This is a genomic window from Sorangium sp. So ce117 (assembly GCF_051524395.1).
GTDB lineage: Bacteria > Myxococcota_A > Polyangia > Polyangiales > Polyangiaceae > Sorangium > Sorangium cellulosum_B.
Map to the genome: position 1 here is coordinate 10,184,087 of NZ_CP150309.1, position 360,914 is coordinate 10,545,000.

The 360,914-nt window shown below is 71.3% G+C and carries 264 protein-coding genes, 2 tRNA genes, 2 rRNA genes and 1 pseudogene (2 of these 269 running past the window's edge); 131 read left to right on the forward strand and 138 right to left on the reverse strand.

Annotated features, from left to right (window positions below; translation table 11 throughout):
- Nucleotides 1-1,339: the 5' portion of a hypothetical protein gene (locus tag WMF46_RS38210; RefSeq protein ID WP_437981735.1), read on the reverse strand. Its footprint begins 1,955 nt before the window's first position; the window shows 1,339 of its 3,294 coding nt (coding positions 1-1,339); it begins with the start codon at nt 1,337-1,339; its stop codon lies beyond the left edge, outside the window.
- A gap of 344 nt (nt 1,340-1,683) precedes the next feature.
- Entirely contained in the window at nt 1,684-3,318 is a 1,635-nt protein-coding gene (gene rtcR, locus WMF46_RS38215) for an RNA repair transcriptional activator RtcR (protein WP_437981736.1), read from the reverse strand.
- 211 nt (nt 3,319-3,529) lie between these two features.
- On the opposite strand from rtcR, the gene WMF46_RS38220 reads away from it, so the two are divergent.
- The 3 genes from WMF46_RS38220 to argF all read left to right on the forward strand — a co-directional run bounded on the left by WMF46_RS38220 (nt 3,530) and on the right by argF (nt 6,908).
- On the forward strand, nt 3,530-4,756 hold the full coding sequence (locus tag WMF46_RS38220) for an RtcB family protein (RefSeq protein WP_437981737.1): 1,227 nt from the start codon (nt 3,530-3,532) through the stop codon (nt 4,754-4,756).
- A gap of 52 nt (nt 4,757-4,808) precedes the next feature.
- The gene (gene rtcA / locus WMF46_RS38225) at nt 4,809-5,828 is read left to right on the forward strand and encodes an RNA 3'-terminal phosphate cyclase (protein ID WP_437981738.1); all 1,020 of its coding nucleotides are present in this window, start codon (nt 4,809-4,811) and stop codon (nt 5,826-5,828) included.
- Nucleotides 5,829-5,972: 144 nt separating this feature from the next.
- A complete protein-coding gene (gene argF / locus WMF46_RS38230) occupies nt 5,973-6,908 on the forward strand; it encodes an ornithine carbamoyltransferase (RefSeq protein WP_437545024.1) in 936 nt (311 codons plus the stop codon).
- 22 nt (nt 6,909-6,930) lie between these two features.
- Here the strand turns inward: argF and WMF46_RS38235 are convergent, their stop codons facing one another.
- Nucleotides 6,931-9,441: a PAS domain-containing protein gene (locus tag WMF46_RS38235; protein ID WP_437981739.1), complete on the reverse strand. Its 2,511-nt coding sequence runs from the start codon at nt 9,439-9,441 to the stop codon at nt 6,931-6,933.
- Between the two features lie 256 nt (nt 9,442-9,697).
- On the opposite strand from WMF46_RS38235, the gene WMF46_RS38240 reads away from it, so the two are divergent.
- Nucleotides 9,698-10,243 (forward strand): hypothetical protein, encoded by a 546-nt coding sequence (locus WMF46_RS38240; RefSeq protein ID WP_437981740.1) that lies wholly within the window; start codon nt 9,698-9,700, stop codon nt 10,241-10,243.
- A 64-nt stretch (nt 10,244-10,307) separates the two neighbouring features.
- Here WMF46_RS38240 and WMF46_RS38245 read toward each other — a convergent pair whose 3' ends face one another.
- Nucleotides 10,308-11,975 carry a hypothetical protein gene (locus tag WMF46_RS38245; RefSeq protein WP_437981741.1) on the reverse strand — a complete coding sequence of 556 codons (1,668 nt, stop codon included), beginning with the start codon at nt 11,973-11,975 and terminating at the stop codon, nt 10,308-10,310.
- A gap of 512 nt (nt 11,976-12,487) precedes the next feature.
- On the opposite strand from WMF46_RS38245, the gene WMF46_RS38250 reads away from it, so the two are divergent.
- The gene (locus WMF46_RS38250; protein WP_437981742.1) at nt 12,488-14,815 is read left to right on the forward strand and encodes an AAA family ATPase; all 2,328 of its coding nucleotides are present in this window, start codon (nt 12,488-12,490) and stop codon (nt 14,813-14,815) included.
- A 30-nt stretch (nt 14,816-14,845) separates the two neighbouring features.
- On the opposite strand, the gene WMF46_RS38255 is transcribed toward WMF46_RS38250, so the two are convergent.
- Nucleotides 14,846-15,973, reverse strand: coding sequence for a DUF4419 domain-containing protein (locus WMF46_RS38255; RefSeq protein ID WP_437981743.1), 1,128 nt, complete (start codon nt 15,971-15,973; stop codon nt 14,846-14,848).
- A 506-nt stretch (nt 15,974-16,479) separates the two neighbouring features.
- Complete coding sequence (locus WMF46_RS38260; protein ID WP_437981744.1) at nt 16,480-16,905, reverse strand: hypothetical protein; 426 nt, start codon at nt 16,903-16,905, stop codon at nt 16,480-16,482.
- Nucleotides 16,906-18,172: 1,267 nt separating this feature from the next.
- Between WMF46_RS38260 and WMF46_RS38265 the strand changes: the two genes are divergently transcribed.
- The 3 genes from WMF46_RS38265 (at nt 18,173) to WMF46_RS38275 (ending at nt 42,141) form a co-directional block, all read left to right on the forward strand.
- Nucleotides 18,173-39,340 (forward strand): hypothetical protein, encoded by a 21,168-nt coding sequence (locus WMF46_RS38265; protein ID WP_437981745.1) that lies wholly within the window; start codon nt 18,173-18,175, stop codon nt 39,338-39,340.
- 147 nt (nt 39,341-39,487) lie between these two features.
- A complete protein-coding gene (locus tag WMF46_RS38270) occupies nt 39,488-40,747 on the forward strand; it encodes a metallophosphoesterase family protein (RefSeq protein WP_437981746.1) in 1,260 nt (419 codons plus the stop codon).
- Nucleotides 40,748-40,923: 176 nt separating this feature from the next.
- Nucleotides 40,924-42,141, forward strand: coding sequence for a cytochrome P450 family protein (locus tag WMF46_RS38275; protein ID WP_437981747.1), 1,218 nt, complete (start codon nt 40,924-40,926; stop codon nt 42,139-42,141).
- A gap of 140 nt (nt 42,142-42,281) precedes the next feature.
- Here WMF46_RS38275 and WMF46_RS38280 read toward each other — a convergent pair whose 3' ends face one another.
- The 5 genes from WMF46_RS38280 to WMF46_RS38300 form a co-directional block, all read right to left on the reverse strand.
- Nucleotides 42,282-44,354, reverse strand: coding sequence for an amylo-alpha-1,6-glucosidase (locus WMF46_RS38280; RefSeq protein ID WP_437981748.1), 2,073 nt, complete (start codon nt 44,352-44,354; stop codon nt 42,282-42,284).
- Nucleotides 44,344-46,290 (reverse strand): malto-oligosyltrehalose trehalohydrolase, encoded by a 1,947-nt coding sequence (treZ, locus tag WMF46_RS38285; protein ID WP_437981749.1) that lies wholly within the window; start codon nt 46,288-46,290, stop codon nt 44,344-44,346. The genes WMF46_RS38280 and treZ overlap by 11 nt, the downstream gene beginning before the upstream one ends.
- 348 nt (nt 46,291-46,638) lie before the next feature.
- Nucleotides 46,639-48,897: an ATP-binding cassette domain-containing protein gene (locus tag WMF46_RS38290; protein WP_437981750.1), complete on the reverse strand. Its 2,259-nt coding sequence runs from the start codon at nt 48,895-48,897 to the stop codon at nt 46,639-46,641.
- On the reverse strand, nt 48,894-51,689 hold the full coding sequence (locus WMF46_RS38295; RefSeq protein WP_437981751.1) for an ATP-binding cassette domain-containing protein: 2,796 nt from the start codon (nt 51,687-51,689) through the stop codon (nt 48,894-48,896). The genes WMF46_RS38290 and WMF46_RS38295 overlap by 4 nt, the downstream gene beginning before the upstream one ends.
- Nucleotides 51,690-51,826: 137 nt before the next feature.
- Nucleotides 51,827-52,996 carry an HlyD family secretion protein gene (locus WMF46_RS38300; protein WP_437981752.1) on the reverse strand — a complete coding sequence of 390 codons (1,170 nt, stop codon included), beginning with the start codon at nt 52,994-52,996 and terminating at the stop codon, nt 51,827-51,829.
- 173 nt (nt 52,997-53,169) lie between these two features.
- Between WMF46_RS38300 and WMF46_RS38305 the strand changes: the two genes are divergently transcribed.
- From WMF46_RS38305 to WMF46_RS38330, 6 genes are all read left to right on the forward strand, one after another.
- Entirely contained in the window at nt 53,170-53,385 is a 216-nt protein-coding gene (locus tag WMF46_RS38305) for a microviridin/marinostatin family tricyclic proteinase inhibitor (protein ID WP_437294983.1), read from the forward strand.
- A 352-nt stretch (nt 53,386-53,737) separates the two neighbouring features.
- Entirely contained in the window at nt 53,738-53,974 is a 237-nt protein-coding gene (locus WMF46_RS38310; RefSeq protein WP_437981753.1) for a microviridin/marinostatin family tricyclic proteinase inhibitor, read from the forward strand.
- Nucleotides 53,975-54,025: 51 nt separating this feature from the next.
- Nucleotides 54,026-55,018, forward strand: coding sequence for an MvdC family ATP-grasp ribosomal peptide maturase (locus WMF46_RS38315; RefSeq protein ID WP_437987987.1), 993 nt, complete (start codon nt 54,026-54,028; stop codon nt 55,016-55,018).
- Nucleotides 55,015-56,040, forward strand: a complete 1,026-nt coding sequence (locus WMF46_RS38320; RefSeq protein ID WP_437981754.1) for an MvdD family ATP-grasp ribosomal peptide maturase — start codon at nt 55,015-55,017, stop codon at nt 56,038-56,040. Before WMF46_RS38315 ends, WMF46_RS38320 begins: the two co-directional genes overlap by 4 nt.
- 180 nt (nt 56,041-56,220) lie before the next feature.
- On the forward strand, nt 56,221-60,180 hold the full coding sequence (locus tag WMF46_RS38325) for an AAA family ATPase (RefSeq protein WP_437981755.1): 3,960 nt from the start codon (nt 56,221-56,223) through the stop codon (nt 60,178-60,180).
- A 36-nt stretch (nt 60,181-60,216) separates the two neighbouring features.
- A complete protein-coding gene (locus WMF46_RS38330; protein WP_437981756.1) occupies nt 60,217-61,305 on the forward strand; it encodes an AAA family ATPase in 1,089 nt (362 codons plus the stop codon).
- 33 nt (nt 61,306-61,338) lie between these two features.
- Here WMF46_RS38330 and WMF46_RS38335 read toward each other — a convergent pair whose 3' ends face one another.
- The 6 genes from WMF46_RS38335 to WMF46_RS38360 all read right to left on the reverse strand — a co-directional run bounded on the left by WMF46_RS38335 (nt 61,339) and on the right by WMF46_RS38360 (nt 65,417).
- Nucleotides 61,339-61,881 carry a hypothetical protein gene (locus tag WMF46_RS38335; RefSeq protein WP_437981757.1) on the reverse strand — a complete coding sequence of 181 codons (543 nt, stop codon included), beginning with the start codon at nt 61,879-61,881 and terminating at the stop codon, nt 61,339-61,341.
- A gap of 168 nt (nt 61,882-62,049) precedes the next feature.
- On the reverse strand, nt 62,050-62,979 hold the full coding sequence (locus WMF46_RS38340) for a hypothetical protein (protein ID WP_437981758.1): 930 nt from the start codon (nt 62,977-62,979) through the stop codon (nt 62,050-62,052).
- Between the two features lie 323 nt (nt 62,980-63,302).
- The gene (locus WMF46_RS38345; RefSeq protein ID WP_437545047.1) at nt 63,303-63,692 is read right to left on the reverse strand and encodes a YidH family protein; all 390 of its coding nucleotides are present in this window, start codon (nt 63,690-63,692) and stop codon (nt 63,303-63,305) included.
- Between the two features lie 34 nt (nt 63,693-63,726).
- Complete coding sequence (locus tag WMF46_RS38350) at nt 63,727-64,446, reverse strand: molybdopterin-dependent oxidoreductase (RefSeq protein WP_437981759.1); 720 nt, start codon at nt 64,444-64,446, stop codon at nt 63,727-63,729.
- A gap of 43 nt (nt 64,447-64,489) precedes the next feature.
- Entirely contained in the window at nt 64,490-64,870 is a 381-nt protein-coding gene (locus tag WMF46_RS38355; RefSeq protein WP_437981760.1) for a dihydroneopterin aldolase, read from the reverse strand.
- Nucleotides 64,871-65,105: 235 nt separating this feature from the next.
- Nucleotides 65,106-65,417, reverse strand: a complete 312-nt coding sequence (locus WMF46_RS38360) for a hypothetical protein (protein WP_437711098.1) — start codon at nt 65,415-65,417, stop codon at nt 65,106-65,108.
- Nucleotides 65,418-65,633: 216 nt separating this feature from the next.
- On the opposite strand from WMF46_RS38360, the gene WMF46_RS38365 reads away from it, so the two are divergent.
- Complete coding sequence (locus tag WMF46_RS38365) at nt 65,634-66,260, forward strand: cupin domain-containing protein (protein WP_437981761.1); 627 nt, start codon at nt 65,634-65,636, stop codon at nt 66,258-66,260.
- Nucleotides 66,257-66,898 (forward strand): sigma-70 family RNA polymerase sigma factor, encoded by a 642-nt coding sequence (locus WMF46_RS38370; protein ID WP_437981762.1) that lies wholly within the window; start codon nt 66,257-66,259, stop codon nt 66,896-66,898. Before WMF46_RS38365 ends, WMF46_RS38370 begins: the two co-directional genes overlap by 4 nt.
- An 8-nt stretch (nt 66,899-66,906) precedes the next feature.
- On the opposite strand, the gene WMF46_RS38375 is transcribed toward WMF46_RS38370, so the two are convergent.
- Together WMF46_RS38375 and WMF46_RS38380 are read right to left on the reverse strand one after the other, a co-directional pair.
- Nucleotides 66,907-67,647 (reverse strand): Crp/Fnr family transcriptional regulator, encoded by a 741-nt coding sequence (locus WMF46_RS38375; RefSeq protein ID WP_437545050.1) that lies wholly within the window; start codon nt 67,645-67,647, stop codon nt 66,907-66,909.
- A 93-nt stretch (nt 67,648-67,740) separates the two neighbouring features.
- Entirely contained in the window at nt 67,741-71,790 is a 4,050-nt protein-coding gene (locus tag WMF46_RS38380; protein WP_437981763.1) for a hypothetical protein, read from the reverse strand.
- A 420-nt stretch (nt 71,791-72,210) separates the two neighbouring features.
- On the opposite strand from WMF46_RS38380, the gene WMF46_RS38385 reads away from it, so the two are divergent.
- On the forward strand, nt 72,211-73,047 hold the full coding sequence (locus WMF46_RS38385) for a ferredoxin--NADP reductase (RefSeq protein WP_437981764.1): 837 nt from the start codon (nt 72,211-72,213) through the stop codon (nt 73,045-73,047).
- A gap of 135 nt (nt 73,048-73,182) precedes the next feature.
- Here the strand turns inward: WMF46_RS38385 and WMF46_RS38390 are convergent, their stop codons facing one another.
- The 5 genes from WMF46_RS38390 to WMF46_RS38410 form a co-directional block, all read right to left on the reverse strand.
- Entirely contained in the window at nt 73,183-75,462 is a 2,280-nt protein-coding gene (locus tag WMF46_RS38390; RefSeq protein ID WP_437981765.1) for a hypothetical protein, read from the reverse strand.
- Between the two features lie 301 nt (nt 75,463-75,763).
- Complete coding sequence (locus tag WMF46_RS38395; protein ID WP_437981766.1) at nt 75,764-75,994, reverse strand: hypothetical protein; 231 nt, start codon at nt 75,992-75,994, stop codon at nt 75,764-75,766.
- A gap of 429 nt (nt 75,995-76,423) precedes the next feature.
- A complete protein-coding gene (locus tag WMF46_RS38400; RefSeq protein WP_437981767.1) occupies nt 76,424-77,128 on the reverse strand; it encodes a hypothetical protein in 705 nt (234 codons plus the stop codon).
- 395 nt (nt 77,129-77,523) lie between these two features.
- Nucleotides 77,524-78,090: a hypothetical protein gene (locus WMF46_RS38405; RefSeq protein ID WP_437981768.1), complete on the reverse strand. Its 567-nt coding sequence runs from the start codon at nt 78,088-78,090 to the stop codon at nt 77,524-77,526.
- Between the two features lie 58 nt (nt 78,091-78,148).
- A complete protein-coding gene (locus WMF46_RS38410) occupies nt 78,149-78,823 on the reverse strand; it encodes a helix-turn-helix domain-containing protein (RefSeq protein WP_437981769.1) in 675 nt (224 codons plus the stop codon).
- A 489-nt stretch (nt 78,824-79,312) separates the two neighbouring features.
- Here WMF46_RS38410 and WMF46_RS38415 point away from each other — a divergent pair, with 489 nt between their 5' ends.
- Entirely contained in the window at nt 79,313-80,281 is a 969-nt protein-coding gene (locus WMF46_RS38415) for a serine/threonine-protein kinase (protein WP_437981770.1), read from the forward strand.
- A gap of 85 nt (nt 80,282-80,366) precedes the next feature.
- Nucleotides 80,367-82,058, forward strand: a complete 1,692-nt coding sequence (locus WMF46_RS38420) for a serine/threonine protein kinase (protein ID WP_437981771.1) — start codon at nt 80,367-80,369, stop codon at nt 82,056-82,058.
- A 76-nt stretch (nt 82,059-82,134) separates the two neighbouring features.
- Here the strand turns inward: WMF46_RS38420 and WMF46_RS38425 are convergent, their stop codons facing one another.
- Entirely contained in the window at nt 82,135-84,378 is a 2,244-nt protein-coding gene (locus tag WMF46_RS38425) for a cyclic nucleotide-binding domain-containing protein (protein ID WP_437981772.1), read from the reverse strand.
- A 194-nt stretch (nt 84,379-84,572) separates the two neighbouring features.
- Between WMF46_RS38425 and WMF46_RS38430 the strand changes: the two genes are divergently transcribed.
- The 6 genes from WMF46_RS38430 (at nt 84,573) to WMF46_RS38455 (ending at nt 90,942) form a co-directional block, all read left to right on the forward strand.
- Nucleotides 84,573-85,709: a hypothetical protein gene (locus WMF46_RS38430; protein WP_437904445.1), complete on the forward strand. Its 1,137-nt coding sequence runs from the start codon at nt 84,573-84,575 to the stop codon at nt 85,707-85,709.
- 118 nt (nt 85,710-85,827) lie between these two features.
- Entirely contained in the window at nt 85,828-86,826 is a 999-nt protein-coding gene (locus tag WMF46_RS38435; RefSeq protein WP_437981773.1) for an NAD-dependent epimerase/dehydratase family protein, read from the forward strand.
- Nucleotides 86,827-86,884: 58 nt separating this feature from the next.
- Nucleotides 86,885-87,817: a hypothetical protein gene (locus tag WMF46_RS38440; protein ID WP_437981774.1), complete on the forward strand. Its 933-nt coding sequence runs from the start codon at nt 86,885-86,887 to the stop codon at nt 87,815-87,817.
- Nucleotides 87,814-88,965 (forward strand): peptidase MA family metallohydrolase, encoded by a 1,152-nt coding sequence (locus tag WMF46_RS38445; RefSeq protein ID WP_437981775.1) that lies wholly within the window; start codon nt 87,814-87,816, stop codon nt 88,963-88,965. The genes WMF46_RS38440 and WMF46_RS38445 overlap by 4 nt, the downstream gene beginning before the upstream one ends.
- Nucleotides 88,947-89,783 (forward strand): CPBP family glutamic-type intramembrane protease, encoded by an 837-nt coding sequence (locus WMF46_RS38450; RefSeq protein ID WP_437981776.1) that lies wholly within the window; start codon nt 88,947-88,949, stop codon nt 89,781-89,783. The genes WMF46_RS38445 and WMF46_RS38450 overlap by 19 nt, the downstream gene beginning before the upstream one ends.
- Before the next feature lie 391 nt (nt 89,784-90,174).
- On the forward strand, nt 90,175-90,942 hold the full coding sequence (locus tag WMF46_RS38455; RefSeq protein WP_437981777.1) for a hypothetical protein: 768 nt from the start codon (nt 90,175-90,177) through the stop codon (nt 90,940-90,942).
- Between the two features lie 76 nt (nt 90,943-91,018).
- Here WMF46_RS38455 and WMF46_RS38460 read toward each other — a convergent pair whose 3' ends face one another.
- On the reverse strand, nt 91,019-91,927 hold the full coding sequence (locus tag WMF46_RS38460; protein WP_437981778.1) for a zinc metalloprotease: 909 nt from the start codon (nt 91,925-91,927) through the stop codon (nt 91,019-91,021).
- Nucleotides 91,928-92,702: 775 nt separating this feature from the next.
- Here WMF46_RS38460 and WMF46_RS38465 point away from each other — a divergent pair.
- Nucleotides 92,703-93,155, forward strand: coding sequence for a Fur family transcriptional regulator (locus WMF46_RS38465; protein ID WP_437981779.1), 453 nt, complete (start codon nt 92,703-92,705; stop codon nt 93,153-93,155).
- Nucleotides 93,156-93,312: 157 nt separating this feature from the next.
- Entirely contained in the window at nt 93,313-95,169 is a 1,857-nt protein-coding gene (locus tag WMF46_RS38470; protein WP_437981780.1) for a permease, read from the forward strand.
- 138 nt (nt 95,170-95,307) lie between these two features.
- Here WMF46_RS38470 and WMF46_RS38475 read toward each other — a convergent pair whose 3' ends face one another.
- The 4 genes from WMF46_RS38475 to WMF46_RS38490 all read right to left on the reverse strand — a co-directional run bounded on the left by WMF46_RS38475 (nt 95,308) and on the right by WMF46_RS38490 (nt 99,214).
- Complete coding sequence (locus tag WMF46_RS38475) at nt 95,308-95,655, reverse strand: hypothetical protein (protein ID WP_272102879.1); 348 nt, start codon at nt 95,653-95,655, stop codon at nt 95,308-95,310.
- Between the two features lie 158 nt (nt 95,656-95,813).
- Nucleotides 95,814-96,899, reverse strand: coding sequence for a serine/threonine-protein kinase (locus WMF46_RS38480; protein ID WP_437981781.1), 1,086 nt, complete (start codon nt 96,897-96,899; stop codon nt 95,814-95,816).
- Between the two features lie 406 nt (nt 96,900-97,305).
- Nucleotides 97,306-98,718: a type I glutamate--ammonia ligase gene (gene glnA / locus WMF46_RS38485; protein ID WP_437981782.1), complete on the reverse strand. Its 1,413-nt coding sequence runs from the start codon at nt 98,716-98,718 to the stop codon at nt 97,306-97,308.
- A 157-nt stretch (nt 98,719-98,875) separates the two neighbouring features.
- Nucleotides 98,876-99,214, reverse strand: coding sequence for a P-II family nitrogen regulator (locus WMF46_RS38490; protein WP_012239819.1), 339 nt, complete (start codon nt 99,212-99,214; stop codon nt 98,876-98,878).
- Nucleotides 99,215-99,875: 661 nt separating this feature from the next.
- Here WMF46_RS38490 and WMF46_RS38495 point away from each other — a divergent pair.
- From WMF46_RS38495 to WMF46_RS38525, 7 genes are all read left to right on the forward strand, one after another.
- A complete protein-coding gene (locus WMF46_RS38495; RefSeq protein WP_437981783.1) occupies nt 99,876-102,593 on the forward strand; it encodes a serine/threonine protein kinase in 2,718 nt (905 codons plus the stop codon).
- A gap of 4 nt (nt 102,594-102,597) precedes the next feature.
- On the forward strand, nt 102,598-103,173 hold the full coding sequence (locus WMF46_RS38500) for a GNAT family N-acetyltransferase (RefSeq protein ID WP_012239821.1): 576 nt from the start codon (nt 102,598-102,600) through the stop codon (nt 103,171-103,173).
- Between the two features lie 93 nt (nt 103,174-103,266).
- Entirely contained in the window at nt 103,267-104,829 is a 1,563-nt protein-coding gene (locus WMF46_RS38505) for a sensor histidine kinase (RefSeq protein ID WP_437981784.1), read from the forward strand.
- Nucleotides 104,826-106,745 carry a sensor histidine kinase gene (locus WMF46_RS38510; RefSeq protein WP_437711123.1) on the forward strand — a complete coding sequence of 640 codons (1,920 nt, stop codon included), beginning with the start codon at nt 104,826-104,828 and terminating at the stop codon, nt 106,743-106,745. Before WMF46_RS38505 ends, WMF46_RS38510 begins: the two co-directional genes overlap by 4 nt.
- An 80-nt stretch (nt 106,746-106,825) precedes the next feature.
- Complete coding sequence (ruvB, locus tag WMF46_RS38515) at nt 106,826-107,848, forward strand: Holliday junction branch migration DNA helicase RuvB (RefSeq protein ID WP_437981785.1); 1,023 nt, start codon at nt 106,826-106,828, stop codon at nt 107,846-107,848.
- 108 nt (nt 107,849-107,956) lie between these two features.
- Nucleotides 107,957-109,978 (forward strand): PAS domain S-box protein, encoded by a 2,022-nt coding sequence (locus WMF46_RS38520; RefSeq protein ID WP_437981786.1) that lies wholly within the window; start codon nt 107,957-107,959, stop codon nt 109,976-109,978.
- The gene (locus WMF46_RS38525; RefSeq protein WP_437981787.1) at nt 109,975-111,174 is read left to right on the forward strand and encodes a sensor histidine kinase; all 1,200 of its coding nucleotides are present in this window, start codon (nt 109,975-109,977) and stop codon (nt 111,172-111,174) included. The genes WMF46_RS38520 and WMF46_RS38525 overlap by 4 nt, the downstream gene beginning before the upstream one ends.
- A gap of 22 nt (nt 111,175-111,196) precedes the next feature.
- On the opposite strand, the gene WMF46_RS38530 is transcribed toward WMF46_RS38525, so the two are convergent.
- The 7 genes from WMF46_RS38530 to WMF46_RS38560 form a co-directional block, all read right to left on the reverse strand.
- Nucleotides 111,197-111,715: a hypothetical protein gene (locus WMF46_RS38530; RefSeq protein ID WP_437545081.1), complete on the reverse strand. Its 519-nt coding sequence runs from the start codon at nt 111,713-111,715 to the stop codon at nt 111,197-111,199.
- Entirely contained in the window at nt 111,715-112,440 is a 726-nt protein-coding gene (locus tag WMF46_RS38535) for an anti-sigma factor family protein (RefSeq protein WP_437981788.1), read from the reverse strand. The genes WMF46_RS38530 and WMF46_RS38535 overlap by 1 nt, the downstream gene beginning before the upstream one ends.
- A complete protein-coding gene (locus tag WMF46_RS38540; RefSeq protein WP_437545083.1) occupies nt 112,437-113,237 on the reverse strand; it encodes a sigma-70 family RNA polymerase sigma factor in 801 nt (266 codons plus the stop codon). The genes WMF46_RS38535 and WMF46_RS38540 overlap by 4 nt, the downstream gene beginning before the upstream one ends.
- Before the next feature lie 113 nt (nt 113,238-113,350).
- Entirely contained in the window at nt 113,351-114,313 is a 963-nt protein-coding gene (locus tag WMF46_RS38545; protein WP_437981789.1) for a S1C family serine protease, read from the reverse strand.
- A gap of 182 nt (nt 114,314-114,495) precedes the next feature.
- Complete coding sequence (locus WMF46_RS38550; protein ID WP_437981790.1) at nt 114,496-114,798, reverse strand: DUF1844 domain-containing protein; 303 nt, start codon at nt 114,796-114,798, stop codon at nt 114,496-114,498.
- Nucleotides 114,795-115,025: a hypothetical protein gene (locus WMF46_RS38555; protein ID WP_437711140.1), complete on the reverse strand. Its 231-nt coding sequence runs from the start codon at nt 115,023-115,025 to the stop codon at nt 114,795-114,797. The genes WMF46_RS38550 and WMF46_RS38555 overlap by 4 nt, the downstream gene beginning before the upstream one ends.
- Before the next feature lie 40 nt (nt 115,026-115,065).
- Nucleotides 115,066-115,704, reverse strand: coding sequence for an FKBP-type peptidyl-prolyl cis-trans isomerase (locus WMF46_RS38560; protein ID WP_437981791.1), 639 nt, complete (start codon nt 115,702-115,704; stop codon nt 115,066-115,068).
- A 60-nt stretch (nt 115,705-115,764) separates the two neighbouring features.
- On the opposite strand from WMF46_RS38560, the gene WMF46_RS38565 reads away from it, so the two are divergent.
- From WMF46_RS38565 to WMF46_RS38580, 4 genes are read left to right on the forward strand one after another with little or no spacing between them, the layout of a single operon-like run.
- Nucleotides 115,765-117,219, forward strand: coding sequence for an efflux RND transporter periplasmic adaptor subunit (locus WMF46_RS38565; protein ID WP_437981792.1), 1,455 nt, complete (start codon nt 115,765-115,767; stop codon nt 117,217-117,219).
- A gap of 6 nt (nt 117,220-117,225) precedes the next feature.
- Nucleotides 117,226-118,023, forward strand: a complete 798-nt coding sequence (locus tag WMF46_RS38570) for an ABC transporter ATP-binding protein (protein ID WP_437981793.1) — start codon at nt 117,226-117,228, stop codon at nt 118,021-118,023.
- Nucleotides 118,020-119,240, forward strand: a complete 1,221-nt coding sequence (locus WMF46_RS38575) for an ABC transporter permease (protein WP_437981794.1) — start codon at nt 118,020-118,022, stop codon at nt 119,238-119,240. Before WMF46_RS38570 ends, WMF46_RS38575 begins: the two co-directional genes overlap by 4 nt.
- The gene (locus tag WMF46_RS38580; protein ID WP_437981795.1) at nt 119,237-120,469 is read left to right on the forward strand and encodes an ABC transporter permease; all 1,233 of its coding nucleotides are present in this window, start codon (nt 119,237-119,239) and stop codon (nt 120,467-120,469) included. The genes WMF46_RS38575 and WMF46_RS38580 overlap by 4 nt, the downstream gene beginning before the upstream one ends.
- 86 nt (nt 120,470-120,555) lie before the next feature.
- Here the strand turns inward: WMF46_RS38580 and WMF46_RS38585 are convergent, their stop codons facing one another.
- The 3 genes from WMF46_RS38585 to WMF46_RS38595 all read right to left on the reverse strand — a co-directional run bounded on the left by WMF46_RS38585 (nt 120,556) and on the right by WMF46_RS38595 (nt 125,174).
- Entirely contained in the window at nt 120,556-122,607 is a 2,052-nt protein-coding gene (locus WMF46_RS38585) for a S1 RNA-binding domain-containing protein (protein WP_437981796.1), read from the reverse strand.
- A 127-nt stretch (nt 122,608-122,734) separates the two neighbouring features.
- The gene (locus WMF46_RS38590) at nt 122,735-123,835 is read right to left on the reverse strand and encodes a P-loop NTPase (RefSeq protein WP_437981797.1); all 1,101 of its coding nucleotides are present in this window, start codon (nt 123,833-123,835) and stop codon (nt 122,735-122,737) included.
- Between the two features lie 103 nt (nt 123,836-123,938).
- Nucleotides 123,939-125,174, reverse strand: coding sequence for a hypothetical protein (locus tag WMF46_RS38595; RefSeq protein ID WP_437981798.1), 1,236 nt, complete (start codon nt 125,172-125,174; stop codon nt 123,939-123,941).
- A 236-nt stretch (nt 125,175-125,410) separates the two neighbouring features.
- Here WMF46_RS38595 and WMF46_RS38600 point away from each other — a divergent pair, with 236 nt between their 5' ends.
- From WMF46_RS38600 to WMF46_RS38610, 3 genes are all read left to right on the forward strand, one after another.
- Nucleotides 125,411-126,109: a TlpA disulfide reductase family protein gene (locus tag WMF46_RS38600; RefSeq protein WP_437981799.1), complete on the forward strand. Its 699-nt coding sequence runs from the start codon at nt 125,411-125,413 to the stop codon at nt 126,107-126,109.
- Between the two features lie 147 nt (nt 126,110-126,256).
- Entirely contained in the window at nt 126,257-126,781 is a 525-nt protein-coding gene (locus tag WMF46_RS38605) for a TlpA disulfide reductase family protein (protein ID WP_437981800.1), read from the forward strand.
- A gap of 88 nt (nt 126,782-126,869) precedes the next feature.
- Nucleotides 126,870-128,882 (forward strand): hypothetical protein, encoded by a 2,013-nt coding sequence (locus WMF46_RS38610; RefSeq protein WP_437981801.1) that lies wholly within the window; start codon nt 126,870-126,872, stop codon nt 128,880-128,882.
- A 36-nt stretch (nt 128,883-128,918) separates the two neighbouring features.
- On the opposite strand, the gene WMF46_RS38615 is transcribed toward WMF46_RS38610, so the two are convergent.
- Nucleotides 128,919-130,241, reverse strand: a complete 1,323-nt coding sequence (locus tag WMF46_RS38615) for a hypothetical protein (protein ID WP_437981802.1) — start codon at nt 130,239-130,241, stop codon at nt 128,919-128,921.
- Between the two features lie 95 nt (nt 130,242-130,336).
- Between WMF46_RS38615 and WMF46_RS38620 the strand changes: the two genes are divergently transcribed.
- Both WMF46_RS38620 and WMF46_RS38625 read left to right on the forward strand, forming a co-directional pair.
- A complete protein-coding gene (locus tag WMF46_RS38620; RefSeq protein ID WP_437981803.1) occupies nt 130,337-131,326 on the forward strand; it encodes a diacylglycerol kinase family protein in 990 nt (329 codons plus the stop codon).
- Between the two features lie 208 nt (nt 131,327-131,534).
- A complete protein-coding gene (locus tag WMF46_RS38625; RefSeq protein WP_437981804.1) occupies nt 131,535-132,419 on the forward strand; it encodes an acyl-CoA desaturase in 885 nt (294 codons plus the stop codon).
- 97 nt (nt 132,420-132,516) lie between these two features.
- Here the strand turns inward: WMF46_RS38625 and WMF46_RS38630 are convergent, their stop codons facing one another.
- Nucleotides 132,517-134,202 (reverse strand): CTP synthase, encoded by a 1,686-nt coding sequence (locus WMF46_RS38630; protein ID WP_437545102.1) that lies wholly within the window; start codon nt 134,200-134,202, stop codon nt 132,517-132,519.
- A gap of 460 nt (nt 134,203-134,662) precedes the next feature.
- Between WMF46_RS38630 and WMF46_RS38635 the strand changes: the two genes are divergently transcribed.
- Nucleotides 134,663-135,562 carry a fumarylacetoacetate hydrolase family protein gene (locus tag WMF46_RS38635; protein WP_437981805.1) on the forward strand — a complete coding sequence of 300 codons (900 nt, stop codon included), beginning with the start codon at nt 134,663-134,665 and terminating at the stop codon, nt 135,560-135,562.
- A gap of 37 nt (nt 135,563-135,599) precedes the next feature.
- Here the strand turns inward: WMF46_RS38635 and WMF46_RS38640 are convergent, their stop codons facing one another.
- Both WMF46_RS38640 and WMF46_RS38645 read right to left on the reverse strand, forming a co-directional pair.
- Nucleotides 135,600-136,082 carry a hypothetical protein gene (locus WMF46_RS38640; RefSeq protein ID WP_437981806.1) on the reverse strand — a complete coding sequence of 161 codons (483 nt, stop codon included), beginning with the start codon at nt 136,080-136,082 and terminating at the stop codon, nt 135,600-135,602.
- Nucleotides 136,079-136,633: a hypothetical protein gene (locus tag WMF46_RS38645; protein WP_437981807.1), complete on the reverse strand. Its 555-nt coding sequence runs from the start codon at nt 136,631-136,633 to the stop codon at nt 136,079-136,081. The genes WMF46_RS38640 and WMF46_RS38645 overlap by 4 nt, the downstream gene beginning before the upstream one ends.
- Nucleotides 136,634-136,810: 177 nt before the next feature.
- Here WMF46_RS38645 and dacB point away from each other — a divergent pair, with 177 nt between their 5' ends.
- The gene (dacB, locus tag WMF46_RS38650; RefSeq protein ID WP_437981808.1) at nt 136,811-138,385 is read left to right on the forward strand and encodes a D-alanyl-D-alanine carboxypeptidase/D-alanyl-D-alanine endopeptidase; all 1,575 of its coding nucleotides are present in this window, start codon (nt 136,811-136,813) and stop codon (nt 138,383-138,385) included.
- 157 nt (nt 138,386-138,542) lie between these two features.
- Here dacB and WMF46_RS38655 read toward each other — a convergent pair whose 3' ends face one another.
- The 4 genes from WMF46_RS38655 to WMF46_RS38670 form a co-directional block, all read right to left on the reverse strand.
- Nucleotides 138,543-139,904 (reverse strand): sigma-70 family RNA polymerase sigma factor, encoded by a 1,362-nt coding sequence (locus tag WMF46_RS38655; RefSeq protein ID WP_437904472.1) that lies wholly within the window; start codon nt 139,902-139,904, stop codon nt 138,543-138,545.
- Between the two features lie 1,543 nt (nt 139,905-141,447).
- Entirely contained in the window at nt 141,448-141,807 is a 360-nt protein-coding gene (gene rplT, locus WMF46_RS38660; RefSeq protein ID WP_012239853.1) for a 50S ribosomal protein L20, read from the reverse strand.
- Nucleotides 141,808-141,833: 26 nt separating this feature from the next.
- Complete coding sequence (gene rpmI / locus WMF46_RS38665) at nt 141,834-142,031, reverse strand: 50S ribosomal protein L35 (protein ID WP_012239854.1); 198 nt, start codon at nt 142,029-142,031, stop codon at nt 141,834-141,836.
- A gap of 206 nt (nt 142,032-142,237) precedes the next feature.
- Complete coding sequence (locus WMF46_RS38670) at nt 142,238-146,047, reverse strand: DUF3857 domain-containing protein (RefSeq protein WP_437981809.1); 3,810 nt, start codon at nt 146,045-146,047, stop codon at nt 142,238-142,240.
- A gap of 755 nt (nt 146,048-146,802) precedes the next feature.
- Here WMF46_RS38670 and WMF46_RS38675 point away from each other — a divergent pair.
- The 6 genes from WMF46_RS38675 (at nt 146,803) to rimI (ending at nt 152,030) form a co-directional block, all read left to right on the forward strand.
- Entirely contained in the window at nt 146,803-147,285 is a 483-nt protein-coding gene (locus WMF46_RS38675; protein ID WP_012239856.1) for a roadblock/LC7 domain-containing protein, read from the forward strand.
- 11 nt (nt 147,286-147,296) lie between these two features.
- Complete coding sequence (locus tag WMF46_RS38680) at nt 147,297-147,887, forward strand: GTP-binding protein (protein WP_437481258.1); 591 nt, start codon at nt 147,297-147,299, stop codon at nt 147,885-147,887.
- A 383-nt stretch (nt 147,888-148,270) separates the two neighbouring features.
- On the forward strand, nt 148,271-148,858 hold the full coding sequence (locus WMF46_RS38685; protein WP_437981810.1) for a hypothetical protein: 588 nt from the start codon (nt 148,271-148,273) through the stop codon (nt 148,856-148,858).
- Between the two features lie 99 nt (nt 148,859-148,957).
- Entirely contained in the window at nt 148,958-150,238 is a 1,281-nt protein-coding gene (gene alr, locus WMF46_RS38690; protein WP_437981811.1) for an alanine racemase, read from the forward strand.
- A gap of 62 nt (nt 150,239-150,300) precedes the next feature.
- Nucleotides 150,301-151,509 (forward strand): vWA domain-containing protein, encoded by a 1,209-nt coding sequence (locus WMF46_RS38695; RefSeq protein ID WP_437981812.1) that lies wholly within the window; start codon nt 150,301-150,303, stop codon nt 151,507-151,509.
- A complete protein-coding gene (gene rimI / locus WMF46_RS38700; RefSeq protein ID WP_437981813.1) occupies nt 151,506-152,030 on the forward strand; it encodes a ribosomal protein S18-alanine N-acetyltransferase in 525 nt (174 codons plus the stop codon). Before WMF46_RS38695 ends, rimI begins: the two co-directional genes overlap by 4 nt.
- Before the next feature lie 15 nt (nt 152,031-152,045).
- On the opposite strand, the gene tssM is transcribed toward rimI, so the two are convergent.
- Both tssM and WMF46_RS38710 read right to left on the reverse strand, forming a co-directional pair.
- A complete protein-coding gene (gene tssM, locus WMF46_RS38705; RefSeq protein WP_437981814.1) occupies nt 152,046-154,961 on the reverse strand; it encodes a type VI secretion system membrane subunit TssM in 2,916 nt (971 codons plus the stop codon).
- Between the two features lie 93 nt (nt 154,962-155,054).
- Nucleotides 155,055-155,747 carry a hypothetical protein gene (locus WMF46_RS38710; RefSeq protein WP_437981815.1) on the reverse strand — a complete coding sequence of 231 codons (693 nt, stop codon included), beginning with the start codon at nt 155,745-155,747 and terminating at the stop codon, nt 155,055-155,057.
- Between the two features lie 364 nt (nt 155,748-156,111).
- On the opposite strand from WMF46_RS38710, the gene WMF46_RS38715 reads away from it, so the two are divergent.
- Nucleotides 156,112-156,849, forward strand: a complete 738-nt coding sequence (locus tag WMF46_RS38715) for a metallophosphoesterase family protein (protein ID WP_012239864.1) — start codon at nt 156,112-156,114, stop codon at nt 156,847-156,849.
- A gap of 170 nt (nt 156,850-157,019) precedes the next feature.
- On the opposite strand, the gene WMF46_RS38720 is transcribed toward WMF46_RS38715, so the two are convergent.
- Together WMF46_RS38720 and rpoZ are read right to left on the reverse strand one after the other, a co-directional pair.
- Nucleotides 157,020-157,898: a class I SAM-dependent methyltransferase gene (locus tag WMF46_RS38720; protein WP_437981816.1), complete on the reverse strand. Its 879-nt coding sequence runs from the start codon at nt 157,896-157,898 to the stop codon at nt 157,020-157,022.
- Between the two features lie 117 nt (nt 157,899-158,015).
- Entirely contained in the window at nt 158,016-158,258 is a 243-nt protein-coding gene (gene rpoZ, locus WMF46_RS38725) for a DNA-directed RNA polymerase subunit omega (protein ID WP_044966694.1), read from the reverse strand.
- Nucleotides 158,259-158,494: 236 nt separating this feature from the next.
- On the opposite strand from rpoZ, the gene pyrH reads away from it, so the two are divergent.
- From pyrH to WMF46_RS38740, 3 genes are all read left to right on the forward strand, one after another.
- Nucleotides 158,495-159,256: a UMP kinase gene (gene pyrH, locus WMF46_RS38730; RefSeq protein ID WP_080599110.1), complete on the forward strand. Its 762-nt coding sequence runs from the start codon at nt 158,495-158,497 to the stop codon at nt 159,254-159,256.
- 132 nt (nt 159,257-159,388) lie between these two features.
- Complete coding sequence (locus tag WMF46_RS38735) at nt 159,389-160,450, forward strand: peptidylprolyl isomerase (protein ID WP_437981817.1); 1,062 nt, start codon at nt 159,389-159,391, stop codon at nt 160,448-160,450.
- Nucleotides 160,437-161,672 carry a KamA family radical SAM protein gene (locus WMF46_RS38740; RefSeq protein ID WP_437981818.1) on the forward strand — a complete coding sequence of 412 codons (1,236 nt, stop codon included), beginning with the start codon at nt 160,437-160,439 and terminating at the stop codon, nt 161,670-161,672. The genes WMF46_RS38735 and WMF46_RS38740 overlap by 14 nt, the downstream gene beginning before the upstream one ends.
- Nucleotides 161,673-161,681: 9 nt before the next feature.
- Here WMF46_RS38740 and WMF46_RS38745 read toward each other — a convergent pair whose 3' ends face one another.
- Nucleotides 161,682-164,342, reverse strand: coding sequence for a protein kinase domain-containing protein (locus WMF46_RS38745; RefSeq protein WP_437981819.1), 2,661 nt, complete (start codon nt 164,340-164,342; stop codon nt 161,682-161,684).
- 695 nt (nt 164,343-165,037) lie between these two features.
- On the opposite strand from WMF46_RS38745, the pseudogene WMF46_RS38750 reads away from it, so the two are divergent.
- The 8 genes and pseudogenes from WMF46_RS38750 to nusB form a co-directional block, all read left to right on the forward strand.
- A pseudogene (locus WMF46_RS38750) lies at nt 165,038-165,397 on the forward strand (carboxyl transferase domain-containing protein); the annotation flags it as partial.
- Between the two features lie 331 nt (nt 165,398-165,728).
- Complete coding sequence (locus tag WMF46_RS38755; protein ID WP_437981820.1) at nt 165,729-166,265, forward strand: hypothetical protein; 537 nt, start codon at nt 165,729-165,731, stop codon at nt 166,263-166,265.
- Between the two features lie 532 nt (nt 166,266-166,797).
- Nucleotides 166,798-169,542: an Rne/Rng family ribonuclease gene (locus tag WMF46_RS38760; RefSeq protein ID WP_437981821.1), complete on the forward strand. Its 2,745-nt coding sequence runs from the start codon at nt 166,798-166,800 to the stop codon at nt 169,540-169,542.
- A gap of 6 nt (nt 169,543-169,548) precedes the next feature.
- The gene (locus WMF46_RS38765) at nt 169,549-169,911 is read left to right on the forward strand and encodes a PilZ domain-containing protein (RefSeq protein WP_437981822.1); all 363 of its coding nucleotides are present in this window, start codon (nt 169,549-169,551) and stop codon (nt 169,909-169,911) included.
- A gap of 16 nt (nt 169,912-169,927) precedes the next feature.
- Nucleotides 169,928-170,671, forward strand: a complete 744-nt coding sequence (locus tag WMF46_RS38770) for a riboflavin synthase (RefSeq protein ID WP_437545137.1) — start codon at nt 169,928-169,930, stop codon at nt 170,669-170,671.
- A 55-nt stretch (nt 170,672-170,726) separates the two neighbouring features.
- Nucleotides 170,727-171,896: a 3,4-dihydroxy-2-butanone-4-phosphate synthase gene (gene ribB / locus WMF46_RS38775; RefSeq protein WP_437981823.1), complete on the forward strand. Its 1,170-nt coding sequence runs from the start codon at nt 170,727-170,729 to the stop codon at nt 171,894-171,896.
- Between the two features lie 96 nt (nt 171,897-171,992).
- On the forward strand, nt 171,993-172,502 hold the full coding sequence (ribH, locus tag WMF46_RS38780; protein WP_437981824.1) for a 6,7-dimethyl-8-ribityllumazine synthase: 510 nt from the start codon (nt 171,993-171,995) through the stop codon (nt 172,500-172,502).
- A 16-nt stretch (nt 172,503-172,518) separates the two neighbouring features.
- The gene (gene nusB, locus WMF46_RS38785; protein WP_012239877.1) at nt 172,519-172,941 is read left to right on the forward strand and encodes a transcription antitermination factor NusB; all 423 of its coding nucleotides are present in this window, start codon (nt 172,519-172,521) and stop codon (nt 172,939-172,941) included.
- Nucleotides 172,942-172,978: 37 nt separating this feature from the next.
- Here the strand turns inward: nusB and WMF46_RS38790 are convergent, their stop codons facing one another.
- The 4 genes from WMF46_RS38790 to WMF46_RS38805 form a co-directional block, all read right to left on the reverse strand.
- Nucleotides 172,979-175,438 (reverse strand): endonuclease MutS2, encoded by a 2,460-nt coding sequence (locus tag WMF46_RS38790; protein WP_437981825.1) that lies wholly within the window; start codon nt 175,436-175,438, stop codon nt 172,979-172,981.
- Complete coding sequence (locus WMF46_RS38795; RefSeq protein WP_437981826.1) at nt 175,438-177,384, reverse strand: sigma 54-interacting transcriptional regulator; 1,947 nt, start codon at nt 177,382-177,384, stop codon at nt 175,438-175,440. Before WMF46_RS38795 ends, WMF46_RS38790 begins: the two co-directional genes overlap by 1 nt.
- A gap of 50 nt (nt 177,385-177,434) precedes the next feature.
- Nucleotides 177,435-178,475, reverse strand: coding sequence for a hypothetical protein (locus WMF46_RS38800; protein WP_437981827.1), 1,041 nt, complete (start codon nt 178,473-178,475; stop codon nt 177,435-177,437).
- Nucleotides 178,476-178,575: 100 nt separating this feature from the next.
- Entirely contained in the window at nt 178,576-179,574 is a 999-nt protein-coding gene (locus tag WMF46_RS38805) for an NAD(P)H-dependent glycerol-3-phosphate dehydrogenase (RefSeq protein WP_437545147.1), read from the reverse strand.
- Between the two features lie 104 nt (nt 179,575-179,678).
- On the opposite strand from WMF46_RS38805, the gene WMF46_RS38810 reads away from it, so the two are divergent.
- The 3 genes from WMF46_RS38810 (at nt 179,679) to WMF46_RS38820 (ending at nt 183,901) form a co-directional block, all read left to right on the forward strand.
- On the forward strand, nt 179,679-180,752 hold the full coding sequence (locus tag WMF46_RS38810) for a hypothetical protein (RefSeq protein ID WP_437981828.1): 1,074 nt from the start codon (nt 179,679-179,681) through the stop codon (nt 180,750-180,752).
- Between the two features lie 220 nt (nt 180,753-180,972).
- On the forward strand, nt 180,973-182,433 hold the full coding sequence (lepB, locus tag WMF46_RS38815; protein WP_437981829.1) for a signal peptidase I: 1,461 nt from the start codon (nt 180,973-180,975) through the stop codon (nt 182,431-182,433).
- A gap of 298 nt (nt 182,434-182,731) precedes the next feature.
- The gene (locus WMF46_RS38820) at nt 182,732-183,901 is read left to right on the forward strand and encodes a zinc-binding dehydrogenase (protein ID WP_437545153.1); all 1,170 of its coding nucleotides are present in this window, start codon (nt 182,732-182,734) and stop codon (nt 183,899-183,901) included.
- 5 nt (nt 183,902-183,906) lie between these two features.
- Here the strand turns inward: WMF46_RS38820 and kbl are convergent, their stop codons facing one another.
- Nucleotides 183,907-185,097 (reverse strand): glycine C-acetyltransferase, encoded by a 1,191-nt coding sequence (gene kbl / locus WMF46_RS38825; protein WP_437981830.1) that lies wholly within the window; start codon nt 185,095-185,097, stop codon nt 183,907-183,909.
- Nucleotides 185,098-185,386: 289 nt separating this feature from the next.
- Here kbl and WMF46_RS38830 point away from each other — a divergent pair, with 289 nt between their 5' ends.
- Nucleotides 185,387-186,451: a hypothetical protein gene (locus tag WMF46_RS38830; protein WP_437981831.1), complete on the forward strand. Its 1,065-nt coding sequence runs from the start codon at nt 185,387-185,389 to the stop codon at nt 186,449-186,451.
- Nucleotides 186,452-186,483: 32 nt separating this feature from the next.
- Nucleotides 186,484-187,896: a DUF4331 domain-containing protein gene (locus tag WMF46_RS38835; RefSeq protein ID WP_437981832.1), complete on the forward strand. Its 1,413-nt coding sequence runs from the start codon at nt 186,484-186,486 to the stop codon at nt 187,894-187,896.
- A 34-nt stretch (nt 187,897-187,930) separates the two neighbouring features.
- Here WMF46_RS38835 and WMF46_RS38840 read toward each other — a convergent pair whose 3' ends face one another.
- A complete protein-coding gene (locus WMF46_RS38840) occupies nt 187,931-188,956 on the reverse strand; it encodes a hypothetical protein (RefSeq protein WP_437981833.1) in 1,026 nt (341 codons plus the stop codon).
- 179 nt (nt 188,957-189,135) lie between these two features.
- Between WMF46_RS38840 and WMF46_RS38845 the strand changes: the two genes are divergently transcribed.
- Nucleotides 189,136-190,497, forward strand: a complete 1,362-nt coding sequence (locus tag WMF46_RS38845; RefSeq protein WP_437981834.1) for a tetratricopeptide repeat protein — start codon at nt 189,136-189,138, stop codon at nt 190,495-190,497.
- Nucleotides 190,498-190,598: 101 nt separating this feature from the next.
- Here WMF46_RS38845 and WMF46_RS38850 read toward each other — a convergent pair whose 3' ends face one another.
- Nucleotides 190,599-191,057, reverse strand: coding sequence for a hypothetical protein (locus WMF46_RS38850; protein ID WP_437981835.1), 459 nt, complete (start codon nt 191,055-191,057; stop codon nt 190,599-190,601).
- Between the two features lie 14 nt (nt 191,058-191,071).
- Here WMF46_RS38850 and WMF46_RS38855 point away from each other — a divergent pair, with 14 nt between their 5' ends.
- Nucleotides 191,072-192,136, forward strand: a complete 1,065-nt coding sequence (locus WMF46_RS38855) for an endonuclease/exonuclease/phosphatase family protein (RefSeq protein WP_437981836.1) — start codon at nt 191,072-191,074, stop codon at nt 192,134-192,136.
- A gap of 68 nt (nt 192,137-192,204) precedes the next feature.
- Here the strand turns inward: WMF46_RS38855 and WMF46_RS38860 are convergent, their stop codons facing one another.
- The 3 genes from WMF46_RS38860 to WMF46_RS38870 all read right to left on the reverse strand — a co-directional run bounded on the left by WMF46_RS38860 (nt 192,205) and on the right by WMF46_RS38870 (nt 195,873).
- The gene (locus WMF46_RS38860; protein WP_437981837.1) at nt 192,205-192,918 is read right to left on the reverse strand and encodes a hypothetical protein; all 714 of its coding nucleotides are present in this window, start codon (nt 192,916-192,918) and stop codon (nt 192,205-192,207) included.
- A 189-nt stretch (nt 192,919-193,107) separates the two neighbouring features.
- Nucleotides 193,108-194,145 carry a polysaccharide deacetylase family protein gene (locus WMF46_RS38865; RefSeq protein ID WP_437981838.1) on the reverse strand — a complete coding sequence of 346 codons (1,038 nt, stop codon included), beginning with the start codon at nt 194,143-194,145 and terminating at the stop codon, nt 193,108-193,110.
- 987 nt (nt 194,146-195,132) lie between these two features.
- Nucleotides 195,133-195,873, reverse strand: a complete 741-nt coding sequence (locus WMF46_RS38870) for a ComF family protein (protein WP_437981839.1) — start codon at nt 195,871-195,873, stop codon at nt 195,133-195,135.
- A 153-nt stretch (nt 195,874-196,026) separates the two neighbouring features.
- On the opposite strand from WMF46_RS38870, the gene WMF46_RS38875 reads away from it, so the two are divergent.
- The 3 genes from WMF46_RS38875 to WMF46_RS38885 all read left to right on the forward strand — a co-directional run bounded on the left by WMF46_RS38875 (nt 196,027) and on the right by WMF46_RS38885 (nt 201,490).
- Entirely contained in the window at nt 196,027-198,969 is a 2,943-nt protein-coding gene (locus WMF46_RS38875) for a GYF domain-containing protein (protein ID WP_437981840.1), read from the forward strand.
- Nucleotides 198,960-199,808, forward strand: a complete 849-nt coding sequence (locus tag WMF46_RS38880) for a hypothetical protein (RefSeq protein ID WP_437981841.1) — start codon at nt 198,960-198,962, stop codon at nt 199,806-199,808. The genes WMF46_RS38875 and WMF46_RS38880 overlap by 10 nt, the downstream gene beginning before the upstream one ends.
- A 212-nt stretch (nt 199,809-200,020) precedes the next feature.
- Nucleotides 200,021-201,490 (forward strand): alginate export family protein, encoded by a 1,470-nt coding sequence (locus tag WMF46_RS38885; protein ID WP_437981842.1) that lies wholly within the window; start codon nt 200,021-200,023, stop codon nt 201,488-201,490.
- 137 nt (nt 201,491-201,627) lie between these two features.
- Here WMF46_RS38885 and ftsH read toward each other — a convergent pair whose 3' ends face one another.
- The 7 genes from ftsH to mnmA form a co-directional block, all read right to left on the reverse strand.
- On the reverse strand, nt 201,628-203,574 hold the full coding sequence (gene ftsH / locus WMF46_RS38890) for an ATP-dependent zinc metalloprotease FtsH (RefSeq protein WP_437981843.1): 1,947 nt from the start codon (nt 203,572-203,574) through the stop codon (nt 201,628-201,630).
- Between the two features lie 163 nt (nt 203,575-203,737).
- Nucleotides 203,738-204,739: a tRNA lysidine(34) synthetase TilS gene (gene tilS / locus WMF46_RS38895; protein ID WP_437981844.1), complete on the reverse strand. Its 1,002-nt coding sequence runs from the start codon at nt 204,737-204,739 to the stop codon at nt 203,738-203,740.
- Nucleotides 204,736-204,972: a hypothetical protein gene (locus tag WMF46_RS38900; protein WP_437981845.1), complete on the reverse strand. Its 237-nt coding sequence runs from the start codon at nt 204,970-204,972 to the stop codon at nt 204,736-204,738. Before WMF46_RS38900 ends, tilS begins: the two co-directional genes overlap by 4 nt.
- A gap of 118 nt (nt 204,973-205,090) precedes the next feature.
- Nucleotides 205,091-206,494: a class I SAM-dependent RNA methyltransferase gene (locus tag WMF46_RS38905; protein WP_437981846.1), complete on the reverse strand. Its 1,404-nt coding sequence runs from the start codon at nt 206,492-206,494 to the stop codon at nt 205,091-205,093.
- Complete coding sequence (locus WMF46_RS38910; RefSeq protein WP_437981847.1) at nt 206,491-208,767, reverse strand: protein kinase domain-containing protein; 2,277 nt, start codon at nt 208,765-208,767, stop codon at nt 206,491-206,493. Before WMF46_RS38910 ends, WMF46_RS38905 begins: the two co-directional genes overlap by 4 nt.
- Nucleotides 208,768-208,957: 190 nt before the next feature.
- Entirely contained in the window at nt 208,958-209,611 is a 654-nt protein-coding gene (locus tag WMF46_RS38915; protein ID WP_437981848.1) for a hypothetical protein, read from the reverse strand.
- Nucleotides 209,608-210,765, reverse strand: coding sequence for a tRNA 2-thiouridine(34) synthase MnmA (mnmA, locus tag WMF46_RS38920; RefSeq protein ID WP_437981849.1), 1,158 nt, complete (start codon nt 210,763-210,765; stop codon nt 209,608-209,610). Before mnmA ends, WMF46_RS38915 begins: the two co-directional genes overlap by 4 nt.
- A 206-nt stretch (nt 210,766-210,971) precedes the next feature.
- Here mnmA and WMF46_RS38925 point away from each other — a divergent pair, with 206 nt between their 5' ends.
- Complete coding sequence (locus WMF46_RS38925; RefSeq protein WP_437981850.1) at nt 210,972-212,264, forward strand: response regulator; 1,293 nt, start codon at nt 210,972-210,974, stop codon at nt 212,262-212,264.
- Nucleotides 212,265-212,304: 40 nt separating this feature from the next.
- Here the strand turns inward: WMF46_RS38925 and WMF46_RS38930 are convergent, their stop codons facing one another.
- Entirely contained in the window at nt 212,305-212,913 is a 609-nt protein-coding gene (locus WMF46_RS38930) for a CPBP family intramembrane glutamic endopeptidase (RefSeq protein ID WP_437981851.1), read from the reverse strand.
- Nucleotides 212,914-213,006: 93 nt separating this feature from the next.
- On the opposite strand from WMF46_RS38930, the gene purQ reads away from it, so the two are divergent.
- The 4 genes from purQ to WMF46_RS38950 all read left to right on the forward strand — a co-directional run bounded on the left by purQ (nt 213,007) and on the right by WMF46_RS38950 (nt 216,321).
- Complete coding sequence (gene purQ / locus WMF46_RS38935; RefSeq protein ID WP_437981852.1) at nt 213,007-213,732, forward strand: phosphoribosylformylglycinamidine synthase subunit PurQ; 726 nt, start codon at nt 213,007-213,009, stop codon at nt 213,730-213,732.
- Nucleotides 213,729-214,535, forward strand: coding sequence for a zinc ribbon domain-containing protein (locus WMF46_RS38940; RefSeq protein WP_437981853.1), 807 nt, complete (start codon nt 213,729-213,731; stop codon nt 214,533-214,535). Before purQ ends, WMF46_RS38940 begins: the two co-directional genes overlap by 4 nt.
- Nucleotides 214,513-215,814, forward strand: coding sequence for a DNA methyltransferase (locus WMF46_RS38945; protein ID WP_437981854.1), 1,302 nt, complete (start codon nt 214,513-214,515; stop codon nt 215,812-215,814). The genes WMF46_RS38940 and WMF46_RS38945 overlap by 23 nt, the downstream gene beginning before the upstream one ends.
- A 165-nt stretch (nt 215,815-215,979) precedes the next feature.
- Complete coding sequence (locus WMF46_RS38950; protein ID WP_437981855.1) at nt 215,980-216,321, forward strand: hypothetical protein; 342 nt, start codon at nt 215,980-215,982, stop codon at nt 216,319-216,321.
- Nucleotides 216,322-216,376: 55 nt separating this feature from the next.
- On the opposite strand, the gene WMF46_RS38955 is transcribed toward WMF46_RS38950, so the two are convergent.
- Entirely contained in the window at nt 216,377-217,666 is a 1,290-nt protein-coding gene (locus WMF46_RS38955; protein ID WP_437981856.1) for an NAD(P)/FAD-dependent oxidoreductase, read from the reverse strand.
- Nucleotides 217,667-217,746: 80 nt separating this feature from the next.
- On the opposite strand from WMF46_RS38955, the gene WMF46_RS38960 reads away from it, so the two are divergent.
- The 5 genes from WMF46_RS38960 (at nt 217,747) to WMF46_RS38980 (ending at nt 221,837) form a co-directional block, all read left to right on the forward strand.
- Nucleotides 217,747-218,058, forward strand: a complete 312-nt coding sequence (locus tag WMF46_RS38960) for a 2Fe-2S iron-sulfur cluster-binding protein (RefSeq protein WP_437904509.1) — start codon at nt 217,747-217,749, stop codon at nt 218,056-218,058.
- A 333-nt stretch (nt 218,059-218,391) separates the two neighbouring features.
- Complete coding sequence (locus WMF46_RS38965; protein WP_437981857.1) at nt 218,392-220,056, forward strand: isocitrate lyase/phosphoenolpyruvate mutase family protein; 1,665 nt, start codon at nt 218,392-218,394, stop codon at nt 220,054-220,056.
- 4 nt (nt 220,057-220,060) lie between these two features.
- Entirely contained in the window at nt 220,061-220,573 is a 513-nt protein-coding gene (locus WMF46_RS38970; RefSeq protein ID WP_012239914.1) for a thiamine pyrophosphate-binding protein, read from the forward strand.
- The gene (locus WMF46_RS38975) at nt 220,570-221,133 is read left to right on the forward strand and encodes a thiamine pyrophosphate-dependent enzyme (protein ID WP_437981858.1); all 564 of its coding nucleotides are present in this window, start codon (nt 220,570-220,572) and stop codon (nt 221,131-221,133) included. Before WMF46_RS38970 ends, WMF46_RS38975 begins: the two co-directional genes overlap by 4 nt.
- Nucleotides 221,130-221,837: an NTP transferase domain-containing protein gene (locus tag WMF46_RS38980; RefSeq protein WP_437545206.1), complete on the forward strand. Its 708-nt coding sequence runs from the start codon at nt 221,130-221,132 to the stop codon at nt 221,835-221,837. Before WMF46_RS38975 ends, WMF46_RS38980 begins: the two co-directional genes overlap by 4 nt.
- Nucleotides 221,838-221,984: 147 nt before the next feature.
- On the opposite strand, the gene WMF46_RS38985 is transcribed toward WMF46_RS38980, so the two are convergent.
- The gene (locus tag WMF46_RS38985; protein ID WP_437981859.1) at nt 221,985-222,938 is read right to left on the reverse strand and encodes a CDP-alcohol phosphatidyltransferase family protein; all 954 of its coding nucleotides are present in this window, start codon (nt 222,936-222,938) and stop codon (nt 221,985-221,987) included.
- A 405-nt stretch (nt 222,939-223,343) separates the two neighbouring features.
- On the opposite strand from WMF46_RS38985, the gene WMF46_RS38990 reads away from it, so the two are divergent.
- Nucleotides 223,344-223,712 (forward strand): PDZ domain-containing protein, encoded by a 369-nt coding sequence (locus WMF46_RS38990; protein WP_437981860.1) that lies wholly within the window; start codon nt 223,344-223,346, stop codon nt 223,710-223,712.
- 18 nt (nt 223,713-223,730) lie between these two features.
- Here the strand turns inward: WMF46_RS38990 and WMF46_RS38995 are convergent, their stop codons facing one another.
- The gene (locus WMF46_RS38995; protein ID WP_437545211.1) at nt 223,731-224,126 is read right to left on the reverse strand and encodes a YbjN domain-containing protein; all 396 of its coding nucleotides are present in this window, start codon (nt 224,124-224,126) and stop codon (nt 223,731-223,733) included.
- 403 nt (nt 224,127-224,529) lie between these two features.
- Here WMF46_RS38995 and metK point away from each other — a divergent pair, with 403 nt between their 5' ends.
- Nucleotides 224,530-225,780: a methionine adenosyltransferase gene (gene metK / locus WMF46_RS39000; protein ID WP_437545213.1), complete on the forward strand. Its 1,251-nt coding sequence runs from the start codon at nt 224,530-224,532 to the stop codon at nt 225,778-225,780.
- A 322-nt stretch (nt 225,781-226,102) separates the two neighbouring features.
- Nucleotides 226,103-227,413: a hypothetical protein gene (locus WMF46_RS39005; RefSeq protein ID WP_437981861.1), complete on the forward strand. Its 1,311-nt coding sequence runs from the start codon at nt 226,103-226,105 to the stop codon at nt 227,411-227,413.
- A gap of 64 nt (nt 227,414-227,477) precedes the next feature.
- On the opposite strand, the gene WMF46_RS39010 is transcribed toward WMF46_RS39005, so the two are convergent.
- Nucleotides 227,478-228,113 (reverse strand): phenylalanine--tRNA ligase beta subunit-related protein, encoded by a 636-nt coding sequence (locus tag WMF46_RS39010; RefSeq protein WP_044969935.1) that lies wholly within the window; start codon nt 228,111-228,113, stop codon nt 227,478-227,480.
- 149 nt (nt 228,114-228,262) lie between these two features.
- Here WMF46_RS39010 and WMF46_RS39015 point away from each other — a divergent pair, with 149 nt between their 5' ends.
- Nucleotides 228,263-230,941, forward strand: coding sequence for an O-antigen ligase family protein (locus tag WMF46_RS39015; RefSeq protein WP_437981862.1), 2,679 nt, complete (start codon nt 228,263-228,265; stop codon nt 230,939-230,941).
- Between the two features lie 58 nt (nt 230,942-230,999).
- Nucleotides 231,000-232,262: a hypothetical protein gene (locus WMF46_RS39020; protein ID WP_437981863.1), complete on the forward strand. Its 1,263-nt coding sequence runs from the start codon at nt 231,000-231,002 to the stop codon at nt 232,260-232,262.
- On the opposite strand, the gene WMF46_RS39025 is transcribed toward WMF46_RS39020, so the two are convergent.
- Nucleotides 232,259-235,762, reverse strand: a complete 3,504-nt coding sequence (locus WMF46_RS39025; RefSeq protein ID WP_437981864.1) for an FG-GAP repeat domain-containing protein — start codon at nt 235,760-235,762, stop codon at nt 232,259-232,261. The two genes, WMF46_RS39020 and WMF46_RS39025, sit on opposite strands and share 4 nt — an antisense overlap.
- A 254-nt stretch (nt 235,763-236,016) precedes the next feature.
- On the opposite strand from WMF46_RS39025, the gene WMF46_RS39030 reads away from it, so the two are divergent.
- The 5 genes from WMF46_RS39030 to WMF46_RS39050 all read left to right on the forward strand — a co-directional run bounded on the left by WMF46_RS39030 (nt 236,017) and on the right by WMF46_RS39050 (nt 243,753).
- Entirely contained in the window at nt 236,017-238,329 is a 2,313-nt protein-coding gene (locus WMF46_RS39030) for a GumC family protein (protein WP_437981865.1), read from the forward strand.
- A 12-nt stretch (nt 238,330-238,341) separates the two neighbouring features.
- Nucleotides 238,342-239,895 (forward strand): hypothetical protein, encoded by a 1,554-nt coding sequence (locus WMF46_RS39035; RefSeq protein WP_437981866.1) that lies wholly within the window; start codon nt 238,342-238,344, stop codon nt 239,893-239,895.
- Between the two features lie 169 nt (nt 239,896-240,064).
- Nucleotides 240,065-240,874, forward strand: coding sequence for a hypothetical protein (locus tag WMF46_RS39040; protein WP_437981867.1), 810 nt, complete (start codon nt 240,065-240,067; stop codon nt 240,872-240,874).
- Between the two features lie 60 nt (nt 240,875-240,934).
- Entirely contained in the window at nt 240,935-242,200 is a 1,266-nt protein-coding gene (locus tag WMF46_RS39045) for a glycosyltransferase family 4 protein (protein ID WP_437981868.1), read from the forward strand.
- Complete coding sequence (locus WMF46_RS39050) at nt 242,197-243,753, forward strand: heparinase II/III domain-containing protein (protein WP_437981869.1); 1,557 nt, start codon at nt 242,197-242,199, stop codon at nt 243,751-243,753. The genes WMF46_RS39045 and WMF46_RS39050 overlap by 4 nt, the downstream gene beginning before the upstream one ends.
- A 21-nt stretch (nt 243,754-243,774) precedes the next feature.
- Here the strand turns inward: WMF46_RS39050 and WMF46_RS39055 are convergent, their stop codons facing one another.
- From WMF46_RS39055 to WMF46_RS39075, 5 genes are all read right to left on the reverse strand, one after another.
- On the reverse strand, nt 243,775-244,521 hold the full coding sequence (locus tag WMF46_RS39055) for a class I SAM-dependent methyltransferase (protein ID WP_437545233.1): 747 nt from the start codon (nt 244,519-244,521) through the stop codon (nt 243,775-243,777).
- 56 nt (nt 244,522-244,577) lie between these two features.
- Nucleotides 244,578-246,089, reverse strand: a complete 1,512-nt coding sequence (locus WMF46_RS39060; protein ID WP_437904525.1) for a glycosyltransferase family 4 protein — start codon at nt 246,087-246,089, stop codon at nt 244,578-244,580.
- A gap of 459 nt (nt 246,090-246,548) precedes the next feature.
- On the reverse strand, nt 246,549-247,241 hold the full coding sequence (locus tag WMF46_RS39065; protein ID WP_437981870.1) for a class I SAM-dependent methyltransferase: 693 nt from the start codon (nt 247,239-247,241) through the stop codon (nt 246,549-246,551).
- A 377-nt stretch (nt 247,242-247,618) separates the two neighbouring features.
- The gene (locus WMF46_RS39070) at nt 247,619-248,083 is read right to left on the reverse strand and encodes a serine O-acetyltransferase (protein WP_437981871.1); all 465 of its coding nucleotides are present in this window, start codon (nt 248,081-248,083) and stop codon (nt 247,619-247,621) included.
- Nucleotides 248,080-249,186, reverse strand: coding sequence for a glycosyltransferase family 4 protein (locus WMF46_RS39075; protein ID WP_437981872.1), 1,107 nt, complete (start codon nt 249,184-249,186; stop codon nt 248,080-248,082). Before WMF46_RS39075 ends, WMF46_RS39070 begins: the two co-directional genes overlap by 4 nt.
- Nucleotides 249,187-249,699: 513 nt before the next feature.
- On the opposite strand from WMF46_RS39075, the gene WMF46_RS39080 reads away from it, so the two are divergent.
- The 7 genes from WMF46_RS39080 (at nt 249,700) to WMF46_RS39110 (ending at nt 255,485) form a co-directional block, all read left to right on the forward strand.
- Entirely contained in the window at nt 249,700-250,227 is a 528-nt protein-coding gene (locus WMF46_RS39080) for a MerR family transcriptional regulator (protein ID WP_437981873.1), read from the forward strand.
- Between the two features lie 18 nt (nt 250,228-250,245).
- Nucleotides 250,246-251,463 (forward strand): IscS subfamily cysteine desulfurase, encoded by a 1,218-nt coding sequence (locus WMF46_RS39085; protein WP_437987988.1) that lies wholly within the window; start codon nt 250,246-250,248, stop codon nt 251,461-251,463.
- 72 nt (nt 251,464-251,535) lie between these two features.
- A complete protein-coding gene (iscU, locus tag WMF46_RS39090; RefSeq protein WP_437545245.1) occupies nt 251,536-251,985 on the forward strand; it encodes a Fe-S cluster assembly scaffold IscU in 450 nt (149 codons plus the stop codon).
- Between the two features lie 73 nt (nt 251,986-252,058).
- Nucleotides 252,059-252,535 (forward strand): HesB/IscA family protein, encoded by a 477-nt coding sequence (locus WMF46_RS39095; protein WP_437981874.1) that lies wholly within the window; start codon nt 252,059-252,061, stop codon nt 252,533-252,535.
- 54 nt (nt 252,536-252,589) lie between these two features.
- Nucleotides 252,590-253,126 (forward strand): Fe-S protein assembly co-chaperone HscB, encoded by a 537-nt coding sequence (gene hscB, locus WMF46_RS39100; RefSeq protein WP_437981875.1) that lies wholly within the window; start codon nt 252,590-252,592, stop codon nt 253,124-253,126.
- Nucleotides 253,123-255,129, forward strand: coding sequence for a Fe-S protein assembly chaperone HscA (gene hscA, locus WMF46_RS39105; RefSeq protein WP_437981876.1), 2,007 nt, complete (start codon nt 253,123-253,125; stop codon nt 255,127-255,129). Before hscB ends, hscA begins: the two co-directional genes overlap by 4 nt.
- Nucleotides 255,129-255,485, forward strand: a complete 357-nt coding sequence (locus WMF46_RS39110; RefSeq protein WP_437981877.1) for a 2Fe-2S iron-sulfur cluster-binding protein — start codon at nt 255,129-255,131, stop codon at nt 255,483-255,485. The genes hscA and WMF46_RS39110 overlap by 1 nt, the downstream gene beginning before the upstream one ends.
- A gap of 67 nt (nt 255,486-255,552) precedes the next feature.
- Here the strand turns inward: WMF46_RS39110 and WMF46_RS39115 are convergent, their stop codons facing one another.
- Complete coding sequence (locus tag WMF46_RS39115; RefSeq protein WP_437545253.1) at nt 255,553-255,828, reverse strand: hypothetical protein; 276 nt, start codon at nt 255,826-255,828, stop codon at nt 255,553-255,555.
- Here WMF46_RS39115 and WMF46_RS39120 point away from each other — a divergent pair.
- Nucleotides 255,809-256,069, forward strand: a complete 261-nt coding sequence (locus WMF46_RS39120) for a DUF4142 domain-containing protein (protein WP_437981878.1) — start codon at nt 255,809-255,811, stop codon at nt 256,067-256,069. The genes WMF46_RS39115 and WMF46_RS39120 overlap by 20 nt on opposite strands.
- 61 nt (nt 256,070-256,130) lie before the next feature.
- Here the strand turns inward: WMF46_RS39120 and WMF46_RS39125 are convergent, their stop codons facing one another.
- The 16 genes from WMF46_RS39125 to trxA all read right to left on the reverse strand — a co-directional run bounded on the left by WMF46_RS39125 (nt 256,131) and on the right by trxA (nt 270,424).
- Nucleotides 256,131-256,757, reverse strand: coding sequence for a hypothetical protein (locus WMF46_RS39125; RefSeq protein ID WP_437981879.1), 627 nt, complete (start codon nt 256,755-256,757; stop codon nt 256,131-256,133).
- Entirely contained in the window at nt 256,754-257,392 is a 639-nt protein-coding gene (locus WMF46_RS39130; protein ID WP_437904532.1) for a hypothetical protein, read from the reverse strand. Before WMF46_RS39130 ends, WMF46_RS39125 begins: the two co-directional genes overlap by 4 nt.
- A 162-nt stretch (nt 257,393-257,554) precedes the next feature.
- Nucleotides 257,555-258,019, reverse strand: coding sequence for a hypothetical protein (locus WMF46_RS39135; protein WP_437981880.1), 465 nt, complete (start codon nt 258,017-258,019; stop codon nt 257,555-257,557).
- Between the two features lie 118 nt (nt 258,020-258,137).
- Nucleotides 258,138-259,229 carry a redox-regulated ATPase YchF gene (gene ychF / locus WMF46_RS39140; RefSeq protein ID WP_437981881.1) on the reverse strand — a complete coding sequence of 364 codons (1,092 nt, stop codon included), beginning with the start codon at nt 259,227-259,229 and terminating at the stop codon, nt 258,138-258,140.
- A gap of 97 nt (nt 259,230-259,326) precedes the next feature.
- Nucleotides 259,327-260,277: a LysR family transcriptional regulator gene (locus WMF46_RS39145; protein ID WP_437981882.1), complete on the reverse strand. Its 951-nt coding sequence runs from the start codon at nt 260,275-260,277 to the stop codon at nt 259,327-259,329.
- 57 nt (nt 260,278-260,334) lie between these two features.
- Nucleotides 260,335-261,099: a formyl transferase gene (locus WMF46_RS39150; RefSeq protein ID WP_437981883.1), complete on the reverse strand. Its 765-nt coding sequence runs from the start codon at nt 261,097-261,099 to the stop codon at nt 260,335-260,337.
- A gap of 17 nt (nt 261,100-261,116) precedes the next feature.
- Nucleotides 261,117-261,674, reverse strand: coding sequence for a hypothetical protein (locus WMF46_RS39155; protein ID WP_437981884.1), 558 nt, complete (start codon nt 261,672-261,674; stop codon nt 261,117-261,119).
- Nucleotides 261,671-262,777, reverse strand: a complete 1,107-nt coding sequence (locus tag WMF46_RS39160) for a hypothetical protein (protein WP_437981885.1) — start codon at nt 262,775-262,777, stop codon at nt 261,671-261,673. The genes WMF46_RS39155 and WMF46_RS39160 overlap by 4 nt, the downstream gene beginning before the upstream one ends.
- Before the next feature lie 134 nt (nt 262,778-262,911).
- Nucleotides 262,912-264,030, reverse strand: coding sequence for a DegT/DnrJ/EryC1/StrS family aminotransferase (locus WMF46_RS39165; RefSeq protein ID WP_437981886.1), 1,119 nt, complete (start codon nt 264,028-264,030; stop codon nt 262,912-262,914).
- Nucleotides 264,027-264,701, reverse strand: a complete 675-nt coding sequence (locus tag WMF46_RS39170) for an acyltransferase (protein ID WP_437981887.1) — start codon at nt 264,699-264,701, stop codon at nt 264,027-264,029. The genes WMF46_RS39165 and WMF46_RS39170 overlap by 4 nt, the downstream gene beginning before the upstream one ends.
- Nucleotides 264,698-266,350, reverse strand: a complete 1,653-nt coding sequence (locus tag WMF46_RS39175) for a hypothetical protein (RefSeq protein ID WP_437981888.1) — start codon at nt 266,348-266,350, stop codon at nt 264,698-264,700. Before WMF46_RS39175 ends, WMF46_RS39170 begins: the two co-directional genes overlap by 4 nt.
- Before the next feature lie 6 nt (nt 266,351-266,356).
- Nucleotides 266,357-266,629, reverse strand: a complete 273-nt coding sequence (gene secG / locus WMF46_RS39180; protein ID WP_437711363.1) for a preprotein translocase subunit SecG — start codon at nt 266,627-266,629, stop codon at nt 266,357-266,359.
- 106 nt (nt 266,630-266,735) lie between these two features.
- The gene (gene tpiA / locus WMF46_RS39185; protein WP_012239956.1) at nt 266,736-267,569 is read right to left on the reverse strand and encodes a triose-phosphate isomerase; all 834 of its coding nucleotides are present in this window, start codon (nt 267,567-267,569) and stop codon (nt 266,736-266,738) included.
- Between the two features lie 5 nt (nt 267,570-267,574).
- A complete protein-coding gene (locus WMF46_RS39190; RefSeq protein ID WP_437981889.1) occupies nt 267,575-268,810 on the reverse strand; it encodes a phosphoglycerate kinase in 1,236 nt (411 codons plus the stop codon).
- 4 nt (nt 268,811-268,814) lie between these two features.
- Nucleotides 268,815-269,840, reverse strand: a complete 1,026-nt coding sequence (gene gap / locus WMF46_RS39195; RefSeq protein WP_437545282.1) for a type I glyceraldehyde-3-phosphate dehydrogenase — start codon at nt 269,838-269,840, stop codon at nt 268,815-268,817.
- A gap of 260 nt (nt 269,841-270,100) precedes the next feature.
- Nucleotides 270,101-270,424, reverse strand: a complete 324-nt coding sequence (trxA, locus tag WMF46_RS39200; protein WP_437545284.1) for a thioredoxin — start codon at nt 270,422-270,424, stop codon at nt 270,101-270,103.
- Nucleotides 270,425-270,786: 362 nt separating this feature from the next.
- On the opposite strand from trxA, the gene WMF46_RS39205 reads away from it, so the two are divergent.
- On the forward strand, nt 270,787-271,509 hold the full coding sequence (locus WMF46_RS39205; RefSeq protein WP_437981890.1) for a polyprenol monophosphomannose synthase: 723 nt from the start codon (nt 270,787-270,789) through the stop codon (nt 271,507-271,509).
- Between the two features lie 36 nt (nt 271,510-271,545).
- Here WMF46_RS39205 and WMF46_RS39210 read toward each other — a convergent pair whose 3' ends face one another.
- Nucleotides 271,546-272,907 carry a serine/threonine protein kinase gene (locus WMF46_RS39210; protein WP_437981891.1) on the reverse strand — a complete coding sequence of 454 codons (1,362 nt, stop codon included), beginning with the start codon at nt 272,905-272,907 and terminating at the stop codon, nt 271,546-271,548.
- 155 nt (nt 272,908-273,062) lie between these two features.
- Between WMF46_RS39210 and WMF46_RS39215 the strand changes: the two genes are divergently transcribed.
- Entirely contained in the window at nt 273,063-273,965 is a 903-nt protein-coding gene (locus WMF46_RS39215; RefSeq protein ID WP_437981892.1) for an SPFH domain-containing protein, read from the forward strand.
- Nucleotides 273,962-274,900, forward strand: a complete 939-nt coding sequence (locus WMF46_RS39220; protein ID WP_437981893.1) for a hypothetical protein — start codon at nt 273,962-273,964, stop codon at nt 274,898-274,900. The genes WMF46_RS39215 and WMF46_RS39220 overlap by 4 nt, the downstream gene beginning before the upstream one ends.
- 7 nt (nt 274,901-274,907) lie before the next feature.
- Here WMF46_RS39220 and WMF46_RS39225 read toward each other — a convergent pair whose 3' ends face one another.
- The 3 genes from WMF46_RS39225 to WMF46_RS39235 all read right to left on the reverse strand — a co-directional run bounded on the left by WMF46_RS39225 (nt 274,908) and on the right by WMF46_RS39235 (nt 277,569).
- On the reverse strand, nt 274,908-276,032 hold the full coding sequence (locus WMF46_RS39225; RefSeq protein ID WP_437981894.1) for an STAS domain-containing protein: 1,125 nt from the start codon (nt 276,030-276,032) through the stop codon (nt 274,908-274,910).
- A gap of 365 nt (nt 276,033-276,397) precedes the next feature.
- Nucleotides 276,398-277,003 (reverse strand): hypothetical protein, encoded by a 606-nt coding sequence (locus WMF46_RS39230; RefSeq protein WP_437981895.1) that lies wholly within the window; start codon nt 277,001-277,003, stop codon nt 276,398-276,400.
- 182 nt (nt 277,004-277,185) lie between these two features.
- Complete coding sequence (locus WMF46_RS39235) at nt 277,186-277,569, reverse strand: hypothetical protein (protein ID WP_437981896.1); 384 nt, start codon at nt 277,567-277,569, stop codon at nt 277,186-277,188.
- 609 nt (nt 277,570-278,178) lie between these two features.
- Here WMF46_RS39235 and WMF46_RS39240 point away from each other — a divergent pair.
- Entirely contained in the window at nt 278,179-279,921 is a 1,743-nt protein-coding gene (locus WMF46_RS39240) for an APC family permease (protein WP_437981897.1), read from the forward strand.
- A gap of 117 nt (nt 279,922-280,038) precedes the next feature.
- Here the strand turns inward: WMF46_RS39240 and WMF46_RS39245 are convergent, their stop codons facing one another.
- The gene (locus WMF46_RS39245) at nt 280,039-280,998 is read right to left on the reverse strand and encodes a gluconeogenesis factor YvcK family protein (RefSeq protein WP_437981898.1); all 960 of its coding nucleotides are present in this window, start codon (nt 280,996-280,998) and stop codon (nt 280,039-280,041) included.
- Nucleotides 280,999-281,043: 45 nt separating this feature from the next.
- Nucleotides 281,044-281,802 (reverse strand): DNA methyltransferase, encoded by a 759-nt coding sequence (locus WMF46_RS39250; RefSeq protein ID WP_437748092.1) that lies wholly within the window; start codon nt 281,800-281,802, stop codon nt 281,044-281,046.
- Nucleotides 281,803-282,593: 791 nt separating this feature from the next.
- On the opposite strand from WMF46_RS39250, the gene WMF46_RS39255 reads away from it, so the two are divergent.
- Nucleotides 282,594-283,481 carry a hypothetical protein gene (locus tag WMF46_RS39255; protein ID WP_437987989.1) on the forward strand — a complete coding sequence of 296 codons (888 nt, stop codon included), beginning with the start codon at nt 282,594-282,596 and terminating at the stop codon, nt 283,479-283,481.
- Between the two features lie 184 nt (nt 283,482-283,665).
- On the opposite strand, the gene WMF46_RS39260 is transcribed toward WMF46_RS39255, so the two are convergent.
- Nucleotides 283,666-284,586, reverse strand: a complete 921-nt coding sequence (locus WMF46_RS39260) for a transposase (RefSeq protein ID WP_437981899.1) — start codon at nt 284,584-284,586, stop codon at nt 283,666-283,668.
- 394 nt (nt 284,587-284,980) lie between these two features.
- On the opposite strand from WMF46_RS39260, the gene WMF46_RS39265 reads away from it, so the two are divergent.
- Both WMF46_RS39265 and WMF46_RS39270 read left to right on the forward strand, forming a co-directional pair.
- Nucleotides 284,981-285,493, forward strand: a complete 513-nt coding sequence (locus WMF46_RS39265; protein ID WP_437981900.1) for a hypothetical protein — start codon at nt 284,981-284,983, stop codon at nt 285,491-285,493.
- A 207-nt stretch (nt 285,494-285,700) separates the two neighbouring features.
- Nucleotides 285,701-287,560 (forward strand): hypothetical protein, encoded by a 1,860-nt coding sequence (locus WMF46_RS39270; RefSeq protein ID WP_437981901.1) that lies wholly within the window; start codon nt 285,701-285,703, stop codon nt 287,558-287,560.
- Nucleotides 287,561-287,599: 39 nt separating this feature from the next.
- Here WMF46_RS39270 and WMF46_RS39275 read toward each other — a convergent pair whose 3' ends face one another.
- From WMF46_RS39275 to WMF46_RS39305, 7 genes are all read right to left on the reverse strand, one after another.
- A complete protein-coding gene (locus tag WMF46_RS39275) occupies nt 287,600-288,460 on the reverse strand; it encodes a hypothetical protein (RefSeq protein WP_437981902.1) in 861 nt (286 codons plus the stop codon).
- A 139-nt stretch (nt 288,461-288,599) separates the two neighbouring features.
- Nucleotides 288,600-289,826: a hypothetical protein gene (locus WMF46_RS39280; protein ID WP_437981903.1), complete on the reverse strand. Its 1,227-nt coding sequence runs from the start codon at nt 289,824-289,826 to the stop codon at nt 288,600-288,602.
- A gap of 878 nt (nt 289,827-290,704) precedes the next feature.
- On the reverse strand, nt 290,705-291,955 hold the full coding sequence (locus WMF46_RS39285; RefSeq protein WP_437981904.1) for a serine/threonine-protein kinase: 1,251 nt from the start codon (nt 291,953-291,955) through the stop codon (nt 290,705-290,707).
- 236 nt (nt 291,956-292,191) lie between these two features.
- Nucleotides 292,192-293,940, reverse strand: coding sequence for an ABC transporter permease (locus WMF46_RS39290; RefSeq protein ID WP_437981905.1), 1,749 nt, complete (start codon nt 293,938-293,940; stop codon nt 292,192-292,194).
- Complete coding sequence (locus WMF46_RS39295; protein WP_437545315.1) at nt 293,937-295,175, reverse strand: ABC transporter ATP-binding protein; 1,239 nt, start codon at nt 295,173-295,175, stop codon at nt 293,937-293,939. The genes WMF46_RS39290 and WMF46_RS39295 overlap by 4 nt, the downstream gene beginning before the upstream one ends.
- Nucleotides 295,172-297,310, reverse strand: a complete 2,139-nt coding sequence (locus WMF46_RS39300; protein WP_437981906.1) for a hypothetical protein — start codon at nt 297,308-297,310, stop codon at nt 295,172-295,174. Before WMF46_RS39300 ends, WMF46_RS39295 begins: the two co-directional genes overlap by 4 nt.
- Nucleotides 297,307-298,371 carry an AAA family ATPase gene (locus WMF46_RS39305; RefSeq protein ID WP_437981907.1) on the reverse strand — a complete coding sequence of 355 codons (1,065 nt, stop codon included), beginning with the start codon at nt 298,369-298,371 and terminating at the stop codon, nt 297,307-297,309. The genes WMF46_RS39300 and WMF46_RS39305 overlap by 4 nt, the downstream gene beginning before the upstream one ends.
- A 91-nt stretch (nt 298,372-298,462) precedes the next feature.
- Between WMF46_RS39305 and WMF46_RS39310 the strand changes: the two genes are divergently transcribed.
- Nucleotides 298,463-298,996: a hypothetical protein gene (locus WMF46_RS39310; protein ID WP_437981908.1), complete on the forward strand. Its 534-nt coding sequence runs from the start codon at nt 298,463-298,465 to the stop codon at nt 298,994-298,996.
- Between the two features lie 240 nt (nt 298,997-299,236).
- Complete coding sequence (locus WMF46_RS39315) at nt 299,237-299,989, forward strand: hypothetical protein (protein ID WP_437981909.1); 753 nt, start codon at nt 299,237-299,239, stop codon at nt 299,987-299,989.
- Nucleotides 299,990-299,993: 4 nt separating this feature from the next.
- Here the strand turns inward: WMF46_RS39315 and cysK are convergent, their stop codons facing one another.
- Together cysK and WMF46_RS39325 are read right to left on the reverse strand one after the other, a co-directional pair.
- Nucleotides 299,994-300,950: a cysteine synthase A gene (cysK, locus tag WMF46_RS39320; RefSeq protein WP_437981910.1), complete on the reverse strand. Its 957-nt coding sequence runs from the start codon at nt 300,948-300,950 to the stop codon at nt 299,994-299,996.
- 51 nt (nt 300,951-301,001) lie between these two features.
- Nucleotides 301,002-302,072, reverse strand: a complete 1,071-nt coding sequence (locus WMF46_RS39325) for a sulfate/molybdate ABC transporter ATP-binding protein (RefSeq protein ID WP_437741684.1) — start codon at nt 302,070-302,072, stop codon at nt 301,002-301,004.
- A 673-nt stretch (nt 302,073-302,745) separates the two neighbouring features.
- Here WMF46_RS39325 and WMF46_RS39330 point away from each other — a divergent pair.
- A complete protein-coding gene (locus tag WMF46_RS39330; protein ID WP_437545326.1) occupies nt 302,746-303,705 on the forward strand; it encodes an NAD-dependent epimerase/dehydratase family protein in 960 nt (319 codons plus the stop codon).
- A 16-nt stretch (nt 303,706-303,721) separates the two neighbouring features.
- On the opposite strand, the gene WMF46_RS39335 is transcribed toward WMF46_RS39330, so the two are convergent.
- Complete coding sequence (locus WMF46_RS39335) at nt 303,722-304,465, reverse strand: DUF434 domain-containing protein (RefSeq protein ID WP_437981911.1); 744 nt, start codon at nt 304,463-304,465, stop codon at nt 303,722-303,724.
- Between the two features lie 324 nt (nt 304,466-304,789).
- Here WMF46_RS39335 and WMF46_RS39340 point away from each other — a divergent pair, with 324 nt between their 5' ends.
- The 3 genes from WMF46_RS39340 (at nt 304,790) to WMF46_RS39350 (ending at nt 307,963) form a co-directional block, all read left to right on the forward strand.
- Nucleotides 304,790-305,605: a hypothetical protein gene (locus WMF46_RS39340; protein ID WP_437981912.1), complete on the forward strand. Its 816-nt coding sequence runs from the start codon at nt 304,790-304,792 to the stop codon at nt 305,603-305,605.
- A gap of 296 nt (nt 305,606-305,901) precedes the next feature.
- Nucleotides 305,902-306,867 carry a glycosyltransferase family 2 protein gene (locus WMF46_RS39345; protein ID WP_437981913.1) on the forward strand — a complete coding sequence of 322 codons (966 nt, stop codon included), beginning with the start codon at nt 305,902-305,904 and terminating at the stop codon, nt 306,865-306,867.
- A gap of 112 nt (nt 306,868-306,979) precedes the next feature.
- Nucleotides 306,980-307,963 (forward strand): lysylphosphatidylglycerol synthase transmembrane domain-containing protein, encoded by a 984-nt coding sequence (locus WMF46_RS39350; RefSeq protein WP_437981914.1) that lies wholly within the window; start codon nt 306,980-306,982, stop codon nt 307,961-307,963.
- 61 nt (nt 307,964-308,024) lie between these two features.
- Here the strand turns inward: WMF46_RS39350 and WMF46_RS39355 are convergent, their stop codons facing one another.
- On the reverse strand, nt 308,025-308,663 hold the full coding sequence (locus WMF46_RS39355) for a hypothetical protein (protein WP_437545335.1): 639 nt from the start codon (nt 308,661-308,663) through the stop codon (nt 308,025-308,027).
- A 147-nt stretch (nt 308,664-308,810) separates the two neighbouring features.
- Here WMF46_RS39355 and WMF46_RS39360 point away from each other — a divergent pair, with 147 nt between their 5' ends.
- The 4 genes from WMF46_RS39360 (at nt 308,811) to WMF46_RS39375 (ending at nt 313,824) form a co-directional block, all read left to right on the forward strand.
- A complete protein-coding gene (locus WMF46_RS39360) occupies nt 308,811-310,988 on the forward strand; it encodes a DUF2079 domain-containing protein (RefSeq protein WP_437981915.1) in 2,178 nt (725 codons plus the stop codon).
- Nucleotides 310,963-311,409 carry a universal stress protein gene (locus WMF46_RS39365; RefSeq protein WP_437981916.1) on the forward strand — a complete coding sequence of 149 codons (447 nt, stop codon included), beginning with the start codon at nt 310,963-310,965 and terminating at the stop codon, nt 311,407-311,409. Before WMF46_RS39360 ends, WMF46_RS39365 begins: the two co-directional genes overlap by 26 nt.
- Nucleotides 311,410-311,550: 141 nt before the next feature.
- Nucleotides 311,551-312,765 carry an ammonium transporter gene (locus WMF46_RS39370; protein WP_437981917.1) on the forward strand — a complete coding sequence of 405 codons (1,215 nt, stop codon included), beginning with the start codon at nt 311,551-311,553 and terminating at the stop codon, nt 312,763-312,765.
- Between the two features lie 309 nt (nt 312,766-313,074).
- A complete protein-coding gene (locus WMF46_RS39375) occupies nt 313,075-313,824 on the forward strand; it encodes a YebC/PmpR family DNA-binding transcriptional regulator (RefSeq protein WP_437526015.1) in 750 nt (249 codons plus the stop codon).
- Between the two features lie 22 nt (nt 313,825-313,846).
- Here WMF46_RS39375 and WMF46_RS39380 read toward each other — a convergent pair whose 3' ends face one another.
- Nucleotides 313,847-314,611 carry a CPBP family intramembrane glutamic endopeptidase gene (locus WMF46_RS39380; RefSeq protein ID WP_437981918.1) on the reverse strand — a complete coding sequence of 255 codons (765 nt, stop codon included), beginning with the start codon at nt 314,609-314,611 and terminating at the stop codon, nt 313,847-313,849.
- A 35-nt stretch (nt 314,612-314,646) separates the two neighbouring features.
- Nucleotides 314,647-316,005 (reverse strand): bifunctional phosphopantothenoylcysteine decarboxylase/phosphopantothenate--cysteine ligase CoaBC, encoded by a 1,359-nt coding sequence (coaBC, locus tag WMF46_RS39385; protein WP_437981919.1) that lies wholly within the window; start codon nt 316,003-316,005, stop codon nt 314,647-314,649.
- 288 nt (nt 316,006-316,293) lie between these two features.
- On the opposite strand from coaBC, the gene WMF46_RS39390 reads away from it, so the two are divergent.
- Nucleotides 316,294-317,322: a tryptophan--tRNA ligase gene (locus WMF46_RS39390; RefSeq protein WP_437981920.1), complete on the forward strand. Its 1,029-nt coding sequence runs from the start codon at nt 316,294-316,296 to the stop codon at nt 317,320-317,322.
- A gap of 96 nt (nt 317,323-317,418) precedes the next feature.
- Here WMF46_RS39390 and WMF46_RS39395 read toward each other — a convergent pair whose 3' ends face one another.
- The 3 genes from WMF46_RS39395 to uvrC all read right to left on the reverse strand — a co-directional run bounded on the left by WMF46_RS39395 (nt 317,419) and on the right by uvrC (nt 323,104).
- A complete protein-coding gene (locus WMF46_RS39395; RefSeq protein WP_437981921.1) occupies nt 317,419-319,191 on the reverse strand; it encodes a VanW family protein in 1,773 nt (590 codons plus the stop codon).
- Between the two features lie 64 nt (nt 319,192-319,255).
- Nucleotides 319,256-320,593: a serine/threonine-protein kinase gene (locus tag WMF46_RS39400; RefSeq protein ID WP_437981922.1), complete on the reverse strand. Its 1,338-nt coding sequence runs from the start codon at nt 320,591-320,593 to the stop codon at nt 319,256-319,258.
- Between the two features lie 282 nt (nt 320,594-320,875).
- Nucleotides 320,876-323,104, reverse strand: coding sequence for an excinuclease ABC subunit UvrC (uvrC, locus tag WMF46_RS39405; protein WP_437981923.1), 2,229 nt, complete (start codon nt 323,102-323,104; stop codon nt 320,876-320,878).
- A 1,423-nt stretch (nt 323,105-324,527) separates the two neighbouring features.
- On the opposite strand from uvrC, the gene WMF46_RS39410 reads away from it, so the two are divergent.
- Entirely contained in the window at nt 324,528-324,659 is a 132-nt protein-coding gene (locus tag WMF46_RS39410; RefSeq protein WP_437981924.1) for a hypothetical protein, read from the forward strand.
- A 429-nt stretch (nt 324,660-325,088) separates the two neighbouring features.
- Nucleotides 325,089-325,634, forward strand: coding sequence for a DNA-binding protein (locus WMF46_RS39415; protein ID WP_437981925.1), 546 nt, complete (start codon nt 325,089-325,091; stop codon nt 325,632-325,634).
- A 1,232-nt stretch (nt 325,635-326,866) separates the two neighbouring features.
- Here WMF46_RS39415 and WMF46_RS39420 read toward each other — a convergent pair.
- Nucleotides 326,867-328,123, reverse strand: a complete 1,257-nt coding sequence (locus WMF46_RS39420; protein WP_437981926.1) for a DUF2062 domain-containing protein — start codon at nt 328,121-328,123, stop codon at nt 326,867-326,869.
- Nucleotides 328,124-328,126: 3 nt separating this feature from the next.
- On the reverse strand, nt 328,127-328,996 hold the full coding sequence (locus tag WMF46_RS39425; RefSeq protein ID WP_437981927.1) for a tetratricopeptide repeat protein: 870 nt from the start codon (nt 328,994-328,996) through the stop codon (nt 328,127-328,129).
- Between the two features lie 117 nt (nt 328,997-329,113).
- Between WMF46_RS39425 and WMF46_RS39430 the strand changes: the two genes are divergently transcribed.
- Complete coding sequence (locus WMF46_RS39430) at nt 329,114-331,219, forward strand: peptidoglycan DD-metalloendopeptidase family protein (protein ID WP_437981928.1); 2,106 nt, start codon at nt 329,114-329,116, stop codon at nt 331,217-331,219.
- Between the two features lie 221 nt (nt 331,220-331,440).
- Here WMF46_RS39430 and rpsI read toward each other — a convergent pair whose 3' ends face one another.
- The 11 genes from rpsI to WMF46_RS39485 all read right to left on the reverse strand — a co-directional run bounded on the left by rpsI (nt 331,441) and on the right by WMF46_RS39485 (nt 344,759).
- Nucleotides 331,441-331,833, reverse strand: a complete 393-nt coding sequence (gene rpsI, locus WMF46_RS39435; RefSeq protein WP_437981929.1) for a 30S ribosomal protein S9 — start codon at nt 331,831-331,833, stop codon at nt 331,441-331,443.
- An 8-nt stretch (nt 331,834-331,841) separates the two neighbouring features.
- On the reverse strand, nt 331,842-332,291 hold the full coding sequence (gene rplM, locus WMF46_RS39440; protein WP_272102702.1) for a 50S ribosomal protein L13: 450 nt from the start codon (nt 332,289-332,291) through the stop codon (nt 331,842-331,844).
- Nucleotides 332,292-332,781: 490 nt separating this feature from the next.
- A tRNA-Ser gene (locus WMF46_RS39445) sits at nt 332,782-332,866 on the reverse strand.
- 105 nt (nt 332,867-332,971) lie between these two features.
- Nucleotides 332,972-333,058: transfer RNA gene (locus WMF46_RS39450), tRNA-Ser, on the reverse strand.
- A 199-nt stretch (nt 333,059-333,257) separates the two neighbouring features.
- Complete coding sequence (locus tag WMF46_RS39455) at nt 333,258-335,018, reverse strand: ATP-binding protein (protein WP_437981930.1); 1,761 nt, start codon at nt 335,016-335,018, stop codon at nt 333,258-333,260.
- A gap of 159 nt (nt 335,019-335,177) precedes the next feature.
- Nucleotides 335,178-337,013 (reverse strand): glutamine--fructose-6-phosphate transaminase (isomerizing), encoded by a 1,836-nt coding sequence (gene glmS / locus WMF46_RS39460; RefSeq protein WP_437981931.1) that lies wholly within the window; start codon nt 337,011-337,013, stop codon nt 335,178-335,180.
- A gap of 58 nt (nt 337,014-337,071) precedes the next feature.
- On the reverse strand, nt 337,072-338,424 hold the full coding sequence (locus tag WMF46_RS39465) for an MFS transporter (RefSeq protein ID WP_437981932.1): 1,353 nt from the start codon (nt 338,422-338,424) through the stop codon (nt 337,072-337,074).
- 348 nt (nt 338,425-338,772) lie between these two features.
- The gene (locus tag WMF46_RS39470) at nt 338,773-339,198 is read right to left on the reverse strand and encodes an RNA recognition motif domain-containing protein (protein ID WP_437904575.1); all 426 of its coding nucleotides are present in this window, start codon (nt 339,196-339,198) and stop codon (nt 338,773-338,775) included.
- Between the two features lie 338 nt (nt 339,199-339,536).
- Nucleotides 339,537-340,892, reverse strand: a complete 1,356-nt coding sequence (locus tag WMF46_RS39475) for a hypothetical protein (RefSeq protein WP_437981933.1) — start codon at nt 340,890-340,892, stop codon at nt 339,537-339,539.
- Nucleotides 340,889-342,298, reverse strand: a complete 1,410-nt coding sequence (locus WMF46_RS39480; protein ID WP_437981934.1) for a hypothetical protein — start codon at nt 342,296-342,298, stop codon at nt 340,889-340,891. Before WMF46_RS39480 ends, WMF46_RS39475 begins: the two co-directional genes overlap by 4 nt.
- A gap of 1 nt (nt 342,299) precedes the next feature.
- Nucleotides 342,300-344,759 (reverse strand): MMPL family transporter, encoded by a 2,460-nt coding sequence (locus WMF46_RS39485; RefSeq protein WP_437981935.1) that lies wholly within the window; start codon nt 344,757-344,759, stop codon nt 342,300-342,302.
- A 163-nt stretch (nt 344,760-344,922) separates the two neighbouring features.
- Between WMF46_RS39485 and WMF46_RS39490 the strand changes: the two genes are divergently transcribed.
- Complete coding sequence (locus WMF46_RS39490) at nt 344,923-345,534, forward strand: peptide deformylase (protein WP_437981936.1); 612 nt, start codon at nt 344,923-344,925, stop codon at nt 345,532-345,534.
- 57 nt (nt 345,535-345,591) lie between these two features.
- Here the strand turns inward: WMF46_RS39490 and WMF46_RS39495 are convergent, their stop codons facing one another.
- A complete protein-coding gene (locus WMF46_RS39495; protein WP_437981937.1) occupies nt 345,592-347,058 on the reverse strand; it encodes a UDP-N-acetylmuramoyl-tripeptide--D-alanyl-D-alanine ligase in 1,467 nt (488 codons plus the stop codon).
- An 83-nt stretch (nt 347,059-347,141) separates the two neighbouring features.
- Nucleotides 347,142-347,687 (reverse strand): hypothetical protein, encoded by a 546-nt coding sequence (locus tag WMF46_RS39500; RefSeq protein ID WP_437981938.1) that lies wholly within the window; start codon nt 347,685-347,687, stop codon nt 347,142-347,144.
- A 4-nt stretch (nt 347,688-347,691) separates the two neighbouring features.
- Between WMF46_RS39500 and WMF46_RS39505 the strand changes: the two genes are divergently transcribed.
- From WMF46_RS39505 to WMF46_RS39540, 8 genes are all read left to right on the forward strand, one after another.
- Entirely contained in the window at nt 347,692-348,345 is a 654-nt protein-coding gene (locus tag WMF46_RS39505; protein ID WP_437981939.1) for a hypothetical protein, read from the forward strand.
- 720 nt (nt 348,346-349,065) lie between these two features.
- Nucleotides 349,066-351,630 carry a leucine--tRNA ligase gene (gene leuS, locus WMF46_RS39510; RefSeq protein ID WP_437981940.1) on the forward strand — a complete coding sequence of 855 codons (2,565 nt, stop codon included), beginning with the start codon at nt 349,066-349,068 and terminating at the stop codon, nt 351,628-351,630.
- 346 nt (nt 351,631-351,976) lie between these two features.
- On the forward strand, nt 351,977-353,098 hold the full coding sequence (locus WMF46_RS39515; RefSeq protein WP_437981941.1) for a trypsin-like serine protease: 1,122 nt from the start codon (nt 351,977-351,979) through the stop codon (nt 353,096-353,098).
- Between the two features lie 61 nt (nt 353,099-353,159).
- Nucleotides 353,160-353,774 (forward strand): penicillin-binding protein activator LpoB, encoded by a 615-nt coding sequence (locus WMF46_RS39520; RefSeq protein ID WP_437981942.1) that lies wholly within the window; start codon nt 353,160-353,162, stop codon nt 353,772-353,774.
- On the forward strand, nt 353,774-355,150 hold the full coding sequence (locus WMF46_RS39525) for a hypothetical protein (RefSeq protein ID WP_437981943.1): 1,377 nt from the start codon (nt 353,774-353,776) through the stop codon (nt 355,148-355,150). Before WMF46_RS39520 ends, WMF46_RS39525 begins: the two co-directional genes overlap by 1 nt.
- Before the next feature lie 59 nt (nt 355,151-355,209).
- Entirely contained in the window at nt 355,210-355,737 is a 528-nt protein-coding gene (locus tag WMF46_RS39530) for a peptidylprolyl isomerase (protein WP_437981944.1), read from the forward strand.
- 71 nt (nt 355,738-355,808) lie between these two features.
- Nucleotides 355,809-358,472 carry an MGH1-like glycoside hydrolase domain-containing protein gene (locus WMF46_RS39535; protein WP_437981945.1) on the forward strand — a complete coding sequence of 888 codons (2,664 nt, stop codon included), beginning with the start codon at nt 355,809-355,811 and terminating at the stop codon, nt 358,470-358,472.
- Nucleotides 358,473-358,535: 63 nt separating this feature from the next.
- The gene (locus WMF46_RS39540; protein WP_437981946.1) at nt 358,536-359,363 is read left to right on the forward strand and encodes a hypothetical protein; all 828 of its coding nucleotides are present in this window, start codon (nt 358,536-358,538) and stop codon (nt 359,361-359,363) included.
- Between the two features lie 584 nt (nt 359,364-359,947).
- Here the strand turns inward: WMF46_RS39540 and rrf are convergent.
- A 5S ribosomal RNA gene (gene rrf, locus WMF46_RS39545) occupies nt 359,948-360,064 on the reverse strand.
- 128 nt (nt 360,065-360,192) lie between these two features.
- Nucleotides 360,193-360,914 (reverse strand): 23S ribosomal RNA (locus WMF46_RS39550) (it continues 2,286 nt past the right edge of the window).

Below are 360,914 nucleotides of genomic sequence, written 5' to 3' on the forward strand. Positions count from 1 at the left end.
GCGGCGGGGCGGGCTCTGGCTCCGGGGGGACATCTCCCAGATCGCAAGCGGGGCTGGACGAGCTCGCGGTCGCCGTCTCTCCGGCGAGCTGCCACGAGAGGCTGCCGCTCAGGTCGAAGGGCGCAAAGAACACCTTGTCGTGCACCCCGGGCAAGAGCGTCGTGGGGGGCGCCACGCCTCCCGCGGGGACGAGCTGGTTCTGGGGGCCGAGCGGCACCGTGACCGGGAAGTCGCTCTCGTTCTCGTAGCCGAAGAGCGCGGCCCCCGCAGGGTGCTTGAAGCGTCGCACGCACTCGACAACCGGGTGGATGTTCAGGACATCGTACCAGTGGTCAAAGGGATCGAACGTGATGGTGGAGCCCGCCTCGGCGGCCTCGACCGTTTGCCCGAAGAACGACCCTCGATGTCCGGGCGACCCGACCGGCGCGAGGCGCAGGGTCGCGCTGGGCGCCACGAGGGTCCCGTTGAACGCGGCCTCGAGCGAGACGGTCCCGGTCCCGAGGTAGGCCAGGAAGAAGCTGCTGTCCGGGCCGACGAACTGAACTCTACCCTTGAAATCGAGCAGCTGGCGTACATAGACGATCACCGGGCCGGCCGACGTGTCGAGGCGGGCGATCGACTGAGGCTGCATCTGGAGCTGATCGAGATAGTACGTGCCCGAGCTGAGATCCAGCGTGCTCCGAGAGCCGACGGAGACGCTCGCGTAACCTCCCGGCGCCAGCGACGAGGTCGTGTCCGGTCCGACGGGCGGTACGCTGACGAGCGACGGGAAGTCGACAGTGAAGCGCAGGTTCCCGAGGGGGCCGAGGGGCGTGGCTGCCAGCTCGGTCCCGACGATCGCTGCGCCGGCTTGCTTGGTGATGGTGCCTGCCGCCTGGACCGTGCCGGTGGCCTCCGTCTGACTCCCGAGCCAGACATTGCCTCCGCTGACGAGCGACCCTGTCTTCGTCGCGGCGTTGACCTCGAGGAGGCCGGTGCCGACGTTCACCGCCGGCGCTGGCGCGCCGCTCACGTCGCGCAGCGTGACCCCGCCGGCGATGCGCAGCGACTGCGATGCATGGAGGGCGACGTTGCTCTGGGAAAAGCCTGCTGGGAACCCGAGCGCTATCTCGAACTGGTTCAAGAGCGCCTGCCTGGCCGTGGAGATCGCGGCCTGCTCGGGGGCCTCCCCCTCGGGCGTACCACAGCCCACCACGCTCACGCTCGCCGCCAGCGCCAGGGCCCGTGAGAGCCGCGCCTGGATCCTTGAACCGTCGTTCGTCGTGCTCCTTCCTCTGCCACCGGCAGAAGGACACAACCCGGTGCGCTCCGGTAGATTGATGTTCTCGTGTTTTGCCATTGTCGTCCCGTGAGCACAGGCCGCTGTGGAAAACTCTGTTTCTCGGCCGCTCGGACTGGCACGTAGCACTCCATGTGCCAGGCGCAGAGGGCGCGAGAAGTCTCGATCCGTCGCGTTCCACGCGCTGGACGACGGGCCGCCCGCCGCGCTGTGAGGCCCATTCTCCATGACATGTCACGGGCCGCAACGTGACATGTCACGGCTCGCGGCGTGACATGTCACGGCCCGCGGCGTGGCACGGCCCGCGGGAGCGTCGCGCATCGGTCGCGCGCGGCTCTCGACGGTTCGGCGCCGCGACGTCGTTGCCCGGGCTCGGTCCTGGCCCCGTGAGAGGGAGAGCCCTCTTACCCGCCCTCCGCCACCACCTCGCTCCAGTCGATGTCGAACCGCGCCAGGTACTTCCGCAGCCGGTCCGCGTCGTTGACGCTCTTCTTCTTCGCCCGCGACGCCGCGAACAGCACCCGTCCCGCCTCCGACAGCGACCGCGCGCCCTTCAGCACCCGCAGCACCTCGGCCAGCTGCACCCGGTCGAACGGGTCGAGCGCCGCCGCCCGGCGCACGCCGAGCGCCGCGACAACGAGCTCGTCCCCTTCGCTCCCCTCCCCCGCCGCGCCGCCCGCCGCGGGCGCTCGCCGCCAGGCCTCCACCAGCCGCCCGATCTCCTCCTCCACGATCGGCCCCCCGATCCTCCCCCCGGGCGCGAGCGTCGCCATCCGCGTCACGGCCGCGTTGAAGTCCCGGAAGTTGCCCGGCCACAGCGCCTCTCGCGACGTCGCGAACCCGAGGAACCGCGCGCGCGCGTCGCGGCTCATCGTGATCCGCACGCCGAGCAGCCGCGCCGAGGCGTCGAGCTCGTACTCGAGGTTCGGCTCGATGTCCTCGACCCGCTCCCTGAGGCCCGGGAGCCGGAAGGTCCACAGGTTGATCCTCGCCAGGAGATCCTCGCGGAAGCGCCCCGCCAGAACCTCCAGCGCGAGATCCCGGTTCGTGCCGGCGAGCAGCTGGAACTCGCTCTTCACCTCCCTGTCCGAGCCGACCGGCAAGAACGCCTTCTCCTCGATCGCCCGCAGCAGCATCGCCTGCTCGTCCGCGCCCAGCTCGCCGATCTCGTCGAGGAACAGCACCCCCTCGTGCGCCTTGCGCAGGAGCCCCGGGCGGTCCTGGAGCGCCCCCGTGAACGATCCCTTCGTGTGCCCGAACAGCGCCGACATCGCCCCATCGCCCCGGATCGTCGCGCAGTTCAGATCCACGAAGTCGCCGCTCACCTGCCGGCGCCCCTTCTTGAGGTCGTAGATCTTCCGCGCGAGCTGCGATTTCCCCGCCCCCGTCGGGCCCATCAGCAGGATGGGCGCGCGCGACGCGATCGCCACGTGCTCGATCCGCTCGATCAGCTTGTTGTACGCCGCGTTGCGCGTCTCGATACCGCTCTTCAGGAACGACACCCCCTCGCGCTGCTCCTTCTGGAAGCGCGACGCGATGCGGTCGTACTTCGAGAGGTCGAGATCGATGATCGTGAACGACCCGGCCGCGAGCTCCTCACGGTCGCGCTTCGGCGGCGACGTCTGGATGAGCCGACCCGGGAAGTACCGCGACTCCGTGAGCAAGAACAGGCAGATCTGCGCGACGTGCGTGCCCGTCGTGATGTGGACGAGGTAGTCCTCCCGGTCCGGCGCGAACGGGTACCCCCTCGCGAAGTCGTGGAGCGCGCCGTACACCGCCTCGAAGTCCCACGGATCGTCCACCTCGACCACGTGACCGCGGATGTCCGTCTCCGGCGAGGCGCGCCGCACGTCGCCCATCACCGTCTCGGCCAGGCCCTCGAAGCGGCGCTGGTAGAGCAGCTCGAACCGGTCGACGATCAGGTCCTCGTGCTGGCACAGCGCCACGCTGGGGCGCCAGCGCGACCAGCGCTCCGCCGTCTTCCCGGTGTCCAGCGTCGGGCCCAGCATGCCGAGGACCACGGTCGTCTTGCGCGTCATAGAATGTTCTCTAACCGTTTTATACACAGGTCTAATCCGCAGGGCCAGCGGCCCGTGATCGCCTGGATCTCGAGTGGCACGCGCCGTGCGATACGCAGGAACGCCGAACCGACGGAACGACCGACGGAAACGACAGAGACCGACGGACCCCGCCGCGAACGCGCGTCGCGGCGCGCGCCGGACGGCTCGACCCCTCACCGGAGATCTTGCCATGGAGCGAAGCTACAACGTCATCCCCACGGACTCGGGCGTGCCCATCAAGGCGTGGACGGTCGGCGTGCCGTTCGAGACCGCCGCGGAGGCGCAGCTCAAGAACCTCGCCGCGCTGCCGTTCATCCACAAGTGGATCGCCGTGATGCCCGACGCGCACCAGGGCATCGGCGCGACCGTGGGGAGCGTGGTCGCGACGAGCGGCGCGGTCATCCCGGCGGCGGTGGGCGTGGACATCGGCTGCGGGATGATGGCGGCGCGCACGAGCCTCTCCGCGTCGCAGCTGCCGGACGCGCTGCGCGGGCTCCGGTCGGCCATCGAGGGCGCCGTGCCGCACGGCCGCACCGACAACGGCGGGAAGAACGACCGCGGCGCGTGGCGCTCGCCGCCCCCCGCCCAGGTCGCGGCGTGGGCCGAGCTCGAGCCGCGGTACCGGCAGATCGTCGAGAAGCACCCGCGCATCGGGCGCGGCTACGCCATCGAGCACCTCGGCACGCTCGGGACCGGCAACCACTTCATCGAGCTCTGCCTCGACGAGGAGGAACGCGTCTGGGTCATGCTGCACAGCGGGTCGCGCGGCGTCGGCAACCGGGTCGGTAGCTACTTCATCGAGCTCGCCAAGCAGGAGATGAGGCGCTTCTTCATCAACCTGCCCGACGCCGACCTCGCGTACCTGCCGGACGGGACGAGGCACTTCCACGACTACATGCAGGCCGTGTCGTGGGCGCAGGACTTCGCGGCGGTGAACCGCGAGCTGATGATGGCGCAGGTGATCGAGGCGCTCCGCGGCTCGGGCGAGCTGCCGCCCTTCGACGCGACCGTGGAGGCGGTGAACTGCCACCACAACTACGTGGCGCGCGAGCACCACTACGGGAAGGACGTGCTCGTGACCCGCAAGGGCGCCGTCCGCGCGCAGGCGGGTGATCTCGGGATCATCCCGGGCAGCATGGGCGCGCGCTCGTTCATCGTCCGCGGGCTCGGCAACGCGGAGAGCTTCTGCAGCTCGAGCCACGGCGCGGGCCGCGTCATGTCGCGGGGCGAGGCGCGCCGCCGCTTCTCCGTCGCGGACCACGAGGCCGCGACCGCGGGCGTCGAGTGCCGCAAGGACGAGGACGTGATCGACGAGACGCCGGCGGCCTACAAGCCGATCGACGACGTGATGCGGGCGCAGAAGGATCTCGTCGAGATCGTCCACACCCTGCGGCAGGTCGTCTGCGTGAAGGGGTGAGCCGCGCGCCGCGGGGCCGTGATATCGCTGATCCGGGAGAGAGCCGATCGCCATGCTGACCATCGATGGATCCATCGGAGAGGGAGGGGGCCAGATCCTCCGCACGACGCTCGGCCTCTCGCTGATCACGCAGACGCCCGTCCGTATCACCTCGATCCGCAAGGGCCGCGCGCGCCCGGGCCTGATGCGGCAACACCTGACCTCGGTCCGGGCCGCGGCCCAGATCGGCCGCGCCGAGGTGTCGGGCGCGTCGCTCGGGTCGCAGGAGATCGTGTTTCGACCGGCCGCGATCGTCCCCGGCGAGCACACGTTCCAGGTCGGGAGCGCGGGGAGCACGACGCTCGTGCTGCAGACCGTCCTGCCGGCGCTGCTCCGCGCGCCCGCGCCGTCGTCGCTCACGCTCGAGGGCGGCACGCACAACCCCCTGGCGCCGCCGTTCGACTTCCTGGACCTCGCCTACCTGCCGCTCGTGCGGAGGATGGGGCCGGACGTCACCGCGACGCTCGTGACGCCCGGCTTCTACCCGGCCGGCGGCGGGGTGGCCCGCGTCTCGATCGCGCCGGCGCCGGCGCTCGCGCCGCTCGAGCTCCTCGAGCGCGGGGAGATCCGCGGCCGGCGGGCGGTCGCGACGGTGTCGAACCTCCCGGGCGCCATCGCGGTGCGCGAGCTCGACGCGGCGGCGGCGGTGCTCGGCTGGGAGCCGGACTGCTTCAAGCCCAGCGTGCTGAAGGGCGGGAACGGCCCGGGCAACGTGCTCACCATCGCCGTCGAGAGCGAGCACGTGACCGAGGTCTTCACCGGGTTCGGGGTGAAGGGCGTGCGCGCGGAGTCCGTCGCCACGAAGGCGGCCGAGGAGGCGCGCGACTACCTCGCGGCGGGCGTCCCCGTGGGTGAGCACCTGGCCGATCAGCTGCTCTTGCCGATCGCCCTCGCGGGCCGCGGCGCCTTCCGGACCGTGCGCCCGTCATCCCACACGACAACCCACCTCGGGCTGCTCCGAGATCTCCTCGGGATCCGCGCGTCGGTCGCGCAGATCTCGGACGCGGCGTGGCAGATCGAGATCTGGCGCTGAGCGCGGTCCACGGCGGATCCACGGCCGATTGACGTCGGCGTCCCGGTTGTGCCACATCACGACGGGCGTACGGCGCGCCCTGCGTCGCGGGCTGCCCGCGGCGCGGCGGCGCGCCCGGACGGCGGCGACGCGGAAGGCGGGACAATGGCGAAGCGCGATTACCTCAAGATCACGGACACGACCCTGGCCGAAGCGCACCGCGTGCTCAGGCTGGCCGCTCGCCTGAAGGAGGAGCCGAAAGGGCGGCGCACGACGATGCTCGCCGGCCGGGCCATCGCGGTCGTCCTGGAGAAGGCGAGCACGCGCACGCGCGTGTCGTTCGAGGTCGGCATCGCGCAGCTCGGCGCCCAGCCGGTCGTGCTGAGCACCCAGGGCAGCCAGCTCGCCCGCGGCGAGCCGATCCGCGACACGGCGCGCGTGCTCGCCCGGTACTGCGACGCGATCGCGTTCCGCACGTCGTCGACCGCGCGCCTGCTCGAGATGGCGGAGGCGAGCGTGCCGGTGATCAACGCGCTCTCGGACGACGGCCACCCGGTGCAGGTGCTCAGCGACGTCTTCACGATCCAGGAGGCGCTCGCGGCGAACGGGGACAGGAGCGGCATCGCCGGCCGGCGCATCGCGTTCCTCGGCGACTGCGCGAGCAACATGGCGCGCTCGTGGCTCGAGGCGGCGCAGCTCTTCGATTTCCACCTCGTGCTCGCGGGGCCCGAGGGGTACATGCCGCCCGCCGACGAGGTCGAGCGCGCGCGGAAGACAGGCCACGTCACGATCACCCACGACCCGCGCGAGGGCGCGGCGGGCGCGGACGTTGTGAACACGGACGTGTGGGCGAGCATGGGACACGAGGCCGAGGCCGAGAAGCGCCGCGCCGCGTTCGCCGGCTGGACCGTGGACGCCAAGGTGATGGCGAAGGCCGCGCAGCACTCCATCGTTCTGCACTGCCTGCCGGCGCACCGCGGCGAGGAGATCGACGACGAGACGCTCGAAGGGCCGCGCTCGCGCGTGTGGGATCAGGCCGAGAACCGGCTGCACGTGCAGAAGGCGCTGATGCTGTGGCTGCTCGGCGTCGAGCTGGCCTAGAGCGGGCGCGCGCCGCGCGGGGTCAACCGAGGAGGGCGCCGCGCCGGGAGCGGGCGGGGACCCCGTCGCCGCCCGAGCGGCCCGTGAGGTCCGCGACGACCTGCACCAGGTCGGCAGGGTCGATCGGCTTGGCGACGTGCTTCTGGAAGCCGGCCGCCAGCGCCCTCCTCCGGTCCTCGATCCGGGCATAGGCGGTCAGGGCCACGGCGGGGATACGCCGGATCTCGTCCCGGCCCGCCGCGCGGAGCTGGTGGATCAGCGCATAACCGCTCTCGCCCGGCATACCGATGTCGCTGAGCAGCACATCGGGCCTCAGCCGCTCCAGGACGCTCATGGCCTCGCTCGCCGAGCCGGCCGTTGTGACCCGCGCGCCCGCTCCCTCCAGCAAGAACGCGATCATCTCCCGGGCGTCCGGCTCATCCTCGACGACGAGGACGTGAACGCCGAAGAGCGGCGGCGGCTCCCCGCTCCGCAGCGGGGCGCGCCCCGGCGCGGACGGCGTCCCCTCGTGCGCGGCGGAGGGCGCCGCGGGCAGGGGGAGCGTCACCGTGAACGTCGCTCCTCCCCCCTCGCCCGGGCTCTCCGCCTCCACCGTGCCGCCGTGCAGCTCGACGAGGTGGCGGACGATCGCGAGCCCCAGGCCGAGCCCGCCGTGAGCCCTCGTCGGGGAGGAGTCGCCCTGGCGGAAGCGGTCGAACACATACGGCAGGAACGACGTGGCGATGCCCTTGCCGTTGTCCGTGACCGAGATCGCGACCTGGGAGTCGCTCCGCCCCACCCGGACGGTGACAAGCCCTCGCTTCGGGGTGAATTTCACCGCGTTGGAGAGCAGGTTCCACATGACCTGCTGGAGGCGATCCGGGTCGCCGCACACGTGGCTGAGCCCCTCGCCCGGCTCGACGCGGATCTCGATCTCCTTCGCCTTCGCCGTCGGCGTGATGGTGTCCACGGCGGCCTCGATGACCGCCGCGAGATCCACGGCGATCGTGCGGAGCCGCAGCTTGCCCGTGATGATCCGGGAGACCGTCAGGATATCGTCGACGATCTGCGCCTGCGCGTGGGCGTTGCGCTCGATCGACGCCATGCCCTGCTTGACGCGCTCCGGGGCGAGGCCCTTGTCCTTGATCAGCCGCGCCCAGCCCAGGATCGCCGTGAGCGGCGTCCGCAGCTCGTGGGAGACCGTCGCGAGGAACTCGTCCTTCATGCGGTTCGCGTCCTCGGCCCGGATGCGGTCCTTCTCCGACTGGGCGAGCGCCTGCTGCTCGCGGCCGAGCAGCTCCGTGCGCTCGCGCTCGAGCTGCTTCAGCTCGGTGATGTCGACGACGGCGCCCGTCAGGAACAGCGGGGAGCCGTCCCGAGCGGCGACGATGCGCCCGCGATCGTGGACCCACCGGATCGACCCGTCGGCGCGGACGATGCGGTGGATGATGTCGTAGATGCACCGCTCGCGGACGCTCCGCTCGTGCATGGCGATCACCGCGTCGAGATCGTCCGGGTGGACGCGGGTCAACCAGTCGCCCATGGGCTGCGTCGTCTCGCGCTCGTCCAGGCCCAGGATGCGGTTCAGGCTCGCGTCCCTCGTGTCGTACCGCGTCTCCAGGTCGACTCGCCACGTGCCGACGTCCGCCGCCCACGTGGCCAGCCGGAGCCGATCCTCCCGGTCCTGGAGCGCGCTCTCGATCCGGAACCGCTCGGTCAGGTCGACCGTCGAGCCGACCATGCGGATCACCTTGCCGTCCGCATCGCGCAGCATCGCGCTGCGATCGAACACCCGGGCGACGGAGCCGTCGCCGCGGTACACGCGGTACTGCGCCGACCAGCTGTCGGCATCGCCGTGGGCGAGCTCCTCGAAGTCGCGCGCCACGCGGTCGCGATCCTCGGGCAGCAAGCGGCCCATCCACCAGGCGGCGGTCGGCTCCGCCTGCTCGCGAGTGTAGCGGAAGACCTCGTAAAACGTCTCGTTGCGCGCGACCCGGTCCGTCCGGATATCCCAGTCCCAGATCGGGTCCTTGATCGCTCGAGCGAGGAGGCGATAGCGCTCGTCCTGTACGTCCGCCTCCAGGCGCGCGCGCGGCTCCCTGGCGCCTGCGCGCGCGGCGCCATCGGCGGGGCCTGCGAGCGCGACCGCGGCCTGATCGGCGAGCGCCTCGATCAGCCAGGTATCCTCGCCGGAGGCCGGGGCGGCGCGCTCGACCGCGAGCACGCCAGAGACACGGCCGCTGACGATCAGCGGCGCGGCGACGACATGGGCCGCCCCGTCCAGCGCTCGCGCCATCCCGTCGTCGGCGCTCGGGAGCGGGCGGCCGCAGAGCTCGGCGAGCAGCGCCGGATCGAGCCCCAGCGCCGCTCGCACGACCGGACGGCCGTCCTCGTCGTTCAGTATCAGGACGGCCCTGCCAGAGCCGCTCAGGCGCGCCGCCGCGGAGAGGACGATCTCTTGAATCGCGGGCGCCGAACACGCGGACGCGAGCGCGCGGCTGGCCTCGGTCAGCGCGCGGATCTGCGAACGGTGCCTCTCCTCGTGTTCGATCACAGGCAGACAACCCTCGGATCCAGCAGGAGGGTGCTCTCGCGGACGATGGGTGTGCATCCCTGACCAGATCAGCCGGGCACGCTCTTGGAACACGGCGCCACCACACCAGAGCACGAGCAGGCGGTATGCCTCTTGCGGCCCAGTCATAGGAGCGCGTGGACATGCGCGCCAGCCAAGCCGCAGGCGATCCGGCGCAGAAAACTTGGCCCGGTATCCCGATTCCTGAGCAAACCCGCGCAGCGTGGATTTCCGCGACATGCCGCCCGAGCTCCTCCTGGCCGTGGCCGGCGCGGCGCTCGCCTTCGGGCTGGTCCAGACGCTCCGGCTCGCGTGGAGGCGCGCATGGCAGCGGCGCCGGCTCTCGCGGTGCCGGGAGCAGGGCGCCGCGGGAGAGGCCCGCGCCGAGGCGCTCCTCCGCGAGCTCGGCTACACCATCGTCGGCCGGCAGGTCGCGATCTCGTACGGAGTCCAGATCGACGGCGAGCCGGTCAGCGTCGGTCTCCGCGCCGACTACCTCGTGGCGCACGGTCCCAGGCGGTATGTCGCCGAGGTGAAGACGGGCCGGCTCGCGCCGCGCATCGACACGCCCGCGACGCGGCGGCAGCTGCTCGAGTACCGCGTCGCGTTCGACGTCGACGGCGTGCTCCTCGTCGACGCGGAGTCCCGGCGGGTGCGCTCGGTGGTGTTCCCGCTCCCCGCCGGCGCCGCGGCCGCGTCACCGTTCGGCGCGCGCCTCGCGTGGGTCCTGGCGGCCGTCGTGGGGGGCCTCGTCGCGGCGATGGCCGCGCGCTCCGCGGGGTGACGCGGGCGCGCGGCGGGCCAGGGCGCGGCTCGCGGAGGGCCCGCGGCGCGCGCCAGGGCGAGGCCTACGGGCGGCTCGCGGCGCGGCGCGCGCGGCGCCTGCGGCCGGCGAGCAGCAGGAGACCGAGCCCGAGCAGGCCGACCCTGGCCGGCGAGGCGTCCGAGGTCGCGCCCGCGCGGCACGCGCAGGACGTGTCGGGCTTGTTGCCGCCCGTGCCGCCGCTCGCGCCGCCGGAGCCGGAGCCGGAGCCGGAGCCGGAACCGGTCGTCAGATCCACCGGATCGTCGAGCCCCACGTCGGGTCCGCTCGACCCGCTCGCGGCGGAGGCGGCGCCGCCGTGGACGACCGGCTCGCCGCAGGCCCCGTTGACGCACGGCGCGTTGCCGGGACAGACGGCGCCCGCGCACGCGTCGGCGCAGCTCCCGGCGACGCAAACCTGCCCGTCGGCGCACGTCTTTCCCTCGCAGCCGGCGTCGACGCAGCGACCGTCTTGCGCCGCGCACACCTTGCCGGCGGGGCAGGTGCGGCACCCGCAGTTGGACTGGCAGATGCCGCGCTCGCAGACCGCGCCCTCCTCGCACTCGATGTGGGCGCAGAGATCCACGCACCGCCCGAGCTGGCACTCCTGGTTCGCGGGGCAGACGACGCCGTCACACCCGCCCACGCAGTTGCCGCCGACGCAGATCTGGCCGCCTGTGCACTCCTTGTCGACGCACGCCGGCTCCACGCAGAAGCCGTCGTCGTTGCAGACGAGGCCGACGTCGCAGACCACCTCGCCGCGCCCGCAGTACGGCACGCACGACCCGCGGTTGCACACGAAGCCCTCGTTGCAGAGCCCATCGCCGTTATCGACCTCGCCGTCGCAGTCGTTGTCGATGTTGTCGCAGGTCTCTTTCTGCTCGCCGGGCTCGAGCACGGGCAGGCACTCGACCTCGCCCTCGGTCGCGCAGCCCGTCCTGCCCACGGCGCACGCGCCCTGCAGGCCCGTGTCGCAGACCTCGCCGCCGCCTTTGCAGGTCACGCCCGTGATGTAGTAGACGAAGTCGTTGAAATCGCCGTCGTTCTCGTACCCGCCCTGGTTCCCCTTCCAGCTCGTCGCGGTCACGGGCAGGTCCTCGAAGGCGACATAGAACGCGTCGGGCTCGGCGGTCGACGTGTAGATCAGCGTTGTCACCCACGGCGCGTTCGGCGTGCAGCTCGTGCAGACGGTGTTCAGCTCGCGCTGCGAGAACTTCGTCTGGGTGCAGTAGGTGCCCGCCTTGCCGATCAGCGCGAAGCCGACCAGGCCGCCCTGGTACCGCCGATCGTTCCGGATGTCCGCCGCCGAGAACTGCCTCGGCGTCCAGCCGTGCTGCCCCGTCTGGGTGGTCTCCATCGTGGCCAGCGGGCAGAAATCGTCGTCGTCGCAGTCGAACGCCGTTGAGGTGTCCGCGGGGATCAGCTCGTAGATCTGGTTGTCCGGCGGGCGCGCGCCGCTCGCGGTCGCGTTGTACCAGCCGAACGCGACCTTGCACCCGCCCCCGCGCAGCACGAGCTCTCCCGAGAACCCGCAGAGCGGCGAGAAGACACCTGGCTCCGTGCTCGCGTCGGCCACCGGATCGATGTCTTCGTCCCGGTGCATGAAGAGCCCGTCAAGCGTGACGGCATCCTCCTCGAAGCCCCGGCTCGTCACGAGGTCAAGCTCGGCCTTCTTGACCGCCGTGGGCAGGCGCGTGCCGTCCAGCTGCGTCACAGCAGCGCTCGCGGGCACGGCCCCCGCAAGCGGGGCAAGCGACAGGAACAAGGAAAAGGCGGCTCGAGCCGCGCGGCGGCGAGACGTCATGAAATAAGGCGTTTGCGGCATGAACACCACTCTACACCTCCCGAGGAGACCAGGGTGGATGAGATTACACATCTCCACACCGCGAGAATTATGCAGCACGGTTGTTCCTGCGTCGCGGCACGCGGCCGTTTTGACGCACGCCGTCACCTCGACGCATGGAGTTGATCTGACGTTGAGTTGACCGTCAGCGTATTCCGGCGCCGCTCCACTTCGCGCCGGGACAGGCCTCCTCGGGCGCTGCGCGAACGACTGCGGCGGAATCGCCACAATGGCGCAATGAAAGAGCGGAGCAATGAAACGACGGCGCGCGCAACGAAACAACCAACAGCGCGGCCGAGCAACGCAGCGACGCTCCCGGCGCGGGGTGTTGCCCGGGTGTGGTAGGCTCGCGCGGTCAGGCTGCGCGTTTCCACCGCCACCGTATGACCAAGAAATCGCTCCGCGTCTATTTCATCGCCCACCACGACGGCCGCTTCACCGGCATCCTCCTGCGCACGTGGGCATTCCTCTTCGATCGGCCGGCGCCGTCCGCCTATGGCGCCTCCGAGGACGAGGTGCTGCGCGCGATCGAGGTCGAGCTCCACGCGAGGCTCGCCACGGACGAGGACGATCTCGATCGCTACCTGTGGGACGAGTCGTTCGAGGTCCGCTCGCTGGACGTCGACGTCCACCCGCAGACCACGGTCAAGCGGACCGCCGTCGTCGGCCGGCGCCAGATCCCGCTGCGGCTCACGTACCTCGCGAGCAAGCTCGCCGAGGGCGGCGTCCGCGTGATGCTCCCCCGCTTCGGCTGGTCCGTGGTCCTCGAGGATCTCTCGATCGCGCCCGACGTGCTCCGCCAGCTCGTCACGAGCGCGCTGCTCGGCGAGTCCCCGCGGTCGCTCTTCGATTTTCGCCGGGAGGGAGACGAGTACGTGCGCCCGTGGTCGCCGCGCCGGATGGAGCGCGCCGGGCGGAGCGCTCGGCGCCCGGAGGACGAGCGCCCCACGCTGCACGCCGTCTCCGAGGATCTCGTCGAGAAGGCCGCGCGCCAGCGGCTGCCGCTCGCGGTGGGCGAGTCCGAGGAGCTGGAGCAGGCGCTGCCGCTGTTCGACGCGGCGCGCGCCGCGTCGATGCCGTCGATCCTGCTGGTGGGCGGCCCGGGCGTCGGCAAGACGACCTGGGTCCACCGGCTGGCGCGGCGGTTCGCGGCCTGGCGAAGGGACAAGGCGCGCGCGAGCTCGCCGGGCCTGTTCAGCACGTCGGCCGACAGGCTGCTCGCCGGGATGAAGTACCTCGGCATGTGGCAGGCGAGGTGCCTGAGGCTCGTGGGCGAGCTGTCGCACGAGGGGGATCTGCTCCACGTCGGCGCGCTCCTGCCCCTGCTGCGGCCGCAGCCGGACGGCGCGTCGATCGGCGACGTGTTCCTGCCGGCGCTCCGGACGGGAGAGGTGAGCCTCATCGCGGAGTGCACAGAGCCGGAGCTCGAGGCGTGCCAGCGCCGCGCGGCCTCGCTCGTGGCGTGCTTCCAGATCGTCCGGCTGCGCGAGCCGGATGCGGCCGCGGTGCCGGCGCTGCTCGCGGAGTACGAGGCGCGGAAGGACACGCGCGTCCGGCTGCACCCGGCGGGCAAGAAGCGGCTTGTGCAGCACCTCGCGATGTTCCGGCGCGACGTGCTCTTCCCCGGCAAGGCGTTCCGCTTCTTCGACTGGCTCGCGCAGGAGGCCGGCGCCCGGGCCCGCGGGGAGGCGGAGGCGGCCGGAGCGGCGCCTTCGCGCGTGCTCTACCCGCGGGACGTGTCCGAGGCTTACGCGCGCCACTCGGGGCTGCCGATCGAGCTCATCGCCGACGAGATCCCCGCGAGCGCCGAGACGATCGCGCGCGGGCTGAAGCGGCGCGTGATCGGGCAGGACGAGGCGTGCGACACGGCGGCGCGGGTGCTGGCGCGCTTCAAGGCCGGGATGAACGACCCCGAGCGCCCGTGCGGCACGCTGCTGTTCGTCGGCCCGACCGGCGTGGGCAAGACGGAGCTCGCGAAGGAGCTCACGCGGTCGATGTTCGGCGACGAGGGGCGGATGATCCGGCTCGACATGAGCGAGTACAGGCTCCCGGGCTCGTCGGCGCGCCTGCTCGCGGCGGGGCCGGACGCGACGACGCTGGCGCAGCGCGTGCGGCAGGAGCCGCTGTCGCTCGTGCTCCTCGACGAGATCGAGAAGGCGCACCGCGAGGTGTTCGACCTCTTGCTCGCGATCCTGGGCGAGGGGCGGCTGACGGACGAGGACGGGCGCCACGTGGATTTCCGGATGGTGCTCATCGTGATGACCTCGAACCTCGGCGTCGCCGATCGGGCGCCGGTCGGCTTCGGCGGCGACGACGAGCGCGCCCTGCCCCCGGGCGCGCGGCGCGGGGCGCCGGCGGGCGTGCGCGAGCACTTCCGGCCGGAGTTCGTGAACCGCATCGACCACGTCGTGCAGTTCCGGGGCCTCGGGCGGGACAGCGTGCTCAGGATCGTCGATCTCGAGCTCGCCAAGGCCGAGGCGCGCACAGGGCTCGTGCGGCGCAACCTGAGGCTCCGTGTGCTGCCCGAGGCGCGATCCTTTCTGGCCGAGGCGGGGTTCGATCCGAGGCGCGGGGCGCGGCCGCTGAAGCGGGTGATCGAGGAGCGGGTGATCACGCCGATCGCGGCGCGCATGGCGGAGGATCCGGGGTGCCGTGACAGGGAGATCGTGGTGGCCGGCGGGGGCGCGGGGCTCGAGGTGCGGTTCGGGTAGACGAAGGGGGGAGCGGCGGTCGGCCGGCGCTCAGCCCGCTTCGATGGGCTCATCGGGCGCGGCCCCGGGCTCCTCGTGCAAAATGGCCCAGACGAACTCCGGGATGAGCGCGAGCGAGTGCGGGTCCTGTGTGACGCCGATGAGCCCGCTGATGAGCTCCAGGGAGTGCTCCTGGCGGTGCGCGTCGACGAGCCGCAGCGGCGCGCTCGCCAGCGCCGGCGGGAGCCGAGCGAACCCCGGCCCCTGCGGATCCGCCAGCGCCACGAGCGGGTTGCGCCGAGCATCCGCCGCCTTCCACCGCTCGAGCCAGTCGTCGAGGTGCGTATTCGGGAGGAAGTGATCTGCAGGCCACGCGCGGAGGTAGGGGAAGAGCACGTGAATCCAGCCGGTGAGCTCGTCCGCCGCGTTCTCGTACCGGAAGAAGGCGCGCCAGAACGCCGGATCCGGAGGCTGGCGCCCCTCCGCCGAGGCGACGATCTGGTCCAGCACGGGCAGGAGCGCGCGGGTCCAGCCCTCCGCGCCGAGCGGTCCGAACGCCTCCGCGCGCAGCCGCACCGAGCGCCAGTCATCCGCCGTACCCATCAGGTAGATGCGCGGGATTCCGGGTGTCGGAAACACCATGTCGGCCGGGAACGGCGGCTCCCACTCGAAGTGCGGCGCGAGCGGGGTTGTCACCGTGAGCTCCGAGGCCACCCGCTCGACCGGCCCTGTCGTCGAGAAGTCGGCTGCCAGGAGCTCCCTTAGCTCGCCGACCTGCGCTTCGGTCTGGGCGGAGAGCTCCGAGAACGTGATCGGCCACGGGTTCACCTGGCCGAGCGTGAAATCAGGCCGATCGAGCGTCAGCTCGAAATCGCGGTCCTCCCGGATGAACTTGCGCCGCTGCGCCTCGTTCGAGGCGATGTGGAGCGTGAGCCCCCGCGCCAGGCACAGCCATATCACGTCGGGCGAGAGCACAAGCGGATAGCGCCGGGTGAAAGCCATATACGCTGCCTGGACGAGCGGATGCACGTCCGTGCGCCCGACGAGCGGCAAGCGATGGCGGTAGGCGGCCTCGATGGGCGAGACGAGCAGGCTCTGCACCGAAGCTTCTTCGTCGAACGCGGGCAGGAGCGCCGTCGAAGGCGCGATCCCGGCAACGTCGATCGTCGTAACGCTCATGGCTCCTCGTCCTCCTGGCCCTGCGCGACGGCTTCATGGGCCAGCGCTGCCGTAGATAGAACCTCGTACACAAGCGCGCCGCGCGAGACAACTCGCGCCGGCGGCAGCCGCGCAGCGGGCTCAACCTTGGAATCGCCTCGGCAGCACCTCGACCTCGTCGGGCGCGCCGACGCACGGCCGTGCGTCAGACGCGTGAGCGGAGAGGCAGCAAGCGCTCAACCACAGCGAAACATTCCAGTAAAACTGACACATTCGTGCGTGCAATTAGAGCGCCAGGTTACCTGCTCGGCGGACCGACCGCAATCGCGATGCTTGTCGCCGCGTGGCCCTGGATGCATGCGCGGATTCGGTCCCGGGGGACCGCCACGATGGCGCAAAGGTGCGGGCATCTCCCGGTCCACAAGGCGGATCCGGAGAGATCGCTGCTGGCCGAGCAGGGTGACATGGCACGGCATATCCCGCCTCCAGGCGAGGAGCGAGGCGCTTGGCAGCGCATGAGTTTCGCGTCATTCATGGCGCATGCCCTCCTCGCGCAGCTCCTCGCGCAGCCGTTCGCCTTCGCCGTCGAAAGCCACAGGTGTCCGCTCGGGGCTGCGCGCCCAGGTAAAGAGCGCAGGTAATTTCGCGCATCCGCTGACCGACGGCGGCAGCACGTCCAGCAGCGCGGCCACGCCCAGCGCCGTGAACCAGGCCGCGGCTCCCAGCCCGACCCCGAAGCCAGACCCCTTCTCCGGCTGGGATCCCGTCACGCGGAAGAGCACCAGCAAACCGAGCTCGCCCGGCCCGACGACCACGACGGCGGCCGCGCCGCACAGTCCATCAGGGAGCCATGTCGGGAGCACGACGACCGGCAACAACAGCGCCAATGTCGGTCGAGCACCCACCAGCGCACCAAGCTCACCCACCGCGACGCCAAGGCCAACGCCCTCCAACGCCGGGAACCTGCAGGATCCGGTCAGGCCTCGATCCGCTGCTTCCGACGGCGGCCTCCCCAGGGGCTCCACCCAGCCTACCAACCAGCCATTTCAGGGCCAGGGCAGCTCGACCACACAGCCTCGGACCACCGAGGCCACCGTCAGGCCTCAATCCGCTCCTACCGATGGCAGCCTCCCCAGGGGCCCCACCCAGCCTACCAACCAGCCATTTCAGGGCCAGGGCAGCTCGACCACACAGCCTCGGACCACCGAGGCCACCGTCAGGCCTCAATCCGCTCCTACCGACGGCGGCCTCCCCAAGGGCCCCACCCAGCCTACCAACCAGCCATTTCAGGGCCAGGGCAGCTCGACCACATCGCCTCGGACCACCGAGGCCACCGTCAGGCCTCAATCCGCTCCTACCGACGGCAGCCTCCCCAGGGGCCCCACCCAGCCTACCACCCAGCCATCTCAGGGCCAGGGCAGCTCGACCACACAGCCTCGGACCACCGAGGCCACCGTCAGGCCTCAATCCGCTCCTACCGACGGCAGCCTCCCCAAGGGCCCCACACAGCCTACCAACCAGCCATTTCAGGGCCAGGGCAGCTCGACCACACAGCCCAGGACCACCGAGGCCACCGTCAGGCCTCAATCCGCTCCTACCGATGGCAGCCTCCCCAGGGGCCCCACACAGCCTACCAACCAGCCATCTCAGGGCCAGGGCAGCTCGACCACACAGCCCAGGACCACCGAGGCCACCGTCAGGCCTCAATCCGCTCCTACCGACGGCAGCCTCCCCAAGGGCCCCACACAGCCTACCAACCAGCCATCTCAGGGCCAGGGCAGCTCGACCACACAGCCCAGGACCACCGAGGCCACCGTCAGGCCTCAATCCGCTCCCACCGACGGCAGCCTCCCCAAGGGCTCCACGCAGCCTACCAACCAGCCAATTCAGGACCTCGGCAAGGGTCCCCAAGGGAGCACCAAGGCGACGGCGCCAGGAAGCACGGCTCCCAAGGGGGGCGAGGTGCCCGGAGGGACGTCCGCGAACGAGACCGTCGCAAAGGACAGCACGTCAGCTCAGACCTCCCCCAAGACGGGCGAGACCGGCGCGAAGAGCACCCCCGCCGGAAAACCCGCTTCCACCGCGGAGCCCACGCCCACCGATCCCTCTACCTCGAAGTCACCGCCCGCCGAGCAGGGCTCCCGGCAGCCGGGGTCTGGACGCTCGGGACCGCCGCCGGGAGGCTCGTCCACCACGGCTGACCCTGCGCAGGGCGGCAAGGTGACGTGGATTGCGGACAAGGCCGTCACGAAGTCCGCATGGCGGACTCCGACGGGCAGAGTCAGCCGCAAGAAGGCGAAGCGTGCCATCCCGAGCATCGCCGACCAGCTGACCAGCGGCGGCTTCCCCACCGATCCCGCGCAGGCGAAGAAGCAGATCGGGAAGCGCTTCCCCAAGGGACCGCTGTTCAGTGATGCCGAGTGGGACGCCTTCCAGCAGATCTCCTCGACCCCTCAGGGACAGCGCTGGCTCAAGGCCTCCGGCATGCTCCCGCTCGACCAGATCGAGCAGTACCTTTCGAACGACAACGCCGAGAAGTTCCGCGGCTTCCACCTGCTCCACAAGCCGAGCAAGGTCGTCCTCGCGAGCTACGTCTCGCGCCAGATGAAGGGCGGCGATGACGGCAAGCGCTTCGAGGGCACGCCTCCGGCGGCGGTGGCCCTGTCCATGGAGGCGCGGCACACGACCGACCCGGCGAGGAGGGACGAGCTCAAGAAGCAGATCGACCAGGGCATCGCCAACGAATGGGCCAAGACGCTCGAGCATACCGAGCCCAACGACGCCGCGATCGAGGCCATGGACAAGGGCGCCGTGCTGGCTCCGAGGACGCTCAAGGACAGCTTGACGTTCGCAGAGACCAAGTCGCTCCCGACGGACGAGGCCCTCGACCGGTACCGGCAGTCGATCGAGGTGCTCAAGAACACCTTCCACCTGCTCCAGGCCGGCGCCGCGATCTACGACGCCGGCTCGAAGAGCCATGTCCCGCTCCAGGGCGTGCCGGTCGCCAAGCTCCTGTCTCACGGCGGCCGCGTCAACATCCAGATCCCCAAGGGCACCCCGCCCTACGCGCTGACAGAGTTCCTCGGCATCACCGACGGGAACGGTCAACCCAAGGCCGGCGTGTTCAAGCGCGACTTCGGGACGCACCACATCTCGCTCGGCAAGGACAAGTTCAAGGAGCAGGGCGGGCAGTACGCCGCGATCAGGTCCAAGCTGGACGACACAGAGCTCTACGGCATCAACCTCGCTATCGGCGGGCTCGGCCTCAAGGACTTCAACGGCGACGTGATCCTGAACGACGGCGCCCACGGGCACGTGTTCATCGGCTACCGCCCGCCCAAGCCGGGGAGGCGGGGCGCGCTCCAGATCGGCATCGAGACCACCGGCCCAGGCGCGCCCAGCACCGTCGGCTACATCCACAACTGGCGCTCCACCGAGAAGACCGCAAACCCCATCTCCAGCGTCGGCGGTCTCAAGCAAGACAAGATCGGCGACGAGAAGGGCAAGAACGCCCGCACCGTCGACCTGGGCAAGCTCGGGGACGATTGGAAAGGGCCCCTCGAGGAACGAGCGGACCAGTTCGCGCGAGACGTGAAGGAGAACCCGACAGAGGCGATCAAGAACCTCGTCGGCCCGCGCGATATTTCGCAGCAGGCCACCCACGATACCGTGACGCGCGCCGCCGTCGAGTCGTCCGACGAGTCGCCCGACGAGTTGCCTGACGAGTCGTCCGACGAATCGTCCGATGGGTCGTCCGACGGGTCGGATCGCCCCGAGCGAGGTTCGCTGGGCGGCGATCGCCGCGATCCGCCGGGGGACGCCGCGTCCGACCCGAAGCGAGGCGCACAGGATCCCGGGCAGGGCGGCTCGGATCAGGGGCCGCGAGGGGTCGAGCAAGCCCCCAAGGGCAACGAGCCCCGCGAGATGCCCGGCGACGCGCCGGAGCAGATGACGGCCAAGACGCCAGAGGCCTCGAGTCCTGGCCCGGAAGCTGAAACGACGCAAAGCGCTCCGGGAAAGGCCCCGGAGAGCCCCGGCCCGCGCCTGCCGGAGACGACATCGCGGTCGCCCGAGCGCGGCCCCGGGAGCCTGGCCACGCCCATCACCGCCGGGACGAAGGCGCCGGCCGGGCCGCCCGCGGCCCCCGCAGAGGGCTCCGCGGCAGCCTCCGCGACCCCGAGCCCGGGGACGCTGCCGTCGCGCGAAGACGGCAGCGTCGAGAAAGTCGACGCGGAGCTCTTCCGGGACAAGGCGCAGGACGCGGGCGACGAGGACGAGAGCAGTGACGACGGCGACGAGGACCACCGCGATGCGGACTCGGACCACGACGACTCCGAGGACGACGACTCCGAGGACGAGGACGACGACTCCGAGGACGAAGACGACGACTCCGAGGACGAGGACGACGACTCCGAGGACGAGGACGACGACTCCGAGGACGAAGACGACGACTCCGAGGACGAAGACGACGACTCCGAGGACGAGGACGACGACGAGGACGAGGACGAGGACGACGAGGACGACGACTCCGAGGACGAAGACGACGACTCCGAGGACGAAGACGACGACGAGGACGACGAGGACGACGACTCCGAAGACGAGGACGACGACTCCGAAGACGAGGACGAGGACGACGACGAGGACGAGGACGACGACGACGACGACGACGACGACTCCGAGGATGAAGACGACGACTCCGAGGATGAAGACGACGACTCCGAGGACGGGGAGACTTCGCGAGACATCGCGCCTCGAGTTCCACCCCAGGATGACCCGGCGGACATGCTGGCAGGGTACAACCCCGCTCTGGACAGCGGGGATGACGCAGCCGACCCGCAAGCGCAGCTCGACGAGATCGAGGAAGAGCAGGAGCCGCCGTCGGAGCGAGCGCCGGATCCGGAGACATCCACACCCGTCGAGCAGGTGACCTGGATCGTCGACAAGGCCGTCAAGAACACCCTCTGGCGGACCGACACCGGCTTCATGAACCGTGACCAGGCCAAGCAAGGTCTCTCCGCGATCCAAGGCCCGCTGAGCGCCGGCGGCTTCCCCCCCGATCCCACGACGGCCAAGGAGCAGCTCGGAGGGCGCTTCCCCAGAGGACCGCTGCTCAGCGACGCCGAGTGGAGCGCCTTCCAGCAGCTCTCCTCGACACCCCAGGGGCAGAGCTGGCTCAACGCCTCGGGCATGCTCACCCACGACCAGGTCGAGAAGTACCTATCGAGCGACCCGAGCGACAACCCCGAGCGCTTCCGCGGCTTCCACAAGCTCCACAAGGCGAGCAAGGTCGTGCTCGCCAGCTACGTCTCACGCCAGATGAACAGCGGCGAGCCCGGCAAGCGCTTCGAGGGCACCCCGCCTGCGGCGTTGGCCCTGTCCATGGAGGCCAGGCACACGACCGACTCGGCCAGGCGAGACGAGCTCAAGAGCCTCATCGACCGGGGCATCATCGACGAATGGTCGAAGACCCTCGAGCACATCGAGCCCAACGACGATGCGACCACGGCCATCAACAAGGGCGCTGTGCCGGCTCCGAAGACGCTCTTCAATACCCTTACCTTCACGCAGGGCAAGAAGCTCTCGAAGGACGAGGTCGTCAAGCGCCACGGGCAGTCGCTCGAGGTGCTCAAGAACATCTTCCACCTGCTCCAGGAAGGCGCCGAGATCTACGACGGCACCGCCAAGAGCCATGTCCCGCTAGAGGACGTGCCCGTCGCCAAGCTCCTGTCCCACGGCGGCCGCGTCAACGTCCAGATCCCCGCCGGCAACGCTCCGTACGCGCTCACAGAGCACCTCGGCATCACCGACAAGAACGGCAAGCCCAAGGCCGGCGTGTTCAAGCGCTTCGTCGGCACCCACCACGTCTCGCTCGGGGATGGCAAGTTCAAGGAGCAGGGCGGCCAGCTCGCCGCCCTCCGGACCAAGTTCGACGACACCGAGCTTTACGGCATCAACCTCGCCGTCGGCGGCCTCGGCCTCAAGGACTTCAACGGCGACGTCATCCTGCCCGACGGCGCCCACGGCCACATGTTCATCGGCTACCGCCCGCCCAAGCCGGGCAGGCCCGGCGCGCTCCAGATCGGCATGGAGACAACCGGCCCTGGGGCGCCCAGCACCGTCGCCTACCCCCACAACTGGCGCTCCACAGAGAAGACCGCCAACCCCATCTCCAGCGTCGGTGGCCTCAAGCAGGACAAGATCGGCGACGAGAGCACCAAGAACGCACGCACCGTCGACCTCGGCAAGCTCGGCGGCAACTGGGCCAAGACCCTCAAGGACCGCGCCGACAGCTTCGAGCAAGAGCTGGCGGAAAGAGGCAAAGACGCGCTCCACGAGCTCCTCGGTCCCCGCACCCAGCCGCCTCGAGAGCTCCAGGACGCCCAGCAGCGGTCGGGAGGACTCGAGCAGGAACCGCGGGACGACGAGCGACATGATCCGCCCGGTGATGCCCCGGCGAACACGCTGGCAGGGTACAACCCCGCTCTGGACAGCGGGGATGACGCAGCCGACCCGCAAGCGCAGCTCGACGAGATCGAGGAAGAGCAGGAGCCGCCGTCGGAGCGGGCGCCGGATCCGGAGACATCCACACCCGTCGAGCAGGTGACCTGGATCGTCGACAAGGCCGTCAAGAACACCCTCTGGCGGACCGACACCGGCTTCATGAGCCGCGAGGCGGCCAAGCGCGGTGTCCCCGCGATCACCGGGCCGCTGACCAGCGGCGGCTTCCCGCGCGATCCTGCGCAGGCCAAGGAGCAGCTCGGAGGCCGCTTCCCCAAAGGGCCGCTGCTCAGCGACGCCGAGTGGAGCGCCTTCCAGCAGCTCTCCTCCACCCCCCAGGGACAGGCGTGGCTCAACGCCTCCGGCATGCTCACGCACGCCGACGTCGAGAAGTACCTGTCGAGCGACGCAAACGATAACCCCGAGCGCTTCCGCGGCTTCCACCAGCTCCACAAGGCCAGCAAGGTCGTCCTCGCAAGCTACGTCTCGCGCCAGATGAACAGCGGCGACGGCGGCAAGCGCTTCGAGGGCACCCCGCCCGCTGCGCTGGCCCTGTCCATGGAGGCGCGGCACTCGACCGACCCGACGAGGAAAGCACAGCTCCAGCAGCTCATCGACCAGGGCATCGTCGACGAGTGGTCCAGGACCCTCGAGCACACAGACCCCAACGACGACGCGGACACCGCCATCGACCAGGGCGCCGTCCCGGAACCGAACAAGAAGCTCTTCCGGCCGCAAGGGACGCTCTCCAAGGAAGAGGTCGTCGGCAGGCATCGCCAGTCCCTCGAGGTCCTCAAGAACGTCTTCCACCTCCTCCAGGAAGGCGCCGAGATCTACGACGACAGCGCAAAGAACCATGTCCCCCTCCAGGACGTGCCCGTCGCAAAGCTCCTCTCCCACGGCGGCCGCGTCAACGTCCAGATCCCCGCCGGCAGCGCTCCTTACGCCCTCACCGAGCTGCTCGGCATCACCGACAGCAACGGAAACCCCGCCAGGGGCGTCTTCAAGCGCGCCTTCGGCACCCACCACATCGCCCTCGGCGACGGCAAGTTCAAGGAGCAGGGCGGACACGCCGCCGCCATCCTGGCCAAGCTCGACGACACGGAGCTCTACGGCATCAACCTCGCCGTCGGCGGCCTCGGACTCAAGGACTTCAACGGCGACGTCATCCTGCCCGACGGCGCCCATGGCCACATGTTCATCGGCTATCGGCCGCCCAAGCCCGGCAGGCAGGGCGCACTCCAGATCGGCATCGAGACCACGGGGCCCAACGCCCCAAGCACCGTCGGCTACGTCCACAACTGGCGCTCCACCGAGAAGACCGCAAACCCCATCTCCAGCGTCGGCGGCCTCAAGCAGGACAAGATCGGCGACGAGAGCACCAAGAACGCACGCACCGTCGACCTCGCCAAGCTCGGCAGCGACTGGGCCAGCACCCTCAAGAGCCGCGCAGACAGCTTCGAGCGGGACCTCGCGAACAAGGGCAAAGACGCCCTCGACGAGCTCGTCGGGCCCCGCAGCCAGCCGCCGCAAAGCGGCACGGGCAGCTCCGGCGAACTCCTCACCGGCGCCGCCGCGCCCAGCGGCGCCCCCTCCCCCGCCCCGACCAACGCCGCAGCCACTGCCCAGGTCGAGCCGAGCGCCCAGAACCAGGGAAAGACGCTCGACGATCTGCTCGACTCGCTCGATCAACAGAGCCGCGCATGGTCGCGCCCGCCCAGCACGGAGAACAAGAAGGAAGCCCTGCAGCTCTTGACCGGGCTGCTCCAGCAACAGAACGTGAATCCCTCGGTCATCGGCAGGCTGGGGGAGCTCATCAACAATCCCGCCTCGCTCTCGCAATCTGCCTTCACCTACTGCGCGCCCAACAGCGTCCTCTACACGACGCTGAAGAACGATCTCGCCACCACCTCCCACCTGGTCGCCGCGCTCTTCACGGGCAAGCGGCTCGGCCGTTTCGCGAGCACCCCAGGGGCAAAGACCTTCGCGCAGCAGGGCTCGGGCAAAGGGACGCTCAGCGACGACCTGGACCTCGTCCGGCGCGTGATGACCGGGGATGTCCCCCAGGCCCTCGGCCCGACGCCCACGAGGCCCCTCGTCAACGGCCTCAAAACCGCCAAGGCCAAGGGCGACAGCCTGAAGAAGGTCGAGGACCGAGAGGCGCTGGATCGCCGCCTCCTCGATCACCTGCTCACCCGCGGCCTCCTCGAGATGCTCGGACAGGACGCGCTCGCGGAGCTCGAGGAGCGATCCGACGCCGCCCATCAGCCCGGCGTCTCCACGGCGCAGGGCGACCTGCTGGCCTCGGCGAACTCGGTCGCGAGCATCTTCAGCTCGGCGCTCGGCGCGAACGCCACCGTCATGACCCGCAAATCGCCTGGCGGTTACGATATCGCGCGCGTCAACGAGGCGCTCGAGCAGCCCGATCGCGCCGGCTTCGCCCTGGCCACCGTGGTGGACGGGGAAGCGCTCTGGAACGAGGCCCGGAAGCGCCCGCCCGGCACCACGACGCCCCACGATCCTGCGAAGGCCGCGGCCTTGAAGCGCTCCAAGGTGGAGAAGCCGCATCAGGTCGCGATCGACGGCCCGATCACCGAGCAGGGCGACTCCTTCATCGTACCCCTCCAGTCCTGGGGGCGGGCCTTCTCCATCCGGGTGAAAAAAGACGAGATGTCCGAGCTCTTCTCGGTCATCACCTACGGGGCCTACCCCAAAGCGCCAGGCTCGATCCCGGGCGGATCCGCGCAGGAGCAGGCGCTCGCTCCGAGCCCATCCGAACAAGCGCAATCGCCCGCGTCGCACACGCCAAGCGACGATCCAGCCGAGATCCTCACCGGAGCCGAGCCGCCGGAGGACGCCGACATCGCCGCGGGGACGCCATCGCGAGAGCAGGTCTCATCCAGGACCGACAAGCACGGCGACACGGCAGCCGACCCGCAAGCGCAGCTCGACGAGATCGAGGAAGAGCAGGAGCCGCCGTCGGAGCGGGCGCCGGATCCGGAGACATCCACACCCGTCGAGCAGGTGACCTGGATCGTCGACAAGGCCGTCAAGAACACCCTCTGGCGGACCGACACCGGCTTCATGAGCCGCGAGGCGGCCAAGCGCGGCGTCCCCGCGATCACCGGGCCGCTGACCAGCGGCGGCTTCCCGCGCGATCCTGCGCAGGCCAAGGAGCAGCTCGGAGGCCGCTTCCCCAAAGGGTCGCTGCTCAGCGACGCCGAGTGGAGCGCCTTCCAGCAGCTCTCCTCCACCCCCCAGGGACAGGCGTGGCTCAACGCCTCCGGCATGCTCACGCACGCCGACGTCGAGAAGTACCTGTCGAGCGACGCAAACGATAACCCCGAGCGCTTCCGCGGCTTCCACCAGCTCCACAAGGCCAGCAAGGTCGTCCTCGCAAGCTACGTCTCGCGCCAGATGAACAGCGGCGACGGCGGCAAGCGCTTCGAGGGCACCCCGCCCGCTGCGCTGGCCCTGTCCATGGAGGCGCGGCACTCGACCGACCCGACGAGGAAAGCACAGCTCCAGCAGCTCATCGACCAGGGCATCGTCGACGAGTGGTCCAGGACCCTCGAGCACACAGACCCCAACGACGACGCGGACACCGCCATCGACCAGGGCGCCGTCCCGGAACCGAGCAAGAAGCTCTTCCGGCCGCAAGGGACGCTCTCCAAGGAAGAGGTCGTCGGCAGGCATCGCCAGTCCCTCGAGGTCCTCAAGAACGTCTTCCACCTCCTCCAGGAAGGCGCCGAGATCTACGACGACAGCGCAAAGAGCCATGTCCCCCTCCAGGACGTGCCCGTCGCAAAGCTCCTCTCCCACGGCGGCCGCGTCAACGTCCAGATCCCCGCCGGCAGCGCTCCTTACGCCCTCACCGAGCTGCTCGGCATCACCGACAGCAACGGAAACCCCGCAAAGGGCGTGTTCAAGCGCGCCTTCGGCACCCACCACATCGCCCTCGGCGACGGCAAGTTCAAGGAGCAGGGCGGACACGCCGCCGCCATCCTGGCCAAGCTCGACGACACGGAGCTCTACGGCATCAACCTCGCCGTCGGCGGCCTCGGACTCAAGGACTTCAATGGCGACGTCATCCTGCCCGACGGCGCCCATGGCCACATGTTCATCGGCTATCGGCCGCCCAAGCCCGGCAGGCAGGGCGCACTCCAGATCGGCATCGAGACCACGGGGCCCAACGCCCCAAGCACCGTCGGCTACGTCCACAACTGGCGCTCCACCGAGAAGACCGCAAACCCCATCTCCAGCGTCGGCGGCCTCAAGCAGGACAAGATCGGCGACGAGAGCACCAAGAACGCACGCACCGTCGACCTCGCCAAGCTCGGCAGCGACTGGGCCAAGACCTTCAAGGACCGCGCCGAACGGTTCGAGCAAGAGCTGGCGGAGAAGGGCAAAGACGCCCTCGACGAGCTCGTCGGGCCCCGCAGCCAGCCGCCGCAAGAGCTCCAGGCACCCGAGCAGAGCGGGTTCTTCGCCACCTCGACAGAGACCAGCGCCACCGGCGCCGACGACGCGAGCACCACGGATCTCGAGGCCGAGGCCATGGAGGTGCTGAAGCAGCAGACGACGCTCAGGATCTTCATCCCGAAGGCGCCCGGCAACGGCCATCAATCCGCCTCGGTGCAGCTCATGAAGCGGCTCGTCCATCTCGGCTTCACCGGCGAGTTCGACGTCGTCTACGACGACTCCAACGAGAGCGACGACGACCCGACGCAAGAGCACGTAAAGGAGGGCAGCAAGAAATACGGCCTGAACCGGGCGAAGCTCACGAGCCTCTTGCCGGGCTTCAAGGAGAACGGCGACCCCATCCAGAGCTTCGAGACCGGGGGGCTCCGGGTCAACGTCATGGGCCTCAAGACGTTCCGGGGCATGAGCGACCGGAAGCCAGCGAAGTACGGGCTCACCGGCGCATTGGACAACCACGAGAAGCCGGAGGGCATCCTGGCCCTGCTCGACGTCGGCTCGTTCGTCCAGCTCCAGCCCATGGATTGGAATCGCGAGAGCGGCTTGCGGGGCGTCACCTACCGGGACACCGAGAATAAAGAACTATTCCACGAGGTCGCGGCGCTCGCCGGGCTCGGCTACATCTACGACACCACGGAGCCCGGTGATCCGAAGGCCATGATCGAGGAGGAGCTCGAGAAGAGCAACGCCGCGGCCAAGACCCCCGGCGTGCTCGCCTTCCTCGACCAGACCGCGAAGAGCGAGGACGGGAAGCCCACGACCCACACCATGGTCGCCTACGGGCTCGGCACCGGCGAGGCTACGGACTCGAAAGCCCCGATCTTCGAGATGTTCAACCTCATCACCGGCGTCCTGTACGCCCAGGATGACGAGAGCGCGGGGACCGACCTCAAGGACAAGGGCGTCATCCTCGGCGCCGCGGGCTGGGTCAACGAGAAAGGCGAGCTGAATCAGGACGAGTTCGACGCGCTCAACAAGATGCTCAAGGGAGAGTGGGAGGGCGGGCTCCAGCTCCTCGTCGACACGGAGGGCAACGCGACGAGAGAGAACTGGCGAGCGCTCGCCGAGCGCCTCGAGCAGAGGCTCTTCAAGGACGGCAAGCCGCGCGTCACCTTGCTCAACATCGAGGACGCGGAGGCGCCGGCGCGCATCGCCGACGTCAAGGCCGGCGAGGTCCTCGTCGTCGAGTTCTCCCCCAAGCGCCTCCCCATGCCCGTCTTCGAGCTCATCCGCGCGAGGACATCCCTGCCCAACGGCTTCGAGAGCGTCAACGGCATGGACAAGGAGCGGCAGAACAAGCCGTACTTCCATGTCGGAAAGGAGCTGAGCAACAAGTTCCCGGGCAAGGAGCTGCTCCCCGACATGCCCAAAGCAGACGTCATGGCGAATCGCGCCAAGCTCATCGGCAAACAGCTCCAGGGGCGCGACGGTCTCGCGAACTGGGCGCTGAACTACAACGACACCAGGTTACCCGCGATCTTCACGGAGATCGCGAGCAGGAAGCCGGCCATCAAGCTGAAGGCCCCTCGGACGAACGCCGTGGTCACGGTCACGCAGGTCGCCGGCAAAGACGTGTTCGTCAAGGACGAAGCCACAAGGCGTACCAGGATTTACACTCCGAACGAGCTTGGAAAACTCTACGAGAAGAACGAGGCGCTCATCACCGAGAAGCTCCGGGAGAAGGACCCCGATCGGCTCATCGGCCGCTACCTCAACGACACACAGAAGCCCGATTCGGATCTGAGCAAGTACTTCGACGCGCTCAAGGAGCGGTCCGCGACCAAGGATCAGGCGAAGATCGCCTTCACCGAGCTCATCAGGGTCGAGAAGACCCCTCCCCCGCCCGCCGACGCCTCTGCCTTGCCGACCGCGCCGGAGGCCGACACCTCCGGCGAAGCTCAATCGTTCGCGCCCAGCAAGGGCGGTCCCCTCGTCGCGCCCGGCGGCGCCGCCGCTCAGACCGCGCCGGGCGATCCCTCGGCGCCGGCCCCGTCGCTCGCCGAGCTGACCGACATGGGGATGAAGCGCGGGCTGCGAGGGAGCGCCCTCGACGAGTATACGAGCCGCGCGCTCGAGACCGGCGACACCGATCCGACGAGCTACCTGAAGTCGCTGGTGGACGACATCGCCGGCATGCCCCGCGAGTTCAAGGAGCGGGCCAAGACGCTTCTCGAGCAGCCGGGGCGCATCGAGCAGCGGGACTTCGCCTTCTGCGGGCTCACGGCCATCGCCGAGGCGGTCTTGCACAACAACCCCATGAAGGCCATCGACGTCTTCAGGTCGCTGTTCGACACCACGCCCTACCCGCTGGCGTCAGGCGGTTCGATCCCGGTCACCCCCAGCCAGGAGGAGATCGCCCGGGGCAAGGACCCGAATCGCAACGTCCTGCTCGGCGGCAGGGTCAGGCAGATCGAGCGCATGTCCAGCCACACGGGCAAGGACTACGGCGACAAGCGCCTCGACATCATGCTCGCCCGGGCGCTGCCCAAGCTCTGGAAGACGCGCTCCAGGGACGAGTACGACGCGTGGATCAAGCAGGTCGAGGGGGGCCTCGACAAGCGCTTCGCCCAGAAGCAGGACCAGCTCGCGGGCGACGGCGTGCGCCTGAAGCGCGGCGACTTCCCCATGAGCGAGGAGGCGTATACCGGCATCCTCGGCGACGTCCTCGAGGCGAACGACGTCAACGTCATGTCGTCGAAGGACGGCGAGTACGACATCGACGCGATCAACAGGCTGTTCGACGACGGCGGCAGCGGGCCGTTCGTCCACGGGATCGTCCTCGCCGCGCCGGTGGGCGCCGAGGCCAAGAAGTACGCGCCTGGCTCTGACAACCTCGGATCGGACCAGGACCTCAGCGCCTGGAGCGATCCGGCCAGCTCGTTCGGGAACCAGGGGCTGCACCAGGTCAGGATCGTCGGCCCCATCGAGACGACCACGACCCCCGACGGCGCGGACGCCTACGTCGTTCCGATCTCGAGCTACGGCAAGACCTTCCCGTTCGTGGTGCGCAAAGACAGGATGGGGGAGTACTTCCCCAACATCCTCACCGGCAGCTGGCACCCGCCGGCGCCGACGCTCGCGGCGGAGCAGCCCACGGCGGCAGCGCCCACGAGCGCCGCGCCCGCCGCCGACAAGAGCGGCTTCTTGGCCACCATGCTGGAGCCCAGCGCCGCCGACGCCGGCACGGCTTCCTTGGACCCGCAGGACACGCCGCCCGACGCGGAGACAACCGGGGAGGAGGACCCGCTCGACGCCGCGCAGCGAGCCTGGGCCAGCGCACAGCTCAGGCGGACCCTGCAGACCGTTGCGCGCGTCAGCGTGCAGCTCAGCAGCGACAGAACGACGCCTTACACGGCGACACGGCGAGGCGAGCTGGAGAGCGTCGACAATCACCCGCTGGCGACGCTTTACGGCATGCGCGTGATCTCGAGCTGGACTCCGCGGCGCTGGCAGCCCGGTATCGCCGTCGAGCATAACCTCAGCACCTCGTATCTGCGGGACGCCTATGACGACCCCAAGAAGGCAGGGGCGCTCGGCGTCTTCAATCTTGCCACGAAGCAGATCCTCGAGGCCAATGGCCAGCCGCAGGACGCGGGCAAGACCCGTTTCCTTGTCAACGCCACGAACACCGTCGAACGCCTCCAGCCTCTCCGCGATCGAGGATACCTGACGTCGGCCAAGATCATCCCCGGCGTGCCGGGGATTCATGTCCTCGAGGTCGATCTCGCGAACGTGCACAGCGATGACGGCGAACCGCCGGTGGAGAAGGTGCGAAACTACCTGAAGCACGTCGGAGCAACGCCGTCGACCTACCAGGTCTACAGGTACGTGACGCCTGAGGCCGGCGAGCCCGCCCGCGACAGCAGCATCGACAACCTCGACAGGCTCCAGAGGATCCTGCGAAGCGCAGATTTCGGGCGACTGAAGGTGATCGCCGACTCCGATTCGTCGATGCGGTTCATCCACAAGACCGCGGTGTCGCTGCTCGAGGGGCTTCGCGACGTCGTCGAGAAGCCGTCCGACGACGCGTTCCGTCACGGGAAGCTGGTGCAGGAGGCGTTGAAGAACATCGAGGGCCTCCTCCCGATCTTCTACGTGTTCAGGGACAGCAGCGCGCGTGTCATGCCCTACTACGACCTGCTGGTCGACGAGCTCTTCCTCGCGCTCGCCGCGGCACATCCATACACGCCGGACGATCTCCTCGCGGGCGAGGAATTGGTCCAAGACCAGCGCAATCCGATGGTGAAGGCGCTGGCCGACCAGGAGGGCGTGGCTCGCCTTATCCACCCTGCCTGGAGCGGGATGGATGCGCTGGTGACCGCGCTCGATGCCGCGCGGCGGAGCAGCGGCGAGATGGTCCATTTGATGCACCACGCCGAGCGGGACCAGGCGAATTACTTCGAGATCCCCGAGGTCCTCGCCGCGAGAGCCCACCTCGCCGAGCCCGGCACGGAGGGAGACGCCGGCATCGTGTACGCTACCCTGGACCCGAGCTCACCCCTCACCGAGCCCACCTCGCCGGCTGACGTCATCGACGCCGTGCGCGAGCGGGTCGATCGCTTCACGGCGCAGAAGCCGGACGGCGTGAGCGTGGTCTCGCTGGTCCTCGATACGACAATCCAGACGGAGCCGCAGGCCCCCGGCGAGCTCACCCACGTCGATCAGGTGGTCGAGGGGCTCGCCGACCTGGTGGAGGCGGGAGAGCTCCAGATCTTCCTGGCGAGGAGCTACCAGAAGTACCAGGGCCTCGGCAGCGCGAAGGTGATGGGAGGCGCGGTCACGCTCCTCCGCTCGAAGGACGGCGCTCAGGAGAGCAGCGACTTCCTCGAGAGCATCGATACGAACGGCAACACGTCGCGCGACGAGTGGCAGTTCTTCACCCACGTCCTGAAGCACGCCAGCGCCCACGAGCTCGGGATGATCGGCGTCGCGACCGAGAACGCCGCGTTCGTCGCGGAGCATCTCTTCCCGAGGGGCGGCGGCGCCCAGCACATCGAGGGGCTGCCGTTCCTGATGAAGGACGCCTCGATCGAGCCGCACTTGAAGAACCTGGACGTCCTGCAGCTCGACAGTTTCGGGCTCGTGACCAGCACGTTCCTCGGCATCTCCGGCGTCGGCACGCGCGTGACGATCGGTCAGGAGCCCAAGGAGCGCCTCGTCGAGAAGTTCTTCGCCGCGGGGCACCTGATACCGGAGAATCTCAAAACGCCCAGATTCCCCACCCTCAACGACGTGCTCTCCCACATGCACGCCATCCTGACCGAGGTGGGGGCCCGTTACGAAGGACAACACGAGGCCCCCGAGCAACTCCCGTTCGCCCCTTACGGTTCAAGCGACTCGAAGCCTAAGGCGTCGGATATCCCGTCGGATATCATCTCGCGGTACCGTTCCATCGTCGACGGGCGCGCTCAGCAGGACGCGCGAGGCGACGCGCACCTCGATCACGTGCTCGCTTCGTATCTCTGGTTGAGCTTCCTGGCCCTCCGATCCGAAAAGGACGGGTACATGACGAGCACGCTCGTCACGTTCAGGGCGGGGAGAAACCCCAATGGCGTCCGAAAGGCGTTCCTCCAGATGAGCCGCGAGCTGTTCGGCGCGGGGTTGCTCCATCGCGTGACGCCGGAGATGCGCAGGCAGCTCAGCGCGGCCTGGATCGAGGCCCTCGCCGATCTCCGGCGCGGGGCGACGGGCTCGTCCGCCTCATCGAGCGCCGGCGCGACGGGCGCGCGAGAAGACCTCCCGGGTCAGGACCAGCTCAAGAAGGATATCAGGAAATTCAGCGCCTTCGCGCCGAAGGGCGACCGCAATCAGCTGACCGAGGAGTTCGTCGAAGAGGTCTCCAGGCTGCTGCTGGAGAGCGAAGCGCCGGCGTCGCAGCGGAATCCGAGCGTACAGCTGCCCGGACCTGGCCTGCAGAGGTTGTCGGCCCTGCCCTGGGCATCGACGCAGACCTCTGGGACCTTGTCCGGATCCATCCCGCTTCCGCCACCGCCCCCGCAAGGCCAGCCGCAGAATCCGGCGGACCGCCTGGGCGCGTACAACCCGTTTGCGAACACAGGCTCCGAGACAGCTGGCCCGCCGTTGCAGCCCGGGAACGCGGCGCCCCTCGCCGCGCAGGGCGCGAACGGCACCCCTGCCCCGACCACCGGCGGCACGGCCGAGGCCAAGCAAGGCACGCAGGCCCACGACAGCACGATCGAGGATCAGATCCGCGCGATCGACAAGCAGAGCAGGGCGTGGTCCGGCCCGGCGAACGACGGCGTCAGGCAACAGGCCGCGGACAGCCTGGCAGGCCTGCTCGAGTCGTTGAACGTCGACAGCGCGATCGTCGGCAGGCTGCGCGAGCTCATCGAGGGCCCCGCGTCGCTCTCGCAATCCGCCTTCAGCAACTGCGGCCTCCAGAGCGCCCTCTACACGGTGCTGAAGGGCGATCTCGCCACCGCCTCGCACCTGGTCGTCGCGCTGTTCACCGGCCGGCGGCTCGGCCGGCTCGCGCAGGCGCCCGGGACCAGCGACCTCGACGCGCGGCAGGACCCTGGCAAGGCGGCGCTCAGCGAAGATCTCGACATCCTCCGGCGCGTGATGACCGGAGAGATCCCGCGCGCCCGCGGCCCGGTTCCGACCAGGCCGCTCGTCAACGGGCTCAAGAGGGCCGGGGCGAAGCGCAGCGGCCTGACGAGCGCGCAGGACCGGCAACAGCTGGATCGCCACCTGCTCGACCACCTGCTCGCCCGAGGCCTTGTCGAGCTCCTCGGACAGGACGCCGTCGCGCTGCACGAGAAGCGAACCGACGACGCCAAGCAGGCCAATGTCGTGGCGGCGGAAGGCGACATGCTGCTCTCGGCGAACTCGATCGCGACGCTCATGAGCGACGCGCTCGGGGCCGACGTCGAGGTCAGGAGCAAGGACCTCTCGGAGGACGACATCGAGCGCATCAACGAGACGCTCAAGCGCACGGATCGTGCGGGGTTTGCCGTCGTGACCGTCTCGAACGGCGCTGCGCTGTGGGAGGCGGCGGAGAGATACCGCAACGGCGCCACGACACCTCGCGATCCCGCGAGCATCGCGCCGCTCGGCGAGGGCGAAGCCGAGAGCCGGCACCACCTCGCCATCGACGGCGAGATCACGGTCGACGGCGACGCCTTCATCGTGCCTGTCCAGTCCTGGGGGCAGGCGTTCCCCATCCGGGTGCTGAAGGCAGAGATGCCGAAGCTCTTCGAGGTGATCACCCACGGGACCTACCCCCCGCCGCACGCGCCGGCCAACGGCGCCTCCACCCAGCAGCGCGCTCCGGCGCGCCTCGGAGACGGCGGGCCGTCCAGCGCCACACAGGACGCCATGGACCCGAGCGACCAGCTCGCGGGAGCGCCCACGCCCACGAGCTCAGGTCAACGGATCGCGCCCCAGCCACCCCAGCAGATCGGCGTGAACACCTTCGGGAGTCCCGCGGAGTGGCGCCGATACGACAGGGGGGTCCGCAGCTGGGTTCGCGACGTTTTCCAGCTCTCTCCAGCAGAAACAGGCGCTCTGATTCGCACGGTCTCCCCGGCGGCCGCGCGGCTCATGCTCGCGCTGCACGATCACCCCCGGAGGGACCAGCTGACGTTCCGCCCGATGGATCGCTTCCGGATGACGGACGCGACGTTCTTGCGACAGAAGCTCCAGCAGCTCAACCAGCCCGCGGCGGCGCCCGAGGTCGGGGGCCACGCGCCGGCGCAGGCGCAGGACAGCCCCGCGCAGGACCGGCCCACCAGCCCTCGCAGGGCCGGCGAGGCGCCGGGGCGAATCGATCCCGCGACGGTCCAGCTCACGCCGTCAGGGCTGTACGACGCCCTCCTGGAGCGCGTCCCGAACGAGCGGCTGGACGAGGTGGCGGGCCTCGTCGTCGAGACCATCGACACCCAGCTCCTCCCGTCGATCCTGGATCTCTTGCCCATCGGCCTGCAGCCTGCCGCGCGGCTGGCCGAGGAGATCATCGAGAAGTGGCTGGCGTTCAACCCCGACTTGCTCGACCTGCCCGCCAGCGAGCTGACGAGGCGCCTCGCAGCGCACGCCGAGCTCGTGCTGGGCACGTTCGAGCGCGACCGCGGTCGCTCGACGATCGGCCGAAAACCCGGCTCCTCCGCCGCGGCGGCTGCCGCCTCCGCGGCGTCGAGCGTTCCGCAGCCCCCCGAGGGGACACCTGCCCATCAGCAGGAGCTCGAGGGCAAAGCGCAAGAGTCCTTCTCCAGCGCGAGCAGCGATGCAGGCACGAGCAGCGACGCCGGCGCGCAGGGGACGACGACCGAACCCGAGGGCTATGAGCCCCTGTTCGCCGACCTTGACGACGCCGACTTCGGCCTCAGCGCCGAGGAGCACAAGGAGAAGGAGCGCGCGGCGCGGAACCAGGAGAAGCTCGAGAAGCCGCCTCGCAACAACGATCGGGAGCGCGCCATCCCCGAGTGGATCTGGGGTGTGCCGCACTACGCAGGACTGCAGACCGCGCTGCTCGAGCACTTCGACGACGGCGCGGTGCGACGCGCGATCGCCGAGCTCCTGACGACCACCGATGATCCGGAGACTCCGCCGAGCGGCGCGGGACGTTTCGCAGAGTTCGTCATCGTCGCGCTCAAGGAACCCCACGATGCGGAGAGCCTGAAGCAGGAATCCGCGAAGGTGTTCGGTACCTACGAAGGCGAGATGCGCAAGCTCGCCTACGACGCCTCCGAGGCGCTGGGGGCCCTCGACTGGGCCGATGACGTGCCGGACTTCGATATCGAGGCGCTGCGCGACCCGCCGCCGCCCCCGCCGGCGCGCGAGGTGGAGCCACCGCGCGTGGTCCTCAAGAGGGGCCAGGAGGGACGCTGGGTCACCCGCGAAGAGCTCGAGATCATCAATCGATCCATCGGCGAGCACGCGTTCGCCGGCATGCTCGCGGGCGCCATGAACCGGGGCAAGATCTCGGGCATCCGCGCGACCATCGAGCAGCTGGTCCGCCAGGCCGAGCGCGTGGCGGCCCCGGCGCTGTCGCCGCCGCTCACGTCCACCTCGCTGGTGGTCGACACCAACCTGGTCGTGGCGCTCTTGACGCCGCCCGGAGAGCTGACGCTCGCCAAGCGTGCCCTCCGCGAGCAGCTGGACGTGTTGATCCGCGAGCACGGGATAACCGACCTGCGCCTCGCCAACGTCAACATCGGAGAGCTGTTCCAGCACGACGACATCGTCGGACGCACCTTCACCACCAGCGATGGGCGAGAGATCCCCTGGTACGGCGTCCCGGTCCGCGACGACCGGCGCGACGACACGACCGATTACGCGCTGGGGTTCGAGCAGCTCGTTAGCCGGTCGGTCGGCGAGAAGAAGGGCAGCGCCGACCGCAGCATGGTCGCCGACGCCTTCTTCTCCGACCGCGCCAGCGACGACGACGGCGCGCCCGAGGTGCCTCATTTCGCCACCGCCGATCACGGCATCCTGACGCCGCTCTTGAGCTTCGCCGGCATCGACGCGAAGCAGCGCGGCGAGAAGGCTTTCATCGACTTCGTCAAGGAGAACACCGAAAGCGGAACTCCTTATTTCGAGCCGGAGCTCGAGGGCCGCAAGCTCAAGGCACATACGATCCTCACGCTGGAGATGGCGACGGCCGGGCACGCCGCGACCAATGACGCGCCGCCACCTGCCCAGAGCGCGCCCGTCGGCGTCGCGCTCCTCGACAGCCCCGTCGGCGCCACCCACCGGGTCCATGACCTCATCTCGCTCATCCGCGCCTTCGGGTTCGACGCCTACATCGTCGGCGGCGCGGTGCGCGACGCCCTCAGCGGCAAGAGGCCCAAGGACGTCGATCTCAAGACGAACATGCCCATGTCGCGGCTCGAGGAGGTGCTGGGCAGCGACCCAGCGTTCGAATCCCTCCCCGTCACCGTCGTCCCCGAACAGCGCCTTCTCCAGGTCGGAGGCGTCAACACCATGGTGGACATCACCACCGGCGACGACACCAGCGTGCAGGGCCCGCTCGACGTCATCGCCGACGCGCAGAAGCGCGACTTCCGCATGAACGCGCTCTACCTCGACGAGAACGGCTTCGTGGTCGATCCGCTCGACGGCGCCATCGAGGATCAGCTCGTTGGCAGGCTGCGCTTCGTGGCCGACCCCGGCCCGACCGCGCCCGTCGAGGAGCGGCAGAACGCGGTCGTCGAGCACCTGCGCCGCTCGCCGTGGCACCTCGGCCGCGCGCTCAAGTTCTATCAGCGCGGCTACGAGCTCGAGCCCGAGATCCTCCACGCCGTGCTCGACAACGCCGAGAGCATCCTCGCGTCGATGAAGGAGCGCGAGGCGCCGATCCACGCCAGGTCGCTGGTCCTGCACACCGCGCAGGTCGACTCGCCCACGGATCTTGCCGAGATCATGCAAGTGCTCGGCTTCTCCCCGCAAGCGATCCGCGAGCTCATCCCCGATGACGTGGCCGGTCGCTTCGACGACGAGAGCCTCGCGTACGAGCACGACGTCCTGCCGCGCTGGCGCGACACCCCCGACGACGACGGCGCGGGGTATCCGCTGGCCGCGCCGGAGATGAAGATCGACCTCGCCACCGGGCGGATCTATCAATATCGCTTCCACGCCATCGCGCCGCAGCAGGAGGGGCAACCGGGGGAGCGCGTCATCGTCGATGTGGACCTGAGCGACCACAACCAGCCAGGCCACAACGCGCCGCACTACCACGTTTACCGCTGGCGCAAGCGCGACGGCCAGTTCAAGTGGGACAAGAAGAAGAACGGCCTGTCCGACACCGGCCAGCCGGGCCTGCCGGAGATCGCTGACGGCCGCTACCTCGGCCCCCAGCCGTGGCGGTTCGAGGAGGGGCTCGACAGCGACAGCGGCGACTTCCTCGACATCGCCACGACGCGCATCGAGGAGGCGGGCATCGAGCTCGGGAACGACGGCGCCCTCCTCGACCTGGGCGGGCAGGTCAAGCTCCACCCGGAGCGGCTGCGAGAGCTCGTCGATCGCGGGCAGTTCGGCAAGCTGCTCATGCTGGTCAAGAACCTGAACGACGGCATCCCCTGGTCCTCCAGGGATCAGGCCACCGTCGATCTGTCCGGCTCGCACCGCGGCCAGGAGCGGCTGCGCTTCACGCCGCAGCTGGACCTGGTCGTGCCCTTCCTGAGCGAGAGCGGCATCGAGGACCCCACCTCGATGGCGATCTTCGCCGAGAACGGCGAGATGCGGCACGACGCGCTGCTGCGGCTCTATGACCTGGTGAGCGGCGAAGAGCGCCCGGATCTGCGCCGCCCGGCGGCCGCGTTCGCGCAGGAGGGTGCCGGGAGCGTGAGCGAGTTCGTCGAGCGCTTCGAGTTCTATGTGACCTCGATGAAGGGCAACCTGAGCGGCGCTGACGTCGAGGCGCTCTGGCAAGCGCAGATCGAGGCGGCGCAGGACGCCGACGCCGTGGGCGACGTCACGCTCCGCGAGGGCGGCGATCTGGCGGAGCGGCTCGCGGCGGCGGCCAGCGAGCTGCGCTTCGAGTCGGCGGGCGCCGCCGCCTACCACGCCGCCAAACACGGCGACGAGTTCCTGACGCCGGAGGAGCGGGCTGCCAGCGTGCCGCCGGAGGACGCCGTTCGACGTTACCTCGACGCCGCGCGCGAGGCCGTCCGCAAGGCCGCCCAGGCCGACGCCTTCGAGACGAGGATCGACGAGACCGGCGCGACCAACGTCGTGCTCTGGGATGGCGCGACCAAGGCCATCGTCCGGGTCGCGCCCGACGGCACGGCGCACATCCTCAGCAGCTACGTCCGAGAGCGCCGCAACACCGCGCCTGCGGCGGCGCAGGCGCCTCTCCCGAGCGCGCCGTCCAGCTCCGCCGTGGTCAACAGTGATGTCGAGTCCGATAGCGAGGACGAGGAGGAGTCCGATAGCGAAGACGAGGACGATAGTGAAGACGAAGACGAGTCCGATAGCGAAGACGAGGACGAGTCCGATAGCGAGGAGGAGGACGAGGACGATAGCGAAGACGAAGACGAGTCCGATAGCGAGGAGGAGGACGAGGACGATAGCGAAGACGAGGACGACGACGACGACGACGACGACGATGAGTCCGATAGCGAGGATGACGATCCGGCCGACAGGCTCGGCGCGTACCGCCCCGTAGGTGGCGCCTCCGACGGGACACAGGGCTCGCGAGCCCCGCAAGCGACCGGCGCGCCGGCTGCTCTCGATACCATCCCCCCGCCGATCGACGCCCTGGTGAAGACCCTCGTCGCGAAGAGCGCCACGTGGTCCTCCCCGCGCACGCAGGCGGACAAGCAGGAGGCCATCGCGCTCGTGACCGAGCTCCTGCAACAGCTCGGCATGGACGCCCGGGTCGTCGACAGGGCGGGCGAACAGGGCAAGGACACGCCTGATTCCGAGCACTCCGCCTGCACGTGCGTCCGTTAGGTCAGCGCCCGCGTCAGCCGCCCTCCGCGGGCGCGCTCCACCGGCCTCCTCGCCGGGGCGCGGCTCGGCCGCTTCAGGCGAGCGCGATCCTCATCGGATGAGCAGCGCTCCCGGCGCCGAGCGGCTAAGCTCGGGCCGCGCCAGCTCATGAAGTTCGTCCACGCCGCCGACCTCCACATCGACAGCCCCCTCCGCGGGCTCGACCGTTACCCGGGCGCCCCCGTCGAGCAGATCCGCGGGGCGACCCGGCGCGCGCTCGAGAACCTCGTGAACCTCTGCCTCGCCGAGGAGGTCGATCTCCTGCTCCTCGCGGGCGACATCTACGACGGCGACTGGAAGGACTACAGCACGGGCCTGTTCTTCGCCGCGCAGCTCTCCCGCCTGCGCGCCGCCCGAGTGGACGTCGTGCTCCTCTATGGCAATCACGACGCCGAGAGCAACATCACGCGTCACCTGGAGCTCCCCGAGAACGCCCGGCGGCTCGATCCCCGCCGCCCCGAGTCCATCGTCTTCGATCGGCTCGGGGTCGCCGTCCACGGACAGAGCTTCGCGACCAAGGCCGTCACCGACGATCTCGCCGCGGGTTATCCGGACGCGCGGGCAGGCCTCTTCAACATCGGCATGCTCCACACCTGCCTGGGCGGCCGCGAGGGCCACGACAACTACGCTCCTTGCAGCCTGAACACCCTCATCGGGAAGCGATACGATTACTGGGCGCTCGGCCACGTGCACACCCGGGAGGTGCTCTCGCGCGATCCGTACATCGCGTTCCCCGGCAACCTCCAGGGCCGCCACGCCCGCGAGACCGGCGAGAAGGGCGCCCTCCTCGTCGCGGTGGACGAGGGCCGCATCACCTCGGTCGAGCACCGCCCCCTCGACGTCGTGCGCTGGAGCGCGTGCGAGGTCGATCTCTCCCCGGCCGCGAGCGCGGACGACATCGTGGATCTGACGCGGGAGGAGCTCGAGCGGCGCCTCGCCGAGGCGGACGGGCGCACGCTGGCCGCGCGGGTCTTCCTGTGCGGCGCGACGAAGGCGCACGCCGCGCTCCGCGCCGATTTCGAGCGCTGGACGGGGCAGATCCGCGCGATCGCCAACGATCTCGGCGGCGCGCTGTGGATCGAGCGCGTGCTCTCCCGGACGATCTCGCCGCTCCAGGTGGGCGCGCTCGAGGAGCGGGACGACGCGATCGGCCAGCTCACGAGGTCGCTGCGCGCGCTGCGCGACGACGAGGCGGGCCTGTCCTCGCTGCTGCGCGAGTTCGCGAGCCTCAGGAACAAGCTGCCCGTCGAGGCGCGCGAGGGGGACGACGCGATCCGCCTCGACGACCCGGCGTTCCTGCGCGAGACGCTCGACGACGTGGAGCACACGCTGATCTCGCGGCTGCTCGGCACGAGCGACGCGCCCTGAAGGTCGGGCGCGCTCCCGCGGCGCGCCCGAGATCCGACGCCGCGGCTTGACGGTTGACGGCGCGCAGCCCTCCGGCCGCCGCTTGACGGAGCGCTGTTCTCCACCATGCACACCTCGCGATCCGGCGTGACGCGAGCATCACCTCGAACGTCCGGACGCCATGGAACGGGGGAATCATGGTCGACCAGGACGCTTTTCCGGAGCTGTTCCATCCGAGCAGCCGCGCCGAGCCGCACGCGATCTACGCGCGCATGCGGGCCGCGGGGCGCCTGCATCGCCTCATTCACCCCCGCCTCGACGTGCCCATCTGGGTGGCCGTGCGTTACGACGACTGCGTGGAGCTCCTCAAGGATCCGCGCCTGATCCGCGACTTCCGCAAGCTCCCCGACGAGGTGCGCCGGCGTTACTTCCCGCTCAGCGACCGCACGACCTTCATGGATCAGCACATGCTCGACGCCGATCCGCCGGATCACACGCGGCTCAGGGCCATCGTCCAGCGGGCCTTCTCGCCGCGGATGATGGAAGGGCTGCGCCCGCGCATCCAGGCGATCGCGGACGGGCTCATCGACGCGGCGATCGACCGGCGCCGGATGGAGCTCGTGGCAGACTTCGCGTTTCCGCTCCCCACCGCGGTGATCGCCGAGCTGCTCGGCCTCCCCCTCGAGGATCGCGACCGGTTCCGCCGGTGGACCAAGGTCCTCCTCGCGCCCGCGAAAGGTCGCGAGTTCGTGGAGCGCGCGCAGCGGGTGGTGGAGGAGTTCGCCGCGTACTTCCGGGCGCTCGCCGACGCGCGCCGCAAGGCCCCGCGCGACGACCTGATCAGCGGCCTCTTGCTGGCCGAGGAGCAGGAGCACAAGCTGAGCCCGGCGGAGCTCTCGAGCATGGTGTTCCTGCTGATCGTCGCGGGCCACGAGACCACCGTGCACCTCATCGCGAGCGGCATGTTCCTCCTGCTCTCGCACCCCGCGGAGCGGCGCCGGCTGGACGAGGACCCCGGGCTCGTCGGCTCCGCGGTGGAGGAGGTGCTGCGCTGCGAGGGGCCGGCGGAGCTCTCGACGATCCGCTGGTCGCTCGAGGACATCGAGCTGTTCGGCGCCCGCGTGCCGGCGGGAGAAGGCGTCGCGGCGGGGCTCATGGCCGCGAACCGGGATCCGGAGCACTTTCCGGATCCGGACCGCTTCGACATCGGCCGCTCGCCGAACCGGCACATCGGCTTCGGGGGCGGGATCCACTTCTGCCTGGGCGCGATGCTCGCGCGGATCGAGGCGGCGATCGCCTTCTCGACGCTCCTCCGGAGGCTGCCGCGCATCGCGCTCGCCGTCCCGCCCCGCGACATCGTATGGAGCGAATGGCCCATGATCCGCGGCCCGGCGGCGGTGCCTGTGGTATTCTGAGGCTGACAACACCTCGTTTTGTCGGTGTTTTTCAACGAGATATTGAACAGGGAGGCGGGGAGACGGGGAGATTTCTGGGATTTGACTCCCCGTCTCCCCGCCTCCCTGTGAACTTTTTCCAGAACGATTCGATGGAATGCTCAGCCCCCCGAGGGGGCCGTCCTGGCGTAGGCGCGCAGCACCTCGGCCACGCTCCACGCCTGGGCGACGCACCCGCGGGGCGTGAACGGCGGCTCTGCGTCGAAGATCTCGCTGATCGAGCCGGCGCAGGCCTCGTCGAGGTGCGGCGCGAAGCCCTCGAGCAGGCGCCGCGCCCCGGCGAGATCGGTGGGATACACCTTCAGCCAGGCGTCGATGAACGGGCCCATGAGCCACCCCCACACGGTGCCCTGGTGATAGGCCATGTCCCGCGCGCGGAGGTCGCCGAAGTACTTCGGTTTGTAGTCCGGGTGCCCCGGCGCGAGCGACCTGAGGCCCACGGGCGTCCAGAGCCGCTCCTTCACCTGATCGACGATCCCCTTCCAGCGCGCGGGCTCGAGGACGGGGTGAGGCAGCGAGATCGCGAGGAGCTGGTTCGGCCGGAAGGCGTCGTCGGCGCCCTGCTCGCCGTCGATCACGTCGTAGAGATAGCCGTGCTTCTCGGACCAGAAGCGCCGGTTGAAGGAGGCCTTGACCTGCTCGGCGGCCGCGCCGTAGCGCTTCGCCGCGCCGTCGCCGTCGGACTCGCGCGCCCAGCGCTCGATGAGGCGCAGGGCGTTGTACCAGAGCGCGTTGATCTCCACGGGCTTCCCCCGGCGTGGCGTGACCACGTAGTCGCCGACCTTCGCGTCCATCCAGGTCAGCTGAACCCCCTCTTCCCCCTGGCGGATCAGGCCGTCCTGCGGGTCGGCGCGGATGCCGAAGCGCGTCCCGCGGGTGTGGTGCTCGACGATGTCGATCAGCGTGGGGAGGATGAGCCGGAGCGTCTCGCGATCGCCGGTGGTCGCCAGGTAGCGATCGAGCGCGTGGAAGAACCAGAGGGTGGCGTCGGCTGTGTGGTAGAGCCCGTCGTTCTTGCCCTCCGGGAACATGTTGGGGATGAGCCCGTCCTTCACGTAATGGGCGAACGTGCGGAGGATGTAGCCCGCCTCGGTGTGGCGCCCGGTGACGAGCGTCAGCCCCTCGAGGCTGATCATGGTGTCCCGGCCCCAGTCGGTGAACCAGTGATAGCCCGCGATGACGGTGCGCACCTCGTCCCCGGCGGCCCGGGCGCGGGCGGCGTCCTCGACGCGGCCCGCGGGGCTGATGAGGAACTGATCGGCGCCGAGGACGAGCTCCGCCGCCGGCCCGGTGCGGACCTCGGGCGCCGCGGCGAGCAGGAGCCGCGTCCGGCGCTTGCGCTCCGCGCGCTGCACCTCGTCCGTGGAGAGGGCGTTGAGCGTCTCCCAGGCCTCCGTGGACGCGATCAGGGTCACGCTGCCGGAGACCGGGAGCTCGAGGCTGAAGCGGCCAGGGCTGTAGAACTCGCCGACGGCGTCGTATCCACGGCTCTGCTCGATCCGGTAGCGCACGTTGCGCAGGCGGGCGCTCTCGATCCTGAACTCGGCCCGAGCGCCCTGGACCTTCAGCCGGAGCGGCGGCAGGTCGCCCGGCGACGCGAGCTCGTAGCGATCCTCGACCACGGTGAGCGCGTAGGGGCCCGCCACCGGCCGATCGAGCGCGCCCTCGTGCGGCCGGAAATTCACCCACGGCTGGAGCTCGATCCGCACCGGGCCCGTCCCCTCGACGAGGGTGTACGTGACATGGACCGTGTTCTGCGCGTGGGGCATGAGGAGGCGCCGCTCGATCGCCATCCCCGCGCCCTCGTAGCGCCAGACGGGGAGCCCGGCCTCGAGGCGGAACTCGGCGAGATCGATGACCTGCGCGGCGCCGTCGTCGAGCCAGGGCTCCTGGCCGCCCACCTGGTACACCCTGTCCTCCGCGGTGAAGATCCGGGTGGAGAGATCGCTGAGCATCATCGTGCGGCCCAAGGGAGCCGGCAGCGCGGAGATCAGCAGTCCATGGAAGCGGCGGGTCACCGCGCCGGAGACGGTGCCCGACGCGTAACCGCCGAGTCCGTTCGTGACGAGCCATTCCCGCGTGAGCGGGTCCGAGCCGCGCTCGGCGTCGTCCTGCGAGGTGGGGGCGGCGCCCCGGGACCAGACCATCCTCCGGCAGATCTCGTCAGCGTACATGCTTCTTAGGCTCCTCCGGGCGCGGGTTGGCGCTCGTCTTCTCGGGCACCGGCGTCCCGACCACGGGGAGGAGGAGGATCGCCGCCTCGCCCGGAATGTGGACGCCCTCCTCGGTGATGACAGGTGGACTGCCTTGGCCCCCGTAGCGGGGGGACTCGCTGGACCACGACGTCTCCCAGCGGCGCCCCGGCGGCGGGGCGAAGAGCGGCTCCGGCAACGACCCTCGATGGATGTCCCGCCCGAGGTTGACGAGGAGCAGCCGGTCGTCGCCGTCGTCGCCGAAGTAGCGCAGGAGGAAGGCGTGGGCCGAGAGGACGGCCCCATCGACGCCGCGCGGGCGCTGGGCCCGGATCACCGGGTCGCGCCGGCGGAGCGCGATGAGGTCCTCGTGGAGGGCGTAGAGGGCGGCGTTCCGCTCGCGCTCGGAGAAATCGAGCTTGCAGCGCTCGAACGTCCGCGGGTCGCTCGGATCGTCGAGCTGAGCGCGGACCTCCGGCGCCGAGCAGGACGGGAACTGCTCGAGGAACTCCGCCCTGCCCTTGCGCACGAGCGGGGCGAGATCGGGGTTGTGGTCGGCGAAGAAGAGGAACGGCGCCGAGGACCCGAACTCCTGCCCTTGAAAGAGCATGGGTGTCCCAGGGGCGAGGAGCAGGGCCGCCGACATCGCCCGGAGCTTGCCCGGGCTCACGATGCGACAGAGCCGCTCGCCCCGCGCGGTGTTGGCGACCTGATCGTGGTTCTCCAGGAAGAGGACGAAGCGGGCCGGATCGACGCCGAGCGCCGGCGTCCCTCGCCGCTGCTTCTGCCAGTGATAGCGCTGCCCCTGGAAGAGGAACCCGTGCTTCAGGGCGGAGAGGAGCTCCTGGGGCGAGCCCTCGTGATCGCTGTAATAGGCCTCGTTCCGGCCGGTGAGCGCCACCTTGGCGCTGTGGTGAAAATCGTCGTTCCAGATCGCGTCGAGCCCGTAGCCGCCCCGCTCGGCGGCGCGGATCAGCCACTCTTCCTGCGACTCGTTCTCGGCCACGAGGAACGTCTCCTTGCCCTTCGCCGCCTCCCGCACGCGGCGCGTGATGGCGGCGAGGATGTGGTCCTTCGAGCCATCGTAGATGTTCTGCGTCGCGTCGAGCCGGAGCCCGTCGAGGTGGAACTCGTCGATCCAGTAGCCGGCGTTGGCGATGAAGTACTCCCTCACCGCCTCGGATCGCGGGCCGTCGAAGTTGATGGCCGCTCCCCAGTCCGTCTTGTGACGATCGGTGAAGTAGTCCTTGGAGAACTGGCCGATGTAGTTGCCGTCCGGGCCGAGGTGGTTGTAGACGACATCGAGGATCACCGCGATCCCGGCGCGGTGCGCCGCGTCCACGAAGCGCCGGAGATCGTCCGGGCTGCCGTAGAGGCGCGTCGGCGCGAAGAGGTTCACGCCGTCGTACCCCCAGTTGAAGCGGCCGGGGACCTCGGCGATGGGGAGCAGCTCGATCAGGGAGATGCCGAGCCGCGCGAGCTCCGGCAGCTCGCGGGCGGCGGACTCCCATGTGCCCTCCCGGGTGAACGTCCCGATGTGCATCTCGTAGACGACTTGCCCCTTCAGCGGGGCACCCCGGAATGCCGCGTCGCTCCATGAGAACGCGCCGGGATCGATCACCTCGGAGGGCCCGTGCGGCCCCTCCGGCTGCGACCGCGAGGCGGGATCGGGAGTGAGCGCCTCGCCGTCGTCGAGCCGGAACCTGTAGCGGGTGCCGCTCGCCGCGGACGCGACGAGCCCCGCGAAATAACCGCCCTCCTCGGGCCGCAGCGGGGCGGCCCCGCCGCTCCCCGGCCCGGCCTCCAGGACGACCTCGACCTTGCGCCTGGCCGGCGCCCAGACACGGAAGTGGACTCCTTTCCCGACGAGCACCTCTGCGCCAACGGGCAACCGCCTCTCCGTCTTGAATTCCGGCATTGAAATGAATTCTAGGCGCAACACAGATGACGTCCAGCGCCGATCTGCACATGACGACGCTACCGCTGTCACTGCTCAGCTGTCGAGCGCAACGTGCCTTACGGAGCTACCTGAGAGCGTTCAGGGGCAAACCGACATCGAGGTCAGCGCTGTCTGTGTGGCGAAATTGCGCGAGGTGAGGTCGCTCTGAACCTCGCGCGCCGCTGGGCTCCCTCCTTGCCCACGACGCGTGTTCGAGAACACGAAAGAGATAGAGCGAGACAGGAGTCGACCCATCGAGATGGGGAGAGGCCATGAAGTGGGCTTGACGACCGTGCGATGGAAGGCAATGAAGCGCGCTCTCCGCGGCTACGGGTGGGCGATGACGACGAGGGTGCGCGCGCGCCGGAGCACGCAGCGCAACGCGCGCTCCAGCGTCTCCGGGTCGAGCGCCGCGAAGCTCTCGTCGAGCACGACGACCTCGGCGCCCTGCAGCAGCGCGCGCGCCATGTAGAGCCGGCTCCGCTCGCCGTGCGAGAGCTGCCAGCCCGTCTCGCCCACCACCTGCTCCAGCCCCCCCGGCATCCGGCCGAGCAGCTCGCCGAGGCCGAGCTCGCGGCAGATCTCCTCGGCCTCCGCGAGGTCGTCGGGCCTCGGCGGCCAGCGCCTGCCCATCAGCAGGTTGTACGCGAACGTCCCGGCGAGGACGTGGTTCTCGTGGAACTGCGGCGCCGCCGCCACGCGGCGCCGCCACGCGCCGGCGCCCAGCATGTGGCGGTCGAGCCCGTTCAGCAGCAGCAGCCCCGCGTCGGGCGCGCGCAGCCCCGAGAGCAGCGCGCTCAGCGTCGACTTCCCGCCGCCCGAGGGCCCCTCGAGCAGGATGCGGTCGCCCGCCGCGATCCGCACCGAGACGTCGACGACCGCGGGGCGCGCCCGTCCCTTGTGCCGGAACGACAGCTCGTGCGCCTCCAGGACCACAGCGCGGGCCTCGGCGTCGCCCCCGCGCGCGAGGGCCGGCGATCGCCCCGCGTCGGGGGGCAGCGGCGGCGGCGGCGGCCCGCCGCGGGCGGCCGCCTGGAACAGCGTGGAGACCTGCTCCCACGCGATCACCGCGCTGGCGAGGCTCGACAGGCCGCCCGACAGGCCCTGGAGCGCGCGGCTCGCGAGCAGGACGCCCCCCAGCGCCACCGCGTACGCCCCGGCGGAGCCGGTGCCCGCGAGGAACGGCGGCAGGAGGCCGATGATGCCCGCGATGAGCCAGCCGCGCGGCATCAGCGCGCCGATCTCGATCTGGCTCCGGTCGATGTCGCGCGACCGCAGCAGGTACTGGGCGAGCGCCTCGTCCTCGCCGTGGTGCCAGCGGCCGTGGCGCTCCTGGGCGAGGCGGGTCCGGTGGCCGACCAGGCGCTCGATGAGGTCGTGCGTCATCGCGAGCCGCGCGGCCGTCCAGCGCGCGCGCCGCCGGTAGAACCTCACGCAGAGCGCGACGACCAGCGCCGCCCAGGCGACGAGCAGCAGCGCATGGATCGCGCCCGCCGCGCCCTGGGCGAGCACGGCCGCCGCCGCCGCGAGCTCGAACGCCGACGCGACCGCCGCGACGCCGCCGCCCATCGCGAGCCCCTCGATCGCCTCGGACTCGATCACGCGGCCGAGGAAGCGGCCCGCGCCCTCGCTGCGCACCTCCTCGGCGTCGAGCGCGAGCGCGCCCGAGAGCAGGCGCTGCTTGACCAGCGCGCTCGAGTCGATCGCGACGAGGCCGGACAGCCACGCCATGAGCTGGCGCAGCGGCACGACCGTCGCGAGCAGCAGCGCGCCGGCGACGAGCCACCCCTCGTCGAGGTGGTCATCGAGGATGCTGCGCCCCACGGTCATCCACACCAGGATCCAGAGCGTGTAGCCCGCCGCGTGGGCCGCGAGCAGGCCGAGGAGGCGGCGCGGGATCCGCGCGGCCATGGCCTGCCGCACGAGCGGCGCGCCCGGCGGCAGGCGCAGGCTCCAGATGCCGTCGACGATCACCGGCCCGAGGCGCTCGTCGAGCAGGGCCCGCCGCGCGCGCGCGCGCCGCCGTGGCCGCACGGCTGCGCGCGCGAGGACGCGCTCGATCTCCGGGAGCACCTGCGCCTCGATCGGGCGGCAGATGCGGCCGGCGATCGCCTCGACCGGGACGCGCGCCGTGGAGCGGTCGGCGCGGAGCGCAGCGAGGTCGCGCCCCCTGCGCCCCACGACGGCGAGGAAGCGGGGCGCCCCGCCGTCGCGCAGCCACACGAGCGCGGGCGCGACGCGGAGGAGCGCCTCGCCGATCTCGTCGTAGCGCGCCGCGATCGGCTCCGCCTCGACGCCGAGGTACGCCGCGGCCTGATCGATCCACGCCCCGAGCGCGTCCGCGCTGCGGAGGTGCCCGGCGGCCGGGACGGGCGCCGCGACCGCGCGCGGGCCGAGGCCGCTCTGCATCGCGAGCGCCTCGAGCGCGTCGCCGAGGCGCTCCGCCGGCCACTCGAGGGCGCCGAGCGAATCGACCGCCTGGTCCGGCCGCGCTCCCCACCCAGGTTGCGGCCTCGCCCCCCACCCAGGTTGCGCCTCCGCCCCGTCCGGCCGGGCTTCCCACCCGGGTTGCGCCTCGGCGGTCACCTCCGCTGGCCCTCCGCTGGCGCTCCGCCGCCCTCCGCTGGCGCTCCGCCGCCCTCCCCCGCCGCCTCGGCGCCCTCCCCCGCCGCCTCGGCGATGCGCCCGCGCGCGACCTTCAGCCGGCGCCACCCGCCGCTCGACCAGAGCCCTCGCTGCACCGCTGCCTCGGCCTCGAGCAGCGCGCGGTAGCGCGAGCCGGGGCGCGCCGCGAGCTCGGACGGCGCCCCGTCCTCGACCACGCGCCCGCCGTCCACGACGAGCACCCGCTCGAACGATCGCGTCTCGCCGACGTCGTGGGTGACGCACAGGAGCGTCGCGCGCCGGAAGCGCCGCCGCGCCCGGGCGAGCAGCGCCCGGCGGCGCTCCCGGTCGAGGCCGCGGAACGGCTCGTCGAGGATCGCGAGCCGCGCCTCGCTCCGCAGCATCGCCCGGCCCAGGCGCAACCGCTGCCCCTCGCCGCCGGAGACGAGCCCTCCGCCCTCGCCGAGCAGGGTCTTCTGCCCCTCCGGCAGCCGCTCCAGCACCTCGCGCAGCTCGGCCTCCTCGACGACGGCGCCGAAGTCGGCCGCGTCGTCGGGCGCGCCGTAGCGGAGGTTGTCGAGGAACGATCGGTTCCAGATCTGGACCGCCGGGTCGACCCACGCGGTCTCCTCGCGCAGCGCGCGCACCCGCTCGCCGTCGAGGGGGCGGCCGTCGACGAGCACCCGGCCCTCGCTCGCCCGGTGCCAGCCGAGCAGCACCCCGACGAGGCTCGACTTCCCCGCGCCCGAGGAGCCCACGATCGCCACGTGGCTGCCCGCCGCGATCTTCAGATCCACCCCGTCGAGGATCACGTGGCCGGCCGCCTGGATGCGCACGCGCTCGAAGGTGATCGCGCAGCCCGCGCCGCCGGCGGCCCCTTGCGCAGGCGGCGCCGCTGCCGCGGGCGCGCGCGCGGGGGCGCCGGCGCGCAGCTCCTCCGGCGCGCCGAGCGGCTCGAGCAAGCGCAGCGCCGTGTTGCGGTGCCCTGGGTACTGGAGCAGCGTGCTCGCGAGCGCCTGCCCGATGGAGGGCAGCGCGAGCGCCCAGTAAAAGAGCAGGAGCGCGCGCGAGAGGGCGCCCCCGCGGGCGAGGAAATCGCCGAGGATCCACGCGGCGAGCGAGAAGCCGATCAGCGCCTGCGCCCCGTCGACGGCGAGCGCGGCGCGGAGGAGCGCGCGGCCGGCGAGCGCCCACTCCCCGAGCAGCCCCGCGTGCTCGCGCCGCACGGCCCGCTCCGCCGCGTGCGCCCGGATCGGCACGAGGCCGAGGAGCGCGTCGAGGTAGAAGCTCGTGAGCGCGCCGGCGTGGGTGCGGACGCGCAGGTCTCGCTCGACGAGGACGCGGTTCCCCGCGAACGGCAGCGCCAGCGCGAGCGCGGCGCCCGGCACGGCGAGGCGCGCGCTCCCGGGATCGATCCAGACGATCGCGGCCGTGGTCACCGCGAGGTCGAGCGCCGAGCGCGCGATCTGGCCGCCGAACGCGGGCAGGCCGCGGAGCACGTGCAAGCTGTGGCCGCGCTGCGCCATGTCCGAGGCCGGGCGGCTCTGGAAGTAGCGATCGCCGATGCGCGGGATCTTCGCGAGGAACGCCATCCGCAGCCGGACCTCGAGGTGGCGCCCGAGCCGGATCATCCCCGAGGTCAGCGAGAGATCGAGGGCGAGCTCCACCGCGAGGAACGCCGCGAGGGCGATGAGGGCGGCGAGGCGCTGCTCGAACAGCGCGAGATCGTTCGAGATCTGGAGCAGGCCCCGGAAGAGGAGGCTCTCCAGCACCACCGTCGCGACGCTGAGCAAGAGCGCGCCGGCGAGCACGGCGGGCGTCAGCAGGCCGTCCTCGCGGATCATCCGGAGGAGCGCGCGCGCAGGCGGGATCTCGCGCTCCGCGAGGGCGGCTGCGAGGTCGGGGGGGAGGCGCGCCTCGCCGCGAGCCGCCTCGCCGCCGCCGCGAGCAGCCGCCTCGGCGTGCACCGGGGGCTCGGGGGCGGAGGCGCCCGGCGCGCCGTCGCGGCCTGCCGGCGCGCGGGCGAAGCTGAGCGGCCGCCGCCCGCGGATCCGCACGAGCACGGCGCCCCGCGTGAGGACCATCTCCTCCCCGGACGGGTCGGCCGGCCCCGGACGCGCCGTCCAGAAGCCGGGCGGGATCATCTCCTCCCGGGAGGCCTCGGCGTCTCGGTCGAGCAGCGCGCCCAGCACGCGCGCTGCCTCGCGCCCGCGCCCGAGGCCGCCGGAGCGCACGAGCGACGTGACCAGGCGCGCGCCGGCGTCGAGCGCGGCGATCGCTCGCCAGTCCCGGTCCGACAGCGCCGCCTCGATCGACCGCGTCCCTGCGCCGAGCCACGCGAGCCGGCGCCCGAGCGGCCGCGTGAACCCGTCGCTCGCGGCCCACGCGCGGAAGTCCGCCGCGGACAGGGGCAGCTCGTGCTGGTAGAGCTCGGCCTCGAGCTGCCGTCGCGTGACCCAGCGCCGCCCCGTGCCCGGGTCCATGATCTGCGCGAGGCCCCCGTGCCGGCGCCAGATCACGACAATGTGGAGCGGCCCGGTCGACTGCCGCACGATCGCCAGGGCGGGCAGCGCCTGCGCCTCGTCGAGGAGCACGTGCTCCGGCGGCACGAGGATCTGCTGGGCCACGAGCCCGAGCTGCTCCGCGAGGTCTTCGAGGGTGTCGATGGAGGTGCCGTCGACGTCGGTCTGGCAGGCCTCGCGCAGGCGCCCGTAGCTCACGCCGACGCCGAAGCCCTCGAGCACGCACTTGAGCGTGGCGGGCCCGCAATCCATCGCCGACGTCTGCACGACCTCCGGCGCGAGGAGCCTCCGCCTCGGGCTCGGCGGCCGGCGGCGGGGATCGGCGCTCGCTGCGCGCTCCGGCGCGGATCGTGGCGAAGATCGTCGATCGGCGCCCGCCGTCCCCTGGCTCACCCGTCCGCTCCGCCGCGGACCCGCACGATCTGCCCTGCTGCCCGCAGCACGAGCGACGCCGGCGAGACGCGCTCCATCTCGATGACGACGTTGCCGGGCAGCCCGTGCTGCATGGGGATCGGCGACGCGGGATCGGGGCGCACGCCGAGCTCCACGCGGATGCGGCCCTCCTGCGCCTCGCTGGCGACGCGCTCGACGGTGGTGGCCAGCGTGCCGTATTCGGTCCAGGGGAACGCGTCGAGGCGCAGGCGCCCCGCCTGCCCCGCGCGGATCCGCCCGACGGAGGAGGGCGGGAACTCCGCGATCACCCTGAGCTCGCCGGGCGGGACGACGGCGGCCACGACGTCCCCTTCGCGCACGAAGGAGCCGGCCCGCAGCACCGTGATTTCACCGACCCGCCCGGCGATCGGGGAGCGGATCTTGCGCCGCTCGATCTCGGCGAGCAGCCCCGCGATCGTCGCCTCCAGCACGAGCCGCTCCCCCTCCAGCGAGGCCGCCTCGCGGTCGAGCCGCGCGAGCTCGGCCTGCTGCTCGCTCTGCCCCGTGCGTCGCTCGACGCCGGCCCGCGCGGCGGCGCGGTCGAGCGCCTCGGTCGCCGAGCGCCGCGACAGCGCCTCGGCCGCGAGCCGCGCCGCCTCGGCCTCGGACACGAGCCCGTCCTGCCGCAGGCGCACGGCCCGCGCCGCCTCGAGCTCCTGGAAGCGCGCGCCCGCCTCCGCCTCCTTGAGCCGCGCCTTCGCCTCGTCGATGCGCGCACGCGCCGCCTCCGCCCCGTCGCGCAGCGCCCGCGAGCGCGCCGCGATCTCGGCCCGGAGCGGCCCCATCTGCCCCGCGATGGCCGAGAGCCGGGCCTGCTTGTCGTCCATGTCGCGGCGGAGCGGCTCCACGTCGAGCTCGACGAGGACGTCGCCCGCGGCGACCTCGGCCCCGAGGAGGTCGAGGCGGACCGCGGCGACCCTCCCGCCGAGGGGGGCCTCGACGCGGTGGGCCGCCTGCCCCACCTCGAGGCGCGCGCTCACGCTCGCCTCGTACTGCCCGACGCGCGCGAGGAAGAACCACGCGAGCCAGCCTCCGAGCAGGAGCGCGCCGATCGCGGCGCCGACGATCGAGCCGCGATGGCCGTCGGTCGCGATCGCGTGGATCGAGCGTGAGAACCCGGCGGGCATGAGGGGTCGCGCCAAGGTACACGAGCGAAGGATGCGCAGGAAGTCGCACCCATCGCCCGGGTAAAGGCGATGAGCCTCGCAAAACTTCACGTGCGGCGCGGACCGATTGAATGAATGCTCTCCTCCGCGGCTCTGCCGCGAGATAGTCATTCCATTCCATCTGGAGGTCCCCCATGGCTGATATCGATCGTGATGGCGAGCAGAACGAGCAAACGGAGCAGGCGGAGACGGTGCCCTTCTTCGCTCGCTACCTGGAAGATCAGAAGCGCATCCGGACCGGCGTCAAAGCCGGCGGCATCTACCAGACCCTCAAGTACCCGTCGGACAGGGATGAGAACGTCACCATGAAGTACCCCTCCGACGGCGACGAAGATCTGGCCCTGAAGTGAACCGCGAACGCCGCGCGGCGGGGAACCGCCCGCGGCCGAGCGGAACCCACCGAAATCGCCCGCAACATCCCGTAGCCGCGTAACCCCGTAACAACACGCGACCCCGCGACCACGCGTAATCAAGCTCAACACGATTCAACACCTTTAAGCGCCCGAGATTGAAAGATCGCCGCAACAGCGGAATCGCAGCATCACGGGATGGCGGAATTGCGACGTCGAGCCGCTGCAATTGTGCTGGAAAGCGTTGAAGATCGCGCCCGGGCTTGCGCCCCCGCCTGGCTGCTCGCTATGTTAGCCCTCTTGCCCTCGGCGGCTCCGTCGCCGCGGCAACGCAACCATCTGGAGGTATCCCATGGCCGATATCGACAACCGTGAGCCCGAGCAGCAGGAGCAGAAGGACGACGCCGAGGCGGTGCCGTTCTTCGCTCGCTTCCTGGAGGATCAGAAGCGCGTCCGTACCGGCGTCAAGGCCGGCAGGCCGCCCTTCCAGACGCTGAAGTACCCGTCGGACCAGGAGGACGGCGGGGGCGGCGGGAAGGACCCCATCTTCACCACGCTGAAGTACCCTTCGGACGGCGACGAGACCTGAGCACCGCATGGACCGCCCGCGCCCGTGCGAGAGAGGCACCCTGACGTGACGATGGCGAGCGCGAGCGTCCTCCTGGTCTCGCACTCACAGGACGACTTCGGGATCGGGCGCGTGGCGGAGGCGCTGCGAAGGCGCGGCGCTCGCCCCGTCCGCCTGGACGTCGACCGGTTCCCTCGCGACATCACGCTCTCGACGGCGCTCGGGCCGGGCGGCGTGCGCCGCCGCTTGGAGGACGCCGGGGCCGAGATCGGCGGAGACGAGATCTCCGCGGTCTGGCTCCGGCGCCTCTGGGCGCCGAACCTCGGCGAGGGCATCCCCGAGGAGTACCGCGGCGCGTGCGTGCGCGAGTCGATGGCGGCGCTGACCGGCTGGCTGCGCGGGCTCCCCGCGCGGCGCTGGATCAACGAGCCCGCGGCCGAGGAGCGCGCCCAGGACAAGCTGCGCCAGCTCGCGGCGGCGGCGTCGGTTGGCCTTCGCATCCCCGACACGGTGGTGACGAACGACCCGGCCGAGGTCCGCGGCCTCTTCGCGCGCCTCGGGGGGAACGTGGTCGCCAAGATGCTCACGCCCTTCTCGACAAGCCTCTCCGGCGGCGCGCCGTTCGTCTTCACGCACGCCGTCGCGGAGGCCGACCTCGACGCCCTCTCCGGGCTGCGCCAGAGCCCCATGATCTTCCAGGAGCGCATCCCCAAGGCGCGCGAGCTGCGCGTCGCCTGCGTCGACGGCCGGTGCTTCCCGGGCGCGCTCGACGCGACCCGCTACGAGTCGGTCGCTGTCGACTGGCGCCACCCGGACGTGAGCGAGATCGGCATCGGGTGGGAGCCGGACGCCCTCCCGCGCGACGTCGAAGCGCAGCTCGGCGCGCTCCTTCGCGCCCTCGGGCTGGTCTTCGGGGCCGTCGACCTCATCCGGACGCCGGACGGAGAGCACGTCTTTCTCGAAGTGAACCCCGCCGGCGAGTGGGGCATGCTGGAGCGGGATCTCGGGCTGCCGATCGCCGACGCGCTGGCGGAGGCGCTGCTCGCTCCGACGGAGAACCGGTGACAGTCCTCATCATCACGCACAGCGAAGACAACGAGTGCATCGACCGCGTCGCCGCCGCGATCGCCAGGCTGGGCGGCCAGGCCTTCCGCTTCGACACCGACGCCTACCCGGCGGGAGCGCGGCTCTCGCTCTCGTCGGGGGACGGCGCGGGCCGCTCCACGCTGACCACCCGGGACGGCGCGCTCGACCTCGGCGACGTGACCGCCGTCTGGTATCGCCGGGTCGCCTACGGCGCCAGGCTGCCCTCGTCGATGGATCCGCAGCTCCGGAGCGCGTCGATTCAGGAGGCGAAGCAGACCGCGGAGGGCATGCTCGCGGCGTTCCGCGTCCCGCAGGTCGACCCCTTGCCGGCGGTGCGCTTCGCGTCGAACAAGCAGGTGCAGCTCGACATCGCGCGCGAGGTCGGCCTCGACACGCCGCGCACGCTCACGACCAACGACGCGGACGCGGCGCGGGCCTTCGCCGCGACCTGCCCGGGCGGGGTGATCGCCAAGATGCTCTCGTCGTTCGCCGTCTACCGCGACGGCGAGGAGCACGTGGTCTTCACGAACGCCCTCGAGGCCAAGGACCTCGCGGACATGCGGGGGCTCTCGCTCTGCCCGATGACCTTCCAGGAGAACATCCCGAAGGCGCGCGAGCTGCGGGTCACGGTCGTGGGCGAGCGCGTCTTCACGGCCTCGGTCGACTCGCAGGCGGCGCCCGGCGCCGAGGTCGACTGGCGCCGGCAGGGGATCGAGCTCATCGACGCCTGGCGCAAGGACACGCTCCCGCCCGACGTCGAGACGGGCGTGCTCCGGCTGATGGATCAGCTCGGCCTCAACTACGGCGCGATCGACATCCTCCGCACGCCGGACGGCCGGCACGTCTTCCTCGAGGTCAACCCGTCCGGCGAGTTCTTCTGGCTGGAGCGGAACCCGGGGCTCCCGATCAGCGAGGCGCTCGCCGAGGTCCTGCTCGGCAGGGCGCCGCGGCGCGGCTCGTGGAGCGCCTTCCTCCACACGCCCGCGACGCAGCCCCGCTGAGGCGGTGGCGCAGCGCCGCCTCAGCGGACGCACGGTGCCGTCCGCCCGCCGCTTCCAGCACGACACGACCTGCGCAACGCGCCCCTGCGCCGCGCGGTGCGGCTTGACAACGCCCGGAGGTTCCGCACTTGCTATCCGTTCAGGGGAGGGCACCGCCCCCTGCGCCCGGCAAGCGATCTCGTGAAGATCCTAGAGCTCCACCTCCTCGCGTTCGGCCCCTTCACGGATCTCCGGCTCGACTTCTCCTCGCCGTCGCCGGGCCTCCACGTCGTCTACGGCCCCAACGAGGCCGGGAAGAGCACCGCGCTCCGGGCGATCCGCGGCCTGCTCTACGGCATCCCGCACATCACGCCCGACGCCCACCTGCACCACAACACCGATCTCCGCGTCGGCGGCCGGCTCGCGGGCAGGGGCGACGCCGCGCTCGCGCTCGTCCGCCGCAAGGGGCGCGTGAAGACGCTGCGCGACCCGGACGACACCCCCCTCGACGACGCCGCGCTCGCGCCGGTGCTCGGCGGCGTGACGGAGGAGCTCTTCCGGACCTCCTTCGGGCTCACCCACGAGACGCTCCGCCAGGGCGCCGAGGCCCTGCTCCAGGGCAAGGGCGACGTCGGTCAGAGCCTGTTCGGCGCGGGGCTCGGCGGGCCGGGGCTGCATCAGCTGCTCGCCACGCTGCGCCAGGAGGCGGACGAGATCTTCACGCCCCAGGCGAGGACCCGCCCCCTCAACGAGGCGATCAAGGCCTTCGAGGCGGCCCGCAACGGGGCAAGGAGCGCCGCTCACCCGCCCGCGGACTGGACGCGCAAGCGGCAGGAGATCGACGAGCAGCGGGCCGAGCAGGAGCGCGTCGACGCGGAGCTGCGCGCGCTCCGGTCGACCGACAAGCGGCTCCGGCGCGCGCTCCGGGTGCTCCCGCTGCTGGAGGCGCGGCGCGCGATCCTGGGCCGGCGCGCCGCCCTCGGCCACGTCGTCCTGCTGCCCGAGAGCGCGCAGCGCGACCGCGAGGACGCCCAGGATCGCGCCGCCGACGCGAGCGCCCAGGCCTCGCGGCTCCGCGCCGACATCGCGGAGCTCGAGGCCCGCCACGCCGCGCTGGAGGTCCCCGCGTCGCTCGCGGACCTCGACGCGGGCGCGATCGACGGCCTCGTGACCCGGCTCGGCAGCCACCGCAAGGCCGCCGTCGACCTGCCGCGCGTCCGGGCGGAGCTCCACGGCGTCGAGGAGGACGCGCGCGCGATCCTCCGCAGGCTCGGGCGGGACGCCTCGCTCGCCGGCGGCGACGACCCCGAGCGGCTGGAGGCGATGCGCGTCGACGTCGCGACCGAGGCGCGCATCAAGAAGCTCGCCCGCGAGCGCGGCGCCGCCGAGGCCAAGCCGCGCGAGGTGGAGCGGCTGCTCTCGGCGCACCGCGCGCGGCGCGACGCCTGCGCGCGCAGGCTGGCCGAGCTGCCGCCGGGCGAGGACCCCGCCCCGCTCCGAGGCGCGCTCTCTCGCGCGCAGAAGCAGGGCGACCTCGAGCACCGCCTCCGCGAGGCCGCCGCCGCGGCGGCGCAGCTCGCCCGCGACGCCGACGCGCAGCGCGATCGGCTCGGCCTCGCGGCAGCGCGGCGGGCGCGCCTCGACGTCGACGATGCAGCGCGGCGGGCGGGCCTCGACGCGGGCGGCGCGCCCGAAGGCCGGCCGCTCTCCGCGGCCGAGGCGAGCGCCCTGCCCGTCCCGCTCCCCGAGACGGTCGACCAGGCGGCCGCGCAGTGGGGCGCGCTCGCCCGGGAACGCGAGCGGCTCGGCGAGCGCGCCGCCGAGATCGAGGCGCGCCTCCGCGAGAGCGCCCGCGAGATCGACGCGCTCCAGCGCGCCGGCGCCGTCCCCACGGAGGCCGACCTCGCGGAGGCGCGCGAGCGCCGGGACGCCGCCTTCAAGGCGCTGGTGCGCGCCCTCCAGGCGAAGGCGGGCGCCCGCGCGGCGGCCGCGTCGATCCACACCGCCTCGCTCTTCGACCTCGGCGCGGACGCGCCCGCCTCGCCCGGGGGGCGGCGCAGGCCGTCGCTCGCCGCGCGCGACGAGCCGCCGGCCGCCCGGGGGAAGCCCGACGACTACGCCGACCTGGTCCGCGCCGCCGACGCCCTCGCCGATCGGCTGCGCCGCGAGGCCGACCGGGTCGCCCGCCTGGCGCGGCTGCTCGCGGACGAGGCGCGGGCCCAGGCGGACCAGGCGCAGCTCGCCGCGGAGCGCGCCGCGCTGGCGCGCCGGGCCGAGGAGGCCGAGGCCGCGTGGCTCGAGCTGTGGCGGCCCGCGGGCGTCGCCCCGCGCTCCCCCGAGGAGATGCGCGGCTGGCTCGGCCGCTACGCGGCCTTGACCGCCACGGTCGACCGGCTGCGCGCCGCGGAGGCCGAGGCCGAGGCGCTGCGGGCCCGGATGCAGGCGCACGCCGCCGAGCTCCACGCGGCGCTCCAGGGCGCCCGCGCCGCGCCGGGCGCCTCGCGCGGCGACGCGGCCGGAGCGGGCTCGCGCGGCGACGCGGCCGGAGCGCCGGAGGACGCGCCGGCGCGCCTCCCGGCGCTCGTCGAGGCCGCGGAGCAGGAGCTCGCGGCCATCGAGGGCGCGGCCCGGGAGCGCAAGGAGCTCCTGCGGGAGCGCAAGGAGCTCGAGCGCGAGATCGAGGACCTCGAGCGCGAGCAGGCGCAGCACACGCGCGCGCTCGAGGCGTGGCGGGCCGAGTGGGCCGAGGGCGTGCGGCCGCTCGGCCTGCCCGGCGACGCCTCCGCGGACGAGGCCACGGCGATCCTCGACGAGCTCGGCGCGCTGTTCCGCAAGGCGGACAGCGCCGCCCACGAGCGCCGCCGGGTGCGCGGCATGGAGCGCGACGCCCGGGCCTTCGGGGCCGACGTCGCGGAGCTCGCGTCCCGGCACGCGCCGGATCTCGCCCCGCTGCCGGCGGATCAGGCCGCCGATCAGCTGATCAAGCGCCACCACAAGGCGCGCGCCGACCTCCGCGAGCGCGGCGAGATCGCGCGGAGCCTGGCCGACAAGCGCCGCGAGCTGGATCAGCAGGACGCGCGCCGCGCGGCCGCCGAGGCGCGCCTCGCCAAGCTCTTCGAGGCGGCGGGCGTCCCGCGCGGCGGTGACGACGCCGACGACGTCGCCGCGCTCTCCCTGGCGGAGGAGCGCTCGCGCGAGGCGCGCCGGCTCGACCGCGAGCTCGTCGAGAACGAGGGCAAGCTCCTCGAGGCGGGCGAGGGCGCGGGCATCGCCGCGCTCGAGCAGGAGACCGCCGGGGTGGAGCGGGACGCGCTCGCGCTCGAGCTCGACCGGGCGGAGGAGCGCCTCGCGGCGCTCGAGGACGAGCGGCGCCGGATCGACAGGGCGCTCGGGAGCCTGGAGCAGGAGCGCGAGCACCTCCGGGCGACGGTGGGCGCCGCGGAGGCCGCCGCGGAGGCGCAGATCTGCCTCTCGCACCTGCGCGGCGAGGTGCGCCGCTACGTGCGGGCGCGCCTCGCCGCGGTGCTGCTCGAGCGCGAGATCGAGCGCTACCGCGAGCGCAACCAGGGCCCGATCCTGGCGCGCGCGAGCGCGCTCTTCCACCGCCTGACGCTGGGCGCCTTCGCCGGCCTCCGGGTGGGGTACGACGAGAGCGAGCAGGCGATCCTCCGCTGCGTCCGCGCGGCGGCGTCCGGCGCGGGGGTCGGCGGGGCAGCGGCCGCGAGGGCGCCCGCGCCGGACGGCGCGGCGGAGCTCGCCAAGGTGCCCGCGGACGCCGCGGTAGAGCCCGCGAACCCGTCGGCGGACGCAGCGCCAGAGCCCGCGAAGGCGCCCGCGGACGCAGCGCCAGAGCCCGCGAGGGCGCCGGTGCAGCGCGAGGTCGACGTGACGGGCCTGAGCGACGGCACGCGCGACCAGCTCTACCTCGCGCTGCGCCTCGCGAGCCTCGAGCACCACGCGCGGACGGGCGAGCCGATGCCGCTCATCCTGGACGACATCCTGATCCACTTCGACGACGACCGCGCCCGGGCTGCCCTCGCGGTGCTCGGCGAGCTCGCGGGGACGACGCAGGTGCTGTTCTTCACGCACCACGCGCGGCTCTGCGAGCTCGCGCGCGAGGCGGTGCCGGCCGACGTGCTCCGCGAGCACCGCTTGCGGTAGCAAGGCCGGTCACCGCGATAGGCTATCCTGGGCGGGATGACGGTCCAGGAGCTCCACGTCGCGGGATACCGCTCGATCCGCGAGCTGACCCTCCCCCTCGCGCAGGTCAACGTCATCGTCGGACCGAACGGCGTCGGCAAGACCAACCTCTATCGCACCATGGTGCTGCTCGGCTCCGCGGCGAGCGGGACCTTTGCGCGCACGCTGGCCGAGGAGGGGGGGATGCCCTCGGTGCTCTGGGCCGGCCAGCGCAGCAAAGGCCCGGTGCGGATGACGCTGCGGGTGCGGCTGGATCAGCTCGTCTACGAGCTCCAGTGCGGGCTGACGCCGCCGCCGGGAGGGCCGTTCGAGCTGGACCCGGACATCAAGGAAGAGAACCTCTGGTTGCTCGACAAGCGCCGCCGCCTGCCGATGCTGGAGCGGGCCGCGGGCTCGGCCTTCGCGCGCGACGCGGACGGCCACCGCGTGACCTTTCCCTTCTCGCTCTGGGGCTCGGAGTCGGTGCTGGCGCAGGTGGTGGAGCCGCACCGCTTTCCGTTGCTCTCGGTGGTGCGGCAACAGCTGATGAACTTCCGGTTCTATCACCACTTCCGCACCGACGCCGGCGCGCCGTTGCGGGTCGAGCAGGTCGGGGTGCGGACGCCTGTGCTCAGCGCCGATGGCCACGATCTCGCCGCGGCGCTGGCGACGATCCTCGATATCGGCGACAGGGTCGCCTTGAAGGACGCCGTCTCCAGCGCGTTCCCTGGCGCGTCCATCGAGGTCTCCTCGACGCAGGGGCGGTTCCGCGTCGAGCTCCGGTTGCCAGGGATGTCGCGGCCGCTCGACGCCCGCGAGTTCTCGGACGGCACGGCGCGCTATCTCTGCCTCCTGGCGGCGCTGCTGAGCCCGAGGCCTCCGCTGCTGATGGCGCTGAACGAGCCGGAGACGAGCCTGCATCCGGATCTGCTCGGGCCGCTCGGGGATCTCCTTGTGCACGCGGCATCCCGGAGCCAGCTGTGGATCACGACGCACTCCCGCCCGCTGGCGGAGCGGATCCGGAAGGCGACGCCCTGCCGGCTCATCGAGCTTGGCAAGGATGGTGGAGAGACGGTGCTGGCGAGCGGCGCGGCGGAGGAGGAATGACGTCCGCCATCAACGACACAGCTCTCCTCGTGTTCATTTGAGGATCCATCGAAGCACGGGACCAGCGACGACGACGAAGGCCGCCTGGCCCGGAAGCACAGGACTCTCCCCGCCGAGCCACTGCACATGGGCGCTCGTCGACCAGCCCAGCGGCCCTGCGAAGTACGAGTTGACCTGCGCATGCCCGCCTATCGCCACCCCGGCGACGCGCCCGCACAAGGCGGCGCCACACGACGGCATGTCGTAGAGCCCGACCGATGGCCCCAGACTGAAATTGCCTTCGTCCCACGCAACGCCGACCTCGAGTGACGTCTGATTGTAGACACCGAGCCCGCCGTGCTGGGGCCCCAGGTGGATGGTGCACAGGTCGTGGACCGTGAACACGAAGTCTCGCTCGAAGGGCCACGATATCGCCGCTTGTGGACCCACCGAGGGGCGATAATCGTCGCCGATCTCAATCCACCCGATGCTCGCACCGGCGCTGATCTCGGCCGCTCCTGCGCGCGCCGGCGCGGCGAGGAGCGGGAGGACGACCACGACCGCCCATGGGATCTCCTGCCAGCCTCTTGTGCCCATGGTACCTCCCCTTTCCCCCAGCGGACGAGCGACGTGACGACGCGAGCCGTCCTACTGACGGTGAAATTGGACGTCAACCGGGATTCCCGCGGGTGAACGCTCACGGCTCAGGGCGTGATCCGGGAAGCCCCGGCGTCGCCGTCTCCGAGGTGGCCGCCGACGACACGCTCACTCCGGACACGGCGCGACGCACCCCTCACCGCCGCAGTCGACGCCGGCCTCGTCGCCGTTCTTCACGCCGTCCGTGCAGGTGGGCGCCTCGCAGGCGCCGGCCCAGCACACGCCGCTCTTGCAGTCCGCGCCGGTCTGGCAGCCCCGGCCCGGCTCGCAGCGCGGGCAATACAGCTTGCCGCAGTCGACGCCGGACTCGCGGCCGTTCTTCACCCCGTCGCTGCAGTTCGGGATCATGCAGCTCCCGCTCGTGCACACGCCGCTCATGCAGTCCGCGGCGGCGCGACAGCGGTCGCCCGCCTGACAAGGGCGGCACGGGCCACCGCAGTTGAAACCGGTCTCTCCGAGGCCCACGTCTTGCTCGTCGTTCACGCAGTGCCCCGGAACGCACCAGACGCCATCACACGCGAGCCCGCCGGGACAGGCCAGCGCGGGATCTTCATCGAAGCACTGCACGCAGGCGCCTTCGTGGCACCGCCCCTCGCCCGACGCGGGGCAGGTGACATCGTTCAACAGGAGATGCTGCGGCGCATCGACCTCGCAGACGTCGAGGGTGCATTGGTTGCCATCATCGTAGACGTCGTGAGCCGACGCGCTGACCACACGGCCATCGGTCGTGCACTGCTCTACCTTGCAGTCGCCCCGGATCTGCGACGCCAGCGGCCCGTCGTGGATCTCCACCGCGCACGCGCCGTCCACGCACCTCCCCGCGCCGCATCGCGGGTCCGGCGGGCCGGGGCACTCGTCGTCGCCCTCGCAGCGGCCGGGCGGCACCACCCCGGAGCACTCTGCAGTGCCCTCCGCGCACTCGTCGCAGGTGCGGCACTCTTCGAAGCAACCCGGCTTCTCCTCGCCGAGCGCACAGCAGATGACCTTACCCGGTTCGCCGCAGACACAGTGTTCATCGACGCAGATCGTGCCTGGCACGTTCTGTAGGTCCGACTGGCAGTGATCCGTCGTCGCGCATTTTCCGCCTATATAAGGCCCATCGCCACATGCAAAGAACGTCGCTGGGCCGATGAGAAGAATGGAACCAACAAACCAAGGCGCGATGGGCCTACCCATGCTCCAGTCCTCCGGCACGAGGCTGAGGCGCGGCACCCTGGCGGCCCCAATCCGCCGGGGTGTCGTTTGCCTGTCATCCGAGGCGCGCACTATGCCGCGTCGGGCCCACGGGCGTCACGCAAGTTTTCGCCAGAATGCGCCGCTGGCGAGGCGGCCTTCCAGCAGGGCAGGCCACTGCCTCCGGTTCACGAGGCGAACAGCCAGGCGATGCTCGCTGCGCCGGCCAGGAAGAGCGCCGCCGTGAAGATCAGGATCGCCGTCCGGTCGGGGCGGTACTCCCCGCGATCGATGGCGCGAGCGACGCGCAGGTAACGCACCGCCGCCCACGCGATGAGCGCCATCCCGAGCACGACCATCCCCGCGCCGAGGCCCACGACCTCGCGCAGCAACGACCGCGGCCCTCCCGGCGCGGCCGGCGGCCCCGCCTCCAGGAAGTAGAGGCTGACCCGGTTGAGCGTGATGCCGAAGCTGAGCAGCGCGATCGCCGTGCGCACGTAGGCGAGGTGCGTCCGCTCGTTGGCCAGGTGCTCCCTCGCGTAGGCCTCCGTGCGCTTCACGCTCTCCTCGCCGGGCATGCTGGCTCGCCCTCCTCGTCGCGCGGCGCCCGCTTCAGCGGCGGCCGTACCGATCGTCGAACCACGGGTACGCCGTGTTCGAGTAGCCGCGGACCTCCCAGAACCCCGGCTGATCCGCCGCGGTGAACGTGATCCGCCGGATCCACTTCGCGCCCTTCCAGGAGTAGAGCTGCGGCGTGATCATCCGCACCGGGCCCCCGTGCTCGCGCGGCAGCGGCTTGCCCTCCCAGGTGTGGACGAGCAGCACGTCGGGCAGCATGGCCTCCTCGAGCGGCAGGTTCGTCGTGTAGGGGGTCTGCGTGCCGGGCGCGATGTCGCTCGCCTCGATCAGCACGAAGCGCGCGTCCGCGAGCGGGCGCGCGCGCTCCGCGAGGGCGGCGAACCGGACGCCGATCCAGTGGTTGTCCAGGCGGCTCCAGGTGGTCACGCAGTGGAAGTCGGACACGTCGAGCGTCTGCGGCAGCGCCATGAACTCTTCCCAGGAGTAGGTCCGCGGCGCCTCGCAGAGCCCGTCGATCTCGAGCTGCCAGCGGTCGGCCGGGATGTCCGGCGTATCGCCGAGATCGAGCACCGGCCAGCTCGTCACCTCGCGCTGCCCGACCGGCAGCCTCGGCATCCCGTGCCGGTTCGGCGGCCCGCTGCCCATCGGCGCGAACCCGTCGAAGGCGCCCTTGCCGCGCGCCGCCTGCCGCGCGGCGAACGCCTGCTTGCGCTCGATCAACGACCTCGCCCGCCGCCCCGCGTCGTCCCCCATCACGTGACCATGGCGAGAGCTCCAGACGCCTGCAAGAGCGAGCTCATCCGACCTTGCGGCCCGAGAGCTCCACGGAGGCGGCATCCACCGACACCGACGTCGGGGGGCCGAACTTCTTGACCTGAACGGTCACGAGGAGGGCCGGCGTGTCGTCGAGCACCCGCTCGATGATGCGCTCGGCGAGCGTCTCGAGCAGCTTGTACGACGCGCTCGTGCCCGATTCGACGACGAGGTTCGCGAGCCTGTCGTAATCGAAGACGCGCGCGCGCGTGTCCGCTCGAGGCAACAGCGAGACCGGGAGCTCCACCTCCAGGCACACGACGAAATCCTGGGGCAGGTCGCGCTCGGCGCGAGACACGCCGTGCTTGGCGCGAAAGCGGATGCCGTCAAGGCGGATCCGGTACGTCTTGATCGCGGACTCCATCGGCGCCCCCTAGCACGCCTTCCGGCCGGCTTCCGCCGCAAGAATGCCAGGCGTCAGGCTCGCCCGCTCGCCGCGGCCTTCCCGTCGCGCGGCGGCCGCCTCGGCGGCGCGGGCGGCCTTCCCGTCGCGCGGCGGCCGCCTCGGCGTGTCCCGGCGCGGGCGGCCTTCCCGGCGCGACCGCCCCCGAGGCGCGCGGCGCCTGCGCGCCTCGTGCCTGCGCGCCTCGTGCGCGACGTCAGAGGAGAGGCCGCTTGAAGCACACGGCTTCGATCTTCGCGGTCATCTCGCTGCGCAGGAACTGCACCGGCTCCCAGCCTTCCTGCCCGAACCGCTTGAGGACCGGGTTCCATCCGGCCGTGGTGGTCACCTCGAACACCTGACTGTCGCTGACGCGCGCCGTCTCCACGTCCACGCACCGAACCTCCCACCGGGGCGGATCGGTCCCCGCCTGCACCGGCGGCACCAGGAAGCGCGGCGCGACGTACGACGCGGAGCAACCGAAAAGAAATGCGACGGCGATGGCTGTCCCGGAGCTGAGCTTCGGCATGAGCGGTCCTTTCCTGCGGGGTCGACTCGCGAAGGCGTATCGACGCTTCGTGCGCCACGTCAACTGGGAACGGCGCGCGCGCCGGCGCGGAGCGCGCCGGCTCCTCGGCCGTCACCGGCGCGTGTCCGGGGCGCCCAGCCACGTCCGCTGGAACCGCTCCCCCTTCCCCCGCGTACTCATCCAGGGGCACAACCTCGCCTCGAAGGAGCGGCGCCGATGATGCTCGCTGGACACCTCGATGATCCGTTGGAGGACGCGCTCCTCGCCCGCGCGGGACGGGCGCGCGGCGCCGAGGTCGAAGCGCACCTCGGCGCCTGCGGCGACTGCGCGCGCCGGCTCGCCGACGCGGAGGCCGCCGTCGCGGCCGTCGCCCTGGCGCTGCCGCCGGTCCCGCCGGAGGGCCGCCTGCGCGCGCGGCTCTTCGCCTCGGTGGATCGCCTGGAGCGGTTCACCCCGATGGCGCCGCGCCTCGCCGCCCTCACCGACGTCGCGCCGGACGACGCCCGGCGCGCCCTCCACGCGCTGTCCGAGCCGGAGGCGATGAACGCCGTGCTGCCGGGCATGCGCGTCCTGCCGCTCGCGACCGGCCCGCGCCGCGCGACCACGAGCGCGATCCTCGTCTGCCTCGAGCCGGGCGGGAGCATCCCGCGCCACCGCCACCTGGGCGACGAGCGCATCCTTGTCTTCGAGGGTGCCTTCGCCGTGGACGACGGGCGCGTCGTCCGCGCCGGGGAGGAGCTCCACAGCCCCGCCGGCTCGATCCACTCCATCCCGACCGTCGTCGGCGACGCGCCGTGCCTGTGCGCGATCGTCGGCGAGGGCGGCATCGAGGTGGCGCCTTGATCGCCGCGAGCACCGGGCCCGCGCCCGCGCCCGCTCACGAGGCGCCGCCGGCTCACGTCGCGGCCCCGCCCGCGCCGATGGCGGCGCCTGGCAGCGACGAGGAGCTCGTCGCCCGCATCGCCGGCGGCGACCGGGAGGCCCTCGCCGCCCTCTACGACCGGTACGCGCCCGCGCTCCTCGCGCTCGCCCAGCGGGTGCTCGGGAGCCCCGCCGAAGCCGAGGATCTCGTCCACGACTGCTGCCTGGAGGTCTGGCGAAAGGCCCACACCTACGAGCCGCTCCGCGGGTCGGCCCGCACCTGGCTCACGATGCGGCTGCGCAGCCGCGCGCTCGACCGGCTCCGATCGGCGAGGCAGCTCCGCCTGGTCGCGGACGGCGAGGAGAACGACGCCCCGGCCGAGCTCGGCGGCCCCGACCCGGCGCTCGGCTCCGACTGCGCCCGCGTGAGGCGCGTCGTGGCCGCGCTCCAGGAGGACCAGCGCACGGTGCTCGAGCTCGCCTATTTCGAGGGGCTCTCCCTCGTGGAGATCGGCGAGCGCCTCGCGGTGCCGGTGGGCACCGTCAAATCCCGCCTCTCGCGCGCGCTGGACAAGCTGCGCGCCACGCTCCAGGAGCCGCCGCGCGCTGCCGCGGGCTGACGCCGCACCTAGCGTTTACGCGCGAGCGCCTCGCGGTCCTTGACGATGAGGCGCCTCCCCGCCGCGTCGAGCACCCCCTCCTTCCGGAACGCCCCGAGCGTCAGCGTCACCGTCTCGCGCGTCGACCCGATCACCTGGGCGATCTCCGCGTGCGTGATCGGCGCCGAGATCAGCGTCCCGCGCGGCGTCGGCACGCCCCACCGCTCCGCCGCGTGCAGGAGGAACTCGGCGAGGCGCCCTCCCACGTTCTTGAAGAGCATCGACTCGATCCGGTCCTCGGTCTCCCGCTGCCGCGCGACGAGCAGCGCGAACACCGCGCCACCGAGCCCCGGGTGCTGGGCGCAGAGCTCGCGGACGAGCGCGAGCGGCACCCGGACCACCTCGGCCTCATCCATCGCGATCGCCCGCTCCGTCCGCGTCTCCAGCCCGCCGAGGCACGACTCGCCGAGCACGTCACCCGTGCCGCGGTAGCTGAGCGGGAACGCGGCCCCCGCCTCGTTGACGCGCTCGACGCGCGCGCGCCCCCGGCCGAGCACCACCAGCGTGTCCGCAGGGGCCCCCTGCTCGAAGATCGCCGCATCGGACGCCACCACCTCGAGCACCGCGGCGTCCGTGACCGCCTCCCGTACCTCGCGATCCACCTGCGCGAACAGCGAGCAGAGCCGGAAGGCGCGCGCCACCCGGGCCTTCACGGGATCCGTGGGCTGGCGGCCAGCATCCTGCGCGTACTGGGAATCCAGATCGCTCACGGTAGGGAACAAAAGAGTAATCCATACCGCGTGGGTTGACACACAGGAATCCCTGCGACCGAGGCCCGGCGCAGGGTTGACGGAGCGCCGCGCTCAGCGTCCGTCGCGGTCGAGCTGCACGACGATGTCCCGGTCGAGCGCGCTGTCCGCCGCGCGGGCGAACTGCTGGAACTTCGTATAGGCATCGGGCTGCACGCGGCCCGCGGGCAGCTCGAGGAAGCGATCGAGGACCAGCGCGCCCCCGTCCATGCGATCGTTCACACGCACGGCGCGCCCCTCGTCGTCCGCCTTCGACGGAGCGAGCTTCGTGACCAAGCGCGCGCCCGCGGGGAGCTTGACGCGGAGCCGCACCTCCGAGCGCGTCGCGATCTGCTCGGACAGGTAGAGCGGCGTCTCGCGGACCGGCAGGCTGGCGAGGCTGGCCACGCGCACGCCAAAGGGCGGCGTGATGACCAGCTCCCCTCCCTGCGCGCGCGCGAAGCTCGCGGCGGCGATCTTCATCTTCAGCGTGAGCGGCCGATCGATCTCGCTCAGCTCCTTGATCTCGATCGCCTGGAGCCGCGCCCCCGGCACCATCTGCGGCAGGAGGCGCGACTCGACGGCGTCCCTGAGCTGGGCGTCGGGGAGCGACTCCAGCGCCGAGCGCAGCGCGATCGCGAGCTTGCCCTCGTAGCGCTGCTCGATCGTCAGCGAGGCCGAGCCGTCCCTCGCCACCTCGGCGACGCCCTCCGTGACCACGCCGTCGTGCGCGCCGGACGAGGGCGTCACCTCGCGCGGCGTCCCAGGCTTCAGCACGATCGCCGGCTGCCCGCGGAGGGAGCTCGGCAGGTAGCCGTACGGCGCGAACTTGTCGCGCACGAACATCCAGCGGACCGCGCCCGCGCCGGGCTTGTCCCCGGTGTCGAGGCGGACGGCGAGCGCGTTGAACGTCTCGGCCTCGCTCATGGGCCCGCGCGGCGGCGCGGTGAGCCGGTCGCTCACGACGCCGTAGCCGGCGTCGATGCCGACGAGGCGGCACAGGTAGAGGAACGCCTCGGTTCGGTTGCCGCTCTTGCCGATGACGACGCGGCGGCCGTCGTCCTCGCGCCCCGGCTCCACGTTGGCGAGCACCCACCGGTAGATCCGGCGCGCCTGCTCGTCCTTCGACGGCGCCGCTCCCTCGCCCTCGCCGCGCGCGCCCTGCGCAGCGGCGGCTTTCCCCTCCTCGCCGCCGCCCGCGGCCGGCGAGCGCGGCGCGAGCGGCGTGCGCGCGATTGCCCGCGCGATGCGCACGAGCCGCGGATCGCGCGGCGTCTCGTCGGCGGCCGCGTCGACCATGCGCGCGATCGTGCTGTCCAGGCGGATGCCCCAGCCGATGCGGATGTTCGGAAGGAACTCCGAGATCGGCGCGCTCGCCGGCTCCTCCGGGAGCGCGGGGCTCTTGTCGACCCGGTAGCGGCGGGTGACGAGCGCGCCGGACTCCACGATCTCGGGCGCCGGGACGGGGCCGGAGGCCTCCACGTCGAGCGGCCGGCTCTTCGGCGACACGACGATGAACTCGCTCCGCCAGTAGGGGACCTTCTCCTCGCGGAAGAACCAGCGCGGGCCCTGGAACGTGAGTCCCCCCTGCCCGTCGCCGCGCAGCACGAACAGGTTCTCCACCTCGATGTAGTCGCCCACCTCGAGGTGGGGCATCGTCACGGTCGGCTTGTCCTCGATGAACTCCGGCTCGTGGATCGACCCGTCACGCTTGACCGTGCGGAGCTTGAGCACGAGCCCCTCGGGCATGCGCTGCTCGGCGTGCTCCTGGATGGCCTCCCGCGACTGGATCCGGATGATCTCGTGCTGGAGCATCCGCGCCGAGCCGTCCTCGTGGACCCACATGGCCGCATAGTCGAGCACGCGCGCCGCCGTGCCCGGCATGACCTCGCCCGAGGCCTCGTGTTCGGCGATCACCTTCTTCGAGTCGAGCCGGTACGGGCTGAGCTCCGTCGTGCCGTCGAGCAGCTCGATCGCGTCGCGCAGGCCCGAGGTGTCGGCGCCGGTGCGGATCGCCTCGATGAGCGCCTTCTGGAGCGCGTCGCGCTCGCCACGCGCGAAGCGCGCGTCCGCGAGCGCCAGGCGCGCGTCGGCGTCGTCCGGCGACTTCGCGAGCGCGCGCTCGAGCTGCTCGAACGACTCGGCGCGCTTGCCGGCGCGGGTCAGGAGATCGGCGATGCGCGCGGCGATGTCCTTGCGGTCCTTGCGGGCGGAGCCGAGGCGCTGGAGCTCCTTGATCGCCGCCGCGTAGTCGCGGCGATCGATCGCCCTCTCCAGCTCGATCTCCGCGTCGGGATCGAGCTCCCGGATGCGCGCGGCGAGGGCGTCGGCCTGCGCGATGTGCCCGTCGCCGTCGTGGATCCGGAGGAGCGCGCCCAGCACCTCGATGTCGTCCGGGAAGCGCGCGGCGGCCTCCTTCACGGTGCGCACGTGCTCGACGCGCCAGCCGAGGCGCGAGTACATCCCGGCGAGCGTCTTCAGGAGGTCGGGCACCTCCCGGAAGCGGTCGGCGAGGGCCTCGATCGTGCGGGTCATCTCGGACAGGCCGACCTTGTCGGCCTCCTCGAGCGCGAGCCAGAGGCGGGGGTACCAGAGCTCCGGGTCCTTCTCCGCGGCGCGCGCGCGCACGTCCTTCACGAGGTCTTGCCCGTCGGACGCCGGGAAGATCGGGTCCTTCTCGAGGAAGACCGCCTGGGCCGCGAGCGCGGGGCCGGTGGCGCGCGCAGGATCGGCCACGAGCGGCTCGATCAGCACGGCGCTCACGTCGTCCTGGCCCTCGAGGTGCGCGATGGTCGCCGCGAGGTACCGGGCGATCGGATCGCCCACGTCGCGCTCGGCGGGGGGCGCGCCGCGCAGGCCGAGCGCGCGCGCCACCTTCGGCGCGGGCTGCGGCGGCACGCCGAGCGCCGTGAGGAACGGCTCGATGGGGTTGGGATCCGGCAGGACCTCGGGCGCGACGAGCGAATAGGGCGGCGTCGGATCGGCGGACGTGGCCACGCCGAGGGGCGTGCCGTCGGGCGCGAGCAGGCGGATGGAGGTGTCGCGGCCCCCGACGCGGGCGAGGATGCGGTGCCGGCCGGGGCCGAGGCGCAGGCGGACGCCGAAGCGGGGCCAGATCCCCCACTGCTTCGTGTCGCGCGTCAGCACCTCGACGTCGTCGACGAGGATGGCGTAGGCCCCCTGGACGGCGATGAGCATCTCGCGCTCGGCGGGCAGGTCGATGAAGGTCTCGACGTAGAAGATGCCTCCCCCGGCCCCGCCCTCGCCGGGCCCCTCCGGCGCGACGGCCGAGAGCTGGCAGCCGCGGCGCTCGGCGCCGAGCACGCGCGGCGGGCCTCTGCGGTGGGGATCGCGCGGGAACACGGGCGGCCAGGGGCCGGCGCGCTCCGCCTCGTGGTGGACGCGGTGGTCGCTCGCGGCCAGGTGGCCGAACGGGCCGGCGAAGCGGGCGTTCTCGATGCACCCGTAGCGGCGCGCCGCGTGGTCGATGAGCGGCACGGCGGGCGCCGCGCGGCTGACGTCGCCGGCGTCGCCGGCGGTCCCGGCGGCGCCGTCCGGGCGCGCCGCGGCGGCCTCGTCGGGCAGCCCGTCGAGGCTCCACCACTCGACGAGCTCTCCGCGCGCGCGCCAGCCCAGCTTGCCCGGGTGGTCGATGGCGCGCAGGACGACCTCGCGGGACTTCTTCCAGAGGCCCGCGACGCTGGAGCGCAGGCCGAGCAGGCGGTTCGCGGCGAACCAGCCCACGAGCGGGGCGTCGGGGTGCGCGCTCACCCGGGCCGCGTCCAGCGCATCGAGGTAGGCCGCCGCCGCGCGCGCGTTACGGCCGTGCCCCTCGTCGTCGATCGCGCGCCCGAGCGACGCGAGCATCGATTTCGCGCCGATCCCCTCGAGGCGCTTGCGCGCCTCCCTGGCGCCGGCGGGCGTGCCGCCCGGGACCAGGAGCTCTCCGAGGAGCCAGCGGCCGACGACCTCGCCGTCGGCCGAATGCGCGCCGGCGTCGCGGAGCGAGGCGATGGGGTCTTTCGCGCCGGGCGCGGTGACCGCGCCGCAAGCGCCGAGCGCGAGGGCCAGGGCGGCGGCGCCGGCGAGCCGGGCGAGCGTGGAGAGGGGGCGAGGAGCGCGCATCGGCCCGGTCCTTAGCGCGAGCGACCGCGTGCGCACAGAGACGCCGCGCGGCGCAGCGCTCCTGACCCGCCCGGCCCGTGAGCGCCCCGCCCGGCCCGCCGTCGCCGCCCGACCCGCGGCATGCGGTCTCCACGGCGTGTGGCCAGCGGCTCCACGGGCATCGTCAAGGAGCGCCGTCGCCCCTAGAGGACGACGCGCCACGAGATCGTGCGCGGCAACGTGGACGGCCCCATGGGTCGATGCTGATCTTGATTATCATTTGCATGATTGCTATGTGAAGCGGCGAACTCATGGAAGACGACCTTGCGGTAGAGCTCGGCGCGCTCGCGCACCGCGGCGCCGCCCCGCTGTCTTGATCGGGGAGCGCGCTCTTTCGAACCACCTCGCCGCGATGCTTTCGCACCGACAAGGATGAACGACATGGTACCCGGTTACACAGAAGAGACGGTGCTTGAGGTCCACCACTGGACGGACAAGCTCTTTACGCTCAAGACCACCCGCTCGCCGAGCTTCCGCTTCGCGAACGGGCAGTTCTGCATGATGGGGCTCCTGGTCGCGGGCAAGCCGCTCGTCCGCGCGTACTCCCTCGCGAGCGCAAACCACGAGGAGACGCTCGAGTTCTTCTCGATCAAGGTGCCGAACGGCCCGCTGACCTCGCGCCTGCAGCACATCGCCGTCGGCGAGACGATCCTCGTCGGCAAGCGCGCGACGGGCACGCTCACGATCGGCAACCTGCGGCCGGGCCGGACCCTGTGGCTCCTCGCGACCGGGACCGGCCTCGCGCCGTTCCTCAGCGTCGTCAAGGACCCCGAGACGTACGAGCGCTTCGAGCGCGTGGTCATCACGCACACGTGCCGCCGCGAGCAGGACCTCGCCTATGCGCGCTACCTCGATCACGAGCTCGCGGCGGACGAGCTGCTCGGCGAGATCGTGCGGCCCAAGCTCCGCTACTACCCGTCCGTCACCCGCGAGGCGTTCAAGACCGAGGGCCGGATCACGGCGCTCATCGAGTCCGGCCGCATCTTCGCCGATCTGGCGCTGCCCGCGCTCGACCCCGCGCACGACCGGCTGATGCTCTGCGGCAGCTCGGAGATGCTCGCCGACACCGCCGCGCTCCTGGAGTCGCGCGGCTTCGAGGAGGGCAACAGCGGCGAGCCGGGCGACTACCTCGTGGAGAAGGCCTTCGCGGGCGAGAAGCGCTCCCCGCTCGCCAGCGCGTCGCCGGCCGGGAGCACGAACGTGTCCGGCCCGGCGTGACGTCGCGCGCCGCGCGTCGGGCTGCGCCCGGGACCCCGCGTCGGCGTCACGGCTGACGCGCGGGTCGATGCGGCCCGCAGGCCACGGTTTCGGATCCGGACCGGGGCCACCGCCCGCCTCGGTCCAGACCGCGGCTCACACAATCGCTTCGACAGCGCTGGCGACCTGCTGGAGGAGCACGGTCTGCTCGATCACCTCGGGCGGCACGCCGACATCGTCGCGCACGACGGCCACATCCCCGCGCGCGCCAGCCACGTCCTCGCGCACGACCGCCACGTCCTCGTCCTCGCGCGCCACCGCCACGTCCTCGTCCTCGCGCGCCACCGCCACGTCCTCGCGCGCCACCGCCACGTCCTCGCGGGCTACCGCCACGTCGTCCCGCTCCGCCGCCCGGCGCAGCGCCGCGATCTCCGCCTGCGCGGCGACGAGCGCCTGCTCGAGCTCCTCGTGGAGCGCCGGCGGAGAGCCGGCCGTGCCACGCGCCTCGGTCAGCTCCCGCTCGAGCTGCGCGATCTTCCATCCCGCGGCGCGCAGATCGGCCTCGCTCGCAGCGGCGCTCCGCGCCAGCGCGTCGAGCTGCTGCCGCAGCGCCTCCACCGCGCCGCCCGGCCCGCCCTGCCCCCCGAGCGCTCCGCCCTGCCCGCCGTCCGCCGCCTCGCCCGGCCCGCCGTCGTCGGCCGGCGCCGACGCGAAGACCGTCCCGAGCTCGTCGACGAGCTCCTTGCCCACCCGCTCGCTCTCGCGCAGCTGCGCCATGAGCGACGCGATGACGTGGCCCCGGTCGCGCAGCGCCTCCTCGAGGCCCGCGATCTCCGCGGCCGCCGCCTCGCCTGCGTCGCGCTTCTCGAGCTCCGACGCCCGCTGCTCCAGCGCGACGACGGTCTGCTCGAGCTCCACGATCCGCGCCTCGAGCAGCAGCCTGCGCGCGTCGAGGGCGCTCCGCTGGTCCTCCAGCGCGCGGCTCTCGCGCTCGTTCCGGTCGGCCCGCTCCTTCTGCCGGTCGCGGTCGCGCGCGAGCTCGGCGCGGGCGGCCTCCAGCTCCTCGACCCTGCCCCCCGCGCGCCGCGCCTCCTCCAGCGCGCGCTCGCTCTCCTGCGCGCGCCTGCGCGCCGTGTCTCGCTCCGACGTGAGCTTCGAGAGCTCCCGCCGCGCCCCCGCGGCGGCGGCCTCGAGCTCCTCCACGCGCGCCGCGAGCGCCGGGTCGGGCGCCGCCACGGCGGGCCGCGCCTCGAGCTCGGCGATCCGGGCGCGCGCGGCCTCGAGGTCGGCGGTCACGGCGTCGAGGCGGTCGCGGGCGCCGGCGATTTCCGGCTTGTTGCGGATCATGCCGAGCTCGAGCTCGACCTTGGTCCGCACCCGCTTCTCGTCGTCGAGCTGCTTGCTGAGCCGGGTCGCGCGATCGCGCTGGCTGCGGAGCTCCTCCTCCATGTCGCGGATCTGGTGCGACAGGCGCTCGGCCCGGACGTGGGCGTCGCCCGCCCTGGCCTCGACGTCGCGGAGGCGCGCCGCCCTGGACTCGATCTCGGCCTCCGCCTCGGCGAGGCGCGCGGCCGTGGCGACCGCGCTCTCGGCGCGGACCCCGGCGTCCTCGCGGTCGCGCTGGTGCCGGGTGCGCAGCTCCGCGAGCTCGCCCCCGAGCCGCTGCGCGCGGCCCTCGGCCTCGCTGAGCGCCTCGGGCGACGCGCCGGCGTTCGCGCCCGGGAAATCGGCGAACGGCAGCTCGATCACGGCGAACGCGTCGAGCCTGGGCAAGCGCTCGCCGGCCACGGCGATGAACCACTCGGGCTCCTCGGACGCGTCGAGGATCGACGTGTCCACGCTGACCTCGGGCTCGCCCTTCGGCGCGAACTCCGCGACCGTGTAGCCGACGAACGGCGCCTGGCCGACCATCCGCACCTGCTTGAACTGGAGCGCCACGAGGTCGTAGAGCGCGTAGTAACCGGGCGCCGCGCCGCGGCGCGCGCCCGCGGGGAGCAGGCCCCGCGCGGCCTCCGGGTTCGGCGACGCGATGACGGCGACGCCGCTCGCGGCGGTGAGGCGTCGGGCGCGCCGGACGACCTCGGCGGGATCGCCGAAGAGGGAGAGATCGGGGATGACGAGGGTGTCGAAGGCGCCGTCGCGCACGCCGAGGTCGCCTTCGAACACGGCGACGTTCGGGTGCGGCTGCCGGGTGGGCGCCGTCCGCGCGAGCTTCTCGGCGACGCGCGCGGCGTCCGGGTCGTAGGCGTGGACGAGGCGGGCTCCGCGCTGGAGCAGCCGATCGGCGAGGCCGATGGTGGCGTCACCCACCACCGCGACCCGCCGGCCGCGCACGAGCGGCTCGAGGTAAGCGCTCAGCACCAGGGCGGGATGGAGCGCGGCGGGGGCGGCGTGCCGCGGCGAGCCTGCGGCGGCGAGGGAGGACTCCTTCGTCATGGTTCCGTCCTCTTACGGCTCTGGGGGCCCGGAGTCCACAAAGCGCAGTGCAGAGTTGCAAGGCGGCGCTCACCGCGCTGGGCGCCGCCGGGCGCCGCCCGCGCGCGCCGGTCCGACGCCTTCGTGCCGGCCCCACGATCCGCGCCTCCACGCCGTCAGCGTGGTGAGCCGCCTCACTCATGACGCTTCGCGTCTGCGCCGCAGGTTCCTGGGCCTCGCTGTCGCTCCCGCCGTCCTCTCCACGACACCGGCGGCTCGCCCTCTCTCCTTCGGGAGCGCGCGGCCCTTCGGCTGCGCTCGGTCAGAGGATCACGGTCTCGCAGCCGAGGAGGATCTGGATCTTCGCGATGGAAGCGCCCCTGGCGGCCTCGCAGGTATCGGGGCACAGCACGAGGGCCGCGGGAGAGGCCGGGTCGTCGTAGCGCCAGCCTGGGCCGTCGCAGCCGGGGCGCTGCGGCAGGATCTCCTGCGATGCGCCGTCGAGCCCGAAGAGGACGTTGACGTCGTCGAACGCGACCTGTCCGCCGGCCACCTGGGAAGGGACCTCGAACTCGCACGGGAGCGCCTGCCCCGTGACCTTCGCGAGCGCGTTCTGGAACTCGACCGCGATGTTGGTCGCCCCGACGAGGACGGCGGCGTCGGCGGCAAAGGTGGTACTGGTGGCGACGGCGGCCCTGGCGCGGGCGGGGGCGGTGGCCCGAGCGCCTGCCTGGCGCGATCCGGGAGCGTCACCTTCACGTTCGGAGACAACAGCTGCTCGACCGGCGCCCCCGGGTACGGCGGCGCCGGCGGCACGACCCCGAGCGGCGGCGCCGCGGGCGCGGAACAGGACGGCAAGGCGGCCGCGAACCTGCAGATCAACTGACTAGCTCCGCTGAGTTCGAGGAGCTATTTCCCGACCCGCCCCAGGTCGATCTTCGTCACGACAGCGCTGAACTCGCCCGTAGCCACGGCCTTCATCTCATCGCCAAAATCCAGCGTTCCGTCGTTGAGCGCGACGGCCACGTTCAGTCGCCAGGGTCGACGAACCCAAGCTTACCTCGCGGCTGAAAGAGCCGGCCAGGATCACGTCACCGTCGGGCGTAGCCGCCGAATCCAGGATAGCGAGGCTACCCGTGCCCGTGAACAAGTTGCGCCGCCAGATCAACTTGTTGTCGAACGAGAACCTGGCCACGAAGAAACCCCACTCATCGAGAGTGGGCGCCGAGATGGAATCGCCAGTGTCGAACTCGATCGCTTCATCGTACAGCCCCGACAAGACGACGCTATCGTCAGGCAGTACCGCAAGACGCGAGGCAAAGGCTCCATCCAGCTCCTTCACCCAAAGCCACCGACTGAATACATGGCCACCATCCGGCTTCAGCTTGGCGAGAAAGAAAGCGAAGTGAGACGATATCAGGGGCGGGCCGCCGAAATCAGTGGTACCTCGAAAGACTCCTGAGAGGAGAATGTTCCCCTTCGAGTCGAGCCGAGCGCTCTCTGGAAAGACCAACTCATGGCTTTCGAAGCTCTTCGCCCAGAGCACTCCTGAGCAAGAATCTTCATCGCAGTCCTCGAACTCGTCGAGGCCCAGGACCTGGGCGCACGACGCGGTGCCCAGGAGGGCACCGAGGGCGAGCACGCGCGTGGCGTGGGCGACGGGCAGAGAAGGCGGAGGGCGGCGCATGGTACGTATGAGGCATCAGAGCGTCACGCCCGTCAAGGGTGAAGCAAGATGCACAAATGCGCTGCCCGCTCGCGCCGGAGGGCACCGCGGCTCTGCATGGGCCGACATGACTCCGCATCACGTCAGGCTCTGCTTCAGCAGCGAGTCGACATACGAGACAGCATCATGGTCGGTGGAGCCGGCCGAGCCCATCCTGCTCGCGCTCGCACGACCCCGCTGGTCGCCACCTCGACCCTCGTGACCGCTGCACACCCGGCCTCGCCTGGACGCCGCTCCAGCGCGCTCCTGGCGGAGCGGCCGTCGCTATCGTGGATACTCGTCCGCCCAGGGCGCCGGCGCCTCCAACGCCGTGGAGGCGCCTCCGCTAGACTGGAGCAAAGCGACAGGCGCCCGTGTCAACGCGTTGCGACGGCACGCCGACCGGCTAGAACGGCTCCCCGGAAGCAACGAGCGCTGACGACAGGAGCCCCCATGACCAATGCAATGCAGATGCCCATGATGCCGCAGACGATGTACCCCATGATGTCGATGCCGGAGATGGCCGCTGGCGCATCCATGATGCCCGGCATGATGGGCATGCCAATGATGCCCGGCATGATGGGCATGGGCATGCCCATGATGCCCGGCATGATGGGCATGAGCATGCCGATGATGCCCGGCATGATGGGCATGGGCATGCCGATGATGGGCATGATGCCCGGCATGATGGGCATGGGCATGCCCATGATGTGCAAGATGTCGTGTGAGATGACCAAGGACGGAATGATCTGCAAGATGATGCCGCCCGAGGGCATGTCGATGGACATGCTGAAGGAGCGCTGCGAGGCCATGACGAAGATGATGTCGGCCGGGATGCCCATGATGATGATGTGCGGCGGGATGCCCATGATGATGTGCACCCCCGCCATGACCAAGTAGCGCGGCCGCAAACCTCCTCGGAGCAGCGGAGCGTCGGCGCTCACCGGCGTCCTCGCGCGGCTCCGCCCCTCCCCCGTTCCTCGGCGAGGAGCGCGCCCCGCCTCAGGGCGCCGGCAGCGAATACGTCATCACCAGGTACATCAGCGAGTCGACGTTCGCCGGGTTGCGGTAGACGTGCGGGACATCCGCCTGGAACACGAGCGCGTCGCCCGTCGCGAGCAGAAACCGCTGTCCGTCGACGCTGATTTCAACGGTCCCCTGACAGACCACGATGTTCTCGGTCGTCCCGGGCGGGTGGGGATCGGCATTCTCGACGCCGAGCGGGGCCAGGCAGAGCTCGTAAAACTCGACCGTTCGCGGCGCATCGAACGGGAAGAGCGCGCGCGAGGTGAACTTGCCGTCGTGCGATGTCAGCCGCTTCGCGCGATCCCCGCGCAGCAGCATGGGGCCGCCCGCCGAGCGAGCGCTGACGAGCGCCGAGAACGGCACGCCGAGCGCGCGGGCGATCTTCCAGACGACGTTGATCGTGGGCGCGCTGCGGCCGAGCTCGACCTGGCCGAGCATCGCGCGGCTCACGCCGGAGATCTTCGAGAGCCGCTCCAGCGAGAGGCCGCGCCGCGTCCTTAAACGGCGAAGGTTCTCCCCGACAACATGCGTGAGATCCGGCGGCGAGTCGTGGTGAGCGACCTCATAGGTCCACTCCTCCTCCAGCTCCTGCTCCTGCGCGCCGGGCCTGGCCGGCTGCACGTCGAGCGCGACCGGCAGCGCGCCGTTCACCCGGGGAAGGTCGCTGTTCTGTCGGACGGCTCTCATAGGAGGATGGGCGCCACTCTACACGGGATCTCAGGGTCGGCAAACCAACCAAATTCGTCGCTGTGTCATGATGAGTGAGATCCATCATCAGGCAATTTCCGTCACTCCTAGGATATCGCCTGAACCCGATCCGTGACGTCCCTGTCGCATTCACTTCCCCTCGGCGCGTTCGCCCTCTCGCGCAGGGTCGCGCTTCCTCCAAGCGCGCTTCGCCGCACGCTCGCTCCCCGCAGGCTCGCTCGCCGCAGGCCTCTTCCCCCCGCAGGCGCCTACCCGCGGACCGCGTCCCCCGGCGCCCGCGCTTCCCCGCCCCTCTCCGCCTCCGGTCCGCCCCCGGCCGGCGAGTCAGGTCGGCGCCCAACCGTCCCTACCGCCAGCGCGCCGAAGCGGCTACAACCTGGGCTCGCTGTGCGGCACGCTGACGCAGCGCGCTCAAGCACCGAGGGCTTGCCGATGGACCACGACATCGACGACGTGATCGACGGCCGGTACACGCTGATCGAGGTGGTCGGCCAGGGAGGCCACGGCGTGGTCTACCGCGCCCTGGACCAGGAAACCGGCGCGCACGTCGCCGTCAAGTACCTGCGGCCCGAGTTCGCCAGCGATCCCGCCCTGAAAGCCCGCCTGCGGCGCGAGGCCCGCGCCATGGGGGAGCTGGCCGGCACCAGCGCGACGCACGTCTTCGCGTTCAGCGAGGCGCCCGACGGCACCCTCTACATCGTCATGGAGTTCCTGAAGGGCAGCGATCTCGAGACGGCGCTGCGCCAGCTGGAGGCGCGGAACCAGCGGCTCCCGCTCGACGAGATCCGCGAGCTGTTCCGCCCGATCGTCGACACCCTCGACGCCGCGCACGCGCGCGGCATCGTCCACCGCGATCTGAAGCCGGCGAACATCTTCGTCCTCGACCACGACACGGGCGTTCCTTCCTCCACCTCCCCTCACCGCGGGAGCGCGCCGGCCCGCGCCGGCACCGCGGCGCGGGGGCGCGTGCGCTTGCTCGATTTCGGTCTTGTCAAGGTCATGCAGGCCGACCCCCTCACCCGCGAGGGCGCGATCCCCGGCTCGCCCAGCTACATCGCGCCCGAGGTATGGAAGGGCAGGCCCCAGGAGATCGACCACCGGATCGACATCTATTCGCTCGGCGCGGTGCTCTTCCGCGCGCTCGCGGGGCGCGTGCCGTTCGCCGGCGCGAGCCGGGTCGACATCCTGCTCGCCGCCGCCCGCGGCCCGCGGCCGAGCTTGCACGCCTTCCGTCCCGACCTGCTCCCCGAGGTGGACGCGTGGGTCGCGCGGGCGCTCGCCGTGGCCCCCGAGGAGCGCTTCCAGGACGTCCGCTCGCTCTGGAGCGCGCTCGAGCCGCACCTCGACCACGCCGCTCGATCCGGGGGTGAGCCTGCCGCCGGAGGCGCGATCCCGCGCTGAGCACGTTCCTCACCCGACCGCCTTGCGACGCGGGAAGCGGCGCTGGTAGCGTGGTGCAAACCATGCCTGAACCGAGGGCCGCAGGATGAGCTCCTCGCCCGGCCTGTTGCAGCCGAATACGCGGTTTCGCAACCGTTACCAGGTGCTGCGCGTCATCAAGGCGGGCGGCATGGGCGCCGTCTACGAGGTGATGGACGACGTCACCGCGACGCGCCGCGCGCTCAAGGTGATGCTGCCCAGCCTGCTCGACAGCGAGGAGCTGCGCGCCCGCTTCTCCCTCGAGGCCCGCATCACCGGCGTCATCGAGAGCGACCACATCGTCAGGACCTCGGACGCCGGGGTCGACGAGGAGACCGGCACCCCGTTCCTCGTCATGGAGCTGCTCCGCGGCGAGGAGCTCGGCAGCCTCGTCAAGAAGCGCGGCGCCCTCCCCGCCGAGGACGTCGCGCTCTACCTGTTCCAGGCCGCGCTCGCGCTCGACAAGACGCACGCGGCGAGCATCGTCCACCGCGACCTCAAGCCGGACAACCTGTTCGTCACCGTCCGCGACGACGGCTCGCCGTGCGTGAAGATCCTCGACTTCGGGATCGCCAAGGTCATCGAGCAGCACAACGCCTCCACGCTGACGCGGCAGATGCTCGGCACGCCCGTGTACATGGCGCCGGAGCAGATCCGCGCCGAGCGCAACGTCGGCCCGCGCGCCGACATCTACGCGCTCGGGCACGTCGCGTACGCGCTCCTCGTCGGCGAGTCGTACTGGGCCCAGGAGGCCGAGGCGACCGCGTCCCCGTACATGCTCGCGGGGGAGCTCCTGCGCGGCGCGATGGAGGCGCCCAGCGCCCGCGCGGCGCGGCGGTCCTCGGCGGCGGTGCCGAAGGAGTTCGACGGCTGGTTCCTCAAGGCGACGGCGCTCAAGGCCGAGGACCGCTTCGAGCGCGCGTCGGTCGCGGTCAGCGCGCTCGCCGCCGCGCTCGACGTCGCCATCCCGCGGGCCTCGCGCGTCATCCTCCTGCCGGAGCCGGCGGCGCCCGCGCCGAGCGCGAACCCGAGCCCGACCGACCCGACGCTGCCCTCGAAGCCGGGCACGGCGAAGGGCTTCGCCGAGGTGGCGACCGTCACGGTGCCGGAGCTGTCGTCGAAGACGCCTCCCTCACGCCCCGGTCCGGCCTCCTACCCCAGCACGCCCTCGCGCTCCGTCACGCCGTCGGCGCCCAATCCGCCCTCGCGCTCCGTCCCTCCCTCGTTTTCTTCCGCGCCGCCCGCGCCGTCGGCCGCCTCGAAGTCCGCGGAGACTCGACCCCGGACGCCGCCCCCCCTGGACCCGCCGGGCCGGACGGGCCTCTCCGGGAGCGAGCCGTCGAGGAGGTCCGAGCTCACGTCGAGGCGCGATCGCGCCCCGCAGCGGCGCTTCAACATCAGGCCCGACACGTCGACGGGGGTCCTCCACGTGAAGGTGTGGGGGTTCTGGGACATCGACGAGGGCAAGGCGTACCTCGACGAGTTCCGCCAGAAGGCAGCGACGCTGCTCAACCTCGGGAAGCCCTGGTACGTGCTCGCCGACATCGCGGACTTCCCCCCGCAGAAGCCCGAGGTGAGCCCGTACGTCGAGCAGACCATGGCCTACGCCGTCGAGCACGGCATGCGCAAGGCGGCGAACCTCGTGAACAGCGCGCTCTCGAAGATGCAGATCTCCCGCCTGTCGGCCGCCATGGGGCTGCCCGAGTACTCGTTCTTCACCGCGGAGGCCGACGCCGTCGCGTGGCTCCTGAAGGGCTGAGCGCGAGGGGGGCCGAGCGACGCCGGCCGGCCACGAAGGGCCGAGCGCGAGGCCGGCCACGAAGGGCCGAGCGCGCTCAGCCGAGGACGAACCGCCGGATGCGCCCGGCGAGGCTCCGCACCTTCTCCTCGGCCTCGAGGTAGCGCTCGGCCGCGTCGCGCAGGTGGGCCTGGCGCGACGCCATGAGCAAGCTCAGCTCGATCACGAGCTGCGGGCGCGCCTCGATGATCGGCTGCAGGGCCTCCTTCGTGATCTGGTAGAGCACCACCTCGTCGACGGCGCGCACCGTCGCGGTGCGCTCCTCGCCCGTGAGCAGCGCGAACTCCCCGAAGACGGCGCCCTTCTCGAGCGCGGCGACCGTCGCGTCCTGCCCGTCGGAGTGCCGCACCAGGACCTCGACGGCGCCGGACGCGACGACGAACATCGACGAGTCCCGCTGCCCCTGCAGCACGATCCGGTCGAGCGGCCCGTACTCGATCCGGCGCGCCTTCGTGGCGAGCTTGCGGAGCTCGCGATCGAGCAGCGGCTTGAAGACCGGCGTCCGCCGGAGCAGCATCATGAGGTCCTCGGCGCTCGCCTCCCGCGTCGCCTTGCTCGGCTCCTCGAGCTCGATCGACGGCGCGGCCCCGTGGCCGTCGCGCCGCTGCAGCGCGGCGAGGTGCGACGGGTTCTTCTCCATGTACGCCTCGAGCAGGCTCGCGTTCCGCGGGATGCACTCGTCGCCCGTGTAATCCATGAGGTTCCGCTCGGCGGCCCACCGGGCGACGTCGTTCATCGACTTCCGGTACTGCCGGCAGGCCGCGGGGAAGATGCCGTCCTGGTCGCCGAAGAGCCCCGTCAGCGCCTCGGGCATCAGGTTGAGCCCGAACAGCCGCATGTCCCCCCGCTGGTGCCAGAGCGCGAAGTCGCGCCACCGCGGATCGATGTGCGCGAGCTCCGGGAACGCGAGCACGTTGTTCTTGAGCACGGCCCGCTCCGCGTCGCGGAACACCCGGTGCCACGTCTCCTGCGCGTTCCACAGGTTGGGGCCGGCGAGCTCGATCGCCTTCTGCAGGTCCGCGTGGTGGGCGTGCAGGAAGGCGAGCGTGGCCTTCTGCTTGCGCATCAGGTTCGTCAGGCTCACGGGCCCTGCCGCGAAGAAGCCGGCCGCGCGCGGCGCGATGTGCCGCATGTCCCAGACCTGCGCCCACGCCGCGACGTCGATCGACGCGCGGATCGGCGCGAACGCCGCGCCCTCCTCGAAGGCCTCGCGCTCCCCCGGCGAGAGCACGTCCGGGTAGTCGTGCTTCACGGCCTCGAAGATGCCGAGGCACGTGAGCAGCTCGAGGTAGAGGCCCACCCGGAGCAGCCAGCGGGGGTCGGGGAGGTTGCGCCGGTGCTGCTCGAGGTCCTGATGGATGGCCCGCAGGTACAGGAGCGCCTTGTCCATGCCGATGGTCAGCACGGGGAACCACGGGTGATAGCCGACGTGGAGCTCGTCGGCCCCGAGCGCCCGCTGCTGGATCTCCGTGTCCGCCTTGACGAGCCGGTCGAGCAGGCGCGCGTAGAGCGAGCCGAAGCGGCCGGTGTCGAAGATCTCGATGTCCGTCGACTCGGAGGCGACCGTCCTGCCCGCCTCGCTGAGCTTGATCTCGACGCGGAGCTGCTGCCGGAACAGGCTCGCGAACGTGAACGGCTCGAAGCCGTCGGTGACGCGCCGCCGGAACGACTCGGGCAGGTCGCCCCAGAAATAGCCGCCGCCGGTCTCCTCGCCGGGGGGGTGCGGCACGAGCTGCCGCGCCGGCACGATGGTGGCCACGTAGACCGTCTGATGGAACGAGTTCCACGGGGCGGGCTCGAGCTTCGGGACGGGGTAGGACGAGGTCGAGACGATCTGCGGGCTGAGCGGCACGTCCATGAGGCCGGGCACCGGGCACGGCTCGCCGCCGTCGGGGCTCGCGGGGAGGAACCACGCCGACATGGTCACCTCGAACGGGCGCTCGAAGGGGGCGACGAACGCGTAGATATCGCGCAGCCGGTAGAGCAGCCACACCTCGTCGCCGAGCTCCGACGGGTCGCCGGAGGTGTTGATGCAGCCGACGCGCTCGCTGCAGCCGTGCCCCGGATAGAGCGCCTCGTCGACAGGCCGCTTGCCGGGCTCGAACGGGATGAGCTCCAGCGACGGCGAGAGCTCGGCCGACTCCTCCTCCGGGCTCTGGCGCGCCTCGAGCTGGCGCAGGTACTGGCGGACCCGGGCGAGCTTGTCTTCCCAGTCCATGCCCTCCACACGGCTCATCAGCAGCCGCTTGAACTGCCTCTGGAACTCCTTCGGGGTCATCATGCTGCGTCCACCTGAGTTGCCGGGGGCCGGACAGGCCCTCCGCGAGAGCTTACCGGCTTCGCGCGCGCGGCGTCGTGCGATCAGCGCGGCGCGCGCCGCCGAGGGTTCGGCGCGGCGCTCCGCGATCGGGCCGAGACCACGTCGATGCGAGCCCCTTGCAGCGCCGCGTCTCGGAAGGTACGGGCTCAAGCCCTATGGCTATCGAGATCCGCGAGCTCCGGAAGGGCGACAAGAAGGTCCTGAAGGACTTCCTGAACGTGGTCGACACCGTCTACGAGGGTGAGCCCAACTATATCCGCCCGCTCGACTTGGACATCTCCGATCGGCTCGACAAGAAGAAGAACCCGTTCTTCGAGCACGCCGAGGGGACGGCGTGGGTGGCGTACAAGGACGGCCGGCCAGCGGGCCGGATCACCGCGCAGGTCGATCACGAGCACCTCCGGGTCCACCGCGACGAGACCGGCTCGTTCGGGTTCATCGATACGATCGACGACGCCGAGACGGCCGGGGCGCTGCTCGCCGAGGCCGCGGGCTGGCTGCGCGCGCGCGGCATGAAGCGCATGCGGGGCCCCTACTCGCTCTCGACCAACGAGGAGATCGGCTGTCTCATCGAGGGCTTCGAGCTCCCGCCGGTGATGATGATGCCCTACCACCGGCCGCACCAGGGCCGGCTCATCGAGCAGGCGGGGCTCGAGAAGGTGAAGGACCTCTACGCGTGGGGCTACGAGGTCGGCAACGTCCCCGCCCGGGCGCAGAGGGCCCACGCCGAGGTCCTGGCGATGCCGGAGGTGCACACGCGCTGCGGCGATCCGAAGAACCTGCTCCGCGACATCCGGATCCTCATGGACGTCTACAACGACGCCTGGAGCGACAACTGGGGCTTCGTCCCGATGACCGAGAAGGAGCTCGTCAAGTGGGCGAAGGACGTGCGGCTCATCCTGATGCCCGAGCTCACCAAGATCACGTTCATCGACGGCGAGCCGGCCGCCGTGTCGCTCGGGCTGCCCGACCTCAACCAGCTGATCAAGGACTTCCACGGCAAGCTCCTCCCGGGCGGCATCTTCAAGCTGCTGTGGCGGCTGCGCGTGCGCGGCCCGAAGCGCGGGCGCCTCGTCGTGCTCGGCATCCGCAAGAAGTGGCGCCACGTGCGGCGCTACGCCGGGCTCAGCGCCTTCCTCTACGTCGAGATGAACCGCGCGGCGCATCTGCTCGGCATGGAGGGCGGCGAGCTGGGGTGGACGCTGGAGGACAACGCCGCCATCAACGCGGGCATCCGGCTGATGGGCGGCCGGGTCCACAAGAAATACCGCGTCTACGAGCGGGCGCTGTGATGGACGCGCGCGCCAGCGCCGAGCGGCGCGGGCGGCTCGACGCGCGCGCCGGCGGCTCGACGTGGGCGCCACGTCGAGCCGCCGGCGCGCGCCGGGACCGGAAAGGAGGAGCGGATCGATGAGGGTGCTGGTCACGGGCGCGAGCGGGTTCCTCGGCTCGCACGTCGCCGAGCAGCTCGTGCAACAGGGGCACAGCGTCGTCGCCCTGGTGCGGCGCTCGTCGGACACGAGGTTCCTGTCGTCGCTGCGCGGGGTCGAGCTCGCGTACGGCGCCGTCGAGGATGCGGAGAGCGTCCGCCGCGCGGTCGTCGGCCCGCCGGGCGTCGACGCGATCGTGCACTCGGCCGGGCTGGTCAAGGCGCGCGACGAGGCGGAGTTCTTCCGGATCAACGTCGACGGCACGCGGAACCTGCTCGACGCGGCGAAGGCAGCGCCGGCGGGGGCGATACGGCGGTTCGTGTTCGTCTCGAGCCTCGCCGCCATCGGCCCGAGCCTGGACGGGCGCCCCATCGCCGCCGACGCGCGCCCGGCCCCGGTGACGCGCTACGGGCGCTCGAAGCTCGAGGCCGAGCGGCTCGTCCTCGCCGAGAAGGGCGCGTTGCCCGTGGTCGTCGTGCGCCCCCCGATGATCTACGGCCCGCGCGACCAGGAGTCGTTCGCGTTCTTCCAGAGCGTCTCGCGCCGCTTCCTCCCGATGCTCGGGGACGGCAGGAACACGCTCAGCGTCATCTACGCCTCCGACGCGGCCGCCGCGTGCATCCGGGCGATCGAGAGCGACGTGCCGAGCGGCCGCGCTTACTTCATCGACGACGGAAGCGTGTATGTGTGGCGCGACATGCTGGCGGACGTGGAGGCGGCGCTCGGCGCGCGGGCGCTCGTCCGTCTCGGCGTCCCGTTCTCGCTCGTGCGCGGCGCAGCGCTCGCGAGCGAAGGGCTCGGCCGCCTCACCGGCAAGGCCGTGATGCTCACGCGCGACAAGCTGAACGAGCTCTCCGCGTCGCACTGGGTCTGCGACTCGAGCGACGCCCGCAGGGAGCTCGGCTGGGCGCCCGAGGTGAGCTGGGCGGAGGGGACGCGCCGCGCGGTCGCCTGGTACCGCGAGCACGGCTGGCTGTGACGTGACGCCGCGCCGCGCGCCGTTTGACGCTCGCCCGCGGCCTCCGTACCGTAAATACATGTCCCGCTGTCCGCCGGTTGCCCCGGGCCTCGTCGCGATGGCGCTCGGCCTCACGGCGGCGCCCGCGCAGGCCCAGGAGCCGCCTCGAGACGGAGCGGCAGCGGCGGCTCCGGACGCGGGCAGCGCGGCGGCGCCGGCTGCGCGCAGCGCGCCGGAGGCGCCCGCCGCACGGTCGGCCCTGCGCGGCGCCGTCGTGGTGGCGGTGGACGACGCGAGCGCCGAGGCGGCTCGCTCGCTCGCCCGCGCGATCTACGGCGACCCCGCGCTCCGCCCGCCCATCGACGAGGCGACAGCGCAGGTGCTCGCCGGCGATCCGCCGCGCCCGGACGCGCCGGCCGCCGTGAAGGAGCTCGCGGAGGTGCGCCGCTCCGCCGGGCGCGCCGAGTCCGAGCCGGTCGCGCGCGGGCTGCTCGCGTCGCTCGGCGCGGGCGCGGGCGCGGCGCTCGTCGTGGCGGTGAGCACGGCGCACGGCCACCCCGTGGCGCGCGTGCTCCGGGTCGCGGGCGCGAGTTACGCGCCGCTCGAGCTCGGCGCGACGGTCCAGCGGACCGCCGACGGCGCGGCCGCCCCCGCCGGGGCGATCTTCGGCTGGCCGGGCGCGGGCGCGGCCGTGCGCGCGCTGCTCGCGGGAGACGAACGGCGCGGAGGCGCGGCGGGTCCCGCTGCGACGCCGCCCGCGCCCGCCTCATCGCCGCGCGGCGCCTCGGGACCTCGCGGGCCTCGCGCCGACGTCGCCCAGGCGGCGCCGAGGTCCGCGGGCGGCGGCGCCAGCTCGTCGGGGCCGTCGGAGCGGCGCTCGACGTGGAGCTCCCCCTGGTTCTGGGGGCCGCTCGCGGGCGTCGTCGCGACCGGGATCGTCGTGCTGGTGCTGGCCCAGACGGGCGGCGATGACGCCGACACCGTGCACCTCCGGGGCCGGATCGCGCCATGACGCGCTCCTCCCGGCGCAGCCCAGCGGGGTTGGGGCTGAGGCTCGCCGCGCTCCTCTGCGTCGCGATCATCGCCGCGCCCGCGCGGCTCGCTGGCGCCGCACCCCGCGTCTACGACGCGCCCGCCGCGCCGCGCGACGGCGGCGCCGATCTTCCCGTGCCGCCGCCGCCGCCGGCGTATCACACCGAGGATCTCGGCTGGATCGAGCTCGCCTATCACCCGTCCACCCGCGACCGTGTCCGCCCGCTGATCGCCCGCGCCGGCGACCTTCGCGCCGAGCTCGGCGCCCTGCTCGGCCGCGACGTGCTGACCGCGCCGGTGAAGGTCCGGATCGCGGATGTGCCCGCCGAGCTCGACGATCTCGTCCCCGGGGGCGTCGCTGGCCGCGTGACGGCGATCTCGTTCGGCGCGCTGCGGCTCGCGGTCCTGAGCGCCTCTCCGCGGCTCGGCGCCGAGGCGCCCGATCTCGAGGGATCCTTCCGTCACGCGCTCGCGCATCTCGCCCTGGATGAGGTGACGGGCGGCGCCGTCGTCCCGCGCTGGTTCCACGAGGGGTTCGCCGCCCACGTGGCCGGAGACCGCGGCGCTCGTCGCGCGCAGGAGCTCTCGGTCGCCGCGCTCCGGGGGCGCCTCCTCCCGCTCGACGAGCTCGAGGCGAACATGACGGGCGCCGAGGACACGGCCGGCTCGCTGCCCTACGCGCAGGCGGCCGACGTCGTCCGCTTCCTCGTCGAGGACGAGCGGCGGCAGAGCTTCGTGCGCGCGCTGGCTCAGGTGCGCGGCGGCGTGCCGCTCGAGGCCGCGCTCGGGGCCGCCTATGTCTCGACGGGCCGCGAGATCGAGCTCGCGTGGCGCGCCAACGTCGCGCGCCGCTACGGCTTCGTCCCGGTGCTGGCCGGCTCGCTGCTGGCGATCGGGCTGCTGGTCTCCGGCCGGCTGGCCGTGCAGCGGCTCCGCAGCCGGAGGTCGCCGCCGCCTCCCGCGCCGCGCCGCCGGCTCCGCGCGGCGTCGGAGGTGCGCCACCGGCCCGCGCGCCCGTCCACGGTCCAGCTCGTCGCAACACTGGGCGCGCGTCACCGCAACGAGGTCGACGGCGACGCGGACGTCCCGAAGGTGGAGCACAACGGCCAGTGGCACACGCTCCACTGAACGCCACGGAGCAGGCCCCTCCTCGGCGCGATCCCCCCGGACCGCAGCGCCGCCTGACGGAGCTCGCGCTCGGCGCGGCCTGGCTCATCGGCCTCGCCGCGGCCCTGCAGATCGTGTCCGTGCTCCTGTCGTCGAGCCCGCTCGCGGCGGCGCTCGCCGGCGCGGTCGTCGCCGACGTCGTCGCGGCGCGGGCCGGCGTGCAGTGGACCGACCCGCTGGAGCCGGAGGGCCCAGGCCGCCGCGCGCGCGTCGCCCGTCGCGTCGGGCTCGGCGCTGCGCTGGGCGCGCTCGCCGTACTGATCACGCTCGGCGTCTCCGCGGTGCTGGGGTGGGTGACCGTCGAGGCCGGGGCGCCCTCGGCGAGCCTCGGCTTCGCCCTGGCGCGCGCCATCGCCCTCGCTGTCCGCGACGAGCTCCTGCTCACCGGCATCCCGTTCGCCGCCGCGGCGCGCGCCGGCCTCTCGCCCCGCCCCGCGCTGGTCTTCTCCGCCCTCGCGCACGGCGCCGCGCTCGGGCTCGCGCCGGGCGCGTCCCCGTCGAGCTTCGCCCTCGCGACCGCGCTCGGCGCGCTCGCCGCGGCGCTCTTCCTGCGCGGCCGCGGCGTGTTCGCGGCCATCGCCGTCCACGCGAGCTTCACCGCGCTCGCGGGCGCAGGTCTGCGCGGCGCCCTGCTCGACGCCACGTGGCTCGACGGCGCCCTCGCCGCGGGGACGCAGGCCCACGGCCCGCCTGCCTGGCTCGGCGCGACCGTGCTCGCCATCCTCGCCGCGCTCACCCTGCGCGCCGGCGCCCCGCAGCCTGACCGTCCAGCGCGGTGAGCGCCCCCGCCCCGCGCGGCCGCCACGGAGCTCTCGCGCCGCGCCGGCATGAAGCGCGCTGCACCCGCGTTGTAGTTCCGGACATCGGCGCAGGCGGCGCCGCGTCCATCGCAGCTGCGCACTCGGCCTCTCCCCTTCCACCGCCGGCGTCCGATTTCCAGCGCTCGGCGCGTCACATCCACCGGACCGACACCGACATTTCACAGCGCCGTGAGAGCACGTGCCGCGCAAGCGCATCCCGGGCGAACGCGCGCGATGTCCCACAGCGCCTCACCCCTCGGACACGGCTATGTCATATTTCAGCGCACCGCGTCAAGCACACATTGACGCGCCGCCTTCGAGGAACCAACGATCAGGTATGCACTGCGGAAGGATCCTTCGGATTGCGCCGATGATGCTGCTCGCGCTCGTGTCGACGGGCTGCGGCATGGCGACGATGATCGACACGAACACGCGCTCCATCCAGGCAACGACGGAGGAGATGCGGCGGACCCGCGCGACGATCGAGGATTCGAATCAGACGCTGCGGAGCTCGCAGGAGAGCATCGATCAGCTCGCCGAGCTGCGTCAGCCGATGGAGAAGCTCGCGGAGATGCAGGCGGCGATGGAGCGGCTGGCCGAGCTCAAGGGGTCGATGGACGCAATGCAGCAGAGCATGCGGGAGACCGCGCGCCTCAAGGAGTCGATGGATCGGCTGAGCCAGATGGAGGCCACCATCGCCGCGATGAACGAGAGCCTCGTGGGCATCCGCGGCCCGCTCACGGACGTCGCCGCCCTGAACGCACCGATGCGCGACGTCGCCGCCCTGGACGCGCCGATGCGCGACGTCGCCGGGCTGAAGCAGCCGATGGAGCAGGTCGCGACGCTGCGCGAGCCGATGAAGGAGGTGAGCAAGCTGTCGGCGCCGATGGAGGAGATCAGCCAGCTCGGGGGCGATGCGTCGCGCCAGACCGGCCTCATCGCCATCGGCCTGCTCGGCTGGGGCGTCGTGACGTTCCTCGGCGTGTACTTCGGCGTACAGGCCGGCACCCGCCGCCAGCAGCGCCTGGCGCAGGGAGACAGGGACTCGAGCGCGGGGCCGGCGCCTGCCGAGCCCGCGCCGCGCGTCCTCACCGAGAGCCGGAGCTTCGAGCGCCGGGCCCAGATCAAGTCGATGTGATCGAGCTCTGCCGGACGCCTTGTCCGGCCGGCGAGCGGCGGAGTCGCCCGCCGCCCGCCGTCACATCACCCACCGATTAACGATACGTATCCCAGTGAGCCGACATGCGATCGGCCTGCCCTGCAGTGAACCCATCCATGCAGGAGTCGTCGGTGTAATCCATGAAGTTCTGGACCGGGTCGAGCCCACCTCCCCGGCAGCTGTCCCTGTTCAGCGGGCAGCCATACGCGGCGCTGCGCTCGGACGACGTGTCCGCCACGCCATCACCGCTCTTGTGGCAGCCGCCTTCGAACGTGTGGAAGAGGCCGAGCCAGTGACCGACCTCATGTGTACCCGTATCTCCCTCGTTGTACGGCGCCGCATTGCCGCCGGGTAACGTGGAATGGAGCAGGACGACGCCGTCGTCGGTCGGACGGGCCGCGTAGCTCGAGGGGAACGTCGCCCAGCCCAGCAGACCGCCGCCCGGATTGGCCGTGTAGAGATTGAGGTGGTCTGGCCCACCAATGCGGAGCGCGGCCTTGGCCTGCCGCTCGGCCGAAGAGCCCGACGACATGGTGTACCAGGTCGCGTTCCTCGTCCGATCGACGGAGGCCAGCGTGAAGCTGAAGCGGGTGTTCGCGTACGCCTCGTTGAGCACCTCGATCTGCTCCGCGATCATCCCGTCCGTCACGTCGCCGTTCGAAACGCCGATGCCCTTGTTGATGACGTGGACGTGCACGGGGATCTCGACCGCCGCGCCCACCGAGAACCCGAGCGCCATCTGTCTGCGGACGGACTGCTCGACGGCTTCCTTCTCAACGTCGCTCAGCTCGACGGTCGCGCAGCCGCGCCGCAGGGGCGCTGGCCCCGCCTCGACCTGCTCGGGCTCGACGTCGACGACGGCCGGCGCATCCTCCGCGGGGGTCGAGGGGTCGGCGCCGCACGCGACGCCCAAGGCAGCGATCAAGACTAAGGCAAATACTTCCGCGCACGTCCGAGCTCGCATGGACACTCTCCTTGGTTCATTTCCCCGCAAAGGAAGCATGAATATATATCCGCGATCACAATCGGTTCAATTCCAAAAGGGCTGATTCCACTCGCGACGACCAAGGAAGATTCCATGTCTTGGTCGTTCTGGTCGTTCTGGTCGTTCTGGTCGTCTTACGAGTCTTGCGCTCTCTCGCCGAACGCCGACAGGCCCCCGGACACGCAGAGCGATGACGAGGCGCAGCGGCCCGTGTGGAACGGACACGCCGATTGCTCCAACGTGGATCGATCGCTCCATGATGGAGCACACGTCGAGAGCGGCGCGGACCGAGGGAGCGCCCCTCGACTCGAGATCAGGCGACGACGGGGACCTGGCTGTTCCGCCTGTTCCATGTCCTCCGCGCCTTCGGGATCAGTGCCCGCGGAGCTCACCCCGATTTCGAGGCGCTTTCCCGAGGAGCGCCGCGCCGCGCGCCCATCCGCCTGGTCTGTGCAGCTCGAGCGACGCTCGAAGCCAGGTGCACGGCGTTATCCAAACTCTCCGCCTGCCACATCCTCTCGGAGCCGGGTGGCGCTCGCCGCCGCCGGCCCTCTCGTCGGGGCCGCGCCGGACACGCGCACACGCGGCCCGCGCGAGGGCAGACGCTGCGTTCTCGCGGGCGGTGGCGCGGCGGGCTCGGCGGCGCCCCTGCGATCTCGCTCACACTGGCACGCGGCCGACCCGGGCGCTGCGCGGCCGACGGGCGCGCTGCATCGTGATTGCAGTACTCTCCTGGCGACGGTAGATGTCTGGCATGGCGCGTACGAAAGCAGGTCAGTCCGCGGAGGAGCTCCGTGAGCAGATCCGGGCGGCCGGCCTGCGGGCCACCTCGCCGCGCATCGCGGTGCTGCATAGCCTCGGCCGCTCGCGGACGCCCGTCAGCCACGCGGAGCTCGCTGCTGAGCTCGCCCCGAAAGGGTGGGATCGCGCCACCATCTACCGGAACCTGATCGACTTGACCAACGCCGGGCTCGTGCGCCGCACCGACATGGGCGACCACCTCTGGCGGTTCGAGCTGCGGGAGTCCACCGGAACCCACGCGGCGGACGAGCACCCGCACTTCATGTGCGACACATGCGGCGATGTGCTCTGCCTCCCTGACGAGAGCATCGAAATCAAGGCGGCGCGCGGCGCGCCGCGCGCGTTGCGGCGCAAGGGACTCCAGATCCAGATCAAGGGCCGCTGCGATCGGTGCGTGCAGGCCTGAGCGGCGGAGCAGCCCCGGGCCACCGGCGGCCCCGTGCCGCGTGAATGACGCGGCGCTCGGCGGCGCTCAGCGACCACAGGCGGCTGTCCGCATCCTGGTTGCAACACCAATTTGATATTGATTAGGCTACGCGGCTCGGGCATAGCCCACCGCGCCCATGCTCGCGCTCGTCGTCGTCCTGTCGATCGCCGGCCTCGCCGCGGGGCCGCTCCTCGTGGCGCTCGGCCGGCGCCAGGCGCTGCCGACGTCGGCGCTCGACGGGCTGACGCTCGGCCTCGTGCCCGCGCTCATCCTCACGCGCCACCTGCCGCACGTCGTCGAGGAGATCGGGGCGCAGGCGCTCCTCTGGGCGGCGCTCGGGTACGCCGCGCTCGGGCTCACGGAGCACCGGCGGCGTGACACCGGCGAGGTGCTGGGGCGGGAGATCGCGTTCTCGGCGCTCGCCGTGCACGGGCTGCTCGACGGCGCCGGGCTCGCGCTGGCCGTGGCCGCGGCCGACAGCGGCGCGGACGGGGTGCTCTTCGCGAGCGCCGTCCTCGTGCACCGGCTGCCCGAGGGGCTGTCGCTCGCGGCGCGCTTCCTGCCCGCCTGGGGCTGGCGGCAGCTCGCCGCGCGCCTCGGGCTCCTCGGGCTGCTCACCGTCCTCGGCGCCCTCCTCGGCCAGGGCGCCGTGGAGAGCCTCCCCCACGAGTCGTTCGAGGTGTTCATCGCGTTCGGCCTCGGCGTCCTCCTGCGGCTCGTCGTCCACACGCACGAGGCGCCGCCCCGGGGGGCGCGCGCGCGGACGGCGAGCGCGATCGCCTTCGCCTCGGGGCTCTGCGTCGCGCTCGCGCTCCCCAGCCCGGAGAGCTCCTTCACGAGCGCGCACGCGTCCGAGCTGTCGTTCGCCGAGTCGCTCGGCCCGCTGTTCATCGAGACGGCGCCCGCCGTGCTCGCCGGGCTCGCCGTGGCGGGGCTCCTGCGCGCGCTCTCTCCGATCGTCCTGCATCGCTCGACCGGCTCGCTGCGCGGCGGCGCGGCGCTGCCCCGGGCCGCCCGCAGCCTGGCGTCCGGGCCGCCGCTGCCCCTCTGCGCCTGCGGCGTTGCGCCGCGCATGCAGCGGCTCCCTCGCGCGAGCGCGCCGGTCGCCGCGGTCGTCGCCGTCGTCCTCTGCGCGCCGGCGCTCGATCCTGCCGGCGCGCTGCTCTCGCTGCGGATGCTCGGCCTGCCGTTCACCGCGGCGCGCGTCGCGGGCGGCGCGCTCCTCGCCGTGCTGGTCGCGCTCCTCGTCGCCAGGGTGGCCAGGACGCCTGGCTCGAGCGCTGCGCCCTCCGGCGGCGCGCCGCCCGTCGTCGCCCGGACCGTGGCGTCGCCGGGCGCGCGGCTCCGCGCCGCCGTCGCCGAGGCCGTCGGTCCAGCGCTCGATCACATGGCCGCCTGGTACGTCGCGGGCCTCCTGCTCGCCGCCGTCCTCGAGGCGGCCATCGCGCCGGCCGCAGCGCGCGCGCTCGGCGCGCCGGACGACGTCCTCGTGAGCGCGCTCCTCGCGGTGCCCGCTCACGTGTGCGCGCACGGCGCGGCGCCGCTCGCCGCGGTGATGATCCACAAGGGGCTCCCGGTCGGCGCCGCGCTCGCGTTCCTCGTGGCGGGGCCGGCGACCCACATCGCGGCGCTCGGCGGCCTGCATCGGGCGTTCGGAGCGCGCGCCGCCGCGGCCGCCGCGCTCTTCAGCGTCGCCTTCGCCGTCGCGCTCGGCCTCGTCGTGAACGCCTTCGTCCCCCTCGCGGCGATCCCGGACCTCCACGACCTCGCGCCCCAGGAGCACTCCACCATCGCGTGGGTCTGCGCGGCCGCGCTCGGCGCGCTCCTGCTCTCGAGCTTCATGAGGCTCGGCCCTCGCGCATGGCTCGGCGGCATGCGCGGCGCCGGCGACGTCGGTGCGTCCGGGCCGGAGGAGCCGCATGCGCCCTGCGCACGCGCACATCGCTGCAGCGCGAGCGGCGCACCGGACGACAACAGCGCGCCGCCCGCGTGACGCCGGGCTCCCCGGAACGTCGTTCCAGGAGCTCACGCTCGCCGCTCTCCTTCGCGCGCCGCTCGCCGGTCTCCCTCGCGCGTCGTCCCGCGGCCTCCACCTCACGCGCCGGAGCTCCGGCGCGGGGCGGCGCGGCGATCACCCTAGCTGGACCGAGCCGTGGTGATCGCAGTGATCGCCGTGCGGATGGTGCAGGTGCGCCCCGACGAGGTAATCGAAATGATCGCCGTGGGGCACGGCCTGATGGCCGCAGCCTGCCCCGTGCGTGTGCGCCTTCTCGTGATCGGCGCAGGCATGGCTCGGCGTGCACGCGTCAGGGTTCTCCTTGCCGACCGAGAGCACGTGCTCATCGAAGTGATCGCCGTGCGGGTGATGCAGGTGTCCGTCATGCAGGTAATCGACGTGGTCCTCATGCCGCAACGCCTGATGTCCACATCCCTGCCCATGAACATGGGCGTGCGCTTCATGCGTCTGGTGGTCGTCCATCGACTTGCATCCTTTCCATCAATGCTCGCTTCGAGCTCGGGTGACGGCTCGACGTGGGGCCAACATGGGGCCCCGACGCGCACTGTCGCAAGGAGCAACCTGGCGCGCATGCCGTGGGCGAGCCGACCACGCTCGCTCGCCCTGCGTCGCCGCGGCGCTCAGCGGATCCAGTACTTGCCGATGAGCACGAGCGCCATTGCCCAGAGCACCGCCCCGATGCCCGCCGCGACGAGCATGGCCGGCGGCAGGCGCCTGCCGTGCTGCACGAGCCGTCCCAGCGTCCCGGCGGCGTCGCCGCCCCGCGCCGCCGCGCTCTCCGGCGCGAGGCCGACGTCGCCGCCGAGGCCGATGTCCGAGGCGCGCCGCCCCTTCTGTCCCCGGAAGCGCTCGGCGCGCAGCTCGCGGAGAACGGCCTCGAGCTCCTTCGCGAGCGTGTCCGCCGAGGGGATCCGCTCGTCGCGCTCGCGGCGGAGGCATGCTTCGACGAGCTGGCAGAGGGGCTGCGGGAGCCCTGGCCTGCGCGCGGCGATCGGATCGCAGTCCTTGCTCAGGATCCGGACCATCAGCGCGTTGTAGTTCGGCGCCTGATGCGGGGTCGTCCCGGTCAACGCCTCGTACATGACGACGCCCAGCGACCAGATGTCGGCGCGGGCGTCCACGTCCTCGCGCCCCGCGGCCTGCTCGGGCGACATGTACGCCGGCGAGCCGACGACGCAGCCCGTGCGGGTCAGCGAGAAGTTGTGCTCCTTCTCAAGGACCTTGCTGATCCCGAAGTCAAGGATCTTCCCCACGAGCTCGCCCAGGTGGTTGCGATGCACATAGATGTTCGCGGGCTTCAGATCGCGGTGGATGATCCCCTGCTGATGGGCCATGTCGAGCGCCCGCGCGAGGCCGAGGAAGAGCTCGACCAGCACCTCCGGCTCGATGGTGCCCTCGCGCCGCAGCCACTCGTCGAGCCCCTCGCCGACGAGCAGCTCGAACACGAGGAACGGAGAGCCGTCCTCGGCCTGACCGAGGTCGAGGATCTCGACGATGCTCGGGCTCCGCAGGCGCCCGCTCGCCTTCGCCTCGTTGAAGAAGCGCTGGAGCGCGACGGCGTCCCCGGCCACCTCGGGGCTCATCACCTTGAGCGCCACGTCGCGGTCGATGAGCACGTTCTTCGCGGCCCACACCGACCCGCTGGCGCCTTGGCCCAGGAGCTTCACGAGCCGGTAGCGAGACTGGATGAGATCGCCGGGGTTCACTGCTGCGCCGAGGTGTCGCTGGGGAGCTGAAGGAACTGAGGGAACCGAGGATACGGACGAACCGGCGGGCCAGAGGACCGCGGAACCGAGGAACCGAGGAGGAGCTGGCTTTACGCCGCTCCCGTCGGATCCGGACCACAGGATAACCCGAGCCATGGACGAGCGGTACCGCGGTGCGGCGCGCTCCAGCAGGAAGCAAAAGTTCGCGGCGCGAGGGGGCGACAACCCGCCTCGCCGCCCCCGCGGGCGCAGAGATCCGTGGATTTCCCGATACCGCGACGCTTCGACTCGGCGTCATCGGCGCTCGCCGAGCACGACGGCGAGCGATGAAGAGGCTGGACAGCGAGGGGCACAGCGCAATTTTCTTGTGCGCCGGCCCCTGCGCTGCCCTCGGGGGTGGGGGCGATCAGACGTCGTAGTAGAGGAAGAACTCGTGCGGGACCGGGCGGAGCCGGACCGCGTCGACCTCGCGCTCGCGCTTGTAGTCGATCCAGGTCTTGAGGATGTCGCGGGTGAAGACGTCGCCGCGGAGCAGGAACTCGTGGTCGCGCTCGAGGGCGCCGAGGGCCTCGTCGAGCGAGCCCGGCATGTGCGGCACTTCCTTGAGCTCCTCGGGCGAGAGCGCGTAGATGTCCTTGTCGAGCGGGTCGCCCGGATCGATCCGGTTCTGGACGCCGTCGAGGCCGGCCATCATCATGGCGGCGAAGGCGAGGTACGGATTGCAGCTCGCGTCCGGGAAGCGGACCTCGATGCGGCGGCCCTTCGGGCTGTTGCCCGGGGCCAGCGGGATGCGGATCGACGCCGAGCGGTTGCGGCTCGAGTACGCGAGGTTCACGGGCGCCTCATAACCCGGGACGAGCCGGCGATAGCTGTTCGTCGTCGGGTTGGTGAGCGCGGCGAGCGCCTTCGCGTGCTTCAGGATGCCGCCGATGTACCAGAGGCCCGTGTCGGACATCCCGGCGTAGCCGTCGCCGGCGAAGAGCGGCTTGCCCTCCTTCCAGAGCGACTGGTGGCAGTGCATGCCGCTGCCGTTGTCGCCGAAGAGCGGCTTCGGCATGAACGTCACCGACTTGCCGTTCTTGCGGCCGACGTTCTTGATGACGTACTTGAACCACATGAGGTTGTCGGCCATCGCCGTCAGCGTCGAGAACTTGATGCCGATCTCGCACTGCCCGGCCGACGCCACCTCATGGTGGCCGACCTCGACCCCGATGCCGGTCTCGATCAGCGTGGACATCATCTGCCCGCGCAGATCGCCGAGCGTGTCGGTCGGCGCGACGGGGAAGTAGCCCTCCTTCGACCGGATCTTGTGCCCGAGGTTCGGGCCGGCCTTGCCGGAGTTCCAGACCGCTTCGTCGCTGTCGATCTCGTAAAAGGCGCCGCGCTGCGAGCTCTCGTAGCGGACCGAGTCGAAGACGAAGAACTCGGCCTCGGGCCCGAAGTAGGAGGTGTCGGCGATGCCGCTCGCGCGGAGGTGGTTCTCGGCCTTCTGGGCGATGTAGCGCGGGTCGCGGCCGTAGGGCTGGCCGGTCACCGGATCGCTGATCTTACAGATCATGCTCAGCGTCTTCTGGGCATGGAACGGGTCGAGCTTCGCCGTCGACGGCTCGGGCGTCATCAGCATGTCGCTCGCGTTGATCGGCTGCCATCCGCGCACCGACGAGCCGTCGAAGCCGATTCCCTCCTCGAAGAGATCCTCGTTCAGGCGGGACGCCGGGATGGTCGTGTGCTGCCAGATGCCGGGCAGATCGATGAACTTGAGATCGACAAATTTTACGTCGTTTTCCTTCGCAAACGCGACGACATCTTTCGCCTTCATGATCTTCTCTACCTCGCTGACTCGCTGCTCTCGCTGTATGTGACTCGACGGTGCGCGGGCTCGTGCTCGCTTCTCGGTTGTCGGCTGCCGATCTGTCGATCCTCGAGCCTGTGACCCGCCGCGAATGCCCTGTGACGCTCTGCCGGCGGCGCGCCTCCTAGATGGCGTCCTCGCCGCGCTCCCCCGTGCGGATCCGCACGGCTTCCTCGACGGGGACGACGAAGATCTTGCCGTCGCCGATCCGACCCGTCTTGGCGCTCTTCTCGATGGCGTCGATCACATCGCTGACCATGCTGTCCGGCACGACGATGTCGACCTTCACCTTCGGCACGAAGTCGACGACATACGCCGACCCTCGATAGACCTCTTTCTTGCCGCCGGTCCGACCGAAGCCCTTTACCTCGGTCACCGTCATGCCCTGAATCCCGACCTCGGCGAGGGCGTCCTTGACCTCGTCGAGCTTGAACGGCTTGATGATCGCCTCGACCTTTTTCATTGCGCACGCCTGTGGTGACCGGGTGCGCGCCAGGGTAGAAGACCCGGGCGCTCACCCGAAAGGCCCCGCCGGAGCAGAGCTGGTAAAGGGGGGACACCTCCGCCGGCGGCCTCCCATCGATGTGCCGGGCGCCGCCCGGCTTCCGATCCGTGACGGGGGCGGCTCGGTCCACCGAGCCTTGCCCGACACTGTCAACGACTCAGGGACCCATCCAGCGGAGCCGGATCGGCGACCCTTCACCCCGGACGCTGGCGCGCGACCGAAGGTCCAGGCTGGTGTACCCAAGCTCATGTTTCCGGAATGTTTCGCGCACCGTGCGAGCGTGAGAAAAGTGCATCGGACGTCAGAAAATCGGAGCCCGCTTACTTTTTTCACAGCTCCACCTGGGCAAGGCAGAGCTCGCTTGCGCGGCGGCGCGCCGGGGGGTGAGAATTCGCTTACGCACCGCGACGCCGGAGGTGGGCTCCGCCTTATGAATTACGCCGGCCCGGGGTGGAATCCGTTTTCACGGTGCCGTTCTGGAACCGCTGAGCTCGCTCGCGCGGCGCCAGGGAGAGGATCGGGCCCCTCCCCGACGGGTCATGCTGCGCTCGCCATTGTTCTTATGACGCGGCTCGAATAGGCTGCGCTGGCGAATCCAGTCGCGCGACAGCCCTGCCTGATGGCTTTGCCGAACAAAGCGAAGATCCCGGTAGGCACGGTCCTCGCCGGAAAATACCGCATCACACGCGAGATCGGGCGCGGCGGCATGGCCGCCGTGTACGAGGCCGAGCACATCGACATCGGCAAACGCGTGGCGATCAAGGTGCTCGCCCAGGAGCTGACGACCTCAGCCGTCGTGGTCGAGCGCTTTCTCCGAGAGGCCCGGGCCGCCGCGTCGATCCGCAGCCCCTTCATCTGCGACGTCTACGACTCGGGCAAGCTCGACGACGGGCGGCCCTTCCTGGTGCTCGAGCTCCTCGAAGGCGAGTCGCTGTACGAGCGGATGACCGTCATCAGGTACCTCGACCCCGAGACCACCGTGACGGTGGTGTCCCAGGTGTGTCGAGGGCTCACCAAGGCGCACGCCGCCTCCATCGTCCACCGCGACCTCAAGCCGGAGAACATCTTCCTCACGAAGGATGAGGAGGGCCGGCTCTGCGCGAAGATCCTCGATTTCGGCCTCGCGAAGTTCTACGCGCCGGTCGACGGCGGCGACGCGCAGGCGCGCCTCACCCGCGAGGGCGCGGTCTTCGGAACGCCGGCGTACATGAGCCCGGAGCAGGTGCGCGGCCAGGGAGCGGTCGACCACCGCGCGGATCTCTGGGCGCTCGGCTGCATCACCTACGAGTGCCTCACCGGCCGCACCGTCTGGCAGACCGAGCAGGGCGTCGCGATGACGTTCGCGCAGATCGCCAACGCGCCCCTGCCGCAGCCGGCGGCGCTCCGCCCCGACCTCCCGGCGAGCTTCACCACGTGGTTCGAGAAGGCGCTCGACCGCTCCATCGATCGCCGGTTCCAGACCGCGAAGGAGTTCGCCGACGAGCTGTCGGTCGCGCTCGGCGTCGCGCAGCCGCCGCGCGGCGCGGAGCCGTCCCAGGCGGGGCTCGTCATGCCGGGCGGCGAGGCGCCGGCCGACCTGTCCTTCGACCCGCCGGGGGTCGTCCGTGTGACCCCCAACGAATCGCGGCGGACCGTCCCGTCGGGCCCGGCGGAGCGCGGGGGAGATCCGTTCGCCGGGCTGGACACCTCGGGCGCGCCCGGCGCCGCGATCGCCGGGCGCATGAGCCAGGGCGCGGGGCAGCAGATCACGTTCTCCGGGGGCTCGGGCGAGACCTCGGTCCCCGATCCGCTGGCGCACGCATCAACGCCGAAGCGAGGCGGCGCGGGACGCGCGCTCGTCGTGTTCGGCGTGCTCGCGCTCGTCGCGGGCGGCGCCTACGCGGGTTACCGCCAGTTCCTCAAGCCGACGGCCCTGCCGCCCGTCTCGTCGAGCAGCGCGGCGCCGCCGGCCATCAGCGCCCCCTCGGCGTCCGCCGGGGCCAACGTGCCGGCGCGCACCGACGCCCGCGTCGAGCCGTCCGCCCTGGCGTGGCCGCCGCTCGTCGCGCAGGCGCAGGAGGCGGTCGCCGCCGGCGATCTCAAGGCCGCGCTCAGGCTGCTGAAGGACGCTCAGGACAAGGGCAACCACCCCGTGCCGCGGACCCTGATCGAGCACGTGCAGGTCGCCCTGAAAGACGCGAGCGGCAAGGCGCCTTGCGCGCTCACCGGCCTCGCGAGGCCGCGCACGCACGATCTGGTGCGCGAGGGCGGCCGCGCCGTCGGGGCCAGCCGGCCCTCGATCGCGCTCGGGCCGCGCGGCGCGGTGGTCACCTGGACGGACTCGCACGAGGGCACCGAGCACGCCTACACGACGACGCTGGACGGCGCGCTGCGGCCGTCGTCGCCGGCGCTCGACGTGACGCCCGAGGGCCGCGCCATCGGGCGCCCCGAGCTGACCTCCGCAGGCGATCGGCTGGTGCTCACCTACTGGGACGGCAAGGGGCCGGAGGCCGGCGTGCACGTGCGCTGGCTCGACGCCAACGGGCGGATCGACGGCCCCGCCGTGATGGTCGCGCCCTTCCCTCGCGGAGGGAACTCGTGGCCCTCGCTCGCGCGCGCCGCCGAGGGGTTCCTGATCACGTGGTCGGACGACGGCGACACCGCCTCCGAGGACCTCTTCATGCGCCGCCTCTCGCCGAACCTCGATCCGGCGGGCGAGATCATCCGGCTGACCGACGTCACCCCGACGGGCCCCTCGAAGCCGCGCGTCCGCTTCCCCTCGGTGGCCGTGGTGAACGACGTGATGCACCTCGCCTTCCGCTTCGATCGCGAGCCGACGCGGGTCATCCAGTACATGCGCCTCCCGCTCGCGAACGCCGGCAAGGGGCTCCCGCCGGCCAGCCCTGGCAAGCGCGCCGACCGCGCGCTCGGCGACCTGTCGCTCGTGAACAGCGATCGGGTCCGGAGCGACAGCCCCTCGCTCGCCTGCGGCGCGGGCGGCTGCTTCGTCGTCTGGCACGGCGAGGCGCCGCTCGGGGGCGCGTCGGCCGCCTACATCGATCCGGCCAAGGGCCAGCCGCTCTGGCGCAAGCGGTTCTCGAAGTCGGGCGCGCGCCCGTCGATCGCGATCGCGCCGAGCGGGCAGGCCCAGCTGGTCTGGTTCGAGGGGGGCCGCATGCTCACCGCGTCGATCAACCGCGACGGCATCGGCGCACCCACGAAGTTCGCCCGCATCAGCGGGGATCAGCCGGCGCCCTCGATCAGCCCCGGCGCGAAGCCTGGAGAGTGGTATGTCGCCTGGCTTGACTACGAGGCGGGTCATCTCGAGCCCTACGCCGCCCGCATCCAGTGCCGGTGACCCCATGCTCATCCTCCCACCTCGAAGCGAGGTCCGCGCCCGTCCCATCGAGACCGAGCGGCTGATCCTCGTGCCGATCGATCCGTCCGACGGGCCCGAGCTCTGGCTCGCGGTCAACGGCTCGCGCGCGACCCTCCAGCGCTGGCTTCCCTGGGTGCAGTTCCACACGGATCCGGCCGCGAGCGTGCGCTTCGCCGAGGCGTGCGCCGCCGACTGGGATCACGGCAGGGCGCTGCGCTTCGTCATCCGCGAGCGCGCGCACCGCTCGCTCGCCGGGGTGGTCGGGCTCGAGGCGTGCGTACACCTGCACCGCTCTTGCGAGCTCGGCTACTGGCTCCGCAAGGAGGCGACCGGGCGCGGGCTCATGACCGAGGCCGCGAGGGCCGCGCTCGGGTTCGCGTTCGGCCACATGGGCGCGCACCGCGTGCGGGTTGCGGCCGCGACGGACAACCATCCTTCCCTCGCGGTCATCGGCCGGCTCGGCTTCCGCTTCGAGGGGATCGCCCGGCAGGCCGAGTGGTGCGACGGCCGCTGGCTCGACCATTCCGTCTTCGCGCTCCTGGCGACCGATCCCAGGTAAAGCCGCCCACGAGGGCGCTCGCTCGCTAGTTCCCTCCGCGCGCCCGAGGTGGCCCGTGCGCCGCCCGAAGCGCGCTAGCATCCTGACTCCGCCGTGGCCCGCCGTCGTCGCCTCATCCGCTGGCCCCGCGGCACGACACCGCTCGTGCCGCTCGCGCCCGCGATCGTGATCGTCGTGGGGATCGCCACGGCGGTGGCGATCGCGCTGATCGGCATCGGCCAGCTCGCGAAGATGAGCGATCAGGCCGCGAGCCTGCGCGCCGAGGTGATGGCCGCGACGCTCTCGGCGCGGCTCCGCGGGACCATCGAGGGGGAGCGGGCGGCGCTCCTGCGGGAGGCGGCGCGGCGGGCTGGGTCGGAGATCCTGCTCGTCGATCAGGGCGGCCACGTGCTGATCAACGAGAGCTTCAGCGCGCCGGCCAGGGCCGGCATCGTCCAGATGCTCACCCTGGGCAAGGGCGAGACGACGACCTCGCTCGGCCGCGTCCGGTTCGCGGCGCGCCCGCTGCACCCGCCGCTCTCTCACCTCTCGGTGCTCACCTTCGTCTCGGCGCCGAGCCCGCCGCCCGACTCGATCGCGCTCGGCAACGCCGTCGCGGCGCTCACGGTGCTGCTGCTCGGCGTGGCTGTCGCGGTCGCGCTCTCGTTCACCAAGTCGGCGCGCGACGATGTCGACTACCTGCGCGAGCGCATCACGGCGATGGCGCGCGGACAGGTCCAGAGCGCGCTGCCCACGGACGTGATCCAGGCCGAGCCCGTGCCGATCAGGTCGCTCGACCAGGTCGGCCTCCTGACGGCGGCCTTCAACCTCCTGATCACCCGCTTCGCCGCGGCGGAGCGCACCTACCGGGCGGACCTCCAGCAGGCCTCCGCGATGGACCGCGAGCGCTCGGCGTTCCTCGCGGGGCTGAGCCACGAGCTGCGCACGCCGCTCAACGCCATCCTCGGGTTCGCGCACGTCCTCGAGAGCGAGGTCGACGGCCCGCTCAGCCAGGACGCGCGCGAGGCGCTGTCGGTCATCCGGCAGAGCGGCGAGCACCTGCGCACGCTCATCGACGACATCCTCGACCTCTCGGCGCTCGAGACGGGCAAGCTCCAGCTCTCCCGCCGCGCCGTCAACCTCCGCGCCCTCGTCGATCAGGTGATGCGGGAGGCGTCCGCGGCGGCGCGCGACAAGCCCCTCCAGCTGCGCGTCACCGGGGACCACGCCCTCGTCGCGCACGCCGATCCGCGGAGGGTGCGGCAGATCCTGACCAACCTCGTCTCGAACGCCGTCAAGTTCACGGCGCGCGGCTCGGTGACGGTCAACATCACGGGGCGCGGCCGCTATGCGGCGATCGTCGTCCAGGACACCGGCCCCGGCATCCCGCCGGAGGAGACGTCGGCGGTCTTCGAGGAGTACCGGCAGACCGGCGACGTGCGCTCGCGCCGGGCCGGGACGGGGCTCGGGCTCTCGATCGCGCGGCGCCTCGTGCTGATGCACGGCGGGACGATCCAGCTGGAGAGCGAGCTCGGTCGGGGCTCGACCTTCACGATCACCCTGCCGATGTGGATCGTGCAGCAGCCCCTGTTCTCGCCGACCCCGCCCACGCCCGACGTGGCGGCGCCGCCCGGGAACGACCCCGGCGCCGGCGGCCCCCAGGGGAGGATCGCATGACCGAGGAGCGCATGAGGGACGACGCGATCCACTTCGCGAGGCGCGTGCTCGTCCGCCAGGCGCTGGTCGGCGTCGCCGCGTTCGGGGCGATCGCGGCGCTCGCGCCGAAGCTGCTCATCCTCGAGCAGCGCGTCGCCGCCAGCGTGCTCTCGGTCGGCGCCAAGATCGCGCTCGCCGCGATCTGCGCGACCACGCTGCTGACGCTGCTCCGGCTGCGCACCCACGAGAACCTGCTGCGCTCGCTCGTGATCGGCTCGCGCGACATCGATCACGAGGAGCTCGAGCGGTTCGCCGGGCTCCCGACCTCGCTGGCGCTGCGCTTCGTGCTGGCGAGCTCGACGATCTCGGGCCTCATGATGATCCCCGGGATCAGGCCAGAGAAGCTCGACGACGGCCGCGCGGTCAGCCTGCTCATCCTCGCGATCACGATCCTCAGCGCGTCCGCGATCCCGCACTACGTGCTGACGCGCGCCGCGGCGTTCAGCCTCTTCGAGATCAGCCCGGCCGAGGCGATCGGCGCCTTGCTCGAGACCGCCGAGCTTTACCAGACGCCGCGCCGGCGGGTCACCTCCAAGCTGCTCCTGGCCGTCGCCACGCCGGTGCTGCTCGTCGGCGTCGGGGCGGTGCTCATCGCGAACGCGCACCTCCAGACGTTCATCGAGCGCAGCCGGCGCTCGACCGCGGGGCTCATCGCGCGCACGGCGCTCGACCCGTCGCTCGGGGCCATCGACGCGGCCGGCCGCAACGACGTCGTGGCCTCGGCGGCGGAGTTCGGGTTCCTCGCGCGCCTGGAGCACGACTGCGTGGGCTCGGAGCCCTCCTTCGGCCGCGAGGCCGACGGGCAGATCGCCGTGATCACGCCGCTCGACTACGGCTGCGTCAACACCCGGTTCTCCGCCGACCTCGAGCCCTCTGCCGCGATCTGGGGCGCGCTCGTCGCGCTGCTCGCGGTGCTGGTCGCCGGCGCGCTCGGCAACCTGTTCGGCCGCGTCCTCGCGGCCGATCTCGTGCACGCCACGAAGCAGGTGCGCCTGCTCGGCACGGACAGCGTGCTGCGCGGCGCCACCCAGATCGCGCGCCCCGCCCGGTTCGCCGTCGTCGCCCGGCTCGGGCACGCCATCGAGGACCTCGCCGAGCGCTTCCGCGTCTTCGCCGCGGCGCAGGAGCGCGCGCTCGAGTCCCGCGAGGCGGCGCAGCGCATGCGCGGCCTCCTGTTCGCGAGCGTGAGCCACGATCTCAAGAGCCCGCTGAACGCCATCCTCGGGTTCGCCGAGCTGGTGGGCCAGGAGGATCTGACCCCCGCGCAGCGCGAGAGCCTGGAGCTCATCGCGACGCGCGGCCGGGAGCTCCTTGGCCTCATCGAGTCGATCCTCGACGCCGCCCGCGTCGAGGCCGGGCAGCTCACGCTCGAGCCTCAGCCGACGTCCGTCGGCTGGCTCATCGCGGGCGCGCTCCGCAAGGCGCGCGAGCTCGCGAGCGACGCCGGCGGCGAGGTCGTCATCGAGGTCGGCGACACCCTGCCGCTGATCCCCGTCGATCAAGCCTACGCGACGCGCGCGATCGCGGTCATCGTCGCGCACGCGCTCCGGACGGGCGCGGCCGACCCGTCGGCGCGCCTCGTGCGCCTCACGGCGACGATGGCCGGCGAGTTCAACAACGAGGTCCGCATCGACATCGAGTACGGCAGCCGCGACGTGCCGCCGGACGAGCTCGAGGCCCTGTTCAGCCGGCAGACCACGGCGCGCGGGCGCGGCCTGACGCTGGGCCTCAGCCACGCGCGCTCGGTGATCGAGCTCCACGGCGGCTCTCTCGAGGTGGACGGCGCCCCCGACGGGCGGCCGCTCTGCCGCGCTCGTCTGCCGCGCATCCCGCCCCCCCGTCGTCCCCGCCTGTCCTCTGTCCCTGCGCTCGGCTGACCTCGACCAGCGCCCCGCGGCGACCCACGCCGCCGCGCGGATCGCTTCCCTTCGCTGCTTGCACGCGGTACGCCCGTGGCATGCCTGAACGGGCGCTCTCTCCTGCCGAGGCAGGCGACGACGATCGCTTCGACCGCCTCTTCCGGCCTGCCTCGCTCGCCGAGTACGTCGGCCAGGCCAAGCACACGGAGAACCTCAAGGTCTTCGTCGAGGCCGCGCGCCGGCGGCGCGAGCCGCTGGATCACATGCTGTTCTGTGGCCCGCCCGGCCTGGGAAAGACCACGCTCGCCCACATCATCGCCCGCGAGATGGGCGTCGCCCTCCATGTCACGAGCGGACCGGCGATCGAGCACAAGGGCGCGCTGGCCGGCCTGCTGACGAAGCTGGAGCGCAACGACGTGCTGTTCATCGACGAGATCCACCGGCTCACGCCGGCGGTCGAGGAGAGCCTCTACCCCGCGATCGAGTCGTTCAACATCGACATCATGACCGGTGACGGCCCCTACGCGACGACGATCCAGCTCGCGCTGAAGCCCTTCACGCTCGTGGGCGCGACGACCCGCACCGGGCTGCTCACCGCGCCGCTGCTGTCGCGCTTCGGCCACGTCGTCCGCCTCGACTTCTACCCCGTCGAGGAGCTCGAGCGCATCGTGCAGCGCAGCGCCGGCCTGATCGACGTGCCGATCGACGCCGGCGGAGCGCGCGAGATCGCGGCGCGCGCGCGGGGGACGCCGCGCGTCGCCAACCGCCTCCTGCGCCGCGTCCGCGACTTCGCCGAGGTGCTGGGCGACGGCTCGATCACGATGGAGATCGCGCGGAAGACCGCGGAGCGGCTCGAGATCGACGCGGCCGGCCTCGACGAGATGGATCGCCGGCTGCTGCGCGTCATCGTCGATCACTACGACGGCGGCCCTGTGGGCATCGACACCCTGGCCGCGGCGCTCAGTGAGCCGCGCGACACGATCGAGGACGTGTACGAGCCGTTCCTGCTCCAGCAGGGCTTCGTCGGCCGCACGCCGCGCGGCAGGGTCGCGACCCGCCGCGCCTACGAGCACCTCGGCCTCGCGGCTCCTGCGACGAAGCAGGGAGATCTCTTCTCCTGATCCCGGCGCCGCGCGGGCAGCGCAATGCAGTGCGCAACGCCGCGCCAACGCCGCGCCGAGGCCCGGAATTCTCTCATCGCTCCAGCCTGGAGTCGCTAAGCTTGGCGTGTGCCTCGCCGTGATCCTGTGCTCGTCGTGGACGACGACGCCGTCAGCCGGCAGATGCTGCTGCACGCGCTGGCCGACGCGGGCATCGAGGCCGTCGCGGTCACCTCGGGCGCGGACGCGCTCGCCTGGCTCAAGGCGAGCGTGCCCGCGCTCGTGCTGCTCGACCTCGTGATGCCGCCCCCTGACGGCTACGTGGTCCTCAGCGCCGTGCGGGACGCCCCCCGGACGCAGGACGTCCCCGTCGTCGTGCTGACCGCGCTCGACGCGGACGAGGAGGTCGCCCGCGCCTTCGAGCTCGGCGCGGACGATTTCATCCGCAAGCCGTTCCGCCCTGCCGAGCTCATCGCGCGCATCCGCGGTCAGCTCCGGCTCCGGGACTACGTCGACGCGCTCGCGCGCAAAGAGCACGACGCGAAGGTGGTCCTCGAGCTCACGCAGGCGCTCTCCTCGACGCTCGACTTCCGGAACATCCTCTTCACGGTCGTGCGGCGCATCGCCGAGGTGGCGCGCGTCGACCGCTGCAGCATCGTCCTCGTGCGCGACGCGGGCGACGTCGGCTACGTGGTCGCCGCGAGCGACGACAAGGAGCTGCGGGATCTGCCGATCGATCTCGGCAAGTACCCCGAGATCCAGCGCGTCATGCGCACGGGCGACGTGCTCGTGATCGACGACGCGAAGGCGCACCCGCTGTTCGACCTCGTGCGCGCGGAGCTCCCGGAGAACGCGTTCCGCTCGCTGGCGCTCCTGCCGATCTTGTTCGAGGACAAGCCGCTCGGCGTGCTCTTCTTGCGCGGCCGGCAGCCGGTGGCGCCTCACGCGCACGAGCTCTCGCTGGCCCGCACGGTCGCGAGCGCCACCGCGATCGCCCTGCGCAACGCGCGCATCCTGCAGTCGCTCCGCGACCAGACGCAGCAGAGCACCTTCGCCCGGTTCGAGGCGGAGCGCCGGCTGAAGACGCTCCAGCGCTACGCCGACTTCTTCTATTCGACGGCCGACGGCATCGTCGTCGTCGATCCTGACGGCCATATCCTCTTCTCCAACCCGCGCGCGCAGGCGATCACCGGCCGCACGGCGGAGGACCTCGAGAGGGCGAACCTGGCCGATCTCATCGACGCGCGCGAGCACCCTCTCCTCGAGGAGATCCGGGCCGGCTTCGCCAAGGGATCGTTCCCGCACATGGTGGACTTCACCGTGCGGCGGGGCGAGCACGAGCGGCTCATCCTCAGCTTCAGCTTCAGCAGCGTCCTTCGCGAGGAGAGCGGCGCCGTCCTGGTCAGCTTCCGCGACGTCACAACGGAGCGCGCCACCGAGGCGGAGCTCACCAAGACGAAGGAGTTCCTGGAGCGCGTCATCGACAGCTCGGTCGACGCGATCGTCTCGGCCAACATGGAGGGCGTCGTCCTGCTCTTCAACCGCGCCGCCGAGCGGATCTACGGGTATGACGCGAAGGAGGTCGTCGGCGCGATGAACGCCCGCGCGCTCTACCCCGACCACAACGCCGAGCACATCATGAGGCTCATCCACGCGAAGGAGCACGGCGGTCCCGGCCGGCTCGAGGGCTACCGGACCGAGGTCCTGGCCAGGGACGGGTCGCGGATCCCGGTGCACCTCTCCGCGGCGCTGATCTTCGAGAACGGCGTCCCGGTCGGCTCCGTCGGCATCTTCACGGACCTGCGGGAGCGGATGCGGATGGAGGCCCGCCTCACCGAGGCGCAGGAGGAGCTCCGCGCGCGCGAGAAGCAGGCCATCATCGCCGAGCTCGCGGGCGCGGCCGCGCACGAGCTGAACCAGCCGCTCACCAGCGTGCTCGGCTACGCCGAGCTGATCTGCCGCCGGATCGACGACGCGTCCCCCATCAAGGGGGCCGCGACCACGATCCGCAGCGAAGCCGAGCGGATGGCGGAGATCGTCCGCAAGATCGGCAAGATCACCCGCTATGAGACGAAATCCTATGTCGGCGCCGCGAAGATCATCGATCTCGACCGATCGAGCGGCGACGACCCGAACAGGGTGATCGGGTGAGCGGAAAGACCGCGGAGCGCCTGGGGGAGCAGCCATTGTCCGACGCTCCCGTCACGCTCCGGAAGCCCCTCACCCGGGACATCCCGCTCGAGTGGGTGGACAGCCTGCTCATCGCGTCGAGCGAGCTGGATCCGTCGGCCTCCATCGAGCAGCGCGCCTCGACGCTGCTCGGCGCGGCCGCGAAGGTGCTCACGGCCTGCGGGCTCGGCGTCTACATCCCCGGCGCGACGGGGACGCAGGTGGCCGTCCGGGTCTCGCCGCGCGCTCGCCGCGACGACGGCCGCGATCCGGCGCGGCTCCTCCCGGAGTTCGCCTTCGAGCGCGTCGTGGCGATCGAGCCCGGAGGTCGCTCGACGATGCACATCGCGGCCGACGACGCCGCGTACCTCGACAGCGCGCCTGTACAGGCGCTGGTCGACCGGCTCGTGCTCACCCTGGGCGCGTCGCTCCGCGAGGCGCGCGCGCACGAGTCGCTGCGCGCTCAGGTCATGCAGGCCGAGAAGCTGGCCTCGCTCGGGAAGATGGCCGCAGGCGTCGTGCACGAGCTCAACAACCCGCTCACCTCGATCCTCGCCTACTCCGAGTACCTGCGCCGCAAGGGCGAGCGCGGCGGCTTCGACCCCTCGGACATCGAGCGGCTCGCGAGGATCAACGACGCGGCGGATCGCATCCGCCGGTTCTCGCGCGACCTGATCGCCTACGCGCGGCCGTCCACGGAGAAGCCGGGCGCCGTCTCGCTCCACGACATCATCGAGCGCGCGCTCGTCTTCTGCGAGCACCTCCTCGACCAGACGGGCGTCACCGTCGAGCGGCGCTTCGACGAGATCCCTCCGGTTTGCGGCGTCATCGATCCGCTGACGCAGGTGTTCGTGAACCTGTTCACGAACGCCGCGCACGCGATGAACGAGCGCGGCGGTTGCCTCGGCATCTCCACCGCGATGTCGCCGGAGGACGGCTACATCACGGTGACGATCCGCGACGACGGGCACGGGATCGAGCCCGAGCACCTGCCGAGGATCTTCGACCCCTTCTTCACGACGAAGACCGACGGGACCGGCACCGGGCTCGGCCTGAGCATCGTAAGGAACATCGTTGCCTCACACGGCGGCAGCATCCGCGCGGAGGCGCGCGCCCCGCGCGGGACGGTCTTCTCTCTGGATCTGCCGATCGCGCTGCCGTCCTCGGCCCGCCGCTGAGCAGGGGCGAGCTCCCCTCGACTCAGGGCGCGACCTTGATGCCCAGCACGAGCACGCCGCCCATGTGCTGCTGACCCGCGACGAAGAAGCTCTCGCCGGCCTTGGCGTTCACCTCGAGCAGGGGCAGAAACGAGTTGCCGCCGGGCTTCTGGATGCTCGCGCTGACGACGAAGCGCCTCGGCTCGTCCTTCTTCTTCGCGGCGACCACGTCCTTCAGCGACACCATGAGGACGCTGCCGTTCGGCAGCTTCGTCGTGGTCGGCTTCCCCTTCTGCAGGGTGACCTTCAGCCGTTCGAGGAGCTTGTAGCTGTTGTACGACGAGAACGGCGGCTTCCCGAGCTCGGGCATCTTGCCGATCTTCGGGTCGATGCCTTTCCCATCGTTCGTCGCGTGGAGGATCACGATCTCGGACGTGACCTCGGCGTCCGACGGCGCCGCTTGCGGGGGGGCCGGCGCCTGCTCTTGCGCGACGGCAGGGGAAGGGCTCACGCCGAGCGCCAGGACCATGGTCGCGGTGATCGCACTCGCAAGAAATCTCATCACTGTCCTCCCGGACCGTCATCGGAGAGCCAGACCACCGTGGTCGTCGGGCCTGAAGCCACGGCCTCCTGTGGGACGTAAAAGATGGTGCCCACGCGTGCCCCGAAGTCGACCGCGGCGATCTCGACGCCCGGCTCGATCTCCCCCTCGGAGCTCGGCGCGGCGTCCGGCTCCTTCGCCGGCGCCGCGAGCAACGCGGAGGGCGCCTCGGGCGGCGGGGCGAGCAACGCGGAGGGCGCCTGCGCCGTCAGCTCCGCGGTGGGCGTCTCCACGCCCATCTTGCCCCAGACCATCAAGGCGGCGGCCGCCGCCACGGCGAGCGCCGTCAGCGCGAAGATCCCGCGCGCGTTGTCGTTCGCCGGCGATCCCTGGAGCCGCGCCCGAGCGCGGGGCGGCTCGCCCGACGGCGGCGCCGCGAGCGGCCGCGCGGCGCCGACCCCGTCGACCCGCGCGGCGCCCGCCTGCCCTTCGACGATCTTCGCCATCACCCCATCGGCGATGCCGTCGGCCGCGCTGGAGGCCAGCACGCTGTCCCGGACCATGTCGGCCGCGGTGACGAGCGCTGCGACCTTCGCCCGGCAGCGCGGGTCGTGGAGCACGTACTCCTCCACCTGCCGGTGACGAGCTTCATCGAGCTCACCGTCGGCATAGAGCATCAGCTCCAGATCCGTCGGCGGGGCGCTCGCTTCCCCGTGATTCGCCTTGCTGCTGTTGGCGGTGCTCACGCGATCTCCTCCGGGTCCTCTGCTGGGGCCTTGCCCTCTTCCTCCGCGTAACAGTCGGCGAGGGCGCGCTGAAGCTTCTGACGGGCGTGGAACAGGCGGCTCATGATCGTCCCCTTCGAGACCCCCATGGCCTGAGCCATCTCCTCGTACGACATGCCCTCCACCTCCCGCATCAGGATCACGCCTCGGTGGTAGGGCGGCAGCGCGTCGAGCGCGGCCTGGATGCGCCCGGCGATCTCCCGCCGCCGGACGACGTTGAGGGGGTCCGCGCCGTCGATCCGAGCGACGAGCGGGAAGTCAGACTGCTCGTCCGCCGCCTGGTTCTCCTGGAGCTCGAGGTCGCGGCGTCCCGGCTTCCGCATGAGGTCGATCGCCAGGTTCGTGACGATCCTGTAGAGCCAGGTGAAGAACGAGGAGCCCCCCTGAAAGGAGCCGAGGCCCTTGTAGACCCGGAGGAAGGCGTCCTGCACGAGCTCGCGCGCGTCGTTCTCGTCGCGGACGAGCCCCATCGCGATCGCGAACGCCCGGCGCTGGTGCCGTTCCACGAGCGAGCGGAAAGCCGCCTGGTCCCCCTTCTGCGCTCGCTCGATGAGCTCACGATCTTCCTCCGCTTCCCGCCGTCGCGCCTCGCGATTGGACGCACGGGCGGGAGCGCTATTCAGGCGCGGGTGGAGCTGCTTCGTTTCGGGGTGGTCGCCCTCCGCGGACAGGTCGTCGCCTTCCGCATCGCCCTCGCCGGGATCACCGGGAGGTGCGACCGGCTCGAGCTCGTCCGGGTGAGAAGGTGCAATGGCCACGGGGTCAGCTTACCTGAGGAGGCTGGTGGACGAGGGAGGTCGCGGAGCAGGCGGCCACGCACGGCGCGCGGCGGCCGGCGGACGTGCCGGGCGGCAGACGGCGGCCGTTCGGCTCACGGCTCATCGGCCTCGTCGCTGAGCTCGGGCAGCTCGCCCAGCGTGAGGCGGACATCGAAGACCCGCTCCAGCCGCGCGACGCGGAGCGTAACGACCTTGTTCACCCCGGCGATGCTCGCCATCCACCGGAGCTCGTTCGGGTCGGAAATCGTCTTTCCTTCGAAGCCGAGGATCACATCGTCCGGCGCGATGCCAGCCCGGTCCGCGGGTCCCCCCGCCACCACGGTCTTCACCCACGCCCCCTTTCGATCGGGGCGCTTGAGCCGCCCCGCCTCGATCGAGTTGAGGACGTCGACGATCACCCCGACCTGGCTGCGCCGGATCTTGCCGTCGCGCAGCAGCATCGGGAGCAGCTGCCGGACCATGTTGATCGGGATCGCAAACCCGATGTTGTTCGCGTTGGCGCGCACGGCCGCGTTGATGCCGACCACCTCGCCCTTGAGGTTCAGGAGCGGGCCGCCGGAGTTGCCGGGGTTGATGCTCGCGTCCGTCTGGAGGAAGTTGAAGTAGCCGCTCGGGTCGAGCCCCTTCACGTCGTCCCGGGTGCGGCCCTTGGCGGAGAGGATGCCCGCCGAGACCGTGTGGGAGAGGCCGAAGGGGTTGCCGATCGCGACCACCCAGTCGCCGACCTCGATGGTGTCCGAGTCGCCCAGGGGGAGCGACGGGAGCCCCTTCTCGTCGACCTTCAGCACGGCGACGTCCGTGTGCTTGTCGCGGCCTATGACGGTCGCCTTGATGTCGCGTCCGTCGACGAAGCTCACGAGGATGTCGGTCGCACCCTCGATCACGTGGTTGTTCGTCAGCAGGAAGCCCTCTGGATCATAGACGAAGGCGGTCCCGAGCCCCTCGGCGACCGTGCGGCGGCGGCCGCCCGGTTGCTGCTGCCGCTCGACGCGCGCCTTGACCGTCGCGACCGCTGGATCGGCCCTGCGCGCGAGCGGCGCGAAGGAGCCGGGCATGCCCTCGGAGCGGACGATCGGAGGAGGAGGCGGCGCGGACGGAGGCGGCGCGATCGCAACCGGCACGGCGCCCGAGGGGACGGTGGAGCTGCTTGCGCTGGAAGAGTGGCCAGGAGAGGCCTTGCTGCACGAGGCGACCAGCGAGGCGAGGAGGACCCCCAAGAGAGCCCTGGCGCCAACGGTCACGATCGTTTCGAGACCTCGAGGTAGCGCATCCGCAGATCGTAGAGCGCCTGCTCGAGCAACCTCTCCTCGTCGCCCGAGAGGTTCCCCTTCGTTTTCTCCTGGAGGAGCGACAGCAAATCGATGTCCTGATGCGCGAGGATCAGGTTCTGCTCTTCCCTGCCGTCGGGGCTCGGCGCGTCGCCGAGGTGCACGTACGCGGAGCCGATGATCGACAGCACGAAGGTCGAGAAGTCGAGCGTCGGCAGCTCCGGGGGGCTCCCTGGCGGAGGGAGATCTTCCCGATTCTCCGCGTCGCTCACTCTGCCCCTTCGTCGTCGAGCTCGGGCTCGATCCGCGACCCCTGCGCTGACGCGCCGAGCGCCGGCTGATCGACGGCGATCCCCTCGGCGTGCTCCTCCTGGTCCGGCAAGCCCGCGAGGTGCGCCTCGATGGTCCCCGCGCTGAGCGTCCCGCTCGCCAGGAGGCGCTCGCGCACCCGGCGATCGAGCTGCAGCTCCGTCAGCTTGCCCTTCTCACCTACGGTCATGATGTGATCTCCTCGGACAACCCACCAGTTGGCGGTGGGCTTATGACGACTTCTTCGAGAGCGTCACGAGCACCCCACCATCGCCGTGCTCGTGATGGTGGCTGTGATCGTGGTCGTGGTCGTGGTCGTGGTCGTGGTCGTGACCGCAGCAGCCCTCGCCCTCGGAATCCTCGATGCGCTCCTCCAGTTCGGCCTGAGCCTGCGCGATCTCCTCCTCGCTGGCGGCGCGCACGTCCTTGACCTGAACCTGAAAGCGCACCTTCTGGCCTGCCAGAGGGTGATTCGTATCCACCCGGAAGCCCTCGGGGAGGATCTCGATGACCCGGAGCGCGATCGGCGAACCGTCCGGGCCCTGGGCGACGAACTCGTCGCCGACCTCGACAGCGCCCCCATCGGGGAAATCCGCCTTGTCCACCTCGAAGACGCCGGCGTCATCGCGCTCGCCGAACGCATCTTCCGGCTCGACGGTGATCTCGCGCTGCTCGCCTGCGCGCAGCCCTTCGAGCGCGCGCTCCAGGCCAGGCACGATCTGAGCATAGCCGTGCGTGTAGACGAGCGGCTCCGCGGTCGATGCCTCATCCACAGTCTCTCCGCTTTCGTTGAAGAGGACGTAGGACAGCGTGACGACCGTATCCGTTGCGATGGGCAGCGACTCCATGGGCGGCGGTTGGTCTGCCACGGCGGTTCCGCGGTTTCAAGCGAGGCGCGCTCGCGCGGCAGCATGCTATGAGGACGTCCGATGGCCGACTCCATGGCTCGGGCGACCGGTCGCGACCCCCTCGACGCGTCGCCCCCGGCTGCGCAGGCCACCACGGAAACGGAGCGCCTCCGTCCCGGAGAGGCGGCGCCGGGCGAGACGCGACCGGCCTCGACCGCGCCGGCGCCCCCCGGCGGCGCGGCAGCCCGGGGCCTGCGCGAGGGCGGACCGCTTCCTCGACGTGGGGGAGAGAGCCTGGAGCAGGAGCTCTCCCGGGTAGGCACGAAGCGCTGGCTCGCTCGCCTCGGCGTCCTCGCGACGATCGCAGCGCTCGTCGCGGGGCTCGTCGTCTGGAGGATCCGGACGAGGCCCCCGCCGCCGCCGCGCTACGTCACGGGCGACATCACCACGGGCGACGTGCTCGAAGTGGTCCAGTCGACGGGGCAGGTCAAGCCGCTCACCGAGGTGCAGATCGGCGCCCAGGTCTCGGGGCGAATCACCAAGGTCTACGTGGACTTCAACAGCATCGTGAAGGCCGGCGACGTGCTGGCCGAGATCGATCCGACGCTCTTCGGGGCGCAGATCGACTCGAACCAGGCGCAGATCGCGGCGGCCAACGCGAGCGTCGTGCGCTCGGAGGCGTCGCTGGGGACCGCCAAGCAGCGGCTCGAGCGCGCGAGGAAGATGGTCGCGGAGGGGGTGGGCTCGCAGGCCGATCTGGACACGGCCCAGGGCGCGTACGACGTCGCGCTCGCCGACCTCGCGGCCTCGAAGGCGCAGGTGGCGCAGCTCAGGGCGGTGCTCCGCTCCTCCACGACGAACCTCCAGTACACGCGCATCTTCTCGCCCATCGACGGGGTCGTCATCAGCCGCGCGATCGACCCCGGGCAGACCGTGGCGGCGAGCTTCCAGGCGCCGACCCTCTTCGTGATCGCCCAGGATCTTCGCAAGATGCGCGTGCTCGCCGACATCGACGAGGCGGACGTCGGGCGGCTCCGCGAGGGCATGACGGCGGACGTGAGCGTCGATGCGTTCCCGGGCGAGACGTTCCGAGGGACGGTGAGCCAGGTGCGCTACAGCCCGTTGAGCCAGTCCGGCGTCGTGACGTACGCGGCGGTCGTCGAGGTCGACAACCCCGAGGTCAAGCTCCGGCCGGGGATGACGGCGACGGTGAGCGTCCGGTCCGCCGAGGCCAAGGGGGTGCGGCGGCTGCCGAACGCGGCGCTCCGGTTCAAGCCCGCCCCGGCGCGGGACAAGGACGGCAAGGAGATCAAGGCGCCGCCCCTCGAGCCGCTCCCGCCGAAGAAGGGCCGAGTCTACGTGCTGACCGACGCGACCCCCGGGGCGGAGAAGATCGAGCCGCGCGTCGTCGACGTCGGGATCACCGACGGCATCTTCACCGCGCTCGGGTCCGATCTCGGGCCGCTCAAGGTCGTCACCGACGAGAACGACGATCCGTCAGCGAGCGGCAGGGGGCGCGGCCCTCGGCTGTTCTGAGGCGTGATGCTGCCCCAGAGCCAAGACGTCGCCGCGGCGCCCCGAGACGAGCCGCTCATCGAGCTCTCGGGCGTCGGTAAGGACTACACGACCGAGGCCGTCATCGTGAGGGCGCTCCGGCACGTGGATCTGACCATCCAGCACGGCGATTTCGTCGCGATCGTCGGGCAGAGCGGCTCGGGCAAGAGCACCCTGATGAACATCATCGGGTGCCTGGACCGGCCGACGCACGGCACGTACCGGCTCGACGGCCTCGACGTCACCCGGCGCAGCAACGACGCGCGCGCGATCGTCAGGAACCGCCTTATCGGGTTCGTCTTCCAGGGCTTCAACCTGCTGCCGCGCACCACGGCGCTCGAGAACGTCGAGCTGCCGCTGGTCTACCGGGGCGTCGGCGCGGCGGAGCGGCGCGAGCGGGCGCTCGACGCGCTCGGCGCGGTGGGGCTGGCCGAGCGCCTGCACCACACGCCGAACCAGCTCTCGGGCGGGCAGCAGCAGCGCGTCGCCATCGCGCGGGCGCTCGTCACCTCGCCGCCGCTGCTCCTCGCCGACGAGCCCACGGGCAACCTCGACACGCGCACGAGCTACGAGGTGCTCGGGCTGCTGCAGCGGCTCAACCGGGGCGGGATCACGATCGTCCTCGTGACGCACGAGCCGGACATCGCCGCCTGCGCGAGCCGCGTGATCACGATGCGCGACGGCGAGATCCGCAGCGATCTCAGGAACGATCGCCCCGTCGACGCGGCCGCGGCGCTGGCCGCGCTGCCGCTCTCCGCGGCGGAGAGCGACGAGCTCTCGCCATGAGCGGCTACCTCGCCGCCATCCGGATCGCGCTGCGCGCCATCGTCCGCTCGAAGCTCCGCGCCGCCCTGACGGTGCTCGGCATCCTGATCGGGGTCTCGGCCGTGGTGATCGTCGTGGCGCTCGGGACGGGCGTGCGCAACCGCGTCCTGGGCGAGATCTCGGGCATGGGGGCGAGCTCGATCTACATCTTCCCGCAGTCGACGCAGGCGTCGGGGCTGAAGCGCCGCGAGAACGCGAGGATGTCGGAGGCCGACGGGATCGCGATCCTGAAGGAGTCGACGAGCGTGGCCGCGCTGAGCCCGTTCAGCTCGACGTCGACGCAGATCGTGGCTGGAGAGGCCAACGTCGCGACCCAGGTCATGGGCGTGACCCGGAGCTACCTCTCGATCCTCTCGTACAGCGTCGGGATGGGCGAGGGCTGGACCGAGGCCGACGAGCAGCTCAAGGCGAAGGTCTGCCTGATCGGCGAGACCGTCCGGGAGAACCTGTTCGGCTCGGGCGAGGCCGTGGGCCGGTACATCCGGATCGGCAAGCACCCGTTCCGGGTGATCGGGGTGCTCGCGAAGAAGGGGCAATCGCCCTTCGGCGAGGACCAGGATGACCGGCTGCTCATGCCGATCGGCAGCTTCCGATCGCGGATCGTGCCGAGCGCGCCGGGCAGGGTGCAGATGCTCGTCGCCGCCGCCACGAGCGAGCGGACCGTCGATCGCGCGGTGGAGCAGATCGACAGGATCCTCCGGCAGCGCCACGAGATCGCGCCGGACGACGAGCCGAATTTCGTGATCCGCACGCAGGCGGAGTTCCGCGCGTCCCAGGAGCGGATCCTGGACACCTTGACGATGCTCCTGTCCTCGATCGCCGCGGTGTCGCTCCTCGTCGGCGGGATCGGCGTCATGAACATCATGCTGGTCAGCGTCACCGAGCGGACGCGCGAGATCGGCATCCGCATGGCGATCGGCGCCTCCGAGGGCGACATCCTCGTCCAGTTCCTCGTCGAGGCCATCACCCTGTCGCTCATCGGCGGCGTGCTCGGGCTCGGCGCGGGGCTCGGCGTCATCAAGGCCCTCGCCGCAGCGCTCGGCTGGAACATGACGTTGCCAGCCAGCGCGGTCGTCGTCGCGGTGGGGACGAGCGCGACGATCGGGATCGTCTTCGGGTTCTTCCCGGCCCGCCGCGCGGCCCGTCAGGATCCGATCGCCGCTCTGAGGCACGAATGAGCGCCACGCTCACCCGGGTGTTCTCGGCGGTCGTGATCGCGCTGCGCGCCGTCCGCCGGAACAAGCTCCGTGCCGGGCTCACGATCCTGGGGATCACGATCGGCGTCGCGGCCGTCGTCACCGTCACGGCGCTGGCGAGCGGCGCGCGCGCCAACGTCAACGCGCAGATCTCGAACCTCGGCTCCAACTCGCTCATCGTCTTCGCCCGCTCCGCCCGTGCCTCGGGCGTCCGCAGCACCGCGGGCGCCAAGCTCTCCGAGCTCGACGGCCAGGCGCTCGCGCGCGAGTCGACGAGCATCCGGCTCGTGGCGCCGTTCCTTAGGTCGAGCGCCCAGGTCATCCACGAGGGCCAGAACGCGAGCCCGACGCTCGTCGGGACGCGCCTGAACTACTTCGATATCCGGAGCTGGAAGGTCGCGCAGGGAGAGCCGTGGAGCCCCGCCTCGGAGAACCTCTCCGAGAAGGTCGTCGTGATCGGGGCTCAAACCGCGCGCGATCTGTTCGGATCGCTCGATCCTGTCGGCCGGATGGTGCGGATCGGCCGCCAGATGTACCGCGTGCTCGGCGTGCTGGAGGAGAAGGGGGCGTCGCCCTTCGGGCAGAGCCAGGACGAGATCGTGCTGATGCCCATCACCACGATGCGGTCGCACGTCATCGCCACGCGGCCCGGCGAGGTTCACGCCATCTTGCTGAGCTCGACGTCGGCCGAGACGTCGGAGCGCGCCAGGCAGCAGGCCGAGGCGATCCTCCGCCAGCGGCACCGCATCGGCGAGAACGACGAGGACGACTTCGCCGTCCGGAGCCAGGCGGAGTTCCAGGCCATGCAGGACGCGATCTTCGCGGCGCTCTCGGCGTTGCTCGTCAGCATCGCGGCGGTGTCGCTCGTCGTGGGCGGCATCGGCGTCATGAACATCATGCTGGTCAGCGTCACCGAGCGCACCCGGGAGATCGGCATCCGGATGGCCATCGGCGCCCGGGAGATCGACATCCTGCTGCAGTTCCTGCTCGAGGCGCTCGTGCTCGCCACGCTGGGCGGCGTCGTCGGCAGCGCGCTCGGGTACGGCGTCATCCTCGGGTTCTCGCGCGCGTTCGACTGGCCGATGAGGCTCGAGCCGGGTGCGCTCGCGGTCGCGCTCGGGGTGAGCACGGCGATCGGGATCGTCTTCGGGTTCTTCCCGGCGCGGCGGGCCGCGCGCATGGATCCCGTGAACGCGCTGGGGCGCGAGTAGCGCGAAGCGCGCCGGACCGCGGGCGGTGGCTGGAGGAGAAGGGAGGCGGAGGCGCCGCCGCACGGGCGGCGCGCGCCTCCCCGGGATCAGCTCTTCTTCATCAGGTCGGCGAACGTGCCGAACTTGGCCTCGCGCGCGACCCCCGCGCGGTACTGCTGGTACGCCTGCTTCTCGGCGTCTTCCTTGAGGGCGCGGATCGACAGCTTGGCCTCGCCCCGGCGCGGATCCACCTCGATGACCTTCGCGTCGAGCTGGGTCCCGATGGGGAACTCCTTCCGGAGGTCGGTGCCACGCTGGGTACCGGTGTGGCCGGCCGGGATGAAGCCGCGAGCCGCTCGCCCCGTGGTGCCGAGCACCCGGACGACGAGCCCCCCTTCGGTCACCTGCGTGACGGACACCTTCACCGCCTTGCCCTGCTGAACGCGCTGGCGCGGCTCGCTCTCCTCGCCCTCGGGCGGAGCGGGGTGGAGCCCGATGCGCCGGCCCGCGGCGTCGCAGGTCGCGACGACAACGTCGACGTCGTCACCGACCTTCACGACCTCGTCCGGGTGCTGGATCGGCTTCATCGAGAGGTCGGCCGTGTGGATGAGCCCATCGATGCCCGGCTCGAGCTCGATGAACGCGCCGAACGGCTGCAGGCGAGCGACCTTGCCCTTGTGGCGCGTGCCGACCGCGTACTTCTCCTTCACCGCGTCCCACGGGTCGACCGTGGCGGCCTTGCGGCTGAGCCAGAGCTTGCCCTTGTCGTCGACGCGGAGGACCTTCACGTCGATCTCCGCGCCCGGCTTGAACAGGTCGGCCAGCTTGGCGCCGCGGTCGTGGCTCGCCTCGCTCATGTGGACCAGCCCCTCGACGCCGCCGGCGTCGGGGAGCGCAACGAACACGCCCCACGCGACGACCTTGCGCACGATGCCCTTGTGCAGCGAGCCGGGCTCGATCGACGTGAGCGCCTCGGTGCGCGCCTTCCGGCTCTCCTCTTCGAGCATCTTGCGGCGGGACACGACGATGTCGCGCCCCTTCTTCGCGAACTGGGTCACGCCGAAGTCGAGCCGCTGGCCCACGAGGTAGTTGAGGTCGGCGCCGTGGCGCAGATCGACGTGCGACGCCGGCGCGAAGGCGCGGAGGCCGCCGAGGTCGACCTCGAGCCCGCCCTTCACCGCCCCGGTCACGAACCCCTCGATCGACTCGCCGCTCTGGAGCGCAGCCTCGGCGCGCGCGCGCGCCTGATCGAGCTGCACCGGCGCCCTCGACAGGAGGAGCATGCCTCCGCGCACGCCGGTGCTCGCCACCGTCGCGATGAACTGATCACCCTCGACGGGCGGCTCCTCCTCGTGGATCTCGCGACGGTCGAACAGCCCCGTCGCCTTCCCGGCGATGTCGATCCAGATGGCATGGTCGGTGATCTTGCTGACCTTGCCGAACACTTCCTCGCCGATGCTGAAGGCCGGGCGCTCGCGCGGCGGCGGCGCGCCTTGCCCCTTGCGCCGCTTGCGCTTCTCGCCACCAGGCTGCGGCTGCCCGCCTGCCTCGTCGGCCGCCTGCTCCTCCTCGCCCTCGTCTTCTTCTGCGGCGTCGGCCGCCTCCGCGCCGCTGGCCTCGGCCGCCTCAGCTGCCTCGCCCTCGGGCTGGCCGGCCTCCTCCGCGCCCTTGCGGCGACGGCGGCGACGGCGCTTTTTTCCAGCGCCACCCTCGGTCTGCGCGGCCGCACCGGCCTCTCCGGCCGGCGCGGGCTTCGCGGCCGGCGCGGGCTTCGCGGCCGGCGCCGGCTTCGCGGCCGCCGGAGGGGTCCGCTTGCCAGGCGAGAACCCCGGCTTGCGGTTGCCGATATCATCCCGCGGCAGGCCTGGAACGCGGTTGCCGATGTTGTCGCCCGGCTGCTCTTCCCAATCGTCGTCGGCAGCGCTCGCCGGGGCGGCGGTCGCCGCCGCGGCTGGTGTCGCCTCGGACTGGGTCGAGCTCGCCTGCGGCGACGCTTCTTCGCCGGGGTCGTGGCTCGCTTCGGTCGGGGGGGTGGACCCCGCTTCATGGGCTTGGGCTGCTTGCTCGGGCGCAGCGTTCGACGACTCGAGCGGGCCGCCCTGGTCGGCCGGAGCTCCCGGCGCGTCCGCCGGCGTAGTGGTATTTTCGTGGGTATTCATCCGCGCCTCGCGCGACAGCGCATGCCGATGGGGGCGAAACGTGCTCGCGTTCTCTCCAGCGGCCCCCTGGGTTCAATGTGGGGAAGGGGCCGGAACCATAACGTACCCGGGACGTTTACGCGAGAGCCTACCGCATGATGGGCAGGTGCTTGTTGGTCCCCCCGCTCCGATCGATGCGGAGGCCGCCCCCGCTCGCGAGGTTGTGGGCGCTGACCTGGCCGGCCAGCCGCTCCGCCACATCCACGAAAGCGCGCGCGATCGGGCTGCTCGGGGCAGCCTGTACGACCGGCGTGCCGGCGTCGCCCCACTCCCGGATGGCCGGATCCATCGGGATCTGGCCGAGCAGCGGCGCCTCGGCGAACTCGGCGATCTTCTGCCCGCCGCCGGCCCCGAAGAGCTCGTGCCGCTTGCTGCACCCGTCGCACACGAAGTAGCTCTCGTTCTCGACCACGCCGAGCAGGGCGATCCCGACTTTCTGGGCCATCGAGACCGATTTGTACACGTCCTGGAGGGCCACCTCCTGCGGCGTGGTCACGACGATCGCGCCCGTGGTCCTCATCTTCTGGGAAATCGTCAGCGCGATGTCGCCGGTACCGGGCGGAAGATCCAGCACGAGGTAGTCGAGCTCACCCCATTCCACGTCGCGCATGAACTGGATCAGGGCGTTCTGGAGCATCGGCCCGCGCCAGACGACCGCCGATCTCGGATCTTCCAGCAGGAAGCCGATCGACATGAGCTTCACGCCGAAGCGCTCGAGCGGCAGGAACTTCTGCCCATCGGCCGACGTCGGGCGACCCATCACGCCGAGCATGGTCGGGACGCTCGGCCCGTACATGTCCGCGTCGAGGAGGCCGACCTTGGCCCCCTCGCGGCTGAGCGCCAGGGTGAGGTTCGCGGCGACCGTGCTCTTGCCGACGCCGCCCTTGCCGCTCATCACGAGGACGATGTTCCGCACGCCCGGGGACGGGTCGTCCTGAAGGATGGTGCGCGTGGGGATGCCGACGTCCCACGCGATCCGGACGCCCTTCGCGCCGGCGCCCTTCAGAGCCGCCTCGATGTCCGCCGCGAGCCGCTGCTTGAAGTAGCTGGTCAGCTCGACGGTGAGCGAGACGGCCTCGCCCTCGACCGAGAGCTCCCGGACGCGACCGAGGTCGGTGATGGGGCGCTGGAGGTCCGGCGCGATGACCTTTGCCAGCGCGGCGAGCGCGGCGTCCTTCGTGATGGGCATGGGGCGAAGGAGTTAGGACTGCTCGGGATTCCCGTCAACCGGCGAGCGCGGCGTCGCCGCGGGCGCGCGCGACACAGGCCGTTCGTGCGCCCGGCCGGCGCCGTTACCAGCAGGTGGCGACGCTGGAATCGGGGTCGCCGGGATCGAGCCGGCGCGACGGCAGGTAGCACCGCGAGTCCACGCAGTCCCCGCTCGAGTTCTGCTCGACGCACACGCACCCGCCGACGAGCCCGCTGGGCGACTTCGGGCAGACCTCAGCCGCGTTCTCCGCGGTGCACCGGATGGGGAGCGCCGCGTCCAGGCACGCCCGCTCGCCGCGCAGCGTGGTGGTGCACTCCATCGTGGAGTCCGCGTCGCCGCAGTCGATGTCGTTGCGGCACGGCTCGCAGAAGTTGCCCTTGCCGGTGCAGGCGCCGAACCGCGGGATGCACGCGCCCTCGCCCTCGTCGCACCGGTAGTCCAGGTCGCAGTCGGAATCCGCGCTGCAGGACCTGGCGCACCGGCGCTCGCCGTCGATCGCGACGCAGCGCTGCTCTGCGGCGAACGAGCAGTCGAAATCGGTGCTGCACGGCGCGCACTGGGTGCGCTTGACGCAGGTGCTGCGCAGCAGGCACACCGGGCCCTCGACATAGGTGTTGCCGTCCCCGAACGTGGACGGGTCGATGCACTCCTCGTCGGTCTCACCGCAGAAGCCGTCATCCCCCTTGTCCGTGCCGCAGATCGCGTGAGGATCGCGGGACACGGCGCACTCGAAGCCGCCGGGGCAGTCCGCATCGCCCATGCAGTGCGGCATCGTGCAGTAGGCCTCGGCGTCGCCCTGTCCCTTGCCAAGACACTCCAGCGGGGTGCACTGGTCGGGAGAGCAGGCCGGGACGACGCAGGCGCTGCCGTCGCTGCACTTGCCGGCGGAGCAGGCGGGGTCGTCGCCGCACCGCTCCGTGTCGCGCTCGCACTCGCCTGGGTTCCCGTTGCATTGGATCGGGTTGCACGGCGTCTCGTCGGGGCAGAGCCCGAACTGGCCGCACTCGGTGCCGAATGGACAGGGCGCACCGAAGCCCACCATCTTCTCCTTCTGCGTGCAGACCAGGATCTCGGCCCTCGTGTCGTCCTCCTCGGCCGGCGCACAGTCCTGGATGCCTGGAATACATTCGCGGTGGCTGCTGCACCTGAGCACGCAGCGGTTGCCGACGCAGGTGTTGCCCTCCAGGCAGAGCTCTGGCTCGCATTTGCCCTCGCAGTTGCCGTCGACGATGACCCCCCCGAAGCATCTGTCCTGTGGCGTGGGCCGCGAGCATGCGCCGCTCGCGATGGCCGCCCCGCTCGCCAGGCAGCACAGCATCAGGAAGGCGTGGATACTACGGAGACGGGGCCGACGGGCGCTGTGAGAAGCGACAACCTGCTGCATAGGACCTCAGCGCGGGAAACACCCGCGGATCGGGGCAGGCACGGCGGGCCTGGCCGGAGATTGCGGAAACGCGCTCCCGAGCGAAGCGGCGACGCCAAGGTTGCCCTTGACGCCCCCCGTGCCGCCCAGAAGAATGAGCACTCCTACACCATACTTCAGGCGGTGGCATCATGCGAATCGACGCGGTTCTCGGTGGGATGGGCCTTTTCGTCGTGGCGGCTCTAGGGCTCGCCGGCTGCGCAGAAGAGGATCCGATTCCTGCTCCTCCTTTTCCCGAGGGGACGGGTCAAGCTGCGAACGCTCGATATCCGGCTGGGCCGTATGGGGTGAGCCTCAACCGGGTGATCGCGAACTATCAGTTCGTCGGGTACGCCAACGCCGCCGAACACAACGACACGATGCAGCCGATTCAGCTCGCCGATTTCTACAACCCGACCGGGACGGAGGTCTTTCCGGAAGGCTCGCTTTACGGCGCGGGAGAGCCGAAGCCGAAGGTGTTGCTGATCGACGTCTCGTCCGTATGGTGCGGCCCCTGCAAAATCGAGGCAGAGTCCGTCCTGCCCGAGCTCTACAAGAAGTATCAACCCCAGGGCGGCGAGTTCCTTGTTCAGCTCGCAGACGGAAGGACCCCGGGCGAGGCGGCGGTCCCGAACGACCTGTACCGCTGGACGACCCGATACGACGTGCAGTACCCGTCGGCGATCGACCCTTCGTACAAGCTCGGCGCGCTTTTCCAGGCCGACGCGTTCCCGGCGAACATGATCGTCAGGACGCAGGACATGACGATCATGGAGATCGTCGCTGGCGTGCCCGAGGAAAACAGCAATTTCTGGCGAACCTTTGAGAAGATCATGAACGGCGAGCTCTGAACGAGCTTCGCCGTGGGCGCGTCGTCGAGCCACCGGTCGGCGCGCGCGTGTAGGGAGAATCTGCCAGGGCGCCGCAGAGGGCGCCTGCGACGTTGAGCCCTCATGCCGGTCGGCCGCTCAGGCCGGCCCCTTCGCGACGGAAATCCAATGAACCGAAAAACCCGCTGCGCGCTCTCGCTGGCCTTCATTGTCCTCGGCCTCGCCGCCGCCTCGTGCGGAGCGGCCTCCGGCGGCTCATCGGCGAGCCCGGCCCCGGATTTCTCGCTCCCCGCCCTCGACGGCAAGACGGTCAGGCTCTCGGACTATGCCGGCAAGAGCGTGGTGCTCATCGACTTCTGGTCGACCACCTGCGATCCGTGCCTGGCGGAGATGCCCCACCTCGTCGAGCTCTACAAGAAGCACAGGGACAAGGGGTTCGTCGTGCTCGCCGTGTCGCTCGACGGACCGGAGTCGCGGGCGCAGGTGAGCAGCACGGTCCACGACAGGGAGATGATCTTCCCTGTGCTGCTCGACGAGGAGACGACCGTGGCCGCCAAGTACAATCCGAAGCGCGAGCTTCCGTTCTCCGTGCTCATCGGCCGAGACGGCTCGATTCTTCAGAAGCGCGGCGGGTACCAGCCCGGCGACGAGGCGGCGCTCACCGAGCAGGTCGAGAAGGCGCTTGGCCTGTAGCGCCGGGGCGGCCGTCCGGCGCGCCTTCTCGGCGCGATCGGCGGCTCGCTCGCTCCACGGCGCCGAGGTCCATGGTAGAGATCGGGCGGTGCGCAGCCCGCTCCGCCTCGTCCGTTCCTGCCTGACAGCGACGCTCCTCCTCGCGGCCTCGCCGGCGGCGGCGGTCGATCTCCCGAACGTCGGCGGCGAACCGCTCTCGCTCGACGTCGTGAACACCGCGGCCGTCAGCTACCACTTCGACAATCGCAACGACGATAGCCGCTATCCTTCGCGCTATCTCGACGACAACTACGGAGAGTTCGTCGATCGGCTCGACGCCCAGCTCAACTGGTGGCGCCTGCAGCTCGGTATGCGGCTCAACGGCTCTTTCTACGTGCCCAGGCCCTCGGCGACCGACATCGATCTGCAGCGGAAGGTCCTGAACAAAGAGGTCTCGTTCAAGCTGGACGACGCCGCGCGGGAGCTCCACTCCCGGTATTTGACGACGGTTTACCCGGCGAAGCTCTGGCTCACCTACACACAGCCGGGCATCGAGGCCACGGTCGGCGACTTCTACGCGCAGCTCGGACGCGGCCTCGTCTTCAGCGTGCGGAAGATGGACGAGCTCGCCATCGACACGACCGTGAGGGGCGGCAGGCTCGTGCTCGACAAGGATTTCCAGCTGTTCAGGCTGGAGGCCACCGCCTTCGCCGGGCAAATGAACCCTCTGCGCGTCGATGACGCGAGCGGCAGGCGGCTCCACGGGGACGGGTCGCCGCTCTTCTTCGCCTTCCCTGGCGCGAGCGACCTGGCCATAATCGACTTCAACCAAAGCAACCGGCCTTACGATGCGATCGAGGGGGCCCGGGCGAACTACCTGGAGGACACCGTGCTCGGCGGACGCCTGGAGGCAAGCGTGAAGGGCGTCGAGCTCGCAGGGAACGGCGCGCTGCTGCTGCGCAGGTCATATACCGAGGAGTTCAACCCATGCATGGCCGCGGCCCAGCTCATTGAGGACGTCGATGTGCGCAGGGAGCAGGAACGCCTGTGCGCCAGTGAGTTCCCGGAGTTCGTCAGCACCCCCCCCGAGCGGCAGCGCAACACGATCCGCACCTTCAGCGGCTCGGTGAGCATTCCGTCCATCGCGGAGCGCGGGGACGTCTATGTCGAGGTGGCCGGTCAGCAGCTCCGCAGCGGTCGCCCCGACCGGTATGGCGAACCGGCAAAGGACGTATCCGGCTACGCCGTCTATCTGGCGGCGAACGGGCGCGGAGGTCCGCTCGCCGTCGCCCTCGAAGGGAAGCACTACCGGCGATTCTTCCCGCTCTCGGCCAACATCGACATCTCCCCGCTGTCGAACCCGGGGTTCAATGCGCCGGAGTTCGCAAGCGTGGCGTACAACCAGCCTCCGACTGCGGAGCCCATCTACGTCGAGCCGATCGGGAGCCCCAATGTCTGCGTGACCGGCGGTCGCGCCCGCGTGGACTACCGCTTCAACCGGAGCGCGGCCATTTACGCCTGGCTCGGGCGCTATGTGAGCTTCTCGGAACGGCGGGACAACATCGACTGCGACACGGCGGATATCCTTCGGACCGATACCTGGGATACCGCGGCAGGCACCGAGATCGACTTCGATCGCCGCCGCTCGCACGTGCGCGCCTGGGTTGGAGCTCGGCAATCCGATGCGGCCGACACCGGCGACGTCTTCTACAGCGAAGGCTACGTCCGGTACGACATCGTGAAGCACCTCGCCGGCGCGTTCTCCCTCCAGGTACAGGGCAACAGCCGCCGCCGTTACAGGCCAGAGAATTTCGAATCGTCCTGGGTCGAAGGGGACAATTACCTCGCGCTCCAGTGGTCGCCCCATCTCGCGGCGATGTTCGGCTACGAGTACACCTCACAGCTTGGGTGTGCGCCCGGCAAGGGCAACGAGCTCTGCCATTACTTCAACGGGGGACTTCAGTGGAAAGCCGGGTCGAGGGAGACAGTGCTCGACCAGGTCATCGACACCGTGCAGCTCTTCGTCGGGCAGCGGCGCGCGGGCCTGCGTTGCATTTCGGGCGTGTGCCGGTCCTTCCCACCGTTCGAGGGCGCACGGCTCGAGCTCGTCTCCAGGTTCTGAGCGACCGGACCGCCTCGGGCGCCGTTTCGGCAACGCTCAGAACGCCTCGAGGATGGCGCAGGCCACCGAGGTCCTGACCTGGGGCTCTGCGTCGGCGAGGAGCGATGCGGCGCGCGGGATCTCGCCGAGCGCGACCAGGCCCGCCCCCGCCGCCTCGCGCACCGGGATCTCGCGGGATCGGACGTCGCGCTCCAGCAGCGGCACGACCGCGCGGATCCCTGCACGTGCGAGGACTCCCCGCGCGAGCACCGCGCGCGTCGACGTCCCCGCGGCGAGCTTCATCAGCCAAGCGACGGCCGCGGAGCGCTCGCGCGGCGCGACGTCCCGCGGCGCGGCGTCGACGTGGCGGCGATGGACGGCGAAGACCACGGCCTCATCCGGATCGCCCTGCGCCTCGATGAGCGCAGATCGCACCGCCGGGTCGTGGAGCGGCGCCGAGAGGATGGCGTAGACGCGATCCCGGCTCTGGCTGGAGCGGATGGAGCCGATGAGGACGGAGATCGCTTCGCCGGCGCCCTCGCCTCCCGCGCGGACCAGCGCGCGCGCGGCGGCGATCGCGGGCGCGCCGCGCTGGGTGGAGATCGCCCAGCGCAGCTGGGCGCGTCCGCCGCCGTCCAGCGCGCGCGGCGTCGCCCACGCTTCGGCGATCGCCTCGCGCCCGGGTTCATCCGAGAGGGTCCAGACATCGCGCAGCGCCAGCACGATGTCCTGACCGCCGAGCGCCCCGGCGGCGCGGATCGCCAGCGTCCGCGCGAGCGGGTAAGGATCGAGCCGCGCCGCCTCGAGCAGCGCTTCCCGATCGCTCGGGTCCGCTGCCGCGGCGGCGGCGCGAAGCGCCGAGACGCGGACCTCCTGATCTCCGTCGAGCATCCGCGAGCGGCGCACCGCCCCGTCCTCGGCTGTGACGAGCGCCCGCGTCTCCAGCGCGCGGAGCGCCGTGTCCTTGCCGGGATATCGCCCCGCCGCCGCGTCGCTCGCGTACCGCTTCACGCTCTCCGGGTCGGTGAGCCCCGCCTCGAGGAGGATCATCGCCGCGGCGGTCGCGATCGCGTCCGAGCCCGCGGCGCGCTCGGCGAGCGCGTCCTCCAGCGCGCGCGCACACGTCCGAAGCTCGCGCAGCCGATCGGCCCCCGAGGGCGGCGTCGCGCGCGCGATCTCCCCCTGCGCGACCGCGCGGGCGATCGCTCGCGCTTCCTCGGCGTCCAGCGTGCCGCGGCGGAGCTCGTCGCTCAACGTGCGGCGCAGCTCGTCGAACCTGCCCGCCTCGGCTGCGCGTAGGGAGGCCGAGCTCGCGCAGCCGGTGACGGCGGCGAACGAGAGGAGGCCGGCGAGGATCGACCGGGAGAGCACGCGGCGCATGACGCGCCTCTTACCGCGCCGAAGTTCGCGTTCGAAGCCCCTTCGGCTCGACCACCCGGGGAATCCGTTTTATAGGGCGGTCACGTTCCGGCACCATGCGTATCGACGTCATCGTCAACACCACGGCGCGCCGGTACCGGGCGAGGCCGTCGCTCATCGACCGCATGGCGGCCGCGTGCGCTGGCGCGGCGGAGCTCCACCCGACCTCGAACGTCACGGAGCTCGCGGAGGTCTGCGAGCGGCTCGCCCGGCGAGGCACGGATCTCGTCGCGCTCTCGGGCGGCGACGGCAGCTTCATGGCCGGCGTCACGGCCCTCGCGCGCGCCTTCGGCGATCGCTCGCTGCCGTCTCTCGTCCTGCTGCCAGGCGGCACCGTGGCGACCGTCGCGCGGAACTGGGGCATGACCGGCGATCCGGCTGCGCTCCTCGCGCGGACGGTCAGCGAGGTTCGCGGCCTCCCGAGCGGCGCGGCCATCCCGAGCGCCGTCCGCCGGCCCACCTTGCGCGTCCGCGCGACGACCCGCAGCGGCGTCGAGGAGCGCATCGGCTTCATCTTCGGCACCGGGCTCGTGGCCAGCTTCTTCGATGTCTACTACGAGCGCGGAGGCGACGGCTACGGCGCCGCTGCGCGCATCATGGCGCGGGTGTTCATCGAGTCCTTCTACGGCGGCGCCTACGCGCGCCGCGTCCTCGACCCGCTGCCCTGCACGATCGAGGTGGGGGGGCGGCAGCTCGCCCCACGCGCCTGGTCGCTCATCTGCTCGTCTGCAGTGCGTGACCTCGGGATCCACATGCTGGTCACCTACCGAGCAGGGGAGGATCTCGATCGCCCTCACCTCGTCGCCAGCGCCCTGCCCCCTCGAGAGCTCGGGCCGCGCGCTCCGCTCGTCCTCGCGGGCCGCCGGATCGGCGGCAAGGACCACTTCGACGACCTCGTCCAAGATTTCACGGTCCGGTTCGGCGCCGAGGCCCGCGCGACCTCGATCGGCGACGGCCCCTACATCCTCGACGGCGATCCCCTCCGAGCGAGCGAGATCCGGGTCTCCGCCGGGCCAGCCATCGACGTCCTCTCCCTGCGCCCCTGAGATCGCGCGCTCGTCGACGCCCTGCGCCGATCCGTCGGCGAGCCGGCTGCTGCATCGCATGACGGAATCATGACCAGCGTCGTGAGCCCCAGTGACGGGCGTGCTCGATGCTGCATCCACTTTGGAACCCATGACGCAAGCGCCTGCATCGAGCCCTACACGGGTCGTCGTACCGAAACCTGGACCCAGCCTCGGCCAGATCTTCAACGTGCTGGGGATCACTGCGATCCACGTGGGCACCGTGATCGCCATCCTCCGAGGTGCCACGTGGAAGCTCGCGGCGCTCGCCGCGGCCACGTACGTCGTCCGGATGTTCGCGATCACGGCGGTCTACCACCGGTACTTCTCGCACCGTAGCTACAAGACGAGCCGCGGCCTGCAATTCCTGCTCGCGCTGCTCGGCACCACGGCGACCCAGAAGGGCCCGCTGTGGTGGGGGGGGACGCACCGCGTCCACCACAAGTACTCGGACACCGAGCGCGACGTCCACAGCCCGCTCCGCAGGGGGTTCTGGTACGCGCACATGGGTTGGTGGCTCGGCCGCGAGCACGAGGAGCTGGACCTGAAGCGCATCCCTGACTTCGCGGGTTTCCCTGAGCTCCGCTGGCTGGACCGCTACCACGTGGTCGGGCCGCTCGGCATGATGGCGCTGCTCTTCGCGGTGGGCGGCTACGACGCGTTCCTGTGGGGCTATGTCGTGTCGACGTGCGCGCTCATGCACGGCACGTTCACGATCAACTCCCTCGCGCACGTGTTTGGCTCGCGGCGCTACGCAACGACCGACACGAGCCGCAACAACTTCTGGCTCGCGCTGATCACCCTCGGCGAGGGCTGGCACAACAACCACCACCACTACATGAGCAGCGCGAACCAGGGCTTCTTCTGGTGGGAGATCGACGTCAGCTTCTACGTCCTGCGCGCGATGGAGAAGCTCGGCCTGATCTGGGAGCTCAGGACCGCGCCGGCGCACGTGCTGCAGCGGAACCTGATCAAGGAGGTCGGCGAGCGTTCGCCGCTCCTCGCCCCTCAGGCCACGAACGCCGAGCCCCTTGACGCCCCGCCGCTGGGACGGCCGAGCCTCGGCGACGTCTGATCGCGCGCAGCGTTCGTCATCGATGATCTGCGGGCGGAGGCAGCAGGGCCGCCTTCGTCCGCAAGAGCTCGCGACGCACGAACCTGTGCACCCCGCTCTAGTTGACGGACGAGGCAGCTTGCTGGGTGTGCGCGGCGGCAGAATCGCCGGGCTTCGGCTTCTCGGCCTTGTTGCGCTCGCGTTGGCGCTCCAGACCGGCGCGCACGAAGCGCGCGAAGAGCGGGTGCGCGCTATGGGGGCGGCTCTTGAACTCGGGATGGAACTGACAGCCCACGAAGTACGGGTGCTCGCGCAGCTCGATCATCTCGACGAGGCGCTGGTCGGGCGACGTCCCGGAGAGCACGAGCCCCTTCTGCACCATCGCCTCGCGGTACTTGTTCGACACCTCGTACCGATGCCGGTGCCGCTCGCTGATGCTCGTCTGCCCGTACGCCTCCGCGGCGATCGACCCCTTGTCCAGGACGCACGGGTACGCGCCGAGGCGCATCGTCCCGCCCTTCTCGACGACCCCCTTCTGGTCGGGCATCAGATCGATCACCGGGTCGGCCGCGTTGCGATCGAACTCCACGGAGTTGGCTCCCGTCATGCCGCAGACGTGGCGCGCGTACTCGACGACCGCGAGCTGCATGCCGAGACAGATCCCGAAGAACGGGATCTTCTCCTCGCGCGCGTAGCGGATGGCTTCGATCTTCCCCTCGGTCCCGCGATCGCCGAAGCCGCCGGGCACGAGGATGGCGTCCAGGTTCGACAGCAGCTCGGGCGCGCCGCGCGCCTCGATCTGCTCGGAGTCGATGTACTCGAGCTCGACCCGCACGTCGTTGTGGAGCCCGCCGTGGACGAGCGCCTCGTGCAGCGACTTGTAGGAGTCGCGCAGGTGCACGTACTTGCCGACGACGCCGATCTTCACGATGCCGCGGGACGGCTTCTTGAATCGCTCGACGATGCGCTGCCACGGCGACAGGTCCGGCTGCCTCGCCCAGATGTTGAGCAGCTCCGTGATCTTCTCGTCGATCCCCTCGGCGTGGAGCACGAGGGGGAGCTCGTAGATGCAGTCGACGTCGACGGCCGCGATCACGCAGTCGACGGCGACGTTCGAGAAGAGGGAGATCTTCTCCTTCATGCTGCGCGGAAGCGGCCGATCGCAGCGACAGAGGAGGATGTCCGGCTGAATGCCGATCTCGCGCATCTCCTTCACCGAGTGCTGGGTGGGCTTCGTCTTCAGCTCGCCCGCCGTCGCGATGAACGGCACCAGCGTGACGTGCACCGAGATCGCGTTCTGCGCGCCCGACTCCACCTTGAGCTGGCGGATCGCCTCGATGAACGGAAGCGACTCGATGTCACCCACGGTGCCGCCGACCTCGACAATCGCGACGTCAGCCCCGTCCGCAGCAGAACGGATGCGCAGCTTGATCTCGTCCGTGACGTGCGGGATCACCTGCACCGTCGCCCCGAGGTACTCGCCGCGGCGCTCCTTCGAGATGACCGCCTCGTAGACGCGGCCGGTGGTGAAGTTGTTCTGGCGGCTCATCCGGGCGAGCGTGAAGCGCTCGTAGTGCCCGAGATCGAGATCGGTCTCCGCTCCATCGTCTGTGACGAAGACCTCGCCGTGCTGGTAGGGGGACATCGTGCCGGGATCGACATTGATGTACGGGTCCAGCTTGAGGTGGGTGACCTTCAACCCACGGGACTCCATCAGCGCCCCGATCGAGGCCGCAGCGAGTCCCTTGCCGATCGACGATACGACTCCGCCTGTGACGAAGACGAACTTGGTCCGCTTGCTCATGACCCATCGCTCCGCTGCGCCGTGTGCGCGCCTGTAACCAGTCCCTCGAGCGGCGCTCCAAGATGAGCGCCGCCAAGGGTCGGCTGTCCACGGCAAATACCTTGCCCGGCTTACAAGCCGCACGGCCCCGTCAGCAGGACCGAAGCCGGAGGAAACCCCGCGACGGGGAACCCCGCGCCGGCAACAGAACCTAACCTGCCGTACGAGCCCATCTGCAACCGGCAGGGACCCACGGCAAGCCTGCGCGACGTGATGCCGCTCTGAATCCGCCGGCATTCTAGGCCGCTCTCCCAGCGCGTCAATGCAAAGGACAATCCGATGTCCCAAGAAGGGTCGAGCCCCTCGGGATCGGGCGCCGACCGCCGGCCGCAGGCGTAGGCGCTGGGGGCTCCGCCGGCCTGAGAGCGTCGGCGGACCGGGATGGTACGCTCCGCCGGCGCCCGGCGGGCCTGGTCACGCCATGAGAATCGCGCACGTGCTCCAGCTCGCGACGTCCACCCCGATCGTAGCGCTCGAACGGGACGGAGCTCTCTACGACGTCGCGGAGCTAGATCGCCACTTCGGGACGAAGCTCGCGGACATCCGCGGCGTGTCGGACTTTCACACGCGCGTGGTGGCGCTCCGTTGCGCCGGCCTTCACGCGCTGGATGATCGGCTGCTCAGCGGAGATCGTCCCGCGTCGACGCATCTGCACCCAGCCACGATCTTGTGGCTGCCTCCGTGCGCCACCGATCGCGCGGCGTACATCCAGCTCGGCCCCTACGCGCACGGCGCCGAGCGCCCCTGGTATCGATTCGGCAACAGCCGCGCGCTGCTCGGACACGCTGCCGAGATCCCCTTCCCCCCGCTCGAGGACAGGCCCGACTACGAGCTGAACCTCGCGGTGGTCCTCGGCGAGGATCTGCGGCGCGCCACCCCGGAGGAGGTGGAGCGCGCGATCGCTGGCTACACGGTGCTGAACGACTGGACCGCGCGCAGCCTGGAGGCGCGGTCGCTGGTGCGCGGGCTCCCGCCGTCGGAGGCGAAGGACTTTGCAACGCAGCTCGGCCCGGTGCTCGTCACGCCCGACGAGCTCGGCTCGGTCGAGGCGCTGCGGACCCAGGTCCGCGTCGACGCCGAGACGCGTTCCTGTTCGCGCGTTGGCGAGTGGACCTTCTCGCTGGCGGAGTCCGTCGCGTACATCAGCAACCACGTCGAGTTGCGCGCGGGCGACGTGATCGGAGCAGGCCGCGTCTTCGGTGGGAGCGCGGATCAGCGCGTACCGTACGGCGCCAGCGTCGAGCTGATGATCGAGCGCATCGGACGGATGAGCGGCAAGCCCGTCTGCGGCCCCGCGCTGTTGCCATGGCGCCGCCGGTGAGCGGGCGCCGGCGCATCACCGCGCGGTTCTCGGTAGCTCAGAACGTGCCGACGACGCCGATGCCCATGCCGGTCGCGGTGATCACCGGGGCCGGCCGCACCGTCAGCGCCGCAGGGGTCGAAGGCTGCGCCGAGCGCGCCTCCGTGGTCATGAAGATCCCTTCGCCGACGAGACCCAGACCGGCGAGCTGCGCGAGCCCACCGATGGCGGTGAGAGCCCCGCGAACGTACAGCGTCGCTCCGCAGTCCGGATCGTCCGCGGCGCAGCCGTTCTTGGCGAGCGCGAGCCATGGACCGGCGATCGGGATCTTCAGCTCGCTCGCCCCAGGGACCTCTGGCCATGACGATGCGGCGAGGAACGCCGCACCGTAGGCGAGCGCCGTCACGGCCACCCCGCCGACGATGACCTTCACGCGTGCCGAGGACGGCGGGTACCGCGGAGGCGCCGCCGGCTCCTCTGCGCCGGCGGAGGCGGCGACCAACCCCAGCGCGGCGACGACTGCGATTGAGGCGAGCTTCATGGCGTCTTCGTTCCGGAAGCTCCCGCGCCCGACTTCTTGGACGGCAGCTTGACGGTGTACGGGACCTCGAGCGGATCGCCATCGAACGGCAGCACGATCTCTCCGACGAAGGCGCGCTTCACGCAGGATTCGGCGGGCGTCCCTGCGAAGGGCGGCCCGACCAACACGTCGGTCACGCGTCCCTTCTGGCCGTCGAAGACGACCTTGACCTCTCCCTCGCCCGTCGGCGCGTTGGACACCACCTCGGCGCAGTTCGCCGCCTTGTCCCCTCCGCGTCGCAGCGCGATCTCCATCTGCTTCTTCTGATCGGGGTTGAGCCCGCCCCCGCTGTCCGCCGACGCGCCCGCCTCGGAGCCGGAGCTCCCCGCCTCGGCGCCCGAGCTCCCCGTCTCGGCGCCCGAGCTCCCCGTCTCGGCGGGTGCGGCAACATCAGACGGTGCCTGATCGAAGTTGTAGTCTTCCCCTGCCTGCTTGGGCTTGGCGCCGGAGCATGCTGCAGCCGCGAGGATGATGAGCGGCAAGAGCGCGCGGGTCGAATGCTGCTGGGACACGGTGTCCTCCCTTCGAACAGAGCGTGAAGGAGCGTCTGCGCGCACCCTAGCAAGCTCTCCTTTCCGAGGACAACCCCGAGCGCACACGCGCGCACCGATGAGCGACGCCGGGCTGCGACGACCGGTCGACCGGAGGAGGCGTCCGCGGTGGAGGCGTTGTAGAGGCGGAGAGATCTCATGCCTCGACATCCCCGCCGTACAGTCTCCGCGGTCGCGCTCGTGCTCTCGTCCCTTTTCGCCCGCCCCGGCGGCTCCCAGCCGCTCGACAGCGGCGCCGCTCCCGCTGACCGCTCGACCCCCACAGCGAGGCCGACCCAGGGAGCCTCCGTCTCGCCGAGCGCGCCCCCAGCGCCCCTGGCGTCGCACGGACCTCGAAAAATCGACCCTGAGCGCGCTCGAGCGCAGGTCGATACGCTCGTTACCGACGTGCGCCGCCTGGGGGGACGGGTCGGCGTGCTCGCCCTCGACGTCGCCAACGGTGCGACGCTCGCGGCCTTCGATCAGCGCGGCCTGTACAACCCTGCATCCAACGCGAAGCTCTTCACGGCAGCCGCCGCGCTTCGCCTGCTCGGACCGAGCTACCGCTACCTGACCGGCCTCTACGGGGACGCGTCGAACGGAGCCATCGCCGAGCTCGTGCTCCGGGGTTCGGGCGATCCCTCCCTCAGGACGCGCGATCTTTGGGAGATGGCGCGCGCCCTGAGGGCGTCCGGCGTCCGGAAGGTCGCCGCGATCGCGATCGACCAGGGCTACTTCGACACGCGCTACGTGCCGCCGGCCTTCGAACAGCAGCCGGAGGAGTGGGCGGCCTTTCGCGCCCCGATCGCGGCAGCATCGCTGAACGCGAACGCCTTGCTCTTCACGGTGCGCCCGTCGAAGGCAGGGCAGGCTGCCTCCGTCGCGATCGAGCCCCCGGGCTTCACGGTGCTCCAGGGCACGGTGACCACCGCGAGGCGCGGCACACCAGAGAAGCTCGGGGTCCGGCTCGAACCGAACGGCCAGCGCCTCGTCGCGCACCTCAGCGGGCACATCCCAGAGGGCGGCCGCGCGGTGAGCCTGGCGAGGCGCGTCGACGATCCCCGCCTGGTCGTAGCGTATGCGCTCAAGGAGATGCTGCTGGAGGTGGGCGTCGACGTCTCCGGCGAGGTGCGGCTCGGCGGTGAGCGCCAGAAGCGGCTCCTCGTGGCTCACCGCTCGGCGCCGCTCGGCGAGCTCCTCTCCGCCCTCGGGAAGGACAGCGATAACTTCTACGCGGAGACGATCTTCAAGACGCTCGCCGCAGAGAAGCGCGGGCGCCCCGGCACAGCCGAGGGTGCCGCGGAGGTGGTCGGCGAGACCCTCAGGGAGCTCGATGCGTTCGGACAAGACGTCGTCTTGAGGAACGGCTCGGGCTTGTTCGACGCCGCTCGCGCATCGCCGGAGGCCATCGTCCGGCTGCTGCGCGCCGCGCTTCTCGATCCGGCGCTCGGCGCAGACTTCACCGCGCAGCTCGCGATCGGCGGTGTCGACGGCACCTTGCGCAGCCGCTTCCGCGGGTGGTCGAAGGAGCGCGCCATCCGTGCCAAAACGGGAACGCTCGCCTCGGTGGTGGCCCTGTCTGGCTACATCCTCGCGCCCCCTGGTGGTTCCCCGATCGCCTTCGCCGTGCTCGCCTCCGACGTCCCAGGGAAGATCGACCCCGCACGAAGGGCCATCGACCACTTCGTCGAGTCACTCGCCGACGAGCTCTGGAAGGACGCACGCACGCCGTGAGAGCGCGGGTTGTCTCGTGTCGGCCCGCTGCGCTGCGCTCCGGCCCCGCTCACCTCTGCGCGCCCCCACGCAGCTGCGTGCTCGGGCGGCTCAAGCAAAGCGGCCGCGCAGCATGACGCCGCGCGGCCGCTTCACCGACTCGTGCTGAGCTCGTCGCTCAGTAGTCGCGCATCTGCTTGCGGATCTTCCCGAGCGCCTGCTCCTGGAGCTGACGGATGCGCTCGCGCGACAGGTTGTACTTGTCGCCGATCTCCTTGAGCGTGAGCTCGTCCTCGTCGTCGAGGCCGAAGCGCCAGCGGATGATCCGCGACTCGATCGGCGTGAGCGTGGTCAGGAGACGCCGGACCTCGTCGCTCCACTTCCTGTTGGCCAGGTGATCGAACGGCGACAGCGCGTTCTCCTCCTGGAGGAAGTCGATGAACTTGCGTCCATCCTCGTCACCGACCGGACGATCGAGCGAGAAGGGCGTCTCCGCGTAAAAGTCCTTCACCTTGTCGAGCTTCTCGCGCGGAACCCCCGTCTCCTTCTCGAGCTCCTCGATGGTCGGCTCATGCCCCGTGCGCGCGATGATCGCCTGCGTCGCCCGCGCCACGCGGTTGTACGTATCGAGCATGTGGACCGGGATGCGGACCGCGCGGCCCTTGTCGGCCAAGGCGCGGCTGATCGCATGCCTGATCCACCACGATGCATACGTCGAGAAGCGGTAGCCACGGCTGTGGTCGAAGCGCTCCACCGCCTTCATCAGGCCGATGTTGCCTTCCTGGATCAGATCGATGAGCGGCAGGCGCCCGCGGTTGTAGCGCCGCGCGATCGACACGACGAGCCGCAGGTTGGCCTTCACGAAGCGGTTCTTCGCGTCGTGCTGCGCCTGGAAGGATCGCTCGACCCGATCGAGGTAACGCCGGTAGGAGCCAGACATCGGGAGCCTCGGCCGCGTGGGGCGGGTCTCCTCGGGATCGCTCACGTCGTCCTCGAAGTCGGGCTCGCGCACGAGATCGCGCGCGATGGTGAAGGCACGCGCCATCCAGAGGCGATCCGAGTCAGGCAGGCGGACAGCCGCCGCGAGCTCCTCGGAGAGCTGGGTCCACGGCTTCTCTTGCTCGGCGAGCAGCTTTCCCTTCTGCTTCTTCGCCAGGCGAACGAGCTTCTGCAGCTCCGCGATCTGCGGAGCCTTCACCTCATCCTCACCCGCCTTGGCGACATCCTCCTCGAGCGCGGTGAGGATGTACTCGGCCGCAGGCAGGTAGGAGAGGAGAGCCACCCAGTGCTCCACCTCCGTGCGCTCGACCGCCCGCGCGGTGTCGAGCTCCTCGTCCGGCCCCATGACGGGGTGGAGCGCCATGTCGCGGAAATAGCGGGCGAGCATCGAGTCACCGCCCCCGTCCTCGACATCCTTCAGCTCCCGATCCTGGTTCCTCGCGCGCTCGGGCTGAGGCAGCCGATCGAGCGGCCCGAGGTCCAGATCGATGAAGTCAGCCGCCCGCTCCTCATCGAGGATCTCGGCCGGGCGGGGTCGCACAGCCGTCTCCTCCGTCTGGTCATCTTCCAGAAGGCCGAGCGCTGCGATTTCCGGCGTGGCCGTCCCACCCTGAGCGAGCGGGTCGCCCTTCACTACAGTGGCGTTGCTCTTTGTCGACCTCATGGCGGCTCCCTCCACGGTGGTAGCTCCTTGAAAGTGCGAGCGCGGCGACTGGTTGTCCCCGAAATCTTCGACCTCGGAGACCTCCACCTCGGTGGTCTGCGATGCCCCCCGCCGGGGAGCCGATGCGGTCTCGGCCCCCTGCGAGCTCTTGGATGCCGCGAGCCGCGCAGAGGCACCTACAGCAGAGGACTTGGCGTTTCTCCGCGCAGTTTCTGGACGGCGGGCGGTCGACGTGCTCATCTTGGTCTTTGTGTCGGCGTTCACTTCTAAACGGCTGACCTTGCGAGATTGAAATGTCTCGCCACCTTTTGACGGCGGGCGAGACGATTTCGTGCCAAACAGAGGGGAGGAGCTGACCGAAGGAGCCCCTGTTGAAACTGGCAACCGCTGGTGCTTTCTTTTGATTCCGGTCGAACTCTTCTCACCTGAGGCAGGTCTGCTCTTGCAGAATGATGCTCCTGCACCAGTCCCCGGTAGCAGCTCAGCTCCCGAAGCAAAAACAGTGCCTTTTTTAGCGTGCGTTCCCGCTTCTCCTGTTTGAGAGCTCGACCTGGGTGCGCTATGTAGAGCGGAAGGCGCTGTCCATGTCCTGTCGAGCGAGACGTTTCGCTGCGACCGAGCCGAACGGCATGGCTGGGTACGCTTTCGGGGACGCAACAACATCGGCGACCTGTTCTCCTTGGGCACACCTCGAGTTCACCAGCGTTCCGCGGCTCGGTGGGTCCGCCCTCGCAGCGTAGGCAAGGGAATTTCGCTGTATTTTCCAGCGTGTAGGAGCCCGTACCTAGCCGCTGAGGCCGTTCTCTCAGTGAGCTTCGATGTTTCCTGAACCTGGGCCTCCCGATGGCAATGTCGAGCCCTCACCCGACGGACGAAGGCGGAGAAGGTTATTTTTCGCGACAGACCGCCTGGAAAGTTGGAAATTCCTGCAACTATTTCATCCTTAGCGTAATTAGTCGCTAAGTCTATCCCCGGGGAGGGGACCGGGATCACGCCCTAGGTTGGTCAGGCCTCGGCTGGGGACGCAGGGCCCCTTGAAAGACAACGATCGGTCGGCCAGTCGCCAGCGGACTGGGCTGGGTCGGAGTTTACCCTGACCACGCGATCATAGAGTGCCATCGGCGGTGCATAGCAGGTGCGCACGAAATGCACGCTGCGCATCTGCTCGGTGCCTAATCGCCTCACACTGACGATGCTGATCAGCGTCAGCGACGGCAGCCGCACGTCCCCGCCTGAGGGATGCGCCCGAACTCTACGTCTGCGATGCAACCCGTCGGATCGCTCGCAGCGGAGACGAGTCAAAAATACGAAATAGTACGATAATCGGGCACTTGCGAGGGAAGGGGACGGCCTTGGCCAATTTCGGCCGTTCCGCATCGGGGTGGTCGAACGGCGGGCTGAAGACCACCCCGCGGAGCCGTCACTTCGCCGCTGCGGGCGAAGCGAGCTTCGCCACGGCGCCGAACGACGCAGGATCGTGGATCGCGATCTCCGAGAGGATCTTCCGATCGAGGGCGATGCCTGCCTTCTTGAGCCCGCTGACGAGGCGGGAGTAAGTCGTGCCGTTGAGGCGCGCGGCAGCGTTGATCCTGGTGATCCAGAGGCGACGGAAATCCCGCTTCTTGAGCTTGCGGCTGATGTAGCCGTACTCCCAGGCGTGGCGGAGCACCTCGACCGCCTGGCGGAAGCGGTTCTTTCGGCCGAGGAAGTAGCCCTCGGTCTGGTTGAGGACACGGTTGCGACGGCGACGGGCCTTGAAGCCTCTCTTTACACGCGGCATCGGTAATTTACCTCACTGCTCCAGGGTCAGCCGTAGGGAAGAAGCAGCTTGACGCGCTTCTCCATCGCCGAGTCGACCATGTCGTTCTTGCGGAGACGACGCAGACGCTTCTTGCTCTTCTCCTGCATGCAGTGGTTGAGCCCGCCCTTGCTGCGGCGAATGCGGCCGGAGCCGGTCACCTTGAAGCGCTTGGCCGCGGCGCGGTTGGTCTTCATCTTCGGCATGATGCCCTCGATCCGAATGCCTATCGCTCCCGGCGGCCACCGCTCCGAACCACCGGAGAGGCTGTTCTGCGCCGCAGGGATGCGTAGAAGGGGCGCTTTATGGCGATCCGGCGTGGGGTTGTCAAGTGTCCAGGCAGCGGCTAGGGGCCGGTCGGCGCGCCGGAGGGCCTGGGGTCAGGGCGTCGCTCCGTCGCTCACTCAGACGCTCATTTTCCGAGCACCACCCGCTGACCGAAGACGCGGTCCGCCGTCTCGCAGAACGTTCGGAAGGCCATGTACTCGGACGGCTTGATCCGGGACTTCGTGAGGGAGATCTGACTGCGGACGACGATCTTCCCCGCGGACTGCTCGACCGAGAGCGAGAACTTGCCGAAGGGGGTGTCCACGTCCTGGGGCAGCGGCGCCCTTGTGATACGCCACCCGGCAGGGATCCGGATGGTCCATTCATCCCGGCGCGTGGTCAGCGCGGGGATGATCACGTCGCGGGTGCGCGCCGAGAGGGACGCGAACTCGGTGGCGAGGCGCTGCGTCGGGACAGCCGGGACCGACAGGCTGTCCCCCTCCCTTCGAGCGAGCGCGACGGCTCTTCCCCGAGCCCGCAGCTTCGCCGGCTGCTCGATGTCCTCGAGATCGTTCACCTCGACCCCGGCCTTCCCAGGGGCCAGCTCGACCGCCCCGAAGTCCGTGGCGAGGTCACGAGCTGCGCGGTCGCGGCGCGTCCCCTCGGCCATGTAGCGGGTCCGCCACTCCGGCGCGGACGCGCCGGACACCTGGATGTCGACCCCGAGCTGAGCCGATCCGTCAGCGCTGACGGCGATGTCGACGGTCCGGTGCACGACCGAGGCCTCGGGAGCAGGCTCCGGGAGGCGAACGAGCTTCGGCTTGCCCTCGTTGATCTGAAGCGCCATCGCTCCGCGATCCATGATCGGAAGCTCGGTCGAGCCCGAGTGCTCCGCCGTTCCGTCGAGGTAAAGGTCGAGCGACGGCACGTACGCGATCGCGTGGTCGAACGGCGCGAGGCTCGCGGGCTCCGGCCCGATGTCGCCTCGCATGCGGGTGCGCACGAGCACGATCGTCGCTGGGATGCCGATCTCGCGGAGCATCGTGACGATCAGCGTCGCCTTGTCCTTGCAGTCGCCCCACCCACGAGCGAGCGTCTGCGCACACCTCCTCGGGCGAATCCCCTCGATGCCGAACTCGAGCGCCACGTAGCGCGTCTCGGTCGCGTACTTGTAAATCGCGCGGACCTTGCTCCGATCGTCGGCAAGGTTCTTCGTGATCTCGCGCACCCGCTTGCGCACCTCATCATCCACATCGAACTGCTCACGCGCGAGGCCCCAGTACCAGGAGCCGACCTCGTCCCAGGTCTTGAAGGTCGAGACGTGGACGTGCGCGAGGATCTCGGACCACGCGGGCATCGCCGGCTCGGGCGCCACCGGCGGCACCGAGGCGGCAGAGAAGCGGAAGATGCGCCGCTCGGCGTCCTCCTTGGTCTCGCGCACGAGGCCAGGGAGGTCGGACGCGAAGAGGTGGAACTGCCTCGTCTTCGGGGTGATCAGCACGTACTCGCTGCTGGCGATCGGCTCATCCCCCTGGAGGAACTCGATCTCGCCGAAGTGATCGGCGATCTCGTTGCGAGGGCTGACGTCATCGACGCGGTAGCGCAGCTCGACGACGTCGCCGGCGTTGAGCCGCGGGAAGCTGACGTAGAACGTGCGCGCCGATGTGTACATCGCGAGCGCCGGGTTGTTCGCCCCTGATTCGCCGCTCTCGATCGCCCCGTCGACCTTGCCGTCTGCTCGGTAAACCTTCGCGGCACGGAGGCTCACGGTCTGGCGATCGGCCTGGTACTCGAACGCGTACTGCCGGGCGCTCGCCGCAGCCTCGTCCGTCAGCGGCTGGAAGACGACCTGCCGGAACCGGCTCGCCAGGCCGTTCGGGAAGACGGTGGTGACCGTCAGGTTGCGCAGCGTGCGCTTGGGATACTGCCGGTCAGCATTGCGCCGCATCGGGAGGAAGCGGTCGGGAGCCCAGGCGTAAGCCTCGTCGGCGCGCGGCCTCGGCGGCTCGATGTGCTCGATGTACTCGCGCACATCCTTCGCCTGAGGGCTGATCGCCAGGATCTGCTGCAGCATCTCCAGCTGCGCTTCTCGGTTTCCCTCCTCGCCGTAGAGGTCCGAGAGCGCACGCAGCGTTCCGATGTCTTCCGGCGCCATGGCGAGCGCGCGCTGATGGGCCGCGAGGGCGCGATCGCCCTGGCCGAGCGCGCGGTACGTGCGCGCCGCGACCGTGCGGGCCCAGACGGAGTCGGGCTCGCTGCGGAGGAAGCGCTCGATCCAGCGCTCCGCGCCGGCAGGATCGCGGCGCGCCACCGCGAGCTCGACCTGCTGGTGAAGGAAGCTCGAGTCGTCGAACCGCAGCGCGGCGTAGCGCGCCTCCATCTCGGCGGCCTCCGTGTCGCGCCCGAGCGCGCGCAGCTGCGCCGCCGAGGCGCGGAGGAGCGAGACGCTGCTCGGCTGGCGCGCGAGCGCCCGCTCCAGCGTGGCGAGCGCGGTGCGCTTCAGCCCAGCCTCCACGTAGAGGTCCACGAGCCCGAGGACGGCCACGACATGATCGGGATCGGAGGCCAGGATGCGCTCGTAGATCGGAGCCGCCTCCCGCCAGTTCGGGCTCGTCTGCGCGAGCCGAGCCTGCGAGAGCAGGACGTCGATGTCCTCACGACCGCCCGCGAGCGCGGCGGCGCGCTCGATCCACGCGCGCTGCTGGTTCCTGTCCTCGGAGAGCTGACCGGCGAGAAGGTAGCGACGCACGCTCGGCTCGGCCTCGGCGGAGCGCCGCGCGAGATCGCGCGCTCTGTGCTCCCCCTCGGCGTCGCCGCCGGTGAGCATGAGGTACCGCGCGAACGCCTCCAGCACGGCGGGCGAAGGCCGAGCGGCGCTCGCGGCTCGCTCGAACGCCTGCATCGGCCCCTCGATCGCAGCCGCGCGCGCGGCGAGCTTCGCGCCGGAGGTTGGCCCTCCAGCCTGCGCCCGCGCCCCGCCCGCGCGCCTCGCGTCAGCGGCTTCCCCCTGAGGCGCCGTGACCTGGGTTCCGATGTCAGAGGTCACATCCAGATCAAGATCCGGCGCCCCCTTCTCGTTGCCGATGCGCAGCGCGAACTTGGGCGCCGACGCGCCTCCGCAGACCTTGACCGTCAGGCGGTTGTAGCCGGGCCGCAGCGTCACAGGCGCGGCGAACCGATCGATGTCGAGCTCGCGGTACCCTGGATCGGCCAGGACCTTCGCGCCGTTCCAGAACAGCTTGAACGCCCCGTCTGCCCCGACCCAGATCGAGATCGGCCGGGGAGCGCGCGTCCCGGCCTTCGCGCGGACGAACGTCGTCGCGTAGCCGCAGACGCTCTCCACCGGACGAATGAAGTCGCCGAAATCAAACCACCCGTACTGCGGCGCCTCGGGGGGCACGCGCCAGCGGACCGCGCGCGCCTTGCCGTCGTACGTCCTGCCCGCAGCCACCGGCTGCTCGAGATCTTCCTCGGGCCCGAACGCCCGCTCGAAGCCCCCCTTGTTCTCGTTGTCGAACGGTCCGATCGTCGCCCAGCGTCCGATGAACCCGAGCTTCTGGATCCTCGCGACCGCTCCGTCGAGATCACCTCGACGCCTGCGCGCGTACGCCGAGAGGAGCTCCGCATAGACCTGGGTGGGCGCGCTGGTCGCGCCGGCCTCAGCGATCGACGCGATCGCCTCCTCGACCTGGGTCGGGTCCGCGCGGTCCCACGTGCGCCAGAGCTCACGTAACTCGGCGTAGACCTCGGGGCCCCTCGCCGCGCGGACAGCCGCGTGCGCGGAGAGCACCTCAGGGTGAACCGCGCCGAGCTCCGCGCGCGCGTCGGCGCCGAGCGACATGGCGCACGCCAAGGCCGCCGTCCCCACGGTGAGCGCGCAGAAGGAGCGCCCCCTCGTCGTCCCCGGGTTGAGCTCGATCTCACGGGGCTCGGCCCGGCTGAGCACGTCACGCATCCGAGGCGCTATCCCGTGGCCGAAGCCATCGGTCAAGCACAAGCCATGGCTGCAGAGGCGTCGCACCGGCCGAGGTCAAGAGGGAGCTGCCCACGAGCCGGCGGAACGCACGCCGGCAGGAGGTCGTCCCCCGGGCCGCGTTCATCGGGCCGCACCTTCATGAGCTCGCCCCGCCGCGCGCGCCGATCCCGCGAATTTTGTCGATCTTCTGCCGGGTACAGAGCGATGACACGCAGCGCGCCCCACACCGGCGCCCCCGGAGGAGGGCGCAGCGCCGTCCGACCGCATTCAACAAAGGAAACAATAGCAATCTTCGATATTTATCATGCAGGCCTTCTGGGAGATCCGGGCGGACAGGCGCCTGGAAAAGGTCCGGAACCAAGCCTCCCCTGGGGGCAGGGGGAGCGAGCTCCGTCGGGGTCCGGCAAGGCTCGGCGAGGTTCGGCCGTGCGATCCTCCAACTTCCAGAAAGGGCCGCCTTGCTCCGCCGCACCTGCTTCGGATAGAAACGTCCCAAGATGTACGGGTGCACGGTCGAGGAGCAGCCGCACTGCGCGCTGCGAACCAGCCATGCAAGTCCCAAGGCAGCGAGCGTCACGCCGCGAACGTGGTACCGGTGGTAAGGCAAGCCCGCGCAGCGGGAAGCCAGTTGGATGACGATGGTCGGGGACCGCACGTGCGGCGCCCGGTGATGACAAGGGCGACAGAGCCCGCAATGCCCAGGGCCCCATCGCGAGAGCGCTGGCGGAGGAACGATGGTCAACCCTCAGATGGTGATGTACGAGGAGGAATTCAATCAGATCCAGAGCGTGGTGGATCGCCTCGTCAAGGACGCCAATGCGAAGGTCGTCTTCATCGTTGACAAAAACGGGCAACTGATCGCCGCGAGCGGAGACGTCGACAACCTCGACACCACGTCGCTCGCATCGCTGACGGCGGGGAACATCGCCGCTACGGGCGGGATGGCGAAGCTCCTCAAGGAGAACGAGTTCGCCACTCAGTTCCACGAGGGTGAAAAGGCGAACATCCACATCCAGCTGGTCGGGAACCGCGTCATCCTCGTGGTGATCTTCGACTCAAAGTCGAGCCTCGGGTTGGTGAGGCTCCGGGTGCGAAAGGCGAGCGAGGAGCTCAACCACATCTTCGAAGCGCTGCTCAAGAAGGTGCAGGAGCCGGGCGCCGACTCGCCGTTCGCCGAGATCACCGACGAGGACATCGACAACCTCTTCAACGACTAGGAGCGCGGTCGATGAGCTTCATCAATTACATGGCGCGCGAGATCAACTGCAAGATCGTCTATTACGGCCCGGGTCTCTGCGGCAAGACGACGAACCTGCAGTACATCTATGAGCGCACCAACCCGGACGCGAAGGGGAAGATGATCTCCCTCGCCACGGAGACCGACCGGACACTCTTCTTCGACTTCCTCCCGCTCGCGCTGGGCGAGATCCGCGGCTTCAAGACGCGGTTCCACCTGTACACGGTGCCGGGGCAGGTCTTCTACGACGCGAGCCGCAAGCTCATCCTGAAAGGCGTCGACGGCGTGGTCTTCGTGGCAGACTCTCAGCTCGGCCGCATCGAGGCGAACCAGGAGTCGGTGGAGAACCTCCGCACGAACCTGGGCGAGCAGGGCTACTCGCTCGACAAGATCCCGTACGTCATCCAGTACAACAAGCGGGACCTGCCGGAGATCGGAACCGTCGAGGAGCTCCGCTCGCTACTCAACCCGACGAACGTCCCCGATTTCGAGGGGGTCGCGCGGACCGGCGTCGGAGTGTTCGACACGCTCAAGGCGGTCGCCAAGCTGGTGCTGACCGAGCTGAAGAAGGGCGGCCCCTAGGTTCCAAGGGCCGGCCCCAGAGATTGGATCGAAGAACGCGCAGCGAGCGAGTCCGTGGACTCGCTCGCGCTCGGTACAACGATCAGGCGCGCTGGTAGATGCGGTTGCGCCGGTTGCGGTTCTTCGCCTTCAGCTTGGACCGGTGGCGCTTCGACTTGGAGCGCGTGGTCTTCCGAGGACCTTTCGACAGCATGAGGAACATGAACAGGCTCCGTTGAGGCGCCCGGCGCGGGGGCGTTGTGCCGCCGCCGCCGGTGCGAAGGGGCGGCAACGTACGGCATCACAGGACAAAGTTCAACCGGAGAGCACCTCGACCGGGCGACCGGCTGGTTCGCGGCGGATAGGACGGGCCCCGGCACCAGGGCCGAGCTTTTCTGCTATCGGTGTTCTACGACGTGCGGTTCAGGACCCTCCTCTGCCTAGCCGCCGCCTCGGTGACCGCATGCGGCGCGAGCATCAACGCGGTCTACGAGGGGGACGTACGCTTCGAGCACTGCATGGCGCTTGACTCGCTGGCCGACGTCAAGCCGACCCTGCGGCGCGCGTGCTGGGACGAGTGGCTTCAGTTCTGTACGTTCGGCCAGACGCGCGACCGTGTGGAGTACGCCACGCTGCGGGCCGGGCAGCTCAGCCACGCCAGTGATTTTGACGAAGGCGAGTGGACTCCGCCGAGCAGCCGAGCCCCTGCCGTGCCTGAGCCGACCAGCGCGCTCGCTCCGCCGCCCAGGCTCCTGACCGCCGACGTGGCCGCGCCGGCGGCCATGGAAGAGGCCCGCGCAGACCCAGACGCGAACGACGGCGGCGCTGCGGCCTCGGCGTCGAACACCGCGGAGGAGGTTGCACCGCCGGGAGCGAAGTGCAGCGCGTCGTGCCAGACGGACTGGAAGGAATGCCAGGACGACTGCAAATCCGCCGCCTGCGAAAAAGGATGCTCCGGCAAGTACACGCGGTGCATGCGTCGATGCTTCTGATCGACGTCGTCTGCTCTCCGCGCAGATGCCTCACCTTGTCACACCAAGATGGCCTGGAATCTTGACCCGCGATCGAGCGTAGAGCTATCGGCGTACACGATGTCCGCTTCGCACGCGCCCAAAGAGCTCAGCAGCACGACTCCTGATCGCAACGGCGCGGCGTCGCCCCTCGAGGGGCTCGGTGCAAGCGCAGGCCCCATGCGGGTGCTGCGGCCACGGCGAGCGGCGCCCGCGGACGCCGTGCGGCCGACCCGCGCCGAGGTGAACCTCGCGCACCTGCGGCACAACCTGCGCGTCCTCGAGCGAGGGCTGACCGGCGCGACGAAGCCGCAGATCTGGGGGGTGCTCAAGGCCGATGCGTACGGCCACGGCGCGCCTGCGGTCGCACGGACGCTCGAGCGCGCAGGGATCCCCGGCCTGTGCGTCGCGTTGCTCGAGGAGGCCATCGAGCTGCGAGACGCCGGCATCCGGCTGCCCATCCTCGTCATGGGCGGCTACTACGGCCCGCGGCGCGACGGGTTCGAGGAGATCATCGCGCGCGATCTCGTGCCCGTCGTCTACGACGCCGGCCAGATCGAGCGCCTCGCGAGCGTGGTGCGGATCGAGCAGCGCGGTCGCGTGGGCGTCCATCTCAAGGTCGACACCGGCATGGGACGGCTCGGGGCCGCGAGCTCGGAGATCGAGGCGGTGCTCGCGACGCTCGCCAAGCACCCGGAGGTGAAGCTCGACGGGCTCATGACCCACCTCGCGTGCGCGGACGCCGACGATCTCGGCGTGACGATCGAGCAGATGCGCCTCTTCGGGGAGATCGAGCAGCGAGCGAAGAGCTTCGGCCTCACGCCGCGGGTGCGGCACGCCTCGAACAGCGCGGCGATGCTGCGCCTCCCTGCGGCGTGGCTCGACATCGTCCGTCCGGGGCTCGCGCTCTTCGGAATATCGCCGTGCGCGGGGCTCGCGCCCGACCTCAAGCCGGTCATCCGGGTGCGCAGCGAGATCGTCGCGCTGCGCACGATCGCGAAGGGCGACAGGATCGGCTACGGCCACACCTGGCAAGCTTCCCGGGAGTGCGTCGTGGCCACGGTGCCGATGGGGTACGCCGACGGCCTGAGCCGCCAGCTCTCGAACCGCGGGGCCGCCCTCGTGCGCGGTCAACGCGCGCCGATCGCGGGCGCCGTGTCGATGGATCTCACGATGCTCGACGTGACGGATGTACCGGGAGCACGCCTGGGAGATGAGGTGGTGTTCCTCGGAACGCAGGACGGGCCGCTCGGGCGTGGCACGATCAGCGCCGAAGAGATCGCGGGGCTCACGGGGACGATCGCCTGGGAGGTGCTGACCAGCATCTCGCGCCGCGTGCCCAGGTTCTACCGCGAGCCCTGAACGCGCGCGGCGGCGCCCGCGCTGGCGCTGCCGGCTCGAACGGGCGTGATACGCTGCTCGCCATGAAGACGGCCGTGAAGCAGCGAGCCGGCGCCAGCGGCGTGCTCTTCTGCATCGGAGCCGCGCTCGCGCTCGGCGGCGCGGCGATGACCGCATGCGAGGACGAGGTCGCGAAGCAGCGTCCGCGCAGCGGCACCGGTCAGGAGGCGCAAGAGCCGGAGGACGGGTTCGATCCGGACACCGAAGACCCGAGCGGACCACCGGCCGCGGATGCGGGTGGGCTCTGCGGCAACCGGATCCACCAGGTCGAGATCACCGAAGCGCCGAACATCTACTTCGTCCTCGATGCGTCGGGCAGCATGCTCAGCCCCGCCTCCTCGAGCTCGAACGCGACCCGATACGACCGGGTCCGTGACGCCGCGGTCGACCTCGTGCGCAACCTGGGCCCGCTGATCAACGTCGGCGCCGCCGTGTTCCCCCTGGACGCGACCGACGAGGCGCCGTGCAGGCCAGGCGGCGAGGTGTTCGCCGTCACGCCGGGGGCTCCCTTCGCAGAGGGACAGGAGGGCTCGACGACGACATCGCGGTTCCGCGCGGCGACGCGGGCCGCGCCCCTCGGCGGCACGCCTACCGCGGCGACGCTCGCGGCGCTGACGCCGAAGCTCGTCGAGCTCCCCGGCAAGACCATCGTCGTGCTCGCGACCGACGGCGGTCCGAACTGCAACAGCTCGGCGAGTTGCGAGGCCGACGGGTGCATCGCCAACATCGAACAGCAGTGCCCCGACCCCGAGGAGAACTGCTGCTCGCCCTTGGGCCCCTCGGGCCCCGAAGGGTGCCTCGATCGCGACGATACGGTCGCCGCGATCGAGCGGCTCGCGGCGAGCGGGATCGAGGTCTATGTCGTCGGCATCCCGGGGAGCGAGTTCTACGGCGATGTCCTCGACCAGATGGCGCTCGCCGGCGGCGCGGCGCAGTTCGTGAGCCCGTTCTACTTCAAGGTGGACAACCTCGATACGCTGGGGAACGTCCTCTCGAAGATCGCCAGCATCGTCGTCTCCTGCGAGTTCGACCTGGTCGATCCGCCTCCCGAGACGGGACAGACGAACGTCTACCTGGACGACGAGCTGGTCGCCTACGACCCGGAGAACGGCTGGCGCTGGAAGTCGCCCGCGCTCGTCGAGCTCCTCGGGGAAGCATGCACGAAGCTCAAGAGCGGGCGGGTGGGGCAAGTCCAGATCGTCTCCGGCTGTCCCACGGAGGTGGCGAGGTGAAGCGCGACGCGACGAGGCCCTCGGCCTCGCTGAGCCAGCTGACGGCCGACGCTGCGGACGACGCTGCGCTCGACGAGATCGACGCGGTCGCGTCCGCGGCCTTCGACGTGCCGCAATTCTCCGCGCGAGAAGAGCTGCGCCGCCCCTGGACGCGCTGCTGGGTCGCGCGCGAAGAGCGGCGCGCGCTCGCCTTCCTCATCGCGTGGCACGTCGCCGACGAGCTCCACGTGCTGAACGTGGCCACCTGCCCGGCCGCGCGGCGGCGCGGGCTCGCTACGGCGTTGATGAATCGATCGCTCGAGTATGCACGGCAGCAGCAAGTGCGGCTGATCCTGCTCGAGGTGCGCCGCTCGAACCGGGCAGCGATCCGGCTCTACCGGAAGCTCGGCTTCACCGCGATGGGGGTGCGCCCTCGGTACTACAGCGACAATGGCGAGGACGCGATCGAGATGGTGCTCACGCTCGATCCAGCGACCGGCGCGGTGCAACCAGGCCGGGACGAGATCCGCATCGAGCTCTGAACCGCGCCGCGTGGCTCAGCGCGGGCCCGCAGCAGGCGCCGCCGCGGGAAAGCGCGACACCGCGGCGAGCGGCGGCAGCCGCGCCGCCACCACCTGCATCGGGGTGAGCAACAGCGGCCGGAGCAACGTCTTGGCCCGCTCGTCGAAGGGCTGGAGGAGCGCGTCGGCCTGTCGCGTCGCCTCGACCAAACGATCGGCCATGAGGCGCGCGTCGACGTTGGGGTTCAGATCCTCGAGGCGCTGGATCTCGTCGCGAAGAGCGCTGAGCAACGAGATGTACCTCGCCAGGGGCGTGTCCGTGATCGGCGCCGAGCCGCTCGGCGCGGCAGGCACGCCGAACTCGACGGTCCGCTTGAACTCATCCGGCACCGAGCTCGCCCGGTTTCTTATGAGCTTCACGTTGACGGGGACCTTCAGCCTCGTCTTCTGCTCGATCTTTCGATCGAGGTACTCCTTCCCCCGCTTGGCCAGGGCCGAGTCCTCGATCGCGCTGCGATCCCGCTTCCACTGCGTGTTGTCCTCGAGAGCGCGGAGGATGCGGAGGTAGGGGTAATCCGCCTGGGTGAGCGCCTGGTACGTCTCCTTTGCCTCCTTCAGGTTGGCCGGGACCCGCACGGTGAGGTCCGCCATCCAGTCGGTCCACTGGGCGATGTAGCTGACGTCGTAGTCGGCCGCGAGGCCGTCCAGGTTCTTGTTGATCGAGGCTTCCTCGCCGGGCGCGAGGTCCACGACCCACCGCTCAGCCATCAAGCTGTCGGCGCCGCTCTCGAGCCTCTCGAGCACCGCGAAGTGCCCCCTCTCGGTGTACGGACCGTCCACCTCCTTCCAGCGCTTCTCCTTCGCGTACAGCTTGCTGCCGATGATCTTCAGCACGGCGGGACGGTCGGCGAACATGTCGCCGAGCGTGTGCGGAGGGTACTTGCGGTTGGCGCGGCTGTTGTCACCCGTCTCGTCGTACTTCTCCTCGATGATCGCGTTGACGAAGAAGTCGTAGTACCGCTTCCGCGGCGGCACGGCTTGGAGCGTCGCGCGCACGCTCGCGACCAGATCCTCCTTGCGCGCGATCGGCGTGACCCGCTTCTCCTTGATGAGCGTCAGGTAGTACTCGACGTGCCGCTCGAGCTGCTTCTTCAGCTCGGTCTCGGTGAGGTTCGAGGTCGCCCGCAGCACCTCGGCCCAGAGCGAGGTGAACCTGTCCTTCGCCCACGGAACGTCGAGGTGCTCGACGTCGCTCAGCATCAGGTACAGCTTGAGGTCGTTCCGCTCGCGGAGGTAGTGGTCGCCCTTCGCGAGCTTGAGGCGATCCTCGAGCCGCTGCTTGCACGGGATCACGAAGCCGTTCTGGAGGCTGGCGACGTAGACGTGCACGAGCGGCGGGTACACCGTCTCGCCCTGGAACATCGTCCACCCCTTCCCGTCCGGCGGCCCCTCCTCGCGCGCCTTGTCGATCTCCTTCAGCCGATCCAGCGCAGGCCGCAGCGCGGCGAGCTTCTCCGAGAGGGGTCGCGTGTCCTCCCATCGGAGCGCGCTGACGGTGCGCGCGTCCGCCTCCACGTCGCGCAGGAACGCGCGGTTGTTGGCGAACGACACCACGCTGGGGATCGCGAGGATGACCCCGAGCGCCGCGGCCGCCGCGCTGATCGCGCCGCGAACGAGCCGCTGACGCCGGATCTCGCTCGCGCTCCTGGCGGCGATGTCCCCGTCCGGGAAGACGACGTTCATGAAGACGTCGTGGAGGAAGTAGCTCTTCGACTCCACGTTCTGCTGCGCCGCGGCCTCGTGCGTGCGGATCCCCATCGCCTGGCCCATGCGCTGGAGGACCCGGTCGAGCGGCCTGCCCTCCTGCGTGCCGCTCGTGAAGTAGAAGCCGCGAAAGATGGGCGTCCCCTGGAACGCGTTGACCATGAAGACGGTCGAGACCAGATCGGAGAGGTTCCGCCGGATACCCGAGAACTCGAGCGGGAACTGGTAGACGCGCTCGCGCGCCTCGCGGCTGCGCTCCATCACGAGCCGCTTCAGCGAGCGGGCGTGGATCTGCTTCGCCAGGGCGTCGAACTCGGCGTCGAAGAGCCTCCCCGGGTCGGCCTTGTCCGCGCTCAGCTTGAGCGTCGCTCCCCACGCCTGCGCGCGGTCGCTCTTGCGCATGTCGCCGAAGAACTCCGAGAAGCCCGCGATGAGGTCGCACTTCGTGAACAGGAGGTAGACGGGCAGCACCATGTGGAGCTGCGTCATCACCTCGTCGATGCGCGCGCGGAGCTTCTTCCCCATCAGCTCGACTTGCTGCTCGCTCGCGTCGATGAGATCCGCCACGCTCACGGCGACCAGGATGCCGTTGAGCGGGCGGCGAGCGCGGTGCTTGAGGAGCATCTGCAGGAACGCGATCCACTCCTCGTGGTCGTCCTGCTCCGTCGTGTAGCGCCCCGCGGTGTCGAGGAGGATCGCCTCGTTGGTGAACCACCAGTCGCAGTTGCGGGTGCCGCCGACGCCGCGCACGCCGCCGCCGTTGCTCGGGTGCGCGTACGGGAAGACGAGGCCGGAGTGCTTCAGCGCCGTCGTCTTCCCCGCTCCGGGCGGGCCGATGATGACGTACCAGGGCAGCGAGTAGAGCGCGGCGTTGCCGTGCTCCTTCCCCTTGCCGAGCTTCGAGCTCTTCAGGGCGCTGATGCCGCCCTGGACCTGCCGCTGGAGCTCCTGGATCTCGGCGCGGCGCTCGGGCCGCGCGTTGAGCGCCTGCTGCGCTCCCTGCTGGACGATGGCCCGCTCAAGCGCAGACGCTGCGCGGCGCGCGTTGATCCGGCGGTACACGAAGAGCGCGATCGCGGCGAGCGCGATGACGACGCTCGTCGCGATCGGGATCGCGGTGGGCAGGTCGAACGTGAAGTACGCCGCCCACGAGATGAGGAACAACAGCCCGAAGAGGACCCACAACACGGAAGCGACGATACCACCGGTCGCCGCTTCCGGAGCACGTCCACGCGGCGCCTCCGAGCGAGCGTGGGCGGACCGCGCGCCGCGATACCCGCGTCAGTCGCCGCTGCGCTCGTAGTCGCCCGGATCGAGCGCGGTGTCGGTCTCCTCGCCGGCCGCGAGCCGACGCGAACGGATCGCGTCCACGGCGATGTCGATCACCTCGAGCCGCGTCGAGGGGGCGTAGTACTCGTTTTCCGAGACCGACGGCAGCTCCGCGAGCCTGGCCGCGACCGCCTCGCGATCGTCGTCCTCCAGCTCCAGCGCCGCCGGATCGCCGCTCAGGGAGTCCTCTGCAAGGTCCAGCGCGGCGTCGGCCCGATCTCCGCGTGTGAGCGCCTCGCGCACGAAGAGGACGGGGCTGAACGCGAGGTAAACCGACCCGAACTGCACCTGCCAGTAGGTCGGATCTTCGCCATCCAGGCGCCACCACGACGCGTGCCGACGCCGGATCACCTCGCCGAAGTAAGCGCCCGCCATGTGCGCGATCATCGGCAAGGTCTCGACCCGCTCCGACGTCGCACCACGCGCCTGCTCGAGGTAGTGGTCGAGCACGGGCAAGGTCTCCGGCCGATAGTCAAGCCGTACGCCGAGGGCGCGCTCCACAAACCGCACGCACCCCTCGGCGAGATCCTCCACGGTGGACGGCGGCGGCGCGACAGGTTCGACAGCTGCAGCGGACAGCGCAGACTCGGCCGGCCGCTCCTCAGAAATCGGAGACGTCCCTGCACCGTTCTGTTTGGTATTCATGGGCTCCACGCTATTCTTCTCCGGTGCGGGTGGCCGCTCGTCAACGTGGTCGTGCTGGGAGCGCCTCGGCAAGCTCCGCAAGGACCGTGTCCGGCCCTCGATCTTCCTCTGCAGATCCCCGGGCGCAGCGGAAGCACGCTCCGTCGGAGCGGACAAAGCTGACGAGACCGACGGAACTTACGGAACTTACGGAACTGACGGACCCGATGGATCCGCCGGAGCCAATGGAACCGACGAGCCAGCCGACACAACGCCAGCGAGCCGACAAAGCTCGGTGCCGGTCCGACCGGCCCATCCGTGGATCCAGGTTTGAATTCCTAACGGAAGTCGAGGCCTTCGTGCTAAGCTCCGCCCTCGCGTCGAAATGAGACTCGGGATTTTCAGCGATACGCACGCCAACTACGAGGCGCTCAGCGCTGTGCTCGAGTCCTACCGCCACGAACGTATCGACGTTTACTACTGCCTCGGGGATACGGTCGGCTACGGCGGCTCGCCGAACGAGTGCGCCGATCTCGTCCGTAAGGTGGCCAAGAAGACGATCCTCGGCAACCACGACGCGGCCGTCGCGGGTCGGATGGATTACTCGTATTACTACGAGGCCGCCCGGCAAGCGCTCGACACCCACGCTGCGATGCTGTCCTCCGAGAACGCAGCCTGGCTCCGGAGCCTGACGTACCAGGAGAAGTTGACGGACATCAACGTCGACCTCTGCCATGGCTCGCCCGTCCGGCTCGAAGAGTTCGAGTACATCTTCGCCCCCGAGCAGGCGCGCGAATGCCTCCCGATGTGGAACGAGCTCGGTCACATCACGCTGATCGGCCACTCCCACCTCTGCAAGGTGTTCGCGCTCACGCCGAACAGCGTCGAGGAGCTCCCTGCGGTCGACTTCCAGCTTGAGCAGGGTCGCAAGTACATCGTGAGCGTCGGCTCGGTGGGACAGCCGCGGGACTACGACAACCGCGCGAGCTACACGGTCTACGACAGCGACACGAAGCGCTTCGAGTTCAAGCGCGTCGAGTACGATATCGAGACAGCGGCGGAGAAGGTGCTGCGCGCCAAACTTGAGCGCAACTTCGCCCACCGCCTCTACATCGGCGTCTGAGACTCCAGGCAACGGCGGCACTGGCGCACGCTCGGTGCGGCAGGACGATGGGGCACACGCGCGCTCGTGCACGGACACGTCCCGCATGGCCTGATGCCGACCGGGCGCCGCCACAGGGCGGCGCGAGGCTCAGCAGGCGCCGGGCGTTTGCGCGCCGGTGCCGCGCCCCTTCAGCGGCCCCCGTCATGTCCAGGGCGGCGAGCCTTGGCAGAACGGCGTGGCCGGCAATGATAGAGCAGCATGCTCGTCTGGTTGTCGGGCGGCTCCGCGGAGAAATCGCTGCGGAGCTCCGTGACCTCGAAGCCGTTGTAGTGGAGCAAGGCTTCGAGCTCCTGCGGGTAGAACTGACGATGGGCGAGCGGCGTCATCCAGCGCTCGCCGCCGTCGACGGGCGAGAACTCCATGGAGACGAACAGGATCTGCCGGACCTTGTCGTAGTCGAACCGCTCCGTGTACCGGACGAACTCGCCAGGGCCATCCTTTGTGGGGTACCGGAACCGCGGCGTGGCATAGGCGCGATCCGGATCTCGCGCGAGCTCTGCCGGCTCGGGCATGGAAACATCGAAGACGAGCTCGCCCTTCGGCGTCAGATGCTCGCGCGCTCGCGCGAGGAACCGCTCCACATCGACGCGCGTGTACAGGTGCAAGAAGGCGTTGAACGGGCAGATCACGAGCGGAAAGCGGCGCCCCAGCCGCAGCGCCCGCATGTCGCCCCGCCGGAGGCTCACGCGAGAGGAGACACCGCGCGGCTCGTGTCCAAGCTGCGCGCGCAGATCGCCGAGCATCGGCGCCGACAGGTCCACGCCGGTGATCTGGACCCCCGCCCTCGCGACAGGCAGCGTGATCCGCCCGTTACCGCAGCCGTACTCGAGCACCGGCCCCGCAGACGCGACGGCGAGGTCGACGTAGTAGCGGACGTCATCCTTACGGCGCGCGTACGTCTTCGCGTAGTACGCCGGATCCTCGTAGTGAGCCGACGTCCCTGCTTCGAGCTCCGGATCGCGACGCTGGCCGGAGCCCGAAACGCGCGCCGGCCGCCTCGTGGCCATCCCGCTCATGCGAGGCAACAGATCAAGCGCAGCGCTGGCACGGTGACAGGAGCGAGCTGCGGAACCGTGCCCCTACGGAGGCGCGCATCACCGGACGCGCGCCCTTCCGATGCGGCATCAGCGCTGGCCGCCAGCGTTCATCTGCTGGAGCCACTCGGATACGACCTCGTGGGAGCTCCGGTGGAAGTGCACCTTGCCTGCCGCGATCTCTCGGAGGCTGGTCACGGCAGGCTTGTTCTTCGTCTTCACGAGAGCGTCCGAGCCCTTCATGAGCTGCCGCGTCCGGTTGGCCGCGAGCACGACGAGAGCGAAACGGTTTTCCTCGCGCTCGAGGCAGTCTTCCACAGTCACACGCGCCATAGGGGGCCCGAGACTAGCTCCCCGCCCCGGCGAGCGCAAGGTGCATGCCGCCCCGGCGGGTCTTCCTGCGCTGTTGCCTCTATTTCCTCTGCTTCCTGTGCTGCCTCTGCTGCCTCTGCTTGATCTGGTTCTGCCTCCCGCTCTTCCTCCTTTGCGGCGCGCGCTGCCGCTTCGCCGGGGCGATGGTTCACGTTGTTCGTTGCCCTCCACGCAGGTCCCGGCTACGAGGTCGCACCGTGGCCGCTGACCAGGACTCTCTCCTTCCCCCTCCCCCTCGTCCGGCCCCCGGGCTGAAGTACCGCCGCATCGTGCTCAAGCTGAGCGGCGAGGCGCTCTGCGGCGAGGAAGGGGGGTTCGGCATTCGTCCCGAGACGCTCCACCACGTGGCCGGCGAGGTCGCCGAGCTCCAGCGGATGGGGGTGCAGATCGGGGTCGTCGTGGGCGGCGGCAACATCTTCCGCGGGCTGAAGGGCGCTAGCGCGGGGATGGACCGCTCCCAGAGCGACTACATGGGCATGCTCGCCACCGTCATCAACGCGCTCGCCCTCCAGGACGCGCTCGAGAAGACGGGCGTGCCGACGCGCGTGATGACCGCGATCGAGATCCGGCAGGTCGCCGAGCCGTACATCCGCCGCAGGGCGATGCGGCACCTGGAGAAGGGCAGCATCGTCATCTTCGCCGCGGGCACGGGCAACCCGTTCTTCTCGACCGATACGGCGGCGGCGCTGCGGGCCATGGAGATCCAGGCGCAGGCGCTGTTCAAGGCGACCAAGGTCGAAGGCATCTACGACCGCGATCCCGTGCGCCACGAAGGCGCGCAGATGTTCGCGCACCTGAGCTACGACCGCTTCCTCGCCGACAGGATCGGGGTCATGGACTCGACGGCGGTCACGCTCTGCCGCGAGAACAAGATGCCCATCCGGGTGTTCAAGCTCATGACCCGCGGCAACATCCTCCGCGTCTGCAGGGGCGAAGAGATCGGCACGATCGTCGACTGAGCGCGCGTTCGAGCGCTCAGCGCGCGCGACGACCCGAGGCGTCCGCCGACGCGCCAGCCCGAACGAGGCGCTGCGACCTCGAGACACGCGGAAACCGTGCTAGACCCCGAGCCAGCAATGACCCGAGCTCCGGTGCGCCGACCCCTGCTCGCCATCTCGCTCGTCGCGCTCGTCGCGGGCTGCGATGAGCCCGCCCTCCAGGTCCCCTCGGACGCGGGAGATCCGGTCTTCGGCCTCACGGCCGAGCAGTCGGCGCGCGTGCTCGCGAAGGTCGGGGACAGGGTGATCACGCTGGGCGACTTCGGCAGGACGCTGGAGCGAATGGACCAGTTCGATCGGCTCCGGTACCAGACGAAGGAGCGGCGCCGGGAGCTGCTCAGCGAGCTCATCGACGCGGAGCTGCTCGCGCTGGAAGCCCGGCGCCGAGGCCTCGACAAGGACCCCGCGGTCGAGGACACGATCCGGCAGATCCTCCGCGAGGCGATGATCGCCCGGGCGCGAAAGGGCCTGCCCGCGCCGGCCGACATCCCCGCGTCCGAGGTGCGCGCGTACTACGAGGCGAACGCCGACAAGTTCAGCGAGCCCGAGCGCAGGCGCGTCGCCGCCATCGTCGTCGGCGACCGAGCGCTCGGGGAGAAGGTCCTCAAGGAGGCGCAGAAGGCCGGGAGCAGCGGCGCGTGGGGTGAGCTCTTCCTCAAGCACTCGCTCACGGCGCCGAAGGACAAGAGCGCGGCCCCGCCGCTCGATCTCGCCGGAGAGCTCGGCATCGTTAGCCCGCCCGGCGATCCGCGCGGCGCCCACCCCCGCGTCCCAGAGCCGGTCCGCGCGGCCGCCTTTCGCATCGGCGGCGTGGGTGCGGTCGGCGAGGAGGTCGTCGAGGCCGACGGACGGTTCTTCATCGTCCGCCTGAACGGGCTCACCAGCGGGCACCGGCGCGAGTTCGCGGAGGCCGAACGCTCGATCCGGGTCGCGCTCCTCCAGCAAAAGATGCAGGACCAGGAGCGCGCCCTCGAGGACGAGCTGCGGAAGAAGTTCCCCGTCGAGATCAACGAGGCGGCGCTCTCCTCGGTCAAGCTGCCGGAGCAGCTCAGGGAGACCGGGAGCGCGGCGCAGCCCGATCCCGCGAAGCCCCGCACGCCACAGCCGGAGCAGTCCGGCGCTGTCGCGGCGCCGTCGAGCGATGCGGGCAAGTAGCGAGCTCGTCGCCGCCGCGCGGCTCGCCCGGCGACCCGGCGAGGAAGGCGCGAACGCCCGCGCCGTCGCGCTGCCGGAGCGACCGGGGCCGCTCGCCGCGAGCGAACAGCAGGGAGCGCGACCAGCCCGCGTGAAGACGCGGAAGAGCGACTGGACATGGCAGCTGCGTCACGCGCTCTCGAGCGCCGACGAGCTCCACCGGGCGCTGTCGCTGACGCCGGAGGAGCTCGCTGGCGCCAGGCGCGCCGAAAAGGCGGGGCTGCCCATCCGCGTCACCCCCTATTACCTGAGCCTCTGCGACAACGGCGATCCGGCGTGCCCGATCCGCCGGCAGTGCGTGCCGCTCGCCGACGAGGCCACCGAGGTGCCCGGCGATCTGGTCGACCCCCTCGGCGAGGTCGCGCACGAGGTCGCGCCCCACCTCGTGCAGCGGTACCCGGATCGCGCGCTGCTCCTCGCGACCGACCGCTGCGCCGTCTACTGCCGCTTCTGCACCCGATCACGCATGGTCGGCGACGGCGGCGGCGCGGTGGCGCTCGAGCGCCTCGCGCCGGCGATGGCGTACCTCGAGGCGCACCCGGAAGTGCGCGATGTCATCGTGAGCGGCGGCGATCCCCTCGCCGTCTCGACGGACCGCGTGGTGCGGCTCATCGCTCGGCTGCGGCAGATCCAGAGCGTGGAGACGATCCGGATCGCGACGCGCGTGCCGGTCACGCTGCCGCAGCGGATCACCGCAGAGCTCGTGCGCGCGCTCAAGCCGTACCACCCGCTCTGGGTGATGACGCACTTCAACCACCCGAAGGAGCTCACGCCCGCCGCCGAGCGCGCGTGCAAGCGCCTCGCGGATCACGGCTTCCCCGTCATGAACCAGACCGTGCTGCTGCGCGGCATCAACGACGACGCGACGACGCTGGCCACGCTCTTCCGGGGTCTCGTGCGCTGGCGGGTGCGCCCCTATTACCTGCTCCAGATGGACCCCGTGCGCGGCACGGCGCACCTGCGCACGCCGCTCGCGACCGGCGTCTCCCTCATGGAGCAGCTCCAGGGCCGGCTCACCGGCATCGCGCTGCCGAAGCTGATCGTGGATACGCCCGGCGGGATGGGCAAGGTGCCCATCGGGCCCGACTACGTCGTCGACCGTCGGCCGGGGCGCACCGTCCTCCGCACGCACCGCGGCGTCGAGGTCGAGTACGTCGACCCCCCGGCGGGGCCTGGCGGCTGAGCCGCCCGCTCAGCGACCCGGGCCCCGCGAGAGCGGCTTCGCGACCCGGAACGACAGGTTCAGCGCCCGTGCGATCCCGAAGAAGCGGGTGCGCGACGCGCTCCTGCACTGCTGCGAGTCCGCGGCCCAGCTCCCGGAGCGGGCGATGCGCCACGGCGGCGCGTCTCCGCCGGCGTCGGCGACCGATTCGAGCTCACCCGACGTCTCCGCCCACGATCTCTCGCCGTTCACGTCGGCGACCCACTCGCGCACGCCGCCCGCCATGTCGCGCACGCCGTAGGGCGAGGTGTCGATGGGAAAGGTCCCTACCGGCTCTGGCTGCGCCAGGAACGGCCGCGACGAGCGCATCAGACAGAACGTCGGGTCGAAGTGATCTCCCCACGGGTAGAACCGGCCGTCGGTCCCGCGCGCCGCCTTCTCCCACTCCAGCTCGGTGGGCAGCCGGATCTCGATCCCGTCGCGCTCGCTCCGGAAACGGCAGTAGGCCACGGCGTCGAACCAGTCGATGAGGATGACCGGCAGGTTCCAGAGGTGCCCCTCCTCCGCCGGGAACCGCTTCTGCGCGTCGCCCTCGACCACGCTGGGCAACGGCTCCCAGCCGCCGCTGCTGGCGGGCCGCGCGACGTAGCCCTCGGAGCCGCGCGTCCCGTGCGGCGCGCGCTTGAGGGCGAGATCGAGATCGCGCGCCTCGAGCTCGTTCAGGAACTCGCAATACTCGCGGAAGGTGACGGGGAACTTCGCGATCGCGACGTCGGGGACGTGGAGCTCGGCGCGGCGGAGCGGATCGTAGGCGTGCGCGTCGCCGCCGGCGATGAAGGTCCCCCCCGGGATGTACACGAACCCCTCGCCGATCTCCGCGTCGGTGTAGAGGTTCACCTCGACGCGGTGGTGGGTGCCCCGCTTGAGCAGCAGCGGGTAGCGCACGTCCCGGCAGCCGGCGCGCTTCAGGATGAAGAGGTAGCTGCCCGGTTTGAGGTGCACCTCGCGGAGCGGGGTGCGGCCGAGCGAGCGCTCGTCGCTCGCCACGAGGATGCGATCCTTCTCGACGTAACGGTACGCGACGACGCTCGCGCCGGGCGGCGACGAGTCGAACGAGAGGACCGAATCGGCGGTGAGCAGCGCGGCGTAGCGGCCCACGTCGAACTCCGCCACGAGCGCCTCGTGGTAGATGCGCGCCGCGTGCTGGTGCTCCTGGTCCGCCCGCACCGCGCGCGACCAGTAGAGGTCCGCGAGCCCGGCGCGCGCCTCGACCAGGTCCGGATCGTACGCCAGCGCCTTCGTATAGAGATCGATCGCCTCCGCCGCGGCGCGCGCCTGCTCGCGCTCGACCCCGGCGGCCCTGTCCTCGAGCTGCCACCCCGCCCGCTTGCGCTCGATCGCCTCGTACTCCTTCACGTCCTTGAGCAGCCGCCGCGCCTCCTCGACGAGCCGCTCGCGCTCGCCGTCGAGCCGCCGGTCACGCTCGAGCGGGGCCTTGGCGAGCTCACAGAGCTTGATGGCCTCCTCGCGGCGGCGCATCCGCTCCTTGGCGCCCTCGAGGAACGCCTCCGCCTCCGCCGCGACGCGGTCGGCGGTCGGCGGCCGCTGATCAGGATCCTTCGCGAGCATCGCCAGGCAGAGGTCCTCGAGCAGCAGCGGGCAGCTCGGCGCGATCGAGCGCGGCGGCCTGGGGTCGCGCGTCTGCGTCGCGAGGATCACGGCGAGGACGGTCTGCGCGTCGAACGGGTGCTCGCCGGTGAGGATCTCGTAGAGCACCACGCCGAGCGCAAAGATGTCCGCGCGGTGATCGATCCGCGCGTGGTCCCCTCGGATCTGCTCGGGCGCGATGTAGCCGGGCGTGCCCGAGAGCGCGCTCGCGAGCGCCTCGTGCCGCTTCCGGCCGAAGTCCTGCCCGCCCGGGTCGACGGAGATCGGCTCGCTCACCTCCGCCCTCGAGAGCAGCTTCGCGTTGCCCCAGTCGCCCAGGTAGACCTCGCCGTAGTCGCCGAGCAGCACGTTCTCCGGCTTGATGTCGCGGTGGGCGACGCCTCGCCGGTGCGCGTAGGCCAGCGCCCGGGAGATCTGCACGAACGCGCCGATGAGCCGGACGAGCGGCCATTGCCTGCGGAGCTCGGGGTTCGTCAGCACGTTCTGCAGGCTCTGCCGCTTGACGACCCGCATGGAGTAGTACGGCTGGCCGTTCGGCAGCGTGCCGAGGTCGTAGACCGGGATGATGTTCGGGTGCTCGAGCTGGGCCGTGATCCGCGCCTCGGTCCGGAAGCGGTTGCCTACCGCGGAGTCCTCCTCGGCCCCCGGCTTCAAGGTCTTCAGCGCGACCACGCGCCCGATCTCCCGATCGCGCGCCTTCACCACCTTCCCGGCGCCCCCGGCCCCGAGCGCCTCGCCCACCTCGTACCGGGTCCCGCCGGAGTTCACGGCGCGCGTGGCGGAGGTCGCGAGCGTCGGGAAATCGGCCCCGACGTCCTCTCCAGGCAGGTCGATCTCCCGCTGCGTGTCGAAGCGCAGCGCGTCCACGTCCTCGCTCTGCGGCGAGAGGGCGCGCGCGACGGGCGGGCTGCGGCCCTCCTGCGCGAGCAGCTCCGGCAGCGCCGCCAGCTGCTCGGGCGTCAGGATCCCCTCGAAGAGCTCCTGGGGCGTCGACGCGCCGCCGAGGGTCCATCGGCAAGCCATATCCCAAAGGGCGTTGGGCTCGATGAGCCCTCGCGCCACGGCGGCGACGGCCAGGGCACGAGCCTCACGAGTCTGAGCGAGCTTCACTCGAGCGACCTCTCGTCCGAAACGATCTCACTCCGCGACGCGAGGCGGAAGGCCACGCTGAGGCCGTCGAGCGCAAGGCGCCGCGAGCCAGGAGCGCGTGGCGCTCCCGCGAACGATCGAGGGCTGCCGGTGACGCTGTTCCGTGCGCATCTCACGAGGCGCCGCACGTCAGTTGCCGTGGCAGGCGACCGCTCTGCTGCCACGCCGGCCCGAGCTGCCCCGTTCGAAGTCGCGGCGCGGCGGGTGCGCAGCGGCGATGGCGGCCCCCGCGTCCCGGTCTTCAGATGGTCTACGTATCGGGAATTCCTGCATTTACCATCGGCAGCTGAGGGCCGCTCAGCGTACGAGGTGTCCCCTCGCCCGCGCAAGAGAGTAGGGCGGAGCCGCTCGAGGACTGCGGTCATTTTTCGTCGCAGGTCCCGCGCGCCTCGCACGTCCCCAGGTCTCCACGTCGCGCGCGTTTCGCATGTTTCGCATGTTTCGCACGGTTCCGCCGGCCTCGCTCCCTTGTCGTACAGGCTGAAAGGGGTCGTCGCCCTGCCATGGCCTCGCGCGGTCGCGCGCGGCAGGATCTCGATCCCTCCGGGGGGGCATGGTGGGGCGCCGGGGTCGACGACGGCCGCCGCCTCGAGATCCACGAGCGCTTTGCGCAGAACATCGTGGTCGAGCTCGCCCGGATCGGGGACGCGCCCATCGGGGTGGTCGCGAACCAGCCCCAGGTGCTCGCCGGCTGCCTCGACATCAAGGCGGCGCGCTTCGTCCGCTCCTGCGACTGCTTCATTATCCTGCTCGTCACGTTCGACGTGCCCGGCTTCCTCCCGGGGCTCGACCAGGAATAGGGCGGGATCATCGCTCATGGAGCGAAGCTCCTCTATGCGTTCGCCGGAGCCACCGTGCCCGAGGCGACGGTGATCACCCGCAAGGCCTGCGGCGGCGCTTACGACGCCATGGCCTCCAAGCACATCAAACATCCCGCTTTAGCAGAATTTTGCGGCAGCTGGGGGCCCGCGAGAGCCGTGCTCTGGGAGAGATCAGCGAGCAAACCGCTTAGAGCGCCACGGCAGGTGGGTGCTGGGGCGAGCGACGCCGTTGCGCGGCCGATCCCGAGCGTGTAGAAACGACTTGCGTGGCTGTTTCTCTTTGAACTCCACGCGCGATGCTTCTCTCTGACCGACGATCTGCACAGGTGCACCCGGGGGCCGGTCGCAGGAAACGGGTGGTTTGGCAGGCATGCCGAGCGTTGGGGGGGCGCCGAGTACACGAATGAAGGGTCGGTTGGGTTCTGTGGAGGTATTGAGCATGAAATCTTGGGTATTCGCTGCGGTTTTGATTTCCGGCTGCGCCCTCGTGGCCTGCGGTGACGACGGCACCACGTCGTCGGGCTCCAGCACCACCACCAGCAGCAGCGGGAGCAGCAGCTCTGGCGGCGGTGGTGGCGGCGGCGGCAATGGCGGCAACGGCGGCAACGGCGGCAGCGGCGGCGCCGGCGGAGAAGGAGGCGCGAGCGCCACGAGCACTTCCTCGACGGGTACCCCGACCTGTGATGACACGGAGGACACGTGCGGCCGCGACACGAATGATGGCTGCTACAAGTGCGCCGTCGATGGGCCGTGCAAAGAGGTCCACACGGGCTGCGCGGACAGCGACGATTGTATTGACCTGGTGGTGTGTATCGCTGAGTGCGCCGACAAGGAAGACCCGGCCACATGCATCGAGACGTGCCGCACGGACAACGCGGCCGGGGTCGCGGCCTACGACGCCCTCCTCACGTGCACTGTTTGCGAGGAGTGCGCCAAGAGCTGCGATGCCGCCGGAGAGCCGGTATGTGGCCTGTGAGCTTCTGACAACAGCAGCGCATCTCCGAAGGGGGCGCCAGATGGCCGCCCCCTTCGGCCTTTATGCGGGCCGAGCCGCGGCGGACGGCTCGCCCGCGGCAGCCGTCGCGGCTTGACAGCCGGCGCAGGGCGGCGCAGGGCCGACACCGGCGGCTCCGGAGCAGCATGGAAGCGGCGGCGTGCCAGCGGGGGCGAGGGAACGGGGCGGTTCGGGTCCCGAGCGATGGCGGGGAGCGCCTCCTGAGGGACGTCGCCCCAGCTCGCGCGCCCTCGCTGCCGTGCGGGCGCCTCGACCCGGCGCTCACGGCCAGGGCCTTCGCCCAGCGGCAGGCGCCGCCGGTCCGCGGGCCAGGCGGCAGGCGCCGTCGAGGCAGAGCGGCGTAGACGCGAGGTAGCTCACGCGCTGGCGGCCGGCCTGCCTCGGCGACCTCCGGCCCGGGCCCCCAATCGCGCAGCATACTCCGGGTTGCGCCTTCATGGGCCGGGCAACCCGTGGTAACGCTTGGCGGCGCCGCCGATGTGCGGCATCCGACATGGGAAAGAACCTTCTCGTCATCAATGTGGACATCCGCGAGACACGCGTCGCGCTGATCGAAAACGGGATCATCGCTGAGCTGCATCTCGAGCGGGAGAGCTCCAAGGGGACGCTCGGAAACATCTACCTCGGCAAAGTCAGCCGCGTTTTGCCCGGAATGCAGGCCGCGTTCATCGACGTGGGGCTCGAGCGAGCAGCCTTCCTGCACGTCGAGGACCTCATCCGGCCCGACGATTTCGAGGCGTACCTGGCTGGGCACCGCCGGACTGTCGAGGAAGAGCGCGCCTCCTCGCGAGGCCGCGCCGCGCGTGGCAGCGAGGCGCCTAAACCTGACGAAAGCGAGGTGCATGAGCTATCGGGCGCAGAAGCCGCGCCCGAGAGCCCCGACCTGACGCCCGGGCGACACGAGCTGCGGGAAGGAGGGGACTTCGGGGCGGAAGAAGGGTTCGAGGCGGGCGGCTCCGTCGATGCCGGCGGCTCGCTCGACGAAGGGAGCGACGTGCCGATCGAGCTGCCCACGGCGCTCGATGTGCTCGGAAGCCCCTCCGGCCAGGCGTTCGCCGGCGTGGGGACGATGGTGGCGCTCGACGAGGCCGACGACCCGGAGCCGGAGATCGACGACGGGCACGAGCTCGACGGCGCGGACGACGACGACGAGGAGCTTGTCGCGCCAGGCGGAGACAGCGACGCCGACGAGGCCAGCGACGAGGAATCCGGCCCCGACGAGGCGAGCATCGAGGACGACGACGAGCTCGACGCGCCCGGCTACGACGTCGAGCCTGCCTCCCCGCCACCGGAAGATGGCGCGGACGCGTGGAGCGCGGCCGAGGAACATCCGGAAGCGCTGAGCAACACCGCGGACAGCGGCGAGACGGGAGCGCACGAGGCGAGCGCGTCGGACGAGCCCGCCGCGCACGGCGCCGCCGACGACTGGCCGGCCGGACAGGAGGCGAGCGCGCCGCCGGTCCCGGAGGCCGCGGCGGCGGCCGAGGGCGATGACGTCCCGCCGGCAGCGCGTGCGCGCAGCGGGCGCACGCGCGGACGACGCGAGGCGCGCGTGCGCCGATCGGGACGGACGCGCGACCGGCGCGCCAACCTCGAGGGCGGCGCCGCGCTCGCGGAGGCGGCCCCGGCGGAAGCACGCGAGGCGCCGCGCGAAGGCCGCGAGGCGCCGCGCGAAGGCCGCGAGGCGCCGCGCGAAGGCCGCGAGGCGCCGCGCGAGGGACGCCAGGCCCCGCGCGAAGGCCGCGAGGCGCCGCGCGAGGGACGCCAGGCTCCGCGCGAAGGCCGCGAGGCGCCGCGCGAGGGACGCCAGGCCCCGCGCGAAGGCCGCGAGGCGCCGCGCGAAGGGCGCGACCGGGGCGGCAAAGGACAGGGCGGACGCGAGGGGCGCGATCGCGAGCAACGCGGGCGCGAGCAGCGGACGCGAGAGCGCGGGCGCGAGCAGTCGCGGGACGGCAAGGGCAAGAGCGCAGCGCGGGGCCAGCAGAGCTCACGCAGCTGGCAGAACGAGCCGCCGCGGATCTCGAAGTCGACGCCGATCCGCGAGGTCGTCCGCGAAGGGCAGGAGGTCATCGTCCAGGTCTCGAAGGAGCCGATCGGGACGAAGGGCGCCCGGGTCACGAGCCACATCTCGCTGCCCGGCCGCTATGTCGTGTACCTGCCGACGGTCGATCACATCGGGATCTCCAAGCGCATCGGCTCGGAGAAGGAGCGATCCCGGCTGCGGGACGCCATCGAGGCGATGAAGCCTCCGCAGGGCGGGCTCATCGTGCGCACGCTCGCCGAAGGCCTCACGAAGAAGCAGCTCAAGGCCGACGTCGGCTACCTCGTCCGCCTCTGGGGCGAGGTGGCGAAGAAGCGGGAGAGCGGCGTGAGGGCGCCCGCGGTGCTCTACACCGAGCTCGACCTCGTGCTGAAGACCGCCCGCGACCTCTTCACCGACGACATCGAGAAGATCGTGATCGACGACCGCGAGGAGTACATCCGGCTCCGGCGCTTCGTCGAGATGTTCATGCCCGAGCGCGCCGACGCGGTGGAGCTCTACGAGGGGACGGAGCCGATCTTCGACGCGTACGGGATCGAGGACGAGATCCAGCGCGCGCTGTCGCGGAAGGTCCCGCTGCCCTCGGGCGGGCACCTGATCATCGACCAGGCCGAGGCGCTCACCGCGATCGACGTGAACACAGGGCGGTTCGTCGGCAAGGGGTCGAAGGATCTCGAGGAGACGATCCTGACCACGAACCTGGAGGCGGTCGAAGAGATCGCCTACCAGCTCCGGTTCCGCAACATCGGCGGGCTCATCATCCTCGACCTCATCGACATGGAGCGCGCCCAGAACCGGGAGAAGGTGCGGCGCCGCCTCGAGGAGCTGCTCTCCAGGGACAAGGCGAAGACCACGCTGAACCGGATCTCCGATCTGGGCCTCATCGAGATGACCCGGAAGCGGACGCGCGAGAGCCTCGGGCGGACGATCCTCGAGCCGTGCTTCTACTGCGACGGGACGGGCCAGCTGCAATCCAAGCAGACCGTCGCCTACGAGATCCTGCGGCAGATACGGCGCGAGCGGATGAACCTGCCCGGCTACTCGGTCGTGGTCAACGCGCACCCGGCCGTGATCGACCTGCTGAAGAACGACGAGCGCATCGCCGTGCAAGAGGCGGAGCGGCTGTTCCAGCGCCGGATCGATCTCGTGCCCCGGAAGGAGTACCACCTCGAGCAGTTCGATCTGCAAGGCAGGTAAGGCGTCATGGTGGACGATCAGGGTTCTCCGGAGAGCAGCGACGCGAAGACGGGACGCAAGGAAGAGCGCGTCACCATCAACAAGGAGTTCGAGTCCTACGACGCGTTCATCAACGAGTACGTGACGAACATCTCGCGGACTGGCGTGTTCGTGCGCTCGAAGACGCCGCTCTCCGTCGGGACGAAGGTGAACCTGCGGTTCACCGTGATCATGGACGACATTGAGACGATCGAGGGCGTCGGCGAGGTCGTGCGCGTGCACGACGATCCGCAGGGGATGGGCGTCGTCTTCACCGAGCTGTCGGGCTACTCGCAGGGGCTCATCGACAAGCTCCTGACCAGCCAGGGGCACCGCACCTCGAAGGGCTAGGCAGAGGGCGTCGGCGATGTTCACCGGGCTTGTCGAGACGATCGGGGTCCTCCGCCGCCGGAGCGGCGGCGCCGTGGCCCGCGCGCTCGTCGAGGCGAGCCTCGGGCCGCTGACGCTCGGCGAGTCCGTGAGCGTGAACGGCGCCTGCCTCACGGTCGATCGCATCGCGCCCGGCGGCTTCGAGTGCGACATGTCCGCCGAGACCCTCGGCCGCACCACGCTCGGCGCGCTGCCGGTCGGCGCGCGCGTCCACCTCGAGCGCGCGACGCCGCTCGGCGCGCGGATGGGGGGGCACGTGGTGCTGGGACACGTCGACGGGCTCGGCCGCGTCGTCGAGCACGCGCGGGCCGGCGACGCGATCCGCCTCCGGGTGAGCGCCCCGCCCGAGCTCGCGCCGTACCTCGCTCCCAAGGGCTCGATCGCCGTCGACGGCGCGAGCCTCACGCTCAACGCCGTGTCCAAGCCGGGCGCCGCCGAGATCTGGTTCGAGGTGATGCTGGTGCCGCACACCATCGGCCGGACTCTCCTCGGCGAGCTCCGCCCCGGCGCGGCCGTCAACCTTGAAGTTGACGTGCTCGCGCGCTACGTGGCGCGGGCGCTCGAGGTCGCATCGCTCGCCAGCGTGAAGGGCCGGTCGAGCCAAGACGCGCTCGGCGGCGATGCCTCCACCGAGCGCGACGAAGAGCGCGGAAATACGGGAGAGCATGCGGATCACGACGAACGACTCCTCGCAAAGCTGCGCGCGGGGGGATTCTGGTGAGGCTGTGTCAGCCTCGAGCGGCAGGCTCGACCAGGACATGACCTCCGGGGGCCCGATGCCTCATCGGCTGACCATCGACAAAGCGGTCCTCGACCGGGTGAACACCGCGCTCGATCACATCCGCGCGGGCAAGATGGTGATCCTCGTCGACGACGAGGATCGCGAGAACGAGGGGGATCTCTGCATGGCTGCGGAGGCGGTCACCCCCGAGGCGATCAACTTCATGGCGATGCACGGGCGCGGGCTCATCTGCCTCGCCCTCGACGAGGAGCAGGTCGCGCGCCTCGAGCTGCCGATGATGTCCGCGCCAGGGCGGAGCGGACCGCCGCTCGGCACCGCCTTCACCGTCAGCATCGAGGCGCGCACCGGGGTCACGACGGGGATCAGCGCCGCCGATCGGGCGCACACGATCCGGGTCGCGATCGCGCGCGACGCCGCGCCCGAGGATCTCGTCACGCCGGGGCACGTGTTTCCGCTGAAGGCGCGCCGCGGGGGCGTGCTCGTGCGGACAGGGCAGACCGAGGGGTCCGTGGACCTCGCGCGCCTCGCCGGGCTCCGGCCGGCGGGCGTGATCTGCGAGATCATGAACGACGACGGCAGCATGGCCCGCATGCGGGATCTCGAGGTGTTCGCCGCGAAGCACGGCCTGCTGATCGTGACGGTGGCGGACCTCATCCAGTACCGGCTCCAGACCGAGCGGCTGGTCCGCTGCGTGGGCGAGCGGACGCTGCGGCTCGACCTGACGGGCACGGAGTGGACCGTGTACGTCTACGAGGTGATCAACGAGCAGCGGCAGTTCCTCGCGCTGACCAAGGGCGCGGTGGCGACGCCGGACCCCATCCTGTGCCGCGTGCACTCCGGGTCGACCATCGCGGACCTCTTCAGCTCGACGCCCCTCGACGGCGGATCGAACCTGCGCGAGGCGCTCCTCGCGATCGAGAGCGCCGGCGTCGGGGTGGTCGTCTACATCCCGTCGCGAGGGGACCTGGGCCGCGAGCTGGAGCTGCTGAAGGGCTCGGGCTCCGACGAGACGCTCCCCGTCGTGAAGACGCAGCAGCCGTGGACGCTGCGGGAGTTCGGCCTCGGCGCGCAGGTCCTCGCGGACCTCGGGGTGCACCAGATCCGGCTCCTCACGAACAGCCAGCCGAAGATCGCAGGGATCACCGGGTACGGGCTCACCGTGATCGAGCGGGTGCCGCTCGTCTCGATGAAGGGCGAAGCCTGACAGACGGGCGCGCTCGTTCGCTGGTAGAAGGACGCTCGGACAGGATCGCGATCGCGGCGATCGCGCATCCCGCGCGGCAGGAGAGAGGAACGGCGGATGGCAGAGCAAGCGGTCGGGCAGGCACAGGCGAAGGTGATCGAAGGGAACCTGGTGGTCCCGCCGGGGGCGCGCTTCGCGCTCGTGGCGAGCCGCTTCAACCACTTCATCGTCGACCGCCTGGTCGAGGGCGCGCTCGACGCCATCGCGCGGCACGGCGGCGCGCTCGGCCGGACGTCGATCGTGCGCGTCCCGGGCGCGTGGGAGATGCCCACCATCGTGGGGAGGCTCGCGCACAAGAAGAGCGTCGACGCGATCATCACGCTGGGCGCGGTGATCCGGGGCTCGACGCCGCATTTCGACTACGTGGCGGCCGAGGTCACGAAGGGGATCGCGACCGTGTCGCTCCAGACCGGGGTGCCGGTCACGTTCGGGGTGCTCACGACCGACTCGATCGAGCAAGCGGTCGAGCGGGCAGGCACGAAGCATGGCAATAAGGGGTGGGAGGCCGCCGTCAGCGCGATCGAGATGCTCGCGCTCGGCGCCGCGCTGGACACCGCTGGCCTGTAAACGAAGGTTCTGAGAGATGGGTGCGCGCTCTACCGGCCGCGAAGCGGCCTTGCAGATGCTGTTCGCAGTGGAAGCTGGCGGGAGCTCGGCGCCCCGCGTCGTCGCGACCTTCTGGCGCGAGACGCCGGGCGATCCCGAGGGACGCGCCTACGCGGACGAGGTGGTGGTCGGGGTCGCCGAGGATCTCGCGGCCGTGGACGAGGCGATCCGGAAGGCGAGCACGAACTGGCGCCTCGAGCGGATGGCGCGCGTCGATCGGAACGTCCTCCGGCTCGGCGCGTGGGAGCTCATGAACCGCCCGGAGGTGCCGCGCGCGGTCATCCTCGACGAGGCGGTCGAGCTCGCCAAGCGCTACGGCAGCGAGGAGAGCGGCGCCTTCGTGAACGGCGTGCTCGACCGGATCGCCGAGAACCTCGGCCGCGTCGACCGGGATCGCTGAGCGTCACGGCGCGCCGTCGCCCGGGCGCGCGCCTCGCTCACCACTTCAGCCAGGCGACCGTCACGCCGTCGCCGCCCTCGCTCGGGCCGCCCGGGCGGAGGCGCGCCACGTAAGGGCTCCCGCGCAGCGCCTCGCGGACGGCGTCGCGCAGGGCGCCCGTGCCGTGCCCGTGGACGAAGAACGTGACCTTGCGGCCCGCGCCGAGCGAGCGGTCGAGGAACTGCTCGGCCATGGCGACCGCCTCGTGCGCGCGCAGGCCGCGGAGATCCACGGTGTTGTCCGCCGTCTGGATCGGGACGTCGGGGTCGGCGGCGGCGTCCAGATCGACGCGGCGCTGGGGGGGCGCCGCGGCGGCCGGCGGCGCGCCGGTGCCGCGCAGCTCGGCGATCGAGGTCGTGAGCTTGAGCGAGCCGGCGGTGACCCGCAGCTGGCCGCCCGAGAGGACCTCCACCACCTCGGCCTCGGCCCGCAAGCGAGGCACGTAGACGCGGGCGCCGACGCGGATGGTAGCCGGATCGATCGCCGGCCGCGCCTGCGGTTCGTCCTTCGGGCGCAGCTCGAGCTCGCCGCCGATCGACGTCTTCTGCCCCACCGCGTCCATGGCGCGAGCGGCCGCGCGCACGTCCTCCTCGGTGGGCTTGCCGCGCAGGCGCGCCTGCGCCGCCTTCAGGTCCTCGCGCGCGCGCCGCAGGCTGGCGAGCAGCGCCTCCCCCTCCCGCGTGATCACGCCGCGCTCCTTGTCCCGGAGCCGCTCGATCTCTGCCTCGAGCTCCCGCCGCTTCGCGCGGGAGGCGGCGGCCTCCCGCTCGGCGTCCTCGCGCGCGAGCTCGAGCGCGCGGCGCTCGGCGGAGAGCTTCTCGACCATCTGCTCGAAGGTGACCGTCTCCTTCGTGAGGAAGCGCTCGGCCCGCTCCAGCACGGCGCCCGGGATGCCGAACCGCCGCGCGACCGCGAGCGCGCTCGAGGCGCCGGGCACGCCGATGACGAGCCGGAAGGTCGGGCTCATGGTGGCGAGATCGAAGCCGACCGAGGCGTTCTCGAAGCGCTGATCCCCGAGCGCGAGCGCCTTGAGGCCCTCGTAGTGCGTGGTGCTGGCGACGGTGCCCCCGCGCGCGCACAGCGCGTCGAGCACGGCCGCGGCGAGCGCCTCGCCCTCGCGTGGATCGGTGCCGCCGGCGAGCTCGTCGAGCAGGACGAGCGCGCCGGGGCGCGTCTCGCCGAGGATCCGCCCCAGGTTCTTCACGTGGGCGCTGAAGGTCGACAGGTTCTTGTGGAGGTTCTGCTCGTCGCCGACGTCGGTCAGCACGACGTCGAAGAGCGCGACGCGAGAGCCGTCCCTGGCCGCGACCGGCAGGCCCGCGCGCACCATCAGCGCCGCGAGCCCGAGCGTCTTCAGAGCCACGGTCTTGCCGCCGGCGTTCGGTCCGGAGACGATCATCGCGCGCCCCGCGCTCATCGCGAGGTCGCTCGCGACCACCTTCACGCCGTCGAGCGCGAGGAGCGGGTGGCGGCCCCCGATGAGCTCGATGGAGGTCGGCCTGGATCCGCCCTCCGAGGCGCCCCGCCCGGCCTCGAAGGCGTCCTCCGGGACGTCCGGGAAGGTGAGGTCGAGGTCCTCCGCGAGCCGCGCAGCCGCGGCCCGCACGTCGGCGTGGGCCAGCGCGCGGGCGGCGGCCGCGACGCTCTCGACGTCCTCGGCCACGCGGGCGGTGAGCGCCGCGTAGATCGCCAGCTCCTCCCGCGCGACCTCGGCGTCGACCATCTTCATCCGGTTGCCCGTCTCGACGAGCACCCGGGGCTCCACGAACACGGTGGCGCCGCTCGCGCTCGTCGCGTGGACGATGCCGGGGAAGCGCTCGTGCGCGTCGGATCGCACCGGCAGCACGTAGCGCCCGTCGCGCTCCGTCCAGTAGCGGTCCTGGAGGATGTCCTCGTGCTTCTGGATGAGGTCCTCGAGGCGCCGGACGAGCCGCTCGCGCACCGCGCGCCGCTCCGCGCGCAGCGCCTCCAGGCGAGGCGACGCGCGATCGGCGAGCGTGCCGTCCGGATCGAACGCCGCCGCGAGCTCGCGCGCGACGGCGTCGAGCTCGGGGTTGGTCGCGCACGCGGCGTGGAGCGCGGGCGCGATCTGACGCCGGCTCTGCAGGTACTGCCGCGACGTCCGCGCGGCCTCGAGGAGGCCGAGCACGGCGCGCAGCTCCTCGTTCGCGAGCGCCGCGCCGATGCGGGCCCGATCGAGCGCGTCCTCGAGCTCCGCGACGTCGCGCGCCGGCACCGGCTCGCCGGCCCGGGCGAGCTCCACCGCCTCGCGCACCTCCGCGAGCGCGGTGAGGGCCTCGGCGCGCGTCGACGCGAACGGCAGGGCCCGGGCCAGCCGCTTCCCGCCCCGGGACGCGCATCGCTCCGCGAGCGCCTCGAGGACGCGATCCCACTCCAGATCGGCGCGGGTCTTGGCGGGACAGGGATCTGCGAAGGGCCCTTCGGGGTTGTAGTCCATCACGCTTCGGTCGGATCGCGGGCCACGCCGCCGGCCCCGCTCGGCATCGGGTTCTGCTCCTTCTCGAGGTAGCGGAAGATGGTTCGCGGGTCGACGCCGAGGTCGCGGGCCGTCTGCGTGCGGTTGCCGTTGTTGCGCTCGAGCGCCTCCAGCACGTACCGCCGCTGGAACTCCTCCTTGGCCTTCTCCAGCGGCATGACGGCCGTCTCGGCGCCCGGGCCGAGATCGAGGTCCTCCACGGAGAGGAGCGCCTGGTCGCAGAGGACGAGCGCCTTCTTGATGCGGTTCTCGAGCTGCCGGATGTTGCCCGGCCAGGGGTACTTCTTGATCGCGGAGAGCGCGGCCGGGCTGAAGCCTCGCACGGCGCTGCCGAGCTCGTCGGCGTACTTCGAGAGCAGGACCTTGGCGATGATGAGCACGTCGTCGCCGCGCTCGCGGAGCGGCGGGAGCCACAGGTTCACGACGTTGAGCCGGTAGTAGAGATCCTCCCGGAAATTGCCGGCGCGGATCTCCTCCTCGAGGTTCCTGTTCGTGGCGGCGACGATGCGGATGTCGACCTTCTCGGGCTTCGAGTCGCCGACGCGGAAGACGACCCGCTCCTGGAGCGCGCGGAGGAGCTTCACCTGGAGGTTCAGCGGCAGCTCGCCGATCTCGTCGAGGAACAGCGTGCCCTTGTCGGCGACCTGGAACTTGCCCGGGCGGCTGGCGATGGCGCCGGTGAAGGCGCCCTTCACGTGGCCGAAGAGCTCGCTCTCGATGAGGTTCTCGGGGATCGCGCCGCAGTTGATGGTGACGAAGGGGCCGCCGTCGCGCGGGCTGCGCCGGTGCAGCTCCCGCGCGATGAGCTCCTTCCCGGTCCCCGTCTCGCCCGTGATGAGCACGCTGATGTCCGTCGCCGCGACCTTCTGCAGCTTGCGGAACACCTCGAGCATCGACGGGCAGGCGCCGATGATCTCGCCGAACTTCTTGTCGTGCAGCTCGGCGACGAGCTTGGCCTTGTCGGCCCTGAGGGCGTTCAGGAGCATCGCGTTCTGGAGGATGAGCGAGGCCTGGGACGCGAAGATGCTGAGCAGGTCGAGCTGGGCGCGGTCGAAGAGGTGCTTGATCTTGTCGTTGCCGACGTAGAGCGCGCCGATGATCTGGCCCTGCGACAGGAGCGGCGCGCACATCACGCTCGAGAGCTTCATCGCGATGACGCTGTCGCTCCGGCCGAACTGCGTGTCGGCGAGCGCGTCGGAGACGATCACCGGGCGGCCCGAGACGATGACCTGACGCACGATGCTGTCCGAGATCCCCCCGGCCGCGTCGGTGATGGCCTCCTTGCGGATGTTGCGCGACGCGCGCACCGCCAGCTTGCGATCGCCGCCCGCGGACGGCGCGGCCGGAGCGCCGCCGCAGACCGCGGTGTCGGCCGCCGCCTCCGCCCCCTCGAGGAGCAGGAGGAAGCCCTTGTCGGCGTGCGTCAGCTCGATGACGTCGTCGAGCATCGCCTCGAGGAGCTCGTCGACGCTGCGCCGGTTGATGAGCTTCTCGCTGAAGGCGAACAGCTTGCGGACGCCGGCGAGCTCCGACGAGCCCTGCAGCGGCGCGTGCCGCTCCGCCCCGCCGTCGCTCGCCGGGAGCCGCTCCTGGACGGTCGGCGCCTCGGCGAACATCGAGAAGCCGACCTCGACCGTGCCGAGCTGGAGCCGGTCGCCGTGCACCAGGCGGGCGCGCCGCTTCTTCTTGCCGTTGATCGCGATCTCCCCGTCGCGCTCGCACTCCTCCAGCACGAAATCGCGTCCGTCGAACACGATCTGCGCGTGATGGTCCAGCACCCCTGCTCCCGCGACCGCGACGTCGTTTCCGAGCGCCTTGCCGATCGTCGTGACCGGTTTGTGGACGCTGTACAGGCGTGGCGCGCCCTCGGAGGGGAAATACTTCAGGGTCGGCATCGAGGGCAGCATAGCAGGCGTGCCGCGGCCTCATGCAGCCGTGTTGGACGGCACACCGCGGCTTACCAGAGCTCTCCGACGACGACGGCGCCGAGCCCGCCTCGATGGGGCGTGAGGCTGCCGCCGAGCACGCGCGCGAACGGGGGACGGCCACGATCTTCCTGGTCGTCCAGGGCGACGGAGGCGCTCGAGTCCGGCCTCCCGAGGAACAAGGCGCCCGCGACGAGGCCGAGGGTGCCCGCCGCGCCCTGGGCGATGAGGCCGCGGCGGGGGTCGTGATCGCTCCCGATGTACGCGAGGTAGATGGGCAACGACACCACCGTGCCAATGCCGAGCCCGCCCCACATCCACGCGAGCTGGTTCCACGAGGGCGTCCACGCGACGGACAGGCCCACGGCGCCCGCGGTCGCGACGTTGAACCCGATGAGGCCCCCGAGCGAGATGCTGTCGTTCGACTCGCTCCAGTCGCCGTTGCTGGCGGCGGCCCCGAACGCGCTGCCGATGAGCGAGCCCCAGACGGCGCCCGAGGCGAGGAACATGTTGGTCTGCGGCTTGGGCCGGAGGAGGTAGTAGAAACCCCAGCCCGCCGCGCCGCCGACGGTGGAGCCGATCACCTCGGCGGTCGCGAGCCCGAGGAAGCCCCACTCCTTGCCCTTCCGCGCGCTGACGTACTGGTAGGACGCGATGCCGAGCCCCTCGCCCGCGCCGATCACCATGCCCGTGGCGATCGCGGACGGCATGCCGCGCGGCATCGGCGGCGAGTCGAGGAAGTAGACGCCGACCGGCGCCGCGACGCCGAGGAGCGCGGGCGCGATGAACTGCGCGCCGGGATCGTCGATGCCGGCGAGCGCGTCGATCCAGATGCCGGTCCCCACGCCGTAGGCCACGGAGGTGGCGTAGAGGTAGCCGACCTCGAGCGGCGTCGATTTGGGCTCGCTCTTCTTCTGCGGGGCGTACCCGTAGCCGCCGTACTGGCCTCCGTACCCGCCGCCGTACTGACCGCCGTACGCGCCGCCCTGCTGACCACCGTAGGGCGGCGCGCCGTACTGGGCAGCGGCCGTCGAGCTGACGCTCGACAGGAGGAGCGCGGAGAGGAGACTCATGAGAGGTCGCGTGTGCATCGCGCCGCCACTTTACACGCTCGCGAGAGGCGAGGCGCGCGGCGGCGCGAGAAAGTGCCTTCCCGCGAGCCGGCCCCGCGTCTCACTCTCTCGTGAGAGCGCGGGTCATGAGGTCCACGACGGCCTGCTGAGGCGGCTTTCCCTCGTACAGCATCCGGTACACCTCGACCGTGATCGGCGCGCTCACGCCCAGCTTGTCCGCGAGGTCGTGCGCGCTCTTTGCGGTCTTCACGCCCTCGGCGACATGGCCGAGGCCGGCGAGGATCTCGTCGAGCTTCCGTCCCCTGCCCATCTCGATCCCGACGGTGCGGTTGCGCGACAGCTCGCCCGTGCACGTGAGCACAAGGTCGCCCATCCCGGAGAGGCCGGCGAGGGTGAGCGGGTTCGCCCCCTTCGCCGCGGCCACGCGGCCGATCTCCGCGAGGCCGCGCGTGATGAGGCCGGCGCGCGCGTTGTGGCCGAAGCCGAGGCCGTCGCAGATGCCGGCGGCGATGGCGATGACGTTCTTGAGGGCGCCGCCGACCTCGACGCCCACGACGTCATCGGACGAGTAGACCCGGAACCTGTCGGTCGCGAACATGCGCTGCACCGCGTGCGTCTCCCGCTCGCTCCTGCCAGCGACCACGACCGTGGTCGGCTGGCCGGCCGCGACCTCGCGCGCGAAGCTCGGGCCCGACAGGTACGAGAGCCGCGGCTCGGCCTCGCGCCCGAGCTCGTCGACCAGCACCTCGCTCATCAGCATCAGCGAGTCGTTCTCGATGCCCTTCGTCGCGCTGCACACGAGCGCGTCGCGGGGGATGTGGCGCCCTGCCTCCCGGACGACCTCGCGCAGCGCGTGCGACGGGACGACCACGACCGCGAGCTCCGCGCCGCGGAGCGCGTCCTCGAGATCGCCCGTCGCCCGCAGGCTCGCGGGCAGCTCCACGCCCGGCAGGTACCGGTCGTTCTGGCGCTCGCGGCCGATGCGCTCGGCGAGCTCGCCGTGGTGCGCCCAGAGCGCGGTGGGGTTGCCCTTGTCCGCCAGCAACTTCGCCAGCGCCGTCCCCCACGCGCCGGCCCCGATGACTGCGACGTTCGCCATGGCAGTGACCCTATCACCACCGGCGCGCGGGGGCCGACAGCGGCGCGCCGCTCGACCCGCCGGCGCGCCGCTCGACCCGCCGGTGTTTCGACTATGCTGCGCCCATGCTCTTCCGCACCGCCGCGCTGCGCGCGCTCGGCCTCGCGCTCTGCCTCTCGCTGCTCGGAACGGTGTGCGGCGCGTGCGGCCAAGGCGCGCTCGGCGTGATGCCCGGCGTCGTGAACGATCCGGGAAACCTGTCCCTCCGCAGGGCCATCCTCGCCTTCGCGACGAGCCAGCTCTGCACCGAGATGCGGAAGCGGAGCGTGCCGCTGCGCCTCCGCGACGAGGATCCGGTGACGGGCCGGTTCTACCCGGGCTCGTGCGTCGCCCAGGAGCTCGCGAACGGGCACCTGTTCCTCCAGTTCGGGGGGAGCGGCGTCGTCTGGACGAACCTGACGAAGCGCATGAGCTTCGATGCGAGCGCGGCCGTCGAGTACGACCACGACTTCCTGATGGATGGCGACACGATGTACGTGTACTTCCGCCAGCGCTCGACGACGGCGGCGAGCTTCACGACAAAGCTCATCGAGCAGCCCGCCGCGATCTCGCTCGGCGGCGTGTCGCTCGCCCAGGGCAGCGCGTACGCGAACGCGCTCGGCGCCCAGCTCCTGAAGACCGAGATCGCCCGGGGGTTCACCGTCATCCGCGACGACGACGGCGCCGTGCAGTTCGGGCTCGGCATCATCGAGAAGGGGCGGCGGCCCGACGCTCCGTACGAGCGCCGCGACAACGGCAAGCTGCTCCTGGCGAACGAGCGCACCGAGGTGCACCAGGAGCAGCGCGATTACATCGGCCCGCTGGAGATCGCGGGCAGCGACGAGGCCCTGACGCTCACGGTCGCCGTCGAGGGCGCGCCCGGCGTGGACGTCATCCTCGTGCCTCAAGGCGCCGGGGAGCCGTGGCTCCAGGCGTACCTGACGCAGCCCGCGCCGGCGCCCCTGACCGCGGCGGCCCTGCTCGACGAGCCTGTGTACTCCGGCGCCCCCTGGCGGCGAACGGTGCCGCTGCCCAAGGGGCAATACTACCTGGTCATCGACAACACGAGCGCCGCGGGGCGGACGCAGCCAACGACGTACGCCCGCGACGACCGCGCGGCCCTCGTGAGCTACGCCGTCGAGGTCGGAGACGCGCCCTGACGAGGGCGAACGAGGGGCGACCGAGGGCAACGAAGGCGAACGAGGACACGCGGGCGACGACGCCGACGGACCGCGCGTCGCCCGCCACGCCTGCGCACTTGCCGCGGCGAGGGGCGGCGTATACATAAGCTCTCTCTTGCCGCCGCGCCCCGATGATCAACCCCAGAGCGTCCCGTCGGTCGCGGCCAGTCGGCCCGCAAGCTCGGAGTTCAGACCCTCGATGAGGGGCAGCGCGAGCTCGGAGCCCCGCGCCAGCGCGGCCAAGGCGACAGGCGGCGCAGACCCGCGCTCGACGGGCAGCTCTCCTCCGCCAGGGGGCAGGGACGGCCGGGCGCCGCTGCGCTTCCTGTTCCACCTCGTGTGGATCTGCATCGTTCCCTTCGCACTCGCGGTCCTGAACGTCTGGCTGCTCACCCCGCCGGCCCAGGGAGGGAGCTCCCAGCCGCTCCGGGTCTTCGTCGGCGAGCAGCAGATCCCGGCGGGCATCGTGCTCTTCACGATCTTCGCGATGATCCTCTGGCGGTTCCGCCACGAGCTGCCGTTCGCGTCGGCGATCGGCGTCGGCGGCCGCCGGGACATCCCGCCGAAGGCGCGCGCTCGCTTCGAGGACGCCGCGGCCCTCCTCGAGGAGGCCCACCGGATCCTGCGCGGCCGCAAGCGTGACGTCGAGCGCGAGCTGACGAGCGGCGAGCGCGAGCAGGTGACGCAGGCGATCGCGGCCCTCGAGCGCGCGATGAGCGCCGACACGTTCGACGCCGACGAGTTCGACGCCGCCCACAGCCGCGCCGATCGCGCGGTCGGCGAGCACCTCGGCCGCTGGCGCAAGGGCGAGATGCGCGAGTACGCGGAGTCGATCGGCATCGCCGTGGCCGTCGCGCTCCTCCTGCGCGCCTTCGTCGTCGAGGCGTTCAAGATCCCGAGCGGCTCGATGATCCCGACCCTCATGGTCGGCGACCACATCTTCGTCAACAAGTTCACCTACGGCCCGCTCATCCCCTGGACCGACCAGCGCCTCTTCCCTCGCCTGCCGCCGTCGCGCGGCGACGTGATGGTGTTCAAGTTCCCGGAGAACAAGGAGCAGGACTTCATCAAGCGGACGATCGCCATCCCCGGCGACACGCTGGAGGCGATCAACGGCCGCCCCGTCATCAACGGCTGGCTCGTCCCTCACTGTCACGTCGGCCCCTACCACTACGAGGGCCGGCAAGCGGAGCTGTTCGTCGAGTACCTCGGAGACAAGTCGTACTTCTCGCTCTACGAAAAGAACCCCGACGGCATGATGTGCGTGGAGAGCGACGACTGCACGCCGGGCTCCACGTGCCGGGGCGGCATCTGCGGCGATCTCCAGGGCCCCTTCAAGGTGGCCGCCAACGAGGCGTGGGTGATGGGCGACAACCGCAACAACAGCCACGACTCGCGCAGCTGGCGCGGCGGGCTCGGCGCGGGCGTGCCCTTCGATCACATCAAGGGACGCGCGATGTTCGTGTGGATGAGCTTCGGCCCCGGCGGCGGCATCGCGCAGGATCGCCTCTTCGTGAACGTCATGGGGCGCCCGAAGCTCCCCGGCGCCCACGAGGCGACCCTGCACGACGGCCTCGAGAAATGCCTCCGCGAGCGGCCCCCCGTCTCCGAGACGACCCCGCCGCCCCCGTCCGCGCGCCCTCCGTCGAAGCGCCGCTGAAGCCGCGCCGGCAGCGCGTGGGAGCGCAGTTTCCCGACAGCGTGTGGGCGGTCTTGTCCCCCTCGATCTCGACGCGGCGAGTCATCGTCATCATCCGGTCCAGGGCGACGGAGCAGACGGTACGCCCGGGGCGCCACGGGATCGAGCCAAAGAGGCCGAGGGGAGACGCCGGTAGACGTGAGCAGCCCGAGCGCAATTTTCTGATGGGCGCTCGGTCGTTCACGCGCCACGCTTCCCATGCCCGAGGCGCCCGTGCGCCAGCTGCGTGCGCCTCGAACCCCGAACAGGAGCCAGGTGCATGAGCGACGCGATGTGGGCGCTGACGTACAACCGCGAGAAGCAGCCGTGGGAGTCCACCGTCGGGCTGTCCAAGGATCAGGTCGAGCGCCCGGCGATCGACGAGGCCAGGGACTACCACGACCGCGCGAGCGTCCTCGTCAAGCCGATCATGACGGGCTTCTGCGGCTCGGATCGCGGCATCTGGTTCCGCAGCGCCTTCAAGGACATGATCCTCTCGTCGCTCGATCGCGATCGGAAGGCGACGCGCACGATCGGCCACGAGCTGCTCGGCCGCGTGGTCGACCTCGGGACCGACGCGCGCCGGTCATTCGGGCTTCAGATCGGCGACATCGTGTCGACCGAGAGCCACATCGCCTGCGGCGCTTGCTACCAGTGCCGCGTCGGCGACACCCACGTGTGCGCGGACGACAAGATCATCGGGATCAGCGAGGACGGCTGCTTCGCCGAGCTCGTCAAGCTGCCGGCGAAGAACCTCTGGCGCACCGACATCGCGAAGATCCGGCCCGAGGTCGCCGCGGTGCAGGAGCCGTTCGGCAACGCCGTGCACGCGTGCACCAAGGTGAACCTCCGCGGCAAGCGCGTGGCGATCTTCGGCTGCGGCACCATCGGCCTGTTCGCGATCGCGATCGCCCGCGCGATGGGGGCGATCTACGTCATCGGCGTGGAGCCGGCGGAGCGGAACGCCGAGATGGCCCGCCGCCTGGGCGCCGACGCGGTCCTGCGCCCGCACCGCGCGAGCCCCGAGCGGCCCCACGCGAGCGATCCCGAGCTGACGGAGCGGGTCCGGAAGCTCACGGACGGCGTCGGCGTCGACGTCGTGCTCGAGATGAGCGGCGTGAACAGCAGCGTCAACAACGCCATCCACGCGGCGCGGCGCGGGGGCGACGTGATCCTCTTCGGCCTGAAGAGCGGTGACGCGGTGATCGAGAACTTCGACCGCCTCATCGTGGACGGCATCAGCCTCCACAGCGTGATCGGCCGGCGCATCTTCGAGACGTGGCACATCACGCGCCACCTGCTCGAGTCGCGCGATCCGAACATCCACGACCTCATCTGGGAGGTCATCCTGAACCGGGGCGAGGGGACGGTGTTCGACTTCGAGGACTACGACGCGGCGGCCTTCCAGGAGGCGATCTCGAGCCACCCGAAGGTGATCCTCCGCTACTGAGCCGCTCAGGCGACGACGCCGAGGCGCCGGCCGACCCGCCGGAAGGCGTCGATCGCCTGATCGACGTGCTCGGGCTCGTGCGCGGCGGAGAGCTGCACCCGGATGCGGGCCTCGCCCTTCGGCACGACGGGGTACGAGAAGCCGATGACATAGATGCCCTCGGCGAGCAGCGCCCTCGCCATCTCGTTCGCGAGCTGCGCGTCGCCCAGCATGATGGGCACGATCGGGTGGATGCCGGCCTTGATGGTGAAGCCGGCCTGCGTCATCCCCTGCCGGAACCGGCGCGCGTTCTCCATCACCCGCAGGCGCAGCGAGGGCTCCGCGTCGATGAGGTCGAACACGGCGATCGAGGCCCCGGCGATCGCCGGGGCGAGCGTGTTGGAGAACAGGTACGGCCGCGATCGCTGCCGGAGCAGGTCGACGATCGGCTGCCGGCCGGTCGTGAAGCCGCCGCTCGCCCCGCCCAGCGCCTTGCCCAGCGTGGAGGTGATCACGTCAACGCGGTGCATGACCCCGCAGAGCTCCGCGGTCCCGCGCCCCGTCGGCCCCATGAACCCGGTCGCGTGCGAGTCGTCGACCATCACCATCGCGCGGTACTTGTCGGCGAGATCGCAGATGGTATCGAGCTTCGCCAGGTACCCGTCCATCGAGAACACGCCGTCGGTGGCGATGAGCCGGAGCCGCTTGCCCGCCGTCGCGCGGAGGATGTCCTCGAGGGCGGCCATGTCCCCGTTCGGGTAGCGGTGCCGCTCGGCCTTGCAGAGGCGGACGCCGTCGATGATCGACGCGTGGTTCAGTGCGTCCGAGATGACGGCGTCCTCCTCGCCGAGGAGCGTCTCGAAGAGGCCGCCGTTCGCGTCGAAGCACGACGAGTAGAGGATGGCGTCCTCGGCGCCGAAGAAGCGGGCGATCCTGGACTCCAGCCGCCGGTGAAGGTCCTGCGTGCCGCAGATGAAGCGCACGCTGGAGAGGCCGAAGCCGTGCGTGTCGATTGCCTCCTTCGCCGCCGCGATGACCGCCGGGTGCGACGACAGGCCAAGGTAGTTGTTCGCGCAGAAGTTGAGGACCCCGGCGCCGCCTTCGGTCCGGATCACCGGCCCCTGCGGCGTCGCGAGGATCCGCTCTTCCTTGTAGAGACCCGCCGCACGGATGTCCTCCAACGCCCGTACGTACAGTGACCGAGCGACATCGAACATGACGTCGTTATAAAACGGGGCTGTCAGCCGGTCGACGGGGGAACGCCGTCCGGACCCCCAGGGCGGCGCTGCTCATGGGCCTGAGCGCCAGCAGGCGACCCCGGACACGAGAGGCAGGGTGCACGCGGCTTTGTCGCGCGCGGCGCGGCCGCGGCCTACTCGATCCGGGAGGCGCGTGGCAGAACGGGCAGCGTCCAGCGCCGCGCGATCGCCGTGCGGCTCGCGTCGCGTGCGCCACCGCGCGCCGCGCGGGCCGAGCGCACGAACGGCGCCCTCGGGAGGAGCAGGCATGACGGAAGCCAGGGGGGACTTCCGGCGAAGCGCCGGTGTGCTGTGCGCTGTCGCGTCGCTCGCGGCCGCCGCGAGCAACCCGGGCTGCAGCCGCGCGGAGGATCCGCCCGGACGGACCAGCGCGGGCTCCACCGGCGGAGCGCCAGGCACGACCGCGGCGAGCGGAACGGGAGGCGGGGGCGGCGCGGGGGGTGATGCTCCCTATGCGGCTTTGCCGCTCGTCCCGGCGATCGCGTTCGACGCGACGCCGGATGTCGTCGGGGCTTACGTGTACTTCACCGCTCTTGGCGCGGACGGCAGGGCCGGGGTCTTCAGGATCGGCGCGCAAGGCGGCGGTGGCGCCGCCGAGATCGCGGCCGGTCCGCCGCTCGTGGCGCCGCTCGGGATCGCGACGAGCGCGGACGGCGGTCGCGTCTTCGTGGCCGACCCAGGCGCGGGCAACCCAGCGCTCGACGACGCGGGCGCCCTCTTCTCGATCGACCTGCCCGGCGGCGCCGTCGCCCCGATCGACGGCGGCGAGGGGCTGCGCGCGCGTGGCCTCGAGGTCGCCCGCGGCGCGGACAACGAGGAGCGGATCATCTTCTCGGGGCGCGATCGCGACGATGGCCAGCCCGGCGTGTTCTCGCTGCCGGCGCGCGGCGGCGAGGCGTCGGCGCTCGCCAAGGGGAGCCCGCTCGTCGACCCGAGCGGGATCGCGGTCGCCGGCCGGGGCGACGTCTTCGTGTGCGACACCCTCGCGAGCCCCGACAAGACGGCGACCATCTTCAGGATCGAGGACGGCTTCGTGAGCCCGTTCGCGACCGGGCTCCACGTCGGTTATCCGTGCGGCATCGCGCTGACGCGCGACGACGCGGCGCTGCTCGTGCTCACGCGCGACCCGACCCGAGGCGCCGACGAGGTCGTGTGGATCGAGGTGGCGTCCGGAGCGCGCTCGGCGACGGCCGCCGGCGCGCCTGGCCACGACGAGCCCGGGGGGCTGCACCGGGCGAGGGGCGCCGACGTCTTCGCGTTCGTCGATCACGGGGCCCAGGAGCAAGGCTCGGTGTTCCTGCTCAGGCAATGAGCCGCAGAGGAGCGATGGAAGGACCCGCACGCATGATCCACCGACCGTCGCGCGCCGTCGCCGTCTTGACGGCGTCCGTCGCGCTCAGCGCGCCCAGCCTCGCCGCAGCGTCGAGCCACCGCGAGGCGCCGGCCATCGCGAGGGATCCGGCCGCCGACAACACCGACCTGTACGCGTGGGTGGAAGGCGGCAACCTCGTGATCCTCGCGAGCTACATTCCGCTCGAGGAGCCCGCCAGCGGGCCGAACTTCCACGGCTTCTCGGACGACGTGCTCTACGAGGTGCACATCGCGCGCGGGCCGTCGAGCCTCGAGGACGCGCTGACCTACCAGTTCCGGTTCTCGACCAGGCCGTACGTGGCGGCGGATCCGGCGGGGCTCACGCCGGCGCCGAGCGGCGGCAACGAGTTCTTCTCGCAGCTCGCCGGCGGGGAGCAGACGTACACCGTGACGAAGATCGAGGGCGGCGCGTCGACCGTGCTCCTGAGGGACGCCGCGGTCGCGCCGCCGAACATCGGGAGGAGGACGAACCAGCTCGCCTACCGGATCACCGGCGGCGGCTACCCGGCCTTCGCGACGTCCTCGAAGTTCCTCAAGCAGATGGCGGGCGGCGCGGGGCGCGCCTGGGCCGGGCCGCGCGACGACGGGTTCTACGCGGATCTCGGCCGCGCGTCCGATCTGGCGGGGCTGTGCCCGCTCCTCGCGGCGCCGAACCCGTCGTGCACCGCGCGGGACAACCTCGCCGGCTTCAACGTCCACACGCTCGCGCTCGAGCTCCCGCTCGCCGCGGTCAACGGCGGCGCGGAGCCGACGCCGGGGCCGAGCGACCGGCAGACGCTCGGCGTCTGGGCCTCCGCGAGCCGCCGCAAGGTGCGGATCCTGCGCGCGAACGGCAAGGAAGATGGCCTCGGTCCCTGGGTCCAGGTGTCGCGTGTCGGCCTGCCGCTGATCAACACCTGGATCATCGGCCTGCAGGACAAGGACAAGTACAACCGCGCGCACCCGCGCGACGATCTCGCCAACTTCGGAGCCTACTTCCTGAACCCGATCCTGGTGCGGGACGCCGAGTTCGCCGGGCTCTACCAGGCAGGCCAGCCGCTCGCGGCCTTCGATCCCGAGGCGCTGAAGCAGAGCCGGACCGACCTCATCGACGCCTTCAACCTGAAGCCCGCGAGCCTCGGAGGGCACAGCCTGGAGACCGTCGGCGACGTGCTCCGGATCGATCTGGGCATGCCGTCGGGCTTCCCGAACGGCCGCGCGCTGGTCCCCGGCGCGGATCACGAGCAGACCGACGTCACCGACGCGCTGCTCACGCTCGTCCTGACCGGCGCGCTCGGCGCGACGGCGGGCGACGGCGTGGGCGCGAACGACGCGCGGTTCCTCCCCGCCTTCCCTTACCTCGCGACGGCCTGGGAGGGCGCGACCCAGGGCCACTTCCGGCCCTGAGCCGCCCGGCGTGGCGCAGCGCGCAGCTCGCCTGTCACGGCGCAGCGCACCGCATCCCGCACACGCCGCGCGCGGCGCCCCCGCGCGCTCGTCGAACACACGCGGCGCGGCACTCGCCGTCGCGCGTGCAGGCCTCGCCCTCGGCCTTCGGCGCCGCGCAGCGCCCGTCAACGCAGCGCGCGCCGGCCGCGCAGAGCCCGCCGAGGCAGGCAGCGCCGGCGGAGGGCAGCGCCACCTCGCTGCAGCGCGCGTCGACGCAGCGGCGGCCCCGACCGCAGGCCGCGTGGGCCTCGCAGCGGCCGCCGAGCGGGACATCGTCCGCGCACGCGCGCCCGGCGCAGTGGCCGCGGCACTCGGGGTGCGCCTCGGCGTAGCGCGTCTGCCGGGTGACCGCGGCCAGCGCGTCGACCGAGAGGCCGCAGGGCCCCGCGGGGCGCGGGGCGCGGCAGGTGCCCGCGTCGGTGGGGCCGGCGCCTTCGCAGCGCAGCCCGCCCGCGCACTCGAGCGACGATCGGCACCGGGCCCCCTCGTCGAGCGCGCCCAGCACGATCCCCTCGCATGCTGGCGGGACCGGGGCGGCGAGCGGAGAGACCCAGTCGCATCCATCGAGCGACCGCTCCATCACCTCGACACAGCGGCCCACCTCGTCGGTCGATAGCGTCACCGCCCGCGCGCGCACCGCGACGCTCAGGGCGCGCGCGCACTCGGCGGCGGCCTGGAAGCCCGCGGCGCCGCCGCAGCACGCCGCCTTGCGCCGCGCGGGCAACGCATGAAGCGCGTCGCACAGCCGGGCCGCGAGCGGCTCCGGCGCGCCCTCGGCCTTCCCGTAGACGGGGGTGATCTCGTCGCCCGGCAGGTTCTCCGCGGGCCCTGTCGGCGAGGGCGCCGCGGTCGCGCCCGCCTCCGGCGAGGGCGCCGCGTCCGCATCCGCCCCTGGCGAGGGCGTCGCGGTCGCGCCCGCCTCCGGCGAGGTGCGGCGAGCACACGCGGCGCAGAGGTGCACGATCAACGCCGCGGCGCAGAGCCGCTGCAGGCGGTCGCCATCCGTCTGGACAGGCAATGCGATCTCCTCCGCGCTGCGCGCTGCTGGTCGATCGAACGATGCGCTGGAGCGGCGAGCTTGCCGGCGCAGGCCGGCGAGGCAAGCTCTTTCGCGCTCGGATCGAGCCTGTGACGCCCCCGGGAGAACCACGGCGCGCCCAGGGCGGAGCTCCGGCGCGAGGGGAGGTCAGCGCTCCGATGCTGCGACGAACGGGTTGCCTCTTCGCCTGCGCTGCCCTGAGCGGAAGCCTCGGTTGCACCGAGCGCCCGCGCGCAGAGGCCGTCCCGGCCGCGACGGTGTCGACCGGGCGCGCCGCCGAGGCGCCGGCGCCCTCGAGCCTCGACGCGGCGCGCGCGCTCGCGCTCGCGGCCCCGGCGGGCGCGAGCGCCGTCGATCGCGAGATCGAGGCGCTGTCCCGACGTATCGCGACGGCGCCCGGCGGCGCGGATCTCTGGAGCGCGCTCGGCCACGCGTGGCTCCGAAAGGCGCGCGCCTCGGGCGATCCGTCGCTCTACGGCCGGGCTCACGCGTGCGCGGAGGTCGGGCTCGCGCTGGCCGCAGGGGATCGCGCGTCGCTCAACCTGCTCGGCCTCGCGCTGATCCACGAGCGCAGGTTCACCGAGGCGCGCGACGCGGCGGAGCGGGTCCTCTCGCGGGACGAGGGCGACGCGCTCGCGCTCGGGACGCTCAGCGACGCCGCCCTCGCGCTCGGCGCCTTCCAGGTCGCGGCGCACGCGGCGCAGCGGATGGTCGACCAGCGGCCCGGCCTGCCGTCCTACGCGCGGGCCGCACACCTCCGGTGGCTCCAGGGCGACGCGGCGACGGCGAAGCGGATCATCCGCCTCGCGATCGACGCCGGCGACCCGGGCGAACCCGAGGCGCTCGCGTGGACCCTGACCGAGGCGGCCATGATGTTCTGGCACGAGGGCGATCACGAGGGCGCAGACCTGGGCTTCGAGCGGGCGCTCGCCGCGCAGGCCGCGTATCCGCCGGCGCTCGCCGGCAGGGCGCGCGTCGCGCTGGCCCGCGGCGCGTGGGGCCGCGCCGTAGAGCTCCTCGAGCGGGCCCACCAGCAGCGCCCGGACGCGGAGACCGCGTGGCTGCTCGGCGACGCCAGGATGGCTGCAGGCGACCACGCCGGCGCAGCGCGGGCCTACGCCGGCGCGGTCGACGCGGGGCAGCGGTCGGACCGGCGGACCCTCGCGCTGTACTACGCGACCAAGGGCCTGGAGCGCGACGAGGCGCTCCGCCTCGCCGACGCAGAGCGCGCCGTCCGCGCAGACATCTACACCGAGGACATTCACGCCTGGGCGCTGTACCGCGCGGGCAAGCTGGCCGAAGCGCGCGCGGCCAGCGACAGGGCGCTGGCGCTCAGCACGAGGGACGCGCGCTTGCTCTACCACGCCGGGGCGATCCGGATCGCCCTGGGGGACCTGGCGCGAGGCGAGCGGCTCGTGCGGGACGCGCTCGATCTGAACCCCAGGTTCGACATGACAGGGGCCGCCGAGGCCGAGCAGCTCCTCGCGCGTCGCAAGGCCCCTCGCGGCACGGCGCGCTGACGGCCTGATCGAGGAGCAGCGCGCGAGGCGCGCTGAGGGTGAGCACGCGAGGCGTGTCTTGTTGTGAAAGCTCGGGAGTCCGGCCGAGGAGGGACTCGACCTCAGGTGTCGTATTTCACGGTCGACGGGACCACCAGCGGTGGAGGAGCGATCGCGGGTTGCGACGGCGCCGGGGCGGGCTCATCGGTGGGGTCCGAGCCTGGCTGGCTCTTGGGTGGCTGGCCATGGAGCTCCCGCAACCGGGCGGGCGCGGGCTCGATCGCTGTCGGGGCCTCATCTCCTCCCGTCTCCCCCGCCGCGACGGGGGGCACGCTCACCGCGGGCGGCGGCGGGACGAACATCCTCGGCACCTGGATGGAGCGGGCGATCGACGCGACCTCCGGGAAGCTCATGGCCATCCGCTCGACAAACGCCGCACGGGCCGCATCATCGGGGGCGCTCGCCGAGGCCTTCGCGACCCGCAGGGCCGACCAGAGCTCGTAATACCAGGCGGAGAGGGAGGCATGCGCTTCCAGCAGGTCACGAATGGTATCCTCGGAAACGATGATGTTCTTGCCCATGGGCGAGAGGATACATGACCGAGCGACGCCTCCCACCTCGTTCGAGCGGCACAACACCTGAGGAGCGGGTACCGGACCCGACCTCGACGCGCGCGGCGCCCGGCGCTCTCCGCGGCCCCGGGACACCGCGCGACGACGCCACGTCGCTCAGGATCGTCACCTATAACGTCCGCTACTTCGGGCACGGCACGCGGGGCATCGCCTCGACCAGCGCCGCCATCACCCGGATCGCGACGACGCTCGCGCGGATGTCCCCGCTGCCCGATCTCGTGTGCCTCCAGGAGGTCGAGACCCAGTCGCTGAGGTCCTCGACGATGAACCCGCGCTGGCACCCGGAGGAGACCCAGCTCGATCGCCTGATGACGGAGCTGCACGCGGCGCTGGCGCAGGCAGAGCGGCGCGAGCGCTACGTCGCCTACTACTTCCCCGCGCACACCTACAAGCTTACCTCGCGGACGAACATCTACACGACCGGGCTCGCGGTGCTCGCGCGCGACACATTCCACATCGGACACCACAACGCGGAGCGCCCGCACGACATCACCCATCGGCGGGGGGTCAAGAGCCTGAAGCAGACGCGCATCTGCGCGCACGTGTCGTTCGAGCACGAGAGCGGGCAGAGCTTCGATGTGTTCAACACCCACCTCAGCCTGCCGAGCGTGTTCTCGCGGGAGTTCTGGACAGGCGAGGCGCGGATGGGGTTCGGGCCCAATCAGATCGAGGAGGCGAGGGTGCTCGCCGATTTCGTCCGCCGCGAGCGCCGGAGCGACAATTTCGTGGTGGTCGGCGATTTCAACTCGCTACCAGGCTCGCCGGTCGATCGCTTCCTGCGCGAGGAGATCGGCTTCGTGGACGCGTTCGCGAAGGTCCGCTGCCTCTCCGAGACCGAGGCGCGCGCCTTCCCGACGGCCGGCTTCATGAACCTCCGCATGCACCTCGACCACGTCTACTCGTCCGAGCTCCTCCAGTGGCTGGACTTCACGGGCACGCATCCGTTCGGGCACAAGGGCGCGTTCGCGGGGCTGTCCGATCATGTCCCTCTGATCGCGCGCTGCCGCCTGCCGGGCTCCCCCGGCTGACCGCCGCGCGGCGCCGCCGCTCTGGGCGCGGCGGAGCGCGGCGCGGCGGAGCGCGGCGCGGCGGCCCTTCACCCCGGCAGCCAGAGCAGGTCGTCCATGATGGGCTCGAGGCACGCGGAGATCTGGGGGCCGAGATCGGCGCCGCACGCGAGCTTGCCGAAGCAGGCGCGGACCTCGTGCCGGCCGCGGCTGTTCATCGCGCCGATGGCTCGCTCGAGCTGCGGGCCGAGGCCGTCCTCCAGGCTCTGCCGGCAGGTGTCGTAATCGAGGTCTCCGCACCCCGCGAGGCGGCCGCAGAGGACGGCCATGTACGGCGCCAGGTCGGCGCGCGGGAGCGTGGTGGCCGTCATGGCCTCGGAGCCGCAGCGGCTCACCTCCTCCGCATAGGCGGCGGTGAAGGGATCGCCCTCGAAGCGCCGCAGCGCTGCCAGCGAGCACTCCGAGGTCGCCTGGAGCATCTTCGGCGAGGCCATCGTCGTCATCTGCGTGCACTGGTCGAACTTCGGCCAGCCCTTCGCCTGCTCGGTGGCCCGCTGGTAGAGCGCCTCGAGGTACACGCACCAGGCGCGCTGGGCCTCGCGCTGCTCGCGCTGCTCGACGCTCGCCCCCCGCGCGCCCTGCCCGTCGGGCGATGCCTGCGCGGGTCGCGCGGGCGCCTTCGCGGAGGCGGCGGGCGCCGACGCGCCGCCGCATCCCGACGCGAGGGCCGCGGAGATCAGCGAGGCCGCGCCGAGCATGGATACGGCGGCGCGGAAGCTGCGTTCATGGATTGTGCCTTTCACGGGAGCCCCCCTTCGTCGAACAGGCTGCGCAGCAGCTTTCCTGGCCCATCGAGGCCACGCGCGTGCAGAACCGGCCCAGCGACGTGCACGTGCACAGCCCAGGCCACACGCGCGCCGGCCGAGGCGGCGTCGGGCGAGCGGAGGCGCTCGGGGCGCGCGGCGGCGGAGCGGCGCGCGGTCTTTGCTCGATCAGCGGCCGGACCGGGAGCCGGGCCGCTGGCCGATGAGCAGCTTGAGCTTGAAGAGCGCGCCGATCTGCCCGCGGTCCATGGCGATGCGCGGGAAATTCAGGGGGTCGAAGGACGAGAGCATGCAAAGGCCGGAGTTGTTGGTGAAGCCGATCTCGAAGCCGGCCTCCTTCACGGCGCGATGGAACGCGCCGCACAGGCTGTATCCGACGGGGTACGCGACCGCGTACACGGCCTCGTTCAGCGCGTCGGAGAGCACGCGCCGGGAGCGCGCAAGATCGCGAGTGGCCTCTTCCGGCGAGAGCGTCTGGAGGACACGATGGCTGTGCGAGTGCGACTGCACGTCCATGCCCGCCCGGCGCAGCGCCCCGATGTGGTTCCAGTCCATGATCGTCCTGGTCGCGAGCGCGCGCTCCTCGCCGAGGTCGATCGACACCCCCGTGGCGCGCTCGATCTCGTCCCAGAGGCGCCCGATGTCGACCCCGGAGGTGCGCTTGATGGTCTGGCAGACGAGCATCGCCGCCGCGATCGGGTCGCGCAGCGGCTCGAGCACGAGGGTCGCTGGGTAGGCGATCTCGACGCGCGCCCGACGGCACCGGTGCATGAGGAGCGCAACGCGATCCCACCAGAAGAGGCGGCCCCTGTCGGGGTACCCGGTGGCGATGAAGAACGTGGCCGTGACCCCCGCGCGCTCGAGGAGGGGCAACGCGACGTCGTGGTTGTCACGGTAGCCGTCGTCGAACGCGACCATGACGGGGTTCGGCGGGAGCTTCCGCCCCTTCGCGAGGAGCCGCACGTCCCGGAGGGACACCACGGTGCCGTGCGTCTTGATGACCGCGAGCTGCTCCTCGAACTCGCGCGCGCTCACCTCGGCGACCCCCGGATCGAGCTCGTCCACCTCCGAGACTTCCGCGATGCGGTGGTAGGTGAACACGGAGAGCACGGGCAGCCGAAGCTTCGCGCGCAGCCAGAGGAAGCGATCCAGGAGCCCGAGGGTGTCGAGCACCCCGGCGGCGAGCACACGACGACCGCGCGGCAACCTCCTGCGGATCCACGTCAGTGGATGTGCGACGACGTACACGGGTGTATTCCAGCACACATCCGACGTTCGTGCTTGCTCTCGAGAGCGGGTCCGACGGCGAAGCTCCTGCGCTTCCGGCGGGTGGGCCGCCGACCGGGGAATCCGGGGCGGCAGCGATCCCGCTAAAGTGGCGCCCGATGTTCTCGACGGACGCCCCCCAACCTGGGTCGGACGCACCTCAACCTGGGTCGACAGGCGTGGACGTACCTCAACCTGGGTCGGACGATGGCCCCCCGTCGAAGCCGCCCTCGCCCCAGCCTGGTTCGGTCTCGCCTCAACCTGAGTCAGTCGCGGCGCCTCTGTCGAAGCCGCTCTCGCCGCTCGGCACCGCCGGAGTTGCGCTGGCGACAGCAACCATCCTGTTTGCGCTGGGGGTGTACACCGTCGAGACGAGCCTGCCCGAACTGGCGGCACGCAGCCGAGCGCCTCGACCGGCGATCGTGACCACCGGCGGTCTTGTAAGCATCACCGCTGTGGCTTCAAAGCAAGCAGCCGTCCCCGTGCAGCTGGCGAGCGCGACCGACACCACTGCACAGCCGACGCCGACCGCATCCCCGACGCCACGTGCTGAGGCTGCGCCACCGCCAGTCCCGCCAAGCACCGAGACGGCGGCACCTCCAGCACCATCAGCCACCGAGGCCGCGGCACCTCCAGCACCATCAGCCACCGAGGCCGCGGCACCTCCAGCACCATCGGCCGCCGAGACGGCAGCCCTTCAACAACAGACATCCGTCGACGCTGCAGCGACGACTCCGCCGACCCCGCGAAAGGGCCACGGCCTGCTCAAGCTCAACTCCTCCCGGAATGCGACCGTCTACGTGACGGGCGTGCCAGTGGGGCCCAGCGAGCGACCCGTCGAGGTGCGTTGCGGACGCTTTTTCGTTCGACTCGGCGAGCCGACGCGCGACGGCACGCGATGGCTCACCGAGGGCAGGACCGTCCGCGTCAAGTGCGGTGTGCTGACGGAGGTGAGCTTCTGAGCTCGTCCGCCCCGCTCTCGGCCGTCGCGAGGACGAGGTAGATCACCGAAACGGCGCCCGCGCCGAGGAGCGCATCTCGACACGCCTCGAGCGTGGCCCCCGTGGTCGCCACGTCGTCGATGAGCGCGACCCTCCGGCGCTGGACGCGCTCGGGCGCGTGCACGCGAAACGCACCTGCCACATTCTGCAGGCGGAGATCGCGCGGGAGCTGCGCCTGCTGCGCGGTGGGACGGACACGGCAGAGGGCCCGTGGGGCGAAGGACACCGCGAGTCCGTCAGCGACGTGCGCGGCCAGCAGGGCGGCCTGGTTGTACCCGCGCTCGGCGAGACGACGCGGATGCAGCGGCACGGGGACAACGAGGTCGACGCGCACCTCCGCATCGCGCGCCGCGCAGAGCATCAACCGGCCGAGCGGGCGCGCGAGATCCGGACGATCTCCGTACTTGAAGCGCCGGATACCTTCCGCAACCGCCCCGCCAAACGGAGCGAACGCGACGAGAGGTGCTCCCGCCGCGGCGCGCGCGCCCGCGCCTCCTCGCGGCGCCCCCCCTGCGTAAGGCACGGAGGTCCGCGCGCAATCGGCGCAGAACACCGAGGCATCGGCGATCGGGGTGTCACAGCCCGCACAGGCCGGCGGGCTGAGCGTGCGCGCAGCGGCGGCGACCACGGAGCGGACTGCGGCGACGAGGGCGCTGGAAAGGCTCATGAGCTACCAGCGCGATCTTCGTCGTGAGTGGACGTGCGGTTGCGTGGGCGCACGAAAGAAGATCTCTTTGCAAACGACGCGCGGTACGATCGCGATCATCGTGGTTCACGTCCTGAAATTCCGGCGCTCTACCAGCTGGCGGAGGGGCCCCCGTTGAGCGCGTGGAGATGGACGGATGAGCGTGGCGTCCAGCGGAGCCTGGGCACCGCCGAGCTGCGCAGCGCGCTGGCTGCTGGGATCATTCCAGGCTCCACGCTCGTCTGGCGCAAGGGCATGGACGCCTGGGCGCCCGCGTCCAGGCAGCCGGAGCTCGCCGACGCCGCCCAGCTCCGGCGCAAGCCCGAGGCGCGCACCGCTGCGCCCGAGGGGCCGGCCGCCGGGGTGGAAGAGGCCGCTCGCGAGGACGGCGCGGCGCTGGAGCTCGAGCTCATCGAGGATCTGGGTGCGGCGCCCGCCCGCAGCGGGCAGCCCGTCGGCCCGGCGCCCGCGGAGAGGTCCTCGAACGGGCGGAGGCCCGCGGCGCCGCACGCGAGCCGGGCGACCACGCGACCGAAGCCGCCTCCCCTGCCGCCGCGCAAGCGAGAGTCCATGAGGACGCTCACGGGCGTCGAGGCGCCGGCAGACGCGCCGGCCAGCGGACAGAACGCGCCGATCGTCGTGCCAGCCGCGGGCGGAACGTTCGATGCGGGGGTCGCCCGCGCGATCACCCAGCTCCCCCGTTACGACGGCCCCTCGCCCGGCGACCAGGGACCGACCGAGATCCCGCGCGCGCCGAAGCTCCCCTCGGGGGCGGAGGAACCCGAGGAGACCTCCGCGGGTCAGCGCCCTGCCGCAGACGCAGGCAGCGCCGCGGGAGGCGCCGGCGCGACGACGGACGGCGATGAGCCGGCGCCGCCGAGGCGCGCGGCGGGCGCGGCCGCGCCCAGCAGCCCGGGAACGGCGCCGAGAGCCGCGGGCGGTACGACGTCGCGCGCGGAGGCGAGACCACCCCGGCCGCCGCCTCTCCCCGTCGATCGCGACGCGGCGCCGGCGGGCGCTGCACCGCAGAACGATGGGCGCGGCGGAGCGACGACCGGCGCGGATCAGGGCGCCGGCAAGCCTCTTTCACCGGCGCCGTCGAGCCCCGGTCGCGCCACGAAGCGCCCCGCGCTCACGGGGAAGCGTTCCGTGCCGCCACCTCCAGTTCCGGTCCGGTTCCCCGCGGTCGCCGGGAAGCGGCCTGCAGGCCCGCGCGCGCCCGACGCGTCGGATCAGACGGCGGCCGGCGCAAAGGCCCTCGTCCGTCTCGGAGCGCTCCCCGCGCCGCCGCCGCGCCCCCCTGCGGACGCGCCCCGCGCCACGCCCTTGATCGCAGCGCCCCCCGCGCCGTCGGCCCCGCTGGCGACGCAGACCTTGCCCCTCGCTGCGCCGGCCCCGCCGGCCGAAGCGGCGCCTGTCACGGGCGCCGGCCCCGCGGCGATGGCGTCGCCTGGCTCTCGCCCTGCGAGCCCAGCGACGTCCGCCGACGGTCCCTCGCCCCGCAGCGCCGAGGACACGCCGGCCGCCGACGGCCGCGATCCCGCGGTGAGCCGCGATCGCGGCGACGCCCCGGAGCCCTCCACCACGGTGCTGCGCCGCGAGAGCCCGGAGCTCCCCACGCCGCCCGTGCCCAGCGAGACGAAGCGCTCTCCTCTGGCCGCCGAGGCGCCGATGGGGCGCCGCGAGTATGCGACGATCCCGTCGGTCGGCGTCGGATCGAGCGCGTCGCAGGGGCACCCGGCGATGCGCTCGTGGCCGGGGCTGCCGGGGCTGCCGAACCCGCAGCGCAGCGCGACGGCTGCCGACGCGCTCCAGGCCTCGGGCCAGCGCTCGGATCGGGGCTCTGTCCCCGGATCGGGCAACGGCCCGCAAGCGCTCAACCCGCGCGCGCTCGCGGCGCGACGCGGCGACGGCAAGGGGCTCTCTGCAGCGGTGACCGTGCCGGTCTCGTCGCTCATCGGCCTCTGCGGGGCGGCGCTGCTCATGAGCGTCGTCGCCTTCTTCGCGGGCCGCCGCTCCGTCACGACCGCGCGCCAGTCGCCGGTCGGGACGGCGCGCACGACGCTCGGCGCAGCGCAGGACGCCGCGCGCTCGGCGATCCCCGTCCCGCCGAAGCCTTGCTGGGTGGCGCGTCAGCCCCAGCCCTGGGCGCCGCTCGTTGCGAAGAGCATCCCCTTCGAGGTCACGGCGACGAAGGGCGGCAAGCTCGTGGTGGGGTACGCGAAGAGCCCCATGGAGGCCGTGGGCCTCGAGATCGATCCCGCGACCGGGGAGCGGAGCGAGCGGTTCTCGAACCGAGAGGCCGCCGACATCGTGAGCATCTCGCCGGTCGAGGAGCGCTTCACCGTCCTCACGGCAGCGCAGCAGGCCATCCGCTCTCCCGTCAGCGTGCCGGGGCCGAGATCGTTCGTCGTCGGTCTGGCGGACGGCGCTCTGGTGGCGGCCGATGCTCCCGACGCCGCCCCCTCCCCGCTCTGGCCGGTGCAAGGGGATGAGCCGCTCGAGGCGCCGCGCGCGCTCGCGGCCGGCGCCAGCGGCTACGCCGTCGCATTCCGCCGCGAGAAGGCCGTGTGGGCAGGCTGGCTCGACGCCGAGCGCAAGCCCGTCGGCGAGCTCACCCGGGTGATCGGCTCCGGAGGCTCGATCGGCAAGCCATCGCTCGGATGGAACGAGCGCGCGCTCGCCGTCGTCTTTGCCGATCGGCCAGCGGACGGGCGATGGGAGATCCGCGCCGGGCAGGCCGCTCCGGGCACCATCCCCAGGTCGACCCAGGTGATCCCGCTCCCTTCCGGCGGCCCCGGGGGAGACGCCTTCGCGCCGGATATCGCGGGGCTCGGCGATGGACGCTGGCTCCTCGTGTGGACCGAGGGCCCGCCGGGGAGCCGCGCCATGCGCGCGCAGACCCTGGCCGCCAACTTCTCCCCCATCGGGGATCCGATCGCGCTCTCGCCGCCGGCTGGGAACTTCGGGCAAGGCGTGCTCGGCGTATCGTCGCGCTCGGGTTACGTGGGCGTGGTGTTCCTCTCGAAGCCTGCCGCGAGCTACGAGCTCTGGGGGGTCATCCTCCAATGCGGGTGACGAGGCCGCCGGGCCGCGCGAGCCGGCTCCGCGTGGCGGCGCTCGCGCTGCTGCTCGTCGCGCCGCACGCACCCCTGCTCGCCGCGTGCACCGCGCAGGTCTCGCTGCTCGATCAGGGACAGGCCCTGCGCACGGGCAAGCAGCCCTACGACGAGTTCTTCGAGGCCACCCGGGCGCTCCGCGACGAGTCGCTGAAGGCCGAGGAGCTCTCGAGCGCGGCGCCGGCCGAGCTGTCGCGCGCGCTCGGGCTCGATCCGAAATCGGACCGCAAGGCGGCGCTCGAAGCGGCGCGCGCGCGCGCGGCGGAGCTCCGCGCGGCGGGCGTGCTGCTCCAGGTCGAGCTCGTGCCAGAGGCGCGGATCGTGAGCGCCCGAGGCGGGCGCTCGCTGGACGCGGAGGACAGGGACACCATCGCGGCGTTCGAGGCGTCCTTGAAGAGCTCCCTCGCGACGTCGAAGCAGCTCGGCGAGCTGTCAAACCGCGCCGCGGAGCTCGAGAAGAAGCGGGCGTCGCTTTCGGCCACGTGGGCAGAGGCGCTCGCGGACGATCCGCAGCGTCGCGAGGTGAAGCACGAGCTCGAGGCGGCCGAGCGGGTGATCGCGGAGGCGGGCGCGGCCGCGGATCGACACGCCGGCAGGGCGTCGAAGCTCGCGCTCGATCTGGTGCTCGCCGTCGATTCGGGCGACGCTCCGGCGCGGCGGAGCGCGGCGAGCCGACCGCCGACGAGGCAACCCGCCGCGGGCGTGAAGGCGCCGCCCCGGCGCGGGAGCAGCACGGGGGCCGCCCCGAAGCCGCCGAAACCACCGACGTCGCACGGCGAGGACGATTTCGATCCCTGACGTCGTCGGCACCGCGCGCCGCGCACGCCGCACGGCGCGCGCGCTGGCCCCGCTGGACGCCGGGGAGGAGCGGAGCCGCTTCCCCACTTGTCCGACGCGCATCGAGACGCCTATCCTCGCGCGAGCGATCCAGGAGCGCGGCCCGCCTGAACGCCGCGGCCCTGGCCGCACATCTGCAGTTCGACGCCCCCGCGCTCCGGCCCTCCTCGCTGATGATCCGATCCCTGCCGTTCGCCTCCATCGCTCTGGGATCGGCGCTCCTCGCGCTCACGTTCGCGCCCAGGAGGGCGGCGGCGCAGGCGTCGCCGCAGTCGGAGGGCTTGGCCGTCGGCGGGTTCACGTTCCGCCCCTCGGTGGAGCTCCGGCTCCGCGGAGAGTTCCGCCGGTACCCGGTCGACACGGGCGGCGACGTCTACAGCTCGAACGCGGTGCTCGCCGAGGGCTTCGGAGGCGCGCTGCCGCCGCTCAGCGACACGGGCAACGTCGTCAAGACGCAGTGGTTCTTCGCCCAGCGCGCGCGCCTCGGGCTGAGCGTCGAGCGCGGCCCCGTCACGGGCGTCGTCACGCTGCAGGACGCGCGCCTCTGGGGGAACGACGACGCGATCTTCGTCGGGCCGGGCGAGCCGGCCCTCCCGGAGACGGCGCCGTACGAGGCGTACATCGATCTCCGCGCGCGCTCGGGACGCCGCGCCTTCATCCGGGTGGGCCGGCAGCGGATCGCGTGGGGAGATGGCCGCCTCGTCGGAGCGGACGACGAGACGCTCACGGGGCGATCGCTCGACGCGGTGCGCGCAGGGCTGCAGCTCGGCAACGTCGACCTCGAGGCGATGGCCGTGCTCCTCGCCGCGCCGGGAGGCGCCCCGCCCGAGGTGGCGGGGACGCGCAAGCCCATCGCCGCCGGGACAGGGGCCCAGCTCTACGGCCTGAACGCGATCTGGCGGCTCGCTCCCCTGCTCCACCTCGAGGCCACGGCGCTCGCGCGCATCACCCGGGAGCCGCGCCCGACCTGGCTCACTCCCGGTGACACCGTCGTCCTCGACGCGCGCGTCTCCGGCGACCGCCGGGGCTTTCGCTACGCGATCGAGGGGGCGTACGAGCTCGGTCGTGTGGCCACGTTCGCGGCCGACCGCGCTCTCGGCGCCTTCGCGGCCGCAGCGCGGGCAGAGCTCGAGACAGCGCTCCCCGCCCACCTCACCTTCAGCGCCCGCGGCGCTTACGCGACGGGCGACGATGGCGCGCTCGCGGTGGGCGAGACGCAGCGCCGCTTCGATCCGATCCTGCCCGACGCGCAGAACAACCACGGCCCCATGGGGCTCTACGCGTGGTCCAACGTGATCGAGGGGGGCGGAAGCGTCCGCGCCTCGCCCTTCGACCCGCTGACCGTCTCCGCCGGATACACGTTCGTCGGCCTCGCCTCTCCAACAGGCAGGTGGGTGACAGCGCGCCTCCTCCCTGTCGGCGCCGCCAGCGACAACGAGAGCCGAACGCTGGGCCACGAGATCGACGTCTCGCTCGCCTTGCAGGCGTGGGAGCCGCTGCGCCTCGCGCTCGGCTACGGCCTGTTCATCTTCGGTGACGGCGCCCAGGCGATCTTCACGAAGGCGAACCGCGCGCACGACGACGGCCGCCCGGCGGATCTGCAGCAGTGGGCATTCCTGCAGGCAACGCTGACCGCCCCCTGAGGCGATCCCGGGAGCGCGCGCCGCTTTTCTGCTGGGGAAGGGAATCGAGGGGGCTCGAGGCGCCGCGCCGTCCCGCGTGGCGCCGCAGGTACGCGGGGGGCCGCCCGAGGCATCGGGCGCCGCCCCGCGCTTCGGGATCAGGTGCTCGGGGCGGGCTTCGGGGTGCCGAAGATGCTCGCCGCGCGGCGCTTCTCCTTGGCGGCGCGATCCCGGTCGCTGTAGCTCGGGATCACGACGCGCTGGCGCTGCGGCAGCTCGCGGCCCCCGACGATGGCGTCGACCTCCTCGGCGTCCAGCGTCTCGCGCTCGAGGAGCGCAATGGCGAGCCGCTCGAGGATCTCGCGGTTGTCCGTGAGGAGCTGCCGCGCCTCGGCGTGGGAGTCGAGGATGAACCGGCGCACCTCGTCGTCGATCTGGTTGGCGATCGTCTCCGAGTAGTCGCGGCGCCGGCTCGTGAAATCGCGCCCGAGGAACACGCTCTCCTCGTCAGAGCCGTACGAGATCGGCCCGATCACGTCGCTCATGCCGAACTCGGTCACCATGCGCCGCGCGAGGTTCGACGCCTGCTTGATGTCGTTGCCCGCGCCCGTCGTGAACTGGCCGAACACGATCTCCTCCGCCACGCGGCCGCCCATCAGCACCGACAGCCGCGCCTTGGCGAAGTCGCGCGACATGCTGAGCCGGTCCTCTTTCGGCAGCTGCTGCGTGAGGCCGAGCGCCGGGCCGCGCGGGATGATCGTCACCTTGTGGACCGGATCCGAGAACTTCTCCAGGAGCTTCGCGACGAGCGCGTGCCCGGCCTCGTGGTAGGCCGTGGTCCGCTTCTCCTCGTCGCTGATGACCATGCTGCGGCGCTCGGCGCCCATCAGCACCTTGTCCTTGGCCATCTCGAAGTCGGCCATCGAGACGACGTCCTTGTCCTGACGCGCCGCGAGGAGGGCCGCTTCGTTGACCAGGTTCTCGATGTCGGCGCCGACGAACCCGGGCGTGCCCCGCGCCAGGATCTCCATGTCGACGTCCGGACCGAGCGGGACCTTCTTCGTGTGGACCCGGAGGATGCCCTCGCGGCCGCGCACGTCGGGGCGGTTCACGACGATGCGCCGGTCGAAGCGGCCAGGCCGCAGGATCGCCGGGTCGAGGACGTCGGGGCGGTTCGTCGCGGCGACGATGATCACGCCCTCGTTCGACTCGAAGCCGTCCATCTCGACGAGCAGCTGGTTCAACGTCTGCTCGCGCTCGTCATGACCGCCGCCGAGCCCCGCGCCGCGGTGGCGGCCGACCGCGTCGATCTCATCGATGAAGATGATGCACGGCGCGTGCTTCTTGCCCTGCTCGAACAGGTCGCGCACCCGGCTCGCGCCGACGCCGACGAACATCTCGACGAAATCCGAGCCGGAGATCGAGAAGAACGGCACACCCGCCTCGCCGGCGATCGCGCGCGCGAGCAGCGTCTTGCCCGTCCCGGGGGGGCCCATCATCAGGACGCCCTTCGGGATCCGGCCGCCGAGCTTCTGGAACTTCTTCGGGTCCTTGAGGAACGCGATGATCTCCTCGAGCTCGTCCTTCGCCTCGTCGATGCCCGCGACGTCGGCGAACGTCACCTTGTTCTGCGCCTCGCTGAGCAGCCGGGCGCGCGACTTGCCGAAGCTCATCGCCTTGCCGCCGCCGGCCTGGAGCTGACGCATGAACAGATAGAACATCACGAGCAGGAAGACCGTCGGCAGGAGGTACATGATCGCCCCCGGCCAGAACGGCGACGTCTCCTCCTTCTCGAAGAACACCGCGACCTTGTTGTCGACGATCGTCTTCGTGATCTCGTCGGCGTTGTCAGGCCCGATCGTGACCTTCTTCGTCTTCGTCCCGCTCTTCGGATCCTTGACCCAGAAGGTGTACTCGCGGTCCTTGATCGTGACCGACTCGACGTGCGGATCCTTGTCCTTGGCCTCGACCTGGACCTGGGCCATGAACTCGCTGAACGCGACTTGTGTGGCGGGCCGGGAATCCGGGCTCAAGAACTGCCAGATCGCCAAGAACATCATGATCAGCAGAACCCAGAGCAGCAGCGTCTTGTGCGATTGCTTCACGAGGACCCTCTAAGCTCGCGCGGCGAGCCGGCGTGTACTGAAATTGTACGCGTGTTCCAGTCAGCATGCCACCCGTCAGCTCGGTCGTCGACCGCGGGTCTCCACCGTGGTGACACGGCGAAAAAAGGGGGCTCGACAGGGGCCGCGGGTGGGGTGCATGCGGTCAGGTCCCGCGACGCGCAGACCCATCCTCGATAAGCACGCTGGACTCCTCTGGAAAGCCCACGGCGATCTCTTCGCCGCCGCGAACCCGGACGCGCAGCGGCCGCCCCAGCTTGCGAGCCCGCTCGATCGCGAATCGCTGCGCCCGACCGAGCGGAATCGACAGCGACTCGCTGCCGTCGAGGACGTCTGGATCGTCGCCAGGCGGCCGATCTCGCCCGGCGACAAGCATGTCCGAGAGCGCGCAGAGGTGCTCGACGATCGCCGGTGATAGGTCCTCGAGGAGCGGGAGGAGCTCGCGGCGGACGCGAACGCGGGTGAAACGGGGATCCCGGTTGCTGGGATCCTCGGCGAACGCCAGTCGATGTCGGCCGAGGTGAGCCAGGATATCGGCGCGGCGGGCCTGGAGTAAGGGGCGGATGAGCTCGATGCTCGCCGCCGAGCCCGGCTCCACGTCGCCGCACGCCGCGCCGGCGACGTCGGACGGGAGCGGAGCGCGCGGCGGCAGGACGGCGAGCCCACGCGGCCCCGCGCCCCGCAGCAGGCGCAAGAGCACCGTCTCGGCCCGGTCGTCCGCGGTATGGCCGGTCGCGATCGCGCGGGCGCCGTGCGCCGCCGCGGCGGCTGCCAGCGCTGCAAACCGGGCGGCGCGCGCCCTGGCCTGGAGGTTCGCGCCGGGCGCCACGTTCACGCGGGTCTCGGCGTAAGGGACCCCGAGCTGCTCGGACAGGTCGCGCGCGATCGCGAGCTCGGCCGCGGCCGCGGCGCGGAGGCCGTGGTCGACGCCATGCGCGACCACCTCGTGGCCGATGCGCCGCCGGAGCAGCGAAAGGACGTGCAGCAGGGCGGTCGAGTCGGGGCCTCCGGAGCAGGCGCAGAGCACGACGTCGCCGCGAGCGAGCAGCCGCTCGTCCCGGATCAGCCGCTCGGCGAGGCGGATCAGCGACGGGGGGTGCGACCGGCCCCGCCTGGGCGGCGGGGGAGGTCCAGCAGGAGGGCTCATCGCAGCTCGAACGCTTTGCAGAAGATGATCTCGTCGCGATCCTCGAGCGAGGTGCTCAGGTGCGGCGCGACCGGGTAGCCAAGCGAGCAACGAGGCCCGCGGCCAGGCGACCCGGAGCCCCCCTCGTCGGGATCGGGGACCACCGGCTCGAACGAGGCGCAATCGGGGCAGGCGAACACGAGGCGATAGCGCCGCGCCTCTTCGCGGAGTCGATCGTCGAGGTGGTGAATCATCCCTGGCAGCGTAGCGCAAGCCGCCGGGCGACGGCGCCACGCGGCCGCGCGCGGCCCTCCGGCCGAGCTCGGCGGAGCAGCGCTCGGCGCGGCGAGCAGGCCGGCATGCCCGCGCGGATCAGCGCGCTGATCTGCGGGCGCGGGAGAGCCGCACGATCGACTCGATATGGCTCGTCTGGGGAAAGAGCTCGACCGCCTCGATGTCCGTGATCTCGAAGCCGCCGCGGAGGATCCCGCCGAGATCGCGCGCGAGGGTGGCCGGATCGCAGGAGACGTAGACGACCACACGCGCGCTCGAGGCGGCGATCGCGCGCGCCGCGCCGGGGGCCCCGCTGCGCGGCGGATCCAGCACCACGACGTCGGTGCGCGCCGGGATCGGGTACTGATCGGCGTCCGCCTCGATCGCCTTGCCGGCGAGGCCCCGAGCGGCGAGGTTCTGCCGCAGGCAAGCGACCGCTGCGGACGAGAGCTCGACGGCCGTGAAGGACGCGGGCCCCGGCGGGCCCGAGGCCGCGGCCCCGGCGGGCTCGGCGGCCGGGGACGGGGAGGGTCGCAGCGCGCCGCGCGCGAGCAGCACGGAGAGCGTCCCGCTCCCGGCGAACAGCTCCAGGACGTGCGGCGGCCGGGTGGAGTCGAGGTGGGCAAGCTCGGCGGCGCGGCGGGCGAGGACGGCTGCCCCCTCCTCGGACGGCTGACCGAAGCCGCCCGGCGCGAGGAACAGCGGCAGGCCGTCCGCTCCCAGGATCGCGGGCCGCGGATCGCCGAACGACGCGGCCTCGCGCGCGCCGTCGAGCGTGACGCGGGCGCCGGCCCACTCCCCGCGCGCCGTGCGCTCGTCCAGCCGCTGCCAAACGGCCGGCGGCAGCTGCCCACGCCACATGATCTCGACCACCGGGCGGCTCGAGGCGCCCAGCGAGATCAGGACATCGCCCTCCCCCACGGCTCCATGGAGGACGCCGGGCAGCTCGCCGGCGAGCGGCGCGATCGCGTCGACAAGCACCACGCAGCGATCGACCGCCGCCACCGCGTGCGTCCTCGGCGCGCGATACCCCACGCGCACCTCGCCGCGCTCCGCGCGCGCGAACAACCTCGCCCGCGACCGGTAGCCGAGCGAAAGGGGGGCCGGATGGACGCGGATCGGCGGCAGATCGGCCTCGGCGAGCGACGTCGCCCGCGCGATGGCTTGCCGGACGATCTGCTCGTGCGCGGCCTGCTGCGCCTCGATACGGACGTGCATCCAGTCGCAGCCGCCGCAGGCGTCAGCGAAGCGGCACGGCGGAGCGACGCGGTCGGCGCTCGGCTCGACGACACCGAGGAGCCTGCCCCTCGCCGGGCGTGCGCTCCTGTCGAGCTCGACCTCGACAAGATCACCCGGAGCGGTCCCAGGGACGAAGACGACCTCGCCCGCGAGCCGACCGACCCCCGCGCCTCCGGCGGCCAGCGCCTCGATACGCAGCTGAGCTCGCTCGCCGGGGCGGTGCCGCGCCCTGGCGCCGTTCGAGCGGCGGTGGACAGACTTCATCCCTTCATCGTAAGGCGCTGCAGGCGGATCCGGCCGGAGTAGACGAAGGACGCTCGGTCGCGGACAGCGAGGCCGCGCGCGCGCCCGTCCCCCGCGGCGCTCCCCGGCACGCAGGAGCTCGACTGGCCCGTGGTGGTCGCGTCCGTCGAGGCGGGCGACGCAGGGACAGCGTCCACGCCCCCGGAGGGCGAGGGCTGCACGGCGCTCGTCTTCATGTAGATCAGCGCGCCGATGCCGAGCACGCACAGCACGGTGAGGGTGATGACGGCGACGAGCACGAGCGTGTTCCTGCCGTTCCCCTTGGACGCCGCGTCCTGCGTGGCGGCCCAGATGGCCGCCGGATCCGGGCGCGGCAGGGAGAGCGCGGTCTCGATCTGCGACTGTGGAGGCTGCGCTGTCGCCGCGGACGCGAACAGCTGGGCCTGCCCCACGGTCATCGGCGCCTGGGCCGCCTGCACCGGCGAGCTGACAGGGGGCGCATGGGCTGCGGCATGGCCCTGGCCATTGAAGGGGAGCGCGTACGGGACTGCAGCGTGCGCCGGCGACGGCGCGGCGACGGCCGGGGTCCTTGTCATCCGCGCGTGACGCGCAGGCTCGCTCACGCCCTGCAAAACCGGCGGTGGATCCTGCGACGGGAGCGCGAGCGTGGACGCGAGCGGGTTGCCCAGATCGCTGTCGAGGAGGCCTCCCTTGGGGAGGGGCGCGAGCGCGCCTGTGTCGAAGTCGCGCGGAGCGTACGGGCTCGCGGAGAGCGGAGGCGGAGCAGGATCGTGGCCGCCGGGCACGCGCGGTGGGCTCGGGTAGGCGGGCGAAAAGCCGGGGCGCGCCGTCGGCATACCAGGGCGCACCGTGGCAATGCCGGACTGGACGCCGGCCTGGCGAGGCTGCGCTGGCGCCGGCTCGGGCACCATGCCGGCCGCCGGGCGCACCATCGGGCGCTCCCCATGCGGAAGGGAGCGCACCGGCTCGGCTTGCTCGCGCGTCGCGACCGTCGTCGGGACATCCTCATCGTCATCCATCAGCGATGAGGCGACCATCTGCCGGTCGTCCACGTCCCTCGGCTGCGGGCGCCCGACCGGCGCGATCCCGCTCGCCGGCGGAGCGTTGTGCCGCAGGATCTGCGGCGGCGTGAGGCGCTGCTGCGGCTCAGGCTCCCGACCGCGGCTGCGCAGCCCGACGCTGTCCGTGGCCGTCGTCGAGCTGCGCGCGCGCACCTGCTCGACGTTGATGGTGGACGTCACCTCGGCCGCCCACGCGAGGTGCGCCTCGCGCTTCTGGATGCGATCGACGAACACCTGCTGCACGAAGTGCGCGACCTCTTCGGAGCCAACGAAGACCCCGCTCCTCATCAGGAAATTCTGCAGGGCTCGCGAGAACTCACGCGCGGTCTGAAAGCGGTCTTGCTTGTGCTTGGCGAGCGCCTTCATGACCACGCTCTCCAGCTCGATCGGATAGTCGGGCACGATCGTGGACGGCGGCGGGACCACGCAGGCCTGCACCTTCTCGAGCGTGTCGAGATCCGTATCCATCCGGAAGAGGCGCTGGTTCGTCGTGAGCTCCCAGAGGACGACCCCGAGCGCAAACACGTCCGTCGTGCGATCGATCTCGTTGCCGCGCACCTGCTCGGGAGACATGTAGGCCAATTTGCCTTTGAGTGTTCCCGCGCGGGTGGACGACAGCCGGTCGGCCACCTTGGCGATCCCGAAATCCACGACCTTGGTGTAGCCGTCGTAGGTGAGGAACAGGTTGTGCGGCGTGACGTCTCGGTGCACCAGGCCGAGCAGCTGGCCGTTCTTTCCGCGCAGCTCGTGAGCGGCGTGGAGCCCCTCCGCGGCGTCGGAGCAGATGCGCGCGGCGAGCTCGGGCGAGATGCGCAGCCGGCGCTCCTCCGCGCGGCGCATCACCTCCCGGAGCGGCTCGCCGTGGAGGTACTCCATGGCGATCCAGTAGGTGTTGTCGTCCTTCCCGAGGTCGAAGACCTGCGCGACGTTGGCGTGGTTGATGCCAGCCGCGATGCGCGCCTCATCCAGGAACATGTCGACGAACTGATCGTCCTCGACCAGATGAGGGTGGATCCGCTTGATCGCGACCCACTTCTGGAAGCCGCCCGGGCCATCCATGCGAGCCAGGTGAACGCTCGCCATTCCGCCCACCCCGATCTCGTCGACCACACGGTAACGGCCCAGGAAGTAGGTCCCCTGCTGCTTCTCGGACTCCTTCGCGCGCGCTTCGAGCGATGAATGGGTCGACCCGGGGCTTGGAGGTCCGCCCATTCGCGATGCGGGTCGAGGCGGGGGTTGGGGCATGAGCGGTCACTACTTTACCGCGAGTTCGCGGCGCTTTGCCATGTCGTCTCGGCCAGGACACCTTCCAGATGGTCAGCTTCAATCCACCGGGGCGCTGAAGGCGCCTGTCCCGACAGGTAGGACACCACCTGAAACCCAGGACGGAGTCGTGACGGGCTCAGGGGAACGGTTGCCCAGGTTGACCCCGCTCGAAGTAGAAGCGGAACCCCCCGGTGACCCGCGAGAGGAGCTCCCGAGGGATGGCGTCGGCCGGATGACCGAGCCCTGCGTCGCGCGGATCGCCGACCCAGACGTCGAACGTCGCGTCGGTGTACTTGTCGACCGCGTCCGTCTCGTTGGGATCGCCGCTGAACAGCGCCTGGAACTTGATGGTCCCATCGACGGCGTAGAGCACCATGTTCTGGTTGTGGCAGGACCGCTGGAGGTACAGCGCCATGTGCACGAGCGGCGCGAGCCCCTCCGGCTTCGGCGTCGGTGGAGGCGAGCCCGGCAGCTCGACGCCAGGCGGGAGCCCGACGCTCAGGTCGACGTCGAGCTTGTTCACGGTCCCGTCCCCGCGGATGAGGTCGACGTCGTCGATCAGGACCGCGAGCCCGTCCGAGATCTCCTGCAGGTCGCTGCCCCGCTGCACCCGGACCTGCAAGGTGGAGCGGTAGGGGACCGCAGCGAAGAAGTCCGGGTTCATGTCGTAGCTGTCGTCCCAGCAGCCGGCCGCGCGCAGCCGTTCGCTGACGACCTCGCCTTCCCCCTGCCCGAGCGAGCACCCGAGCGAGAGCGCGCAGGCGAGGGGCGCGAGCGCACGGGCCCTCATGACGCCGCCTGCGAGCGAAGGGCCGCCTTGATGCGGCCTCCCCCGAGGACGCGATCGCCCCGGTAGACCACGGCCATCTGCCCGGGGGAGACGGACCGCACCGGGCTCGCGAACCGCGCCACGAAGCTCTCCACGCCCGTCGCGGGGTCGCGGCGCCGCTCGATGATGCCAGGCGCCGCCTCGTGCCGCGCGCGCACCCGCACCTCGGCCTCCAGGGGGAAGACCGCGTCGTCGCACCACACCGCGTCGGCGATCTCGGCGCCCGTGGCGTACAGATCGCCCTCGTCGCCGAGGTGCACCGCGCCGGACGCGGCGTCGAGGCCCACGACGAACGCGGGCCGGCCGAGCGAGACGCCGATGCCCTTGCGCTGCCCCACCGTGAAGCCGTGCACGCCGCCGTGCGACCCGACCACGCGGCCGTCCCGATCGACGATGGGGCCGGGCCGGAGCCTGTCCGCGGCGCGGTCGGCCACGAACGGCGCGTAACGGCCGGCGGGGATGAAGCAGAGCTCCTGGCTCTCTCCCTTCTCGGCGCCCGGGAGCCCGCGGGCGATCGCCTCGGCGCGCACCTCGTCCTTGGTCGAGTCGCCGAGCGGGAAGAGGAGCCGCGACAGCTCGTCCGACCGGAGCATGTGCAGGAAATAGCTCTGATCCTTGTGCCGATCGCGGCCGCGGTAGAGGCGAGCGCCGCCCTCCTCCAGGACGACCCGCGCATAGTGGCCCGTCGCGACCCACGAGACCCCAAGCCGCTCCGCCAGCGGGAACAGCTCCCGGAGCTTGACCGAGCGGTTGCAGGCCACGCACGGGCTCGGCGTCTCACCCGCGAGGTAGGCCTCGACGAAGGGGTCGACGACGTGCTCGCGGAACAGGGCGCGGCGGTCGAACGTGTAGTGCGGGATCCCGAGGTGGTCGGCGACCCGGCGGGCGTCGTGCTGATCCTCGGGCGCGCAGCAGCGGCTCTTCACGCTGCCGTCGTCGGGGTAGTCCCAGAGGTGCAGCGTCACGCCGACGACCTCGTATCCAGCGTCGCAGAGGCGCGCCGCCGCGACGGACGAGTCGACTCCGCCGCTCATCGCGATGAAGACGCGTGCCCCCGAGGAGGCCCGCTCGCCGGGCCTCGCCGTACCGTCGGCCTCTCGGACCAGAGTTGCCATTTCCGTTCTTATAGCGTGGATTCCTCGCCGCGGCCGGACGCCGCGGGCGAACCCGCGCGGGGTGGCGCGGCGAGCTCGCGCGGGATGCTGCAGCGAGGGCTCGCGCGAGGAGCCGGGACGGCGGCGCGCCGGCGAATGAATGTTCAGGCTGGCTCGCCGCCATTCACCCTTGGCCACCCCCGCAGGGCGCGTGTACCGTCTGCCAGATGCCGAGCGGGGTCGTGCTCGTGATCGAGGACGAGGAGTACATCGCGGACCTGCTCGCCACCGCGATCCGGGAGGCAGGTTACGAGGTCATCTTCTGCGCCACCGCGGAGGCCGGGCTCTCCACCGCCTGCACCCTGGAGCCCGAGTGCATCGTCTGCGACATCGGGCTGCCCGACCACGACGGCTACTGGGTCGCGCGCAACGTGCGCACCCAGCCTTCCCGGGTATCGGTCACCCCCTTCCTGTTCCTCTCCGCGCTCGACGACCAGGAGGCCCGCCTCGAAGGGTTCCACGTGGGCGCCGACGTCTACATGACCAAGCCGTTCCGGGTCGGCGAGGTCGTCGCGCAGATCGGGGCGCTCGTGCAGATGGCGTCACGCCTGCGCCAGCGGCGGGACAGCCTCATGTCCATCCCGACCTCCGTCGATCAGACCGCGATCGAGGGCGATCTCAGCCAGATGTCCATCGCGACCGTCCTCACGGTCCTCGAGATGGAGCGGCGGTCGGGCGTGTTCGAGGTGAGCAGCAAGAAACGTCGGGCTCAGCTGGACATCGCCGAAGGGTGCATCGTCGAGGGGACCGTGGGAGGCACGCGCGCCTCGGCGCTCGCCGCGCTCCGCACCATGCTCAGCTGGAAGGTCGGACGGTTCGCGTTCGTGCCAGGCGTCCGCCCCCTGCCGGCGGAGCGGACATCCATCGCTGCGTACCTGCTCGAGGCGACCCGGCTCGAGGACGAGAGCGCCCGCGTCGAGCTGCCATTCCCGCCGTCGCGACGCCGTCCGGAGCCCCGGAGCGCGACGACGGCGCTCGGCGGGCCGTCGTCCATCCTGGACGACGTCGCGCCGCCGTCGTCGCGGGTCGTGTCCGAGGAGCGCCTGCGCCGCGGGCCCACCCCTCTGCCACAGAGGGGCTCCGATCCCGCCGTGGCGATCGCCGATGGGCCGCCGTCGCTCGAGCTGAACTTCGAGTTCGAGCTGGCGACCCCGGCGGCGCCGCCGACGCTGCCCTCGCTGGCCCGCAGGACGGCGAAGCCGTCGAGCCAGCGCGGCATGCGCGTGGAGGAGAGCGAGCCTCCGACGCTCCCGCGAAGCGGGAGCCGACCGCCGCCCTCGCGACCGTCCCCGCCGGGGCGCGAGCGGCAGAGCGCCGTGGACACGGGCGAGCTCTCCCGCGGGACGCTCACTCCCCCGGAGACCCAGCCGGCAAGCCACGAAGGCCCGCCGCGCGCGACCCCGATCCCCCCGAGACCGGCGCCGGCCAGGCCCCCCCGCCCTGACGCGAAGAAGCGCTGACGGCAGGAAACGGGGACAGCGAGGAAACGGAAGCGCCGATCTAGAGCGTCGGCTGCTGCTCCGCCTCGCCCGGATCGTGATCGCGCAGGTAGCTCAGGTTGACCGCGTTCACGACGGCGTGCGCCAGGATCGGCCCGACGAGCGACCCGGTCGCCGCGAAGATGGCGCCGAGCCCCGCGCCCACGCCCACCGCCCAGCCGATCCACACCCAGCGGCTCGGACCGCGCATCTGGTGCATCAGACCGAAGAGGATCGCGCTCAGCAGCACGCCGAGGAGCGGCGTCAGCAGCCCGCGGAAGAGCAGCTCCTCCCCCAGGCTCGAGAGGCCCGCGAGGAGCAGGATCTGGCCGAGCGAGAAGTCGCGCGCGACCGGGCGGAGCTCCGCGTGCAGGCGCCGGGCCCAGCTGAACCGGGCCACGGCGACGCGCGTCGTCGCGATGACGCCGGCCGCCAGCGCGAGGCCGAGCGCGGCGCTCATCAGCAGCGCGGCCAGCGGAGGCAGCGCGAGCCACGGGCTCGGGTGGATCCACGGCCATCCATCCCGCAGCACCAGGCCCAGCGAGATCGCCAGCGCGGCGAGGACGAGATAGCCGGACGCCGCCTGCACCGTCGCGTCGGTTCGACCGGTCCGCGCCCATCGCGACGCCATGTCCCATCATGGCACGCCGAAAGAAGCCGGTGAAGCCGCGCGCGCCGTCAGGACCCCTGGCCGAGCGCCGGCAACCGGAGTACGTCGACGCCCATGCACGCGACCGTGGTCATCTTCCCGGGCTCCAACGCCGATGCCGAAATGATCCATACGCTCCGCGACGTGCTCCAGGTCCGCACGTCGACCGCATGGCACCGCGACGCCGAGCTCCCCGCAGGCACCGATCTCGTCGCGATCCCCGGCGGGTTCTCCTACGGGGATTACCTGCGCTGCGGCGCCATCGCGCGCACGAGCCAGATCGTCCCCGCCATCCGGCGGCACGCGGAGCGCGGCGGCCTGGTGATCGGCGTCTGCAACGGGTTCCAGATCCTCACCGAGGCGGGGCTGCTCCCGGGCGCCCTCACCCGCAACGCGCACCTCCGCTTCGAGTGCCGCGACGTCTTCGTGACGCCGCGCGCGGAAGGGCCGTTCACGACCGGCCTGCCGCGGGTGCTCCGCCTGCCGATCGCCCACGCCGAAGGGCGCTACCAGGCTGATCCGGAGACGCTCCGCAAGCTCGTCGACGAGCGCGCCATCGCGCTGCAGTACTGCGACCGGGAGGGGCTGGTCGGCGGCGACGCGAACCCCAACGGATCGGCGATGGACATCGCCGGCATCTACGGCGGGCCCCGGCGGAACGTGCTCGGGCTGATGCCGCACCCCGAACGGATGAGCGAGCCCTTCCAGGGCCACGGCAGCGCGGACGGGCGCGCCCTGTTCGACGCCGTGCTGCGCAGCGTGGGCGGCGCCCGCTCGGCCCCCTCCGCGAGCGCGCCGTGAGCGACGCGTCGCCCGGCGCCGCCCGCTGCCGCGTGTGCGACGCGGCGCTCGCGCCGGAGGGCGATCGCTGCCCGCAGTGCGGCGCGGCCGCGCGCGCCGAGGCCTGCCCGCACTGCGGCGGCGTGACCGGCGTCTCGGCGCACCCCGAGCTGCGCTTCGCGTGCGACGCCTGCGGCGGCCCGCGCGTCCCCGTCGCCGACGACCGCGTCGAGCGATCCGGCCGCGAGGTGCCGCTGCTCCAGAAGGCGCGCGCGGCGGCCTCGGCGCGCTCGGTCTGGCGCGCCGCGGCCGTCGCGGCCAGCGCGCTGCTCGGCTTCGAGCTGTTCCTGTTCGCCGTGCTGCTGCTCGTCCTCGGCGCGAGCGTCGGGCTCTTCACCGCCGGCCTCCTCACCATGGCGCCCGTCGGCGCCTTCGCCCTCTGGGCGCTCCGGCGGGCGAAGTCGCGGAGCCGGGACATCGCGCCCTCGCTCGACGCCGCCTGGGTCTCCGTCGCCTCCGACGTCGCCAGCCAGGCCGAGGGCCCGCTCACCGCCGGCGGGCTCGCCTCGACCCTCCGCATCGCCGAGTCCCAGGCCGAGGAGCTCCTCGCCCTGCTGGAGGTCAACGACGTCGTGCGCGGCGCGGTGAGCCCCGCGGGCGAGTTCGGCTATGCGCCGAAGCTGCGCGTCGGCGCGGCGCGCGACGAAGACCGGGGCGAGGCGGGGGCCGAGAGCGTGGCGCACGCCCTCGCCGCCGAAGAAGAAGCCTTCGCCGCCGAGCCCCTGACGCAACGGACCGCCCATGTCGACCCCGCGAAGCGCTGATCCCAAGCCGAAGCCGGGCCCGCCGCAGCAGAAGGCCCGCGCGGGCCGGCCCGCGCCCCAGGAGCGCCGCGCCCTGACCCACATCGGCGGCGCGACGGTGCTCGAGGGCGACCCCGAAAGCGCCGCGAAGCTCGCCCACGCGCTCGACGTGGCCAGCTCGAGCACGGCGGAGGAAGCTGCGCGCGCGCACGTGCACGGGTTCCACAGCTACCCGGCCCGGATGCACCCGGACACCGCCCGCCGGCTGATCGAGGGCCTCTCGAGGCCGGGCGAGCGGGTGCTCGACCCCTTCTGCGGCAGCGGCACCGTCCTCGTCGAGGCCCGGCTCGCGGGCCGGGCGGCGATCGGCGTCGACGCGAACCCGCTGGCCGTGCGCCTCGCCCGCCTCAAGGTGCAGGACAGCACCCCCGGCGAGCGCGAGCGGCTCGTCGCCGCCGCCCGCGAGGTCGCGGCCGCGGCCGATGAGCGCCGCAAGGCGCGCGCCGGTCCGAGCCGCCGGTACGGCCCCGAGGACGTCGCCCTGTTCGAGCCGCACGTGCTCCTCGAGCTCGACGGGCTCCGCGTCGGCCTCGACCGCCTCGCGGGCCACGGCGCCGACGCGCTCCGCGCCGATCTCGAGCTCGTCCTCTCCGCCATCCTGACGAAGCTCAGCCGCCGCACGTCCGACACGTCGGAGCACGAGCTGCCGCGGCGGATCGCCGCCGGCTATCCGGCGCGGCTCTTCATCCGCAAGGCGGAGGAGCTCGCCCAGCGCCTCGCCGAGGTCGCCGCGCCGCTCGCAGCGAGCCCGCCCGCGCTCGTCGAGGAGGGAGACGCGCGCGTGCTCCGCGGCGTCGAGGCCGGCTCCGTCCATCTCGCGATCACGTCGCCGCCCTACCCGGGCGTGTACGACTACCTCGCCCACCACGAGGCGAGGCTGCGCTGGCTCCGGCTCCGCAGCGCCCGCTTCGAGCAGGACGAGATCGGGGCCCGCCGGCACCTCGACCCGCTCGGCCCCGAGGCCGGCCGCGCGCGCTGGCGCGACGAGCTCGGCGGCGTGCTCACCGCGCTCGCGCGCGTCCTCCGGAGCGGCGCGCCGCTCGTGCTGCTGATCGCCGACAGCGTGGTCGCCGGCGCGCCGGTCTACGCGGTCGACGTGGTCAGGGCCGCCGCGTCCGGCGCGCGCTTCGCGGTCCGCGCGGTCGCGTCGCAGCCGCGCCCCCACTTCCACCGCCCCACGGCGCGCGCCTTCCAGCGCCGCCCGCGCCACGAGCACGCCATCCTGCTGATCCGCGCCTGACCCGCCAGGCTCTCCCCGCGGCGCAGGCGCATGGCAGGGCGCCCCGCCGCGCATGAGCGACCGAAAATTGCCCCGCGGCGCGGGCTCATGGCAGGGTGCGCCGGCGTCGGGCAGCGCGTGAGGCGGCCAGCACCGGCCTCCTGCGGCACTCCGGCGCGCGCGACGATGGCGAGAGCTCACCTGGCACTTCTCCTCTGGGGCACCTTCGCCCTCGGCTGCGGCAAGGCAGGCGGCGATCCGGGGAAGGCCGACCTCGACAGCACGGGGGTCGACGCCTGCGACAGCTACCTGGCCGCGATGACCACCTGCGCCGGCAAGCTGCCCGCGGAGAGCAGGAAGAGCCACGAGGCCGCGATCCGGATCACGCGCGACGTGCTCGAGGCCAAGGCGGAGGCCGACGATGAAGCGCTGAAGGGCGACGCGAGGGCGGAGGCGCGCGTCGCGCTCGCGGCCGCCTGCAAGCAGATGAGCGACGCGGTCCTGGACCGCGACGCGTGCGGCCGCTGAGCGCCGGACAGCCGAGCGTGCACGCGGCGAGGCACGCGCGGCCGCCCGCCGCGCTTCACGCGAAGGCGGGCACCTCCGCCGGATACTGCTGCCGGAGGAACGAGGCCCACTGCGGCCGCCGCTCGGCGTGGAACACGTCGCCCGCGAGCATGCTGGTGATGAGCTTGCGCATCGTGGGCCGCTGGTTCGGCTCGAACAGCGTCTCCCGGAACTGGCCTTTGTAAAAGCCCTGAACGACCCCCAGGAAGAGATCGACGGCGTAGCGGATCTCCGCCTCGTAGGCCGAGAACGCGGCGCGCGAGGTGTCCCCGGCGTCGAGCGCGCGGTGGATGGCCGTGGCGGCCAGATCGGCGCCCTTGATGGCGAGGTGCGCGCCCGTCGAGAAGAGCGGGTCGAGGAACCCGCCCGCGTCGCCCACGAAGAGCCATCCGTCTCCGGCGAGCTGGTCGATCCGGTACGAGAAATCGGCGAGCGCCCCCACCGGCCTGATGCGCCGCGCGCTCGCGAGGAACTCCCGCGCCCAGCCGCTCTGCGCGACGGTGCGATCGAAGAGCTCGTCGAGCCCCTCCCCCTTCGCCCGGCTGCGGATCCAGCTCGACGACACCACCGCGCCGACGCTCGTCACCTCGCCGCGGAACGGGATGAACCAGAACCACCCGTGCTCGAAGAGGACGATCTGGATGTCGCCCTGGTGGATCCCCGCCTCGCGGGGCACGCCCTCGTAGTGGGTGAACAGCGCGGTCTTGTCGAGCTCGGCCAGCTGCGCCTTCCGCCGCATCCTCGACGCGAGCAGCGTGTCCCGCCCCGTCGCGTCCACGATCACCGGCGCCCGGAGCTCGACGACGTCGCTCGAGTCGGCGCGCGCGGCCGCGGCCTCCTCCGGCCCGGCGCCGTCGGGTCGAGCGCGGGGCCGCGCGCGCACCCCGACGGCGCGGGGGCCCTCGAACACCACCTCGACGGCCTCCCACGACTCGCGCACCTCCGCCCCGAGCTCCGCGGCGTGGCGGAGCAGCAGCTGGTCGAACGCGTCGCGCTGCACCTGGTAGGCGAACTCGAACCTCGGATCGAACGCGTCGGCGAAGCTGTACGTCCGCGTCCGCCCCGTCGACGAGCACAGGAACCGGGCGCCGTATTTGCGGAGGAAGCGCGCGTCCAGCTCCTCGTCAAGCCCGAGCCGCTCGAAGACCTCGCGGGACAGCGGCAGCAGCGACTCGCCGATGTGAAAGCGAGGGAACCTCTCCCGCTCGAGCACGAGGGCCCGGCGCCCGAGGCGGGCCAGCGATGCGGCGAGCGTCGACCCACCCGGCCCTCCGCCGAGGATGATTGCGTCCCAGCGATCCGTCATCGCTCGTCGTATAGTGCGTGCCGACGCCCGAGAAAATGCGCTCTCGGCGTCGCGCGCCAGGTAGGGAGGAGGGATCGGCGGTGCCCACGGTCGTGTTCGAGGACGGCGCGCTCGGCCCCGCCGTCACCGCGGAGGCGGGAGCCGGCAGGCTCATCGATGTCTGCGACGACGCGCGCGCTCCGATCGTGTTCTCGTGCCGCGACGCGCGCTGCGCCACGTGCCGCGTCGAGGTCGTCGAAGGGGAGCAGCTCCTCGAACCGCCCGCGCGCGGCGAGCGCGATCTGCTCGATCGCTTCGGCGCCCCGCCGCGGCTCCGGCTCGCGTGCCAGGCGGTGCTCCGCGCGGGCCCCGGGCTGGTCCGCTTGCGCGGGGTCGTCGGCCGCGAGGGCTGAGCGGCAGGGGGCCCGCGGCGAGCATCGCGCGCGCCCTCCGTCAGGCACCGCCGCAGCGCGCACGTCCCGACGCGGCGGAGCGCGCTCCGCCGCCCTCGCGATCGTCTGCCCCGGTCGTGCCCTTCCATTGGCGGCACAGGCGAACGGTGTTAAGGCAGGCCCCGTTCTGAGGCCCGGCTCCTCGGGGAGGAGAGCGAGATCAGGCGCACCCCGGAGCTGCCCGCGCGCGGTGACGACGGGACGCCGCTCGCCTGGGACGCGCACCGCGGCACCTGCAGCCGCGGTCGCCCGTCGGGCGGAGATGGCAACACCGCGCGGAGGAGTGGACGAGACGTGACCAAAGCCAGGAAGCTGCGCGAACTCATGGCCCGCCCCGGGCCGATCGTCATCATCGGCGCGCACAATGGGCTCTCGGCAAAGATCGGTGAAGAGGCAGGGTTCGACGGGCTCTGGGCTTCCGGCTTCGAGATCTCCGCGAGCTACGCGGTGCCGGACGCAAACATCCTCACGATGGCGGAGAACCTCCAGGCCGCCAAGATGATGAACAGCACGTCGATCCCGGTCATCGCGGACTGCGACAACGGCTACGGCAACGCCGTCAACGTCGTCCGCTGCGTCGAGGAGTACGAGGCGGCGGGCATCGCGGCGATCTGCATGGAAGACAACATCTTCCCGAAGCGCTGCAGCTTCTACGCCGGCGTGAAGCGCGAGCTCGCGGACGTCGAGGAGCACGCGCTCAAGGTCCGCGCGGCGAAGGCGACGCAGAAGGATCGCGACTTCGTGGTCATCGCGCGGACCGAGGCGCTCATCGCCGGCTGGGGGATGGAGGAGGCGCTCCGCCGCGGCCGCGCCTACGCGGACGCGGGCGCCGACATGGTCCTCATCCACTCGAAGAGCAAGGACCCGGACGAGGTGCTCTCCTTCGCCCGCGCGTGGGACCGCCCGAACACCCCGCTCGTCTGCGTGCCGACGATCTACCGCACGACGAGCGTCGACACGCTGCACAAGGCCGGCTTCAAGCTGATCATCTTCGCGAACCACGCGATCCGCTCGTCGATCAAGGCGATGACGGAGACGCTCCAGACGCTGAAGCGCGAGCTGTACACCGGCAGCGTCGACGACAAGGTCGTGCCGCTCGAGCGCGTCTACCAGCTCGTGGGCGTCGACAAGATGAAGCAGGAGGAGTCGAGCTTCCTGCCCTCCGGCAGCCCGGGCGTCACCGCCGTCATCCTCGCCGCCGGCCAGAGCCAGGGGCTCCTGCCGCTCACGGAGGAGCTGCCGAAGCCGATGCTCGACCTGAAGGGCAAGAGCATCCTCGAGCGGCAGATCGACGTGCTCAACGCGTGCGGCGTCAAGGACGTCGCCGTCGTGCGCGGGTACAAGAAGGAGGCGATCAAGGTCCCGAACGCCCGCTTCTACGACAACGACGAGTACGCGACGACGAACGAGGTGTCCTCGCTCTTCCGCGCCTCCAAGGAGCTGAGCGGGCCGTTCCTCTTCCTCTACGGCGACATCGTGTTCGAGCGCGGCCACCTCGAGAAGCTCCTCAAGAGCCCGGCGGACATCTCGATCGTCGTCGACCGCGCGTACGCCGAGGGCCAGCGGCCCAAGGACGCGCGCGGCGTGCCCGACCTCGTGGCCCTGAAGGACGCGCAGGAGGCCGGCTACCGCTTCGTCGGCGCCGAGGCGCCGCACCGGGTGGCCCGCGTCGGCCGCGCGATCCCCGCGGGCGAGGCGCACGGCGAGTTCGTGGGCATGGCCATGTTCACCGCGAAGGGCGCGCGCCTGCTCACCGACTGCTACCACCAGCTGCAGGAGAGCCGCGCGAAGGGCGGCTTCCACGAGGCCGAGTCGCTCCGCAACGCGAGCTTCACCGACCTGCTCCAGGAGCTCATCGACCGCGGCGCCGACGTGCAGGCGATCGACGTTTACAAGGGGTGGCTCGAGATCGACACGTTCGAGGACTACCGTCGCGCCTGGGCGCTCATCAAGGAGTGATGCGATGTCCCACGGTTCCGGCAAATCGTACGCGCCCGAGTTCGTCGCCGCGCTCAAGGAGGCGGGGTTCGACTTCTTCGCGGGCGTGCCCTGCTCGCTGTTGAAGGGCCTTGTCTCGCTGCTCGACGCCGACGCGAGCGCCCGTTACATCTCTGCGACCCGCGAGGACAGCGCCATCGGGATGGCCTTCGGCGCCTGGCTCGGCGGCAGGCTGCCGATGGTCCTGATGCAGAACTCCGGGCTCGGCGTCTCCGTGAACGCGCTGGCCTCGCTCAGCACGATGTACGAGGTGCCCGCGCTGCTCGTCATCTCCTGGCGCGGCGAGGGCGGCAACGACGCCCCGGAGCACATCATGATGGGCGAGATCATGCTCCCCATCCTCGATCTGATGAAGATCCAGCACCGCGTCCTCCGCGCCGCCGAGCCGATGGGGCCCCAGGTGCAGTGGGCGAAGGACGTCATGCTCTCCACCAGGCAGCCGGCGGCGCTCATCGTGCCCGCGGGGGTGCTCGAATGAACAAGCTCGAAGCGCTGAAGGTGTTCACCGCGGCGGTCGGCAAGGACGACCTCGTGGTCTGCTGCAACGGCATGATCGGCCGCGAGCTCTACACGACGCAGGACCGGCCCTCGAACTTCTACATGATCGGCTCGATGGGGCTCGGCCTGTCGATCGGCCTGGGGCTCTCGCTCGCGCAGCCGCGCAAGCGGATCTTCGTGCTCGACGGCGACGGCAACGTCCTCATGGGCATGAACGCGCTCGCCAGCGTCGGCAGCGAGCGACCGGCGAACCTCGTGCACGTCGTCCTCGACAACCGCTCCCACGCCTCGACGGGCGGGCAGCGGACGATCTCGGGCGACGTGAAGCTCGAGTCGGTCGCCAGCGCGGTCGGCTACCGCGCCACGCACCGCGCCGACTCCGTCGATTCCTTCGAGGCGTCGCTGCGCGTCGCGCTCGTGCAGCCGGGCCCGGTCATGGTCCTCGCCCTCGTCGACGGCGGCACCGTGAAGGGCATCGGCCGCGTCGCGGAGACGCCGCAGGAGCTCGCCGCCCGCTTCGCGGCCGAGGCGCGCCGATGAGGGCGATCCTGCTCGCCGCCGGCCGCGGCCGGCGCATCGGCCGGGACGCGCCCAAGTGCCTCATCTCGATCGAAGGCAAGACGCTGCTCGAGCGCCACCTCGTGAACCTCACCGAGAGCGGCGTCACCGATCTGACGATCGTCGTCGGCTTCCGGCACGAGATGATCGAGGACGCGCTCGCCTCGCTCCGCCCTTCGCTGAAGATCGAGCTCGTCAAGAACCCGCGGTTCACCCACGGCAGCATCGTCTCGCTCCACGTCGCGGCCGACCGCCTGTCAGGCGGCGGGCTGTGGATGGACGCCGACGTGCTGTACCCCGCCGCGCTGCTGCGGCGCCTCGTGAGCTCGCCCCACGAGAACTGCCTGCTGGTCGACGCGAGCTCGGAGGAGAGCGGCGAAGAGATGATGGTCGGCGTCCGCGCCGGCCGCGTCCTCAAGATCGCGCGCCGCGTGGGCAAGGACTGGGACCTCGCCGGGGAGACCGTCGGCTTCGCCAAGGTCGGCCCGCAGGGCGGTCGCACGATGCAGCGCCTCCTGGAGGAGGAGGTCTCCGCCGGCCGCCTCGACCAGGAGTACGAGGCGGCGATGGACCGCGCTTTCCAGGAGGTACCGTTCGGCATCGAGCGCGTCGACGACCTGCCCTGGACCGAGATCGACTTCGAAGAGGACGTGGAAAAGGCTCGCCGCCTGGCGAGCTCCCTCTAGAGCGACGGTCACCCGCTTCGGATACGAGCCCACCTCGACGTTTTCGGTGCTCAGCGCACCGGAGTGCGCTTGCGCGCCGAAAACGCCGATCTGGGCCCGTCTCCTGTGCGGGTGACCGCCGCTCTGCTCCGCACGTAGCAGAGGAGCTCAGGCGACGGCCAGCTTCGCGCGGCGGGATGCGCCGCGGAGGAACCAGCCGTTCAGCCCGATGACCGCGACGATCCAGACGACCCCGCCCGTCGCGAAGAAGACCTGACCCAGCCAGAGCTGGTTCACGAGGAGTGTCAGCACCACCATCGACAGGAACGCGTCGCCGTTCGATATCGCCCAGAGCGCGCCGATGAGGCGCGTGAGCGGCGACGCCTCCTCCCGGATCAGCTGCTTTACCTGATCCGCGCTGGTCGAAGACCGGCTCCGCCGCGGGTCGAACCACTCGTGCTCGAACGCGAGGTGCCCCATGCGCCCGATGAAGACATCGAAATGGGCAAAGAACGAGGAGGAGGGGCCGAGCGCCTGGATCTTCCGGCGCAGCACGTCCGCCGTCTCGTCGGTGCCCGTCTCGAAGATCGAGCAGTACTTGAGCTTGAAGTAGTCCGCGGAGAAAGAGCGCAGCGCCCCCTGGAGCAGCGCGATCAGCAGGAGTGCGTTCGTGGACACGGTCGCGCTCCACGGGCCCTCCGGCGGCGGGTGAAGGTGAATGTGCCAGAAGATGCCGGCATAAAGGAAGACGACGCCCAGCCAGTCGGCCAGGCCGTCAATGGCGTGACCGGCGGGGCTCACCATCCTCTTCGCCCGCGCCAGCGCGCCGTCCACGCAGTCCAGGATGGAGCGGAGCTCGAAGACGAGCGCCCCGGCGATGAGGTGCCTCGGATCATCGAACGTCACCAGGTAACCGGCCAGCGCGGCGAAGAGCGGCTGAACCAGCGTCACCTGGTTCGGCGTGACCGGCGTCCTCATCAGCGCCCGCACGATCCAGCGCGCGATCGGGTACCGATAGTAGCGATTGAGCGGGTCCTCCATCCGCATCTTCCAGCCGCCGGGCACACCGCCGGACTGGGCGGCAGGTGTCGAGCTCTCGGCAGCAGCGCGCGGTTCAGGCATCGGCGATCCCGGCCCGGACTCTAGGGCAGCCGCCCCCGGGGACCAACTGGATTGCGACCTCTCGATGGACATGGCGTGACAGATCGCTGCAAGCCCGCGTCCCGGCGCCACGCCGCGTTTTCCAGGGCGTATCCCGCGCCTCCGGCGACCAGCCGCGTAGTCGTTTGCGCTCCTGAAGCCCCACCGAGAACCGCGCTTCGCACCTCGCGTGCGGACGCGACAGGCACACTCGGGCGCTCCCTTCCTGTAAAATCACATTCTCTCGCCTGCGGCGCAGTGACGTTCGACGAGCGCGCGCGCCCGCTGGAGCCGATCTGACATGGCTGCCGCGCCCCGCCGCGCGCTCCGGGGGGCGCCCTGCGAGAATGGCGGCGCGCCGGGGCTCCTCGGCGCTATGGTGCCGCGGTGGCAAGCAGGTGCTGGAGCGCGGCGCTCCTGCTCGTGGCCGCGGGGTGCACCGCGAGCGTGGGATCCATCGGGGCTGTCCTTGGGCGAGATAACGAGTCGCTGGCGCTCTACGTGCGCGACGTGCCGCCGGGCCTCGCCGCCGAGCGAGCGGGGCTGATCCCGGGCGACGAGATCATGATGATTGATGGCGTGTATGTCCGGGATCTCTCGTCGGCAGCGGTGCGCGATCGGCTCCGCGGCGCCGTCGGGAGCGCCGTCGAGCTCACCGTCGTCCGCGGGCGCGACGTGCGGCGCGTCCGGATCGTGCGCACCGAGCTAAGGGCGCACGAGGGGCTCAAGCCCAGAGAGGAGCAGATCCTGCCTTGAAGCGGGGCCGGTGACCGCTCATTGCGCGGCGAGCGCCACGAGCTCGGCATAGTGCTTGTTCGCGTAGAAGGAGAGCACATCGACGGCGTCGCGCACCTCGCTCGGATCGAGGTCCTCGAGGCGGTACTCGACGCTGAGAATCACGTCGCCCTCCTCGTCGGCCGAGAGCTTGGCCATGTTGATCTCGCGGTTCAGCTGGAGCAGGCGCCGCACGATCGCGTCGCCCTCTTCGAGCTCCATCGGGAGCCGCACGAACGGGATCACCGCGAAGACGACGAAGGGGGGCGCGAGCCGCACGAACAGCGGGAAGAGCCGCTCGGCCCCCTGGAAGTCGCTGCGCATGGTGTCGTTGGATACGACCTCCACAGCCCAGCCCTCGCGCTCGAGGCACGCCTTGATCTCGTCGAACATCATGCGCGGCATCATAGCCTCTGACGGCGCGCCTCCGGGAGCGCGCCGGATCGGCGGCCCGACGCCCCCCGCTCGCCCGGTCTCGCGGGCCCGCCGGCGAGCTCTCCGCAGGCAGCGCAGCGCCTTCACCGGGGAGCGCGGATGCACCGGCAAGCAGGGAAGCCGCGAAGCCGAGTGAGAGTGCTGCCCAGGCAGCAGCCTGCGCGAAACGTGGGTACGGCTCGAGCTCGAGCTCGACAACGACAGGCGCCCGGCACCGTCCACACCGACAGCCCACACCGACAGCCCGGAGGCAGCTCGTCCGGCCGGCGCTTTTGTCCGCGGAAGGCCGCGGCTCGCGTTGACGGTGCCCCGCGCTCGAACTATGCGTAGAGGTCCGATTTCGAGTCCGCCGAAGGAGCGATTCATGCGCCGTTACCAGTTCACATCCGAGTCCGTCACCGAAGGACACCCCGACAAGGTGTGCGACCAGATCTCCGACGCCATTCTCGACGGGATCCTCGAGAAGGATCCGACGGCCCGCGTCGCGTGCGAGACCCTGGTGAAGACGGGGATGGCCGTCGTGGCCGGCGAGATCACCACCTCGGCGTGGGTCGACATGCCGGTCGTCGTGCGCAACACCATCAAGGACATCGGCTACACCGACGCCGCGATGGGCTTCGACTACGAGACGTGCGCGGTGCTCACGGCGATCGAGAAGCAGTCGCCCGACATCTCCCGCGGCGTCACCGAGGGCGAGGGCCTCTTCAAGGAGCAGGGGGCAGGCGACCAGGGGCTCATGTTCGGTTATGCGACGGACGAGACGTCGGAGCTGATGCCCTCCCCCATCAGCTATGCCCACCGCCTCGCCCGGAAGCTCGCCGATCTCCGCAAATCCAAGAAGCTCGACTGGCTGCGCCCCGACGGCAAGACCCAGGTCACGATCGAGTACGAAGACCAGACGCCCGTGCGCGTGAGCGCCGTCGTCGTGTCGACGCAGCACGGCCCCGAGGTCAAGCACAAGACGATCGTGGACGCGGTGCGGAGCCTGATCATCGAGAAGTGCATCCCGGCCAAGCTGATGGATAAGAGCACGAAGATCTACGTGAACCCCACCGGCCGCTTCGTGGTCGGCGGCCCCTTCGGCGACGCCGGCCTCACCGGCCGCAAGATCATCGTCGACACCTACGGCGGCATGGGCCGGCACGGCGGCGGCGCCTTCAGCGGCAAGGACCCGACGAAGGTCGACCGCTCCGCCTGCTACTACGCGCGCTACGTCGCGAAGAACGTCGTCGCGTCCAAGCTCGCGGCGCGCTGCGAGGTGCAGATCGCCTACGCCATCGGCGTCGCCCAGCCGGTCGGCGTCCACGTGAACACCTTCGGCACGGGCCGCGTAGGTGAGGACGTGCTCGAGAAGTACATCATGCAGAACTTCGACATGCGGCCGAAGGCGATCATCGAGCAGCTCGATCTGCTGAAGCCCATCTACCGAAAGACGGCCGCGTACGGCCACTTCGGGCGTGACGAGTTCACCTGGGAGAAGACGGACCGCGCGGCCAAGCTGGCCGAGGACCTGCTGCGCCCGACGCTCGCCGCTGTCCCCGCGGCCACGAACGGCTCCGGGAGCAAGAAGGAGCCGAAGCGCAAGGGCAAGAAGGAAGTGGGCGCCCAGGCCTGATCGTTCAGAGCGCTCCGCCCGCTGCGTGTGAGCGGGGCGAACCGTGGACGGCCCCTCGGAGAGGCCGAGAGCGCCGGCGCTGTGAAAGCGCCGGCGCTCTGCGTTTTGTCACCACGACCCGCGTCTCCTGGAGCGCGTGTGACCATGGCGCCTGGGTCGGAGGGAGGGGCCACGATGTGGGCATTCACCTCACAAAAAAGCACCGGCATTTGCCGGGATGGGCTGACTGCTGCGGCCGCTTCTGCTGATAAAATCATCGACGACTCCCGTATCGCCGGATCGACCGAACCTCCCTGGTTCCATGCGACCTCGAGGAGCACCGATGAAACCTTGGTTGAATTTCTTGAGCTTCATCACTGCGGCCGGGTGTCTGGGCACGGCCTGCACCGGGAACATCGGACCGGCAGGCGGCCTTGATGTCGGAGAGGGCGGCGCGGCGAGCGCCTCCAGCACCTCCAGCACCGGCGGGATACCGACCACGACAGCCGAAACGACGGCCGACGCGACGACCGTCGCCACGTCCGCGGGGGTGGGCGCGGGGGGCGCGGGCTGCAGCGGCTCGCCGGACGCCGACGACGACCGCGACGGCTTCACGGAGCTCGACGGCGACTGCGACGATTGCAACGCGCTGATCAACCCGCGAGCGCTCGAGCTCCCGACGGTCGGAGGAGAAGGGGGAGCCTCGCCGGAGCCCGTGGACGACGACTGCGACGGCATCGCCGACAACGTGCCCGAGCCGTGCGACGACGGGATCCCGCTCGACGACCTGGATCCGCTCAACGCCGCGAGGGCGGTCGAGCTGTGCAAGATGTCGTCCGGGCCCGACGACTGGGGCGTTGTCTCCGCCGCCTGGGTCATGGTCGACGGCGCGCCGCCGCCGCAGGAAGCCGAGCTGCTCGCCAACTTCCATCTCGGGCACGGCATCCTCCCCAAGTTCGGCCCCAACGTCCCGCCGAGGGCGGGCACGCGGCTGCTCGCCCTCTCGAGCGGCACGGCGCGGACGCAGAACGACGAGGGGTTCGAGAGCCCGCAAGGCTTCGACAAGAAGTACGAAGGCGATTTCCCCGAAGACTTCCCGAAGGACCCCCGCGGCTGTGACGATCTGGTGCTCGCGAAGCCGTCCGACCCGACCGCCGTCGAGATCACCCTCCGGGTCCCGTCGAACGTCCGCGGCTTCGCGTTCAACGTCAATTACGTCACGTTCGACTGGCCCGTCGTCTGCGACAGCTTCAACGACTACTTCGTCGCGTTCCTCTCACCGCGGCCGGCCAACCTCATCGATGGCCACATCCTGTTCGACAGCGAGCGGAACGCCATGAGCGTCAACAGCACCTTCATCGACGTCTGCGCCTGCGAGAGCGGCCCTCCCTGCGATCTCGACGGCAGGGTGTACGCGTGCACCCGCGGGATCCGGGAGCTGCTCGGGACGGGGTTCGAGGGCCGCGCGGGGACGAGCTGGCTGGTCACGTCGGCGCCCGTGGAGCCCAACACGGAGATCAAGATCCGGTGGGGCGCATACGACGCCGGAGACCATCAGCTCGATTCGACCGGGCTCGTCGACAACTGGCGGTGGCTCACCGACAAGGACGAGAGCGTGATCACGCTGCCCGATCCCCCTGCGCCGGAGCCGTAGGGCGCGTCGCGGCAGCGGCGGCGCGCCGGCGCGCGTGGGAGGCGATGGCCCGCGCGCCGGGTGATCAGGCCGCGATCGGCGCGTCCGAGGTCGCCGCGCCGATGCCGGCGAGCAGCTCCTTGTACCAGGCGGCCGCTCCCGCCGCGCGGCCCGGAAGCGCGCGGCTGCCCCAGAGGACCGAGAGCGTGCGCGTCGTCCCCGCGTGCGTCTTCGTCCGCTGCGCGTCCTTCACGGCGTTCGCGCACGGGCCGTCCGCGTCGAAGACGCAGAGGAGCCCCTCGAGGTCGATCTCCTGCCCCGAGGCGTTGAACACATAGCGGGAGCCAGCGGGCGCGACCTCGATGCGGAGCGGCGGGCGGGCGCGATCGAGATCGATCACGCTGATGGGCAGGCCCGTGTGCAGCGACACGGCGTTGCACGCGTCCACGGCCGCGTTGATGGGCGCGAGCGATCCCCCCTCGGCGGCGCGGATGAGGTACTCGGAGGCCGGCTTGCCCCGGCCTGTCGGCTTGTAGCCGCCGTGCCGGAGCAGATCGCGGACCGCCGACCGCACGGCGTCGTCCGAGCGGAACGGGGCCGAGGCCTTGTCGGACAGGAGGCCGCGGAGCGCGTCGCTCCCCTGCAGCTCGCCGAGCGGCGCGGGGAACGTCGTGACGAAGGCGGCGACTTCGAGCAGAGGATGCGCCGAGAGCGTGAGCACGCGGCGCACTCTACACGACGACAGCGCTCCTGGATGGATGCTCGTCATCTCACACTCTCTCGGTCAATCCCGGGAGTGCGCAGGTCGACTCGATGGTGCCGTGAGCGACCCCGTCCCTCTGCGGCGCAGATCGACTACCCTGGCCGGCCGTGACGACGGACTCGACACGCCCGAAGCTGAGGTCGCCCGCCGAGCTCCGGCGCTCGATGGGCGCCGCGGCGCGGAGCCGCCCAGGAGGCGCCGCACCACCGCTCGCCGAGCGCGTGATCCCGTGGCTGCTCGGGGCCATCGTCGCCGGGTCCGTGCTCGCCATCGGCGCTGTCCATACGCCGACGCTGGCCCTGGTGTCCGCGGCCGTGGCGATCGCCGCCGCGCTCTCGCTCCGCGCCAGCGCGCTCGCCGGCGAGCCGTCTCCCGTGAAGACGCTTCCGGCGCTCACGCTGCTCGGCTTGACCGCGTATACGCTGCTGCAGGCCGCGCCGCTGCCGCTCGCGTGGCTCGAGCGGCTCTCGCCGGCGAGCGCCGACATCTGGTCGCGCTCCCTGATGCCGCTCGGAGAGGCGGCGCCGCGGTACGCCAGCGTCTCGCTCGACCCCGGCGCCACGCTGGTGGAGGCCCTGAAATGGCTGACCTATACCGGCGTCTTCCTCACGGCCGCGTTCGTCGGCGCGCGGCGCGGCGCGAAGCTCGGGATCACCCTGGTCTTCGGCAGCGCGTTCCTCGCCGCGCTCACGACGATCGCCCACGGGCTGCTCGGCGCGACGACCGTCTTCGGCCTGTATCAACCGCGGTTCTCGGTGGCGTCATGGCACGTCGGGCCGCTGCTCAACCCGAACAACCTCGCCGGTTACCTGAACCTCGGCATCCTCTCGGGGGTCGGGCTGCTGCTCACGAGCAGGCCGCTCCTGCCGCCCTGGGTCGCCGGCGTCGGGCTCACCACGATCGTCGGGGTCGGCATCATCGCCTCGTCTCGCGGAGGGCTGCTCGTGCTGCCGCTCGGCCTCGCCCTCTTCGCGTTGCTCTCGCGGCGGCGGCGCGGCAGGCACCGCTCCGGCCCCCGCGGCCGGGGCGCGGCGGCCTGGCTGTTGAGCGTGGCCATCGGCGGCGGCGCGCTGCTGGCCGCGCTCGCCGCGACGAACCGCACGCTCGCGGAGATGGCGGACGACAACCTCGACAAGCTGTCGCTCTTTCGCTCGACGCTCCCGCTGCTCGCGGATCACTGGCTTTTCGGCATCGGGCGCGGCGCGTTCGAGACGGTGTTCCCGGCGTACCGACAGTCGCCAGGGAACATCGTGTTCACGCACGCCGAGAACGTCGTGATCCAGTGGGCGGCCGAGTGGGGCGCTCCGGTCGCGGCGGCCTCGCTCGTCGCGCTCGGCGTCGCGTTTCGCCCGGGCAAGATCGCCTTGCGCGCGAGCACGGCGGCGCTGGGCGCCTGGGTCGGCTGCGCGGTGCTCGTCCTCCAGAACCTGTTCGACCTCGGGCTCGAGGTGCCAGGCGTCAGCATCGCGCTCGCGGCGACCCTGGGCTCGCTCTGGGGTGAGGCCCACGGCGAGCGGCCGCGGCACGAGGCCCCGGCAGGCGAGCCCGGCCCGGCGCGGTGGCGGCCGTGGCAGGCGGCGGCTTGCGCCGTGGCCTCCGCGCTCGCGCTCGTCTCCCTGATGGTGCGCTTCGGCTGGCGCGACGTCGACCACGACCGCCGGTCGCTGCGCGCGCAGAGCGACGCGGGCGCGGCGAGCGGCGCCGGCTGGCCACGCTTCCGCGAGGAGCTCCGCGCGGCGATCCTCCGCCACCCCGCGGAGCCGTACTTCCCGCTGCTCGGCGCGGTCGCCGCGCTCCGGGGCAGCGGCGAGAGCCCCATCCCATGGCTCCAGCGCACGCTCGAGCGCTCACGCCGCCACGGGCGCGCCCACCTCCTGCTCGCGGAGGTGCTCGCGTCGCGCGGCGCCAGGGAGCAGGCGCTCCTGAGCCTGCGGCTCGCCGTGGAGGACGACCCCGGCGTGACCGACACGGCCGCGGTGCTCGCCCGGCAGTGGACCCACACGTGGGAGGAGCTGCTGCGGGCCGTGCCGGAAGGCAAGGCCGGGGTCGAGGTGCTCGAGCGCATGGCCACCGCGGGCGACCGCCGGGAAGAGGTCGACCTGCGCCTGCGCTGCGCGGAGGAGGCGATCGCGCGCGACCGCGCGCGGGTCGGAGCGCACTGGGCCGCCGGCGATGCGCTGCTCGCGATGCTGGAGGTCCCAGGCTCCGCCCGCTGCGGCGGTGACGACGGGCGGAGGGCCGCCTGCGAGCGGGAGATCGAGGCGCACGCGGCGGCGGTGCAGGGCCTCGACGACGACTCGTTCTTCGCGGTCCAGCTGAGGGCGCGGCTCCTCCTCCTGGGCAAGAAGAGCGCGGAGGCGGAGCAGCTGCTCTCGGGGAGCTGCGAGCGGCTGGACAACCGGGCCGGCTGTCTTCGCCTGCGGGTCGTCGCGGCGGCGCAGATGGCCTCGTCCGAGAAGCTCCTCCCCGCGCTCCGCGAGCTGCTCTCCGCGTCGTGCACCACGCTCGCGGCGTGCGCGGCGACGTCGACCTGGGCCGGCGACCTGCTCGCGGCGCGGGAAGACCATCCGTCGGCCGTGACCTACTACGCGCGCGCAGCGCAGGACGAGCCGACCGAGGAGCGCCTCCTCAAGCTGGCCGACGCCGCCAGCCGCGCGGGCGCGCACATCGAGGCGTCGAAGGCGCTCGAGCGCCTGCTGCAACGGCGCGGGGGGCAGGACCCTGCGCTGCGCAAGCGGGTCCTCGAGGAGAAGGCGAAGGCGCTGGCGCCTTCGCTCATCCCGTAGGTAGATTGCGCACGATCGTGGCCATCTTCGCCTTCCTCCCTCTCCCTCGAATCGCCCTGTGAAGCTGTCGTCGTTGATGCGCGCTGGGATGCACGGCGGCGCCGGGGTCGCCTTCGCGGTCATCCTGCCTCGCGCCGTCTCGCTCGCGGCCCAGTGGGTGCTTGCGCTGTCGGCCGACCCCGCGGCGCTCGCCGCGCTCGCCAACTACACGTCGCGCGGGATGGTCGTCGTCGCGCTGGTCTCCGCCGGCCTCGCGCCGACCCTTGCGCGCCGGGCGCGCGCCTTCGCGACCAGGGGGGGCCGCGCGCTCGTGGGCGGCGCCCTCGCGCTCGTCGCCGTGTTCGCCTTCAGCTGCACGCTCGCCCATGAGCTGACCACCGGGCTGGGCGGGACGGCGGGGTTGGTCACCGCGCTCTTCAGCGCGTGCTCGCTGCTCGCCGCCGCCTCGCCGAGCATCTGGCCGAGCTGGCAGCTCCAGGGGCGGTACCTGCACGCGCTCGCGGTGCTCCTCGTCTTCTCCCCCGGCGCGTCCATGCTGGCCGCGCTCGCGGGGCGCCCCGATGCCGTCGCCGTCGCGATCGGGATCGCCGGCGCCTCGCCTGCGCTGCTCCTCCTGCGCCCGACCCGGCTCCGGCGCGCCGCGCGTTACGCGATGCTCGTCGTCCGGCGCGCGGTCCCGTACTCCATCGCGAACTTCGCGACCGTCATCGTTTACCCGATCTCGCTCAGCGCCAACCTGAAGCTCGTCGGCGATCATCGCGTGGGGCAGCAGGTGCTCTACTGGTCGTTCGCCGCGGTGCTGTCCCAGGCGTCGCAGGCGTTCGCCGCGCGCGCGGTCGCGGGCGCGAGCAGGTCGGGAGACGAGGCGTCCTGGCAGGCGCGCGCCGTGCGCGCCTGGCTGCCTCCGGCCGCCCTGCTCTCGCTCCTCGGCGCGGCCATCTATGTGATCTTCACGGTCCGGATCCCCGGGCTGCCGCACTCGGGCGCCGCGCGCGACGCGATGACCATGACGATGCTGGTCTCTGCGGTGGCTCCGCTCGTCACGGACGCCATGTGCATTTACTTCTCCGGCCCAGGCTCGCGCCGCGTGCTCGCGGCGGGCAGCGTGCTGAGCAGCGCGTGCGTGGCCGGATGGCTCCTGCTGGCGCCGGCGCCTCTGGTCCGCCATTTCGGTGTGTTCGGCCCTTCGGTGCTTGTCGGCGTGGCGCGCCTCGCTTTCGTGCTCGACGCGCCTGTGCGGCGGTACACGCTCGGCGCGATGCTCCTGCTGATCGCGGCGTTCGCGCTCACGCTGGCGCTCGGCGGAGGCGTGAGCTTCTAGCGCGCCGGCCGCACGTCGCGCGGCCAGCGCCCGCGAGGTGCCCTGATCGCGCGGCGGCCCGGCGGCGCGCTCGCCGTCCCGCGGGCCCTGCCGAGGGCGACGAGCGCCAGGGCGATAGCGCCGAGGCCGGCCGCCCACGAGGCCGGGCGCTGCCCCGGCGCCTCGGTGCACACGCAACCACGGCCGTACAGGAGCGTGTCGTCCCATCCGGCCGCGCCGGCTCCGCCAGGACCTGCGCTGCCGGTGCCCCCTGCCCCGCCATCGCCGCCACCCCCTGCTCCGCCACCGGCGCCTCCTGCTCCACCGCCGCCAGCGCCTCCGGCTCCGCCGCCGCCGGCGCCTCCGGCTCCACCGCCGCCTCCCCCTTCGCCCTGCGGCATCCTCACGATCACGCCGTCCGACCCCCGGTCCGGCGAGAGCCCGGCGGCAGAGAGCGCGCGCACGCCGACGTAGTACTTCGCCCCGTCGAGGAGCGGCAGCCCGCCGACCGAGGCTTCGACGACGTCGCCCACGTCCTGCCAAGCAGGCGAGCTCAGGTAATCGCCTTGCCCGCCCACGACCGTCACCTGATACGACGTCGCGCCCTCGACCTTCGACCACCTCATGTGGAGCGTGTCCCTGGTCTCGATCTCGTCGATGTCCTCGCCTTGCTCGCCGCTGCCCGGATCGACATCCCAGACGAACTCGGGCGCCGGCAGGATCTCGTGCCGCATGTTGTAGAGGTAGCCGTCTGCCACGCTCACGAGGATGTCGTCGTGGCCGTCACCGTCGGTGTCCGCGAGGCTCGGTGAGCCGACGGGGCTGCCGAAAGCATAAGACCACACGAGGCGCGCCGAGCACGCGTCGACCGCATAGAGGAAGCCGTTGGTGGAGCCGACGATGGCGGTCGGACCGGCGGACGCGCGCCCGGTCAGGTTCCCCGAGATCGCCACATCTCCGAGCTGGCCCATCGGGGCGCCCGCCTGTGCTGCGGCGTCCTCCGCGTCGAACGCGCCGTCGCCCGCGAGGACGATGAAGCGCGATTGCCCCCCGCTGGCGGCGTCCAGCACGGAGAACGTCAGCCGCGCCGGATTCATGAACGACCCCTCGACGAGGACGGTCTTGCCGTCGCAGCGCGCGATCGCGCCGTGCGGGTAGGGACGGATGTCCTGCGCGCCCTTCCACAGCGCGGCGCTCAGGTCGTGCGGCAGCGCCCGCGCCGGGGCATACCCCCCCTGCAGGGTCATCTCGAGCCGATGATCTCCCGACACATCGGCGAGGATGGGCATGAAATAGAGCAGCGTCTCCGGGTTCTCGCCGAGGGGGCTGCCGTTCCGACCCGAGAGCACCTTGGCCCTGTTGATCGCGACCGCCACGTCCTCCGCGCCGTCTCCGTTCCAGTCGGCGATCGCGACGGCCTGGGTGCCGGCGGAGGCGTCGATACGGTGTTTCCACCGCTCTCCGCCGCCCCCATCGATCGCGACGACCTCGGTGCGCAGGTTCGGATCCACCGTGACCGCCACGAGCTCGCGCGCGCCGTCTCCGTCGAGATCTCCGTGCAGCACGTCCCACGCGGGGGGCTTCTCGAGCGGAGTCTCGCTCGTTTGCCTGCCGTTCGCGTCGAGCGTCGCGACGGCGTACTTCACCGGGTCAGTGAGCGGGTGCAGCCGCCTGAAGCACGCGAGCGTCGCGGGCGAGCTCCCCTCGGCGGGGGCGATGGACGCGCCGAACGCGTCCCTCACGCGCCAGGCAGGCTTGGCCGGCGCCACATTGCTCGCGCCGTCGGACGCGACCCGGACGAGGTCGCCCCGGCTGTCGACGACCACGACGCTGGCGGCGGCGTCCTCCGGAGAGAACCTCGCGGCGAGCGGGGCGCGGCCGAAATTGACGAAGGCGCCCGGGCCTGTGTAGAAGCCGCCGACGCGCATCCCGGGCAGGACGTCGCGCCCCTCCCGCACGAGGTTCAAGGGCTCGAACGACGCGTCGAGCAGCGTGAGGAACCCATCGGCCCGGGAGACCACCAGCCGCGGCCACGACGGAGCGCTCGCGACGGGCAGCTCGAGCGCCGCGATGCCGCTTCCGGGCCCGACGGAGTAGACGGCCGCGACCGTCGCCCCGCCCCCCTGCATATCCACCGCGGTGAGCGCCACGGGCTCCGACGTCGACTCGAGCACGAGCTCGCCGCGTCCGTCGCCCGTGAGATCCGGAGTCACAAGCGAGAAGGCGAGGTTCGTCCTGCGGGATCTCGCCCAGTCGACCCGCGTGCGCACCCGCTCGCCGTCCAGCGACCAGAGCCGCTCCAGCGAGCCTCCGGCGGCGCGGCTGAACCGGTACGCCGACACGCGCTCTTCGCGCGACGTGACGATCCATTGCTCGGAGCCCGCGTCTCCCTGGACCGCGCCCTGCGCTATCGCGTCGGGAATGGTGGCGAGCACGGCGCCCGTGGCGGCATCGAGCACGAAGGACGTCCAGGCTTCGCCCACCTTGCCGCTCGCCAGCACCTCGAGCGCGCCGTCGCCGTCGAGATCCCACGCGAGGCGCGTCGGGGCGCGGGCGTCGCCGCCGTCATTGGGGCTGAGGGTCTTTCGCCAGACCACAGCGAGCGACGGGCTCTCGTCCGGCCTGTACGCGAGCAGGGTGACCTCGCGCGCGCCCTGGTTGCCGCGGACCCGATTCTGGAAGCAGAGCGCGTGCTGACCGGGGCTCGCCCGATCGCCCATGGTCACCGCCTCGCAGACGGCCCCGCCGAGATGGACGCCGATGCTGGCCGACTCCGCAAAGACGTCCCCCGATCCCGAGACGAGGAATAGCTGGTCATAGGAGGACACGAGGAGATCGTCCGCGCCGTCTCCGTTCCAGTCGCCCACCGTGTCGATCGTCGCGTTGCAATGCACGCGCCGCGGAGGAGGAGGCAACCGCTCGACAGCGCCGAACCCCCCCGCGAAGCTGTAGATGACACCCGGGCTGTCCGTGCGCACGGTGCAACAGCCACACTCGTCCAGGAAGAGATCGAGATGACCGTCGCCGTTGAAATCGGCGAGGCGCGCGGCCCCGAGCGTTCCGAGCTCCGAGGCGTCCTCGCGCCACAGGATGGCTCCGCTCGATCCATCGATGACCGCCGCGCCCGCGCCGCTCAGCGCGACGATCTCGAGCCGCCCGTCTCCGTCGAGATCGTCGACGGAGTGCAGCGTCTGCAATCCCAGCGATGGGGTGCTCCAGCGGACGAATCCCAGCGGATCGGAGAGGACGACGCGGCCGCCGGACACAAAGAGCAGGTCGATATCGCCGTCCTGGTTCGTATCCCCTGCGAGCACCCGGCCTGTCCCGAGGACACCGCCGAGATACGCCCGCCAGTAGGGCGCCGGCTTCACGATATTGCTCGTGGACGACGTGGCGCCCGTGCGCTGCGCGTCGTGACGGGCAGATGGCCAGTCGGCGAAGGCCGAGGCCCCCTCGAGGAGGAGCGCAGAGCAAACCGCGCTCGCGACCGCGCCGCGCGCCATGAAGGACGATCGTTCCATTCTGACTGCCCGAGCGCGTTTTTCGCTTCCAGACGCGCGGCCGAAGTGTACTCCATCGGCGCGAGCGTCGCACCGCGCGAGAACGTGCCGCACCTCGCCTCCCCGACGCCAGGCCGCGCATTGTCGCGATGCGCACCTTGTACCACATCGTCCCCCTGTTGAGAACCCCAGCTTGAATTTTGGAGACGCCGCGGGCACCTTACCCCTCCGCGCGGACCTCTACCCTCCACGAAGGCGCTTCGAGCGCATGACTTATGGCCGACGATTCCAGAGCCCCCTCCACGACCGCTCTCCGCGACGACATCTCAGGCGAGCGCGCGTTCGACCTCGTCGTCACCTGGCGAACGGTCAGCAAGCACTGGGCCATCGCGCTGACCACCCTGCTCCTGGTCGCCCTCAGCGTCACGTTCTATACGCTCGGCCAGAAGAAGATCTATCAATCCGCGGCGACGGTGCAGTTCGATCCGAACCCTCCTCGGCCGCTCGGCCGCGGGGTCGACACTGTGGTCGACATGGGCGCCGGCTCGTACTGGAATAACCGCGAGTACTATGAAACCCAGTACAAGGTCATCCGGTCCATCCGGGTGGCGCTGGCGGTCGTCGCCCAGCTCAACCTGCAGAACGATGCCTATTTTCTGAAGGACCTCCCGAAGGACGCGGCCTCGCCCGGGCCGATGTCCGTGACCCCGGAGGAGGCCGCGGAGATCCTGCGCGAGCGGCTCGTCGTCGAGCCGGTGAAGGACAGCCGCCTCGCGGTGATCCGCTACAACGACGCGGATCGCGAGCGGGCTCAGCGCATCCTCACCACGTTGATGGACATCTACATCGAGCAGAACCTCGATGACGCGCTCGCCTCGACGAACTCAGCGGTCGATTGGCTCCGGGCGCAGCTCGACAAGCTGAAGTACGATCTCGAGGCGAGCGAGACGTCGCTCCACGAATACAAGCTCAGCAAGAACATCCTCGACGTCGATTTCGAGGACAAGACGAACCTGCTGCGCGAGGAGATGAAGCAGATCAACGACGCTCTCACGTCCGTGCGCACGAAGCGTGAGGAGTTCGCGGCCCGGAGCTACGAGCTGTCGAAGCTCGATCCGAACACCCCGCTCGACCTCCCCGCCTCCGAGCTCATCCAGAGCCCGGTCCTCCAGATGCTGCGCGCGCGCCAGGAGGAGTGCGTCCGTGAGCGCGACGCGCTCATCGGCTCCGGCAAGGGTGAAAACCACCCTGACGTCCGCGCCGCGACCGAGCGGGTCGCGGCCAACAGGAGCGCGCTGGTCGCCGAGATCAAGAACGTTCAGGGCGCGGTGAACCGCGATCTCGCCATCGTGAAGCGCCAGGAGGGGGGCCTCGTGGGGCTGCTCGAGGACGCGAAGAAGCAGGCGTTCGAGCTGAACTCCCTCAAGATCGAGTACGATCGACTCCGCAGGACGAAGGACAACACAGAGAAGCTGTACCAGCTCGTCCTGGAGCGCACGAAGGAGAGCGATCTCCAGCGAATGCTGCGGGTGAACAACATCCACGTCCTCGATCGGCCGAACTTCCCGCTCACCGCGCTGCGGCCGCGCGTCGGCGTCAACATCGGGATAGGCATCCTCGCCGGGCTGCTCCTCGGGATCGGCGCTGCGCTGGGGCGGGCGATGCTCGATCGCACGCTGCGGACGCCGGATGAGGTCGAGCGGGAGCTCGGGCTGCCCTTCCTCGGGCTCCTCCCGGAGTTCGACAAGCGGGACCAGAAGGAAGCCCAGCGCCGCAGGGCGCGCCACCGCGGCAAGGCCGCGCCCCAGCTGGGCCGGCGCGAGCTCGTCGTGCACGATCAGCCGACGAGCGGGATCGCCGAGGCGGCGCGCGCGATCCGGACCAACCTGCTCTTCATGTCGCCCGACCGGCCTTACAAGACGCTCCTCATCGCCAGCGCCGGCCCCAGCGAGGGCAAGACGACCGTGTGCTGCTGCATCGCCGTCGCCATGGCGCAGGCCGGACAGAAGGTCGTCCTCATCGATTGCGACCTCCGCAAGCCGCGCATCCACCAGATCTTCGGCAAGAGCCCGGAGCTCGGCGTCACCAGCGCGCTGCTCGACGACTCCGTGGTGGACGACGAGAGCGCGCTCAAGACCGAGGTGGAGAACCTCTACGTCATCCCGGCAGGCCCGATCCCGCCGAACCCGGCGGAGCTCTTGCACAGCGAACGCTTCCAGGCGCTGCTCCAGAAGCTCCAGAGCCGCTTCGACCGGGTCATCATCGACAGCCCGCCCATCGTCGCGGTCACCGACGGCGCCGTGCTGTCGACGCTGGTCGACGGCACGGTGCTCGTCGTGCGCGCCTCCGCGACGAGGCACGACTTCGCGCGCCATGGGATCCGCGCGCTGCTCGACGTCGGCGGCAAGACCGTGGGCGTCGTGCTGAACGCCGTCGATCTGAAGCGCCAAGAGTACGGAATTTACCACTACTATGGCGACAGGAAGGACGGCTATTACCACGCGCCCTCCGAGCCGGCGCCCGCGGCCCCGACGGACGCTCCTGCCCCCCCCTCCCCGCCCCCCTCTCCACCCTCCTTGCCGAACTGAGGAGCGCCGCCGTTGCCCTCGCTGAGACTCCCCCGCGCGCGCGGCGCTGCGCGCGCCGCCGGCGCGCCGCCGGCGCGGCGGACGAAGACGCCCCTCGGCCGGGTCACCGCGACGCTCCTCGTCGGGACGCTGGCGGCCCTCGGCCCGATCCTCGAGGGAGCGCTCGGCGACGGCCGCGGATGGACGATCGGCCTCGTGCTCTTGCTGGCCGCCCCGTCGCTCGCCCGCGCCAGCGGCCCCCGGTTCCATCCGCTGGATCCGGAGACCTACATACCAGCCGCCTATTTCCTCAGCGTCGCCTACTCACCTATCCTGCGCCTCCTCATCTCCCGCGAGTTCTCCCTGTCGAGCCATGAGACGGCAGCCATGGAGGTGGCCTATGCCGGCGCGGTCGGCTGCGCCCTCGCCTGCACCGCGCTGAGCCGCCCCAAGGAAGCGCCCGACCTGCAGCGCCTTGTCCCGGCGCACAGGCCCAAGGCGACGCTGGACCAGGACTGGGCCACGATCCTCGTCGGCATGGTGGGCCTGGGGCTCGTGGCCACATGGATCGCCACGATCGGCGTGGGGCGGTTCTTCTCGATGAACTACGCCTCCAATCACCTCGAGGCAGATGGCAAAGGGCTGCTCACCGGCGGCTGGCACCTCATCGGGGTGGCCGTCGTTTACCTCTTCCTCCGGGTCGTATCGCTCCGCAAGGCGGGGCTGACCGTGCCGAGGGTGGTCTCGCTCGCGGGGTTCTGCTTCTTCGTGAGCTTCCTGCTCAACACGATCATGGGCCGGCGGGGCCCCCTCGTCTGGACGGTCCTCTCCGTCGCGCTCGCCGCGCATGCCTTCGGCATCCAGATCCGGCGCGTATGGCTGGCCATCGGCATGGTGGGCGTCCTCTTCTACGGCATCGTCGTGGAAGGCGCCCGCGCCGAGCAGGGCAGCGGGCTCGACGCGCAGATATCGTCGGCCAGCGCGTACCTCGATCGGATAGAGAACCCGCTGGAGATCGGAGAGCTCCAGCGGGTCTACGCCAACCTCGTCAGCGTCGTGAACGAGCAGCCGCCCATCATCAGCTACCCAGGCGAGAGCTGGGTGAACGCGTTCCTCATCCTGGTGCCCAAGCCGCTCTGGAGCGAGCGACCGCTCGGCCTCGCGCAGCGATATGCCATGTGGACGGCCCCCGACCTCGCGCGCCGCGGCGCCGGCTTCGCGATGGGCGCCGCCGCCGAAGGGTACCTGAACTTCGGGCTCGCCGGCACGGCCATCGAGATCGCGGTCTTCAGCGGGCTCTTCTTCATGATGCCGCTCCTCGTGGCCGGCGCGCGCGGCTCGCCCCTGCTCGCCCGCGCCGCGGCGGTGAACCTCGCCTCGTTCGCGTACAACCAGTTTCGCGGCGAGCTGACCGCGCTGCTCAAGATCACGGTGTCGCTGGGGATCGCGCTGCTCGCGGCGGTCGTGCTCACCTCGGTGGTCGCGCACCTGCGGAGCGGGCTGGCCGCCCTCGGCCCGACACGCCGGAGATCCAGGCAGCGCCTGCGCGATACGCGCCTCGGGCCCTCGTCGGCGCTGGGGCGGTAGCCGCGCCGACCGGGGTTGGCCGGCGCGAGGACAACGCGGGAGCGCGCGCCCGCAAGCCGCAGGATGGACCGCGCGGCGCGCGGCGTCGGAACATGAAGAGCGGAGAAGCCAGGTCCCTATCGTCATGAGATTTCCCTTTCGTTTGAACCGTTCAGGCTGGCCGGCGCGCATGCTGCCTCGCAGGGTCTGCTTCCCGGACCCGCGGGTCCTCCTCCGGCCCGAGGAGATCACGTCGCCCGAGGTGTTCTCGGAGCGGATCTCCGTCCTCTTGCTGGGCGGCACCTACAAGACGACGCGGCCGGGCAGGCACCGGCAGAGCGACGCCCTCCTCGTGGGAGCGCTCCGCCAGAAGAGCCCCGTCGTCCTCGATGTCGGTGCCTCCGACGGGAGCACGGCGCTCGATCTGATCACCGCGCTCGGCGACGCCTTCGAGGCGTACTACGTGACGGACAGGGCGCTCTCGCTCCGGGTGCGCGCCGACGATCGCGGGCGCGCGTTCTTCTATGATGCGGACGGCGCCTGCGTCCTCGCCGCCACCCCGCGCTTGCTGTTCTATCCCGCAGCGGCGGGCTCGCGCCGCTGGCCGCGCTGGGTGCTCCCCGGGTGGCGCGGCGCCATCCCGCCGTTCGACCCGGCCTATCCGGAGGTATCGCTCGTCCAGCCGCGGCTCCGCGAGATCGCGCGCCGTGACGCGCGCGTGCGCCTCAGGCCCCACGACATCTTCCAGCCGTGGGACGGCCCCGCGCCGACGGTCGTCAAGGCAGCGAACATCCTGAACCGCGCCTATTTCTCCGACGATCAGATCCGCCGAGCCGCGCGCAATTTCTGGCGCGCGCTCGCGCCTGACGGGCTGCTCCTTGTGATCGACAACCGCGACGCCGAGAAGGCCTCGCTGTTCGCGCGAACGGAGGGCGGCTTCGGGCACATCGACAGCATCCATGGCGGAACCGAGATCAAGGAGCTCATCCTGAGCTGCTGAAGCCCCTCGTTCATCGGCAGCAAAGCTCGCTTCCCACGCACGGACCTCCCTGAAGCCCTCATGCGCATCCTCTACGTCTCTCCCTACTTTCCCCCCGAGTCCGGGGCCCCCGCCGCGCGTGTCTCCGAGCTCGCCCGGGCCTGGCGGCGTGCCGGACACGAGGTCACGGTCCTGACGGGCATGCCGAACCACCCGACAGGGGTGATCCCGGCTGCCTATCGAGGTCGGCTCCGCGTGGAAGAGGACTTCCACGGGGTCCGGGTCCTCCGCACCTGGATCTACGCCGCCGCCAACCGGGGCAAGGTGCGCCGCTCGCTCGCGTATGGGTCCTTCGCCCTGTCTGCGCTCTCGCTCGCGCAGATCGGTTTACCGCAGGCCGACGTCCTCATCGCGACGAGCCCCCAGTTCCTCGCGGCCGTGGCCGGCTACGGGCTCGCCAGGCTCCGCGGGATGCCGTTCGTGTTCGAGGTGCGCGACCTCTGGCCCGAGTCGATCGTGGCCGTGGGCGCGCTGTCGGCCGGGCACGCGGTCGTGCGCGGGCTCACGCGCGTCGAGGAGCACCTCTACGAGGTGTCCGACGGGATCGTGGTCGTCACGCAGAGCTTCCGGGAGCGGCTCATCCAGCGGGGAATCCCCGCCGACAAGATCGACGTCATCAGGAACGGCGCGGACCTCGGGCGCTTCACCCCCGCCTCGCGCGACACGCCGCTCCGTGAGAAGCTCGGCTTCGGCGACCGCCTCGTCGTGGCGTACGTCGGAACGCACGGCATGGCGCACGGCCTCTCCGCCGTGCTCGATGTGGCCAGCGGCCTGCGCGCCCGCGACGACATTCGCTTCCTGTTCGTCGGCGACGGGGCGGAGCGGGCCAGCCTGGAGGCGCGCGCCCGGGAGCTCGGGCTCTCCAACGTGACGTTCCTCGGCGCCCTCCCGCGCGATGCGGTCACCGAGGTGTATGCGACCGCCGATATCTGCCTCGTTCCCCTGCGCAAGACCGAGCTCTTTCAGACGGTCATCCCGTCCAAGATCTTCGAGATCCTCGCCATGGAGCGGCCCATCGTGATCTCGGTCGACGGCGAAGCGCGGTCCATCGTCGAGGAGGCGAGCGCCGGCGTCTTCGCTCCCCCGGAAGACGTACCGGCCATGACCCGGGCGATCGTCGAGCTCGCCTCCGATCCAGAGCGGCGAAGGCGCATGGGGTCGGCAGGGCGGGCCTACGTGATGCGCTCGTTCGAGCGCGAGATGCTCGCGCGCGAGTATGTCGATGTGCTGGAGCGCGTGCTCTGCCGCTCGCGCTCTCGTGAAGGCCAGAGCAGGAGCGAGCGATGAACCTCCCGCGGATCGCCCGCACCCTCGTCCAGCTCCACCCGCTGCAGGTCCTCGCCCGCCCGATCGCCCTCGGCCACCGCGCGCTCGGCGGGGGGCCGAGCGCGGCGCTGGCGCCTCGCCTCCGGCCGGGCTTTGCCCCGTCGAGCCCGCGGTTCGCGGCCTTCGCCGACGCCGAGAAGGAGCGCGGGCGCGCGCGGCTGGCCGCCATTCCCGAAGGGTCGCTCCTGCACGCCTACGAGCGCGCCTATGGCTATGAGCTCGGGGCCGAGCCGACCCTCCCCGCCCCGAGCGCGTGGGACGACCCGATCGCGTCGCACCCGTTTCCCGCGTCGGTGCGCGCCCGCCGGCTCGCGGCGGCGGCGCGCCTCGGCCGCCCCGGGCTCTCTGCCGAGCTGGCGCGCGCGTGTCGGGCCATCGCGCTCGGCCTCGAGCTTCACCTGCTCGCCAATCACCTCCTGGAGAACGCGATAGGGCTCGTGTGCGGCGGCGCCGTGGCCCACGGGCCCGAGGCCGAGGCGTGGTGGCGGCTCGGCTCCGCGATCCTGGCGTGGCAGCTGCCGGAGCAGTTCCTCGCGGACGGCGGCCATTTCGAGCTCTCCGCGTCGTACCACCTCGCGCTGACGGCCGGGCTGCTCGAGGCCATCGAGCTCGCGCAGGCGGCCGGCCGCGAGGTACCCGAGCGCTGGAGGATCACGGCGGAGAGGGCCCTCGAGTGGGCCGCCGCCGTGCGCGCGCCGGACGGCTCGTACCCGCTCTTCAACGATGCGTCGCTCGACGCCGCGCCGGAGCTCGACCACGTCCTCGCCCTCGGCGAGGACCTCGGCCTCTTCACGCCGGGCAGGGCCTCCGGTGGCGGGCGGGCAGCCCCCGGCGCGCCGCCGGACGACACGCCGTCGCTCGACCACCTCGCGGCCACCGGCTGGGTGATCCTGCGGTTCGGCGACCGGGCCTGGCTCGCGCTCGACGCGGGGATGGATGGAGCCTCCTATCAGCCCGGGCACGTGCACGCGGACGCGCTCACCTTCGAGCTATGGCTCCGCGGAGAGCGCGCTGTCGTCGACTACGGGGTCTCCAGCTACAAGACCGACGGCGACCGGCAGACCACCCGCTCCACGCGCGCCCACAACACGGTGGAGCTCGGCGACGTCGATTCGAGCGAGGTGTGGAGCGCCTTCCGCGTCGGCCGCCGGGCGCGCGCCGGGGTGCGCAGGCTCGAGCGCGCCTCGGCGCACGTCGCCGTCGAGGCTGAACACGACGGGTATCGCGCTCTCCCCGGAGCCCCCCGGCATCGCCGGACGGTGGAGCTGTCCGCTCGGGAGCTCGTGGTCCTCGACGACATCCTCGGCGGCAGGACGAGCGCCTGCTCCCGGCTCAGGGTCGACGAGGCCGTCTTGCGACGCCAGCCCATCGAGATCGAGGGCATCCAGCTCACGCCCGAGCGGAGCCCGGGCGTATGGCACCCCTGCTTCCGGAAGCCCCAGGCAGCCACGGTGTTCTCCGGGCGCGGAGACGTGCGCGACGCCTGGCGCGCCGGCTTTCGAATTCGCTTTTAGAGCGGGGCGCGTCTCCGTGCGCTACTCGCGGACGAGGCTGCCTGTGAGCGTGATGCGGAAAGGCGCGAGCGCCTCGACCTTGTCGAGCACGAGGTGAAGCGCCAGCGCGGCCTGGTGGAGCCCGGGGATCAACACCGTATAGCTCGGGTGGTCGACCCCGGTGGCGAGCTTGTCGACGCGGAAGCCCGCGGCCTTCGCGAGGCGCTTCACGGCCCAGACCGTGTTCATGCGGAAGTACGTCGGGTACGGCTTGGCATTGTCGCTGCCGCTCGTCCCGCGCAGGAGCCCGACGTAGAGCGTATGAAACCAGTGCGGCGTGAGGTGGGTCGCGAGGCCCGAATAGGAGAGGAGGTTCGGCGCCGTGAACACGAATCGCCCCCCCGGCCGCAGCAGGCGGTGGGCCTCGCGCAGCACCGCCTCGGGCCGCTCGAGGTGCTCGAGCAGGTGGTCCGCGGCGATCACGTCCGCGCAGCCGTCCGGCAGCGGGATCGACTCGCCGTACGCGCAGATATGCCGCTGCGCCGGGTTGCGCGCGAGCGCCTCCTCATCCGGATCGACCGCGTAGATGGTCTTGCCGTCGAGAGGCACCGTCGCGACCTTGCCGAACCACAGCGGCCCGCAGCCGAGGTGGATGATGTCCGTCGCCGGCGCGACCGCCTCGTCCACGATGCCCTGGTAGACCTTCCAGTAATGCGCATGATCGCTGAAACGATAATAGAGCTCGTTCGTCTTGCAGTTGAGACCAACGATCTTGCGGGCAATATCCACGATATCTCCTCAATCAGTCCGGCGGCACGAACACATCAGCGCGGGATAGCGGCCCCTCACACCACCGAGAAGCGCCCATGCGGGCGCGAATCCCGAGCGCGCGGCGGCGGACGGCGCAGCAGCAGGCGCTCTGCAGAGTCCACGACGAGCTGCAGCAGCATGTCGGCCTGCGGATTGACCGCGCACTCCTCGCTGTCCCAGCGGAAGCGCAGCTCGACGGTCTCGCCCTCGAGTTTGATCGGGAACACCGCGACCACCGCCTCGCGGAGCTGCTGCGGCGTCGCCGCGTCCTGCGCCCAGCTCCAGGGCTTCACGCGCGCGCTGCCGTTGGCCCCGGCGGAGCTCACCTCGAGCGCGACGAGCTTCGCCTCCTCGGCGAAGCGCTCGAGCACCGGGCGCAGCTTGTCCACGCCGCTCGCGGCCTCGATCTCCATCAGCGCCCACGGCACAGCGCGGCGCAGCGCCTCCACGGCGGCCTCGCGGGGGCGCCGGGGGTCCTGCGGCTGCGCCCCGAAGAGCGGGAGCGAGCCCGCCGTGCGCACCACGATGAAGAGCACCACGCTGCAGGCGACGAGGGCGAACCCGATCTCGAGCGAGCGGCCGACATACGCCACCAGCGCGACCACGGTGAACAGCAGGCTGAGCCCATACAGGATCAGCACCGCGCTGCGATGCGAGTGGCCCTTGTCGAGCAGCTTGTGGTGGATGTGCGAACGATCGGCGGCGAAGATCGGCCGGCGAGCGACATAACGCCGCACCATCGCCGAGATCATGTCGAAGATCGGCAGGCCCAGCGCGAGCAGCGGCACCATGACGGCGAGCGCGGTGCCGCCCTTGTGCGTGCCCACGCCGAAGAGAGGGATCGCGGCCAGCATGAACCCAAGGAACATGCTCCCGGTGTCCCCCATGAAGATCGTCGCGGGGTGAAAGTTGTGAAACAGGAACCCCACGATCGCGCCCGCGAGCGTCGCCGCGAGCAGGCAGATCACCATGTTGCCGGGGTAGCCGCCGAGGTACGCGGTGATGAAGTTCGCGACGCAGGCGAAGAAGCCGACGCCCGCCGCGAGCCCGTCGAGCCCGTCGATCAGGTTGACCGCGTTGATGATGGCGACGAACCACGGAATCGTCACCAGGAACGAGAGCGGCCAGAACGATACATGCCCGAAGTACGGCAGCGTCACGCACTCGAGGCGGAGCCCGAAGGCCCAGGCGATCGACGCGACGAGGACCTGCGCGGCCAGCTTGTGCCGCGCGCGCATTCCCTTCGTATCGTCCCAGGCGCCGACCGCGGCGATCGCCAGCCCTCCAGCCAGCAGCCCCACCACCAGCGAGTGCTGCGAGAACCACATCAGCCCGATCTGCGTCCCCAGCGCGGCCAGGATGAACAGCGGCAGCACGAAACCCGCCACGATCGCGAGCCCGCCCAGGCGCGGGACGCACCGCGTGTGTACGCGCCGCGCGGTCGGTTCATCCACTGCCCCCACCGTCACCGCCAAACGGCGCGCGAGCGGCGTCGCTGCCCACGAGAGCACCAGCGCCAGAATAACCGCCGTGAGCGTACTTACCATCGCTCGCTCCTCTGGAAATCCCGCATCCCTAAGGTGCGGCGCGGCGGGCGACATTCATAGCTCATCACCATGGCGGACAGCCCGTTGTTGGTGCGCACCTAGTACCCCAAGTCAGCACACGGAACAACCCAGGAGCAGGCTTTGGAATCCGGCGAGGGCCTGGAACTTTCCTCCGCCGCTTACATTTTACAGTCACATTGTACAATTTTACCTGTGAGTGTTTACTGTGGTGCGTCGCCCTGATGACAATGTCGTTATGCCGGCCTCGGCCGTAGCGGGGTTTGCCGTGCAAGCGGAAACGCCTTCACCGAAACAGAGACGTGGCCTCGGCGGGCCCTCCTCGTCCCCGCTGGGCTTGAAGCCCCTCGCGAGGCGCGTGGCGCTCCGTAGCAGCGATGGATCCCGCGCCTGGTGTGCGCTTTCTGGCCCGAGACTCCATGGTGTGATGGAGTCGGGCCATCAGCTCTTTTCGGCGACGCAGAAGATGTACGGGGACGTGACGGCGTTCGGTCGGGGAGCCAGGCCGCGCGCGTCGAGCGCCCAGACGAGCTCAGCAACGGCAGAGGCAGCGCCGACCGCCGGTAGGCGGAGCCAGCGCGACCCGATGCTGCCCACGCCGAAGAGGCTGACGTCCAGCGGAAGGATGTAGTCGCTCCGCAGCACATGGAGGCCCGCGTCGCGATGCGCCTTCACCAGCGCCTCGCGGTCCAGCGGAACATGAACGTCGTAGGTGGGCCTGTCGGTGACCTTGGCCACCCACCCCACGAGCCCGCGCATGTTCGGGATCTCCGTGACGATGCGCCCGCCTGGGCGCAGGTAGCGCGCGCATGCGCGGAGGCAGCCCGCCGTGTCCTCGAAGTGCTCGACCACGCCGAGCGACACCACCGCGTCGAAGGCGCCCACGAAGCGCTCCGGCGGCTCGAACAGATCGGCGCACACGATCTCTCCAGGGATGCCGGCGCTCGCGAGGATGTCCCGCTCCTGCGCGCAGCCAATCTCGGTATAGTCGAGCCCGCTGACCTGAAAGCCAAACTCACGCGCGAGGTAGGGGAGCCAGGCGGAACGACCACAGCCGATCTCCAGCAGGCGTTGCCCCTTCGTCTCCATGCCCTCGAACGCGCGAACGAACTCCCGATGAAATGCCTGGCGCACGTATTGCCGAAACCCACGCGCATGCGGATCCACCGGCTTTGGGAGCGACCGGTTCGACCACACTTGATTCCAATGCGCTTTTCCTGCCTTGTCTCCGGCCGACGACGCCGCGTTGCTCATCACGTCCTCGCTAGGGCAGGGCCGCCGGCGGGGCGGATGCCTCGCGAAAGGAATCACGGTTTCCCAGCTCGGTCCAGGACAAATCTGGACGAATTGTCGCAGCGCGGCACCCCGGGCGCTCCCCGGCCGGGCGAAGCCAGCGCGCCCATGGCCATGCGGGCCCGCACGGGCCACGCGCGCCATGGACGCGCGCCATGGAACAGAGCGCGCATGGAGATGCGCCCGGTCACGCGGTCGGGTCGACCCGATCCCGCGGATCAGGCGCTCGGGTTATCCAGCTCGTAGTACTTGAGCTTCCTGTCGGACGCGATGATCCTGAACGGGTTCCCGGCGACGACGGAGTTGGACGGCACGTCCTTGTTCACGACGCTGTTGGCTCCGATGATCACGTTATCCCCGATGACGATGTCGCCGAAGATGGCGCTCCCCGCTCCGACATAGACGTCGTTGCCCAGCCGTGGGACGCCCTGGCTGCCGAAGTTTCTCCCTATCGTGACGTTCTGGCAGACGAGGCAGTTGTCGCCGATGACCGTCCTCGTGTGGAGCACGACCCCCAGCCCCCAGTAAGCGAGCCTGAAATTCGCCCCGATCGTGGCCGAGGAGGGGACGAAGACCGCGAACACGAACCTGTTCAACCACGTGATGAGCGTGGCGACGAAGGTCAGGTTGTTCCGATAAAAGAAGTTTCCCAGCCGATACAGCAGCACAGAAGGATTCTTCATAGCGTCGACAACAGGTCTCTGAACTTGGTCACGGCATGACCCATCCTGTTGGTCTGCCTCACCCTCTCGAGCGAGCGCCGCGAGAACTCCTCCAGCAGCGCCGGCTCGCGGAGGACGGTCAGGACCGCCTCGGCGATCTGGCCCGGGCTCCCGACGTCCACCAGGAGCCCATTTCTCCCGGACACGACGAGATCGTTCACTGCGCCCACCCTGCTGGACACGACGGGGACCCCGAGGGCCATGACCTCCAGCAAGGCGTTCGGGAACCCTTCGCTGTGCGAGGTGAACACGCACAGATCGAAGGACGAGATGACCTCGTTCTTGTCCGTCGAGAGCCAGCCCATGTACTCGGTGTTCTCGAGCTGGTTCTCGGAGATGAACCTGCGCACGTCGTCCAGCTCGCTTCCGTCTCCGTAGATCTTGGCGCTGACCGAGGCGTTCGCCCGCTGCAAGAGGAGCATGGCCTCGAGGAAATCGTAAATACCCTTCTGCCGCTCGATCCGGTTGAAATAGAGCAGCCTCAAGGGCCTGTCCATGGCTCGAGGGTATGCCTTGTGTTCCACGTCGCCGAAGCTGGAGTCGGGCAGCCAGTTCTCGATGACGACGAGTTTTTCCCCATATTTCTCGGGGACCAGGCTCTGGAAGAAGCTCCGCCAGGTTTCGCTCTGGCATATCACGACATCGCAGGATCTCACGACGGCGCTCAGGTACGACCTGTACAGCCTGCTCCTGGCGACGTTGTCGACGATCGGCCCCGAGCGAGGGAAGATGGCGACCTTCTTGCCGAGCAGCTTGCCGAGGAGCCCGATCGACCCCTTTTCGACGAAGCTCAGCCCCGAGCTCGAGAACAAGAGGACCGCATCCACCCTCGAGAAGAGCAGCGCCCTGACGCACCTCAGCACCCTCGGCGCGATCCTGTGCAGCCTGCGGCGCACCGATTGCACCCGGATGCTGTCGAGGGTGGAGTCGACGAGGAGGAAATCGAAATCATCTTTCAGATCGCTCTCGATCAGAGAGCGACAAGCAAAGTACTGCCCACCCATCTTCCCGTCAGCCGGGGGATTGAACGAGCCCACGAACAGGATTCGTTTCTTGTCTGCCATCGCGTCGCTATCGTCGCGGAGGTGATACCATACCTGTGCGGCGATGGATGGCGGGAACGCCCGCTCGTCGAGCCCCGCGCCGACAGCGCCGGATCGTCACCGAACGGCCCGCGATCCCAGGAAAGCAGTCAGCCTGCCTCGGCACAGGGCGGTGGAGGCGGGCTCTGCAGGCGCGCCCTCCCGCCGCCCCGACCCGCCGCAGCGCGGCCGTCTCTCGCGGCCGCGGCCGGCGGCCCGGGAGGTTGCTCCTCCGGCACCTCGAGCGGCCGCCGATTCCGCCTCCTTCCGCTGTTTCACGCTGGCCCCGTACGACCCGGTTGACAGTCTTGGCGCTCCGACCTACAAGGTCCCCAACCCTCACGCGTACGTAAGGGTCATGGTTTCAACCGAGCACGGTTTCGAGCGCGACGGGCCGATGACCACCCGATGACCACCCGCCACCACCTTCCGCTAGCCCACGAGCAAAGCATCGTGGGGCCCGTCACGTCCAGCACGTCCCGAACGGACGATCTGATGGGGGCTCTCGGTGAAGCCGAGGACGAGGAGCGCCTCCTTCAGGTGGGGGACATCGCCAAGGCAACCGGGAAAACCGTGCGGGCGATCCACCACTACGAAGAGGTGGGGTTGCTCACGCCGCACGCCCGCTCCAAGGGGCGCTACCGGCTCTACGATCACGCGGCCCTGACCCGCGTCCGGTGGATCGGCAAGCTCCACGACCTCGGCCTGTCGCTGAGCCAGATCCAGCAGATCGTCTCGACCTGGGAGTCGTCCCCCTCGGCCCCCGGCGCGATGGCGCAGATCCGCCACGTCTACCAGCAGAAGCTCGAAGAGGTGCGGGAGCAGGTCGCGCACCTCAAGACCCTCGAGCACGAGCTCGTGGCGAGCCTCGCCTACCTCGACACCTGCGAGGCGTGCGACCCGGCAGAGCTCGTCGCCGCCTGTACGAACTGTAACCTCCACGACAAGAGCACGGCTGAGCCCGAGCTCGTCGCCGGGATCCGCGGCAATGGGCATTGCCGCCACGGCTCGAATCACCGCTGAGCGAGAAACACCATGGCTATCCAGCTTCCGATCTACATGGATTACCACGCGACGACGCCCGTCGATCAGCGTGTCCTCGACGTGATGCTGCCGTATTTCAACGGCAAATTCGGCAACGCCGCGAGCCGGAGCCACGTCTTCGGCTGGACGGCCGAGGAGGCGGTCGGCCACGCTCGCGAGACGCTCGCCAGGTTCATCGGCGCCTCGAATCCGAAGGAGATCGTCTTCACCTCCGGCGCGACCGAGAGCGACAACATCGCCATCAAGGGGGTCGCCGAGTTCTACAAGGACAAGGGCAACCACATCATCACGAGCGTCATCGAGCACAAGGCGGTGCTCGACACCTGCAAGCGGCTCGAGAAGCAGGGCTACGAGGTCACCTACCTCAAGGTCGACAAGTACGGGATGGTCGACCCGGACGACGTCGCCCGGGCGATCACCGACAAGACGATCCTTGTCTCGATCATGCTGGCCAACAACGAGGTCGGCACGGTCCAGCCCATCGCCGAGATCGGAAAGATCACGAAATCGAAGGGTATCCTCCTCCACTCCGACGCGGTGCAGGGGGTCGGGAAGGTCCCGTTCAACGTCGAGCAGATGGGGGTCGACCTCGCGTCGGTGACGGCCCACAAGATCTACGGCCCGAAGGGCATCGGCTTCCTGTACGTGCGGAGGTCGAAGCCGCGCGTCCGGATCACCGCCCAGATGGACGGCGGCGGCCACGAGTTCGGCATGCGGTCCGGCACGCTCAACGTGCCCGGCATCGTCGGGTTCGCCAGGGCAGCCGAGATCCTCATGGAGGAGGGCGAGGCGGAGTCGGCGCGCGTCCTGTCGCTGCGCGAGCGGCTGAGGAACCGGCTCTGGAAGGAGCTCGACGCCATCCAGCTGAACGGCTCGCCCGATCGGCGGCTGCCGGGCAACCTCAACGTGTCGTTCAGCTTCGTCGAGGGCGAGGCCATGATGATGGCGATCAAGGACGTGGCGGTCTCGAGCGGCTCGGCGTGCACGAGCGCCAGCCTGGAGCCCTCCTACGTCCTCCATGCGATGGGCATCGGCGACGACCTCGCCCACTCGTCCATCCGGTTCGGGCTCGGGCGCTTCACCACCGAGGAGGAGGTCGACTACGTGGCTGACCTCGTGATCCGGAAGGTGAACAAGCTGCGCGACATGTCGCCCCTCTACGAGATGCACAAAGAGGGGATCGACCTGAACACCGTGCAGTGGGCGGCCCACTGACGAGCGGCGCGAGCGCCGCCGGCCCGACAGAGCAAGGTTTCGAGACGAAAGGAAACGGTCGAGGAGAGAGCCATGGCATACAGCGATAAGGTCATCGAGCACTACGAGAACCCCCACAACGTCGGCACGCTCGACAAGAATGACGAGCACGTCGGCACCGGGCTCGTCGGCGCTCCGGCCTGCGGCGACGTCATGCGCTTGCAGATCAAGGTCGGCGAGGGCGGCGTCATCGAGGACGCGAAGTTCAAGACGTTCGGCTGCGGGTCGGCCATCGCGTCGTCGTCGCTCGCCACCGAGTGGCTGAAGGGCAAGACGATCGACGAGGCCGAGACGATCAAGAACAGCATGATCGCCGAGGAGCTCCACCTGCCTCCGGTGAAGATCCATTGCTCGGTCCTCGCCGAGGACGCGATCAAGAGCGCCATCGCCGATTTCCGCGCCAAGCAGCAGGCGAAGAAGGAGCTCGCGGGCGCGGCGCCTTCGGTCCCCGCCGCGGCCGCCGCGACGGCGAGCGCGGAGTAACAGCGCCGGGGCTTCGGGGCGGAGGCGGCCCGCAGCACCGGAACCGGAACCGGAACCGGAGAAGGAACGACGCATGCAGAGCAGTGAGCAGACCACGACCAAGGCGGCGGACACCGGGCCGCACGCCGCGCACGCCACAACGGCGGACGGCGCGCCCGCGCGCAGCGACGGGGCCTCGGGCGAGGCGGAGGCAAAGCCGAAGCGGACGCTCTCGGTGAGCGACGCCGCGGTGCAGGCCATCCGGGCGCAGCTCGACAAGCGCGGCACGCCCGAGGGCGCCATCCGGGTCGGGATCCGCGGCGGCGGCTGCTCCGGGTTCTCCTACGTCATCGAGTTCGATGACAAGCCGCCCCGGTCCGGCGACCTCGTCCTGGAGTTCGCCGAGCCGGACAAGGCGACCGTGCGCGTCTTCTGCGACAAGAAGAGCATCCTTTACCTGGGCGGCTCGGTGCTCGACTGGGAGAAGACGCTCATGTACCAGGGCTTCAAGTTCAAGAACCCGCACGAGGCGACGCGCTGCGGCTGCGGGCACTCGTTCACGGTGGCCTGAGCCGCCGCAGGGAGCGCCCGCCCCGTCTCCGAGGCGCCTCCCCCAGAGCACGCCATGACCGATCCCTTCGATACCCTGGGCGTCGAGCCGCGGTTCGACCTCGACCTGCGCGCCCTCGAGCAGCGCCACCGCGATCTCTCGCGCGCGCTCCACCCCGATCGCTACGCGGGCGCCCCCGCGGCCGAGCGCCGGCTCGCGCTCGGCCGCGCGATCGAGGCGAACGACGCCCTGCGCGTCCTCAAGGATCCGATCCGCCGGGCCGAGGCGCTGCTCCAGCGCGCCGGGGTCGCGCGGGGCGAGGAGGGCGAGCAGAAGGCCTCCCCCGCCCTGCTCATGGAGATGATGGAGTCGCGCGAAGAGCTCGCCGAGGCGGCGAAGGGGCGCGACCCCGCACGGATCGCGCGGCTCGGCGAGGCGATGCTCGCGCGCGAGCAGGCGACCCTCACGGCGATCCAGGGCGCCTTCGCCGCCGCAGGGAATGATCCGGAGCAGCTGCATGGCGTGCTCGCCTTGCTCAGCGAGCTCCGCTACATCCGGCGATTCCTCGAAGAAGTGAGCGCCATCGAAGAAGAGCTCGCAGATTTGAAATGACCCTCCTCGAAATTTTCGACCCCAAGGCAAGGCCCAGCCCGATCGGCATCGATCTCGGGACGACGAACTCGCTCGTCGCCCGCGTGCGCGACGGCCGCCCGGTGGTCATCGACGACTGCAATGGAGAGCGGCTCGTGCCGTCGGTCGTGCACTACGACGAGCGCGGCCGCGCGGTCGTGGGCGACAGCGCACGGCGGCTCGCGCAGAGCCACCCCCGCGAGACCATCGTCAGCGTGAAGCGCTTCATGGGCCGCGGCGCGGACGATCCGGAGACGCGGCGGCTCGGGCCGTACGAGTTCGCGGAGCCGAAGGGCCCCGAGGACGCGAAGAGCGTGCGCTTCAAGGTGCGGGACGCGGTCGTGACGCCCGTCGAGGTGTCGGCGGAGATCTTGAGGGAGCTCCGCACCTCGGCGGAGCGCGAGCTCCGCTCCGTGGGCGGCGCGGTGATCACGGTGCCGGCGTACTTCGACGACGCCCAGCGGCAGGCGACCAAGGACGCCGGCCGGCTGGCCGGGCTGGAGGTGCTGCGCCTGCTCAACGAGCCGACCGCCGCGGCGCTCGCGTACGGGCTCGACAAGCAGCAGAACGGCCTGTTCGCCGTGTACGACCTGGGCGGCGGGACGTTCGACGTCACCGTCCTCCTGCTCGACAACGGGGTCTTCCAGGTGAAGTCCACGGGGGGCGACAGCTCGCTCGGCGGCGACGACATGGACAGGGCGCTCGCGGAGCGGCTGCTCGAGGAGATGGGCGCGACGCGGCGCACGCCCGAGGTGGTGCGGCTCGCGCTCGACACCGCCCGCAGCATCAAGCACGCGCTGACCGACGCGACGCAGATCGAGATCGAGCTGCCCGTGCAGGCGGCCGAGGCGACGGGCGGCCCGGCGTCGAAGCTGGTCACCGTGACCCGCGACGAGCTGAACGCGCTCATCACGCCGCTCCTGGAGCGCACGGGCGTCGCGTGCCGCCGCGCGCTCCGCGACGCGGGCGTCCAGGTCGCGGACCTCGACGGCGTGATCCTCGTGGGCGGCGCGACGCGCGTGCCCCACGTGCGCGACTACGTGGCGCGCCTCTTCGGCAAGGAGCCGCTCAAGGACATCGATCCGGAGGAGGTCGTCGCGCTGGGCGCGGCCATCCAGGCCGACATCCTGGCCGGCTCGATGGATCGCGCGGACGAGGTGCTCCTGCTCGACGTGCTGCCGCTGTCGCTCGGCATCGAGACGATGGGCGGCGTCGCCGAGAAGATCCTGCCGAGGAACACGACGATCCCGGCGGGGGCGCGGCAGACCTTCACGACCTACGCGGACAACCAGACGGGGTTCGATCTGCACATCGTGCAGGGCGAGCGGGAGCTCGCCGCCGACTGCCGTTCGCTCGCGCGCTTCGTGCTGAAGGGGATCCCGCCGATGCCCGCGGGCATGGCGCGGCTCGAGGTGACGTTCCGCGTGGACGCCGACGGCCTACTCGGCGTGACCGCGCGCGAGCAGACGACGGGGGTCGAGCAGAAGGTCGAGGTCAAGCCGAGCTACGGGCTGACCGACGAGGAGGTCGAGAACATGCTCCTCGCGGCGCTGGACCACGGCGAGGAGGACCTTCTCAAGCGCCGGCTCGTCGAGGCGCGGGTCGAGGGCGAGCGCGTGGCGATGGCGACGCGCAAGGCGCTCTCTGCGGACGCCGATCTGCTCGAGCCAGGTGAGCGCGAGGCGATCGAGGGCGCGCTGAAGGGCCTCGACGCGGCGATCCGCGGCGACAAGCCGGGGCTGATCCTCGCGCGCACGGAGGCGCTCGACGAGGCGACGCACGGGTGGGCGGGGCGGCGGATGGACCGCGCCGTAGCCAGGGCGATCGCGGGCAAGCAGGTCGAGGACGTCGAGGCGAAGGTCGCCGCGGCGAAGGGCGTGGACGCGCACCTGGCCGAGCACGGCGGGGACGACGCGAGCCACGCGCAGGTCGAGGCGGGCGGCGCTGGCGCGGCGAAGGCCGGCGTCGAGGCGAGGAGGAGCTGATGGCCAAGGTCCGATTTCTGGCGCACGGACGCGCGTGGGAGGTCGAGGCCCCGGTGGGCTCGTCCGTCCTCCAGGCGTCGAAGTCCGTGGGCGCGCCCGAGGGCGACGCGTGCGGCGGCGTCTGCGCGTGCTCCACCTGCCACGTCTACGTCACGAAGGGGCGCGAGTTCCTCAGCGAGGCCGAGGAGGACGAGGAGGACATCCTCGACAAGGCCTTCGACGTCCGGTCGACGAGCCGCCTCGGCTGTCAGGCGAAGATCTTGAAAGACGGCGATATCGAGGCGGAGATCTCCCGCGAGAGCCTCGACGCTTTCTACAACGAGCACCCGAACGTGAAGGATCCGCGCAAGGGCTGAGCCCCCGGCGCGCGCTGAACAGCGCGGGCCGACCAGCGCGATCAACCCGCAACGACGGCAGGGACGGCTACGGCGGCGGCCTCACCTTCGCGGTCGCCGGCTTCGGCTCGCGCTGCGCGGGCGGCGGGCGGCGGAGCTTGTCCAGCTCGGTGCTCGCCTCGGTGGCGATGCGCCGAGCGATGTGGGCGAAGGCCGAGGCGGCCTCCCTGGCCGGCGGCGTCGAGACGATCGCGACGAGGTGCTGCGCGGCCGTCTTCCTGCCGATGGGGACGAGGAAGAAGGTCAGGGCGGCGAGGAGGAAGACGACGCCGTTCGTGAGGCGCTTGAAGAACTCGCCGACCACAGGCGCCAACCGTAGATGGAGCGATCGGCCGGGGCCCAGTTCTCGGGAGCCTTTCGCCCTGCCAGCCGGAGGCGCTCACCTGCTCGCCCATGCTCGCGACCACGAGGACGACGTCGAGGAGTTCGAGGAGGCCGCGAAGGAGGCGAAGGACGCCGGCGTGAAGCGCTTCGCCGCCACGGGGCTGGCGCTGCTCCGGGAGCACCTCACGATGGTGAGGCAGGTCTATGACAAGGTGAAGTAGACGTGGCGGCGCGAGCGCGCCGGCCCTGCGCGGCGTGGCCGGCGCACGGCGGCCGGCGCGCTCAGACGACGACGCGCGCCGCGCGCTCGGGCCTCTCCGCTGGCGGCGGGGTCGTCCTCGACCTCGCCGCGCCGCGGACGGGCGCGAGCTTGCCACGGAGCTTCTGGTACGCGGCCGTGTCGACGGGCTCGCCCCGGACCCAGGTGCGGATGAACGGCGCCACCCCGGACTCCCAGGCAGCGCCGAGGCGGAGCGCGAGGAACTCGCCGTAGAGCGCTGTGAAGAGCGTCTCGAGCTCCTCGATGAGGTACATGCGCTCGTAGAACTGCTCGTCCGCGGCGTCCTTGACGACGCTCGGGATCTTCACGCCCGAGAGCGAGAACGCGTCGGCGTTGAACAGGAAGGCATACTCGAGCTCTCCGCGCGTGACGCGGACGCGCGCGTGCGACGGGAGCTTGCCCTGGCGCAGCGCCTCGTGGGCCTCGGGGGCGCTGCTCGGCGCCGCGCCCTTGAGCCGGCTCTGCTCCTTCTCCTGGACGAGCGTGATCTGCCCCTCGAGCCAGAGCTCGCAGACGCCGAGGGCGTCCAGGGAGAAGCGGCCCTCGAAGAGCTCGCTCTCGAACCAGAGCCAGACAAGGAATTCGCGGCCGACGAAACGGCGCTGCTCGATCAGCTCAGCGAGGCTCACAGGGCACCTCGAAGGGTGGATTCAGCGTGGAAGACCGTGGGCTTGAGCAGCTCGAACGCGGCCAGCTGCTCGGCCGACAAGCCGAGCTCACGGGCGGCGGTGTACGGGCTCTCCGGCACGAGATCGAGCTCGAAGGTCTCTTCGAAGAGCTCCGAGAGCCCCTCGTGCGCGCGCGGCGACTGGTTCCAGAACCGGACGACGCCGGCCTCCAGGTTCCAGGACAGATCCACGACCTTCATCACCGGCATGAGCTGCGCGCGGAGCTTCCTCGACACGACGGCCCGGAGCTCCTCCTTCTCGCGCCGCCCGAGCTTCTCGCGCCCGCGCTTCGCGAGGTGCTCCCGCTCCGCCTCGGCGAAATGCGCCTTGAAGAGCGCCGAGGGCACCTGCCAGCGATCGGTCCTGAGGCCGAGGTTGATGTACGAGTTGAAGAAGATCTTGCCGTGATCGAGCTCGCAATCGAGCGGATTCTCGATGGAGCACCACCCGGCGCGCTGCTCCGCGTCCTCTTCGACCGTGAGTGGCCGGAACGCGCGGAGCTGGATTCGCTCGACGAACCTGTCGCGGAACCCCTCGGTGAGCTCGCCGCGGACATAGAACTTCGAGAATGAGATGGATCCTTTGAGTGCGCCCAAATGATCGTCCTTTCGTCTCGTGAAGGCGCAGGAGGTAGCCGAGCGGATCCAGGGGGTCAAAAAACCGGACGGGGCGCCGCGGCCATCGGGCGGAGAACGACGACGAACGGCGACGAACAGCGATCGCCCCGGCCGCCAGGCGGGCTGGGCAGTGAGGCGCCGTCAGAGCGGCTGGACCAGCGGCGGGCGCAGCCAGCGGCCCGAGAACGGGCCCGTGAGGTAGAAGCGATAGTGAAGGAAATACGGCTCTTCGTCGGAACCACAGAAGACGACGGTGGATCGCAGGAAGCGGCCGAAGACGTCGTCGCCGGGCTCCGCAGATGGCCTGTGGCCGATGGCCGGCGCGGGCACCGCTGGAAAGCGGGGCGGCGCGCCCTCCGAGAACCCGCGCGGCACATCGCACGGCGCGGGCGGAAGAGGCACGCGCGCCGCGCCGCCGCCCGGGTCCGGGGCGCCCGCCTCCTCGGGCGGGACGTCGGTGGCAGCCGCGACGCAGCCCGCCGCGGCGCTCCCCCACGAGGAGAGGAGAACCAGCACACACCACGCGCCGACGCTCGCCCTGGGCACCGTCCTGCCTCCGTCCGAGAAGCGCGAGGTCCGCGGAGCGCCGGCGGTCGTGGCCGGCACACCGCGCCTGCGCGAACGCAGGAGGAGCAACGGCGGTGCCGCGCCGCCCGCGAAGCAGGGGCGCACCGGGCGCGCTCAGGGAGAACGACGGCGGCGGGCGCGCTCGTAGGACGGACGGTCAGACGTTGAAGAGGAAGTGCGCGACGTCGGCGTCCTGGAAGACGTACGTCTTGCCCTCGACGCGCAGCTTGCCTGCGGCGCGGATGGCGGCCTCGGTCCTGTGCTCGACGAGGTCGTCCACCTTGTAGACCTCCGCCCGGATGAAGCCCTTCTCGAAATCGGTGTGGATGACCCCCGCGGCCTGCGGCGCCGTGCACCCGATCGGGATCGTCCAGGCGCGGATCTCCTTGGGACCGGCCGTGTAGTAGCTCTGGAGGCCGAGCAGCCGGTAGGCCTCGCGCGCGAGCGTCGAGAGCGCCGGCTCCTTCATGCCGAGGCTCTCGAGCATCTCCTTGCGCTCGTCGGGCGCGAGCTCGTTCAGCTCCGCCTCGAGCTTGCTGCAGACCGGCACGACGCCGCTGCCCTCGGAGGCGGCGCGCTCGCGCACCTTCGCCGCGAGCGGGCCCGTGCCGGAGACGTCGGACTCGTCGACGTTCGCCACGTAGAGGACCTTCTTCGCCGTGATCAGGCCGAATGTCTTCACGACCTTCCGCTGCTCGTCGTCGAAGGAGAGCCCGCGGACGGGCTTGCCGGCCTGGAGCGCCTCGAGGCACTTCTCCATGAGCGCGATCTTCGGGAGAAGCTCCTTGTCACCCTTGGCCTGCTTCCGCGAGCGCTCCAGCATCCCCTCGAGGGAGCCGAGGTCGGCGAGCATCAGCTCCGTCTCGATCGTGTCGATGTCGCGGAGCGGGTCGACCCCGCCGTCGACGTGCACGACGTCCGCGAGCGTGAAGCAGCGGACGACGTGGAGGATGGCGTCTACCTCACGGATATGACTCAGGAATTTGTTCCCGAGCCCCTCGCCCGTGCTCGCGCCGCGCACGAGCCCGGCGATGTCGACCACCTGCACCATGGCGGGGATGATCTTCTCGCTCTTGATGAACTTCGCGAGCGTCGTGAGCCGGTCGTCAGGGACAGGAACGGCGCCGACGTTGGGCTCGATCGTGCAGAAGGGGTAATTCTGCGCCTCGGCCTTGGCGGCCGTCAGCGCGTTGAACAGGGTGCTCTTGCCCACGTTGGGCAGTCCGACGATGCCAACCTCGACGCTCATGGCGCGCACGTCTAGCACAGGCAGGGTCGCGCGGCCCGGCCCCGTGGGCAGCACCGCGGCAGCGAGATTCCCGGTTTGCCCGCGCCGCCGCCCGCCTTCAGCGCCGCGCGCGGCCGGGCGCGCGGAGGGCGCCGGCGAGGTGGTCGACGAACGCGCGCACCCGCGCGGGCAGGAAGCGCGACGGGAGGTACACCGCGACGACCTGGCGGCGCACCGGGAGCCACCCGGCGAGCACCTCGCGCAGCCTGCCCGCGGCGACGTCGGGCGCGGCGAGGTACGCGGGCAGCTCGGCCAGGCCGAGGCCGGCGCGCGTCGCCTCGAGCACGGCGAGGATGCTGTCGCTGGAGAAGACCGCGGGCAAGCGCGCCGTCGCCGCGGCACCGCCGGGCTCGACGAGGCGGAAGGCGACGTGCGACGCGCCGCCCGCGCCGTAGCGGAGCCCGGCGTGTGATCCGAGCTCCGCCGCGCCGCGCGGCGCGCGGTGGCGGCGGAGGTAGCCAGGGCTCGCGTAGAGCCCGCGCCGATCGTCCTCGAGCGGCCGCGCGACGAGCTCGGCCGGGAGCGCCGAGAGCATGCGCACCGCGACGTCGATGCGCTCCTCGACCAGATCGGCGAGCCGATCGCCGCAGCGGAGATCCACGGTGACGCCCGGGTGCTCGGCCTGGAAGCGCGCGCAGAGCGGGGCGACGCGGCACGCGCCGTAGACCGCGGGCGCCGCGACGCGCAGCGGACCGCGCACCGCCTGGTCGCGCGCGGCGATGTCGCGCTCGAGCGACTCGACGTCGGCGAGGAGCTGCCGGCCGCGCGCGACGTACGCTTCGCCGAGATCGGTCAGCGAGACCCGGCGCGTCGTGCGCTGCACGAGCTGCACGCCGAGCCGAGCCTCGGCGCGGGAGACGGCCTTGCTCACCGCCGAGGGCGTGAGACCCAGCCGCTCGGCCGCCGCGGAGAACGAGCGCAGATCCGCGATCGCGACCAGGAGCCGCAGCGCGTGCGCGGCCTCGGAGGGGTCGATTGATGAACCGATCTCATGAATCGTCGCCTTCACGCGCCGATTGTACGCTCCGGAGATCGGGTTCAGCGCGCGTGCGATGCGGGGGCGTGATCAGCGGGCGAGCGCCCGGAGCCGCCGCGCCGCGATCGCCGCGATCGCAGGGTGCAGCACGAAATGCTGTCGCCCCGCGTCGGCGGCCTGGGGGGCAGGCGTCAGGGTCCCGTCGCGCAAGCCGCGCACCGCGCGACACATGAGCTCGAGCCCGACGCGCTCGACGCGCCTCATCACGGCCGGGTGGTCGTCTCCGGGCTCGAGCGCGAACCGCTCGACCAGCACGACGGGCCCGGTGTCGACGCCCGTGTCGATGAGGTGCACGGTGACCCCGAGCTCGGGCGGGCCGTCCTCGAGGAAGGGCCACAGCGCGACGTCCATGCCACGGTACCTGGGCAAGACGCCCGCATGGGCGTTGAGGACACCGATCCTGGGAATCGCCAGCAGCGGGGCGCGAAGCAGGCCGCCGCCCGCGAACACGATCAGGTCGGGCGCGGCGGCCCGGAGCGCGGCGAGCGACCGCTCGTCGTTGTGGTTCTGGACCACGTGGAACCGCGCGCCGATCGCCGCAGCGACGTCTCGCAGGGACGCCCCGGGGAGCCCCTCCTCGGCGGCGATGTCCCGCACCGATCGCTCCCCCTCGCGGGGGGACGAGAGGCTGCCGACCAGGACCTTGCCGGTGACCTTGGCGAGCACGCGGCCGGGCGTGGTGAGGCGAAGCTCGTCGCGGAGCCGGTCGAGCTGGTAAGGCGCTCGCAGCAGGACGTCGGTCAGCTCGATGCCGTCGGTGCGACCGAGCCGCCACGCGAGCAGCCGCGCGTACATGCTTGTATGCACGGGCGCTAGGAGCGCGATGCGCATTGCAACTCCAGCTCCGCAAGGGCGGATTCGACGTCGCGGAGCGCCGCGGCCCAGTCCGCGGCGACCTCGGGTCCGACCCGCCGCGACATCCCCGGCGCGAACCGATCCGCGAGCTTGAGGGCGGCGTTGAGCAGCCGCCAGTCGCGGCGCGCTGGCGCCTGCCGCGCGAGCAGCGAGCAGACCGCGGCGCGCTCACGCGCGACGCCGGCGCGATCCTGCGGCGGCTCGATCTCCGCCAAGGCGTCGCCGCGACGCAGCTCGACATGACGAAGCAACCGCTCGAGCTCCTCGGCTCCCCGAGCGTCGCCCGCGGCGAGCGCCGCCTCGATGTCGGCGCACGCGCCAGCGCGCCACCGGCGCTGCTCCAGCGCCGGGCGGAGGGCGCCCTCGGCGCGCGCCGGCGCGGCGCGGGTCACCCCGGACGCAGCCCGTCGCAGCGCGGCCTCGAGGCGGCTCCGGCGCTCGCGCCCCCGGGCGGGATCATCGAGCCACACCGCGGCGGCGCGGACGCCCGCCAGCACGCGATCGCGCAGGGTCACGGCAAGCCTCCGTCGATCGCGATACGCACGCTGCTCCCGTCCAGGCCCACGAGCGCCTCGCCGCTCAACCAGAGATCGTCCTGACGCAGATGCCCAGACGGCAGCGTGAGGACACCGTTCTTGAACAACCAGTAGGGACTCCATCGATCCTTGCGGAAGCAGGCGAGCTCCCGCCAGGTGATCCCGTCGCGGCTCGCGAGGACAGCCGCCGTGTCGCGGTGAACCCCGGCGCCGCGCTCGACGACCGTGAGCGCGATGAGCACCGGACCTGGGAGCTGGGCCCCGTGCCACGCCGAGGCGGGGATCGCACAGCCCACCTCGAGGGCGAGCGTGCGTCGATCGGCGCGGCATGCATGGTTCTGCGTCACCTCGGAGTCGGTCAACCAGCACACGTGGTCCGCGGTGAAGAACAGCTGTACGGCGCGCCAGCGCTGCGTGCCGTCCCCGAACCTCTCGATCGTGCGGAACCAGTCGCGCGTTCGCCACAGGTAGCACTCGCCGTCGAGATCACCGGTGGTCACCCACGCCGCTCCGACGTCGAACGGGTCGGCGAAGATGCCATGAACATGCCGCACCGACCCCGCGGAGAACTCGTGGGCTACCTCGACGCGGTCGCCGTCAGGAGCGACCCGGTGAACGCGCACCGAGCCACGGCGCTCGTTCCTCGTGTACTCGCCGAGGTACGCGGCGCCGAGAGGGTCCTCCGCGATCCCGCGGTGCAGGACGCAGTCGCCAGCGATCGCGCCCAGCGGCGCCGGATCGCGCCCCTCCCCGAGCCGGTAGATCGTCCCCGCGCGAACCCCGATGACGACTCCGCGCGACGTGCGGTACACATTGCACTTGTCGGCGCGCGCCGCCCGGACGAGCAGGCGCTGGAAGGCCATGGCGTCACGCGGCATCGCCGCGGGAAACCGGCAAAACGGCTCGAACGCGCCGACGCCGCGGGCGCGGCGCAGCACGACGCGCCCCTGGCTCGCCCAGACCGTGCCGTCGGCGTCGAGGTGGTGCACGGTCGAGATCGCCGGAGCCCGCTCCCGTACTGAGACCCCCAGCGCGAGGTGGTCGCTGGAAGGGATCGGGGTGATGGCGCGAGCCGGCAACATCGTCAGCGCGGCGCACGCTAGCACCCGCTCGCGCGATCCGGCAAGCCGAAGCCCGGCGCCATGGCGCACGCGCGCCGCGCTCGACGCGAGGTGCAGCCGAGGTGCCTTGACGCCGCCGCGCCGAGGCGCCCGGCTCAACCGAAGAACGAGGCGATAGCGGTCGCCACGCGCGCGACCTCGTCGCCTGTGAGCTCGGGAAAGATGGGGAGCGCGAGCGTGTCGCGCGCCGCCGCCTCCGCGACCGGAAGGGAGCCCTCCGGCGGGCCAAGGCGCGCGAAGCAGGGCTGGAGGTGGAGCGGCGCGGGATAATAGATCTCGGTGCCGATGCCTTGCTCCGCAAGCGAGCTCCGCAGAGGATCGCGCAGAGAGGGATCGTTCAGGCGAATCACATACTGATTGAACGTGTGCCCGACAGCGCCGGCGTCCGGCAGCGCGAGGGGCAGTTCTCGCCCGCCGAGGAGCGCCGCATACCGCGCGGCGTGCTCGCGCCGCCGCTCGAGGAGCGCGTCGAGCCGCGGGAGCTTGCGCCGGAGGAGCGCCGCCTGGAGCGCGTCGAGCCGGAAGTTGCCGCCGACGCAGGTGTGATGGTGCTTCCTCCGAGCGCCCTGCGCCCTGAGCGTCCGGACGCGCTCCGCGAGCTCGTCGTGATCGGTGGTCACGAGCCCGCCATCGCCGAAGCCGCCGAGGTTCTTGGTCGGGAAGAACGAGAAGCACCCCATGAGCCCGAGCGCCCCCGCGCGGCGGCCGCCGCGCTCGGCGCCGAACGCCTGGGCCGCGTCCTCGATGACCGGCAGGCCGCGGCCGCCCGCGATCGCGAGGAGCTCGTCCATGGGCGCGCAGGCGCCGAAGAGGTGGACGGCGAGGATCGCCCGGGTGCGCGCCGTCAGGGCGCGCGCCGCGGAGGCGGGGTCGAGGTTCAACGAGCCAGGGAGCACGTCCGCGAAGACGGGCGTGGCGCCGGTGCGATGGATGGCGCCCGCGGTCGCGAAGAACGTGTAGGCGGGGCACACGACCTCGTCGCCCGCGCCGACGCCGAGCGCCATCAGCGCGACGAGCAACGCGTCGGTGCCGGAAGAGACGCCGATCGCGTGCCGGACGCCGAGGTACGCGGCGCACTCCGACTCGAAGGCCTCGACCTCCGGACCGAGGATGTAGTGGCCGCTCCGGAGGACCGACTGGAACACGGCGGAGAGCTCGTCCTGCATGGCGAGATCGCCGCGGGCGCGATCGAAGAAGGGAATAGGCGCGGTCATCCGTCGGTGTCCTCCGCGGAGAGGGGATCGCGGTAATGGCGCGTGGCCGCGGCGCGGGGCCGGGCGAGCGGCGCGTCCTCGTCGAGGTCGAGACAACGGACGATGTCGCCGTGACGCTCGTAGCGAAAGCCGCTCTCGGGGCAGCGCAGGTGGCCGTCGCGCGAGGCGACGAGCTTGTGACCGTGGCGGCTCATCCAGCCGGTGCGCCGGGCCGGCACGCCGGTGACGAGCGCATAGTCGGGCACGTCGCGCGTGACGACCGCGCCGGCGCCGACGAACGCATGGCGCCCTATCGTGACGCCGCAGACGATGGTGGCATTGGCGCCCACGGTGGCGCCGCGACGGATGCGCGTCGTGTCCAGGAACGCGCGGCGGTCGATCGGGGCACGCGGGTTGACGACGTTGGTGAGCACCGCGGACGGGCCGAGGAACACGTCGTCCTCGACCAGCGTGCCGTCATAAAGAGACACGTTGTTCTGGATCCGGACGCCATCGCCGACGACGGCGGTGCCCGCGACGAAGACGTTCTGGCCGAGGACGCAGGCGCGGCCGATCCGCGCCCCGGCCGAGACATGGCAGAAGTGCCACACCTTCGTCCCCTCGCCGATGTCGCAGGGCTCGTCGATGCACGCAGACGGGTGCGCGAAGAAGGGCATTGCGGGCTCGCTCATGGCGCCACCTCCACGGGGTGCGCGGGGCCCCTGGAGCTCCCCTCCGGCAAGGCCCCCAGCGCGCCGCCTGCCGGAGGCACCGGCCAGATCCCCCAGGCACCGCGCGTCGCGAGCGGCGGGCCGGCGAAATCGATGACCGGTGGCCTGACGCGCCCGATGAGGTAGGCGGCGCCCAGGCCGGCGGCGCGGCGCGCGAGCGAGGCAGGGTCCTCGAAGCTCGAGCGGACAGGCGGATCTCGGGGATCGATCGAGCGATCGGGGTACACCCCCTCGGGACGCCCCAGGGCGGCGAGCGCCGCGAGGTGGCCATAGTCGGCGACCTCGAGGAGGAGGGGCGCGGAAGGAGGCGTGAGCTCCGCGGCGGCGTGGCCGATGGCGACCTCGTCCCTCCGCGGATTGAAGTGCTCGCGGCGCAGGTGCGGGCGAAAGAAGGCGCCGAGGGCCAGCACCACCAGCAGCGCGCCGCCGAGGGCGCGCCGCGCGCCGGCCAAGGCGCCCCGGAAGGCGCGCGCCGAGAGATCTCCGACGGCGAGCGCGAGCAGGAGCAACGCGAGGAGGGTCGCTCGCTCGGGGTGGTGGGTGGGCGCGCCGTCGCGCACGAGGGCGAGCGAGAGCGCCGCGATCTGGAAGGCGGCGACGGCGCCGGGGAGCGCGTACGGACGGGCCGCACGAAGGAGCGATGGAAGCGATCGGGCCGCCCCCGGCGCAGCGCCGCGGCGGGCGCGCCATGCGACGAGGGCGATGGCGATGGGCCACACGAAGAGCTCCGGCTCCTCGCGGACCATCGCGGCAGGGTACGCGAAGAGCCGCAGCAGGGAGCCGTCGCCGCCCGGGCCGATCGCGTTGCGGTAGGAGGCGACGCGGGCCAGGAAATGCAGCGCGTCGCCGTGAGCGACGCGGTTCCACGCGATCCACGCGGCGGGCCCGGCGAGCGCGACGAGCGCGGCGAGCGCGAGCTTCGCCTGCGCGCCGCGGCTCTGGCCGAGGCGGGCGGCGGCGAGCAGCGCCATCGCCGCGAAGGCGACGGCGACGGACCAGGGTTCGTAGCGGGAGAGCGTCGCGAGCACGAGCGCGACCGCGCCAAAGAGGGCGCGCCCAGCCGGGGGCGCAGGCCCGGCCGGCGGCGCGACGAGCGACGCCACAGCGAACAGCGAGAGGGCGGCGGTCGGCAGCTCGGGGACCGTCGCCACGCCGAGGCAAGCGCTCCAGGGGAAGGCACCGGCGAGCAGCGCCCCGGCGAGCGCGGCGCGGCGATCCCCGGTGATCCAGCGGGCGGCGAGGTGGACGAGCGCGGCCGAAGCGAGGCCGAGGGCGAACGCGACGGCGCGGGCGACCTCGAGGGTCGGCGCGAAGACGCGGAAGAGCGCGCCGATGAGCCAGAAAGGGACAGGCAGCCAGCTCGTCCCCGTCGGGTCGAGCCGGGGCGCGTGGGCCCACGCCTGCGCGAGGACCACGCGCGCGAAATCGTCATCGCTCACCGCCCGGAAGCCGAGCGCGAGGACCAGAGCAGAGACGACCGCCTTGGCGAGGGCGACGAGGGCAAGGTCGCGCGCGAAAGGGATGGAGACGGCCGACGCCGCCTCCACGGACGACCCCGCGTCGAGCGCCCTACCCGCTTCCCTCCCCGGCGCGGGGGCGGGCCCTAGCACGCGAGCCTACTTTTCCTGGGATTTCTCGAACTCGCGCAGCTCGCGGTCGCCTGCCGACGAGAGGTAGGCGAGCGACACGCTCGTCGCCATGAAGACGGCGGCGCAGACGGCCGTGAGGCGGGTCATGAAGTTGCCAGCGCCGCGGCCGCCGAACACCTGCGCCGTCGCGCCGCCCATGGCCGAGCCCATCCCGCCCCCGCGGCCCTGCTGGAGGAGCACGACGAGGATCAGGAACAGACAGACGAACACGTGCACGATGTTGAGGAACGTGTGAAGCATCGGCGTCTTTCAGCTGGGTGAGTCTGGACCGCGCGAGGGGCCCAAGGGGCAAGTGGGCGAGAGGGCAGGCCGGCGCTCCCGTGGCGAGAAGGGAGCGGCCTGCGATCTACCCCTGTTCCGCGCGCTCCGCCAGTCGGTGAGCGGCATCGACGATCTTGGCGAAGCCAGCGGCGTCGAGCGAAGCCCCGCCGACCAGCGCGCCGTCGATATCGTCCTGGGCGAGCAGCGCCTCGGCGTTGTCGGCCTTGACGCTGCCGCCGTAGAGGATGCGCGTGACGCCCGCGAGGTCCTCCGAGGCCTTCGCGAGCAGGCCGCGGATGAACGCGTGCACCTCCTGGGCGTCCTCGGCGCGCGCGACCTTGCCGGTCCCGATCGCCCAGACCGGCTCGTAGGCGATGACGCCGAAGCCGGGCTGCTTCGCGAGCTCGTCGAGGACGGCGCGGACCTGCCGCTCGACCACGGCGAGCGTCTCACCCGCCTCGCGCTGCTCGAGCGTCTCGCCGACGCAGACGATGGGGCGCAGCTCGGCGGCCATCGCCGAGGCGACCTTCCGGGCGACCGACTCGTCGGTCTCGGCGAACAGCTGCCGCCGCTCGCTGTGCCCGAGGATCACCCAGGTCGCGCCCGCGTCCTTGAGCATGCCCGACGAGACCTCGCCGGTGAACGCCCCGGAGACCTCGGCGCTCATGTTCTGCGCGGCGATGCCGACCTCGCTCTTCGCCTCCGCGAGCTCGTGGGCCACGGCGGCGATCGCCGTGAACGGCGGAGCGACCACCACCTCGGCCCGGGTGAGCTCGCGCGTCGCCTTGGCGACGGCCGCCGAGAGAGGACATGCGTCCTGGCCCCCGGCGTTCATCTTCCAGTTGCCGGCGATGAGCGGACGACGCGAGGCCGCCCGCGGGGCGGCGCCCGCCTCCGCGGACGTGCCCCCATCGTTCACGGGCTTCACTCGCTCACCTCGGCCGACCGGAGCGCCTCGACGCCCGGGAGACGCTTGCCCTCGATGAGCTCGAGCGAAGCGCCGCCGCCGGTCGAGATGTGATCGAAGCCCTTGGCGATGTGCTCGCCGGCCTGCTTGACCGCCGCCGCGCTGTCGCCGCCACCGACCACCGTGAAGCCGGAGGCGCCGCTCATGATGCGCGCGACGTCGAACGTGCCCTTGGAGAAGGCCGGCGTCTCGAAGAGGCCCATCGGGCCGTTCCAGAACACCGTCTTCGCCCGCTCGATCGCCTGGCCGAACTGCTCGATCGAGCGGGGGCCGATGTCGAGCGCCATCGTGCCCTCGGGGATCGCGTCGACGGACGCGGGCGCGCCCTGCGTCGCATCGATGCTCGAGGCGACGACGGCGTCGACGGGCAGGAGGAGCTGGATGCCCCGATCGCGCGCCTTGCTCATGATCGTGCGCGCCAGCGGGAGCTTGTCCTCCTCGATCCGGCTCTTCTGCAGGTTCTTGCCCTGCGCGGCGAGGAAGGTGTTCGCCATCGCGCCGCCGATGCACAGGGTGTCGACCACGTTGAGGAGCGCCTCGACGACGTCGATCTTGTCGGAGACCTTGGCGCCGCCGAGGACGGCGACGTAAGGCTTCTCCGGGCGATCGACGAGCCGGGTCAGCGCCTTGAGCTCCTTCTGGAGGAGGAGGCCGGCGGCGCGCTCGCGCATGAGGCGCGGCAGCGCGTGCACCGACGCGTGGGCGCGGTGCACGGCGCCGAAGGCGTCGTCGACGTAGACGTCGCAGAGCTCGGCGAGCTGGCGCGCGAACCCCTCGTCGTCCTTCTCTTCCTCCTCGTGGAAGCGGAGGTTCTCGAGGAGGCAGATCTGGCCCGCCCGGAGGTCGTAGATGACCTTCTTGGGCGAGTCGCCGACACAGTCGTCCGGCAGGTGGACCTCGTAGCCCGTGAGCTCACTGAGCCGCCCCCCGCACGGCTCCAGCGAGAGCCCCTCGGTCTTGCCCGGCTTCGGGCGGCCGAGGTGCGACGCGAGGATCACCTTCGCGCCCGCCTCCATGACGAGCTTGATCGTCGGGATCGCCTCGCGGATGCGCGAGTCGTCCGTGATCTTGCCCGTCTTCTTGTCGAGCGGGACGTTGAAGTCGACGCGGATGAAGACGCGCTTGCCGCTGAGGCCGGCGGCGTCCCCTGCGGCGGCGAGGTCTTCGACGGAGCGGATTCCGGTGAGCTTCACGGCGCTAGACGCCCTTCCTCGCCACGAGCTGCGCGAGGTCGATCATGCGGTTCGAGAAGCCCCACTCGTTGTCGTACCAGGAGAAGATCTTCGCGAAGCGATCGCCGAGGACCGACGTCATGGTCGAGTCGAAGGTGCTGGACGCGGGCGAGCCGATGAAGTCGCCCGAGACGAGCTCCCGATCGGTGTAGTTGAGGACGTCCTTCATCGGCCCCTGCTCGGCGGCCTGCTTCATCGCGGCGTGGATGCTCTCCTTCGTGATCGGCTTCTCGGTCTCGAGGGTGAGGTCCACGAGCGAGACGTCGACCGTGGGGACGCGGATCGCGAGCCCGTCGAACTTGCCCTTGAGCGCCGGGATGACCTCGGACAGCGCCTTCGCGGCGCCGGTGCTCGAGGGGATCATGTTGACCGCGGCGGCGCGCGCGCGGCGCAGGTCGCCCTTGCGGTGCGGGATGTCGAGCAGGTGCTGGTCGTTCGTGTACGAGTGGACCGTCGTCATCAGGCCGCGGACGATGCCGAAGTTGTCGAGCATCACCTTGGCGATGGGGGCGAGGCAGTTCGTCGTGCAGGAGCCGCACGAGATGACCGTGTGCTTCTGCGCGTCGTAGAGCTCGTCGTTCACGCCCATCACGACCGTGAGGTCGTGGCCCTTGGCCGGCGCGCTGATGATCACGCGCTTGGCGCCCGCGTTGATGTGGCCGGCGGCCTTCGCCTTGTCCGTGAAGATGCCCGTGCACTCGAGGACGATGTCGACGCCGAGGCTCTTCCACGGCAGCTCGGCCGGATCCTTCAGCGCGAGGACCTCGATCTTCCGATCGCCGATGCTGATGTGCTTGTCGCCGTGACCGACCTTCGCCGCCTTGAACTCGCGGTGGATCGAGTCGTACTGGAAGAGGTGGGCGAGCGTCGCCGGATCCGTCAGGTCGTTGATGGCGACCAGCTCGATATCCTTCACGCCGCGCTCGTAAAGCGCGCGGACAATGCAGCGTCCGATGCGCCCAAAACCGTTAATTGCGATCTTCGTCGCCATCACGAACTCCTGGGAAAGTGGCCGGCGCGAGTCGTAGTCACCTCGCGCGCGACGGTCAAGCAAAGCCTCAGCCGCGGGGCGCCGGCGATGTGGAGCGCCGGCGGCGGCGGGGCCGCGGCCGGCTGGCCGGAGCAGCGCCTCGCCGGGAGGGCTTTCGGTCGGTATTTGGGGTGGTTTCGGCCTGTGGGAAGGGGAGCGCCGGCGCGCTCGGGCGCTGTCGCGCCGGGATCTGTCACGCCGGCGTCACGCGCGGCCGCGGATCAGACGCCGAGCTCCCGGAGGAGCTTCTCCTTGCTCGCGACGCCGGTGTACGAGCCCGCCTTCTCGCCGCCCCGGAACAGGATGCACGTCGGAACGGCGCGGACGTTGTATTTCTGGGCGAGCTTGGGCGCCGCGTCGATGTCGAGCTTGCCGACCTTCAGCGTGCCCTGGGACTCCGCGGCGATCGTGGCGACGATCGGCGCGAGCTGCTTGCAGGGCCCGCACCAGGTGGCCGTGAAGTCCACGAGCACGGGGATCGGGGAGTTGATGACCTCGGACTCGAAATTCTCGTTGGTGAGGGTGACGACGTGCTCGCCTGCCATGATTGTCTCCGTCGGTGCCGCGCTGTTCATGTTCGGGGCCGCGCCTGTGCTGCGCGGGGCGCGCCCCGTGAGTTGACCGAGGCCGCGCCAGCCTATCGGCCCGATGCAGAGCGGACCGCCCTGTCGGGAAAGGAAAGTACCCGGCGCGCACGCCTCCGGCAACCCACAAGGCGCTCGCGGCGCACCCGCGGAACCTTCCGCCTGCGCCGTCGTTTTGGTAGATCGCCCGGCGCCGGAGCGCCCGTGCTGGCCGACGCAGCGGAGGCCTGAGCGCGAGCGGACGCCCGCGGACCTGGCGCGCGACGCTGCACGGCGCGCACGACCCCGCGAGCGGGCGCCCGCTCGCGCGGCGCCGAGCCAGGATGGCCCCCCGAACCCTCATCATCACGCCGACGTACAACGAGCGAGACAACCTCGCCGAGTTCGTGAGCTCCGTCCTCGGGGCGGCCCCGGACGCGCACGTGCTCGTCGTCGACGACGCGTCGCCCGACGGGACAGGCGCCCTCGGCGACGAGCTCGCCGCGCGCGACGGGCGCGTCCGCGTGCTCCACCGGGCGGCGAAGCGCGGGCTCGGCACGGCCTACCTGGAGGGCTTCCAGCGCGCGCTGGACGGCGGCTACGACGTCGCGTTCGAGATGGACGCCGACCTCTCGCACGACCCGCGCCACCTGCCGGCGTTCCTCGACGCGATCGCGCAAGGCGCCGACGTCGTGCTCGGCTCGCGCAACATGCCGGGCGGCGGCGTCGAGGGCTGGGGCCTCGGGCGGCACGTGCTCTCGAAGGGCGGCTCCCTCTACGCGCGGACCATCCTGGGCGTCGGCATCCGCGACCTCACGACCGGCTACAAGGCGTTCACGCGGCGCGCGCTCCTCTCGCTCGATCTCGGCAGCGTGCGCTCGAACGGCTACGCGTTCCAGATCGAGACGACCTACCGCGCGCTGCGCAAAGGGCTGCGCGTGGTCGAGGTGCCGATCGTGTTCGTCGACCGCCGCGCAGGCCGCTCGAAGATGAGCCGCCGGATCTTCGCCGAGGCGATCGTCGAGGTCTTCCGCCTGAAGCTCGACGCCGCGCGCGGTCGCATCTGATCGCGCGGCCCCGCCTCGCGCGAGCGTGCGCTGCGCTCAGCGCTCCCCCCGGCGAGGCGGCCGCGAGGCGGCGTGCGTGCGGCCCGGCTCGTCCAGCTCCTCGTCGAGCTCCTCGTCCAGCGCGACGTCGCCGTCGTGGATGCGCGATCGACCGGGGGCCTCCTGCTCCTCGAAGCGCACGCGCGCCGCCGCGGCCTGGCCGCGCTGGGCCGCGTCGTCCGGCGCCGGGTGCCCGCGGACGACGCGCGTGGCGCGGCGCAGCGCGAGATCGGCGACCCGCCCGGCCCTGCGCACGTTCGGCGCGGCCTTCTCGCGCAGCACGCGGCCGAACACCAGGGACAGCAGCGTCAGCACCGTCGGGACGATCACCCCGAGCGCGACGCCGACGGCGATGCGCGCGACGGTGAGGCCGAACAGCGCGGCGACGAGCGGCAGGCCCACAAGGCCGCGATCGAGCGACGGGCGCCCCTCGTGCCGGCGCGCGCGCCGCTCCTCCTTGCGCGCGCGCTTCTCTTCCTTGCGCTCGTCCTTGCGCGCGCGCTTCTCTTCCTTGCGCGGCCCGCGCTCCGCGGGCTCGCCAGCGCGCGCCGTCTCGGGGCGCGCGCCGCCCGCTTCGAGCCCCGAAAGGAGCGGAGCGATGCGCGCGGCGCGGCGGTCCGGGTCAGGCTCCAGCATCGCGGAGAGCGCCCGGACGAGGCGAGGATCGGCTCGACCGCCGAGGGCAGCGGGCACGTCGATCGCGAGCCCTCGGTGCGGCAGGTTCTCCGGCTCCTCGCCGGTGAGCAGGCAGAGCGCGGTCGCGCCGACCGCATAGACGTCCGACGCAGGCAGCGCGCGGCCCTGGAACTGCTCCGGCGCCATGTACCCGAACGTGCCGACCACGGTGCTCCCGCCCTCGGGACGCATGCGATCGCGGACCGCGCCGAAGTCGACGATCGCGAAGGAGCCGTCGGGCCGGCGGATCACGTTGTTCGGCTTGATGTCGCGGTGGATGACCGGCGGCGCGCGGCCGTGCAGGTAGTCGAGCACGCCCGAGGCGTCCCGCAGGAAGCGGAGGATGTCGTCCCGCCCGAGCACCGCGCGGCGACGGCGCATCGCGCCCAGGCTCTCGCCCTCGATCTTCTCCATCACCAGGAAGAGCGCTCCGTCCTCCTCGAAATGATCGAGGTAGCCTGGCAGGCTCGGGTGCGAGAGCGACGCGAGCACCCGGGCCTCGCGCTCGGCGAGCTCCACGCTCTTCCAGCTCGATGCGCCGCGGATCTGGAACCGCTTGATCGCGACGAGCTTGCCGAGCCGCTTGTCGACCGCCTCGAGCGTGTGCCCCTGAGCCCCTTCGCCGAGGGCGCGCGTGGTCACGTAGCGCCCGTCGCGCAACGCCTGGCTCGGCTCGGCACCCATCGAGGGGGCAGAGAGTACACCGCCCGGGCAACGACACCAGGTCGAAGCCGCGCCTGGGCGCCCGCGAGCGCGCGCTCGCGGGCGAACGTCCGGACGCCCGCCGACGCGCACCGCTCGCGCGGCCCGCGCCATCCGCTCTGCTAGAGTCGCGAGCGATGTCGCTGATCCTCACCGTGCTCGGGCTGTTTGCCGTGCTCTACCTGCTGTCGGGGCTGCGGCAGATCAACCAATGGGAAGCCGCGCTGCGCTTCACGCTCGGCAAGCTGACCGGCCGCGTATCCCCCGGCGTGACCCTGTTCCTCCCGGGCATCCAGGAGCTGCGGCGCATCGACACGCGGATGAAGAACCGCGATCTCCTCCAGCAGATGGTGATCACCCGCGACAACGTGACCACGATGGTCGACGCGGTCGTCTATTACCGCGTCGTCGATCCGGAGAAGGCCACGCTGGCCGTCGAGAACTACGAGAACGCGATGAAGGATCGCGCGAAGGTCGTGCTGCGCGACGTGGTGGGCGAGACGCGGCTCGACGAGCTGCTCGCGCACCGCGAGGAGGTCGCCGCCAAGGTGCGCGCGCAGGTCGAGGCGGTGGCGGCCGCGTGGGGCCTGCACGTGGAGATGATCGGCCTCCAGGACATCGCGCTGCCGCCCCAGATGCAGGAGGTGCTCGCGAAGGGCGCGATCGCCGAGCGCGATCGGCGCTACGTGGTCATCAAGAGCGAGGCCGACGTGGAGAGCGCGAAGAACTTCGCGGAGGCGGCGGGCATCCTCGCGCGCTCGCCCGGGGCGATGGAGCTGCGCCGCTTCGAGGCGCTGGCGAACCTGAGCCAGGGCAACACCAAGGTGATCTTCGACCTCGCGAAGCCGTACGACGACGTGCGGCACACGGCGGTCGCGATGGCCGAGGCGGCGTCCACCGAGGCGAAGCCCGTGCGGGTCCAGCAGGGGCAACGCGCGGTCGACGCCGAGGCGCAGCGTGAGGCCGAGGCCGCCCACGAAGAGGAGGCGGCGCTCGAGGAGCAGCGGACGGCGCGGCGCGGGCGCATGGGCGGGGCGTGATCCCGGCGCTGACCGCGCTCAAGGCCGCGGTCGCGGCGCTGCTCGAGGCGCGCGGCGAGCGCGGGCTCTCCGCCCTCGTCGCCGGCGGGGAGCTCGCGCTCGCCGCCCCGCCCCAGCGGTGGACGCTGGGGTCGCGCGAGGTGAGCGCGTCGCGCCTCTCGCTGGCCGTCGACGCGCCCGAGTTCGCGGCGCTCACCGCGGATCCGAGCCGCCTCGCGGCGGTGAAGGAGGCGTTCGCGAGCGCGGTCCGCACGCCGGAGACGGAGCTCGCCGATCTGTCGCTGGTGCTGCGCCTGCCCGGCGTCGGGCGCGGGTGGAGCCAGATCTACCGGGAGGCCGCCCTCCCGGCGGCGCCGGAGCGGCCGGCTCCGGACGCGGTGCTCGGCGGCGCGGCGGCCCTGCTCGAGGCGTCGGGCGACGCGCGGGGCGCGGCGATGCTCCGCCGCGCGCGGCTCGAGGCGGCGCAGGTCGCGAGCGGGGGCGCCGCGCTGGTGCGCTGCGTGGTGCGGCTCGAGCCAGCGGATCGCGCGGCGCTCGACCGCGACGGCGAGCGCGCGGAGCGGCTGCGGCGGGCGGTGCGCGACGCGGGGACGCGCGCCTCCGAGGCGATCGCGTCCGTGGAGCTCGCCACGGCGCTCTACCCGCTCGGCGGAGCGGCGGAGCCGGAGGCCCGGCTCGCGCGGGCGCTCGCGGCGCGCGGCGCGGTGGCGGTGACCATCCGCCGCGGTGACGGGCCGGAGGGCGAGGGCGTGGAGCTCGCGGTCGTGGCGTCCGGCGAGCTCATGCGCGTCCGGATCACGGCGGCCCCGGAGCGCGAGCAAGGCGGCTGGAGAGCCGAGGGGATCCGCGCGATCACCGTCACAGCCGGGGACCTCGCGACGCCGGAGCGGACGGAGGAGCTCGCCGCGCTGCTCTGCGGCGGCGGCGAGCCGTGACGCGCGGTCAGCCCGGCGCCAGCAGGCCGGGCGCCGCAGCGCCCGCGCCGGCCGTCGCGGCGCCGTTGCGCGGGGGGTTCTCCGGGCGGGTCATGCTCCGGATCGCATGCTGGAGCGCCGCGCGGAGGTTACGTTGCGTGGTGAGCTGCGAGAGGTCGAGCCCGAGCGCGACCATCGTCTGGGCGACGTTCGGCTTGATACCTGCGACGATCCCGTCGGCCCCGAGCAGCCGGATGGCGGTGACGAGCTCGATCAGGTGACTCGCGACCTTCGTGTCGACCACCTCGACGCCCGTCAGGTCGAGGATCGCGAAGCGCGCCTGCTTCTCCACGATCTTCGACAGCAGGCTGTCCATTACATCGGCGGTCCGCACGCTGTCCACCGTCCCCACCATCGGCAGCGTGAGCACTCCATCCCACACCTCGATGATCGGCGTCGAGAGATCGCGAATGACCTTCTGCTGCGCCTCGATCTGCTGCAGCTGGGCGCGCAGCTCCTTCTCCGTGCTCCTGGACTCCGAGATGTCGAACGACAGCCCCAGCAAGCCGCCCCCGGGCTCGCCGTCCTCGCCACGGAGCGGGGTGATCCAGTTGTCCCAGTAGACGCCGAGCATGTCGCTGCGAAAGCGGCGCACCTTCCCGTCGAACCATTCGCGCGTGCCGTCGACGGGCGCGTCGTCGACGGCCGCGTCTGGCTGGTTCCCATACAGCTCGAACCAGTTCGCCCCGACGAGCTGCCCGCGCTTGAACCCGGCGGTCCCGAGCGCCTTGCCGTCGTGATAGAAACAGGTTCCTTCGCTGTCGAGCGCCCAGAACGCCATGTTGTCCACGTGCTCGACGATGCTGTCCAGGATGCGCGCCTTGTTGCGGAGGGTCGTCAGCTCCTTGTCATCGATCTCGGATGCCGGCCGGAGCGACCCGAAGACCGCGCTGCGATCGGGCGATCGCCTGACGTTGCACGATAACGGCCGGTACGCCCCGCGCGCGTCGCGGACGCGGAGGCGGATAGAGATGGGCTCGCCTGTCTGCTCGAGCTTCGCCCACGCGTCCAGGAGCGCTGCGCGATCCTCGGGATGAGCGAGCTCTGCGAGGGTCGCACCCCCCTCGCTCACGGGGCCAAGGATCTCCCGCAAGGCTTCATTCTCGTGCAGCAGTCCGCCTGCGGCCGAGGCGACGAAGAGCAGCTCAGGACAGCTGGAGAAAAATTCAGCAAATAACCCATTTGAAGCAACGCTCATCACGCGGGCCCTCTCCCCTGGATATCAGAATGGGAGGAAGGTATCCCACGCGAGGCCCTCGCAGGAATGTCTCTCGTGGCGATGCCATTTCCGGTGCGGGCGCTTGCGAGCAGGCGCTCGCGACGGCGGGCCATGGCCGACGGCGTACATTCATGGCGTATGGAAGAGATAGACGAGACGCTCGACGCAGGCGACTGGGGAGTGAGAACACCCTGTCGACTTCCGCGATCAGCAGGCTGCTGCACGGCGAGCCCCTGCGCTCACCGCTCGGCGAGCCACGCCGGATACCCCTTCGATTCAACGGACGTAAGGCCGAGGTCGGGCATCTCCACGAACACCGCGCGGCCCACGGCGTAGAGCGCTTCGAGCAGGATCGCTGGCGGACCGAACGCTTCGAGGCCCAGCGACCACGCCGCCGGAGCAGCCGCGCCCTCGCCTTCCGCGACGGCGACGCGCGTCAGTTCGACAGCACACCCGGCTCCGGGGTGCGCGCCGTCCATCACCTCGACGGCGCGTCCGTCCACCAGCCCGAACACCCTCACGCGGCGCTCCTTCGTGAGGGTCGTCCACCCGCTGTCATCGGCGTCCATCGATGAGAGGGAGAGCTTCGTCCACCGCTCCAGCTCACCCAGCACCGTGGGAGAGAGATGGACGGATCCGAGGGCGCAGACCCGAAACTTGACCTCCAGGCCCTTCGGCCGACCGCCGCGCTTCTTGATCCCGAGATCGGCGCGCCGGAGGCACCGGTAGCGGTCGTGCCGAGGCGCCTCGGAGAACGCACGCGAGAACCACGACATGAGGCGCGCCACCCGAGCATCGTCCGCAGGCAGGAACCAGCGCACTTCGATGCTCTCCCGGATGTCCATGGCGTCCTCCCGTCCGCGCGCTGGCGGCGCGTCCGCACCACCGCCTCCATGATGACAGAATTGGGGGGGCGTGTGCCGCCGACGCGGCGGAGGTAGGATTTCAGGTCAGGCTGCCTTCCGCCGGAGCTTGCACGGCTGCATGCGGGCGAGCGCCCTTGCGCGCGCCGCAGCGCGTCCCCGGCTCAGGCCCTCGACGACGCTCGGTACGAGTCGGACACGACCTTCTTCGCAAAGTCGACGATCGGCTCCCTGGGGACGTTCTGGATCGCGTACTTGACCACGTAGCCGCCGGCGAGGAGGGTGAGCTGGCGCAGGATCTTCGAGCTGGCGAGCACCCCAATCGCAAATGCCGCCCCGCCAATCGCGATCGGGACGATGTATGGGACGTCCTTGACCTTGGCCTGGATGTCCTTGGCAAATTTCAGCAGCATATCGAGGCTCACCGCGCCCTCGCCGCCCTGCGTCGGCTGCACGCCAGGCTCGTGCGAGCCGGACTCCTGCGAGCCGCCCTCATAAATCCCGTTCTTGTACCCGCCCGACGTGTACTGGTCGTTACTGATGCTCATAGCGCTCTACCTCGTCCAGAGATGATGAGCCACTGACGTGGCGATAGCCCCCGGCTCTATGCGAAGCACATACCAGCAGGGAGCGCCGTCGCGGCCGACGCGCAGTAACGGGGAGCCCGCGCGGCTGGCGCCAGCAGCAGGCGAGCCGCTTGCGCCAGCGGCAGGGGGCTCGCGGGCGAGGGCGCCCGCCCGCGATGAGGCAACTTGGCCGGGCGTGGCAAATGATCCCACCTCGATCGGCTCACACGATATCGGCTCGCATCGGAGGAGAGGCTGGCCGTGCAAACCTCGAATGCGGCGGGCCGCACCCGCGCTCATGCGGGCGACGCTCGTGCTCGATCAGCACCGCTGACGAGCGCTCGGCGCGAGCTTGGAGCACCAGTTGCACGCTGCGGCTCCGACCGACGCGCGCGCGACGGAGCTCGCTCCCGGCACACGCCTTGCGTGAGTTGCCTCACACATGTCGCTCGTGACGGTGCTGTTCGGCCGGCGGCTGGCCTCCGATGAAATGAAGAGGAGAAGGAACAGATCGGCCCGCTCTCCGGCATCCCGGTCCTGGGCCTCGACGCGCTCGCTTCCGCGTCGTACGGCCCCGAGGCCGCGCTCACCGTGCTCCTCCCCCTCGGCGCGCTCGGCGTCCACTACATCGTGCCGCTCAGCGCCTTGGTCATCGGGTTGCTCGCGATCGTCTACATCTCGTACCGCCAGACGATCGCCGCGTACCCGAGCGGCGGCGGCTCGTACATCGTCGCGAAGGAGAACCTCGGCACGCGCGCCGGCCTCGTCGCGGCGGCGGCGCTGCTCATCGACTACGTGCTCAACGTGGCGGTCGCCGTCTCCGCGGGGGTGGGCGCGCTGGTCTCCGCGGTGCCCGCGCTCCTGCCCCACACCCTGGGCCTCTGCCTTGCCGTCCTCGTCGTGCTCACCGCGGCCAACCTGCGCGGGCTCCGCACCGCAGGCCTCGTGTTCCTGGTGCCGACGTACGCGTTCCTCGGCTGTCTCTTCGCGGTGATCGGGATCGGGATCGGGAAGACGATCCTCCACGGAGGGCACCCGCCGCCCGTGCTCGCGCCGCCCTCGCTGCCGGTCGCGCTCGGGACCGCGAGCCTGGCGCTCCTCTGCCACTCTTTCGCGAGCGGGTGCACCGCGATGACCGGCGTGGAAGCGGTGAGCAACGGCGTCCCTACCTTTCGCAAGCCGAGCAGCGAGCTGGCGCGCCGGACGCTCTCGTACATCGTCGCGTCGCTCGGCATCCTGCTCGCCGGGATCGCGATCCTCGCGCGGGCGTACGGCATCACCGCCACCGAGCCCGGCAAGAGCGGCTATCAGAGCATCGTCTCGCAGCTCGTGGGCGCGGTCGTGGGGCGCGGCCCGTTCTACTACGTGACCCTGGCCGCCGTGGTGACGGTGCTCATGCTCTCGGCCAACACCAGCTTCGCCGACTTCCCCCGCCTCTGTCAGCTCCTCGCGCTCGATCGCTTCCTGCCTGAGCCCTTCATCCACCGCGGCAGGCGCCTCGCCTTCTCCTACGGCATCGGCGTCCTGGCCGGGCTCTCGGCCCTCCTGCTCGTGGTCTTCCAGGGCATCACCGACGCCCTCATCCCGCTCTTCGCGGTGGGCGCGTTCCTCGCCTTCACGATGTCGCAGGCGGGGATGACCGCGCACTGGCGCAGGGTCGGCGGCGCGCGCTCCCGGCTCCACCTCGCGGTCAACGCGACCGGCGCCACGGCCACGGCCGCCACGCTCGTCGTCATCATCGTCTCGAAGTTCACCGAGGGGGCGTGGATCTCGACCCTGCTCGTGCTCGGGGCCTTTCTCATCTTCTGCAATGTGCGACGCCACTACAAGCACATCGACGAGGTGGTTCGCGCCCGCGCGCCGCTCGACCTCACCCCACCTCCGCCGCCGATCGTGGTGGTCCCGATCAGGCGCTGGGATCTCGTGGCGCAGAAGGGGCTCCGCTTCGCGCTGCGCCTCTCGCCTGAGGTCTACGCGCTCCAGGTGCTCCTCGACGATCCTCGCGTCGAGGACCTGAGCGGCGAATGGCACGATCTGGTGGAGGAGCCCGCGAAGGCGAAGGGGGTACCGGCGCCGCGGCTTTCGGTGGTGCGGTCCCGCTACCGGCGGCTCTTCAGGCCGCTGCTCCGCTTCGTCACCACCCTCGCGCGCGCCCACCCCGACCGGCAGGTAGCGGTCGTCGTGCCAGAGGTGGTCGAGTCACGCTGGTACCATTACCTGCTGCACAACCACACGGCATCGGTCCTCAAATGGCTCCTTCTCTTCCGGGGCGGGAAGGGCATCGTGATCGTCAACACGCCTTTTTATCTGCCCGATGCACCGGAGGCCGCCTGATCGTCGTGCGCGGCCGCGCCGGCCCGAGGCCGCCCGGCCGACGCGGCAGCGCCGCGTCCCGGAAGCGCGCCGCGGGTGGCCGTCGAGCGTAGGGCCAGGCGCAGCGGAGCCGGGCCCTCACCACCACGAGCGCTGGCGGGCGAGCGAGACGATCGCGGCCGAGAGCTTGCGCGGGTCGTGGCGAATCAGCTTGCCGCCGAACAGCAGGTCGGCAGGGACGAGGAGGTCGGAGGCGAGCGGTTTGTCCGGCGAGGTCACGACCGGCTCGGAGCCGGCGGAGGCGTAGTCCTCGAGGCCTTCGGAGGGCCAGACGTCGTTGACAAGCACCGCGTCGAGCCGGGCCTCGCCGAGGTACATGGCGATGGTCCCCACGAAGTCCTCGACCGTGTAGCCGGGGGTCTCGTTGGGCTTCGTCATCAGGTTGCACACGAACATCGCGCGGGCGCGGCTCGCCGCGATGGCCTCGCGCACGCCCTTGACCAGGAGGTTCGGCACGAGGCTCGTGTAAAGATCTCCCGGCCCGAGGATGATGAGATCGGCCTCCGCGATCGCGTCGAGCGCCGCTGGATACGCCTGGGCCTCGGGATCCAGATAGACCGAGAGCACCGGCGCATCGAGCATGTCGGAGAGGTTGTCAATCGACGCTTCGCCGCGGATGGTGCGGTCGTTCTCGAGGTGCATCACGAGATCGACGTGATCCATCGTGACCGGGAGGACGCGGTTCTTGACGGAAAAGATCTCGTGCAGGCGCTCGACCGTGAGGGGGAGCGAGCCTGTGATCTCTTGCACCGCGGTGAATATCAGGTTGCGCAGGGTGTGCCCGCCGAGGCTCCCCGAGCGGAAGCGGTGGCCGAGCAGCTCCTTCAGCGCTTCCGGGTGCTCGGACAGGGCGACGAGGCAACGCGTGAAGTCGCCCGGCGGCAGGAGGCCGTACTCGTCCCGGAGCCTCCCGGAGCTCCCGCCCGAATCCATCATGGTCACGATCGCGGTGATGCGGACGCTCAGGTCACGCAGGCCGGTGAGGAGCGTGTAATGGCCCGTCCCCCCTCCCACGGTCACGATCTTCGGCGTCGCCATGGGGGAGCAGGCTACCATGCGGACGAGCGGGGCCGATACCGACCGTCAGGCCGCCGAGATCTCGACGCGCGGCTGCGGCGCGCACTTCGCGAGGCGGCGCGACGCGACGGCGTGGTACGTGGGCGCGATCTCGGCGCTGTAGCAGCGCCTCCCTGCGGTGAAGGCCGCCACCGCGACCGAGCAGAGCCCCCCGAATGGCTCCCAGACGACATCGCCTGGATCGGACGATGCGCGGATGATGCGATCGAGCAGCTTGAGGGGCTTCTGGTTGCCGTGGATCGACCGGGTGTCCTCCTTGAAGCGTTCGGGGCCGCGGACCGCCGGCTCGTGCCAGACGTTAGTCACGCCGACCTCGCAATGGAATTTGGCTCTCAGGGTAGCCCACTCCTCGCCCGTCAACGGCCGCTTGCCATCGACCGAGAAGTAGGGTCGCCCCTCGGGGCGGCCGTGCGCGTTCGCGAAGGCGGCGATCTGCTCGAACGCCGAGGCCGGGGGGTAATACCAGAGGTGGCAGCGGGTGAAGTACTTCCTCGTGGCCGCGTTCTTCACGCCGCACGCCTCGTTCGTCTGGCGCAGGGGGAGGCCCGAGCGCTCCCATTCATGCCGCAGCCAGGTCTTGAGGGGCAGCCGCACGCCGGCGCTCTCCAGGAGGACCTTGCGCACGTATTGCACGCACACCTCGCTCACCACGGGGAACTTGCGCAGCGTCCGGGTGTTCGCGTTGCCCGCGATGTGGGCGATTCCCTTGTCCCAGACGTGGCAGGTCCGGTACTCCCAGCCGTGCTGCTCGAGCAGCGGGTGCACCGTCGCCCAGCCGACCTCCGTCGCCCAGAACCAGAGGGTGGCGGACGGCAAGGCGCGCTCCGACCAGACGGCGACGTGGGGCGCGTACCACGCGGCGAGCCCGTCGTGCGTCGGGGGATCGCCCGGAAAACCGGAGACCCCATAAGCACCGTCGGAGACAATCACGGTGGGTCTCGGCCAGGAGGCGTAGTGCTCCAGCGCGTCGCCGAGCGTCAGGGTGGGGTGGAGGGTGGTCGATGCGCGCTTCACGGGGGACACGCGGCCATCCAATCGAACTGCGCGGATCTGTCAACAAAACGGCGGAGCTCGGCCCCGGCGAGCCGCCTGGACCCGCGCGCGACGCGCCGCGGGCGGGGCGCGCTCCGTCAGCGCCTCGGGCACTCGCCGAGCGCGAGCCCCAAGCGCCCGGGATCGGCCGATCCGTACGACATCGCCGCCCTCCAGTCGACGTCGGGCGACGTCGGGCGCAACGTCGGTCGCTTCGGCCGCCGGGGACAACGTCGGTCGCCGGGGGCAACGTCGGTCGCGTCGGCCGTCGTCGGAAGCAACGTCGGTCGCGACGGCCGGCCTCGCCCTCTCCGTACCGGCCGTGATCCCCGCGCCACCGCCGCGCCGCCCCTGCGGTGGGCATCGACGCGCGGATCTACGAAGACGTGCACGGAGGTCGCCGCGAGGAGACAGCCTGTGGAAATGAGGGGAACACTATCCGCGCAGGATCGCGCACGGCCCGTGTGCCGCCTTCGTGCCGGTGATTGAAGAGATCGTTCGTTCGGCGTATGTTCGGTGGCTTGGTGCGCAACTTCGCTTTGCCGGCGCTCCGCGGCGATGCCCGCGACGAGGCCGACACCGGTGTGACCAGCCTACGCGGGGCCATCGATTCCACACGGGAGGAAATCATGAATGCATTGAAGCGCATGAGCTCGAGAGCCGCTGTTCGCGCGCTCCCGGGCGTCGTTCTGGCCGGGGTGAGCCTGCTCGCGCCGCGCCCGGCAGAGGGCCAGACTGCCGGAGAGCCGGGCCATTTGTACTGGGCCGACACACTCGTGACCCACATCGCACCGGTGAACAACGAATATGGAAGCGGCACGACCTATGTTTATTGGGCCGGCGTCGCAGGAGCCCCCGATTATCGGAGCCGCAGCCTGTGCGCGTCGTTCGTCACGAACGTCCTCAAGCAGGCGTATCAGCTGTCCGTCTACGACATCAACACATGGTTCGGCAGCATGAGCCCGAACGCCTCGCTGTACCACGACAGGATCATCGAGGAGGTCGGGTTCGAGCAGATCGTGACGGTGAGCGAGATCGAGGCCGGCGATATCGTCGCGATCGAGTATCCGGCGGGGAGCACGGCGAGCGGGCACGTCGCCATCGCGGCAGGCGCTGCAGTGCCACGCGTGGCGACCTATCCGTTCGTCACGGGGACGATACAGTACTCGCTCCTCGTCCTCGACTCGAGCACCACGGGCCACGGGACAACCGACACCCGGCGCAACGCGGACGGCTCCTGGCACGCGGGTGTTGGCAGGGGTGTCATGCGCCTCTATGCCAACAGCAACGGGACGATCGTGGGACACGCGTGGAGCACGCAATCGGGATCGACCTACTATGGGACGCAGGTGCGCGATATCGCCGTCGGCCGGATCACGGACCCGTATATCGAGCTTCCCCTACCGTTGTAGCGACGCGCACGGAACGCCCGCGCTTCCTCGACCATCAGGCCGGCTCACGCAATTCCGGCGCCCTTGACGTGTAGCTTCACACGAAAACCAGGTACGCGTTCATGCGCGCGAACGGAGGGCGTCTGCCGCTTACTCGCCCTCGTCGAGCAGCCCAGGTGGCGCGTCGGCATTTCGATCGTTCCTTTTACGACACGAGTGGATCATCGTTCACGGTCACGCCATGGAATACGCGCATCCACCACGTCTCTGCCGGAAACACCGCGCTGCGCAGCCCTGCACGCCATCGTTGAAGCGCCTCGCGGTACGCTGCGCGAAATGCCCGGACAGCGGCAACCGCGGTCCTTCGTGCGTCTGCATGTCCCCTCCCCACCGCAAACGTTGGATTGAGGCCGCGGGGCGCCTCGAAGCTCGTCGCGCGAGCGTCGGGCGACACCGCGCATGCGCGCTCGGGGCCGAGGAAACTGCGGCCAGTTCGATGCATCGCGGCGTGCGCCTCGGCTTCCTTCCGCTCCAGCTCCGCCGCCACCTCGCGCCGGAAGGCGTCGGCGTCATCATCCGCCACAGCTGGCGGAAGCGAGATCGCAATGGCGGCGTCCTCGGGCCATGCGGGATTGCTCGAAGCAAAGTAGACGTCAGGACGCCTCGCCCGCAGCTCGCCGCGGCCGATTTCGTTGACGAGCACCTTCGCTCCCGGCCATTCCTTCGCACGTCGCACCAACCCCGCCTCCACCGGGTTCGCCAGTGAATATGAAATCTTTTCCACCACAGCCATCCGCGTCAAGAGGCGAACAACGCTGGTCGCTTCGTGGCCCCAGACCGGCCCCTCCCAGGTTCGGAGCACCTGGGTCCCCAGCGCCACGAGGCGATGAAACAGCTGCAGGAATCGCGGAAGCACGCCTTCGACGTCAGTGACGACGATGTGCAGGTGCGTGGACATGGCACACAACGCATGCAGGCGAACGCCGTAGCGCCTGGCCGAAACCGCGAGTGCATAGGTGATCAGCTGAGTAATCGCGGCGTCCGGTCGGAAGAGGAGGTGTCGCCGCAACGCGCGTCGCGTGAGGAGATAGGTGGCGCCTGCAACGATAGCGCGAGGCTGGCTCATGGCTGCCGACTATGCCAAACGCGTGCCGGGGCTTGTGGTCAATGATTTCGCATACTTGAATCTTCGAGATCCTGGCGGCTCCTGTTTTCCGCCGGCGCCCGCCATGGCCTTTGCCTGGGACCGCCTCGTAGACAACACGTATCGGGTCTTACCACCAAGGCAATGTCGGTCAGACAGGCAGGCCGGGCCGGCAGACCGGCAACGTCGGTCAGGTCGACAGTCAACGGCAACGTCGGTCAGCGCCGCAGCCCCGCAGTCAGCCCGGCACGGGCCCAACAGGGGCCTCCGTTTCCGGTTGACATCTGGCACGGCGCATGGATCAACCACATTGCGCGCGTTCATGGTTGTCGACCTCGTGCGATGCTCTCGCCCGCCATGCTGCTGGAGAACTCCCATGCACCGACCCCTCCTCGCCCAAGGCCTCGTGCTGTCGCTCTCGCCGTTCGGGTGCTCTACTAGCCCGGAAATTCCTGAAGCGTACGGCATGGCGGTCATGACCGTGAACGGGGAGAGCTTGGTGCTTGACACGGGGGATAGCGGCAAGCTGCCTGTCGCCGGATTCGACGACAGCTGGGACGTTGACTGCTCCCGCCTCAATGGCGAAACCAATCTGGAGCTGGTGGATCACTCGAAGGACAGGAGGGGCTTCTACTACCTCGATCTCCATCTGCTCGGCAGCAAGCGCAAGGGCGGCGACGCTGCTGTCGTGAACATGCGAATGTACGTCGACGATGCGCTTTTCTATGGCTCTTGCCACGCGACGCTCCGGACATCGTCCGAGGACTCGCACGAATGCAAGTTCTCTTTCGCTGACTGTGGCCTGAACTTGCTCGGCGCTGCCCAGGACGTTGTCCCAGCGCGCCTCGAGTTCGCGTCATTCCACTTGAAATGGTGCTTCGTCCCCTGAGGGGGCGGGGCGCGATATGTCCGAGGACAGCTCCTCCGCGGCGCGTCGTGGCGCAAAATGACCGACGCCGCTCCACAGGGCGTCCCCACAGCGCGCGAGGCGCTCGCACCGGGCGCGACGTCGGGCACGGCGTGCCGCAATGAGGCTTGGAGGAGCGCCCCGAAGCAGCTCTGGCCGGCGCGTCGGCCCGCAGGTACACCTCGATCCATGGTCGATGCGTCTCCCCGGCGGAGGTTCAGCGCCGCGTTCGCTCGGTGGTCTCGCCGCGTCCGGCGGCGGCTCGCGCTCGATCTGGTCCTCACCGGCGCCGCCGCTGGGATGATGCTCGGCGCGGTAGGCGCGGCGGTCGCCTGGCACATGCGGCAAGGCGCGCTGCGCCCCTGGATGGCCGCGGGCGGCCTGCTCGGCGCCGTGGCCGGCGCAGCGGTGGCACGCCGGCGCCGGTGGAATGACCCGAACGTCGCGTTGTTTCTCGACGGCAAGCTCGGCTCCGCCGAGTCGGTCTCCACGGCCGTTGAGCTCGCAGCAGCCGAGGACGCGGTGGACGGCGCGCCCGGTGCCAGCGCATCCGCGGCCCGCGAGGTGGTGTTCGCCCATGCGACCGCGGCCCTCGATGCCGCCACCGCTCGGCAGGTCCGCACGCCCCTGGGGCGACGCTGGCATGCCGGAGCGCCCCTCGCGGCAGCGGCCATTGGTTATCTCAGCTGGCTTCCCCTGCCGCCAGCGCCCGCGGCAGCAGCGCCCCCACCCGGGGCCGAGCAGGTGCGCCTCGCCGAGATCGCCGGCCTCGGACGGGTGGTCCAGCTTTCCGAGATCGACGCTCGGGACGCAGAGCAACACGATCGGCTGAAAAAGCTCTCGGACGACGCGAAGAGGCTCCGCGAAAAGCTAAAGAGCGGCGTCGAGCGCCGCGAAGCGCAGGCCGAGCTCGGCAGGCTCCGCGACGCGATCACGGCCGAGCGGCTATCGCTCGGCGAGGGCGAGCAGCGTCATGGTATGGAGTCGGCGCTCGGCAAGCTCGGAGACGACCCCCAGCTGAAGCGGGCTGCGAAGGCGCTCGGCGATCGCGACCTCGTGGCGTTCGACGAGGAGATGGCGCGGCTCGCGAACAAGCTCGAACGGGACGACCGCGAACGGGCCAGGAAGGTGCTCGAGGAGGCCGCCGAAGCCGCCAAGACGGCCGGCGCCCCCGGCGTGGCGAAGGCGCTCGAGGAACAGCGCAAGCTGCTGGATCAGCGCGGCGAGCAGGCCGACGCGTTGAGGGAGCTGGCAGAGGCGCTCGGCGACGGGCTCGGCGACGAGGGGCGCGACGCGCTCCGCGAGCTCGCCCGGACCGGCAGCGACCGCGACGCGCGGCGGCTTGCTGGCAGCCTCGAGAAGGCGCTCGAAAAATTGAGCCCCGAGGAGCGCAAGCGGCTCGCCGACCTCTTGAAGCAGCGGGTGGCGCAGTCCCCCGAGAGCGCGCTCGGAGAGCCCATGTCGAAGGAGCAGATGCGCGAGCTCGCACGGCAGATCGAGACGCCGGACGGACAGCAGCAGCTCGAGGAACAGCTGCGCCAGATGGCCCAGGAGGGGAGCCCGAGCAGCGAGGAATCGAAGCGCCAACGAGCGCTCGACGATGCACAGCGCGGGGCGGGCGAGGCCGAGGGGCAACTCGGGGGGACGCCGCTCCCGGTGCCGATCGCAGGCGGGTCAGGCCAACCGGGGTTGGGCGGCCAGGAGCGCGGACAGGGCGGGCAGCAGGGCTCGTCGGGGGGCGGGGCCGGCAAGCAGGGGTCGGCGCAGCCAGGTCACTCGGAGGGCGGCGGCTCGGGCAGCCACGAAGGGCAGACCGGCGCGATCGCCGGGGGTGAGCTGCGCTCACAGGCCAGCGCGAGGCTCAACCCGGGTAGGCCGATGCCGGGGATCGTGACGGGCCGAGCAGCCGGGCGCGCCGGAGACACCGCCAACGTGCGCGGCGAGAGCGCGCTCGGTGTCGTGGGTCCCCAGGAGGTCGGCGGTGTCGAGCGCAGCGATGTCCCCGAGGAGTACCGGGAGCAGGTAGGCCGTTACTTCCAGCCGCGCTGAGTCCGGGGACGAGACGTGGAGCGCGCAGCGCCCACCGGCCTAGAAGCTCGCGCCCAGCAGCAGGCCGTTCGCCTCCGCGCTCACGAACGGCGCGGCATACAGCCGGGGGAGCCCGGCCTTCGTGACCGGCGTGCGGCTCGACGTGGAGAACGCGTACAAGGCCGTCCCCGCGAGCACCACGCCGCCGCCGAGGAAGCTCCAGAACGAGACGTTGGCGAGCGTGGTCTGGGCGTCGCGCAGGTCGGTGCGCCTCGCGCTGCCGAACGGCTCCGTCGCTGCGGACTCGCCCTTTGCCGTGGAGAGGATCGCGAAGGTCACGCCCGACGCGAGCCCGAGCAGCCCGACGGCCCCGCCCGCGACCACCAGCGGAATGTTCGGGCCCGAATCGAGGCTGAGGGCGATGCTCTGGTCCGAGCCCCTCGCCACGAGCAGCGACGTCGACGTCCTGGCGCCAGCGCGGCGTGCCTCGATCCTGCGCTTGCCGGGATCGACGAACACCTGGGTGTCGAGGGGCGAATGCCCGACGATCTTGCCGTCGACGAGCACCTCGGCGTCGTCGACGTTCACGTTGATACGAAGCGCGCCGACCTGCGACCTGGCGACGGCGAGGCGCTTCTGCAGAAAGCTCTTCTTCTCGGCCTTCTCGCCGAGCGGAAAGGTGTTGAGCGCGTACAGGAGGTGCTCGGCCGCCTCGCGGGGCTGGTTCACCTCCAGCTCGACGTTCCCGAGGTTGCCGGCCACGTCAAAGCTCTGCTGGAGATCCCACGCCGCCTGATAACGCGCCTCGGCCTCGGCGAATCGCGCTTCATCGTAGAACCTGTTCCCCTCCCGGTAGAGCTGCGCGGCGCGCTCGCCCGCGCGCGACGTCGCAGGCGGGGCGTCGGTCGGAGAGTTCGGCATCAGCCGAGCCTCGCCGGTCGCGCTCGCGACGCTCGGCCCCAGAAGAACCGCCGCGCACGGGAGGAGTAGAGACAGGTATTTCAAGAATGGCTTTCGCATGATGGCTGGCGGGAGGAATGCAATCCGGAGAGGCGACGCCTCAGGGGAACGGACGCGGGGGAGCGGTCGTCCCCGGGGGCGTTGTGGGCGACGCGGAGGGCGCGGACGGCGGGGCCGAGGGTGGGATCGGAGGGCTCACAGCCGAGTCGTAGAAGTCGTCCACCGCCGTCGAAGGCTTGACCGGGCGCCTCACCTGCACAGCAGGGCGCGGTGATGACGGACGGGCGGCGACCGTGGCCGCGGAGTGAGCGGGCGGCGAGCTCGGCTCCGCCGTGGGCGACGCTGTCGGAACCTCGGGCGCGGCGGGAACGGGTCGCTCTGCGGTGGGCGGCGGCTCGAGCGCCACCGGGGGCGGAGGTTCGGGCTGCGCGCTCGGGGTGGGCGTCGCGAGGCCAGCGGGATCGGGCGTGGGAGCGCGGCCGCCCTCGGCCAGCGCCGGATCCTGCTCGCTCGTCGGGTTGGCGGCGCGCCACAGCACCCAGAAGCCTGCGACCGTCGCGCTCCCCAGAAACACGAGCAACGCGAAGAGCGCCAGCGGGGCCCGGCGGCGGCGCGCCGCGAGCACCGCCGCGGCGGCCGCTGCGGTCACCGCGGTGTCATCGGTCCGCGCCGCGGTCGACTGCAGCCCCGCTCGAGGCGCGCCAGCTGGCGGGGGAGCGGCCGCTGCAATCGGCCGCTGCTTCCGGGACGACTGCCCGCGCGAGCCGGACGACTCGTCTTCCGGCGGCGGCCAGACGCCGCTGCCCACACCGACGCGGGCCGTGCGGACGCCACCGGGACGCGCGCCGCCTTGCCCATCGGGAGTCGGGGGGCCCGGCAACCCCTGCACAGGGATCCTGCGCATCGTCGGCCGGTTCCGTTCGTCGACGCCCTTCAACAGCGACGGCGCTACCTGGATCTTCTGCAGATCCATCGCCTGGTGCTCTCGGTTCGGAGGCAGCGTGACCGGAGGAACATACACCTGCTTGTCGCTCGGCCCCGCCTCGCGATCCTGGCGACGCCGCGGCCTGGGCTCGCCCCACTGCACCATCCGCTCCGCGGGCGGCGCTGCGGGGCCGGTGTTCCCTTCTTCAGGTCTGCGGCGCGGCTCCTGCGTAAGCGCTCGCTGTTGCGCCGGTGAGGGGTGCTCTTGCGATGCAAAATTCGGCGTGTCGTACCCGCGCGGCGGCTGCTGCGGCAGCGTCGGTTGCTGCGGCGCGGCGTCGCCCGCAGCGCCCTGAGCCGCCGGCTGCCCTGGCGAGCTCTTGTTCGCGTTCCTGTTGGTCATGCCTGCCCCTCTCGCCACGCGCAAAAGGCGCGCTGCTGCCCCACGTGAGCAGCAGCGCATCGAGCCCCCGGTACAAGACGCCGCGCTGTCATGGGCGCGCTCCCGAGGTGATCTGCCTCGACCGCTGCACCGCAGACGGTGTGGCGGGTGCCGCGGCAGCGCTCCGACGAGCCCAGGGGCGGCGGAGGCCAGCGTCGAACATGCGCTGGTCCGCGCACGGTACCTCGGAGCTCGCTCGGGGACAGGGCCACGGCATGGACCCGAAGATACTCCACCCGGCCGCCACCACCACGCACCCAAGCGTCACCACCCCCTCCGGAGCGATGCCAAGGCCGCTCCATGGCAGGGCTCGGGCATCGGGAGCCGCCGCCGTCACGGACGTGACCGCGGCGGCTCCCGATGCTCGAAGGCGCCGGTGTCGCGGACCATGACGTCGCGCGAGGCGCGGCTCCGCGGGTCGACGGCGCGCAAAGTTGACCCTGGCCACCTTCTTGCTTCCACACCGAACCACGCGCGTGTTGTCCACTACTGCGTTGCCCAAATTCCCGCGTGCCACGACATCGATTTTTTGCACCCATCCAGCATCCACGGTCCGCGACGGTCCACGACGGTCCGCACCCGGGTTGAGCTGCCGAGCTGCCTTCTGGCCCGCACCCTGCCTCGTGGCCCGCACCCAGGTTGAGCTGCCTCGTGGCCCGCACCCAGGTTGACCTCGACCGCGCCTGAGGTTGACCAGGTTGACCCCTCCGAGGTTGACGCTTCCGACCCAGGTTGCCCCTCTCAGCGCCGGCGCTCCCATTCTGCAGCCCGCATCGTAGCGGGTTCGTCACACCGGGTGACGTTCCTGGCATCCGCGGCGACGACGCCGTACCCGCCTGTCAGCCCACGAAGCTCACCAGCAGCGCCAGGGTGAAGCCGAAGAGCACCACGCTCACCACCAGCAATCCCATGGCCGCCCAGCTGGCCTGAGGGCGCGCGGGCCGGCGCGCGCGCCGCGGCCTGCTTCTGTGCGCCTCCGAGGCCCGCTGCAGCGCAGCCCCTGGGGCGGGCCGCGCTGCCATATCCGCCGCCGTGAGGCCGAACGCCTTCACGGTCGCGCTCAACGTCGGTGGGAGCGCCGGCGCCCGGACCGGCGGCAGCGTCAGCGGCGCCGTGCGCTGCCAGTACGACCCGGACGGCACGACCGACCCACCATCCACCCCTCCCGAAAGCCCTGCGGCGATGCGCGACAGCTCCGCCGCGAACGCCGCTGCGTCAGGGAAACGGAGCTCCGGGCTCTTCTCCAGCGCCCTCATGATCGCGCGGTCGAGCTCCGGCGGCACCGGTCGTGGCGCGTGGCTCGACGGCGGCGCGGGGACCTCGCTCGCATGGGCGCGCACGAGCTCGTGGACGCGCCTCACATGCTCGAACGGATCGCGACCGGCGACCAGCGTGTAGAGCACCACGCCGGCCGCATACACGTCGGCGCGCGCATCGACGGCGAGCCCGCAAGCCTGCTCGGGCGAGAGATAGCGCGGCGTACCGACGAGCACCCCCTCCTCCGTCTGATAGAGCGACGGCGCCGGCGCGCGCCCATCGCCGCGCGGAGCGACCACCTTGGCGATGCCGAAGTCGAGCACCTTCACCACGCGCCGACCCTGCGCATCCGCGTCGCACACGAAGAGGTTCTCGAGCTTCACGTCGCGGTGAACGATGCCCGCGCCGTGCGCCGCGGCGAGGCCCGCCAGCGTCTGCGTCACGAGCTCGAGCGCCTCCATCGCAGGCAGCGCGCCGCGCGCCGCGAGCTCCTCGCGCATCGTCCGGCCGTAGAGCCGCTCCATGACGAGGAACGTCCTCCCCTCGGCGGTCCGCCCGAAATCGGTGACGGTCACCAGGTTCGGGTGGGCGAGCCACGCCAGCGACTGCGCCTCGACGCGCATCCGCTCCACGAGCCGCGGCTCGCGGTTCAGGTCGCGGTGCAAGAGCTTCACCACCACCGGCTTGTCGAGGCCCACGTGCGCCGCCTCGATCACCTCGCCCATTCCCCCTCGCCCGAGCCGGCGCACAGGCCGGTACGGCGTTCCATCCAGCAAGGTATCGCTCAGCTCAGGCGCCGCGCATCGGCAGTCTTCGTGCGAAGGCAAGGCCATCCTCTGCGGGTCGAGGTGGTGCCGCCATCGTCACACGACGCGAGGAATCGAGATCCCCTCTCGCTCCCGGACCTCGAGCGCGCGAGCGCTCTTCTCACACGCTCACCACGGGACGCCCAAGATTTCGACAGATCTGCGCCAGCGCATCCTGCTGCATTCCCCGGACGCGTTTCAAATTTCCACACAAAGAGACGCGCACGTACAATTTCGGAGCGCGCCGCGATCACGCCCCGTGATCAGGCGGCGGTGCCCGCGGCGCTCCCTGGCTCCGCGTGCTCGGGCGTGGCCGCGTGCGGCGGCGCTGCCTGCTCCGCCGCGAGCGCCGCCTCGTCTTCCCGGGCGAGGAGCGCGTCCGTCTCGGCGAAGGCCGCCTCGCGTTGCGCGACCACGGCGGCGCAGCGCGCGCGGGCCGCGGAGAGCAGGCCGAGCCCGACGGCGACCCAGCCAGCTGCGGCCATGTACCCGGCGGCCATGACCGACCCTGCGTCGCCCTGATCGGCCTTGGAGAGCATCACGAACGCATAGAACGGCGACGGGGCCGCGACGAGGAGAGCGCTCTCGCTCGTGTCGAGCTCCGCGACGAGGCCGGCGATGGCGGCGACGATCCATGGGCCGACCGCGATCGTGAAGAGCAGCGTCAGGAGGAGCGCCCGCGTGACCAGGGGCGAGGCGATCCGCGCGCGAAGGAACGCGCCGAGCCCGACGAGGAACACGTAGACGGCGAGCGCGTAGACGGCGACGTGCTGGACCTGCTGCGCCTGGATCTCCGGCGTCGGGACGGGCACGCCGAGGCTCAGCCGGTGCCCGACGACCCAGAGCGCGGTGATGGCGGGGACCCCCACCGCGAGGAGGAGGTACGCCGAGCGCATCACACCGGGGCCGAAGAAGCGACGCAGCCGGCTGGCGCGGCTCCGAGCCCAGTGCACCTCGACGCGGCGCGATGGGCCGATCGGCTCTCCGGCAAAGAGGAACACGCAGAAGATCAGAAACGAGAGCGCCACGCACACGCCCGCGACGATCGCGGGCAGGCGATCGGAGGCGTCCACCGCGAACGCCGGCACCGCGACGGCGGCGGTCGTCACGGGGGCGCAGACCGCGAACCACGTCTTCAGCCCGGAGGAGCGATCGTCGCTCTCGCTCGTGAGGTTCGCGACGGTCACCTGGTACAGGAACCACGCGGGCATGCCGACCGCCGCGATCGGAAGGAGGATCAGGAAGAGCACGTAATCGAGGCCGAGCGGCGCGCGCTGGTAGGCGATCGGGAGCCAGATGGGCAGCCCCTCGGGAACCTCCGGCCAGGCCAGGTGAGCCACGTACGAGAGCCCCGAGCCGCCCGCCGAGAACAGGCCGATCGACAGCGGGAACGCGAGCAGCAGCGTGACGAGGATCGCCGCGCGCAAGCTCCCCATCTTCGAGCTGATCGCCAGGCCGAAGGCCACGCTGAGCAGCGCGATCAAGAAGAGGAACAGGAAGGCGATCACCACCTCCATCGCCGTGATCCCGCCGAACAGGAACGGCAGCGCCCCGACCGGCGCGAGCATCACCACGTACATCGAGATCGCCGTGTAAGCGGCGAGGAACTTGCCTCGCGCGATCTCGCCGGGCGGGATGCCCGTCAGGAGCACCGCCTCCCAGGTGCGCCCCTCGCGCTCCGAGGCGATGCTGTTCGCGGCGACCGCCGGCCCGACCAGCGCCACCACGAAGTACGCGAGCGAGAAGAAGACCTGGAACAGGATCACGCCCGTCTTCGCAGGCGCGATTTCCTTGGCCGCGATGCCGCCGATGGTCGCCACGAGCAGCGCCATCAGCACGGCCAGCACCAGCAGGATGATCGGCGTGCGGGCGAGGCGCGCCGCCTGCTTGAGCTCACGGATCCAGATCGGGTTCGGCTCGCCCAGGATGCGCCCCACGCGATGCCGCGCCCGATCGACGAGCCGCTGCGACGCCGGACCGGCGGGCGGCAATGTGCCAGTCTGCACGCTCACTGCACCTCTCCTTGCGTGACCTCCAGGAAGATCCTCTCGAGCTCATTGCGCTCCGGCTCGACGCCGATCACGCCGACGCCGCTGCGCACGAGGTGCTGGACGATCTCGGCGATCTTCACGTCGGTGCCGACGTAACCGACGTGCACGGCTCCGGCGACGATGTCGACGTCGGTGATCCCGGGCCCGCCCCTGACCAGCAAGGCCGCTGCCTCGGGATCGCCGAGGACCCGCACCTTGACCCTGCGCCGGGAGATCTGCGAGAGCGCCGGATAGGCCGCCTGCCCCGCGCTCGCCGGCGCAGCGGCGTGCGGCGGGTGCGGGCCGTATCCGGGCGGCGGACCGCCGGCCTGCGCGCGATCGACGGCGGCCGGATCCACCGGCGCGCCGTCGGGCGTGGCCGCCTCGGGTCCGTGCCGCGGCGGCGCGTGCCCGTGCGCCTGCGGCCCGTACGCGCCCGGCGCGGCGCCATGACGCGGCGGCGCATGCCCGTGCGCCTGCGCCGCGCGCACCGCCTCGAGGCGCGCGGCGATCTCCCCTATCGGCCCGGCGACGACGAGGCGGCCCTTCTCGAGGATGCCGATCGACGTGCACACGTCGGAGAGCTCCGTGAGGATGTGCGACGAGAGGAAGATCGTCTTCCCCAGGCTCCGGAGCTCGAGCAAGAGATCGCGGATCTCGATGCGCGCGCGCGGATCGAGATCGCTCGCCGGCTCATCCAGGATAAGGACCTTCGGATCGTGCAGCAGGATCCTCCCGAGCTGGAGGCGCTGCTTCATCCCCTTCGACATCGTGGCGACGATCCGGTCCTGGATCTTGCCGAGGTCGGTCAGCTCCAGGACGGCGTCGACCACGTCGAGCGACGGAACCCTGAAGGCGTCCGCGAAGAACTCGAGGTACTCGCGCACCGTGATCCTGTCGTAGACGCCGGCGTGATCCGGCATGTACCCGATGCTGCGGCGGACAGCCGCGGGGTCGATCGTCACGTCGACGCCGTCGATCTCGACCCGCCCTGCCATGGGCTCGAGCAAGGTCGCCATGACCCGGATCGTCGTCGTCTTGCCCGCGCCGTTCGGCCCGATGAAGCCGAAGATCTCGCCGGGGCCCACGTCGAAGGTGACGTCCTTCAGCACGTCGAGCGCGCCGAAGCGGTGCGAGAGGTGCCGGACGCGGATCGTCGGCCGAGGCCGCTCGATCTGCGCCCCGGAGGGCAGAGCGCCGCCGAGCGCCGCGCTCACGGCCGGCCTCCGTAGCCCAGGACCCGCACGAGCACGCGGTCGCTGTCGATCCGCAACCCGGAGTCGCTCACGCGCCCCTCGCCGCCGTCGAGCTGGCCGAACAGCACGGGCACGCCGGCCGGGAACCAGTCGACCGATCCACCGGCCGCCACCTCGATGGCCAGCCACGCAGCGCCTAGCCCCGGCGCGTCGGGCTCGAGGAGCGGAGCCAGCAGCCTCCCGCCGAGGTCGTGGACGTCCATGCCGCCGACCCGCCGCCCGAAGCCCGCGTGCGAGAGCCAGCCCTGCCCCTCGCTCCGCGCCGCGAGATCGACCCCCGCGCGCGACGAGACCCTCTCCCCGTCGCCGATGCGGGCGAAGTAGCGGGCCGCGCCCTCCGGTAGCCACAGGACGCCGGCCCGGAGGTCGCGGCCGCTCCGGTTGATCACGACGACATCGCCGCTCGGATCGGCGACGATCGCGATGCCGTCGCCGAGCGACGCGGCCCCGTCCTCACGCACGATCACCGTCTGCCAGGGGAGCGCCGCGACCTTCGTCAGCCGGGCCCCGTCGCGATCCACGAGCAACCGGTCGCGCCGCTCCGAGAGCTCGGCGACCACCGCCGTGCTGATCACGCCGCTCGCGTCGGTCGTGCGGACCGTGAGCTCCTCCGCGCTGGCGACGAAGAAGCCCCGGAACCGGCGCACCGCCCCCTTCGTCATGCCGGCCCCCGCCTCGATCAGCGTGAGGTGGCGCGCCCGGCCGCGCACCCCCTTCGCGAGCAGGCCCACGCCGACGATCACCGCGAACGTGACCGCCGCGGCCACCGGCAGGTACCAGAGCGCGCGGAGCGGCCTCCCCTGCCGCGCGGCGCGCGAGAAATTGATCGGACCGGCGAGCACCGCGTAAATGCAGAGCAGCAGCGCGGAGACCCCGATCGCCCAGCGGGAGCTCTCGTTCGGATCGAGCTCCCGCCGCACCGGATCGAGGTCGACGCCCATCGCATCCTCCCCCGGGCGGAAGGCCACGGTGGAGCGACGGTCGTAGGCTCGGCGAGCGAGATCGGCCACCCGGATCTTCACCCACGGGTCGCTGGCCGCGGGCGCGCGCGTGGGGTCGAACGCGAGCAGGTGCACTTCGCCGAGGCCGTAGAACGCCGAGCTGCCATACGCGCTCCCGCGCAGGTTGCCGCCCGACCAGCCGCAGAGCGACTCGGCCACCGCGGGGGCCGCGCTCGGCGCGGGCAGGAGCACGTTGCCCTGCTTGCCAAAGCCGCTGGAGCCGCCGGGCGGCGCGATCTCCGCGAGGGTGGGCGGCGCGATGGCCGCCCTCGCGACCTCACCGCCGACGAACGCCGCGAGCGTCGGGTGCCGCAGATCCTCGGGGCGGGCGACGGACAGCGCCAGCGTGCCGCCGGAGAGGACGAAGCCGGCGAGCGCCTCGAGCTCGGAGCCGCTCAGCCTGGACAACGTGTCGGTGCGCATGAGCACGGCGTCCGCCGCGTTGTACAGGGCCGCCCGGTCGGGCAGCAGCGGGTCGCCGGTCGCGCTGTCGAAGCGAGGCTGCCCGACCCAGAGGACAGGGCTCGGCGTCCCCCCGGGCGCGCGGCTGGTCGATATGTACAGCGGCGCGATCGGCGCGTCGTGGAGGCCCCCGCGGAGCAGCGACCTCTCGCTGACGTCGAAGAGCACCACCGCGTGTTGCGAGGTCGACGAGAGCCCCTGCGACGACACCTGCGCTCCGCCCTCATCGAGCGCCCGCACCTGCACGTCGCCGAAAGGGGACACGTGCACCGGAACGCGCACGTCGACGGACGCGCCCGCCCCGACCGCGTACGGCGCCGACGCGACGAAGACGCGCTCATCGGAGTAGCGCTTCGACTCGACCTCGACCTCGCCCCTGGCCGCCCGGCCGCCGTTGTTCTGGATGCGCACGACGACCTGGTTCCAGCCCCAGGGCACCCCGCCGCTCGTCCCGAGCACGGGCGCCACGTCGACGGCGAGCGCCGTCGCGGTCGACACCGGCGGCGCCTGCCCGGACGCGGGCCCCGCCGAGAAGAGCGCGGCGAGCGACGCCGCCCCCGCAAGGCCCTTCGCGCCTCTCCTCGGCGACCCGCTCCGGATCGCCTGCCCCCGCGGCTCTTCCGCGCGCCTCATCGCCGGATCGCCTGCGCCACGGGCTCGGGCCGCGCCTCGATCGCGGAGAGGAGCGCCGCGATCACCTGATCCGTCGTGATCCCCTCCGCCTCGCCCTCGAAGGACCGGATCATCCGGTGGCGGAGCACCGGCTTCGCGACCCGCTGCACGTCGGCGAAGGCGACGTGCGCCCTTCCCTGGAGCAGCGCCACGGCCTTCGCGGCCAGCACCAGCGACTGCGCGCCGCGCACGCCGGCGCCGAACCGGAGCGACCTCCGCACGATCTCGAGCGCCCCCTCGGCGGCCGGATCGCTCGCGCGGGTGAGCCGCGACGCGTACCGCATGACCGGCTCGGCGACCGCGATGTCGCGGCAGAGCGATCGCAGCGAGAGCACGTCGTCGCGGGTGAGCACCCGCGGCGGCGGCCCGCGATCGTGGCCCGTGGTCCGGGCGATGATCTCGGTCATTTCATCCTCGGTCGGGCTCGGCACGAGCACCTTGAGCAGGAACCGATCGAGCTGCGCCTCCGGCAGCGGGTAGGTCCCTTCCATCTCGATCGGGTTCTCGGTGGCCAGCACGAAGAACGGCTCCTCCATCGCGTACCGCGTGCCCGCGATGGTGCACGCGTGCTCCTGCATGGCCTCGAGCAGCGCGCTCTGCGTCTTCGGCGTCGCCCGGTTGATCTCGTCGGCCAGGATCACCTGCCCGAAGATCGGCCCCTTGTGCAGCGAGAAGTGGCGCGAGCCGTCCGCCGCCGCGACGAGCACGTTCGTGCCCGTCACGTCGCTCGGCATGAGATCCGGGGTGAACTGGATGCGCGAGAACGCGAGATCCAGGCAGCCGGCGATGGTCCTGACGAGGAGCGTCTTGCCCAGCCCGGGCGCCCCCTCGAGGAGGACGTGCCCTCCCGCGAGGATCCCCCAGAGCGTCTGCTCGATGACATCGTCCTGCCCGACCACGGCCTGCCCGATCGCCTCTCGCAGCCGCGTGCTCGTCCGCTGGGCGAGCGCGAGCCTCGCCTCGAAAGGCGCAGGGGCCGTGCCCTGCCCGCCGTCAATACCCGCGCCTGATTCCGCCGCCATCTGGTCGCCCTCGGCCGACGACGATAGCCGGCCGCGCCCCGCGCGTCGATCGGACCTCGCCACATGCTATGTCTTGCGAATGAGGATGCTTATGTTGACCTGTCGCCGTGAGCTCGCGTCGTTCTGCCTTGCCGCGCGCAGCGGCGCGGCGCTCACCGTGGCGCTGTCGCTCGGCGCGAGCGCCTGTGCCTCGGTCGTCGGCGAGCATGAGGTGGAGACCAAGTTCCTCGTGAAGCCCACCTCGCAGTCGACCTTCTCCGGATGGAGCGAGCTCTCCGTCTCGGAGGACCCGAACTCCGTCGACAGGGCCGAGCTCATGTACATCCGGCTGGAAGCACGCGACGACAACGTGCCTGACCTCACCTTCCTCAAGAGCGTCTCCGCCTCGGCCGTCGTCGACGGCAAGTCGACCGTCGTCGCCAAAAAGGCGCCGATGCCTGCCGGGGAGCGCATCGTCCCGCTCGATCGGGTCTATCACGACGACATCCGGCCCTTCTTCTACAAGGACGACGAGAGCGGCGATTACACGGTGCACGTCGACTGGGAAGGCAAGGTCGATCTGACGAAGACGATCCCGCCCGAAGGGGTGTGGATGAAGGTCCTCGTCGCCGTCCGCATCGAGTGATCGCGCCGCTCGCGGCGCCCCTCATCACTCCATACCCCTCGCGGCGCTTCCCCCGCGCCCGTCCCGTTCGGCTCCTCAGCCATCCAAGCTTCCATCTCGTCGCTCGGTCCAACGGGCGAACCGAGAGCACACCGCGCGTGAGAGCGAGGCCGGAGAAGCGGAGTTCATCCGCTGGAGCCGCGCTCGTCGGCGTGCGCCGTGCGCTCCGCACCCCGGCGCGGGCAAGGAGGTCGATCCGTCATGGCCGAGATCCAGGAGAGCTCTGTTCTGTTCTCGCTCAAGCAGCTCATGAGCCTCGAGAAGCAGCGGCTGCGCGAGGAGGAGGAGACCGCACGACAGCGCGCGCTCGCAGAGCAAGAGGCGCGGCGCGCCCTTGAGCGGCGCGCTCGGGCGGAGGAGGCGGCGCGCATCCGGGCCGAGGAGGAGCGGACCCGCCGCGAGGAGGAGCAGGCGCGCGAGGAGGCCGCGCGGCTCGAGGGGATCCGGGCTGCGGCCGTCGAGAAGGCCCGCCTCGAGGCCGAGCAGCGCGCGCGCATCGAGGCCATGGAGAGGCAGCAGGAGCACGAGCGGAGGCTCGCCGCCCTCGCGGGGGACGCCCAGAAGCGGCGGCTCAAGCAGCTCGTCACGGGGGGGAGCGCGCTCTTCGTCGTCGTGCTCGCCGCGACGCTCGGCGTGTTCTTCGGCAAGCTCAAGCCGGAGGCCGAGCAGACGCTGGCCGAGCAGACGGCTGCGCGCGCCGCCCACGAGCAGCGGCTCGCGACGCTCCAGAGCGATCTCGCGTCGAGCGAGAGGAAGATCGGCGAGCTCACGCTCGCGTACCAGACGGTGCGGAGCCAGGCCGAGAAGGCGGAGCTCGAGCGCAAGCTCCTCGCGGCGAAGCGCGACCGGGAGGCCCTCCAGGTCAAGGCCGCGAGGCCGGCGGCGCCGCAGGCGCCCAGGAAGACGGAGTGCGTCTGCAGGGAAGGCGACCCGATGTGCGGCTGCCTTCCCTAGCGGTTCAGCGGGGCACGGCCGCGCGAGCGCAGCCGACGAGCTCCTTGAAGAGCGGCGAGGTGACGTACCGCTCCCCGCCGTCGGGAAGGATCACCACGATCCTCTTTCCCTGCATCTCGTCGCGCGCCGCGATCGACAGCGCCGCCGCCATCGCCGCGCCGCCGGAGATGCCGACGAGGATGCCCTCGGTCTTGGCGAGCCGGCGCGCGGCGTCGAACGACTCGTCCTCGGACACGGGCACCACCTCGTCGATGAGCTCGCGCCGGAGGATCTTCGGGACGAAGCCCGCGCCGATGCCCTGGATCAGGTGCGCGCCCACGCGGCCGCCGCTCAGCACGGCCGCGTTTTTGGGCTCGACCGCGATCATCTTCACGCCCGGCTTCTTCTGCTTGAGCACCTCGCCCACGCCGGTGATCGTCCCGCCGGTCCCCACGCCGGCGACCACGACGTCGACCGTCCCGTCCGTGTCCTCCCAGATCTCACGCGCGGTCGTCACGCGGTGCGCGGCGGGGTTCGCCGGGTTCTCGAACTGCTGGAGCATCACCGCGCCGGGCGTCTCTTCCACGATCTGCCGCGCCCGCGCGACGGCCTGCACCATGAGCGACCCGGGCGTCAGCAGCACATCGACCCCGAACGCCCTGAGCAGCGCGATCCGCTCCGGGCTCATCGACTCGGGCATCGTGAGGATCAGCCGGTAGCCCTTGGCCGCGGCGATCATCGCCAGCGCGAGGCCCGTGTTGCCGCTCGTCGGCTCGACGAGGACGCTCCCGGACTTCAGCTTGCCCTGCCGCTCCGCGTCCTCGACCATCGCGAGGCCGATGCGATCCTTGACGCTGCCGCCTGGGTTCCGGCTCTCGACCTTGCCGATCAGCTCGGCGCGCAGACCCTTGCCCGCAGAGCTCAGGCGGACGAGGGGGGTGCGCCCGATCGTCGCCGCGATGTCGTCGAAGATTGAAGCCACGTGCCGCCTCCCGTGATGGCCGTTGGCCAGACGGGAGCGCCGGCCAGCGGGCTAGATGGAGTAATCTTGCACGAAGATCTTGGCGTCTCGGAGATTTACCAGCACCCTGTCCCCCTCGGACAGGCCGAGCTCGGCGACGCGATCCTTGGTCAGCTCGACGGAGAGCGGCTGGCCGTCGGAGAGGCGGAGCTCCGCCTTGACCATCCACCCGACCCGCGACAGCCGCTCGACGCGCGCGACGCTGGCGTCGTCGGCGGCGGGCGTCTTCGAGGAGTCGATCCGGGTGTGGACCTCGATGTCGTGCGGACGCACGAAGGCGTGCACGCTCGCGCCGTCGCCGGTGCCGGGGGGAGCGTGCACCGCGAGGGTACCGAGCGCCGCCTGGCCGTCGCGCACCTCCCCCTTGAGCACGTTGATCGACCCGACGAAGCTCGCGACGAACTCGGTCGCCGGCCGGTCGTAGATTTCCTCCGGGGTGCCGATCTGCTCGACCCGCCCCTTGTGCAGCACGATGACCCGATCGGCGAGGTCCATCGCTTCTTCCTGATCGTGGGTCACGAAGACGCTCGTGATCCCTCGCTCCTTGTGGAGCCTCCGGATCCACTCGCGCAGCTCGAGGCGGACCTTGGCGTCGAGCGCCCCGAACGGCTCGTCGAGCAGGAGCAGCGACGAGCCTGGCGCGAGCGCGCGCGCCAGCGCGACGCGCTGCCGCTGGCCGCCGGACAGCTCGTGCGGGAACCTGCCGCCGAGCCCGTCGAGCTGCACGAGGCTGAGGAGCTCGTCGACGGTGGTCGCGATCTCCTTCCGCGGCCGCTTCCGGATGCTGAGGCCGAAGCCGATGTTGTCGCGCACGCTCATGTGCCTGAACAGCGCGTAGTTCTGGAAGACGAAGCCGATGTTCCGGTCCTGGACGCGGGTGGTGGTCGCGTTCTTGCCGTTCAGGACGACCTCGCCGGAGTCGGGGCTCTCGAGCCCGGCGATGATGCGCAGGACGGTGCTCTTGCCACCTCCGCTCGGCCCGAGGAGCGCGACCAGCGCGCCGCTCTCGATCTCGAACGAGACGTCATCGACCACCTTGTTCGGACCGAACCGCTTCGTGAGCCGCTCGACAACAATTCCCATAAGCAACAGCTAGCCTTCCGACCCGTCTCGATCGCGCCTCGGACAGAAAAAGCGAGGGCCCGAGCGCGCACCAGCGTCGCCTGCCGGGCGGGTAGGCGCAACCAGATTCAGAAATGCACATCGGAAAGGTGGGTGTATTTGCAAGAAAGGGTGGGGGCGAACTGATGCAAAAAGGCTGACAGAGGACAGGAAGCGCGGAGCCCGTGCTCAGGCCGTCCCCCTCCCGGGTCGGTCAGTCCCCAACCTCGGTCAGTCCTCAATCTCGGTCCCGGTCCCACGGTCCCAACCTCGGTCGGTCTCAACCTACGGTCCCAACCTCGGTCAGTCCCCGCTCCCCAACCTCGGTCGGTCCCGGTCCCCAACCTCGGTCGGTCCGATGTCGGTCCGCAACCCGGTCCCCAACCTCGGTCGGTCCGATGTCGGTCCGCAACCCGGTCCCCAACCTCGGTCGGTCCACTATCTCCAACCTCGGTCGGTTCCCAGTCGATTCCCGAACCCCGGAACGAACTCAGCGGTGCGGCGGGCTTCGCGCGGACGGCTGCTGCCCGACTCAACGGACGGTCCGAGGTGCTAGCATTGCCGCGCCGCGACGCGGCAGGCCCGGGACCGGAGCCCGCGGCGCGGCTGGATAGGACGCGAAGCCGCGACGCGGCAGGACCAGGACGGAAGGCGGATGCGTTGTCTGGTGACGGGGGTGGCCGGATTCATCGGCTCCCACCTGGCGGAGCGGTTGATCGAGCTCGGGCACGAGGTGCTCGGGGTAGACCGCTTCACCGACTACTACGCCCGCGAGCTCAAGGAGGGGAACCTGGCACGGCTGCGCGGCGAACCGCGCTTCTCGCTCTCGACGGCCGACCTCGCGACAGACGATCTCCGCCCGCTGCTCTCGGGCCGCGAGGTCGTCTTCCACCAGGCGGCGCAGGCGGGCGTGCGCCCGAGCTGGGGACAGAGCTTCGAGGTCTACCTGCGCGACAACGTGCTCGCGACCCAGCGGCTGCTGGAGGCATCCAGGGCGCACGGCCAGGTGCGCAAGCTCGTCTATGCCTCGTCCTCCTCCGTCTACGGCGACCCCTCCGGCGACACGGGGGACGTGCCCATGCACGAATCCAGCCGGACCGCCCCCCACTCCCCCTACGGGGTGACGAAGCTCGCCGCCGAGCAGCTCTGCGAGCTGTACCGGCGCAACTTCGGCCTGCCCACGATCTCGCTCCGGTACTTCACGGTGTACGGCCCCAGGCAGCGCCCCGACATGGCGTTTCACCGGTTCATCGCCGCCGTGCTGAAGGGCGAGCCGGTCCGCGTGTACGGCGACGGCGAGCAGACGCGCGATTTCACGTACGTGAGCGACGCGGTGCAGGCCAACGTCGACGCCATGGAGGGCGGCGCGGTCGGCGTGTTCAACATCGGCGGCGGCTCGCGGGTGAGCCTCAACGACGCGCTCGGGCTGCTGGGGGAGCTCGCAGGACCCGTGCGCGTCGAGCGGGGAGAGCCGCAGCCCGGCGACGTCCGGCGCACCTGGGCGGACACCGCGGCGGCGCAGGCGGCGCTCCGGTACGTGCCCCGGGTGCCCCTGCGCGAGGGGCTCGCGGCGCAGGTCGCCTGGCAAACGAGGCGGCTCGGGCTCTGCCGGTGACGGGCGCTCCGCGCCCTCACGCGCCGGCATCCACTCCGCGAGGGACGAGCTCGACCACGCGCGCCGCCGGCACGCGCGCGCCCACGATCTCGTCCGCGAGGTTGACCCAGCGCACGCAGCGATCGAGGACGACGCTGTCGGACGAGATCACGCCCGCCGCCCCCGCGAGGAGGCGGTCGGGATCGGGGACGAGCGTCGCCTCGATCGAGAGGGGCGCGCCCCCGAGCCGCTCCAGGATCCGCGCGCGCAGCCGCCCGGAGCTGGGGATGGCCGCGTCGAGGAGGAAGCGCGCGCGCGCCGCGCCGGCGCCGGACAGCGCGTCGCCGATCCGATCGAGGGCTGCGTCGGTCTCCGCGATCGGCGCGTAGCTGCCGCGCAGCCCCGCGAGATCGCGCAGCGCCCCCTCCGGCCCGCGCACGAGCAGCCCGCCCGCGAGCGCCACCTCCAGGGTGATGATCAGGTTGAAGCCGTCGATGTTCGCCTCCGCGCCCTGGAGCGACGAGCACGGCACGCAGCGCGCGAGACGCGACACCCGCTGCGCGTCCGAGCACGCGGCCCGCTGCAGCGCGAGGCGCTGGCGTGCGGCCAGCTGGTGGTGGTCGCCGGCGGTCCGGATCGCGGTGCGCAGCGGATAGCCGCGGCCGAGGAGCCACGTCACCTCCTCGAAGGCCACGCGCAGCGTCCGGACGGCATCGGGGCCGAACAGCCGCTCATCGTCCGGGTGTCCGCCGCGCGGCGCGCCGCTGTGTTCGCCCGCCACGTCACCCTCCTCCTTGGCGCATCAGCACGCTGTCACGCCGTCGGCTCCCCACGCGACTCGATTACCACACCCGGGTCGCCTCCGAGCGCTCGTGTCGCGGAGGTCGCCTGGTCGCTCCGCGCCTCGATCGGCGCGAGCAGCCTCCACCCCAGGAGCCGCTGCTCCAGCGGCGCGTGCTCCTGCACGGGACGCGCCTCGGCGCCCCGCTCGCCCGGCGCGCACCGAGCAAGGCCCCGACCGGGCGCCTGGAGGAAAGCGCTTGCGGCAGAGCGCGCGCGCCTCGCTAAAATGCGCGGTTTCTGGGGGAGGAGCGGAGAGCGAACGATGGCAGCCCACGGATACAGCTTCGTCACGGACAAGGCGTTCAGCGCGTTCGCGCGGGATCTCGAGCACGGCGCGTGGAAGGGCGTCTTGATCGGCAGGTACGACGTCCCGAGCCGGGTCCCGACGGCGTTGCTCTTCGAGGCGCCGAGGCCGGTGGTCTGGAAGCTGCGCGCGCTCTGGAGCATCGCGGCGCTCGACGAGGCGCTCGGGGTGGCGTCGGCCGCGGCGCTCACCGAGCTCGACGCGGCGTGGGACGCTGCCCAGCGAGCGCTGCACCTGTTCCTCGCGTCGGCGGCCGAGGGCAGGGATCCGGCCCACCGCGACGCGGCGATCCGGCTGCGCGGCGCGCTGCTCGCGGGGGCTGGCACCGAGCAGACCCAGTACGGGTACGACGCCGAGGTCGACTTCGGCTGGCGCCAGGTCGCCATCGCGAGCAAGGCGCCGCGCTCCGCCGACGTGAAGAAGATCGGCGCCGGCGCGTACCTGAAGCGCATCGAGGAGGCGACAACGGCGCTCGCCAGGGGGCTCGGCCGGAGCTCCGGCCAGACGCGCGCGATCGCGCGCTCGAAGCGCATCCTCGAGGCGATGACCGCGTGTGCGTCGGCGTTCAACGCCATCCACGACGAGATCAGCTGGCTGCTCGAGCACACGCCGAGCGGCAAGCAGCGCGAGCTCCTCGAGGCGCTCCACGCGCCCTTCCTGGCGCTGCTCGAGCGGAGCCCACAGCGCGCCCTCACGGCCGACGAGAAGGGCGACACGGCCACCGCGGAACCACCGTTGCCACGGCTCGACGGGCCGGAGAGCACCCCCGCCTGAGGCGTCCGACACCTGAAGACGCGCCTCGCCCCGCGCCAGCCCCCGGCAGCGCTTCCCTCTCCCCCTGCCAGCCCCCGGCAGCGCTTCCCTCTCCCCTGACGGTGACCGGCAGCACGTCCTGCCCCTGTTCCCGTCGCGCTTGCAGCGCGTTCTCGGACGGAACCGCGCCTTCTCGTGACGTTCTGCTATCCTCCGCCGCCGTGATTGTGGACCAGCCCCCCACACCTGCCCCTCACGAGGCTCCGGAGGACCGCGCGACGTTCGGCCTCTCCGCCTTCGATCCTCGCCCGAGCCTCATGGCGCCTTCCATCGCGCCGGCCGCATCGGCGGCGCCGCACGTCTCGGTGGTCGTCCCGGGGCTGAACGAGGCGGAGAGCCTGATGGAGCTCGCGCAGCGGGTGGATCAGGCCTTGAAAGGGCGCTTCTCCTACGAGCTCATCTTCGTGGACGACGGCAGCACGGACGACAGCTGGGGCGTCATCTCCAGGATCCGCGCGGAGAACCCGGTCGTGAAGGGGATCCGGCTGCGGAAGAACTTCGGCAAGGCGACGGCGCTCACGGCCGGGTTCCGCAAGGCGAGGGGCACCGTGGTCGTCACGATGGACGCCGATCTCCAGGACGACCCGGCCGATCTGCCGAGCTTCATCGCCAAGGTCGAGGAGGGCCTCGACGTCGTGGTGGGCTGGAAGGTCAACCGCCTCGACCCCGCCAATCGCCTCGTCCTGTCCCGGATCTTCAACGGGACCGTCCGCGCGGTCACGGGCGTGAAGCTCCATGACATGAACTGTGGCTTCAAGGCCTACCGTCGCGAGGTGCTGCGCACCATCCCGATCTACGGAGATCTCTTCCGGTACATCCCGGCGCTCGCCGCCTGGCAAGGCTTCCGCGTCACGGAGATCCCGGTGCGCCACCACGCCCGCAAGTACGGCGCCTCGCGCTACGGACTGGAGCGCATCCTGCGCGGCTTCTTCGACCTGCTCAGCGTCATGTTCCTCACGCGCTACTCGAAGAAGCCGATGCACCTCTTCGGCCTCATCGGCCTGGTCTTCGCGGCGACCGGCGTGACCATCAACGCGTATTTGACGTTCCTCTGGCTGCTCGGTCACAAGATCGGGGACCGGCCGCTGCTCCTCCTCGGCGTGCTGATGATCCTCCTCGGCATCCAGTTCTTCTCGATGGGCTTCATCGGCGAGTTCCTCACCTTCCAGATGCAGCAGCGCCACCTGGCAGACGAGCCGCCCATCCGCGAGGAGTTCGAGTGATCGCCGAGCCTCGCCTCGAGCGGTCCTGGGTCCCCGCGTCCGGGCGCCTCCCCTCGCTTCAGGCCCTCTGCTCCGCGGCGCCGCGCTGAGCGCGCGGCCGGGGTTCGCCGTCGTGACCCGCACCGCCCTGCGCGCCCTCGTCCGCCTGATTGGCCCGCTGTTGCTCGTCCTCGTGGTCGTGCGCATGGACGACCGGGACGCGGTGCTCGGCGCGGTCGTATCGGCCTCGGCTGGCCCGCTCGCGCTCGCGGCGGCGCTGAACGTCCTCAACATCCACCTCAAGGTGGTCCGCTGGGACGCGCTGCTGCGTGCCCGGGGCATCGTCTATCCGCTTCGGCGTGCGTGGAGCGCCTACGCGACGTCGCTCTACGTTGGCATGCTGACCCCCGGGCGGGTCGGCGACCTGCTCCGGATCCGCTACCTGCGCCACGACCTCGGCGTGCCTTACGCGGAGGGGCTGGCCACCGTCGTGATGGACAGGCTGTGTGATCTCTACGTGCTCGCCGCGTTCGTCGCGGTCGGCGTCGCCCGTTACAGCGCGGTGATCGCCGGCCGCCTGGCCTGGCTGACGTGGGGTGGAATCGCGCTCACGGTCCTGGCGCCCCTCGTGTTGCTCATCCCCGGGCTGGCCGAGCGGCTGCTGCTCGCCTTCTCGCGCAAGCTCGCGAAGGATCCGTCGGAGAGCGCGGAGCCCGGCGCGGCGAGCCGCTTCCTGGTCGCGCTGCGCGCTCATGTCGGGCGCGGGCTCCTCTTCACGCTCCCGGTCACGGTGGCGACGTTCGTCGTCAACTTCGCGCAGGGCTACCTCATCGCGCGCGCCCTCGGCGTACCGCTCTCGCTCTTCGACGTCACCTGCCTGCTCGCCATCGCGAACCTGCTCGGTCTCTTGCCGATCTCGATCGCCGGCGTAGGTGTCCGAGAGTTCTTCTTCTCCCTCGTATTCCCTTCGCTCGGCTTCACCGCCGAGCACGGCGTCAGCTTCGGCCTGCTGGTCTTCGCCGTCATCTACCTCATCGTCGTCGCCGTCGGCTTCGTGAGCTGGCAGCTCGCCCCCCCGCCCACCTCCCCGGCCCCTTCCACCCCCGGATCCGGCTAGCGCCCCGAGCTCCTCCGTCGCCCGCAGGGGCGAGCGCGAGCGACGAGCTCCTTCGATGGACTCAGAGCGAGATCGGGGTCGTGAGCCGAAGAGGCTCCCCCTCGAAGGCCGGCACCCGCGCCGCGGCGGCTCGGAATGCGTCGACCACGCACGCGCCGACCTCGGTCCCGGTGAAGGGCGCCCCGTCCAGCGCCACGTGGGCCTCACCGCTCGGCGCGAAGGTCACGGTCACGCTCCCCTCCCCGCTCGGCCCGTCCGGCTGCCAGCAGCGCTTCGCCCGGACACGGCCGTGCTCGAGCGCCGCGCCCGCGGCCTTGCCCACCCGGACGCGCGCCCCATCGACCCGGCTCGACAAGGCGTCGTACCCCTCGTGAGAGCGCAGCGACACCTCGGCAGAGGGAGGGTACGCCCCGCCGCGCTGCAGGCAGTGCGAGGGGCGCACCATCGCATAGCCCGTCGCGGTGGCGAAGCTGCACACCGCGAGCGCCACCAGCAGGGCCCGCTGCCCGCCGCCCCGGCCGAGCGGCCCGTCGGGCGGCCCATCATCGTCCGATCCGTCACGCAACCGCTCGACCTCCGCACGGATCTCCGCGATCTCCGCGTCCCGGGCGGCGAGCGCCGCATCCCGCTCCTTCAGCTTGGCTTCGAGGGTTTCGATGCGCGCGCGAGCCGCATCGAGATGATCCCGGTAGTGCGACATGGCGCCATTCTACCGCGGGCCGCGCGTGGCGCCCTGCCCTTCCCGCGCCCTCGCGTCGTTACACGTCCTTCCGCGTCCTTTCGCGATGTTCCCCCCGCTCCTTGACAGCGGGGGGTAGGGTCAAGTAGCCGAGGACCCGCCTCACCTATGCTAGAGAACCACCGCACCAGGCTGAACAGCGCGCTCGCCAAGCTCGACGGCGCCCTCGAGCGGCTCGCGCGCGCCGCCTTGACCCTGGCGCCGTGGCCGATCCTCTACGGCATGAGCATCGCCGTGACGGCCTGGGTCTTCATCCACCCGAGCCGGCACGCGCAGCTCGACACGAACAAGCTGACCGAGGTGGAGCGCCGCTGGATGGCCGGCGGCGCCGTCGCCGCCATCGTGGGGGTCGCGCTCGCCTACTTCCTCGTGATGCTGGCGCGGCGGGCCCGCACCCGCTCGTGGGACTTCGTGAGCACCGTGGGCCGCCTCAACCGCGCCCTGATCCCCCTGCTCGCGCTCCCGTTCGTCGCCGCGCTCAAGCTCCCGAACATCGAGAAGGACAGCCCGAAGAGCACGATCTTCTTCGCCGCCCTCGCCGCCATCGCCACGGGCGCCGGCGCCTACGCCTGGGGCCGCCGCGCGCGGCTCTCGCCCGGGCTCGACGATGCGTCCGAGCTCGATGGCGCGCCCGCCCGCGGAAGCCGCGCGCTCGCGACGGTCGCGCGGTGGCTCCCGTCGCTGGCCCTGCTCGCGATGTGGACGGGTTACACGCTCTTCTTCTCCCGGCTCGCGATCACCAACCATCGCGCGCTGCACACGAGGACGCCCGACCTCGGGTACTACGACAACATCTTCTACCAGACGATCCACGGACGGCCGCTCGGCTGCTCCTGGCTCAAGGCCGGTTACCACGGCTCCGCGCACTTCGACCCGATCCTCATCCTGCTCTCGCCGCTCTACCTGATCTATCCGAGGGCGGAGTTCCTCCTCATCCTCCAGTCCGCGTGGCTCGGCGCCGGCGTCGTCCCCGTGTACCTGCTCGCGCGCGACAAGCTCGCTCACCGCGGCAAGGCGCTCCTGCTCGCCGCCGTGTGGGCCATCTATCCGGCCCTGCACGGCGCGAACATGTACGAGTTCCACTCGCTCGCGCTGATCTCGCCGCTCGTCGTCTGGCTCCTCTACTTCTACGAGACCGGCAGGGACAGGCTGTACTGGGTCACCCTCGCCGTGCTGCTGCTCTGCCGGGAGGACGTCTCCCTGCTGATGTGCTTCATCGGGCTCTACGCCATCTTCGACCGGCGCCCGGGCAGGACACGCCTCGGCTGGGTGACCATCGCGACGAGCCTCGTCTACTTCGTCATCGTGAAGCTGTTCTTCATGACGTCGGCGGGCATCATCATGTCCGGCAAGGACGCTTATTCGTTCGCCTATTACTACGAGGAGCTCATGCCGAACCGGAGCGGGCTCGGCGGCATGCTCGTCTCCCTCCTCACGAACCCTGTCTTCGCGCTCAAGGTCCTGCTGGAGGAGCCGAAGATCATCTTCCTGCTCCAGATCTTCGTCCCCCTCTGCTTCCTGCCCTTCCTCGCCAAGCCCGGGCGCTGGATGCTCGCCTACGGGCTCCTGTTCTGCCTGCTCGCCTCGCGCGACGCGGTGTTCTCGATCCACTTCCAGTACTCGTCGATCCTCTTCCCCATCGCGTTCGTGCTGACGCCGATCGCGCTCAAGCGGCTCGAGGGCTCCGGGCCGACCGCGTACTACGGGCTCGACGGGCGGCGCCTGTCGCGCGCGCTGCTCGCCGCCATGGTGGTGGCGGCCGCGCTGATGTCGTGGAAGTTCGGCGGCCTCGTCGAGAACGCGTCGTTCAGGGGAGGCTTCTCCCGCGTGGCGCGCAAGCTGACGCCCGACCAGGAGGCGACCTACGCCTGGGTCCGGCAGCAGGTGGAGGCGATCCCGAAGAGCGCCATCGTCGGCGCGACGAGCAAGATGGGACCGCACGTGTCGAACCGGAAGGAGGCCTATTTCTATCCGGGCGACCGCGGCGCGACCGTCCAGTACGTGCTGCTCGACGAGGGGGAGCTCAAGGGCAAGGACCTGGAGCGCCACAACGCGGCGGTGAAGCGCGGCGAGCTCGAGGAGCTCAGCCGGCTGAAGAAGATGGCGCTGTTCAAGCGGGTGAAGCCGCCGTCGAAGGCGCAGCCGCCGGCGCCGGCGGCCTCCGACGAGCCCCCTACCGGAGACCCGCCTCCGGAGCTACGAAAGCTGGACCGAAAGGACGGCGGCGCGCCGCCTGCGCCCTCCACCACCGCGGAGCAAGATGAAGACCCTCCTCCTGGCCCATGACTTCAACGCGACCTCCGAGATCGCCCTCGACACGGCGATCGAGCTCGCCCGCAAGCTGTCCGCGAAGATCGTCGTCGCGCACGTCTACAGCGTGCCCGTCTACAGCTTCCCGGAAGGCTCGTCCCTGATCCCCTCGGCCGAGGACGCCGCGCGCATCGCCGATGCGGCGCAGCGGAGCCTCGATCAGGTGCTCGAGCGCCGGCGCGCCACGCCCGGCGTCGAGATCTCGGGCGTGCTGCGCGCCGGCGTCCCCGACGAGGAGATCTGCCGCCTCGCGGACGAGATCGGCGCCGAGATGATCGTGATCGGGACGCACGCGCGCGGGGCGGTCGCGCGGGCGCTGCTCGGCAGCGTGGCGCAGCGGGTGGTGAGATCGGCAAAGGTCCCGGTCCTGTCGATACGGGGACCCCAACCGGCCTGATGTAGGTGACATCACGAAACGATCGGATTCGGTGTCCGGCGCCGCCAGATCGGGCGTTAGAAATTTCCCGACTTCCTGTCAAATGCGTCCTGCCGCGACGACGAAACCTCGTTGAAACATTGGGCACGTTACCCCGGTGCCATGAAGATCGACACTGGGGATACGGCCTGGCTCCTCGCATCGACAGCCCTCGTCCTTTTCATGACGCCGGGCCTCGCCCTGTTCTACGGCGGCATGGTGCGCCGCAAGAACGTGCTCGCGACGCTCATGCACTCGTTCGCCGCGCTCGCGGTGATCTCGGTGCAGTGGGTGGCCGTCGGGTACTCGCTCGCGTTCGGGACCTCGCACGGTGGGCTCATCGGCGGGTTCGACTTTGTCGGTCTGCACGGGATCGCGACGGTGGAGCGCGGCACGGTGCCGCACATCGCGTTCGCTGCGTTCCAGATGATGTTCGCGGTGATCACGCCCGCGCTCATCGCGGGGGCGTTCGCCGAGCGGATGCGGTTCTCTGCGTACCTGGTCTTCATCCTGCTCTGGTCCACGCTCGTCTATGACCCGGTGGCGCACTGGGTGTGGGCGGAGAAGGGCTGGCTCTTCGAGATGGGCGCGCTCGACTTCGCGGGCGGCACCGTGGTTCACCTCGCGGCGGGCGTCTCGGCGCTGATCTGTGCGCTCGTGCTGGGCAAGCGCACGGGATATCCGCACGAGCGGCACGTGCCGCACAACCTGACGATGACGCTGACGGGCACGGGCATCCTGTGGTTCGGATGGTTCGGCTTCAACGCCGGCAGCGCGCTGACGTCGGGCGGGCTCGCCGCGCTGGCGCTGCTCGACACGCACCTCGCGGCGGCGGCGGGCGGCGCGGCGTGGCTCCTCGTCGAGTGGGCGCAGCGAGGCAAGCCGACCGCGCTCGGCGTGGCGTCCGGCATCGTGGCCGGGCTCGTCGGGATCACGCCCGCGGCCGGGTTCGTGGCGCCGTGGGCCGCCGTCGTGATCGGCCTGCTCGCGGGCGTGGTGTGTTATGCGGCGGTCGTCTCGAAGGAGCGCCTGCGCTACGACGACTCGCTCGACGCGTTCGGCGTCCACGGCGTGGGCGGCCTCCTCGGCGCGGTCCTCACCGGCGTCTTCGCCGAGAAGGCCCTGAACGAGGCCGGCCGCGACGGCGTGATCGCCGGCAACCCGGGGCAGATGGTCCCGCAGCTGGTCGGCATCGCGGCCGTCGGGCTGTACGCCGCGATCGTGACCTTCGTGCTCCTCAAGCTTGTCGACAAGCTGATCGGCCTGCGCGTGCCCGAGAGCGACGAGCGCGAGGGCCTCGACGCCACCGAGCACGGCGAGACCGGCTACGCGCTGTAGCGACACAGAGGGGGGCAGCCACAGACCCAGGTCGACAAGGGCTCCCGGCCGCGCTCGTCCTCCCGGTGAGGAGGGATACGCGCGGCCGGGGGTGCCGTCGTTGTTGCCTCCCCCCGGGCGCACCGCTAGAGCGACGGACGGTTCGAACCGAAAGGCGCCGAGAGCGCCAAGAGAGCTCGACAATCTCTTGGCGCTCCCGGCGCCCTGACGGTTTCTACGCTCGAACCGAACGGTGCTCCATCTTGCGCCGAACCTTCCCCCTGGGCGCGCGCCGCGAGCGAGCGCCCCGTCATCACGGAGCAGACAGGCATGAGCGGCCATTCGAAGTGGGCCACCATCAAGCGCAAGAAGGGCGCGCTCGACGCGAAGCGCGGCAAGCTCTTCACGAAGCTCATCAAGGAGATCACCGTCGCCTCGCGCATGGGCGGCGGAGACCCGAACGGCAACCCGCGCCTCCGCAAGGCGATCAACGACGCCAAGGGCCAGGCGATGCCCGCCGACACGATCAAGCGCGCCATCCAGCGCGGCACCGGCGAGATCGAGGGCGCGAACTACGAGGAGATCCTCTACGAAGGGACGGGGCCCGGCGGGACGCTGTTCCTCTGCGAGGCGATGACCGACAACCGGAACCGCACCGTCGCCGAGATCCGGAAGATCTTCGAGAAGAACAACGGGCAGCTCGGCGCCGGCGGCTCCGCGCAGTGGGCCTTCGAGAGGAAGGGGATCATCCTCCTCGCGAAGGACGCGGCGACGGAGGATCAGCTGATGGACACCGCCGTGGGCGCGGGCGCCGACGACTACAGCGACCAGGGAGAGGAGTGGCAGGTGCTCTCCAGCGTCGACGTGATGGACACCGTCGTGAAGGCCCTCGAGGACGCGAAGATCGCGGTGAAGTCGAACTCCGCGGGCTACGTCCCCAAGACCAAGAAAGAGGTCGCGGGCCGCGACGCCGAGGTCTGCCTGAACCTCGTCGACTCGCTCGACGACCACGACGACGTGCAGAACGTCTACGCCGACTTCGACGTCCCCGAAGAGGAGCTCGCGAAGCTCGAGGGCTGATCCCGCGGCAGGCGCGAGCCCGTCACGGCCGCCAGATCGGGAAGCTCACGATCGCCCACGAGAAGAACGCGTGGGCGAAGACCGCCGGCGCCAGGCGCCCGGTCCGGTGCACCACGCGACCCCACACGATCGAGCAGCCGAAGCCCGCCGCGACGAGCAGCGGGTTCGGCCCGGCCACCGGATCGCCGAGCAGGAAGAGCGTGGGGGCGTGCGCGACGGCGAACAGCGCGCTCGACAGCAGCCACGCGGCGCCCCGGCCGAGCGGCCCCTCCAGGGCGCGCAGGACGAGCCCGCGCCAGACGATCTCCTCCAGCGCGGCGATGACGAAGACGAGCGCGCCGACGAACACGCGCGCGTCGGCCGAGGGATCGCCGAGCTGGAGGTACAGGCGAAGGACCCACGCCTCGCGAGGCGAGCCCCGCGGGGCGAGCAGCAGCTGCACCGCCATGGCGAGCCCGTAGAGCCCCGCCGCGACCAGGGCGCCGCGCGCCAGATCGCCGGACAGGGGGCGGAGCGCGGCGCGGAGCTCGCCGCGCCGGCGGAGCCACATCACGGTGATCGCCGTGAGGACGGCGTAGAGCGCGCCGAGCGCCGCGAGCATGGTAGGCGCGCCCGCGCGACCGGGATCGAACGCGAACGAGACGGCGAGCGCCACGCCGACGGTGACGGACGCGGCGATGAGCGCGGCCTCGCGGCGCGAAGAGCGCGGCGGCTCGCGCGGATCGATCGCCCGCGGATCGCGCGACGAGGCCGGGGCGGCCGAGCCAGAGGCAGCCTGAGGAGCCACGGCGGAAGGAGCCGCGGCGCGGTCTTCACCCGGGCTCATCGCGCGCTCGCCTGACCCGTCCGACTCGTCTGACTCGTTCGACTCGTCTGACTTAATTGCAAGACCCGGTCGAGGATGCGGTCCGCGAGCGCCGGCTTGGGCAACACGCCGAGCGCGTCGGCGGCGTCGCCGGTCACGATCGTGGCGCGGTTGTCGTCCCGGCCGAACGAGTCCGCCGCGTGGTTGGCGACGATCATGTCGACGCGCTTGCTCGCGAGCTTGTGCCGGGCGTAGGCGATGACCCCCTCGTCCGTGGCGGTCTCGACCGCGAACCCGACGAGCACCGGCGAGCGCGCTCCGTCGTCGCCGGCAGCGTCCGCCAGCCCGCCGCGCGCCGCGCCGATCTCCGCGAGCAAATCAGGGTTCGGCACGAGCGGGAGCGACGCGAGGTCGGGCGTCCGCTTCAGCTTGGTCGCGTGCAGCTCGGCCGGACGGTAGTCGGACACGGCGGCCGTCATGATGAGCGCGTCGGCGCCGCGCAGGTCCTCGCCGAGCGCCTGCCAGAGCGCGCCGCGCATCGAGAGCGCGCCGCGCACGTCGACCCGGCGCGCGCCCGGCGGCGTGGAGAGCGACACGGGGCCGGCGATGAGCGTGACCTGCGCGCCCCGCGCCGCGGCCCGCTCCGCCACGGCGAAGCCCATCTTGCCGGTCGACCGGTTGCCGAGGAAGCGCACGGGATCGAGGTCCTCGAGCGTCGGGCCCGCGGTGACGACGACGCGGAGCCCCGCGAGGTCGCGCGGGGCGAGCCGCGAGAACGCCGCGGCCGCGATCGCCGCCGGCTCGGCCATGCGCCCGAGACCGCGCTCGCCCGAGGCGACCTCGCCGAAGACCGGGCCGACGAGCTGCACGCGCCCGTCGGCCTCGAGCGTGGCGACGTTCCGCGCCGTCGCGGGGTGAGCCCACATGCGGGGGTGCATCGCCGGCGCGGCGAGCACCGGCCCCCGCGCGCACAGGGCGAGCGCCGTCACGAGGTCGTCGGCGCGCCCCGCGGCGAGGCGGGCGATCACGTCGGCGGTCGCGGGCGCGAGCAGCACGAGATCGGCCTCGGCGGCGAGCGCGACGTGCAGCTCGCCCGCGAAGCCGGGATCCCACATGGTGTCGCGCACGGGCTCGCCGCAAAGCCCGCTCAGCGTCATGGGCCCGAGGAACTGCTGCGCCGCGCGCGTCATGATCGGGAGCACGCGCGCGCCGCCCTGGATCAACAGCCGGGCCACCTCGGCGGCCTTGTACGCGGCGATGCTGCCCGAGACGGCGAGCGCGACGGTCGGCCGCGCGCCTTCGGGGGCTTGGCCAGCGGGCGGCGGGGCGGAGGCCTCGGGGCGAGGTGCGGGAGATGACGGCGTTCGGCCAGACATGGCGCAGGTGCCAGCGTGGGTCGTGGGGTCGGTCCGGCGTCCACCGTGGCACGAAAATCGCCGATCGTACACGGCCACGACACGGTACACGCTGCGCCGCGGGCGGACGATCCGGGGCCGCGCCGCGGGCAGAGAGCTCGTGCTGGCGCGCACGCGCGCATCACCGCGCGTCGACACGCGCCAACGCGCCCGCGCAGCAAGAAACCCGGCTGATTTTTGGGGCGTGGCAGTGGCATCACCTGCCGGGAGCGCGTAATGGGATGAGCTCCTCAGAGGAACACGACAACGATGGCAAGCACCGTCCTCACCGGCATCAAGCCCACCGGAACGCCGCACCTCGGCAACTTCGTAGGGGCGATCAAGCCGGCGCTCGCGCTCGCAGGGACCGCGTCGAACGCGCTCTACTTCGTCGCGGACTATCACGCGCTCAACATCATCCACGACGCGCAGAAGCTCCGGAGCCTGGTCCACGAGGTCGCCGCGACGTGGCTCGCGCTCGGCCTCGATCCCGAGAAGGTCATCTTCTACAGGCAATCCGACGTTCCGGAGATCTTCGAGCTCAGCTGGATCCTCTCCTGCTTCACGGCGAAGGGGCTCATGAACCGCGCCCACGCCTACAAGGCCGCTGTCGCCAAGAACATGGAGTCCCGGGCCGGGGCGTCGAGCGCCGCGGGCGCCGAGGACAGCGACGACCTCGACGCCGGGATCAACATGGGCCTCTATGGCTATCCGGTGCTGATGGCGGCCGACATCCTCCTGTTCAAGACGAATGTCGTGCCGGTAGGCAAGGACCAGGTCCAGCACATCGAGATCGCCCGCGATATCGCGCAGCGCTTCAACGCGATCTACGGCCCGACCCTCGTCCTGCCCGAGGCGCGCATCAGCGCGGAGACGGCGGTGATCCCGGGCCTCGACGGCCGCAAGATGAGCAAGAGCTACGACAACACCATCGCGCTCTTCCTGCCGCCGGAGAAGCTGCGCAAGACGATCTTCAAGTACAAGACGGACTCGTCCCCCCCGAGCGAGCCGAAGGATCCGAACACCTCGCCGCTCTTCCACCTCTACCGGGAGTTCTCCACGCCCGAAGAGGCGGAGGCGCTCCGCGGCCGCTACCAGAGCGGCATCGGCTGGGGCGAGGCGAAAGAGGCCGTGTTCGAGGTGCTGAACCGCGCGCTCGAGGAGCCGCGGCGCCGCTACGCCGATTTCATGGCCAACCCGGCGCGCGTCGACGCCCTGCTCCTGGAAGGCGCCCAGCGCGCGCGGGCGCTCGCGGGCCCGACGCTCCACGAGGTGCGCCGGGCGATCGGCGCTCGCTGAAAGCCGCGGCGGCGGAGGACGAGCGCAGCTCTCCGAGGCCAGCGCGCGGCGAGCGCCGCCGAGCAGCCGCCGCCGGCTCCGTTCGAGGCCGCCCGCTCAGCCGCCGTCGCTCGTCGTCGTCTTCTTCTTCTGGTTCTGGCGTCGCTTCTTGCCCTTGCCGCCCTTCGCCTCGTCCCCCGCGGGGTCCCGCTGGCCACGGGCCTCCGGCGCCGCCGCCCCCGGGGCGTGCGCGACGGCGATCCCCTCTGCGGGCGGCGCGTCCTCGCCGCGCGCGCGGCCGCCGTCCCCTTCGGCGCGCTCCTCCCCCTTCGCGCGGAACGTGCCGAACCCCGCGCGCTCGGTCCAGCCGCGCTCGCCCGTGAGCCCGGGCTCGCGGCTCTCGACGGTGCCGCCGCCCGGCTCCGGGCCGGTCGCGCCTGGCGTGCGGACGTCCGGCCCCTGCGTCACGACGAGGTACTCGTCCGCCACGTACTCGGGGTGATTGTCGTCGGCCGTCTTGGCCTCGGGGTCGCGCGGACCGCTCCCGACATGGACGATCTGCGCCGTCGGCGGGTAGCTGTCGCTCCACTTCTCCCGCACCGCGTAGGCGCCGTCGCGGACGACCCGCGAGCTCGTCGTCTTGAAGCCGGGGATGCCGCGCTGAGCGAGCGACCGCGTCCCTTCGGGCAGCTTCGGCGTCGGGCGCTCCAGCTCCTCGAACGGGATGACCTCGTCGATGCGGCGGAAGTACGTGACCGTGAGCTTGCGCGAGGGCCCGAGGATCTCGGCGCGCACGACGCCGCCGGCCACCGTCTCGTGGAGCACGATCGGGAAGTCGAACGGGTTCCTGAAGCGGTAGTTGATCGTCGGGTAGACGACGGTCGCGTCGAGGCCGAGCTTGATGTAGTAGCTCGGGCGGGAGTGCGGGTAGCGCTCGACGATCTCGAGCCCCGCGAAGAACGCGGCGCCGTGGAGCGTGCCCGAGATCTGGCAGGTCCCGCCGCCGAGCCCGTCGACGAGCTCTCCCTGGGCGATGACCGGAGCGACGCGGTACCCGTGCGCCTCGTCGCGCGGGCCGACCGTCCCGTTGAAGTCGAAGATCTCGCCCGGCATGACGACCACGCCGTCGAGCTTGGAGGCCGCGAGCCTGAGGTTGTACGTCCTCTCCTTGGATCGCGCGCCGGTCGCGTAGCGCGTCTCGAAGTAGCCGAGCACCTGATCGAACTTGACGTTGCCGAGCTGCTCGGCGACGAGCTTCGGCGCGATCGTCTCGACGCTGGCCTGCGCGGTGTCCTCGCCCGCCCGGAGGGCGGCGTCGATGCGCGCGAGCGTGCCGTAGACGTCCAGCCGATACCCGATCTTCTCGGGCTTGAGCTGCTTCGCCTCGAGGTCGACATACGCGTCGACCGCGGGCGCGTCGAGCTCGACCTTCAGGTCGAGCAGCTTGCTGATCGCCCGCTCGGAGTCGAGGAGGAGCGGGATCGGGATGTCGAGCGGCGCGTCCTCGTCGCTCTTGTCGCCATCGCCGGCCCGCTCGTGCGCGCGACGGAGCGCGCTCTCGGGGCGGAGCGCCTCGCGCACGAACTCGGCGAGGCGGACCCGGTTGATCTCGACGCCGAGATCGTTGCGGCGGAGCGCGCGCGCGGAGCCGTCGGGGAGCACGATCCGGATCTCCCCGGTGGCGTAGCGGCGCACGAGGTCGAGCGCGTTCGCCACCACGTCGCCGCCCGTCGGCACCGGCACCTGCGCCACGCGGAGGACCGGCGGAGGCTTGGGGCCGTCGTCCGGCGGGGGCGGCAGCACGAGGTAGGTGATGACCAGGCCGCTCGTGACGAAGATCGCCACCAGCGCGGCGAACCGCCAGAGCTCCGGCGAGCGGCGAAGATCCATGCGAGGGCGGCCATCTTGAAAAGCGTTGCCCGAACCGTCAAGCGAACGCGGGCGCGCGGCGCGGCTACGGTGCGGTCCGCGTCACATCGGAGCCGCCGCGCGGCGCCTTCGAGGCGGCGCGCGCGGCCCTGAGGAGCGGCTCCTTGATCGAGCCCGCCCCGGGCACGAGCAGAGAGCCCCGCTGCCGCGGCGGGCCGCCGTGCGGCGAGGAGCGCAGGAGGAGCGCGCCCGCGAGCACCACGAGGACCACGAGGCCGACGGTCGCGGGGACGAGCCAGCGCCGCGCGTGGCCCTCGTCGGACGTCGACGGCGCCGGCGGAGCGCCCTGCGGTGGGCCGGCGCCGCGCTCCGCGCTCGCGCGCCCGGGCTGAGCGGCGGCTTGCGGCGAGCTCTGCTGTGGCTGCGGATAGTCGGAGTCGATCGCGCGCTCGCGCGCGATCTGCATGGCCTCCTGGATCGCGGCGCGCCGCCGCTCGCCGCGCGGGCCGAGCATCTGCTGCATCAGCGCGGCGAGCTCATCCGAGGTGGCGATGGGCGTCGCTGGCGACAGCTGCTCGATGGCCTGGCGCAGCTCGGCCATCGTGGCGAAGCGCTCGTCCCTCGGCTTCGCGAGCATCCTCATGATGATGCGCCCGACGTCCTCCGGGAGCGACGGGACGAGGGTCCGCGGCGGCTCGGCCGCCGCCTTGTCGCAGATGCGGCGCACCGTCGCAGGATCGTTCTCGGCGTGGAAGGGGTGCCTGCCCGTCACGAGCTGATAGAAGACGATGCCGAGCGTGAACACGTCGGTGCGCCGATCGATGGGCTCGCTGCCCGCCTGCTCCGGCGACATGTACGCGTACTTGCCCTTCACCTGGCCGACCTGGGTCCGCTGCAGGTTCGAGGCGGCTTTGGCGACGCCGAAGTCGAGGATCTTCACCGACCCGTCGTATCCGACCAGGATGTTTTGCGGCGAGACGTCGCGGTGGACGAGGCCGACGGGCTTGCCGTCGCCGCCGCGCAGCTCGTGCGCGGCGTGCAGGCCGAGGGCCGCCTCGGCCACGATGCGGAGCGCGAAGCGGAGCGGCAGGCCGCCGCGCGCCTTGCTCTCGCGGAGAACCAGGTTGAGCGGCTCACCGTCGATGAGCTCCATCACCTGGTAGAGGACGCCGTCCTCCTCGCCCGCATCGATGGTCTCCGCGACGTTCGCGTGATGGATCTGCGAGACCAGGGTGGCCTCGTCGAGGAACATCGCCTCGAAGTCGGGATCGTCGCTCAGCTCGGCGCGCAGCAGCTTGACGGCGACGATCCTGGGGAGCTGGCCGCCCGTTCGAGCGGCCCACACCGAGGCCATGCCCCCGAGCGCGATGGGGACGAGGAGCTCATAGCGACCGAGCGTGTGGCCAGCGCGTACTTCTCCCATGGTGCTCACGTGCCGCGTAACCCCGGAGCGAGGCAGTGCCCGCCGGGAATCGAGCCCGCCGAGCGCGGCCCGCCGCGGCCCGCCCACTACGTCGGGTCCGCAAGAAGCGCTCGGTGTGCCAGGTGGTGCTCTTGATCGAAAAATGACCGCGTGCGCCCGGAATGCGACCGGGCGCCTGGTGTTCGGATCGTCGCAGAGAACGCCTTGGCGCTCAACCCGGAACGCCGTTCAGGTCGCAGCGTGATCTTTCACTGATCCACCGCGGAACGGGCCCGGTCGCGCTCAGCGCGTGAGCCCCCGTGCCTTGGAGAGATCGCCGGTGTCCTCGGCCGGCGCGTCTGGCTGCAAGGACTCGGGAGACGGGATGACCTTGCGCAGCGCTGACAGGTGTCGCTTGGTGACCCCTGTCACCGCCAGGATCTGAGCGTCGGTCGCGCGACGCACTCCTTCCATGGAACCGAGCTCCCGGAGGAGCGCCGTCCTCACCGCGCTGCCAAGCCCTGGGATGTCCTCGATCTCGGACCGGAGGCGCCGCGCCTTGCCGAGCCGCTTGCGTGCGTGGTTTGCGAAGCGGTGCGCCTCGTCGCGCGCGCGCGCAAGGAAGAAGAGGGCGGAGCTCGTGGATCGGAGCGGGATACCGTTCTTCTGGCCAGGCAGGTAAACGCGGTCGACGAGCTTCTCTCCGGTCTGCGTCTCCCGCTCCTTCGCCAGACCGACGATCGGGAGGCCGTGCAGGCCGAGATCGCGCGCCGCCGACAGCGCCACCTGAAGCTGGCCGCGCCCACCATCGACGACGAACAGATCTGGAAGATCCCACTCGCCTCCGCCGGCCTCGGCGCGCCTCGACACATCACCCCCCGAGCCGGCGCTCTCTCGCTCCGCGGCAGCGGACACCGGCGTCCCTTCCGTCTCCGGCGGAGCGTCGCTCGCTGTTGCCAAGGCGATGTCCTCGTCAGCCAGGTCGCCCTCCGTCGCATCGCTCTCGAGCGCGTCGCTCTCCGCCGGATCGCTCTCCATCATGTCGCTCTCGGTGACGCCCTCCATCACGTCGCTCTCGGGCGCGCCTTCGGCGCCGAGGGCGGCCTCGCTCTCTGCGGTGGACGCGGGGCTCGCCTGCCGGGCGGCCTTTCCGCGGCGGAAGCGCCGTGAGAGCACCTCGTACATCGCGGCGTAGTCGTCGCCGTCGGCCACGCTCTTCACGTTGAAGCTGCGGTAGCGCTTCTTGTCGGGCTGACCATCGAGGAGCGCCACGATCGATCCCACCGTGTCGCCGCCGCCGAGATGCGAGATGTCGCAACACTCGATGCGACGCGGGAGCGTCGGGAGACGAAGGCGCTCCCTGATCTCCTCGAGCCGGGCCTCGAGATCGTCGGAGCTCCGCTGCTTCTCCCGGAACGCGTGAGCCGCGTTCTCGTTCGCCATCTTGAGCAGATCGACGCGGGGCCCGCGCTGAGGCACGAAGAGCGCGACCTTGCGGCCGCGCCGATCGCCGAGCCACTCCGCAACGCCCTCCGCGCCGTCCGGCAACACCGGCACGAGGACCTCATCGGGGATCGTGGTGGACGCGACGCCATAGTACTCGTTCAAGAAGCCGCCGAGCACCTCGTCGTCCGGCAGCTCCATGTTGCGGAGCGAGAAGGACAGCGTGTCTGTCACGCGCCCCCTCCGCACCAAGATCACTTCGACCTCCACGAGCGTCCCCTCGCGGTAGATGCCCACCACGTCTTGATCGACGTCCTTCACGTAGACGACGCGCTGGGCCTCGCGCACGGCCTCGACCGCCCGGAGCTGATCGCGGTAGATGGCGGCGCGCTCGAACTCGAGCTCCCGCGACGCGTCCCGCATTCGCGTGGTGAGCTCCCCCGTGAGCTCGTCGTGGCGCCCTTCGAGGAAGAGCGCGACCGAGCGGACCATCTCCGTATAGAGCTCCCGGTCCACATCCATCACGCAGGGCGCGAGGCAACGCTTGATCTGGTACTGCAGGCAGGGGCGCCGGCGCGACGCCATCTCGGTATCGGAGCAGGTGCGGAGCTGGAAGTGCTTGTTGACCAGGTGGAGCGTCCGCCGCGCGCTCGTCGCCGAGTGGTAGGGCCCGAAATAGCGCGCCTTGTCCGGGGCGGGACGGCGGACCGTCTCGAGCATCGGCCACGCCTTCTGCGTGTCGAGCTTGAGGCAGAGGAAGTCCTTGTCGTCACGCAGCTTGACGTTGAACCGCGGCTTGTGCTGCTTGACGAGCTCGTTCTCGAGTACGGCCGCTTCCTTCTCGGTGGCGGTCACCACCGTCTCCAGATCGGCCACGATCTTCCGGAGTATCGGGATGAAGTACCTGGCGTCGCTCCCGCTCTCCTGAAAGTAGCTGCGGACGCGCGAGCGCAGGCTCTTCGCCTTGCCGACGTAGACGACGGCGCCGGCCTTGTCGATGAACAGATAGCAGCCCGGCGTCGTCGGGAGCGACGCGAGCTTGGCGGCGAGGAGGGCTTCGGGATCCTGCTTGGCGCTCGGGTTGACCACAGCCGGAACGATCTAGAAGTCGCGCGCGCCGGCAGCAAGCGCCGCGATCACGGCTCCTCCCGTGGAGAGCGGCCGACGCGGCCCGCGCCGGTTCTCCTTTACATCTAGAAAAACGCTGTCATGTGACGCGGCGCCGCTCGCCTCGGCGCGACGAGGCAGAACGCCCAGGTCGAGATGTCGGGCGGCGAGCGCCCTGATCACGAGAGCCGCGCAGCGCGCGCGAGCGCCCTGATCACGAGAGCCGCGCGCGCCGCGTGTCGACGCGCGGCTCTCGTGAGGCCACCCGATCACGGTGCGCCACCGTCACGCGTCGCGCGATCGCCCGTGTAGGAGGCGGCGCTGGCGACTGCGGTGATGGCGCGCCGCGCCCACGTCGACGCGAGACACGCCCTCGATCAGGCAGTAGGCTCGACGGCAGGATCTTCGCGGGAGGAGGTCTCGGGTGTCGAGCGCTCCTGCTTCGTGGCCTGGCGGACGCCGGCGTCTTCGCCTCGGTCGCAATCCGACGCGACTCCCGGTCGCTCCATCGCGCCCAGTCCGTCTGGAGCTTCCTGGCCTTGAGAGAGGTCGCCCGCTGGAGAGCGAGGTTGCCCGTACCGGCCATCGGTGCCCGCTTGTCCCCGCCGTAGCTGCGCTTCGGGCTCTCCCCGCAAGCCACTTTCAGCCCGCCGGGCGCCACGGTGGCGAGCGTCTGGGAAGCATCTGGCAGGAATCAGGGAGGAACCAGGGAGGGCCGATGGGACGGCTGATGCCCGGTCGGAGCTCCATCGTTACCGCGCACCCTCTAATCAGGTTGCCTGAACCCGAAAGGACTTGTATGGTCGTAACACCACCAGCGACTGCCCGTTCGATACCCGGGTCCTGGGGCCAGATGGCATCGGCGAACTGAGCCTGCGGCGCCACCGGCCCCATGTCTGGTTCCCGTTCGCTGCCGTCCAGGTGCGCCGCCGCGCCTGGCGTCGGGCGGCCCCCGAGGTGGGAGTGCGCGTCGAACAGCCGAGGAGTGACGAACTGTCCACCAGCGTCCATCACCGCCGCCCCGCTCGGGGGATCGATGTCGCCCTCGGCGGCGACGGTGAGCTTTGCCCCCTCGCACGGGAGCGAGCCGCGGGCGAGCGTCACCCTGGTGCCCAGCACGAGTGTCACCCCCTGAATCAGGATGAGCGGCTGAGCAGGAGCGGCGGCCTCGTGGCCTCCCGCGGGGCGACTTCCGGCTTGCCGGGGCGGCCGTCGGAGCTCGGGCACGGCGAGCGGTTTGGGAGACTCGGCCGGAGGCTGGGCAGCTCCAGCACAGCCGCAAAAAGACGCAGCCAGACCGGAGGCGACATGGCCTGGGGGCTGCAACGTGGGTGGGAGCAACCGCGTCGGGCCGCCGCGCCGATCAGCCAGGGGGATGTCCTGGCAGGTGGGTGGGGTAGCCCTCATGACGTCGAAACCGCCGGAGGGCGTCTCGACGGCCGACACGTTGCGGTCGATCCCGGAGAGCGGCTCGGTCGGGAGACGAGAGCTCGGGCATACGGTTACGCCGCCGGAGCAGGGTGGAGTGCAGAAGTGAAAGGCTGCCGCTCCAGCTCACCGGGGGTCGCCTGGAACGGCGACCTCGGCCATGACACCTTTCCTCATCGCGGTCGCTCCACCCGGGGGGTCGGGCTCCTCCACGGTCCCTCGGTCAGGCGCCCGCTTCGGCCACTGCGCGGTGGGGCGCGTGTGTCCGGAGCACAGGAAAGCAGATCTTCATGGGAATGTCGCTGGCTCCCCTCGGTTACGGGGCTGCCCACGGCACGCGCGCCGCGGCATCCAAAGCGGGAGCGCGGTGTAGAGAGGAGCACGGCGCTGTCCATCGCACCCTCTTGGGTTGGGGCGGAGCCTGGCTTCGCAGCGCGACGTCTCCAGGGAGACGAGGTGGCTGGAGTCCGGCTCGACCGGTCGCCCCAGCACCCCATGACCCGACGGGGAGGTGGCGAGCGCGGGTTCTTGACGCGCGTTGAGCGGAGAGGGGGACACCTCTCGAATTATTTTCAAGCAAGGTGCTGTTCAGCAGTTGACAACTCTAGCTATTCATGGGACGCGAGATCCAATGAACAACGTCGAAACCGAGATCAAAAGCCACGTTGATGCATTCGTCTCTCAGCTGAGCGGACTTGTCCGCAAAGCGGCTCTCGAGGCTGTCGCCAACGCCCTGCGAGGCGAGGGCCAGCCGGCCGCTGCCGCCGCCGCGCCGCGCAAGGTGGGTCGGGCCAAGGCCGCTCCCCAGCAGCCTGCGGAGGTCAAGAAGGCGGTCGGTCGCCCCGCTCGCGCTGCGAAGCCCACCCGCAAGAAGGGCGAGAAGCGCTCGAAGGAAGAGCTCGCCGCGATGACGCAGAAGGTCCTGGAGCACATCCGGAGCAACAGCGGCCAGGGCGTCGAGCAGATCGCCAAGGATCTGGGCACCACCACGAAGGAGCTGACCCTCCCGATTCGGAAGCTGCTCGTCGAGAAGAAGATCACGTCGAAAGGAGAGAAGCGGGCGACCAAGTACTTTTCCCGCTGAAGCCAGCATCGACGCTCTCCCGAAGCGTCCGGCCAAACCGACCGAGGTCGACGTCCCGCCTTCCCGCAAGCCCAGCAGGGGAAATCGCGGCGAGCCGGGAGCTGTCCCGGCAGGCGCGGAGACGTCGTACCTCGGAGCGGAGCAAGCTCCGCAGCCGTACACGCCGCTGGATGCCCCGCAGGAAGTCCCGCCAAGCCACGTCGTCTCCTCGTAGGACGACGGAGAAATCCGCGCGTGAGGCGCGTCAACTGCCGCCCGATCGCTGCTGAGCGGATCCGCCTGGTGACACGACACAGGCGGCGGCGCCGCTCCGCGATCGCGTCTGTGCACACATGTCCGCTCTGGTGCCCAGGACGCTGGGTTACCGAGCCGCCATGCCCGTGCTCTTGTCGACGTCGGATCGGGAGAGATCACCACGTCATGACCGCTGAGACCCCAACCTATCGTGGGGCACCATCGATGGACCACCACATCTAGTTTCGTGCATCCGTGATCTCGTCGGGTCTCCTGCTCACGCGGCGCTGACGCGGCCTCGAAACGGACGCTGGAGCGTGAGGCGGGGCGGAGCTCCAAAGGAAACGAAAGGGAGCGTCGCCGGCGCGACGCGGCGCAGGAGTCCGGTCATCCGGGGCCGGACTCCCGCCGGGCGGTGCTCGCTCCGTCGGACCGTGAGCGTGGCCGGGACTGCCGACATGGCAGAGCACGATCGGCGCCGCGCAAGCGTCGTTGCTGTGAACGCCTGACCCGCTCCGCCCATCCGGCGCTTTCTCGACGATGACGCGGCGCCCTCGGAGCCGCACTGGACCTGGCCGGCCCGGAGCTCAACGCACCTTCACGGACACCTGGACAGGACGCCCCAGGCGGATATCGCGGGCTTGCGATGTGGGCGAGCCTGACGCCCGACAAGGAGGAGCCACCGGAGGCCTATCGGCCTCCAGCGATAAAGATAGGGACATGGGCAGCGCGCTCCGCCGCCAGGCCCATAGGACAAGCATGGTCTATGCCATCAGGGCGGTCGCTCCACCCGATAGCGCGGCTCGTGGTCCGAAAGGAGCCGCGAGACCAACGCGTCAACGAACTGGACAGGTTCTAACCATCCGCGGAGATCGAGCAACCGGGCGATTCACAAGAGGCCGCACGTCGGATCGGAGACCCCGGCAACGACCGCTGGCGCCGAGGGCGCGGCGACGGCGGTCGGAGGATGAGAGCTCGCGGGGAAGGGCGACTCGGGCTCAGGGCTGGGCTCGGCTCCCGACGATGAGGACATTCGAAAAGGGCGTTTTCCCCCAGGCGGGCATCGTCTCGCAGGAGAAGCCGAGCTGCTCGAGGAGCGCCACGATCTCTCGGGCAGGACGGAAGCGCACACGCTCGCCCCGGTTGAATCGAAGCGCGGTGAAGATGCGCTCCTCAAGGAGCGTGATCGAGCTCCTCAAGCCGCGCTCGGTGTCCGCCTCGCGGACGAGCAGGCGCCCGCCCGGACGAACCGCGGCCGCCGCCCGCCGCACGATCGCGTCCTGCTCTTCCACGCGGAAGTAGTGGAGCAAGTCGATGAGCAGCACGGTGTCTGCAGCTCCGAGCTCGGCCTCGCGCGCATCTGCGCACCAGAACTCGACGTCCAGCGGAGGGGCGGCGTGGGCCGCGCGCTGCGCGCCGGGCGGACCGGACGACTCGGACGAGCGCGGGAGAGATGCGCCGGAGCCCTCGCCGGCCGCGCGCCGAGCGTCCTCTATCTTGGCTCGGTCCCAGTCGAACCCACGCGCGCGCTCGGCCCTCCCCAGCTCGAGCAGGAGAATCGGCAGCTGGCCAGCCCCGGTCCCGATATCGAGGACCTCTCCGAGCGCGCCGGGGCGGTCGCCGGCGATGTCGGCAATCAACCGGGCGATGGGGTCGCCGAGCAGCTTGAAGCGGACATAGTGAAAGCGGGTACGCTGCGCCGGCGTGGCGCCCTCAGGCGGGCTGTACCTTCCGGCGACGCGCTCGACCGCGTGAACCCACGGCGGCGCATCCCCGGGGAGCCGATACGGCTCCATCTTGCTGCTCTGCTGCGAGGGAGCGCGGCGCCGCTTCAGCGTGACGAGGACGAAGATCAGGCCGCCGCCGAGCGCCGCGAGCGCGAGCCCGACCACCGGGGCACCGAGGAACATGTACTCGGGGAAATCCGAAAGCGCTTGCGCCCAGCTCATCTTTTCGTAGAGGCGCAGCCAGCGACCCGTGCGGAGGTACGCTCCGACCTGGACCTCGGCCGTGAGCAGCGCTGGCGCGAACAAGGGGTTGGAGATGTTCGCAGCGACCCAGGCAATCGCTGCATCCAGGCGGAACCACAGACAGAGGAGGAGCACGAGCGGCGTGTGGCAGCCGAAGATCGGCTGCGATCCGATGAACAGGCCGATCGCGACCGCCACGGCGGTCCGGCCAGCGGACAGCTCGCTGCCACGGAGCTCACGCCACGCGCGGCGCGCCTCCTCTCGGAGGAGAGAGTATTTCGCCAACGTTCAGGGTTTGCTTTCCCGTGCAGCACGATCCGCCTCACCTGCTGCATCGGCCGTCGTCTTGGAGAGGATGTCGCTCACGGTCGTGGGTGTCGCCTCGTCGAGCGCGTCCCACGTACCGCCCGCGGCGGCCGGCGCCGGCTCGCCTGACACAGCGCCCCCGGCGCGCCCGCTCCGCCGCGTCTCCAGCGTGCGAAGGTACATCTTCGCCGTCCTGTTGTCGGGATCGATCGCGAGCGCCTCGCGCCACTCGGCGCTCGCCTGATCGGGCTCGCCAAGAGAGAGCAGCGCGACCCCGAGCAGCACGCGCGCTGGTGCGTACTTCGGGTTCGCGTCGCGCGCGGCGGCGTAATGCTCGCGAGCGAGCGCCAGATTCCCGGCGTCGCGGTACATCGTCCCGAGGCGCAGCTGAAGATCCACGAACGTCGGACACAGCGCCACAGCCCGCGTGAGCTCGGCGATCGCCTCCTGCGCGCAACCGGCGTCGGCGTAGGCCTGCGCGAGATCGGCGTGCATGTTGGCGATCTTGCCGCGCGCGAACGGGTCGAGGACGCCGCCTCCCCCCTCGCCGCGGCGGATGCGAGAGTAGACATGCCGCGCGGCCTCGTATTTGCCGAGGTCGTTGTAGGTGACCGCGAGGTTCAGCAGCGCTTCTGTGTAGTGCTCGTTGAGCTGCACCGCGCGCTCGAAGTGGGCCTCGGCCGCGAGGAAATCACCGCGTTCGTGGAGAATGACGCCGAGCATGTTGTAGACGTCCGCGAAGCGGTCGGTTTTCTCGATGATCTGCCGCAGGGCGTGCTCCGCGAGATCGTACTCGCGCCGCTCGTAGTGCTCCCTGCCGAGAACCAGAAGTTGCTTCAGCCGGTCGTCCATCAGGCCCGTCAGCTTACGCGACCGGCGTACGATGGGATCCGCCTTCCGCGCAACCCTTGCGTCGGCCAGGGAGTCGCGCGGTTGCAACCCCGTCGATGCCTTGGTACGCACGTCGGCGTGCCGAGTGCAGTACCCCAGAACCCGCTCGAGGCCTCCGGAGCGCCGGACGCCGAGGACCGCGCCAGGGAGCGGAGCGGAGAGGCCGGCAGCGCGGCGGAGGCTGGCGCCGCAGTCCCTCAAGACGCGCCCGCGCCGCGCGTGGAGCCCGGCGCAGCGGTCCCGCAGGACGCGCCGCGCGCGGAGATCGTGCGCATCGGCGCGGCCGAGGACGTCGCGGACGACGCGCTCGACGCCCCCAGCAGACCGGCCTCGCCGCCGCTGACCGCGCCGCTGCAGGGCAGTCGCCGGGGCGAGGGCGCTCCGGCCGCTCCCTGGTCGCGCAGCAGCGAGCTGCGCGCGCGCGCGGCGTCGTCAACGTGGCCGCCGCAGCTTCCTCCTCCTTCTTCTCGCGGGCGCGCATCGGCGCCCTGGTCGCGCGGCAGCGATCCGCGCGTGCAGCCCCTGCGGTCGCCGTCGCTCATGGACGGCGGTCCCCACGCGGGCCCCGGTTCGACGGACGGCCCGCGGCTTCCTCCCGGCCTCAGCCGGCCCCCTCCAGGACCGCACCTGTCGCCGCGCATGACCGCGGTCTTCGGCGGCATCTTCGGCCTCGCGACGCTCACCTCGCTCATCGCGCTGCTGATCCAGGGCGTCCCGGTCCGCGACGAGCGCGCGCTGGTCGCGGCGAGCCCGGCGACCTCGGCAGCAAGTAAGGACGAGGCCGCCAGGCCGTCCGCCATGCCCGAGGTGAAGACCAAGCAGCGCACCCCGCTGCCCGGCCCATGGCGGATCTCCGAGCTCGGGAAGGATCCTTCCGTGCTCCTGGTGAGCGACGTGATGGACCGCCGGTCGTTCATCGCAGCCCTCGACGAGAAGGGCGTACCGAAGGCGCAGATCTACCGGATCATGAAGGCCTTCGACGGGCTGCGGAAGTTCGACAAGTGCGGCCGCAAGGACCGGTTCACGGTCGCGATGGATCGCTCCACGCGCCGCGTCCGCGCCTTCGAGTACGAGGTCTCGGCGAGCGAGATCTACCAGGCGAGGGACGACGCGGCCGGGCTGCTCACGGGCGCCACGCTCGACATGAAGATCGCCGAGGAGGAGGTCGTCGCCTCCTTCTACGTGGGGAAGGATCTCGCCAACGCGATCCGGGCGGGGGGCCTGGAGCCCGGCGTGCTCGACGTGATCGACGAGGCGCTGAACGGGCGCCTCTCGACGGAGAGCTTCGAGGAGGGGAGCACGGTCCGGCTGATCGCCGTCGAGGAGACGGCGCTCGGGATGTTCTCCCGGTACAAGAAGGTCATCGCGCTCGAGTACCGGCCCGCGGATCCCGCGGAGAAGCCGGTGCGCATCTACGACTTCAAGGGGCAAGAGGCCCGCGGCACGTTCGATGAGCGCGGCCGGCAGCCGCACGCCGGCGGCTGGCGCGCGCCGGTCCCGGGCGCGCCCGTGACGTCGAGGTTCAACCCGCAGCGGATGCACCCGGTGCTGAAGAAGAAGATGCCCCACAACGGGACGGACTTCGGCGCGCCGATGGGAACGCCGGTGTACTCGGCGTATCGCGGCCTCGTCGACTGGGTCGGTCCGGCGGGCCCGAGCGGCAACCTCGTCACGGTGACGCACGCGAACGGCGTCACCACCGGCTATGCGCACCTGTCGAGGTATGCCCCTGGCATCAAGGCCGGCATGAAGGTGGGTACCCACCAGCTCGTCGGCTACGTCGGATCGACGGGCCGCTCGACGGGCCCTCACCTTCACTTCAGCGCCAAGAGGGACGGCAAGTACTTCGATGCCGAGACGCTCCAGCTCGATGGTGAGCGCGTGATGCCCGGCGTCGATCGCGCGGCGTTCGCCGCGACGAAGGAAGCGCTGGACAAGCGGCTCGACGCCATTCCGCTGCCCGAACCGCCGCCCGAACCGGCGAAGCCGGAGGCGGCAGAGCCTCCCTCGCCGCCGCCCGCGGCCACCGGCAGCGAGGCCGCGGCCGCCGCGGCCGCCGCGGCACCGGACGTCGGACCGAGCGGACCGAACGAGCAAGAAGCGCAGCCGCCGGAAGGCGCCGGGGACGACGAGGGCGAGCTCATCGAAGGCGCCGATCTCAAGAGCCCGCCGGAAGCGATGTGACGCCGAGCGGGCCGAGAGGTCCGCTCGATGAAGCCAGAGGAAGCCGACCGGACCGAGAGGTCCGCTCGATGAGAACAGACGCCGAGGGACAAGCTGTCCCGTCCTCGGCGCCTTCGCGGCATCGAGCAGACAAAACGCACCGAGGACGCGGAAGGGAAAACCCTCGCGTCCTCGATGTCTTTGCCATGCCGTCCATCTCGATGGGCGGCGGCCCAGGCCTGCTACCGCTTCGAGTACTGGAAGCGCTTGCGGGCGCCGGGCTGGCCGTACTTCTTGCGCTCCTTCTTGCGCGCGTCGCGCGTGAGGAAGCCCGCGCGCTTGAGCGACGGCCTGCGCTCCGGATCGAGCTCGCAGAGGGCGCGCGCGATGCCGTGCCGCATCGCCTCGGCCTGCGCGCTGTGGCCGCCACCGACCACGGTCGCGTTCACGTCGAACTGCTCGAGCAGCTCGAGCAGCTCCAGCGATTGACGCATCACCATGCGCGAGGTCTCGCGGACGAAGTAATCGTCAGCGGGCCTCTTGTTCACCTTGATGTTGCCGGTGCCCGGCGAGAGGAAGACGCGCGCAACGGCGGTCTTACGCTTACCAGTGGCGTACATTCTCGTTTCCGTCATGGCTTTGCTCAGCTGTAGCTAAGGGGCTGCGGCTTCTGCGCCGCGTGGGGGTGATCGGGACCGGCGTAGACCTTGAGCTTGGTGAGGAGCTCGCGCCCGAGCACGTTCTTCGGGAGCATGCCCTTCACGGCCTTCTGGATCGGGAGCTCCGGCTTGCGCTCGAGCAGGTGACCGTACGACTCGGAACGGAAGCCGCCCGGCTCGCCGCTGTGCCGCACGTAGTTCTTCTGCTGGAGCTTGCGGCCCGTCAGAAGGATCTTCTTGGCGTTCACGACGATCACGAAGTCGCCGGTGTCGACGTGCGGCGTGAACGTGGGCTTGTTCTTGCCGCGGAGCACCGTGGCGATGCGGCTGGCAAGGCGGCCGAGGGGCTTGCCTTCCGCGTCGATCACCCACCACGTACGCTCGTTGCGGGCCTCCGCAGGCTTGGCGGAAAAGGACTTGGGCTGAGGATTCATTGGGCGAAAAACTCCGGAAGGGCGCCTGCCAAAAAGGGGCGCCACTTCTACAAGGCGGCCCTTCGCCTGTCAAGCGTCTGAGGCTTCTGCGGGAGCATCCTCATCGTCCGGCGAGGGTTGGTCAAGCGGGGTTTGTCGACAAGCCGTCGGCGTCCGTAGGAGGTCCCGTTCGTTCCGTCGGTCCCGTCGGTCCCGTCGGTCCCGTCCGTCCCGCCTCGCACCGCTGGCTTGTCTCGGGCTCCCATATTTCTCTTATTTGCCCGACCATCCAGCTCGCCAAGGCGTTGAGCCAGGCAGCACCTTGGCCGCATCGACGGCGAGCGAGCCCAACGCTCCCCCACGAACGCCGCGCCAGGCACACTGCGACGAGCGGACGCAGCGGACGAGCGATCTCATCGCTCGTCGTTCACGTCACATCGCTCGCCGACGTCCCGCTGGCTCGCTTGAAGGAGCTCATCACGGCAAGGAGTCGATCGACGGTTCAGCTCAGCGGAGAGGGCGGGATTCGAACCCGCGGTACGTTGCCGTACACACGATTTCCAGTCGTGCACCTTCGACCACTCGGTCACCTCTCCCGATACAACTTCAACACGCCCCGCTTCTGCCGGACCGGCGCCGCTCGCGAGAGAGCGGGCGGTCAGAGCCCACCTGCTTCAACGGGGGCAAGCAGCCAAGCGTAGCGGAGAGAGCGGGATTCGAACCCGCGGTACCCTTGCGGGTACACCTGATTTCGAATCAGGCACCTTCGGCCTCTCGGTCACCTCTCCGCCGGCGAACATGGCAAAGCGGGGCCGGCTGGTCAAGCATCTCCTGACCACCGACCGGTCCGGAGGTGCGCTTTCAGTGCCGAGGCCCCCCGCCAGCAGCCCGGAGCGCGCTCCCGGGCAGCGCTCGTCGTCCAGCATGCGGCTCTCTGGCGCTGCCGGATCCGCGAGGATCCGCGGCGCCGCACCGGCCGGCGCGGCCCTACCCCGCCCCGCGCGGCGCCTGCCCTCCGCGAGCGGCTGGCCGCGTCGGAGCGGCGCCCTCGGAAGCAGGCGCGCGATCGCCGTCGGAGAAGGCCTCGGCCCCGAGCGCGGCGCGCGCCGCCGGCGTGCCTGCACGCGGGAGCCGGATGACGAAGCGCGCGCCTCCGAGCGGGGACTCGAGCACGTCGATGGTGCCGCCGTGATCGACCACGATCTTCTTCACGATGCTCAGGCCGAGCCCCGTGCCGTCGTACCGCGTCGTGACGTACGGATCGAACACCGAGTCCCGCACGGCGGGATCGATGCCCGGGCCGTCGTCGTCGATCGCGATGAGGTGGCTCTGCCCCTCGCTCCGCGCCGAGACGCGAACGCTGCCCCACACGGCGGCGCCCGGGCGCTCTCGGGCTCCTGCGCCGGGCGCCGCTCGCTGCGCGTCGCGCAGCGCCTGCGCGGCGTTGCGCACGATGTTGCCGAGGGCGCGCCGGAGCATCTCGCGATCGAGCGCGGCCGGCATCGGGACATCCGGCACGTCGAACTCGAGATCGACGCGCCCGAGCAGCGCCTCGTCCGAGGCGTGCTCGCGCCCCGCCTCTTCGATCGCGGCGAAGCGCTCGCCCTGCTCGCGCAGGAACTCCGCGAGATCCGATGGCTCGAGCTCTGCCCGCGGGAGCCGCGCGAAATTGGAGAACTCGCCGACGAGGCGGCGCAAGGTGCCGACCTCCTCCTCGACGACCTCCAGCGTCGTCTGGAGCAAGCGCTGGTACGCCGGGTCGCTGCCTGCATAGCGCCGGTGGCACTCCTCGACGGCGAGCTGGATCGGGGTCAGCGGGTTCTTGATCTCGTGCGCGAGGTGCCGCGCCATCTTCTGCCACTCGCCCATGCGCTTGAGGAACTCGATCCGCGCGCGGCTGCCCTCGAGCTCCTCGAGCATGCGATCGAAGGCGCGGCCGAGATCGGCGACCTCGTCGTCGCCCTGCAGCCCCACGCGCACCGAGAGGTCGCCCTCCGCGACGGGCCGGGTCGCCGCGGCGAGCCGCGCGATGCGATCGACCACGGGGCGCGCCACGAGCACGCCGGCGAGGATCGCGAGCAGGATCGTCGCGCCGAGCAGGGCGGCGAAGGCGTCGCCGTAGCTCTCGTCGAGGTACTCCTTCCGGTGCTCCCGCTCGAGGGCGTGGTACGCCTGCGCGAACGCCTGCGCCGCGTCGAGCTCGTCGAAGCGCGCGCTCGGCGCGGCGAACGTCGCGACGAGGGTCCGCGCGTCGCCGTCGCAGCCGCCGTCGTCTGGCGCGCGATCACCAGGCTCGGCGGCGTGGCCGGGCGCGCGCGCGATCGCCTTCCGGACCGTGAGCGTCTTCTCGTGCGCCGGATCCACCGGGCGGCCGCGCTCGCGCGCTCCGACGAGATCGCCGCCGCAGCGCTCGACGCGGAGGGAGACCAGCGCGGGGTGAGCCGCGATGATGCGCGCCAGCTCGGCGTCGATGCGCTGCGCGTCGCCGCTGAAGGCGGCCTCGCGCAGCGGGTCCGCCGCGATGATCGCGTCGGCCTCGGAGCGCATGCCCTGCTTGATGGCGGCGGCCAGCTCGGCGTACACGCCGAGCGCGCTGTCCAGGTGGACGCCGAACTCGGGCTGGAACGCCGTCGCCGACACCCGCGCGATCACCGTCCTGGCGACGACGATGCTGGCGACGAGCGGGATCAGGGCGGTCACGAGGATGGCCGCGACGACCCGCCGCTCCGTCCTGCCGGGGATGCGCATGCGCGCAGCATAGCCGCGGCCCCGCGCGGGCGCGCAGGCGCGGCGGTGGAGCGCCCGCGCTGAAGGAGGAGGGGCGCGCACCGCAGAGGAGCGCTGCGCGCGGCAGAGGAGACCGCTCGCCGCGGCGGGGATGCCCCGCCGCGAGAGCGACGTTGCTCGTTACTCGACGGTGACCGTCTTCGCGAGGTTGCGCGGCTGATCGACGTCGTTGCCCTTCAGGTTGGCGACGTAATAGGCGATGAGCTGGAGCGGGAGCACGGTAAGGAGCGGCCCGACCTCGTCCGGCACCTTGGGGATCCAGACGTGGTGCTGAGCGATCTCGAGGATCGACTCGTCGCCCTTCGTGGCGATCGCGACGACCTGCCCCTCGCGCGCCCGGACCTCCTGCAGGTTGGAGAACGTCTTGTCGTAGTGCGCGTCGCGCGGGCAGACGACGATGACGGGGAGCGCCTCGTCGATGAGGGCGATCGGCCCGTGCTTCATCTCGCCGGCCGCGTAGCCCTCGGCGTGCGCGTACGAGATCTCCTTCAGCTTGAGCGCGCCCTCGAGCGCGATGGGGAAGCCGAGGCCGCGCCCGAGGAACAGGACGTCCTTCGCGTGGACGAGGCGCTTCGCGATCGCGTGCACGTAGTCGGCGTCGCCGAGCACCTCGCGCATGTGGCTCGGGATCTCCCAGAGCGCCTGGAGGATCTCGCGCCCGCGCTCCGCCCGCAGCGAGTCGCGGCGGCGGCCGAGGTAGACGGCGAGCAGGAGCAGCGCGGCGAGCTGCGTGGTGAAGGCCTTGGTCGAGGCGACGCCGATCTCCGGGCCCGCGTGCGTGTAGAGCGCGCCGTCGGAGAGGCGCGGGATCGCGCTGTCGAGCACGTTGCAGAGCGCCAGCACCTTGGCGCCCTGCGCCTTCGCCGCCTTGAGCGCCGCGATCGTGTCGGCGGTCTCGCCCGACTGGCTGATGGCGATCACGAGATCGTCCGGGAAGAAGATCGGCTCGCGGTAGCGGACCTCGCTCGCGAGCTCGACGACCGTGGGGACCCTGGCGAGCTGCTCGATCCAGTAGCGCCCGGCGATGCCGGCGTGGTGGCTCGTGCCGCACGCGACGATGTAGACCCGGCGCAGCTCCTTCGCGAACTCGGGCGTGACCCCCATCTCGGTCGCGTGCACGTCGCCGGCGGCGAGATCGATCCTGCCGCGCAGCGTGGCCTCGACGACGTCGGGCTGCTCGTGGATCTCCTTCAGCATGAAGTGCTTGTAGCCGCCGCGCTCCGCCTGGACGGGGCTCCAGTCGATGCGCTTCACGCGGCGCTCGACCTTCTCGCCGCCGGTCACGGTCTCGATGCGGACGCCGCTCGCGCGCAGCTCGACGATGTCGCCGTCCTCGAGGAAGATCATGTCGCGGGTGTGCGCGAGCAGCGCCGGGATGTCGCTGCCGCACAGCATCTCGTTCTCGCCGGCGCCGACGACGAGCGGCGAGCCGTACCGGGCGGCGACGATGACGTCGGGCTCATCGCGCGAGAGGACCGCGATCGCGTAGGCGCCATGGACCTGCCGGAGCGCGCCGCGCACGGCCTCGAAGAGCGACTTCGCGCCCTTCTGGAGCTCGCGGTGGACGAGGTGAGCGACGATCTCGGTGTCCGTGTCGGAGAGGAACTTGACCCCCTGGCCCTCCAGCTGCTGCCGGACCGCCACGTGGTTCTCGATGATGCCGTTGTGCACGACGGCCACCGGGCCCGCGGAGTGCGGGTGGGCGTTCACCTCGCTCGGGCGGCCGTGCGTCGCCCACCGCGTGTGGCCGATGCCGGTCGTGCCGTCGAGGGTCCGCTTCTCGAGCGCCTCGCTGAGCTTGATCAGCTTGCCGAGCGTCCGGACGATCTCGATGCCCTTGCCGTCATGAATGGCGATGCCGGCCGAGTCGTAGCCTCGATACTCGAGCTTCCGTAGCCCTTCGACGATGATCGGCGCCGCCTTTTTTGACCCAACGTATCCGACGATCCCGCACATGCTCGCCTCGTTCAGGTAGTGCCCGCGCGCGCCTACGCGTGCGGCGGAAAATGGAACGTTACTCCTGGCACCGGGAGCTGACAGAGAAAATTGAGCCCCCTGACGGTGAACGCCGCGTCGGTCGCGTTGGCCGCGTGGATCGCGCGAAGGTCACAGCCAGGACGAATGCTATCAACGCCGTGATCGAGGCGACCCCGAAAGTGAGGGCGCCGCCCCCGCGCTTGTAGAGCTCACCCCACACGAGCATCCCGACGACGGATCCGGCGCCAGCGCTCGCCGAAAAGAGCCCCTGCGCCGTGGCGAGGATCTCAGGCGGAGATCGATCCCGCGTGTAGGCGAGCGAGGCGACCCACATCATGCCGAACGAGACCGCGTGGAGCGGCTGGATCGCCAGCAGGGCGGGCCAGAAGCGCACATACGAGAGCAGCGCCCAGCGGAGCGAGGCGCCCGCGAAGGCGAACGCGAGCACCGTGGGCGGAGCAAACCGCTTGAGAAGGGGGCCGGAGAACGCCATGAGCGCGATCTCGCCGGCGACGCCGACGGCCCACGCGACCCCCACCAGCGACTCGGGGAAACCGATGTCGCGGAGGTGCAGCGTGTAACAGAGATCGTACGAAGAGGTGGCGCTCTGGGCCAGGAACGATGCCGCGAGGAACAGGCGGAAATCGTGGCTCTGGAGGAGCGCACGGGCGCGCTGCCGCACGGAGCCTTCGGCCGCCGGAGCGCGCGCAGCGCCGGCGGCGCCTTCGCCTTCGGTGGCCGGAGAGCGCGCAGCGCCGGCGGCGCCGGCCGCTCCGTCGCGCAGGCCAGAGCGACGGAAGGGCGCCTCGCCGCGCGCCGGGAGGGCCCACGAGATGGCGAACGCGATCAGCAGGGAGGCAGCGATCGTGGCGGGGAACGCGGCCGGTCGCGCCGGATCGACGAGGGCTCCGCTGGCGATCGCCATCAGCGCGAAGCTGATCGAGCCCCAGAGCCTGAGCCGGCCGTAGGCGATGCCGGAGCTCGCCGACGCCTCCACCGCGACCACGTCGGCCATCATGAACATCGGCGATCGAAAGAAAGCGAACGCGAGCGCCGCGACGAAGAGGCCGCCGAAGCCGAGCGATACGCCGAGCGCCGACGACAGCGCGAGCAGCGCGAACACGACGAAGGCGCCGGCGCAGGCCGCCCGGATCAGCCACACCCGCACGCCGAGCGAGTCGGCGATCAAGCCGAACACCGGCGGCGCGACGAGGCCCATCGCAGGGAGCGTCGCCGCGATCGCCCCCATCGCGAGCCCCTGCATCCCCCGCGCCTCCAGCCAGCTCGGGAACAGCGGCAGGTACACGCCGAGGACGGCGAAGATACCGAAGTAGTAAAGCGAGATCGCCCGCGGCGACGGCCTGTGCTCTGAAGGGATGGAAGGAGGCATCGGCTGTGAGCGGCCCGCCCCGAGCGCGAGGGGCGTTCAGCGTGCCGCTCTCTGACGCCCGCCAGGCAAAGGAGCAAGCTCCGCGCCCCGGAAGCGCGGAGCTCGGTCATTGCCGCTTCTCGATCGCCGTGGGGCGCCCTGCCGCACGCGCGGGATGGGCACCTCGGACCTCCTCAACGCTCCGCCCGGCGTCGCTATCTGGGCCGGCCTGCTGAGCGCCGGCATCGACGGAGGATCGACCGGGGCCTCGGCGCGCGTGACGGCGGTCGCCGCACAGGGCAGCGCACAAACGAAAACGGCGGCGCCTCTGGGGAGAGGCGCCGCCGCTGGAACGTCGGCCTAGCTCGGCTAGTACCGATCGCCGCCGCGACCGCCACGGCCGCCGCGGCCGCCACCACCGCCGCCGCCGCCGCCGTAACCGCCGCCGCCACCGCCACGGCCGCCGCGGCCACCACCGCCGCCGCCGCCGCCGTAACCGCCGCCGCCGCCGCCGCCGTAGCCGCCGCCGCCGCCGCCACCACGCTGGACCCGCTCCTCCGCCTCGTTCACGCGAAGCGGACGGCCGTCCATCATGGCGCCGTTCATGTTCTCGATCGCCTGCTGGGCCTGCTCAGGCGTGCCCATCGTGACGAACCCGAAGCCACGCGACTGCCCACTTTCGCGGTCGGTCACGATGTGTACATCCGTCACCTCGCCGCTCTGAGCGAACGCGGCCTGCACGGAGGCCTTGGTGGCGGAGAAGGGGAGATTACCAACGTAGAGGCGAGTACCCATGACACTGATTCACTTCACGGCTCTGCGAGATGCGTCAGCTTCGGTGCCGAACAGTGCCCTGCCGCCCCGATGGAGCCGTGGGGGATCGAGGGGGGGCGGCGCTGGGGAGGAGCCCCCGGTGCGCCACACGTTGCGTCGTCCAGTCCGCGATCAATCCGCGATCCCCGAGAAGAGAAGCGTCGTGTCGAGTGCCAGTGACGTTCGTGACCAGCCGATAGTAACCAAATGTCCCCACCGCGCAAGCACTCGCAGCGGCCCCCATCGCCGCGACCCTCGCCCGGACGTCCCGAACAGCCGCCGCGCGGTCGCGCTCGCTTCCGCGCGGGGGTAGGCACACATCAGCGCCTCGCTGGGCGGCGGAAGGTGGCGCCGAGATCCCAGCCCTCGCCGCTGGCGGCGCGCGCGAGCGCGACGTCCGGCAGCACGCCGCCCGCGATCCGGACCTCGGCGATCACGCCGAGGCGGAGCGTGGAGGTGAGCGAGCGGGGGGCGGCGCCGGGCACGAGGCGGGGCGGGTGACGGGCGAGGTCGAGGGCGCGGCTGCGATCGTCGGCGGTCGCCAGGGCGAGCAGCGCGCCGAGGGGCCCGGGGCCGAGCGGGCGCACCAGCTCGATCGCGAGCGTCGCCTTCCCGCGGGCGCGGCGGCGCCCGAGCTCCGCCCGCGCCACCGGCTCCGCGGTGACCTCGTGCCCAGGCCGCGAGAGGATCGGCGCGACCGCCTCGGCGACCTCGACGAGGTGGGCGGCCGACTCGTCCACGAGCAGCGACGCCGGGGGCCCTCCCCACGCGGGATCGCCGTGCGCCCTCGGGAGGCCGACGAGGCCGAGGTGCGCGAGACGCTCGGGCGGCAGAGCGTCGACCAGCCGCTGCGCGACGCCAGGCTGACCGAAGAGCCCGGCGTCGGGGCCCGTCGTGAGCACGATCCACCCGGCGACGCCCAGATCGAAGCGGACGGCGCCGCGGCGGTTCGTGTGGAGGCCGGCGCCGAGCCAGCCGAGGTCGTCGCGCTCGGTCTCGAACGCGCGCAGCGAGGTCGTCAGGTCCTCGGAGCGGATCACCTCGATCGCGTCGAGGAAGGCGGCGCCGCGCGCGGCGACGTCGTTGCGCGTCAGCGTGATCTGCCCCGGGCCGACGTCGGCCCGGAACGCGCCGGTGCCATCCGGCGCCGCGGGGTCGAAGCTGCGCGGCAGGAGCGCGACCATCGGCGACGCGAGCGCGCGGGCGACGCGGGCGGGATCGGCGCGCGGGAACACCGCGGCGAGCGGATCCCTCGGGTGCCGCTCGGGCCTCGGGATGTCGGCGAGCGCCGCGGCGGCGCCGCGAGCGCGGGCGCGCTCGACGGAGCTCACGATGTCGCGGCCGTCGAGCTTGAGCAGGCGCGCGGTGCGCAGCCCCTCGCGGAGGCGCACGACCGCGCCATCCGCCTCGCGCGACGGCAGCGCGGACGAGAGCGTCGGGTACGGGTTCCCGGACGCATCGAGCCCGTAGAGGCTGTCGGCGATCGCCGGCGCGAACAGCGCCGCGGCGGGATCGCTCAGCTCGTGCGGATCGAGCGAGCCCGTCGGCCACGGGAGGTGCATCGAGAGGCGGCCGCCGAGCGGGGTGCGCCCCATCGCGCGCGCGGCCTCCGGGAGGGCGGCGGCGCCGAGCAGCGCGCCGGCGCCGCCGAGGAAGGCGCGGCGCGGGAGGCTCACCGCACCACCCAGATCTCGTCCGCCGTCGCGACGGCGAACGGGGCGCGCCCGGCCCCGTCGGGCGGACAGACCGCGAGGGCGCGCACCCCCGCCGGCGCCGGCAAGCGCAGGATCTCCTCGGGCGCCGCGCGGACCGGGCCGCCCTCCCGGCGCCGCCACGACCAGACGACGACGGCATCCTCGAGCGGATCGAGGACGTCGAGGCTGGCGAGCAGCTCGGGCTCTCCATCCTGATCGAGATCGCCGACCGCGAGCTGCGCCCCGGCGCTGCCCACGACCTTGCGGCGGCCGGCGCTGTCCCGGAGCTCGACCGCGCCGCGCTCGCGCGTCGCCCAGACCGCGAAGGGCTCGCCCTGCGCGGACAGGAGCTGCGCCGACGCGAGCGCGTCGTACCGGCCGGAGAGCGACGCGGTCGCCGGCGGGGGATCGGCCGGGGCGCACGGCCCGAGCGGGCCCGTGAGGAGCGGCCCCCACGCCGTCGTGCAGGCCGAGCCGCCCGCGTCCGGGATCGCCAGCCCCGGCAGCTCGGCGAGCGCCTTCAGCTCGCCGTCGAAGCGGACGCTGCGCGCGCGGTCGGTGAGCCCGACGTCGGCGAACGGCGGCAGGCGCTCGCCGTCCCTCGCGCGCTCGACGAGCGTGGCGAACGCGAGCGGCTCACGGAGCGGCGCCGGGTGCACGGCGACCACGTCCGGCCACGGGCGCGACGCGAGCGGCACGACCCGGCCGCCGCGGAGGCGGAGCGTCGTCACGCGCCGGCGGCTCACGCTCAGGAGCTCGAGCGCCCCGTCGGCGTCGAGATCGCCGCACGCGAGCGCGACCACGTCGCCCTCGAAGTTCTTCGCGCGGTCGACCCTGGCGGCGACGAGCGGGATCGGCGCGAGGAAGCTGCGGATCTCCGCGTCGAGGGGCGCCTCGGCGTAGGCGTGGGCGATGGGCCCCGGCTCCGGGTCGCGGATGCGCGCCCAGACGGTGCGCGGCACCGGGTACACGTCCGCGGTCACGAGCAGCCGCCCCGCCGCGATCTCGACGACGAGGTGGACGAGCGCCGCGTCGTCGCGCGCCGCCTCGCGCGCGAGCGGCAGCGGGATCGGGTCCTTCTGCGCGCGCACGCCGGCGCCGAGCTTGCCGGCGACGTGGGCGGCGAGCGTGGCCACGAGCTGGGCGCCGCGCGGCGCGGGCGCGTCGGAGACCAGCGGCGCGGCGGCCACGAGCGCGCGGCCGTCCACCGCGTCGAGCGAGCGCACGAGCGCGTCGACGGCGCGGGCCACGGCCGAGCGCGGCGGCCTCGGCGCCGGCGACGCAGGAGGCGGCGCCGCAGCGGACGGAGGAGAGGGCTGCGCCGCGGCGGGACGCGCGAGCGCGAGGAGAGCGACAAGGAGGAGGCCCCGGGGCGACAACGGCAACATGTTATGCGCGTCCGTGGGCCCGGGGCCAGAGCCGCAGCCCCGCCGGCACCACGAGGAGCGCGACGACGAGGCCGACCGCGCTGCCCAGCGCTCCGACCCGGCCCAGATCGCGGAGGCCGTCGAAGCCGCAGAACGCGAGCGCGGAGAAGCCCGCGGCCGTGGTCAGCGCCGTGGCGGCGATCGCCGGCCCCTCGCGGCGCAGCGTCTCGCGGATCACGGCGTCGCCGCCGCCCGCCGCCTCGATGTCGCGGGCGCGGTGGAGCAGGAACATGCCCTCGTCCACCGTGATCCCGAGCAGCACCGGGATGACGAGCGCGTCGTACGCGTGCAGGGGGATGCCGAGCACCCGGATCAGCAGGAGGACGAGGGAGATCTCCGAGGCGACGACGAGCGCCGCCAGCGCGATGTCGCGCGCGCTGCGGAGGGAAGCGGAGAGCGCCAGCAGCACGAGCGCGCCCGCGACGAGCGCGATCCTCGGCATGTCGTGCGCGAGCGTCTCGCGCAGCGACGCCTCGAGCCGGCTGTAGCCGGTGAGCATGGCGCCCGGATCCTCCTCGCGGATCGCGCGCTCGATCTGCGCGACCGAGCCGGTCTCGCGGGGCCGCACGTACAGCGCGACGAGCGCCTCGCCCCCGTCCGCCCCGAGGTAGCGCGACAGCAGGATGGACGCGGGGCCGCGCTCGAGATCGGAGAGCGCCACCTCCTGCCGGGGCGGCGCGCGCATCCCGTCGAGCACCGCCGAGAAGCGCTCGGGCGCGAAGCCCGTGTCGCGGAGCGCGCGCGCGAGCTCGTCGGCCTTGGCGGGCAGGTCGAGCGCGTCGCGCGCGGCGAAGCGCTCGGCCTGCGTCGGGGCGGCGGGGGCGAGCGCGGTGAGCGCGTCGACGGCCTCCACGTCGGCCTTCATCGAGGCGAGGCGCTCCGCGATCCGGTCGCCGCGCGCGCGGGCGCGCTCCTGGTCGCCGTCCGCGAGGAGCACCACCCATTGCCCTCGCCGCCCGCCGAACGCGTCGAAGATCTCCTGCTGTACCTTGAGGGGCTCGAGCTCGGCCGGCCTGATCGCGACGATGGCCTCCGCGAGCGGCGGCGAGGCGCCGAGGGCGACCGCCGCGATGGGGAGCGCCGCGAGCCCCGCGAGCGCGAGCGCGCGGCCCCGCGTACGGGTGAGCCGGTAAAGGACGTCGGTCCAGCGCGCGGGCGCCTCGGTCGGCGGGGTCCCCCGCTCGAGCCACGCGCCCACGGCCGGCGTCACGAGGACGATGGCGATCGCCGTCAGGACCTCGCCCGCGGCGCACAGGAGCCCGAGCTGCCGGAGCGCGTTGATGTCCGACAGCGCGAGCGCCCCGAACGCCGCCCCCGCGGTGACGGCAGCGATGAGCACCGCGCGGGAGGTCCGCGCCCTCGCCGCGCGCGCGGCCGCCTCCGGATCGAGGCCCTCGCGCCGCGCCTCGAGCAGCGCGGCGTAGACGTGGACGCCGGTGTCGACGCCGACGCCGACGACCACCGACATGAAGGCGACGGCGATCGCGCTGAGCCCGCCCGGGAGCGCCGTGGCGAGCCCCGCGGTCCAGAGGGTCCCGAGCACGAGCGGCGGCATCACCGCGGCGAGGGCGCGCAGGCGGCGGAAGAGCAGCGCGAAGACGACGGAGGCGAGCAGCATCGAGAGCGACCCCGAGATCGCGAGATCGCGCGTGAGCATCGCCTCGGTCGCCGCGGCGATGGCGTGCCCGCCGGTGAGCCCGAGCGTGAGCCCGGGGTGCGCCGCGCGGATCGGGCCGAGTACGGCGTTCGCGTCCGCGACGAACGCCCGCGCGTCGGCGCCGCGGAGCGCCTGCCCCGCCGGCTGCACAAGGACGAGGTGCACCTTGCCGTCGTCCGTGGCGAAGGCGCCGTCGGCCTGCGTGCGCACCCCGGATCCGATGTCCGCGGACTCGAAGACGAGCTGCGAGAGGCGCAGCGGGTCGGCCGCGATCGTCTCCGCCGCGGCGCCGCCGCCCGGCGCGAGCAGCATGGCGCGCGTCTCGGCGAGGCGCTCTCGCATCCCCTCGGGCGAGAGCGCGGCGGCGAGGCGCTCTCGCACGCGCGCGTCCGCGTGCCGGAACGCGACCCACGGATCGAGCGAGCGCGAGACGTCGATCCGATCGGCAGCGCGCTGCACGGTCGGGCGCGCCGCGAGGGCCCGCGCGATCTCCGCGGCCACGGTGGCGTTCTCGTCGGGGTCGTCGCCCTTGACCATCACGACGCCGAGGTCGCCGCCCCCGAACCCGCGCACGTACCGGCGAAGCGCCGCGGCGTCGCCGCGCTCCGGCAGGAGCGAGGCGACGTTCGGCTCGAGCTGTAGCCGCAGCGTCACGGCGGCGAAGGCGGCGAGCGTCAGCGCCGCGAGGGCGGCGACGACGACGAGGCGGAGCGGCCGGCGGGGGGCGTCCGCGCGAGCCGACGGAGGCGGAAGAGGTGCTGCCATGGAAACGCCGGGCCGTGCCCGGCGCCGCTCCTCTACCCTCACGCCCGCCTCGCCGCGAGGACATCCACCCTCACGCCCGCCTCGCCGCGAGGCCCCCCACACGGACCCTGCTCCCGAGCTCACGACGCTTGCGCTCGCGAGGGCGCCGATTCATCCCGGCAACATGGAGCTCCCCCCGATCGTCCTCGCAGGCAGAGCCGTCCTGCGGAAGCCCGCCGCGCCCATCCCGCCCGAGGAGATCGGGACGAAGCGGCTCAAGCACCTCGTCTCGACGATGGTCTCCGTCATGCGCAAGGCGCCCGGCGTGGGGCTCGCGGCGCCGCAGATCGGCGTCGACCAGCAGGTGATCGTGCTCGAAGACAGCGAGGAGCTCATGTCCCGCCTCACGCCGGACCAGCGCGCCGAGCGCGGCCGCGTGCCCTTCCCGCTCAGGGTGATCATCAACCCGACGCTGAGGGTCCTCGCGCCGTCGCTCCCGGACGCGGCAGGCGCGGGGCGGGCGACGTTCTTCGAGGGCTGCCTGAGCGTCCCGGGTTACATGGCGCTGGTCGAGCGAGATCTGTCGGTCGAGGTGAGCGGCGTGGACGAGGACGGCAAGGAGGTCCGGTGGGAAGCGACGGGCTGGCCCGCGCGGATCCTCCAGCACGAGGTCGATCATCTCCGCGGCACGCTGTACGTCGATCGCATGGTCACGCGCTCCTTCTGCAGCAACGAGGAGGCGAAGCTCTTGCTCAGCCTGTCCGTCACCGAGGCGCGGGCTGCGCTCGGCGCATGACCGCGGCCCGTCGCGCCGGGAGGCGAGCGCGCTCGACCGGCGGACGCGCGCTCACGGCTAGGGCAACGGGCCGGCGCCGCGCCCGGCGCCGGCTACGAGGGCATTCACGATCCGCTCCATCCTGATCCCGCGGGAGCCCTTCACGAGCACCAGATCGCCGCGCTCGACGATCTCCTGCGCTCGGGCCGCCGCGGCGTCCGCGTCTCCGGCGAACCACACCCGCACGCCGGCAGCCTCGGCGGCGCGCGCGATCCGCGCCGCCTCGCCGCCGACGGCGATCAGCGCGGCGGGGCGCGCGGCGCCGACCTGCTCGCCGAGCGCGTCGTGCTCCGCCGCCGCGAGCGCGCCGAGCTCGCGCATCTCGCCGAGCAGCAGGACCAGCCGCTTCCCGAGCGCCTCGGCGACCTCGACGGCCGTCCTGAGGGACGAGCGCATCGACAGCGGGTTGGCGTTGTAGCTGTCGTCGATGACCACGGTGCCGTCCGGCAGCTCGCGGACGGACAGGCGTCCATCACCAGGCGGCGCGAGCCCTGCGGCGGCGCGTGCCGCTCGCTCGGTCGAGAGCCGCTCGCCGACCGCCTCTTCCACGACGGCGACGGCCGCGGCCGCCGCCAGCGCCCCCGCCTCGCCGAGCAGCGGGACGACGAGCTCCAGCGCCTCGCCTCCGCGCTCGATCCGCACCGAGGTGCCGCGCACCCCGACCGGCCGCCTCCCCGCGATCCGGATCCGCGCGCGCTCCCCGAAGCCGTAGGTGATCCGCCGCGCGGCGCCCGCGCGCTCGAGCTGCTCGACCACCTTCGCGTCGTCGCCGTTGCCGAGGGCCACGCCCTCGGCCGGCAAGGCGGCGAGCAGATCACCTTCCTCGGCGGCGACGTCTTCCAGCGTGCCGAGCCCCTCGGTGTGCTCGACGCCGATGGACGTCAGCACGGCGAGGTCCGGCCCCGCGATCCGCGCGAGGGCCGCGACCTCGCCGCGCTGGTTCGTGCCGATCTCGACGACCGCGAAGCGATGGCGGTCCTCGAGCCCGAGCAGCGTCATCGGCAGCCCGATGGCGTTGTTCAGGTTGCCCGCCGTCGCGTGCACCTCGCCGCGGCCCACCCCCGCGAGCAGCGCCGCGATGGTCCGCGTCGTCGTCGTCTTGCCGGCCGAGCCGCCGATCGCGACGATCGCCCGCGGCCCGTCGGGGTGGGCGCCCGCCCGCCATCGCTCGCGGTGCGCTCTGGCCAGCGCCCCGAGCGCCGCGAGGCCGTCGTTCACGAGCACCGCGCCTCCTCCGGGCGGCAGGGCAACCTCCCGCGAGACGATGAACGCGGCCGCCCCGCGCTGCGCGGCGGCGTCGAGGAACCTGTGGCCATCGAAGCTCTCGCCGGCGAGCGCGACGAACGCCGCTCCTGGCGCGATCGTCCGGCTGTCGGTCGAGACGCCCCGCGCGTCCGGCCCGCTCCTCAGCACGCGCCCGCCGGTCGCGCGCGCCAGCTCGTCGAGGGAGAAGGGGGCAAGGTTGTGCGGGATCGGCGTCGCCATCGCGGGCGATCACCAGCACGGAACGGGGCGCGGGGCCAACGAATCGCCTGCGGCGCGCCCCGTCCGTGCGGCGTCGCGCCGCCTCAGCGCCGGCTCTTTTCCTTCTCGACCTCGTCGTAGATGTCGTCGCTCTTCGGCCGTGGGCGCGCGGCTGGGCGGGGCGCGGCGGGCGCGCTGGGAGCCGCCGTCACGCTCACGGTGGGCTCTGGCGATGCCTCGGCGGCCGTGGGCGGCGGCTCCTTGTAGTCGATCGCGATCGGTCCTCCGCCGCCCATGCTCTGCCACAGCGTGATCCCGATGAGCGCCAGCAAGGCCACCGCCAGGATCACGCTGAGCACGATGATGAGCGTCCTGCCGCCCTCCCGCCGCCGCGGCGCACCGGCGGCGGGTGGCTTCTGCGGCTCCGGGCGCTCCTGGACGAAGGTCGACGGGAGCACCGGCATCTCGAGGCGCGCCGACGTGGTGGCCCACGGGCTCTCGGCCGGGGGCATGGCCGCTCCGTCCCACCCGCCGGCCGCCTGGGGCGCGCCGTGCGCCGCCGCGCCGGGAGCTGCGCTCATCGCCGGCGCGGGCGCAGCGGCCGGGGGCGGCCCGGCCTGAGCCGACATCCCCGCCTGCAGCGAGGGCATCGGCGTGCGCGCGGCCTCTGATACGGCGGGCGCGGCGGCACCGAAGCCAGGGCTCCCGAACCCGGGCGGCGCCGCCGGCGCAGGCGGCTGGCCGGCGTGCAGCGAGGGCATCGGCGCGCGCGCGGCCTCTGGCGCGCCGGGCGCGGCCGCACCGAAGCCGGGGCTCGCGAACCCGGGCGGCGCTGCCGGCGCAGGCGGCTGGCCGGCGTGCAGCGAGGGCATCGGCGCGCGCGCGGCCTCTGGCGCAGCGGGCGCGGCGGCACCGAAGCCGGGGCTCGCGAACCCGGGCGGCGCTGCCGGCGCAGGCGGCTGCGTCGCGCTCGCGCCCATCCGGTCCGTGATCGGCGCCGGCTGGAAGGCCGGCTGGCTCGGAGGCACCGGATCCGACTGCGGCGGCGCCGAGATGAACGGGAGCGCGCTCGGAGAAAAGACGCCGCTGGCCGAGAGCACGTCCTGCTGCGAGACGATCCCGGGCGGAAGGGTCCCTCCGCGCGCCGAGACGCTCGCCGTGGGCGGCTGGGTGTACCCGGCGGGAGCTGGCCCTGAGAACGCCGGCGCCGGCATGGCGCCCGAGAACGCGGGCGCCGGTGACGCCGGCCCCGAAAACGCGGGCGCCGACGCCATCGGCCCTGAGAACCCGGGCGGGCTCTGCTGCTGAAGATGAGGGCTGAGCGCGTACTGCGCGGAGAGCGGGCGCAGAGCGCCGGGCGCCATCAGCGGCGGCACGGGCAGCGGCCGGAAAGGGATCCCCGAGCCGTGCGCCGACGGGAGCGGCCGGCCTGGCTGCGCCGTCCTCTCACTCTCGGGGGCTCCCCATGGAACGTGTTTGTCGGTCATCCGCGCGCCTCGGAGGGACCGCCCACGCGACCCCTCCGCCTCACACTGAAGCGGAACAGCGCTCTCAATCTACCCCCAAGTCTCGGCGTGCGGCCATCCTTCTGACGCGTCGCCCCGCCCCGCGAGGCGCTGCCGCTCGTCGGCGCTGGCGCCGCGCAGCGCCGCCCCGTGACGACACCGCCCGTCGCGGACGCAGGATAGCGACGCCGGGGGTGCGCTCCTCGGGTCGGCGCGATGAAGAGCGAGCTCGTCCCGCCACCGAGGCGCTCACGAGGCGCGCGCTTTCGCCAGCTCCACGGCGCGCAGGGGGCGCGCACGACGCTCCGGCGCGCGCGGGTGGTTCCAGAGCGCGAGGCGGCGCGCGAGGTCAGCCCTCTCGGGCGCGGGCGTCTCCGACGGCAGAGCTCGAACCGAGGCGCTGTCCACGCTTGTCGGGAACTCTCGACATGGCCGCGGCGCGCTGTGGACGGGCGTGGCGCTCCCGCTGGGGCGCGGGCGTCTGCCGCTGCGGGGCGGCTGTCGACCGCGGCAGCACAGTGCTATGGCACGTCGCGATATGGCCGCCGAGACGATGGACCCCCGCGCCTCCACCGAACCTTCTCCCAACGAGCCGCGTGAGCCCGCGCGCTACGATCATGCCACCGTCGAGCCGCGCTGGCAGCGCGCGTGGGAGGAAGGCGAGACCTTCCGCGCCGTCCGCAGCGCGGACTCCGCCCGCGCGAAGCGCTACGTGCTCGACATGTTCCCCTATCCGTCGGGGTCGGGGCTGCACGTCGGCCACCCCGAGGGGTACACGGCGACCGACATCATGTCCCGCTACTTCCGCATGCGCGGGATCGACGTGCTGCACGTCATGGGCTGGGACGCCTTCGGGCTGCCGGCGGAGCAGCACGCCCTCGAGACCGGCACGCACCCGGCCGACACGACGGCGCGGAACATCGCGACCTTCAAGCGCCAGCTCAAGATGCTGGGCTTCAGCTACGACTGGTCGCGAGAGCTCTCCACGACCGATCCGCGCTACGTGCGCTGGACGCAGTGGATCTTCCTCCAGCTCTTCAAGAAGGGGCTCGCGTACCAGGACGAGGTGAGCGTCAACTGGTGCCCGGCGCTCGGGACCGTCCTTGCGAACGAGGAGGTGATCGACGGCAAGAGCGAGCGCGGCTCGCACCCGGTCTACCGGACGCCGCTCAGGCAATGGATGCTCCGCATCACCGCCTACGCCGACCGCCTGGCGGAGGATCTCCGCCTCCTCGACTGGCCTGAAGGGACGGTGGCGATGCAGCGCGCCTGGATCGGCCGATCGGAGGGGGCGCTCATCACGTTCGAGGTCAAGGGATGGGGCAAGGGCGCGCTGAGCGTATTCACGACCCGCCCCGACACGCTGATGGGCGTCACCTACGTCGTGCTCGCGCCCGAGCACCCGCTCACGACATGGCTCACGAGCGCGGAGAGCGGCGCGTCCGAGGCGCGCCGCGAGGCGGTGCGCGCGTACGTCGCGGCCGCGGCGGGCAAGAGCGATCGCGAGCGGCTCGCCGCGGCGGCGAGGGAGAAGACCGGCGTCGACACCGGCCTCGTCGCCGTCCACCCCATCACGGGCGTGGAGGTGCCGATCTGGGTCGCCGACTACGTGCTCGGCGGCTACGGCACCGGCGCCGTGATGGCGGTGCCAGGGCACGACGAGCGCGACTTCTCCTTCGCCCGCACCTACGGGCTGCCCATCGTCGAGGTCGTGAGCCCCGACGGCACCCTGCGCGACCAGCTCGAGGCCGCCTACGTCGACCCGGGCGTCGCGGTCCGGAGCGGCGAGTTCGACGGGCTCTCGACGGAGGAGTGCAAGCGCGCGGTCATCGCGCGCCTCGAGGCGCTCGGGCGAGGCAAGCGCGAGGTGAACTACAAGCTGCGCGACTGGGTCTTCTCCCGCCAGCGCTACTGGGGCGAGCCGATCCCCATCTACTTCCCCGTCGAGCTCGCCGATCCGCAGGGCGATCCCAGGAAGGGCGCCGCGCACACGATCCGCTACGATCAGCCGATCGCGGTCGACGAAGCCAGCCTCCCGATCGAGCTGCCGCCGCTCGCCGACTTCCGCCCTGGCGACGACCCTGCGGGCCCGCTGGCGCGCGCCGTCGACTGGCGCTTCTTCCAGCGGGACGGCAAGTGGTACGCGCGCGAGACCAACACGATGCCGCAGTGGGCGGGCTCGTGCTGGTACTACCTTCGCTTCCTCGATCCGCAGAACGACGCGGAGCCGTTCTCGGAGGCCGCGTACGACGCGTGGATGCCCGTCGACCTCTACGTCGGCGGCGCGGAGCACGGCGTGCTGCACCTCCTCTACGCGCGCTTCTGGCACAAGGTGCTCTACGACCTCGGCCATGTGAAGCACCCCGAGCCCTTCGCGAAGCTCGTCCATCAGGGGATGATCCTGGGCGAGGACAACGAGAAGATGTCGAAGTCGCGGGGCAACGTGATCAACCCCGACGACATCGTGCGGGTCCACGGCGCCGACGTGCTGCGGATGTACGAGATGTTCATGGGCCCGCTCGAGGCGGTGAAGCCCTGGCAATCAGGGCAGATCCAGGGGGTGGTCCGGTTCCGGGACCGCGTGTTCGCGACGTGCACGCGACCGCTCTCGGACGCGATGGACGACGCGACGAGCCGGCAGCTCCACAGGACGATCAAGAAGGTGACCGGCGACATCGAGGGGATGGCGTTCAACACCGCCATCTCCGCGATGATGGTCTTCGTGAATCACCTGAGCTCGCTGCCTTCGCCGCCGCGTGAGGCGGTCCTGCGGCTGATCCTCCTCGTCTCCCCCTTCGCGCCGCACCTCGCGGAGGAGCTGTGGCGGCTCACCGGCCACGAGCGTTCGCTCAGCTACGAGCCGTGGCCCACCTACGACGAGGCCTTCTGCGTCGACGACGTCCTGGAGATCCCGGTGCAGGTGAACGGCAAGGTCCGCGGTCGCGTGATGCTGGCGAAGGCGGCATCGGAGGAGGAGGCGCGAGCCGCCGCGCTCGGCCTGGAGCCCGTGGCCACCCTCGCCGCGGGCAAGCAGCTGAAGAAGTTCATCTACGTCGCGGGGAAGATCGTGAACATCGTGGTCGGCTGACGCTCCGGCGCCGCCTGGAGAGCTCCGGCGCTGCCAGGAGAAAACGAGCGCTCGCAGCGCCGCGACGTCGTGAACGGACGCGCGGGATAGCAGCGCGAGGGAGATGCTCCCGGAGCGCGAGGCCCCGCGCCCGCGCCGCCTCCTTGCCGGAGTCTTGCGCTCCAGCGCCTTGCGCTCGGTTGACGACAGGGTCGGGAGCTCAGGTGTACATGAGCCCGATCGGCGCGCTGACCGCATCCCACACCACAGCGCAGCGGGTGGCTCCGCCGGCGCGTGAGCTTCCCCGGAAGCAATCCTCTCCTCCCTCGGGGAGCGCGGCGGTGCACAGCCCAGGCTGGCAGGTGCCGTGCAAAGGCGGCTGGCCGTGTGCCGGAACAGCACCGCATGGTGTACCCGAGCTGGCTGCCTCCTCGCCGCCGCGCTGGCCGGCTGCGCTGGAGACGCGGACGAAGCGGACCTGCACGAGGAGGACGCGGCCGAGGCCGCGCTGGAGATCAAGGGAGGGTATCTAGATGCTGGAGACCGCGCGGTCGCCGGGCTCCTCATCACCGATCGCCGAGGGCGCGTCGCGCGGACCTGCTCGAGCACCGTGATCGCGCCCAACCTGGTGCTCACCGCGCAGCACTGCATCGCGGAAGCTCCCAAGCTCATCGCCTGCAAGACGGCGACGTTCGGTGAGCCGGTCGATGCCTCGCAGGTCTACGCCACGCTCGGCGGGGCCCTGTGGGCCGCGGACACGCCGTGGATCGGCGCGCGCGCCGTGCTCAGCCCGCCCGACGGCAACGCCGTCTGCGGGCGCGACGTCGCGCTCGTCGTGCTGTCCTCCCCGCTCGGCGGCAGCGAGGTCACGCCGCTCGCGCCCCGCCTCGATCGGCCGCCCGAGGAGAGCGAGGTCTACTCGGCGGTAGGCTTCGGCGACACCGAGGGCAGATCGCGCGGCGGCGGCGTCCGCAGGCGCCGCGATGGGCTCCACGTCGAGTGCGTCGGGTACGGGTGCGGAACGCAGGAGCGCGTCACAGGAGGCGAGTGGCGCGGAGAGAACGGCATCTGCAGCGGCGACTCGGGCGGACCGGCGCTCGACGTCGCGGGGCGGATCATCGGCGTGACGTCGCGCGGGCCGGCCGGCTGCGCCGACCCCATCTATGGTGGGCTCATCGCCCATCGCGACTGGCTCGTCACCGAGGCGAGGCGCGCCGCCGACGTCGGCGACTACGACCCGCCCTGGTGGGCCACGGCGTCGGACCCCGCGGAGCGCTTGCCTTCGCGCCGGCCGCTCGACGAGCGCTGGCTCTCGTGCGCGCACGGCCCACTCGGCGGCGGCGACAGCGGGGCCGCGGCGGCGCGCGCGCTGCTCGCGCTGCTCGCGCTGCTCGCGCTGAAGCGAGCCAGGGCGTCCGCGCTGCCGACATGCCGCGCGCAGCGCGCACGCCGCGCGCGCGCAGCGTCGCAGAGCACGATTTCCGCCTGATCGAAGCTCCAGCGCACACCTCGCCTGCTAGGATGCGGGCGTCCTGCCCTGCGGAGTGTCCATGCCCATTTCGCCCAGCATCCGTCCGGCCGCGCTGCTCGCGGCGCTCGCGCTCGCCTCGCTTCCCATCGGCTGCGGCCCCACCTACGTGCGCGGCAATCAGGTCGAGGGGCTCGACGACGCGGCGATGAGCACGGGGATCGACAGGCGCGACATCGAGCAGCTCCTCCACGAGAACCTGACGTCGCTGATGGCCTCTCCGGTGGCCAAGGCGTGGGCGCACGACGGCTCGCGGCCCACGCTCGCCATCTATCCGCTGTCGAACCAGACGAGCGAGCACATCGACAGCCAGCTTCAGGCGCTCCTGTCCGATATCGAGACGTACCTGTCCAAGGCGAGCCTCGTCACCTTGGTGAGCGTCGAGCGCCAGCAGCAGATGGTCGCGGAGGTCGAGAAGCAGCACGGCGGCGGGTTCGATCCGAACCACATCGCCGAGTACAACCGCCAGCTCGGCGCGAAGTACTACCTCACCGGCAAGGTCTTCACCGCCGATGAGCGCACCGAGGACGAGCGCCGCGTCCAGTACTTCATGTTCATGCAGCTCATCGAGGTCGCCACGAGCGCGGTGGCCTGGCAGAACAGGGCGGCCTTCACGAAGGCGCTCATCCAGGAGTGATGCGCCGGCGGCACGCGAGCCTCGCGGGGCGCAAGCGTGCGGCCCTGGCTCCTCTCGCGCTGCTCCTCGGCCTCTGGCAGGCCGCCTGCGGCGGCCATGAAGATCGCGTGCGCACCGCGCTCCAGGCGCTCGATCGCGGCGCTCCCGCCGAGGCGGTGGCCGCGCTGAACGAGCAGCTCGAGGTCGAGACCGCGGCCCAGCTCCCGGCGCTCCGGGGCGACAACGCGCTCCTCCTGCTCGACCGCGGCAACATCCTCCTCAGCATGGACAGCTACCGGCTGTCCGCGCGCGATCTCGGTGCCGCGGACAAGTCGATCGACCTGCTCGACATGTCCCGCGGGGCCGCCCACGATCTCGGCAAGTACCTCTTCTCGGACGACGTGGGCCCGTACAAGGCGCCTGCCTACGAGAAGCTGCTCATCAACACCATCAACATGATGAACTACCTGGCCCAGCGCGACCTCAGCGGGGCCAGGGTCGAGGCTCGCCGCCTCGCGATCATGCAGAGATACCTTCGCGATCACGAGGGCGAGACGGCGCTCCTCGGCCTCGGCAGCTACCTTGCGGGCCTCGCCTTCGAGAAGAGCGGCCAGGCTGACGAGGCGCTCCTCCACTACGACGACGCCCTCCGCCACGGGTCGTATCCGTCGCTCCGCCGCCCGCTCCGCGCGCTCACGCGCGGCGAGCCCAGGTCGCCCCGCATCGCCGCGTTGATCGAAGGCGAGGCCCCGCCGCCGCCCCTCGACGAGACCGGCGAGGCCGAGCTCATCGTCGTCGTCGGGTTCGGGCGCGTCCCGCAGAAGGTGCCGCAGCGCCTTCCGATCGGCCTCGCGCTCACGCTCGTGGCCAACGACATCAGCCCGGCGGATCGCGCGCGGGCGAGCGAGCTCGCGGCGAAGGGGCTCGTGACCTGGGTCAACTACCCGACGCTCGCCCGGGGCAAGGGCGGCTATTCGATTCCGACGCTGAAGCTCGACGGGCGCTCCCAGCCGATGGAGCAGGCGCTCGACATCGAGGCGCAGGTGCGCGCGGCCTGGAAGAAGAGCGAGGGGACCGTCATCCTGTCGGCCATCACGAGGACCGTCGCCCGCATCGCGGCCGGCGAAGCCGCGCAGGGCGCCACCGAGGCGGCAGCGGAGGACTCCGGGCCGCTGGGCCTGCTCGTCGGCCTGCTGACGAGCGCGACGCTGACCGCGCTCGACACGCCGGACACGCGCGGATGGTCGACGCTCCCCGCGCGCATCGCGATCGCGCGGACCCGCGTCCGCGCGGGCACGCACGACGTGGTCGTCGGCGTCCGCGGCGAGTCGAGGCGCGCCCGGGTGAGCGTCGCCGCTGGCGGGTGGGCCTTCGTCCCGGTGATGGTCCTCCGCTGAGCGGCGCGCGCGGACGGGAGGGTTGCGGGCGCACTCTTCCCGCGGCAGTCTCCGCGCCGATGCGTAGCCCTCATCTCCGCGCCGTGCTGGTTCACGCGCTCTCGGCGTGCTCGCCCCTCGCGCTCCTCTGCGCGACCGCCTGCGGGGCGCTCGCCACCTCGCCGTCGTGGGTCGGCGGCGGCCTCGCTGTCTCCGCGCCGATCCGGGCGGCCGAGGAGGACGCCGCGATCGAGCGGGAGCGCTCGGTGATCGCGAGTCAGCCCAAGCAGATCGGCGCGCGTCATCTCCTCGTCATGCACGAGGGCTCGAAGAGCAAGCCCGAGGGCCTCCGCCGCACGCGCGCCGAGGCCCGCGCGCGAGCGCAGGAAGCGCTCGTCAAGATCCGCGGCGGGGTGAGCTTCGAGGAGGCGGTCGCGGAGTACAGCGACGAGCCGGGCGCCGCCGAGCGCGGCGGAGATCTCGGGGTGTTCGAGCGCGGCATGATGGTGAAGGGCTTCTCCGACGCCGCCTTCGCCTTGAAGATCGGCGAGGTGAGCGAGATCATCGAGACGCCGTTCGGCTTCCACATCATCAAGCGCACCGAGTAGCGCCCGCTCCAGGTCGTCGCGCGCCGGCCGCGGGCTCGACGCCTCCGTCGGAGTCGCCTAGCGTGGCGCGCATGACGAGGACCGTCCGCGCTGCGCCGACCGCCGAGCACCGCCGCCTCGAGGAAGAGCGCGAGCGCCTCCTGCGCTGGAAGCACTGGGGCCCCTACCTCTCCGAGCGGGCCTGGGGGACGGTGCGCGAGGACTACAGCGCGAACGGGGACGCGTGGGCGCACTTCCCTCACGACCATGCCCGGAGCCGCGCCTATCGCTGGAACGAGGACGGGCTCGGCGGCATCTGTGACCGACACCAGATCTTGTGTCTCGCCGTCGCCGTCTGGAACGAGCGGGATCCGATCCTGAAGGAGCGGGCCTTCGGCCTGACAGGGCCGGAAGGCAACCACGGCGAGGACGTCAAGGAGATCTACTACTACGAAGACGCGACGCCGACCTCCAGCTACCTGCGCTACCTCTACCGGTACCCGCAGCGGCCGTTCCCCTACGAGGCGCTCGTCGCCGCCGCGCGCGACCGCGGCCTCTCGGAGGGCGAGGCAGATCTCCCCGATCTCGGCGCCTTCGACGGGGATCGTTACTTCGACGTCGTCGTCGAGTACGCGAAGCGGAGCCCGAGCGACATCCTGATGGTCATCACCGTGGTGAACCGCGGCCCGGAGGCCGCGCCGATCCACGTGCTCCCTCACCTCTGGTTCCGCAACACATGGTCCTGGACCGAGCCTCTGGGTCCGGTCCCGGAGATCCGGGCCATGGAGACCGACGCCGGTCATGTGATGCTGCGCGCGGCGCACCCCGAGCACGGCGCGCATCACCTGTACATCGAGGGCAGCCCGGAGCTGCTCTTCACCAACAACGAGACGAACCGCGAGCGGCTCTATGGCGCCCCTTCGCGAACACCGTACGTCAAGGACGCGTTCCACCACCGGGTCGTCCACGGCGACGAGGCGCGGGTGAACGCCGAGCGCCGCGGCACGAAGGCCGCGAGCTGGCATCGCTTCGAGGTGCCGGCCGGCGGGAGCCGGCGGATCCTGCTCCGGCTCGCGCCCGAGCCGGTGGAGTGCCCCTTCGACGGCGCGGACGAGCTCCTGGAGGCGCGGCGCAGGGAAGCGGACGAGTACTATCTCGCCGTCCAGGGCCCTGCCCTGTCCGACGATCGCCGCGCCATCCAGCGTCAGGCGGCGGCGGGGCTGTTCTGGACGATGCAGTTCTACCACTACGACGTCGACACCTGGCTCCGCGGCGACGCGCACGCGCCGCCACCCGACCGGCTAAGCGGCCGAAACGCCCACTGGCGGCACGTCTCCGTCGCCGATGTCGTCTCCATGCCCGACGCGTGGGAGTACCCCTGGTTCGCGGCGTGGGATCTTGCCTTCCACGCGGTCGCGCTGGCCTCGCTCGACATCGATCTCGCGAAGGCCCAGCTGAAGATGATGGTCAAGGAGTGGTACCAGCACCCGAACGGGCAGCTGCCTGCCTACGAGTGGGAGTTCTCGGATCTGAACCCTCCGGTGCATGCCTGGGCGACCTACCAGATCTACAAGATCGAGCGGAAGCAGCGGGGCGAGGGCGATCGGGTGTTCCTGGAGCGGGTGTTCCACAAGCTCCTCATCAACTTCGCCTGGTGGGTCAACAAGCGCGACGCCGAGGGGCACAACGTCTTCGAGGGCGGCTTCCTCGGCCTCGACAACATCTCGCTCTTCGATCGCAGCGAGCGGCTCGCGCCGGGGATGCGCCTGGAGCAGGCGGACGCCACGGCGTGGATGGCGATGTACTGCCTCGACCTCATGCGCATCGCGCTGGAGCTCGCGCTCGACAACTCCGCGTACGAGGATCTCGCCAGCAAGTTCTTCGAGCACTTCTTGCGGATAGCGCACGCGCTCCACCACACGGCGGACGGCCGGCTGCCGCTCTGGTCCGAGGAGGACGGCTTCTACTTCGACATCCTCATCGCCGGAGGGAAGCCGCGGCACGTGAAGATCCGATCGGCCGTCGGCCTCATCCCGCTCTGCGCTGTGCACGTGATCACCCCGGAGATCTACGGCAAGCTCGCGAACTTCCGGCGCCGGACCGAGTGGTTCCTCCGCAAAAACCCCGCGCTGGCCGAGGCGATCACCGTACGTCCAGACGGCCGCCAGGTGCTCTCCGCGGTGCCGCCGGGGCGCCTCGAGCGGGTGCTCGCGCACCTGTTCGACGAGGACAAGTTCCTCTCGCCGTTCGGCCCGCGCTCCCTCTCCAAGGAGCACGCGGCCGCGCCCGTCTCGCTCGGGCTCGAGCCCTGCGACGCGCAGTACAGGGTCGGCTACGAGCCGGGCGAGTCGATCACGCGCATGAAGGGCGGCAACTCCAACTGGCGCGGCCCGATCTGGTTCCCGCTCGGCTACCTGCTCTACCGCTCGCTCCTCCGGCTCGACCACGGCTTCGGCGACGTGCTCACGATCCCGTCGCTCGGCGGCCACGGCCCTCGCACGCTCCGCGACGGAGCGCACGAGATCGCGCGCCGGCTGATCGCGATCTTCGAGCGCGACCGCGAGGGCCGCCGCCCCGTCTACGGCGAGCACCCCCTCTTCCAGCGCGATCCTCGGTTCCGAGATCGCCTGTTTTTCTTCGAGTACTTCCACGGCGACACCGGCGCAGGGCTCGGCGCCTCGCACCAGACCGGCTGGACTGCCCTCGTGGGCGACCTGATCCTGCGCACGGAACGGCACAACCACCCACGTTCGTAGCGCACCACACATAGCGTTCGGCTCATCACCGGTTCGTACCGGATCCGTGCTAGGAGGGCGCCTGTGTCGCTGGCGTTCGGCGTCTCGCTCCTCGCGTTGGCCGTCATGCTGGGCGGCATTGCGGCGGTGTTCCGTCATCGGAGCGAGGGCGCGATGTCTGCGTTGCGGACGTTCGCCCTCGTCGGTGCGGCGTCGATCGCGCTGCTTCACCTGCTCCCGGAGGCGATCGGCGAGATCGGCTGGCTCGCGCTGCTCGCGGCGGCGTCTGGCTTCGTGGCGCCGGCGGTGCTGGAGCGCCTCGTGCTCGGGGACGCTGGGGCTCACCGGACGCCGACGACGGCGCTCGCGATGGGGTACGCCGCGGTGCTCGCGCATCAGTTCGGCGAGGGCGCGGCGGTGGCGTCGCTCTCACGGGTTGGCCAGCTCTCGCTCCCTGTCGTGCTCGTGATCGCCGCGCACACGGTGCCGCTCGCCATGGTGGTGGCCATTCAGGTCCTCGAGGTGAAAGCCGATGCCGGCGGCAAGCGCGCCATGAGCGCTGCGCTCGCGGGCATTGCGCTCGCCACGGTGGTTGGCGCCTTCGCGACGCGGCTTGTCGACCTGGAGCACCTCGAGGTGATCGAGCCCTGGTTGCTCTCCGCGGTCGCGGGCCTCCTCTTGCACGCGCTCTCGCACGAGGCGGTCGCAAGCGGCCCAGCGACGTCTCTGAGCCGCGCCGGCGAAGCCATGGGCGGCCTGCTCGGCGTCTTCCTCGCCACGATCGGGATCGACGAGGAGGAATGGGTGCAAAAGATCCCGTTCGCTCTCCAGATCGCCGCCCTGTTCGTCCTTGCGGGGCTCATCCTCCTGCGCAGCTACGGCCCGAGGCGAGCCACCGAGCGCCCGCACTGAGCGTCGCCGCCCTGACGGCACCTCCCGTCCCGACGCCGTGACGGCACGCTCCCGCCCTCGGCGCCGCCCCGAGCGCTGCCTCAACGGCGCCGATCTGACGGCGGCCAGCGCGAGCTCGCTGCAAAGGCGAAGCCTTCAGCGGAGCCGTCCTGCCGAACCGAAGGCCCCCGGCGCATAGGCGTTAACCAAGCTCGTTCGGTCACGCTCAGGGCTCCGCACCCGCCCCCTCACCCCACCATCGGTCACCAACGTGAACGTGAACGTGAACGTGGACGTTTACGTGGTCGTGGTCGTGGTCGTGGTCGTGGTCGTCAACGATAAGCCGTAAACGACCACGACCACGTAAACGTCCACGACCACGTAAACGTTCCGGATGTAGGACGACGCGGCGCGAGGCTTGGTTAACGCCTAGCAAACCCTCGGGAGAGTGGTCCGCAGGGGGCCGGCCAGCCCGGAACGCGCGCCACGCGGGCACCGAGGTCCCCGAGGCGGCCTGAAGGCCGCAACGCGCGCCTGGAGCTCCAAGCACGATGGACAAAAAAAAACCTGCGCACGGCTCTCACCGTGCGCAGGTTCGAAGAAAATCCCGGCGGCGTCCTACTCTCCCACTAGGTTGCCCTAGCAGTACCATCGGCTCCAAGAAGCTTAACTTCCGAGTTCGGTATGGGATCGGGTGTGACCTTCTCGATATCACCACCGGAAACTTGTGGGTGCGTCCAATCGGAACCCAACGGAGCCCGCTGTCGCGGTGCTCTACGCTGGGCCAGCTGTGTCACGCTGCTCGTCACCCGAACTCCGGGCGCGACGCTTCGATGTTTGCCTTAGAAGTATGGTCAAGCCGCACGACCTATTAGTACCGGTTAGCTCCGCCGATTGCTCGGCTTCCACACCCGGCCTATCAACCTCGTGGTCTACGAGGGGTCTTTAGGGGCCTTTCGGCCCGGGACACCTAGTCTTGAGGCCGGCTTCCCGCTTAGATGCTTTCAGCGGTTATCCGTTCCGTACATGGCTACCCGGCTATGCCCTTGGCAGGACAACCGGAACACCAGAGGTACGTCCACCCAGGTCCTCTCGTACTATGGGCAGCTCCTCTCAAGTGTCCTACGCCCACGGCAGATAGGGACCAAACTGTCTCACGACGTTTTAAACCCAGCTCGCGTACCGCTTTAATCGGCGAACAGCCGAACCCTTGGGACCTGCTCCAGCCCCAGGATGCGATGGGCCGACATCGAGGTGCCAAACCGCGCCGCCGATATGAACTCTCAGGCGCGATCAGCCTGTTATCCCCAGAGTACCTTTTATCCGATGAGCGATGGCCCTTCCATACAGAACCACCGGATCACTAACGCCTGCTTTCGCACCTGTTCGACCTGTCGGTCTCACAGTTAAGCTCCCTTGTGCGTTTGCACTCTACGCCTGGTTTCCAATCAGGCTGAGGGAACCTTCGCACGCCTCCGTTACTTTTTAGGAGGCGACCGCCCCAGTCAAACTGCCCACCAGGCAGTGTCCCCGACCCAGTTCATGGGCCCAGGTTAGATTTCCAGAATACCC

Excerpts from the sequence above, each read along its gene's own strand:
- WMF46_RS38715 (WP_012239864.1), top strand. The coding sequence starts at position 156,112 with ATGAGACTCGGGATTTTCAGCGATACGCACGCCAACTACGAGGCGCTC.
- WMF46_RS38970 (WP_012239914.1), top strand. The coding sequence starts at position 220,061 with ATGTCCCACGGTTCCGGCAAATCGTACGCGCCCGAGTTCGTCGCCGCG.
- WMF46_RS38350 (WP_437981759.1), bottom strand. The coding sequence starts at position 64,446 with ATGGGGGACGACGCGGGGCGGCGGGCGAGGTCGTTGATCGAGCGCAAG.
- argF (WP_437545024.1), top strand. The coding sequence starts at position 5,973 with ATGGCGAAGCGCGATTACCTCAAGATCACGGACACGACCCTGGCCGAA.
- WMF46_RS39215 (WP_437981892.1), top strand. The coding sequence starts at position 273,063 with ATGTCGCTGATCCTCACCGTGCTCGGGCTGTTTGCCGTGCTCTACCTG.
- WMF46_RS38495 (WP_437981783.1), top strand. The coding sequence starts at position 99,876 with ATGGCTTTGCCGAACAAAGCGAAGATCCCGGTAGGCACGGTCCTCGCC.
- WMF46_RS38915 (WP_437981848.1), bottom strand. The coding sequence starts at position 209,611 with ATGAGGGCCCGTGCGCTCGCGCCCCTCGCCTGCGCGCTCTCGCTCGGG.
- WMF46_RS38810 (WP_437981828.1), top strand. The coding sequence starts at position 179,679 with ATGCTCTTCCGCACCGCCGCGCTGCGCGCGCTCGGCCTCGCGCTCTGC.
- WMF46_RS38345 (WP_437545047.1), bottom strand. The coding sequence starts at position 63,692 with ATGCCCGGCGAGGAGAGCGTGAAGCGCACGGAGGCCTACGCGAGGGAG.
- WMF46_RS39375 (WP_437526015.1), top strand. The coding sequence starts at position 313,075 with ATGAGCGGCCATTCGAAGTGGGCCACCATCAAGCGCAAGAAGGGCGCG.
- rpsI (WP_437981929.1), bottom strand. The coding sequence starts at position 331,833 with ATGACGGAAACGAGAATGTACGCCACTGGTAAGCGTAAGACCGCCGTT.
- WMF46_RS39495 (WP_437981937.1), bottom strand. The coding sequence starts at position 347,058 with ATGGCGACGCCGATCCCGCACAACCTTGCCCCCTTCTCCCTCGACGAG.
- WMF46_RS39205 (WP_437981890.1), top strand. The coding sequence starts at position 270,787 with ATGGCCCCCCGAACCCTCATCATCACGCCGACGTACAACGAGCGAGAC.
- WMF46_RS39005 (WP_437981861.1), top strand. The coding sequence starts at position 226,103 with ATGAAACCTTGGTTGAATTTCTTGAGCTTCATCACTGCGGCCGGGTGT.
- WMF46_RS38745 (WP_437981819.1), bottom strand. The coding sequence starts at position 164,342 with ATGGCTTGCCGATGGACCCTCGGCGGCGCGTCGACGCCCCAGGAGCTC.
- WMF46_RS39210 (WP_437981891.1), bottom strand. The coding sequence starts at position 272,907 with ATGGGTGCCGAGCCGAGCCAGGCGTTGCGCGACGGGCGCTACGTGACC.
- WMF46_RS39500 (WP_437981938.1), bottom strand. The coding sequence starts at position 347,687 with ATGCCCTCGCTGCAGGCGGGGATGTCGGCTCAGGCCGGGCCGCCCCCG.
- WMF46_RS39390 (WP_437981920.1), top strand. The coding sequence starts at position 316,294 with ATGGCAAGCACCGTCCTCACCGGCATCAAGCCCACCGGAACGCCGCAC.
- WMF46_RS39060 (WP_437904525.1), bottom strand. The coding sequence starts at position 246,089 with ATGGTAAGTACGCTCACGGCGGTTATTCTGGCGCTGGTGCTCTCGTGG.
- WMF46_RS39280 (WP_437981903.1), bottom strand. The coding sequence starts at position 289,826 with ATGACCAACAGGAACGCGAACAAGAGCTCGCCAGGGCAGCCGGCGGCT.
- WMF46_RS38980 (WP_437545206.1), top strand. The coding sequence starts at position 221,130 with ATGAGGGCGATCCTGCTCGCCGCCGGCCGCGGCCGGCGCATCGGCCGG.
- WMF46_RS38950 (WP_437981855.1), top strand. The coding sequence starts at position 215,980 with ATGGCGAGAGCTCACCTGGCACTTCTCCTCTGGGGCACCTTCGCCCTC.
- WMF46_RS38365 (WP_437981761.1), top strand. The coding sequence starts at position 65,634 with ATGATGCTCGCTGGACACCTCGATGATCCGTTGGAGGACGCGCTCCTC.
- WMF46_RS38995 (WP_437545211.1), bottom strand. The coding sequence starts at position 224,126 with ATGATGTTCGACGAGATCAAGGCGTGCCTCGAGCGCGAGGGCTGGGCT.
- WMF46_RS38275 (WP_437981747.1), top strand. The coding sequence starts at position 40,924 with ATGGTCGACCAGGACGCTTTTCCGGAGCTGTTCCATCCGAGCAGCCGC.
- WMF46_RS38760 (WP_437981821.1), top strand. The coding sequence starts at position 166,798 with ATGGGAAAGAACCTTCTCGTCATCAATGTGGACATCCGCGAGACACGC.
- WMF46_RS39490 (WP_437981936.1), top strand. The coding sequence starts at position 344,923 with ATGGAGCTCCCCCCGATCGTCCTCGCAGGCAGAGCCGTCCTGCGGAAG.
- WMF46_RS39315 (WP_437981909.1), top strand. The coding sequence starts at position 299,237 with ATGGCCGAGATCCAGGAGAGCTCTGTTCTGTTCTCGCTCAAGCAGCTC.
- WMF46_RS39325 (WP_437741684.1), bottom strand. The coding sequence starts at position 302,072 with ATGGGAATTGTTGTCGAGCGGCTCACGAAGCGGTTCGGTCCGAACAAG.
- WMF46_RS38380 (WP_437981763.1), bottom strand. The coding sequence starts at position 71,790 with ATGCGCGCTCCTCGCCCCCTCTCCACGCTCGCCCGGCTCGCCGGCGCC.
- WMF46_RS38805 (WP_437545147.1), bottom strand. The coding sequence starts at position 179,574 with ATGGCGAACGTCGCAGTCATCGGGGCCGGCGCGTGGGGGACGGCGCTG.
- nusB (WP_012239877.1), top strand. The coding sequence starts at position 172,519 with ATGGGTGCGCGCTCTACCGGCCGCGAAGCGGCCTTGCAGATGCTGTTC.
- WMF46_RS38455 (WP_437981777.1), top strand. The coding sequence starts at position 90,175 with ATGATGCTGCTCGCGCTCGTGTCGACGGGCTGCGGCATGGCGACGATG.
- WMF46_RS38575 (WP_437981794.1), top strand. The coding sequence starts at position 118,020 with ATGAGCGGCTACCTCGCCGCCATCCGGATCGCGCTGCGCGCCATCGTC.
- WMF46_RS38945 (WP_437981854.1), top strand. The coding sequence starts at position 214,513 with ATGTCGACCCCGCGAAGCGCTGATCCCAAGCCGAAGCCGGGCCCGCCG.
- rplM (WP_272102702.1), bottom strand. The coding sequence starts at position 332,291 with ATGAATCCTCAGCCCAAGTCCTTTTCCGCCAAGCCTGCGGAGGCCCGC.
- WMF46_RS38270 (WP_437981746.1), top strand. The coding sequence starts at position 39,488 with ATGAAGTTCGTCCACGCCGCCGACCTCCACATCGACAGCCCCCTCCGC.
- WMF46_RS38605 (WP_437981800.1), top strand. The coding sequence starts at position 126,257 with ATGAACCGAAAAACCCGCTGCGCGCTCTCGCTGGCCTTCATTGTCCTC.
- WMF46_RS39075 (WP_437981872.1), bottom strand. The coding sequence starts at position 249,186 with ATGGCAGACAAGAAACGAATCCTGTTCGTGGGCTCGTTCAATCCCCCG.
- WMF46_RS38710 (WP_437981815.1), bottom strand. The coding sequence starts at position 155,747 with ATGAATACCAAACAGAACGGTGCAGGGACGTCTCCGATTTCTGAGGAG.
- WMF46_RS38475 (WP_272102879.1), bottom strand. The coding sequence starts at position 95,655 with ATGGACGACCACCAGACGCATGAAGCGCACGCCCATGTTCATGGGCAG.
- WMF46_RS39310 (WP_437981908.1), top strand. The coding sequence starts at position 298,463 with ATGTTGACCTGTCGCCGTGAGCTCGCGTCGTTCTGCCTTGCCGCGCGC.
- hscB (WP_437981875.1), top strand. The coding sequence starts at position 252,590 with ATGACCGATCCCTTCGATACCCTGGGCGTCGAGCCGCGGTTCGACCTC.
- WMF46_RS38585 (WP_437981796.1), bottom strand. The coding sequence starts at position 122,607 with ATGAATACCCACGAAAATACCACTACGCCGGCGGACGCGCCGGGAGCT.
- WMF46_RS38835 (WP_437981832.1), top strand. The coding sequence starts at position 186,484 with ATGATCCACCGACCGTCGCGCGCCGTCGCCGTCTTGACGGCGTCCGTC.
- WMF46_RS38905 (WP_437981846.1), bottom strand. The coding sequence starts at position 206,494 with ATGAAGTCTGTCCACCGCCGCTCGAACGGCGCCAGGGCGCGGCACCGC.
- WMF46_RS38280 (WP_437981748.1), bottom strand. The coding sequence starts at position 44,354 with ATGTACGCTGACGAGATCTGCCGGAGGATGGTCTGGTCCCGGGGCGCC.
- WMF46_RS38435 (WP_437981773.1), top strand. The coding sequence starts at position 85,828 with ATGAGGGTGCTGGTCACGGGCGCGAGCGGGTTCCTCGGCTCGCACGTC.
- WMF46_RS38310 (WP_437981753.1), top strand. The coding sequence starts at position 53,738 with ATGGCCGATATCGACAACCGTGAGCCCGAGCAGCAGGAGCAGAAGGAC.
- trxA (WP_437545284.1), bottom strand. The coding sequence starts at position 270,424 with ATGGCAGGCGAGCACGTCGTCACCCTCACCAACGAGAATTTCGAGTCC.
- WMF46_RS38630 (WP_437545102.1), bottom strand. The coding sequence starts at position 134,202 with ATGAGCAAGCGGACCAAGTTCGTCTTCGTCACAGGCGGAGTCGTATCG.
- WMF46_RS38830 (WP_437981831.1), top strand. The coding sequence starts at position 185,387 with ATGACGGAAGCCAGGGGGGACTTCCGGCGAAGCGCCGGTGTGCTGTGC.
- WMF46_RS38545 (WP_437981789.1), bottom strand. The coding sequence starts at position 114,313 with ATGCCCGGCTCCTTCGCGCCGCTCGCGCGCAGGGCCGATCCAGCGGTC.
- dacB (WP_437981808.1), top strand. The coding sequence starts at position 136,811 with ATGCCTCGACATCCCCGCCGTACAGTCTCCGCGGTCGCGCTCGTGCTC.
- WMF46_RS39530 (WP_437981944.1), top strand. The coding sequence starts at position 355,210 with ATGCGTAGCCCTCATCTCCGCGCCGTGCTGGTTCACGCGCTCTCGGCG.
- WMF46_RS38330 (WP_437981756.1), top strand. The coding sequence starts at position 60,217 with ATGACGGTCCAGGAGCTCCACGTCGCGGGATACCGCTCGATCCGCGAG.
- WMF46_RS38510 (WP_437711123.1), top strand. The coding sequence starts at position 104,826 with ATGACCGAGGAGCGCATGAGGGACGACGCGATCCACTTCGCGAGGCGC.
- WMF46_RS38675 (WP_012239856.1), top strand. The coding sequence starts at position 146,803 with ATGGTCAACCCTCAGATGGTGATGTACGAGGAGGAATTCAATCAGATC.
- WMF46_RS39080 (WP_437981873.1), top strand. The coding sequence starts at position 249,700 with ATGGGGGCTCTCGGTGAAGCCGAGGACGAGGAGCGCCTCCTTCAGGTG.
- ychF (WP_437981881.1), bottom strand. The coding sequence starts at position 259,229 with ATGAGCGTCGAGGTTGGCATCGTCGGACTGCCCAACGTGGGCAAGAGC.
- WMF46_RS38385 (WP_437981764.1), top strand. The coding sequence starts at position 72,211 with ATGGTACCCGGTTACACAGAAGAGACGGTGCTTGAGGTCCACCACTGG.
- WMF46_RS39340 (WP_437981912.1), top strand. The coding sequence starts at position 304,790 with ATGGCAGCCCACGGATACAGCTTCGTCACGGACAAGGCGTTCAGCGCG.
- WMF46_RS39285 (WP_437981904.1), bottom strand. The coding sequence starts at position 291,955 with ATGGCCTTGCCTTCGCACGAAGACTGCCGATGCGCGGCGCCTGAGCTG.
- WMF46_RS39410 (WP_437981924.1), top strand. The coding sequence starts at position 324,528 with ATGACGTCGAAACCGCCGGAGGGCGTCTCGACGGCCGACACGTTGCGG.
- WMF46_RS39070 (WP_437981871.1), bottom strand. The coding sequence starts at position 248,083 with ATGAAGAATCCTTCTGTGCTGCTGTATCGGCTGGGAAACTTCTTTTAT.
- WMF46_RS38300 (WP_437981752.1), bottom strand. The coding sequence starts at position 52,996 with ATGCCCGCCGGGTTCTCACGCTCGATCCACGCGATCGCGACCGACGGC.
- alr (WP_437981811.1), top strand. The coding sequence starts at position 148,958 with ATGTCCGCTTCGCACGCGCCCAAAGAGCTCAGCAGCACGACTCCTGAT.
- leuS (WP_437981940.1), top strand. The coding sequence starts at position 349,066 with ATGGCACGTCGCGATATGGCCGCCGAGACGATGGACCCCCGCGCCTCC.
- WMF46_RS38390 (WP_437981765.1), bottom strand. The coding sequence starts at position 75,462 with ATGACGAAGGAGTCCTCCCTCGCCGCCGCAGGCTCGCCGCGGCACGCC.
- WMF46_RS39110 (WP_437981877.1), top strand. The coding sequence starts at position 255,129 with ATGGCCAAGGTCCGATTTCTGGCGCACGGACGCGCGTGGGAGGTCGAG.
- WMF46_RS39400 (WP_437981922.1), bottom strand. The coding sequence starts at position 320,593 with ATGGGAGAAGTACGCGCTGGCCACACGCTCGGTCGCTATGAGCTCCTC.
- WMF46_RS39270 (WP_437981901.1), top strand. The coding sequence starts at position 285,701 with ATGGTCGATGCGTCTCCCCGGCGGAGGTTCAGCGCCGCGTTCGCTCGG.
- WMF46_RS38635 (WP_437981805.1), top strand. The coding sequence starts at position 134,663 with ATGAGAATCGCGCACGTGCTCCAGCTCGCGACGTCCACCCCGATCGTA.
- WMF46_RS38355 (WP_437981760.1), bottom strand. The coding sequence starts at position 64,870 with ATGGAGTCCGCGATCAAGACGTACCGGATCCGCCTTGACGGCATCCGC.
- glmS (WP_437981931.1), bottom strand. The coding sequence starts at position 337,013 with ATGTGCGGGATCGTCGGATACGTTGGGTCAAAAAAGGCGGCGCCGATC.
- WMF46_RS39465 (WP_437981932.1), bottom strand. The coding sequence starts at position 338,424 with ATGCCTCCTTCCATCCCTTCAGAGCACAGGCCGTCGCCGCGGGCGATC.
- WMF46_RS38460 (WP_437981778.1), bottom strand. The coding sequence starts at position 91,927 with ATGCGAGCTCGGACGTGCGCGGAAGTATTTGCCTTAGTCTTGATCGCT.
- metK (WP_437545213.1), top strand. The coding sequence starts at position 224,530 with ATGCGCCGTTACCAGTTCACATCCGAGTCCGTCACCGAAGGACACCCC.
- WMF46_RS38795 (WP_437981826.1), bottom strand. The coding sequence starts at position 177,384 with ATGCTGCCCTCGATGCCGACCCTGAAGTATTTCCCCTCCGAGGGCGCG.
- WMF46_RS38740 (WP_437981818.1), top strand. The coding sequence starts at position 160,437 with ATGCGGGCAAGTAGCGAGCTCGTCGCCGCCGCGCGGCTCGCCCGGCGA.
- WMF46_RS39485 (WP_437981935.1), bottom strand. The coding sequence starts at position 344,759 with ATGGCAGCACCTCTTCCGCCTCCGTCGGCTCGCGCGGACGCCCCCCGC.
- WMF46_RS39395 (WP_437981921.1), bottom strand. The coding sequence starts at position 319,191 with ATGGATCTTCGCCGCTCGCCGGAGCTCTGGCGGTTCGCCGCGCTGGTG.
- WMF46_RS39150 (WP_437981883.1), bottom strand. The coding sequence starts at position 261,099 with ATGTACGCGCGGCTGCTCGCGTGGCGGCTCGGTCGCACCGACGGCATC.
- WMF46_RS38930 (WP_437981851.1), bottom strand. The coding sequence starts at position 212,913 with ATGGCGTCGCGATGGGCGCGGACCGGTCGAACCGACGCGACGGTGCAG.
- WMF46_RS38765 (WP_437981822.1), top strand. The coding sequence starts at position 169,549 with ATGGTGGACGATCAGGGTTCTCCGGAGAGCAGCGACGCGAAGACGGGA.
- WMF46_RS38720 (WP_437981816.1), bottom strand. The coding sequence starts at position 157,898 with ATGGCCACGAGGCGGCCGGCGCGCGTTTCGGGCTCCGGCCAGCGTCGC.
- WMF46_RS38580 (WP_437981795.1), top strand. The coding sequence starts at position 119,237 with ATGAGCGCCACGCTCACCCGGGTGTTCTCGGCGGTCGTGATCGCGCTG.
- WMF46_RS39160 (WP_437981885.1), bottom strand. The coding sequence starts at position 262,777 with ATGTTGCCGGCTCGCGCCATCACCCCGATCCCTTCCAGCGACCACCTC.
- WMF46_RS39480 (WP_437981934.1), bottom strand. The coding sequence starts at position 342,298 with ATGTTGCCGTTGTCGCCCCGGGGCCTCCTCCTTGTCGCTCTCCTCGCG.
- WMF46_RS38850 (WP_437981835.1), bottom strand. The coding sequence starts at position 191,057 with ATGGGCAAGAACATCATCGTTTCCGAGGATACCATTCGTGACCTGCTG.
- iscU (WP_437545245.1), top strand. The coding sequence starts at position 251,536 with ATGGCATACAGCGATAAGGTCATCGAGCACTACGAGAACCCCCACAAC.
- WMF46_RS38470 (WP_437981780.1), top strand. The coding sequence starts at position 93,313 with ATGCTCGCGCTCGTCGTCGTCCTGTCGATCGCCGGCCTCGCCGCGGGG.
- glnA (WP_437981782.1), bottom strand. The coding sequence starts at position 98,718 with ATGAAGGCGAAAGATGTCGTCGCGTTTGCGAAGGAAAACGACGTAAAA.
- WMF46_RS39330 (WP_437545326.1), top strand. The coding sequence starts at position 302,746 with ATGCGTTGTCTGGTGACGGGGGTGGCCGGATTCATCGGCTCCCACCTG.
- WMF46_RS38420 (WP_437981771.1), top strand. The coding sequence starts at position 80,367 with ATGAGCTCCTCGCCCGGCCTGTTGCAGCCGAATACGCGGTTTCGCAAC.
- rpoZ (WP_044966694.1), bottom strand. The coding sequence starts at position 158,258 with ATGGCGCGTGTGACTGTGGAAGACTGCCTCGAGCGCGAGGAAAACCGT.
- WMF46_RS38800 (WP_437981827.1), bottom strand. The coding sequence starts at position 178,475 with ATGAGTCTCCTCTCCGCGCTCCTCCTGTCGAGCGTCAGCTCGACGGCC.
- WMF46_RS38900 (WP_437981845.1), bottom strand. The coding sequence starts at position 204,972 with ATGATTCACCACCTCGACGATCGACTCCGCGAAGAGGCGCGGCGCTAT.
- WMF46_RS39030 (WP_437981865.1), top strand. The coding sequence starts at position 236,017 with ATGGCCGACGATTCCAGAGCCCCCTCCACGACCGCTCTCCGCGACGAC.
- WMF46_RS39025 (WP_437981864.1), bottom strand. The coding sequence starts at position 235,762 with ATGGAACGATCGTCCTTCATGGCGCGCGGCGCGGTCGCGAGCGCGGTT.
- WMF46_RS38400 (WP_437981767.1), bottom strand. The coding sequence starts at position 77,128 with ATGCGCCGCCCTCCGCCTTCTCTGCCCGTCGCCCACGCCACGCGCGTG.
- ribH (WP_437981824.1), top strand. The coding sequence starts at position 171,993 with ATGGCAGAGCAAGCGGTCGGGCAGGCACAGGCGAAGGTGATCGAAGGG.
- WMF46_RS39235 (WP_437981896.1), bottom strand. The coding sequence starts at position 277,569 with ATGAGCATCAGTAACGACCAGTACACGTCGGGCGGGTACAAGAACGGG.
- WMF46_RS39370 (WP_437981917.1), top strand. The coding sequence starts at position 311,551 with ATGAAGATCGACACTGGGGATACGGCCTGGCTCCTCGCATCGACAGCC.
- WMF46_RS38600 (WP_437981799.1), top strand. The coding sequence starts at position 125,411 with ATGCGAATCGACGCGGTTCTCGGTGGGATGGGCCTTTTCGTCGTGGCG.
- WMF46_RS38670 (WP_437981809.1), bottom strand. The coding sequence starts at position 146,047 with ATGCGTGACGTGCTCAGCCGGGCCGAGCCCCGTGAGATCGAGCTCAAC.
- WMF46_RS39365 (WP_437981916.1), top strand. The coding sequence starts at position 310,963 with ATGAAGACCCTCCTCCTGGCCCATGACTTCAACGCGACCTCCGAGATC.
- WMF46_RS38315 (WP_437987987.1), top strand. The coding sequence starts at position 54,026 with ATGGCGAGCGCGAGCGTCCTCCTGGTCTCGCACTCACAGGACGACTTC.
- WMF46_RS38250 (WP_437981742.1), top strand. The coding sequence starts at position 12,488 with ATGACCAAGAAATCGCTCCGCGTCTATTTCATCGCCCACCACGACGGC.
- WMF46_RS39275 (WP_437981902.1), bottom strand. The coding sequence starts at position 288,460 with ATGCCGAACTCTCCGACCGACGCCCCGCCTGCGACGTCGCGCGCGGGC.
- WMF46_RS38885 (WP_437981842.1), top strand. The coding sequence starts at position 200,021 with ATGATCCGATCCCTGCCGTTCGCCTCCATCGCTCTGGGATCGGCGCTC.
- WMF46_RS39305 (WP_437981907.1), bottom strand. The coding sequence starts at position 298,371 with ATGGCGGCGGAATCAGGCGCGGGTATTGACGGCGGGCAGGGCACGGCC.
- hscA (WP_437981876.1), top strand. The coding sequence starts at position 253,123 with ATGACCCTCCTCGAAATTTTCGACCCCAAGGCAAGGCCCAGCCCGATC.
- WMF46_RS38755 (WP_437981820.1), top strand. The coding sequence starts at position 165,729 with ATGAAATCTTGGGTATTCGCTGCGGTTTTGATTTCCGGCTGCGCCCTC.
- WMF46_RS39050 (WP_437981869.1), top strand. The coding sequence starts at position 242,197 with ATGAACCTCCCGCGGATCGCCCGCACCCTCGTCCAGCTCCACCCGCTG.
- WMF46_RS39535 (WP_437981945.1), top strand. The coding sequence starts at position 355,809 with ATGACGAGGACCGTCCGCGCTGCGCCGACCGCCGAGCACCGCCGCCTC.
- purQ (WP_437981852.1), top strand. The coding sequence starts at position 213,007 with ATGCACGCGACCGTGGTCATCTTCCCGGGCTCCAACGCCGATGCCGAA.
- WMF46_RS38360 (WP_437711098.1), bottom strand. The coding sequence starts at position 65,417 with ATGCCGAAGCTCAGCTCCGGGACAGCCATCGCCGTCGCATTTCTTTTC.
- WMF46_RS39300 (WP_437981906.1), bottom strand. The coding sequence starts at position 297,310 with ATGAGGCGCGCGGAAGAGCCGCGGGGGCAGGCGATCCGGAGCGGGTCG.
- WMF46_RS39040 (WP_437981867.1), top strand. The coding sequence starts at position 240,065 with ATGCTGCCTCGCAGGGTCTGCTTCCCGGACCCGCGGGTCCTCCTCCGG.
- WMF46_RS38770 (WP_437545137.1), top strand. The coding sequence starts at position 169,928 with ATGTTCACCGGGCTTGTCGAGACGATCGGGGTCCTCCGCCGCCGGAGC.
- treZ (WP_437981749.1), bottom strand. The coding sequence starts at position 46,290 with ATGCCGGAATTCAAGACGGAGAGGCGGTTGCCCGTTGGCGCAGAGGTG.
- WMF46_RS38220 (WP_437981737.1), top strand. The coding sequence starts at position 3,530 with ATGGAGCGAAGCTACAACGTCATCCCCACGGACTCGGGCGTGCCCATC.
- WMF46_RS39360 (WP_437981915.1), top strand. The coding sequence starts at position 308,811 with ATGCTAGAGAACCACCGCACCAGGCTGAACAGCGCGCTCGCCAAGCTC.
- WMF46_RS38565 (WP_437981792.1), top strand. The coding sequence starts at position 115,765 with ATGGCCGACTCCATGGCTCGGGCGACCGGTCGCGACCCCCTCGACGCG.
- WMF46_RS39345 (WP_437981913.1), top strand. The coding sequence starts at position 305,902 with ATGGCGCCTTCCATCGCGCCGGCCGCATCGGCGGCGCCGCACGTCTCG.
- WMF46_RS38870 (WP_437981839.1), bottom strand. The coding sequence starts at position 195,873 with ATGAGCCTTTCCAGCGCCCTCGTCGCCGCAGTCCGCTCCGTGGTCGCC.
- ruvB (WP_437981785.1), top strand. The coding sequence starts at position 106,826 with ATGCCTGAACGGGCGCTCTCTCCTGCCGAGGCAGGCGACGACGATCGC.
- WMF46_RS39245 (WP_437981898.1), bottom strand. The coding sequence starts at position 280,998 with ATGGCGACGCCGAAGATCGTGACCGTGGGAGGGGGGACGGGCCATTAC.
- WMF46_RS38430 (WP_437904445.1), top strand. The coding sequence starts at position 84,573 with ATGGCTATCGAGATCCGCGAGCTCCGGAAGGGCGACAAGAAGGTCCTG.
- WMF46_RS38335 (WP_437981757.1), bottom strand. The coding sequence starts at position 61,881 with ATGGGCACAAGAGGCTGGCAGGAGATCCCATGGGCGGTCGTGGTCGTC.
- WMF46_RS38855 (WP_437981836.1), top strand. The coding sequence starts at position 191,072 with ATGACCGAGCGACGCCTCCCACCTCGTTCGAGCGGCACAACACCTGAG.
- ribB (WP_437981823.1), top strand. The coding sequence starts at position 170,727 with ATGCCTCATCGGCTGACCATCGACAAAGCGGTCCTCGACCGGGTGAAC.
- WMF46_RS39095 (WP_437981874.1), top strand. The coding sequence starts at position 252,059 with ATGCAGAGCAGTGAGCAGACCACGACCAAGGCGGCGGACACCGGGCCG.
- kbl (WP_437981830.1), bottom strand. The coding sequence starts at position 185,097 with ATGTTCGATGTCGCTCGGTCACTGTACGTACGGGCGTTGGAGGACATC.
- gap (WP_437545282.1), bottom strand. The coding sequence starts at position 269,840 with ATGGCGACGAAGATCGCAATTAACGGTTTTGGGCGCATCGGACGCTGC.
- WMF46_RS39045 (WP_437981868.1), top strand. The coding sequence starts at position 240,935 with ATGCGCATCCTCTACGTCTCTCCCTACTTTCCCCCCGAGTCCGGGGCC.
- WMF46_RS39170 (WP_437981887.1), bottom strand. The coding sequence starts at position 264,701 with ATGAGCGAGCCCGCAATGCCCTTCTTCGCGCACCCGTCTGCGTGCATC.
- WMF46_RS38445 (WP_437981775.1), top strand. The coding sequence starts at position 87,814 with ATGACGCGCTCCTCCCGGCGCAGCCCAGCGGGGTTGGGGCTGAGGCTC.
- WMF46_RS38620 (WP_437981803.1), top strand. The coding sequence starts at position 130,337 with ATGCGTATCGACGTCATCGTCAACACCACGGCGCGCCGGTACCGGGCG.
- WMF46_RS38500 (WP_012239821.1), top strand. The coding sequence starts at position 102,598 with ATGCTCATCCTCCCACCTCGAAGCGAGGTCCGCGCCCGTCCCATCGAG.
- WMF46_RS39230 (WP_437981895.1), bottom strand. The coding sequence starts at position 277,003 with ATGGACATCCGGGAGAGCATCGAAGTGCGCTGGTTCCTGCCTGCGGAC.
- WMF46_RS38820 (WP_437545153.1), top strand. The coding sequence starts at position 182,732 with ATGAGCGACGCGATGTGGGCGCTGACGTACAACCGCGAGAAGCAGCCG.
- WMF46_RS38305 (WP_437294983.1), top strand. The coding sequence starts at position 53,170 with ATGGCTGATATCGATCGTGATGGCGAGCAGAACGAGCAAACGGAGCAG.
- rplT (WP_012239853.1), bottom strand. The coding sequence starts at position 141,807 with ATGCCGCGTGTAAAGAGAGGCTTCAAGGCCCGTCGCCGTCGCAACCGT.
- WMF46_RS39260 (WP_437981899.1), bottom strand. The coding sequence starts at position 284,586 with ATGAGCCAGCCTCGCGCTATCGTTGCAGGCGCCACCTATCTCCTCACG.
- rpmI (WP_012239854.1), bottom strand. The coding sequence starts at position 142,031 with ATGCCGAAGATGAAGACCAACCGCGCCGCGGCCAAGCGCTTCAAGGTG.
- WMF46_RS39520 (WP_437981942.1), top strand. The coding sequence starts at position 353,160 with ATGCCCATTTCGCCCAGCATCCGTCCGGCCGCGCTGCTCGCGGCGCTC.
- WMF46_RS38975 (WP_437981858.1), top strand. The coding sequence starts at position 220,570 with ATGAACAAGCTCGAAGCGCTGAAGGTGTTCACCGCGGCGGTCGGCAAG.
- coaBC (WP_437981919.1), bottom strand. The coding sequence starts at position 316,005 with ATGTCTGGCCGAACGCCGTCATCTCCCGCACCTCGCCCCGAGGCCTCC.
- WMF46_RS38465 (WP_437981779.1), top strand. The coding sequence starts at position 92,703 with ATGGCGCGTACGAAAGCAGGTCAGTCCGCGGAGGAGCTCCGTGAGCAG.
- WMF46_RS39455 (WP_437981930.1), bottom strand. The coding sequence starts at position 335,018 with ATGCGCATCCCCGGCAGGACGGAGCGGCGGGTCGTCGCGGCCATCCTC.
- WMF46_RS38880 (WP_437981841.1), top strand. The coding sequence starts at position 198,960 with ATGCGGGTGACGAGGCCGCCGGGCCGCGCGAGCCGGCTCCGCGTGGCG.
- WMF46_RS38255 (WP_437981743.1), bottom strand. The coding sequence starts at position 15,973 with ATGAGCGTTACGACGATCGACGTTGCCGGGATCGCGCCTTCGACGGCG.
- WMF46_RS38695 (WP_437981812.1), top strand. The coding sequence starts at position 150,301 with ATGAAGACGGCCGTGAAGCAGCGAGCCGGCGCCAGCGGCGTGCTCTTC.
- WMF46_RS38640 (WP_437981806.1), bottom strand. The coding sequence starts at position 136,082 with ATGAAGCTCGCCTCAATCGCAGTCGTCGCCGCGCTGGGGTTGGTCGCC.
- WMF46_RS38955 (WP_437981856.1), bottom strand. The coding sequence starts at position 217,666 with ATGACGGATCGCTGGGACGCAATCATCCTCGGCGGAGGGCCGGGTGGG.
- WMF46_RS39265 (WP_437981900.1), top strand. The coding sequence starts at position 284,981 with ATGCACCGACCCCTCCTCGCCCAAGGCCTCGTGCTGTCGCTCTCGCCG.
- WMF46_RS38425 (WP_437981772.1), bottom strand. The coding sequence starts at position 84,378 with ATGATGACCCCGAAGGAGTTCCAGAGGCAGTTCAAGCGGCTGCTGATG.
- WMF46_RS38615 (WP_437981802.1), bottom strand. The coding sequence starts at position 130,241 with ATGCGCCGCGTGCTCTCCCGGTCGATCCTCGCCGGCCTCCTCTCGTTC.
- WMF46_RS39425 (WP_437981927.1), bottom strand. The coding sequence starts at position 328,996 with ATGGACGACCGGCTGAAGCAACTTCTGGTTCTCGGCAGGGAGCACTAC.
- WMF46_RS39470 (WP_437904575.1), bottom strand. The coding sequence starts at position 339,198 with ATGGGTACTCGCCTCTACGTTGGTAATCTCCCCTTCTCCGCCACCAAG.
- WMF46_RS39525 (WP_437981943.1), top strand. The coding sequence starts at position 353,774 with ATGCGCCGGCGGCACGCGAGCCTCGCGGGGCGCAAGCGTGCGGCCCTG.
- WMF46_RS38490 (WP_012239819.1), bottom strand. The coding sequence starts at position 99,214 with ATGAAAAAGGTCGAGGCGATCATCAAGCCGTTCAAGCTCGACGAGGTC.
- WMF46_RS39355 (WP_437545335.1), bottom strand. The coding sequence starts at position 308,663 with ATGTCGCACTACCGGGATCATCTCGATGCGGCTCGCGCGCGCATCGAA.
- secG (WP_437711363.1), bottom strand. The coding sequence starts at position 266,629 with ATGCTTCACACGTTCCTCAACATCGTGCACGTGTTCGTCTGTCTGTTC.
- WMF46_RS39165 (WP_437981886.1), bottom strand. The coding sequence starts at position 264,030 with ATGACCGCGCCTATTCCCTTCTTCGATCGCGCCCGCGGCGATCTCGCC.
- WMF46_RS38595 (WP_437981798.1), bottom strand. The coding sequence starts at position 125,174 with ATGCTGTGCTGCCTGGCGAGCGGGGCGGCCATCGCGAGCGGCGCATGC.
- WMF46_RS38925 (WP_437981850.1), top strand. The coding sequence starts at position 210,972 with ATGCCGAGCGGGGTCGTGCTCGTGATCGAGGACGAGGAGTACATCGCG.
- rtcA (WP_437981738.1), top strand. The coding sequence starts at position 4,809 with ATGCTGACCATCGATGGATCCATCGGAGAGGGAGGGGGCCAGATCCTC.
- WMF46_RS38570 (WP_437981793.1), top strand. The coding sequence starts at position 117,226 with ATGCTGCCCCAGAGCCAAGACGTCGCCGCGGCGCCCCGAGACGAGCCG.
- WMF46_RS38295 (WP_437981751.1), bottom strand. The coding sequence starts at position 51,689 with ATGGATTGCGGGCCCGCCACGCTCAAGTGCGTGCTCGAGGGCTTCGGC.
- WMF46_RS38555 (WP_437711140.1), bottom strand. The coding sequence starts at position 115,025 with ATGACCGTAGGTGAGAAGGGCAAGCTGACGGAGCTGCAGCTCGATCGC.
- WMF46_RS38440 (WP_437981774.1), top strand. The coding sequence starts at position 86,885 with ATGTCCCGCTGTCCGCCGGTTGCCCCGGGCCTCGTCGCGATGGCGCTC.
- mnmA (WP_437981849.1), bottom strand. The coding sequence starts at position 210,765 with ATGGCAACTCTGGTCCGAGAGGCCGACGGTACGGCGAGGCCCGGCGAG.
- rtcR (WP_437981736.1), bottom strand. The coding sequence starts at position 3,318 with ATGACGCGCAAGACGACCGTGGTCCTCGGCATGCTGGGCCCGACGCTG.
- tilS (WP_437981844.1), bottom strand. The coding sequence starts at position 204,739 with ATGAGCCCTCCTGCTGGACCTCCCCCGCCGCCCAGGCGGGGCCGGTCG.
- WMF46_RS38790 (WP_437981825.1), bottom strand. The coding sequence starts at position 175,438 with ATGGACTACAACCCCGAAGGGCCCTTCGCAGATCCCTGTCCCGCCAAG.
- WMF46_RS38680 (WP_437481258.1), top strand. The coding sequence starts at position 147,297 with ATGAGCTTCATCAATTACATGGCGCGCGAGATCAACTGCAAGATCGTC.
- WMF46_RS38910 (WP_437981847.1), bottom strand. The coding sequence starts at position 208,767 with ATGGGCGGACCTCCAAGCCCCGGGTCGACCCATTCATCGCTCGAAGCG.
- WMF46_RS38845 (WP_437981834.1), top strand. The coding sequence starts at position 189,136 with ATGCTGCGACGAACGGGTTGCCTCTTCGCCTGCGCTGCCCTGAGCGGA.
- WMF46_RS38530 (WP_437545081.1), bottom strand. The coding sequence starts at position 111,715 with ATGAGATTTCTTGCGAGTGCGATCACCGCGACCATGGTCCTGGCGCTC.
- WMF46_RS38985 (WP_437981859.1), bottom strand. The coding sequence starts at position 222,938 with ATGCCTGAACCGCGCGCTGCTGCCGAGAGCTCGACACCTGCCGCCCAG.
- WMF46_RS38590 (WP_437981797.1), bottom strand. The coding sequence starts at position 123,835 with ATGCCCATCACGAAGGACGCCGCGCTCGCCGCGCTGGCAAAGGTCATC.
- WMF46_RS38415 (WP_437981770.1), top strand. The coding sequence starts at position 79,313 with ATGGACCACGACATCGACGACGTGATCGACGGCCGGTACACGCTGATC.
- lepB (WP_437981829.1), top strand. The coding sequence starts at position 180,973 with ATGAGGGGCAGCGCGAGCTCGGAGCCCCGCGCCAGCGCGGCCAAGGCG.
- WMF46_RS38240 (WP_437981740.1), top strand. The coding sequence starts at position 9,698 with ATGCCGCCCGAGCTCCTCCTGGCCGTGGCCGGCGCGGCGCTCGCCTTC.